The sequence below is a fragment of the Rhizobium sp. NXC24 genome (assembly GCF_002944315.1).
Lineage (GTDB): Bacteria > Pseudomonadota > Alphaproteobacteria > Rhizobiales > Rhizobiaceae > Rhizobium.
This window is the reverse complement of record NZ_CP024311.1, coordinates 553,580-1,004,153: the sequence shown is the minus strand read 5'-3', so window position 1 is coordinate 1,004,153 and position 450,574 is coordinate 553,580. Positions and strand designations below refer to the sequence as shown.

The 450,574-nt window shown below is 60.3% G+C and carries 440 protein-coding genes, 5 tRNA genes, 2 pseudogenes and 2 riboswitches (2 of these 449 cut by a window edge); of the genes and pseudogenes, 176 read left to right on the top strand and 271 right to left on the bottom strand.

The window, feature by feature from the left end; all coding sequences use genetic code 11:
• The 3 genes in view from NXC24_RS04975 to NXC24_RS04965 are tightly spaced (each overlapping or abutting the next) and all read right to left on the bottom strand, a layout consistent with a single transcriptional unit that may run on beyond the window.
• Positions 1–197 carry the 5' end (the start) of a hypothetical protein gene (locus tag NXC24_RS04975; RefSeq protein WP_104822295.1) on the bottom strand. 229 nt of this gene lie to the left of the window's left edge, so 197 of the gene's 426 nt are visible here — the first part of the coding sequence; it begins with the start codon at positions 195–197; the stop codon falls past the left edge of the window.
• Positions 194–646 carry a hypothetical protein gene (locus tag NXC24_RS04970; RefSeq protein WP_104822294.1) on the bottom strand — a complete coding sequence of 151 codons (453 nt, stop codon included), beginning with the start codon at positions 644–646 and terminating at the stop codon, positions 194–196. The genes NXC24_RS04975 and NXC24_RS04970 overlap by 4 nt, the downstream gene beginning before the upstream one ends.
• A complete protein-coding gene (locus NXC24_RS04965; protein ID WP_104822293.1) occupies positions 643–846 on the bottom strand; it encodes a hypothetical protein in 204 nt (67 codons plus the stop codon). Before NXC24_RS04965 ends, NXC24_RS04970 begins: the two co-directional genes overlap by 4 nt.
• Before the next feature lie 220 nt (positions 847–1,066).
• Between NXC24_RS04965 and NXC24_RS04960 the strand changes: the two genes are divergently transcribed.
• Entirely contained in the window at positions 1,067–1,321 is a 255-nt protein-coding gene (locus NXC24_RS04960) for a DUF982 domain-containing protein (protein WP_104822292.1), read from the top strand.
• 2 nt (positions 1,322–1,323) lie between these two features.
• Here the strand turns inward: NXC24_RS04960 and NXC24_RS04955 are convergent, their stop codons facing one another.
• From NXC24_RS04955 to NXC24_RS04945, 3 genes are read right to left on the bottom strand one after another with little or no spacing between them, the layout of a single operon-like run.
• Complete coding sequence (locus NXC24_RS04955; RefSeq protein ID WP_104822291.1) at positions 1,324–1,578, bottom strand: hypothetical protein; 255 nt, start codon at positions 1,576–1,578, stop codon at positions 1,324–1,326.
• The gene (locus NXC24_RS04950) at positions 1,575–2,300 is read right to left on the bottom strand and encodes a hypothetical protein (protein WP_104822290.1); all 726 of its coding nucleotides are present in this window, start codon (positions 2,298–2,300) and stop codon (positions 1,575–1,577) included. Before NXC24_RS04950 ends, NXC24_RS04955 begins: the two co-directional genes overlap by 4 nt.
• An 8-nt stretch (positions 2,301–2,308) precedes the next feature.
• Positions 2,309–2,692, bottom strand: coding sequence for a single-stranded DNA-binding protein (locus NXC24_RS04945; RefSeq protein ID WP_104822289.1), 384 nt, complete (start codon positions 2,690–2,692; stop codon positions 2,309–2,311).
• A gap of 366 nt (positions 2,693–3,058) precedes the next feature.
• On the opposite strand from NXC24_RS04945, the gene NXC24_RS04935 reads away from it, so the two are divergent.
• The 7 genes from NXC24_RS04935 to NXC24_RS04900 all read left to right on the top strand — a co-directional run bounded on the left by NXC24_RS04935 (position 3,059) and on the right by NXC24_RS04900 (position 6,983).
• Positions 3,059–3,787, top strand: coding sequence for a helix-turn-helix transcriptional regulator (locus NXC24_RS04935; RefSeq protein WP_104822287.1), 729 nt, complete (start codon positions 3,059–3,061; stop codon positions 3,785–3,787).
• A gap of 76 nt (positions 3,788–3,863) precedes the next feature.
• Positions 3,864–4,595, top strand: coding sequence for a Rha family transcriptional regulator (locus NXC24_RS35420; protein WP_245463932.1), 732 nt, complete (start codon positions 3,864–3,866; stop codon positions 4,593–4,595).
• Between the two features lie 50 nt (positions 4,596–4,645).
• On the top strand, positions 4,646–4,936 hold the full coding sequence (locus NXC24_RS04925; protein WP_104822286.1) for a hypothetical protein: 291 nt from the start codon (positions 4,646–4,648) through the stop codon (positions 4,934–4,936).
• The gene (locus NXC24_RS04920; protein WP_104822285.1) at positions 4,933–5,310 is read left to right on the top strand and encodes a hypothetical protein; all 378 of its coding nucleotides are present in this window, start codon (positions 4,933–4,935) and stop codon (positions 5,308–5,310) included. Before NXC24_RS04925 ends, NXC24_RS04920 begins: the two co-directional genes overlap by 4 nt.
• The gene (locus tag NXC24_RS04915) at positions 5,303–5,512 is read left to right on the top strand and encodes a hypothetical protein (RefSeq protein WP_104822284.1); all 210 of its coding nucleotides are present in this window, start codon (positions 5,303–5,305) and stop codon (positions 5,510–5,512) included. The genes NXC24_RS04920 and NXC24_RS04915 overlap by 8 nt, the downstream gene beginning before the upstream one ends.
• The gene (locus tag NXC24_RS04910; protein ID WP_104822283.1) at positions 5,509–5,727 is read left to right on the top strand and encodes a hypothetical protein; all 219 of its coding nucleotides are present in this window, start codon (positions 5,509–5,511) and stop codon (positions 5,725–5,727) included. The genes NXC24_RS04915 and NXC24_RS04910 overlap by 4 nt, the downstream gene beginning before the upstream one ends.
• A 197-nt stretch (positions 5,728–5,924) precedes the next feature.
• The gene (locus tag NXC24_RS04900; RefSeq protein WP_245463931.1) at positions 5,925–6,983 is read left to right on the top strand and encodes a site-specific integrase; all 1,059 of its coding nucleotides are present in this window, start codon (positions 5,925–5,927) and stop codon (positions 6,981–6,983) included.
• Positions 6,984–7,089: 106 nt separating this feature from the next.
• Here the strand turns inward: NXC24_RS04900 and NXC24_RS04895 are convergent.
• Positions 7,090–7,166, bottom strand: a tRNA-Pro gene (locus NXC24_RS04895).
• Between the two features lie 303 nt (positions 7,167–7,469).
• Between NXC24_RS04895 and NXC24_RS04890 the strand changes: the two genes are divergently transcribed.
• Positions 7,470–7,868, top strand: coding sequence for a hypothetical protein (locus NXC24_RS04890; protein WP_104822281.1), 399 nt, complete (start codon positions 7,470–7,472; stop codon positions 7,866–7,868).
• Positions 7,869–8,205: 337 nt separating this feature from the next.
• The gene (locus NXC24_RS04885) at positions 8,206–9,300 is read left to right on the top strand and encodes a hypothetical protein (protein WP_104822280.1); all 1,095 of its coding nucleotides are present in this window, start codon (positions 8,206–8,208) and stop codon (positions 9,298–9,300) included.
• A gap of 126 nt (positions 9,301–9,426) precedes the next feature.
• Here NXC24_RS04885 and NXC24_RS04880 read toward each other — a convergent pair.
• Positions 9,427–9,501 (bottom strand) — tRNA-Gln (locus NXC24_RS04880).
• 159 nt (positions 9,502–9,660) lie between these two features.
• Here NXC24_RS04880 and NXC24_RS04875 point away from each other — a divergent pair.
• Positions 9,661–9,960 carry a cupin domain-containing protein gene (locus NXC24_RS04875; protein ID WP_104822279.1) on the top strand — a complete coding sequence of 100 codons (300 nt, stop codon included), beginning with the start codon at positions 9,661–9,663 and terminating at the stop codon, positions 9,958–9,960.
• Positions 9,957–10,865: an MBL fold metallo-hydrolase gene (locus tag NXC24_RS04870; RefSeq protein WP_104822278.1), complete on the top strand. Its 909-nt coding sequence runs from the start codon at positions 9,957–9,959 to the stop codon at positions 10,863–10,865. Before NXC24_RS04875 ends, NXC24_RS04870 begins: the two co-directional genes overlap by 4 nt.
• Positions 10,866–10,871: 6 nt before the next feature.
• On the opposite strand, the gene NXC24_RS04865 is transcribed toward NXC24_RS04870, so the two are convergent.
• Positions 10,872–11,804, bottom strand: coding sequence for a DUF1499 domain-containing protein (locus tag NXC24_RS04865; RefSeq protein WP_104825012.1), 933 nt, complete (start codon positions 11,802–11,804; stop codon positions 10,872–10,874).
• 242 nt (positions 11,805–12,046) lie between these two features.
• On the opposite strand from NXC24_RS04865, the gene NXC24_RS04860 reads away from it, so the two are divergent.
• Together NXC24_RS04860 and NXC24_RS04855 are read left to right on the top strand one after the other, a co-directional pair.
• A complete protein-coding gene (locus NXC24_RS04860; protein WP_199773523.1) occupies positions 12,047–12,463 on the top strand; it encodes a hypothetical protein in 417 nt (138 codons plus the stop codon).
• A 122-nt stretch (positions 12,464–12,585) separates the two neighbouring features.
• The gene (locus tag NXC24_RS04855; RefSeq protein WP_104822276.1) at positions 12,586–12,852 is read left to right on the top strand and encodes a hypothetical protein; all 267 of its coding nucleotides are present in this window, start codon (positions 12,586–12,588) and stop codon (positions 12,850–12,852) included.
• A 27-nt stretch (positions 12,853–12,879) separates the two neighbouring features.
• Here NXC24_RS04855 and ppdK read toward each other — a convergent pair whose 3' ends face one another.
• Complete coding sequence (ppdK, locus tag NXC24_RS04850) at positions 12,880–15,546, bottom strand: pyruvate, phosphate dikinase (RefSeq protein ID WP_104822275.1); 2,667 nt, start codon at positions 15,544–15,546, stop codon at positions 12,880–12,882.
• 182 nt (positions 15,547–15,728) lie between these two features.
• Between ppdK and NXC24_RS04845 the strand changes: the two genes are divergently transcribed.
• Positions 15,729–15,998, top strand: coding sequence for a type II toxin-antitoxin system RelE/ParE family toxin (locus NXC24_RS04845; RefSeq protein WP_104825011.1), 270 nt, complete (start codon positions 15,729–15,731; stop codon positions 15,996–15,998).
• A 9-nt stretch (positions 15,999–16,007) separates the two neighbouring features.
• Complete coding sequence (locus NXC24_RS04840) at positions 16,008–16,340, top strand: HigA family addiction module antitoxin (protein ID WP_104822274.1); 333 nt, start codon at positions 16,008–16,010, stop codon at positions 16,338–16,340.
• A gap of 23 nt (positions 16,341–16,363) precedes the next feature.
• On the opposite strand, the gene NXC24_RS04835 is transcribed toward NXC24_RS04840, so the two are convergent.
• The 7 genes from NXC24_RS04835 to NXC24_RS04805 form a co-directional block, all read right to left on the bottom strand.
• The gene (locus NXC24_RS04835) at positions 16,364–17,680 is read right to left on the bottom strand and encodes a hemolysin family protein (protein WP_104822273.1); all 1,317 of its coding nucleotides are present in this window, start codon (positions 17,678–17,680) and stop codon (positions 16,364–16,366) included.
• A gap of 142 nt (positions 17,681–17,822) precedes the next feature.
• Positions 17,823–21,284, bottom strand: coding sequence for a chromosome segregation SMC family protein (locus NXC24_RS04830; protein WP_104822272.1), 3,462 nt, complete (start codon positions 21,282–21,284; stop codon positions 17,823–17,825).
• Between the two features lie 117 nt (positions 21,285–21,401).
• Positions 21,402–22,139, bottom strand: coding sequence for a DsbA family protein (locus NXC24_RS04825; protein WP_104822271.1), 738 nt, complete (start codon positions 22,137–22,139; stop codon positions 21,402–21,404).
• Between the two features lie 277 nt (positions 22,140–22,416).
• Complete coding sequence (locus NXC24_RS04820) at positions 22,417–22,599, bottom strand: type II toxin-antitoxin system RelE/ParE family toxin (protein WP_311319437.1); 183 nt, start codon at positions 22,597–22,599, stop codon at positions 22,417–22,419.
• Positions 22,583–22,807, bottom strand: a complete 225-nt coding sequence (locus tag NXC24_RS04815; RefSeq protein WP_104825010.1) for a DUF6290 family protein — start codon at positions 22,805–22,807, stop codon at positions 22,583–22,585. The genes NXC24_RS04820 and NXC24_RS04815 overlap by 17 nt, the downstream gene beginning before the upstream one ends.
• Positions 22,808–22,829: 22 nt before the next feature.
• Entirely contained in the window at positions 22,830–23,348 is a 519-nt protein-coding gene (locus tag NXC24_RS04810; RefSeq protein ID WP_245463930.1) for a DUF721 domain-containing protein, read from the bottom strand.
• A 57-nt stretch (positions 23,349–23,405) separates the two neighbouring features.
• Entirely contained in the window at positions 23,406–23,858 is a 453-nt protein-coding gene (locus tag NXC24_RS04805; RefSeq protein WP_104822270.1) for a hypothetical protein, read from the bottom strand.
• Between the two features lie 111 nt (positions 23,859–23,969).
• On the opposite strand from NXC24_RS04805, the gene mutY reads away from it, so the two are divergent.
• The 3 genes from mutY to NXC24_RS04790 are packed head-to-tail and all read left to right on the top strand — an operon-like array spanning position 23,970 to position 26,066.
• Positions 23,970–25,085, top strand: coding sequence for an A/G-specific adenine glycosylase (gene mutY, locus NXC24_RS04800; protein WP_104822269.1), 1,116 nt, complete (start codon positions 23,970–23,972; stop codon positions 25,083–25,085).
• On the top strand, positions 25,082–25,696 hold the full coding sequence (locus tag NXC24_RS04795) for an HAD family phosphatase (RefSeq protein WP_104822268.1): 615 nt from the start codon (positions 25,082–25,084) through the stop codon (positions 25,694–25,696). Before mutY ends, NXC24_RS04795 begins: the two co-directional genes overlap by 4 nt.
• Before the next feature lie 4 nt (positions 25,697–25,700).
• On the top strand, positions 25,701–26,066 hold the full coding sequence (locus NXC24_RS04790; RefSeq protein WP_104822267.1) for a nuclear transport factor 2 family protein: 366 nt from the start codon (positions 25,701–25,703) through the stop codon (positions 26,064–26,066).
• Between the two features lie 171 nt (positions 26,067–26,237).
• Here the strand turns inward: NXC24_RS04790 and NXC24_RS04785 are convergent, their stop codons facing one another.
• Entirely contained in the window at positions 26,238–27,368 is a 1,131-nt protein-coding gene (locus NXC24_RS04785; protein ID WP_104822266.1) for a site-specific DNA-methyltransferase, read from the bottom strand.
• A 144-nt stretch (positions 27,369–27,512) separates the two neighbouring features.
• Here NXC24_RS04785 and NXC24_RS04780 point away from each other — a divergent pair, with 144 nt between their 5' ends.
• The gene (locus NXC24_RS04780) at positions 27,513–27,809 is read left to right on the top strand and encodes a nucleotidyltransferase domain-containing protein (protein WP_104822265.1); all 297 of its coding nucleotides are present in this window, start codon (positions 27,513–27,515) and stop codon (positions 27,807–27,809) included.
• Complete coding sequence (locus NXC24_RS04775) at positions 27,809–28,156, top strand: HepT-like ribonuclease domain-containing protein (RefSeq protein WP_245463929.1); 348 nt, start codon at positions 27,809–27,811, stop codon at positions 28,154–28,156. Before NXC24_RS04780 ends, NXC24_RS04775 begins: the two co-directional genes overlap by 1 nt.
• Here the strand turns inward: NXC24_RS04775 and NXC24_RS04770 are convergent.
• Together NXC24_RS04770 and NXC24_RS04765 are read right to left on the bottom strand one after the other, a co-directional pair.
• Positions 28,109–28,501, bottom strand: coding sequence for an antibiotic biosynthesis monooxygenase (locus tag NXC24_RS04770; RefSeq protein WP_104822263.1), 393 nt, complete (start codon positions 28,499–28,501; stop codon positions 28,109–28,111). The genes NXC24_RS04775 and NXC24_RS04770 overlap by 48 nt on opposite strands.
• Positions 28,498–28,827: an NIPSNAP family protein gene (locus NXC24_RS04765; protein ID WP_104822262.1), complete on the bottom strand. Its 330-nt coding sequence runs from the start codon at positions 28,825–28,827 to the stop codon at positions 28,498–28,500. The genes NXC24_RS04770 and NXC24_RS04765 overlap by 4 nt, the downstream gene beginning before the upstream one ends.
• A gap of 71 nt (positions 28,828–28,898) precedes the next feature.
• On the opposite strand from NXC24_RS04765, the gene NXC24_RS04760 reads away from it, so the two are divergent.
• Positions 28,899–29,621 (top strand): helix-turn-helix transcriptional regulator, encoded by a 723-nt coding sequence (locus NXC24_RS04760; protein ID WP_104822261.1) that lies wholly within the window; start codon positions 28,899–28,901, stop codon positions 29,619–29,621.
• 64 nt (positions 29,622–29,685) lie between these two features.
• Here NXC24_RS04760 and NXC24_RS04755 read toward each other — a convergent pair whose 3' ends face one another.
• A complete protein-coding gene (locus tag NXC24_RS04755; RefSeq protein ID WP_104822260.1) occupies positions 29,686–30,354 on the bottom strand; it encodes a GntR family transcriptional regulator in 669 nt (222 codons plus the stop codon).
• Between the two features lie 97 nt (positions 30,355–30,451).
• On the opposite strand from NXC24_RS04755, the gene NXC24_RS04750 reads away from it, so the two are divergent.
• Positions 30,452–30,886 carry a MarR family winged helix-turn-helix transcriptional regulator gene (locus tag NXC24_RS04750; protein WP_158704418.1) on the top strand — a complete coding sequence of 145 codons (435 nt, stop codon included), beginning with the start codon at positions 30,452–30,454 and terminating at the stop codon, positions 30,884–30,886.
• Positions 30,887–31,079: 193 nt separating this feature from the next.
• On the top strand, positions 31,080–31,772 hold the full coding sequence (locus NXC24_RS04745) for an HAD family hydrolase (RefSeq protein WP_104822258.1): 693 nt from the start codon (positions 31,080–31,082) through the stop codon (positions 31,770–31,772).
• 173 nt (positions 31,773–31,945) lie between these two features.
• On the opposite strand, the gene NXC24_RS04740 is transcribed toward NXC24_RS04745, so the two are convergent.
• Positions 31,946–32,584: a hypothetical protein gene (locus NXC24_RS04740; protein WP_104822257.1), complete on the bottom strand. Its 639-nt coding sequence runs from the start codon at positions 32,582–32,584 to the stop codon at positions 31,946–31,948.
• Positions 32,585–32,897: 313 nt separating this feature from the next.
• Here NXC24_RS04740 and thrC point away from each other — a divergent pair, with 313 nt between their 5' ends.
• From thrC to NXC24_RS04720, 4 genes are read left to right on the top strand one after another with little or no spacing between them, the layout of a single operon-like run.
• On the top strand, positions 32,898–34,295 hold the full coding sequence (gene thrC, locus NXC24_RS04735; RefSeq protein WP_104822256.1) for a threonine synthase: 1,398 nt from the start codon (positions 32,898–32,900) through the stop codon (positions 34,293–34,295).
• A 20-nt stretch (positions 34,296–34,315) separates the two neighbouring features.
• Positions 34,316–35,614 carry a pitrilysin family protein gene (locus NXC24_RS04730; RefSeq protein ID WP_104825008.1) on the top strand — a complete coding sequence of 433 codons (1,299 nt, stop codon included), beginning with the start codon at positions 34,316–34,318 and terminating at the stop codon, positions 35,612–35,614.
• A gap of 50 nt (positions 35,615–35,664) precedes the next feature.
• Complete coding sequence (locus NXC24_RS04725) at positions 35,665–36,279, top strand: GNAT family protein (protein WP_104822255.1); 615 nt, start codon at positions 35,665–35,667, stop codon at positions 36,277–36,279.
• Complete coding sequence (locus NXC24_RS04720; RefSeq protein ID WP_104822254.1) at positions 36,276–39,188, top strand: sensor domain-containing phosphodiesterase; 2,913 nt, start codon at positions 36,276–36,278, stop codon at positions 39,186–39,188. Before NXC24_RS04725 ends, NXC24_RS04720 begins: the two co-directional genes overlap by 4 nt.
• A gap of 80 nt (positions 39,189–39,268) precedes the next feature.
• On the opposite strand, the gene NXC24_RS04715 is transcribed toward NXC24_RS04720, so the two are convergent.
• The 3 genes from NXC24_RS04715 to NXC24_RS04705 all read right to left on the bottom strand — a co-directional run bounded on the left by NXC24_RS04715 (position 39,269) and on the right by NXC24_RS04705 (position 41,370).
• Complete coding sequence (locus NXC24_RS04715; protein ID WP_104822253.1) at positions 39,269–40,324, bottom strand: putative zinc-binding metallopeptidase; 1,056 nt, start codon at positions 40,322–40,324, stop codon at positions 39,269–39,271.
• Positions 40,325–40,477: 153 nt separating this feature from the next.
• Entirely contained in the window at positions 40,478–40,669 is a 192-nt protein-coding gene (locus tag NXC24_RS04710) for a CsbD family protein (protein WP_104822252.1), read from the bottom strand.
• A gap of 95 nt (positions 40,670–40,764) precedes the next feature.
• Complete coding sequence (locus tag NXC24_RS04705) at positions 40,765–41,370, bottom strand: YqgE/AlgH family protein (RefSeq protein ID WP_104822251.1); 606 nt, start codon at positions 41,368–41,370, stop codon at positions 40,765–40,767.
• A gap of 176 nt (positions 41,371–41,546) precedes the next feature.
• On the opposite strand from NXC24_RS04705, the gene NXC24_RS04700 reads away from it, so the two are divergent.
• Together NXC24_RS04700 and NXC24_RS04695 are read left to right on the top strand one after the other, a co-directional pair.
• Positions 41,547–42,338, top strand: coding sequence for a protein-disulfide reductase DsbD domain-containing protein (locus NXC24_RS04700; protein ID WP_245463928.1), 792 nt, complete (start codon positions 41,547–41,549; stop codon positions 42,336–42,338).
• 84 nt (positions 42,339–42,422) lie between these two features.
• Complete coding sequence (locus NXC24_RS04695) at positions 42,423–42,908, top strand: peroxiredoxin (protein ID WP_104822249.1); 486 nt, start codon at positions 42,423–42,425, stop codon at positions 42,906–42,908.
• A 42-nt stretch (positions 42,909–42,950) separates the two neighbouring features.
• On the opposite strand, the gene NXC24_RS04690 is transcribed toward NXC24_RS04695, so the two are convergent.
• Positions 42,951–43,259 carry a type II toxin-antitoxin system RelE/ParE family toxin gene (locus NXC24_RS04690; RefSeq protein ID WP_104822248.1) on the bottom strand — a complete coding sequence of 103 codons (309 nt, stop codon included), beginning with the start codon at positions 43,257–43,259 and terminating at the stop codon, positions 42,951–42,953.
• Position 43,260: 1 nt separating this feature from the next.
• Entirely contained in the window at positions 43,261–43,506 is a 246-nt protein-coding gene (locus NXC24_RS04685; RefSeq protein ID WP_104822247.1) for a type II toxin-antitoxin system ParD family antitoxin, read from the bottom strand.
• 191 nt (positions 43,507–43,697) lie between these two features.
• Here NXC24_RS04685 and NXC24_RS36155 point away from each other — a divergent pair, with 191 nt between their 5' ends.
• The 6 genes from NXC24_RS36155 (at position 43,698) to NXC24_RS04660 (ending at position 47,721) form a co-directional block, all read left to right on the top strand.
• Complete coding sequence (locus NXC24_RS36155) at positions 43,698–43,826, top strand: hypothetical protein (RefSeq protein ID WP_260303398.1); 129 nt, start codon at positions 43,698–43,700, stop codon at positions 43,824–43,826.
• Complete coding sequence (locus NXC24_RS04680) at positions 43,823–44,605, top strand: ABC transporter ATP-binding protein (protein ID WP_104822246.1); 783 nt, start codon at positions 43,823–43,825, stop codon at positions 44,603–44,605. The genes NXC24_RS36155 and NXC24_RS04680 overlap by 4 nt, the downstream gene beginning before the upstream one ends.
• Positions 44,602–45,474, top strand: coding sequence for a metal ABC transporter permease (locus tag NXC24_RS04675; protein ID WP_104822245.1), 873 nt, complete (start codon positions 44,602–44,604; stop codon positions 45,472–45,474). The genes NXC24_RS04680 and NXC24_RS04675 overlap by 4 nt, the downstream gene beginning before the upstream one ends.
• Positions 45,475–45,494: 20 nt before the next feature.
• A complete protein-coding gene (locus NXC24_RS04670; protein WP_104822244.1) occupies positions 45,495–46,397 on the top strand; it encodes a zinc ABC transporter substrate-binding protein in 903 nt (300 codons plus the stop codon).
• Positions 46,398–46,549: 152 nt separating this feature from the next.
• Complete coding sequence (locus tag NXC24_RS04665) at positions 46,550–47,044, top strand: MarR family transcriptional regulator (protein WP_104822243.1); 495 nt, start codon at positions 46,550–46,552, stop codon at positions 47,042–47,044.
• Positions 47,041–47,721 (top strand): GNAT family N-acetyltransferase, encoded by a 681-nt coding sequence (locus tag NXC24_RS04660; protein WP_104822242.1) that lies wholly within the window; start codon positions 47,041–47,043, stop codon positions 47,719–47,721. The genes NXC24_RS04665 and NXC24_RS04660 overlap by 4 nt, the downstream gene beginning before the upstream one ends.
• 25 nt (positions 47,722–47,746) lie before the next feature.
• Here the strand turns inward: NXC24_RS04660 and NXC24_RS04655 are convergent, their stop codons facing one another.
• Complete coding sequence (locus NXC24_RS04655; protein WP_104822241.1) at positions 47,747–48,055, bottom strand: Dabb family protein; 309 nt, start codon at positions 48,053–48,055, stop codon at positions 47,747–47,749.
• A gap of 346 nt (positions 48,056–48,401) precedes the next feature.
• On the opposite strand from NXC24_RS04655, the gene NXC24_RS04650 reads away from it, so the two are divergent.
• On the top strand, positions 48,402–50,252 hold the full coding sequence (locus NXC24_RS04650) for an AAA family ATPase (protein WP_104822240.1): 1,851 nt from the start codon (positions 48,402–48,404) through the stop codon (positions 50,250–50,252).
• A gap of 178 nt (positions 50,253–50,430) precedes the next feature.
• On the opposite strand, the gene rnhA is transcribed toward NXC24_RS04650, so the two are convergent.
• The 5 genes from rnhA to NXC24_RS04625 all read right to left on the bottom strand — a co-directional run bounded on the left by rnhA (position 50,431) and on the right by NXC24_RS04625 (position 54,282).
• On the bottom strand, positions 50,431–50,871 hold the full coding sequence (gene rnhA, locus NXC24_RS04645) for a ribonuclease HI (protein WP_104822239.1): 441 nt from the start codon (positions 50,869–50,871) through the stop codon (positions 50,431–50,433).
• Positions 50,868–51,833, bottom strand: a complete 966-nt coding sequence (locus tag NXC24_RS04640) for a homoserine kinase (RefSeq protein WP_104822238.1) — start codon at positions 51,831–51,833, stop codon at positions 50,868–50,870. Before NXC24_RS04640 ends, rnhA begins: the two co-directional genes overlap by 4 nt.
• Positions 51,834–52,026: 193 nt before the next feature.
• The gene (ispH, locus tag NXC24_RS04635) at positions 52,027–53,034 is read right to left on the bottom strand and encodes a 4-hydroxy-3-methylbut-2-enyl diphosphate reductase (protein ID WP_104822237.1); all 1,008 of its coding nucleotides are present in this window, start codon (positions 53,032–53,034) and stop codon (positions 52,027–52,029) included.
• Between the two features lie 161 nt (positions 53,035–53,195).
• On the bottom strand, positions 53,196–53,942 hold the full coding sequence (locus NXC24_RS04630; RefSeq protein ID WP_104822236.1) for an SURF1 family protein: 747 nt from the start codon (positions 53,940–53,942) through the stop codon (positions 53,196–53,198).
• Between the two features lie 7 nt (positions 53,943–53,949).
• Positions 53,950–54,282, bottom strand: a complete 333-nt coding sequence (locus NXC24_RS04625; RefSeq protein WP_104825007.1) for a DUF983 domain-containing protein — start codon at positions 54,280–54,282, stop codon at positions 53,950–53,952.
• A 312-nt stretch (positions 54,283–54,594) separates the two neighbouring features.
• Here NXC24_RS04625 and NXC24_RS04620 point away from each other — a divergent pair, with 312 nt between their 5' ends.
• Complete coding sequence (locus NXC24_RS04620; protein ID WP_104822235.1) at positions 54,595–55,245, top strand: chloramphenicol phosphotransferase; 651 nt, start codon at positions 54,595–54,597, stop codon at positions 55,243–55,245.
• Positions 55,246–55,309: 64 nt separating this feature from the next.
• Here NXC24_RS04620 and NXC24_RS04615 read toward each other — a convergent pair whose 3' ends face one another.
• The 6 genes from NXC24_RS04615 to coxB form a co-directional block, all read right to left on the bottom strand.
• A complete protein-coding gene (locus NXC24_RS04615) occupies positions 55,310–56,188 on the bottom strand; it encodes a cytochrome c oxidase subunit 3 (RefSeq protein WP_104822234.1) in 879 nt (292 codons plus the stop codon).
• A 61-nt stretch (positions 56,189–56,249) separates the two neighbouring features.
• Positions 56,250–56,861, bottom strand: a complete 612-nt coding sequence (locus NXC24_RS04610) for a cytochrome c oxidase assembly protein (protein WP_104822233.1) — start codon at positions 56,859–56,861, stop codon at positions 56,250–56,252.
• Positions 56,862–56,870: 9 nt separating this feature from the next.
• Complete coding sequence (locus tag NXC24_RS35015; protein ID WP_034488087.1) at positions 56,871–57,011, bottom strand: hypothetical protein; 141 nt, start codon at positions 57,009–57,011, stop codon at positions 56,871–56,873.
• The gene (locus NXC24_RS04605) at positions 57,008–57,967 is read right to left on the bottom strand and encodes a heme o synthase (protein ID WP_104822232.1); all 960 of its coding nucleotides are present in this window, start codon (positions 57,965–57,967) and stop codon (positions 57,008–57,010) included. Before NXC24_RS04605 ends, NXC24_RS35015 begins: the two co-directional genes overlap by 4 nt.
• Positions 57,968–58,024: 57 nt before the next feature.
• Positions 58,025–59,719: a cytochrome c oxidase subunit I gene (ctaD, locus tag NXC24_RS04600; RefSeq protein ID WP_104822231.1), complete on the bottom strand. Its 1,695-nt coding sequence runs from the start codon at positions 59,717–59,719 to the stop codon at positions 58,025–58,027.
• Positions 59,720–59,733: 14 nt separating this feature from the next.
• A complete protein-coding gene (coxB, locus tag NXC24_RS04595; RefSeq protein ID WP_104822230.1) occupies positions 59,734–60,624 on the bottom strand; it encodes a cytochrome c oxidase subunit II in 891 nt (296 codons plus the stop codon).
• 336 nt (positions 60,625–60,960) lie between these two features.
• Here coxB and NXC24_RS04590 point away from each other — a divergent pair, with 336 nt between their 5' ends.
• From NXC24_RS04590 to maiA, 3 genes are all read left to right on the top strand, one after another.
• On the top strand, positions 60,961–61,593 hold the full coding sequence (locus tag NXC24_RS04590) for an invasion associated locus B family protein (protein WP_104825006.1): 633 nt from the start codon (positions 60,961–60,963) through the stop codon (positions 61,591–61,593).
• Positions 61,594–61,657: 64 nt separating this feature from the next.
• Positions 61,658–63,073 carry a metalloprotease TldD gene (tldD, locus tag NXC24_RS04585; RefSeq protein WP_104822229.1) on the top strand — a complete coding sequence of 472 codons (1,416 nt, stop codon included), beginning with the start codon at positions 61,658–61,660 and terminating at the stop codon, positions 63,071–63,073.
• Positions 63,074–63,162: 89 nt separating this feature from the next.
• Positions 63,163–63,795, top strand: a complete 633-nt coding sequence (gene maiA, locus NXC24_RS04580; RefSeq protein ID WP_104822228.1) for a maleylacetoacetate isomerase — start codon at positions 63,163–63,165, stop codon at positions 63,793–63,795.
• Positions 63,796–63,818: 23 nt separating this feature from the next.
• Here the strand turns inward: maiA and NXC24_RS04575 are convergent, their stop codons facing one another.
• Entirely contained in the window at positions 63,819–64,127 is a 309-nt protein-coding gene (locus NXC24_RS04575; RefSeq protein WP_104822227.1) for a pyrophosphatase, read from the bottom strand.
• Between the two features lie 110 nt (positions 64,128–64,237).
• On the bottom strand, positions 64,238–65,524 hold the full coding sequence (locus tag NXC24_RS04570; RefSeq protein ID WP_104822226.1) for a D-alanyl-D-alanine carboxypeptidase family protein: 1,287 nt from the start codon (positions 65,522–65,524) through the stop codon (positions 64,238–64,240).
• Between the two features lie 228 nt (positions 65,525–65,752).
• Here NXC24_RS04570 and NXC24_RS04565 point away from each other — a divergent pair, with 228 nt between their 5' ends.
• On the top strand, positions 65,753–66,811 hold the full coding sequence (locus NXC24_RS04565; protein ID WP_104822225.1) for a polysaccharide deacetylase family protein: 1,059 nt from the start codon (positions 65,753–65,755) through the stop codon (positions 66,809–66,811).
• Between the two features lie 5 nt (positions 66,812–66,816).
• On the opposite strand, the gene pdxH is transcribed toward NXC24_RS04565, so the two are convergent.
• Positions 66,817–67,437 carry a pyridoxamine 5'-phosphate oxidase gene (gene pdxH / locus NXC24_RS04560; RefSeq protein WP_104822224.1) on the bottom strand — a complete coding sequence of 207 codons (621 nt, stop codon included), beginning with the start codon at positions 67,435–67,437 and terminating at the stop codon, positions 66,817–66,819.
• A 62-nt stretch (positions 67,438–67,499) separates the two neighbouring features.
• On the opposite strand from pdxH, the gene NXC24_RS04555 reads away from it, so the two are divergent.
• Positions 67,500–67,958, top strand: coding sequence for an RT0821/Lpp0805 family surface protein (locus NXC24_RS04555; protein ID WP_104822223.1), 459 nt, complete (start codon positions 67,500–67,502; stop codon positions 67,956–67,958).
• Between the two features lie 16 nt (positions 67,959–67,974).
• Here NXC24_RS04555 and NXC24_RS04550 read toward each other — a convergent pair whose 3' ends face one another.
• Positions 67,975–69,498, bottom strand: a complete 1,524-nt coding sequence (locus NXC24_RS04550) for an aromatic amino acid ammonia-lyase (RefSeq protein ID WP_104822222.1) — start codon at positions 69,496–69,498, stop codon at positions 67,975–67,977.
• Positions 69,499–69,527: 29 nt separating this feature from the next.
• The gene (locus tag NXC24_RS04545; protein WP_104822221.1) at positions 69,528–70,532 is read right to left on the bottom strand and encodes an ornithine cyclodeaminase family protein; all 1,005 of its coding nucleotides are present in this window, start codon (positions 70,530–70,532) and stop codon (positions 69,528–69,530) included.
• 337 nt (positions 70,533–70,869) lie between these two features.
• On the opposite strand from NXC24_RS04545, the gene NXC24_RS04540 reads away from it, so the two are divergent.
• From NXC24_RS04540 to NXC24_RS04530, 3 genes are all read left to right on the top strand, one after another.
• Positions 70,870–72,033 carry a DnaJ domain-containing protein gene (locus NXC24_RS04540; RefSeq protein ID WP_104825005.1) on the top strand — a complete coding sequence of 388 codons (1,164 nt, stop codon included), beginning with the start codon at positions 70,870–70,872 and terminating at the stop codon, positions 72,031–72,033.
• A 122-nt stretch (positions 72,034–72,155) separates the two neighbouring features.
• Positions 72,156–72,974 carry an enoyl-ACP reductase FabI gene (gene fabI, locus NXC24_RS04535; protein ID WP_104822220.1) on the top strand — a complete coding sequence of 273 codons (819 nt, stop codon included), beginning with the start codon at positions 72,156–72,158 and terminating at the stop codon, positions 72,972–72,974.
• 18 nt (positions 72,975–72,992) lie between these two features.
• Positions 72,993–73,586: a histidine phosphatase family protein gene (locus NXC24_RS04530; RefSeq protein ID WP_104822219.1), complete on the top strand. Its 594-nt coding sequence runs from the start codon at positions 72,993–72,995 to the stop codon at positions 73,584–73,586.
• A 31-nt stretch (positions 73,587–73,617) separates the two neighbouring features.
• Here the strand turns inward: NXC24_RS04530 and NXC24_RS04525 are convergent, their stop codons facing one another.
• Positions 73,618–73,878, bottom strand: coding sequence for a DUF1344 domain-containing protein (locus NXC24_RS04525; RefSeq protein ID WP_104822218.1), 261 nt, complete (start codon positions 73,876–73,878; stop codon positions 73,618–73,620).
• 301 nt (positions 73,879–74,179) lie between these two features.
• Here NXC24_RS04525 and aroC point away from each other — a divergent pair, with 301 nt between their 5' ends.
• Together aroC and ribB are read left to right on the top strand one after the other, a co-directional pair.
• The gene (aroC, locus tag NXC24_RS04520) at positions 74,180–75,277 is read left to right on the top strand and encodes a chorismate synthase (RefSeq protein WP_104822217.1); all 1,098 of its coding nucleotides are present in this window, start codon (positions 74,180–74,182) and stop codon (positions 75,275–75,277) included.
• Between the two features lie 10 nt (positions 75,278–75,287).
• Complete coding sequence (ribB, locus tag NXC24_RS04515) at positions 75,288–76,391, top strand: 3,4-dihydroxy-2-butanone-4-phosphate synthase (RefSeq protein WP_104822216.1); 1,104 nt, start codon at positions 75,288–75,290, stop codon at positions 76,389–76,391.
• A gap of 40 nt (positions 76,392–76,431) precedes the next feature.
• Here the strand turns inward: ribB and NXC24_RS04510 are convergent, their stop codons facing one another.
• Together NXC24_RS04510 and NXC24_RS04505 are read right to left on the bottom strand one after the other, a co-directional pair.
• On the bottom strand, positions 76,432–77,481 hold the full coding sequence (locus NXC24_RS04510) for a dipeptidase (RefSeq protein ID WP_104822215.1): 1,050 nt from the start codon (positions 77,479–77,481) through the stop codon (positions 76,432–76,434).
• Positions 77,482–77,569: 88 nt separating this feature from the next.
• Positions 77,570–78,760 (bottom strand): winged helix-turn-helix domain-containing protein, encoded by a 1,191-nt coding sequence (locus NXC24_RS04505; protein ID WP_104825004.1) that lies wholly within the window; start codon positions 78,758–78,760, stop codon positions 77,570–77,572.
• Between the two features lie 107 nt (positions 78,761–78,867).
• Here NXC24_RS04505 and NXC24_RS04500 point away from each other — a divergent pair, with 107 nt between their 5' ends.
• From NXC24_RS04500 to NXC24_RS04490, 3 genes are read left to right on the top strand one after another with little or no spacing between them, the layout of a single operon-like run.
• Positions 78,868–79,545: an ABC transporter ATP-binding protein gene (locus NXC24_RS04500; RefSeq protein WP_104822214.1), complete on the top strand. Its 678-nt coding sequence runs from the start codon at positions 78,868–78,870 to the stop codon at positions 79,543–79,545.
• Positions 79,545–80,147, top strand: coding sequence for an energy-coupling factor transporter transmembrane protein EcfT (locus tag NXC24_RS04495; RefSeq protein WP_104822213.1), 603 nt, complete (start codon positions 79,545–79,547; stop codon positions 80,145–80,147). Before NXC24_RS04500 ends, NXC24_RS04495 begins: the two co-directional genes overlap by 1 nt.
• Before the next feature lie 28 nt (positions 80,148–80,175).
• Positions 80,176–80,739: a biotin transporter BioY gene (locus NXC24_RS04490; RefSeq protein ID WP_104822212.1), complete on the top strand. Its 564-nt coding sequence runs from the start codon at positions 80,176–80,178 to the stop codon at positions 80,737–80,739.
• Between the two features lie 8 nt (positions 80,740–80,747).
• Here NXC24_RS04490 and NXC24_RS04485 read toward each other — a convergent pair whose 3' ends face one another.
• Positions 80,748–81,149, bottom strand: coding sequence for a thioesterase family protein (locus NXC24_RS04485; RefSeq protein WP_104822211.1), 402 nt, complete (start codon positions 81,147–81,149; stop codon positions 80,748–80,750).
• 165 nt (positions 81,150–81,314) lie between these two features.
• Here NXC24_RS04485 and NXC24_RS04480 point away from each other — a divergent pair, with 165 nt between their 5' ends.
• The 5 genes from NXC24_RS04480 to ppk2 (NXC24_RS04460) all read left to right on the top strand — a co-directional run bounded on the left by NXC24_RS04480 (position 81,315) and on the right by ppk2 (NXC24_RS04460) (position 86,806).
• Positions 81,315–82,256, top strand: coding sequence for a histone deacetylase family protein (locus NXC24_RS04480; RefSeq protein WP_104822210.1), 942 nt, complete (start codon positions 81,315–81,317; stop codon positions 82,254–82,256).
• Between the two features lie 2 nt (positions 82,257–82,258).
• Positions 82,259–82,510 carry an exodeoxyribonuclease VII small subunit gene (locus NXC24_RS04475; RefSeq protein ID WP_104825003.1) on the top strand — a complete coding sequence of 84 codons (252 nt, stop codon included), beginning with the start codon at positions 82,259–82,261 and terminating at the stop codon, positions 82,508–82,510.
• Between the two features lie 74 nt (positions 82,511–82,584).
• Positions 82,585–83,508: a pirin family protein gene (locus tag NXC24_RS04470; RefSeq protein WP_104822209.1), complete on the top strand. Its 924-nt coding sequence runs from the start codon at positions 82,585–82,587 to the stop codon at positions 83,506–83,508.
• A gap of 125 nt (positions 83,509–83,633) precedes the next feature.
• Positions 83,634–85,550, top strand: a complete 1,917-nt coding sequence (dxs, locus tag NXC24_RS04465) for a 1-deoxy-D-xylulose-5-phosphate synthase (protein WP_104822208.1) — start codon at positions 83,634–83,636, stop codon at positions 85,548–85,550.
• A gap of 335 nt (positions 85,551–85,885) precedes the next feature.
• The gene (gene ppk2, locus NXC24_RS04460) at positions 85,886–86,806 is read left to right on the top strand and encodes a polyphosphate kinase 2 (RefSeq protein WP_104822207.1); all 921 of its coding nucleotides are present in this window, start codon (positions 85,886–85,888) and stop codon (positions 86,804–86,806) included.
• Positions 86,807–86,967: 161 nt separating this feature from the next.
• Here the strand turns inward: ppk2 (NXC24_RS04460) and NXC24_RS04455 are convergent, their stop codons facing one another.
• The gene (locus NXC24_RS04455) at positions 86,968–88,905 is read right to left on the bottom strand and encodes a methyl-accepting chemotaxis protein (protein WP_104822206.1); all 1,938 of its coding nucleotides are present in this window, start codon (positions 88,903–88,905) and stop codon (positions 86,968–86,970) included.
• A gap of 229 nt (positions 88,906–89,134) precedes the next feature.
• Positions 89,135–90,142, bottom strand: coding sequence for a DUF4424 domain-containing protein (locus tag NXC24_RS04450; protein ID WP_104825002.1), 1,008 nt, complete (start codon positions 90,140–90,142; stop codon positions 89,135–89,137).
• A 126-nt stretch (positions 90,143–90,268) separates the two neighbouring features.
• On the opposite strand from NXC24_RS04450, the gene NXC24_RS04445 reads away from it, so the two are divergent.
• From NXC24_RS04445 to NXC24_RS04435, 3 genes are all read left to right on the top strand, one after another.
• A complete protein-coding gene (locus NXC24_RS04445; protein ID WP_104822205.1) occupies positions 90,269–91,009 on the top strand; it encodes a TlyA family RNA methyltransferase in 741 nt (246 codons plus the stop codon).
• Positions 91,006–92,256, top strand: a complete 1,251-nt coding sequence (locus NXC24_RS04440) for a class I SAM-dependent RNA methyltransferase (protein ID WP_104822204.1) — start codon at positions 91,006–91,008, stop codon at positions 92,254–92,256. The genes NXC24_RS04445 and NXC24_RS04440 overlap by 4 nt, the downstream gene beginning before the upstream one ends.
• Before the next feature lie 287 nt (positions 92,257–92,543).
• Positions 92,544–92,837, top strand: coding sequence for a GIY-YIG nuclease family protein (locus tag NXC24_RS04435; RefSeq protein ID WP_104822203.1), 294 nt, complete (start codon positions 92,544–92,546; stop codon positions 92,835–92,837).
• A 324-nt stretch (positions 92,838–93,161) separates the two neighbouring features.
• Here NXC24_RS04435 and NXC24_RS04430 read toward each other — a convergent pair whose 3' ends face one another.
• Positions 93,162–93,914 (bottom strand): crotonase/enoyl-CoA hydratase family protein, encoded by a 753-nt coding sequence (locus tag NXC24_RS04430; protein ID WP_104822202.1) that lies wholly within the window; start codon positions 93,912–93,914, stop codon positions 93,162–93,164.
• 10 nt (positions 93,915–93,924) lie between these two features.
• A complete protein-coding gene (locus NXC24_RS04425; RefSeq protein WP_104822201.1) occupies positions 93,925–95,703 on the bottom strand; it encodes an acyl-CoA dehydrogenase in 1,779 nt (592 codons plus the stop codon).
• A 202-nt stretch (positions 95,704–95,905) separates the two neighbouring features.
• Between NXC24_RS04425 and NXC24_RS04420 the strand changes: the two genes are divergently transcribed.
• The 3 genes from NXC24_RS04420 to NXC24_RS04410 all read left to right on the top strand — a co-directional run bounded on the left by NXC24_RS04420 (position 95,906) and on the right by NXC24_RS04410 (position 97,627).
• Entirely contained in the window at positions 95,906–96,169 is a 264-nt protein-coding gene (locus NXC24_RS04420) for a type II toxin-antitoxin system ParD family antitoxin (protein ID WP_104825001.1), read from the top strand.
• On the top strand, positions 96,166–96,465 hold the full coding sequence (locus NXC24_RS04415) for a type II toxin-antitoxin system RelE/ParE family toxin (RefSeq protein WP_104822200.1): 300 nt from the start codon (positions 96,166–96,168) through the stop codon (positions 96,463–96,465). Before NXC24_RS04420 ends, NXC24_RS04415 begins: the two co-directional genes overlap by 4 nt.
• A gap of 160 nt (positions 96,466–96,625) precedes the next feature.
• Positions 96,626–97,627: a transporter gene (locus tag NXC24_RS04410; RefSeq protein WP_104825000.1), complete on the top strand. Its 1,002-nt coding sequence runs from the start codon at positions 96,626–96,628 to the stop codon at positions 97,625–97,627.
• Positions 97,628–97,703: 76 nt separating this feature from the next.
• Here the strand turns inward: NXC24_RS04410 and NXC24_RS04405 are convergent, their stop codons facing one another.
• Positions 97,704–98,174: a BA14K family protein gene (locus NXC24_RS04405; protein ID WP_104822199.1), complete on the bottom strand. Its 471-nt coding sequence runs from the start codon at positions 98,172–98,174 to the stop codon at positions 97,704–97,706.
• 290 nt (positions 98,175–98,464) lie between these two features.
• Between NXC24_RS04405 and NXC24_RS04400 the strand changes: the two genes are divergently transcribed.
• The gene (locus NXC24_RS04400) at positions 98,465–99,418 is read left to right on the top strand and encodes a GH25 family lysozyme (RefSeq protein WP_245463927.1); all 954 of its coding nucleotides are present in this window, start codon (positions 98,465–98,467) and stop codon (positions 99,416–99,418) included.
• Positions 99,419–99,478: 60 nt separating this feature from the next.
• On the opposite strand, the gene NXC24_RS04395 is transcribed toward NXC24_RS04400, so the two are convergent.
• From NXC24_RS04395 to NXC24_RS04385, 3 genes are all read right to left on the bottom strand, one after another.
• Positions 99,479–100,567: a hybrid-cluster NAD(P)-dependent oxidoreductase gene (locus NXC24_RS04395; RefSeq protein WP_104822197.1), complete on the bottom strand. Its 1,089-nt coding sequence runs from the start codon at positions 100,565–100,567 to the stop codon at positions 99,479–99,481.
• Positions 100,568–100,569: 2 nt separating this feature from the next.
• On the bottom strand, positions 100,570–101,814 hold the full coding sequence (locus NXC24_RS04390; RefSeq protein WP_104822196.1) for an aromatic ring-hydroxylating dioxygenase subunit alpha: 1,245 nt from the start codon (positions 101,812–101,814) through the stop codon (positions 100,570–100,572).
• Positions 101,815–101,915: 101 nt separating this feature from the next.
• Positions 101,916–102,120, bottom strand: a riboswitch (cobalamin riboswitch).
• Positions 102,121–102,336: 216 nt separating this feature from the next.
• Entirely contained in the window at positions 102,337–102,750 is a 414-nt protein-coding gene (locus NXC24_RS04385; protein WP_104822195.1) for an ACT domain-containing protein, read from the bottom strand.
• A gap of 100 nt (positions 102,751–102,850) precedes the next feature.
• On the opposite strand from NXC24_RS04385, the gene NXC24_RS04380 reads away from it, so the two are divergent.
• From NXC24_RS04380 to NXC24_RS04365, 4 genes are read left to right on the top strand one after another with little or no spacing between them, the layout of a single operon-like run.
• Complete coding sequence (locus tag NXC24_RS04380; RefSeq protein ID WP_104822194.1) at positions 102,851–103,462, top strand: DUF6656 family protein; 612 nt, start codon at positions 102,851–102,853, stop codon at positions 103,460–103,462.
• 57 nt (positions 103,463–103,519) lie between these two features.
• The gene (locus NXC24_RS04375; protein ID WP_104824999.1) at positions 103,520–104,494 is read left to right on the top strand and encodes an L-threonylcarbamoyladenylate synthase; all 975 of its coding nucleotides are present in this window, start codon (positions 103,520–103,522) and stop codon (positions 104,492–104,494) included.
• 34 nt (positions 104,495–104,528) lie between these two features.
• Positions 104,529–105,959 carry an FAD-binding oxidoreductase gene (locus NXC24_RS04370; RefSeq protein WP_104822193.1) on the top strand — a complete coding sequence of 477 codons (1,431 nt, stop codon included), beginning with the start codon at positions 104,529–104,531 and terminating at the stop codon, positions 105,957–105,959.
• A gap of 52 nt (positions 105,960–106,011) precedes the next feature.
• Positions 106,012–106,563, top strand: a complete 552-nt coding sequence (locus NXC24_RS04365) for an MOSC domain-containing protein (RefSeq protein ID WP_104822192.1) — start codon at positions 106,012–106,014, stop codon at positions 106,561–106,563.
• 79 nt (positions 106,564–106,642) lie between these two features.
• On the opposite strand, the gene NXC24_RS04360 is transcribed toward NXC24_RS04365, so the two are convergent.
• Complete coding sequence (locus NXC24_RS04360; RefSeq protein WP_104822191.1) at positions 106,643–109,627, bottom strand: DNA translocase FtsK; 2,985 nt, start codon at positions 109,625–109,627, stop codon at positions 106,643–106,645.
• A 215-nt stretch (positions 109,628–109,842) separates the two neighbouring features.
• On the bottom strand, positions 109,843–112,347 hold the full coding sequence (locus NXC24_RS04355) for a DUF1217 domain-containing protein (protein WP_104822190.1): 2,505 nt from the start codon (positions 112,345–112,347) through the stop codon (positions 109,843–109,845).
• A 319-nt stretch (positions 112,348–112,666) separates the two neighbouring features.
• Between NXC24_RS04355 and NXC24_RS04350 the strand changes: the two genes are divergently transcribed.
• Positions 112,667–113,233 carry a DUF6101 family protein gene (locus NXC24_RS04350; RefSeq protein ID WP_104822189.1) on the top strand — a complete coding sequence of 189 codons (567 nt, stop codon included), beginning with the start codon at positions 112,667–112,669 and terminating at the stop codon, positions 113,231–113,233.
• A gap of 61 nt (positions 113,234–113,294) precedes the next feature.
• Here NXC24_RS04350 and ubiA read toward each other — a convergent pair whose 3' ends face one another.
• Both ubiA and NXC24_RS04340 read right to left on the bottom strand, forming a co-directional pair.
• A complete protein-coding gene (ubiA, locus tag NXC24_RS04345; protein ID WP_104822188.1) occupies positions 113,295–114,257 on the bottom strand; it encodes a 4-hydroxybenzoate octaprenyltransferase in 963 nt (320 codons plus the stop codon).
• A 62-nt stretch (positions 114,258–114,319) separates the two neighbouring features.
• The gene (locus tag NXC24_RS04340; protein ID WP_199773521.1) at positions 114,320–115,141 is read right to left on the bottom strand and encodes a MipA/OmpV family protein; all 822 of its coding nucleotides are present in this window, start codon (positions 115,139–115,141) and stop codon (positions 114,320–114,322) included.
• A gap of 248 nt (positions 115,142–115,389) precedes the next feature.
• On the opposite strand from NXC24_RS04340, the gene NXC24_RS04335 reads away from it, so the two are divergent.
• A complete protein-coding gene (locus NXC24_RS04335; RefSeq protein ID WP_104822186.1) occupies positions 115,390–115,821 on the top strand; it encodes a hypothetical protein in 432 nt (143 codons plus the stop codon).
• An 86-nt stretch (positions 115,822–115,907) separates the two neighbouring features.
• Here the strand turns inward: NXC24_RS04335 and NXC24_RS04330 are convergent, their stop codons facing one another.
• Positions 115,908–117,167 (bottom strand): cyclopropane-fatty-acyl-phospholipid synthase family protein, encoded by a 1,260-nt coding sequence (locus NXC24_RS04330; protein ID WP_104822185.1) that lies wholly within the window; start codon positions 117,165–117,167, stop codon positions 115,908–115,910.
• Positions 117,168–117,311: 144 nt separating this feature from the next.
• Positions 117,312–119,621 carry a Tex family protein gene (locus NXC24_RS04325; protein ID WP_104822184.1) on the bottom strand — a complete coding sequence of 770 codons (2,310 nt, stop codon included), beginning with the start codon at positions 119,619–119,621 and terminating at the stop codon, positions 117,312–117,314.
• A gap of 249 nt (positions 119,622–119,870) precedes the next feature.
• Here NXC24_RS04325 and purD point away from each other — a divergent pair, with 249 nt between their 5' ends.
• The 3 genes from purD (at position 119,871) to NXC24_RS04310 (ending at position 123,904) form a co-directional block, all read left to right on the top strand.
• Positions 119,871–121,142, top strand: coding sequence for a phosphoribosylamine--glycine ligase (gene purD, locus NXC24_RS04320; protein ID WP_104822183.1), 1,272 nt, complete (start codon positions 119,871–119,873; stop codon positions 121,140–121,142).
• A gap of 121 nt (positions 121,143–121,263) precedes the next feature.
• A complete protein-coding gene (locus tag NXC24_RS04315; protein ID WP_104822182.1) occupies positions 121,264–121,692 on the top strand; it encodes a plant virulence effector HPE1-like domain-containing protein in 429 nt (142 codons plus the stop codon).
• Between the two features lie 394 nt (positions 121,693–122,086).
• Positions 122,087–123,904, top strand: a complete 1,818-nt coding sequence (locus NXC24_RS04310) for a methyl-accepting chemotaxis protein (RefSeq protein WP_104822181.1) — start codon at positions 122,087–122,089, stop codon at positions 123,902–123,904.
• Positions 123,905–123,976: 72 nt separating this feature from the next.
• Here NXC24_RS04310 and NXC24_RS04305 read toward each other — a convergent pair whose 3' ends face one another.
• The 9 genes from NXC24_RS04305 to NXC24_RS04265 form a co-directional block, all read right to left on the bottom strand.
• On the bottom strand, positions 123,977–124,471 hold the full coding sequence (locus NXC24_RS04305) for a DUF523 domain-containing protein (protein WP_104822180.1): 495 nt from the start codon (positions 124,469–124,471) through the stop codon (positions 123,977–123,979).
• A gap of 14 nt (positions 124,472–124,485) precedes the next feature.
• On the bottom strand, positions 124,486–126,600 hold the full coding sequence (glyS, locus tag NXC24_RS04300; RefSeq protein WP_104822179.1) for a glycine--tRNA ligase subunit beta: 2,115 nt from the start codon (positions 126,598–126,600) through the stop codon (positions 124,486–124,488).
• Positions 126,601–126,684: 84 nt separating this feature from the next.
• Positions 126,685–128,487, bottom strand: coding sequence for a DUF2207 domain-containing protein (locus NXC24_RS36235; RefSeq protein ID WP_104822178.1), 1,803 nt, complete (start codon positions 128,485–128,487; stop codon positions 126,685–126,687).
• 253 nt (positions 128,488–128,740) lie between these two features.
• Positions 128,741–130,663, bottom strand: a complete 1,923-nt coding sequence (locus NXC24_RS04290; protein ID WP_104822177.1) for a DUF2207 domain-containing protein — start codon at positions 130,661–130,663, stop codon at positions 128,741–128,743.
• Between the two features lie 93 nt (positions 130,664–130,756).
• Positions 130,757–132,013 carry a 3-phosphoshikimate 1-carboxyvinyltransferase gene (locus tag NXC24_RS04285; RefSeq protein ID WP_104822176.1) on the bottom strand — a complete coding sequence of 419 codons (1,257 nt, stop codon included), beginning with the start codon at positions 132,011–132,013 and terminating at the stop codon, positions 130,757–130,759.
• 87 nt (positions 132,014–132,100) lie between these two features.
• A complete protein-coding gene (locus NXC24_RS04280) occupies positions 132,101–132,652 on the bottom strand; it encodes a LemA family protein (protein ID WP_104822175.1) in 552 nt (183 codons plus the stop codon).
• A gap of 86 nt (positions 132,653–132,738) precedes the next feature.
• Complete coding sequence (locus NXC24_RS04275; protein ID WP_104822174.1) at positions 132,739–133,698, bottom strand: glycine--tRNA ligase subunit alpha; 960 nt, start codon at positions 133,696–133,698, stop codon at positions 132,739–132,741.
• A gap of 119 nt (positions 133,699–133,817) precedes the next feature.
• On the bottom strand, positions 133,818–134,009 hold the full coding sequence (locus tag NXC24_RS04270; RefSeq protein ID WP_104822173.1) for a hypothetical protein: 192 nt from the start codon (positions 134,007–134,009) through the stop codon (positions 133,818–133,820).
• A 16-nt stretch (positions 134,010–134,025) separates the two neighbouring features.
• Complete coding sequence (locus NXC24_RS04265) at positions 134,026–134,883, bottom strand: S49 family peptidase (protein ID WP_104822172.1); 858 nt, start codon at positions 134,881–134,883, stop codon at positions 134,026–134,028.
• A gap of 274 nt (positions 134,884–135,157) precedes the next feature.
• Between NXC24_RS04265 and NXC24_RS04260 the strand changes: the two genes are divergently transcribed.
• The 4 genes from NXC24_RS04260 to NXC24_RS04245 all read left to right on the top strand — a co-directional run bounded on the left by NXC24_RS04260 (position 135,158) and on the right by NXC24_RS04245 (position 138,029).
• Positions 135,158–135,337, top strand: a complete 180-nt coding sequence (locus NXC24_RS04260) for a hypothetical protein (RefSeq protein WP_104822171.1) — start codon at positions 135,158–135,160, stop codon at positions 135,335–135,337.
• The gene (locus NXC24_RS04255) at positions 135,327–135,953 is read left to right on the top strand and encodes an XRE family transcriptional regulator (RefSeq protein ID WP_104822170.1); all 627 of its coding nucleotides are present in this window, start codon (positions 135,327–135,329) and stop codon (positions 135,951–135,953) included. Before NXC24_RS04260 ends, NXC24_RS04255 begins: the two co-directional genes overlap by 11 nt.
• An 82-nt stretch (positions 135,954–136,035) precedes the next feature.
• Positions 136,036–136,425, top strand: a complete 390-nt coding sequence (locus tag NXC24_RS04250; protein ID WP_104822169.1) for a hypothetical protein — start codon at positions 136,036–136,038, stop codon at positions 136,423–136,425.
• Positions 136,426–136,682: 257 nt separating this feature from the next.
• Positions 136,683–138,029, top strand: a complete 1,347-nt coding sequence (locus tag NXC24_RS04245) for an Nramp family divalent metal transporter (protein ID WP_104822168.1) — start codon at positions 136,683–136,685, stop codon at positions 138,027–138,029.
• A gap of 48 nt (positions 138,030–138,077) precedes the next feature.
• Here NXC24_RS04245 and NXC24_RS04240 read toward each other — a convergent pair whose 3' ends face one another.
• Both NXC24_RS04240 and NXC24_RS04235 read right to left on the bottom strand, forming a co-directional pair.
• Complete coding sequence (locus tag NXC24_RS04240) at positions 138,078–138,854, bottom strand: methyltransferase (protein ID WP_104822167.1); 777 nt, start codon at positions 138,852–138,854, stop codon at positions 138,078–138,080.
• Positions 138,855–138,862: 8 nt separating this feature from the next.
• Positions 138,863–139,093 carry a DUF2007 domain-containing protein gene (locus NXC24_RS04235; protein WP_104822166.1) on the bottom strand — a complete coding sequence of 77 codons (231 nt, stop codon included), beginning with the start codon at positions 139,091–139,093 and terminating at the stop codon, positions 138,863–138,865.
• Positions 139,094–139,201: 108 nt separating this feature from the next.
• On the opposite strand from NXC24_RS04235, the gene NXC24_RS04230 reads away from it, so the two are divergent.
• The 4 genes from NXC24_RS04230 (at position 139,202) to moaB (ending at position 143,673) form a co-directional block, all read left to right on the top strand.
• Complete coding sequence (locus tag NXC24_RS04230) at positions 139,202–140,218, top strand: polyprenyl synthetase family protein (protein WP_028750582.1); 1,017 nt, start codon at positions 139,202–139,204, stop codon at positions 140,216–140,218.
• Positions 140,219–140,339: 121 nt separating this feature from the next.
• The gene (locus NXC24_RS04225; protein WP_104822165.1) at positions 140,340–142,199 is read left to right on the top strand and encodes a tetratricopeptide repeat protein; all 1,860 of its coding nucleotides are present in this window, start codon (positions 140,340–140,342) and stop codon (positions 142,197–142,199) included.
• An 8-nt stretch (positions 142,200–142,207) separates the two neighbouring features.
• Positions 142,208–143,119, top strand: a complete 912-nt coding sequence (locus NXC24_RS04220; RefSeq protein ID WP_104822164.1) for a 4-(cytidine 5'-diphospho)-2-C-methyl-D-erythritol kinase — start codon at positions 142,208–142,210, stop codon at positions 143,117–143,119.
• Positions 143,119–143,673, top strand: a complete 555-nt coding sequence (gene moaB, locus NXC24_RS04215) for a molybdenum cofactor biosynthesis protein B (RefSeq protein WP_104822163.1) — start codon at positions 143,119–143,121, stop codon at positions 143,671–143,673. Before NXC24_RS04220 ends, moaB begins: the two co-directional genes overlap by 1 nt.
• 9 nt (positions 143,674–143,682) lie before the next feature.
• On the opposite strand, the gene NXC24_RS04210 is transcribed toward moaB, so the two are convergent.
• Entirely contained in the window at positions 143,683–143,997 is a 315-nt protein-coding gene (locus NXC24_RS04210) for a hypothetical protein (protein ID WP_104822162.1), read from the bottom strand.
• 178 nt (positions 143,998–144,175) lie between these two features.
• Positions 144,176–144,694: a glycosyl transferase gene (locus NXC24_RS04205; RefSeq protein ID WP_104822161.1), complete on the bottom strand. Its 519-nt coding sequence runs from the start codon at positions 144,692–144,694 to the stop codon at positions 144,176–144,178.
• Between the two features lie 240 nt (positions 144,695–144,934).
• Between NXC24_RS04205 and NXC24_RS04200 the strand changes: the two genes are divergently transcribed.
• Both NXC24_RS04200 and NXC24_RS04195 read left to right on the top strand, forming a co-directional pair.
• A complete protein-coding gene (locus NXC24_RS04200) occupies positions 144,935–146,092 on the top strand; it encodes a PA0069 family radical SAM protein (RefSeq protein WP_104822160.1) in 1,158 nt (385 codons plus the stop codon).
• 203 nt (positions 146,093–146,295) lie between these two features.
• A complete protein-coding gene (locus tag NXC24_RS04195) occupies positions 146,296–146,955 on the top strand; it encodes a ribonuclease HII (RefSeq protein ID WP_104822159.1) in 660 nt (219 codons plus the stop codon).
• 16 nt (positions 146,956–146,971) lie between these two features.
• Here NXC24_RS04195 and NXC24_RS04190 read toward each other — a convergent pair whose 3' ends face one another.
• The 12 genes from NXC24_RS04190 to NXC24_RS04135 form a co-directional block, all read right to left on the bottom strand.
• Positions 146,972–147,745, bottom strand: a complete 774-nt coding sequence (locus tag NXC24_RS04190; RefSeq protein ID WP_104822158.1) for a phosphotransferase — start codon at positions 147,743–147,745, stop codon at positions 146,972–146,974.
• A 135-nt stretch (positions 147,746–147,880) separates the two neighbouring features.
• Entirely contained in the window at positions 147,881–148,372 is a 492-nt protein-coding gene (locus NXC24_RS04185) for a F0F1 ATP synthase subunit B (protein ID WP_104822157.1), read from the bottom strand.
• A 3-nt stretch (positions 148,373–148,375) separates the two neighbouring features.
• Positions 148,376–148,969, bottom strand: coding sequence for a F0F1 ATP synthase subunit B (locus NXC24_RS04180; protein WP_104822156.1), 594 nt, complete (start codon positions 148,967–148,969; stop codon positions 148,376–148,378).
• Between the two features lie 79 nt (positions 148,970–149,048).
• On the bottom strand, positions 149,049–149,276 hold the full coding sequence (locus NXC24_RS04175) for a F0F1 ATP synthase subunit C (protein WP_028750571.1): 228 nt from the start codon (positions 149,274–149,276) through the stop codon (positions 149,049–149,051).
• A gap of 69 nt (positions 149,277–149,345) precedes the next feature.
• Positions 149,346–150,098: a F0F1 ATP synthase subunit A gene (locus NXC24_RS04170; RefSeq protein ID WP_104822155.1), complete on the bottom strand. Its 753-nt coding sequence runs from the start codon at positions 150,096–150,098 to the stop codon at positions 149,346–149,348.
• A 79-nt stretch (positions 150,099–150,177) separates the two neighbouring features.
• The gene (locus NXC24_RS04165; protein ID WP_104822154.1) at positions 150,178–150,522 is read right to left on the bottom strand and encodes an AtpZ/AtpI family protein; all 345 of its coding nucleotides are present in this window, start codon (positions 150,520–150,522) and stop codon (positions 150,178–150,180) included.
• A gap of 303 nt (positions 150,523–150,825) precedes the next feature.
• Complete coding sequence (locus NXC24_RS04160) at positions 150,826–152,004, bottom strand: cell wall hydrolase (protein WP_104822153.1); 1,179 nt, start codon at positions 152,002–152,004, stop codon at positions 150,826–150,828.
• Between the two features lie 171 nt (positions 152,005–152,175).
• A complete protein-coding gene (locus tag NXC24_RS04155) occupies positions 152,176–154,077 on the bottom strand; it encodes a potassium transporter Kup (RefSeq protein ID WP_104822152.1) in 1,902 nt (633 codons plus the stop codon).
• Between the two features lie 17 nt (positions 154,078–154,094).
• Complete coding sequence (corA, locus tag NXC24_RS04150; protein WP_104822151.1) at positions 154,095–155,072, bottom strand: magnesium/cobalt transporter CorA; 978 nt, start codon at positions 155,070–155,072, stop codon at positions 154,095–154,097.
• Positions 155,073–155,481: 409 nt separating this feature from the next.
• Positions 155,482–156,633, bottom strand: a complete 1,152-nt coding sequence (gene apbC, locus NXC24_RS04145) for an iron-sulfur cluster carrier protein ApbC (protein ID WP_104822150.1) — start codon at positions 156,631–156,633, stop codon at positions 155,482–155,484.
• 649 nt (positions 156,634–157,282) lie between these two features.
• Complete coding sequence (locus NXC24_RS04140; protein ID WP_104824998.1) at positions 157,283–158,020, bottom strand: autoinducer binding domain-containing protein; 738 nt, start codon at positions 158,018–158,020, stop codon at positions 157,283–157,285.
• A 321-nt stretch (positions 158,021–158,341) separates the two neighbouring features.
• Positions 158,342–159,148 carry an IclR family transcriptional regulator gene (locus NXC24_RS04135; protein ID WP_104824997.1) on the bottom strand — a complete coding sequence of 269 codons (807 nt, stop codon included), beginning with the start codon at positions 159,146–159,148 and terminating at the stop codon, positions 158,342–158,344.
• 134 nt (positions 159,149–159,282) lie between these two features.
• Between NXC24_RS04135 and NXC24_RS04130 the strand changes: the two genes are divergently transcribed.
• From NXC24_RS04130 to NXC24_RS04110, 5 genes are all read left to right on the top strand, one after another.
• Positions 159,283–160,053 carry an SDR family oxidoreductase gene (locus NXC24_RS04130; RefSeq protein ID WP_104822149.1) on the top strand — a complete coding sequence of 257 codons (771 nt, stop codon included), beginning with the start codon at positions 159,283–159,285 and terminating at the stop codon, positions 160,051–160,053.
• Between the two features lie 46 nt (positions 160,054–160,099).
• Positions 160,100–161,032: a 2-dehydro-3-deoxygalactonokinase gene (locus NXC24_RS04125; RefSeq protein ID WP_104822148.1), complete on the top strand. Its 933-nt coding sequence runs from the start codon at positions 160,100–160,102 to the stop codon at positions 161,030–161,032.
• Positions 161,032–161,667, top strand: coding sequence for a 2-dehydro-3-deoxy-6-phosphogalactonate aldolase (locus NXC24_RS04120; RefSeq protein WP_104822147.1), 636 nt, complete (start codon positions 161,032–161,034; stop codon positions 161,665–161,667). Before NXC24_RS04125 ends, NXC24_RS04120 begins: the two co-directional genes overlap by 1 nt.
• A gap of 4 nt (positions 161,668–161,671) precedes the next feature.
• A complete protein-coding gene (locus NXC24_RS04115; protein ID WP_104822146.1) occupies positions 161,672–162,559 on the top strand; it encodes an SMP-30/gluconolactonase/LRE family protein in 888 nt (295 codons plus the stop codon).
• A 348-nt stretch (positions 162,560–162,907) separates the two neighbouring features.
• Entirely contained in the window at positions 162,908–163,528 is a 621-nt protein-coding gene (locus NXC24_RS04110) for a PRC-barrel domain-containing protein (protein WP_104822145.1), read from the top strand.
• Between the two features lie 77 nt (positions 163,529–163,605).
• Here the strand turns inward: NXC24_RS04110 and NXC24_RS04105 are convergent, their stop codons facing one another.
• Positions 163,606–164,964, bottom strand: coding sequence for an EAL domain-containing protein (locus NXC24_RS04105; protein WP_104822144.1), 1,359 nt, complete (start codon positions 164,962–164,964; stop codon positions 163,606–163,608).
• Between the two features lie 127 nt (positions 164,965–165,091).
• Positions 165,092–166,825 (bottom strand): response regulator, encoded by a 1,734-nt coding sequence (locus NXC24_RS04100; RefSeq protein WP_104822143.1) that lies wholly within the window; start codon positions 166,823–166,825, stop codon positions 165,092–165,094.
• A gap of 338 nt (positions 166,826–167,163) precedes the next feature.
• Between NXC24_RS04100 and mutL the strand changes: the two genes are divergently transcribed.
• Together mutL and NXC24_RS04090 are read left to right on the top strand one after the other, a co-directional pair.
• Entirely contained in the window at positions 167,164–168,993 is a 1,830-nt protein-coding gene (mutL, locus tag NXC24_RS04095) for a DNA mismatch repair endonuclease MutL (protein WP_104822142.1), read from the top strand.
• Positions 168,994–169,076: 83 nt separating this feature from the next.
• Complete coding sequence (locus NXC24_RS04090; protein WP_104822141.1) at positions 169,077–169,307, top strand: DUF2093 domain-containing protein; 231 nt, start codon at positions 169,077–169,079, stop codon at positions 169,305–169,307.
• Between the two features lie 12 nt (positions 169,308–169,319).
• Here NXC24_RS04090 and lpxK read toward each other — a convergent pair whose 3' ends face one another.
• From lpxK to NXC24_RS04060, 6 genes are all read right to left on the bottom strand, one after another.
• Positions 169,320–170,363 carry a tetraacyldisaccharide 4'-kinase gene (gene lpxK / locus NXC24_RS04085; protein ID WP_104822140.1) on the bottom strand — a complete coding sequence of 348 codons (1,044 nt, stop codon included), beginning with the start codon at positions 170,361–170,363 and terminating at the stop codon, positions 169,320–169,322.
• Between the two features lie 94 nt (positions 170,364–170,457).
• The gene (locus NXC24_RS04080; RefSeq protein ID WP_104822139.1) at positions 170,458–171,186 is read right to left on the bottom strand and encodes an HAD family hydrolase; all 729 of its coding nucleotides are present in this window, start codon (positions 171,184–171,186) and stop codon (positions 170,458–170,460) included.
• Between the two features lie 9 nt (positions 171,187–171,195).
• Positions 171,196–172,515, bottom strand: coding sequence for a lipid IV(A) 3-deoxy-D-manno-octulosonic acid transferase (gene waaA / locus NXC24_RS04075; protein WP_104824996.1), 1,320 nt, complete (start codon positions 172,513–172,515; stop codon positions 171,196–171,198).
• Between the two features lie 171 nt (positions 172,516–172,686).
• Complete coding sequence (locus tag NXC24_RS04070; protein WP_104822138.1) at positions 172,687–172,932, bottom strand: DUF4170 domain-containing protein; 246 nt, start codon at positions 172,930–172,932, stop codon at positions 172,687–172,689.
• Positions 172,933–172,993: 61 nt separating this feature from the next.
• A complete protein-coding gene (locus tag NXC24_RS04065) occupies positions 172,994–173,803 on the bottom strand; it encodes a 3'(2'),5'-bisphosphate nucleotidase CysQ (protein WP_104822137.1) in 810 nt (269 codons plus the stop codon).
• A gap of 20 nt (positions 173,804–173,823) precedes the next feature.
• Complete coding sequence (locus tag NXC24_RS04060) at positions 173,824–175,173, bottom strand: TldD/PmbA family protein (RefSeq protein ID WP_104822136.1); 1,350 nt, start codon at positions 175,171–175,173, stop codon at positions 173,824–173,826.
• A gap of 149 nt (positions 175,174–175,322) precedes the next feature.
• On the opposite strand from NXC24_RS04060, the gene NXC24_RS04055 reads away from it, so the two are divergent.
• On the top strand, positions 175,323–177,140 hold the full coding sequence (locus NXC24_RS04055) for a monovalent cation:proton antiporter-2 (CPA2) family protein (RefSeq protein ID WP_104822135.1): 1,818 nt from the start codon (positions 175,323–175,325) through the stop codon (positions 177,138–177,140).
• Here the strand turns inward: NXC24_RS04055 and NXC24_RS04050 are convergent.
• From NXC24_RS04050 to NXC24_RS04040, 3 genes and pseudogenes are all read right to left on the bottom strand, one after another.
• Positions 177,137–178,003 carry a patatin-like phospholipase family protein gene (locus NXC24_RS04050; RefSeq protein WP_104822134.1) on the bottom strand — a complete coding sequence of 289 codons (867 nt, stop codon included), beginning with the start codon at positions 178,001–178,003 and terminating at the stop codon, positions 177,137–177,139. The two genes, NXC24_RS04055 and NXC24_RS04050, sit on opposite strands and share 4 nt — an antisense overlap.
• Before the next feature lie 18 nt (positions 178,004–178,021).
• Positions 178,022–178,588 (bottom strand): 16S rRNA (guanine(966)-N(2))-methyltransferase RsmD, encoded by a 567-nt coding sequence (gene rsmD / locus NXC24_RS04045; protein ID WP_104822133.1) that lies wholly within the window; start codon positions 178,586–178,588, stop codon positions 178,022–178,024.
• Positions 178,569–180,610 (bottom strand): annotated as a pseudogene (locus NXC24_RS04040) (pseudouridine synthase). Before NXC24_RS04040 ends, rsmD begins: the two are co-directional and overlap by 20 nt.
• A gap of 72 nt (positions 180,611–180,682) precedes the next feature.
• Here NXC24_RS04040 and NXC24_RS04035 point away from each other — a divergent pair.
• Positions 180,683–181,141 carry a nucleoside deaminase gene (locus tag NXC24_RS04035; RefSeq protein WP_104822131.1) on the top strand — a complete coding sequence of 153 codons (459 nt, stop codon included), beginning with the start codon at positions 180,683–180,685 and terminating at the stop codon, positions 181,139–181,141.
• Positions 181,142–181,179: 38 nt separating this feature from the next.
• Here the strand turns inward: NXC24_RS04035 and NXC24_RS04030 are convergent, their stop codons facing one another.
• From NXC24_RS04030 to NXC24_RS04005, 6 genes are all read right to left on the bottom strand, one after another.
• Positions 181,180–181,815: a hypothetical protein gene (locus NXC24_RS04030; RefSeq protein ID WP_104822130.1), complete on the bottom strand. Its 636-nt coding sequence runs from the start codon at positions 181,813–181,815 to the stop codon at positions 181,180–181,182.
• Positions 181,816–181,949: 134 nt separating this feature from the next.
• Positions 181,950–184,832 carry an isoleucine--tRNA ligase gene (ileS, locus tag NXC24_RS04025; RefSeq protein WP_104822129.1) on the bottom strand — a complete coding sequence of 961 codons (2,883 nt, stop codon included), beginning with the start codon at positions 184,830–184,832 and terminating at the stop codon, positions 181,950–181,952.
• Between the two features lie 317 nt (positions 184,833–185,149).
• Complete coding sequence (locus NXC24_RS04020) at positions 185,150–186,133, bottom strand: bifunctional riboflavin kinase/FAD synthetase (RefSeq protein WP_104822128.1); 984 nt, start codon at positions 186,131–186,133, stop codon at positions 185,150–185,152.
• Between the two features lie 15 nt (positions 186,134–186,148).
• Positions 186,149–186,997: a TIGR01459 family HAD-type hydrolase gene (locus NXC24_RS04015; protein ID WP_104822127.1), complete on the bottom strand. Its 849-nt coding sequence runs from the start codon at positions 186,995–186,997 to the stop codon at positions 186,149–186,151.
• Positions 186,998–187,101: 104 nt separating this feature from the next.
• Positions 187,102–188,538 (bottom strand): chromate efflux transporter, encoded by a 1,437-nt coding sequence (chrA, locus tag NXC24_RS04010; RefSeq protein ID WP_199773520.1) that lies wholly within the window; start codon positions 188,536–188,538, stop codon positions 187,102–187,104.
• On the bottom strand, positions 188,535–189,356 hold the full coding sequence (locus tag NXC24_RS04005) for a sulfurtransferase/chromate resistance protein (RefSeq protein WP_104822125.1): 822 nt from the start codon (positions 189,354–189,356) through the stop codon (positions 188,535–188,537). Before NXC24_RS04005 ends, chrA begins: the two co-directional genes overlap by 4 nt.
• Positions 189,357–189,622: 266 nt before the next feature.
• Here NXC24_RS04005 and groES point away from each other — a divergent pair, with 266 nt between their 5' ends.
• From groES to NXC24_RS03990, 3 genes are all read left to right on the top strand, one after another.
• Complete coding sequence (groES, locus tag NXC24_RS04000) at positions 189,623–189,919, top strand: co-chaperone GroES (RefSeq protein ID WP_004109735.1); 297 nt, start codon at positions 189,623–189,625, stop codon at positions 189,917–189,919.
• 75 nt (positions 189,920–189,994) lie between these two features.
• The gene (gene groL, locus NXC24_RS03995) at positions 189,995–191,635 is read left to right on the top strand and encodes a chaperonin GroEL (RefSeq protein WP_104822124.1); all 1,641 of its coding nucleotides are present in this window, start codon (positions 189,995–189,997) and stop codon (positions 191,633–191,635) included.
• A gap of 589 nt (positions 191,636–192,224) precedes the next feature.
• Positions 192,225–192,671 (top strand): hypothetical protein, encoded by a 447-nt coding sequence (locus tag NXC24_RS03990; protein ID WP_199773562.1) that lies wholly within the window; start codon positions 192,225–192,227, stop codon positions 192,669–192,671.
• Between the two features lie 64 nt (positions 192,672–192,735).
• Here NXC24_RS03990 and NXC24_RS03985 read toward each other — a convergent pair whose 3' ends face one another.
• On the bottom strand, positions 192,736–193,443 hold the full coding sequence (locus NXC24_RS03985; RefSeq protein WP_104822122.1) for a glutathione binding-like protein: 708 nt from the start codon (positions 193,441–193,443) through the stop codon (positions 192,736–192,738).
• Between the two features lie 214 nt (positions 193,444–193,657).
• Between NXC24_RS03985 and NXC24_RS03980 the strand changes: the two genes are divergently transcribed.
• On the top strand, positions 193,658–194,101 hold the full coding sequence (locus tag NXC24_RS03980; protein WP_104822121.1) for a DoxX family protein: 444 nt from the start codon (positions 193,658–193,660) through the stop codon (positions 194,099–194,101).
• An 80-nt stretch (positions 194,102–194,181) separates the two neighbouring features.
• Here NXC24_RS03980 and hisG read toward each other — a convergent pair whose 3' ends face one another.
• The 3 genes from hisG to hisS form a co-directional block, all read right to left on the bottom strand.
• Entirely contained in the window at positions 194,182–194,877 is a 696-nt protein-coding gene (gene hisG / locus NXC24_RS03975) for an ATP phosphoribosyltransferase (RefSeq protein ID WP_104822120.1), read from the bottom strand.
• Positions 194,877–195,995: an ATP phosphoribosyltransferase regulatory subunit gene (locus tag NXC24_RS03970; RefSeq protein ID WP_104822119.1), complete on the bottom strand. Its 1,119-nt coding sequence runs from the start codon at positions 195,993–195,995 to the stop codon at positions 194,877–194,879. The genes hisG and NXC24_RS03970 overlap by 1 nt, the downstream gene beginning before the upstream one ends.
• A gap of 156 nt (positions 195,996–196,151) precedes the next feature.
• The gene (hisS, locus tag NXC24_RS03965; RefSeq protein WP_104822118.1) at positions 196,152–197,675 is read right to left on the bottom strand and encodes a histidine--tRNA ligase; all 1,524 of its coding nucleotides are present in this window, start codon (positions 197,673–197,675) and stop codon (positions 196,152–196,154) included.
• A 166-nt stretch (positions 197,676–197,841) separates the two neighbouring features.
• Here hisS and NXC24_RS03960 point away from each other — a divergent pair, with 166 nt between their 5' ends.
• The 3 genes from NXC24_RS03960 to NXC24_RS03950 are packed head-to-tail and all read left to right on the top strand — an operon-like array spanning position 197,842 to position 198,928.
• Entirely contained in the window at positions 197,842–198,069 is a 228-nt protein-coding gene (locus NXC24_RS03960) for a DUF6290 family protein (protein ID WP_104822117.1), read from the top strand.
• Positions 198,053–198,322 carry a type II toxin-antitoxin system RelE/ParE family toxin gene (locus NXC24_RS03955; RefSeq protein ID WP_104822116.1) on the top strand — a complete coding sequence of 90 codons (270 nt, stop codon included), beginning with the start codon at positions 198,053–198,055 and terminating at the stop codon, positions 198,320–198,322. The genes NXC24_RS03960 and NXC24_RS03955 overlap by 17 nt, the downstream gene beginning before the upstream one ends.
• A 57-nt stretch (positions 198,323–198,379) precedes the next feature.
• A complete protein-coding gene (locus tag NXC24_RS03950) occupies positions 198,380–198,928 on the top strand; it encodes a 2'-5' RNA ligase family protein (protein ID WP_104822115.1) in 549 nt (182 codons plus the stop codon).
• A 57-nt stretch (positions 198,929–198,985) separates the two neighbouring features.
• Here NXC24_RS03950 and NXC24_RS03945 read toward each other — a convergent pair whose 3' ends face one another.
• Both NXC24_RS03945 and NXC24_RS03940 read right to left on the bottom strand, forming a co-directional pair.
• Positions 198,986–199,261, bottom strand: coding sequence for a LysR substrate-binding domain-containing protein (locus tag NXC24_RS03945; protein ID WP_104822114.1), 276 nt, complete (start codon positions 199,259–199,261; stop codon positions 198,986–198,988).
• Complete coding sequence (locus NXC24_RS03940; protein ID WP_104822113.1) at positions 199,262–200,164, bottom strand: LysR family transcriptional regulator; 903 nt, start codon at positions 200,162–200,164, stop codon at positions 199,262–199,264.
• A 110-nt stretch (positions 200,165–200,274) separates the two neighbouring features.
• On the opposite strand from NXC24_RS03940, the gene NXC24_RS03935 reads away from it, so the two are divergent.
• Complete coding sequence (locus NXC24_RS03935; protein WP_104822112.1) at positions 200,275–201,300, top strand: NAD(P)-dependent alcohol dehydrogenase; 1,026 nt, start codon at positions 200,275–200,277, stop codon at positions 201,298–201,300.
• Between the two features lie 45 nt (positions 201,301–201,345).
• Here the strand turns inward: NXC24_RS03935 and NXC24_RS03930 are convergent, their stop codons facing one another.
• The gene (locus NXC24_RS03930; protein WP_104822111.1) at positions 201,346–202,395 is read right to left on the bottom strand and encodes an aldo/keto reductase; all 1,050 of its coding nucleotides are present in this window, start codon (positions 202,393–202,395) and stop codon (positions 201,346–201,348) included.
• 304 nt (positions 202,396–202,699) lie between these two features.
• Between NXC24_RS03930 and NXC24_RS03925 the strand changes: the two genes are divergently transcribed.
• On the top strand, positions 202,700–203,404 hold the full coding sequence (locus tag NXC24_RS03925; protein WP_104822110.1) for an HAD family hydrolase: 705 nt from the start codon (positions 202,700–202,702) through the stop codon (positions 203,402–203,404).
• A 17-nt stretch (positions 203,405–203,421) separates the two neighbouring features.
• Here NXC24_RS03925 and NXC24_RS03920 read toward each other — a convergent pair whose 3' ends face one another.
• Together NXC24_RS03920 and NXC24_RS03915 are read right to left on the bottom strand one after the other, a co-directional pair.
• Positions 203,422–203,958 carry a hypothetical protein gene (locus NXC24_RS03920; RefSeq protein ID WP_104822109.1) on the bottom strand — a complete coding sequence of 179 codons (537 nt, stop codon included), beginning with the start codon at positions 203,956–203,958 and terminating at the stop codon, positions 203,422–203,424.
• On the bottom strand, positions 203,955–204,584 hold the full coding sequence (locus NXC24_RS03915) for a DNA-3-methyladenine glycosylase I (RefSeq protein WP_104822108.1): 630 nt from the start codon (positions 204,582–204,584) through the stop codon (positions 203,955–203,957). Before NXC24_RS03915 ends, NXC24_RS03920 begins: the two co-directional genes overlap by 4 nt.
• A 302-nt stretch (positions 204,585–204,886) precedes the next feature.
• On the opposite strand from NXC24_RS03915, the gene NXC24_RS03910 reads away from it, so the two are divergent.
• The 4 genes from NXC24_RS03910 to NXC24_RS03895 all read left to right on the top strand — a co-directional run bounded on the left by NXC24_RS03910 (position 204,887) and on the right by NXC24_RS03895 (position 208,006).
• Positions 204,887–205,684: a L,D-transpeptidase gene (locus NXC24_RS03910; protein ID WP_104822107.1), complete on the top strand. Its 798-nt coding sequence runs from the start codon at positions 204,887–204,889 to the stop codon at positions 205,682–205,684.
• A 202-nt stretch (positions 205,685–205,886) separates the two neighbouring features.
• Complete coding sequence (locus NXC24_RS03905) at positions 205,887–206,588, top strand: L,D-transpeptidase (protein WP_104822106.1); 702 nt, start codon at positions 205,887–205,889, stop codon at positions 206,586–206,588.
• A 325-nt stretch (positions 206,589–206,913) separates the two neighbouring features.
• Positions 206,914–207,582: a porin family protein gene (locus NXC24_RS03900; protein WP_104822105.1), complete on the top strand. Its 669-nt coding sequence runs from the start codon at positions 206,914–206,916 to the stop codon at positions 207,580–207,582.
• Positions 207,583–207,658: 76 nt separating this feature from the next.
• Positions 207,659–208,006, top strand: coding sequence for a hypothetical protein (locus NXC24_RS03895; protein ID WP_104822104.1), 348 nt, complete (start codon positions 207,659–207,661; stop codon positions 208,004–208,006).
• A 59-nt stretch (positions 208,007–208,065) separates the two neighbouring features.
• Here NXC24_RS03895 and glcF read toward each other — a convergent pair whose 3' ends face one another.
• The 3 genes from glcF to NXC24_RS03880 all read right to left on the bottom strand — a co-directional run bounded on the left by glcF (position 208,066) and on the right by NXC24_RS03880 (position 212,187).
• Positions 208,066–209,385: a glycolate oxidase subunit GlcF gene (glcF, locus tag NXC24_RS03890; protein ID WP_104822103.1), complete on the bottom strand. Its 1,320-nt coding sequence runs from the start codon at positions 209,383–209,385 to the stop codon at positions 208,066–208,068.
• A gap of 166 nt (positions 209,386–209,551) precedes the next feature.
• Entirely contained in the window at positions 209,552–210,751 is a 1,200-nt protein-coding gene (locus tag NXC24_RS03885) for an FAD-binding protein (RefSeq protein WP_104822102.1), read from the bottom strand.
• Positions 210,748–212,187, bottom strand: a complete 1,440-nt coding sequence (locus NXC24_RS03880; protein ID WP_104822101.1) for an FAD-linked oxidase C-terminal domain-containing protein — start codon at positions 212,185–212,187, stop codon at positions 210,748–210,750. The genes NXC24_RS03885 and NXC24_RS03880 overlap by 4 nt, the downstream gene beginning before the upstream one ends.
• A 122-nt stretch (positions 212,188–212,309) precedes the next feature.
• Here NXC24_RS03880 and NXC24_RS03875 point away from each other — a divergent pair, with 122 nt between their 5' ends.
• Positions 212,310–213,206, top strand: coding sequence for a LysR family transcriptional regulator (locus NXC24_RS03875; protein ID WP_104822100.1), 897 nt, complete (start codon positions 212,310–212,312; stop codon positions 213,204–213,206).
• 35 nt (positions 213,207–213,241) lie between these two features.
• Positions 213,242–213,805 (top strand): O-acetyl-ADP-ribose deacetylase, encoded by a 564-nt coding sequence (locus tag NXC24_RS03870; protein ID WP_104822099.1) that lies wholly within the window; start codon positions 213,242–213,244, stop codon positions 213,803–213,805.
• A 74-nt stretch (positions 213,806–213,879) separates the two neighbouring features.
• Here the strand turns inward: NXC24_RS03870 and NXC24_RS03865 are convergent.
• Positions 213,880–215,044, bottom strand: a pseudogene (locus NXC24_RS03865) (adenosylhomocysteinase).
• A gap of 112 nt (positions 215,045–215,156) precedes the next feature.
• Positions 215,157–216,059: a LysR substrate-binding domain-containing protein gene (locus NXC24_RS03860; RefSeq protein ID WP_104822098.1), complete on the bottom strand. Its 903-nt coding sequence runs from the start codon at positions 216,057–216,059 to the stop codon at positions 215,157–215,159.
• 264 nt (positions 216,060–216,323) lie between these two features.
• Between NXC24_RS03860 and NXC24_RS03855 the strand changes: the two genes are divergently transcribed.
• The 3 genes from NXC24_RS03855 to NXC24_RS03845 all read left to right on the top strand — a co-directional run bounded on the left by NXC24_RS03855 (position 216,324) and on the right by NXC24_RS03845 (position 219,204).
• Positions 216,324–216,821 carry an NUDIX hydrolase gene (locus tag NXC24_RS03855; RefSeq protein ID WP_199773561.1) on the top strand — a complete coding sequence of 166 codons (498 nt, stop codon included), beginning with the start codon at positions 216,324–216,326 and terminating at the stop codon, positions 216,819–216,821.
• 99 nt (positions 216,822–216,920) lie between these two features.
• Positions 216,921–218,456 carry an inorganic phosphate transporter gene (locus NXC24_RS03850; protein ID WP_104822097.1) on the top strand — a complete coding sequence of 512 codons (1,536 nt, stop codon included), beginning with the start codon at positions 216,921–216,923 and terminating at the stop codon, positions 218,454–218,456.
• A gap of 10 nt (positions 218,457–218,466) precedes the next feature.
• Positions 218,467–219,204 carry a 16S rRNA (uracil(1498)-N(3))-methyltransferase gene (locus NXC24_RS03845; protein WP_104822096.1) on the top strand — a complete coding sequence of 246 codons (738 nt, stop codon included), beginning with the start codon at positions 218,467–218,469 and terminating at the stop codon, positions 219,202–219,204.
• A 26-nt stretch (positions 219,205–219,230) separates the two neighbouring features.
• Here the strand turns inward: NXC24_RS03845 and NXC24_RS03840 are convergent, their stop codons facing one another.
• Positions 219,231–219,842: a LysE family transporter gene (locus tag NXC24_RS03840; RefSeq protein WP_245463926.1), complete on the bottom strand. Its 612-nt coding sequence runs from the start codon at positions 219,840–219,842 to the stop codon at positions 219,231–219,233.
• A 243-nt stretch (positions 219,843–220,085) separates the two neighbouring features.
• Between NXC24_RS03840 and NXC24_RS03835 the strand changes: the two genes are divergently transcribed.
• The 3 genes from NXC24_RS03835 (at position 220,086) to NXC24_RS03825 (ending at position 223,483) form a co-directional block, all read left to right on the top strand.
• Positions 220,086–221,459 (top strand): glutamate--cysteine ligase, encoded by a 1,374-nt coding sequence (locus NXC24_RS03835; protein ID WP_104822094.1) that lies wholly within the window; start codon positions 220,086–220,088, stop codon positions 221,457–221,459.
• A 134-nt stretch (positions 221,460–221,593) separates the two neighbouring features.
• Complete coding sequence (locus NXC24_RS03830; RefSeq protein WP_104822093.1) at positions 221,594–222,475, top strand: DUF937 domain-containing protein; 882 nt, start codon at positions 221,594–221,596, stop codon at positions 222,473–222,475.
• A 129-nt stretch (positions 222,476–222,604) separates the two neighbouring features.
• Positions 222,605–223,483, top strand: coding sequence for an aldo/keto reductase family oxidoreductase (locus tag NXC24_RS03825; protein ID WP_104822092.1), 879 nt, complete (start codon positions 222,605–222,607; stop codon positions 223,481–223,483).
• 75 nt (positions 223,484–223,558) lie between these two features.
• Here NXC24_RS03825 and NXC24_RS03820 read toward each other — a convergent pair whose 3' ends face one another.
• From NXC24_RS03820 to NXC24_RS03810, 3 genes are all read right to left on the bottom strand, one after another.
• Positions 223,559–225,172 (bottom strand): ABC-F family ATP-binding cassette domain-containing protein, encoded by a 1,614-nt coding sequence (locus NXC24_RS03820; RefSeq protein WP_104822091.1) that lies wholly within the window; start codon positions 225,170–225,172, stop codon positions 223,559–223,561.
• 133 nt (positions 225,173–225,305) lie between these two features.
• Positions 225,306–225,872, bottom strand: coding sequence for a dienelactone hydrolase family protein (locus tag NXC24_RS03815; protein WP_104824994.1), 567 nt, complete (start codon positions 225,870–225,872; stop codon positions 225,306–225,308).
• Between the two features lie 191 nt (positions 225,873–226,063).
• A complete protein-coding gene (locus tag NXC24_RS03810; protein WP_104824993.1) occupies positions 226,064–226,354 on the bottom strand; it encodes a DUF1127 domain-containing protein in 291 nt (96 codons plus the stop codon).
• Between the two features lie 198 nt (positions 226,355–226,552).
• Between NXC24_RS03810 and NXC24_RS03805 the strand changes: the two genes are divergently transcribed.
• Positions 226,553–227,506, top strand: a complete 954-nt coding sequence (locus tag NXC24_RS03805) for a LysR substrate-binding domain-containing protein (RefSeq protein WP_104822090.1) — start codon at positions 226,553–226,555, stop codon at positions 227,504–227,506.
• Between the two features lie 28 nt (positions 227,507–227,534).
• Here the strand turns inward: NXC24_RS03805 and NXC24_RS03800 are convergent, their stop codons facing one another.
• The 7 genes from NXC24_RS03800 to NXC24_RS03770 form a co-directional block, all read right to left on the bottom strand.
• Complete coding sequence (locus NXC24_RS03800; RefSeq protein ID WP_104822089.1) at positions 227,535–228,086, bottom strand: alpha/beta fold hydrolase; 552 nt, start codon at positions 228,084–228,086, stop codon at positions 227,535–227,537.
• 68 nt (positions 228,087–228,154) lie between these two features.
• Entirely contained in the window at positions 228,155–228,808 is a 654-nt protein-coding gene (locus tag NXC24_RS03795) for a TetR/AcrR family transcriptional regulator (RefSeq protein ID WP_104822088.1), read from the bottom strand.
• Between the two features lie 195 nt (positions 228,809–229,003).
• Positions 229,004–229,879 (bottom strand): dienelactone hydrolase family protein, encoded by an 876-nt coding sequence (locus NXC24_RS03790; RefSeq protein WP_104824992.1) that lies wholly within the window; start codon positions 229,877–229,879, stop codon positions 229,004–229,006.
• Between the two features lie 155 nt (positions 229,880–230,034).
• The gene (locus tag NXC24_RS03785; protein ID WP_104822087.1) at positions 230,035–230,457 is read right to left on the bottom strand and encodes an MAPEG family protein; all 423 of its coding nucleotides are present in this window, start codon (positions 230,455–230,457) and stop codon (positions 230,035–230,037) included.
• Between the two features lie 144 nt (positions 230,458–230,601).
• Positions 230,602–231,192 carry a hypothetical protein gene (locus NXC24_RS03780; RefSeq protein WP_104822086.1) on the bottom strand — a complete coding sequence of 197 codons (591 nt, stop codon included), beginning with the start codon at positions 231,190–231,192 and terminating at the stop codon, positions 230,602–230,604.
• Positions 231,193–231,195: 3 nt separating this feature from the next.
• Positions 231,196–232,680 (bottom strand): IMP dehydrogenase, encoded by a 1,485-nt coding sequence (guaB, locus tag NXC24_RS03775; protein WP_104822085.1) that lies wholly within the window; start codon positions 232,678–232,680, stop codon positions 231,196–231,198.
• A gap of 176 nt (positions 232,681–232,856) precedes the next feature.
• Entirely contained in the window at positions 232,857–233,447 is a 591-nt protein-coding gene (locus tag NXC24_RS03770; RefSeq protein WP_104822084.1) for a TetR/AcrR family transcriptional regulator, read from the bottom strand.
• 127 nt (positions 233,448–233,574) lie between these two features.
• On the opposite strand from NXC24_RS03770, the gene NXC24_RS03765 reads away from it, so the two are divergent.
• Together NXC24_RS03765 and NXC24_RS03760 are read left to right on the top strand one after the other, a co-directional pair.
• On the top strand, positions 233,575–234,000 hold the full coding sequence (locus NXC24_RS03765; RefSeq protein WP_104822083.1) for a Tautomerase enzyme: 426 nt from the start codon (positions 233,575–233,577) through the stop codon (positions 233,998–234,000).
• Positions 234,001–234,066: 66 nt separating this feature from the next.
• Complete coding sequence (locus tag NXC24_RS03760) at positions 234,067–234,462, top strand: VOC family protein (protein WP_104822082.1); 396 nt, start codon at positions 234,067–234,069, stop codon at positions 234,460–234,462.
• A 37-nt stretch (positions 234,463–234,499) separates the two neighbouring features.
• On the opposite strand, the gene NXC24_RS03755 is transcribed toward NXC24_RS03760, so the two are convergent.
• Positions 234,500–235,375, bottom strand: coding sequence for an MBL fold metallo-hydrolase (locus NXC24_RS03755; RefSeq protein WP_104822081.1), 876 nt, complete (start codon positions 235,373–235,375; stop codon positions 234,500–234,502).
• Between the two features lie 329 nt (positions 235,376–235,704).
• On the opposite strand from NXC24_RS03755, the gene NXC24_RS03750 reads away from it, so the two are divergent.
• Positions 235,705–237,144 (top strand): MFS transporter, encoded by a 1,440-nt coding sequence (locus tag NXC24_RS03750; protein ID WP_104822080.1) that lies wholly within the window; start codon positions 235,705–235,707, stop codon positions 237,142–237,144.
• A 24-nt stretch (positions 237,145–237,168) separates the two neighbouring features.
• On the opposite strand, the gene NXC24_RS03745 is transcribed toward NXC24_RS03750, so the two are convergent.
• The 6 genes from NXC24_RS03745 to NXC24_RS03720 form a co-directional block, all read right to left on the bottom strand.
• Complete coding sequence (locus NXC24_RS03745) at positions 237,169–237,552, bottom strand: VOC family protein (RefSeq protein WP_104822079.1); 384 nt, start codon at positions 237,550–237,552, stop codon at positions 237,169–237,171.
• A gap of 58 nt (positions 237,553–237,610) precedes the next feature.
• On the bottom strand, positions 237,611–238,330 hold the full coding sequence (locus NXC24_RS03740; RefSeq protein ID WP_104822078.1) for an RlmE family RNA methyltransferase: 720 nt from the start codon (positions 238,328–238,330) through the stop codon (positions 237,611–237,613).
• Positions 238,327–239,910 carry a Ppx/GppA phosphatase family protein gene (locus NXC24_RS03735; protein ID WP_104822077.1) on the bottom strand — a complete coding sequence of 528 codons (1,584 nt, stop codon included), beginning with the start codon at positions 239,908–239,910 and terminating at the stop codon, positions 238,327–238,329. The genes NXC24_RS03740 and NXC24_RS03735 overlap by 4 nt, the downstream gene beginning before the upstream one ends.
• Before the next feature lie 165 nt (positions 239,911–240,075).
• Positions 240,076–240,855, bottom strand: coding sequence for a Fis family transcriptional regulator (locus NXC24_RS03730; RefSeq protein ID WP_104824991.1), 780 nt, complete (start codon positions 240,853–240,855; stop codon positions 240,076–240,078).
• Between the two features lie 16 nt (positions 240,856–240,871).
• Positions 240,872–241,516, bottom strand: a complete 645-nt coding sequence (locus tag NXC24_RS03725; protein WP_104822076.1) for an RNA polymerase sigma factor — start codon at positions 241,514–241,516, stop codon at positions 240,872–240,874.
• A 59-nt stretch (positions 241,517–241,575) separates the two neighbouring features.
• Positions 241,576–242,118 carry a tetratricopeptide repeat protein gene (locus NXC24_RS03720; protein WP_104822075.1) on the bottom strand — a complete coding sequence of 181 codons (543 nt, stop codon included), beginning with the start codon at positions 242,116–242,118 and terminating at the stop codon, positions 241,576–241,578.
• Positions 242,119–242,317: 199 nt separating this feature from the next.
• On the opposite strand from NXC24_RS03720, the gene NXC24_RS03715 reads away from it, so the two are divergent.
• From NXC24_RS03715 to NXC24_RS03705, 3 genes are all read left to right on the top strand, one after another.
• Entirely contained in the window at positions 242,318–243,370 is a 1,053-nt protein-coding gene (locus NXC24_RS03715) for a type III polyketide synthase (protein WP_104822074.1), read from the top strand.
• Positions 243,370–243,867, top strand: coding sequence for an isoprenylcysteine carboxylmethyltransferase family protein (locus tag NXC24_RS03710; protein ID WP_104822073.1), 498 nt, complete (start codon positions 243,370–243,372; stop codon positions 243,865–243,867). Before NXC24_RS03715 ends, NXC24_RS03710 begins: the two co-directional genes overlap by 1 nt.
• 110 nt (positions 243,868–243,977) lie before the next feature.
• The gene (locus NXC24_RS03705) at positions 243,978–245,225 is read left to right on the top strand and encodes an FAD-binding oxidoreductase (protein WP_104822072.1); all 1,248 of its coding nucleotides are present in this window, start codon (positions 243,978–243,980) and stop codon (positions 245,223–245,225) included.
• Between the two features lie 10 nt (positions 245,226–245,235).
• On the opposite strand, the gene NXC24_RS03700 is transcribed toward NXC24_RS03705, so the two are convergent.
• From NXC24_RS03700 to NXC24_RS03650, 11 genes are all read right to left on the bottom strand, one after another.
• Positions 245,236–245,763, bottom strand: coding sequence for a gluconokinase (locus tag NXC24_RS03700; RefSeq protein ID WP_104822071.1), 528 nt, complete (start codon positions 245,761–245,763; stop codon positions 245,236–245,238).
• Between the two features lie 14 nt (positions 245,764–245,777).
• Entirely contained in the window at positions 245,778–246,731 is a 954-nt protein-coding gene (locus tag NXC24_RS03695; protein ID WP_104822070.1) for a peptide ABC transporter ATP-binding protein, read from the bottom strand.
• A complete protein-coding gene (locus NXC24_RS03690; protein WP_104822069.1) occupies positions 246,731–247,744 on the bottom strand; it encodes an ABC transporter ATP-binding protein in 1,014 nt (337 codons plus the stop codon). Before NXC24_RS03690 ends, NXC24_RS03695 begins: the two co-directional genes overlap by 1 nt.
• Complete coding sequence (locus NXC24_RS03685) at positions 247,744–248,637, bottom strand: ABC transporter permease subunit (protein ID WP_104822068.1); 894 nt, start codon at positions 248,635–248,637, stop codon at positions 247,744–247,746. The genes NXC24_RS03690 and NXC24_RS03685 overlap by 1 nt, the downstream gene beginning before the upstream one ends.
• 9 nt (positions 248,638–248,646) lie before the next feature.
• Positions 248,647–249,651: an ABC transporter permease subunit gene (locus tag NXC24_RS03680; RefSeq protein ID WP_104822067.1), complete on the bottom strand. Its 1,005-nt coding sequence runs from the start codon at positions 249,649–249,651 to the stop codon at positions 248,647–248,649.
• 90 nt (positions 249,652–249,741) lie between these two features.
• On the bottom strand, positions 249,742–251,337 hold the full coding sequence (locus NXC24_RS03675) for an ABC transporter substrate-binding protein (protein ID WP_104824990.1): 1,596 nt from the start codon (positions 251,335–251,337) through the stop codon (positions 249,742–249,744).
• Positions 251,338–251,673: 336 nt separating this feature from the next.
• Positions 251,674–252,162, bottom strand: a complete 489-nt coding sequence (rirA, locus tag NXC24_RS03670; protein ID WP_104822066.1) for an iron-responsive transcriptional regulator RirA — start codon at positions 252,160–252,162, stop codon at positions 251,674–251,676.
• Positions 252,163–252,294: 132 nt separating this feature from the next.
• Positions 252,295–253,407, bottom strand: coding sequence for a M48 family metallopeptidase (locus tag NXC24_RS03665; protein ID WP_104822065.1), 1,113 nt, complete (start codon positions 253,405–253,407; stop codon positions 252,295–252,297).
• Positions 253,379–254,446: a YjgN family protein gene (locus NXC24_RS03660; RefSeq protein ID WP_104822064.1), complete on the bottom strand. Its 1,068-nt coding sequence runs from the start codon at positions 254,444–254,446 to the stop codon at positions 253,379–253,381. Before NXC24_RS03660 ends, NXC24_RS03665 begins: the two co-directional genes overlap by 29 nt.
• A 194-nt stretch (positions 254,447–254,640) precedes the next feature.
• Positions 254,641–254,988, bottom strand: a complete 348-nt coding sequence (locus NXC24_RS03655) for a VOC family protein (protein WP_104822063.1) — start codon at positions 254,986–254,988, stop codon at positions 254,641–254,643.
• Between the two features lie 157 nt (positions 254,989–255,145).
• A complete protein-coding gene (locus tag NXC24_RS03650) occupies positions 255,146–256,642 on the bottom strand; it encodes a CoA-acylating methylmalonate-semialdehyde dehydrogenase (protein WP_104822062.1) in 1,497 nt (498 codons plus the stop codon).
• Positions 256,643–256,754: 112 nt separating this feature from the next.
• Between NXC24_RS03650 and NXC24_RS03645 the strand changes: the two genes are divergently transcribed.
• Positions 256,755–257,636, top strand: a complete 882-nt coding sequence (locus NXC24_RS03645; protein WP_104822061.1) for a LysR family transcriptional regulator — start codon at positions 256,755–256,757, stop codon at positions 257,634–257,636.
• A gap of 114 nt (positions 257,637–257,750) precedes the next feature.
• On the opposite strand, the gene NXC24_RS35415 is transcribed toward NXC24_RS03645, so the two are convergent.
• Entirely contained in the window at positions 257,751–257,909 is a 159-nt protein-coding gene (locus NXC24_RS35415) for a hypothetical protein (RefSeq protein ID WP_199773519.1), read from the bottom strand.
• Positions 257,910–258,119: 210 nt separating this feature from the next.
• Here NXC24_RS35415 and NXC24_RS03640 point away from each other — a divergent pair, with 210 nt between their 5' ends.
• Both NXC24_RS03640 and NXC24_RS35410 read left to right on the top strand, forming a co-directional pair.
• Entirely contained in the window at positions 258,120–258,833 is a 714-nt protein-coding gene (locus NXC24_RS03640) for a hypothetical protein (RefSeq protein ID WP_104822060.1), read from the top strand.
• Positions 258,834–258,908: 75 nt separating this feature from the next.
• Positions 258,909–259,055 (top strand): hypothetical protein, encoded by a 147-nt coding sequence (locus NXC24_RS35410; RefSeq protein ID WP_199773518.1) that lies wholly within the window; start codon positions 258,909–258,911, stop codon positions 259,053–259,055.
• Between the two features lie 49 nt (positions 259,056–259,104).
• On the opposite strand, the gene NXC24_RS03635 is transcribed toward NXC24_RS35410, so the two are convergent.
• Both NXC24_RS03635 and NXC24_RS03630 read right to left on the bottom strand, forming a co-directional pair.
• Positions 259,105–259,181 (bottom strand) — tRNA-His (locus tag NXC24_RS03635).
• Between the two features lie 213 nt (positions 259,182–259,394).
• Positions 259,395–259,844 carry a phasin gene (locus NXC24_RS03630; protein WP_104822059.1) on the bottom strand — a complete coding sequence of 150 codons (450 nt, stop codon included), beginning with the start codon at positions 259,842–259,844 and terminating at the stop codon, positions 259,395–259,397.
• A 223-nt stretch (positions 259,845–260,067) separates the two neighbouring features.
• Between NXC24_RS03630 and NXC24_RS03625 the strand changes: the two genes are divergently transcribed.
• Positions 260,068–263,766, top strand: coding sequence for an ATP-binding protein (locus tag NXC24_RS03625; RefSeq protein ID WP_104822058.1), 3,699 nt, complete (start codon positions 260,068–260,070; stop codon positions 263,764–263,766).
• A 12-nt stretch (positions 263,767–263,778) separates the two neighbouring features.
• On the opposite strand, the gene NXC24_RS03620 is transcribed toward NXC24_RS03625, so the two are convergent.
• Together NXC24_RS03620 and NXC24_RS03615 are read right to left on the bottom strand one after the other, a co-directional pair.
• Entirely contained in the window at positions 263,779–264,180 is a 402-nt protein-coding gene (locus tag NXC24_RS03620; RefSeq protein WP_104822057.1) for a GFA family protein, read from the bottom strand.
• Positions 264,181–264,237: 57 nt separating this feature from the next.
• Positions 264,238–265,128 (bottom strand): LysR family transcriptional regulator, encoded by an 891-nt coding sequence (locus NXC24_RS03615; protein ID WP_104822056.1) that lies wholly within the window; start codon positions 265,126–265,128, stop codon positions 264,238–264,240.
• Positions 265,129–265,303: 175 nt separating this feature from the next.
• Between NXC24_RS03615 and NXC24_RS03610 the strand changes: the two genes are divergently transcribed.
• Positions 265,304–266,218 carry a DMT family transporter gene (locus NXC24_RS03610; protein WP_104822055.1) on the top strand — a complete coding sequence of 305 codons (915 nt, stop codon included), beginning with the start codon at positions 265,304–265,306 and terminating at the stop codon, positions 266,216–266,218.
• Between the two features lie 155 nt (positions 266,219–266,373).
• The gene (locus tag NXC24_RS03605; protein ID WP_104822054.1) at positions 266,374–267,396 is read left to right on the top strand and encodes a class I SAM-dependent methyltransferase; all 1,023 of its coding nucleotides are present in this window, start codon (positions 266,374–266,376) and stop codon (positions 267,394–267,396) included.
• 170 nt (positions 267,397–267,566) lie between these two features.
• On the opposite strand, the gene NXC24_RS03600 is transcribed toward NXC24_RS03605, so the two are convergent.
• From NXC24_RS03600 to NXC24_RS03590, 3 genes are all read right to left on the bottom strand, one after another.
• A complete protein-coding gene (locus tag NXC24_RS03600) occupies positions 267,567–268,094 on the bottom strand; it encodes a hypothetical protein (RefSeq protein WP_104824989.1) in 528 nt (175 codons plus the stop codon).
• A 223-nt stretch (positions 268,095–268,317) separates the two neighbouring features.
• Positions 268,318–270,237 carry a DEAD/DEAH box helicase gene (locus NXC24_RS03595; RefSeq protein ID WP_104822053.1) on the bottom strand — a complete coding sequence of 640 codons (1,920 nt, stop codon included), beginning with the start codon at positions 270,235–270,237 and terminating at the stop codon, positions 268,318–268,320.
• A 354-nt stretch (positions 270,238–270,591) separates the two neighbouring features.
• Complete coding sequence (locus NXC24_RS03590) at positions 270,592–272,544, bottom strand: acetoacetate--CoA ligase (protein WP_104822052.1); 1,953 nt, start codon at positions 272,542–272,544, stop codon at positions 270,592–270,594.
• 164 nt (positions 272,545–272,708) lie between these two features.
• On the opposite strand from NXC24_RS03590, the gene NXC24_RS03585 reads away from it, so the two are divergent.
• Positions 272,709–274,607, top strand: a complete 1,899-nt coding sequence (locus NXC24_RS03585) for an AsmA-like C-terminal region-containing protein (RefSeq protein WP_104824988.1) — start codon at positions 272,709–272,711, stop codon at positions 274,605–274,607.
• 27 nt (positions 274,608–274,634) lie between these two features.
• Here the strand turns inward: NXC24_RS03585 and NXC24_RS03580 are convergent, their stop codons facing one another.
• The 4 genes from NXC24_RS03580 to NXC24_RS03565 all read right to left on the bottom strand — a co-directional run bounded on the left by NXC24_RS03580 (position 274,635) and on the right by NXC24_RS03565 (position 278,755).
• Positions 274,635–275,450 carry an ABC transporter permease subunit gene (locus NXC24_RS03580; RefSeq protein ID WP_104822051.1) on the bottom strand — a complete coding sequence of 272 codons (816 nt, stop codon included), beginning with the start codon at positions 275,448–275,450 and terminating at the stop codon, positions 274,635–274,637.
• Between the two features lie 3 nt (positions 275,451–275,453).
• Positions 275,454–276,365 carry an ABC transporter permease subunit gene (locus NXC24_RS03575; protein ID WP_104822050.1) on the bottom strand — a complete coding sequence of 304 codons (912 nt, stop codon included), beginning with the start codon at positions 276,363–276,365 and terminating at the stop codon, positions 275,454–275,456.
• A gap of 2 nt (positions 276,366–276,367) precedes the next feature.
• Positions 276,368–277,510 carry an ABC transporter ATP-binding protein gene (locus NXC24_RS03570; protein ID WP_104824987.1) on the bottom strand — a complete coding sequence of 381 codons (1,143 nt, stop codon included), beginning with the start codon at positions 277,508–277,510 and terminating at the stop codon, positions 276,368–276,370.
• Between the two features lie 150 nt (positions 277,511–277,660).
• Complete coding sequence (locus NXC24_RS03565; RefSeq protein WP_104822049.1) at positions 277,661–278,755, bottom strand: polyamine ABC transporter substrate-binding protein; 1,095 nt, start codon at positions 278,753–278,755, stop codon at positions 277,661–277,663.
• A gap of 328 nt (positions 278,756–279,083) precedes the next feature.
• Here NXC24_RS03565 and NXC24_RS03560 point away from each other — a divergent pair, with 328 nt between their 5' ends.
• Positions 279,084–280,082: an aldo/keto reductase gene (locus NXC24_RS03560; RefSeq protein WP_104822048.1), complete on the top strand. Its 999-nt coding sequence runs from the start codon at positions 279,084–279,086 to the stop codon at positions 280,080–280,082.
• Between the two features lie 39 nt (positions 280,083–280,121).
• Here NXC24_RS03560 and NXC24_RS03555 read toward each other — a convergent pair whose 3' ends face one another.
• Positions 280,122–280,994 (bottom strand): LysR family transcriptional regulator, encoded by an 873-nt coding sequence (locus NXC24_RS03555; RefSeq protein WP_104822047.1) that lies wholly within the window; start codon positions 280,992–280,994, stop codon positions 280,122–280,124.
• Between the two features lie 88 nt (positions 280,995–281,082).
• On the opposite strand from NXC24_RS03555, the gene NXC24_RS03550 reads away from it, so the two are divergent.
• Positions 281,083–281,337 carry a hypothetical protein gene (locus tag NXC24_RS03550; protein ID WP_104822046.1) on the top strand — a complete coding sequence of 85 codons (255 nt, stop codon included), beginning with the start codon at positions 281,083–281,085 and terminating at the stop codon, positions 281,335–281,337.
• Here NXC24_RS03550 and NXC24_RS03545 read toward each other — a convergent pair.
• The 4 genes from NXC24_RS03545 to NXC24_RS35400 form a co-directional block, all read right to left on the bottom strand.
• Positions 281,313–283,850 (bottom strand): HAMP domain-containing methyl-accepting chemotaxis protein, encoded by a 2,538-nt coding sequence (locus tag NXC24_RS03545; RefSeq protein WP_104822045.1) that lies wholly within the window; start codon positions 283,848–283,850, stop codon positions 281,313–281,315. The two genes, NXC24_RS03550 and NXC24_RS03545, sit on opposite strands and share 25 nt — an antisense overlap.
• A gap of 354 nt (positions 283,851–284,204) precedes the next feature.
• Complete coding sequence (locus NXC24_RS35405; protein ID WP_199773517.1) at positions 284,205–284,348, bottom strand: hypothetical protein; 144 nt, start codon at positions 284,346–284,348, stop codon at positions 284,205–284,207.
• Between the two features lie 229 nt (positions 284,349–284,577).
• Entirely contained in the window at positions 284,578–285,762 is a 1,185-nt protein-coding gene (locus NXC24_RS03540) for an NAD(P)/FAD-dependent oxidoreductase (RefSeq protein WP_104822044.1), read from the bottom strand.
• Entirely contained in the window at positions 285,746–285,934 is a 189-nt protein-coding gene (locus NXC24_RS35400; protein ID WP_199773591.1) for a hypothetical protein, read from the bottom strand. Before NXC24_RS35400 ends, NXC24_RS03540 begins: the two co-directional genes overlap by 17 nt.
• On the opposite strand from NXC24_RS35400, the gene NXC24_RS03535 reads away from it, so the two are divergent.
• The 5 genes from NXC24_RS03535 (at position 285,900) to edd (ending at position 292,970) form a co-directional block, all read left to right on the top strand.
• The gene (locus tag NXC24_RS03535; protein WP_104822043.1) at positions 285,900–287,336 is read left to right on the top strand and encodes a glutamine synthetase family protein; all 1,437 of its coding nucleotides are present in this window, start codon (positions 285,900–285,902) and stop codon (positions 287,334–287,336) included. The two genes, NXC24_RS35400 and NXC24_RS03535, sit on opposite strands and share 35 nt — an antisense overlap.
• Before the next feature lie 13 nt (positions 287,337–287,349).
• Positions 287,350–288,648 carry an FAD-binding oxidoreductase gene (locus NXC24_RS03530; protein ID WP_104822042.1) on the top strand — a complete coding sequence of 433 codons (1,299 nt, stop codon included), beginning with the start codon at positions 287,350–287,352 and terminating at the stop codon, positions 288,646–288,648.
• A 130-nt stretch (positions 288,649–288,778) separates the two neighbouring features.
• A complete protein-coding gene (gene zwf / locus NXC24_RS03525; protein WP_104822041.1) occupies positions 288,779–290,254 on the top strand; it encodes a glucose-6-phosphate dehydrogenase in 1,476 nt (491 codons plus the stop codon).
• A 15-nt stretch (positions 290,255–290,269) separates the two neighbouring features.
• Positions 290,270–290,968, top strand: a complete 699-nt coding sequence (gene pgl / locus NXC24_RS03520; RefSeq protein ID WP_104822040.1) for a 6-phosphogluconolactonase — start codon at positions 290,270–290,272, stop codon at positions 290,966–290,968.
• A gap of 178 nt (positions 290,969–291,146) precedes the next feature.
• Positions 291,147–292,970 carry a phosphogluconate dehydratase gene (gene edd, locus NXC24_RS03515; RefSeq protein WP_104822039.1) on the top strand — a complete coding sequence of 608 codons (1,824 nt, stop codon included), beginning with the start codon at positions 291,147–291,149 and terminating at the stop codon, positions 292,968–292,970.
• 43 nt (positions 292,971–293,013) lie between these two features.
• Here edd and NXC24_RS03510 read toward each other — a convergent pair whose 3' ends face one another.
• Positions 293,014–293,781, bottom strand: coding sequence for a DUF3313 domain-containing protein (locus NXC24_RS03510; RefSeq protein WP_245463925.1), 768 nt, complete (start codon positions 293,779–293,781; stop codon positions 293,014–293,016).
• Positions 293,782–293,929: 148 nt separating this feature from the next.
• Between NXC24_RS03510 and NXC24_RS35010 the strand changes: the two genes are divergently transcribed.
• Positions 293,930–294,154, top strand: a complete 225-nt coding sequence (locus NXC24_RS35010) for a hypothetical protein (RefSeq protein ID WP_158704417.1) — start codon at positions 293,930–293,932, stop codon at positions 294,152–294,154.
• On the top strand, positions 294,136–294,732 hold the full coding sequence (locus tag NXC24_RS03505; protein ID WP_104822037.1) for a TetR/AcrR family transcriptional regulator: 597 nt from the start codon (positions 294,136–294,138) through the stop codon (positions 294,730–294,732). The genes NXC24_RS35010 and NXC24_RS03505 overlap by 19 nt, the downstream gene beginning before the upstream one ends.
• Before the next feature lie 181 nt (positions 294,733–294,913).
• On the opposite strand, the gene NXC24_RS03500 is transcribed toward NXC24_RS03505, so the two are convergent.
• The 6 genes from NXC24_RS03500 to NXC24_RS03475 form a co-directional block, all read right to left on the bottom strand.
• Entirely contained in the window at positions 294,914–295,327 is a 414-nt protein-coding gene (locus NXC24_RS03500; RefSeq protein ID WP_199773516.1) for a hypothetical protein, read from the bottom strand.
• A gap of 140 nt (positions 295,328–295,467) precedes the next feature.
• Positions 295,468–296,559, bottom strand: a complete 1,092-nt coding sequence (gene ugpC, locus NXC24_RS03495; RefSeq protein ID WP_104822036.1) for a sn-glycerol-3-phosphate ABC transporter ATP-binding protein UgpC — start codon at positions 296,557–296,559, stop codon at positions 295,468–295,470.
• Positions 296,560–296,583: 24 nt separating this feature from the next.
• Positions 296,584–298,236 carry an alpha-glucosidase gene (locus NXC24_RS03490; protein ID WP_104822035.1) on the bottom strand — a complete coding sequence of 551 codons (1,653 nt, stop codon included), beginning with the start codon at positions 298,234–298,236 and terminating at the stop codon, positions 296,584–296,586.
• A 35-nt stretch (positions 298,237–298,271) separates the two neighbouring features.
• Entirely contained in the window at positions 298,272–299,435 is a 1,164-nt protein-coding gene (locus tag NXC24_RS03485; RefSeq protein ID WP_104822034.1) for a carbohydrate ABC transporter permease, read from the bottom strand.
• A gap of 1 nt (position 299,436) precedes the next feature.
• Complete coding sequence (locus tag NXC24_RS03480; RefSeq protein ID WP_104822033.1) at positions 299,437–300,453, bottom strand: sugar ABC transporter permease; 1,017 nt, start codon at positions 300,451–300,453, stop codon at positions 299,437–299,439.
• Positions 300,454–300,585: 132 nt separating this feature from the next.
• Complete coding sequence (locus NXC24_RS03475; RefSeq protein WP_104822032.1) at positions 300,586–301,947, bottom strand: ABC transporter substrate-binding protein; 1,362 nt, start codon at positions 301,945–301,947, stop codon at positions 300,586–300,588.
• Between the two features lie 307 nt (positions 301,948–302,254).
• Here NXC24_RS03475 and NXC24_RS03470 point away from each other — a divergent pair, with 307 nt between their 5' ends.
• The gene (locus NXC24_RS03470) at positions 302,255–303,280 is read left to right on the top strand and encodes a substrate-binding domain-containing protein (RefSeq protein ID WP_104824985.1); all 1,026 of its coding nucleotides are present in this window, start codon (positions 302,255–302,257) and stop codon (positions 303,278–303,280) included.
• 21 nt (positions 303,281–303,301) lie between these two features.
• On the opposite strand, the gene folD is transcribed toward NXC24_RS03470, so the two are convergent.
• From folD to NXC24_RS03350, 24 genes are all read right to left on the bottom strand, one after another.
• On the bottom strand, positions 303,302–304,201 hold the full coding sequence (gene folD, locus NXC24_RS03465) for a bifunctional methylenetetrahydrofolate dehydrogenase/methenyltetrahydrofolate cyclohydrolase FolD (protein WP_104822031.1): 900 nt from the start codon (positions 304,199–304,201) through the stop codon (positions 303,302–303,304).
• Positions 304,202–304,318: 117 nt separating this feature from the next.
• Complete coding sequence (locus NXC24_RS03460; RefSeq protein ID WP_104822030.1) at positions 304,319–306,259, bottom strand: succinoglycan biosynthesis protein exop; 1,941 nt, start codon at positions 306,257–306,259, stop codon at positions 304,319–304,321.
• A 126-nt stretch (positions 306,260–306,385) separates the two neighbouring features.
• On the bottom strand, positions 306,386–307,228 hold the full coding sequence (locus tag NXC24_RS03455; protein ID WP_104822029.1) for a WecB/TagA/CpsF family glycosyltransferase: 843 nt from the start codon (positions 307,226–307,228) through the stop codon (positions 306,386–306,388).
• A gap of 254 nt (positions 307,229–307,482) precedes the next feature.
• Positions 307,483–308,019 carry a hypothetical protein gene (locus tag NXC24_RS03450; protein WP_104822028.1) on the bottom strand — a complete coding sequence of 179 codons (537 nt, stop codon included), beginning with the start codon at positions 308,017–308,019 and terminating at the stop codon, positions 307,483–307,485.
• On the bottom strand, positions 308,016–308,384 hold the full coding sequence (locus NXC24_RS03445; RefSeq protein WP_104822027.1) for a hypothetical protein: 369 nt from the start codon (positions 308,382–308,384) through the stop codon (positions 308,016–308,018). Before NXC24_RS03445 ends, NXC24_RS03450 begins: the two co-directional genes overlap by 4 nt.
• Positions 308,385–308,397: 13 nt before the next feature.
• Positions 308,398–308,994 (bottom strand): rod-binding protein, encoded by a 597-nt coding sequence (locus NXC24_RS03440; protein WP_104822026.1) that lies wholly within the window; start codon positions 308,992–308,994, stop codon positions 308,398–308,400.
• Between the two features lie 186 nt (positions 308,995–309,180).
• The gene (locus NXC24_RS03435) at positions 309,181–309,600 is read right to left on the bottom strand and encodes a hypothetical protein (RefSeq protein ID WP_104822025.1); all 420 of its coding nucleotides are present in this window, start codon (positions 309,598–309,600) and stop codon (positions 309,181–309,183) included.
• A gap of 18 nt (positions 309,601–309,618) precedes the next feature.
• Complete coding sequence (gene fliR / locus NXC24_RS03430; RefSeq protein WP_104822024.1) at positions 309,619–310,371, bottom strand: flagellar biosynthetic protein FliR; 753 nt, start codon at positions 310,369–310,371, stop codon at positions 309,619–309,621.
• Positions 310,368–312,455: a flagellar biosynthesis protein FlhA gene (gene flhA / locus NXC24_RS03425; protein WP_104822023.1), complete on the bottom strand. Its 2,088-nt coding sequence runs from the start codon at positions 312,453–312,455 to the stop codon at positions 310,368–310,370. Before flhA ends, fliR begins: the two co-directional genes overlap by 4 nt.
• A gap of 218 nt (positions 312,456–312,673) precedes the next feature.
• Positions 312,674–312,940: a flagellar biosynthesis protein FliQ gene (gene fliQ, locus NXC24_RS03420; protein WP_104822022.1), complete on the bottom strand. Its 267-nt coding sequence runs from the start codon at positions 312,938–312,940 to the stop codon at positions 312,674–312,676.
• A 28-nt stretch (positions 312,941–312,968) separates the two neighbouring features.
• Positions 312,969–313,466 carry a flagellar hook assembly protein FlgD gene (gene flgD, locus NXC24_RS03415; RefSeq protein WP_104822021.1) on the bottom strand — a complete coding sequence of 166 codons (498 nt, stop codon included), beginning with the start codon at positions 313,464–313,466 and terminating at the stop codon, positions 312,969–312,971.
• Entirely contained in the window at positions 313,457–313,906 is a 450-nt protein-coding gene (gene flbT / locus NXC24_RS03410; RefSeq protein WP_104822020.1) for a flagellar biosynthesis repressor FlbT, read from the bottom strand. Before flbT ends, flgD begins: the two co-directional genes overlap by 10 nt.
• Positions 313,903–314,250: a flagellar biosynthesis regulator FlaF gene (flaF, locus tag NXC24_RS03405; protein WP_104822019.1), complete on the bottom strand. Its 348-nt coding sequence runs from the start codon at positions 314,248–314,250 to the stop codon at positions 313,903–313,905. Before flaF ends, flbT begins: the two co-directional genes overlap by 4 nt.
• A gap of 37 nt (positions 314,251–314,287) precedes the next feature.
• On the bottom strand, positions 314,288–315,346 hold the full coding sequence (locus NXC24_RS03400; protein WP_104822018.1) for a flagellar hook-associated family protein: 1,059 nt from the start codon (positions 315,344–315,346) through the stop codon (positions 314,288–314,290).
• 3 nt (positions 315,347–315,349) lie between these two features.
• Positions 315,350–316,825, bottom strand: coding sequence for a flagellar hook-associated protein FlgK (gene flgK, locus NXC24_RS03395; protein ID WP_104822017.1), 1,476 nt, complete (start codon positions 316,823–316,825; stop codon positions 315,350–315,352).
• A gap of 27 nt (positions 316,826–316,852) precedes the next feature.
• Positions 316,853–318,133: a flagellar hook protein FlgE gene (locus NXC24_RS03390; RefSeq protein ID WP_104822016.1), complete on the bottom strand. Its 1,281-nt coding sequence runs from the start codon at positions 318,131–318,133 to the stop codon at positions 316,853–316,855.
• A 287-nt stretch (positions 318,134–318,420) separates the two neighbouring features.
• The gene (locus tag NXC24_RS03385; protein WP_104822015.1) at positions 318,421–319,092 is read right to left on the bottom strand and encodes a winged helix-turn-helix domain-containing protein; all 672 of its coding nucleotides are present in this window, start codon (positions 319,090–319,092) and stop codon (positions 318,421–318,423) included.
• Positions 319,093–319,372: 280 nt separating this feature from the next.
• A complete protein-coding gene (locus NXC24_RS03380; protein ID WP_245463924.1) occupies positions 319,373–319,999 on the bottom strand; it encodes a transglycosylase SLT domain-containing protein in 627 nt (208 codons plus the stop codon).
• Entirely contained in the window at positions 319,908–321,575 is a 1,668-nt protein-coding gene (locus NXC24_RS03375) for a flagellar hook-length control protein FliK (RefSeq protein ID WP_104822014.1), read from the bottom strand. Before NXC24_RS03375 ends, NXC24_RS03380 begins: the two co-directional genes overlap by 92 nt.
• A gap of 2 nt (positions 321,576–321,577) precedes the next feature.
• Positions 321,578–322,882, bottom strand: coding sequence for a chemotaxis protein MotC (gene motC, locus NXC24_RS03370; protein WP_104822013.1), 1,305 nt, complete (start codon positions 322,880–322,882; stop codon positions 321,578–321,580).
• Positions 322,883–322,885: 3 nt separating this feature from the next.
• The gene (locus NXC24_RS03365; protein ID WP_104822012.1) at positions 322,886–324,388 is read right to left on the bottom strand and encodes a MotB family protein; all 1,503 of its coding nucleotides are present in this window, start codon (positions 324,386–324,388) and stop codon (positions 322,886–322,888) included.
• A complete protein-coding gene (locus tag NXC24_RS03360; protein ID WP_104822011.1) occupies positions 324,385–325,023 on the bottom strand; it encodes a hypothetical protein in 639 nt (212 codons plus the stop codon). The genes NXC24_RS03365 and NXC24_RS03360 overlap by 4 nt, the downstream gene beginning before the upstream one ends.
• Before the next feature lie 248 nt (positions 325,024–325,271).
• Positions 325,272–326,246, bottom strand: a complete 975-nt coding sequence (locus NXC24_RS03355) for a flagellin (protein ID WP_104822010.1) — start codon at positions 326,244–326,246, stop codon at positions 325,272–325,274.
• A gap of 262 nt (positions 326,247–326,508) precedes the next feature.
• Positions 326,509–327,429 (bottom strand): flagellin, encoded by a 921-nt coding sequence (locus NXC24_RS03350; RefSeq protein WP_104822009.1) that lies wholly within the window; start codon positions 327,427–327,429, stop codon positions 326,509–326,511.
• A 322-nt stretch (positions 327,430–327,751) separates the two neighbouring features.
• Here NXC24_RS03350 and NXC24_RS03345 point away from each other — a divergent pair, with 322 nt between their 5' ends.
• Both NXC24_RS03345 and NXC24_RS03340 read left to right on the top strand, forming a co-directional pair.
• Positions 327,752–329,239 carry a pyridoxal-dependent decarboxylase gene (locus tag NXC24_RS03345; protein ID WP_104822008.1) on the top strand — a complete coding sequence of 496 codons (1,488 nt, stop codon included), beginning with the start codon at positions 327,752–327,754 and terminating at the stop codon, positions 329,237–329,239.
• A complete protein-coding gene (locus NXC24_RS03340) occupies positions 329,233–330,483 on the top strand; it encodes a glutathione synthase (protein ID WP_104822007.1) in 1,251 nt (416 codons plus the stop codon). The genes NXC24_RS03345 and NXC24_RS03340 overlap by 7 nt, the downstream gene beginning before the upstream one ends.
• Positions 330,484–330,604: 121 nt before the next feature.
• On the opposite strand, the gene NXC24_RS03335 is transcribed toward NXC24_RS03340, so the two are convergent.
• Positions 330,605–331,519 carry a flagellin gene (locus NXC24_RS03335; protein WP_104822006.1) on the bottom strand — a complete coding sequence of 305 codons (915 nt, stop codon included), beginning with the start codon at positions 331,517–331,519 and terminating at the stop codon, positions 330,605–330,607.
• Positions 331,520–331,775: 256 nt separating this feature from the next.
• Complete coding sequence (locus NXC24_RS03330; protein WP_104822005.1) at positions 331,776–332,687, bottom strand: flagellin; 912 nt, start codon at positions 332,685–332,687, stop codon at positions 331,776–331,778.
• 329 nt (positions 332,688–333,016) lie between these two features.
• On the opposite strand from NXC24_RS03330, the gene NXC24_RS03325 reads away from it, so the two are divergent.
• Positions 333,017–334,957 (top strand): glycosyl transferase, encoded by a 1,941-nt coding sequence (locus tag NXC24_RS03325; protein WP_104824983.1) that lies wholly within the window; start codon positions 333,017–333,019, stop codon positions 334,955–334,957.
• A 221-nt stretch (positions 334,958–335,178) separates the two neighbouring features.
• Here NXC24_RS03325 and fliP read toward each other — a convergent pair whose 3' ends face one another.
• The 13 genes from fliP to flgF form a co-directional block, all read right to left on the bottom strand.
• Positions 335,179–335,937: a flagellar type III secretion system pore protein FliP gene (gene fliP, locus NXC24_RS03320; RefSeq protein WP_104822004.1), complete on the bottom strand. Its 759-nt coding sequence runs from the start codon at positions 335,935–335,937 to the stop codon at positions 335,179–335,181.
• Positions 335,934–336,428 (bottom strand): flagellar basal body-associated FliL family protein, encoded by a 495-nt coding sequence (locus NXC24_RS03315; protein ID WP_104822003.1) that lies wholly within the window; start codon positions 336,426–336,428, stop codon positions 335,934–335,936. Before NXC24_RS03315 ends, fliP begins: the two co-directional genes overlap by 4 nt.
• Positions 336,429–336,473: 45 nt before the next feature.
• Positions 336,474–337,187, bottom strand: coding sequence for a flagellar basal body L-ring protein FlgH (gene flgH / locus NXC24_RS03310; protein ID WP_104822002.1), 714 nt, complete (start codon positions 337,185–337,187; stop codon positions 336,474–336,476).
• Positions 337,184–337,720: a MotE family protein gene (locus tag NXC24_RS03305; protein ID WP_104822001.1), complete on the bottom strand. Its 537-nt coding sequence runs from the start codon at positions 337,718–337,720 to the stop codon at positions 337,184–337,186. The genes flgH and NXC24_RS03305 overlap by 4 nt, the downstream gene beginning before the upstream one ends.
• Positions 337,717–338,835: a flagellar basal body P-ring protein FlgI gene (locus NXC24_RS03300; protein ID WP_104822000.1), complete on the bottom strand. Its 1,119-nt coding sequence runs from the start codon at positions 338,833–338,835 to the stop codon at positions 337,717–337,719. The genes NXC24_RS03305 and NXC24_RS03300 overlap by 4 nt, the downstream gene beginning before the upstream one ends.
• Positions 338,832–339,317, bottom strand: a complete 486-nt coding sequence (flgA, locus tag NXC24_RS03295; RefSeq protein WP_245463923.1) for a flagellar basal body P-ring formation chaperone FlgA — start codon at positions 339,315–339,317, stop codon at positions 338,832–338,834. The genes NXC24_RS03300 and flgA overlap by 4 nt, the downstream gene beginning before the upstream one ends.
• 33 nt (positions 339,318–339,350) lie before the next feature.
• Positions 339,351–340,139 carry a flagellar basal-body rod protein FlgG gene (gene flgG / locus NXC24_RS03290; RefSeq protein WP_104821998.1) on the bottom strand — a complete coding sequence of 263 codons (789 nt, stop codon included), beginning with the start codon at positions 340,137–340,139 and terminating at the stop codon, positions 339,351–339,353.
• 97 nt (positions 340,140–340,236) lie between these two features.
• Positions 340,237–340,587 (bottom strand): flagellar hook-basal body complex protein FliE, encoded by a 351-nt coding sequence (locus NXC24_RS03285; RefSeq protein WP_104821997.1) that lies wholly within the window; start codon positions 340,585–340,587, stop codon positions 340,237–340,239.
• On the bottom strand, positions 340,584–341,003 hold the full coding sequence (flgC, locus tag NXC24_RS03280) for a flagellar basal body rod protein FlgC (RefSeq protein WP_104821996.1): 420 nt from the start codon (positions 341,001–341,003) through the stop codon (positions 340,584–340,586). Before flgC ends, NXC24_RS03285 begins: the two co-directional genes overlap by 4 nt.
• A 16-nt stretch (positions 341,004–341,019) precedes the next feature.
• Positions 341,020–341,412: a flagellar basal body rod protein FlgB gene (flgB, locus tag NXC24_RS03275; RefSeq protein WP_104821995.1), complete on the bottom strand. Its 393-nt coding sequence runs from the start codon at positions 341,410–341,412 to the stop codon at positions 341,020–341,022.
• A 117-nt stretch (positions 341,413–341,529) separates the two neighbouring features.
• Complete coding sequence (locus tag NXC24_RS03270) at positions 341,530–342,075, bottom strand: flagellar protein (protein WP_104821994.1); 546 nt, start codon at positions 342,073–342,075, stop codon at positions 341,530–341,532.
• A gap of 100 nt (positions 342,076–342,175) precedes the next feature.
• Positions 342,176–343,564: a flagellar protein export ATPase FliI gene (gene fliI / locus NXC24_RS03265; RefSeq protein WP_104824982.1), complete on the bottom strand. Its 1,389-nt coding sequence runs from the start codon at positions 343,562–343,564 to the stop codon at positions 342,176–342,178.
• A gap of 12 nt (positions 343,565–343,576) precedes the next feature.
• Positions 343,577–344,311, bottom strand: coding sequence for a flagellar basal-body rod protein FlgF (gene flgF, locus NXC24_RS03260; RefSeq protein ID WP_104821993.1), 735 nt, complete (start codon positions 344,309–344,311; stop codon positions 343,577–343,579).
• Positions 344,312–344,539: 228 nt separating this feature from the next.
• Here flgF and motA point away from each other — a divergent pair, with 228 nt between their 5' ends.
• The 6 genes from motA (at position 344,540) to NXC24_RS03230 (ending at position 349,674) form a co-directional block, all read left to right on the top strand.
• The gene (motA, locus tag NXC24_RS03255; protein WP_104821992.1) at positions 344,540–345,412 is read left to right on the top strand and encodes a flagellar motor stator protein MotA; all 873 of its coding nucleotides are present in this window, start codon (positions 344,540–344,542) and stop codon (positions 345,410–345,412) included.
• Between the two features lie 5 nt (positions 345,413–345,417).
• Entirely contained in the window at positions 345,418–346,362 is a 945-nt protein-coding gene (locus NXC24_RS03250; RefSeq protein ID WP_104821991.1) for a FliM/FliN family flagellar motor switch protein, read from the top strand.
• A 66-nt stretch (positions 346,363–346,428) separates the two neighbouring features.
• Entirely contained in the window at positions 346,429–346,965 is a 537-nt protein-coding gene (gene fliN / locus NXC24_RS03245; RefSeq protein ID WP_104821990.1) for a flagellar motor switch protein FliN, read from the top strand.
• Between the two features lie 49 nt (positions 346,966–347,014).
• Positions 347,015–348,058, top strand: a complete 1,044-nt coding sequence (gene fliG, locus NXC24_RS03240) for a flagellar motor switch protein FliG (protein ID WP_104821989.1) — start codon at positions 347,015–347,017, stop codon at positions 348,056–348,058.
• A gap of 93 nt (positions 348,059–348,151) precedes the next feature.
• The gene (flhB, locus tag NXC24_RS03235) at positions 348,152–349,231 is read left to right on the top strand and encodes a flagellar biosynthesis protein FlhB (protein ID WP_104821988.1); all 1,080 of its coding nucleotides are present in this window, start codon (positions 348,152–348,154) and stop codon (positions 349,229–349,231) included.
• 5 nt (positions 349,232–349,236) lie between these two features.
• Positions 349,237–349,674, top strand: coding sequence for a hypothetical protein (locus tag NXC24_RS03230; RefSeq protein ID WP_104821987.1), 438 nt, complete (start codon positions 349,237–349,239; stop codon positions 349,672–349,674).
• A 184-nt stretch (positions 349,675–349,858) separates the two neighbouring features.
• Here the strand turns inward: NXC24_RS03230 and NXC24_RS03225 are convergent, their stop codons facing one another.
• The 13 genes from NXC24_RS03225 to NXC24_RS03160 all read right to left on the bottom strand — a co-directional run bounded on the left by NXC24_RS03225 (position 349,859) and on the right by NXC24_RS03160 (position 362,190).
• Positions 349,859–350,605, bottom strand: a complete 747-nt coding sequence (locus tag NXC24_RS03225) for a helix-turn-helix transcriptional regulator (protein WP_104821986.1) — start codon at positions 350,603–350,605, stop codon at positions 349,859–349,861.
• A gap of 11 nt (positions 350,606–350,616) precedes the next feature.
• A complete protein-coding gene (locus NXC24_RS03220; RefSeq protein ID WP_104821985.1) occupies positions 350,617–351,354 on the bottom strand; it encodes a LuxR C-terminal-related transcriptional regulator in 738 nt (245 codons plus the stop codon).
• Positions 351,355–351,888: 534 nt separating this feature from the next.
• Complete coding sequence (gene fliF, locus NXC24_RS03210) at positions 351,889–353,568, bottom strand: flagellar basal-body MS-ring/collar protein FliF (protein WP_104821983.1); 1,680 nt, start codon at positions 353,566–353,568, stop codon at positions 351,889–351,891.
• Positions 353,569–353,733: 165 nt separating this feature from the next.
• Complete coding sequence (locus NXC24_RS03205; RefSeq protein ID WP_104821982.1) at positions 353,734–354,123, bottom strand: hypothetical protein; 390 nt, start codon at positions 354,121–354,123, stop codon at positions 353,734–353,736.
• A gap of 17 nt (positions 354,124–354,140) precedes the next feature.
• Positions 354,141–354,695, bottom strand: a complete 555-nt coding sequence (gene cheD, locus NXC24_RS03200) for a chemoreceptor glutamine deamidase CheD (RefSeq protein ID WP_104821981.1) — start codon at positions 354,693–354,695, stop codon at positions 354,141–354,143.
• Positions 354,692–355,081, bottom strand: coding sequence for a response regulator (locus tag NXC24_RS03195; RefSeq protein ID WP_004128537.1), 390 nt, complete (start codon positions 355,079–355,081; stop codon positions 354,692–354,694). Before NXC24_RS03195 ends, cheD begins: the two co-directional genes overlap by 4 nt.
• A complete protein-coding gene (cheB, locus tag NXC24_RS03190) occupies positions 355,081–356,124 on the bottom strand; it encodes a protein-glutamate O-methylesterase CheB (protein ID WP_104821980.1) in 1,044 nt (347 codons plus the stop codon). Before cheB ends, NXC24_RS03195 begins: the two co-directional genes overlap by 1 nt.
• On the bottom strand, positions 356,121–357,029 hold the full coding sequence (cheR, locus tag NXC24_RS03185) for a protein-glutamate O-methyltransferase CheR (protein WP_104821979.1): 909 nt from the start codon (positions 357,027–357,029) through the stop codon (positions 356,121–356,123). The genes cheB and cheR overlap by 4 nt, the downstream gene beginning before the upstream one ends.
• The gene (locus NXC24_RS03180) at positions 357,026–357,493 is read right to left on the bottom strand and encodes a chemotaxis protein CheW (RefSeq protein WP_104821978.1); all 468 of its coding nucleotides are present in this window, start codon (positions 357,491–357,493) and stop codon (positions 357,026–357,028) included. The genes cheR and NXC24_RS03180 overlap by 4 nt, the downstream gene beginning before the upstream one ends.
• Before the next feature lie 4 nt (positions 357,494–357,497).
• A complete protein-coding gene (locus NXC24_RS03175) occupies positions 357,498–359,807 on the bottom strand; it encodes a chemotaxis protein CheA (RefSeq protein ID WP_104821977.1) in 2,310 nt (769 codons plus the stop codon).
• Positions 359,808–359,822: 15 nt separating this feature from the next.
• On the bottom strand, positions 359,823–360,188 hold the full coding sequence (cheY1, locus tag NXC24_RS03170; RefSeq protein WP_104821976.1) for a chemotaxis response regulator CheY1: 366 nt from the start codon (positions 360,186–360,188) through the stop codon (positions 359,823–359,825).
• Positions 360,185–360,481 carry an STAS domain-containing protein gene (locus NXC24_RS03165; RefSeq protein WP_028751176.1) on the bottom strand — a complete coding sequence of 99 codons (297 nt, stop codon included), beginning with the start codon at positions 360,479–360,481 and terminating at the stop codon, positions 360,185–360,187. Before NXC24_RS03165 ends, cheY1 begins: the two co-directional genes overlap by 4 nt.
• A gap of 62 nt (positions 360,482–360,543) precedes the next feature.
• The gene (locus NXC24_RS03160) at positions 360,544–362,190 is read right to left on the bottom strand and encodes a globin-coupled sensor protein (RefSeq protein ID WP_104824981.1); all 1,647 of its coding nucleotides are present in this window, start codon (positions 362,188–362,190) and stop codon (positions 360,544–360,546) included.
• Positions 362,191–362,920: 730 nt separating this feature from the next.
• Between NXC24_RS03160 and NXC24_RS03155 the strand changes: the two genes are divergently transcribed.
• Complete coding sequence (locus NXC24_RS03155) at positions 362,921–364,417, top strand: glycosyltransferase family 39 protein (RefSeq protein ID WP_104821975.1); 1,497 nt, start codon at positions 362,921–362,923, stop codon at positions 364,415–364,417.
• Positions 364,418–364,514: 97 nt separating this feature from the next.
• Here the strand turns inward: NXC24_RS03155 and NXC24_RS03150 are convergent, their stop codons facing one another.
• Positions 364,515–364,760 carry a helix-turn-helix transcriptional regulator gene (locus tag NXC24_RS03150; RefSeq protein WP_104824980.1) on the bottom strand — a complete coding sequence of 82 codons (246 nt, stop codon included), beginning with the start codon at positions 364,758–364,760 and terminating at the stop codon, positions 364,515–364,517.
• 103 nt (positions 364,761–364,863) lie between these two features.
• On the opposite strand from NXC24_RS03150, the gene NXC24_RS03145 reads away from it, so the two are divergent.
• The 3 genes from NXC24_RS03145 (at position 364,864) to secD (ending at position 369,804) form a co-directional block, all read left to right on the top strand.
• Entirely contained in the window at positions 364,864–366,717 is a 1,854-nt protein-coding gene (locus tag NXC24_RS03145) for a cation:proton antiporter (protein WP_104821974.1), read from the top strand.
• 15 nt (positions 366,718–366,732) lie between these two features.
• Positions 366,733–367,155, top strand: a complete 423-nt coding sequence (locus NXC24_RS03140; RefSeq protein ID WP_104821973.1) for a hypothetical protein — start codon at positions 366,733–366,735, stop codon at positions 367,153–367,155.
• Positions 367,156–367,248: 93 nt separating this feature from the next.
• Positions 367,249–369,804 carry a protein translocase subunit SecD gene (secD, locus tag NXC24_RS03135; protein ID WP_104821972.1) on the top strand — a complete coding sequence of 852 codons (2,556 nt, stop codon included), beginning with the start codon at positions 367,249–367,251 and terminating at the stop codon, positions 369,802–369,804.
• 55 nt (positions 369,805–369,859) lie between these two features.
• Here the strand turns inward: secD and NXC24_RS03130 are convergent, their stop codons facing one another.
• The gene (locus NXC24_RS03130; RefSeq protein WP_104821971.1) at positions 369,860–370,735 is read right to left on the bottom strand and encodes an SMP-30/gluconolactonase/LRE family protein; all 876 of its coding nucleotides are present in this window, start codon (positions 370,733–370,735) and stop codon (positions 369,860–369,862) included.
• Between the two features lie 269 nt (positions 370,736–371,004).
• On the opposite strand from NXC24_RS03130, the gene NXC24_RS03125 reads away from it, so the two are divergent.
• Complete coding sequence (locus NXC24_RS03125) at positions 371,005–373,074, top strand: ATP-dependent helicase (RefSeq protein ID WP_104821970.1); 2,070 nt, start codon at positions 371,005–371,007, stop codon at positions 373,072–373,074.
• Between the two features lie 72 nt (positions 373,075–373,146).
• On the opposite strand, the gene mmsB is transcribed toward NXC24_RS03125, so the two are convergent.
• The 8 genes from mmsB to NXC24_RS03085 all read right to left on the bottom strand — a co-directional run bounded on the left by mmsB (position 373,147) and on the right by NXC24_RS03085 (position 381,516).
• Positions 373,147–374,028 carry a 3-hydroxyisobutyrate dehydrogenase gene (gene mmsB, locus NXC24_RS03120; RefSeq protein WP_104821969.1) on the bottom strand — a complete coding sequence of 294 codons (882 nt, stop codon included), beginning with the start codon at positions 374,026–374,028 and terminating at the stop codon, positions 373,147–373,149.
• 22 nt (positions 374,029–374,050) lie between these two features.
• Positions 374,051–375,109: an enoyl-CoA hydratase/isomerase family protein gene (locus tag NXC24_RS03115; protein WP_104821968.1), complete on the bottom strand. Its 1,059-nt coding sequence runs from the start codon at positions 375,107–375,109 to the stop codon at positions 374,051–374,053.
• Between the two features lie 41 nt (positions 375,110–375,150).
• Positions 375,151–376,746 (bottom strand): GMC family oxidoreductase, encoded by a 1,596-nt coding sequence (locus NXC24_RS03110; protein ID WP_104821967.1) that lies wholly within the window; start codon positions 376,744–376,746, stop codon positions 375,151–375,153.
• A gap of 177 nt (positions 376,747–376,923) precedes the next feature.
• Positions 376,924–377,913, bottom strand: a complete 990-nt coding sequence (locus NXC24_RS03105) for a branched-chain amino acid ABC transporter permease (RefSeq protein ID WP_104821966.1) — start codon at positions 377,911–377,913, stop codon at positions 376,924–376,926.
• A gap of 1 nt (position 377,914) precedes the next feature.
• On the bottom strand, positions 377,915–378,802 hold the full coding sequence (locus NXC24_RS03100; RefSeq protein WP_104821965.1) for a branched-chain amino acid ABC transporter permease: 888 nt from the start codon (positions 378,800–378,802) through the stop codon (positions 377,915–377,917).
• 4 nt (positions 378,803–378,806) lie between these two features.
• Positions 378,807–379,508, bottom strand: a complete 702-nt coding sequence (locus tag NXC24_RS03095) for an ABC transporter ATP-binding protein (RefSeq protein WP_104821964.1) — start codon at positions 379,506–379,508, stop codon at positions 378,807–378,809.
• Position 379,509: 1 nt separating this feature from the next.
• The gene (locus NXC24_RS03090; protein ID WP_104821963.1) at positions 379,510–380,292 is read right to left on the bottom strand and encodes an ABC transporter ATP-binding protein; all 783 of its coding nucleotides are present in this window, start codon (positions 380,290–380,292) and stop codon (positions 379,510–379,512) included.
• A 15-nt stretch (positions 380,293–380,307) separates the two neighbouring features.
• Positions 380,308–381,516 (bottom strand): ABC transporter substrate-binding protein, encoded by a 1,209-nt coding sequence (locus tag NXC24_RS03085; RefSeq protein ID WP_104821962.1) that lies wholly within the window; start codon positions 381,514–381,516, stop codon positions 380,308–380,310.
• Between the two features lie 171 nt (positions 381,517–381,687).
• On the opposite strand from NXC24_RS03085, the gene NXC24_RS03080 reads away from it, so the two are divergent.
• A complete protein-coding gene (locus NXC24_RS03080) occupies positions 381,688–382,605 on the top strand; it encodes a LysR family transcriptional regulator (RefSeq protein ID WP_104821961.1) in 918 nt (305 codons plus the stop codon).
• A gap of 79 nt (positions 382,606–382,684) precedes the next feature.
• Here the strand turns inward: NXC24_RS03080 and NXC24_RS03075 are convergent, their stop codons facing one another.
• From NXC24_RS03075 to NXC24_RS03055, 5 genes are all read right to left on the bottom strand, one after another.
• Entirely contained in the window at positions 382,685–384,646 is a 1,962-nt protein-coding gene (locus tag NXC24_RS03075) for an EAL domain-containing protein (RefSeq protein WP_104821960.1), read from the bottom strand.
• Positions 384,647–384,779: 133 nt separating this feature from the next.
• Positions 384,780–385,814, bottom strand: a complete 1,035-nt coding sequence (gene galE, locus NXC24_RS03070) for a UDP-glucose 4-epimerase GalE (protein WP_104821959.1) — start codon at positions 385,812–385,814, stop codon at positions 384,780–384,782.
• Between the two features lie 222 nt (positions 385,815–386,036).
• Entirely contained in the window at positions 386,037–387,203 is a 1,167-nt protein-coding gene (locus NXC24_RS03065) for a pyridoxal phosphate-dependent aminotransferase (protein WP_104821958.1), read from the bottom strand.
• Between the two features lie 143 nt (positions 387,204–387,346).
• The gene (gene mscL / locus NXC24_RS03060; protein ID WP_104821957.1) at positions 387,347–387,781 is read right to left on the bottom strand and encodes a large conductance mechanosensitive channel protein MscL; all 435 of its coding nucleotides are present in this window, start codon (positions 387,779–387,781) and stop codon (positions 387,347–387,349) included.
• Between the two features lie 227 nt (positions 387,782–388,008).
• On the bottom strand, positions 388,009–388,611 hold the full coding sequence (locus NXC24_RS03055; RefSeq protein WP_104821956.1) for a TetR/AcrR family transcriptional regulator: 603 nt from the start codon (positions 388,609–388,611) through the stop codon (positions 388,009–388,011).
• A gap of 142 nt (positions 388,612–388,753) precedes the next feature.
• Between NXC24_RS03055 and NXC24_RS03050 the strand changes: the two genes are divergently transcribed.
• A complete protein-coding gene (locus NXC24_RS03050) occupies positions 388,754–389,971 on the top strand; it encodes an MFS transporter (protein WP_104821955.1) in 1,218 nt (405 codons plus the stop codon).
• Between the two features lie 2 nt (positions 389,972–389,973).
• On the opposite strand, the gene NXC24_RS03045 is transcribed toward NXC24_RS03050, so the two are convergent.
• The 6 genes from NXC24_RS03045 to NXC24_RS03025 all read right to left on the bottom strand — a co-directional run bounded on the left by NXC24_RS03045 (position 389,974) and on the right by NXC24_RS03025 (position 398,125).
• Positions 389,974–390,417 (bottom strand): nuclear transport factor 2 family protein, encoded by a 444-nt coding sequence (locus NXC24_RS03045; RefSeq protein WP_104821954.1) that lies wholly within the window; start codon positions 390,415–390,417, stop codon positions 389,974–389,976.
• 227 nt (positions 390,418–390,644) lie between these two features.
• Complete coding sequence (locus tag NXC24_RS35005) at positions 390,645–391,337, bottom strand: hypothetical protein (RefSeq protein ID WP_158704416.1); 693 nt, start codon at positions 391,335–391,337, stop codon at positions 390,645–390,647.
• Between the two features lie 314 nt (positions 391,338–391,651).
• Positions 391,652–393,862 carry an FAD-dependent oxidoreductase gene (locus NXC24_RS03040; protein WP_104821953.1) on the bottom strand — a complete coding sequence of 737 codons (2,211 nt, stop codon included), beginning with the start codon at positions 393,860–393,862 and terminating at the stop codon, positions 391,652–391,654.
• 13 nt (positions 393,863–393,875) lie between these two features.
• A complete protein-coding gene (locus tag NXC24_RS03035) occupies positions 393,876–395,084 on the bottom strand; it encodes an acetyl-CoA C-acetyltransferase (RefSeq protein ID WP_104821952.1) in 1,209 nt (402 codons plus the stop codon).
• Positions 395,085–395,161: 77 nt separating this feature from the next.
• On the bottom strand, positions 395,162–396,958 hold the full coding sequence (locus NXC24_RS03030; RefSeq protein WP_104821951.1) for an acyl-CoA dehydrogenase C-terminal domain-containing protein: 1,797 nt from the start codon (positions 396,956–396,958) through the stop codon (positions 395,162–395,164).
• 138 nt (positions 396,959–397,096) lie between these two features.
• The gene (locus NXC24_RS03025; RefSeq protein WP_245463922.1) at positions 397,097–398,125 is read right to left on the bottom strand and encodes an acyltransferase; all 1,029 of its coding nucleotides are present in this window, start codon (positions 398,123–398,125) and stop codon (positions 397,097–397,099) included.
• Positions 398,126–398,589: 464 nt separating this feature from the next.
• Here NXC24_RS03025 and NXC24_RS03020 point away from each other — a divergent pair, with 464 nt between their 5' ends.
• The gene (locus NXC24_RS03020; protein WP_104824978.1) at positions 398,590–402,342 is read left to right on the top strand and encodes a peptidoglycan-binding protein; all 3,753 of its coding nucleotides are present in this window, start codon (positions 398,590–398,592) and stop codon (positions 402,340–402,342) included.
• A 288-nt stretch (positions 402,343–402,630) separates the two neighbouring features.
• Here the strand turns inward: NXC24_RS03020 and NXC24_RS03015 are convergent, their stop codons facing one another.
• Entirely contained in the window at positions 402,631–403,311 is a 681-nt protein-coding gene (locus NXC24_RS03015; protein WP_104821950.1) for a redoxin domain-containing protein, read from the bottom strand.
• Positions 403,312–403,606: 295 nt separating this feature from the next.
• On the opposite strand from NXC24_RS03015, the gene NXC24_RS03010 reads away from it, so the two are divergent.
• Positions 403,607–404,533, top strand: a complete 927-nt coding sequence (locus tag NXC24_RS03010) for a sulfite exporter TauE/SafE family protein (RefSeq protein ID WP_104824977.1) — start codon at positions 403,607–403,609, stop codon at positions 404,531–404,533.
• Complete coding sequence (locus NXC24_RS03005; protein ID WP_104821949.1) at positions 404,530–405,339, top strand: TIGR02186 family protein; 810 nt, start codon at positions 404,530–404,532, stop codon at positions 405,337–405,339. The genes NXC24_RS03010 and NXC24_RS03005 overlap by 4 nt, the downstream gene beginning before the upstream one ends.
• Here NXC24_RS03005 and NXC24_RS03000 read toward each other — a convergent pair whose 3' ends face one another.
• Complete coding sequence (locus NXC24_RS03000; protein ID WP_104821948.1) at positions 405,340–405,843, bottom strand: helix-turn-helix domain-containing protein; 504 nt, start codon at positions 405,841–405,843, stop codon at positions 405,340–405,342.
• A 111-nt stretch (positions 405,844–405,954) separates the two neighbouring features.
• On the opposite strand from NXC24_RS03000, the gene NXC24_RS02995 reads away from it, so the two are divergent.
• Positions 405,955–406,515: a dihydrofolate reductase family protein gene (locus NXC24_RS02995; protein ID WP_104821947.1), complete on the top strand. Its 561-nt coding sequence runs from the start codon at positions 405,955–405,957 to the stop codon at positions 406,513–406,515.
• Here NXC24_RS02995 and pdeM read toward each other — a convergent pair.
• Together pdeM and NXC24_RS02985 are read right to left on the bottom strand one after the other, a co-directional pair.
• Entirely contained in the window at positions 406,512–407,252 is a 741-nt protein-coding gene (pdeM, locus tag NXC24_RS02990) for a ligase-associated DNA damage response endonuclease PdeM (protein ID WP_104821946.1), read from the bottom strand. The two genes, NXC24_RS02995 and pdeM, sit on opposite strands and share 4 nt — an antisense overlap.
• A 32-nt stretch (positions 407,253–407,284) precedes the next feature.
• Complete coding sequence (locus NXC24_RS02985; RefSeq protein WP_104824976.1) at positions 407,285–409,795, bottom strand: ligase-associated DNA damage response DEXH box helicase; 2,511 nt, start codon at positions 409,793–409,795, stop codon at positions 407,285–407,287.
• Positions 409,796–409,956: 161 nt separating this feature from the next.
• On the opposite strand from NXC24_RS02985, the gene NXC24_RS02980 reads away from it, so the two are divergent.
• On the top strand, positions 409,957–410,457 hold the full coding sequence (locus NXC24_RS02980) for an Rrf2 family transcriptional regulator (protein WP_104821945.1): 501 nt from the start codon (positions 409,957–409,959) through the stop codon (positions 410,455–410,457).
• A 23-nt stretch (positions 410,458–410,480) separates the two neighbouring features.
• Positions 410,481–410,942 (top strand): carboxymuconolactone decarboxylase family protein, encoded by a 462-nt coding sequence (locus NXC24_RS02975; protein WP_104821944.1) that lies wholly within the window; start codon positions 410,481–410,483, stop codon positions 410,940–410,942.
• 89 nt (positions 410,943–411,031) lie between these two features.
• On the opposite strand, the gene NXC24_RS02970 is transcribed toward NXC24_RS02975, so the two are convergent.
• Positions 411,032–412,072 (bottom strand): glutamine synthetase beta-grasp domain-containing protein, encoded by a 1,041-nt coding sequence (locus tag NXC24_RS02970; protein ID WP_104821943.1) that lies wholly within the window; start codon positions 412,070–412,072, stop codon positions 411,032–411,034.
• A gap of 443 nt (positions 412,073–412,515) precedes the next feature.
• Between NXC24_RS02970 and NXC24_RS02960 the strand changes: the two genes are divergently transcribed.
• Positions 412,516–412,710 (top strand): DUF2735 domain-containing protein, encoded by a 195-nt coding sequence (locus NXC24_RS02960; RefSeq protein WP_104821941.1) that lies wholly within the window; start codon positions 412,516–412,518, stop codon positions 412,708–412,710.
• A 49-nt stretch (positions 412,711–412,759) separates the two neighbouring features.
• Here the strand turns inward: NXC24_RS02960 and NXC24_RS02955 are convergent, their stop codons facing one another.
• On the bottom strand, positions 412,760–413,704 hold the full coding sequence (locus NXC24_RS02955) for a methyltransferase (RefSeq protein ID WP_104821940.1): 945 nt from the start codon (positions 413,702–413,704) through the stop codon (positions 412,760–412,762).
• 195 nt (positions 413,705–413,899) lie between these two features.
• On the opposite strand from NXC24_RS02955, the gene NXC24_RS02950 reads away from it, so the two are divergent.
• Genes NXC24_RS02950 through NXC24_RS02940 form a run of 3 tightly spaced genes read left to right on the top strand, consistent with a single transcriptional unit; the run spans position 413,900 to position 416,038 of the window.
• Positions 413,900–414,166 carry a DUF6460 domain-containing protein gene (locus NXC24_RS02950; RefSeq protein ID WP_104821939.1) on the top strand — a complete coding sequence of 89 codons (267 nt, stop codon included), beginning with the start codon at positions 413,900–413,902 and terminating at the stop codon, positions 414,164–414,166.
• Between the two features lie 4 nt (positions 414,167–414,170).
• Positions 414,171–414,671: a CAP domain-containing protein gene (locus tag NXC24_RS02945; RefSeq protein WP_199773560.1), complete on the top strand. Its 501-nt coding sequence runs from the start codon at positions 414,171–414,173 to the stop codon at positions 414,669–414,671.
• A 17-nt stretch (positions 414,672–414,688) separates the two neighbouring features.
• Entirely contained in the window at positions 414,689–416,038 is a 1,350-nt protein-coding gene (locus NXC24_RS02940) for an MATE family efflux transporter (RefSeq protein ID WP_104821937.1), read from the top strand.
• On the opposite strand, the gene NXC24_RS02935 is transcribed toward NXC24_RS02940, so the two are convergent.
• Together NXC24_RS02935 and NXC24_RS02930 are read right to left on the bottom strand one after the other, a co-directional pair.
• A complete protein-coding gene (locus NXC24_RS02935; RefSeq protein WP_104821936.1) occupies positions 416,014–417,102 on the bottom strand; it encodes a quinone-dependent dihydroorotate dehydrogenase in 1,089 nt (362 codons plus the stop codon). The genes NXC24_RS02940 and NXC24_RS02935 overlap by 25 nt on opposite strands.
• Entirely contained in the window at positions 417,099–417,455 is a 357-nt protein-coding gene (locus NXC24_RS02930) for a DUF952 domain-containing protein (protein WP_104821935.1), read from the bottom strand. The genes NXC24_RS02935 and NXC24_RS02930 overlap by 4 nt, the downstream gene beginning before the upstream one ends.
• A 109-nt stretch (positions 417,456–417,564) precedes the next feature.
• Here NXC24_RS02930 and NXC24_RS02925 point away from each other — a divergent pair, with 109 nt between their 5' ends.
• The 4 genes from NXC24_RS02925 (at position 417,565) to NXC24_RS02910 (ending at position 420,388) form a co-directional block, all read left to right on the top strand.
• The gene (locus NXC24_RS02925; RefSeq protein ID WP_104824975.1) at positions 417,565–417,993 is read left to right on the top strand and encodes a hypothetical protein; all 429 of its coding nucleotides are present in this window, start codon (positions 417,565–417,567) and stop codon (positions 417,991–417,993) included.
• A 138-nt stretch (positions 417,994–418,131) separates the two neighbouring features.
• On the top strand, positions 418,132–418,797 hold the full coding sequence (locus NXC24_RS02920; protein ID WP_104821934.1) for a helix-turn-helix transcriptional regulator: 666 nt from the start codon (positions 418,132–418,134) through the stop codon (positions 418,795–418,797).
• 15 nt (positions 418,798–418,812) lie between these two features.
• Positions 418,813–419,880, top strand: coding sequence for a thermonuclease family protein (locus tag NXC24_RS02915; RefSeq protein WP_104821933.1), 1,068 nt, complete (start codon positions 418,813–418,815; stop codon positions 419,878–419,880).
• 94 nt (positions 419,881–419,974) lie between these two features.
• Positions 419,975–420,388: a tellurite resistance TerB family protein gene (locus NXC24_RS02910; RefSeq protein WP_104821932.1), complete on the top strand. Its 414-nt coding sequence runs from the start codon at positions 419,975–419,977 to the stop codon at positions 420,386–420,388.
• A gap of 9 nt (positions 420,389–420,397) precedes the next feature.
• Here the strand turns inward: NXC24_RS02910 and NXC24_RS02905 are convergent, their stop codons facing one another.
• Entirely contained in the window at positions 420,398–421,195 is a 798-nt protein-coding gene (locus tag NXC24_RS02905) for a transporter substrate-binding domain-containing protein (RefSeq protein ID WP_245463966.1), read from the bottom strand.
• 508 nt (positions 421,196–421,703) lie between these two features.
• On the opposite strand from NXC24_RS02905, the gene NXC24_RS02900 reads away from it, so the two are divergent.
• Positions 421,704–423,713, top strand: coding sequence for a methyl-accepting chemotaxis protein (locus NXC24_RS02900; protein WP_104824974.1), 2,010 nt, complete (start codon positions 421,704–421,706; stop codon positions 423,711–423,713).
• Positions 423,714–423,797: 84 nt separating this feature from the next.
• Here NXC24_RS02900 and NXC24_RS02895 read toward each other — a convergent pair whose 3' ends face one another.
• The 3 genes from NXC24_RS02895 to NXC24_RS02885 all read right to left on the bottom strand — a co-directional run bounded on the left by NXC24_RS02895 (position 423,798) and on the right by NXC24_RS02885 (position 425,816).
• Complete coding sequence (locus NXC24_RS02895; protein WP_104824973.1) at positions 423,798–424,385, bottom strand: acyltransferase; 588 nt, start codon at positions 424,383–424,385, stop codon at positions 423,798–423,800.
• A gap of 204 nt (positions 424,386–424,589) precedes the next feature.
• Positions 424,590–424,663, bottom strand: a tRNA-Gly gene (locus NXC24_RS02890).
• Positions 424,664–424,721: 58 nt separating this feature from the next.
• Positions 424,722–425,816 carry a 2'-deoxycytidine 5'-triphosphate deaminase gene (locus NXC24_RS02885; protein WP_199773514.1) on the bottom strand — a complete coding sequence of 365 codons (1,095 nt, stop codon included), beginning with the start codon at positions 425,814–425,816 and terminating at the stop codon, positions 424,722–424,724.
• Between the two features lie 72 nt (positions 425,817–425,888).
• A riboswitch (SAM riboswitch) is annotated at positions 425,889–425,967 on the top strand.
• A gap of 43 nt (positions 425,968–426,010) precedes the next feature.
• Between NXC24_RS02885 and NXC24_RS02880 the strand changes: the two genes are divergently transcribed.
• Together NXC24_RS02880 and apaG are read left to right on the top strand one after the other, a co-directional pair.
• The gene (locus tag NXC24_RS02880) at positions 426,011–427,195 is read left to right on the top strand and encodes an O-succinylhomoserine sulfhydrylase (RefSeq protein WP_104821930.1); all 1,185 of its coding nucleotides are present in this window, start codon (positions 426,011–426,013) and stop codon (positions 427,193–427,195) included.
• A gap of 326 nt (positions 427,196–427,521) precedes the next feature.
• A complete protein-coding gene (gene apaG / locus NXC24_RS02875) occupies positions 427,522–427,914 on the top strand; it encodes a Co2+/Mg2+ efflux protein ApaG (protein WP_104821929.1) in 393 nt (130 codons plus the stop codon).
• 77 nt (positions 427,915–427,991) lie between these two features.
• Here apaG and NXC24_RS02870 read toward each other — a convergent pair whose 3' ends face one another.
• From NXC24_RS02870 to NXC24_RS02860, 3 genes are all read right to left on the bottom strand, one after another.
• On the bottom strand, positions 427,992–428,981 hold the full coding sequence (locus tag NXC24_RS02870) for an Hsp33 family molecular chaperone (protein ID WP_104821928.1): 990 nt from the start codon (positions 428,979–428,981) through the stop codon (positions 427,992–427,994).
• A 47-nt stretch (positions 428,982–429,028) separates the two neighbouring features.
• Positions 429,029–429,946 carry an ornithine carbamoyltransferase gene (gene argF, locus NXC24_RS02865; protein WP_104821927.1) on the bottom strand — a complete coding sequence of 306 codons (918 nt, stop codon included), beginning with the start codon at positions 429,944–429,946 and terminating at the stop codon, positions 429,029–429,031.
• Between the two features lie 171 nt (positions 429,947–430,117).
• A complete protein-coding gene (locus NXC24_RS02860) occupies positions 430,118–431,317 on the bottom strand; it encodes an aspartate aminotransferase family protein (protein ID WP_104821926.1) in 1,200 nt (399 codons plus the stop codon).
• Between the two features lie 425 nt (positions 431,318–431,742).
• Here NXC24_RS02860 and NXC24_RS02855 point away from each other — a divergent pair, with 425 nt between their 5' ends.
• Complete coding sequence (locus NXC24_RS02855) at positions 431,743–432,267, top strand: GcrA family cell cycle regulator (RefSeq protein ID WP_104821925.1); 525 nt, start codon at positions 431,743–431,745, stop codon at positions 432,265–432,267.
• A gap of 99 nt (positions 432,268–432,366) precedes the next feature.
• Here NXC24_RS02855 and phoB read toward each other — a convergent pair whose 3' ends face one another.
• The 7 genes from phoB to phoR all read right to left on the bottom strand — a co-directional run bounded on the left by phoB (position 432,367) and on the right by phoR (position 439,970).
• On the bottom strand, positions 432,367–433,050 hold the full coding sequence (gene phoB, locus NXC24_RS02850; RefSeq protein ID WP_004128368.1) for a phosphate regulon transcriptional regulator PhoB: 684 nt from the start codon (positions 433,048–433,050) through the stop codon (positions 432,367–432,369).
• Positions 433,051–433,082: 32 nt separating this feature from the next.
• Entirely contained in the window at positions 433,083–433,796 is a 714-nt protein-coding gene (phoU, locus tag NXC24_RS02845; RefSeq protein WP_104821924.1) for a phosphate signaling complex protein PhoU, read from the bottom strand.
• Positions 433,797–433,847: 51 nt separating this feature from the next.
• Positions 433,848–434,663 (bottom strand): phosphate ABC transporter ATP-binding protein PstB, encoded by an 816-nt coding sequence (gene pstB, locus NXC24_RS02840; protein ID WP_104821923.1) that lies wholly within the window; start codon positions 434,661–434,663, stop codon positions 433,848–433,850.
• Positions 434,664–434,677: 14 nt separating this feature from the next.
• The gene (gene pstA, locus NXC24_RS02835) at positions 434,678–436,012 is read right to left on the bottom strand and encodes a phosphate ABC transporter permease PstA (protein ID WP_104821922.1); all 1,335 of its coding nucleotides are present in this window, start codon (positions 436,010–436,012) and stop codon (positions 434,678–434,680) included.
• On the bottom strand, positions 436,009–437,490 hold the full coding sequence (gene pstC / locus NXC24_RS02830) for a phosphate ABC transporter permease subunit PstC (protein ID WP_104821921.1): 1,482 nt from the start codon (positions 437,488–437,490) through the stop codon (positions 436,009–436,011). The genes pstA and pstC overlap by 4 nt, the downstream gene beginning before the upstream one ends.
• Positions 437,491–437,552: 62 nt before the next feature.
• Positions 437,553–438,587: a substrate-binding domain-containing protein gene (locus NXC24_RS02825; RefSeq protein ID WP_104821920.1), complete on the bottom strand. Its 1,035-nt coding sequence runs from the start codon at positions 438,585–438,587 to the stop codon at positions 437,553–437,555.
• Between the two features lie 186 nt (positions 438,588–438,773).
• Positions 438,774–439,970 (bottom strand): phosphate regulon sensor histidine kinase PhoR, encoded by a 1,197-nt coding sequence (gene phoR / locus NXC24_RS02820; protein ID WP_104821919.1) that lies wholly within the window; start codon positions 439,968–439,970, stop codon positions 438,774–438,776.
• 307 nt (positions 439,971–440,277) lie between these two features.
• Here phoR and ppk2 (NXC24_RS02815) point away from each other — a divergent pair, with 307 nt between their 5' ends.
• Positions 440,278–441,159: a polyphosphate kinase 2 gene (gene ppk2 / locus NXC24_RS02815; protein ID WP_104821918.1), complete on the top strand. Its 882-nt coding sequence runs from the start codon at positions 440,278–440,280 to the stop codon at positions 441,157–441,159.
• 18 nt (positions 441,160–441,177) lie between these two features.
• Here ppk2 (NXC24_RS02815) and NXC24_RS02810 read toward each other — a convergent pair whose 3' ends face one another.
• On the bottom strand, positions 441,178–442,419 hold the full coding sequence (locus NXC24_RS02810) for a hypothetical protein (protein WP_104821917.1): 1,242 nt from the start codon (positions 442,417–442,419) through the stop codon (positions 441,178–441,180).
• A gap of 325 nt (positions 442,420–442,744) precedes the next feature.
• Between NXC24_RS02810 and NXC24_RS02805 the strand changes: the two genes are divergently transcribed.
• The gene (locus NXC24_RS02805; RefSeq protein WP_104821916.1) at positions 442,745–443,704 is read left to right on the top strand and encodes a nitronate monooxygenase family protein; all 960 of its coding nucleotides are present in this window, start codon (positions 442,745–442,747) and stop codon (positions 443,702–443,704) included.
• 137 nt (positions 443,705–443,841) lie between these two features.
• Positions 443,842–443,917 (top strand) — tRNA-Thr (locus NXC24_RS02800).
• A 286-nt stretch (positions 443,918–444,203) separates the two neighbouring features.
• Here NXC24_RS02800 and NXC24_RS02795 read toward each other — a convergent pair.
• Complete coding sequence (locus tag NXC24_RS02795; protein WP_104821915.1) at positions 444,204–445,046, bottom strand: class I SAM-dependent methyltransferase; 843 nt, start codon at positions 445,044–445,046, stop codon at positions 444,204–444,206.
• A 716-nt stretch (positions 445,047–445,762) separates the two neighbouring features.
• Complete coding sequence (locus NXC24_RS02785; protein ID WP_104821913.1) at positions 445,763–446,116, bottom strand: TM2 domain-containing protein; 354 nt, start codon at positions 446,114–446,116, stop codon at positions 445,763–445,765.
• Between the two features lie 213 nt (positions 446,117–446,329).
• Between NXC24_RS02785 and NXC24_RS02780 the strand changes: the two genes are divergently transcribed.
• Positions 446,330–446,629, top strand: coding sequence for an antibiotic biosynthesis monooxygenase family protein (locus tag NXC24_RS02780; RefSeq protein ID WP_104821912.1), 300 nt, complete (start codon positions 446,330–446,332; stop codon positions 446,627–446,629).
• Between the two features lie 84 nt (positions 446,630–446,713).
• Here NXC24_RS02780 and NXC24_RS35000 read toward each other — a convergent pair whose 3' ends face one another.
• Together NXC24_RS35000 and NXC24_RS02770 are read right to left on the bottom strand one after the other, a co-directional pair.
• Positions 446,714–446,944 carry a hypothetical protein gene (locus NXC24_RS35000; RefSeq protein WP_158704415.1) on the bottom strand — a complete coding sequence of 77 codons (231 nt, stop codon included), beginning with the start codon at positions 446,942–446,944 and terminating at the stop codon, positions 446,714–446,716.
• A gap of 269 nt (positions 446,945–447,213) precedes the next feature.
• Entirely contained in the window at positions 447,214–448,434 is a 1,221-nt protein-coding gene (locus NXC24_RS02770; RefSeq protein ID WP_104824971.1) for a LysR family transcriptional regulator, read from the bottom strand.
• Between the two features lie 453 nt (positions 448,435–448,887).
• Here NXC24_RS02770 and NXC24_RS02765 point away from each other — a divergent pair, with 453 nt between their 5' ends.
• Both NXC24_RS02765 and NXC24_RS02760 read left to right on the top strand, forming a co-directional pair.
• Positions 448,888–449,796 carry an ABC transporter substrate-binding protein gene (locus tag NXC24_RS02765; RefSeq protein ID WP_104821910.1) on the top strand — a complete coding sequence of 303 codons (909 nt, stop codon included), beginning with the start codon at positions 448,888–448,890 and terminating at the stop codon, positions 449,794–449,796.
• Positions 449,797–449,920: 124 nt separating this feature from the next.
• On the top strand, positions 449,921–450,574 hold the 5' portion of the coding sequence (locus tag NXC24_RS02760; protein ID WP_104821909.1) for an ABC transporter permease. The gene runs 513 nt beyond the window's last position; only the first 654 of its 1,167 coding nucleotides appear in the window; it begins with the start codon at positions 449,921–449,923; the stop codon falls past the right edge of the window.

Here is a 450,574-nt window from a genome sequence, read left to right as displayed (position 1 = left end):
GTCGGGTTGCTGGCCTGGATGCAGCGAATCACCAGACCGGTGCGGGTGACGTCTTTGCGCAAAAGCCGCGCGACCTGGCGACCGCCGTAAATGACATTTGCCGGCCGTGGATCTCGCTTGAGGTGATAGGGCAGCACACGGACACCATAGCCCTCAAGGAACCTATGAATGTTGATGCCATTTGGTGATCGGTTCAACGCTCACCCCGCGCAGCTTTCTCGGCAAGATACACAGCCGGGTCGATACGTTTGACTTCGGACGCCGGTCCGAACGTGCCGAGCCGGTGATCACGGTAAGTCCGCTCGCCGGCCGGATCAAACTTTGCTGCGGCGACCGATCGAACCCAGCCAGGCGCCTTTGCGGCGTTGACCTTCATCCGGTGTTCCTGCTTGGCGGTCATCCGCTCCTGGCGCTTCTTTTCCTTCCGGCGCGCCTTTTTGGATTTTCCCGGTTCCGGCTTGCCCCAAAGAACCTTCTTGTTGCTGCGGTGACGATCGGGAATATCGGCGGCTTGGGTATCGAGCCGATCAAGCGCCTTCCAGGCCGCAGCATTGGTGTCAAATGGGCCTTCGACGACATTGCCGCGCTGATCGGTAAGCTCGTACTGACCGTCATCGTTTCTCGTCACGTTGAGGATCTGGGTCATTGCCGCTTCTCCGGAACGCTTTCGCGAAGCAGGTTGAAAACACGTTCGGTTACGAACATGGTGCCGCGGCGGATCGCTACCGTTTGGTCGTCAACTATGACGTCCGGTTCTTTGCCGAGGGGATCGCTGATGATCGTGCCGGGCTCGACCTGGCACACGCGAAATCCCGTGAAGGACGATAGATCGACAAAGCCCGTCATCTAGATCCTCCCTCGATCCACCAGACGGACCGATCAAATGCGGGCCACGTTCTTCTGATTGGGCGGCAAGCTGAACGGATGGCCTGCGCCTGTGGCGAGAAATAATACGCTCGATGCCACAGCCGAAATCGAATCTTGAGTATTTCGAAGATGGTCATCGGATTTTCCTCCCCGGAACAAACCCCACGACCGCCGGTTTTGATTTCGAAGGATCACTGTCATGCCACGCCAATGGTGGGATCACCCGGTAACGATTGAAACCGCTCACCTCGGGCGCTTTGTCACGATCAACAGTACCGAACGCGCGGCTGAGTTCCTGTTGAATGAATGGCCCGGCGACGTCGAGGCTAAAGCCTATATCGCCGCAGCTCAGATTCTTATCAACGCCCACGAAGGGAGAGCAACGACTGATCAAGCTCGTGAAGCCTTCATCACCGCGGCTCGGGAAGCGGGGATTTTTGTTTTCAAGGGGTGAGGTCATGCCGCACCGCCCTTGCGTTGTTGCTCGACGAGACGTGGAATTGCGGCCGTGCGCCATGCGCTCACAAAGAGCGTAATTGCCTCATCGACATCGGCCTGAGGCGCTTCATTGTTCAGAAGATCGGACACCATCTGTGCGCCGATCAGGAAAGCAAGCGAGTTGCCAGCCTGTAATCCTTCGTTGACGAAGGTGTCGGCGATCTTATCGATGAGCGCTCGACGGCGATGGTATGGAAAGACAATCGTCCTCATGCGAGTTCAACCTCCGCTTCATGTCGCCAATCGTCGATGTCGCACTGGAAAAGGGCATGGCGCATCAATCTGTGAAGCGCTTGTTCAAGAAACCGGCTGGGAACGCCCTTGCTGATGAGGAACGCAACACCGTCTTCGGTGCTCGGTGGAGGATCGAAAGGATGGTCGATGCTCCCCTCTCGTGCGTGTACGTGTGTATACGTACCCTCTCTTCCTTCAGAGCAAGAGCCTCTACGGGATTCTTCTACGGTATTGGGTAACGTTTCGTTCCCAACGGGGGTAACGTTTCGTTCCTCTAAGACGATTTTCGGGGGTAACGTTTCTTTCCCCCCACTGCGCTTCCGCTCCCGTCGTTTCCGGTCCCGCTGTTCAGCCGCGAGACTTTCACGAGCAATCCGCAGATGATCATCGATGAGCTGCTTACGAGCGTTCACAAGACGGTACATAACAGCACCGCCTTCAGTCACATAAAGCTTCTCCAGGTACCCGAGCCGGGTCAGAGTATCTTTGGCACGACGAATGGCGGGCTTACTCAGGCCCGTGCGCAACATCAGCTCTGGCAGGGGACAAAATGCCTTTGGATCGGCTTTACTGGCGAAATTGAGATAGGCTCTGATGACGGCGAGACACCCGCCCTTTGCCATTGGATCGGCTTGGACGGTGTCGGCGAATTCGAATTTCCACGTCGCGCTGCTCGTATCTTTGATTTCGTTCTCTGACATTGCCGCCCTCAGAACGGAATCTGATCGTTGAGTTCAGGAAGCTGTTCCTGTCGTCCGCGATCCGACTGCTTGCGACCGCCACCGTGGGGACGGACTGTGCGGCTGGAGACGAGGGAATCGGCAACGATTTGAAGCTGCTCGCGCTTCTCTCCGTCGTTCGTGGTCCATGTGCTGCGCTGAACGCGGCCCGAAGCGCTGACCATGTCGCCCTTTTGGAGGCGCAGGAGATCTTCGGCGACACGACCGAATGCGAGAATGCTGATCCAGAGCGGTGGAGCATCCTGCTCGCCAACGGCAACAGCCATGGAGGCGGCTGCCATCGGCTTTCCTGATTGGGTGGAGATGGACCGGGGATCTTGTCCGAGGCGGCCATAGGCGGCAGCTTGCATCATACTGAAGCCTCCTGACTCCGATAGCCGGTATCGGCCATCCACCGCATTAGGCCGAGGGGCATTTGTTTCCCCGCGGGCCAGTTGTCGGCGCACCACCGCATGACCTCATCGTAGGTTCGCGCGGTGAAACTATTCTTGGGGTCCCTAAGGCGAGCAAAGAAGTTCGGATCGTTCTTCACCCGGCGCGAGACTGTAGAAACAGCGCAATTATTCGCTTTCGCAAACGCTGCTGCGGTTTCGAGAAGGTTTTTGCGGAGTTCGTTTTCCATAGATCATTAAGTATATGGATAAATCCATTTTTTGGAAGTTCTATTTTATGGATGCAACAGAATTGTTTTGAAGATTGGAATATGGATAGTACCTACCATGGAAAACATTCTCGCAAATCGCATCAAAAGCCGCCTCAAGGCGCTGAACATGAATGCCACTCAAGCGGCGCTGCTCTCCGATCTCGGAAAGACAGCGGTGCGTGACATAATTGCTGGCAAATCGAAAAGCCCGACAGTCGCGACCTTGGGTAGGCTCGCGACGACGCTAAAATGCTCTGTTTCTTATCTCCTTGGAGATGTTGAAACCCCTGAGCTTTTGAGCCCGACCAATGAGCAAATCAAAGATATCCAGTTTGCTAATGTTCAATGGGTGCTGCGAGCGGGGATTTTTCAGAAGAACGCAGCGAAACAGAAGTTTCACGGTCAATATCTCCTTTATAGCCATCCTAGCGCGCCAGAACACACTCTTTTTCTGACGCGTATGGGGGACAACAGTATGGCTAGCGTCGGGATTCTGGAGGGTGACATTATCACGGCCGCTGTTCCTTATGACGATAGGGAAATGAGCCTGCATGGCAGATTGCTCGTAGTCATCCGAACCGTACCCCATCTGGACCTTGACGAAATATCTCTGCGAGAAGGCGTGGCGACGCCTGAAGGGCTGAGCCTTGTAACGCGACCCATCGATGACGAGTCAGACGTCATTCGCGTTGATAGGTCGATTGAGGCTCGCGGAACTTACAATTTGTTCATGTCCGATGATGAGCAGGGCGTAAGTGTCCATGGTTTTGTCATACGAGTAACTCGCGACATTCCGGAATTCTGATAAATCCATACTTTTCTGTTGACGATGGATTAATCCATAAAATAGAATGCATTTTCATCAACCCGATGGAGTGCACATGAATTCCCTCACCCGCATGTCCGCACCAGTAACGATGTCCAGTCAGGACATCGCCGACCTGCTTGAAAAGCGCCACGATAAGGTAAAGCAGTCGATCGAACGGCTTGCTGAACGTGGCGTCATCCAACATCCCCCAATGGGGGAAGTTAAAAACCACCTGGGCCAGACGGTCGAGGTCTACCGGATCGGAAAGCGCGACAGCTATGTGATCGTCGCTCAGCTCTCGCCCGAGTTCACGGCTCGCCTTGTCGATCGCTGGCAAGAGCTTGAGCAGGCTGCTACCTCCCCTCGCATTCTGACCACGACCGAGACGTTGATCCAGATGCTGCAGCTTCAGGCCGAGGTCGAGCGCCGGCAGGAGCAGCAAGCGAAAGCTATCACAGCGATTGACGCCCGCGTCGAGCGTGTCGAGACAGCGCAAACGGTTCTCAGCGCTCGGCCAGCCAATTCCGAAAGCATCGTCCACATCCGCACGCGCATATGGCGGCTCTACGGCCTGTCGGACGCAACGATCGATGCTGTCATGCGACAATCGCTCTACGCGCCAAAACCCGCCGGCTTGGTTCGTAATGACCGTGCAGAGGCCGATGGCGCCACATATGCGGTTTATTGGCAGAAGGACGTCACCAAGGCGTTCGAGCGATTCATTTCCGAGTGCAAACAGGTGAGCGAGAAATACTTCACACACCCGTTTATCGAGGGCCGCTTCAAGATGGTCCTGAAACATTGATGCAGCGCCGCGGCTGATCCGCGGCATCATTTCAAAATTGGAGAAACACCATGAAACCGACGATTCAGACGGCCGGCGAAGCTATGCCTTGCACACGCCGATCATTTCTTGCCGCATTGCCGGGGTTGGCGGCCGCGTCCGCCGTTCCGGTGGCATTCACTCACCATCCTGCTGAGGCGCCAGAGCCGGTAACGACGGCACGCGAGCGGGTCGAATACCATTTCGATCAACTGCGTGCTGCTCTCGCGGAAGTAACGGGTAAAGAGGTCAGAGGGAAGATCGCTTGGGATCTCGAATTCTGTTTTGTTAGCAGCCGTATCCAGGAGAGTGCCGAGTCATGAAGCGCTCAGATCATCTCCCATCCATCAACCCCGGCATACTTTCGTTCACCGCACTGCGCGACGGAAAGGCCCTTCCGAAGGCCAAGAAAGGCCAGCACAATCGCTGCTTCTGGAATGTTTCCGGAACCGGTGACTACGCCGTCGACTGCATGATCGGTGAACGCCTTGCGCTCGAATACCTCCAATACGAGGAAGACGACGTTGGCGGAAGTGGTTGCCTCAATCTCATCGTCAACGACATGCCCCGCCCCCTTACCGGCGTCGAGCATGGGTTTCTCACGATGGTTGCCCTTCAGGCGAGGGCCGGTCGTGGTCGGGCTCGTCAAATCTTCGCCTATTGGGAGAAATGCTTGAAGGAGATCGTCGATGCCTAAACCTTCCAAGCCCACACACACCAAGATCGAATTCGAAGACGCCCTCGGCGCCGCCAGAAGCTATCTTCACGCAATCAAGATGGCTGCCGAATCCCTTACCGACAACCGCGAAAACTGCGCTTTCCAGATCCTGGCAGAAGCTGCCGATAAGGAAATCATCAACGCGCAGAACCTCGTCGACACTCTTCCGGAGAACCTATGATGGCCCGCAACATTGAAATTCTCGATAAGTTTGGCGAGCTTCGCCGTGTCCTTGGCCTGCTCAATATGGCGGCCCGATCTCTCAGCATGAAACATGAGCGGGACCCGCTCGATCACGGAACCATGCACGCCTTCGACCTGCTTGTGGAGATCGAAGCGATGGCCGACCAGGGGGAGAGCGAGGACGCCAAACCTGTGGATAATGGGGAGAAGTGACCGGTGAGTCCGCTGGACGATATCGTTGTCGGCGACGACGAGCCGGTCACCCTTGTTCAGGCTTGCCAACTGTTCTTCGGTGGCAGGTTGACGAAATCCGCTCTTCGAACAGAAGCGCGCAAAGGCAATCTGGAAATCCTTCAGATCGCCGGAAAGGATTTCGTCACCCGCAACGCCATCGAGAGGATGAAACAGAAATGTCTCAAAAAAAGCGACCTGCCCGGCTCTGGCTCAGGCCAGACACTGGCACCTGGTTTATCAAAGACGGAAGCAAGCGTATCCCCACGGAATGCCGCGAGGATGAGGTTGCAGCAGCTCAGGAGCGGCTCGCAAACTATATCGCCAGCAAATACCAGCCCCAGCGCAGCAGTCGTTCCGCTGAAGTCACGATAGCGGATATCGTGATTGTCTATTCCGAGGAGAAGGCCCAGCAAACTGCGCGGCCAAAGGAGACGCTGGCGATGCTCGATCGCGTCAACGACTTCTTTGGCGACATGTTGCTGACCGAAATCAAGGGGCAGACGTGCCGGGACTATGCGGCCGATCGGGGAAATCTTGGCGGTGCCCGCCGGGATCTGGAAACGCTGCGCGCCGCGATCCGCTACTACCACGGCGAACATACGCTCGACATGGTGCCGAAGATCACGCTGCCAGAGAAGGGAATGCCGCGCCAGAAATGGCTAACCAGGCAGGAAGTTGCCCGGTTATTGCGTGCTGCCAGGCGAGAAAAGCAGTGCGGCCATCTGGTCCGTCTCATCATGATCGGGCTTTACACCGGGACGCGCCTATCTGCCACCTTGAACCTGCAGTGGATGCCGAACACGACGGCCGGCCACGTCGACCTTGATCGTGGTGTTATCTACCGTCGAGCTGAGGGCGAGCGCGTAGCGCACAACAAGCGCCGGACGCCGGTGAAGATACCCCCTCGCCTGCTCCGCTTCCTACGGTATTGGCATAAAGCCGACACGGTGACGGATTCGGACGGTCGGACAGTCACCATGCGCTATGTCATCACCTATGCCGGGGAGAAGATCACGAAGCCGCATAAGGCGTTCAGAACGATTCGGGATTCGGCTGGCTTTGCCGACGATGTCACACCGCACGTCTTGCGCCATACCCGTGCAACGTGGCTTGCCCAGGCTGGCGTCGATACTGAACAGGCGGCGGCTTCTTTGGGGATGACGTCGGAAGAGTTTGAGCGGACTTATGCTCACGCGAGTCCGGATTTTCAACAGCAGGCAGCGAACGCATTCTAACCGGTCCGCTGTTCAAACGGTCCGCAATCGGTCCGTTATCTAGAAAATGGCTTTCGCGGAGGAAGCTTTGTTCGGGATGAAAGCCTTGATTTATAAGGCTTTTCGCTGGTCGGAGTGGAGTGATTCGAACACTCGACCCCCACGTCCCGAACGTGGTGCGCTACCAGACTGCGCTACACTCCGTGACCAGCGGCGCTTCTATAGACCAGCCATTTTTGATGCACAAGCACCAAAATCAAAAAAACCATTCGATTTTTGACGAAAAGATTACAGAGGCAATTGCTCAGAAAATCGGCAGGAAAATGGGCGTCGAACCGGCCGAAGTGCGTAAGGCGCAACACATTTGGCAAAATCCCACTTGTACACGCGGATTGGAATTTTCTTTTGCCGGCTTTGGCGCTAAAGCCTTAGCGGGACAGGCGGAAATGTCGTGGGACAGCGGCGTTTGCGCAACCGAATGCGAGACAGAAGCTCAAGGACGTTACGATGAATATCCGCATGATCACCGCGGCGGGGCTGTTGCTGGCCCTGGCAAGCTGCACAACTACAACCACAGCGCTCCCGTCGATTGCGAGCAACCCGGTTCAGGACCGCTGGGAAGGCCAGTCGGCCGGCCGCTTCTTCGCCTCCTACGGCCCGCCGCTCTCCGATCGCGACGAAGGCGGCAACCGCGTCTATACGTGGCGCGGCGGCTACAAGACGGTCACCGTCGCCGGCAAGAAGGGCGAAAAGAAGGGCGGCAAGCGGTTTTATAGCTGCAAAGCCGATATCGTCACCAACCAGAGCTATGTCATCCGCTCGGTCCACATCCTCGGCGACCAGCCCGGCACCAACGGCTCCTCCTATTGCGCCGAACTGCTGGCGCCGCCGGAAAAGGCGAGCTGAGTTTCTCGGATTATCGGGGACGAACTATCGCAGGCGGCTCGAAAGAGTCGCCTGTTTTTGTTTTGGGGTGTGCTCGGCGCTTGGCGGGGCGGTCGATTCTTGTCGGCGAGATCACGAAGAGGGACTGCCAAGGCGCTTAAATCGGCATTACTGCCTGCATCACCACGCAGAACCTGCTTCGCCACAATAGGACCGACCGCGGCTCACTTCTTTTAGCGCGTTAGGTCGATTTGGTTGCTCTTGAGCGGCTGCTAAAGAATCGCTTGCAAACAAATTAAGCGGTACTCTGGCGAGCAAACGAATCAATGAATTTAGGACCAGGCAAGGACCAAATTGCATGCAGTATCACTTCTGGCGTGCTTTTGCCGAAGCACTAGATTTTGAGGTAGCCTCCAAAGCGCGTTTGGACGGTCGCTCTGGACTAGAGCACGAATTTTTCACAGTTGGCATCGATGAAAACCGCAAACGGCTGTTGCTGATCTCTAAGGAAATGGATCCCAAGCTCGCGGCGCTCGTCCATAGCGATATGGCCCTAGCAAATCCCGAGTATAACGTTCTTACTGCCCGACCTGTTACCCTCGACACCTATCATATTGCGAGTGTCGTTTCCGGTCTCATCGGCGGAACTGAACTCGATCTGACTGCATTCCAAACCGCAGCAGAGTCATTCACTAATGCGCTAAAAGCCAATCCACTGCCCCAAGGTAATGATGTTGGATCTACATTAACAAATGCTCAGAAAATACTGGATTTAGCTGGTGTATCTTCGTTTATTATGCCTGTTTTGCGTGGATCTATAATATCCGGATTAGGTGTATCCGAACAGTTAGTTCTTTTTATCCGCCAGATGGCAGCGATTGATCTCAATCGCGTCTTTGTAAAGAATGAAAGCAACAATCAAACGATTTCGTTTGCACCTATGCTTGAGGTCGACAGCCAAGCGGCTGATAGAGGCCGAGGTCTGTGCCCGGTTCCACTTTTTGAGCTGGACCAACGCGATTGGGACTTATTTTCAACCAACATTAGGAAAGACGACATTAAGGAACGTCTTGGCTCGCTTGGACTGTCGCAATATTTCTTCCCCCCGCTCGACCACGCCGCTCTTGGTCTCATCGATCGGGGTATTGCCGAACTAAAGACCCTCGCGAACGTTGCTGAGCTATCCGAACGAATTGGCCATCCCATCGGTAAAATGGAAATTGTGAAGGGTCCATCTGACGTTCGGAATATTGTTGACCAGCTACATGATAGAAATCTGATAGTTGAAGGTGAAATGGGTTTTACAATCACTGAGGCCGGTCAAGAAATGAGGGCAACTGTTAAATTCCGCCCGCGTGAGGGCCTGCTGTTCAAGTTAATTGACCGCATGAGTATAAAATTGGACACACGCGGGTGGTTCAAAGTCGATGTTGGTGGGGGCAAGGACAAATAGCCAACCGAATGGATGCGGATATCAGATACTTAAAAGCCGCCTCTGAACGGAATTATGGACCGAAAAAGCGTTTCGATTTCGGAACTTTCCATTACGTTGTCGCGTGATTTTATTCACAAATCGCGTTGGCTGGGGCGCCTGGATTCGAACCAGGGGATGGCGGTACCAAAAACCGCTGCCTTACCGCTTGGCTACGCCCCAACAATGCGACATGGCGACTGTTCGCGCCAAATCGGCGTCTGATTAGCAAAGGTCGCTTCCGGTCACAATCACTAAGTTATGCCTGAACGCATATTTCTGTGTGCTTTCGGCAGGGCTATGATAGGGCTTGCTGTTCCAAAATCCACTTTAGGAGATCTGATGAGCCAGTTTCGCGCCCGCCCTCCGGCCGTCCCGTCGGTGTTAGTCGACGACGCCGTGGTGCGCATTATCCGCTGGGATTTCGAGCCGGGCGCCGATACCGGCCATCATGTCCATGGCCTCGGCTATGTCGTGGTGCCGATGACGGATTGCCAGTTTCTGATCGAGGAAGGGGCCGAAAGCCGCCGTGTCGATCTTGCCAAGGGCGCGGCCTACCGGCGTGACGCCGGCGTCGAGCATAATGTGGTCAATGCTGGGTCCGAACCGATGTCCTTCATTGAAATTGAATACAAGAGATGAGCGTTCCCGAATTCGATCTTGCCTTTGAGCCAGCCTATGGCCGCGCGGTGCCCATTGCGCCCGGCGTGGAGCGGATGACGGTCAACAATCCCAGCGCTTTCACCTTTCACGGCACCAACAGCTATATCGTCGGCGGCTCGTCCGTGGCGGTGATCGACCCCGGCCCGGAGAATGACGCGCATTTCGCGGCCCTGATGGCGGCGCTGAAGGGGCGCGAGGTGACGCATATTTTCGTCAGCCATACCCACCGCGACCACTCGCCGCTTGCCAAGCGGCTGAAAGAGGCGACGGGCGCGTTGACGGTTGGCGAAGGGCCGCACCGCGCCGCGCGGCCGCTGCATGAGGGCGAGGTCAATCCCTTCGCCGAAAGCTCGGATACGGATTTTCGGCCGGATATTGCGCTTGGCGACGGCGAAAGCGTCTCCGGAGACGGCTGGGAATTGACCGCATTGCTGACGCCCGGCCATACGGCCAATCACGCCTGCTTTGCGCTGGAAGGCAGCGGCATTGTCTTTTCCGCCGATCATGTCATGGCCTGGGCGACGACGATCGTCGCGCCGCCGGATGGTTCCATGGCCGATTACATGGCGTCGCTCGACCGGCTGCTTGCCCGCGACGACCGCCTCTTCTTTCCCGGCCATGGTGGGTCGGTGAAGGAACCCGCCTCCTTCATGCGCGGTCTCAGGACCCATCGGCGCATGCGCGAACGCGCCGTATTGGAGCGGATCAGGGCCGGCGACCGCCTGATCCCCGACATGGTGAAGGCCATTTATCGCGAAACCGACCCACGCCTGCATGGCGCGGCTGCACTCTCGGTGCTGGCGCATCTGGAGGATCTCGTCGGCAAAGGTCAGGTCGAAACGGACGGGCCGCCGGCGCTGTTCGGGACCTATAGGCTGGCCTGAGCGGCTTCAGCTTCCGGCAATGCCCAGGAGTTCAGCGTCCAGCGCCTTCAGATAGCTTTCGGCTATGTTGGCGCTGATGCCGAGATCGTCCTGGCCATAGCGCGAGGCAACGCGCACATCGACCAGCGTCGTCTCCGCCTCTTCACGCAGGCGGATCAGCACATCGAAATTCAGGCCGAGAATGCGGGTGCGGGTCTCGCCCTGCAGGACGACGTCGGAATTCTGGCGGATCAGATCGGCCACGCTGTCGCGATAAGGCCGCGGCGTCGGCACGGGGACGACATCGGGCATGTCGGTGACGGCGCTGTCGTCCGGTGTCTGGCTCTGGTTCTGCCGGCGTGCAGGGCGCTTCGGCTTTTCATGGCTGTTCGGATCGACAACATCGGCGCCTTCGGCCTTGACGATGGTGATATGATTGTCCTTCGCGACCTTGCGCACAGCCTCGAGCACGCGGTCGGCAGCGCCTTCGTAGCGACGCCCGGTCAGCACCGGATAGGCGGCATATTGGGCCTCGCGGTCCTGCGGCGTCACAAAATGCCTCGGCGGCAGCCAGATCTGCTTGGCCTGCGGCGGCGCCAGCCATTCCGGCGCATCGACGAGATCGGTAGAGACATCGTAGATTGCTGGCCGTGTCCAATAACGCTCCACGCCGATGCCGACGATCGCCAGCGGCAGAGCGGCGTAGATCAGCGCCTTAAAAGCCGAAACGCCCCCGATGGCAGCAAACCGCCAGAGCTGCGTCAGGCCGATGATGGCAAGCAGCACCGCCAGCCCGGCAAAGCCGGCGGAAATCAGCAGCAGCAGGACGAAATAGGGCGTTTCCAGCGGCCCGAATCGATGGCCAACCAAAATCACCCCGCACAGCACCAGCGCAAAGGACGCAATCAGGCGCGAGGCGCGCGCGGCATGCGAAACGGGACGGTCGAAGCGAATGGTCATGAAGAACTCGTCGGCACGTCGGATCGGAAGGCGGATGCTACCCAATTCCGAAGGTCGACCTCATGTTTAGAACAAGAAATGGCGAAAATAAATCGGATGTCGGAACGCATGATTAACGCGCGACCGTAAGCCGGCTGCCCGGACCGTCGGCCCAAAATGTGAGTACTTGCTTAAATTCTGAAAAAGAGCCATGCTTTTCGGGGTTTACTTAGGCCATGAAAGGACTTGAGGAGATGGAAACGATGCAATCGCCGGACATCGCCGCCAAGCCGTTGCCTGCGGCGGCCGGCACGGTCGCCAATGCTGCCGATCCTACCCTGCCGCTCGAACTTGTGGAGCTGGAATTATCGCTCGAAGGTTTTTCCGGTGGCGAAGCGGCCTTTTGCGAAGCCGTGCGCGATGCGGCCCGGGCTGCACATGGCGAATTCCTCTTCGATCTCCCCGCCACGGGATTGATATCGGATTGCCGCCGGATTGCGGTCCTGCGGATTCCCGAGGATAGCGAGGCCATGCGCGTCATCTTCGCAGTGCTCGACGAAGACGATGCGGAAATCCGCCTGCTGCAGCCGGATGAGGAAACCGAACCCCTGCTCCGCTTCGCCGATGCCTTCGTCGATCTGCTGCAACGCCTGCCGCAAAGGCCGCGTGACGACGCTTGAACGACTCACACCCTGGCATGCCATTCAACCGTTCGTGATGAGCGGGCAGCAATACGACTTTCGCACCCCACTGAGGGAGACTATAGTTCCCGCGTGCATATTTGTGCCGAGGATATCGAGTCATGCGTATTTTTCCCGCACTTTCCCTCATCGTCATCGCTACGGTGCTGTCGGCCTGTCAGACGGCAGAGGAGATTCGCGCGGCCGATGAAGCGAGATGCAGCAGCTACGGCTTCCGCCGCGGCACCGAGAATTTCGCCAATTGCCTGATGAATCAGGATCTGAGCCGGCGCGCGGATCAGCGTGCTTTCATGGAAAGCAATGATGATTTCTTCTGGGGGCCGTCCATCGTGGTCGGACCGGGATATTATCATCGCCGTTGGCATTGATCGTTTCGCCTCTCCCGTGACGAAAGCTCAAGCCTTGCCTCTGATGGCCGCCTGCGCCGCCGCAAGCCTTGCGATCGGCACGCGGAAGGGCGAGCAGGACACGTAATCCAGCCCGATTTCCTCGCAAAAGTGGATCGAAGCCGGATCGCCGCCATGTTCGCCGCAGATGCCGAGCTTCATATCGTTGCGCGTGCGACGGCCGCGCTCGGCAGCGATGCGAATCAGTTCTCCCACGCCGTCGAAATCGAGTGAGATGAAGGGATCATGCTCTATGATCCCCTTGCGCTGATAGGTGGGGATGAAGGCGGCGGCATCGTCGCGCGACATGCCGAAGGTGGTCTGCGTGAGGTCATTCGTGCCAAACGAGAAGAATTCGGCCGCTTCCGCGATGATGTGCGCGCGGAGGGCCGCGCGCGGCAGCTCGATCATCGTGCCAACGAGATAATCGATCTTCATCTTGGCTTCCGTCATGACCGCGCGGGCCACCTCTTCGATACGTGCCTTGACGTAATCGAGCTCCGAGCGCAGGCCGACCAGCGGCACCATGATCTCCGGCACGACCGCGGCACCCGTTTCCTTTGCGGCAGAGACCGCCGCCTCGAAGATGGCGCGGGCCTGCATCTCGACGATTTCAGGATAGGAAATCGCCAGGCGGCAACCGCGATGGCCGAGCATCGGATTGAACTCATGCAGCGCATCGACGCGCTGGCGCAATATGGCCGGCTCCATGCCCATGATGCCGGCGACCTCCGCGATCTCCTCGTCCGTCTTCGGCAGGAACTCGTGCAATGGCGGGTCCAGCAGGCGGATGGTCACCGGCAAGCCGTGCATGATGGTGAACATGCCGGTGAAATCGAGCCGCTGCATCGGCAAGAGCTTGGCGAGCGCGGCGCGGCGGCCCTCCTCGCCTTCCGCAAGGATCATCTCGCGCATGACATGGATGCGGTCGCCCTCGAAGAACATGTGTTCGGTGCGGCAAAGGCCGATGCCTTCGGCACCGAAGGAACGAGCGGCGCGGGCGTCCGCCGGTGTGTCCGCATTTGTGCGCACCGTCATGCGGCGCGAGCGGTCGGCCCACTCCATGATACGCCCGAAATCGCCTGACAGTTCCGGCTGGATCATCGCCACCTCGCCCTTCAGCACCTGACCGGTGGAACCATCGATGGTGACAATGTCGCCCTTTTTCAGGGTGACGCCGATGCCGATCAGCTTTTCGTTGCGCATGTCGATGCGCATGGTGCCGGCGCCGACCACGCAGGGAATGCCCATGCCACGGGCAACCACCGCCGCGTGGCTGGTCATGCCGCCGCGCGTGGTGAGAATCCCCTCGGCGGCATGCATGCCGTGAATATCCTCCGGGCTGGTCTCGATGCGCACGAGAATGACCTTGCGGCCCTCCTCTTCTGCGACAATCGCCTCCTCGGCGGTGAAGACAACCTCGCCGGTCGCGGCCCCCGGCGAAGCCGGCAAGCCGGAGCCGATGATCTCCCGATGCACGCGCGGATCGATCGTTGGGTGAAGGAGCTGATCAAGGGTCGAGGGCTCGATGCGCGAAACGGCCTCATCCTCGGTGATCAGACCTTCGTCGACCATATCGACAGCGACCTTCATTGCCGCCTTGGTGGTGCGCTTGCCGGCGCGGGTCTGCAGCATCCAGAGCTTGCCGCGCTCAATGGTGAATTCCAGATCCTGCATGTCACGGTAATGCGCTTCGAGCTCGGCGCAGATGCGACGGAATTCGGCAAAGGCTTCCGGCATCAGCTTTTCCATCGACGGCCGGTCGTAGCCGGAGGCGATACGGGCCGCCTCGGTGATGCTCTGCGGGGTGCGAATACCGGCGACGACATCCTCGCCCTGCGCATTGACCAGGAATTCGCCGTAGAGCTCCTTTTCACCCGTCGAGGGATTGCGGGTGAAGGCAACACCCGTGGCGGAAGAATTGCCGAGATTGCCGAAGACCATGGCCTGGATATTGACCGCCGTGCCCCAGGCTTCGGGAATATTATGCAAATGACGATAGGTGATCGCACGCGGGTTCATCCAACTGGAAAACACCGCGCCGACGGCACCCCATAGCTGCACCTCGGGCTCCTGCGGGAAAGCCTCGTCCAGTTCCTCTTCTATGACGGCCTTATAAAGCGAGACAACATGCTGCCACTCAACGGCAGAAAGATCGGTATCGAACTCATGGCCGAGGCGAGCCTTCTCATCCTCCAGGATTTCCTCGAAAATCTCGTTGTCGAGACCCATGACGACATCGGCATACATCTGGATGAAGCGCCGATAGCTGTCCCAGGCGAAGCGGGCGTCGCCGGCATCATGGCCGAGCGCCTGCACCGTGTCGTCGTTGAGGCCGAGATTGAGGACGGTATCCATCATGCCAGGCATGGAGGCGCGACCGCCAGAGCGTACGGAAACGAGCAGCGGGCGAATGGTATCGCCGAACTTGCGCCCGGTGATCGCCTCCATCTGCTTCAGCCCCTGCATCACCTGCAGCTTCAGGTCTTCCGGAACGTTGCGGCCGTTTTTGTAATAGAAAGCGCAGACTTCGCTGATGATCGTCAAGCCAGGGGGAACCGGCAGGCCAAGGCTGCACATTTCGGCAAGATTGGCGCCCTTCCCCCCGAGCCGCTCATAGTCCTTGGCGCGCCCCTCGGCCTTCCCGTCGCCGAATGTATAAACCCACTTCGTCATTTTCCCCCGTCCAACTCCTAAGGTTGAACTTAATTCATTGAGGTGGAAATGAAAATCGACAAATGCGGCGAAATGTTGCGCTGCACAATAAATATAAAATCGCAGTGTTAAAAATCGTGTCCAATATAGCAGGTGTGTAAAGCGTCACTTGACGCATGACGCGTGCCCAACTAGTTAAAATCATGAAGATCAGAAACGTGATTCATAAGGGGGATGATGCCTCCGGCTTGCAGCCGGCCCTCGTGCCAAAACTACGGCGAATTATTTCCTTCCTCCAGGATATGGAACAAGAGGAGGAATTGCGGACGGTGCCGAGTTGGAAAGCCCATCTACTCACCGGCGACCGCAAAGGCACTTGGAGCCTCTTTGTCACGAAAAACTGGCGACTGACGTTTCGGATAGACCGGACAGAAATTGAGATCATCGACCTCGATTATGAAGATTATCACTAGGAGATGGCCATGAACGCTTTGCAGGGCATCCGTATGAAAAACCCAGCCCATCCGGGCGGGTTCGTCAAAAGCGAGATCATTGAAGCTCTTGAGCTTTCCGTCACCGACGCAGCCAAGGCGCTGGGCGTTACGCGCCCGGCCTTGTCCGCGCTTCTCAATGAACGAGCCCACCTATCGCCAGAAATGGCTCTCAGAATCGAGAAGGCATTTGGCGTGTCTATGGATACGCTGATGCGGATGCAGAATAGCTACGACATTGCTCAAGCCCGCAAGCGGGAGGGAGACATCAAGGTGGCACCATTCAAAGGCAAGCCAAACGACCCGCCATCGACCGCAACCTAAAGACCGCCAACAGGCGACTAGGCTCACACCTCCCGCCGCGCCAGAATCTTGTCGATCCGCATACCGTCCAAATCGACGATTTCGAAGAGCCAGCCGTCGAATGTAAAGCTCTCGCCGACCTCGGGGATATGACCGAGTTGGTAGAGCGCGAAGCCCGCGAAGGTGTGGAAATTGTCTTCGGAACGCTCGCGCAGGCCGAGCCGCTGGAAAGCGTCATAGGCCGGCATCATGCCTTCGATCAGCAAGGAGCCGTCGGCCCGCTCGACGATATCCGGTCCTTCGTTCTCCATATCCGGCAAGTCGCCGGCGATGGCTTCCAGCAGGTCGGTCTGCGTGACGATGCCCTCCAGGCTACCATATTCATCGATGACCATGGCGAGACGGACAGGCGCGCGCTTGAAGCTCTCGAGAACCTTGAAAACGGCAGTTGCTTCATGAACGATAAGAGGCTGCCGCATAACCGCTATCGGATCGAGCGATTGGCCGTTGAGGAGTTGGTCGAGAAGATCCTTCTTCAGGATCATGCCGATCGGTTCGTCGATCGTCCCGCGACCGACGAGAAGTTGGTCGAAACGGCTTTCGCGAATAGCCTTCAGCATCTCCTCTGGCGAGTCCTCGGCATCGATCCAATCGACCTCCAACCTCGGCGTCATGATATCGGAGACATCGCGGTCGCCGATGTTGAAGACGCGTTCGACCAATTCCTGCTGCGCCTGTTCCAACAGGCCTGCTTCCTGGCTTTCGGCGACCAGCATTTTGATTTCCGCAGGCGAATGCAGCGAGCCTTCACCGGCGCCCGGCCGCAGGCCAAAGAGGCGCAAAACCATATTGCCGAGACCGTTCAACACCAAGATCGCCGGGCGGAGCAAGAACAGAAACAGGCCCAGCGGCCGCACCACGCCGAGGGCGGTGCCTTCGCTGCGCTGCAATGCCAGGCTCTTCGGCGCAAGTTCGCCAAGGACGATGTGCAGGGCCGTAATGATGATGAAGGAAATCACGACAGCCACGGCATGCGATCCGGCAGCAGCCCAGGAGCCAGGCAGAAAATCGAGAAGAGGCTCCAGGAGGTGCGCAAGCGCCGGTTCGCCCACCCAACCGAGAGCGAGCGAAGATATGGTGATGCCGAGCTGAGTGGCCGCGAGATTGGCGTCGAGATTGTCGACTGCCCTTTGCAAGGCGGTCGCGTTCATCCGCCCCTCGGAGACTAGTTCGGCCACACGACTGCGCCGAACGGAGACAAGCGAAAATTCGGCCGCAACGAAGAAACCATTCGCAGCGACGAGCAGCAATACGGCGAGTATTCCGAGGAAATCGAAAATACCGCCATCAAATCCAGACATACTTCCCTTCCGGGCGGATTAGCGCCACGTATTATTGATCGAGAACAAATCTAACACGCTTTTTGGCTGTGCGGCAGCCGAGGCGGCAATTTCTTGTCGATATGGGAATAGCTTTTCCTTTTTCCAATCGGAAAGAGGCGCCTCAAGCTATTTCCCGCAGTTGCTCCGCGGTCTGCAGGTCGACGGACACAAGCTGTGAGACACCCTGTTCGGCCATGGTCACGCCGAAGAGCCGGTCCATGCGGGCCATGGTGATGGGATTGTGGGTGATGACCACGAAACGCGTCTCGGTCGAGGCCGCCATCTCGTCCATGAGATTGCAATAGCGCTCGACATTATGGTCGTCGAGCGGCGCGTCCACCTCGTCCAGCACGCAGATGGGGGCCGGATTGGTGAGAAAGACGGCAAAGATCAGCGCCATCGCTGTCAGCGCCTGTTCGCCGCCGGAAAGCAGCGTCATGGTCTGCGGCTTCTTACCCGGCGGACGGGCGAGAATTTCGAGGCCCGCCTCCAGCGGATCGTCGGATTCGATCAGTTGCAACTCGGCCGTGCCGCCGCCGAAGAGACGGGTAAACAGCCGCTGGAACTGCACATTGACAACATCGAAAGCGGCGATCAGCCGCTCGCGGCCTTCGCGGTTGAGGCTCTGGATCGCACCGCGCAGCTTGCGGATGGCGTCGATGACATCATCACGCTCCTTGATCAAGGCCCGCAGCCGTTCTGTCAGTTCCCTGCTTTCCTCCTCGGCGCGCAGGTTGACGGCACCAAGGCGCTCGCGCTCGATCTTAAGCCGCTCCAGCTCGCGCTCGACCTCGCGCAAATCGGGAATATTCTGCCCCGCCGACAGGCCGGCAAGCCGCAGCACCTCATGCAGTTCGACATTCAGCGTCTGGCGGATACGCAACTCGCTTTCCTGGCGGCGCTCGCGGGCGGAAACCAGGCGCTCCTCGATACGGCCACGCTTTTCACGGCTTTCCGCCAATTCCGACAGTGCCGTGGCGGCCTGACGATCGGCCTCGCGCTGAACGATTTCCGCCTCGACCAGGCGGTCGGCCGCGGTGCGGCGCGCCTCCTCCGCCTTCTGCAATTCATTCATCAGCGCGCGGCGCTTGTCATCGAATTCATCCGGGGCAAGGTCCAGCTCGGCAGCTTCATCGCGCGCCTCTTCCTCACGGTCGCGCAGGGTCTGGATATGCTCTTCGGCGCTGGCGGCGCGCTGGCGCCAACCGTCACGCTCCTGGCGAATCGCCAGGATGCGGCGCTGCCGGGCCTCATTTTCCCGATTCAGCCCTTCGTAACGGGCACGCGCTTCGGCAAGCGCGCCGCGATCCGTGGCGACCTCCGCCTGCTGGTCGCGCAGCTTCAAGTCGATGTCCGCCAGATCGGGCGCATCCTCTAGTTCGATACGGGCATTTTCATCTCGCACCGCCACCTCTTCCATCTGCGCCTGCAGATGGCTGGCAGCTTCCGTGATGACATCGCGACGGCGGATCAGATCGCCGGAGGCGCGCTCGGCCATCGCCAATGCTTCGCGAGTTTCCGCAAGGTGGCGGGCAGCGAGCCGGCTGGTATCACGCGCAACGACAAGACGGGATTCCTCGGCCCGGATCGCGTCGCCGGCAATCGCCAAACGCTCCTCAGCCTCAGCCAGGATATCGCGCGCCACCTCGGCTTCGGCCTCAAGCTCCGCAAGACGATTCTTCTGTGCCAGCCGCAGAGCCGCCGCGCTGGGAGCGTCTGCCCCGGTCACATGCCCGTCCCAACGAAATACGGCGCCGTCCTTCGTCACCAGCCGCTGGCCTGGCTTCAATGCCGGCATGAGGCGCATAGCGTCTGCGGCAGTGACAAGGCCGATCTGGCGCAAGCGTCGCGTCAATGCCGCCGGTGCGCCCACATACGAAATCAGTGGCACGACACCGTCCGGCAGGGCAGGATCGGCCGCGCCGCTGCCATTGTCGGACCAGTGGGCGGGCGCTTGCGGATCCAGCGGCGATTCCAGATCGTCGCCAAGAGCTGCGCCGAGCGCGGTCTCGAAGCCACGGTCGACGCGCAGCTCTTCCGCAACGGGTGCAAATGCGCCCGAGGTGGCTCCCGCCGCGAGCATATTGGAGATCGTGCGCGCTTCCGTTTCCAAGGCATTCAGCCGCGAACGGGCTTCATCGACCGGCGCGCGCGATAAAGCCTCCGTCTCGCGAGCCTTGGAGAGGGCCGCCTCAACGAACTGGATCGCCACCTCGGTGTCGGCGACGACATTTTCAGCGGCTTCGACCACGTCGCGCTTTTCGCCAGGATCCGGCAGGGCGGCTATCTTTTCATCGATCGCAGCGAGCTCCCCGTTGGCCTCATCCATCTGCCGTTCCAGCCGCATCTTCCGGTCGGCAAGATCGCGGATGGCGCGCTCGAGCTGATTGCGGGCGGCGGCGGCCTCGGCGCGCTCGGCAGTCAGCCCGGTAAAGATACGCTCGCTATCGGCCAGCTTCGCGGCAGCCTCCTCGAAAGCCTCGCGCGTTTCCTCGGCAAGCCGGCCGGAATCGGCGAGAATATCGGCGATATCGGCCTCCTCCGCATCGAGCTTTGCCAGGATTTGGGCATTATCGGCAACGAGGCGCTCTTCACGGCTGATGTCTTCGGCCAGTTGTGCCAGCCGCCGGGTCAGCTCGTCTCGACGCCGCAGAATGCGGTTGGCATCCTCTTCAAGCTGGGTGCGAGCAATTTGCAGACGCTGCAATGCGGCGGCGGCTTTTGCCTCTTCTTCGCGCAGGTCCGGCAGCTTGAAGCTGGCAATGCCCTGCGCCTTCGCCGCCTCCATTTGTATCTGCGCCTTTTCAGCGACCAGAACGGTTGCCTGCTTGAGCGCGTTGTCGGCCTCCGCTTCCGCCTCCTTCGCCTGCACCCAATGGATATGCAGGAGCATCGCCTCGCGGGCGCGGATGTCGGCGGACAACATCTTGAACCGGTTGGCCTGCCGCGCCTGGCGCTTCAGGCTCTCGATCTGGCTCTCAAGCTGCGAGGTCACGTCGTCGAGACGCTCGAGGTTGCCTTCGGCGGCGCGCAGACGAAGCTCCGCCTCATGCCGGCGCGAATGCAGGCCGGAAATGCCGGCGGCCTCTTCAAGAAGCTGGCGCCGGGCCTGTGGCTTGGCCTGGATCAACTCGCCAATGCGCCCCTGCCCAACCATCGACGGCGAACGCGCGCCGGTCGAGGCATCGGCGAATAGCAGTTGTACATCCTTGGCACGGGCTTCCTTGCCGTTGATGCGATAAAGCGAGCCCTGCTCGCGCTCGATGCGGCGGGTGACCTGGATTTCGTCGCTGTCGTTAAAGGCGGCCGGCGCCGTGCGGTCGCTATTGTCGAGATAGAGGCCGACTTCCGCGGTATTGCGCGCGGGACGATTGCCGGAACCGGAGAAAATGACGTCGTCCATGCCGGAAGCGCGCATGTTCTTGTAGGAGTTCTCGCCCATCACCCAGCGCAGCGCTTCGACCAGGTTGGACTTGCCGCAACCGTTCGGGCCGACGACGCCGGTCAAGCCGCGTTCGATGACGAATTCCGCCGGCTCCACGAAGGATTTGAAGCCGACGAGACGAAGCCTGTTGAACTTCATAAGCGCCACTCCCCCTCTCCGCGACAGCGGGGGAAGGAAGAAACCCCATCAGAAGTGAGGCACAAAAAAACGGGCGCGCGGGTTTCCCCGCCGCCCGCCGTTTCGAAAAGGCACGGATCAGAGAAGGCTATCGATGAGCTTCGACATGGCACCAACCGACATGTCCCCTGCATAACGCTTGCCGTTGATCAAGAAGGTCGGCGTAGCATTGACGCCGAAGTCTTTGGCTGCGCGTTCCCTAACTGAGTTGACATCATCCAGAAGCTTCTGGTTCGTCAAGCATTTCGTAAAGCTATCCTCAGTAAAACCGGCAAGTTTCGACATTTGCAGCAGCGCGGCACGGCCATCGACATCCGGTGAAGCCCAGGCGATTTGCTGTTTGAACAGCATATCGACCATCGGCAAGTACTGTTCCTGCGGCGCGCAACGGGCCAGCATGAAGGCGGCGGCAGCGCGCGGATCGAAGGGGAATTCGCGGATGATGAAGCGAACCTTGCCGGTGTCGACGTATTTCTGCTTGATCGCGTCGAAGGTGGTAACGGCGAAATGCGCGCAGTGCGGGCAGGTCAGCGACATGTATTCGACGATCTTGACCGGCGCGTCTTCCTTGCCGAGTGCGATTTCCGGCAAGGGGCCGGGCTTCAGCACCTCGTTCATGTCGACATTGCCTTCCGACGACGGGACTTCATCCTCCGGCGAGGCAGCGGTGTTGGTGGTCTCCTGCGCACCACCGACCGTGGTGGCGTTTGCGGCGGATGCGGTGTCGGCAAAGGCAGCGAACGCCATAGAGAGGGCCGCAACGGCGGTGCCGCCCAGCAGGTGGCGTTTGGTCAAGAGCATGTCGGACATCGGCATATAGTCACCCGTCGTTTAAGAGGTCTTTGAATGGTTCACTGCGATATAACGGCTAGTTGCTGCGAACAAGGCACGGTTGACCAACTTTCTTCAAAGAATTGTGACCTACCGAAGACAAAGAGGTTAAATTATCGTCAGAATTCGCAGGGATGGGCAGACGGCCGTGAAGATGAGCCACTATGCGGCACTATCTTCGATAAATCTCACGGCGATTTCCGATTCGAACAATCAGAATTCGTATAGCGCTATCTTCGATATGCGCGATTACCCGGCAGTCTCAGACCCGATATTTCCAAAAGTCACCAAGATCAGAACCTTTCAAGGCCTCGCCGATGGAGCGCGGATTGTCCAGCTTGGAAACACGCTCATGGAGAAATTTAAGAATGCGTCGCGAAGTCTCATGTCCGAGCTTTTCGAGTTCGCGCTCCGCAGATCGCTGAAACTCAATCGTCCACGCCATAGCGCGCCATTAACTCAGCCAAAGAAACAGTATCGCTCTCGCCCCGGCGAAACTCTTCCAGGCGTTTCTCCGCAAGATAGATATCCTCAAGATCGTCCAGGTGCTCGAGGATTGCCTCACGAGCATAAAAGCTTTTGCTGCGCCCGGTGCGCTTGGCAAGCGCATCGAGCCTTGCTTCAATTTCCGGCGGAAGCCGCAGGGCCAACATCATCTTATCTCCCAAAATAGAGCTATCTTTTACCCCGCTTCCAAACCATCGCGGTGCCCAATCTCTGAATTGCCGCACGCAGTTTGTCGTCCTCGATCCCGTCCATCATGTCTTCCAGCTTTCGCGCCGCCTCGCCCTTTAGCGGCGGGGGAGTGCGGGAGCGTTTTGAAGTGATGGAAACAGGCTTTTGGACGATGCGGATCTGGCTGACGGCATGGAAGCCGAAGAAGCCGTTGATGCGCTGGATCAGTTCGCCCTGCGCATGGGTCAGGAACAGGGCGCGGGCGCCCTCGCAGGCGACGGTCAGCACGCCGGGCTGGTAACCGCCGTCCTCGCCCGAACCGCCGCGTTTGGCCCAGGCAATCTTTTCCGGCCGCGTGCATTCGGCAAAATCCTCGCCTGCGATCTCGTCCCAGGAGCCAAGCAGCGCCGTGTTGATGCCAGCGCGCTTGGCCAAGACGGGATCGACGATGCCGTTGGTCAGCTCGGAAATCTGCTTTTCGCCACGACGCGGCATTTTTGACAGGCGATATTCGCTCATTTTGAGGCTATAGTTCGCTCCCCAGCGTCTCAACGAAGCATTGGCGCAGCAGGAATGTCAAAGAGAACCGCCTTTTCTGTTCTGTAAAAGAGCGTGAAATGATCTCCACTCCTGCACTGCATTGTTACGCATCAGCCCCGCTACAACAAGACCAAGAAGGAAAAACCCCAGAGCCAATAGCTGTAGAGGGAACACATCCTTCTGACCGGTATGCCAGGCAGCAACGAGCAATACGACCGAGGAAGCGGCATATACGCATACCGCCATCATGAGGAAGAAAAACACACCAAACGCATGATAAATCAACTGCGAACGACGAGAGCGCTTCGTTCGTTGCGGCTGAAATTCCTGCTTGAGATAGACGGTAAGAAATTTGAATGGCTGCGTGTGCAACAACTTCCACATCGCGTAGTAGACAAGCGACAAGAAAAGAATTTCCGCTGCGCAGATATTCAGAAGCCCCAGGTTGGGACTCGCATTCAGTAGACGATCGAAAAGCTCGATAAGCATGATGAATTCTCCTTGATGGCTGACTTCTAGGCAGCCCAATATTTTCCGACTTCCGTTTCCAGCATAGTTGCGTCTAGAGAGTTGGATGTAATCGCTTGATCGAAGGAAATTATGGACCTTTCATCGCAAATATCCTCCCTGTCTGGAAAGCTGCTTGCCTGGTACGACCGCCATCACCGCGACCTGCCCTGGCGCGTCTCGCCGCCGATGGCAGCGCGCGGCATCCGGCCCGATCCCTATCATATCTGGCTCTCCGAGGTAATGTTGCAGCAGACCACCGTGCCGGCGGTCAAAGCCTATTTCGCCAAATTCCTGGAGCGCTGGCCGACGGTTGATGATCTTGCGGCGGCGCCCACCGACGATGTCATGGCCGCCTGGGCCGGGCTCGGCTATTACGCCCGCGCCCGCAACCTGAAGAAATGCGCGGAGGCTGTGGCGGCGGAACATGACGGTCGGTTTCCCGACACCGAGGACGGGCTGCGGGCCTTGCCCGGAATCGGCGACTATACCGCAGCGGCGGTCGCGGCCATTGCATTCAACCGGCAGGCGGCTGTCATGGACGGCAATGTCGAGCGGGTTATCTCCAGGCTATATGCCATCGCCACGCCATTGCCGGCCGCGAAACCATTGATGAAGCAGAAGGTGGCATTGCTGACGCCAGCCGATCGTCCCGGCGATTTCGCGCAGGCGATGATGGATCTGGGGGCGACGATCTGCACGCCGAAACGGCCGGCCTGTTCGCTCTGTCCCTTCAACAATGCCTGCGAGGCATTGCGGCTGCATGATCCCGAACATTTTCCGGTCAAAGCGGCAAAGAAGGAAAAGCCGATGCGCCAGGGTGCCGCTTTTGTGGCGGTGAATGACGATGGTGAAATTTACCTGCGCCGGCGCATCGCCAGCGGCCTGCTCGGCGGCATGACCGAAGTGCCTACCACCGGCTGGACAGCACGGCTTGACGGCGAGACCAGTGCTGCGGCCGCCCCCTTCCCGGCCGACTGGCAGGCGGCGGGGAGCGTGACGCATGTCTTTACTCACTTCGAACTGCGGCTATCGATCTATCGCGCTCAAGTGGCATCGAACACTACCCACAATGACGGATGGTGGGAGCCGGTTACAAATCTTGAAGCCCAGGCGCTGCCCACCGTCATGAAAAAAGCGATCATTCAGGCTATTCCACGCGCATTCACAAAGACCAAGACATTCGAAAAGGCAGGACATAATTCATGACGACGGAAATCCGGCACATTGTCTTCGACATCGGCAAAGTGCTTCTTCACTATGATCCGAGCATTCCTTATGGCCGCCTCATCCCCGATGAAGCAGAGCGAACCTGGTTCTTCGCCAATGTCTGCACAAATGAATGGAACATCGAGCAGGATCGCGGCCGGACGTGGGAAGAAGCCGAAGCGCTGCTGATCGCCGACCATCCCGAGCGCGAGGAACAGATCCGTGCCTTCCGCAAATATTGGCACGATATGGTGCCGCATGCCTATGACGATAGCGTCGCCATCATGGAGAAGCTGATTGCCGAGGGCCGTGACGTCACCATGCTGACCAACTTTGCCTCCGATACGTTTCGTGAAGCGCAGACGCGCTTCGATTTCCTCTCCAAGCCGCGCGGCGTCACCGTGTCCGGCGACATCGGCCTGATCAAGCCGGACGTTGCAATCTATGAGGCGCATGTGAAAAGTTTCGAGCTCGATCCGGCCTCGACCATCTTCATCGACGATTCGCTTGCCAACGTCGAAGGTGCGAAAGCTGCGGGTTGGAATGCAGTCCATTTCACCGGCGCCGCGAAGCTGCGCAGCGATCTCGCCGCCTACGGCATCCAGGTTTGAGCCCATGATTTTCGATCCGGCAGAACGCATCACCCTCTTTCATGACGCGATCAACAGGCTCGATTTCGAAGCAATCGAGGATTTCTTCGCGGAGAACGCCACCTATGTCTCGAACGGCGTCGGCAGCCTCGCAGGTCGCGAGGCAATCATGGAGGCCTTCCATGGCTATTTCGATACCTATCCGGATCAAACCGCAGTCAATTCATTGGTGGAAACGCTGACGCCGCTTTCCGGCCGGAGTGTCTGGTCCGTCCGGGCAACGAACAGCAAAACCGGTAAGCCGCTGATCCGCGAGGGCGAAGAGACGATCACCTTCGACGAAGACGGACGCGTCGTCCGGGTCGAAGTGACGGACTATCAGGAATTCTAAGCCGTCAGGCAAAAAAATGGCGCCCAGGATTCGAGAATCCTGGGCGTCTCGCCTTCCTCCCTAACTGGAGGTACTCGACGGAAGAAGGCGGATATGCGGATCCGGCCGCGGCACGATCCCGATAGTCGGGAAAGGCTCTCGGAGAAGATTATGCCGCTGAAATAGTTGGAATTATTCCACCTTGGCCAGATCATTGCGGACGATCGAACGCAGGTCGTCGATCGGGCGCAGGGAATGCCCATCGTCGAAGTGCCAAAACGTCCATCCGTTGCATGCATCAAGGCCCTGGACTTTCGCACCGAGGCGATGAATGGAGCCCGCTTCGCCACCGGAGGCGACCGTGCCATCGGCGCGCACGATGGCACTGTAGCGACGCCTCGCATCCGTCAGCACCTGGCCGGGCTTGATGAGACCACTTTCGATCAAAACGTTGAAGGCGACGCGAACTTCAGCCTTCTTGCCTGTCATGACGGTCAGTTCCGCCTTACCGAGCGGCTCGACGGCGGCGATGCGGGCGCTGGCCGCATCGATGTAATCCTGCTCGCGTTCGATGCCGACGAAATGACGGCCGAGACGCTTGGCGACGGCACCGGTGGTCCCAGAGCCGAAGAACGGATCGAGGATGATGTCGCCGGGCTTGGACGATGCCATGATGACGCGGGCAAGCAGGGCTTCCGGCTTCTGTGTCGGATGCGCCTTTTTGCCATCCTGATCCTTCAACCGTTCGCCGCCGCTGCAGATCGGGAACAGCCAATCGGAGCGCATCTGCACATCGTCATTGGCGGCCTTCATGGCGTCGTAGTTGAAGGTGTAGCCCTTGGCCTTGGCGTTCGGGCTCGCCCAGATCATCGTTTCATGGGCGTTCTGGAAACGACGTCCCTTGAAATTCGGCATCGGATTGGTCTTGCGCCAGACGATGTCGTTGAGGATCCAGAAGTTCAGATCCTGCATCGTAGCGCCGACGCGGAAAATATTGTGATAGGAGCCGATGACCCAGATGGTGCCCGTCGGCTTCAGCACGCGACGGCAGGCGAGAAGCCAGGCGCGGGTAAAGGCATCATAAGCCTCGAAGGAGGCAAACTGGTCCCATTCGTCGTCAACGGCGTCGACAAGCGATTGATCGGGGCGATGCAGCGTACCGCCGAGCTGCAAATTGTAAGGCGGGTCCGCGAAGATGACGTCGACGGAATGGGTGGGCAGTGCTTCAAGAGCGGCTACGCAATCGCCCTTGATGATCGTGTCGACCCAAGAGCCCGGCGTTGCGGAAGTCCTGAGGTCGGCAAGCGGGAAAACTGACGCCATGTGATACTCGCTGTTACACTTACTCGATACGATTAACTGAGTGTTATGGTTACCTAAGTTGGTTACCAAAGGCTAAAGCGGCGGGCGATTTGAGAAATTATTCGCGGCATAGAAAAATAACAGCGAATGCGATAGAACATTCTCATGGACCGAAACGAAACGATAACGCGGCTTAAAAACAACGCGGACGCCATCCGGGCGCTCGGTGCAACGTCGCTTTACCTTTTCGGCTCTGTTTCCCGGAATGAGGCGCAACCATCGAGTGATGTGGATATTTTTGTCGACTATGACCCGGCTAGTCGTTTCAATGCTTTCGATCTGATCAGTATCAAGTTCTTGCTCGAAGAAGATCTTCATGCGCCCGTCGACATTACGACCAGAGATGGGCTACATCCCCGCCTGAGACCGGCGATCGAACGCTCGGCGACGCGGGTATTTTGATGCCGCGGGAATTTAGACACGCGCTCGAGGACATACGCGCAGAACTCCGCGGTATCAGCAAAGCCGCCATGGGAAAAACACTGGACGACTACCGTAGCGATTGGCTGTTTCAACACGCCGTCCAGCGCGCCATAGAAATCATTTCGGAGGCAAGTCGGGCCATGCCCGACGATATCAAAGCTCTGAGGCCGGAGATTCCGTGGCAACAAGTCAAGACCATAGGAAACATATTGCGTCATCAATATCATGGCCTATCCGACCAGATCATCTGGGGCGTGGTCGTCGACGAGCTACCGGCCCTAGAAATTGCTATTGATGCCCTTTGCCTGCGGTTCGGTGTTGATTAGCTCGTCATGCACCGCGCGGCTATCCGCCGGTGCCTCTTCCCTCTCATTCATTCCGTAATCACGCACCACATGGGCTATGCGCAGCCGATAGTCGGCAAATATCACCCCTCGCCCGGCCTTTTGCGCCGCCCGGTGCGTTTCACGATTGCGCCATTCCTTGACCGCCGCCTCATCGCGCCAGAAGGAAAGCGAGAGAAGCTTACCGCGTTGTGTCAGGCTCTCGAAGCGTTCGATGGAGATGAAACCGTCGATCGTTTCGAGTTCTGCGCGCAGCTTGCCGGCAAGATCAAGATAGTGATGACGCTCGCCGAGATAGGGAATGACTTCGAAAATGACGGCGATCATGGCGTCACCTTTGGGCCGTGCGGTAGAGACACGTTTTTCAGGAAGATGCGATCTTCCCTGATGATGAAGCGTTCGTGGCGGGAGAAATCGTAATTCGCCTTGCCGAGCGGATCGGCTGCGAGGCGGGCGCGATAGGCTTCATAGGCAGCCAGGCTCTCGACATTGTAGACACCATAAGCGGTCGTCGCCGAGCCCTCGTGCGGGGCAAAATAGCCAATGAGGTCCGCGCCGTTGCGTGGGATGACCTGGCCCCAGGCCCTGGCATATTCGGCAAAGGCGTCCTTTTTGAAGGGATCGATCTCATAGCGGATGAAACAGGTGATCATGGTTGTCTCCTTTGGTGATGGAGATGTTGTCGCACATTGCGCGACGTCTATGCTTCGGTTACGATCGAAGTATGAAGGAAGGTCCTGACATCGCGCAGATAGGTGCGCTCATTGGCGATCCGGCGCGGGCGAATATGCTGACCGCGCTGATGGGCGGCCGTGCCCTGACTGCAACGGAGTTGGCGGCGGCCGGCGGTATCACGCTGCAGACGGCGAGCACGCATCTGTCGAAGCTCGAAGCAGGCGGGTTGCTCGCGCAACGCAAACAAGGCCGGCACCGCTATTTCGCGCTGGCCGATGACGGCGTCGGCAAGCTGCTCGAAAGTATCATGGGCTTCGCCGCTACGCGAGGGCACCTGCGCCACCGCCCCGGTCCGAAAGAGCCGGCCCTTCGCAAGGCACGCATCTGCTACGACCATCTCGCCGGTGATTACGGTGTGCGCATGCTCGACAGCCTGATTGCGGCCGGTGCGATCTCGGCTCTCGATGACGGCTTGAGCCTGACGGAGCGCGGCGAAAAGCATCTCACCTCGATCGGCATTGATGTGAATGGGCTGCGCTCGACGCGGCGCCCGCTCTGCCGCTCCTGCCTCGATTGGAGCGAACGCCGGGCGCACCTCGCCGGCAGCCTCGGCAAGGCGCTGCTTTCCAACTTCTTCGACAAGGGCTGGGCGCGGCGATCGGAAAACAGCCGCTCGATCCTGTTTACATCAGAAGGCGAACGCCGGTTTCTGGCGCTTTTTCCCATCGACGCGGATGCGACGAACCAAGAACGCGACGGTGTCGACGCCTGAGTGTTGAGACGTCGCTCCAATGAAGGGCGCAACATCATCGGCGCCAGAACATCCAAACTATGATTTACCCAACGATCGCAAAAGCTTCGCGCGTCGAACCCGAGGGCGTCCGTACGGGGGATCGGCCGATCCACTGCACATGTTTCTGCAGGATAGACGCAGCCTCCTCCGTCCGCCCCTGGCGCAGGGCCGCAAGGATGGCGCGATGGTCGTGGTCTGTGCGTTTTTCCCAGCCCGATTGCCAGGCGGAGAAGAGGAAGCGAGCGCTGGCGGCATGCAGATCGTCGATCGATGCGAGCAGCCGCGGCATGCCGCAGGGCGCGAGGATCAGGCGGTGGAAGCGGCGGTTCGCCTCCTCCCAGGCGCGGACATCGGCAGCCGCATCCCCTTCCCGCGTCGCCTCTTCGGCGGCATCGAGAATTGCCGGCGTCAGGTGCTGCGCGGCATGCTTCAGCGCCAGCCCCTCGAGGGCAGCCCGCATTTCCGCGACTTCGCGAACTTCCTTGAGATCGAAGGAGGCGACGCGGACACCACGGCGGGGCACGTTGATCGCCAGGCCTTGAGCCTCCAGCCGCCGGAATGCCTCGCGCACCGGCACATGGCTGGCACCGAACTCCTCGGCAATATGATCCTGCCGCAACCGCGCATCGGGTGCGATCTCGCCGCGGATGATGCGGTCGGCAAGCACCCGGCTGATACGGCTGGCAATCGTGTCGTCGCGCTCTTTGGCCATGGCCGATCCTTAAAGATGACGATCGGCCTTGTCGAGCCATCCTGATCAAGCGCGGTGACAACTTGACTTGGTGCATATGCACAAGCATAGTAAGTTCATGCAAACCGAAGACGATCTTGGTCCCCTTGCGTGCCATTGCCTGGCGACTCGGCAACTGGCGAGGCACGTCTCGAAACTCTACGAGCGCCATATGGCGCCAACCGGCATAACCAGCACTCAGTTTTCACTCCTGAATTTCCTCCGCCAGAATGAGCGGATGACCATGAACGAACTGGCGGCAGCAATGCTAATGGACCGCACGACCCTGCTGCGGGCCGTAAAGCCGCTGCAACAACAGGGGCTGATCATCAGCGCGCCCGAAACGGAAGGGAGCCGTCGGCTGCTGTTGGAGCTATCGCCGGCCGGGGAAAGCAAGATTGCAGAGGCGGAGCCCTGCTGGCGGGCGGCTCAAGAGGAATATGAGTCGCAGGTTGGCCAACTGCACGCAAAAAGCCTGCGCAGCGACTTTTTCAACATGACCCACCACGGCTGACCCTTCAAATCACGCCCGAACCCCGGCCATCCTTTCCGCCAATGCATTACTGCCATGTCTGCTCATTGGTTGAGCTTTGCCGGAGCATCGTGTAAAGCCGCACGATCCATTTCAGAGCAGGCCCCAAAAAGTGCGAAGCGGTTTTGCACAAGGCCATGCCAATCCAGAGCCCCTTCAAAGGCAGTGTATTCTCATGAGCAATGGCTTCGATCTCATCATCTTCGACTGCGACGGCGTTCTGGTCGATTCGGAAATCATCGCAGCGGATGTTGAATCCAAGCTCCTGACGGAAGCGGGTTACCCGATCAGCGCCGAAGAAATGGGCGAGCGTTTTTCCGGCATGACCTGGCAGAACATTCTGTTCGAAGTCGAGCGTGAGGCGAGCATTCCGCTCTCGGCTTCGCTGCTCGACAAGTCCGAGAAGCTACTCGACTTGCGGCTCGCCAATGACGTCAAGGCTATCCCGGGCGTTCCTTTTGCCCTGTCGCGCCTGCCAATGCCGCGTTGCATCTGCTCGAATTCCAGCTCCGCGCGGATTGACATGATGCTTTCCAAGGTCGGCTACAAGGAACTGTTTGCGCCGCACATCTATTCCGCCAAGGATCTCGGTGCCGATCGCGTCAAGCCGAAGCCGGATATTTTCCTGCATGGTGCCAAGCAGATGAACGTTCCGCCGGCCAACGTCATCGTCGTCGAAGACTCGGTCCATGGCGTCCAAGCAGCGCGTGCCGCCGGCATGCGTGTCATCGGCTTCACCGGCGCTTCGCACACCTACCCTTCGCATGCCGACCGGCTGACGGATGCGGGTGCGGAAACGGTCATCGCCCGGATGATGGATCTGCCCGGCGTGGTCATGGCGCTGGCGGAGTGGGAAGGGGTTTTGTGAGGCAATAGGCAATAGGCAATAGGCAATAGGCAATAGGCAATAGGCAATAGGCAATAGATGTTGCAGCTATATTGCCGGCAGTAGCAAGGACAAGGTGACCTTTTACTACTGCCTACTGCCTACTGCCTACTGCCTATTGCCTACTGCCTACTGCCTACTGCCTGATCCCAACCCTACTGATGCTTCTTGCGAACGGGCTTCTGGCCCTTTTCGGCTTTCTGCGGCCCCTGATCGAAGCTGATCTGAACAACCGTGAAGCCACCGGAGCCGCCGGCGACGTTGATGTCGTTGTCGGTGAAGAGGAACTGCGTCGTGGTTTCGCCCGGCGGGATTTCGGCGGTGAAATTGACGGTCTTGCTATAGAGCGCGGTGTTGTTGTCCATGACGGCGACATGGATCGGCATGGTCACCTTGCCGGGGCCGCCCACCGGGCCGGCGACAAGACGGCCCTGCGCAACGATATTGATGCTGAGGCTGGTGCCGTCGGTCGTGCACTGGCGCGTCGCCTGGGCGAGCGATGCCTGATAGGTCAACTGGTTCGGATCGTCCTTGGCGCCCTTGGCGTAGGTGCGGTAGCTGGACGCCTCATCGCGGATGACGACTTGTGGGCATTTGCCGGCGACATAGGATTGGCCGCCGGTCACCTGCGGCGCGGGGCTGGCGGCGGATGGATTGCCCGCCACTGCCTGCGGCGCCACCGTCACATCCGTTCCGGTCTGCTTGTCGCTACCGCCGAAACCAAGAGAACTACAACCAGCCAACAATGCCAGAAGCGAAGCGGAAAAAAGACGACGCGAAACCCTGCCAAACACTATATATTCCACCCTCTGCAATAATTTACATTATCGGCCTGCAGCCTGTTCGACGGGCCTTTTATGACACTTGGCGATGGTCTATACCAGCGGCGCAGCGAAAAATCGATTGGGTAGGCACCGTTTTGGCTCACTTTTCGACCTCGACAGATTGGCGCAAGCCGCCGCCCACCGGACGGAGCCGTGCGGGCATTGCGCAAACGCGAAAACCACGCGGCTGATCCGACGCAAAAAGACGGGCTGCCATCGCTTCGTTCTTTTACTCTCTCACCTCACCACTCCGGCAATTTTGCGACCAAAGGAATTCTAGACCGTGGACTATATCTCAACGCGGGGAGAAGCCCCTGCCCTTGGCTTCTGCGACGCCCTTCTGGCCGGCCTTGCTCGTGATGGCGGGCTCTATGTGCCCCGTGAATGGCCGACGCTTAAGAAAAAAGAGATTCGCGCTTTCCGTGGCAAGAGCTATCAGGACGTCGCCTTCGCCGTGCTGTCGCCTTTCACCAACGGCGAAATTCCGGATGACGTCTTCCGCGGCATGATCGATGAAGCCTATGCCACCTTCCGCCATCCCGCCGTGACGCCGCTGGTGCAGACAGGTCCGAACAGCTTCGTGATGGAGCTTTTCCACGGCACGACGCTTGCCTTCAAGGATGTCGCCATGCAGTTGCTCGCACGGCTGATGGATTATGCCCTGGAAAAGCGCGGGCAAAGGGCAACCATCGTCGGCGCCACCTCGGGCGACACCGGCGGAGCGGCGATCGATGCCTTTGCCGGACGCGAACGCACCGACATCTTCATCCTCTTCCCGCATGGCAAGGTCTCGCCGGTGCAGCAACGGCAGATGACCACCTCGACGGCGGCCAATGTGCATGCGCTGGCGATCAACGGCAATTTCGATGATTGCCAGAATCTGGTCAAAGCCATGTTCAACGACACCGCCTTCCGCGACTGCGTCAAGCTTTCGGGCGTCAACTCGATCAATTGGGCGCGCATCATGGCGCAGGTGGTCTACTACTTCACTACTGCCGTCGCGCTCGGCGGCCCCGACCGGAAGATTTCCTTCACCGTTCCGACCGGCAATTTCGGCGATATTTTCGCCGGCTACGTCGCAAAGCGCATGGGCCTGCCGATCGACCGGCTGGTGATCGCCACCAACGAGAACGACATCCTGGCTCGCACGCTGAAAACCGGGCGCTACGAGATGCGCGAGGTCAAGGCCACCACCGCGCCGTCGATGGACATCCAGATCTCCTCCAACTTCGAACGGCTGCTGTTCGAAGCCCATGACCGCGACGCGTCGAAGGTGCGCGCCGCGATGGAAAGCCTGAAACAATCGAAGGGCTTTTCGATCAGCGAAAGCGCTCTGAAGACCATCAAGAAGGACTTCCGCGCCGGCCGCGCCAGCGAAAAACAGGTCGCCGCGACGATCCGCAAAACACTCGACAACACCGGCTATCTGATCGACCCGCACACCGCCATCGGCGTCTTTGTGGCGGAGAAAAACGAGAAGCCGGCGAGCCCGATGGTGACGCTCGCGACCGCACATCCGGCAAAATTCCCCGCCGCAGTAAAATCGGCGTGTGGTATTGACCCGGCGCTTCCGACGTGGCTTGCTGGACTGATGAACAGGGAGGAGCGTTTCGACGTCCTCGATCCCGAGCTGAAAGCCGTTGAAACTTTCATCGGCAAACATGCCCGGGCGGGGGAATGATAAACGCAGAAAGACAGACGATGACAGTGGAGTGCACCCGGCTTGCGTCCGGGCTGACAGTAGCGACCCAGACGATGCCACACCTCGAAAGCGTGGCACTCGGCGTCTGGATCAAATCGGGTTCGCGCAATGAAACCGAAGCGGAACACGGCATCGCGCATCTGCTGGAACACATGGCGTTCAAGGGCACGGCCCGTCGCACGGCGCGTGAGATCGCCGAGGAAATCGAGAATGTCGGCGGCGAGGTCAATGCCGCCACGTCGACCGAGACAACCTCCTATTATGCCCGCGTGCTGAAGGATCATGTGCCGCTCGCCGTCGATATCCTCGCCGATATCCTGACCGAATCCGCTTTCGACGAGGATGAATTGCAGCGCGAAAAGCAGGTCATCCTGCAGGAAATCAACGCTGCAAACGACACGCCCGACGATGTGGTCTTCGACAAATTTTCCGAAGTCGCCTATCGCGGCCAGACGCTTGGCCGGGCGATTCTCGGCACGCCGGAAACCGTCGTCTCCTTCACGCCGGGACAAATCCGCGGTTATCTCAGCCGCAACTACACGACCGACCGCATGTTCGTGGTGGCCGCGGGCGCTGTCGATCACGAAAGCTTCGTGCGCCAGGTCGAAGAGCGCTTCTCCACCCTGCCGACACAGCCGTCGGCGCCGCCCGTCATCGAGCCTGCGCGTTATATCGGCGGCAATATCCGCGAGACGCGCGACCTGATGGATGCGCAGATCCTGCTCGGCTTCGAGGGACGCGCCTATCACACGCGCGATTTCTATTGTTCGCAGATCCTTGCCAACATCCTCGGCGGCGGCATGTCCTCACGGCTGTTCCAAGAAGTGCGCGAATTCCGCGGGCTCTGTTACTCCGTCTATGCCTTCCATTGGGGCTTTTCCGACACCGGCATTTTCGGCATCCATGCCGCGACCGGCGGCGAAAACCTGCCGGAGCTGCTGCCGGTCATCGTCGACGAGCTGCACAAATCCTCCCACAAGATCGAACAGCAGGAAATCGAGCGTGCCCGCGCCCAGATCCGCGCGCAGTTGCTGATGGGTCAGGAAAGCCCGGCGGCGCGCGCCGGCCAGATCGCGCGACAGATGATGCTCTACGGCCGACCGATCCCGAACCAGGAAATGCTGGAACGGTTGCAGGGCATTACCATCGATCGGCTGACGGATCTTGCCGGCCGCCTGTTCTTCGACACGGTGCCGACGCTGTCGGCGATCGGGCCTTTGGAGCAGTTGGCGCCGATGGAAGATATCGTGACATCCTTATCATCGTCGACCCCAGCCTCCATAAGCGCGAGCGGCTAAAACCGCATCGCGCGCCGATGGGTTCAATCTTCCGGGGAGTACTGGGCGGAATGCAAAAATCGGTCTTTCGGTTTCTGTCACGTCATCCGGACGCGGTTGAACTCGAAAACGCGACCTATCTGCTGCGTCTGCCACGCTATTCCGATTTCAATCAATGGCACCGGTTGCGAGCCGAAAGCCGGCGCTTCCTGGAACCCTGGGAGCCGACCTGGCGACATGACGAACTGACCGAGGGCGCCTACCGCGCCCGTGTTATCAGGGGAAAACAGGAATACAGTTCCGGTCAGGCGATTCCACTTTTTATTTTCCTTAAAGAGAATATGACCTTGCTCGGCGGCATTACGATCGGTTACATCCGTCGTGGCGCTGCACAAAGCTGCATGATTGGCTATTGGATGGGTGAGCGGCATTCAGGCCAGGGCCATATGTTCGCCGCACTTCAGTTGGTTATACCCTATATCTTTTCCGGACTTGAGTTGCACCGTATTGAAGCAGCCTGTATTCCGGATAATGAGCGTAGCATGCGGCTTTTGGAAAAGGCCGGTTTCCAGCGAGAAGGTCATTTGCGCGGTTATCTAAAAATTAACGGTCAGTGGCGTGATCACGTGATGTTTTCCCGGTTGGCGTCCGACGCCGACCCGATTAGAAAATCCGACAAGCGATGACGGCCGATCTCCCGCCTGCCCCGCCGTTGACGAAATGGTTGTCCGCGATCGTCGCGACGCTCGCGGCTGCTATGCTGTTCCTTCTTGCAGGCATGGCGCATGCAGCCGAACCCGTGAAGATTTCGCGCGACGATACCGCGCTTGACCTGACGGCGACGACCGAGATCTACACCAATCAAGGCGAGGCCTTCCAGGTCTCCACCGCCGCTGGCGCCGACGGTATTCGCCGCCGTATTGAGGTACGATCCTCGTCGCCGAACCATCAGGGCGACTGGGCCGTCTTTGCGCTCGCCAATGTCTCGGAAGAGCAGCTCGAGCGCGTCATCGTCGCACCCCACTTCCGTCTGGTGAATTCGAAATTGTTCTGGCCGGATCTCGGCTCGCAACGCATCATCGCGATCACTCCGAGCGAAGGCTTTGCTCTCGACCGGCAGCCGAGCGACGAGGCGGATGTCTTCCGCATCACACTGAACCCCGGCGCGGTCGTCACCTTTGTCGCCGAACTCTCCTCGCCGAACCTGCCGCAGCTCTATCTGTGGGAGCCGAACGCCTACAAGGACACGGTCAACGCCTTCACGCTCTATCGCGGCATCGTGCTTGGCATTGCCGGTCTGCTGGCGGTGTTCCTGACCATTCTCTTTGTTGTCAAAGGCACTTCGATGCTGCCAGCGACAGCGGCGCTTGCCTGGGCGGTGCTCGGCTATATTTGCGTCGATTTTGGTTTTCTCGGCAAACTCATCAGCATCACCTCCAGCGATCAGCGAATATGGCGCGCCTGTGCGGAGGTGGCGCTCGCATCGAGCCTGGTGATCTTCCTGTTCACCTATCTGAACCTCAATCGCTGGCATGCGCATCTGGGCTATGTGACCCTTGCCTGGGTGCTCGGTCTCGCGCTTCTCTTCGGCGTCGCGATCTATGATCCGTCGATCGCGGCCGGCGTCGCGCGGCTATCGCTGGCACTGACGGCAACGGCGGGCCTGCTGCTGATCATCTATCTCGGCTTCAGCCGCTATGACCGCGCCATTCTGCTGGTGCCCGCCTGGGCGCTGATCCTGGTCTGGCTGTTCGGCGCCTGGATGACGATCACGGGCAAGCTCGACAACGACATCATCCAGCCGGCGCTTGGCGGCGGCCTCGTTCTGATCGTGCTCCTGATTGGTTTCACGGTGATGCAGCATGCCTTTGCCGGCGGCGCATTTCAGCAGGGTCTGTTTTCCGATCTCGAGCGGCAATCCCTGGCGCTCACCGGCTCCGGCGATACCGTTTGGGATTGGGACGTGGCACGCGACCGCGTGGTGACGACGCCGGATATCTCGATGAAACTTGGCCTGTCGCCCGGCACCATGCATGGCGCGGCGCGCAACTGGCTGCCGCGCTTGCACCCCGACGACCGTGATCGTTTTCGCGCGACGCTCGACGTGCTCCTCGAACACCGCCGCGGCCGGCTGAATCATGAATTCCGCATTCGCGCCGAAGACGGGCATTTCCACTGGCTGTCGATCCGCGCCCGGCCGGTGCTTGGCTCGAACGGCGAAATCATCCGCTGCGTCGGTACCGTCGTCGATGTCACCGAGCAGAAAAACTCGATCGAGCGGCTGTTGCATGACGCGCTGCACGATAATCTGACCGGCCTACCGAACCGCCAGGTCTTCATCGACCGCCTGCAGGCCGTTCTCACCTTGGCGCCGGAAGGCAATCAGGTGCGTCCGACGGTGATGGTGATCGACATCGACCGCTACAAACTGGTCAACGATACGCTTGGCGTTGCTGCCGGCGACAATATCCTGATCGCGCTGACGCGGCGCCTGCGCCGCCTGATGAAGCCGCAGGACACGCTGGCGCGGCTCTCCGGCGATCAGTTCGGCCTGATCCTCGTTTCCGAGCGCGACCCGGCCAAGGTCGCCGATTTCGCCGACGCCATCAGCAAGGCGATCATGGTGCCGATCAATTTCGCCAACCGCGAAATCATCCTGACGGCGTCGATCGGACTGACGTCCTGGGTCGACCAGCAGGAAAGCGCTATGGGTCTCTTGAGCGATGCCGAACTCGCTATGTACCGCGCCAAGCGCGCCGGCGGCAATCGCGTCGAGCCTTTTCAGCCTGCATTCCGCAGCTTTGGCACCGACCGTCTGCAGCTTGAAACGGATCTTCGCCGCGCCGTCGAACGCAAGGAACTGTCGCTGGTTTATCAGCCGATCGTTCGGCTGGAAGATGCCGAAGTCGCCGGTTTCGAGGCGCTGATGCGCTGGGAGCATCCGAAACGCGGCAATATTCCACCGTCGGAATTCATCCCGATCGCCGAGGCTTCCGACATTATCGGCCCGCTCGGCATGTTTGCGATGGAGCAGGCGACCAACGACCTGATGGCCTGGCAGCGCCAGACCGGCGACCTGCCTCTCTTCGTTTCCATCAATCTGTCCAGCGTGCAGCTCCTCAACAACGAGCTCTACGATGATGTCCGCGCCTTGCTCGCCAAAACCCATTGCGAGCCGAACCGCATCAAGCTCGAATTGACGGAATCGCAGGTGATGGAGAATCCGGAACAGGCCCGCCTCGTGCTCGGCAAGCTGCGCGAAGCCGGCATCGGCCTGGCGCTTGACGATTTCGGCACCGGTTATTCCTCGCTCTCCTATCTCACCCGCTTCCCGTTCGACACGATCAAGCTCGACAAGGCGATGGTGCGTGATGAAAGCGACAAGAAAGCCGTACTTTTGCGTTCGGTGATCTCCATGGCCCGCGAGCTCAACATGCGCGTCGTCGCCGAAGGCATCGAGTCGGAAGAGGATGCGCTGGAACTCGCCAAGATGGGCTGCGCCTACGGCCAGAGCTTCATCTTCGGCCCGCCCATGGGCTCGGACTCGGTGCTGCGGCTGCTGAAGGAACGCTTTCCGCTGACGAAGCGCGCGTAGCCGATAACCTCCCACGCCTGGGAAAGGTTTGTACAGCGCTCGCGCTTCAGACGCCCTCCTCCTTTGGAGAGAGGGCAAAATCATGCTTCGCCAATCACTTGCCGTATATATTCCAGCTTCGTCACGACCGGGGGCGACAGGATGAAGGGATAGGAATCCGGCTGCCCCATGCTGCGCTGGATGGAATTGATCGCGACGCTCAGCGGTATCCAGGCGCTGACGAGCTGTTCGGCACTCTCAGCCTTGTAAGGATTGAAATCCACCTCCACCGCCATTTCGTGATAGCCACGGGGATCGACCACCAAGCCGAAGGAGCGAGCGGTCTCCAGCGTGTCGACGATATGAAGATAATGCGCGAAACATTCGGCAAAATCTTCCCAGGGGTGGGCGCTGGCATAAGCGCTGATAAAACTTTCCTGCCAATTCGGCGGCGGGCCTTGGTCGTAGTGTTGCTGCAGGGCCGCGCCGTAATCTACGCGCTCATCGCCGAAGACGGCGCGGAAGGCGTCGAACCGATTGCGGTCGCGGATCAATTTGTTCCAGATGAAATGGCCGGTCTCGTGGCGAAAATGGCCGAGCAGCGTGCGGTAAGGCTCGTTCATCGACGTGCGTGCCTGTTCGCGTGTCACATCGTCGGCCTCAGCGGCGCGGATGGTGATGAGCCCCTCCTCGTGGCCGGTCGTCGCCGGCACAACGGTGCCGCCCTGCACCTCGTCCTCGAGGAAGTCGAAGACCAGCCCACCCTCGGGATCCTGTTGGCGATTGGGATGCGGCAGGTTCCAGCGCAACAGTGAATAGAACAGATGCCGCTCGGCCTGGCCGATGCGCCGCCAACGGTCTATACCCTGCTGGCTATCCGTATTCGGCACCAGCCGGTTATGACGACAGGCAATGCAAAAGGGGTCGGGGTCTTGGGCTTCGACCATCCAGTTGCAGATATCGAGCGTGGCATTGGCGCAGAAGCGGACAATACGCGTCGGCTCGGCAACAAGACGCCAATTCGGCACCTCATCAGCCTCCAGTGCATACATCGCAAGACGCTCGGGAACAAAGCCGAGCTGATAGCCGCAGCGCACGCATTGCCGGTTATCGAAATGCACTGGCTGGCCACAATGGTCGCAGGCGAAAAGCCTCATGGAAAGCTCTCCAAAACTTGGCCACGACGGGTATAAAAGACGAGCATAAAAAGAGCCTGTCGCGAATTCGTGACAGGCTCTTTTACTGCGCCGCGCGTTTGACGGCACGCGAAAGGGCGCAGCACTTGACTTGTCGCATACCGAACCGCTGGATTACATGCGGTCTACTGCGCCCTTGGCTTTATCCTTGGCCTTGCCAACAGCTACCTGGGCCTTACCTTTGGCCTTCTGGGCCGTGCCTTCGGCGCGCATGCTCTTGCTCTTCGTAGCCTTGCCGGCAACCTGTTTGGCCTTACCAGCCGCCTCGTTGGCTTTGCCGGATACCTTGTCACTCATGCTGCCCATAGCGAACGCCTCCTCATTCAGCACCGGCGGAGTTGTCGGTGCGGTGACAAGGAAACGTCATTAACAATATTTCGTTCCACAAGGGCGTGGACGGCTCAGGCATGCCCCGCATGCGGCGACAACATGGCGGCATTGATGCCCATCAAGGCCAGGGCGCGTTCATACTTATCGTCAAGGCTGCGATCGAAGATCAGCTCCTCATTGGCCGGGCAGTTGAGCCAGCCATTATTGCTGATTTCCGCTTCCAACTGACCCGCGCCCCAACCGGCATAGCCGAGCAGCATGGTAGCGCGCCGCGGCCCGCCACCCTTGGAGATGGCGCGCACGATGTCCAAGGTCGCCGTCAGGCTGATATCGTCGCTCACCGGAATGCTGCTGTCGCTGATATAGTCATCAGAATGCAGGACGAAGCCGCGGCCGCTTTCGACCGGGCCCCCGGTCTGGATCGGGAAATCACGGGCGACCGGCGGCAGAAGAATAGCGTCGTCATCCTTGATCATTTCGAGATGCAGCAGCACGTCGGTAAAGGTCAGGTTCTGCGCACGATTGATGACGAAGCCCATGGCGCCGGCGGCGGAATGAGCACAGATATAGATCACTGTGCGATTGAAATTCCGGTCTTCCATACCAGGCATGGCAATCAGGAACTGGCCGTCGAGAAAACCTCTTTCGCTTCTATTCTTCAGCGTCGATAGGGACATCGTACCTCCTGACTGCAGTCTGTAACTGCGCCCCTCGAAAAGAAGATGGGGCAATGTCATAAATCAATCAACTGAAAATGATCATTTCTTTTTCGCGCCGTTCTGGCACAGGCCTGCGCCATCCGGTAAATCCTTGTTCCATGACCGGAAAACTCTCTTTTATCCCATTGTTGACAATGCTGACCGCCGCAACGCTGACCGACGGCACCGCCCATGCCGCCATGAGCGACTGGGCAAACAACGAGGGCGGGCGCATGCGGTTGGTGGCGCTGGCGCCGGATGCTCAGGGCCATATCCGTGCTGCTCTGCAGATCGAGCCTGCACCCGGCTGGATCACCTATTGGCGCGAACCCGGCGAAAGCGGAATTGCGCCGCAGGTAAACCCGGCGCCCGATGGCGGCATTACGCTGGAAAAAACCAGCTACCCAACGCCCAAACCGATCGTCGTCGGCAAGATCCAGGAAATCGGCTATGATGAGCCGGTGACATTGCCGCTCGATTTCCGTGTCAACGGCAAACAGCCGGTGACACTCAACCTCACCGCCTTCATCGGACTCTGCAAGGACATCTGTATTCCCTTCCAGACCCAATTCTCTCTGCCGTTATCGGCTGCCGGCCAATCGACGCCGCACGAACAAGCCCTGTTGGATGCCGCCGATGCGTCGCTGCCGCAGGCTCCTTCCTCGGATTTTGCCGTCGAAAATCACCAACTTTCGCCCGATGCAAAAACTCTTTCACTGCGCCTGACGCTGCCGGAGGCAACAGGAAGCACTCCATTGATCTATGTCACCGGCCCGTCCGGGTATGTCTTTTTCAAACAGGCCAACGGCACACGCGACGGCAGGACTTTTGCGACCGACATCGCGATCGGCAAGCTTCCGAAGAATTACGATATTAAAGGCAAAAGCTGGGGCATCCTCGTCATCGACGGTGAACGCGCCATGGAAACCACGCTTGCGTTCGAATAGCGCGGATCTATAGTTTCGCCCGACCATTTTCACTCAAAGGGCGGCGGTTCAGCCGCCCTAAATTGCGACCCCAAGGAGAGTGCCATGACCATCGCTATCGGCGATAAACTGCCTGCCGCCACCTTCAAGGAAAAGACCGCCGACGGCCCGGTGGAACTGACCACCGAACAGCTTTTTGCCGGCAAGCGTGTCGTGCTTTTCGCCGTCCCCGGTGCCTTTACGCCGACCTGCTCGCTGAACCATCTGCCGGGCTATCTGGAAAACCGTGATGCTATCCTCGCAAAGGGCGTCGACGACATCGCTGTCGTTGCCGTTAACGATTGGCATGTCATGGGCGCGTGGGCGCAATCCTCCGGCGGCATGGGGAAAATCCACTTCCTCGCCGACTGGAACGCCTCTTTCGCCAAGGCGCTCGGCCTCGATATCGACCTTTCCGCCGGCGGCCTCGGCGTCCGCTCGAAGCGCTATTCTATGCTGGTGGAAGACGGCGTGGTGAAGACGCTCAACATCGAGGAAAGCCCCGGCCAGGCAACCGTGTCGGGTGCCGCAGCGATGATCGGGCAGCTTTAAACGAAAAAACAAAGGGCGCCATGCGGGCGCCCTTTGTTCGCACTAGCGATCCCCGTCGAAATGACTTTCAAGGTCTCGATGACCTTCGATGATGTTCACAACTTCAAAAACATCATCCACGTAGCGGAAGAAGATCACATAGCCGCGAAATGCAAAACTGCGAACATCGGTAAGCAATTCCGGTCTTGCACGACCCATTTGACCAGGTAGCTCTGCCAAATTACGACATTTGCCACGAAGTCTGCCGATAAAATTTCGAGCGCTTTCTGCGCTCCCGCCTTCTTGTCTGATATATCGATAGATACTATCGAAATCGGCTCTGGCGCTCGCTAGATACCGAATGCGCGGCACATCAATAGCCTTCTTGTTTTAGCTGGGCTTCCACCGCATCCAGCGATGCATCCAGCTCCTCATCAGATATGTCGCCCCCGCTCGCAATTGATGCCTCCAGGGTGAGCCGCAACGATGCGATTTTCGCCTCACGCTCCTCTACAAGACGGAGACCTTCACGGACGACCTCGCTGGCAGAGCTGTAGCGCCCTTCTTCGACTGTTTTTTCGATGAACTTTTCCCAACGATCACCAATCGAGACGTTCATAGGGATCATCCTTCTTGCAGTTTCGGTCCTTAGCCAGATAACACATAATGCGCAGTATATAGCATTCGGCTGCATCGGTGCAAATCGCAACACGTTTGCCAGCGATGAATGACATATGCTCACCACCCGCCTCTTTTTCGCCGCATTCTGCCCTTTACAAGCGTAATGTTATTACATTATGGAAACCACCCATGCCCTTTAACAACAATCCCTTCGCCGCATCCCTGATCGGGCGGTCGGCCTTGATGCGCCTCGCCTTCGTTGCAATCGGCATCGCAATTCTCTGGGCCACGATCGGCTGGGCGGTGGCGTTGGCATGAGTGCTCAGATCCGTCTCGACAACCTCACCGTCACCTATGAACGCCATCCAGCCGTGCATCACGTTTCTGGTGCCTTCCAGGCCGGCAGCCTGACGGCGATTGCCGGACCGAACGGGGCGGGCAAGTCGACGCTCCTGAAGGCGATCATCGGCGAATTGAGACCGGCGGAAGGCTCGATCGATCGCGGCGCGCTGACGCGCAATGATTTCGGCTATCTGCCGCAGGCGGCCGATATCGTCAGACGTTTTCCGATCTCGGTGGCCGATACCATCATGCTCGGCGCCTGGAAAAATTCCGGCGCCTTCAGGCGTTTCTCACACGCGGATGCCGAGCGTGCCCGTGATGCGCTGGCGGTCGTGGGCCTGGCGGGCTTCGAGCGTCGGCACATCGGCTCACTCTCGGCCGGGCAATTCCAGCGCGTACTTTTTGCGCGGCTGCTGCTGCAAGATGCCCGCGTCATCCTTCTCGACGAGCCCTTTACCGCCATAGACCAGCGCACGACACGCGACCTGCTCGATATTGTCTTACGTTGGCACAGTGACGGGCGCACGGTGATTGCGGTGCTGCATGATTTCGATCAGGTGCGCGCGCATTTTCCGGAGACGCTGCTGATCGCCCGTGAACTCGTCGGTTGGGGCCGGACAGAGGATGTGATGAGCTCCGATAATCTCATCAAGGCGCGGGCCATGGCGGAGCGTTGGGACGAGGACGCCGGAGACTGCTTGCCGGAACGGGCGCCTACCCATCGGGGGTTAGCGAAGCGGGAGCCGGCCGAATGACGGCCTATGACATCTTCCTCGCGCCCTTTGCCGATTACGGTTTCATGCGGCGCGCGCTCGTCGCCTGCCTTTGCCTCGGGCTCGGCTCCGGACCGATCGGCGTCTTCCTGATGCTCCGGCGGATGAGCCTGATGGGCGACGCCATGAGCCATGCCGTACTACCGGGGGCGGCCATCGGCTATCTGATTGCCGGCTCGCTGTCGCTGACGGCCATGGGTCTCGGGGGGCTTGTTGCCGGCCTGTCGGTGGCGCTGCTCTCGGGGCTCGTCAGCCGCATGACGGTGCTGCAGGAGGATGCGAGTTTCGCCAGCTTCTATCTGACGTCGCTCGCGCTCGGTGTGCTCATCGTATCGCTGCGCGGCTCCAATATCGATCTTCTGCATGTGCTCTTCGGCACCATCCTCGCGATCGACGCCCCTGCCCTCTACCAAATCGGCGCGATCACCACGGTGACGCTCCTGGCGCTCGCCGTCATCTATCGGCCATTGGTGGTGGAATGCTTCGATCCCGGCTTTCTCCGCGCCGTCGGTGGCCGGGGAGCGGTCTATCATTTCCTCTTTCTGCTGCTGGTGGTGCTCAATCTCGTCGCCAGCTTCCAGGCACTCGGCACGCTGATGGCGGTCGGGCTGATGATGCTGCCGGCGGCGATCGCGCAGCTTTGGTCGCGCAGCCTGCCGGCGATGATGGCGATCGCAGCGGCAACCGCGACCGCGTCGGGCTATATCGGGCTCATCGCCTCCTATCACCTCGAATTCGCTTCCGGCCCGACCATCATCATCACGGCGAGCCTGATCTACGGCTTTTCCATTCTCTTCGCACCCTCGGGCCTCGCCCGCCGGTTTATTCCCCGTCCCCATCTCAGGGGCTAATTTCGATCAAGGAGATTATCGTGACCAGACACAGACTGCTTCTCTCCGCTGCGCTGCCGGCCTTCATCGCCTTCGGCATAGCGGCGCCCGCTTCGGCGGAAACCTTGGATGTCGTCGCCTCCTTCACCGTGCTTGCCGATGTCGTCAAGCAGGTTGGCGGCGAGCATGTGAAGGTGTCGAGCCTTGTCGGCCCGAACGGCGATCCCCATGAATTCGAGCCTTCACCAACCGACGCCAAGAGGCTCAATGCCGCCAAGGTCACCTTCGTCAGCGGCGAAGGTCTGGAAGGTTGGATGGATCGGTTGATCAAGGCTTCCGGCTACAAGGGCACGCCGATCGTCGCCTCTGACGGCATCAATACCCGCACCATGGTCGACGACGGCAAGACCGTCACCGATCCGCATGTCTGGAACAGCCCGGTCAATGTGAAGATCTGGGTCGCCAATATCGAAAAGGCGCTATCCGCCGCCGATCCGGCCGACGCCGCCGATTTCAAGGCCAATGCTGAGCGCTATACCAAGACACTGACGGATCTCGACGCCTATGCGCACAGCAAGTTCGACAAGATTGCAGAGGATCGCCGTAAGATCCTGACCAGCCACGACGCGTTCGGCTATTTCGGGCGTGAATACAACGTCACCTTCCTGTCGCCGCTCGGCGTCTCGACCGAGACCGAAGCCTCGGCCGCCGGCGTCGCCAAGCTGATCGAGCAGATCAGGACCGAACATGTGATGACCTATTTCTTCGAGAATTCGAATGATCCGCGCCTGGTCAAGCAGGTCGCCAAGGCCACCGGCGCGCAGCCCGGCGGCGAACTCTACGTCGAGGCCCTCTCCAAGGCCAATGGGCCGGCTCCGACATATGAAAAAATGTTCCGTTATAACGTTGATCAACTCGCCGCGGCGATGGCGAAATCGAGCTGAGACAGCAGGACGAGCATGGCTGCAGGCATTTGCCTGCGGCCTTTTCATTCAAAGATCGAGAGCGAAGACCAGCAGGTCGGGGACGCGCCGCTTGACCATTGTTTCATAAGAAGTTATATAACCAGTTATGTAAATTGAAGCAGGAATGCGGCGTGGCTGAAGATATCGTGAAATCGCTGGGTTTCCTCTGCCTCGGCAGCCGCTTTCGCCGCATCGGCGAGCGCCTTCAGGCCGATACCCAGCAGATTATGGGAGAGCTCGGCGTCTCCCTCCAATCCGCCCAATATCCTTTCCTCGCGGCGATCGACCGCGCCGGCCCGCTTACCATCGGTGAGCTTGCCCAGGCTGTCGGCATCACCCAGCCAGGGGCCACGCGGACCGTCTCGCAGCTTCTGGAACTGGGTTACGTCGACATGCAGGCCTCACCCGAGGATCAGCGCCGAAGACTGGTTTCCCTAACACCGGAAGGACAGGAACTCGTCGATTACTCGAAACGATCAGTCTGGCCGCGCATCGAACAGGCTGTCATCGAGCTCTGCGGCGAGAGTTCCGGGCCGATCCTGGAACAGCTTACTGCAATCGAGAACGGGCTTGCCGAAGCGCCGCTTGCCCGTCGAGGCAAACTCGACAAGGAGCAGAAACCATGAGCCATATTCTCGACCGCCCGGCCTGGAACGCCCTTCGAACTGCCCATGCGACACTGGCGGAAGGCAACGAGCGCGCCCGCCGCTATCCGCCCTCCATCGTGCCCTTCGCAGCCCCCGCCGATGATACGGCGGAAAGCCTCGAGGCTCTGGAAAATCTGCCGGCCGCTGACGAGGCCATGGCGCTCGTCGAAGCCAATCCCATCGCAATCCCGCCGAGACTGACGGTCGTCTCTGAAGGCAAGCTGGTGCAGATGATCCCCGAACGGCCTTATCAGCGGATCTCGGACAGCAGGATCGAGTCGCTAACGGAAGCCGATGCACCTGAGATGCTCGCCTTGGCCACGCTGACCAAGCCCGGTCCCTTTACCCTGCGCGCCCAAAGCCTCGGCACCTTTTGGGGCATCAAGATTGAGGGCCGGCTCATCGCCATGGCCGGCCAGCGCATGCGCCAGCCCGGTTTTGCCGAACTCAGCGGCCTTTGCACCCATCCCGATTTTCGGGGACGCGGCCTCGGCACCCTGCTCTTCCGCTTCGTTGCCGGCGAGATCTCCGCGAGGAACGAAACCGCTTATCTGCATGCATATGCAACGAACGCGCCGGCCATCTCGCTTTACAAGGCGATGGGTTTTCGCCTGCGTTCCGAGATGAATCTCACCATCGTCACGCCCCGCCGGTAAGCGTGATCAGGGCCGGTCGCTCTAGTTAAATATTGAGATCAAAGACCAACAGGCCGGCGAGGCCGCCGTCAGTCGAGGAGACGAGACGCTCACCGACAGCAACGTGTTCGGGATGCACGAGATAGGCGTCGCGCGCTTCAGGGCTCTCGAACGTCACCACAAAGCCATCAACGAAGCCGCCATGCAGCCCCTCCGGCGAGACATTCGGCCCATATTTGACATCGAGAATGCCGGGAATGACCTGCTGCAAGGCGGCGACGGATTCGAAAAGCTCCTTTTTCTCATCCTGTGTCATGGCGGATTTGAGCCGCAGGAAAACGCAATGCAGGATCATATTTATCTCCCTAGCTGTTTTGGCGCAGCATAGAGGGAAAGGGCTGAGGGGCAAGATGCGGGGTTGCGATGTTTGGGCTTTTTGGTGAGTGCCGACTATGACCGCTTTTGGCTCGAAGCAGACATAGATGGTCCGGTCACAGAAGGACGGCTTCGCGCCTTCATAGTCGCTGTTCGCAGGTACTAACGCCGGTCCTGAAAGCCGCCATACGGTGAGGTTCTACAGCCAAACCAAGATCACGGGGCGGGGTGGTCAGCGGCATACAACACAAACCAACCTCAACCGTAGCTTGAGCAAAAGGTCGGCCCTCGGTATGCTACTCCGGTAAAGGGTGTAGGGTTAAGGCATGCGAATCGAATACCTTCAAATATCAAATGTCCTCAGCTTTCCCTATCGCGCAGATGTGCGCCAGGCCGATAAAATAGAATTTGACGATGGTCTAAATATTATTATCGGCGAGAATGGCTCCGGAAAATCGACAGCCCTCGAAGTTGTCAACTTCCTTTTCCGAAGGGTCATATATCGTCAGTTCAGCTTCAATCGTGAGCTGTTCGGACGCCGCTCAACCCTTGCAACAAATGATAGGCGGCAGGTTCTGCAGCCAGCCAATCACACCAACATCAACGGTTTTCGGCTAGACGCAAATTGGGATAGCGAAGATGAAGAACAGCGCATTCGTATAGCAGTGCGACTCGACGACATCGACCGGCAGAACATTGCTAATATCAGGACTTACTTTGTTGAGCTTACCCAAACGCTGGGATCATACTCTAATTATAATGTTAACGCTAATGGCGAAGAGCGCGACACCTACGTTATTGACGTGATATTGAACCGTGCCGCGAATAGTTTCTCAATTCAGCTACAGGATGGAGAACATGACTTTGGCTTCACATATCTAACCGACTATCACCTTTTCAGAGAAGCCATTTCACTTCACAATGCCCTTACGCGCGGTGAGCCGATCCCACCGCTCTATGAGAGCTTCACGCTTATCGGTAGCTATCGCAACTACCACGCGTTTCAGCCCTCAATTTCCCTCAGCAGCGCGTCGGCGTCGCAGCAGATTCAGGACATACGGAATCAAGATTTCAATCGTAGCCTAAATGCCACCGACAGCAATGAACCGCCTGTGTTCGCGCTCGTGCGGCTGCAGGTTGCTGAGCGCCATTTCAACCTCATTTCAGAAGCAAAAGATCTTGCGCAGTGTGAGCAAGAAGCGAACGATCTTCGCTTTGTGAGGAAGGTCAATGAGCGACTGCGCGTGGTAAATCTGCGCTGTCAAATAAAGCTTCTGGACCAGCGGACATGGCAGTACAGCTTTGAATTCTACGACACCCGTCGCAACAAGCCAATCGGCGACATTAACAGCCTGAGCGCGGGTCAAAAAGCGATTATCCACCTAGTGCTCGAGGCGTATGGGAGGGGTGAGCTGAAGGGTGGCGTCGTCATCATTGATGAACCTGAAATCCACTTGCATTATCAATTTCAGCACGAGTATCTGCAGGTACTTCGAGAGCTGAACCGGACGCAGAACTGCCAATATATTCTCGTTACCCATTCGGAATCGCTCATCAATTCGAGCACCATAAGTTCTGTACGCCGGTTTGCGCTTAATGCGAACGGTCACACGTCAATCTTCTCGCCAACACTTTCCGCAGATGAAAAAAGCCTCATACGCATTCTCGACAACTCCCGGTCCACTTATGCCTTTTTCTCGAAAAAAGTGGTTCTGGTGGAGGGCGACACCGACCGCTATTTCTTCAGGGCGCTGCTCCAGGAGCGCCACCGTCTGCTCGAACAAGAAATTGCGGTTCTCCATGTCGGCGGAAAGAGAGAACTGCCGAAGTGGAACAGTCTGTTTTCAAGCTTCGGCCTCCGCGTTTACGCAATCGCGGATTTCGATTACGTCGTGAATTTGCATTATCCCGCCGACAATGGTGTTCTCCTCCGAACGGCTGAACAAATCGCCGCATTCAAACAGTCACACTTAGATTGGGGAGGTCATATAGACACCTCGGCTTCAGACGGCATGTTCGTCCTTCGCGAAGGCGACCTCGAAACGTACCTTGATATTGGGAAAGATCTTAGTCATGTGATCGAATTCTGCCAAAATGGTCTTCTGTTATTTCTGGCAGACGATACTTCCAGCAAGAGCCGCGAAATACGGTCGATCATCGATGCCATCGCCGAATAATGTTCTGGAACGACGCCGAGGCGCTACCAGGAAGTAAGGGGCGAAGTCAGCTTCGCCCGCTACCGAGCCCGAAAGCTGAAAATGCCGCTTCCGGCACCAAAACGGTCGTCCATGAAAGCCAAGCCAAAGTCTGCTAATGCCGCAAAGCCACCATCCAAGCATTGGCTCACCGCCCACCCTACTTCTTCTTAAACGGCTCCATGCCCTTGCGCGCCAGTTCGTCGGCGCGCTCGTTTTCCGGATGCCCGGCATGGCCTTTGACCCAATGCAATGTCACCTGATGCCGGTTGCGGGCTTCCTCCAGCGCTTGCCAGAGTTCGGCGTTTTTCACCGGCTTCTTGTCGGCGGTTTTCCAGCCGTTTTTCTTCCAGCCGAAAATCCATTTGGAGATGCCGTCTTTGACATAGACGCTGTCCGTGTAGAGATCGACCTCGCATGGCGTTTTCAGCGCGCCAAGCGCGGAGATCGCCGCCATCAGCTCCATGCGGTTGTTGGTCGTCTCCTGTTCGCCGCCGAAAAGCTCCTTTTCGACATCGCCATAACGCAGCACCGCGCCCCAGCCGCCTGGACCGGGATTGCCGGAGCAAGCGCCGTCGGTGAAGATATCGACATGTTTCATGCCTTCAGCCCATATTCGGCGCTGGAGGCGATCTGGCGATGGAAGCGCAGCTTGCGCAGATATTCGATCGGGTCCTTCTTGGTGACCAAGGCGCCGGCCGGCGTCGTCAGCCAATCATAGAGGCGGGTCAGGAAGAAGCGCAGCGCCGAGCCACGCGACAGCGTCGGCAGGGCGGCGATTTCGGCATCATCCAGCGGCCGGACGCTCTGGTAGCCTTCCAAAAGCGCCATGCCCTTGGTGATATTGTAAGCGCCGTTCTTCTCGAAGCACCATGCGTTGAGGCAGATCGAGACGTCGTAGGCGAGCAGGTCGTTACAGGCGAAATAGAAGTCGATCAGGCCGGAAAGCTCGTCGCCGAGGAAGAAGACGTTGTCGGGAAACAGATCCGCATGGATGACGCCATCCGGCAGGTCCTTCGGCCAATGCGCCGCCAGGAAATCGAGTTCGCCGCGGATTTCGTCTTGCAGGCCGGGTTCGACCTCATCGGCGCGGGCTTCGGATTTTTCCCAGAGCCCCTGCCAGCCTTCGAGCGACAGTGCATTCGGCCGCTTGATGGCGAAGCCTTCGCCGGCGACATGCATCGCAGCCAACGCCTTACCGACTTCGCGGCAATGTTTTGCCTCGGGCTTGCGCAGCCACATTCCTTCGAGAAAGGAGATCAGCGCGGCCGGGCGGCCCGAGAGATGGCCGAGCAACGCGCCATCCTTGCGCGGCAAGGGCAACGGGCAAGACAGGCCGCGGCTTGCCAGATGCTGCATCAAACCGAGGAAAAACGGCAGGTCGCTCTTCTCCACGCGCTTCTCATAGAGCGTCAGGATCAGCGGCTCGCGCGACGTATGCAGCAGGAAGTTGGAGTTTTCGACGCCCTCGGCAATGCCCTTGTAGGAGAGCAACGTGCCGACATCATATTCCGTCAGAAACCACTTCAGATCGTCTTCAGTAATATCGGTATAAACGGCCACGAATTATTCCCTTTGATACATGCTAGCCACCTAGCCGCCCGCCCTCGTGGTTCGAGACTCCCCTGCGGACCTCCTCACCATGAGGGCTGATTCGGCGTCTGGCGGCGAAACTCTCTTCACCTCATCCTAAAATGCCTTGCCGATGCAGCGTCAGCGCAAGCGGCAGGTCCTCGAAGGACGAGGTGGCCGTTCTTCAGTCCCCATTGACAAAGGCCATGTCGGCCACCGTCAGTTCGATATTGCGCAGCTCGCGATTGACGAGGAAATTCTCGGTCTCCTTGACCGTTTCGGCAAGCTCCACCACGGCATTAAAGCGGGTGCGAAACGCCTCGATAATCTCGTTGACGATGACCTCTGGTGCCGATGCGCCGGCGGAGAGGCCGACGGTTTTGATATCGCCGATATCGTCCCAATCGATTTCGGAGGCGCGCTGGACAAGCACGGATTTCTTAGCCCCTGCCCGGAGCGCGACTTCCACGAGACGCTTGGAATTGGACGAATTCGGTGCACCGACGACGATGAAGAGATCGCAGCCTGGAGCGGCTTCCTTCACCACTTCCTGGCGGTTGGTCGTAGCATAGCAGATCGAATCGGCGGCCGGCGCGGTGAGATTCGGAAAACGCTGCTGCAGCCGTGCGATGACGCCGGCGGTGTCGTCGACCGAGAGCGTCGTCTGCGTGACGAAACCGAGATTGTCGGGGTCGGCAGGCTGATAGGCGTCGGCATCCTCCACCGTCTCGATCAGCGACACGGAACCCTCGGGAAGCTGGCCCATGGTGCCGATCACTTCCGGGTGGCCGGCATGACCGATGAGGATGACATGGCGGCCGAGGCGGTTATGCCGCATGGCCTGCTTGTGCACCTTCGACACCAGCGGGCAAGTGGCATCGAGATAAAAGAGATTGCGCGCGTCCGCATCCGCCGGCACGGACTTCGGAACGCCATGGGCGGAAAAGACGACGGGCTGGGCGCGATGCTCGGTGGGGATTTCGTCCAGCTCCTCCACGAAGACGGCGCCCTTGGCCTCCAGCCCTTCGACGACATAGCGATTATGCACGATCTCATGACGGACATAGACCGGCGCGCCATAGGCCTTCAGCGCCAGCACGACGATCTGGATGGCACGATCGACACCGGCACAGAAGCCACGCGGACCGCAGAGCCGGATGGTCAGGTCAGGTTTGGAAACCGCTATATTCATGTCTCTTCCGAAATCCGGGACGATGGCAAGGCTATAGATAGGTTCGCCTTGCCGCTTACTCATGTAGTCCGCATGATCTTATCCAAAAACCACTGCGCACTTTTTGGGATCATGCTCTAGCCGAATATTCCATCGAAATGAAGCTATTCTATTGCGCGAAACTATTGCGTGGGGGTGCCCGGATGGCGTTTGCGCCACCAGGAGATGGCGACGATGGCGACCAGCGCCGCCGCCAGGCCATACCAGGTCACGGCATATTGCAGGTGATTGTTCGGCAAATCGACGATGGTGACGCCGCCGATCGGCAGGCCCTGAGGATTGGGGGTCTTGTCGGCATCGACGAAGAAGGGCAGTACTTTATCCCGCGGAAGCCCATCGCTATCGGCCATGGCATCCAGGTCTTTCCAATAGAATATGTTCTTCGCCAGATCATTGTCCGGCATGCCCGAGGGCTGGCCGGCGAGCTTGGCGCGGGCGAGGCCGGTGACGGTCTGTTCGTCCGTCAACTGCCCCTGCATGCGCATTTCCGGCTCCTTGGCGTCGTAGGGCACGAAACCTCTGTTGACGAAGAGGTAGCGCCCGTCCGCAAGCTGCAGCGGCGTATAAATATCAAAGCCGGAAGCGCCGCCGAAGGTTGCGAAGAAATGCCGTTCCTTGTTGTTGAGGTAACGGCCGGTCGCTGTGACGACGCGATATTCGATATCGCCGCCGGATGCGGCCATGGCCTCGATCGTCGATAGCGGCACAGGGGCCGCGGCCTGGCGCTCGGCAATGTCGGCGAGCAGGCCTTCCTTCCAGTGCAGCCGCTCGACCTGCCAGGTGCCGAGAGCCAGCAGGATGCCAAGCGCCACGAGCAGGATCAGCACCTTGCCAAACTGCCAGAAAGGGTTGGCGCGGCGAGCGGGCATGGCGGCCTCAGTCACGATGAATGCGCCCTTCGCTGGCATTGTTGCGATATTGCAGCGCGATCAGGATGCCCTTGCACCAGCGTAGCGACAGAAGCGACAGGATGATGGTCAAGGGGCCGAACAGCAGGATATGCACCCAGATCGGCGGCGCATAGTTGACCTGCAGCCATAGCACCGAGCCGATGACGATGAAGCCGACGATGAGGATGACGAAGACCGCCGGGCCATCGCCCGCATCGGCAAAGGCATAGTCGAGCCCACAAGCTGCGCAACGCGGCTTCAGCGAGAGCAGACCGTCGAAGAGCTTGCCATGACCGCAACGCGGACAGCATCCTTGAATGCCGACCCGGAACGGATCGACGGGTGGAAAGAGGGCGCTGTCACCATTTGCCCCTTGATTTGGGTCTGTCCCGTGACCTGGGGCTGTGTCTTGCTCTGGGCTCAAGGTTTGATCTCGATCGATTGCCATTCACGACGAGCATCCGGGTCTCGTCCTGTCATCATCAGTAACCGCGACGCGGCCATCCGTCCAATTCAAAAGCATGGTGACGTCTGCGCAGCAGCCAAACAAGGCCCCAATCCCGCATCATGATGTCGCGGCCGCCTTTTCCTGGCCGCTTGAAAAACACCATTGCGGCCATAGAAAGAGGGTATGGACAATAAGCAAGACACGAAGGCCGGCCAGATCATCATTCTGAACGGCGCGCCGCGATCCGGAAAATCGAGCATTGTCGAGGCCATCCAGGCAGGTTTCGACGACCCATGGATGAATCTGGGCGTCGACGCCTATGTGCGGCATATCACGCCACCGCGTTACCGGCCGGGGATCGGTGTACGGCCGGGCGGCGAACGGCCTGACCTGGAACCGCTGGTTCCGATATTCTATTCGGCGCTCTATGCCTCGATTGCCGCCCATAGCCGCCTTGGGCTCAATGTCATTGCCGAATTCGGCCATCATGACGCCTATTCAAAGCCGCTCGGAATCCTTTCGGATTGCGCCCGCCAACTTGCCGGCCTACCCGTCCTTTTCGTCGGGGTGCACTGTCCGATCGAGACCATCATGCAGCGACGTTTGGCGGAAGGCCCTGAAAGGCGCAATGACTACGTCAGCGTCTCTGCCGATGCCCCGGTTCCCGCGCCGATCCTTGCGTGGCAGGCGCAAGTGCATCAACCGGGCATCTACGATCTGGAAGTGGATACATCCGTGCAAAGTCCACAGGCCTGCGCCGAACAGATGCGGCAATTGTTGGATCGAGGGGTTCCGCGCCCAACAGCCTTCGAGCGGCTTGCCGTCGGCGCCTGAGAGGCCCCGCAATGAAAAAGGCGGGCGCCGAAGCACCCGCCTTCTATCTCAATTCTGCCTTGGCTTAGCCAGCCGCGACCGGCGCGCCCCAGCTTCCCCAGATATAGATGCAGAAGAACAGGAACAGCCAGACGACGTCGACGAAGTGCCAATACCAGGCGGCCGCTTCGAAGCCGAAATGCTGCTTTGGCGTGAAATCGCCGCCGATCGAGCGGATGAGGCAGACCAGCAGGAAGATCGTGCCGATCAGCACGTGGAAACCATGGAAACCGGTCGCCATGAAGAAGGTAGCGCCATAGATCGAGTTTTTGAACTCGAAGGGCGCATGCGCATATTCATAGGCCTGCACGCAGGAGAACAGCGCACCGAGCAGCACGGTCAAAACCAAGCCCTGGATCAGGCCCTTGCGGTCATTGTGCAGCAGCGCGTGGTGCGCCCAGGTAACCGTCGTGCCCGAGAGCAGCAGGATGATGGTGTTGTAGATCGGCAAATGCCAAGGATTGAGGACTTCGATGCCCTTGGGCGGGAACTGGCCGCCGAGGAAGGCCGTCCGCGAAGCCTGTATGGCTTCGTTCGGGAAGAGGCTGACGTCAAAATAGGCCCAGAACCAAGCGACGAAGAACATCACCTCGGAGGCAATGAACATGATCATGCCATAGCGCAGATGCAGCGAGACGACGCGGGTATGCGCGCCCTCATGCGCTTCCTTCACCGTATCCGACCACCAGCCGTACATGACGTAGAGGATCACGGCCAGGCCGATGAAGAACAGCCAGGGCTGTGCGAAGTTGATCCCGAACAGATGCACCGCGCCGCCGTTCAGGTAGCGCATGAAGCAGACGCCGCCAAAGGTAATGACAAAGGCCCCGAAGGCCGCGATGATCGGCCACGGGCTGGGATCGATAATGTGGTAATCGTGTTTCTTGGTATGCGCCTCTGCCATGTCAGCAATCCCCGAATGACTTTTCCCATATCGCCTCCGGCTGAGCCGAAAGCACTCTCCATCAAAGTTTCTTTTCCACCACCTTCGCTGCGCCCTCGTTGGAAGCCACAGGTTTCGCGCCGTCGCGCGGATAGAAGGTGTAGGATAGTGTCAGCGCCGTGATCGTCTTGGTTTCTTCCGCCTTGGTGATCTCAGGATCGACGTAGAAAACCACCGGCATCTCGCGCTTTTCCCCCGGTGCCAGATCGGTCTCGTTAAAGCAGAAGCATTGCACCTTGTTGAAATAGGCGCCCGCTTCCACCGGCGAGACGTTGAAAATAGCCTGTCCACGCGTCGGCTGGTCGGACTTGTTCTCGACCAGGAACTTGATCTCGACCGTTTTGCCGATCTTTGGGGAGACTTCCTTCTGCATCGGCTTGAAGTCCCAGGGTATCCCCGGGGCAACATTGGCGTCGAAGGAGACCTTGATCGGCTTGTCAAGAATGATGCTGGAGGCCTGATCGACGCGCTGCGTCGTGCCGTTGAAGCCGGTTACCTCGCAGAAGATGCGGTAGAGCGGCACGGCGGCGGCGCACATGGCGCTCATGCCGACCACGAAGCTCAGGCACATGGCAACCACCAGGCCGTTATTGCGGCCGGCGTTTCTTGCCTTGTTTGTTGTCCCCTCCTCCATCACGCCTCCTCAAACGTGTCCGGTGCCGACCTTGATGATGGTGATCGCGTAGAACAGGATCACCAGGCCGGCGAGCACCAAACCGAGCGCGATGTTGCGCCCTCGCCGTGATTTCTTTTGGGCTTCCGTGAGCTTGACGAGTTCGATCACAGCCAGCCTCCCGCACCGCCTGATATCAGCACTATCACGAGCCGGTCGATCAGCAGTGCGGAAAAGATTGCGAAGAGATAGAAGATCGAGAAGGCGAAAAGTTTCTTCGCCGGGATCATCTTAACATCGCCATCCGGCATGCGCCGGACGGCGATGGAACAGTATATGAAGATTGCGCCGAGCGCGGCGGCGACGGCACCATAGCCGAAGCTCGCAAAGCCCATGAATGCCGGCACAACACCGATGATGGCCGTCAGCACCGCATAGGCGACGATCTGATTCTTGGTGGCCGGCACGCCGGCGACATTCGGCAGCATGGGGACGCCGACGGCTTCGTAGTCACGCATCTTGAACAGCGCCAGCGCCCAGAAATGGGCCGGCGTCCACAGGAAGATGATCAGGAAGAGCACGATGCTCTCGATCGTCACGTTTCCGGTGACACAGGCCCAGCCGATGACCGGCGGGAAAGCGCCGGCAGCGCCGCCAATGACGATGTTCTGCGGCGTCGAGCGCTTCAGCCACATCGTATAGATGACGACGTAGAAGAAAATGGTGAAGGCGAGGATCGCGGCCGAAAGCCAGTTGACGGCGAGGCCAAGGATCGTCACCGAAAAGCCCGACAGCACCAAGCCGAAGGCAAGCGCCTCGGAAGCCTTGACGCGGCCGGCGGGAATCGGACGGCGTGCCGTACGGCTCATGACCGCGTCGATATCGGCGTCGTACCACATGTTCAGCGCGCCGGAAGCGCCGGCGCCGACTGCGATGCAGAGAATGGCGATCAAGCCGAGAATGGGGTTGATGTGGCCCGGCGCCAGCACCAGGCCGGCAAAAGCGGTGAAGACGACTAGCGACATGACCCGCGGCTTCAAAAGCTCGAAATAATCGCGCGCACTCGCTTCAGACAGGCCGGTTTCGCCTTTCTTCGCGAGTACTTCGTGATTGTCGATCACCGTCATTCTTTCATCCAATGTCCGTTAAGCCGGACGCCGTTTATCACGGCGTCCGGAAATAAGCTACTTGATGCGCGGCAGCTCTTCCCACTGGTGGTAAGGCGGCGGCGAAGGAAGCTGCCATTCCAGAGTGGTCGCACCCTCGCCCCAGGGATTGTTGCCGGCGACGCGCTTCTTCACGAACGCATCGATGACACCCCAGAAGAAGAAGCAGAGGCCGACGGCTGCAACATAGGAGCCGATCGAGGAAACGAAGTTCCAGCCGGCGAAGGCGTCCGGATAGTCGATGTAACGGCGTGGCATGCCAGCACGACCGAGGAAGTGCTGCGGGAAGAATATCATGTTGACACCGATGAAGGTGATCCAGAAATGCCAGTTGCCGATCTTCTCGTTGTACATGTAGCCGGTCATCTTCGGGAACCAGTAGTACCAGGCAGCGAAGATGGCGAAGACGGCGCCGAGCGACAAAACGTAGTGGAAGTGCGCGACGACGTAATAGGTATCCTGCCATACGCGGTCGAGACCGGCATTGGCGAGCTGCACGCCGGTGACGCCGCCCACCGTGAACAGGAATATGAAGCCGATCGCCCAGATCATCGGCGTGCGGAACTCGATCGAGCCGCCCCACATCGTCGCGATCCAGGAGAAGATCTTCACGCCAGTCGGAACGGCGATGACCATCGTCGCGAAGACGAAATAACGCTGCGTATCGAGCGACAGGCCGACCGTATACATGTGGTGAGCCCAGACGACGAAGCCAACGGCGCCGATCGCGACCATGGCGTAGGCCATGCCGAGATAGCCGAAGATCGGCTTGCGCGAGAAGGTCGAGATGATGTGGCTGATCATGCCGAAGCCCGGCAGGATCAGGATGTAGACTTCGGGGTGACCGAAGAACCAGAACAGATGCTGGTAAAGGATCGGGTCACCGCCACCTTCCGGCGCGAAGAAGGTCGTGCCGAAGTTGCGGTCGGTCAGCACCATGGTGATGGCACCGGCGAGAACCGGCAGCGACAGAAGCAGCAGGAAGGCCGTGATCAGCACCGACCAGGCAAACAGCGGCATCTTGTGCAGCGTCATGCCCGGGGCGCGCATGTTGAGGATGGTGGTGATGAAGTTGATCGCACCGAGGATCGACGAGGCGCCGGCAATATGCAGTGCGAAGATCACCAGGTCGACCGCCGGGCCGGGATGACCGACGAGGCCTGACAGCGGCGGATACAGCGTCCAGCCGCCACCCGCGCCGTAGGCACCGGCCGGACCTTCGACGAACATCGACAGGATCAGCAGCAGGAAGGCGGGAACGATCAGCCAGAAGGAAATGTTGTTCAGGCGCGGGAAAGCCATGTCCGGCGCGCCGATCATGATCGGCACCATCCAGTTGGCGAAACCGCCGATCATCGCAGGCATGACCATGAAGAAGATCATGATCAGCGCATGGGCGGTGACGAAGACGTTGTACATCTGCTTGCCGCCATCGATGGAGGCGTCGCCCGAATAGCCGTAGACCATGGAAGCCAGACCGCTGAAGATCTGGATGCCCGGCTCCTGCAATTCCATGCGGATCGCAACGGACAGCAGGAAGCCAATGATACCGGCAAAGATCGCAAAGATCAGATAGAGGGTGCCGATGTCCTTGTGATTCGTCGAGAAGAGCCAGCGGTTCGCGAAACTGGGCTTGTGAGCGTGATGGTCGTCATGCGCGTGAGCGTCATGAAGAGCGTGCGAATGATCGTCGTGTGCCGTAGATCCAGCCATTATCCCTATCCCTCTTACTCAGCCGTGTTCGCAGCAACGTTGACAGTAGCCGGCTGATCGACGGCGGCCATCAGGGCCTTGTTGGCCTTGCTCAGGTCGCCGGCAGCAGTGGTCAGCCACTGCTGGTATTGATCCTGAGAGACGATGCGGATGGCGATCGGCATGAATGCATGGTCCTTGCCGCAGAGCTCGGAACACTGACCGTAGTACAGGCCCTCATTGTCGGCCTTGAACCAGGTTTCGTTCAAACGGCCCGGAACGGCGTCAATCTTGACGCCGAAGGACGGCATCGCGAAGGAATGGATGACATCCGTCGGTGCGGCGGTAACAAGGACGCGCACGACCTTGCCCACGGGCAGCACCAGCTCGTTGTCGACGGCGAGAAGCCGCGGATATTTCGATTTGTCTTCCTTGCCGGCCGCAGCGCGGTCCTGATCCTTCAGCAGGAAGGAATCAAAAGCCAGAGGCGTGTTGCCGCTGTTTTCATATTCATAGTTCCACTGCCACTGCGTCGCCGTCGCCTTGACGGTCACGTCAGGATTCTGCGGGAACGTTAGCTGCGCGGTCAGAAGATCGAAGGACGGAACAGCCAGGAACAGAAGAATGAGGACCGGTCCCACGGTCCAGATGACCTCGATCAGCGTGTTATGGCTCGTTCTGGAGGGCACCGGATTTCGCGATGCCCGGAACTTGACCATGACGACGATCAAAAGGACGAGCACCAGCAGCGTAATGGGAACGATAAACCAAAGCGTGTATGCTTCGAACCAGCGTATTTGATGCATGTTGCCGGTTGCTGCCTCTTGCAGGCCGGTTTCCCATGGTTTTGGCTGATCGGCATAGCTGCCGGTCGCAAAAAGCAGACAGGCGATAGCCGCCAGAGCTGCGTAAGCCCTCTTAATCACGATGTCTCTCCCTCCAGCGTTTGATCCCAGATCACTCAAACGCAGTATCCCTACATTCCATTGCGCTTCAAACCACAGTTTGGAGCACTCCGCAACAACTCACAAGCGTTGTCCGTGCGGCATTTTTGCGCGAAGTATATTCCCCCGGCCCGCCGAAACATGGCAAGCATTTCATCATCATACGAAAAATTGCATCGTGGTCCATCGCATTGCCGGGGCAAAATGAGATAGAGGTCGTATTTCCGCCGCAGTCGGTTGGAATTCAGCATGCGGGGCTTTTCATTTGCCGGCATGGGCTTCAACAATAGCAGCACTGATTCGAATCTAGAGGTTTTCATGGGTTTTCGTTCCCTCGCCCGGCTTTGGCTTGTCACCGCCAGCATCGCTGCTGCGGCTGCAGCACCCGTTCTGGCGCAGCAGGCACAGCAAACACAGCCGGCGCCGCAGGCTCAGCAACTGCAAACCCAGCAACCGCCGCAGTCAGGCCAACAGCCGCCAGCCCATACCCAGCAGCTTCCGACCAACCAGGTTCCACAACCACCGGGTACGGTGCGCTCCAGCCATGGTGCATGGTCCGTGGTCTGCGACAAGCCGGCCGGCGCATCGACCGAACAATGCGCGCTGATGCAGAACGTCATTGCCGAGGACCGGCCGGAAGTCGGTCTTTCGGTCGTCGTGCTGAAGACCGCCGATCGCAAGTCGAAGATTCTTCGCGTGCTGGCGCCGCTCGGCGTGCTGCTGCCGAACGGGCTCGGCCTTAATGTCGACGGCAAGGATATCGGCCGCGCCTATTTCGTGCGCTGCTTCTCGGACGGCTGCTATGCCGAAGTGGTGCTTGAGGACGAGTTGCTGAAAACGCTGCGCAGCGGCGCGACGGCCACCTTCATCGTCTTCCAGTCGCCGGAAGAAGGCATCGGCATTCCTGTCGACCTCAAGGGCTTTGCCGAAGGCTACGACGCGCTTCCGTAAATCGACAGGGCTTGCTCTCTCGCCGTCCGAAACCTACATCGGCTCTGAACGGAGCACTTGATCCATGAATACCGATCTTCTTACCTTGTTCGATACCGACGAAACCAAGCTGCGCGGCATCGTTGCCGAAGCACTGGCCGGCGCTGACGATGGCGAGCTTTTCGTCGAGCATGTCCAGGCGGAATCGCTGACCTTCGACAACGGACGCATGAAGGGCGGCAGCTTCAACACCGAACAGGGTTTCGGCCTGCGCGCCGTCGCCGGCGAAGCGGTGGGTTATGCGCATGCGGGCGATCTCTCCGAAGCCGCGCTGAAGCGCGCCGCCGATGCGGTGCGCGCGGTCACGAGCGGCTATGCGGGTTCCTACGCCGCCGCGCCTCAGCGCACCAATAAAGTACTCTATAGCGACGAAAACCCGATTGGGAGCCCAAGCTTCGAGGACAAGGCGAGGCTGCTGCAGGAGATCGACAGCTATCTGCGCGACAAGGATGGCAAGGTGCGTCAGGTCACGGCCTCCATTGCCGCGAGCTGGCAGGTGGTCGATATCCTGCGCGCCGACGGCCATCGCGTTCGCGACGTCAGGCCGATGACGCGCGTCAATATCTCGGTGATGGTCGGCGAAGGCGACCGGCAGGAATCAGGTTCCTTCGGAACCGGTGGCCGCGTCGGCTTCGGCGATTTCGTCACGGAAGAGAACTGGCGCCGCGGCGCTGACGAAGCTTTGCGCCAGGCATTGGTCAATCTCGAGGCGATCGATGCGCCGGCCGGCACGATGGACGTCGTTCTCGGCTCCGGCTGGCCGGGCGTCATGCTGCACGAAGCCGTCGGCCACGGGCTGGAAGGCGATTTCAACCGCAAGAAGACCTCGGCTTTCGCAGGGCTGCTCGGCCAGATGGTCGCCGCTCCCGGCGTGACCGTCGTCGATGACGGCACGATCGAAAACCGCCGCGGCTCGATCACCGTCGACGATGAGGGCACGCCTTCGGCCTACAATGTGCTGATCGAGAACGGCAAGCTGGTCGGCTACATGCAGGACCGGCAGAATGCCCGCCTGATGGGCATGAAGGCAACCGGCAACGGCCGCCGCCAAGGCTATGCCCACACGCCAATGCCGCGTATGACCAACACTTATATGCTTGGCGGCGACAAGACACCGGAAGAGATCATCGCCTCGGTGAAGAAGGGCATCTATGCCGTTTCCTTCGGCGGTGGCCAGGTCGACATCACTTCCGGCAAATTCGTCTTCGGCTGCACCGAAGCCTATCTGATCGAAGACGGCAAGGTCGGCGCACCGATCAAGGGCGCCATGCTCATCGGCAACGGCCCAGAAGCGATGAAGCGCGTCTCCATGATCGGCAACGACATGAAACTCGACACCGGCATCGGCAATTGCGGCAAAGGCGGCCAATGGGTCCCCGTCGGCGTCGGCCAGCCGCATCTGCGGATGGATCAGGTGACGGTCGGCGGGACGAAGGCTTGAAGTCTGCCTAAAGCTATGCCCATAGCAGTGGCCATCAGCCTTCGACGGAGGCTGATGCTGTTGATAGCTTTTGACCGAAGAGGACCTCCATGCGCTTGCTGTCACGCTGGCAGAATTCCGCAGGCGAAAGGGTGCGTATAGCACTTTACCTCAAAGGTATTCCGTTCACTTATACACCGGTAAGCTCATTGGCGCCCGGCGAATATGAGCGATTGAACCCTCAAGGTCTTCTACCTGCTCTCGACATCGGTGGACGTATCATCGCGCAATCGTCTGCTATCCTGGATTATCTTGAGGAAGCGTATCCAGCGCCATGTCTGCTACCTTCCGATCCCGTCGTCCGCGCGGAGGCAAAAGCGTTTGCCGGCCTCATCACATCGGAAATGCATTCTCTGACCGTTCTGCGTGTCAGACGCTTTTTGAAATCGGACATAGGTGCCGACGATCATCAAGTTTCGGCCTGGGTCAGCCACTGGCTGGCTCTAGGCCTTGACGCCCTGGAGGAAACCCTACGGCGCCGACCGGTCCAATGGCCGTATTGCTTCAGCGCAGAAGCGGGATGGGCGGACCTGCATCTTGTGCCGCAACTAAGCGCCTCCCGCCGTCTTGGCGTAGATCTATCCCGTTATTCCACACTCCTGGCAGTCGAAGAACGCTGCAACGAACTCGAAGCCTTTCGGCTTGCACGCCCGGAAGCACAGGTCGACTTCTCTCATTCTTGAACGTGGCAACCCAGTGGCCGCTCTCACCCCTCCTCCGGCCGGAACCGCCATTTCCGCTCGACGGCAGCGGCGAGATCGAGGCTGTTGCGGTGGGCGAAGAGAAGGATATGGCCAAGCACATCGGCGGTTTCGTCGGCCAACGCAGTAGCCAGATCCTCGTCCGACATGCCCTTGCGTCTTCCGCGGCCGGTCGTTTTGTTCCAGATCTGGGTGAGTTCGCCCATCTCCTCCTGCAATTTCAAAACAAACCAGTCGGCATCGCGCTCCAATCCGTTGGCGGCGGCATAGGTGGCGGAAGCCTTTTCGAACTGCTGGATCAGATCGGATAACATCAATATTGTTCCCCGTATGTTCTCAACAGAAGTGAACGATTCTGCCGGAAATAGCAAGACGGCGGAGCTTGTGCCCCGCCGTCTTGATAGTTTCAAAACTTGATTTCCGCTCAGCCCTTGGTCGGCAACAGCATGCAGTTGAAATCCTTGCGTTTCAGCGCGGCGCAGGCGGAATTCGCATCATCGCGGCTGCCGAAGCCAACGAAACGGGCGCGATAGACCGTGTTGCTGCCCTTGCCGACGGCTTCGGTATAGGGCGAAGCGTTGGCAAGAGCGCCGCCCGCCTTGGATTGAGCCTCGGACAGCAGGTCCTTGGCGGCCTGCGCCGTCGGAGTAGCTGCGATCTGCACCTGCCAACCGCCGGTCGCCGGTTTGCCGGCATTTTGGATTTCATCCATCGCCATCGGGCGATCCATCGGCACGGTCACATTTGTCGTGGCGGCATAAGCGAGCGGGGCCTGAGCCGGCGTGAACTCGGCGCGCTTGCGCGTCGTCGTGGCCGTGGTTTGCGCATCGACATCGGCAGCAACATCATCCGTCGCCGAAGCAACTTCGACCTGCTTTGCACCGCCAACACTTGCCATGAGGCGCGATGAAGTGGCGGAGGTCGCTTTCGGCACATAGCGATTGAGAAGGGAAGCCATGAAGGCATCGCGGCCACGGGCAGTCGCGCCGCCCATGACGACGCCGATAACGCGGCGGTTGCCCTGGCGCACGGCGCTGACTATGTTGAAGCCGGAGGCATTGGTGTAGCCGGTCTTGATGCCGTCCATGCCTTCGTAGCGATACATCAGATTGTTATGGCCACGGACGCGGCTGCCGCGATAGGTGAAGCTCGACTGCGAAAACAGCCGATATTCCTGAGGATAATTGTTGATGAGCGCAACGGCGAGCGTCGACATGTCGCGCGCGGTCGTCACCTGCTCCATGCTCGGCAAGCCCGATGGATTGGTGAAGACGGTGCGGCGCATGCCGAGTTCGCGCGCCTTCTGCGTCATGATGCGGGCAAAGCCGCTTTCGCTACCGCCCAGCGCTTCGCCCATGGCAGTGGCGGCATCGTTGGCGGACTTGATGATCATGCCATTGACGGCATCGCGGACGGTGATGGTGCTGCCCGGCTTCAGGCCGAGCTTGGTCGGGCTCTTGCCGGAGGCGTTGCTCGAGACCGGAATCGCCGTGTTCCAACCCAGCTTACCACGATGAATAGCCTCAAACGTCAGGTACAGCGTCATCATCTTGGTCAGCGAAGCAGGGTGGTTGAGATCATCGGCATTATCCGAAGCCAGCACCCTGCCGGATTTCGCGTCCATGATGAAATAGGCGCTGCCCGCAAAGCTCGCTACCGGTGCGCTCAACAGCAAGACGGCCGCAGAAAGGGCCATCAAAAGTTTTTTCATATTCGTCCCCAACTGAAACAAATGCCAATACACCGCATCAACCTGTTGTGCGCATTTGCGACAAGAGCCTGATTTCGGTGCGATATTGAGGCAACACCCTCGACAGAATTCCAATTTTGCCTTTGCTGGTAAAATAACGGTTAACACATTGAAAAGATGGTGCAGATTCAGCAAGACTTAACGGCGGATAGGCTAGATCATGGGCATTCTTCAACCGGGTCAATCCCTATGGAACAGGGCATCAGAATTCGTCTCAAGCGCGCGGCGATCTCCGGCGGTCTGGAAACCGCCGCAATTCTGAAAAACCTCGGCCTGATGCGCGACGTCGCCGGCCTCGGTGCCATCTTCACCCTGCATCATGTCCGCCCTCCCTTGCCCCGAACCTTTGCCCCGAATGCGCATCTAGAAATTTCGCCCGAATTCCTCGACAGCGCGATCACGCGACTGAAACGGGATGGTTATGAATTCATTTCTCTTGATGCGTTGCCGGACCGTATCGCAAGTGATCGCAACAAGCCACCCTTTGCTGCTTTCACACTCGACGACGGTAATCGCGACAATTTCGATTATGCGCTGCCGGTCTTTGCCCGCCACGGCACGCCCTTCACGATCTTCGTCACCCAAGGCCTGTCGGAGAGGACGCACAGCATATGGTGGGAAACGCTGGCCGACCTGCTTGCCCAATGGGATCGCCTAACGTTCGACTTTGGCATGGGCACAGAGAGTTTCGATCTCAACAGGGCCGGCCAACGGCAAGCCGTGTTTGCCCGCTTTGCCGCCTATGTTCATGCCCATGACGAGATGGAGGCCGTTGCCCGGATCGACGAGCTCGCCCGAAGGAACGGCATGGAGCCACTGGATCTCGTGCGCGCGACAATCATGGACCGCGGGGAATTGAGGCAGCTTGTCCGTCATCCGCTTGCCTCGCTCGGCGCCCACACGGTCAGCCACCGGGCGCTCGCCCGTCTGCCGGAAGCGGAAGCGGCGGCGGAAATGGCGTTGTCGGCGGATTATGTCGCTGACATCATCGGAAGGCGGCCGGCGGCGATCGCTTATCCCTACGGCACGGCCAATGCGGTCTCTCCTCGCGAAGCTCGGCTTGCAGCGGAACTCGGCTTTTCCGTCGGCGTTACGACCCGGCCTGGGACGATCGGAAAGGCAAGTGCCGCCACGATCACCCATTTGCCGCGGCTGTCGTTGAACGGTCACTACCAGAAGGCTCGATATGCATCGGCACTTGCCTCCGGCATCCCCATGAGGCTGATGGGGCGCCGGGCCTCACCATAGTTCCGTTACGGATACATCCGCACCTTTTCCCAGGCGCCCTCCGGCACGTCGCGGCGGAATTCGACGCGGTCGTGCAAGCGGAACTGGCGATCGTGCCAGAACTCGATCGACAGCGGCCGGATGCGGAAGCCGGACCAATAGGCAGGGCGTGGAATTTCGCCAATGGCGTAGCGGGCCGTATATTCGGCGACCGCCTTTTCCAGGGCGAAGCGGCCCTCGAGCGGACGCGACTGCTTCGACGCCCAGGCGCCGATGCGGCTGCCGCGGGCACGCGTCTTGAAATATTCATCAGCTTCGTTGTCGCTGACCACTTCAACCAGGCCGCGCAGCCTTACCTGACGCCGGAGCGACTTCCAGTGGAAGCACATGGCCGCTTTCTTTTGGGAAAGAATTTCTTGGCCTTTCTGGCTTTCGAAATTTGTATAGAATACGAATCCCTGACTATCGAAACCTTTCAGAAGAACCATGCGGACATTTGGCAATCCATCCTTATCAACCGTTGCCAAGGCAACCGCATTCGGATCATTCGGCTCATTGGCTTCAGCGTCGCGCAGCCAGGAAGCGAAAAGCGCGAAGGGCTCGTTCTGCTCGGTGAAGTCACCGCTTGTTAACTCGTTTTCCGACATATTAGCTCAAATTCTCCGCATTTCCTAAAATCGCCAGCCCCAACACTGGCCAAGATACTCGGGTGGAAGTCATAGCAAAGTCGACGGTTCATACAAAGCGCAAGCTTGCAAAAGGCGCGACGATGGCGATTGCCATTTTCTCCCTTTTCTCCCTTGGCGGCTGCGTCGGCGGCGGCATGGACATGCTGAGTTCGACGAAGGTGGATCGGAGCGTTTCAACCGGTACCATCCCGACTGCTCCTGTGACGACCGACAGCGTTTCCGACGAGACAACCGTGCGTAACGCGGTGACTTCGGCAGATCTCAACAAGCTGAACGGACAGCCCGTCCCCTGGGCGAATGCGTCGACGGGAAGCGCCGGCGTCATCGACACCATCGTCGAAAACAACGCCTCGGGACAGGTCTGCCGCCAGTTCCGCACCACCCGCCACTCCTATGACGGCATCGCCAATTTCTTCGGCAAGACCTGCCTTATCGGCCAAGGCGAATGGCAATTGCTGAGTTTCCAGCAGGACGGCTGATCGCCTCCTCTCTTTCTTATTTCATACTCAGAAGCGGGCCGATCGGCGTGCCCGCCGCAATGCAATCCGCAAGCGCGTAGATATCGTTGCTGGGCGAACGGTCCATCTCCAGCGGTGGGACCATCGAGCGGACAACGGTAAACAGCATCCCGGTTCCCTCACCCAACTTGATTGCGCCTCGCAGATCGATGGCCCGCGCGGCTACGATCAGTTCGATCGCCGTCAGATATCGCAGCTTCACCGCCAGCCGTCCGGTCTTGTCGATCACCGACATGGCAAGCGATGCATAATCCTCGACGCGATCGGCGACGGGCGTCACGGCAAAGGGCATGGGTATCGCCAGGTGGCCGATCTCCGCCGTCAGCGCGGCGACGGTCTTTTGCAGGGCGCCAAAGCCGTTGGCGCCGACACCTTCCGGCGCCAGAAAACGCGGCAGATCGGAGAAGCCCGGCGACAGCAGCTTCATGATTCGCTCGGCCGCCATAGCCGCAAGGCGGGCGAGCGCCAGCCCCAGCGTGTCGAAGGCCAGCACCATATGGGTGGGATCGAAATTGCCGGTCGGCAGCACGACATCCTCATCGGCAAGAACCGATGGGTTGTCGTCACTGGAGCGCAGTTCCAGTTCGGTAGCAGTCCACGCCGCTCTCAGCGCATGCAATGCGGCGCCTGAGACCGATGGCACGCAGCGAAGGCTGAGCGGGTCTTGAAGGCGCCGGGCTGCCCCCGGTTTCATCAGATCGCCGCCTTCGAGCAGCGAACGGACCGCTGCCGCGACTTCGCCCTGGCCGGGGCCGGGCCGCAAGCGACTTGCCAGCGGATCGAGCGGATCAAGGCTGGCGCGAAATCCTTCATAGGACAGCGCTGCCGCACCGATATGCGCATCGAAAATACGCCTGATATCCTGCAGCATCAGGCAGGCAAGGCCGACGGATGCGGCGTTGGACGAGATCAGCGACAGTCCATCCTTTATGCCGAAGGACGGCTGCACAAGGCTGGCCGCCGCCAAGGCATCGGCGCCGGAGACCTCACGCCCATCCGGAAGAATGGCCCTCCCCTCGCCCACCAATACCAAGGCGATATGCGCAAGCGGCGGGAGATCCGCCTCGCCGATCGAGCCGGTCATCGGCACCTTCGGATGGACGGAACAATTGAGCATACCGGCAAGCGCTTGCGCCACCTCTGGCGATACACCCGAATAGCCGAGGCAAAAGCGGGCTAGGCGCGCCGCCATCATGGCGCGGACCTCATCCGCTTCGGCAAAACGCCCAACACCAACGGCGCGGGGGCGCGGAATGCGATGTTGCCCGGAATCCTTCGCGGGATCGAGGCGCGTATCGACAGCGGCACCCAAACCGGTGCTGACTCCATAGATCGCCTTGCCCGCGCCCGCATGGCGGAGGAGACAGGCATAGGCGGCTTCGATGCCGGCGATCGCATCGGCGCCGATCGCGACCTCGGCGCCATTGCGAGCCACGGCGCAGATCGCGTCGATATCCGCGCCGGACGCATCGAAGATCACGCTTTTGGCGTCAGCACCCATCCGTCTGTCCGTTTCTCAAACCGTCCGTTTCAAGCAAAGCGCAGGCGCTGGCCGATATTCATCCGCTTCGCCTTGTCGACCATGGCAGCCCCCAGCGCAACGTCCGTGGTACTGAGACCGCGATGCCAGAAGAGAATGGTCTCGTCGTCGCTTTCGCGGCCAGGCCGCGCACCGCAGACGATCTGGCCGATTTCGGCATGCAGTGTCTCCGCCGTCACCTTGCCCTCATCGACATGCCGGCGCAATGCGCCAAAGGGACGACCGGGGCCGCATTGACCCCAATCGTCGACGACGACTTTGTCCATGATGTCGGTCAGATCGAATTCCAGCGCGCTCATCGTGCCATAAGGAACGACGAAAGCTCCCTTCTTGACCCAGGCGGTCTTGAAGAGCGGCGTCGGCTCAGGCAGGCGGCTGGCCTCGACCATGATGTCGGCGTCCTTCAGGCAGTCTTCCCAATTGTCGGTGACGATGATCTTCTTGCCGAGATCCTTTTCCAATCGGGCGGCGAAGGCATCGCGGCTTTCCGGCCGGCGGGAATGGACGCGGATTTCCTCGAAATCGAACAGATGGTCGAGCAGGCGGACATTCCAATAGGAAGTGCCGCGCGCGCCGATATGGCCGAGCACCTTGCTATCCTTGCGGGCGAGATGGCGGGCACCGATCGCGGTGACCGCGCCCGTGCGCATATCGGTGATCGCGGTGGCGTCGATGATCGCCTTCGGCATGCCGGTGCGCGGATCGAAAAGGTTGAGCACAGCCATTTCAGAAGGAAGACCCTGTTTGTAGTTATCGACGAAATCGCCGACCACTTTGACACCAGCATAGTCGAGAGGCTTCACATAGCCGCGCAGCACATTGAAATGGCCCTTGTCGGAACTTTCGGGCACGAGATGCACGCGCGGTTCGATCACCGTTTCGCCACGTCCCTGCGCATCCAAAGCTTTGCTGACGGCATCGAGGATTTCGTCGTTGGTCAGCGCCAGCGCCTTGGTATCGATGGCGTTCAGATAGTCGATCCAAATTTCCTGCATGGGATGCCCTGACCCTTCCGCTTGTCGCTATGCTCGCCTCATCATGAAATGAGTTGTCTATACTTATTGTCAAGGCAAATCCGGTGCGAAAGCCGTGCCTTCAGTCTTAAGCAGGGCTTGGCTTCCTTAGCGAACGGCTAACCATTGCGGCAGATCGAACCGTTGCCGCCAGCCGGGCGTAACAACTGATTAGCAACTGCTCGCGCAGGATCACACCATATGCGCGTCAACCTTCTTGCTTCCGGGGGAGTGAGGATACGGCGCGATCCATATGTTTTCTTCCTTTTGGGGTGCCGCAACGAGGCCGGGCACACCCTTCAAAACGGTGGTTATAATGATGCGCGATCCTTACAAGGTGCTTGGCGTAAAGCGGGATGCCGGGGCGGACGAAATCAAGGCGGCATGGCGCAACCTGGCCAAGGCCGTACATCCCGATCACAACATCGGCGATCCCACGGCAACGGAGCGCTTTGCCGAGATCGGCCGCGCCTATGAAACGCTGAAGGACCCGCAGAAGCGCAGCCGTTACGATCAAGTGGCGCGCATGGCCGAGGCGAAGGGCCAAAGCACAGAGCAGACCATCATGCAGCAGCGTCAGGCTGCCCGCGAAGCAGCGGAGCGTGCCAAGGCCGCACGCGCCAACGCCGAAAAGATCATGGAAGAACTCGCCCGCGCCAATGCCCAGAAGGCGCAGAAGGCTGCGTCGGCCGCCAACCCGCAGGCGGCCGGCGCCGAGTCACCCGAGGATATGGTCGAGCGCATTTTCGGCGCCAAGGCCGCCCGTGCCGCACCCAACCAGGCAGAGACCGCCGCCAGTGCCGCGGAGACGGAAAAGCCACGCGAACCGGAGAGCGGCGAGACGGAAGAAAACTTTGCCGAAGAGGAGCAGCTTGCGACGGGCACCGGCTCAACCGTCTTCCGCTCGCGCTTCGGCATTCTTGGCTCGCTCGTGCGCCGCTTTACGGGCGGCAGCGTTCAGGACAAAGTGCCGGAGAAAACACCGGAGATCGCTGCCGAAGCGACCGTCACCCTCGATGACATGTTGAAGGGAAACTGGATTGCCGTACCGCTGTCCGACGGACGGGAGGCGCGCTTTCAGGCGACGACGGATATCAGCAACGGCCAGGTGGTGCATCTGAAGGGCCAGGGGATGAAATTGCAGGGGATGCTGCGCGGCGATGTCGCGATCACCATCCATCTCTCCACCGACAGCCGCTTCACGCTTAATGGCCTCGACGTCCACACGACCCTTCCCGTGACCATCGAAAATGCGGTGCTCGGTTATGAGACAACGGTCGAGGGATTGAGCGGGCCGGTCAGGCTGACAGTCCCCCCCTGGTCCGGTTCGGATCAGGTCATCCGAATCTCTGACCAGGGACTACCGGACGGGCATGGCGGAAAAGGCAATCTCGTGGTGGAATTGCGCCTGATGCTGTGGGAAAAACCGGACGACAAAGTTACCGATTTGATGCGCAGCATGCGCGAGGGGCTTTTTTTGTGAAATTTCAGTGACAACCGCACCCTTTGTTACGATCCCTAACAGTTGATGATCTTTCCGATGCTTGAACAGGGGATCGGCCTATGCCATAGGCAGGATCATTCGAAAGTTCAAGGGAGCAGAATATGGCTCAAGCCACTGGCCTCATGGCAGGCAAGCGCGGCGTCATCCTCGGCGTTGCAAACAACCGTTCCATAGCGTGGGGTATTGCCAAGGCCTGTTCCGAAGCCGGTGCCGAAATCGCGTTGACGTGGCAGGGCGACGCTCTGAAGAAGCGCGTCGAGCCGCTCGCCCAGGAACTCGGCGCCTTCATGGCAGGCCATTGCGACGTTACGGAACCCGCGACGATCGACGCCGTCATCGACTCGCTGGAAGCCAAATGGGGCAAGATCGATTTCGTCGTGCATGCCATTGCCTTCTCCGACAAGGATGAGCTGACCGGCCGCTATGTCGACACCAGCCGCGATAATTTCGCGCGCACCATGGACATCTCCGTCTATTCGCTGCTCGCCGTCGCCCAGCGCGCCGAGCGCATCATGAACGATGGCGGCTCGATCATCACGCTGACCTATTACGGCGCGGAAAAGGTCATGCCGAATTACAACGTCATGGGCGTCGCCAAGGCTGCGCTCGAAGCAAGCGTGCGCTACCTTGCCGTCGACCTCGGCGGTCGCGGCATTCGCGTCAACGCCATTTCGGCCGGCCCGATCAAGACGCTGGCCGCCGCCGGCATCGGCGACTTCCGCTATATTCTGAAATGGAACGAATATAACGCGCCGCTAAAGCGCACGGTTTCGATCGACGAAGTCGGCAACTCCGCGCTTTATCTGCTCTCCGATCTTTCCACCGCCGTCACCGGCGAAGTGCACCATGTCGATTCGGGCTATCACGCCATCGGCATGAAGGCCGTCGATGCGCCTGACATCGCCGTCATCAAGGATTGATCAACAGGAAACCTGACCGTGCCGCCTCTTTATGTGATACGCCACGGTCAGACGGACTGGAATGCCGAGCGCCGGTTGCAGGGACAGAAGGATATCGATCTCAACGCCATCGGTCGCGCGCAGGCGCGGCAGAATGGTGTTGAGCTCGGCGAAATCCTCACCTTTGAAAACCAGCCTTTCGACTTTGTCGCAAGTCCGCTCAGGCGCACCCGCGAAACCATGGAAATCGCGCGCGAAGCCATGGGCCTGCCACCCAAGGACTATCGCACGGACGAACGGCTGGTCGAAGTCTCTTTCGGTGCCTGGGAAGGTTTCACCCTCAAGGAGCTGAAGGCGACCGAGGCCGAACGTCTTGCCGAGCGCAACGCCGGCAAGTGGGACTTCATCCCGCCCGGCGATGATGCAGAGAGCTACGAAATCCTCTCCTGGCGCGTCGGCTCCTGGCTGACTTCGGTCGATCGGCCGACCGTCTGCGTCACCCATGGCGGCGTCATCCGCTCGCTGTTCCGGTTGATCGCCGATGTCTCGAAAGAAGATGCCGCTGAAGCGGAAATCCCGCAGGATCGTATCTTGAAGGTCGATACGCAGATGAACATCATCGGCTGGATCTAAAGCCGCCTGCTAAAGGAATAATCCCCGTTCCCTACTGCACGATATCGAGATCGTTGATGACGCGCTTGCCGTCGACCTCGGTATAAAAGACGACCACTTTGACGCCGGCCTTTAGACCCGTGAAATCGAAATCCTGCGGCGCCTGATAATTCTTGCCGTCGTCCAGCGTAATGCTGAAATTCTTCTCATCGACCTTCTTGATCGTGGCCTCGACATCAGCGCTTTCGGCAAAGCCGGCGACGGGGGCGAGGAGACTTGCCGTGGCCAGGAGCGTCGCAACAAAGAAGCGCATCGGGAGTACCCTTTTGATTCATTATCAGTGCTAAATTTGATTGTTCCAAGGTAACGCTTTGAATATGGCGGAAGTTGCCCGCAACAATGGCTTTCGTCGCCTAATTGATGAATGTGTTTTCACGATCCACAGCATGGATTAATCTTCGTTTACCATATCGAGCGTTTGCGGGTTCTCGCCGTGCGGGATCCATCACGGAAAGAAAGATTTGCCTCGGCAGCTTTTTGGCCTATGAGTGTGCCGCAATTCCAAGAGACAAAGGCGCGGCCGCCGCCGGGCCACAGTAATCCGGTCGTTTCCCATGTCGCACAATACATTCGGTCATCTCTTCCGCGTCACCACCTGGGGCGAAAGCCACGGGCCGGCGCTTGGCTGCGTCGTCGACGGCTGCCCCCCGGGGCTCCGTTTCAAGCTTGAGGACATTCAGGTCTGGCTCGACAAGCGCAAGCCGGGACAGTCGCGCTTCGTGACGCAGCGCCGCGAAGATGATCTCGTCAAGGTACTGTCCGGCGTGATGCTGGATGAAGACGGCGAGACGATGATTTCGACGGGCACGCCGATCTCGATGCTGATCGAAAACACCGACCAGCGTTCCAAGGATTACGGCGAGATCGCGCGGCGTTATCGCCCCGGCCATGCCGACTATACCTATGACGTCAAATACGGCATTCGCGACTATCGCGGTGGCGGCCGTTCGTCGGCCCGCGAGACCGCGGCGCGTGTCGCCGCCGGCGGTATTGCCCGCCTCGTCGTGCCCGGCGTTACCGTGCGCGGCGCGCTGGTACAAATCGGAAAGCACAAGATAAATCGCGCCAATTGGGACTGGGCACAGGTCGATCAGAACCCGTTCTTCTCGCCGGATCCGGAAATCGTGCCGGTCTGGGAGGAATATCTCGACGGCATCCGCAAGGCCGGCTCCTCGATCGGCGCCGTTGTCGAAGTCATTGCCGAAGGCGTGCCCGCCGGTCTTGGCGCACCGATCTACAGCAAGCTCGATCAGGATATCGCCTCGCTGCTGATGTCGATCAACGCCGTCAAGGGCGTCGAGATCGGCAATGGCTTTGCTGCTGCCGAAATGAGCGGCGAGGAAAACGCCGACGAAATGCGCATGGGCAATGACGGCAACCGCATCTTCCTATCCAACCATGCCGGCGGCATATTGGGCGGCATTTCCACCGGCGAGCCGGTCATCGCCCGCTTCGCCATCAAGCCGACCTCGTCGATCCTGACCGAGCGCCGATCGATCGATGCCGACGGCAACAATGTCGATGTCCGCACCAAGGGCCGCCATGACCCTTGCGTCGGCATTCGCGCCGTGCCGATCGGCGAGGCGATGGTTGCCTGCGCCATAGCCGATCATTACCTTAGGGATCGCGGCCAGACCGGCCGGCTGAAATAAGGACGTTTTCATGCCCTATGATCAGAAGCGCGTGGTGGAAGCCCTCCGAGCCTTCGAGGCCGGCGAGATCGTCGTCGTCATGGACGATAACGACCGCGAGAATGAAGGCGACCTGATCGTTGCCGCCGTCCATTGCACGCCCGAGAAGATGGCCTTCATCGTCCGCCATACGTCGGGGATCGTCTGCACGCCGATGCCGCGCGAGGAGGCCAAGCGCCTGAACCTCAATGCCATGGTGGCGGAAAACGATTCCGCGCATACAACCGCATTTACCGTTTCCGTCGACTTCAAGCACGGCACGACGACGGGCATTTCCGCCGACGACCGCACGCTGACGGTGCGCAATCTCGCCAATCCGAATGTCGGCCCGACCGATTTCCTCCGACCCGGCCATATCTTCCCGCTGGTCTCGCGGGAAGGTGGGGTGCTGATGCGCTCTGGCCATACGGAAGCCGCCGTAGACCTCTGCAAGCTCGCCGGCCTGCCGCCGATCGGCGTCATCAGCGAGCTCGTCAATGACGACGGCACGGTGACGCGCGGCCAGCAGGTGGTGGAATTTGCCGAGCGGAACGAGCTGAAGCTCATCTCCGTCGCCGACCTCATCGCCTATCGCCAGCGCAAGGAAACGCTGATCGAACTCGGCGCCAGCTTCGATATCGAAACGCCGTTCGGCAAGGCGCGCGCTCACACCTATTCGCTACCCTGGGACCCGATGCAGCATCTCGCAGTCGTCTTTGGCGACATCCGCGACGGCATCGACATTCCGGTGCGCCTGCATCCGGAAAATGTGGCCGAAGACCTGTTCGGAAAGCGCCGTCCGGTCGATTTCTACATGAAGAAGATCGCTGATGAAGGCCGCGGCATCATCGTTTATCTCCGCGAAGGTTCCGTTGGCGTCGGCCATATCGACAATGGTCGCAAATCCCGCCAGGCCGGCCACGAGACCCATGCCGAGGCCCAGGCCCGCGACAGCGAATGGCTGGAAATCGGCCTCGGCGCGCAGATTCTGAAAGATCTCGGCGTCAGCTCGATCAAACTGCTCACCAGCCGCGAACGGCACTATGTCGGCCTGGAAGGGTTCGGCATCGAGATCGCCCGGACGGAGATTTGCTGATCTTGTTAATGGGTCAGCATTCTTGAATAACCGTAGTCAGCTATCTCCAAGTCAGGCCGAACACGCGAAGCCAATTGTCATAGGCGAATTTTCGCAGGGTCAACTCATCGAATTCATTTTTGCGCATGGCGTCTATGAGATGTGGCAGGCCGCTTGCATCCTTGATTTGGCGGGGCATGACCGCGCCATCAAAATCTGATCCGAGAGCGACCCTATCCGCTCCGACGCGACCTATGAGATAGTCGAAATGACGAACAACAAGGTCGAGAGGCGTGTCGTCTTCAAGGTGGCCATCGGGGCGAATGTCGTTGACGGCCAGGTTCAATCCGATGACCCCGTCAGTATCGCGAATGGCATCTAACTGCCGATCGGTTAGGTTTCGGGTCGATGGGCATAGGGCGTGAGCGCAGGCATGCGTGGCGACAAGCGGAGCGGTGCTCAGGGCGGCCACGTCCCAAAACCCACGCTCGTTCAGATGGGAAACATCGATCATTATTCCGAGAGCATTGCATCTTTTGACCAGGCTCTTGCCTAAATCCGTAAGCCCCGGCCCAGTATCGGGAGACCTCGGATAAGCGAACGGGACGCCATAGCCAAAAATATTCGGACGGCTCCAAACGATGCCGAGAGATCGGAGGCCCGCGTCATATAGGGCATCCAGATATCCGAAATCAGGGCCGATGGCCTCTGCCCCCTCTATATGAAGCACGACGGCAAAGGCGGCGTCCATCTGGGCAGTCCGAATATCATTCACGCTTGTGGCGAGGCGGATCTGGCCGTTGGAGCGTTCGATCAAACCCCTCATCGCGGAAAGCTGGCCATCGATTTGTCCACGGGCATAGTCCGGATGGACGGCATCGGCATAACGAACTTCGTATCCATCACGAGTGATAGTAAGGTCATCCACCGGCTCGTGTTCTGGAGAGGCATGCATTGCAAACAATCCGCCAGCCAAGCGGCCTTCACGCGCTCGCGGAAGATCAAGATGCCCCATCTCCGATCGGACCATAAAATCCCGGCCGGTAGATTTATAATCCACCATGAACTGAACCGCATCATTATGCCCATCGAATACATAAATGCTGCTCATGTGATCTCTGCCCCAAGGTTCAAGTGCAGTTTGGCCTACGCAGTCCTCTCGGAAACCAGCGGGAAATCAGGACGGAAGAACAGGCAATTTATCCCCGCCACCCCTCCAGAAACACCACCTTCTCCACCCCGGCAAAACGCGCCACCCGCTCCAATTCCGCTTCCAACTTTTCCAGCCGTCCGGCGGATGCCCGGACACTTGGTTCCAGCCACAGGCGTTTGACGTCCAGCGTGCCCGCCTTGCGGTCGGCTTTCATATCGATCCGGCCGATCAGCCGGTCTCCTTCCAGGAGCGGGAAAACGTAATAGCCATATTCACGCTTCGGCTCCGGCACGAAGACCTCGATCCGGTAGAAGAAGCCGAACAGGCGTTCGGTGCGGTTGCGGTCGCGTATCGTCGGATCGAAGGGGCTGAGGACGCGCATCCGGGCGGGAGCTTCGGGGAAGCTGTCGAGCGTAGCTGGGAAATCGGCAAAGCCGAAGGAAGGGCGCGGTTTGCCGTCCATGGCGGGCTCGATCAATATTTCGGCGAGTTCCGCGCGATGCGTGTCGACCCAGGTCTTCGCTTCCTGCGGCGTCACCAAGTCCCAGAAGGCGGCGATTTCGCCTGACGTGGCAAACCCAAGGCGTTGCAAAGCGCTGCGGCAAGCCCAGTCGACGAATTCGTCGTGGCCGACTTCGGGCGTGTGGAAATTTTCCGGCAGTACGCGCTCGACGAGATCGTAGACCTTTTGGAAATTGGTGCGGCCGGCGATGGCGAATTTGCCGGTACGCCAGAAATATTCGAGCGCGGTCTTGTTCGGATGCCAGTTCCACCAGCCGCCGGAGGTATGGTTCTCGTCCTTGATCTCACGGGCGGTAATGGCGCCGTTTTTCAGGACGCGCTCGTAGGTCTCCTCGAAGGCGGCTTCGAACCCCTCGCCCCGCCATTTGCGCCAGCGCTCGACGATCGCCAGCTCCTCGCGGCGAAACCGGTGCTTCCAATAGACGAAGAAGGCGCTGGGCAGGATGGAGGCATCATGCGTCCAGTTTTCGAACAGCGCGCCGTCCTTTTCGAGCAGTTCCGTCAGATGTTCGCGCCGATAGGTCTGGTTGCGGGAAAACAGAATCTGGTGATGCGCCCGCTCGACCGTCGAGATGCTATCGACCTGCACGAAGCCGATATCGTGGATCAACTGCAGCAGCCCGGCCTTGGTCAGGGCACGGTTCGGCGGATTGGAAAGCCCCTGCTTGGCGAGGAAGACGCGGCGGGCATCTCGGTTTGAAAGCAGATTCGTCATGCTCAGATCATAGGCATTAATTCCCATGCTTTCAAACGGCGTTGATTTGATAATTCGTTATGATGGGCTATAGGACCGCGATATCACGATGGAACAGGGCCAGCAGCTTGGATATCCGTTTCGACAATGCCGGCGTCAATTTCGGCCCGCGGCTTGCGCTTTCGCCGCTCAGCTTGACGCTGAGCGAGCGGCGCGTCGGTGTGATCGGGCTCAACGGTTCCGGCAAGACGACATTTGCGCGGCTGATCAACGGGCTTGCCAAGCCTACGACCGGCCGGGTCACCGTCAATGGGCTCGACACCGTGACCGACGCCAAGTCCGTGCTCGGCAAGGTCGGCTATATCTTCCAGTCGCCGCAGAATCAGATCATCCTGCCGATCATCCGCGACGATATCGCCTTCGGCCTCAAGGCGCGCGGCCTCGGCAAGAGCGAGATCGAGGCGGCGGTGGACGGCATTCTCGACCGGTTCAGCGTCCGCCATCTGGCGGAGCGGCGCGCACATGAACTTTCCGGCGGCGAGCTGCAGATGGCCGCTCTCTGCTCCGTGCTCGTCACCGGACCCGACATCCTCATTCTCGACGAACCGACCAATCAGCTCGACCTCCGGAACAGGGCGCTGGTTCAGGAAACCATTGCCGGGCTGCCGGAACATGTCATCGTCATCAGCCATGACCTGCCACTGATAGAGGATTTCGATCGGGTGCTGCTGTTCGATCAAGGTCGATTAATCGCGGATGCGCCACCGACGGAGGCAATCGCCCGCTACAGGGAGTTGGCTGCCTGATGCAGACGCTGCACGTCGACGCCAGTACCTGGATGCACCGGCTGACGCCGCGTCTGAAGCTTGGCGCGCTGGCGGCCCTCGGCATCCTGTTGTTCCTGACGGACAACCTCGCACTGCTTGGCCTCGCCGTTGCCATCGGCGCCCTCCTCTATTTCAGCACTGGCTTGCCCGTGAGCGAAGCGTTGAAACGGCTGCGGCCGGTCGTTCTCACCATTATCGTCGTGGCGCTGTTCAGCCTGATCTTCAATCCCGTCCATGTCGCTGCTGTCACCGTGTTGCGGCTGACCGCGCTCACGCTTTTCGCGGCCGTGGTGACGGCGACGACGTCGATCGCTGCTTTCATTGACGAGATCACGGCGCTTGCCGTGCCATTGGAAAAGGTCGGCCTCCTGAAGGCGGCCGATATCGGTCTTTCGGTCGGCCTCGTCGTGCGCTTCGTTCCGGAAATTCTCGACCGTTACCGTGCCATCCGCGAGGCGCATGAAGCTCGCGGGATCAAAATCCGCATGACAACAGCGCTGGTGCCGCTGATCATCCTGACGCTGCGCGATGCCGATAATATCGCAGCCGCGATTGACGCCAGGGGCATTCGGCGGCATTGAAAAGACACTGTTTTCGACTGGAGCCGTCATGACCACCCGCGACCTCGTTCTCTCCGCGCTTTTTGCCGCCATCATCGTAGCGCTCGGCCTGCTGCCGCCGATCTCGATCGGCATCATTCCGGTGCCGATCACGGCACAGTCGCTCGGCGTGATGCTTGCGGGCGTGGTGCTCGGCGCAAAGCGCGGCGCCGTCGCGGTGTTGATCGTCGTCGTGCTGGTGGCGATCGGCCTGCCGGTGCTGTCGGGCGGCCGCGGCGGCCTTGCCGTCTTCGCCGGTCCGACGGCCGGTTTCTTCATCGGCTGGATCTTCGCCGCCTATGTCACCGGCTATCTCTCCGAGCGGCTGGTGAAGGCCGAGCAAACGGCCCTTGCCCAGGGCATCGGCTTCTTCATCGCTTCAGTGATCGGCGGCGTCGTGGTTCTCTACGCCTTCGGCATTGCCTGGCTCGCGATCGGGGCCAATCTCGGCTTCACCAACGCGTTCAAGGGGTCGATGGGCTTCGTTCCGGGTGACCTCGTCAAAGCTGTCGTCGCCGCCCTCGTCGGCCGCGCCGTCATGGTTGGCTACCCCCTGCTGCCGCAGCGAAGCTGAGCCAAAAGTCAATCGAGGTATTTGTAGAGCCAGTCGCGGGTATCTTCCGGAAGCGGCACAGGATCGTGTTCCTCGCCGCGCACGGCGAGCCAGAGAATTTCCACCTCCGCCGCCACCTCATTGCCGGTTTCGACCAGGACCATGAAGCCGATCGACTTGCCGCCGATCTTGTTGACGCTGACCGAAAAGCGGGCGAGATCGTCATAACGCAGCGCCCGGTGCAGCGCGCACGAAGCCTTAGTGGCGATGTAGACCGGCTCGTCGCTCACCAGCGGCCGGGCGCGCCAAAAATTCGACAGCGCCGTTTCCGCCTGGGAGATGTAGGAGGCGATGAACATCTGCCCTTGCCTGTCGACATCGCGAGGCGGTACCCGCATTTCGATGACATCGGATCGTTCTAGACTCATCATAACGCAAAACCCTGGCCGACGGCTCGCACCTTAATGAAAGCTTAACATCGCGCCTCAAGAAGTAAACGGTTGGTAGCCCAACGTGGTTAAGATGGATTGTTGACATTATGGTGATACTGCCCATGTCCGGTAGCAGATGTCATATCCCGTCTGTAGATTGGTTTCATGAGCACACGTCTTTACGAGCACCCGATTTTTCTGGAACATCTTACCCCCCCGGGTCATCCGGAGAGGCCTGACCGGTTGCGGTCTTTGAATATCGCGCTGGAGCATCCGAACTTCGAGCGACTGGACCGGCGCCAGGCGCCAATCGCCAATGAAGACGCCGTGTTGCTTGCCCATCCGGAAGAGCACCTCACCTTTGTGATGCGCTCGATCCCCGACGGGGGTGACGAGGACGAGATCAACCAGCTCGAAGCCGACACCTATGCCAGCCCGAAGACGCTGCAGGCGATCCTGCGTGGCGTCGGCGGCGCAATGGCGGCAGTCGACGACGTATTCTCCGGCGCGGCCGACAACGTCTTTGTCGCGGCCCGCCCCCCTGGCCACCACGCAGAGAAGTCCAAGGCCATGGGCTTCTGCTTCTTCAACAACGTGGCAATCGCCGCCCGCCATGCGCAGAAGGCCCATGGAGCCGAGCGCGTCGCCATCGTTGACTGGGACGTGCATCACGGCAACGGCACGCAGGACATCTTCTGGGACGATCCCTCGGTGCTCTTCTGCTCCACGCATCAAATGCCGCTTTACCCCGGCACCGGCAAGAAGGACGAGCGCGGCACGCATAATACCATCGTCAACGCGCCGCTTTCGCCCAATACCGGCGGCGACCATTTCCGCGAGGCCTTCAAATCGCGCGTGCTGCCGGCACTCGACGATTTTCGCCCCGACCTCATCCTCATCTCGGCCGGCTTCGATGCCCATCATCGCGATCCCCTGGCACAATTGAATCTCACCGGCGAGGATTTCGACTGGGCGACCGGGCGCATTCTGGAAGCCGCCGACCGCAGCGCCAAGAACCGGGTCGTCAGCCTGCTCGAAGGCGGCTATGATCTGGAAGGCCTCGCCGAATCGGCAGGCCTGCATATTCTGCGCATGATGAAGGGTTGATGATGAGCGAAAGCGCCAAAGTGGATGTGTCCGGCTATTCCTTTGAAAAGGCTGTGGCGGAGCTCGAAAGCATCGTCGCGCGGCTGGAACGCGGCGACGTCGCGCTCGACGAATCCATCGCCATCTATGAGCGCGGCGAAGCGCTGAAGAAGCATTGCGAGGCTCTGCTCTCGGCAGCGGAGAACCGCATCGAGAAGATCAGGCTCGACCGCGCCGGCAAGCCCCAAGGCACGGAGCCGCTGGACGGACAGTGAGGCCCGCGCGCGCAAGATTTGAGTTTCCGACCTATTGCCGTTAGGTTGGCTTTCAACCGAATGGAGCGCTCGTCATGTCCTTCTTCCCTGGAAAAGATCCGCTGCCCGGCGATGCCTTCGCCTGCGACGCGATCGAGCATCTCATCATTCCCCGCACCAGCGATCTCGGCGGCTTCTTCGTCCGTCGTGCGCTTCCGAGCAGCCGGCGGCGGCTAGTGGGACCGTTCATCTTTTTCGACCGCATGGGTCCCGCAGTGCTGCGGCCGGGCGAAGCACTGGATGTCAGGCCGCATCCGCATATCGGCCTCTCGACCGTCACCTATCTTTTCGACGGCGAAATCCGTCATAGGGACAGCCTCGGGACGGAAAAGGTCATTCGCCCCGGCGATATCAACCTGATGACAGCCGGGCGCGGTATCGTGCATTCCGAGCGCACGCCAGACAATCTGCGCGGCCATCCGCTGGCGATGTCCGGCCTGCAGACGTGGCTAGCCCTGCCGGACGACAAGGAAGAGATCGATCCGGCCTTTACCCATACCGAAAAGAGCGACATGCCGCTGATCGACGACGGCGGAGCGACGGGCCGCGTGGTCATCGGCAGCTTCGAGGGCGTGACCTCGCCGGTCAAAGTCTTTTCCGACACGCTCTATGTCGATCTTCAGCTTCAGCCCGGCGCAAAGTTTCCGTTCGGCGCCGGGCATGAGGAACGTGCGGTCTATATTCTCTCCGGCTCGCTCATTGTTGCGGGCGACCGTTTCGAACAGGATCAACTCCTTGTCTTCCGCCCCGGCGATGCGATTGCCCTGGAGGCGGCTGAAAAAGGCTGTCATTTGATGCTTTTTGGTGGTGCGGCACTCAATTCAAAGCGCTATATCTGGTGGAATTTCGTGTCTTCTTCTAAGGAACGCATCGAAAAAGCCAAGGAAGAATGGCGCACCGGCCGTTTCGATATCGTGCCGGGAGACGAGGAAGAGTTTATTCCTTTGCCGGAAAGCTAACGAGTTCATAACAATGCCAAATGTTTCTTGTTCAGGCACTCCTTGAATTCGTCGCCTTTTGTCGCAATCTTTTTTGAGATAAAGGCGGGCCGCTGCCCAAGAATAGTAAGAAAGAGGCTTCAGCCTTGACACATATGCCAGAGACGCCCCTGCTGGACCAGGTCCACTATCCTTCCGACCTGCGAAAGCTGGAGGACCGGGATTTGCCGCAACTCGCCCGCGAGCTCCGCGACGAGATGATCGATGCGGTATCGCGCACGGGTGGACATCTTGGCGCCGGCCTCGGCGTCGTGGAACTCACCATCGCCATCCACAATGTCTTCGACACGCCGAACGACCGTCTGATTTTCGACGTTGGTCATCAATGTTATCCGCACAAGATCCTGACCGGCCGGCGCGACCGCATCCGCACGCTGCGCCAGGAGGACGGACTTTCCGGCTTCACCCGCCGCGCAGAGAGCGAATATGATCCCTTCGGCGCAGCGCATTCCTCCACATCGATTTCCGCCGGTCTCGGCATGGCGGTCGCCGCCGAACTCGACAATACCGACCGCCGCGTCATTGCCGTCATTGGCGACGGCGCGATGTCGGCCGGCATGGCCTATGAGGCACTGAACAATGCCGGCGCGCTCGACGCGCGGCTGATCGTCATTCTCAACGACAACGACATGTCGATTGCCCCGCCGACCGGAGCCATGAGCGCCTATCTCGCGCGCCTCGCCTCCGGCCGCACCTATATGGGCTTTCGTGATTTCGGCAAGAAGCTCACCGCCTATCTGGGCAAGAATGTCGACCGCGCCATTACCCGCGCCGTCGAACATGCGCGGGGCTATGTCACCGGCGGGACGATGTTCGAGGAGATGGGTTTCTACCACATCGGCCCGATCGACGGTCACTCCTTCGACCATCTTCTTCCGGTCCTGCGCAATGTGCGGGACCATGCTCAGGGCCCGGTGCTGATCCATGTCGTGACGCAAAAGGGCAAGGGCTATCCCCCTGCCGAAGCGGCGGCGGACAAATATCACGGCGTCAACAAGTTCGACGTCATCACCGGCGCGCAAGCCAAGGTGAAGCCGAATGCACCGAGCTATACCAGCGTCTTCGCCGATGCGCTCGTGCAGGAAGCGATGCTGGACGAAAAGATCGTCGGCATCACCGCCGCCATGCCGAACGGCACCGGTCTCGACAAGCTGCAGGAATTTTTCCCGGCCCGCTGTTTCGACGTCGGTATTGCCGAGCAGCATGCCGTCACGTTTGCGGCCGGCCTGGCCGCCGAGGGTTTTAAGCCCTTCGCGGCGCTCTATTCGACCTTCCTGCAGCGCGCCTATGACCAAGTGGTGCACGATGTCGCGATCCAGGGGCTACCAGTGCGCTTCCCGATCGACCGCGCCGGCTTCGTCGGCGCCGACGGGCCGACGCATGCCGGCTCCTTCGACACGGCCTTTCTCGCCAGCCTGCCCGGCTTCGTGGTCATGGCCGCCGCCGACGAGGCGGAGCTGAAGCATATGGTGCGCACGGCTGCTGCCTACGATCTTGGCCCGATCTCCTTCCGCTATCCGCGCGGCGAAGGCGTTGGCGTCGATTTGCCGGAACGCGGCGAAATTCTTCAGATCGGCAAGGGCCGCATCGTCAAGCAGGGTTCGAAAGTGGCGCTGCTATCCTTTGGCACCCGGCTCGCCGACAGCCTTGCCGCCGCCGAAGATCTCGATGCGGCCGGACTGCCGACAACGGTTGCCGATGCTCGTTTCGCCAAACCGCTCGACCACGATCTGATCCGCCAGCTTGCCAGCCATCATGAGGTGCTGATCACCATCGAGGAAGGCTCGGTCGGCGGCTTCGGCAGCCAGGTCATGCAATTCCTCGCCACGGAAGGCCTGCTCGACAATGGTTTGAAGATCCGCACGCTGGTCATGCCCGACATCTGGATGGAGCAAGCCAAGCCCGAAGTCATGAATGCCAAAGCCGGTCTCGACCGGGCCGGCATCGTGCAGACGGTGTTCAAGGCGCTGGGCCGCAGCCGGATTATCGAGGTCGTCGGGTAAATCCGGCTTGGCCCGCCATCGATCTACCGTTTGTTCGGATGTCGATCTTCCGGCACTTTAACAGGCGCGCCCTGAGGCGTGGTCGCCCTGTGGGCGAAGCGCGTTGATTTGAATGTGGAAAGGTCGCTGGCTTTGCCTCCACGGCATCTAGTCCGCTTTTGCTGATTAGAATTGAGTGCGGCGTGCTTCGTCTCTTCGCCCTGCGGCAATCAGTCATCTAACTGTCATGAACAAAGCGGAACTTGCAGCAATGCAGGAACGGGCATGTTCGCGTTTTTAAGAGCGATCATGCATCGACTGCTGTCGTTAGCTGCCATCGAGAAGCGGAGAGAACCTTGAACAATTCAGACAAAGAGCACCAGTATTCCGACTGGCTTGAAGCGGAACTGGCCGATACGCTAGACGAAGACTATGAGTTGGAACTCTCGGAACCGGCTCTTTCCGAAGAGATCCGAAAGATTTACCAGAAGGCACATCCGGCTGCGATGCCGCGTATCGACTACTTCCGCACCCTGCTGTCGCTACAGGCCGAACTGATCAAGCTCCAGGATTGGGTGACCTATCACAAGGAGAAGGTCGTCGTGATCTTCGAGGGCCGAGACTCGGCGGGCAAAGGCGGGGCAATCAAGAGGATCACCCAAAGGCTCAACCCGCGCGTTGCCAGGGTCGTGGCGCTGCCAGCGCCATCCGACCGCGAAAAGTCCCAATGGTATTTCCAGCGCTATGTGCCCCATCTGCCGGCGGGCGGCGAGATCGTTCTCTTCGACCGGTCCTGGTACAATCGCTCCGGTGTCGAGCGTGTGATGGGCTTTGCGACGGAAGATCAGGTCGAACAGTTCTTTCACGACGTACCCGAGTTCGAACGCATGCTGGTTCGCTCCGGGATTCGGCTTGTCAAATACTGGTTTTCGATCACCGACGAGGAGCAGCAGCTTCGCTTCCTCGTGCGCATCCACGATCCCTTGAAGCAGTGGAAGCTCTCGCCGATGGATCTGCAGTCCCGCGTGCGGTGGGAAGCCTATACGAAGGCGAAAGAAGAAACCTTCGCGCGCACGAACATTCCGGAAGCGCCCTGGCACATCGTCGAAGGCAATGACAAGAAGCGCGCCCGCCTGAACTGCATCGACCATCTGCTCAGGCAGATTCCCTATGAGGACGTGCCTCACGAGGACATCACCCTGCCGGAGCGCGTCTTCAACCCCAACTATGAGCGCAAGGTGCTGCCGCCGGAGCTTTACGTTCCGTCCAAGTACTAGGGAACGCTTTCGCGGTAGCACTGGCCAAGGGTCATAGCCACCCTCGGCAGCTACCGCTAACTGATATCTGTCTCGCCTCGAAACAGGCGAGACAGATCTCCCCGACCTCCGATGCCCGTCAGAAAGAGCATCAGAGGTTCGGCGTCATCAAGACGCCAGCCTCAGAACTCCTCCCACTCATCCTGGGCAACAGCCGCCGCGGTGGCCTTGCCGCCAAACGCCTTGGCAACCGTGCGGCCCAATGCCCTCGCAGGCGAAGCAGCCGGTCGTGACTGGGCGGTAACGGCCGCAGGACGTTTGGATTCGCGGGGCATGTCACTCAGACGGAACTGGTGCAGGAGCTCATTGAGGGAGGCTGCCTCGCGGGCGAGTGCATGGCTCGCCGCCGTCTGTTCCTCGACCATGGCGGCATTCTGCTGCGTGCCCTGGTCCATATTGTTGACGGCAGTGTTGATTTCCTGCAAGCCGGTCGACTGTTCGCGGGTGGCGATGACGATGGCGCCGACGTGGCGGTTGATCTCCTGCACTTCGGAAACGATCAGTTCCAGCGCCTTGCCGGTTTCGCCGACCAGCGACACGCCGGTGTTGACCTGATCGCTCGAGGTGGTGATCAGTGCCTTGATCTCCTTGGCGGCGCTGGCGGAACGCTGGGCCAGCTCGCGGACTTCCTGGGCGACGACCGCGAAACCCTTGCCGGCATCACCGGCGCGGGCAGCTTCGACACCGGCATTCAGAGCCAGGAGGTTGGTCTGGAAGGCGATATCATCGATGACGCTGATGATGTTGCTGATCTCACCCGAGGACTTTTCGATCTGCTGCATGGCGGAGACCGCCTTGCGCACGACATCGCCGGACTTCTCAGCGCCCTGACGGGCACGTTCGACGAGATGGCCGACATCTTCAGCGCGCTTGGCGGAATCGCGAACCGTCGTCGTCACCTCTTCGAGGGCTGCTGCGGTCTCTTCGACGGCGGCCGCCTGCTGCTCGGTGCGGCGGGCAAGATCGTCGGCGGCCGAACGAATTTCGCCGGCACCGGCATTGATCGCCGAAGCATTGTGGCCGACCGACTGCAGGGCGGCTTCCAGCTTTTCGACGGCATTGTTGAAGTCGACGCGGACGCCGTCGAGCTGCGGTGCGAAGGTACGCTCGAGGCGCGCGGCGACATTGCCGGAGGCCAGGGCGGCAAGCCCGCCGGCCAACGCCTCCATCGCGAAGCGGATCTCGCCCTCTTCCCGCGCCTTCTGCTCGTCGTTCATCTGACGTTGACGCTCGGCATCGCCGCGCATGCGGTCGGTCTCGCCGGCAAGACGCAGTTTCTCGATCGCCGCTTCCTTGAAGACGACGACGGCGTCAGCCATGCGGCCGACTTCATCGCCCCGGCCGATGGCCGGCACGTCGATATTATGCTCACCGCCGGCAAGGCGGGCCATGGCGGCAGTCATGCCGACGATCGGGCGAACGATGGTGCGTGCGAGCAGCCAGGCAAGCACGGCTGCGGCCAGCGAGGCAATGATACCGCCGGCAATCAATGTCAGACGCAGTTCGCTGTTGGCATCATCCTGGATGGCCGACTGGGCATCTGCCTTGGCGCGGGCAGCCTGTTTGATCTTGGCTGCAGCCTCACGGAAACCGTCGAGCTGACCCTTCGTCTCGTTCTGGCCGATCTTGACGATCTGGTCGAGCGGCATCTCGGTTTCCTTGCGCGCCTTCATCTGCGGCTCGGCGAGCTGATGGAAATAGAGATCCGCGGCCTTCTGCATGCCGTCGATCGCGGCAAGCAGGTCCGGCTCGTCGGCGGCAACCGTCTTGGCGGCCGCCATGCTCTTCAGCATGCGATCGCGATTGGTGCCAACGTCGCCATAGGTGCTATTGCTGCGCAGCAGCAGGAAGCCGCGCAAGTTGACCGCCTGTTCCAGCATGGCCTGCAGGGAATCGTCGATCAGATTGACGAGCTGCTGTGACTTGACCTGTTCGGCGGCGGCCGCGGTCGATATTTCTTCCTTGGCGTAAACGAATGCGGAAACGCAGGCGAAGATAGCGATAAGTGCGGCAAAGGTGATGGCGAGTTTGCCATTCAAGGAAAGGTTCTTCGCAAACATGGGCAAGCGCCTCCTGAGCGCCGGTCCTGGCGAACATCGACGAACCCGCTGGGAGAGCGCAGCCGGATGCTCCAAAATTCTGGGAAGAGGCATGATTGGGCGCGAGAGGCGCGGAGCCGTCATGGCAGGCGATTATCCCCGAAAAGGACAATCGCAATCGCATGCATAACTAGATGCTACAGCTTTAAAATTATTTAACTCTGCTCAGTGCAAGAGGCGCAACAATACTCTAATTCTGAGATCCGGCATTGAGGATCAGAATATCGAGATCGTGCTCAGGAGAAAAATCCTCTGCGGTCATCTGAAAACTCGTGGGGCCGATCTTCTTGACACCGCTGCCGCAGAAGCTGACGTAGTTATCCGGGCTGCCCTTATCGACCGTTAGCTGGAAATGCTTGATCGGACCGGACCAGTTGGCGCCCGTGCTCAAAACGTAGGAAATCCAGCTTTCGGTATAGGCGCGGCCGCCCTTGTCGGAGGCTGCGGATAGTTTGGTAGCGGTTTTAAGGAAAGCGTCGTCCACGCAATATTTGGTCTGATAGATCTTGAGCTGCTCCTTCTCGTAGTCCTCGTTGCCAGCAAAGGTGATGGCGACCGTGCCGCCGACACTCGGCTTATAGCGGTGCTGCACACTGATTTTGGCGCGGGCCGGAAATTTGGTGCGCCACCAATAGGTCGTGTGCAGGATCCACATCGGCGTCGGGTGATGCTTCATGCCCTGGCCGTCACTGTCGTATTCGTCATCGGCAATGAGACCGCGCGCCTTCCAGTCCTGGAGCACATCAGGCGGCAGCTTCGCAACCGCGTTGAACGCGGCTGCGCCGAGCGGTCGCAGCGGAATATTGTGCGCCTTCAGCTCGGCCGTCAGATCGATACCGGAGACTGTCACGCTCTGCTGCAAAGTCGGCGTGATCGGTTTGCCGTCCTGCGTGACGGTGAAATCGAGGAAATTGTCGGCATCGGCGTCCTCGATGGCGACCGTGCTGTCGAGGACGCCCTCGATATCCGGCATGGGGAAGGCGACGACGCTTTCGACATCCTTATCCGATGTGTTCTCAAAGAGGTAATCGACCTTCACCTCCGTCGGAGAAATGAAGAGCTTTTCGTCATCCATGCTGATATCGCCGGTGCGGACATAAGCGAGGCCGCCGGTCTTCAGCTCCGCCATGCTATCGTTCGCCAGGGCCGGCGTGGCAAGCATCGCCAGAGCCGTCGCATAGCCGCAAATCCCGCGCATCCGAGCCCCCATCTACTGCCGGTTTGCGGCGATTATGGCGAGATACCGCATAGCGTCAACGCCGACATTGGCCGCCATCAACACAAAACGCTTGCAACGCAGACCATTGCCCGGCATGGACAGCCCATGTCCGAACCGCAACGCCTCGACCAGCTTCTCGTCTCCCTCTCGCTTTTCGCCAGCCGCTCGCGGGCGCGCGACGCCATTCAGCGCGGCACGGTGACGGTTGACGGCAAAGTAGTGAGCAAGCCGGGCGCATTGTTTACCGAAGATGCGGAGATCGCGATCGACGATCCCGCTCAGGATTACGTTTCGCGGGCCGCGCTGAAGCTGGTGGCCGCGCTGGATCATTTCCAACTCGATCCGAAGGGGCAGCACTGTCTCGACGTCGGCGCCTCGACCGGCGGTTTCACCGAAGTGCTGCTGCAGCGGGGTGCGGCGCATGTCACCGCTATCGATGTCGGCCATGGGCAGGTGCATCCGCGCATATCAGCCGATCCGCGCGTGACCAATATCGAGGGACTGAACGCCCGCTATCTGACGGCCGAAGACATTGGCGAGCCCGTAACCTTCATCGCCTCCGACGTTTCCTTCATCTCGCTGAAGCTGGCGCTGGCACCGGCCCTCGGGCTTGCCGAGCCGGGCTCGCGTTGCGCGTTGCTGGTGAAGCCGCAATTCGAGGCCGGACGCGAGGCGATCGGCAAGGCCGGTCTGTTGAAGGACCCCTCCTCCGCGCCAACGGTTGCGGCGGAGCTGGAACGCTGGCTCATCGAGGACATGGGCTGGCGTAGCCTCGGCCTCATCCCCTCGCCGATCGCGGGTGGCGACGGCAATCAGGAATTTCTTCTCGCAGGGATCAAGCCATGAGCACCGAAACCGTGACCATCCAGAAGCTCGGCGCCCAGGGCGACGGCATTGCGCAAGGCGCCGACGGGCCGATCTACGTACCCTTCACGCTGCCCGGCGAGACCGTTGCCATCGCGCGGGTGAAGAGCCATGGAACGTTGATGTCGATCGCGGCGGCCTCGCCCGAACGGCAGGAGCCACACTGTCGGCATTTCGGCCCCGACGGCGTCAATGGCACCTGCGGCGGCTGTACGCTGCAGCACTATGCCGATGCGCCCTATCGCGCCTTCAAGCGCCAGCTCGTGATCGATGCATTGCGCTCCAAAGGGCTGACGCCAGAGGTGGACGAGCTCATCGCCGCCCATCCGGGCGAGCGCCGGCGCGTGGTCTTTGCCGCACGCAAGACCGAGAAGGACATGCTGATCGGCTTCAATCAGGCCGAAAGCCACCATATCGTCGCCGTTCAGGAGTGTCCGATCGCCTCGGCCGGGATCATGTCGCGACTGCCGGCGATCAGGGCTGTCGGCGCGGCTCTCGCTGTCAGCGCGGAAGCATTTCGCATCTCCGTCCTGGAGACGCTCTCCGGCCTCGATATCGCTGTCGATGAGGTCAAGAAACTCTCCGACAAACAGCGGCGCAGCGCCATCGAAACCGTGCTTGCCCTTCGCGGTATCGCCCGCGTCTCCCTGAACGGCGAGATCCTGGTTGAGCCGATGAAGCCGATGGTCGATTTCGGTGGCGTGCAGGTTTCGCCGCCGCCGGGCGCCTTCACCCAGGCGACAAAGCCGGCCGAAGAGGCTATGGCCGAGCTGGTTGCTGCCCATGTCGGCAAGGCGAAGCGCATCGCCGATCTCTTCGCCGGCAGCGGCACATTCTCGCTGCGTCTGGCGCGCATCGGCCGCGTGCATGCCGTCGAAGGCGAAGACAAGCCTTTGGCTGCCCTCGACTACGCAGCGCGCAACACGCAGGGGCTGAAACCCGTAACCATCGAACGCCGCGACCTTTTCCGCCGGCCGCTGATGGCGCAGGAACTGAAAGCCTACGACGCCGTCGTCTTCGATCCGCCGCGCGCCGGTGCGGAGTTCCAGAGCAAGGAACTGGCTCGCTCCGCCGTCAAAAAAATCGTCGCCGTCTCCTGCAACCCGCTGACGCTCGCGCGCGATCTGGCCCTGCTGGTCGAAAGCGGCTACCGCATCACAAGGGTCACGCCGATCGACCAATTCCTGTGGAGCTCACACGTTGAAGTGGTGGCGGCGCTGGAGAAGTGACGACACGAGCTTGGGGCCGACCCTCGTGGTTCGAGACCGCCCTGCGGGCCTCCTCACCATGAGGGCGGAGTGAGATCGCATAGTCTTCATCTCAACCTTCTCTTTCTTCGACAAAATCGGAACGAGTTTGGGATTCTGTGCCGAGTTTTGGAAGGCCAGGAAAGATTAGCCCTCATGGTGAGGCGGGAGCGAAGCGACCCTCGAACCACGAGGGCGGATGAGGGAAAAGAATTGATCATTCAGTACACTTAATGGTAGAGAAATTCATCCCTGCTTGAAAGCTCGTCATGGAAGCTACCGTCTACATCCTTCGCTGCAGTGATGGCTCCTATTATACCGGTCTCACCAAACAGGAGATCGAAGCGCGGGTATGGGAGCACAATGCGGGCATCTACGATGGCTATACCGCCAAACGCCGGCCGGTCGAATTGGTGTTTCATGAAGTCTATGATCGGATCATCGATGCGATTGCGCGAGAACGACAGATCAAGGGTTGGTCGCGCCGGAAGAAGGAAGCCTTGATTGCCTTGAATTACGAAGCCTTACCTGCCTTGTCGCGACGGGGACCCGCAACGAAATAGCGATAACGTCAACTCTCCGGGCCACCTCGCCCTTCGAGGGTCGCTGCGCTCCCGCCTCAGGGTGAGGCGGAGAGAGTGCTATGGTCGCGGCAAAGCCAGAAAATGGCTTCTCTTCTGGATCGGCGAGTTCCTCTGCAACACAGAGGCAGGTCATAGTCAAATCCACAGTTCTCGGCCGAAAGCAGGTAAGGTTTTCGGGGGACGCTATGAGAAACAGATGCGATCGGAGCAGCCTCGTGGTTAAGCGAGCAGATCAGCCCTCACCCTGAGGCGGGAGCGCAGCGACCCTCGAAGGGCGAGGGCGGGTGAGAGAAAGAATATCTCTCACCGCTTCATGAACGCCTCAAACGCCGCCCGAGCCTCCGCGCTCTTCAACTGCGCCGCAAAGTGCCTTGCCTCTTCGTCGATGCGGGCGAGAACGTCTTCGGCCGAGCCGCGTATCAGGTCACGCGCGATCCGCAGTGCTTCGGGTGGCTTGGCCGCAAGTTTGGCGGCGAGTGCCAGGGTTTCGGCTTCCAATGCCTCCGGCGTGGTGACCTTCCAGATCAGACCGGCATCCTTTGCTTCCGGGGCGGAAAAGCCCTCGCCGAGGGCGAGCAGAGCGAAGGCGCGCTGATGGCCCATGACCCGCGGCGCAATCAGGCTGGAGGCGGCTTCGGGGACAAGGGCGAGATCGACGAAAGGCGTCTTGAACAGGCTGCGGTCGGAGGCGATCGTCAGGTCGCAATGGAGATGGATCGTCGCGCCGATGCCGATCGCCAGGCCGTCGACACCAGAGATGACGGGCTTCTTCGCCGTGGCCAGCACGCCCAGGAAGTCCAGCACCTCGCGGCCCATGCTGCCGCTCATGGCGAAGGCGAGGAAATCGGCAAGATCATTGCCGGCGGAAAAGCAGCCTTCGCTGCCAAGGAAGGCGGTGACGCGGATATCCGAGGCCTCATCCGCTGCCCGCAAAGCGTCGGTCATCGTCTGATACATGGCGCGGGTGAAGGCATTTTTCTTTTCCGGCCGGTTGAAGCGGATCACCTGCACATGGGGGGCAGTCTCAGGGCGTTCGATCAGGATGTGGTCGGTCAAGTGTATGTCCTTAAGCAAGAGCGATGCGCGCAGCTTCGAGGCTGGAAGCGCCGGCGACGATGCGATCGGTGAGTGCGGTGGTTTCGGCCAGCATGTTTTCCGCAGCGAAGCGGCAGAGAGCAATGCGCTTTTCCCCCTCGCCATCCGTAGCTTCCGCCAGAGCACCTTTGGCCAGATAGGAGCCTGTCAGCACAAGGCCGAAGAGCCGCTGATAGGGTGTGGCCCCCGCCAGTGCCTCCGCGATACGGCCCTCCGCCTGGCGCGCGAGAAGCCATTCGCTTGCCGCCTCGAGATCGGTGATGGCGGCATAGAGCCGTGTCGCCGTGTCGCCGAAACCGTCCAGATTGGATTTGGCAACGGTATCGGCAACCTCGCGTAGTTCGTGGGTGAAGCCACGCATATGATCACCATTGGTAATTGTCAGCTTACGTGTTACGAGATCGATCGCCTGGATGCCGTTCGTGCCTTCATAGATCGGCGCGATACGGGCGTCGCGCAGCAGGCGGGCCGCACCCGTCTCTTCGATAAAGCCCATACCGCCATGCACCTGGATGCCGAGCGAAGCGACATCGACGCCGGCATCGGTGGAAAAGGATTTGGCGATCGGCGTCAGCAGGGCGGCGCGCTCCTGCCAGTGCCGTGCTCTGCTGGGATCGCGATGCGACATGTCGATCGCCTCGGCGCAGGCATAGCAGATGGCGCGCGACCCCTGCGTCAGCGCCTTCATCGTCAGCAGCATGCGGGCGATATCGGGATGTTCGATGATCGGGCTCATGCCTGTCGCTGTCGTACCTGGAGCCCGCCCTTGCGTGCGCTCTTTTGCGTAAGCGATGGCTTTTTGTGTCGCGGCCTCGGCGATCGCCACACCCTGAATGCCGACGGCGAGCCGCGCATTATTCATCATCGTGAACATGCAGGCGAGGCCCTTGTTCTCTTCGCCGACGAGCCAGGCAACGGCCCCCTTCTCGGTTCCGTATTTGCCGTCGCCATAGATCATCGTGCAGGTGGGTGAGCCGTGGATGCCGAGTTTATGCTCCAGCGAATGGGCGAAATAATCGTTGCGCGCACCGAGCGAGCCGTCATCGTTGACCAGGAATTTCGGCACCAGGAACAGGGAGATACCGCGCGTGCCTACAGGCGCATCCGGAAGGCGCGCAAGCACGAAATGGACGATATTCTCCGCCGCCTCATGATCGCCCCAGGTGATGAAAATCTTCTGGCCGTATAGGCGATAGGTGCCGTCATCGCGGCGTTCGGCGCGGGTGCGCAGCGCCCCGACATCGGAGCCGGCATGCGGCTCTGTCAGATTCATCGTGCCGGCCCATTCGCCCGAAACGAGTTTTGCCAGATATTTGCGCTTAAGGTCCTCGCTGCCGTGAGCGATCAGCGCCTCGACCGCACCCATGGTCAGCGTCGGCGCGAGACCAAAGGCCATGGAAGCGGAATTCCACATTTCCAGCGCCGCAACGTTCAGCATATGCGGCAGGCCCTGGCCGCCGAACTCCTCCGGTGCCGTCAACCCGTTCCAACCGCCGGCAATCCAGTCGCGATAGAGCTTCTCCCAGCCATCGGGCAACACCACCTTGCCATCGATGAGTTTGGAGCCCTGCCTATCGCCGATCTCCGCCAGCGGTTCCATCACGTCCCCGGCAAAACGGCCGGCCTCGGTCAGAATGGCGTCGACGACATCGCCGCTGAGATCGCCGAGGCGCCCCTCCTCCATCGCTTGCCCCATGCCAGCGACATGCTTCAGCGTAAACGCGATTTCCTCGACCGGCGCCTTGTACATGGTGTCTTCCTCCGTGATGACGATGCCGACAGTCTACCTCACCCAAGCTATCGGCCGCATGATGTTTATAGCTAATTGATTTTTACGTAAACGTCAATTTTGGGCAGGCACCTCAATGTATCGAGACAAATCCGCATTCACTTCCCTGAATGATTTGTGCTAACAATTATCACCTTGGTTATACGCTGGAAGAGGAATGAACATGGCTAGCAGCGCAAATCTTGGCAAGCGGCTCGAAAGCTATGTGGATGAACTCGTAACAAGTGGACGTTACAACTCCCGCAGCGAAGTCCTGCGCGAAGGCGTTCGCTTGGTCGAAGAGCGAGAAAAACGCCTCGCTGCGCTCGATACCGCGATTGCACAAGGCCTTGCGGATGTTAAAGCAGGGCGAGTGGAGCCTCTTGAAGAGGTTGCTGCCAGACTGACTGCAAAATACGAAAATATGGCAAAAGACCGCCGCTCGTGATCGTCGTTTTCTCCGCCAGAGCTCAAGCCGATGTTGAACATATTGGCGACTACATTGCTCAGGATAATCCCCAACGCGCGGCAAGCTTCATCATGGAGCTTGTCAAGCGGTGTAGGCATCTAGCGGACATGCCGTACCGCTTTCCGCTGGTACCGCGCTATGAACACACAGGCGTCCGCCGCTTCCCGCATGGTGCCTATCTCGTTTTCTATCATGTCAGCGAAGACGCCGTAGAAATTCTGCATATCTTGAATGGCGCCCAGGATTTCGAAGCAATTTTGTTTCCCGAGACCTAAGTTACGTCGAAAACTAACTGGCGATCCTCCAATCGGCCTTGCCCCACCTGCGGCATATCCGCCTTCCTGCGCGATTGTCGCGCCATAGCCGGGACTTGCATAAACAATCGTCATGAACAATGAGTATGGCAACTCCCTTGACGATGCGAACAACTCGGCCATGAACACGATCACATCAGCCACCACGATACCTGGCCTCATCTGGGCCTATCGCCTGCGTCCCGGCGCGAATAAGCCGGAGCGGCTGTCCGATGATACCGATCGCGCCACGCTGTTTGCGGACGATGGTTTCCTGTGGCTGCATCTGAGCCTTGTCGATGCCCGCGTACCCGCTTTTCTTGAGGATGCGCCAGGTCTGAACGAACCTGCCCGTGTGGCGCTGACGACGCATGAGACGCATGCGACCATCACCGTCGACGAGCAGATGCTGTTCGGCACGCTGGTCGATTTCCAGCGCGAATTCGATCAGGATACGCGCGACATCGGCTGGCTGCATTTCGTGCTGACCGACCGCATGCTCATCACCACCCGGCTGCAGCCGCTACGCAGTGTTGAGCGGGCGCGCATGCTGATCGAAAAAAACGCAGCCAAATTCACCCGGCCGCTCGATATATTCGAGCTGCTGGTCGTCGAGTTCCAGCGCACCCTCATCTCGCTTGTTATCGAGATGACCGAGGAGCTCAATCTCATCGAGGATTTCGTCTACGAGAACGCGCCGCGGGACGAACGCCGGCGATTGGCGCCCGTGCGCCGGACGATTGTGCGCCTGCACCGGCATCTGCGCACCGTTTTGACACTGATGCGGCGCGCTGCAGCGTCTGACGACGAAGAGATGCCGCTCGGGTTCGAGGATGTCGCCGGCCGATTGACGGGCCGGCTGGAGGCGGTCGATCACGATGTCTACGCGCTGCAGGAGCGCGCCAGGCTGCTGCATGAAGAAATCGACTCGAAGCTTTCCTCCGAGATCAACCGCCATCTCTATATTCTGTCGATCATGACGGCCTTCCTGCTGCCGCCGACGCTGGTCACCGGCTTTTTCGGCATGAACACGTCAAATCTGCCGTTTTCAGGCGGCGGTGCCGGCACGGAATATGCCGTGGCCCTCATCATCGCTTCGATGGTACTCGCCTGGTGGCTGCTGAAGCGGGTCAACATTCTCTGACGGCAGGGCGTTCAACCATGAAAAACCGCCCGGCGAGTGACCGGGCGGCTGGGGCTGATAGGTTCAAATCTCTCGCTCAATAGAAGGGCGAGTAGCACTGCTGCCGGGGACCGCGATTGGGCTGGAACGTATTGTCATAAGCCCGGTAGGAGCGATAGCGCGCCTCGCACCATTCGACGTGGCGCGGGTTGATGCCTCCGGCCGGGGCAACATAACGCGGCTGGCTGGCAATCGCGCCGCCAATGATGGCTCCGGCGCCGAAGGCCGCCAGCGGGTACCAATAGCCATCATAATAGCGATAGCCATAACGATAGCCCGGATAACCGCGGTAGCCGCCATACCAACCACGGCGATAATACGGATAGTACCCGCCGTGATAACCGCCATAGCGGCGCCACTGAACCTGCTGAACGTCGGCAGGGGCGGCCTTGTCTGCCGCCGCAACGGGCGCGGCAGGCATCTGCATTGCGAAGGACGGGGTGAAGCTCGTCAGAGCCACAGCGGCCGAAACAGCGATAGTCGCAATTCTTGCACGGAAACCAAGCATTTATATCTCCATTCCCTGGCTTACATTGTGCTTAAGGCAATGAACGTTCCTAATTGGGGAAGGTTCCCCAAACAGGGTTCGAATACCTGCTGCGCCGCGCGTCCAATATGACGCGGCGGGACGTAGCGGCGCATAGTGTTTCCCTTAAATCGGTACAAATTTAAGGGGTTATGCGGACCCAACGGTAAATTTTTAGCGATCCCATCCTTAACCAGGGATTAACCACCGATCCTTACCATTGTTTCATGAAGGGATACCGGCAGACTCACCCTCTGATTTGCAGTTTCCTGATGGTTCTGGCGCTGCTCGGACCGGCTTCCCGGCTTGCGGCCGCTGAGAACCCACCCTGGAACGACCCCCAGAACGCCCTTATCGTCGATGCCTATGAGTTGAATACCATCGATTGGGATCAGCTTCTGCAAGACAAGCGCATAGCCGCTTTCATCTCCAAGGCTTCCGACGGCCTGCCAGAGAGCTTTAGCTGCACGGGCGATCATGCCGGCGACACCTTTGCGCACTGCAAGACGATGTGGCGCAAATATGCCGTCAGCCGCGAGCTGTATCAGACGCGCCGCATACTGGCCAAAATGAATGGCCTGCTCTGGGGCGCCTACCACCTTGGACGGCCCGGCAACCCGGTCGACCAGGCCAATCACTTTCTGGATTATGCCGATCCGAAACCGGACGAATTGATGGTGCTCGATATCGACGGCTTGGACGCGACCCAGTTCATGTCGCTCGATGACGCGCAGATCTTCGTCGGTCACATCAAGGTGAGAACCGGCCGCTATCCCATTCTCTATACCAATCACAACACCGCCCGGTATATTGCCGATCATCGCGAGGACTATCCGATCCTGTCGCGGCTGCCGCTGTGGTATGCGCGCTACAAGCCGGATGTAAAAGGCACCTTCCCGCTCGGCAATTGGGACAATTATGCGCTCTGGCAATTCTCCTCATCCGACAATTGCTCGGAGAAGGCCTGTCCTTACCGCGTGCCGGGGACGCTTACCGATATCGATGTCAATGTCGTGGCGATGACGAAGGTGCAGCTCGCCAAGATCTGGCCGCAGGGCGATCTGCTGCCCGCAAAGCCGGAACCTGCACCCATGATCATTGCCAAGGGACCAAGCTGTACCGCGCCGTTGCAGACGCTCGTCTCGCTGATGGTCGACCCAATCGTCACCGCCGCAACGCAGCCGAAGACGGTCGAGATCAACGAGTTGAATTATCAGGATTTCTAGCGCATCCGCTATCGGGCGGGAGCCGCCCGATAGCGGATAAGTAGTCTCGATTCAAAAGGCTTAGGCTTCTATCTGCACATCCGTTTTAGGCCGCGAACAGCAGGCCAGAATGTAGCCTTCGTCGATTTCGTCGTCGAGGATGCCGCCATTATGGTTCATCTCGACCTCGCCCGACAGTTTCATCACCCTGCAGGTGCCGCAGAGACCGGATTCGCAGGCAGCACCGATGCGTACGCCGGCGCCGCGCGCGGCCTGCAGGATCGTCTGGCCTGGGGCGCAGGCGACATCCCTGCCGGCCATGGTGAAGCGGATCGAGGTCGCCGCGTCCATCGACGCGTCATCGCTGACTTCGGCCAGCGGCGTTGCCGCCTGCGCCGGCTGGAAGCTTTCCTGATGGTAGCGCGCCATGTCGAAGCCGTGGGCTTCCAGCATGGAGCGGACGGCATCCATGAAGACTTCAGGGCCGCAGCAGAAGATGGTGCGTTCCATGAAATCTGGCGCGAGCAGTCCGATCTTTGCCTTGTCGATGCGGCCCTTCAGCCCCGACCAGAGATCGGTGCGGCCGCAGCCTTCGACGATGAAGCCGAGATCGAGGTTCGGCATGAAGCGGGCGAGATATTCCAGCTCCGAGCGGAAGATGATGTCGGCGGGGCTGCGCGAGCAATTGACGAAGGTGATGTCCGACAAGGGCCCTGTGTCGGCCATGTAGCGCGTCATCGCCATCATCGGCGTGATGCCGGAGCCGGCCGAAACGAAGAGATATTTTTCGCCGGGATGACGGATGTGGCTGAAATCGCCGAGCGGGCCGAAAGCCTTGATGCGCATACCGGGCTTCAGGTTCTCGAACATCCAGCGCGTGCCGATGCTGTCCTTCTGCGCCTTCACCGTGACGGCCACGGAAAAGGGCCGCGACGGTGTCGAGGAAAGCGTGTAGGTGCGCATGACCGGCTCGGGCGCCGTCGGCAGTTCCAGGGTTACGAACTGGCCCGGCAGATAGCGGAACCAATTATCCTTGTCGGAGCGGAATGTGAAGGTCATCACATCGGGCGCTTCCGGCGTTGCCGACAGGCATTCGAGCAGATGCTGCCTGTCGCTCCATGGCTGCATCTGATCCAGGTGCTGATGACGGAGAGAGATGGTCATGTTCATACTCAGGCAACCGCCGACAGCTTGGCCTGATCGCCCTGCAGCCGGTTGATCATGAAATTCGAGTACCACTCGACGAACTGCATGACGCCGCCCTCGTGGAGTTCCGAATAGGGGCCGGGCTCATAGGCCGGCGAGCGTATACCGAAGGCATTTTCCTCGACGATGCGACGGTCCTGATCGTTGGTTTCCGTCCAGACATGGGTCAGTTCCTCGAGGTCATAGTCGACGCCCTCTACCGCATCCTTATGCACCAGCCATTTGGTGGTGACCGCGGTTTCCTCGGCGCTGATCGGCAGCACGCGGAAGGAAATGGCGTGGTCGCCGAGAAGATGGTTCCACGTTGTCGGGTAATGGAACAGGATCATCGCACCGATATTGTTGATGGTGACGTCAGGCGATAGCGGCCGCTTGACGGCGCGCCTGCCGGACATGGTGTAGCTTTCAGCCCCTTCGATCAGCGGCATGCGGGCGGCGCGGAACTGACCATCGGGTGCGATCTTGAATTGGCTCGGCAAGCCGGCGGCTTCGCAGCGCTGCCAGTGCTCAGTGATGAGGGGATCGTTCATCGCACCTTGTACACCCGTGATGGTCGGCGCTTCCGGGTAGGTACGGCAGAGCTCCGGATGATTGGCGGCGCAGTGATAGCACTCGCGATTGTTCTCCCATACCAGCTTCCAATTGCCCTTTTCGATAATGGTGCTCTGGAAGGCGACCTTCGTCTCGCCGATGCGATGCGGCGCCATGTAAGGCTCGATCGCGGCGCGGACCGGGGAGAAATCCGGGGCGTTTTTCGCCAGACAGATGAAGATGTAGCCGCCGACGCTCTCGCAGTGAACCGGCTTCAGGGAGAACTGGCTCTTGTCGAAATCCTCCGCCATCTGCCGGGCGAAGAGCAGCGAACCGTCGAGTTCGTAGGTCCACTGATGGTAAGGGCAGACAAGCTTGGCCGAAGAACCGCGCTCGGATGCGCAGACACGCGAGCCGCGGTGGCGACAACTATTGTGGAAGGCGCGGATGACCTGATCCCGGCCGCGGACGATAACGACGGGATAATCGCCGACCTGGACCGTGAAATAATTGCCGGCCCGCGGCACTTCGCAATCATGGCCGATGAACAGCCAGTCGCGATAGTAGATCATCTCCATGTCGAGCTTGAAATAATCGGGGTCGGTGTAGAAGGCCTGCTCCAGGCTGAAACCCTGGCGGCGGTTCTTCAATTGTCGCAAAACGTCGGTGCCGATATCCATGTGCCTATCCTCGTGCAATACCAGGCAGTAGGCAGAGGACATGCACCGGCCGGCCTTAAACAGCCCAACGCATTACCCCCCGACTGCCCGCCGCGGTCAGTGAAATCTGTCGTCCCCAAGGCTGGTTTCCGGGCTCTGGAGCGGTCCTCAAGAGGACCCCATGGCGCCTTCCCAGGTTGTTCTCGACCCAGTGGCTTTATCTGCCATGCCTCACTCCACCACCGTTGCGGGGGCAGCGCCGGATTTTGACCGGCTTCCCAATTCTCCGCCTCCCTAATAGACGGCACCTTGAGATTGAGGTCATCATAGCTCCCGCCTCACGCGTCGCTCTGCTGCAATGCGACATCGGCTTCGAAATTGGCGACAGGTGAGATGAAGCTTGGAAATGACGCGAATTTTGTCGCGATAATACGAACCAATTCAAACTATTAGCTCGGTCCCGGCAAGACGATCGTCCGTGTGAACCATTCTGCGCTCCATGACGCTTTATCTTGATTGCGACAGAGCGATGGGCGATGAATTTTAGGGACGATCTTGTCCGGCGGAGAGCGCCTTCAATGCCGCCATGGCACGCTCGGCATCGGCGATCGGCACGAAGATATGGTCATGATAATAGGCCGCAACGACATTGGCGCTGATGCCCTCGCTTCCGAGTGCCATAGCAAAGGCCGCCGTCAAGCCCACGGCCTCCAGCGAGGAATGGACGTCTAGGCTAATCATTCGCATGGCGGGTTCAGCCGGAAGCCCCGCCTGCCGGGCGGCCTCGATCGGAAGGATCAGCGTCATTCCCTCTTTTTCGTGGAACATTCCGATCGGCTTCAAATGGATATAGTCTGTCAGCATTGAAGGCGGCACGCAGCAAAAGACGAATTCGCCTTCAATGAGATTTGGCTTCATGCTCGCAATCAGCAGTTTGAGTTCGGTGATACCCGGCATGGCTCTGATCCTTCCAAACATCCCAGCGTGGCGCGCTTAAGCCCGGCTCAAGCTAGGCGATCTATTAACTGCTATCCATACCCATACCGAGAGTGCCGCCATGGCCAAGCTCAGATATTTCGACGCCAAGAAGCCCGCCGAACCGGAACCGGAATTGCCGGCGGCCTCCCATAGCGAATTCCTGCGCACCGGCCGCATCACCCGCGACAGGGCGCATTGGCTGGCCGAAGAGCGGCGCTATCTCAGCTATGAGGAAGTGGCCGAGCGCACGGCGAATAAGCTGCGGAATGCTGGCGAAAAGACCCACGATCGGCTGAACAGCTTTCACCAATCGATTCGTTTTCCGAAGCTGATCTTCCATCACACGCTGAAGGACACGCCGCATCTCGGTTATTGCCATGTCACTGCGGCGCGAACGCAATTTGCGCAGTATGAAGAGGTGAGCTGGGCCTTCTACATCGCCAACTTCTTTGCCCGCATCGGGCAGAACGACAATTTCTTCGAAAATATCAGCCTGAAATATTCGCGGATGTATTTTGCCGTCGCCGTCTTGCCGGATCAGGAATCGCCGGAAAAGAAACTGACGATCAACCGCGAGGTCCGAGGCAACGGCGTACTCTTCCACACACACGATCCGCAGATCGCCATCCGCAACGTGTTGCTGCTTGGCGCGCGCAACGAACAGCTCCGCGACATCATTCGCCAGCTTTGATCATTGATCCCCAAACTTGAAAAGCATAAGAACGGCCTGAACTACAACGGTCAGGCCATGGCGCGACACATAGACATTCTCCAGGATCCCGAAACGGCTATAGCTGCGGCGTCGGAAACGCTTGCCGAGGGGCTGCCGATCGGGTTGCCGACCGAGACGGTCTATGGGCTTGCCGCCGATGCCACCAATCCCGCTGCTATCACCCGCATCTATGAGACCAAGGGGCGGCCCCGCTTCAATCCGCTGATCTGCCACATGAGCGATCTCGCCATGGCGGAACGCCATGCGATCTTCGACCCGATCTCGCGGAAGCTGGCCGAAGCCTTCTGGCCCGGTCCGTTGACCCTTGTGCTGCCGCTGCGGCCGGAAAGCGATATCCATCCGCTGGCGACCGCGGGGCTTGATACGATCGGCATCCGTGTGCCGCAGGGTTTTGCTGGCGAGCTGATCCGCGCCTTCGGCCGGCCGCTCGCCGCCCCCAGCGCCAATACGTCCGGCAAGATCAGCGCCACCAGCGCCGATCATGTTCATGACGATCTCGGCGAACGGATTACACTCATCCTCGATGCCGGCGCTTCGGTTGTCGGCGTTGAATCGACGATCGTCAAGGTTGAGGACGGGGAGATGCGCCTGCTGAGGCCGGGGGGCCTCGCGGCTGAGGAGATCGAGCGGATCGCAGGTCAGCCGCTCAAGCGCAAGAACGGCGCCTCGCCGGCCATTGAAGCGCCAGGCATGCTTGCCTCGCACTATGCGCCAGGTGCTGCGGTGCGGCTCGATGCGACTGCTGTTTTACCGGGCGAGGCGTTGATCCGTTTTGGGCGACCGGACATTGCCGGTGCGGAGAACGCGGCCATGGTGCTCGATCTCAGCCCATCCGGCGATCTTGCGGAAGCCGCCGCCAATCTGTTCGATTTCATGAAACGCGCCGATGGCAGCGGCGCGGCAATGATCGCCTTTTCCAGCATTCCCGACGAAGGCCTCGGCGAAGCCATCAACGACCGCCTGCGCCGCGCGGCCGCGCCCAGAGAGTAAATCCGGTCAAAGACACATCGGCAAAGGACACGCCATGAGCAGCTCCGCCCCCTCCTCCGCCCTTCTGGATCGCTTTGCCGCGATCGTCGGCGAAAAGCATGCCGTGCAGGACCCTGCGGAGATCGCACCGCATCTTATCGAAAATCGCGGGCTCTATCGCGGCGCATCGCCCCTGCTCCTGAAGCCGGGCTCGGTAGAAGAGGTTTCGGCAATCCTGAAGCTCGCCAGCGAGACCGGCACGGCCATCGTGCCGCAGACCGGTAATACCGGCCTTGTCGGTGGCCAGACACCACGCGAGGGCGGCTCTGACATCATCCTCTCATTGGAGCGCATGAACCGCATCCGCGACATCGATCCGGTCGGCAATACCATGATCGTCGATGGTGGTTGCATCCTGGCTGATGTGCAGAAAGCGGCGGAAGAGCATGGCCGCATGTTTCCGCTGTCGCTCGGCTCCGAGGGCTCCTGCCGCATCGCCGGCAATCTCTCCACCAATGCCGGCGGCACGGCCGTTCTTGCCTACGGCAATATGCGCCAGCTCTGCCTCGGCCTTGAAGTGGTGCTGCCGACCGGCGAAATCTGGAACGGTCTTCGGCGGCTGAAGAAGGACAATACCGGTTACGACCTGCGCGACCTCTTCATCGGCGCCGAGGGAACGCTCGGCGTTATCACCGGCGCGGTGCTGAAGCTTTTCCCGCAACCGCTTGGCCATCAGGTGGCTTTTGCCGGTATCCAATCGACCGAAGACGCACTGACACTGTTCAAGAATGCGGCCAGCCTCTGCGGCCCGGCGCTGACCGGCTTCGAGCTGATGCCGCGCATCGGCGTCGAGTTCACCGCTCGCCATATTCCGGGCGTGCGCGATCCGCTGGAAACAGTGCATCCCTGGTATGTGCTGATCGATATCTCCACATCGGATTCGGCCGAGACCGCCGAGAGGATGATGACGACGCTGCTGGAGCAAGGTTACGAGGCCGGCCTGATTCAGGATGCGACCATCGCCAATTCCGAGGCGCAGCGAAAGGCGCTGTGGCACATGCGCGAGAGCATGTCGGACGCGCAGAAGCCGGAGGGCGGCTCGATCAAACACGACGTCTCCGTGCCGGTCGCGCAGATCCCGAAATTCATGCACGAGGCGGAGAAGGCAGTGATGGCCGCCATGCCCGGCGCCCGCATCTGCGCTTTCGGCCATATGGGCGACGGCAATATCCACTACAACATCTCGCAGCCCGTGGGAGCGGACAAGGCGGAGTTCATCGGCCGCTGGCGCGAAATGAACAAGATCGTGCACGGGCTGGTGCTGCAACATGGCGGCTCGATCTCCGCCGAACACGGCATCGGGCAATTGAAGCGCGACGAACTGGCTTCGATCCGCCCTGAAATCGAGATGGATCTGATGCGCCGGATTAAGACGGCGTTCGACCCGGCAGGGATCATGAATCCGGGAAAAGTCCTCAAGATCTGAGAGCCGGTTGGCTGCCTTAAACGGGTAGCAACACGCTATGGAAGGGTTCGGCATGGGCGACAAACGCGTATATGTGACGTCAGTCAGCAGCAGCGGCGTGCATAGTTTCAGCAAGCAGAACAAGGATCACATTCAACTGCTGACGGGGCTCGGCGTGGAAGGCGACGCGCATATGGGGGTGACGGTAAAGCATCGCTCGCGCGTCGCGGTCGATCCGACGCAACCCAATCTGCGTCAAGTGCATATTATCCACGAGGAGCTGTTCGACGAACTCACAGAAAAGGGATTCTCTGTTGCTCCGGGCGACATGGGCGAGAATATAGCGACCCGAGGGATCGACCTACTTTCCCTGCCTCAAGGGGCGCGCCTGCATATCGGCGAGGAAGCGATCGTGGAAGTGACTGGGCTTCGCAACCCGTGCAAGCAAATCGACGATTTCCAGAAGGGCCTGCTGCATGCGGTGCTCGATAAAGATGCCGATGGAGGTCTGATCCGCAAGGCTGGCATCATGGGTATCGTCTCGCAGGGTGGCCGCGTGCAACCCGATGACGCCATCCGCGTCGAGCTGCCGCCGCTGCCGCATATCAAGCTCGAGCGCGTCTGATAAAAAAGAAGCGGCCTTCCGTTGGAAAGCCGCCTCGTTATGCCGCTCTCATGTCGCGCTAGCCTTGCAGCCTGCTTGATCAATCGAAATCGTCTTGGCCCGAATTGCCGCCGCCATTGCGGTTGCCCGAGATGATCTCACGCTTGCCGACATGGTTGGCGGGGCCGACCAGACCGTCCTTTTCCATGCGCTCGACGAGCGAGGCAGCGCGGTTATAGCCGATGCCGAGGCGGCGCTGGATGTAGGAGGTCGAGCACTTCTTGTCGCGCATGACCACCTTGATCGCCTGTTCGTAGAGATCGTCGCCGTCTTCCGAGGCGATGGCGCCCTTGTCGAAGACAGCCGTGTCTTCTTCCTCGTCGTCTTCTTCCTCGTCGGCGGTGACCGTATCGAGATATTCCGGCCGCCCTTGAGTCTTCAGATGTGCGACGACCTTTTCGACCTCTTCATCCGAAACGAAGGGACCATGGACGCGCGAGATGCGCCCGCCGCCGGCCATATGCAGCATGTCGCCCTGGCCGAGGAGCTGCTCAGCGCCCTGCTCGCCGAGGATGGTGCGGCTGTCGATCTTCGAGGTCACCTGGAAGGAGATGCGGGTCGGGAAGTTTGCCTTGATCGTACCGGTGATGACATCGACCGAGGGACGTTGCGTCGCCATGATTAGGTGGATGCCTGCGGCGCGCGCCATCTGCGCCAGACGCTGGATCGCGCCTTCGATTTCCTTGCCGGCAACCATCATCAGGTCGGCCATTTCGTCGACGATGACGACGATATAGGGCATCGGCGTCAGGTCCATTTCCTGCTGTTCTTCGATCGGGGCACCCGTGCCCTTGTCGAAGCCGGTCTGGACCATGACATGGATCGTCTCGCCCTTTTCACGGGCGGAAGCGACGCGGCTGTTATAGCCGTCGATATTGCGCACGCCGAGGCGCGACATCTTGCGATAGCGATCCTCCATCTCGCGCACAGCCCATTTCAGCGCCATGACGGCCTTCTTGGGATCGGTAACGACCGGGGTCAGCAGATGCGGGATGCCGTCATAGACGGAGAGTTCGAGCATCTTCGGATCGACCATGATCAGGCGGCATTGCTCCGGCGTCATACGATAGAGCAGCGACAGGATCATCGTGTTGATGGCGACCGACTTGCCCGAACCGGTGGTGCCGGCGACGAGCAGATGCGGCATCTTGGCGAGTTCGGCAATGACAGGCTCGCCGCCGATCGTCTTGCCGAGGCCAAGCGCCAGCTTGTAGCCACTCCTCTCGAAATCCGCGGACTCAATCATTTCGCGGAAATAGACGGTCTCCCGGGTGACGTTCGGCAGTTCGATGCCGATGACATTGCGACCGGGAACGACGGCGACGCGGGCTGACAGAGCCGACATCGAGCGAGCGATATCGTCGGCGAGATTGATGACGCGCGAGGATTTGACGCCGGGGGCCGGCTCGAATTCATAGAGCGTTACCACAGGACCTGGACGGACATGGATGATCTCGCCCTTGACGCCGAAGTCTTCGAGCACGCTTTCTAGAAGGCCGGCATTCTGCTCCAGCGTTTCCTGCGTCATGATCACGCCGGTCCGGGCGGCAGGCTCCTGCAGCAGTTCGCGGGGCGGGAGCTCATATTCACCCTCACCGCTGCGGGCGATCGGCCGCCATTCCGGAAGAGCCAAGGCATTAGCCCTGCGCGGTGTAATCTGCGGCGGCGGCGGATCGATCAGACGCTGTTTGGCAGCTTCGACGGCGGGAATGACCGGCTTTGCTTCAACCATGGGAGCGGCCGCAGCCGGCGCCGGCGTGCGAACCGGTATCGGCGCGACGACCATGACCGGAGCCGGAGAAGGCAGGCTCGGAGCCGCAGCCGGCTGAACCTCGACAATGGCCTCTGCCTCACCGGCAAATACTGCGGTGACGAAGGCGGGCGGGATGAACGCGACAGGTTCCGTCACCTTTGCGTCCGCTTCGACCGGCGCTGCGGCCTCGATCGAGGCCGGCACAAAGGGCGCCAGTACCGCAGCTTCGAGCGCGGCAAGCTCGTCCATCACGAATGCGCCGACCGGGGCCGGCTCCATAGCCGGAGCAGGTGCGGCGGAGGCAACGGCCGTTAAAATTTCGGTCTGTAGCGGTGAGTCTACGGCAGGCGACGGGCGGCGGCATTCGACGACGCGGAATTTCGCGACGATCGATTCGACCTCAGATTGGATCTCAGGAACGAGCATCGGCTGGACCGGCTTGCCCTTGATGGCGGAGAGGAATTCACCATCGAAGGGCATGGCGTCCCAGAAGGCGAAATCCGAGAGATGGGCAAGCCGCGATTCGACCACAGGCGCGGCGACTGATTCTTCAACTTTCGGCAGCGACGAGGAGGCATCCAGCGCGATCGCGGGAGCTCTATGGAATGCGGTAGCGATGACGGTCATCTCCAATGCGTCCGGCTGCATCGCCGGAGATTTCTGAATTACGGTAGGCTTGAAGGTCTCACCCACGAACGGCATGTCTTCCCATGGCGGCAGTTGGAATTCTGCCGACTGGTCCATCTGCGGACGATCGATAGAGCCATGTGATTCGGGCACCGGCGGCTCAATGACGCGCATTGCGGCGTGGTTGACGGCCGCGGGCGCCGAGGTGGGCGCAGGTTCCACGGGCGGACGCCGGCTGATGATCTCGGTCTCGCGCGTGCGGGTGAAACGGACGTTCGGTCCCATCAGGAAGGCGTTTTGCCAGCCGGGCGAGGCAAGCTCCTCTGCGGAGATCCCGTGCGGCGTGACAGGCATGATGGGGCCGCTTGCCGCCGTGCTGGCTTGCAAGGCCTCCACGACAGGTTTTGGCGCGGCGGCGATTCGCAGGCGAGCTTCTTCGGCATGCCGCAATTCCTCGGCACGGCGCTGTTCTTCCGCGCGCCGCTTTGCTTCGCGCGCATTGCGGATCTTTTCTTCCAGGAATGCGCGGCGGGCAGCGATCTGCTCGGCCCGGCGGGCCTCTTCTGCGACCTGCTCCGGGTCCGGCTCACCCTCCTGCTGGAAGCCGGTTGCCGCATTCGAAATGTTCGTTCGAGAAAGACGCATGAGACCTGCAACCCAGTCATTGATATTGCCGATGGCTTCTCAAATCGAATAGGGCAAGGACGGTTAATAAGTTCCTTCTTATCGGCCTCGAACGCACTTATTCCGCGTCTCCAGAACCCGAGGGCGACCCATACCGGCACGGCTGCAACAGGTATGCCGACGGCTTTCGCGCCGCACATCGAAGCGGCGCGAGGCATCAATTTTGGCGCTGTTCGTTATTTATTGGAAAGCTGGGCGATCGAAAGCAGCGTATCGGCACTGATGCCGACGCTCGAGGAACCCGACAGAATCGATAGGGCGGGCGATGTCGACGAAGTGGTGTTGTTCTCGATATCGTACATGGCGGAGAACCGCTGCAGAAGCTTGTTGACCTTGTCCGGGTCCTGCAGGTCGGTGACATCAAGATAGCTGCCCAACACCTTGGCCTGCTGATCGACATCCATCGAGGAGATCGAGCTCGGCAGGTTAAAGGTCGTCGTCATGACCGAATAGAGCGCGCTATCGCCCATGATGTCGTAGATGGAATGGATGTCGGGCGCCTTACGCTGGAAATAAAGCGCCAGGCGAACACCAGGATTGGTCTCTCCCTGTTGATCCTCGAGGGTCTGATGCAGGAAGAGGTCGTTCGTCTGAGAGATCGCGCCTTGGTTTTGCGCCGTACCCTGTTTCGCGTCCGTCAGGTTTCCATCCGTGTCGAAGTTGAACGCCTCGACAATGCTCTTGAACTGAGCGCCATCATCCGTGTTGACGAAGCTCGTGGAGTCAGTCGTATCGGAGGCGAAGGCCTTCTTCAGCGTGGCGGTGGTGACCTTCTTCGGGTCGATGCCATTGGCAGTCAGGATGAAATCGGTAAGCTTGCTGTCAGCGAGAAGGTCACTGACACTGGTGATCTTAACGATATTGGTCGCGAAATAGGTAGCGGCATCCTTGGCGTCGCTGGTGGCCTTCGTGAGCTGAGCGCCCGTCAGTCCGGCCCGCTTGTCGCTGGAATATTCGGAAATGTAATTATTAATCTGCGTCTCCGACAGAGCCTGGACCGGCTGCTTCAGCTTGCCATCGCTGCCGAAGTTGAAGGCCTTGGCGAGATCGGTGAAACGCGTGTCCTTGAGCGAGTTGACATAGCTCTTCGAATCATAGGGATCGCTTTCAAGAACCTTCTTCATCTGCGTCTTCGACATCTCGTCCGAGCTGATGCCGTAAGCGCGCAGCGCCATTTGGTAGAGCTCGGGAAGATCGTCATTGGAATCGTCGCTGTCGGCGGTCGCATTGGTGGCGAAGAAGTCGTCAATATCCTTCACGCTGGCGATGCGGGTCTTGTAATTGTTGACCGCATCCGTGGTGAGCGACGTCTGCGACGTCGCGTAATTACTCATATAGCCGGTCGATGCCGCATTGATCTCGGCCTGAGACTGCGCCACGTCGACGGACGCCAGCGTACCATCCGACTGAAAGTTGAACGCCGCAACAACGTCGGTGAGGCCAAAAATGGAGGCCGTCTTGGAGTCGGCGAACGCGTTTTTGAATACGATAGCGGGGGTGCTCGCATCGATCCCGTAGGCTGTCTTGACGTAATCGAAAAGCCGGGTGTCCGAGGTCAGTTCATCGACCGAAGTGATGGAACCGATGTGATCCTTGTAATAAAGATCGTTATCGGTAGCGCCGACCTCGGTCGTGTATGAGGGAACGGTGGAATTGTAGGCGCTCATGACCTCGGCCGTCTGGCCGAGCGTCTGCGGACCGCCCGGATAGTTGGTTGCGTAGGCGGCCGTCGTCGTGCTGAGCTGAGTGGAGGACTGCGCTTGCGAACCGCTGGCAACCGTGCCGTCGGCCTGGAAATTGAACTGCGCCATCACATCGGTGAGCCCGTTCGTCTTGGCAACACCCGCATCCTCGGCCGAGGCATTGAATTGGTCAGCGGTGATGTAGGTTGGGATGTCGAAAGCGATTTTGACATAGTCGAACAGCTTGGGATTGGAGGTAAGCTGGTCGACGGAGGTGATCGAGCTGATCTGGTTCTGATAGTAGGTCGTATCGGCGTCCGCCGTCGACGTCTTCACGCTTCCGTCGGAATTGAAATTGAATTCCGCGACGAGCGCCTTGTCGGCAGCGCTGCCGTTCTGATTCACAAAGCTGGTCGAATCGCTGACATCACTCGTCAGCATCTTTTTCAGAGTTGAATTCGACACGTAGGTCGGATCGATCCCGTAGGCCTGCAGCACGTAATTGCGCAAGCGCGTATTGCTAAGGAGATCGTCGACGGTTTTAACGCTGCTAATGTTCTGGCTGTAATAATTGGTTTCAGTCTCGGCGTTGGTTTCCTCAGTCGTAAAGGACTGCTGATAAAGACCGACCAGATCGCCTTCCTGTTCACTGGTTTGCGCCGTCGTATCGCTGCTCGTGCCGAAATTGAACGCGGCGGCGAATTCCTTGTAGCGCGAATCCGTCAGCTTGTTCGCGAAACTAGTGGAGTCGCTGAGGTCGCTGGTCAGCACCTGTTTCATAAAGGCCTTGGCATAGGTCATGTCCGAAAGGCCGTAAGCTTCCATAGCGTAGCTATAGAGCTGATAGTCGTTCATGAAATCGTCGACGCTGGTGACTTTGCCAATATTGGCATTGTAATAGTCGATCGCACGCTTGTTCTGCGTCTGCGATGCCACCTGATTGAGGGTCGTCGCCATGCTTCGGGTCGCGATCGAATAGCCAAGATAGGTGGATATCATCAGCGGGCGTCCAATAAATCTCTAATATATAGCGGCGAATCTATCGGCATTCTCGCAGATAAACCTTACCTGAGACTTACAATACTTCGGCCGCCGCGTGCACCAAATCGGCACGACCGGTTGCGCGCTCCCATTCACGTTATGGAAACCCTGATGCATTCGACTTTGCTAACCATTTGAGGACGCAAAGTTTTCTTAACCGCGATTTTTAAGCTGTCTGGAAGGGGGGCCGCCTAATCTGCACCCAACGAGAGGACATGACGTTCTCCGTAAGAAGACCGGAAAACCGGCTCTCAGGTAAAGCAAGGGTAGAGATTAGATGACAAATACCGTCCTGAAGCCCGATTGGGCTGGAACCACACTGCGGCTGGATCCGACGCGCTTTCCGCAACAGGTCAGCTATGCCATGCGGGGTGCCGCGGGTGATGTCACCATCACGATCGACGAACGCGGCGCGGTGCTGCGCAAGATCTTGCCGTCCAGTGGCCTGCCGCTGTCGGTCGCATTGCCGAAGCGTGCCTTCAAGGGCGTTGCCGCCCGCGCCATCGACCATGGCGACGGCGAAGTCACGGTGACGCTGGAATTGCATCATGAGGATCCCGATCTCTGCATCCCCCTCCTCGTCGCCCATGATTTGAGCGACATCGCCGCCGACTGGCGCTCCTGGTCGGAAGCCTTCCGCATTCCGATGATGATGATCGAAGCCGACGGCGTCGCCCGTCCGCTGGAAGAGCATCTGGGCGGCGTCGCCACCCGCGACATCCAGCCCCGTCGCCGCCACTCCTATTTCGCCAATCGCCGCCCGCGCTTCCTCGTGCGCCGCTCGACCGGCAAGCTCGGCGTCAAGATGAAGATCGAAGGCCGCGAGATTATCGCGCGAAAGTAAATCTTCTATCGATAACCTCTCGCATCGAAGCCCGGCCTCTCAGCGCCGGGCTTTGTCGTTTTCACGGGACGAGGAACAAGAACGACAGGAAAAGACCAGCAAAGACGATCAGGCCGACCCGATTGTTGGACTTGAACAGGGCAAGGCACTGCGCGCCATCGTTGATATCAAGCACGGCGATTTGATAGGCGAACATGCAGCCGGCGACGATCAGGCCGAGATAGGCAAGCCAGCCTGCTCCCGCCAAGGCGAAGGACACCAGCATCAGAAACAATGTCGCGCCATAAAGGCCGATCAGCCAGAGGCGGGTCTGATCACCGAAAAGCCGCGCGGTGGAGCGCACGCCGATCAGCTCGTCATCCTCCTTGTCCTGATGCGCGTAGATCGTGTCATAACCGATCGTCCAGAGGATGGAGGCGGCATAGAGCATGATCGGGGCAAAGGACAGGCTGCCGAAGAGGCCGGCCCACCCCATGAGAGCGCCCCAGGAGAAGGCGAGGCCGAGGAAGAATTGCGGCCAATCGGTAAAACGCTTTGCAAAGGGATAAAGCGCGACGACGGCTAGCGACAGGATGCCGAGAACGACGGCGAACCAATTGAATTGCAGCAGCACCAGCAGGCCGACCAGAGCCTGCAGCGCAATGAACATCTTGGCCTGCCAGCGCGTCACCCGGCCGGACGGCAGCGGACGTGAGCGCGTGCGGGCCACTTCCATGTCGATCTCATGATCGACCAGATCATTATAGGTGCAACCGGCGCCGCGCATGGCGACGGCGCCGATGAAATAGAGGATGAGGTGGTAGATCAGCAGAAAGCCGGGCGAAGGCTGGCCCGCCGCCACGGCGGCATTGGCCGCCAACGCGGCCGACCAAAAGCAGGGCCACATCAGGAGCTGCCAGCCGATCGGCCTGTCCCAGCGCGCGAGCTGCGCATAGGGCCAAAGCGCCGCAGGCAGGATGCGATAAACCCAGTTGCCGGATGATGCGTCTGCGACGCGCCCGTTAATGTCGCCTGTCTTTTGCATAGACGACTAGTAGTGACATCTGGCGGGCGCGGTCAAGCGGCAGGGCTGACGCCCCGCTCTTTTCAATTCAGCGTGAAATTGAACTTGTAGCTGGCGGAGACGCCGACCAGCAATTGGTTACGATCGCCGCGCTCGCGCACGAGGCTGCTGTCGGCAGCCGGACCGGTCAGGCGGGAATATTCGACGAAGGCGCTCGTGGTCCAGTTTTGGCTGGCCTTCCAGGTCAGCGCACCGCCAGCGCCGACGGACTTCACGCCGCCACCCGGATTATAGCGGCTGAGGCCGGAGGCTGCGGACTGCTTGGCGTTAACGCCATAGTAGGTGTCGAAATAATCTGGGGAAGCGAGCGTCATGCGCGGGCCGCCGGAAAGGCGCAGTTCCGGCGTGATGTCGGTGAAGGCGTCAATGGCAGCGTCGGCGACGACGCCGCTATGCGCGCGAATGCCCTGGCGGACTTCGACACGGGCGCGCAGCCAGTCGGTCGGATAGGCTTCGACGAAGCCGCCCACTTCGGCGCCCCACTTGACCTTCTTCAGGCCCTTCAGCTCGTGACCGTCGCTGGAATCCCGGCTCGGCACGAATTTGCCTACGATACCGGCGCGGATGCCGTCATTGTCGATGAACGCGAAAGAGGGATTATCGTTGCGCGAGGAGAAACGCGGGCCTGGGCCTTGCTTGCCGACGGAGATCAACGGCGCCCATTGCAGCTTGTTGTGTTTGCTGCCTTCGAATTTCGGCGCGGTGAAACCGGCTGCACCGACGCTTAGATACCAATCGCCCGACCAAAAGTGCTGACCGTCCCCGGCCGAAGCGGCGCCCACAGAAACAGCGAACAGGCCGAAGGTGAAAAACAAACGCGATTTCACAAACACAATCAACTCCATAATACGCAATACAAAGGGCCATACACGCCCTTAGAGTTGCCGCAAATTATCCCGATCGCGTTACCGCTCTCTTAACCAAACGCGACTGAATTCGGGGGATAAGGCGAAACTTAAAAAGGCAATTTCACCGGCTCCGAGCCTGCGCCGATGTGTCGCGGTGATTTAATTCCGGCACAGGTTACTCAATCATTGGTATTGCCTACGCCGCTATTGGGATTCCGATATCGGCAATTCAAAAAGAGAGCGGAATGAATACTATATCTTTGATTTCTCTCAGTGCATTTCTCGGTATCGGCTTGACGCTTTCAGGCTGTGTCGGCACGCCAATCGATGGCACCAAGCAGAACCAATATTCCCACAGAGCGATCTCCGGCAAAAAGACCGCGCTTGGCATGGTCGCGTCCGTGAAGCGGGATTGTACGTTCGACGCCTACCCCTATACGGGGATCATCAAGCAACCTAGCCACGGCAAGGTCACTTTCGAACACGGCCCGGTTCGGGTTAAATACGATAAGGACAGTGACGCCTATGTCTGCAGCGGCAAGCCGGTCGAAGGTACGACGGTATATTACACGTCCGATCCTGGCTTCACCGGCACGGATCAGTTCGCCCTGCGCATGACCGTGTTGTATGCAAATAAAGTCAGCGACGAGAATCTGACTATTCAAGTGGTCAAATAAGGGACACGCCGCCCTGTCCGGATGGGCCAAAATCAAAACGCCGAGCCATGGCAATCCACGGCTCGGCGCAACCTCAACGGCGATATTTAGAACGTCACCTTTTCCAGCGGCGCACGGGTTGCCTCAAATAGCCTGAGCTTCGCTTCCCGCTCGGCAATGTAGTTGCGGTTATCAGGAACAGCGAACTGGTTCTTTGCAATCTGGATCTGCATGATGAAGAGTTCATCCCAGCGGAAGCCCATTTCCGAGCCGGCCAGATAGAATTCCCACATGCGGAAGAACTTCTCGTCATAGAGCGCGACAGCCTCGGCCTTGCGCGCCACGAAGCGATTGCGCCAATGCCGCAGCGTATGGGCATAATGCATCGGCAGGATTTCGACATCCTTGACCAGCAACCCGGCCTTTTCCAGCGGTGCCACGGTCTCTCCGACGGATGGAATATAGCCGCCAGGGAAAATATACTTCTCGATGAAGGCGTTCGTTCCAAAACTCGGCTTTGGACGGGCGATGGAGTGCAGCACCATGACGCCGTTGTCGTCGAGCAATTCGTGGACCTTGCGGAAGAACTTGCCATAGTCGCCGATGCCGACATGCTCGAACATGCCGACCGAGACGATGCGGTCGAATTTCCTGCCGGTCATATAACGGTAGTCCTGAAGCTCGAACCGCATGCGGTCGGACAGGCCGCGCTTGGCGGCACGATCGCGCGAAACTTTGAGCTGCTCTTCGCTGAGCGTGATCCCGGTGAAATCGAGGCCCGGATTGGCTTCGGCTAGATACATACCCATGCCGCCCCAGCCGGAGCCAATCTCCAGAACGCGCTGCCCTGGTTCGACCAGCAGCTTGGCGGCGATATGGCGCTTCTTGGCCACTTGGGCTTCGTCCAGGCTGATGCCAGGCGGCACGAAATAGGCGCAGGAATATTGCCAGTCCTCATCGAGGAAAAGATCAAACAGCTTGGCCGACAGATCATAGTGATGCGCAACATTGTATCTGTTGCGATTGATCGGCGAGCGGCTTTTGATCTGCTGCCAGGCAATGCGACCGATCAAGAGCGCCGCCATGCGCAGATCAAAGATTTCGTTGGTCGTATTCTGCTTCACCAGCGAGAGGAATTCATAGATATCCCCTTGCTCCAGAATGAAGCGGCCTTCCATGTACATTTCGCCGAGCTTCAAGGTCGGATCGCGGGCAATCGCGTCCTCAGCCTGTTGGTCGGCGACGCGGACGGCAACCGTCTCGCCGGACCCATCCCCGATCATATGCGTCTCGCCGGATGCGAGCGTAAGTCTCAGGGAGCCTTTACGGACGATTTTTTTAACAATCGAGAAGAGTGCCGACGCCATGGACGCCTCGCCTATGATGACATGACATTAGCACGGACTTTAACGCGTCACATCAATGTGGCAAGCGCACCTTTTCGCACTCGTTGGCACTCCGGCAACACTCTGCCAGAGTGTGACATTCTTGCACTGAGTCTCGCTAAGCCCTTATTTTCGCTTGAGTGCATCCGCCAGAGCGGCACCGAAGCTGCCGTGCTGCTCCGGCTTCGGGCCGCTATCACGCCTACCGCCAGCGTTGTGCCCCCCACTTTTTTCGCGCAATTGATGCTGAGGCGCCGCAGCCGCAGTGCTGCCATCCTTGCGCATGGAGAGGCCGATTCGTTTGCGCTTGACGTCTACCTCCACAACTTTCACTTTTACGACGTCGCCGGCCTTGACCACTTCATGTGGGTCCTTGACGAAACGGTCGGCGAGCTGCGAGACGTGGACAAGGCCATCCTGGTGGACACCGATATCGACAAAGGCGCCGAAGGCGGCGACGTTGGTTACTGTGCCCTCCAGCAGCATGCCGGGCTTGAGATCGCCTATCTCGTTGACCCCCTCGGCGAAGGTCGCCGTTTTGAAGCTCGGGCGCGGATCGCGGCCGGGCTTTTCCAGTTCCGCGATAATGTCGCGCACTGTCGGCAAACCGAATTTTTCGTCGATGAACTGGCGCGGATCGACCGCCTTCAGCGCAGCAGCATCACCCATCAGATTGCGCAGATCACGGCCGCATGCCGCCACGATCCGCTTCGCCACGCCATAGGCTTCCGGATGCACCGATGAGGCGTCGAGCGGCTCCTTGCCATCGGGAATGCGCAGGAAGCCAGCGCATTGCTCGAAGGTGCGCTGGCCGAGACGTGCGACCTTCAGGAGGTCGCGGCGGGTCTCGAAACGTCCCTCCCCGTCGCGATGCTTGACGATCGCGTCGGCAATGGACGGGCCTAGACCCGAGACGCGGGAGAGCAGTGGCGCGGAGGCCGTGTTGAGATCGACACCGACCGCGTTCACCGCATCTTCGACGACGGCATCGAGCGAGCGCGACAGCTTCTGCTGGTCGACATCGTGCTGATACTGGCCGACGCCGATCGATTTCGGCTCGATCTTGACGAGTTCGGCCAGCGGATCCTGAAGACGGCGGGCGATGGAGACGGCGCCGCGCAGCGATACGTCGAGACCGGGAAACTCCAGCGCCGCCGTTTCGGAAGCCGAATAGACGGAAGCGCCTGCCTCCGAAACAATCACCTTGGTCGGTTTCGGTGCCGGCAGATCCGCCAGCATGTCAGCCACCAGTTTCTCCGTCTCGCGGCTGCCAGTGCCGTTGCCGATTGCGATCAGCTCGACCTGGTGCTTGCGCACGAGCGCAGCCAACGTCGCCTGCGTGCCGCGCACATCGTTTTTTGGCGGGAAGGGATAGACCGTCGTCGTTTCCAGCAGCTTGCCCGTGCCGTCGACCACGGCAACCTTGACGCCGGTGCGGATGCCGGGATCGAGGCCCATGGTCGCACGCGATCCGGCCGGAGCCGCGAGCAAAAGATCCTTCAGATTGCGGGCGAAGACGTGGATGGCCTCCTCTTCGGCGCGTTCACGCAGCTCTCGCATCAGGTCGAGCGACAGCGACATGGAGAGCTTGACCCGCCAGGTCCAGCTTGCCACCTCCATCAGCCAGCGGTCGCCGGGCTTGCTCGTGCCGATCTCATAAGCCGTCGCGATCATCCGCTCTACCGGCTTGTTCGGCGAGACCGCATCGACGTCGACCTCGATGGTCAGCGTCAGCATCTCCTCATTCCAGCCGCGCAGCATGGCAAGCGCGCGATGGCCGGGAGCGGTTGCCCAACGTTCCTGATGATCGAAATAATCGGCGAATTTCGCACCCGCCTCCTGCTTGCCGTCAACGACCCTCGCTTTCAGCAATGCATTCGTTTTCATATAGGTGCGCAGCTTGCCGAGCAGATCGGCATTTTCGGCAATGCCTTCGGCGATGATGTCGCGCGCCCCTTCGAGCGCCGTCTTCACGTCGGGTACGTCAGCGGTGATGAAACCCTCGGCAAGGGAAGCCGGCTCCCTGGAGCGATCGGCAACAATGGTATCGGCAAGTGGGCCAAGGCCGCGCTCCCTGGCGATTTCGGCACGGGTGCGGCGCTTAGGCTTATAGGGCAGATAAAGATCTTCCAACTCAGCCTTGGTGGCGACCACGGCGATCTTGCGCATCAGCTCGTCGGTCATCTTGCCCTGACCGGTAATCGACTCGACGATAGCCGCCCGGCGGGCTTCCAGCTCGCGCAGATAGACGAGGCGCTCCGCCAGCGTGCGCAACTGACCGTCATCAAGACCGCCAGTCACCTCCTTGCGATAGCGAGCAATAAAGGGCACCGTGGCGCCTTCGTCGAGAAGCTCGATCGCGGCCTTGGCCTGATCCGCACGCGAATTGATTTCAGTGGCGATGGTTGCGGCAAGGGAGCGGATGTCGGCGGCCATAGGATTCTCTGAACTGAACAAGGGTGAGGAGACCATAAGCATGATCCCGAAAAGTACGAAGCGGTTTTCGGATCAGATAGTGCCGATCCAAGCAACGAAAGCGGACCGACGATTCGAAAACCGACGTCTCGCATTAGCGACATAAAAAGGCGTTGCAATGTTGTAGCCTGCGCCTCCACAGGATTTGCCGCTTGACCTTTGGTCCAGCGGCCCTTAACCGCGCAAATGGACGCAAGAAAAGGGCAAGCCATGAAAGTTCTGTTGATCGGATCGGGCGGACGCGAGCATGCGCTCGCCTGGAAACTGGCGCAATCGCCGCTGATGACGGAATTCTACGCCGCGCCGGGCAATCCCGGCATTGCCGACCATGCCACACTTGCCGCCATCGATATCGAAGCCCATGGTGCGATCGTCGCCTTCTGTAAGGAAAAAGCCATCGACTTCGTCGTCGTCGGCCCGGAAGCGCCGCTGGTTGCCGGGCTTGCCGACCGCTTGCACGCAGAAGGCATCGCCGTGTTCGGTCCATCCGCCGCAGCCGCGCAGTTGGAAGGCTCCAAGGGGTTCACCAAGGATATCTGCGCCCGCTACGATATCCCGACCGGCGCCTATCAGCGTTTCAACAATGCGCCAAAGGCGAAAGCCTATATTCGTGCGCAGGGCGCGCCGATCGTCGTCAAGGCAGATGGGCTCGCCGCCGGCAAGGGTGTCACCGTTGCCATGACGGTCGAGGAAGCGCTCGCCGCGATTGACGACTGCTTCGAAGGCGCATTCGGCGCGGCCGGAGCCGAGGTCGTGATCGAAGCCTATCTCGACGGCGAGGAGGCGAGCTTCTTCTGCCTTTGCGACGGCAAGCATGCGCTGGCTCTTGCTACCGCCCAGGACCACAAGCGCGTCGGCGACGGCGATACCGGCCCGAATACCGGCGGCATGGGCGCCTATTCCCCCGCTCCGGTCATGACATCGGAAATGGTCGAGCGCACGATGAAGGAAATCATCGAACCGACGATCCGCGGCATGGCGGAAAGCGGCCATCCCTTCTCCGGCGTCTTCTTCGCCGGGCTGATGATTACCGCCAAGGGGCCGGAATTGATCGAATACAACGTTCGCTTCGGCGATCCGGAGTGTCAGGTGCTGATGATGCGGCTGAAGAGCGATCTGCTGCCGCTGCTTCTCGCCTGCGCCAACGGCACGCTGGATCAGGTCAGCGCCGAGTGGAGCGACGATGTGGCGCTGACCGTTGTCATGGCCTCGAAAGGCTATCCCGGCTCCTACGCGAAGAATACGCCGATAGCTGCCCTGCCCGCCGACAGCGAAGGCGCCAAGGTGTTCCATGCCGGCACAGCGCTGAAGGATGGCGCGCTGGTCGCGACCGGCGGTCGGGTGCTGAACATCACAGCGACCGGCAACTCCGTCAGCGACGCGCAAAAGCGCGCCTATGCCCTTGCTGGCGAGGTGCAATGGGAGAATGGTTTTAACCGCAGCGACATTGGCTGGCGCGCGATCGAACGCGAAAATATTTGAGGCGAAAACCGCCAGCCTGTGCCGATTTCTGCGGTTCCGCTAAACTTTTATCGAATCTCCTGACAGGATGGAAACAAAGGGACGCTAATCTCTCCAACATGTAAGACGGAGTGGTTTTGTTATGCGTCCCTTTTTCCTGACTTTGGCATGTGTGCTGGCCGCCGGCTCGGCCATGGCTTCGTCGATCCAGCCCATCGACAGCAAGACGGAAACCGGCGGCGATAGCATCATCGACAGGGTCTGCGCAGATTGCCCGGCGATCAAGCCGCCAATGGTCAAGAAGGACTATGTGGTGCCGGACCTGGCGCCGGGCACGCAGTCCGTCGTCGTGCGCGACATCGATGGCCAGAGGAAGGTGGTGCGCACCGAGGCCTGGATGGGCGGCTCACCGGTCGTCTTCATTTCGAAACCGACGCCCGAGGCGCTGGCGGCCGCCAATGTTCCGATCGACGGCATCGACCTCACCGCAAAAACCGCTGCTTTGCCCCAATCCGCCAAAGCGAAGACACCCCCGCCACTCGATCTCTCCGGCTTTGAACTTCGCCAGTAACAATAGCTGTTCGACCCCGTTCCCTGCCCCGCCCCGGCCAAAGTTTCGGTCGACGGGGTCTGCCGCAAGGCGGACCAATGCGCCCCTGAAGAGAAGCAGGGGCGCATTTGTTTTGCATAGCAAACTACAGAATTTTTCCCGTCCGCTCCGGATAGTCTTGAAAGCGAGCCTAGTATTATTTATTGCGAGGCAACAAAGTTTACCTCGAGAGTTTTTTAATTTCCGATCACGCTGTTTTGATTAAATCTTTATTAGATATAAAGCGCCACTTTGCTTGCACCGGACAGCAGCATGTCATTTCGAGCAGCGGCAAGCGTATTGGGGTTTCTCCCAGGCGATCGCACAGGCGGTAGGATACCGCGCCGGTATTCATCCTACCCTGTTGCGAGGCATTATGAAGAATCTCAAGATCGCCCATCAACTCTTCGCCCTTCTGGGCGTGCTTATGGCAGCTTTTGCCGTGGCGACCTATTTCGAGATCCGGTCGCAGGCGGACTCGATCTATGACGACCGTTTCGATATGCTCCGCACGCAGGTCGAGTCCGGCATTTCGGTTCTGAATCAATATTATCAGCGCGAAAAATCCGGTGAGATGACACATGAGGCCGCCCAGGCCGAAGCCTTCAAGCTCCTCTCGCATGTCAGCTTCCAACCGGCGGGCTATCTCTTCGGCTTCGACTACAGCGCCACTATGCGCTTTCATCCCAACCCAGCCAATGTCGGCAAGGATATGTCCGGCCAGGTCGACAAGAACGGCACGCATTTCAGCAAGGAAATGGTCGAAAAGGGCATCAAGGGCGGCGGCCGCACCGTTTATTACTGGGTCAAGCCCGGTCATCCTGACAGCGAGCTTTTCCTGAAGGGCAGCTATTCCGCCGCCTTTGCACCATGGCAGATCGTTCTCGGCTGCGGCGTCTATATGGACGACCTCGAAGGCCAGATCCACGCGGCAATGTGGCGCGCGCTGCTGATCTGCGGCATCGTCTTTCTCGTCGGCATTGGTGCTGCGTTCTACTTCATTCGCGGCATCACCAAGCCATTGGCCGATGTCCATACCGCTCTCAAGGCCGTGGCTGATGATGACGTGAAAATCATCATTCCTCACGCCGAGATGCGCAACGAAATCGGCCTGATGGCGCAGGCGACCCGGTCGCTGCAGGAGAAGGTCCGCGAACGTCACGCCCTGGCGGATCGTCAGGCCGCGCAGGAGCTGGAAATCAGCAGTGAGCGCGAACAGAACCTTCGCCAGCAGCAGGACGAGGCCCAGGAACAGGCCCGCGTCGTCGCCACCATCGGCAGGGCGCTCGAAGAGCTTGCCCAGGGCGATCTGACCGTGCGCTGCGGTGATATCGGCATCGGCTATGCCGGCCTGCGCAACAACTTCAACGAGGCGCTGTCGCATTTGGAAGCCGCCATGGGCCGCGTCAATGCCAAGGGCAACGACATCGGCGTCAGCAAGGAAGAGATCCGCCGCGCCTCCAACGAGCTTTCGCAGCGCACCGAACGCCAGGCCGCCAGCCTGGAAGAAACCTCGGCTGCCCTTGACGAGCTTACCGTTGCCGTGCGCCAGACTGCCGAGGGCGCGCATGAGGCCAGCAAACGCGTGCATGCCGTCTCGACCGAGGCATCGCGCAGCGACGCCGTCGTCGCCCAGGCGATCGATGCCATGAGCGGTATCGAAAAATCATCCGAAGAGATCAGCAAGATCATCGGCGTCATCGACGAGATCGCCTTCCAGACCAACCTTCTGGCGCTGAATGCCGGCGTCGAGGCGGCCCGCGCTGGTGAATCCGGCAAGGGCTTTGCCGTCGTCGCCCAGGAAGTGCGCGAACTGGCGCAGCGCTCCGCCGCTGCCGCCAAGGAGATCAAGGACCAGATCGCCCGCTCTTCCGGCCAGGTCGACCAGGGTGTCCGCCTTGTCGGCGAGGCCGGCGAAGCGCTGAAACGCATCTCCGACCAGATCAAGGCCGCCAACGAGATCGTCTCGAAGATCGCCCACAGCGCCTCCGAGCAGGATACGACGCTACGCTCGATCTCGTCTTCTATGAACCAGCTCGATGCCGCCACTCAGCAGAACGCCGCCATGGCGGAAGAAACGACGGCATCGGCCGAAACGCTCGCCGCCGACACCGAGGATCTGCTCGGCCTCATCCGCGGCTTCCGCGTCAACGACGGCCGGCCGCTGGCACAACAAAACCGCCGCGCCGCTTAAACTATAACGTAACAGCATCATGAACCGCCGGGCACAAACCCGGCGGTTTTTCTTATGGGGATGTCGAAGGCTTCAGTCGGCCGCAGCAAGCCGCTCGATCAGACGGTCAATCTCACCGCCGGAATAAACCTCGATACCGGCTTGCTTCAGTAGCGCAGCCGTAACGCCATTGCCCGCATGCCGGCCGCCGGAGAAGGTGCCATCATAGATGAAGCCTGAGCCGCAGGACGGGCTTCCGTCGATCAGGAGAGCGTAGCGGCAGCCGGTTTCTTGTGCGAGCGCCAGAGCATTTTCGGCCGCCTGACGAAATTCCGCCGTGACATCGCCGCCGGTGATCTCCATCACGCGTGCAGCGCCGGCAAGCACATCCTCGCCGGTCGCACCATCGGCAATTTCGGCCGGCGGTCGCGGCACGACCATGCCGGCGGACATTTCCGGACAGATCGTCACCAGCCGCCCCTCCTCGCGCCAACGCTCGATGGCCGGATGCACGAGCGGCTTGGAACGGCCGTCGTAACGGACGGCATGGCCCATGAGGCAGGCGCTAACGAGGATCTTTCCGGTCATCGCGCCTCCATGCTTTATCCCGCGATCTTCGAGAAGTCGGCCACCGTTCCCGTCGCCTCGCGGATCAGGCGCAGCAGCGCCAGGCGATTGGCGCGGATGGCGGCATCTTCATCGTTGACGAGAACATCTTCGAAGAAGCGGTCGACGGGCGCGCGCAGCTTGGAGAGGGCTGACATGGCCGAGCGGAAATCTTCCTTGGCGATCGCGTCGGAGGCTTCGGCGGAGGCTGCCTTGATGGCGGCGAAAAGGTCCTTTTCGGCATCGAGCTTCAGCAACGCTTCCGAAACGCCGTCGGCAACGACGGTGCCCTTTTTCTCCTCGGCTGCGAGGAGCTGCGTGGCGCGCTTGGTGCCGGCGAGGAGGTTCTTACCGTCTTCCGAGGTGATGAAGGCGGTCAGCGCCTCGACACGACGGGCGACCATCAGGAGGTCGTCGGCTTCCGGCGTCAGCACCGAGTCGATAAGGTCGTAGCGGGCGCCCTGATCGCGGAGATAGACCTTCAGGCGATCGTGGAAGAAGGCGAGAAGATCGATGTCTTTTGTCGTCGCCAGCAGCGGCAGCCGAACCTTGCGCTCCAGAAGAATTCTCACCACGCCCAAAGCCGCGCGGCGCAGCGCGAAAGGGTCCTTAGAGCCTGTAGGCTTCTCATCGATCGCCCAGAAGCCGATCAGCGTGTCCAGCTTGTCGGCCAGCGCGACCGTGATCGCCACCTTGTCTTCCGGCACGCGGTCGGATGGGCCTTGCGGCTTGTAGTGATCCTCGATCGCAGCGGCGACGGAAGCGTCTTCGCCCTGCAGCACCGCATATTTGCGGCCCATGAGGCCCTGAAGCTCCGGGAATTCGCCGACGGCTTCGCTGCGCAGGTCAGCCTTGGCGAGAACTGCGGCGCGGTCGACCTTGGCCGGATCGGCGCCGGTGATCTTGGCGAGTTCAGCCGCAAGCACGCGGATGCGGGCGACACGCTCGCCCTGGCTGCCGAGCTTGGCATGGAAAGTGACGTTCAGCGCATCGAGCTTCGCCATGCGCTGATCGAGCGGCTTCTTCAGGTCGAGGCCGAATTTTTGGGCAGAGGCTTCCAGCGTTTCAAGGTCCGGCAAATCGCCCTGGTCGCGCTTCCAGAAATGCAGCGCATCGGAAAGACGGGCGCGCACGACCTTGCCGTTGCCGTGAATGATCTCCTTGCCGCCATCCGTCGCCTGGATATTGGACACGAGAATGAAGCGGTTGGAGAGCGTCTCACCGGCCTGCGGACGAGTGACGAAGCATTTCTGATTGGTCTTGATCGTCAACCGGATGATTTCCGAGGGGATCGACAGGTAATCCTCTTCGAAGGAGCCCATCAGCACCTGCGGCCACTCCACCAGGCCAGAGACCTCTTCGAGCAAGCCCTCGTCCTCGACCAGTTCCAGGCCGTTGGCAAAGGCGACGTCGCGGGCATCGTGCAGGATGATGTCCTTGCGGCGCTCGGCGTCGAGAATGACCTTCGCCCTCTCCAGGCTCGCCACATAGTCATCGAAGCGCTTGACGATGATTGCCTGCGGCGCATGGAAACGGTGACCATAAGTCACGTTCGAAGCGACGATGCCGTCGATCTCGAAGGGAATGACGGCGGTCTCCTCGTGCTCAGTGCCGAACAAGCAGACGATCGACTGCAGCGGGCGCACCCAGCGCAGCGAGCCGGGCTTGGCCGACGCCTTGCCCCAGCGCATGGATTTCGGCCAGGGAAAATCCTTGATGATCCCAGGCATGACGTCGGCAATGATTTCCTCGGCGGCGCGGCCGGGCTTGGAAATGACCGCGACGTAGAAATCGCCCTTCTTCGGATCGCTCTGCACTTGCGCTTCCGACACGGAAGACAAGCCGGCGCCGCGCAAAAAGCCTTCGATCGCTTTTTCATTGGCGTCGGTGCGCGGACCCTTGCGCTCCTCGCGCACATCGGCGGAGCGTGCCGTCAAGCCGCGAATGTCGAGCGTCAGGCGCCGCGGTGTCCAATATTCGCGCGCACCCTCATAGGAAAGACCCGCTTCGACCAGCGCGTCGGTGACGAGCTTCTTCAGATCACCGGCAGCCTTGCGCTGCATACGGGCGGGAATTTCCTCGGAGCGGAGTTCGAGAAGGAGATCGGGCATGGGAGCTGTCTTTACGTTGAGGCAAAATGATCCGGGCGGACTTAGCAAGCCCGGCGGCAAAAGTCATCCCGCCAAACGGCGAAATTACCATCCGCCGCCGCCACCGCCGCCTCCGCCACCGCCGACAGCACCACCGCGCTGGTTCGGTGGATCATCGGAAGAATCGTTCCGGCTGGTCGACTCCGACGATTCGTTTCCAGAGAAGGCAGAAGCGGTGGCCGAAACCGGGGTTGGGGAACTGGTGGATGGGATGAATGCCGCGACGGCCGACGGCAGTGCGGCGACATCGCTCACCCAGCCCAACCCATGATGATGGTGATGGTGATAGTGTTCGTGTCGTCTGCACCATGATGGTTGGTAGGAAGATGCCCGCTCCAGCCCCGCCGAACCGCCGGCAGCCTTCGTGATCCACGTCTCGAACACCTGCGACCACTTCTTTTCCACGCCGAGGGCAACCGCATAAGGCAATAGCTCCTCAAAATGCTCCGGCGACGTGCGGATATCGTCCTGCACCACCATGCGCCCTTCATCGACCAGAGAAAGATACTGCCGCAAACGCTCGATCTTCCCGATCGCCCTGGCACCGAGCTTCGTCCATGTTTCGATGAAGGGAGCAAAGACGAAATTGACACCGACTATGGCCATGATCAACCCGGCCAGCAGAATTCCTTCCGGGCGCACCGTCCCGGGCCGGTCGGACGCGATGGCGCCTACAAACACCAACGCGATAAAGCCGAACAGGACCACAAGGCACCAGATCGCGGAAAGGCGCGTCTGCCGACTGACGCCGCGCCGGCGGAGAAACGTGGTGAGTCCTCCGATCGTTAATGCAAACAGGCCAAATACTAGCGCCATTACAAAACCGCCGCTATCCCGGCCGCTCATCGAGACGACACCAAGCGCCGCTAGCGTCAATAGAAGGCTCCCTCCCCTATACGAAGCGTTGGACTTGAAGTATCGCCCCTCATGATCCCGCTCGATCACCTTTCGAAACGCCCAGGCGACGCGCTTTAATTCGGCGTCGTTTTTGCGATCGAACACCAGCGGATCACGCGGTCCGACAGCGTTCATTAGTACGAATTCGGAGTTATCAAGCGCTTCCGGCAACGGCTTTCCGGTGGAGTGCACCAAAAGCCTCTCGCCGAGATCATCGAGCTTTACGTAACCCTTGACGGCAAGGCCGAGAAGAGCGGCCGACATCGCCGCTCCCACGCCATTGGGGAAGCCCTTGTTGTCGATATAGTTTGCGACGGCAGGCGAAACATTCTCGGGCGGGTCCCAACCCGGCACGAGAACTCTAGGAGAAGATTTTCGCCCGGCGCGGCGCCAGGCCACGAGGTGATATACGACGAGGACAAGCAGGCCGAGCGCGGCAGCCGCAATCAGCGCCGGTGCATCGTCCGGCACCACAATAGAGCCTTTCGGCAGCATAACCGAGACCGTCAACCCCTCGCCTTTTGCCAGAGGACGGGTCGTGGAGAAGACAATCTTATCCGGCTGCTGAACTGCCGTTGCGTTCTTGCCGGTCGCATTGGCAACGCCGGTGAAATAGGCAAGCCTCTGTGGCTTCACGCCATCAGGTAGGATGATCGTTGCTGATGCCTGCAGTATAGGAAACTGCCAGCCATTGCCGGTAACGTTCCAATAAAGCTCATCATAATCATCGAAGAAGCGGAACTGCCGGTCCGTCTTATAGGTGACACGGAATGTGTGCTTGCCACGGTCGAGCAAGAAAGTCTTACCATCCTTGTCGGGACGTCCGATGTAGATACGCGTGCCGCCGTCGATCGTTTCCTGACGCCACTCCTCCGGCTGACCGTCGCGCTCGACGGATATCACGCTGAAATCGACTCGCCTTTTGCGTCCGGCGGCATCAACGAACTCCAGTGGAAAGTCACGAAAATGCCGCGCCGAATGGCTTTTCCCTCAGCGTTGGCGGTGATCGTCTCGACAACCTGCAACGCGCCGTTTCACGCGACAGTCATCGTCTGATCAAAACTGACAATTGTTTCGGCCGCTATAGCGGCGTGCCACCAACAGACCGACAGAAATGCAACGAGCAGGCTTCTGACCGAAAACGATATTCTCATGCCCCACCCCACAATGACGGCTCACCCCCGTGAAGCCGATTTTTAGATAACTACCATCCGCCTCCGCCGCCGCCGGAGGACCCGCCGCCCCCACCTCCCCCGCCGTCGAAGGCGGAGGACGAACTCGATACGGGTGCTGGAATCGTGGACGCGATGGTGGATGCCATGGAGGAGGAGAAATCGCCGATCGTTCCGCCGATATTGCCGGGGTGGAAATCGCCGGAGTACCAGACCGGCGCATAGGCTGCCGCTGCCGCGCCCGCAGCGGTGGCAAGCCATGCCTCGAAGGCACTCGACCAGGGCTTTTCGACGCCGAGCGCGACTGCATAGGGCAGCAGCTTTTCGAAATGCTGCGGCGACATCTGCGGTGCGCCCTGCATGTTCATCCGGTCGCGTTCGGCCAATGTCAGATATTGCCGCAGGCCATCGATACCATCCGTCATCTTGCGTCCGAGCGGCGTCGGCGCGCCCATCAGGAAGAAGAAGACAACATTCAGGGCGAAGATGCCGACGATGCCGGCCACCAGCGGCAGCAAGCCCGCCTCCCATAGTGGCACGACCGCGGCGGCAAAGCCGCTGACGCCAACGGATACGAAGACGAAGCCGAAAAAGGCGAAGATCAAGACCGAAAGAATGCGCCGAGCGAGGCCGGCATCGCGTCTGCGGAACCTGCGACCTATCGAACTGGCGAAGAGCGTCACGAAAATCGACAGCAATCCCGGCACGATGATGAGCGGCAGGGCATTCTCATGCAGGCGCCCGAAGATGACGATGGCAGCCAGGATCAGGATCGACAAGGCGATGCCGGCAATGACGTAGAGTGAATTCGCTTTGTAATATTCACCGCGATGGTCGCGCTCGATCGCGCTACGGAATTTCGAGCCGAGTGTCTGCACCGCCTCGCCGTTTTCCTTGTCGATGACAAGCGGGGAGAATGGCCCGACGGCCTGCATGAGCACTTTGTCGCCGCCGCTGAGATCACTGCCTGCCTTACCGGTTGGGCGGATGACCACTTTTTCCTTCAGGTTGTCGAGAATGACATAGCCGCGCACCGCAAGATCGATCGCCGTCGCCGACAGCGCCGTCCATCCGGAGCGGACGAAACCCCGGTTGTCGATATAATTGACCAGCGCCGGCGAAATACCTTCGGGCGGATCCCAGCGCGGGACCATGACGCCGGGTGGAGGGTCGCGGCCGACTGCAATCCAGCTCCGCATGTAATAGGCAAACAGCAGGATCAACCCGCCAATGGCGATGGTCGTATCGAGATGATCCCGAAAGAACCAGCCCCATTGCTGGCTGGCACTCGGCGGCTCGATCGCCCCCTTCGCGAGCTTGATGGCGATCGTCAGGCCTTCGGCTATGGCAAGCGGCCGGGTCGTGACGAAGGTGACGATGTTGGCCTGCGCGCTGGTGCTGGCGTTCTTGCCGTTGGCGCCGAGCGGCCCGGTGAAGACGGCTAGCTGCTGAGGCTCCACGCCATCGGGCAATGTGACGATCGCCTTGGCATTGAGGATCTGGAACTGCCAGCCATTGCCGGTGACGTTCCAATAAAGCTCGTCATGATCGTCAAAATAGCGCATCTGACGATTGGTATCATACGTGATGCGGAACGTGTGCGGACCTGGGTTAAGGCTTTGGTCGGCCTTGCCGATATAGATGCGCTCGCCGCCCTTGATGCGCTCGCTGTGCCAATCCTCCGGCTGCCCGTCGCGCTCGACGGAAACGACCTTGAAATCCACCTCGTTCTCGCGACCGTTGGCATCGGTGAATGTCAGCGGAAAATCCCGGAAGATGCCACGGCGGATGGCACGGCCTTCCGCATTCACCGAAATCGTCTCGACGACCCGCATGGAGCCGTCGCGGTGCAGGGCGATTGCCTGATCGAAATTGGTGATGAGTTCGGCCGCCGTTACTGTCGTTGCGCAAAGCAGCAGGCACAAAGCCAGGAAAAACCCGCAAAGCCGTGTCATCACTCCCCCAAGAGATACCTGCAGCGCCGTTACCGGCGCCGCTTCGCGTCAAGAATGTTTCCGCGCCCAGGCCTCTCTTGAGATGGCAGAGCGTCAGTCTTCGTAGGCAACACCCAGCGAAGCCAGCACGTTCCAATAGGACGGGAAGGTCTTGGCGACGCAATCGGGGTCGAGAATGGTGATGCCGCCGATTTTCAGACCGGCCAGGGCGAAGCTCATGGCGATGCGGTGATCCGCGAAGCTGTCGATCTCGGCCGGCAGGACTTTACCGACCAGGCTTGGATCGGAAGCGACGATAAGATCGTCCCCCTCTTCCGTGCCGAGATTCGGAACGATACGCGACAGGCCGCTCGACAGCGCCCGGATACGGTCGCATTCCTTGACGCGCAGGTTCTCGATGCCGACGAACCGCACCGGCGTCTCGTTGAAGGCGGCGAGAACGGCGAGCGTCGGGATAGCGTCCTGCATCTGCGAGCCGTCGATGACGGCAGGAAGATGCGGGAACTTCGAAATCAGATCATAGGCACGCGCATCCGGCTGCGAGAACTCCGTCGCCGGCGTGCCGAGATCGATCTTGCCGCCGCTCAGCACTTCGGCTGCCCAGAGATAGGTTGCGGCGGAGGCATCCGGCTCGATCAGGAAATCGGCCGCATGATAGCCGGTGGGCTCGACGCGCCAGGCGACCGGGCTGACACGCTCCACCTTGGCGCCGAAGGCGCGCATGGCTGCAACCGTCAGATCGATATAGCCGAGAGCGCCGATATGTTCGCCAAGCAGCTCGACATCGACCGGACGGTCGCCGCCGGCGGCCATCATCAGCAGCGCCGAGACATATTGGCTGGACAGGCCGCCATCGATCTCAACACGGCTCGCCTCGAAGCGGCCGGTGCCGTTGATGGTCACGGGTGGGCAGCCGGTTTCCGCCGAAGCATCGATACCGAGAGAGCGGAGCGCATCGACCAGCGGGCCGATCGGTCGTTTGCGCATGTGGGCGTCACCATCGACGACAACCTTGCCGTCGACCAACGCAGCAGCAGCCGTCAGGAAGCGTGTCGCCGTGCCGGCATTGCCGAGGAAAAGCGGTGCAGCCGGCGGCTGGAGCTTGCCGCTGCCGGTGACGATGAAAGTCGTGTCGTCGGGCTCATCGATCGTCACGCCCATGGCACGAAGCGCTTCGGCCATATAGCGCGTGTCGTCGCTCTTGAGCGCACCGGTCAGCCGGCTGGTTCCCTTGGCGAGGCCGGCGAGCAGCAGCGCCCGGTTGGTGATCGACTTCGATCCCGGAGGCATGGCACGTCCGGTCAAAGGCTTGCCCGGCGGGATAATCGTGAGTTTGGCTCTACCCATCATCAATCTCTTTGGTCAGTCCAGAAAGCGGCCAACGGCCTGCGGTCGGCTTCCTTTACCGCCTGGAATGCAAAACCGATAGGAGGAATTTTAGAACTTGACGGACGGAACGGCGCGATCCGCCTCGTTGGTGATTTCGAAGAAGGCGCGCTTGCTGAAACCGAAGGGGCCGGCGAGCAGATTGTTGGGAAAGCTCTCGACCTTGACGTTGAGATCGCGGGCCGCACCGTTGTAGTAGCGCCGCGACATCTGGATTTCGCCTTCGATACCTTCGAGAGAGCGCTGTAATTCGAGGAAATTCGTGTTGGCCTTCAGATCGGGATAGGCTTCGGCAAGCGCGATCACACGGCCAAGGGCCTGTGAAAGCAGGCCTTCCACCTGGCCGCGGGCTGCAATATCGCCCGACGGCACCGCCTGCGCCTTGTTGCGCAGCTCCACGACCTCATCCAACGTCTGACGCTCATGGGCGGCATAGCCCTTCACGGTTTCGATCAGATTGGGGATCAGATCGGCGCGGCGCTTCAACTGCACGTCGATACCAGACCACGCCTCCTCGGCCACCTGTCGGGCACGAACGAGGCCGTTATAAACGAAAATAGCGTAAAGTGCGGCCAGTATGATGACCGCCAAAATAATATACATGGCGAACCCCCGCTGGGACTACAATCGAGGGTACACTATGCGGCTTCGCGGATGTTGTCATCCGCTTTCGCTATTCCGCCAATGTCTTACGCTGCCTGCTTGCCCCAGTTCGCACCGCCGGCATCCGTGAGCAGGAAGGCTTCCCCACAGGCTTTCGCCAAGGTGCGGACGCGCAGGATATAGCTCTGGCGTTCGGTGACAGAGATCACGCCGCGCGCATCGAGCAGATTGAAGACGTGGCTGGCCTTGATGCACTGGTCGTAAGCCGGGAAGACACATTTGTGCAGGAGCTGATTGGCATTGTCGCCCGGCGCACCGGCAGCGAGCAGCGCCTGGCATTCCTTCTCGGCGTCGATGAAATGGCGGTGCAGCATTTCCGTGTTGGCATATTCGAAGTTATGCCGGGAGTATTCCTGCTCGGCCTGCAGGAAGACATCGCCATAGGTGATCTTCTCGTCACCTTCGAGACCGTTGAAATTCAGGTCGTAGACGCTGTCGACGCCCTGGACATAAGTGGCAAGACGCTCAAGCCCATAGGTCAGCTCGCCGGCAACCGGCGCGCATTCGATCCCGCAAATCTGCTGGAAATAGGTGAACTGCGACACTTCCATGCCATCGCACCAGCATTCCCAGCCGAGGCCCCAGGCACCGAGCGTCGGACTTTCCCAATCGTCTTCCACGAAACGGATGTCATGCAGAAGCGGATCGAGACCAATCGCCGCCAGCGAGCCGAGATAGAGCTCCTGCAGGTTCGGCGGATTGGGCTTCAGGATGACCTGATATTGGTAATAGTGCTGCATCCGGTTGGGATTTTCGCCGTAGCGTCCATCGGACGGACGGCGCGACGGCTGCACATAGGCAGCTTTCCACGGCTTCGGGCCGAGCGCGCGCAGGGTAGTCGCCGGATGAAACGTGCCGGCACCGACTTCCATGTCGTAGGGCTGCAGAACCGCACAACCCTTGTCGGCCCAATAATTGTGCAGCGTCAGGATCAACGCCTGGAACGAGCGCTTCGGATTCATGTTATCGGGCGGGGTCGCGGTCATGGAGATCAGCTACTATCTGCTTGGTGTACGTTGGCGCGACAGGTGCCACGATGGAAGACAAGGGTCAAGAGATGACGTATCGATAGGAAGTTTGCGTCCGAATGATTTCGGTTTCGCTATCATTCATCTTCCCGCTTCACCCGATACTCGCCCGTCTTCGGGTCCTTCACCAGCGTTCCGATGGCGCCCGTGCGCCGTTCGCTTTCGGCGCGGCGTGATTTCTCGGTGAGTTTTCGGGCGTCGCGCAGGAAGCGTCGATAAAGAAGCCAAATACCGCCGACAGCAACGATGAAGAAGATGATCTGCGGCATCACGCAGCGCTCCCGATTACAATCCGTACCGCCCCCACAATGCCTTTTCCTCTGCCACCTCTGCAAGTCCGGAGGCAAGGCCGGCGCCGATGCCGTCCATGCCTGAAAGGGAAATGCCCGGTGCGCGACGGCCGAAGAGGCTGCGAGGCGTGGTGACCAGCTCGAGCTTGATCTTGTCGCCGAAACGCTTCTTCAGCTCCTGGCGCATATCACCGAGCCCGTCGATGAGGCCGAGTTCCAGACCGCGACCGCCGGTCCAGAAGAGGCCGGAGAATACGACCTCATCCGCCGCCAGCTTACTTGCCCGGCGTTCGCGCACCATGTCGATGAAGACCTTGTGAATCTCCAATTGCAGGCTCTTCAGATACTCGATGTCCTTTTCCTTCTCCGGCTGGAACGGATCGAGGATCACCTTGTTTTCGCCGGCTGTATAGACGCGGCGCTCGACACCGAGCTTCTTCAAAAGCTCCGGAAAACCGAAGCCGCCGGAGACGACGCCGATGGAACCAACGATGGAGGTGGCATCGGCAATGATCTCATCGCCGGCGAGCGCGATCATATAGCCGCCGGATGCCGCCACATCCTCGACGAAAACCAGCACCTTCTTCTCTTTCTCGCGGGCAAGATCGCGGATGCGGTTATAGATCATCCGCGATTGCACCGGCGAACCGCCGGGAGAATTGATGACGAGCGCGACGGCCGGGGCTGCCTTCATGCCGAAGGCCTTTTCCAGCGCCTGAGACACGCCCGCAAGATTGAGCGATTGCCGGAGGGGGCCGCCGGAGGCGATGACACCACTCAGCCGGACGACAGGAATGACCACCTTTTCCTTGCGAAACCGCTTCGGAAGCATGCGCCTAAAAAATCCAGCCATTCGTCATCCCTGATTCATGATGTTTGCTGCAGGTGATGTATGCATGGAAACGGCAAACGCAACATCCATCATTGCATTTCGCGCCCGGTTCCCTGCCTGGCCGCCATGTTTTTTTGCCGATCAGCAGAGGGACGAAGGAAGAGAGGACGGGCTTTCGCTGCAAGAACGGCAGCCGGGAAAAACATTTCTCCGTGTCCGTCAAGATTGGGCGCCGCTCCCTCTACATTAGTCGATCAAAAAAATAGATTTATGGGACTGTGATCAGGAGTTCCGTATGTCCGGCCAGGCTGCCAACGTCATCGATTTCCAAGCTTATCGCGATGCCCGCGCCAAAAGTGCGCCGATACAGCAGGTTCCCGTTTCCGCATGGCCCGCGCAGCCTTTCCTGATGTGGATTCCTTTCATGGGTTTCGTCCCGGTGATGCCGCTTGGTAATCCAAGCTATGGCGCTTGAATCGGTCGAACCCCTGCATGTGGTCTCAAGAGCCGAGACAGTCGACGAAATCTCGGCATTGACCGGCCAGAATCTTCGCCGGTTGCGCACGCGCCGCGGCTATTCGCTGGATCGGCTGGCAAAAATCTCCGGCGTCAGCCGCGCCATGCTTGGTCAGATCGAAACCGGCAAAAGCAGCCCGACGATCAGCATCCTCTGGAAGATTGCCGCAGCGCTGGATGTCCCCTGCGGCTTCCTGATCGCTGAGCCGCACGACACCACCTCGCTGCAGGTGCTGACCCACGCCAAGACGAAGGTCCTGTCCGCCTCCGAAGGCAAATTCCAGACGCGGGCGCTCTTTCCCTATGAAAGCGAACGCAAGGTCGAATTTTACGAGCTGCGTATCGCGCCCTATCATACGGAGACCGCCGAGGCGCATCATCATGGCACGATCGAGAACCTTGTCGTCTCGCGCGGCACGGTGGAAATCGTCGCGGGCAAACACCCGCCGCAACTCCTTGGCGAAGGCGACGCCGCAATCTTCGACGCCGATGTCGCCCATAGCTACCGCAATATGACCAGCAGCGAAGCCGTGCTCTATCTTGTCACCACCTATGTCGAGGAAGTCCGGGGCTAAGATGCCGCGAATAAAAAGAGGCCGCCCTTGCGGACGGCCGGAGGCAGATGGAGGTCTGCTTGTTATTCCTGGTTGCGACCGGATGAATCAGGCCGCTTCCATCGTGCAGCACATCATCATGTTGCCGCACATCATCATCATCGGCATGCCCGACGACATCATGGACATCATGCGCTTGCAGCATTCCATGAACATGTCCTTGTCCATGCCTTCCATCGGCATCATCTCGCAAACCATGCCCTTCGGCGTCATTTTGCACGTCATCTTGCTCATCATCATCTGCATCATGGGCATCATCATGCCATTCATCATCGGCATGCCGCCCATCATGGGGTTCATCATCGGCATCATCATGCCGTTCATCATCGGGTTCATCATGCCACCCATCATCGGATTCATCATCGGCATCATGTTCATGGCGGGGTTCATATCGGTCATCTCCGGTGCTCAGCCGCGTTTCGGCTCTCGATGAGAGTTTGGATAGAAGAACCAAAAATAGCGTTCAATATAAAAAATTGTTCCTATTATCTTTCCTCCAACAGAATGGAGATGCATCCGCCGCAATATGAAACAATCGTCACTATCGCGGATTTTTCTCCGCTATTACGGATTGCAGGAATGCCACAGCCGAGGCGAATGCGAGCGGGAATGGTTTTTCCTGTTGCGAATGAATTGCATTATCATTCTAAACCGCATACCTCTCGCAGTATCGAAGCCTGCGGAAGCCCCATGGATCTTATGAAACCCAAGCCCGATGCCGGCTGGCGCCATGACCGACAAGAGGCCACTCTTTCCGATGTTTATCGCTCGGTCGAAACCGCCAAGGGCGGCTCGGTGCTGCGTCGCGTCGCCGCTTTCGCAGGTCCGGGCTATCTTGTCGCGGTCGGCTATATGGACCCCGGCAACTGGGCGACCTCGCTCGCCGGCGGATCGAAATTCGGCTATGCCCTGCTGACCGTCGCATTGCTGTCCAACATCATGGCCGTTGTGCTGCAGGCGCTCTGTGCGCGTCTCGCAATCGCCACCGGCCGCGATCTGGCTCAAGCCTGCCGGGACGCCTATCCGCGCTACGTCTCAGTGCCGCTGTGGGCAATGGCGGAGATTGCCATCATCGCGACGGATATCGCAGAAGTCGTCGGCACCGCCATCGGCCTCAATCTCGTTTTCGGCCTGCCGCTCGAACTCGGCGTGCTGGTCACCGCCTTCGACGTGTTTCTCATTCTTTTCCTTCAGCGGCTGGGCTTTCGCTGGGTAGAGGCGCTGATCATCACCCTGCTCGGCGTCATCGCCTTCTGTTTCGGCATCCAGCTCTTCCTTGCCGATCCCAATTGGGGCGAGGTCATCAAGGGCTTCTTCCCGACGACTGAGATCGTCAGGGATCCGAACATGCTCTATCTCGCGCTCGGCATCCTCGGCGCGACGGTCATGCCGCACAATCTCTATCTGCATTCCGGCATCGTGCAGACGCGTGCCTTCGGCCATACGCTGCCGGAAAAGAAAGAGGCGCTGACCTATGCCACGATCGATTCGACCGTTGCACTAACCTTCGCCCTGCTCATCAACGCTTCTATCCTCATTCTCGCCGGCGCGGCGTTTCACGCGCATGGCCACACCGATGTCGTGGAACTCGCTCAGGCGGAATCGCTGCTGGCTCCGCTTCTCGGCCTGGCGATCGCGCCTACACTGTTCGGGATCGCGCTTCTCTGTTGCGGCCTCAACTCCACGGTGACGGCAACGCTTGCCGGGCAGATCGTCATGGAAGGTTTTCTGCGGCTCAAGGTGAAACCGTGGCTGCGCCGCATCGTGACACGCGGACTGGCGATCGCTCCGGCCGGGGTCGTCACCATATGGTACGGCGATTCCGGTACGGCGGATCTGCTGATCTTGACCCAGGTCGTGCTCAGCCTGCAACTTTCCTTTGCCGTCTTCCCGTTGGTCATGTTCACCGCCGACAAGACCAAAATGGGCGATCTCGTCGCGCCGCGCTGGCTGAGCACCGTCGCCTATATCATCGCCTTCGCCATCGCCATGCTGAACGTCAAGCTGATCTTCGATGCGTTCCGGGGCATGCCCTGATTTCGGATAATCTTGCCGAAAACCGCGTCATGCTTGCGGGACGGCACACTACTTTCGGGAATAGGCGGCGCGGCCATTGTTGAGGTCGTCGACGAAGTCGGAGAATTTGTGCGTCCCCTCGCCATGCATGATCAGCGGCGCCCGCAGCGCCAGCCGCGCCCGTGAGCCCTTGATTGCCGTCACTAGGATGCGGACGGCATTTTCACCGTCCCGCGGATGGATGGGCGTGATCTCGATACCGCCGAACCGACGGCCGCAAGCGGCGATGATCTCGCCGATCGATTGTGGCCGGGCGATCAACGACAGTTGACCGCCGGGAATCATGATCGCGCCTGCCGTTCGCACCCATCTTTCGAACAGGCCATCGGTCATGGCATGCGCCTGCGCTTTCAACGCATCCGGTGTCAGCCTGTCGCTGGCATCGTTGAAGGGCGGGTTCATAATGACATGATGGAAGCTGTCATCGATCAGGCCGGCGTCGTTGCGGGCCTTCGCGGTCAGGGTCACATCGGCCTCGACAACAGCGACACGGCCGGCGAAGCGGGCATTTTCCGAAAGCGCCAGGCTCTTGCGGGCGAACTCGGCCATTTCCGGCGAGCGCTCGAACAGCACCACCTCCGCCCGTTCAAGCCGGGAGGCCACGGCCATGCCGGCTGCGCCCGCCCCCGCACCGAGATCGGCCACCCTTATGCTGCGGTCATCGGCCACGAGAGCAGCGAGCAACATGGCGTCCATGCCGGAGCGATGGCCCCTGCCCTTCGGCTGGACGATATGGAACCCGCCGCGATGGAAGGCGTCGATGGTTTCGGAAAGGTCATCGGCCATGACGAACCTCAGCCGCGCGCTGGGCGCAGCTCGTCGCCGAGGCCGGCATCGATGAGAATGCGCCGGGCCTGATCGGCGCGCTCATCCTCGACCATGAAACGACGCGGCAGCATGCCGAGCGAGCCCTCGAGAACACTCATGGCCTGATCTGCGACGAAGCAATGAATCCCGGCGTCCTTCATCAGGCTCTCGGCGAAGGAGAGTAAAACGGGATCATTGGTGCGTATCAGCTCGTGCATAAGCCTTGGGTTTCCTGTCAAATTTGCGAGACGAGACAAATCGCCTCTTGCCGCCTCTTTCGCCCCTTCTTATTGTGCTTTGCAGAAAATGAACAGGAGTCCGGATCGTTGGGCGTCGTGATACCGCTTGAAGAAAGCAAGAATAAACTGGCCTCCATCAAGCCATTGGTGGACCTGACCAAGGCGGATATGGAACGCGTCAACCAGCTCATCCTGTCGAAAGCCGGCTCCGATGTGCAGATGATCCCCGAAGTTGCCGAGCACCTGATCTCTTCCGGCGGCAAGCGCCTGCGCCCGATGCTGACCATCGCCTCGGCCGCGCTCTATGGCTATCAGGGCGACAATCACATCAAGCTCGCCACCTCAGTCGAATTCCTGCACACGGCGACATTGTTGCACGATGACGTGGTGGACGAAAGCGATCTGCGCCGCGGCAAGTCCACGGCCCGCATGATCTGGGGCAACCAGGCGAGCGTCCTTGTCGGCGACTTCCTGCTCGGCCAGGCTTTCCGCATGATGGTCGAGGTCGGCTCGCTCGATGCTCTCGACGTCTTGTCCTCGGCTGCCTGCGTCATCGCCGAAGGCGAAGTGCTGCAGCTCTCCGTCTCCAAGAACATGGAAACGACGGAAGATGATTATCTCTCCGTCATCCGCGCCAAGACGGCGGCGCTGTTTGCCGCCGCCGCCGAAGTCGGACCGATCGTCGCCAATGCCGGCAAGGCCGAGCGCAATGCGCTGAAGTCCTACGGCACCAATCTCGGCCTCGCCTTCCAACTGGTCGACGATGCGCTGGACTACGGCGGCAAGGCCGCCGATCTCGGCAAGAATGTCGGCGACGATTTCCGCGAGGGCAAGATCACGCTTCCGGTCATTCTCGCCTATCGCCGCGGCACCGAAAAAGAGCGCGCTTTCTGGCGCGACGCGATCGAGACCGGCAACAACAGCGACGAGAACCTGGAAAAGGCGTTGGGTCTGATCACCAAATATGGTGCGCTCACCGACACCATCGCCCGTGCCGTTCATTACGGCACCATCGCCCGCGACGCACTGGCGCCGCTACCGGAAACGCCGTGGAAATCCGCGCTCATGGAAGTGATCGATTTCTGCATCGAACGCGTGAACTAATCGCCGCCGGCCGAATTTCTTGCAGGAGCGCTTCAAAAAAGCCATCCTGTTGTGAATCAATTGACACGAACGCGTGCCGCCGGCGCTCTCACCGGCAAATCCCTTGATGAAAGGCTTACTAATGCGGCAGAGACTTGCCATTCGTTTCCTCTCGGGCGCAGCCCTGGCGGCGATCCTCTCGATGGCCGCGCTGAATAGCGCGCGCGCGGTGGATGCCCCGGCAACGCCGGAGGCCAGCGCCCCGGTGACCTTCGATGCGGAAAATGTCGATACCTTCGCAGGCGCCTTCCTGGCTGCCCGTACCGCCGATGTAGACCATGACTATGAGACCGCGATTTCGCTTTATAAAAAGGCGCTGATGATCGAACCGGGCAACCCGGAGATTCGCCAGCGGCTGATGATCTCGCTGCTGCTCAACGGCAATCTCGAAGAGGGTGTGAAGTACGCCAACGAGCTGAAAAACGATCCCTCAGTCGAACGTGTCACCACGATCGTACGCGGCATGGATGCCATCCGCCGGCATGACTACAAGGCTGCGCAGGACATTCTCAAATATGACGGCCCGAACGATCTCGACCGCATGATGGCCGGTCTTCTGCTGGCCTGGGCCCGCGCCGGTTCCAACCATGGCAAGGAAGCGATTGCCATGGTCGACAAGATGAAGGGGCCGGACTGGTTCAACATCTTCAAGAACTACCATGCCGGTGCCATTGCCATCACCATTGGCGATACGAAGTCCGCCCGCTCGCACCTGAACGACGCCATTCTCGACAAGGCGGGCGGCGCAACGGCCCCCGACACATTCATGCGCGCCGTGATGGCGCTTGCCGCGCTTGAAGCCAAAGCCGGCGACAAGCAGAAGGCGTTGGATGCCGTTTCGGTCGGCGACAATCTCATCAACAATTACGCGCCACTGAACGCGCTGCGCGACAGCATCAACAAGGGCCAAACGCCGGACCAGCAAGTGACCGACAGCACGCAGGGTGCAGCCTCGGTTCTCTTTACCGTCGGCGCGGCGCTCAACCGCGACGGCGCTGAAGATGTCGTTTCGCTTTATCTGCAGATCGCCAATACGCTCGATCCCAAGAGTGCCGACACGCTGGTTCTGCTTGGCGGACTTGCGGAAAAGCAGGAGCAGATGGACCGCGCCATCTCCTTCTACAAGAAGGTGCCCAATACCTCGCCGATGGCCCGCATCTCCGAACTGCAGCTCGGCCTTGCGCTCGCCCAGTCCGGCAAGGTCGACGATGCGCGCAAGCATCTGAAGGCGCTGATCGATTCCGACCCCAACGATATCCGCAGCTATCTCGCCTATGGCAGCGTTCTCTCGGACGCCAAGGACTTCCAGGGCATGGCGGATAATTACGATAAGGCCGCGGAAGTCATTGGCGCCGTGCCGAATCGCGGCGACTGGGCCGTGTTCTTCCAGCGCGGCATCGCCTATGAGCGGCTGAAGAAGTGGGACAAGGCCGAGCCGAATTTCAAGAAGGCGCTGGAGCTGAACCCCGACCAGCCGCAGGTTCTGAACTATCTCGGCTACTCCTGGGTCGATATGAACATGAACCTCGACCAGGGTCTGAATATGATCAAGAAGGCTGTCGATCTGAAGCCGGATGACGGCTACATCGTCGATTCGCTCGGCTGGGCCTATTTCCGCCTCAACCGCTTCGACGATGCGGTGAACGAGCTGGAGCGCGCCGCACAGTTGAAGGCCGGCGATCCCACGATCAACGACCACCTGGGCGATGCCTATTGGCGCGTCAACCGCAAGCTGGAGGCGGTTTACCAGTGGAACCGCGCACTGGCTTCCAAGCCCGAAGACGCAGATATTCCGAGGATCAAGGAAAAGATCGCCAACGGTCTGCCGGCGCTCGACAATGATCCAAGGACGGTCGACAAGACCAAGCAGCCTGATCCGGCTCCGGCGGTCACCCCATCGCCCAACACGACAACGCCACCACCGGCCGATAAGAAGTCCTAAGACGCTCGATGACGACGATCTTTGCGGCTGACGATTTCGACGTCACGGAGGAGGCGCCCGCCAAGATCAACCTGGCCCTGCACGTAACGGGCCGGCGGGCCGATGGGTATCATCTGCTCGACATGCTCGTTACTTTTGCGCGGCATGGCGATCGTTTAGGTTTTCGCGCAAGCGAGCATGACGAATTCAGCCTGTCCGGACGCTTCTCCCCTCTTCTTGCCGAGGAGGATACAGGCGGCAATCTGGTGCTGAAGGCACGCGATCTGCTGCGACGGGCGGCTCATGCCGAGGGTTTCGAAGCGCCGCCCGTCCACATCCATCTCGAAAAGAACCTTCCCGTCGCCTCCGGCATCGGCGGCGGCTCGGCGGATGCGGCGGCGACCCTGCGTGGGCTGGCACGGCTCTGGGACCTCGCCTTGCCTTCCGATGTGGTGAACGCGATTGCACTGAAGCTCGGCGCCGATGTGCCAATGTGCCTGGCCAGCCGCCCGCTGATCGCACGCGGCATCGGCGAAGTGATCGAACTTCTGCCGGACTTTCCATCTTTTGCTATGGTGCTCGGCAATCCCCTCGTCGGCGTTTCGACGCCGGAGGTGTTTCGCATGCTGGCCCGAAAGGACAATCCGCCATTCGTACTCCCCTTGCAGGCAACAAATGGCCGCATGCAATGGATCGAGACCATTGAGGGGTTGCGCAACGATCTGGAGCCGCCGGCACGAATGCTCTGCAACGAAATCGCCACGCTCTCGCAATTGATCGAGAGCCAAGGGGCGCTCGCCACACGCATGTCCGGCTCAGGCGCCACCTGCTTCGGTCTGTTCGATAATCTTGAGCAGGCGACAGCGGCGGCGGCATCGCTTCACAGCTTAAGGCCGGACTGGTATTTCCAGGCGACGGAAACGATCAAGGGAGACGCGTGATGACCGGTTCAAGCGAAGCAAGGTCCTTCATCCCCGTCGGCATCGCGGTGCTGACCGTTTCCGATACGCGCACGCTCGCCGACGACAAGTCCGGCGATACGCTGGTTGCCCGTATCGCGGAAGCCGGTCATAGGTTGGCTGCGCGCGCCATCGTTCCCGACGACAAAAAGCGTATTCGAAGCCAGGTGGAGGCCTGGACGCAGGACGAAACCATCGACGTCGTCATCACCACCGGCGGCACCGGCTTTACCGGCCGCGATGTCACGCCCGAAGCGCTGGAGCCCTTGTTCGAAAAGCGGATGGACGGGTTTTCCGAGGTGTTCCATCGCATCTCCTACGACAAGATCGGCACGGCGACGATCCAGTCGCGTGCAACCGGCGGCGTTGCCAACGCCACCTTCATCTTCGTGCTGCCGGGCTCCCCTGGCGCCTGCAAGGATGCCTGGGACGGCATTTTAAAGGCGCAACTCGACTACCGCCATATGCCCTGCAATTTCGTGGAGATCATGCCGCGGCTCGATGAACATCTAAAGCGCGGTGCCGGCTCAAAATAAGCTGGCGCTTTATGCCTTCGATCCAGGCAAGGCAGGAATTGATTCCCAATTCTGACCCGTGAGGATCACGCAGCTTCGGCCGGAGACACCGGTGATCATCATTGTCCAACTGCCGCTTTCAGCAGCAAAGACCTCGATAATATTCCTCGGATCGAGCTGACCAATGGCCGAGAGCTTTTCGGAATAGTGCGCTTCCAGAAAAGCGACCATATCGGCGCGTTCAGCGCATGCGAACATCGCTTGCGAAGCTGCAGTACTCGGATGAAGGATTGCCGTTGCCACAAGGGCCGTTCCGATGAGGCGGCAGAGCATCGTGCGTCCCATGACGCACCTCCTTTCGCCGGAAATCCGGCGGAAGAGGAGAGTTCCGCTGACCTGCTCTGCCGCATACCGGCATCTTCATGGTCGGCCGCCTGACGCGACACGCGAGACGTGCCGCCATATGAAAATTATGACAGAAATTCTCTTATTTTCAAATGGAATCTGGATTGATTACAATGCGCTACCTTGCCGCGCGTGCGACCCAAGAGGGAATTAGCTCGCTCGACAGTTGGCGGCTCTTTTGCCCCCTGGCGAATTCGGCAAGCCGCATGCCCGTTTTGGCGGCGGCGATGGCCTGTCGCTTGGAGAGGAGCAAACCCAGTTCCAGAGGCGGCAGGCTGCGGCCGATGCGCTGGAACAAAGGCCGTCGATAACCCCGCGACGCGGTGAAGCGCGCCGGCACCTTATTCAGCGAGACATATTCGGCAATCTCATCGATCCAGCCGGCTTGCGGGCGGGCGCCGGGCTCGACGAAAAGCAGCCATTCGCCGCGCGCCGAATGCAGTATGTCTTTGATATCCCACTGGGAATAGAAACGGCAGCCGGCAGCGTCGGCCACATGCGAGGTGCCATCACGCGAGCCATGATCGAGCACGACGACGTCGCACACCAAACCTTCGATCGCGCCCGCTACCAGGGCCGCCAATGTCTGCGCCAGCTCAGGTTCCTGATCCTGGCATTCGATGATTACTGTCAACATTGCCCATTTATAAAGCGCCGCACAATTTATTGCCAGCACATAACCCTTTAAACCCGAAGGTTTAGACAAGGCTTATGTGCAGGTTCACAATGCCACCGGGACCTCTGCTCGTCGGCATGTACACGCTGCGCGGCGGAGCGTAATCGCGCATTTTGTTCTTGCAATGTTCTCGTTTGTCGGATAGGAATTTAATCATCTTAGACGCGGCATGCGATGCCATGAACCGCCCCGGAGTTACCGATGAACGAGCAGTCCCTTGCAGGGCAGGTCGCATTTGCGCCTGCCAATACGGCAGATGTTGCCAATGCTTTGATCGCCGACACCGGTCTCAGAGTCGAGATCGACCGCCGGCGCGGTCGCGGCGCCGGGCTGAACCCGAGCGGCCGATTCGAACCGCTGCGACGTGAGACATTCGATGACGGCTGGCAAACACTCGAAGAACTGCCGCCTTTCAAAACCGAAGTCCAGGTGGAGAAGCCGCGTACGGCAATCACACGCAACGAATCGCCCGATATATCCTTCGATCGTTCCATCAATCCCTATCGTGGCTGCGAGCATGGCTGCATCTATTGTTTCGCACGGCCGACGCATGCCTATATGGGCCTGTCGGCGGGACTCGATTTCGAATCAAAGCTCTTCGCCAAGCCGGACGCGGCGCGGCTTCTGGAACGGGAGCTGGCCAAGCCCGGCTACAAGCCGCGCGTCATCGCCATCGGCACCAATACCGACCCCTATCAGCCGATCGAGAAGGAATGGCGCATCATGCGGCAGATTCTCGAAGTGCTGAACAAGGCAAACCATCCGGTTGCGATCGTCACCAAGTCAGCGCTGATCATGCGCGATATCGATATTCTCCAAGAGATGGCCGCCAAGAACCTGGTTCGGGTCGGTATTTCCGTGACCACGCTCGACCGCAAGCTGGCGCGCACCATGGAACCGCGCGCGGCGACGCCGCAGCGGCGGCTGGAGGCGATCCGGGTGCTCAGCGAGGCCGGTATCCAGACGGCAGTCATGGTGGCGCCGATCATTCCGGCGCTCAACGACCACGAAATCGAGCGCATCCTCGACGCCAGCAAGGCCGCCGGCGCCCTGGAAGCAACCTATGTCATCCTGCGCCTGCCGCTGGAGGTCAGCCCGCTCTTCCGCGACTGGCTGCTGCAGAACTATCCGGATCGCTACCGCCATGTCATGTCGCTGATCCGCTCCATGCGCGGCGGCAAGGATTACGATGCCGAGTTCGGCAAACGCATGAAGGGCGCAGGCCCCTATGCCTGGCAGATCAGCCGCCGTTTCGAAATGGCAACCAAGCGGCTGGAGCTCACCCGCCGCAGTATCGCATTGCGCGACGACCTGTTTGTGCCGCCGGATGGCAGCGGCGTGCAGCTTTCGCTGCTCTGAGCGGTTCAGCTTTCGCGGAATCTTAGAACCGCTCTATCTTTTTGTTTTTTCGCAATTCCGGACGGAAAGCGGCTCACGCACTTTTCCCGGAATTGCTCTGACCCTTTCCCGCGGGTTTCCCTGCCCGCCGGAAGAGCCCCCTGGTTCGCCGCCTTGATCCACCGGGGGCTTGCAGGAGATCGGATGGTGTGCGAGCTTGCCGCATGCCACGCAGCACACCATCCGATTCTCCCATGCTTTTCGACGAGGGCCCGATCGTTCCAACCTTCGAGTTGGAGCTGATTGCCCGCCGCGCTGGACACTGGCCTGTCGCAGGTGCCGATGAAGCCGGGCGCGGGCCTCTTGCAGGTCCAGTCGTCGCGGCCGCAGTCATTCTCGATCCGGAACGCATTCCCGAGGGATTGAACGATTCCAAGCAGCTTTCGGCCATCAGGCGCGAGGCGCTGTTTGTCGAAATCCTCTCGACCGCGACCGTCTCCATTGCTTCTTCGAGCGCGGCGCGTATCGATATCACCGATATTCGCAAGGCGAGCCTCGACGCCATGCGCCGTGCCATCTGCAGCCTGGCCGTGCCGGCAAGCTACGTGCTGACGGATGGGTTGGATGTGCCCGGCGGCCTCGCTTGCCCGGGAAAAGCCGTGGTCAAGGGCGATGCCCGCTCCTTTTCCATTGCCGCAGCCTCGATCGTGGCCAAGGTGACGCGCGACCGGATGATGGCCCGCGCCGGAGATGTCTTCCCCGCATACGGCTTTGCCGCCCATGTCGGCTACGGGACGCCTGAGCACCGCGCCGGCATCGAGAAGCACGGCCCCTGCTCGCTACATCGCATGAGTTTCCGGCCGCTCCGACGGGATGAAGCCTGACAGCCGCGAGTTCTCGTTATCCTGCGAGGCAGGCCATGATCTCGCTTCGGTGCTCGCTGATATAGGCAACATCGCGCCGGTAGATATCAGCATGGCCCTCTTCAATGTTGCGGCGATATCTTTCCACACCATTGGCCGCCTCGCTTTCCATGAAGCCGACCAAGGCATTCAGACGGTCAATGATCATGCCCGGCAAGACCGATCGTTGCTCCGATGGCAAGCCGTAGGCATCAAGAAAACTGCAAGCGCGGAGGATTTGCGTATCGAGCCCGCTGAGATCTTTGACCGCGACACCGGCGGACAGAGGCGCCCAGCGATAGATGGCGTAAGCGAGATCCCAGCAACGCGGGCCGGGATGGGCCGTCTCGAAGTCGATGATACCCGTCGCCTCGCTGCCGGTGAGAACAACATTATAGGGCGCGAAATCGCCATGGCAGATCACCTCGAACGGCGGCCGCGGCGACAATTGCCATTTCTGGTCCTCCAGCATCGGCCGCATCAACAGAGCGGTGCAATCGTGATAGCGCCGCAGCAGGCGCGCCGCCGACAGCAGAGCTTCCATCGACCTCATATTCTCATTGTCGTCCAGATCACCCGTCTCTCCCGGAAGAAAGCTCACCCTCTCCCACGCCGCGTCATGTCCGGCTGATAATGGCGCATTGGTAAAGCCATGGATTTGAAGTGCAGTGAGCAGGGCGTGAACACTCGCTGTCCACGGGCGGGTGGGCCGATAGATGAGATCACCCTGGCGAAATGGTCCCTCGCCGCTCTCCCCGTTCGGTATCACCATTTCTCCCCTAAAACGAGGTCGAAATCTAATTTAGATCCGGAGCCGCCGTCAAATGTCACCGTCGCCGAGCGATGCCTTTAAAAACAAAAAGCCCAGCCGAAGCCGGGCTTTTCCAAAGATCGATTGCTTGCGCGCTCAGTTCAACCGTGACTTCACTTCGCCAACGGCGTTGCTGAAGAGTTCCGATTGAACGTGGCCGTCGGCCTTCTTGGCGAGCACGGATTCAGCGGCAGCGATGGCCAGATCGACGGCGGCGGAACGGACCGCCTTCATCGCATCGGCTTCCGCCTGCTTGATCTTCTGCTCGGAAAGCGCCGTACGGTTGGCGACGAATTCCTCCGTCTTCTTGCGAGCTTCCGTCGTCAGCATTTCAGCTTCGCGTTCGGCGGCCGCAACGATATGGGCTGCTTCGGCTTCGGCTTCCTTCCGCTTGCGCTGGTATTCAGCCAGAAGATGCTGGGCTTCTTCACGCAGGCGCTTGGCTTCAGCCAGATCGTTACGGATCTGATCGGCGCGGTCGTCCAGCGACTTGGCCATCATGCCCGGCACCTTCAGATAGACGATGAGGCCGAGGAAGATGATGAGAGCGACGAATGCAAAGAAAGTTTCGTCGAGACCGAATTCCATGGATCAACCCTCCCGCTTGGCGGATGCTTCGGCGACAGCCGAAGCGACGTCTGCCTGGCCGGCGACGTTGCCGACGAGCTGCTCGACAACGGCAGCGGCCGTTTCTTCAGCAATGGCGCCGACATCGCCGAAGGCTTTCGCCTTGATCTCGCTGATACGGACCTCAGCGGCCTTCAGCTTTTCCGAAAGGCTTGCTTCGATCGCCTTGCGATCTTCCTCAGCCTTTGCCTTGGCGGCGTCGCGGGCGGTGGCGCCGATCGAATTTGCCTTGGCGCGCGCTGCGGCCAATTCGCTTTCGTAGGTCGCAACGGCAGCATCGGCTTCGGCCTTCAGACGCGAGGCTTCGTCGATATCCTGGGCGATGCGATCGTGCCGGCTTTCCAGAATGCCGCCGACGCGCGGAATAACGATCTTCTGCATGGCCACGTAGAAGATGACGAAGGTGATCACCAGCCAAAGGAGCTGTGACGGATACGTCGTATGGTCAAACGGCGGGAATACGCCTGCGTGATGGCCCTGATCGGGCGCACCCGTCTCCGTATGCACCGCGCCGGCTGCCGGCGGTGCTTCTTCAGCATATGCCGGGGTCACAAACATGCTCACCTCCAGGTGGTCTGCAAATACAAAGAATCACGGCCCGCTGTCCCGCGAACCGTGATCTATCATGCCGTTGATATCAGACGGCGAAGAGCAGGAGGAGAGCGATGAGCAGCGAGAAGATGCCCAGAGCTTCCGTAACGGCGAAGCCGAATACCAGACGGCCGAACTGGCTGTCAGCGGCAGACGGATTGCGAAGTGCGCCGGACAGGTAGCTGCCGAAGATGTTGCCGAGGCCGAGAGCCGTACCGGCCATACCAAAGCAAGCCAGACCTGCGCCGATGAACTTTGCTGCTTCCGCTTCCATGTTGAACTCCTTTGAAATGGTTGTTGCGGCGAATGACTGACGCCCTGCAGACGTCAATGTCGGTAATCCTTAGTGGCCACCCGGATGGATTGCGTCATTGAGGTACATGCAAGTCAGCACCGCAAAGACGTAAGCCTGGAGGAAGGCGACGAGGAACTCGAGACCGGTCAGGGCGACGGTCATGATCAGGGGAAGAATGGCGCCGCCGATGCCAAGCGCACCAAGGGCTCCGAGCGAGGCAACGAAGCCTGCGAACACCTTAAGCGTGATATGGCCTGCCAGCATGTTGGCGAAAAGACGAACGGAGAGTGAAATGGGCCGCGACAGGAAGGAGATGATTTCGATGATCACCACCAGCGGCAGAAGAATGCCGGGAACGCCCTGCGGCACGAAGAGCTTGAAAAAGCCGAAGCCATGCTTGATGACGCCGTAGAGAATGACCGTCAGGATGACCAGAAGCGCCAGTGCAAACGTGACGATGATTTGGCTGGTGACGGTGAAGAAATAGGGAACCATGCCAAGCAGGTTCGCCGTCAGCACGAACATGAAGAGTGAGAAGACCAGCGGGAAGAACTTCATCCCCTTGGTTCCCGCCCCTTCTTTCAGCATCGAGGCGATGAACTCATAAGACATCTCCGCCACCGACTGGGCGCGGCTCGGAATGACGCTGCGATGCGAGGTGGCGAAATAGAGGAAGCCGGCAGAGATAACTGCCGAGGCAACCATGAACAGCGAAGCATTGGTGAACGAAAAATCAATTCCGCCGATATCGATCGGGATAATCTTGAAGATCAGGAACTGATGGGTAGGTCCGTTTGCCACCGCTTGTTCTCTTTCATTTTCCCGCTCGTCAAAGCGGATGCCTCTCACCAGGAAACTGCACCGTAGCGCCGCTTCCGCCTCATTTCTTATCTAGCCCGTGCTTTTCAAGCATTGGTGTCGCCACCTTGCCTGCAGAGCGCAAAACATTCAGAACGCCGGCACAAAATCCGAGAAGCAGAAGAATAATCATGCCCCACGGCGTCGTGCCGACAAAACGGTCGAAGAAATAGCCCAGAACAGCGCCAACGATGATGGCAGCGATGAATTCACTAGAAAGCTTCATCGCCTGGGCATAGCCTTTGCGGCTCTCCTCGGCGCGAACCTCCCCTCGTTCATCCTCTCCCAACGCAGAACGCTTGTTCGCCAGCTCGGCTTCCAATTGCTCTCGTCGCTTTTCCAGACCTTCGTCGCGGTCATCCGCCATGGTGATGTCCTCCCATTTTCGTTGCGCGCTATCCCATTACCCCGGTCAACGCATAAACGAACGGCAGGTTTCGCCACCTTTTCGGCCCGTTTGAAGTCGCGCGCAACATAGTTTTAGGAAAAAGCATAGTCAAGGCGTAGACGTCATCTGTCCAGCCATAAATTAGCCGAATTAAATCATAATCTTAGGGCGAATATGCGATGCCGGCGTAAAACTGAGCCGAAGAATCCTCTTCAGGCCGGGTTTTTCTGTGGCCTTTTTATCGCTCACTGGGCCAGATCAGTCCCGCCGCGCAATCGACCGTCAGCTCCAGCCGCCGCCATAGGTCCGATAGAAGATGTGCATGCCGATGCGGCCGACTTTCACCATCTCGGCCGCCCATTTCGGCCGGACGTAGACGGCGTGATAGTGCGTGGCGGAACCGACTTCCGGCAGCCAGATTTTGCCAGCGGTCACCGCCATGGCGACCTGGCGGGCGACTTTCCAATGTTCGGGCGAATTGACCCGATCCTTGACGTTGTCGCAGGCAAAGGAGAACTGGCATGCATTACGCCAATCGTCGTTCTGATAGACGACGCCGCAAATGGTTTTCGGATAGGCTGGGTTGCGGACGCGGTTGAGGATGACCTGCGCGACGGCCGCCTGCCCCTTCACCGATTCCCCACGCGCTTCAAAATAGATGCCGGTGGCAAGGCATTGCTGTTCGTCCGAGGAAAAGACCGAGGGCGGCAGAACATTCGCGGCCCAGGCGTGATCCTGAGGACCGATCTGCGGTACGAAACGGCCTGCGTTGTCCTGATCCTTGGCAAGAATCGAATCAAAGGGCGAGACACGGGCGTAGTCCGGTGGCGGCGACGCATAGGCGGCAGCGAGCACATCGGCATCCTGGCTTGTTACCAGGCTCGCAAGATAGGACGGCACGCTATGGTCCGGCTTCTGCGGCTCCTTTCGATAGAAGGCCGTCGCGATCTGAATTTCCTTGCCGCCGATCTTCGGCTTCAGGAAAGCGGTCTTGTCCTTGGTATCCAGTTCGGGCCGCAACAGCATGCTTTCACGCTGCAGCACGGAACCAGCGGAAAAATCCTTGGGCGGCTGCATCGGCGCGACGGCGACTATCCTGCGCTTCTTGTCCTGGCGATTGATGCGGTCTTCGTCCGGCCTGGGATCGCTGCCCTTTTCTTCCGACCGGAACGCAACGCGGCGGCCATCGGGCAGGACGAGACCGGCGTCGCCAATGGCAGCAGCGGTCGAGGCGTCGCCGAAGGCAAGCTCGGCCTGATGAGTCGAACCTGCCGGTGAATTGGTAATGACCATCCGCCAGTTGCTGCTCCCCCTGTCGATGCCCGCCAGCAGACCGGCAAGATCGGCATAGGCCGCCGTCGACGGAAAGATCAGCCATGCGCAAAGCCCGAAGACGGCTGGCGAAGTCCAGTTTTTCGGCACGAGGCCATACTTGCGGGGGACACGACTCGGACGAGACAATACCGGACTCCAAACGGCACTCGGGATAGGAGCCGAAATAATCTCGCATTAACCTTGATGGATGGTTAATTCTGGCCGCCGCTCGGTACGGCATCTATTCATGAACCTACAAGCAAAAGGCCCCGCGGATATCCACGGGGCCTTCGATGCAAGCAAGCTGACTGATCCGCGTCAGATGATGACGTGCGAGCCCAATTCGACGACGCGGTTGGCCGGCAGGCGGAAATAGTCCGAGGGGTCGGTCGCGGCATTGGCGAGGGCGATGTAGAGCCGGTCCTGCCAATGCGGCATGCCCGACTTGGCGTCCGGAACCAGCTTGCGGCGGCCGAGATAGAAGGAGGTCGACATGATATCGAACTTCAGTCCGGTCTTGCGCAGGGTCGCCAGCGCCTGCGAAACATTTTGCGATTCCATGAAGCCGAAGCGCAGTTCGACGCGCGAGAAGCGGTCGGAGACTTTCTCGACCGAGTAGCGGTCCTCCTGTACGACACGCGGCTTGTTGATCGTCCGGATCGTCAGGATGACGTTCTTGTCGTGCAGAACGTGATTGTGCTTCAGATTGTGCAGCAGCGCCGCCGGTGCCGATTCCGGATCGCTGGTGAGGAAGATCGCCGTTCCCGGGACATGCGCCGGCGAGTGGTCGCTCTTGCGCTCGATCGAACTGACGAAGGACGACAACGGAATATCCGTATGCCGCGTCTTCTCCATCAGGATCGCCGTACCGCGACGCCAAGTCCACATGATCACTGTGAAGGCGGTCGCGATCAGCACCGGAACATAGCCGCCGTCGTGAATCTTCAAAAGGTTGGCGCCCAGGAAGACGAATTCCAGCAACAGCAGCGGCGCCAGCACACCCACTGCCATCGGCAGCGTCCAGTTCCAGCGAACACGCACGAATTCGAAGGCCATGATCGAGGTGACGACCATCGCACCGGTCACCGAGATGCCATAGGCCGTCGCCAGCGCATCCGAGGTCTTGAAGCTCAACACCAGGAAGATGACGCCGAAAAACAGCACCGTGTTAACCGAAGGCAGGAAAATCTGGCCGGTATTGGTCTCGGAGGTGATGAGGATTTCCATGCGCGGCAGGAAGCCGAGGTGAATGGCCTGCCGCGTGAGCGAGAAGGCGCCGGTGATGACAGCCTGACTGGCGATGATCGTCGCCAGGGTGGCGAGAATGACCACTGGCAGGATCGCCCAATGCGGATACATCAAGAAGAACGGGTCGGACATGGCGAGCGGCTGGCGCAGCACCAAGGCACCCTGCCCCAGATAATTCAGCGTCAATGACGGAAACACCAGGGCAAACCAGGCCCATTGGATCGGACGGCGGCCGAAATGCCCTAGATCGGCGTAAAGTGCCTCCGCGCCGGTGACGGTCAGGAAGACCGCGCCAAGCACGACGACACCGAGAAAACCCTCGTTGATCAGGAAGTTGATCGCATACCAGGGATTCAAAGCGGCCAGAATGCCGAAATCATCCGAGATATGCATGATGCCGACAGCGCCCATGACGATGAACCAGAGCGCCGTGATCGGGCCGAAGAAGCGCGCGACCGCGCCGGTGCCATGCGACTGGATCGCGAAGAGCAGCGCCAGGATCGCGACCGAGATCGGCACGATGTAGTCCGCCAGCCTCGGCGTCACCAATTTCAGACCTTCGACAGCCGAAAGAACCGACAGCGCCGGCGTGATCATTGCGTCGCCAAGGAAGAGCGCCGCGCCCAACAGGCCGAGCAGCATCAGAACGGCGGTGTGCCCGTTCGCCGTCTTCATCAGCAGCGCCAAGAGCGACAGCGTGCCGCCTTCGCCATCATTGTCCGCTCGCAGCAGAAAAAGGACATATTTGATGGTGACGATGATGGTGAGCGCCCAGAACATCAGCGAAACGAGGCTGATGACTTCGCCGCGCGTCAGGCCATCGGCGGCTACCGGTTTCAGCGCCTCGCGAAAGGCGTAAAGCGGGCTCGTACCGATATCACCATAGACTACGCCAACCGACCCCAAGGCGAGGTAGAAGAGTTTGCGTGGATTCATTTTCCCGTCGGGAGAATGATGGGTTTCGTCAGACATTCAGGATCACTAGACTCTCAGAGCCAGCCTTTCCAGCGAAAAAAGAAAAATGGAACGACGGCAGACACCACCATCAAAAGCAACGATGCCGGATACCCGTAGGCAAAATGCAACTCCGGCATGAACTCGAAGTTCATGCCGTAGACCGAGGCAACAAGCGTCGGCGGCAAGAAGACTACGGAGGCAATCGAGAAAATCTTGATGATGGCGTTCTGCTCGATATTGATCAGGCCGAGCGATGCATCCAGCAGGAAGGTAATGTTACCGGCGACGAAGGACGCATGTTCGGATAGAGATTGCACATCCCGCGAGACATTGCGGCACAATTCCTTGGCCTCTCGGTCCTGCTGCATGGCGGGGATGGTTTGGAGGAAGGTCAAAACCCGCGACAATGAACTCAGGCTGTCGCGCACCTTGCTGACCGCGCGGTGATAGCCTGCAATGTCTTTCAGCTTCTCTTCCAGATAGTTCGACGGACGACGGATTTTTTTCACACGGTCGCCGAACACATGCACTGACAATATATCGATGCTGGAAACCGTCTGTTCAAGGACCTCGGCCGTGCGGTCGACAATGGTTTCCAGAAGTTTCGCCAGAAGCGCGACACCGGTGCGCCGCTCCTGCGGAATGCGCTGCAGCGCTGCAATGAACAGTGCAAAGGATTTCGGCCGCGCGTAGCGGATGGTGATGAGGCGATGACCCGTCAAAATGAAAGCGACATCGGTCAGCGTCGGCAGGTTGGTATCGGCCTTCCACAGCAGCGAAGCCGTCAGGAAAACTGCGCCGTCGTCGACATAGAGCCTGCTTGAGGGCTCTATGTCCTTCATATCCTCGCGCGTCGGCACCTCGAGCCCCAGCAGGCGCTCGATGTTCGTCTCTTCTTCACGCGACGGTTCGACCATATCGATCCAGATGGCGTTGTCCGGCAATTGGGCAACGGTCGAAAGATCTGCCAATTCGAAGGACTTGCAATCGGAGCAATAGGCCGTGATCAACGGATCGTCCTCGGCACACAGGCAAAGCTATAACCACGGCGCCTTGTGCGCTCTCGCCGCAATTTTGCCGATGGCCCTTGAAAAAAATTCATAAAACTCCGGCCGTATCCCGCCGGTCCGGCCGGGAATGCGTGTCCATGCTCCATTGCGCTGCTGTACCAATCCTTCGTCCGTCATGACAAAGCCGATTGCTCAGGCGAGACGAAGTCACCATTTGGCGGATGGCCGTCATCGGATATGGCCGACCAAATTCTCACCGGCGGCGCATATGCAGCAAAGCTCGCAAAGAATCAAGTCACAACCCCTCTAATGCGCGCTTTCACCGCAGATTCACAATCCCGCGAAGTCATAGCACACGGCACGGCCAAGGCAATCGTGCCGATCGCCGCTCAGGTCACGCCATTGTGAATTATTCGAAGACGATGGAGGGTGCGGCGCGCTGAGGTGTGTTACTGACCTGCGCCCAGACTTTGGCGGCGATATCGCGATAGATGCCGGCGATCGTGCCATTGGGGTCGGAAGCAACCAGCGGCGTGCCGGCATCGGACGTCTCGCGGATGCCCATGGTCAGCGGCACTTCGCCGAGGAAGGGTACACTGATGCGCTCCGCCTCCTTGCGCGCCCCACCATGACCGAAGATATCATAACGGGTGCCGGTGTCCGGAGCGATGAAATAGCTCATGTTCTCGACAATGCCGAGAACGGGCACTTCCACCTTCCGGAACATGTTGAGGCCTTTGCGCGCGTCGATCAGCGCCAGATCCTGCGGTGTCGAAACGATGATGGCGCCAGCGAGCGGCACCTGCTGCGCCATGGTAAGCTGCGCGTCGCCGGTACCCGGCGGCATATCGACGACGAGAACGTCTAGCTCGCCCCAGGCGACTTCTCGCAGCATCTGCAGCAGCGCCGACTGTACCATCGGCCCGCGCCAGATCATCGCCGTCTCTTCTTCGACGAGGAAGCCCATGGACATGACCTTGAGGCCGTAATTCTCCATGGGGTTGATGATGCGGCCGTCGATCTGGGTCGGCCGGCCGGAAATCTTCAACAGGCGCGGCATGGAGGGGCCGTAGATATCGGCATCCAGAATACCGACGCGCAGGCCATTGGCGAGCAGACCCAGCGCGAGATTGACGGCCGTCGTCGACTTGCCGACACCGCCCTTGCCAGAGGCAACCGCAATGATGGCGCCGATGCCGGGTACGCCGATCTTGCCGGCGCGAGGCGGCTGCTGCGGCGCATGGGCGTGGGAATGGGCATGCGGCTGAGCGGGAGCCGGGCGTGCCGGACGCGCACCAGCGGCATTGGCCTTCTTGTCCGCCGTCAGCGCGACTAGGGCGCCTTTGACGCCGGGCAATTCCTTGATCACGCGCTCGGCCGCAAGTCGCATCGGTTCCAGCTCCTTGGCGCGCTCTGCCGGAACCGTGATCGAGAAATAGACCTTGTTGTCGGAAATGAAGACATCCGAGACCATGCCGAGCTCAACGATATTGTGCTCCAGGTCGGGGCCGCGAACGGTCCTCAGCGTCTCCAGAACCTGTTCCTTGGTGATGTCTGCCATTCCATCCTCACTGCACGATTTCCATCCGGATGGCGGCGCATGCACGCCCACGCAGCAAACGCTCCGGATCTCTTGAGGCTTAAATAGTGGAGTGAGAGAACTTCGCCAAACGAAATTAAAGGGAATATCGACACGATACTGCCGTTGCGGCCGGCAGGTCCGCCGGGCTTTATAGCCCTACCAGCCGCAACGCTCCCTTGGAGACCAAAATGTCAGCGGCCGCACATAACGCAAAGCTTTGAAAGGAGTAGGGCGAGCGCACGAAAAATCGCTCCTTAAAACCCGTTGATTTTGCGGACGTGCCAAATAAGCAACAGCCGCCACCGATATTGCCGCTGGGAGAAGCAACGACTAAAATATCAGCAGCGGCTGCCCGATCCGCGCGCGTTTATCGGCGCTGTTATCAAAGTCCCCTCTGGACCTCTTCCTATGGAAATGCAGAAAGCGTGCCAGTTTCGCGAAATTAGAAAAATTGTTATTTTTCAGTTCGTTATAGGTTTTCGCAGTCACAGCCTGAAGTCAGTGCGGGATATATCGGCAAATTTTATGTGCAGCGCACAAAATTCACGCAGAAAATTGCCTGGATTTCGCTCGCACCAGCTGCCTGGACTGAACCTCAGCCTAAGACCGCTGCGGACCGGGATGGTGTCTATTTTATCAGCCCGACACGCAGCGCCTTGGCGACTGCCTGGGTACGGTTGACGGTATCCAGCTTCTTGGTGGCTCGGTTCAGGTAGTGATTCACCGTATGTTCGGAGAGGCTCAGGATTTCCGCGATTTCGGCGCTGGTCTTGCCGGCCGCCGTCCAGTTCAGGCAATCGATCTCCCGGTCGGTCAGCGCGTCGATGACGCGCACGTCCATATTGCGGATTTCGGCGAGCCTATCGAAGACGTAGATTGCGACATAGCTGAGATCCTTGATCTCTTCCTGGGTAAATGTCTCGCGGTCGCCAGCGAGCGATATCGCGCCACGAAGACCGGATGCGTCATGGGTGGGCAGATAGACGCAGCGCGTCATACGAAAGCGTTCGAACAGGGCCGCGATGAGTTGCGCCCTGCTATCGTCGCGATTGGTGCCCACCGTTGTCTCGTGAACGAAAGGCAGCGTGGAGCTGCGCAGGCGTCGCAGCACAGGGCTGTTCGCCATCAATCCTTCCTGGTCGTAGGTCGCCAGGAGTTCGGCAGGCCAGTTGTTGATGACCGAATTGCTCTGCAGTTCGAAGGATGTCACCGGCGGCAGGTTCAAAACCATGAAAGCCCGGCAGCGATAGGCTTCAGTCAGCCGCTTCATGAAACGAAAAACATCAAACTGTGTTTTCAGACCGCTAATTTCATTAATGTAATCTTCCCCCCGAGGGGGCTTTCCCGCCTGCACCAATGCTGCCATCATTAGTCTTCTTTACATAAGGGAGGGGCACAACGCGAAAACGCCGCCTCCAGGCCTCCGGGTCACCACATGAACGCCGACAAACCGGCGTTTGATCAATATAATTTTTTAAAATCTCGCCTGCTGCGACACCATCTACTACGGCGCCGGGTGATCGGGCCGCCATTCTCCTCCGGGCATAGCAGCAGGTACCAGGGAGAACGGCAGTTGGTCCGCGATTCTCACAAGCTTCTCAGAATAAACGTGTAAGTTGGCCAAGGTCCAGCGCACGAAAGGCCAAATTGGTGAATTTCACATGACAGCCGAGAAAAACAGGCGCTTTTAGCGTCTTGGACCGAGCCGACTGTGCATGTCCTGCATGATCGCGGCCGCCGCTGCTTTTACCAAGGGCGCCCATTCCTGCAATTTTTCCGGCGTAACGCGGTAGGCCGGACCGGTCACCGAGACGCCAGCCAGCATTTCATAATCGTCCGAGTGAATCGGGGCGGCGACGCAGCATATGCCGCTCTCGTGCTCTTCTCGATCAAAAGCACAACCGCACCTCCTGATGGCATCGATATCGGCCCGGAGATCTGCCACGCTGCGATGGGTATGCTCGGTGTAAGCGTGAAACTCGAGCCCGGCGACCCGTTCTTCGAAGCTGACATCGTCGAGCGCGGACAAAGCCGCCTTGCCGACGCCGGTGCAATAAGCCGGCGAGGCATTGCCGATCTGCGAATACATCCGCACGGACTGCCGGCCTTCGACCTTGTCGAGATAGATGACTTCGGTGCCGCGCAAGACGCCGAGATGCACCGTTTCCCCGGTCTGCGCCTGCAGCAGACGTAGATGCGGTTCGGCGACAGTCCGAAATTCATTGCGCGCCCAACTGCGCGAGGCCAGGCTCAGGAGCCTGATGCCGGGCAGATAGCATCCGTCGCGATCGGTCTCCAGCAGCCCTTCTTCGACGAGGTGAGACAATTGCCTATGCAGCGTACCGCGCGGCTGATCGGAGAGAGACAGGATGTCGGTGAAACGCATTGGACGATCGGCCAGCGCCACGAGATCGATGAGCGCCATCAGTTTGCCGAGCGTGCCGGTCTCCCGGCCGCGACGGATTTCCCCCATCTCGCCCTGTCTCGAATTCATGACTGCCTCGCCCACCATTGATGTACCCTCACGTCCTTGACACGACCGCAGGGTAATCGGATAATTCCACATAGTCAAATTAAGTTCCAAATAATGGAACAAACGGCATTTTTCAATTCCGGGAGGGAAAGAACTTGACCGAGGCACAGGCACAATTTCCCGATCTTAGGGATCGCACCGTTCTCATCACCGGCGGCGGTTCCGGCATCGGCGCTGCACTCGTCGAAGGTTTTGCGCAACAGGGCGCCAAGGTCGCCTTCATCGACATAGCCGAGGAGCCGAGCAAGGCGCTTGCCGACCGGCTTTCGGTGCAATCGGCCCATCCCGTCTCCTTCTATCATGCCGATCTGCGCGACGTCGGCGCCATCAAGAGTACGGTCGCCGCCGTCGAATCCGATCTCGGCGCCATTCGCGTCCTCGTCAACAATGCTGCCTGGGACGACCGGCACGAGATCGACACCACGACCGAGGAATATTGGGACAACAACCAGGCGATCAACCTCAAGCAGGTTTTCTTCGTCTCGCAGGCGGCAGCGCCGGGCATGCGCGCGGCCGGTGGCGGGGCGATCATCAATTTCTCGTCGATCGTCTTCAAGATGAATCCGCCGCTTCTTTCCGCGTACGCGACCGCAAAGGCAGGTGTCATCGGCCTGACCAAGAGCCTTGCCGGCCGCTTTGGACCGGAAAACATCCGCGTCAACGCCGTTTTGCCGGGCATGGTCGTCACCGAACGGCAGATGGAGCTTTGGCTGACGGAAGAAGGCATCGCCAAAACGGTCGAGCGCCAATGCCTCAAGCATGTTCTCAAGGCCGCCGATCTGGTCGGCCCGACGCTTTTTCTTGCATCCAACTGCTCGGGCAGCATCACCGCACAGACCATCATTGTCGACGGAGGTATTCTCTAGTGAAAAACCAGGGGTATTTCGATTGAAAAATCAGAGGAATTTTTAAATGGCGCGGCCCGCATACATAGCAGTCGATTGGGGCACCAGCAGTTTCCGGCTGTGGCTGATCGGCGAAGATGACAGCATTCTCGGCGAGCGCCGCAGCGGCGAAGGCATGACTTCGGCGGCTCAGACGGGCTTTGCCAAGGTGCTGCAGTCGCATCTCGATGCCCTTGCGGCGCCGGAAGACCTTCCGGTCATCGTCTGCGGCATGGCCGGAGCGCGCCAGGGCTGGGTGGAAGCCGGCTATATCGATACGCCGACATCACTCTCCGCCATCCTGACCGGCGCCGTCTCCGTACCCGGTCAATCGCGCGACGTCCGCATTCTGCCGGGCCTTGCGCAACGCGACAGGCAAGCGCCCGACGTCATGCGCGGCGAAGAGACTCAATTGCTCGGCGCGATCGCTGCCGACGTCAAGGGCGAGCAAGTCGCCTGCATGCCCGGCACACATTCGAAATGGGTGCGTGTCGCCGACGGCCAAGTCACCGGTTTTTCGACCTTCATGACCGGCGAGCTCTTCGACGTCATCACCAAACACAGCATCCTGTCCCACGCCGTTGCCGGTGCGACCGACATGCCCGCGGACAGCGCCGCCTTCGCCTCCGCCATCAAAGCTGCCTTCGACAAGCCGGCCCTCGCCACGAACCTTTTGTTTACCGCCCGCGCCGGCCAGCTTCTGCATGGCCTGACGGCGGCCGGGTCGCAAGCGTTGATCTCGGGCACGCTGATCGGCGCCGAAATCGCCGGCGCTTTGTCGTCTGCTGGGCAAGGGGCCGCGATCACTCTGGTCGCCTCCGGACGCCTGCAGGCGCTTTATGAAGACGCATTCCGGATCCTCTCCCTCACCTATACGACTGTTGATGCCGATGCCGCCGTCCGCCGCGGACTCTCCGCCGCCGCGAAGGCGATCTGGCCGAATGATGAAAGAAAAAGCTGATGACGACCCGCATCCCCTTCCCTGCCATGAAGCGCCCGCTCATCGCCATTCTCCGCGGCATCAAGCCCGAGGAGACGGCTGACATTGTCGGCGCACTGATCGACGCCGGTTTGACGGCGATCGAAATCCCGCTGAACTCGCCGGAACCCTTCCGCTCCATCGAGATCGCCGCCAAAATGGCGCCCGCCGACTGCCTGATCGGCGCCGGCACGGTGCTGACCGTTGAAGATGTCGATCGGCTGGATGCCGCCGGCGGCAAGCTGCTTGTGACGCCGAATGTCGAGCCCGCCGTCATCAGCCGCGCCCGCGACAAGGGCATGGTGACAATGCCGGGCGTGTTCACCGCGACGGAAGCGCTTTCGGCCGCGCGCGCCGGTGCGACGGGGCTTAAATTTTTCCCGGCCGGCGTGCTTGGCGCCTCTGGTATCACCGCCATCCGCGCCGTCTTGCCGCCCGAACTCGTCATCGCGGCGGTCGGCGGCGTTTCGGACAAGAATTTCGCCGATTACACCAAAGCCGGCATCCTGGCTTTCGGTCTCGGCACCAGCCTTTACAAGCCGGGAATGACGACAGCAGAGGTTGCCGAACGCGCCAAGGTGACCATTTACGCCTATGATGCTGCCGTAGGAGCCTGACCATATGACCGACATTCATGATTTCCAGGGCAATATTCTCTGCAACACCGCATCTGTCCTGGGCGAAGGGCCCACCTATGATCCCGATACGGATACGGTCTGGTGGTTCAATATCCTCGGCAAGGAGCTGCATGAACTGCATTTGTCGTCGGGCAAGAAGGAAGTTCACCCTCTGCCGATGATGGCGAGCGTGCTCGCCCGCGTCGATGCAGAACGGCAATTGATCGCCACCGAAGAGGGGTTGTTTCTTCGCGATATCAAATCCGGAGAATTGACCTTTTATGCTGCGATAGAGGCGGACAAGCCGGAGAACCGCTCCAATGACGGGCGCACGCATATCTCCGGTTCGTTATGGATCAGCACGATGGGCAAGCGCGCCGAATTGCAGGCCGGCGCGATCTATCACGTCGCTGGCGGCAAGGTGACGAAGATCTTCGATCAGCTTAGCATTCCGAACTCCATCTGCTTTTCACCCGACGGCACGATCGGCTATTTCACCGATACCCGCCTCAGCCAGTTGATGCGGGTGCTGGTCGATCCGCAGACCGGACTTCCGGTCGGCGAACCGATCGTCATGGTCGACAGCATGGACGACCCAGGCGGTCTCGACGGCTCCGTCTGCGATGCCGACGGCTATATCTGGAACGCCCGCTGGGGCTCCGGTTTCGTCGATCGCTACAGCCCCGACGGCTTGCGCATCGAGCGCTACCGTGTGCCTGCCATGCAGCCCTCCTGCCCGGCCTTCATCGGTCAGAACGGTGATCGCCTCGCCGTGACCACGGCTTGGGAAGGTCTCGACGAAGACGCCCGCTCGATGCAGCCGCAAGCCGGTGCGCTTCTCGAACTTGGCCCCACGGTCAAGGGCGTCTTCGATCCGGTCTACAAGATCTGATTGTATTTTATTTTCTTCCCGCTCCGAGGGAGATAATGCGGCCGGCAAAACTCTGCCGGCCTGCTTGGGATCACGCCGTCGTCCTGCGTTGAATGCCGCCCGTTCGTCGCTGTAACCGATCTGCAGGATCAATGGCTTCGGTTGCACAAGGCGGCGTCTCCTCCCTTAATTTTTCGCGTTATTTTGGCCCGACCAAAGGCGATATGCAGCCGTTTCCCGCAACTCTTGCCGGAACTAAACCCTCGTTCGACCATTTTCCTTAACGAACCGGCACGGTGATGGTCAGCCAAAGGAGTGGCGCCGCCCGGGCTGGTGAACATGCCCATCAGAATGGAAGGTAGGTTCACGATGACCGGCAAATTGTTCACTTCCGCTGCTGTTGGCGCAATCTTTGCCACAGCATCGGTTCTTTCGCCGATGGCTTTCGCTCAACAGCAGCCGTCAACCGACAATAATACTGCGCCGATGACGAAGACCGCTCCGGCAACGCCTGACACCACCAAGCCGGCTGTCAAGACGCCGGAAAACGAAGCTAAGGCCCCGGCCCCGGCACCAACGACAAATACGGCTCAGGCCGGATATCTGACCGAGCAGTCGGCCGATCAGATGAGTGCCAAGACCTATATAGGCCAATCGGTCTATAACGGTGAGAATAAAAGCATCGGTAGCATCGACGACCTTATCCTGCAGAAGCAGGGCGGTGTTGTCGCTGCGATCGTTGGCGTGGGCGGTTTCCTTGGCCTCGGCCAGAAGAATGTAGCCGTTCCCTTCGACAAGATCACCGCGACGCAGAACGCCCAGGACGGCAGCATGAAGCTGACGACCACGGAAACGGCTGACTCGCTGAAGGCCGCGCCTGAGTTCAAGACGCTTGCTATGCAGGCTTCTGAGAAGGCCGCAAAGACCCCGGCAACGGCCGCGGTGCCTGGAACGGACACCACGACGACCTCGTCGACGACCAACAAATAACGAAGCTTATCGAGCAACCTTAAAAAAACGGCGGTCTTTACAGGCCGCCGTTTTCGTATCCGTCGCGGCGGTCACGTTCAGACGTGTTCGCGCTCACCGGCAAGTTCATAGTCGTTCTCGTGGAGATATCGCAGCGTCGCGAGACTGTCGGCGGGTTTGCCGTAGTAATAGCCCTGCCCCATGGCGCAACCGAGCGACCGAAGCTTCGCCGCCTCGGCATACTCCTCGATCCCCTCGGCAACCACCTGCAGATCAAGCCCTTCGCACATCGCAAGGATCGCCTTGATGATGTGTTCGGAGGCCCGGTCGGAATTGATGCGCGAGACGAAGGCGCGATCGATCTTCACCTTGTCGAAGATGAAATCGCGCAGGCGGCCGAGGCTGGATTGGCCGGTGCCGAAATCATCCAGCGAGATGCGCACGCCGGCCGCTCTGAGATCGGCGATGATGCGGTTTGCCGTGTCGGCGGAACTCATAACCGCCGTCTCGGTGATTTCCAGTTCCAGGCGATGCGGATCGAAGCCGACGCGGCCGAGAATGGCGAGAATGCTGCTGCTCGTGCCGGGATCCATCAATTGCACGGATGAGAGATTGAAAGAGAGGAAAAGCTCGCGCGGCCACGAGAGCGCGGCCTCCGCCGCCTTTCGCAGCAAGGTCTCGGAGAGCGCATCGATGAAACCGCGCTCCTCGGCGAGCGGCACGAAGACCGCGGGCGAGACGAAGCCGAGATCGGCGTCGTTCCAGCGCGCCAACGCTTCGAAACCGACGATCGCATTGCTGGTGAGCGAGACGATCGGCTGGAAATGCACGTCGATGGCATTGGAAATGATGGCATTGCGCAGCGCCTGTTCAAGCTGCGTCGCACGCTTCATCTCCTGGTCGATTTCCTTGGAATAGACGGTGATCTGGCCACGCCCGCGCCGCTTGGAACGATAAAGCGCCGTCTCGGCGCTTTTCAGCAGATCTTCGAATTCCTCGCCGGCGAAGGGATAGATGGCGAAGCCGAAGGAGGCGGAAAGGCGGACGTTGCGGTCGCCGAGATCATAGGGCGCCGACAGCACTTCGCGGATCATCTGCCCGAACTTTTCCGCACCGACGCGCTCAAAGACGAGCGGCAGCACGAAGGCAAATTCGTCACCGTCATGGCGGGTGACGGTGGCGCCGTCGGGAATGCAGGCCTTCAGGCGGTGTGCGACCTGGCAAAGGATCTCGTCGCCGGCTTCGACGCCGAAGAGGTCATTGATTGGCTTGAAGGAATCGAGATTGGCGATACCGATGGTGAAGGGTGCAGGATCGCTCGCGCGCTCGGCGGAAAGCACGCGCGCGCGGTCGCGCATGCGATAGCGGTTCCCCAAGCCGGTCAGCGGATCGGTATAGGCCATCGCCTGCAATTCATTGTGACTGACTGGCGCAAGCGGTATTTCAGCCGATTTCATATTCAGTCCCGACACCTTCCTCCACCCGTGAAAGAGAATGACGGCGAAGTCTTAACAAAGGATGGCGGGACGACAGTCATTCGATGGGAGGAAAATCTATTCATTAGAAGTTATACAAGTATGAAATTTATTTGATTTGAGCTTTGCGGCTGCCGCGCATGTATTTCTGAAACACAGTCTCAAGAATATCCGGGCTGACAGGCTTCATGATGATATCGTCCATACCGGCATCGAAGCATTGGTTGCGGTCACGCTCGAAAGCCTGGGTGAGCACGCCGATGATCGGGGTGTGCGATCCGCCCCCTTTCTCCGTGCGGCGGATCAGTCTTGCTGCTTCGAAGCCGTTGAGGCCCGGCAGGGAAATATCCATCAGGATCAGTTGCGGGCGGTATTCGCTCCACAGCCGCACCGCCTCGTCGCCGCTGGTGGCGATCATATAGCGATAACCGAGCCCTTCCAGGATCTGCGAGAAGACGATCTGATTGATATCATTGTCTTCGGCAACTAGGATCTGGAAGCCGCGATCCTCACCGCCGGTCGCGATCTGCCAATCCTCCGCGCTGCCTTCGAGGGGTTCGCCCGGCTTGCCGAGGATATTGCGGTTGAAGTGCCGTGCGATCAGGAAGGTGAGTTCGGTGGCAAGCTGCGAGCCGTCCAGCGACAGAGCCGGCACATTCTGCCGCTCGGCCAATTCCAGGCCACGGTTTCCAAGCTGGTTGTCGATGATGACAAGATCGATCTTTATGCCGAGTGAGCTTGCGACATCCAGAAATGCCGCCTCCTCGCTTTCATTGTGGACCGAACATGCCTCGAAGCCGTATTTGGCGAGCATCTTCAACGCCGCCGATTCCGCGGCAACATCGCTGGTGACCACGAGAATTTTCCTGCCGGAGAAATTCTCGGGAACGAAGGTCTCCATTGTCGGTGCACGACGCGAGGCGGTCTGAAGTGCTGCCATCGGGACGTAGGCGCGCCGATAGGACCGATTGCTGTTTTCCTTGATCTCCGAGACAAGAGCGAATTCGTCGAAATCCGCGCCGTCTTTCGGCAGGTCCTGGATGGTGGCGACCAGGAAATAGCGGCCGGGCTTACCGATACGCTGTTTCCTGGTGACCACATCGCGCTCTATGCCATCGCGAGCGACCTGCCGCTGGCGCGAGATCGATATTTCGCCGGTGTCAATGACATGCCGGTCGTTCTCCTCGAAGCGGTTGGCAATATCCGTGGGGAAGAGATCGATACCCTTGCGGCCCAGCACTTCATCCGCCGAAGTCTGGTATTTATCGCAGAACGCCTTGTTGACCGCGACGTATGCCATGTTGCGGTCTTTGACGAAGAGTGGAAACGGCAGGTTATCGAGAATATCCTCGGTGAGTTGCACGCGCTCCATGTCGAGGCGCCATTGCTCCTCCCGCTTCTTCACCTCCGAAATATCCGAGAGGATGCAGACGCCGAGACCCGACGGCAGCCGGCGCTTGACGAAGCGGACCCAACGATCCGCGCCGAAATGTTCCGTCGTCTCAAAACGCTCGCGCCAATGCGAGGCAATCCGCTGCGAGATCCAATCGTCGCGTGTTGATGCCGATTTCGTACGAACATCGTGATGCCGGACGCCGCTGTCGAACACAGCGCCGAGAAAATCGCGGAGCCGTGTCGACGGCTGCAGAAATTGCGGCGGAATCGGATAGAAATTCAGGACCTGGCGGCTGGCGAACAGCAGCAGATCGTTCTTGTCATAGATAAGGAAGGCACTGGAGAGCCCATCGCAGACGGCATCGAACAGCGCCGCCTGCAGATTGCCATCAGACGGCACATCTTCGGTCATTGCTGCAAAAGCTGCCTTGTCAATCTCGGCAGTCATTCGTCCGATTCCTACATCTATCCGGTGCTGCGGCACACGGGGCTTGAGAGCGGCGACAGCTCTCGCGGTAAATTTATGGAAATATCATGCTGGCCTGAACACTTGAAACAGGCGGAAGCCGGCTCCTGTACATGACGGCCGCCTGCCTGCCGCCAAAAGCCGAGACGTACGCCGAGCGCGCCACCTGCAATCATTTCAAGTTTTGTGAATGCAACCTGTCATCATTCCCTTAAGCTTTGATTAAATTTCTAAACAAAGTCCTGCTGAATCGGGTGGATGACGAAAGGCAGGCTGCGTTTTCTCTTTCCACCCGGTCACGAATCCACGAAAATGCAGATATGGCCATCAAGCAACTCTCCGAAACCCTGATCAACCAGATCGCCGCCGGCGAAGTCATCGAGCGACCGGCGAGTGCTGCCAAGGAACTGATCGAGAATGCTTTGGACGCCGGCGCGACACGAATTGAGATTGCGACCGCCGGCGGCGGCAAAGCGCTGTTGCGGGTCAGCGACAACGGCGCCGGCATGGAGCAGGCGGATCTGGAGCTGGCAGTCAGGCGGCACTGCACCTCGAAGATATCGGACACGCTGGAGGATATCCGCACGCTCGGTTTCCGCGGCGAGGCCCTGCCCTCTATCGGCTCGGTGGCGAAGTTATCGATCGCCAGCCGGAAGCCCGGCAGCGATGGCGGCGCCGAGATTGCGGTCGCCGGCGGCAGGGTCCTGCACCTGCGTCCGGTAGCGGCCAATCCCGGCACGATCGTCGAGGTGCGCGACCTGTTTTTCGCAACGCCGGCGCGGTTGAAATTCCTGAAGACGGAGAAGGCCGAGGCTGCCGCGATCAGCGAAGTCGTCAAACGTATGGCGATCGCCTTTCCGCAGGTGCGTTTCGTGCTCTCCGGCAGCGACCGTTCGACACTGGAATTTCCGGCCACCGGCGACGATCACCTCGCCCGCATGGCGCAGGTGCTCGGTCACGAGTTCAAGGACAACGCCATCGAGCTCGACGCCCTGCGCGAAGATGTGAGCTTGACCGGCTTTATCGGCGTGCCAACCTTCAATCGCGGCAACTCGGCGCATCAATATGCCTTCGTCAACGGCAGGCCGGTGCAGGACAAGCTGATCCTGTCAGCGATCCGCGGCGCCTATGCCGAGACAATACCTTCCGGGCGCTATCCCGTCGCCGTTCTTTCCATCAGGCTCGACCCGGCTCTGGTCGACGTCAACGTGCATCCGGCGAAATCCGATGTCCGCTTCCGCGATCCGGGCCTGGTGCGCGGCCTGATCGTCGGCGCCATCCGCGAGGCTTTGGCGCGTGAAGGCGATCGGGCCGCAACGACGGGCGCCGACGGCATGCTTCGAGCCTTCAGCCCCGGTCGTTCAGGCTTCCAGCCCGCATGGCGGCCGTCGACACCATCAGCACCATGGACGCCAGAGGCTTCGCCTTCGCGGCCCTATCAGCCCGCGGCAACGAACGGACATGGATTCGGCGAGCGACCTCAGACCGCCTTCGATGGCCTCGCCATGCCGACCGCACGCGCCGAAACCGCCGCACCCATCGAGCCTGCACGGGCGGAGGAGCCGGCTCGGTTCCCCCTCGGTGCGGCCCGGGCGCAATTGCATGAGAACTACATCGTCGCCCAGACCGACGACGGCCTCGTCATTGTCGACCAGCATGCAGCGCATGAGCGGCTGGTGTTCGAGGAAATGCGCAAAGCGCTGCATTCCAAGCGGCTGTCTTCGCAGGTCTTGCTGATCCCGGAGATCGTCGATCTGCCGGAAGAGGATTGCGACCGGCTGATGGTGTTTGCCGACGAGCTTGGCGAACTTGGCCTTGCCATAGAGCGGTTTGGTCCCGGAGCCATTGCGGTGCGTGAGACGCCGGCGATGCTCGGCGAGGTGGATGCTCAAGGGCTGATCCGACAGTTGGCTGATGAGATTGCCGAGTGGGAGACCGCCTCGGGCCTTGCCGCCAAGCTGGAATATGTCGCCGCCACCATGGCCTGCCACGGTTCGGTGCGCTCCGGCCGAAGGCTGAGGCCGGAGGAAATGAACGCGCTGCTCCGTCAAATGGAGGCAACGCCCGGCTCGGGGCAGTGCAATCACGGCCGGCCGACCTATATAGAGTTGAAGCTCTCGGACATCGAACGGTTGTTCGGACGAAGCTGAGAGCAGATACGATCGAAAGAGCTGGAAAAGTCCAGCCTGCCGGGGTATGGCAAACAGATGACAGAGATCGGGGACGGCATCAGATGAATCTTTTTGAGGGACATGGAAACCGCGAGGCGAAGATTCGCTATCTCGACGGCGACTTCCAAATCCTCATGCCCGGCTCCTATGTCGTCTGCGCCATGACCGGCAAGCACATCGCGCTCGATGAGCTGCGCTACTGGAGCGTCGCCCGGCAGGAACCCTATGCCGACGTGATATCTTCGCTGGAAGCCGAAAAGCGCGCTGGCGCGCTTCCGAACCAGAAGCGCTGATCGCTACGATCGCTATTTCAGTTTCCGTCCTTCCCGTAACCGCCGTTCGCGGGCGGCTGCGATCGCGCGGTCGATGATCAAAGCCGGCGCGCGGCGATCGTCGAAGACCATGTCGATCTCGATGACACGGCTCGCCTGTAACAGCTCGTCGGCCCGGCCGTGATGGCCGATCAGGCGGACATAATCCTTGGAGGTGGTGACGATCTCCAGGCCTTCCCGGGCGGCGATATCGAGAATATCGGCTATCTCGTCTTCGCCCAGATGTTCATGATCGCCGAAGGTGCGACTAACGGCGATGCTGCCCCCCAGCGACTCGACCGTGCGGAAAAACTTGGTGGGGTCGGCAATGCCGGCAAAGGCGAGGACATTGCGCCCGCTCAGATCCTCCTGGCCGCGCACCTTGACCGATGCCGCGAAAAACGGCTTTCCAGCCCTCGCCGCCATGCGCACGAGCCGGTCGGCGGCATTGCCTTGGCCGACTTTCAGCAGCGCCGAGGCATAGCGCAACTGTGTCCTCAACGGCGCACGCACCGGCCCACCGGGAACGAGATGGCCATTGCCGATGCCTCTTGTGGCGTCGATGACGACCAGAGCATAGTCGATGGCAAGTTGCGCGCTCTGGAAACCGTCGTCCATGATGATGAGATCGGCGCCTTCGCGCACCAGCCGCTCCGCCCCGTCCGAACGGCGGCGGGAGATCACCGTCAATGCCTCACGGGCAAGCAGCAGCGGCTCGTCGCCGACCGCGGTGGCGTGATGGTGGTCTGGATCGACCACCGTCGTGACATCCAGCGAGCCGCCATAACCACGGCTGAGGAAGCCCGGCTTCAATCCCTTTGCCTTGGCGGCACGGGCTATCGCCAGCGCTGTCGGCGTCTTGCCGGCGCCGCCCACCGTGAAATTGCCAACGCAGATGACGGGTACGGGTACGGAAGCGCGGCGACCATGCGCCATGCGATAGCCGGCGATGCGGCCGTATACAAAGGAAAAGGGCGAAAGCCCCCAAGCGCGCCAATCCGGCTTCCGCCACCAGAACGGCGGTGCTTCCGATACCATAATCTAATCCCGCCTCGCGCCTCTTATGCCCATGCGATATCAGCAAGGCGGCAAGAAAAGGCAGATCGGATGAAAAAGCAAGCCTTCGCCTTGGTTAGACCGGCTGGGCAACGGGCAACAGGCTTTCCAGCTCGGTAATGTCATTGAGGCAATAATCGGAGGCGGCAGCAAGCGATTCACGCGAACCGGTGCCGGTCAACACCCCGATCCTCAAACCCGCACCGGCATTGTGCCCCATGTGCAGATCGTGATTATTGTCGCCGACGACGGCGATTTGCGCGGGGGAAAGCCCCGTCGCCTCGCAGAAACCGAGCACCATGCCGGGCTCTGGCTTGGTTCCGAAACCGCTGTCGTAACCAGCAATATAATCGAGATAATCGAGAAAGCCGAAGCGGCGTGCCGTCTGGCGAATAGAGCGCTCATTGTCGCTGGAGGCAACACCGAGCCTGTAGCCGCGCCCGTGCAGGCGATGGAAGAAACCGGCGAGATCGGTGACCGGCGCGGAGAAGTCGGCGGCGTGCGAAAACAGCGCATCGAGTTTTTCCGTCAGCTCCACCACGTCCATCGCAGAGCCGGCGGCGACAAGGCCTTCCGAAATCTGGCGAGTATTGCCGGCGGCAAGCAGGCTGTCAGGCACGATATGGCCGGTGACCGGGTCCATGCCGCAGGCCAAAAGCAAATGATCGGCAAGTAGGAGGTCACCCTGGGCCGCAATGCTGGCAAGTTCGCGATTAACCGGCAACCAGCTCGCGTCATAGTCGAGCAGCGTGCCGTCCTTGTCAAAGAGAATGCCCTCGATCGCGTCTAGTTTGAGTGACGTCATGTAGTGCCCTTATCCCTGCGCCATCGTCTTCGGCAGCAACCGTGCCTTTACCGTCAGTGGGTTGATGTAGGGTTCCAATCCCTTGATGGTCGCCGCCAGCGCCCCGCGCATCTCGTGCACGGCGGCGTAACCGGCGTCGATCATGCCGCGCCGCGCCGGATCGTTGGTCAGCAGGTAATGCACGCCCCTCGCCAGCATTTCGGTGTCGCGCACCATGCGGGCGCTGCCGCGGCGGGCGAGCAATTGATAGGAGTCGCGGAAATTCTGGACATGACCGCCGGTCAGGATAGCGCAACCCAGCATGGCCGGTTCCAGAGGGTTTTGTCCGCCCTCATTGTACAGCGACTTGCCCATGAAGGCGACTTCGGTCATGCGCAGATAGAGGCCCATTTCGCCGATCGTGTCGCCGAGGAAGACATCGACATCGGGCGACAGCACATCGTTGCGGGTGCGGCGCGCCACTTTCAGTCCCTGCTCGACGAGCATTGCTTCGATCGCGTCGCAACGTTCGGGATGGCGCGGCACTATGATGGTCAATTGGCCGTTATGCTCCTTCAGCGTCTTATGGACGATGGCGGCAGCATTCTCTTCGCCCTCGAAGGTGGAGACGGCAGCCCAGGTCTTGCGCCCGCCGATCTGCTTCATGTAGCGGGCAAGGGTCGGCGCGTCGTAGGGCGGGGCGTCGGTATCCACCTTGAGATTGCCGGACTTGAGCACCTGCCGCGCACCGAGATCGCGATAACGCTCGGCATCAAGATCGGATTGCGCGACGACCAGCGCCAGGTTTTCGAACAGCGCTTCCGAGAGCGACGGATGCTGGCTCCAGCGGGCAAAAGAGCGATCCGACAAGCGGGCATTCACGAGGATCTGCGGGATGCGCCGGCGGCCGAGCTCCATGATGGTCATCGGCCAGATCTCGGATTCGGCGATGATGGTGCAATCAGGCTGCCAATAATCGAGGAAGCGGCTGACGGACGGCTTCAGGTCGAGCGGCACATATTGGTGGATGACCTCGTCGCCAAGGCGCTCCTGGGTCACCTTGGCCGAGGTGATGGTTCCCGTGGTCAGAATAACGTGGATGTCGCGACGGCGAATTTCGCGGATCAGCGGAACGACCGCCGAGGTCTCGCCGACGCTTGCGGCATGAAACCAGACGAGCGGCCCTTGTGGACGATTGGCGCTGGCATAGCCGAAACGCTCCAGCCGACGGGAGCGGTCTTCCTTGCCCTTGGCGGCGCGGACGGTAAGGTAAGTCCCGACAAGGGGATAGACCGCAATCCCGCCAAAGCGGTAGGCACCCAAAGCGAGGCGCGCCCTAGCGCTACTCATCTCGATTGCCTCCGATCCAAGGTGATCGTCATCGATGCCAAATCCCAATTATTTCACGGCCGAATGTTCGGCCGATTCTTCGTTCTGATTGCGTCAAAAATACTACGCCATAGCCGGATTAAAAAACGACGATGCCCGTCCGGACGGGAATATCAAATATTAAATGCGACCTCAGGAGGAAGCCTTGTCCTGCGGATCGAGCAAACGATGCAGATGGACGATGAAATAACGCATGTGAGCGTTGTCGACGGTCTGCTGCGCCTTCGACTTCCAAGCGGTCAGCGCACTCGCATAATCGGGATACATGCCGACAATGTCGAGTTCGTTCAGATTGCGGAATTGTACTTCCTCGAGGTTTTCCAATTCCCCGCCGAAGACGAGGTGCAAGAGCTGCTTTTTGTCGCTGGTATCAGTCATTTTCGTCTCTTTCTGCTGTCGTCCCCCTCCACTCTTCCTGTGCGGGATTTTGACCAAAAGGTCAACCGTTTCGTCTGTGGGAGAGCTGGCGTAGGAATTGCGGCAGCCGTGCCGCCGGAGCGCCGCAGAGTTCGTCATGCGAGACCTCCGCGCGATTGTAGTTGAGCGGATGGCCGAAGAGATCGACCAGCGCCCCGCCTGCCCGCTCCAAAATGAGGTCGGCGGCTGCGAGATCCCAATCATGGGAGTTGCGTTTGACGATCGTCCCTTCCAGCCGGCCGTCGGCCACCATGGCGAGGCGATAGGCGAGCGACGGCACATGCTTTGCCCGTTCGATCGTCTTGCGGAAATCCGGATCGAAGCCGCTCAACATATCCTCACCGGCGGCGAGCCTGTGGATATCGTGTTCCGGCCTGACGGAAACCGCGATCGGTTCGCCGTTCTTCAGCGCCGGGCCATCGGCCGTTGCAACGAACAGCTCCTCCAATGCCGGCGCGTAGAGGACGCCCGCGGTCGGGCGCCCGGCGGTCACCACGGCAACACTGATGCACCAAAGCTCAAGCCCCGACAGAAACCCGCGTGTGCCGTCGATCGGATCGACAACGAAGACGGTCGAATGCGACAGCCGCTCGGCATCGTCGTCGGTCTCTTCCGAAAGCCAGCCATAGTCCGGTCGCGCGGGACGCAGGATGGAGGCAAGCTTCTCGTTGGCCGCGAAATCGGCGGCGCTGACGGGGGAGCGCCCCTCGTTCTTCCACCAGACCTCAGGCGATTGGCGGAAGAAGCTGAGAGCGATATTGCCTGCCTGGCGTGCCGCTTCAACGATCAGATCGAGATCGCTCAATTGGCCGACTGCGTCTCTATCGCTCATTCCGAATTCCAATCTCCGCCTCAGCGCCCAGCCAGCGTCATGCCCTCGATGGCGAGCGTCGGAGCCGCGACGCCGAAATCGCGGTCAATATCGTTTGCCGGCGTCAGGCGCATGAACATGTCCTTGAGGTTGGAGGCGATCGTCACCTCCGACACCGGAAACGTCAATTCGCCATTCTCGATCCAGAAACCGGTAGCGCCCCGGCTGTATTCGCCAGTGATCATATTGACGCCGTGGCCGATCAGTTCGGTGACGTAGAAACCATTGCCGACATTGCGGATCAGCTCTTCCGGCGAAATATCACCAGGCTCCAGCGCCAGATTGGTGGAGGACGGAGAAACGGCCGTGCCGCCACGGGCACCGCGCCCATTCGTTCTGAGACCGCCGATCTCGCGTGCAGCCGACGTGGACAGGAACCAATGCTTCAGCACGCCATCTTCGATCATCACCAGGCGCTTGCCCGAAACGCCTTCGCCATCGAAGGGACGCGAGGCCGGGCCGCGCACGATCAAGGGATCGTCCGTAATCGACAGGCCGGCCTTCAGCACCTGCTCGCCCATCTTGTCGCGCAGGAAACTGGTCTTGCGTGCGACGGATGCGCCGTTGATCGCGCCGGCGATATGACCGACGAAGCCGCGCGCCACGCGCGGATCGAAAACGACCGTCACATCCTTGCCGGTCGGCACCTGGCGCGGATTGATGCGCTTGACCACCCGCTCGCCGGCGCGGCGACCGATATCCTCGGCTGCGTCCAACTCGGCGAAATAAAGGCGGCTGTCGAAATCGTAATCACGCTCCATGCCGGTGCCTTCACCGGCGATGACACTGACGGAGCGGCTGAAGCGCGAACCCATATAATGGCCGGCGAAACCATGGGACGTGGCAAGCACCATGCCGCCCATGCCGGCGGATGCGCCTGCGCCCGAGGAATTGCTCACGCCGGGAACGGCGAGCGCTGCCTCTTCCATCGCAAGGGCTGCCTCGCGCAGTTGAACCGACGAGACCTCGGTCGGATCGAAAAGTTCGAGATCGGGATAGGTCTTGGCAAGATCGGCTTCATCGGCAAGGCAGGCGAACGGATCTTCCGGCGAGACCTTTGCCATGGCGACGGCGCGTTCAGCCAGCGCCTGGAGGTCGAAGCCGGGATTGGCCGAGACGTTGGCGACACGGTTGCCGACAAACACCCTCAGTGAAAAATCGTCGCTTTCGGAGGATTCGGTGCCTTCGACCTTGCCGAGGCGGACGCTGACGGATTGCGCCCGCGAGCGCACGACGACGGCATCGGCCGCATCCGCACCGGCTTTCCGGGCGAGGTCGATCAACTGGCTGGCGCGGGAAAGCAGAGTGGCGGAATCGATTTCTGAAGACATGATTTGGCCTTTCCTTCGCGTTCCATTTATTGTGCACTACATAAAGCATCAAGGGCGGCCACGCCGATTCTTGTCCGAATGTCTTCACGCATGGTTGTTTCTGATGACTATGCGCTGCAACACCGCCTGCCCACAGGAAGAAACAGACGATGTCCGCGCCGAATGCCCTCTTTACCGAAACCCTGATGCTGCTCGGAGGCGCCGTCGTCACGGCGCCGATCTTCAAGAAATTGGGGCTTGGCACCGTACTCGGCTATCTCGCCGCCGGCGTCGTCATCGGGCCAGTGCTGCACGGCATCGGCGATGGCGAATCCGTGTTTGCCGTCGCCGAACTCGGCGTCGTCTTCCTACTGTTCATCATCGGCCTGGAGTTGAAACCATCGCGCCTGTGGCAGATGCGGCGCGACATTTTTGGCCTCGGCACGGCGCAGGTGGTCCTGAGCGGACTGGCGCTGACGCTCGCCGCTTATCTCGCTCACATTGCCGGCTGGCGCGGCAGCATCATCGTCGGCTTCGGCTTGGCGCTCTCCTCCACGGCCTTTGCCATGCAGATCCTCGAGCAGGAAGGCGACGTCAACACCAAATACGGCCAGCGTTCCTTTTCCATGCTGTTGCTGCAGGATCTGGCGATCGTGCCGCTGCTTGCCCTGGTCACTGTTCTTGGCGGGCCGACGCAGGCTTCCAATCCGGTCCTGGACCTTGCCATCGCCGTCGGCGCCGTCGCGGCAATGATCATTGCCGGACGTTACCTGCTGACGCCGCTGTTCCAGGTCATTGCCCGCACCGGCGCACGCGAGGCGATGATTGCCGCCGCCCTGCTCGTCGTCATGGGATCGGCGACGCTGATGCAGCTTGCCGGCCTCTCCATGGCGATGGGGGCCTTTCTCTCCGGCGTGATGCTCGCCGAATCCTCCTATCGCCATGAGCTGGAGGCCGATATCGAGCCTTTCCGCGGCGTGCTGCTCGCCATCTTCTTCATCGCCGTCGGCCTGTCGCTCAAACTGGATGTCATCGCCGACAATTGGGCGCTGATCGTGCTTGCCGTGCCGGTCGTCATGGTCATCAAGGGCGTGATCATCTATGCGCTCTGCCGTGTGACCGGTTCGTCGCATGACGATGCCATCCGCATCGCCTGCCTGCTTCCCCAGGGGGGTGAATTCGGTTTCGTGCTGTTTAGTGCAGCCAGCGTTGGCGGCGGGCTCTTCTCCGCCAGCACGGCCTCATTGCTAATCGCGATCGTAACGCTCTCCATGGCGCTGACGCCGCTCGGTGCAGCGCTTTCGAAGCGCATGCTGACCGGCGATGGGCATGAGGAGCTGGACGAGGATTTCGAGGGTGCCGGCTCCGACGTGCTGATGATCGGCTTCTCGCGTTTCGGCCAAATCGCCGCGCAGATCCTGCTGGCCGGCGGCCGCGATGTCACCGTCATCGACTTTTCCGCCGATCGCATCCGCCAGGCCTCCAACTTCGGCTTCCGCATCTATTTCGGCGACGGCACCCGCAAGGACGTGTTGCGTTCGGCCGGCATCGACCGCGCCAAGCTGGTCGTCGTCAGCACGCATCAGCGCGAAATCACCGACAAGATCGTCGAACTCGTGCAGACGGATTATCCGCATGCCCGCATCTTCGTCCGTTCCTACGACCGTATTCACTCGATCGCGCTGCGCAACAAGGGCGTCGATTTCGAGCTGCGCGAAACGCTGGAATCCGGCCTGCTCTTCGGCCGCCGCACGCTGGAAGCCCTCGGTGTCAGCGAAGCCGACGCCTTCGAGATCGGTGAGGATATCCGCAAGCGTGACGAACAGCGGCTGGTGCTGCAGGTCAGCGAAGGATTGCAGGCCGGGCGCGACATGCTCTATTCACGGCCGGTCAGGCCGGAACCGCTGGTCAAACCAAAACGCAGCGCCGATGTTTTCAGCGACGACGACGATCTCTCCATGCCGGCGGAGGAGCCGGAACGAGCTTAGTTCTTTGCAGTGATCACCCGATCGAGGGCGAATTTGAGCTCTTCCTTGACGCTGGCGGACATGGCGAGGATATCGCGGGCCTTCAAAAAATCGAGCACGCCGGTGCGGCCGATTGGCGGGCGCAGGAATATCTGCGGTGAAAGCAGCCGCAGCTTCAGCGCGATATTGGACTGCATCGTCAGTTGCCCGGCACCGAACAGGCTCTCGATACGGTTCGGAATATGGGTGCCGTCGCCATCCGGCCCGCCTACAACGTCGATGCCGATGATGATGTCGGCAAGTCCGGCCAGATGCTCGTAGGGCACCGGATTCATGATGCCGCCATCGATCATGACGCGGTCGCCGACCTTGACCGGCATGAAGACGGCGGGAATGGCGGCGGAGGCAGCCAGGACCGGGAAAAGCTCGCCTTTTTCGGTCACCACCTCGGTCTGATCATAATAATCCGTCGTCACCACCTTTAGCGGGATATGCAGCTCGGAGAAATCTTCCGGAAAGGTTGAAGGCAAGAAAGCGCGCAGGATGCGTTCGAGATTGAACTGGCCGATCCGGAAGCTACGCATGTTCGGGGGCCGCAGACTCCACATCTTGTTCAGCACAGCCGGGCGGTTGCCCACCGTGGCGAGCGTATAGTCGCGGATTTCCGCACCGCTCATGCCAGCCGCCATGGCAGCGCCCATGATCGAGCCGATAGAGGCGCCGGCGATCGCGACCGGTCGGATGCCGAGTTCATCTAGCGCCTCGATGATATGAATATGGGCAAGGCCACGGGCACCGCCGCAGCCAAAGGCGACCGCGACGCTCGGCGTGCTGGATGTCGCGAGCGTATAATCGCTCCCAACAAAATCGGCATAGTCGCCCATGATCCTCTCCTTCCGCCACTAGGCCTGTCGAGGCTGATAACGGAAGAAATGCATCTTGCTGTCGCCGAAGGTCCGCTCTTCCAGGAAGAGAAAATCCGGCGCGACGGAAACCGTGACGTCGGCGCGTTCCTCGAGGATTGCCAAGGCTCCCGGTACCAGCCAGCCGCCGGCAGCGGCAGCGGCGAAGGCCTTCTCGCCCAGACCCTTGCCATAGGGCGGGTCGGCGAAGAGAAAATCGAAAGGCTCCAGATTGCCGACGCTGCCGAGATCGGTGGCGTCCCGCCGCAGCATGCGCGTGCGGCCGTGCAGGCCAAGCGCGTCGATATTTTCCCAAAGCAGGCCACGGCCTTCGACGCTGCTTTCGACGAAAAGCACATGGCGGCAACCGCGCGAAGCGGCTTCGAGCCCGACCGCGCCGGTGCCGGCAAAGACATCCATCATCCGCGTGCCATCGATGGCCTCGGGATAGGCATGGCTCAAGATATTGAAAAGGCTCTCGCGCGTGCGGTCCGCCGTCGGACGAATGTCGTTCGACTTCGGCACCGCAAGCGACCGACCGCGAAATTCACCGCCGACGATCCGCACCGCGCGTCAACCTCTTCCGCCCTTGGGGCCACCCCTGCCGGGGCCGCCACGACCGGGACCGCCGCGACCCGGGCCGCCAGACGGACGGCCTGTGCCACCGGGTTTACCGCCAAAGCCGCGCGAGCCGCCTTTTCCACCCGGTTTGCCGCCAAAGGACTTGCCGCCGCCCGGCTTCTTGCCGAAGGGCTTGCCGGCCGGCCGGTCCCCGTAGGAACGCTCGCCCTGCGGACGGTCACCCATGGGCCGATCACCGCGCGTGGGCCGATCACCACGCGGCGGGCGATCGCCGCGAGGACGTTCGGAGCGCTGTTCGCCGCCGAAAGACTTGGCCCGCGGACGCTCGTCTCCCTCAGCACGCGGCCGCCGGTCGCCGCGGGGTTTATCGCCATATGGACGATCGCCACGCGGTTTGTCGCCGAAAGAACGCTCTCCACGGGGCGGACGATCTCCGAAGGAGCGTTCGGAACGGCCTTCTCCCTGGAAGGATTTCGTACGGGGGCGATCACCGCCCTCGGGACGCGAGCCGCGTTCACCGCGCGGACGATCGCTAAACGGGCGCTCGCCGCGAGGACGGTCGCCAAACGAACGATCCCCGCGGGCGGGACGGTCGCCCTGCGGCCGATCACCTCGGGGACGATCACCAAAGGTTCGGTCATCCCGGGAGCGCTTGCGATCAAAGCCCTCGTCGTCGCGCGACTTGCGTGGTGCGACCTCGCTCGAACGGATCCACTCGCCATCCCCCTCGTCGACGCGGTTGATCCGAACGCGTGGGCCTTCGTCCGGGCGATCGAAGCCGCTACGCTGCGGGCGTTCCACTTCGCCGCGCTTTGCGGCGGTCCTTGCATTCTTGGCAGCCTTTGCAGCAGCCTTTTCGCCGAGCGGACGGGCACCAGGCGCCATCCAGACATTCGCGCTCCGACGCGGACCCAGCGGCTGGCGCTTCGGCCGGTCGTCGTCCTTGTGGCCGGCTTCGCGGCGCCCCTCATCCCGGCGGTCATCGCGCTTGGTGTCGAGACGGCTCAGGGCGCGCTCGCGCTTATCCTCGGGGCGCTCGCGACGCGGGCGCTCTTCCTTGGCCGCGCGAGCAGGCTTCGCCTCCGGCTCATCCTCGGCGGCAACGGCCGAGCTATTGTAAAGCGGCGCGTCGAAATTCGCCTTGGCGTCTTCCACCAGGCGGGGACCGAGCTGATCGCGCAGCGTGCGGCCACGCACTTCCAACACCCGGCCTTCCGGAAGCTCGCCGAGCTGGAAAGGGCCGTAGGAGATACGGATCAGGCGGTTGACCTCGAGGCCGAGCGCGCCGAGCACATTCTTGATTTCGCGGTTCTTGCCTTCGCGCAAGCCCATCGTGATCCAGACGTTGGACCCTTGCGTGCGGTCGAGCGTCGCCTCGATCGAGCCGTAGAGCACGCCGTCGACGGCGATGCCTTCCCGCAGCTTGTCCAGCGCTTCCTGATCGATCTCGCCGTGGGCGCGCACGCGATAGCGACGCAACCAGCCGGTGGTCGGCAGTTCCAGCACGCGGGCAAGGCCGCCGTCGTTGGTCAGCAGCAGCAGGCCTTCGGTGTTGATGTCGAGGCGGCCGATCGACATGACGCGCGGCAGCTCTTCCGGCAGGTTGTCGAAGACGGTCGGACGTCCTTCCGGATCGGCATTGGTGGTCACGAGGCCCGCCGGCTTGTGATAGAGCCACAGGCGCGTGCGCTCGATGCCGCGGATCGGCACGCCATCAACTTCGATCTTGTCGGCGAGCGTCACGTTGACCACCGGCGTATCCAGCAGCACGCCGTTCAGCTTCACACGGCCGTCCATGATCATGCGCTCGATGTCACGGCGCGACGCCACGCCGGCGCGCGCCATTACCTTGGAAATGCGTTCCGCTTTTCCATCCCCGCCTTCTGCCTCTGCCGCCACTTTGGCGGACACAGCCTTCGTCGGCTTGGCGTCATCGCGCGTCTTCGTCTGCTTGTCGCGGGTAAAGGGTTTGGACCCAGGCCGCTTGGGCTTGTCATTCATTGTCATTTGTTGTTTGCCTGAATTTTTAAGGCGTGTTCCTATCAGGTCACGCCCCCGCGGTTAAGTGGAAAATCTTAAATGGTGAATACAAATCACTTCATGGAGCTGGCGCTCGCCGAAGCGCGAAGCGCCGGCGCGCGCGGTGAAGTGCCTATCGGAGCCGTCCTCGTGGTCGACAATGCCGTTGTCGCCAAGGCCGGCAACCGCACCCGAGAGCTCAACGACGTCACCGCGCATGCCGAAATCGCCGTGATCCGCATGGCCTGCGAGGCACTCGGCCAAGAGCGGCTGACGGGTGCAGATCTCTATGTAACGCTGGAGCCGTGTACCATGTGCGCGGCCGCCATCTCGTTTGCCCGCATCCGCCGCCTTTATTACGGCGCGGAAGATCCGAAAGGCGGCGGCGTCGACAACGGCGTGCGCTTCTATCGCCAGCCAACCTGTCATCACGCGCCGGAAGTCTATTCGGGCATGGCCGAGCGGGATGCGGCCGATATTCTCAGGGAATTCTTCCAACAAAAACGCGTGGAAGACTAAAAAGCGGCTGATTTAACCGCCGCTTCAGCTAGAAAGACTTATTGGAAAGGCTTCCACCAACTGCTGTTGCTGGACTGCTGAGCGGCCTCGGCGTCCTTCTTGCGCTGCTTTTCCTTCTTGCTCTCGGGGGTGCCGAGATCGTTGAGAGCAGCCTCGTCGGAGACCTGGCGGTATTGCTGCGGCGGATCGATCAGGTAGCGGCGCTGATCGATATAGGTGCCGTCCTGATCCTGGCGCGCGGCCCGATAGGCGGCGGTCTGCTGCGCTTCGCTCACGCGGTTGCGGCCACTGTCGGCCTGAGCGAGCGGAGAGCGATAGTTAACATTGTTCTTGTTCTGATCGGCTTCCTCCGCCAGGCGCTTGCGCGAATCTTCCGGCGATTCCAGCCAGGCCGGATTATCCTTGCTGGCCAGCGACTGCTGCGGCGAGGTCAGGTTTTCCCTGTCGTTCTGGGCCGGAAGCACCAGGCCCGGGCGGTTCGGATATTTTACGCCCTTGTCCTTCGGCGTGGCCGCCGAAACGGATGCGATGTCGCTGATATCATCGAAGAGCTGTTCGCCGGCGGTCTTGTCCGTGCCGTAGCGCGGGCCGCTCATGCAGCCGGACATCAGACCGCAGCCAATCACGAGTGCCGCCAAGCTGACGCCGACACGAATCCTATGTATCGCTCTCATGAATACCCTTCCCAGCTACGCCGGTGCAACTATCGCAGAACCCCATTTCACGGCAACTGCCGCAAAAATCGGGCCATTTTCAGGCAGCTTTTACCGGATGAACGCCTCAAAGGCAATTCACCCGGTAATTTTCTTCAGTTGACAGCCATCAATTCGCGCAGAGCGGCCGCATCACGCGCAGAGACGTCGGGATATTCCGGATCGGAACCGACATCGGTGGTGATGCGCCAGGAGCGGGCGCACTTGCGGCCTTCGGCCAGCTTCGGCACGACACTTACCTTGGCGGCATCATCCAGGCGGAAGGCATCGGCGGGGCCTTCGCCGCCATTGATGGCGATATCGGAGGTGATGCAGATTTCCGAGAAATCCTGTCCTTCCAGCACCTTCAGTAGCTCCGGATCGGCGATATAGACGACGGGCGCGGCTTCCAGCGAGGAGCCGATGCGCTTGTCCTTGCGCTCGATTTCGAGAGCTCCGGTGACGACGCTGCGCACTGCGCGGATCTTTCTCCACTTCTCGGCCAGCGCCTCGTTCTTCCATTCGCCGGGAACGGTGACGAACTGTTCGAGATGCACCGAGACCGCCTGTGGATTACGCGACAGCCATGCTTCTTCCGTCGTGAACGGCAGCATCGGCGCCAGCCAAGTCACCATGCAATCGAAGATCGTGCGGATGACGGCAAGCGCTGCGCGGCGGCGCAGGCTCGACGGCGCATCGCAATAAAGCGCATCCTTGCGGACATCGAAATAGAAAGCCGAAAGCTCGACATTCGAGAAATCGATGAGGGCGCGGGCGATCCGCTTGAAGTCGAAGGCATCATAGCTTTCGCGCACGAGCTCATCGAGTTCCGCAAGACGGTGCAGCATGAGCTGCTCGAGCTCCGGCATCTCGGCACGGGCGATCACCTCGCCCTTGTCATGCGCGAGCGTGCCGAGCATCCAGCGGATGGTGTTGCGCAGCTTGCGATAGGCATCAATATTGGTCTGGATGATCGTCTTGCCGACGCGCAGATCCTCGGCATAATCCGACGTCATGACCCATAGACGCAGGATGTCGGCGCCGGCGTCCTTCATCACCTCCTGCGGCGAGGTGACATTGCCCTTGGACTTCGACATCTTCTCGCCCTTCTCGTCCATGGTGAAACCATGGGTAAGAACGGTATCGTAAGGCGCGCGGCCGCGCGTCGCGGCGCTTTCGAGCAGCGACGAATGGAACCAGCCGCGATGCTGGTCCGAGCCTTCCAGATAAAGGTCCGCCGGCCATTTCAGGTCCGGACGGTCTTCCAGCGTGAAGGTATGGGTCGAGCCCGAGTCGAACCAGACGTCGAGGATGTCCATGACCTGCGTCCAGGGCTCGTTGGCCTTTTCGCCGAGGAAGCGCTCGCGCGCGCCTTCGGCGAACCAGGCATCGGCGCCTTCCTTTTCGAAAGCATCGAGGATGCGGGCATCGACGCCCTCGTCTTGCAGGATTTGGCCCTCGTCATCGACGAAGATGCAGATCGGCACGCCCCAGGCGCGCTGGCGCGACAGAACCCAGTCCGGCCGCTGCTCGATCATGGCGCGCAAGCGGTTCTGGCCCGCGGCGGGCACGAAACGCGTATCGTCGATCGCTTTCAGGGCGCGCGAACGCAGCGTCGTGCCGTCAGCAAGGTCCTTGTCCATATAGACGAACCATTGCGGCGTGTTGCGGAAGATGACCGGCTTCTTCGAGCGCCAGGAATGCGGATAGGAATGCTTCAGCCGTCCGCGCGCAAAGAGCGTGTTCGTCTCGATCAGTGCCTTGATGACCAGATCGTTGGCATTGCCCTTCTTGCCGTTGTCGTCCATGACGCGGCCGCCGTCGAAGCCGGGGGCGTCGGCCGTGTAGAAGCCGGCATCATCGACCGGGAACGGGATGCGGGAGGAGATCCCACGCGCTTCAATCTGGCGGGCATGGCTCGTCCAGGCGTCGAAGTCCTCGCGGCCATGGCTTGGGGCGGTGTGCACGAAGCCGGTACCGGCATCGTCGGTCACATGATCGCCATCGAGCAACGGAACCTTGAAGTCGTAGCCGAGCGACGCCAACGGATGGGCGCAGATGCTCGCACCAAGCTCATCAGCGGTCACATCGCGCAGGCGCTTGAACTGCAGCTTCGCCTTGGCGAAGGATTCCTCGGCAAGCTTGTCGGCAAAGATCAGCTTTTCGCCTGGGCGCGGACCGAAATCATTGGCGGCTTCCGTCACCTCGTACAGGCCGTAGGAAACCCGCGACGAATAGGAGATCGCCCGGTTGCCGGGGATCGTCCAGGGCGTCGTGGTCCAGATGACGACGAAGGCATCGGCGAGCGCCGCCGGACCTTCGACGACCGGGAACTTCACCCAGATCGTATCGCTCTCGACATCGGCATATTCGACTTCGGCTTCCGCCAGTGCCGTACGCTCGACCACCGACCACATGATCGGCTTGGAGCCGCGATAGAGCTGACCGCTGCGGGCGATCTTCAAGAGCTCGCCGGCGATGCGGGATTCGGCGTGGAAGTTCATCGTCAGATAGGGATTGTCGAAATCACCGACGATGCCGAGACGGCGGAATTCCTCGGACTGGATCTTGATCCAGCCTGAGGCGAAGTCACGGCATTCCTGGCGGAATTCGTTGACCGGGACTTCGTCCTTGTTCTTGCCCTTCTCGCGGTATTTTTCCTCGATCTTCCATTCGATCGGCAGACCGTGGCAGTCCCAACCCGGAACATAATTGCTATCATAGCCGCGCATCTGGAACGAGCGGGTGATGACGTCCTTAAGGATCTTGTTCAGCGCGTGGCCGATATGGATGTTGCCGTTGGCATAGGGCGGACCGTCATGCAGCACGAATTTTTCGCGGCCGGCGGCGGAAGCGCGCAGCTTCTTGTAGAGGTTCATTTCCTGCCAGCGCTTGACGAGCTCCGGCTCCTTCTGCGGCAGGCCGGCGCGCATCGGGAAGTCGGTCTCGGGCAGGTAAAGGGTTTTCGAATAGTCGATCTTTTCAGCGGTATCGGTCATTGTTCTGACAATTGCCTCGGCGTCTCGGGCGTTTCGCGCCGGAAAGGCGCAGCCATATGGGGATTTTTCGGCGGCGGAAAGCGCCTCGGGAACAGGCGCCCAAAACCCGGACCTTCCGGCCGCTTAAAGCGCGCGGAAGGCCGGGCCAATAATTCGTATCGATAGGCTCAGCCGAAATTGGGTCATGGTTGGCGGTTCATAGGCGTTTTTTGCATGGAAAGAAAGAGGGATCAGCCGCCGCAGGGCATAGAAAGCCGCTGATGCTTCCACCCGCGGCCAATCGGAGCCCGCCCAATCAGGCCCGTGCCGCGTGACAATCAAGAAAAGGCGATGAACCGGTCGATATCCCCGAGCGGGCGGACGCCGGCGAGCAGCGCCCTCGCCTCCTCCTCATCCTTCCTGATCTGCGCCACCAGCGGGTCGAGGCCGTCGAACTTCAGTTCGGGCCGGAGATAACCGAAGAAAGAGACGGAACAGATCTGACCATAGAGATCGCCGCTGAAGTCGAAAACGAAGGTTTCGAGCAGCGGCGCCCCGTTGTCGGTCACCGTCGGGCGCCGGCCATAGCTGGCGACACCATCGCGAATGACGCCATCGGCGGCGCGAAAGCGCACGGCATAGATACCAGCCTTCAGCTCCGCTTCCGGTGGCAGCCGCATATTGGCGGTTGGGAAGCCCAGCGAGCGGCCGAGTTTTTCGCCGCCAATGACCTCTGCCTCGACCGTATAGCGATAGCCGAGCAGACCTGCAGCCTCCGCGACCTCGCCTTCCACCAGCAACGTCCGGATGCGGCTTGATGACACCACTTCGGCATTTTCATCGCGAAAGGCGTCGATCAGCGTCACGCCGAAGCCGTTCTTGCTGCCGGCATTCATCAGGAAGGCCGGACCGCCCTGGCGATCATGGCCGAAATGGAAATCGAAGCCGGTGACCACTTCGGAAGCATGCAGCCAGTCGATCAGAATCGAATGGACGAATTCATCGGCGGAACGCTGCGAAAAGGCCCGGTCGAAAGGATATTCAATGACGGCGTTGAAGCCGATCGCCTCGAGGAGTCGCGCCTTCAGCGGCGCCGGCGTCAGGCGGAAAACCGGCTGATCGGGCCTGAAGACGGTCCGCGGATGCGGCTCGAAGGTCAGGACCAGCGCCGGCACGCCGCGCTCCCGGGCGATCTCCAGCGCGCGATCGAGCACGGATTGATGGCCGCGATGCACGCCGTCGAAATTACCGATGGCAATGACGCCGCCTTTCAGATTGTCCGGCAGCGGTTCGCGGGTCTCATTGCGATGGAAGACGGTCATCGGCTACCACTCTCCTCAGACAAGGCGCGGCATCCACCACTTCGGCGACGCCTGTTCGCGCGCCAGGAAGGCGCCAAGCGCTGCCTCGTCGGTGTGACCGTCGACGACATATTCGCGGGCATGGATACCATGGCTTATATAAAGAAGATCGAGGCCGTAATCGAGCGCGCCGCGCACATCGGTCGGCATGCCGTCACCGATCGCGACAACACGCGACATCGGGAATTCGCCGCGCGCTTCGCGGGCCGCTGCGATCGAGGCATCGTAGATCGGCTGATGCGGCTTGCCGGCAATACGCGTCTCGCCGCCGAGCCGATCGTAATAAGCGGCCATGGCGCCGGCGCAGGGGATCATGCGGTGGCCACGCTCAACGACGAGATCGGGATTGGCGCAGATCAGCGGCACGTTGCGGGCCGACCAGGCTTTCAGCATGTCGGTATAATCGTCGGGGGTCTCGGTTTCGTCATCGAAGAAGCCGGTGCAGACGATGCATTCGGCCTCATCGGCTTCGACGCGTTCTACATCCAGCCCTTCGATAATGGCGATATCGCGCTCGGGACCGAGCAGAAATACCTTTTTTGGACCCTCGGCAATCAGGCGGCGGGTCACGTCGCCGGAGGTAACGATGCGGTCATAGGCGCTGTCGGGAACGCCGATCTGGCGCAATTGCTCGACCACTTTCGGCGCCACGCGGGGAGAATTGGTGATGAGGACGACGGTCAGCCCTTCGCCGCGCGCAGCTTCCAGCGCAACCGGCGCGTCCTCATATACCGACACGCCGTTGTGCAGCACGCCCCAGACATCACAGAGCGCGACATCATAAAGTTTGCCGATCTCGCGGAAGCTTTCGATACGCTTGCCCATGCAGTCCTCGTGGTCAAAGAAATCACGGGCTGACATTGCAAACCGGCCGGCAAATTACAAGAGCGGAGCGCAGGTTTTTGCACCGCACATAGACCGCTTCCGATTCATCCGGCGAAGCGCAGCAGGCAACCGGCCAAGGCAGATATGCCGAGTACGGTTGCCACCCCTGCCCGATGACGGAAGACGAGCACAGTGGCGAGAATGAAAAGCAGCAGCGCGGAAACATCAAGCGTAGTCCAGACCGGCCAGGCAATGCCGGCGATCGGAACGTTGGCATAGTCCCCACCCTGAATCTTGACGCGGTGGCTCAAAAGAACGAGCCGCCCGGTATCGGCGAAGAGCACATGCAGGCCAAACCAAACCGACAGATTGGCCATGACGCCGACGATCGCAGCCGTTATCGCGGCAAGAGCCGCCGACAGACCGGCGTGACCGCGCAGACGCTCGATGAAAGGGGCGCCGGCGAAAATGAAAAGAAAGCTCGGTGCGAACGTCGCCCACGCCGCGAGGCTGGCGCCGAGGAACCCTGCCGTCAACGGATCGAAGCCGAAGGGATTGCGGAAGCCGGCCATGAAGCCGACGAAACAGAGGACCAATACTAGCGGTCCTGGCGTCGTCTCCGCCAGCGCCAGACCATCCAGCATCTCGCCCGGCCGCAGCCAGGCGTAATGCTGGACAGCGGTCTGCGCGACATAGGCAAGCACGGCATAGGCGCCGCCAAAGGTAACCACTGCCATGCGGGAGAAGAAGGAGAAGATGGCGCCGAAGACATTTGTGCCGCCACTTAGCGTTTCGGCGACAATATCCTTGGGTCCATTTATGACATGGATCAGCAACAGCGGCGCCTGCCAGATCGCCAGCCAGCATAAGAGCGTGACCGCAGCGGTCCGCAGGCGGCCACTTCGCAGCGCTCCGATGCCGATATTGGTAATGGCAAGCCGAGGCAGTCGCGGCCGCCAGTGATCATCATGATAAGCGCGATAGAGAACCCGGCCATAACCCGAGAGGCCGGCCAAAAGCACCACCAGCGGAAATGGCAGATCGAAGACGAAAAGCAGAGTGAAGCTTGCGATCGCGACTGCAATATGAAAGCGGGTTCTCAGCGCCCGGCCGCTCAGCCGGATCAGCGCCTGCAGCACGATCGCCAGCACACCGGCCTTAATGCCAAAAAAGACCGTCGCAAGCAGGGTGGTATCGTGAAACAGGGCGTAGAAGGCCGATAGCGCCAGGATAACGGCGAAGCCCGGCACGATGAACAGAAGCCCCGCGATCAGGCCGCCACGGATGCCATGCAGCAGCCAGCCGATATAGGTGGCGAGCTGCTGCGCCTCCGGTCCCGGCAGCAGCATGCAATAGCTCAGTGCATGCAGAAAGCGCTCTTCATCGATCCAACGCTTCTCATCGACCAGAATGCGATGCATCAACGCGATTTGCCCGGCCGGGCCTCCGAAGCTTAATACGCCAACGCGCGCCCATACACGCGTGGCCTCACTAAGGGATGGGGTCGCGGCGAGATCGTCAACCAAAACGGTTTCACTCACGATTTTTTTGCTCCATGCGATACCCAGTCATGCTTTTCCTGCGTCGCGTCGCGCGCCCAGCGATAAAGCGCGTCATAACACAACATCCCTGCATCCAACTGTTCAATATCGTCAGCATACATGCGCGACAATCCGAGCGAGACGGCAAGCAAGCCGGCCGCCTGCGGTTCGAGGTCGAGCCTGTTGGTATCGGCGCCCCTGACGATGCGGGAAAGATGATGAAGCGCCGGGAGTTCGAGCCGGAATTCCTTTACCATCGTATCGAAAGTGCATTCCTCGTCGCGATGGCTCCAAAATACCCCTTCCACGTCGAAGGGCGTCGCGCCGAAACGTTGGGCGACGCCGTCGACTTCCTGAGGCGTGACAAAGAGAAACGACGCGCCGGGATCGACGAAGCGGCGGATCAGCCAGGGGCAGGCGATGCGATCGATCTTCGGCCGGGCGCGGGTCACCCACACGGTCGCACCCGACGCATTGGCTCCAGGCAGAATCGAAACCGGGATCAGCGGCAATCCCGCCGCCCGCCAGGCATCGAGGCCACCATCGAGGATTTCCGCCGCAGCACCGGCCAGCCGCAGCCAGGCGGCGACGCCTTCGCTGAGCTTGCCGCCATGCTGACAGAGGCAGACAACATTGCGGCCGCGAAATTCGGCGGCCCAAGCCTGAACGTTCTCATGATCCCGACGTCGCGAGGCCGGCAGCAGATAAGGATCGGCCTCAAAATCATCGGCGTCTCGAACATCGAGTATTGCGGGCGCTTTCGGCGTACCCAGCAGACGAAGAAGCTTTTCGGGAGTGATGGCGTTGAACGAAGTCATGTTACGTCCCTTCCAAAAGAGATGGACGCGAAACTCCGGCATGACGCCTCGTGGGGTATTCGCAAACCCCATATTGAAGATTTTCCGGCAAAAGCTGCGGCGAGTCAACGAAGAGCTGTCCGAAAAAATTCACGGACACATTCTTGACTCGTTTAGCGCCCAATCCTAAATCACCGTCCGCTAGCACTCGCTGAGGCAGAGTGCTAACAAAGCCCCATACGGATCCCCGCTGATCCGTGAATGTCATTTGATCGAGGGATTAGACAATGGCAAGCACCAATTTCCGCCCCCTTCATGACCGTGTCGTCGTTCGTCGCGTCGAGTCGGAAGAAAAGACCAAGGGTGGCATCATCATTCCGGACACCGCCAAGGAAAAGCCGCAGGAAGGCGAAATCGTCGCCGTCGGTTCTGGCGCCCGTGATGAATCCGGCAAGGTCGTAGCACTCGACGTCAAGGTTGGCGATCGCGTTCTGTTCGGCAAGTGGTCCGGCACCGAAGTCAAGCTCAACGGCGAAGACCTTCTGATCATGAAGGAAGCCGACATCATGGGCATCATCGGCTAATCCAGCCGATTTCCCCTTTTCCGATAAAGCTGACGGGCCATAAACCCGGACAACGCGAATTCAGGAGTTTCAAACATGGCAGCTAAAGAAGTAAAATTCGGCCGCAGCGCCCGCGAAAAGATGCTTCGTGGCGTCGACATCCTCGCTGACGCAGTGAAGGTCACGCTCGGCCCGAAGGGTCGTAACGTCGTTATCGACAAGTCCTTCGGCGCTCCGCGCATCACCAAGGACGGCGTCACCGTCGCCAAGGAAATCGAACTCGAAGACAAGTTCGAAAACATGGGCGCACAGATGGTCCGCGAAGTTGCTTCGAAGACCAACGACATCGCCGGCGACGGCACCACGACCGCAACCGTTCTCGCCCAGGCCATCGTTCGCGAAGGCGCCAAGGCCGTTGCAGCCGGCATGAACCCGATGGACCTGAAGCGCGGCATCGATCTCGCCGTTGCTGAAGTCGTCAAGGATCTCCAGGCCAAGGCCAAGAAGATCAACACCTCGGAAGAAGTCGCACAGGTCGGCACGATCTCCGCAAACGGCGAAAAGCAGATCGGTCTCGATATTGCTGAAGCCATGCAGAAGGTCGGCAACGAAGGCGTCATCACGGTTGAAGAAGCCAAGACCGCCGAAACCGAACTCGAAGTCGTCGAAGGCATGCAGTTCGACCGCGGCTACCTCAGCCCCTACTTCGTGACCAACCCGGAAAAGATGATCGCCGACCTCGAAGACGCGTTCATCCTCCTGCACGAGAAGAAGCTCTCGAACCTGCAGGCCATGCTTCCGGTTCTCGAAGCTGTCGTGCAGACCGGCAAGCCGCTCCTCATCATCGCTGAAGACGTCGAAGGCGAAGCTCTTGCTACGCTCGTCGTCAACAAGCTGCGCGGTGGTCTGAAGATCGCTGCCGTCAAGGCTCCGGGCTTCGGCGATCGCCGCAAGGCCATGCTGGAAGACATCGCCATCCTGACGGGCGGCACTGTCATCTCCGAAGACCTCGGCATCAAGCTCGAATCTGTCACCCTCGACATGCTCGGCCGCGCCAAGAAGGTTTCGATCTCCAAGGAAAACACCACGATCGTCGACGGTTCGGGCGCTAAGTCCGACATCGAAGGCCGCGTTGCCCAGATCAAGGCCCAGATCGAAGAAACCACCTCCGACTACGACCGCGAAAAGCTGCAGGAACGTCTTGCCAAGCTCGCTGGCGGCGTTGCCGTCATCCGCGTCGGCGGCTCGACGGAAGTCGAAGTCAAGGAAAAGAAGGACCGCATCGACGACGCTCTGAACGCGACGCGCGCTGCTGTTCAGGAAGGCATCGTACCGGGCGGCGGCACGGCTCTGCTGCGCTCCTCCGTCAAGATCACCGCAAAGGGTGAAAACGACGACCAGGAAGCCGGCATCAACATCATCCGCCGTGCTCTGCAGGCTCCTTGCCGCCAGATCGCTGAAAACGCTGGTGATGAAGCCTCCATCGTTGTCGGCAAGATCCTCGACAAGAACGAAGACAACTGGGGCTACAACGCTCAGACGGGCGTCTATGGCGACATGATCTCCATGGGCATCGTCGACCCGGTCAAGGTCGTTCGCACGGCTCTGCAGGACGCAGCTTCGGTTGCTTCGCTGCTGATCACCACCGAAGCCATGATCGCCGAGCTGCCGAAGAAGGACGCTCCGGCTGGCATGCCAGGCGGCATGGGCGGCATGGGCGGCATGGACATGATGTGATAGGGCGTCAGCCCGATCACAGGAATGTCCATAAAGCTTCGCCCATGCATCTTTGATGCTTCAGGCCGCCAAGCGGCCTGAAGTGGCGGCATGGACATGATGTGATAGGGCGTCAGCCTTATTGCGACTGTTCGTTCCGGCATCCGGAATTGACGAAGGGCGGCCCTCGGGTCGCCCTTTTCATTTATGATGAACCTGCCGCCGCGCAAGGTTCGACAGATTTTGTAACTGCGCAAATTTACGCAAATTGCCCCATTGCCGTTTTTATAAAAGCTCCTATAAATCGCAGCGCAATGACGTTCGGGGGGACTGTTGCAGAGCACACAAATTTTACTTGATTTCGGCCCACCTTATCCGCGGGCAAGCACCGTCATAACCTTTTGGATAGATAGTTCAGGTAGAATCATTACTTGAAGTGACTTGAAGCATTCAATTGACGATCCGGAAGCACGCCCGGGGGGATGGGTTCAGCGAGGATGCCTTCGCGATCCATAGCTGTGCAATATACGGAGCCACGCTCTGATCAATAAGGCATGGAATTCGATTGAAGCGCGCGCAGGGGAACCCGCGCCTCAAGCTGGGGAATATCTTGTTCAAGATCGCCAAAGCCAATCTTGCTGCACCTTTCGCTCCGGGGTCATTGGAGTTCAGTGGACATGACCCTGATCTTCTGGCGCAGTTCTGTGTCTCCGAGGGATGGACCGGTGATTTATCGAGCGGCATCATCAAGCTCGGTCAATGGGGCACGATGCTGCACGGGTTGACTTCGTCCGAATGCGGCCTGTTGAGCCTGATGCATTGCTACGACGCCCATGACCGTGCCCGCATCCTCGACCTGTTCGAGCAGGCAGCAACCGCCTCGTCCAGCTTCTGCTACTCCACCACCGCACTCGGCGTCGGGGGCCACCGCCAACCGATCTTCTGCGTCGGCGAATCCATCGGCACGGAAGGAAAACACGCCGGCAGCATGGTGGGCGTCTTCCTGTTTCCGCGTTTCAAGCTCGAGCCGGGCAGCCAGTTGGCGAGCCGGCAGTAGATCCTAAACGCAAAAGGCCGATCCTTTCGGACCGGCCTTGCATCTTGCGCGGAAATACTCGCGATCAATCCCGTTTCGGGATGTTCAGCCCGCGTTGGCTCGCCGGGCGAGCGATAGCGCGTTCAAGCCAATCCGTGACCGCCGGGAAACTTGCGAAATCGAGAACTTCCCGGCCGCCGTAAAAGACATCGACGCCCCGGACCCACGGAAAAGTGGCAATGTCGGCGATGGTATATTCGTCGCCCATGATCCACTGGCGGCCCTGCAGGCGGCTTTCCAAGACGCTCAACAGGCGCTTGCTTTCATCACGATATCGCTCGACCGGATAGGCGTTGTTGGCGACCTTGTCGGCGGCGAATTTGAAGAAGTGGCCGAACTGTCCGAACATCGGGCCAATGCCGGCCATCTGGAAGAACACCCATTGCAATGTTTCATAGCGCCCGGCCGCATCCCGGGGCATCAGCTTACCTGTCTTTTCGGCGAGATAGACGAGGATGGCACCCGATTCGAACAGGCCGATCGGCTTACCGTCAGGGCCGTTGGGATCGATGATCGCGGGAATGCGGCCGTTGGGATTGAGCGAGACGAATTCCGGCGACTTCTGGTCGTTGGTGCTAAAGGAAATCAGATGTGGCTCATAGGGAAGGCCAAGTTCTTCGAGCGCAATCGATACCTTGACGCCGTTCGGCGTCGGCAGTGAGTAGAGCTGGATAATATCCGAATTGCTGGCAGGCCAGCGCTTGGTAATTGGAAATGAAGACAGATCGGCCATGGGGCTTCCTTCTGAAAATCATGATTTGGCGAATGAATTCGCGCCAACATAATCGATATGGAGCATATGGGAAGATGTCGACCGCAGGGAGATTGTTCAACAATTGTGAACTAATCGTGCGCACTTGTTTATCTTTCCAATCGCACTAAAATCGCGAATAACGGGTCTCAGAAATTGTCGCTCGCGGCACTCACCACCTTTACAGGAGACCGTCATGTCCAACACCAATAACATCATCATCCTTGTGGCGCGCATCCTGCTCGCCTTCATGTTTATCTTCGCCGGCTTCGGCAAGCTTGCCGATCCGTCAAGCACCGCAGGCATGATTGCCGGCGCCGGCATGCCTGCCGCCACGCTTCTCACCTATCTCGCTGGTGCCTTCGAATTCGTGACCGGCGTCTGCGTTCTCGTCGGCTTCCAGATCCGCATCGTCGGCTGGCTGCTCGCCCTGTTCTGCGTCTTCACCGGCATTGTCTTCCACCTGCCGACCGTCAACGTTCCTGACTTTCCGGCTGCCGCCAATGGCTGGATCAACGGCCTGAACTTCGTCAACTTCCTGAAGAACGTCACGCTCGCTGGCGCCTACATCATGCTCGCCACCAATGGCCCGGGCGCCTATTCGCTCGACGCACGCCGCGGCGCCTACGCAGCCGCCTGATCGCTCAAGGCCTCCCAAGCATCAAAAACCCGCCGGAATTTCCGGCGGGTTTTTTGTATCGTCAAACAGATCGGCAAATATCAAAGCGCGCCGCGTACGGCGACGATGATGCGCTGAACCAAGGGATCGCTCTCATGGCTTTCCTTGCGCGCCCGGACGAGGCAGGCCTCGGAGCGCAAGATGATCCCATCAGACAGAACCTTCAGATGGTTCGCCCGCAAGGTCGAGCCGGTGGAGGTGATGTCGACGATGATGTCGGCCGAGCCGGAAGCGGGTGCTCCTTCGGTGGCGCCGAGGCTTTCGACGATGCGATAGAGCTGGATGCCGTGCTGGCTGGAGAAGAACTGCTGCGTCAGCCGCCAATATTTCGTCGCGACCGTCAGCCTGCGACCATGACGGGCGCGGAAATCGGCGGCGACGTCGCCGAGATCAGCCATGGTATCGACATCGAGCCAGATATCCGGCACCGCGACGACGACATCGGCATGACCAAAACCAAGCCTTGCGCAGAATTCGACACGGCGATCGGCCTCCGCCATGCCTTCGCGCACGAGATCTTCGCCGGTAATGCCGAAATCGACGCTGCCGTTGCCGATCTCGCGCGAGATTTCCGAGGCCGACAGGAAAGCGATCTCGACGCCGTCCCAGCCTTCGACACGGCCGCGATAGGAGCGATCATTGCCGACGGCGACGATGGGCATGCCGGCGCGCTCGAAGACCGCCGAGCAATCGTCCTTCATGCGGCCCTTGGAGGGAAGCGCTATGGTGATGGTCATCAGGCGGCCCTCGCGGTTTCGATGCGGTCGAGCCAGAGCGCGAAGCCGACGGCCGGAATGTGGTCCTTGGCGCCGAGCAGTGTCAGCAGCCGGTCAAAACGGCCGCCGCCGGCGAGCACTGCCGGCGATCCTTCCACCATCACCTCGAAGACGAGGCCGGTGTAATAGTCGAGCGGACGGCCGAAGGCGGCGCGATACTCGATCTGGGCAGCGTTGACGCCGGCCTTGGCAAGGGCCGCAACGCGGGCATCGAAACGCTCAAGCGCAGTTCCGAGCTTCAGCCCGGCCGCATCGGCAAAGCCGGCCAGCGCGGAAGATGCCTCGGCGAGCGGCAGGCGGAGCGACAGGAATTCCTCCAGGACACCGAAAGCGGCATCATCGAGCCGCGTTTCCGAGAGAACCAGCTTTTCGCGAAGACGGCGGGCGATCTCCTGCGGCGAGCGGCTGGCATTGGTGGAATAGCCGGTCGCCTTCATGGTGCTGTCGATATGCTTGACCAGCCCCTGCTCGTCGCCGCGCGTCAGAAAATCAAACACATGCGGATCAAGGCCAGTGACCGGCTGCGGGCTTGCGAGCCGTGCCAGCAGCGTTTGGAGCTGCGTCATATTGCCGAAGGCATGCACCAGGCGCTTCTGCCAGCCGGAGGGCAGACCGAGCGCCTGCACGACGGCCTCGAAAACGGCTTGATCGCCGAGCGTCACCGATAGCGCCCTGCCCGGCACCAGCCGATTGAGAATGCCGATGGCATCACCGATGAGGCGGGCGTCGGCGCCGGCGATATCGCGGTCGCCAAGATCTTCTATTCCCGCCTGATAGAATTCATTGCCGCCTTCGCGGCGCTGGCGGAAGATCTCGCCAAGATAGGAATAGCGCTTCGGCGTACCGGTCGCGGTCTCGATATGACGCAGGCAGACAGGAATGGTGAATTCGGGACGCAGGCAGAGGCTGGCACCGGTCTCGTTCTCCGTCATGAAGATACGGCGGCGCAGGTCTTCGCCCGCCATGTCGAGAAAGGGCTCGGCCGGCTGGATGATCGGCGTATCCACCCGCTCCGTTCCGCGGGCACCGAACTCGGCTAGGAGATCGCCGGCAAAATCTGGGAGGTTGATCAGGGGCATGGGAGTACCTCCTCCTTCTCCCCGGCGGGGAGAAGGGAATAGACGCATCTTCCATCGCCCTTCAACCTCGTGAAGATCGACAGGGCGCGACACAAGAGGTCGTCCCCTCGCCCCGCCTGCGGGGAGAGGGCTAGGGTGAGGGGCAAGGCCGCACACTCAGACATTGCCGGCCGCCCTCTTGCGGTCTTCCGCCTGCGCCGCCAAAATCTCCTGCACCTTGGTCACCAGATCGGCTTCCGGCGCGGTTTCCTGCGCGACGCGGGCCTCGCGCCAGCTCGCATTGTCCTCGATCTCGCCGGAGAGGCGCTTGCCCTCGATCAGATCCTTGAGTTGCACGACACCTTGCGCGCGCTCGTCGCCGCCCTGAATGATGGCGATCGGGCAGCCGCGGCGATCGGCATATTTGAGCTGATTGCCGAACTTCTTCCAATTGCCCTGAAACATCTCGGCGCGGATACCGGCGGCGCGCAATTGCTGCGTCATCCGCTGATAGCGGCCCATCGCCTCGACATCGCCGTCCATGACGGTGACCAGGACGGGGGCGATCACCTCGTCCTGACCGAGCTTGCCAAGATTCTTCAAGGCCGTCATCAGGCGCGAGACGCCGATGGAGAAGCCCGTGGCCGGAACCGGCTGCCCCATGAAACGTGAGACGAGTCCGTCATAACGGCCACCGCCGCCAACCGAGCCGAAGACGACCTTTTCGCCCTTTTCATTGGTAACGTCGAACAGGAGCTCGGCTTCGTAGACCGGGCCGGTATAATATTCGAGGCCGCGCACGACGGACGGATCGATCTTGATGCGATCGGAATGATAGCCGGCGCTGGTGACGAGCGAGCCGATCAGGTTCAGCTCCTCGACGCCTTCGCTGCCGTTGGACGTGCCGGCGACAAGCTCAGCAAGCCGGACGGCACTTTCGGCATAATCCTTGATACCGACGAAGAAGAGCACCTTCTCGATTTGGTCGGCGTTCAGCCCGGCACCCTTGGTGAAATCGCCGGACTCGTCCTTGCGGCCCGGCCCGAGCAGCAGCGCAACACCTTCCGGCCCGAACTTGTCGAGCTTATCGATGGCGCGCAGCACGTTCAGCCGCTGGCCCGCCTTGTCGTCGCCGCCGAGACCGATCGCCTCGAGCACGCCATCCAGAACCTTGCGGTTGTTGACGCGGACGACATAGTCGCCGCGCTTAATGCCAAGCGACTCCAGCGTGTCGGCCATCATCATGCACATTTCGGCATCGGCCTGCACGCCCGGCGCGCCGACCGTATCGGCGTCGAACTGCATGAACTGGCGGAAGCGGCCCGGGCCTGGCTTCTCGTTGCGGAAGACATAGCCGGCACGATAGGTGCGGTAGGGAAGCTGGATTTCGTTGAAATTCTCCGCGACATGACGGGCGAGCGGCGCCGTCAGGTCGTAGCGCAGCGACATCCACTGCTCGTCGTCATCCTGAAGCGAGAATACGCCCTCGTTCGGACGATCGCTATCGGGCAGGAACTTGCCGAGCGCATCGGTATATTCGAACAGCGGCGTTTCGACGGGATCGAAACCATAATGCTCATACACGGCCCGGATCTTGGCGGTCATTTCGTTGACGGCGCGAATATCGCTCGCCGAACGATCGACAAAGCCACGCGGCAAGCGGGCCTTGAGCTTCTGCGGTTTCTTTTGTTTATCGCTCATTTGCAGGATAATCCGGTACGGGAACAGTGGCGGTTAACTAGCGGATAGCGCGGGATGCGGCAAGGATTGTGTATGTTCTCATCTGACAAAACTGACAGTGACAGACGGACCTGAAGCATCTATATTTGGGATACACGCATCCCGACTGTTACAGGGACCAACTTTAATGAGCAAGCAGACAGCTATCCGTTTGCCAGATGAGACCTATGAGCGCCTACAGGCTCTGGCCGAACGCACCGGTCGTACAGCAACCTACTATATCCGGCAGGCGATTGAAGCACATCTGCAGGACCTGGAGGACGTGTATTTGGCTGAGCGGGCCATGGAGCGGATTAAGAAGGGCGAAGACGAGATCGTAAGCTCCGAGGAGTTCTGGCGTGGTCTGGACGATTGAGTACGCCCGATCTGCTCGCAAATTCGTTGAAAAACTCGACCCAAAGACACGCAGGAGAATAAGGGACTTTCTGGAAGAGCGTCTTCCGAGCCTGCACGATCCGCGCCAGGTCGGCGACGCTTTGCAAGGTGCAAAACTCGGAAACTATTGGCGTTATCGGGTTGGCGACTATCGGATCATTTGCGATCTGCAGGATAGCCGGCTGGTCGTGTTAGTCGTCGAAATCGGCAACCGTCGCGACATCTATCGTTGAGCGCCCCTTACTGCGGTGTGCGTGGGAATTTGAGCGGACGACCCGGACGTGGAAACCATGCCCTATGCGATCAGCCTGAAATCCACCAACAATACGGCGTTGCCTGTCCTCGATCTCTGGCGGCAGGCCAGCGCCTTTGAAACCGTGCCGTCGATGCAAGGGCTGAACTATCCTCCGCATCTGACCTTTGCCATCTACGAAGATATCTCGCCAGACCGTCTCTGCGAGGCCGTTCGCAAGGCTTTTCACGAGATTCCGGCAATGTCCGTGGAATTCTCAGGCATCCGGCACTTCAGGCATGACGTGCTGGTACTTTGGGCGCGTCCCGTCGATGATAGCGCCTTGCGACACGCCCACGAGGCTGTTCACCGAGAAATCGATCCTATCCTATGTGATGAGCATTATCGTCCCGACCATTGGCAACCTCATTGCACGATCGCGATGAAAATCCCGATGGCATCGGCCGAAACAGCGCTGACCTGGGCTGCGGAAACGCCGGCCAGGTTTACCGTGACGTTCGATGTTGCCGATTGCGTGAGATATCCTCCCGTCGAGATCCTGAGCGCGGTCAAACTGGCGCCTCGCTATGCTGCCGGGGGCCCTTGAGCCCAATCAAGTACGGCAAGTAAGTCAGAGAGTGGAGGCGGCTCTATGCCGCTTCTTTCATTGTTCGAGATGCGTACGGCGAAATACAGTATCCAACCAATCGGAAACGGCTCGGATGCGAACGAGGTGGCGAAGCTCGGCGTGTATGAGCAGCCATATCCCACGCGTCGGCGGGTTTCTGTCGCCGCTATCGACGCGACAAAGCCCATCGACATTGTCGGCCAGAATTTTCGGCAGGAGCGCGCGCCCTAATCCTGCAACAGCAGCCTGAAGCAGAGCTTCGGCATCGTTGACCGCAAGCGGACTGGAACGGCCGGATTTTTCCGCCTGCACTCAATTCATAATATCAGGCAGGCGTGCCGCCAGGAGGTCTATGACCGCACGCATCTTCAACGAGAGCTGCGGCACCTGCGGCCAAACCGCGTAGACATTGACGGCTCGACTGGAAACATTCTTCAGCGCCGGCGTGAGCGTGCCGGCAGCCACGTAGTCACGCACCAGCCAGCAAGGCAGCCACGCGATCCCCATCCCGGACGCCGCCGCGTCGGCAAGGACCTCCAGATCATCGAAGCGCAGACGCGTTTCGGGAAAATAATCAACGGCCGTGCCGTTCTCCTGCAGGAAGGTCCATTTCTTCGTTTCGCCCGATCTCGCATAGACGATGAGGTCATGGCCGGCGAGGTCGTCGATGGCCTGCGGCGCGCCTCTTGCGGCAAGATAATCCGGCGACGCGCAGAGCGTCATGCGATGAAGGGCGACCTTGCGGGCGGCAAGGCCGGCTTCATCGCGCAGCACGCCGTTGCGAATGGCCAGATCGAACCCCTCCTCAAAGAGATCGACCACCCGATCACTGAAGGAGAGATCCAGTTCGAGCTTGGGATGCATGCGGGCTAGTTCCAGCAGCAGCGGCGCGGCACAGCGGCGGCCGAAGAGGACGGGCATGGAGATGCGCAGGCGCCCCGTGACCTCGCGCTTTCCCGATTCCAGCATGGCCTCGCCCGACTGTATCTCGTCCAGTGCCCGGCGGCAGCGCTCGTAAAAAGCCTGGCCTTCATCTGTCAGGCTCTGCATGCGCGTGGTGCGATGAAACAGGCGAGTGTTCAGGCGCCTCTCCAGTCTTGCGATGGCCTTGCCGATCGCCGAGCGCGACAGATTCATGCGCGCCGCCGCCGCCGAAAAGCCGCCGGCTTCGACTGCCTCCACGAATTCCGGAATGCCGTTGAGCATGTCATTCATGACGATTGCTTCCTCATAGGAACCAGTTAGCGGAATTTATATCGCGACTGACGATCAAGAGGCAACGATATAGTGGCTCCATTGCTTCCAATTCCTCACAGGAGATCATGATGACGAAGATTATGAAGCGCTGGACCCTCGAGACAATCGCCGTCGGCGCCCCCTTGAACCTCACGGAAACAGCGGTTCCCACGCCTGCCCGCGGCGAAGTCCTCGTGCGGGTCAAGGCGGTTTCGCTGAACTATCGCGACAAGCTCGTTCGCGAGACCGGCATGGGCCTGCCGATCCAATTTCCCTTCGTGCCGGCTTCCGACATGACGGGCGTCGTCGAAGCGGTGGGAGACGATGTCACCAGATTTTCGACCGGCGATCGTGTCATTTCGACCTTCCACCCGGGCTGGATCGACGACAAGCCGCTCGGCGATGCCCGCAATCCTCCTTATAAGACGCTTGGCGGCTTCTATCCCGGCGTTCTCTCCGAATATATCGCCGTGCCGCAGGACTGGCTCGTCTCGGCGCCCAAGAGCCTCAATGACGCCGAGGCAAGCACACTGCCTTGCGCCGGTCTGACGGCATGGTTCGCCTTGGTGGAACGCGGCAAGATCAAGCCTGGCGATCGCGTGCTGGTGCAGGGAACCGGTGGCGTGGCGCTGTTCGGCCTGCAGATCGCCGCCGCCCAGGGAGCCGAGGTGTTCGTGACCTCATCAGGGCCGGAGAAGCTGGCACGGGCAAAGGCGCTCGGTGCCCATCACGGCATCGACCGCAATACCAGCGATTGGGTGGAGGAGGTCTATCGCATTACCGACGATCGCGGCATCGACCATATCATTGAAATCGCCGGCGGACCGAACTTCGCTCAGTCGCTGAAGGCGGTGACGCCTCATGGCCGTATTTCCGTCATAGGTGTTCTGGAGGGCTTCGACATTTCCGGTCCGGCGGCGCCGCTGCTTTTGAAGTCTCCCGTCGTGCAAGGCATCAGCGTCGGCCATCGCCGCTCGCTTGAAGATTTCGTACGTGCGGTGGACAGCATCGGCCTGAAGCCCGTCATCGCCCACCGCTATGCTTTCGGCGAGGTTCCGGAGGCCTTCGATCATCTCGATCGCGGTGCCTTCGGCAAGATCGTCATCGAGCTTTGATAGCAGCCGGGCCGCCGCGAAGGGCGGCACGGCCTTCGCAGGATATCAAGCCTTCGGTTCAAAAGGCTGCGGCCGGCGGGCGGCGCCTTGGCGGGGGATCATCCAGCCGGGATATTCCGCAGCCAGCGCGCTGACCTCGTCCAGCTTGGCGAGATCGTCTGCATCGAGCTTCAGCTTGACCGCTGCCAGATTCTGGTCGAGCTGGTCGAGACGCTTGGCGCCGATGATGATGCTGGTGACGAAGGGTTTCGCCAGGATCCAGGCGAGTGCCACGGTCGCGACGCTCGCGCCGTGTTTTTCGGCCACTTCGCGCATGGCGGCAACGCAGGCCCAGGCGCGATCCTTATCGACGGGCGGGAAGTCGAAGCTGGCGCGGCGTCCTTCGCCGTTGCCGGGTGCACCCGGACCATATTTTCCGGAAAGAAGACCGCCGGCAAGCGGCGACCAGACCATCAGCCCAAGCTTCTCCTCAGCCATCAGCGGCACGATTTCGCGCTCAAGATCGCGGCCGGCGATGGAGTAATAGGCCTGCACCGTTTCGAAGCGGGCAAAGCCGCGGCGTTCGGAAATGCCGAGCGCCTTGGCGATACGCCAAGCCTGCCAGTTGGATACGCCGACATAGCGCACCAATCCGCGAGAAACGAGATCATCGAGCGCACGCAAGGTCTCATCGATCGGCGTCACCGAATCCGTGGCATGGATCTGGTAGAGGTCGATATGATCGGTCTGCAGCCGCTCTAGGCTGGCTTGGACCGAATCCATGATATGGCCGCGCGACGCGCCGCGATCGTTGGGCATGTCACCCATGACACCGTAGACCTTGGTGGCGATGATGACGTCCTTGCGCGGCACGCCGACATTCTTCAGGGCCTGGCCGAGCAGCTTTTCCGAATTCCCGACGGAATAGACATCAGCGGTGTCGATGAAGTTGACGCCGGCAGCGAGCGAGCTTTCGACGATCTTATCGGCCGTCGCCTGATCGACATCGGCGATGGCACCCCAGGTGCTGTTAGGATTGGCTTCGCCGAAGGTCATCGTACCCAGGCAAAGTTCTGAGACGAACATGCCGGTATTGCCGAGTTGATTATAACGCATTTGAAGAAATCCCTTGTGATCCGCCGGAAGGCGGCTTCCGGCCGGTGAATTCTTGTCTCTTGGCTATTGACCTCGGCATGACAGCCGCTCATTCGCGCTGCCTTGGGGAGGTCCGGAGAAGGTCATCGAGGAGCGGTCTTGGCGCCGCCGTCATCAAGACAACATCGACATAATGCACCGGAATCCGATTTCAACGCGATACCCGGCACCGATCACGATGCAGTTACCAGCGCTTCACTCTTGCCTCCATTTCGACGCGCGATAGACTCTCACATCCATTTAATCGGCAAGAGCAAGAATTTCGATGACGCAACGACCCTTGACCACGATCGGCTTCGATGCCGACGACACGCTCTGGCAAAACGAACAATTCTATCGTCTGACGGAACGGCAGTTCATCGAACTGCTTGCCGACTATGCCGAGAGCGAGAATATTTCCCAAAAACTGCTGGAAGCCGAAAAGCGCAACCTGCACCGTTACGGCTTCGGCATCAAAGGTTTCACGCTGTCGATGATCGAGACGGCGATCGAGATCACCAAGGGCGAAGTGCCGACGGCAGTGATCGCGCAAATTCTCGACATCGGCCGCATTCTGCTCGCCCATCCCGTCGAAACACTTCCCAATGTGCGGGAGACATTGGAAGCCCTGACGGGCAATTACCTGCTGGTGCTGATCACCAAAGGCGATCTTTTTGATCAGGAGCGCAAGCTTGCGCAATCGGGCCTCGGCGATCTCTTCGATGCCATCGAAATTGTCTCCGACAAGAATGCCTCCACCTATCGCCGTATTTTCTCCAAGGTCGGTGACGGGCCGGAGCGGGCGATGATGGTCGGCAATTCGCTGAAGTCAGACATCGTGCCCGCGCTCGCCGCCGGCAGCTACGGCGTCTTCGTGCCGCACGAACTTACCTGGGCCTTCGAACACATCGACGAACCGACCGAGGCGCCGAGATTTCGGAAGATCGGACATCTTGGGGAATTACATGGAGTGATCGAGGGGCTGTCCTAATCATCCTTCACCACCCCTTATTTTGCCTTCGGTGGAAACAACACGGGCGCCTGATCAGCCGGCTTGTTCGATTGTTGTGTGGCCGGCGGGTTGGGATCGATGAGGATTTCGTAGGGTGCGCCGAGGCCGCGGCGGCGGGTAACGCGGGAGTAATAGGGCTTGATCAGCCAGGTCGTGTCCTCGTTGACGGTAACATCGGCGACCATGCCATCCTCATCGGTGCCGAAGAAGGATTCGTCATCATTCGAGGAGAGATCGAAGATCGCCATATAGGCGTATTTGCTCTTCGAGCTGAAGGTGATGCGGACGTGCTGGCCCTTCTTGAGCGGCAGCGTGTAGACCTTACCTTTGCCAAACTTCGTCCAGCCCGTCAATTTCTCCACGACGGCAGGGAAACCGAGCTTTTCCACGGTTTCGCCGCGATCGAGTTGCGGAAGCGGTGTCTGCTCAGCGCCCTGGGTGCTGTCATCGTCCTGAGTATCCTGCGCATAAGCGGCTTGACCGCCGAGCAGGGCGAACGCGAGCAAGGAAAAGGCAAGCATCACGCGTTTCATGGCCGTACCAATGCACTGCGCATCGCCTCCACCTCTTTCCGGCAATAGCAGCCTTCGATGTGATCGTTGACAAGGCCCATGGCCTGCATGAAGGCATAGACTGTGGTGGGGCCGACGAAAGTCCAGCCGCGTTTCTTCAGATCCTTCGAGATGCGCACCGACACCGGCGTCGTCGGATTGGCGACGAGGGTCGGATAATCGACGAAGGCCGGCCGCTCTTCGGCTGATGGCTCGTGGCTCCAGAAATATCGGGCGAGCGAGCCGAATTCCTGGCGCAGCTCAATCGCACGGCGGGCGTTGTTGATGGTGGAGACGATCTTGCCGCGATGGCGAATGATGCCGGCATCGCCGAGGCAGCGTTCGATATCGGCCTCACCGAAATCGGCCACCTTCTCGAAATCGAAACCGGCAAATGCGGCGCGGAAATTCTCGCGCTTGCGCAGGATCGTCAGCCATGACAGGCCGGATTGAAACCCCTCCAGGCAGATCTTTTCGAAAAGCCTGATGTCGTCGATGACGGGCCGGCCCCATTCCTGATCATGATAACGCTGATACTCCGGCAGATTGCCGTGCCAGAAGCAACGGTCCTTGCCATCCTCACCGGTGATGATGCCTGTTCCGGCCATTGTTGCAGTTCGTCCCCTATTTCAGAACCCGATCCCGAAAACTGGCGGGCAGCTCTCGGATAAGATCATGCCAATCAAATACTTAAGATCGAGAGAACGATTCGAAGGCAAGTCATCCCGATTCACGGTTTACCACTTGCAAACCGTCTTTCCAAACCAAGCGGTAACCCTGACAAAGGTTTATCGGCTTCGCGGCATTTTGATGAATAGATGTTTACCATTCGCTGGCGCGCAAGTGGCACCATGTTCCTGACCGGGCGCAATTACGCCCATCCTCGGCCCGTTTGTAGAGAGTTTGTCCGATGATGAAACAATGCATTTTATTTGCCGCCGGCGCTTTGAGCCTGCTCGCCTCCGGCGCTTTCGCCGACGACCGTTACCAGTCGCGCCCGCCTGTCATCGTCAGCCCCGATCTGACCGCCCCCTGGGTGATGCAGCTCGGCGGCGCCGATGTGCAGCCGGCGGTCTATCCCTCTCGCCGCATGGTGCGCCAGGCCGTCAATCCCATGAACAATCCGGCGGAAGACCAGGCCGTCAATCCGCAGGTACGGCGGGTAATCCAGCCGCGCGGCCTGTTTTCGCGTCCCGTCGTGCAGCAAGTCGCGGTCGTGCGGCCGCAATATCCGGCGGTCCGCGGCCAAATCGACCCGCAGTTCCTGCCGCAGATCGTCGACTACCCGACCAAGGAAAGGCCGGGCACCATCGTCATCGACACCAACGATCGCTTCCTCTATCTGGTGATGGACGGCGGCAAGGCGCGGCGCTACGGCGTCGGCGTTGGCAAACCCGGCTTCGAATGGGCCGGTGCCCATACCATCACCCGCAAGCAGGAATGGCCCGATTGGACGCCGCCATCGGAAATGTTGGCGCGCGAAGCCGCAAAGGGCCACTATCTGCCGGCCCATATGGAAGGCGGCGAAGCCAATCCGCTCGGCGCCCGCGCCATGTATCTCGGCTCGACCCTCTACCGCATCCACGGCACCAATGCGCCCTGGACGATCGGCAATGCCGTGTCATCCGGCTGCATCCGTCTACGCAATGAAGACGTGATCGACCTCTACGATCGTGTAAAAGTCGGGACACGCGTTATAGTGATGTGATTGCTACCAAGATTGCTGCGCACGGCGCGATCGGCGCAGCAACCCTGTTGTAAGCATTGATATAACTCGACAATAACGCTCTTTCGGATGCTGGAACGGGCAGCCGCTCCATCGGCGCGATCTTTGTCATCCGCGATTTCATCTTGATCCTATCGCAAGTTTCGTTAGTTTCCTGCCGGCTAACTCGAGAGGGGAATGACGGATGAAATCAATACTACCGGTCGTGGCGGCGGCGGGCATGGTTATGTCGTGCCTTATGGCGGCATCGGATGCGGCAGCTTTTAGCGCCTCTGCACCGCATGTCGCACAGGTAACGCGAACCGATGTGATCCGCGTGGCAATGCAGCCGCAGGGACAGGTCAAGCCGCAATTTCAGCGGCGGATCGTGCGGCTTGTAACCAATGAGGCACCGGGCACGATCATCATCGATACCAACAATAAATATCTCTACCTCGTTGAAGGCGACGACCGGGCGCGGCGCTATGGCATCGGTGTCGGCCGCGACGGCTTCGGCTGGTCCGGCGTCGTCAAAATCGGCCGCAAGGCTGAGTGGCCAGGCTGGACGCCGCCGCCGGAGATGATCGTTCGCGAAGCCAAGAAGGGCCATAAGCTGCCCGCCTATCAGGAAGGCGGCGAAGGCAACCCGCTCGGCGCCCGCGCCATGTATCTCTATCGCAACGGCAACGACACCGCCTTCCGCATCCACGGCACCAACCAGCCCTGGAGCATCGGGCTCAACATGTCGTCCGGCTGCATCCGCATGATGAACAAGGATGTGGTGGATCTCTACGACCGCGCTCCCGTCGGCACCAAGGTCATCGTCGTCGGCCCCGGCAACAAGCAGGGCGAGGTCAGCTACGACGATCGCGGCATAGACCTGTTGCGGACGATATTCGGCGGCTGAGCAGCGCGCACTTCCCAATCACGACGTTTCGGCATGGCGGGACGTCTGATCCCCCTCTATCACTATCGTGACATCTCCCCCACCTCGGGGGGAGATGGTGACGTATGTCGCTCCCTTTTGACCGAAACGTACTCGTCCGACAACACGCACTGTGGCGCAGGTGTAACATCCCCAAACTTATCGCGTCCGGCGCCCGGCAAACTGCCCTTTTGGTTCAGTTTGGTGTCAGCTTTCCCGCCTAAGCCACTCCGATCAGGCGACGTTGCAATAGAACTGTCACATAAGCACGTTTAGATAGCGACACTTTGCCAGTTGGGGATTTTACATGCATCGCGCATTTCGCATCAGGCAGCCGGCTGTGGCCGCGCTTGCGATTTCAGCTTTCGTCTTTGCCGCCGGCTCGGCTTCGGCAGAGATGCAGTTTTCGGCTTACGGCGGCTTCCAGGGCGCAACCGGCAACAACGTCAAGACGTCTGACGGGGCTGATTTCGATCCCAACTGGTCCGGCAAATCCTTCAAGATGCCGCCCTATTTCGGTGTCCGCGGCATCTGGTGGCTGGACGAATTCAATCAGTCGAACTGGGGTGTCTCGCTCGACTACACCCATGCCAAGGTCTATGGCGATCTTGGCAATACGCCCGGCTGGTCGCATTTCGAGTTCACCGACGGCCTCAATATGCTGACGCTGAATGCGCTCTATCGCTTCCAGGATCCGAGCCGCAAGTGGACGCCCTATGTCGGCCTCGGCGCCGGCATCAACGTGCCGCATGTCGAAGTGACCCGCGCCTCCGGCCGCACCTTCGATTACGAGTTCGGCGGCGCATCGCTGCAGGCGCAGGCTGGCATCAGCTACCAGCTCAGCCAGCATTGGGCGACCTTCGTCGAATACAAGGGCAACTACAACTTCGTGAACGTCCCGATCGACAGCGGCGCCAACCTGAAGACCGATGTCTTCACCCATGCCATCGATTTCGGTGTGTCATTCAACTTCTAAATAACGTGGCCACTATAGTTGCCGAAACCCCTAAATCTGTTCCGATTTAGGGGTTTTTGTAGTAGACAATAGGGGCATGAGCTTTTCCTATTACCGATGTGACTGGATCCATCCGGAAAGCGCGGAGCCGGTCATTGTCTATTACGAAGTCGACACCGAGGGAGACGTTCCTCGGCTTATCGACGTGTTTGCCGACGGCAGCAGGGAATGTCTCTCCATTGCCGATCTCTCCGGCCGGATGTGCGACAGGGCGGGTCTCAGCAGTCTCGTTGAAGGTTCATTCTATGACGGCGTTGCCGGATTGGTCGACGGTGTCTTTATTGAGGAAGGGCAGGACCGGATAAGCCTGACGCTTATCGGCGCCGACAAATTCGAGATGGAATGGCGGGCACATCGGCCATCGCCGTCGAGGCGGCTGCACTAAGCGCTTCGGCTTTTCACCGATCGGTCGGCAGGCCGCTTCCCACTTTTCCTGTTGTTGTCCTAAGCGGCCGCCAGCTTGAACCCTTTCAGCTTTGCCGGCATCTCGCCGCCATAGGCCCAATCCAGCAATTCGACCGTGTGCAGGATCGGCATGTCCGTTCCCGTCGCGATCTGCGTGATGCAGCCGATATTGCCGGTGGCGATGATATCAGCCTTTGTCGCCTCGAGGTTCCTGACCTTGCGCGCCTTCAGCTCGCCGGAGATTTCCGGTTGCATGATGTTGTAGGTGCCGGCCGAGCCGCAGCAGAGATGCCCTTCCGCCGGATCGCGCACGGTAAACCCCGCTGCCTTCAGCAGCAGTTTCGGCGCCATGGTGATCCTCTGGCCGTGCTGCATCGAGCAGGCGGAATGATAGGCGACGGTGATGCCGCGCGGCATATGCGAGGGCAGATCGAGGCTTGCGAGATATTCGGTGATGTCCTTGGCGAGTGCGGAGATTCGTGCGGCCTTGTCCGCATAGGCCGGATCGAGTCGCAGCATATGGCCATAGTCCTTGATCGTCGTGCCGCAACCTGACGCCGTGATAATAATCGCATCGAGCCCACCGGCTTCGATCTCGCGCATCCAGACATCGATATTGGCGCGGGCACCGGCCAGCGCCTGTTCTTCCCGGCCCATGTGATGCACCAGCGAACCGCAGCAGACCTCGCCCTCCGGCACCACCACTTCGACACCGAGACGGGCGAGAAGCCGTATGGTCGCCTCATTGATGGCGGGATCGAGCACCGGCTGGGCGCAACCGGTCAGGATCGCCACCCGCCCACGCCGCTCCGCCTGCGGCTGGTGCCGTCCGGGCTTGGCAAGAGGTGACGGCGCCGGGATGGAGCGTGGTGCAAGATCAAGCATGGCAACAAAGGGGTTCAACCCCGGAATGCGCTTCATCAATCCCTTGAAGGGTTGGCCCATACGAGCAAGCTTGAGCGCCAGGCGGAACCGGCCGGGATACGGCAGGACCGCGGCCAGCACGCTGCGTGTCAACCGGTTCATCACCGGTCGCTTGTAGGTCTTTTCGATATGGATGCGGGCGTGATCGACCAGATGCATATAGTCGACGCCGGAGGGACAGGTGGTCACGCAGGCAAGGCAGGAGAGACAGCGGTCGATATGCGTTACGACCTCGGCGTCGGCAGGCCTGCCGTTTTCCAGCATGTCCTTGATGAGGTAGATCCGGCCGCGCGGGCTGTCGAGTTCATTGCCGAGCGTCACATAGGTCGGACAGGTGGCGGTGCAGAAGCCGCAATGGACGCATTTGCGCAGGATCGCCTCGGATTCGGCGACATGTGGATCGGCAAGCTGGGCGGGGGTGAAGTTGGTTTGCATCAGGCTGTCCCTACCTTCGCCCCAGCGGGGAGAAGGGGAAACGTGCCTTCCTCCCTCGTTTTTGCCGGCGAGAGAATCGAGGAATCGCTGCAAACAAGGTCATCCCCTCTCCCCCGCGGAGAGAGGGTCAAAGTGAGGCGGTGCCGAGCAAAAGATTCCATCCACATCATCCCATCTTCCCCGGATTGAAAATCCCCGCAGGATCGAACTTCTCCTTCACACGCGCCGACAGCAAGGCCACGGCCTCGGGCTGCGGCTGAAAAGACGGCGTTGTCGCCCGAGCGGCCGGTGTTGCGCGCAGCAGCGTGGCATGGCCGCCGCCGAGCGCGTGGATATAGCGACGCACCAATTCACCCTCCGGCTCTGCCTCCATGCGCATCCAGACCAAGCCGCCTTGCCAATCGTAATAGGCGTCGACGCCCGCTTCGAGGCGCAGCGCCGCGACGAGCTGATGGCCGATGCTTGGAGCGACCGAAACGCGCCAGACAGGGCGCATCGTGTCGTCGGCGTAGGGCTTCACATTGCGGATCTCTCGCCACAGACGGTGGCTCTCCGCTTCGGCAAGCCGCGTCACGGGGCCAAGCCGACGCATGGCAGAGGCCAGTTTCTCTGCCCTCACCGAGACGGAGCCAGCCAAACCTTCCACGCGCAATACCGTCGCCGCCCCTTCCGGCAATTGGTTGTCCAGAAACGTCCAGGAGACGGTCAGCGGCAGATGCGCCGCACCGGATACGTCGACCGGCAGCGCCATGGCCGCCGCCATTACATTTGCCGCCTCGGCATCGTTGAGGCCGGAAACGATGATCGTCTCTTCCGTCTTCGGGCGCGGCGGCACGCGGAAGGTGACTTCCGTCAGCAGGCCAAGCGTGCCGTGCGAGCCGGCCATGAGCTTGACGAGATCGAGGCCGGTGACGTTTTTCATCACCCGCCCGCCGGCCTTGACGATCTCGCCTTTGCCATTGACGAAGCGGACGCCGAGCAGGCTATCGCGTGCGGCTCCGCTTACGAAACGCCGCGGACCTGAGACATTTGCGGCGAAGACGCCGCCGATCGTCGGCTCGCCATCGGTCGCCATCAATGGCCGGTGGTCCATCGGTTCGAAGGCCATCATCTGGCCGTTTTGCACCAGCGCCGCCTCGATTTCGGCAACCGGCGTCCCCGCTCGTGCGGTCATCACCATCTCACCCGGATTATAGGCAACGATACCGGTAAGCTCAGACGAACGTAGCGTAGCCTCTGCGGCGAAGGCGTTGCCGAAACCGGCACGGGTGTTGCCGCCGACAATGGCCAATGCTGCGCCACGTGCGGCTTGATCGCGGATGATGGCTGCAGCCTCGCCTTCCGTCTTCGGCAGAAATTCTCTCATACGGCGTTGCGCCCATCCAGCGGGAAGACTTTAGAGGGATTGAGGATCCAGCCGGGATCGAACGCCGCGCGCACGGACATCATCTGGGCGAGATCGGCCTCCGCATATTGGTGTCGCATCAGGTCACGCTTCTCGATACCGACGCCATGCTCGCCTGTCAGGCAGCCGCCGGCATCGACGCAGAGCCGGAGAATATCGTTGCCGGCTGCTTCCGCCCTGGCGGCGTCCTCGGGATCATTGGCGTTGAAGAGGATCAGCGGATGCATGTTGCCATCGCCGGCATGGAAGACGTTGGCGACCCGCAGGCCATAGTGATCGATGATTTCAGACGTCTTCTTCAGGACATAAGAGAGCTGGCTGAGCGGCACCGTGCCATCCATGCAGATATAGTCGGCAATGCGGCCGGTGGCGCCGAAGGCGGATTTGCGCCCCTTCCAGATCAGCGCAGCCTCGGTCGCCGACTGGCACTCGCGTACCGTCTTCACCTCATGCGCGCGGGCGATCTCGACGATGCTTTTCAGCATATCGTCCATCTCCGCTTCCGAACCCTCGACCTCGACGATCAGCAGCGCGCCGACATCCAGCGGATAGCCGGCATGGGCAAAAGCCTCGCAGATCTCGATCGCCGGCTTATCCATGAACTCGATGGCGACAGGAATGATGCCGGCAGCAATGACGTCGGCAACGCAGGCGCCCGCCTGCTCCGAGGTGTCGAAACCGAACAGAACCGGCCGCGCGCCTTCCGGCTTGGCAATCAACCGCACCGTCGCTTCGGTGACGATGCCGAGCTGACCTTCCGAGCCGCAGACCAGTCCCAGCAGATCATAACCCGCGGCATCTAGGGCCTTGCCGCCAAGATCGATCACCGTGCCGTCGGTCAATACCAGTTTGACGCCCAATAGATTGTTGGTGGTGACGCCGTATTTCAGGCAGTGGGCCCCACCGGAATTCATTCCGATATTACCGCCGATGGTGCAAGCGAGCTGCGAGCTCGGATCAGGTGCATAGAAGAAACCATCCGCCGAGACGCTTTCGGAAATATGCAAATTGGTAACGCCGGCCTGCACCGTCGCCGTGCGGTTGGCGAGATCCACGTTAAGAATGCGGTTCATCTTGGAAAGGCCGAGCACGACGGCATCTTCCTGCGGAATAGCCCCGCCGGAGAGCGACGTGCCGGCGCCACGCGGCACCACCGGAATACCATAGCGATGACAATATTTCATCACGGCCGCGACCTCGGTCGTCGAGCGCGGCAGAGCGACGGCGAGCGGCATGCGGCGATAGGAAATGAAAGCGTCCGTTTCGAAGGGCATGAGCTCGCGCGGCTCATGGACCAGACATTCCGGGGGCAGGAGATCAGCGAGGTCTGCGACGATCTCGCGGCGACGGGCAAGGACATCGGCGCGCGGCGCCAGAAATGAAATGGCCTCTGCCATGGCGTTCTCCTCTTGCACCCGAATATGGACGCCCCTCTTTTTAACGCCATATCACGCTTACCACTTACCCGAAATTGGCGTAAATGATAAGCATTTATGCCAAAATAGGAACAAATAGCGCGATGACCAATCTTGGCGATCTTGAAATCTTTGCCAGTGTCGTCACGACCGGCAGCATGTCGCTCGCCGGTCGCGTCCTTGGCTTTTCGCCGGCCGTGATTTCCAAGCGAATCAAACGGCTGGAGGATCGGCTCGGCACACGGCTTTTGCAGCGCACGACGCGGCAGATTTCGCTGACAGAGGCCGGCCAGGGCTTTTACGACCGGGTGCTTGCCATCCTCGCCGGACTGGAGGAAGCGGAGGCCTATATTGCCGGCCGTTCCGCGCAGATGCAGGGCACACTGAAGATTTCCGCCCCTACCTCGTTCGGCCGGCTGCATATCGCTCCGCATCTCAAGGCATTCATGCAGGCGTATCCAGATCTCGCGATCAATCTGGTGCTGACCGACGAGTTCACCGATATCGTCGGCGGCGGCTTCGATCTCGCGATCCGCATTGCGGAGCTCACCGATTCCAGTCTCGTGGCACGGCGCCTGGCGCTGGTGCGCCGCGTGCTCTGCGCCTCGCCAGCCTATATCGCTGCCCACGGCATGCCGGAGGATATCGAGGATTTGCGGCGCCACACCTGCCTGCCGCCGCACAATAACGATCCCTGGCGGCTGGATGGGCCGAAGGGCGCGCTGACCTTCAGGCCCGAAGGCAAGCTGATCACCAATTCCAGCGAAGTGATCCGCGAAGCCGTCATTGCCGGCCTCGGCATTGCGCTGCGCTCCACCTGGGATGTCGGCCCCGAGCTTAAAGACGGCCGTCTGGTACAGGTGCTGCCGGCTTATGAAGGCTCGCACAGCGTCACGCTCTCGGCCGTCTATCCCAGCCGTCAGTTCCTGCCGGCAAAAGTGCGTGTCTTTATCGATTTCCTGGCGGAACTTTATGGGCCGGTTCCCTATTGGGAGCGATAGACGGCCACTACCTCATCCCCTTGGAGAGCGTCATCATGTCTGCCTTTGAAACCATCCGCTCCGATCTTTCCGCCGCTTCGAATACACGCTTCACCATCATTCTCGGCGACATCACCAAGCTCGACATCGATGCCATCGTCAACGCGGCAAACAGCAGCCTGCTTGGCGGCGGCGGCGTGGATGGCGCGATCCATCGTGCCGCGGGACCGGAACTGGTGGCGGAGTGTCGGATGCTGAACGGTTGCAAGACCGGACAGGCAAAGATCACCAGGGGATATCGCCTGCCGGCAAAGCATGTGATCCACACTGTCGGCCCGGTCTGGAACGGCGGCGGGCGCGGCGAAGACGATTTGCTGGCAAGCTGCTATCGCAACAGCCTACGCCTTGCCACCGATCACGGTCTCAAGACCATCGCCTTTCCGGCCATCTCGACCGGCGTCTACCGTTTTCCCGCCGAGCCCGCAGCCATGATCGCGACGCGCAGCGCTGTTGCCGAGAGCATGAGCGGCGATTTCGATGAGATTATCTTCTGCTGCTTTGGCGACGAAATGGCTGAGCTCTACGACCGGCTACTGCCTGATGCGCTGGCGAAGACTTAGAGCGGTTCAGCGTTTCATAGAATCGGTTTCCCGCTCTATCCTTTTATTTTACCCATTCCGGACAGGCTCGGCACTCATCGCGCCAGATCGAGATAGGCAGATGCCACCATGGCGTCGATATCGGTCGGCACGGGAATGACGCAGGCTTCCTTGCCGAGACCGCCCTTTGCCACGCGTTCCAGGCAACGGGCCTGCAGCGCGAAGCCGAGATCCATAGATTCGACTGTATTGCCAAGGGGGGCGCGGGCCGGCGAGGTTGGCCATGTGGCCTGCACCGAGGATGTGGAAGGCGCGCCCGTCCCGCATGCGGACGGTCTCGATATGCTCGGCTTCGTAACGATCGATGCCGGCGACATCGGGACTGGTGCGGAAGGCTTCAACATCGATCTCGTGCGGGAAGTGACCACCGTTCATCAGGATCGCGCCATCCTTGATCAGTGGCAGGTCCGCAGCGGTGACGATGCCGGGATAGCCGGTGACAGTGATGAGGATATCGGCGGAGCGAATGGCTTCGGCGCGCAGGGGCGTGACGAAGCCGTCCAGATGCGCTTCAAGCGTCGTCACCGGATCGATATCGACCACGCTGACGGTGGCATAGGCGTTGCGGAAACAGGCGGCCGTGCCCTTACCGCAGGCGCCATAGCCGAAGACGGTGACACGCTTGCCATTGGTCGAGCGGTTGGTGAAGCGCAGATAGCTTTCAAACAGGCTTTGGCCGACCGCATGCTTGTTTTCGGCGAACTGCTTAATCGGACTATCATTGATGACGAGGATCGGCATGGCCAGCCTGTCGCGCATCGGCAGCAAGCGGGTGCGACCTGACGTCGTCTCCTCCGTACCGCCCACGAGCTTGGCATAGGGGCGCTCAGCGGCCCGCGCAAAGAGATCGCCGCCATTGTCAAGCAGCAGGTCCGGCTCTTCCGCCAGGATGGCATCAAGGCTGGCGCCGTGCTCGGCGGCATCGGTGGTCTGGGTGGCGAAAACGGTGGTTCCCTGCGCACGCAGATAATCCACGGTTTCCGGCTGGGTGCTGTTGAGATTGCCGGTGCAGACGAGGCGGGCACCGCCGGCATGCAGCGTCATCAACAGCGCCACCGTCTTCGGCTCAAGATGGATGCCGGTTCCGATCGTCAGGCCGGCAAAGGGCCTAGTCTCTCGGAATTCCGCCGCCGTCGCCGCAAGCAGGCCGCAGCTTCGGGTAACCCAATCGATACGGGAAAGAGAGGAAGGTTGGTTCATAACGCACTCCTGACGGCGGTCTGTCGTGCCTCGATCTCTCATGGGAAATGACAGGCTGTCTATGGACATTGGAATGCGCGATAGGGCAGAAAAAGTGCCATATGCACGAGGTTTATCTCGCCCCTGCTCCAACCAACCAGTCCGCCAGCCTGACAAAAGCCGCGCCCTTGGCGTCGCTACTGCGGATGCTGAGGCTGTATCCGGCGGGTCTTCGAATGAAGCCATAGGGCGCCACCAGCGCGCGGCGATCGATATCGTCAACAACGGCCGTGCGCGGGGCGATGGCGACACCAACGCCGGAGCGGGCGGCGCCGATCGCCAAAAGCAGATCTTCGAATTCGCGAGTGCGGGCGAAGCGAGCTGGCACATGGCCGCTCTCGGCAAACCAATCGTCCCAAAGGCGGGACGCGGAACGGCTGGTCAGGGCGACGGCTCCGGCGAGAGCTTCCACGCCGACGGCAAGGCCGAGGCGGGCGGCAAGGTCCGGCGTCGCCACCGGGCCGAATTCATCTTCCATGAAGCGGATTGCAGTGATGTCCCGCGCCGGCCGATATTCGCCGCCCATGATCACGGCGTCGAAATCCGGATGGAGCGCCAGCGATTCGACTGTCGCCATGGGGATGATATCGACATCGACGTCGGGAAGAGCGGCTTGCAGGTCGGCAATGCGTGGCATCAACCACCAGACGGCGAAGGCGGAGGGAACGCCGAGGCGAAGGGTCCGGCGCTCACCGGCCGCAAACTCGGCTGACGCTCGCGCCAAAATGCCAAAGGCGATGCCGACGGAGTCGGCAAAGGCCCTGCCCTTCTCCGTCAGCACCAGGCGGCGGCCATCACGCTGGAACAAATCAATACCAAAAAATGTTTGAAGTACGGCAAGTTGCTGGCGTACAGCGCCGCGCGCGACACCGAGTTCGTCAGCGGCCTTCAGAATGCTACCGCGACGAGCAACGGCATCGAAGGCGCGCAGTGCGTTCATCGGCGGGAGACGTTGCGGCGGAGAACGTTCGGACATAACGGAGATTTAGCTTATTTGCCGGTATGATAGGAAGAGTTATAGAGCGATTACGCCATCTGCGGCATGGGAATAGCATTCGATGTCGTTTACAGCATAATCACTGGCGAATATCAGGGACCGATTCCTCATATTTTTATCTATTGAGCACTCAACGAAAGTGTGTGGAAATACCATATAAAGTCATATGGAATGCACAATTTTTCCATGTAATGCTAATATGCAGATGATTCTAAACTCGAACTTTTAAAGGTGACCCGACCCTTGGCCATTCTCGCCCGTATCGCAAATGATGTGCAGCTCATGTTCCGGCGTCCGCCGCGACAGCAATATGCCGCGCTCTGCTATCGAGTGAGAAAAAAGACGGGTGAGTTGGAACTGCTGCTGCTGACCAGCCGCGATACCGGTCGCTGGGTGATTCCGAAGGGCTGGCCGATGCCGGGCAAGCTGTCGCATGAAGTCGCGGCTCGCGAAGCCTTCGAAGAAGCGGGCGTGCGCGGCACTGTGGAAACCGAGCCGCTGGGCGCCTTCAGCTATGACAAGGTGCTGAAGGACGGCATCCAGGTGCCCTGCCGGGTTCAGGTCTATGCGCTCGATGTCAGCGATCTCGCCAAGAATTTCAAGGAAAAGGGCGAGCGCACGATCGAGTGGGTTTCCTGCAGCGAGGCGGCCCAGCGCGTGCGCGAGCCGGAGTTGCGCGACATCATCCTCGCCTTCGAGCGGCGAATGACGGCAAGACTTGTCACAGCAGCGGCCCAATAAGCCGTAACATACTCCCATCACACTATACTGAAATAATTACCAGACATTGCGCGGCCTGCCGGGCAGCGTAAAACTATATATTTCGACTCAGAGAATGGCATGCCCGACCGACCGGCGAAACTGACAAAAAGGACGCTAGACAAGGACCTCGACAAACTCACCTATGTCGAGGATGCGGCCTATCATGTCACGAAACGGCTGGTCGCTCCCGGTATCGGCCTGATCTTCCTCGGTCTCGCCATGATCTTCGCCGGCATTCACATGCTGAACCAGCCAGGCGCGACGCTGGCCATCGCCGCCGTGGCACTCGCCGGCTACATGGCCATGAATATCGGTGCCAAGGACGTCGCCAACAATGTCGGCGCGGCGGTGGGCGCGCGTGCCATCACCATGACGCAGGCCCTGATCATGGCGGCGATCTTCGAAATTCTCGGCGCCGTCATCGCGGGTGGACCGGTCATCAAGACCATCTCCTCGCATATCATCGATACCGACCGCATCATCACCAGCGGCAAGCTCGCCTGGCTGATGATGGCAGCGCTGCTGGCCGCCGCGCTCTGGATCAACTTCGCCACCTGGCTGAAAGCACCGGTTTCGACCACCCACACGATCGTCGGCGCCGTTGTCGGCGCAGGAGCGGCCGCCGTCGGGCCGGAGATGGTCAATTGGCGCGTGTTGGGAGCCATCTCCGCCGGCTGGGTCGTCACCCCTTTCCTCGGTGGCACGATCGCCGCCGGCATTCTGTTTTTCATCAAGACCTTCATCATCTATCGCGACGACAAGATCGCGGCCGCCAAATACTGGATTCCCATTCTGATCGGCCTGATGGCCGGCGCCTTTACCGCCTATCTGGTACTGCAGCTCGCGCCCAAAGACACCGTCGCGGGCTTCTCGACCATTACGATCGGCGTCGTTGTCGGTTTGGCGATCTGGTTTTCTGCAAGGCCGCTGGTGGCGGCGCAGTCCGTCGGTTGCGAAAACAAGAATAGCTCGCTGCGCAAACTGTTCCGCCTGCCGCTGATCTGTTCGGCGGCGCTGATGTCCTTTGCGCATGGCGCAAACGACGTCGCCAACGCCATCGGGCCGCTGGCGGCGATCATACGCAGCGTCAGCCTGGGAGGCAGTCTCAGTGTCGTCGGGGGCGCTGCGGGATATACCGCGCCCTATTGGGTCGTGCTGATCGGTGGCTGCGGCATTTCCGTCGGGGTGCTGCTTTACGGTCCGCGTCTGATCCGCCTCGTCGGTGAGCAGATCACCAAACTCAACCCGATGCGGGCCTATTGCGTCGCGCTGTCGGCCGCTCTCACCGTCATCGTCGCCTCTTGGTTCGGCCTTCCCGTCAGCTCCACCCATATTGCCATCGGCGCGGTCTTCGGCGTCGGCTTCTTTCGCGAATGGTACACCAGCCACTCGAAGCGCCGCCTCGCCTATATGCGAAGGAAGGCGGAAACCTCGGGCATCGCATGGGGCGAGATGGTGGAAGCCGACGAGCATAATCCAGACGAAATCCACCGCCGACGCCTCGTGCGCCGCTCGCATTTCATGACCATCATCGCCGCCTGGGCCATCACCGTGCCGGTCTCGGCCATGCTTGCAGCCGCGGTATATTGGGCTATGGTCGCGCTCTTCATTTAAGGGATTACCCATGCGCGCCAATTTCCGCATGCAGCGGCTGTACGTGGTTTCGGATATCAAAGCGAATGCCGGCATCGAAGCCGACCGGGATCAATTCAACTATCTCGCCAATGTGCTGCGCATGGAGGACGGCGCCGAGCTGTTGATCTTCAACGGCCGTGACGGCGAATGGAAGGCCGGCGTTTCCTTTCCCTCGCGCAAGCGCATCCTGCTGACGCCGATCGAGGAAACGCGGCCGCAGCCAGCCCCTTCCGACCTCTACTATCTCTTCGCGCCGCTGAAGGTCGGACGGCTCGATTATCTCGTGCAGAAGGCGGTGGAAATGGGCGCCGGCCTGCTGCAGCCGGTGATGACGCAGCATGTGCAGGGCAAGATCACCAATCTCGACAAGCTCAAGGCCAATGTCATCGAGGCGGCCGAGCAATGCGGCATTCTCGGCATTCCCGATGTGGCGGAGCCCCTAAAGCTTGCCGATCTGCTGGCACGCTGGCCCAGGGAGCGCCGCATCATCTATTGCGATGAAGGCGATGCCGGACAGAACCCGCTGCCGCTCCTGGCGGAGATCAAAGAGAAACATCTCGCACTGCTGGTCGGCCCAGAGGGCGGATTTTCGGAAGAGGAGCGCGCGCTGCTGCGCAGCCTCGATTTTGTCACCGCCATTCCCTTGGGCCCGCGGATATTGCGCGCCGATACGGCGGCGGTAGCGGCCATGGCGGTCATTCAGGCGGCGATCGGGGACTGGAACTAGGGCTTCTTCAGGTCCAGATCGGCCTTTCAGCCGGCCAGCGCCAGCGCGGTCGTGACGATCAGCGTAGCCGCCAGGAAAATGTTTACGATGCGCGAAATGGTGGGGTTCTGAAGGAACCGCGACAGCGAGGTCCCGACCAGCAGCCAGCATAGATGAATGACGACAATCATCATGCTGAGCAGCGTTATCTTGATCACCACGTCGAGCGTGCGCTGATCCTTGAAAAGGCTGACGCCGGCAAAGACGGCGGCAATCGCCAGATAGGCTTTGGGATTGGCGACCGCCAGCAGAAAGCCGCCGGTGAAAGCGGGCGTGACGGCCTGATCACCGCGGCGGGCGAGCGGCGGAGCCATGGCGATCCTCAAGGCCAAATAGACGATATACACGGTGGAGACGACGGTTAGCGCCGACGCGCCATACGGCACCGAGAACAGGATTGCGACGACGCCGACCGCGACAGCCAGCAGCACGACGACCGTGCCGGCAATGAGACCACTGACGTAACCGATCGACCGGCGGAAACCATAGGCGGCGCCGACTGCCGTGGCGCTGATGGTGGATGGGCCAGGACTGCCCATGATGACCAGGGACGCCAGAAGCAGCGTCAGGATCGGATAAAGGCTGGTCAGCTCGAACATCGGTATGCCCTCAGTCATCAATAGAGGGGCAAGACTATTTCCGATGTGGCTAGGCGTCTTGAACGCTTGTGCAAGCGTGTCCGATATCGGCTACCGCCCCAGCGTCACTTCCAGGCCCCAAATCCTATTTTTTTGAACTGCTCTTGAAAGAAATTCACTTGCACCGTACCTCATTCCGCGTCAATCACCCTTCCTATTGGCCTGCGGCTTGCGCGGGCCTCCTTCCGAGATCAAGGTAATACCATGGCGCGCGATACCACCGACCAGACTCCGCTCTCTTCGGTCTCGGACATGACGGCCTATTTGGCGGCCGGCAGCAAGTCGAAGGAGCAATTCCGCATCGGCACGGAACACGAAAAATTCGTGTTCTTCCGTGCCGACAACAGCCCTGTGCCTTATTTCGGCGATGCCAGCATTTCCGCGCTCTTGAAGGGCCTGCAGGAAAAGTCCGGCTGGGATCCGATCATGGATGGCGACAATATTATCGGGCTTGGCGAGCCGACCGGCATGGGTGCGATCTCGATAGAGCCCGGCGGCCAGTTCGAACTGTCCGGCGCGCCGCTCGAAACCATCCATCAGACCTGCAAGGAATCGAACCAGCACCTGGCGACATTGCGCGAAATCGCCGAGCCGATGGGCATCCGCTTCCTCGGCATTGGCGGCAGCCCGAAATGGACGTTGGCCGAGACGCCGCGCATGCCGAAATCGCGCTACGACATTATGAGCCGCTACATGCCGAAGGTCGGCACGAAGGGTCTCGACATGATGTACCGCACTTGCACGATCCAAGTGAACCTCGACTTCTCTTCGGAAGAGGACATGCGCCGCAAGATGCGCGTATCGATGAAGCTGCAATCGCTGGCGACAGTGTTGTTTGCCTCCTCGCCCTTCACCGAAGGCAAGCCGAACGGCCTCTCCTCCTGGCGCGGCGACATCTGGCGCGATACCGACAACCGCCGCAGCGGCCTGCTCGACTTCACCTTCCGCGACGATTTCGGCTTTGAAGACTACGTAAAGTGGGCGCTCGACGTTCCTATGTATTTCGTCGTCCGTGACGGACATTATCACGACTGCACCCATGTCACCTTCCGCCAGTTCATGAACGGCGCGCTGAAGGGCGAGATCGCCGCCTGGGAGCCGACGATGGGCGACTGGACCAACCATCTCTCCACCCTTTTCCCCGACGTACGCCTCAAGCGCTTCCTGGAAATGCGCGGCGCGGACGGCGGCCCCTGGCGCCGCATCTGTGCATTGCCGGCCTTCTGGGTCGGCCTGCTCTATGACGATGCAGCCCTTGCCGCCGCCGATGAGCTCACCAAGAACTGGACTTTCGAAGAGGTCAACGCATTGCGCGATGTCGTGCCGGTGCAAGGCCTGAAGGCCGGCATCAAAGGCCAAAGCCTGCTGGATGTGGCACGCGAAGTGGTCGGCATTTCCCGCACCGGCCTGAAGAACCGCGCCCGTGTGAACGGCGATGGCCAGGACGAAACGGTCTTCCTGGCGCCGCTCGACGAGGTGCTCGCCAAGAAGGGCACGCTCGCCGATGATCTTTTGATGCTCTATCACGGCCGCTGGAACGGATCGGTCGAGCCGGTCTTCGAGGAATATCAATACTGACAGCCGGATTCGGCTTGGATTGTTGCGGCGCACACCGGCAGAAACCGGTATGCGCCGTCTTTTTTCCCGCTATACTATCAGGATTGCATGCCTTCTGATTCCGAAGCGGCATGATTGCGAGGAAAGGGACTTCGATGCTGCCACTCTTCGACATGATGATGCAGGCACAGAACGGCGCCGCCACGGAGGCGATGGCCAAGCAGTTCAATCTCGCGCAGGAACAGGCAGCGAAAGCCATGGCGGCGCTGATGCCCGCCTTTTCCTCGGGGTTCAAGCGCAGCGCGACGAACCCCTATAATTTTATGGGTGTGATGCAGGACATCACCTCCGGCAGCTACGCCAAATATTTCGAGGATATGAGCAAGGCCTTCACGCCTGAGGGCGTTGCCGACGGCAACACCGTGCTGGCCCGCCTGTTCGGCTCCAAGGACGTGTCCCGCGCCATCGCCGAGCAGGCTGCGCAGATGACCGGCATCGGCCAGGAAATCTACAAGCGCATGCTCCCCGCCATGGCCGACACGCTGATGGGCGGCCTCTTCAAGGAAACCAGCGGCCAGATGCCTCAGATGGCCAATCCTTTCCTCAATACGGCGATGGGCGATATGATGCAGAATTGGCTGCAGACCATCGGCTTTGCACCGAAGCAGCAGCCGACGCCGCAGGCGAGCATCTTCGACAACCCGTTCACGCAGGCGATGGAACTGATGTTCGGCGCGCAGCAGGTCGAGCGCGAAAAGCCCGCCGCCGCCAATCCTTTTCTCGACAATCCCTTCGCCAAGGCATTCCAGGATATGATGCGCAACTTCCCGATGCCCTCCGAGCCGCCGAAGGAAGCGCCAAAGGCCAAGCCGGCCAAGCCCGCCACACCCGGCGTCGACATGGCCGCCTATACCGAGATGTTCAACGCCATGTTCGACAGTGGCCTGGAAGTGCAGAAGAGCTATCAGAAGAACATGGAAGCGATCTTCGATCACTATATGCCGGCGAACGATAAGCCTGCACCGAAACAAGGCTGAAGAGCGAAACCCATTCGTAGGCGATCCGTTCGCCACTGTTCGCAATTGCGCACAACCCGTGCGGATTGCACCCCGTTTTCATACACTCCGAGGGCATCTATTTCTATTTCATCTTGAAAGGAGATAGTCATGTCAAACATCGAACGATCTGGCAGCTTTACCCTCGGCGACCGCCGCGTCAAACGGCTCGGCTATGGCGCCATGCAACTTGCAGGCCCCGGCGTGTTCGGCCCGCCGAAGGATCACGATATGGCGGTGGCGGTATTGCGGGAAGCGGTTGCTTCCGGCGTCAACCACATCGACACAAGCGACTTCTATGGCCCGCATGTCACCAACCGGCTGATCCGCGAGGCGCTCCATCCTTACCGCGACGATCTCGTTATCGTCACCAAGATCGGTGCCCTGCGCGGCAGCGATGCATCATGGTTTCCGGCCTTTTCCCGCGAAGAAATGACCCAGGCAGTGCACGACAATCTCCGCAATTTGGGGCTGGACGTGCTCGACGTCGTTAACCTTCGCATCATGTTCGATATTCATCACCCAGCCGAAGGATCAATCGAAGCGCCATTGACGATCCTGGCTGACCTGCAGCGGCAGGGCCTGATACGTCATATCGGCCTGAGCCACGTCACGGCCAAACAGGTGGCGGAAGGCCAAGGGATTACCGAGATCGTCTGCGTGCAAAACCAATATAATCTGGCGCATCGGGACGACGACGCCTTCATAGACGAACTTGCCCGCGACGGCATCGCCTATGTGCCGTTCTTTCCGCTCGGCGGCTTTACCCCGTTGCAATCCTCCACCCTCTCGGATGTTGCCGCCCGCCTCGGCGCCACACCCATGCAGGTGGCGCTGGCCTGGCTGCTGCAACGCGCGCCAAACATCCTTTTGATCCCCGGCACCTCCTCTCTCGAGCACCTGCGGCAGAACCTTGCCACCGCCGAGCTCGTGCTGCCGGATCATGAGATCGCGGAGCTGGACCGGATCGCAAGCGTCGGCGCCGCGTAACGGGCAATTGGAAATGGTTTGGGGACGCCCTCGCTCGTGGCGGAACAAGGGCGTCCCTACGCCAATCCCACTTCCTCATTCTACGACCGAGATCTCCCTCGACAGTCCCGCAGGCAGTTCCAGCCGCCGCGATATCTTAATGCCCTCCAAAAAAACCTCATCGTGACTGACCACGAGAAGCGCGCCGTCATAGGCGCGCAGTCCGGCTTCGACCGCGGCGATCGAATCGATATCGAGATGATTTGTCGGTTCGTCGAGGATCAGCAACGACGGCGGCGCCGGTCCGCCGAGGACGCAGGCAAGCCCGGCGCGTAGCAACTGCCCGCCGCTCAGAGTGGATACGATCTGAAGTGCGGCATCTGCCCTGAACATGAACCGGGCGAGCGCCGCGCGGCAGGCATTTTCATCCGCTTGCGCGTTTATCCGCCGGAAATTGTCGCGGATCGACAACGACGGATCGAGAAGGCTTACCCGTTGGTCGAGCATGGAAACGGAGGTCATGACCCGAATCGTCCCGGCCCATGGCTGTAGCTCACCCGAGATCAGCCCCAGCAATGTCGTCTTGCCCGAACCGTTCTGACCGGTGACGGCGATGCGATCCGGGCCTGTAATGTCAAAAGAGAGATCGCTGATGATCGGCTGGCCTGGGCGATAGCCGGCGGTCACGCCGTCCATCTTCAGAACGACCTTGTTTGCGGGAAGTCCGGTCGGCGGAAGCCTGACGGACAGGGGCTGGAGGATTTCAATGCGCTCGCGAGCGGCGGCGGCGTCTTCGAGTGCCCGTGCGCGCCGATGTTCCGCGAGGCGGGCATTTTCACCGCCCGTCATCTCGCTCCGTTCTTTCAGTCCGCCCAGCATGATACGCGGAATGCCGCCCTTGGCAGCCTTCCTCTTGCCGGCACCGTCCCTTCGCGCCTGCCGTTCCAAGGTTGCCTGCGCGCTGCGGGCAACCTCGGCGACCCGCTTCTCGGCATCGGCGAGGTCGTGTTCGGCCGCCGCAAGCTCCAAGGTTTTGCGCTCGCGATATTGGCTCCAGTTGCCGCCATAGCGCGTCGCGCCGAGCGAGGTCAGCTCGACAATGGCATCCACCGTGTCGAGCAATTCCCGATCATGGCTGACGACGATCGCGCCCGCCCGCCAATTTGCGAGCAGTTCGATCACGGCCTTACGGCTGTCGCGATCCAGATTATTCGTCGGTTCGTCCAGAATGAGAAAATCGGGATTGGTGAAGATCAGCGCAGCAAGACCGGCGCGTGTACGCTGCCCGCCTGACAAGGCCTCGAGGCGGCTCTCGGGTGCGGCAGCGAGACCGGCACGATCGAGGGCGGTAGCGATGCGCATCTCCAGCGTCCAGTCCGCCGCAGCAAGCTCCTCCGCAGTCGCCTCGCCTGCTTCGGCACGGCAAAGAACCGCCAGCGCTTCGGTCGCCCCGAAGAGATCTGCCACGGTTTCGCCGGCCTCGACCTGGACGCTTTGGCGCAGGATGCCGAGACTACCGCTGAAGGATATCGCCCCGGATTGAGGCTGCCATTCCCGGCCAATAAGCTTGAGAAGCGTGGTCTTGCCGACGCCATTGCGGCCGATGAGGCCCGCACGCTCGGCGCCGAAACTCAGATCAAGATTGGAGAAAAGCGGCCGGCCGTCAGGCGTCGACCATGAAAGATTGGACAGAGTGATGGATGCAGGCATGGATAGGATATTCCCCGATGGCAAGGCGAGATGACGTTGCGATCGGGTTGAAATCCATTATGGCACACATCCTGTTGGTATGGCTGACGGGAGATAACCTAAGCAGTAACCGCTTCCGGTTCAAGGTGGAGCGTTAGAGAGCGTCGAGGAAATGAATAACGCGGCTCCATGTAAGGTCGGCCGCCTTGGCATCGTAATCGGGCAGGCTGGCGTCGGTATAAAGGTGGCCTGCGCCGGGATAGGTGAAGACATCGGCCGCGAGTTTTGACCGCGCGGCTGCGGATCGCCACGCGGCAACATCTTCCGCAGGCTCGAAACGATCCGGATCGGCAAGATGGACCTGTATGGGCGAGCCCTCGCGGGCGTTTTCCGGGATTTGGGCGATGCTGTGAAGGAAGAGCACGCCGGCGGTCTGGAGCCGCTTCGGCCAAAGGCTTGCCGCAACCGCCGCACCCATGGAGAATCCACCCAGAACCGTTGATGGCGGCAGGCCGGCCATTGCCCATTCTGCCCGCTCGCAGATGGTCGGCCAACCGATCTCATCCTTCAGCTCGAAGCCTTCGTCGATCGAGCTGGCGACCCAGCCGTCATAGAGATCGGGCGCGAACGCTTTGTGCCCTGCCGCCTGTAGGCGCTCGACAGCGTCCAGTTCGAGCGGGCGCAAACCATAAACGGAATGGAAGAGGATCACCGTTGCCATTACCACAGCCTCGCATTTTAGCTCGATCGTAACATAAGGCATTCGAAAGACATGGCAATTTCCCCGATCATCTTTCGACGGGGCGAAACAATTCTCCAAAAAGAAAAAACCCGGTGTCGGTTGGGAACCGAACACCGGGTAAGAGGCAGGGCTTATTGGCTATCACCCTGCGGGGAAACGTTTAACCGGCCTCAGCGAGTAAGGCCGAAGAAGCGCGTCCGGCGACGCGCGGAGTTGGTCAGATGGCTGGACGGATCTTCAAAGAAGGTCGACGTGTTGAGCGCCAATGTGACGTCAAGGCGCGTCAAGCCGATGTCCATCAATTGGCTGTCGTTCAGCTCACTCAGATAATTGATCTCGCGGCGGTTGCGGAGCGCGCGCCAGACGGATGCCATCTTATGGAAAGCAAGCGTCAGGCGTGCCGTCAAAGGCAGCGACGGCCTTGCGTGGCCGAGATGTAATGTCTGATCTGTCGTGCGCATTTCCATGGTCCTTTCGTTCAGGCACACGCTGGCCAAGCCCCTTCCCGGAGACCCGGAGAAGGAGCGAGGTTGGGAGGAATTCGGCAGGAGGTCTGTCGATTGGTATGCTGATTTGCATTGGGAAGATGCCAAATCCCTATTGATCAGTCCAACGAATGTTTCTAATGATAATTATCAAACTCTTTTATAGGTGAGATCATGGCCGCGCCGCTTGATATCGATCAGTTGCAGACCTTCATCGCCATCGTGGATTCCGGCAGCTTCACCAAAGCGGCTGACCGGGTCTTCAAGACGCAGTCGGCGGTCTCCATGCAGATGCGCCGGCTGGAGGAGCGCGTCGGCAAGCAGCTTTTCATCAAGGACGGCCGCGGCAACCGGCTGACGGCGGAAGGCGAAAAGCTGCTCAACTATGCGCGCCGCATCATCCGCCTGAACAATGAGGCGATCGCCGCATTCGACGACAACAGGCTCGAAGGCACGCTGCGCATCGGCACGCCGGACGATTATGCCGACCGCTACATGCCCGAGATCATCGGCCGCTTCGCCAAGACGCATCCGAATGTCGAGCTCTATATTGTCTGCGAACCTTCGGTCGATCTCGCCGAACGCATGCATCGCGGCGAGCTCGATATTGCGCTGGTGACCCACAATCCGCGCGAAAGAATGTCCGATGTCGTGCGCACCGAGCCGCTCTGCTGGGTCGGTTCGGCCAACCATCCGCTGCGCGACGATGCGCCGATTCCGCTCGCCGTCGGGCGGCGCGACTGTCAATGGCGTCAACTTGCCTGCTCGGCGCTCGATGCCGGCGGCCGCGACTATCAGATTCTGTTCACCAGCTGGTCCTGCACAGTGGTTGCCGCAGCCGTGCTTGCCGGCATGGCGGTCTCGGTCATGCCAGAATCGGCTCTACGCACCGGCATGAAGGTACTGAGCCAGGCGGATGGCTTCCCGCCGCTGCCGCCGGTGCAGATCGGCATCATGAAGCGGCCGGGCCTTTCGGTGTCGCTGATGAACGCCATCACCGCCCACATCTCCGCCTGCCTCGACAACATTACGCCGGCAGCGGTCGATGACGATCTCGAGGGCGACGTGAAGACCTTCACGCGCTACTATCCGCGCCTGCGCGCCGGACATATTCTGCCAGGCTGGTGATTTTGGAAGCTGGCCGCGTGCCCTGAGCTTAGTCCAGTAATCGGATGTCCCGCGCGACGTCGCTCATATCGTTGTCGAGCTGGTGATCCCTGCCCTCGAACACGCGGACCACAGCATGCGGAAGTGCTTTCGCATAGAGATGAACATGGGCGGTTGGCACGATGTCGTCGTCCGCACCGTGATAGAGATAGACGGGAATGCCGGGCGGGAGGCGTTCTGAGAAATCCTTGCGATCGTCCATGTCATCGCTCGGCCACCCTCCTTCACCGATAAAGGGCGCTGCGATTAAAAACAGTCCGCCAGGCCTGAATTTCGGCGGCTGCTCGGCAAGCACATGGATCAAGATCGTCCCGCCGATCGAGTGGCCCACCAGAATTGCTCCGTCCTCCAATAGGTCGAATTCGCTTATCAGCTCAGCCCGCCAGGCCGCGTAGTCAGGATCGTCCTCTCCAGGCATTTGGGGATAGCGGACGGCATAGGTTTCACCGAGTTCGCGCTCAAGGCTCGCCACAAGCTTGCTGTCCCAGCGAGCGTGAACGCCTTCGCCGGCTCCCTGAACGAAGATGATCTGCTTAGCCATGAAGGTATTTTATTCCTCGGACGCAGACCCGCGCAAGCCGTGTTGTCGTATTCCGAGGAATAGCTTGCCTAGTGCCTCTTGCCCATCGGCTCACCACTCGGCTCGGCAAATAGCGTCGCGCGGATCACCTGTTTCCATTCACTCAGCATGCGGATGGCAAGGCTTCTGTCGCTCATGATCGCGAGGCGAACGGAGGCACCGATCAAGTGGCTGAAGAGTTGGGCGCGAGCCTGCAGGTCGATCTGACTGCCAGCCGGAATGTGGGGTTCGATGCCCTTCAGGAAGATTTCGGCAACGCGGTTGCTGTGCTGAATATTCAGCCTCAAGAGATCCTGGTCCATCTCCGTTCCCAGCCACACGCCCATATAGGTCGGATCGCCGCGGAATTCGCGATAGTACCAGTCGATCACGCCGCAGACGAGATCGACGGCGTGACTAAGAGATTTCACGGCGACGAAGACTTCCGTCGTCTTTTGCTGAACGAGATCGGCATGGCGGTCGAACAGTGCGGTGACGATCGCAGCCTTCTCGGGAAAATATTGGTATACGGAACCGATCGGCACGCCGGCGACGGCAGCAAGTTCCGTCATCTTCATGGCGCTCACCCCTTTTTCCGCAATCAGGTGGGCGGCGGCCGACAGGATGACATCTACGCGGTGGATGCTGCGCTCCTGCTGGGGTTCCTTGCGGAATTTGATGCGGTCGGGTTTGTCCGGGCTCATGCATTTCCCATTTTATTGTCAATTCGGAACGACGCCGGGTACGTACGCCAGCTTTTATGCCACAGCCATATTCAATGCGCGTAAATGGGAAAAGTTCAATTTTAAGTGTCATGTATTGGGTACGGCCGCGACAGGCGTCAACGGCCGAAGGAATAGCTGCGGCCGCTGTCTCGTTCACTCCCTTGCCGCCGGCCGCTAGGCCAGATGCTTTTTCAGGAAATCGACCGTCCGGCCCCAGGCAAGATCGGCAGCCTTCTTGTCATAGCGGGCAGCCGAGGTGTCATTGTTGAAGGCGTGGTTGGCACCGTCATAGACGAAGATCTCGAAGGTCTTGCCGCTGGCTTGCAGCTCTTTCCGATAGGCATCAATACCCGCATTGGTGCGGTCGTCGAGGCCGGCATAGTGCAGCATCAGGGCGGCTTTGATATCGGGTACATCGGCAGCGGCTGGCTGCATGCCGTAATAGGCGACGCCGGCCTTCAGCTCCGGTGATTTGGTGGCGAAGCGGTTGATGACGCCACCGCCCCAGCAGAAGCCGATTGCGCCGACCTTGCCGTTGGAGCCGTCGAGCTTGGAGAGGTAGGCCAGGCTCGCTTCGGCATTGGCAACCGTCAGCGCCGCGTCGAGCTTGGCGAACATCTCGCGCGCCTTGTCCTCATCTTCCGGCGTGCCGCCGAGCGGCGACAGGAAGTCCGGCGCCAGGACAATGAAACCTTCCAGCGCCATGCGGCGGGCGACATCGCGAATATGCGGGTTGAGGCCACGATTTTCATGAATGACGATCACGCCACCGAGCTTCTCGCCCTCGCCCTTGGGTCGGGCGAGATAGGCTTTCATGTCACCGCCGCTGCCGGGATAGGTGACGTCCTTCGTGTCGAGACGGCTGTCATCGGCCGCAATGATCTCGGCGCTCGCCTTGTTGGCGGCAAGCAAGGGCACGATCATGGCGGCAGCCCCGGCCGAGCCTGCGAGCTTCGTCAGCTTTTCCATGAAACCGCGGCGATCGAGCGTCAGATGCGTGTATTCGTCATAGGCATTGATCATCGCCTGCGTCACGACGGGCTTGTCCATGCTCATAATGTGTTCCTCCTTGTCTTTCCCCGGCGGCCAGCATCCCAAGACAGGGCCGCCCGAGAACAAGATAGGTCAGGCGAGCACTGTGGGACCGTCAGTCAGGAACACAAATACGTTATCGCAGGTTGCTTTCCGCGAAAATGCAAGTCCCGTTAGGAGAACGTCATCCAGATGGCAAGCCAGACCCACATCCCGGCAAGGGCCACATAGCCGAGCGCGAAAAGCGGGCTGCGGTAGCGCAGGTCGTTGCTGGTGACGTGTACGTAAGCGTGAGCATAGCGCGAGGCGACAAAGATCCACGCCAGAATGACCGCGGCCAGATTGTCTGCCTGGGCGACGAACAGCGCAATGGAGCAAGCATAAAAGAGAATGGGAAGTTCGAACTGATTGGCGAGGCTGTTGCGCACAACCAGGCTTTCCGCCGGCTCATCGGCAGCAAGGTTCTCGCGAAACTGCGATCGTTTGATCTTGCCCGCCTTCACCGCACTTTGGCGGCGCAAGCCTAAAAGCGCGTAGAGAATATAGACAAGCACCGCATGGGCCACCATGGGCCAGAACATTTCATAGCCGGTCACGCCGCCAACTCCTTAGAGCAATTCCAGGAAAAGTGCGAAGCGGTTTTCCGTCCGGAATTGCTTAAAACAAAGGGATAGAGCGGGAAAGCGATTCCATGAAACGCTGAAACCGCTCTAAGGATTGCTGAGCGGCAGAACCACCGCTCAGGACGGCTTGGAACCGTCCGCAGACAGGTAGCGAAGAATTGCGAAACGGGCCAGTAGAATGATCGTGACGACCAATGAGAGGAATTTTAGCCGCACGACAATCGGCAGCAGACCCGAGAGCAGCGTCACGGTCCCGTCCGACGGCGTGGCCGGCGGATAGAGCAACAGGCCGGCGATATTTTCGGCATAGTCCATCACGCCATAGAAGACCGGTAGAGAAAAAATCAGGCTGACCGCACCAGGCGGGATCGGCCGCCCGAAGAAGATGCCGCTCGGCCGAACCAGCCGCAGCAGGCAGAAGAGCAGACCGCCCAGCACCAGCGGAAAGATGAGCTCCGGCCCGAGATACATGGAATGCAGGATCGCCGCCGGATCGGGATGATCCTTGAGGTAGCGCAGCATGGCTATGACGTCGTCGCGCTCATAGCCGCCGATGCGGACGTCCAGCATTTTCTCGCCGGCTGCGGCATCGCTGAATGCTCTGACGAAGCCGGCATAGATCCAGGCAAAAAGTGCCAGGGACAAGGCTGCCAGGATCGCCGTCAGGCCCTGCAAGGACCTGACGTTGCCCTGAACGCGATCTGCCATCGATCAGCCGCCTGCACCGGGATAGTTCGGGCTTTCGCGGGTGATCGTGACGTCATGGGCATGGCTTTCGCGCAGGCCGGCGCCGGAGATGCGTACGAAGGTGGCGCGCTCCTGGAACTCCTTGAGGTCGGCGCCGCCGACATAGCCCATGGCCGCCTTAAGGCCGCCGGCGAGCTGGTGCAGCACGCCCGAGACCGAACCCTTGTAGGGCACCTGGCCTTCAATGCCTTCCGGCACGAGCTTCAGCGTGTCGCGTACTTCCGCCTGGAAGTAGCGATCGGCGGAGCCGCGCGCCATGGCGCCGACGGAGCCCATGCCGCGATACGCCTTGAACGAACGACCCTGGTAGAGATAGACCTCGCCCGGGCTTTCATCCGTGCCCGCCAGCAGCGAACCGATCATGGCAGCGGATGCGCCGGCGGCGATCGCCTTGGCGAGATCGCCGGAGAACTTGATGCCGCCATCGGCGATAACAGGGATGTTCTGGTCCTGCGCGGCCTGCACCGCCGACATGATGGCAGCAAGCTGCGGCACGCCGACACCGGCGACGATACGGGTCGTGCAGATGGAACCGGGGCCGATACCAACCTTCACGGCATCCGCACCGGCGTCGATCAGCGCCCGCGTGCCGTCATAGGTGGCGACATTGCCGGCCATGATGCGGACCGAATTGGAGAGCTTCTTGACCCGGCTGACGGCATCGAGAACGCGCTGCGAATGACCATGGGCGGTATCGACGACCAAAAGATCGACGCCTGCATCGATCAGGCGCTCGGCACGCTCGTAGCCATCGTCACCGACACTGATGGCGGCTGCGGCACGCAGGCGGCCCTGCGCATCCTTGGAAGCGTTCGGATTGAGCTGCGACTTCTCGATGTCCTTGACGGTGATCAGGCCGACGAGGCGGCTATCGCCATCGACCACCAGGAGCTTTTCGATGCGGTGCTTATGGAGCAGACGCTTGGCTTCCTGCTGCTGAACGCTTTCCGTGACCGTCACGAGATTTTCGCGGGTCATCAGCTCGTAGATCTTCTGCGAGGGATCGGAAGCGAAGCGTACGTCGCGGTTGGTGAGAATGCCGACGAGGCGGTGCGACTTTTCAACGACCGGAATGCCGGAAATGCCGTGCGCCTTCATGAGGTTGAGTGCTTCGGCGAGCGTTGCGTCGGGGCCGATCGTGACCGGATTGACCACCATGCCGCTTTCGAACTTCTTGACCTGGCGGACTTCCTCGGCCTGCTGCACCGGCGTCAGATTGCGGTGGATAACGCCCATGCCGCCAGCCTGAGCCATGGCGATGGCGAGACGGCTTTCCGTCACCGTGTCCATGGCGGCGGAGAGGATCGGCAGGTTGAGTTCAATATCCTGGGCGATGCGGGTGGCGATATTCGTCTGGCCCGGCATGACCTCGGAGTGCCCCGGCTGCAGGAGCACGTCGTCGAATGTCAGAGCATCCAACCCGGTTGACGTTTCAATGATGCGTGCCATGGCCAATTTCCTTCGTCTGTGAAAAGCAGGATGGCTCCGGAACGAATCGTCCGCCGGGCGATCTTGCAAGTGTTGCTTGGAAGTTGGCGAGGGCTGGTAACACGTCTATGACAGGAAGGGAATAGGGAAAACGCCGACATAAGCTTCCCGTCACTAAGCCGGATACCCGACTAACCTCAGCGCTCTTCCGTAGAGGAGGCAATGGACCCGACCTTTCGCTCGAGCGCCTCTACGATGCGCGCCGATAGGGCGGGGTCGGAAACAGCGCGCGCCATGGTTACGCCACCGGACAGAAGCGCCAGGAGCGCGATTGCATTTTCTTCGCGTTCCTCGGCCGAGTTACCAGTCAAACCAGAAGCCGCTTCCTCTATGACCCGGCGCAATTCGACTTCGTAGGCAACCTTCGTATCGGCGTCGGCACGCATGACGTCGGGGGACAGACTTGGCAGGGCGCAGCTCTGGCCGAGCGCGCAGGTGCGCTTCGGCCCGAGATAGTAGCTTACGAAGGCCGGTAGCCAACCCTTGCCCTTTTGAGCTTTCAAAGTCGATATGCCCAGCCGCAGTTCATCCAGTCCCGACTGAACCGCTGCCCTGAAAGCTTCGCTTTTCGATTTGAAATGCCCGTAGAAGGCGCCGTTCGTGACGCCCGCCGCCTTGGTCAAAGCATCGATGCCGGAACCGCCATAGCCTTCCTGACGGAAAAGTTCGCCCGCCGCGTAGAGAACGCGCGTGCGAGTTTCGAGCTTGTGTTCAGTACTGTAGCGCATATCAACTTTCTTTAAGAGCGATCACTCTTTATGTTTGCATAGAGAGCGATCGGTGTGTATCAATAGAGAGCAATCAGTATTTATGTAGTATCGCCAACCAAGTTTTCAAACGAGAGGATTTCCCGTTATGCCTATCACACTCACTATACCCGAAGGTTTGCTGTCGAGCGAAGCCGAGGCCCAAACCTTCGCCGAATTGACCGATGTTCTCTTGAAGGTTTCGCAACTCTCGGGCAACGCGTTCATGACCCCGAACGTTGTCGGCACCATCAATGTTCTGCCGCAGGGACGCGTGTTCTCAGGCGGAAAGGCGGCCGCGGCCGCCTTCATAGAGCTGAAACTGCCAGAGATCGCGCTCGCGACGGACGAGGCCAAACAGGCTTTTATCGAGGCGGCCACAACCATAGTCGAACGCGCTTCGAATGGTCGGATATCCCGCGAACATATCTGGACCAACATCGTTTATGCCGCGGAAGGCTCCTGGGGTATCGGCGGCCAAGTCTACGACAATACCCAGCTTGTCAGTGCGATCCAACGAGCGGCCGCGCTGTAAAACGCTTGCCAAGCGATACGGTCAGTTCCCACCCACTCGTAGCCCGTGACCAGAGCGAGTCTCGCTATGCGACTTTCCAATTATCTATTTTTCACGACGCGCTGCGAGCAGGCGCTTAATTTTTACGAGACCTGCGGCCTTGGAAAAATCGTCGAAATCACGCGCTACGGCGTGAATGGAATCCCGACGCCGCCCGGATTTGTCCAGGGCCAGATCATGCACGCGAAGTTCCAAGGTCCCGGCGTACTTTTCTACGCTTCGGACAATGACGATGCCGAGCCGATGCGCGGATCAGCACATCTGCTTGAGTTCGAAGATACGGAGCGGACGAAAGAGTTATTCGCCCGCTTGGCAAAAGGCGGCACGATTACGACACCGCTCGGCAAACAGCCTTGGAGCAATCTCTACGGGAAGCTCACCGATCAGTTCGGCGTACAGTGGATGCTTAATTGCGTTATCTGAGTCGATTTCGTTTCACTAAATTGATCGAGCCTCTGCCTTACAAATCGAACTGATAGGTTTTCGGCACATAGCGGAACCCCTCGGGCTGCTTTTCGACAAAGCCAACGGCGGGGAACGGCATGTGGAAGCCGAGGAAAGGGATGCGGTCGGTGGCGATCATGTCGAAGACACGGCGGCGGGTCTTGGCGGCCTGCGCCTTATCGGCGTCAAAGCGCACCTCCCAATCCGGGCGCCCGAGAGAGAGGAGATAGTGATTGGCCGTATCGCCGGTCAGGACCAGTTGCTTGCCATCCGATTCGAGATGGAAGACGAGATGACCGGGCGTGTGGCCGGGCGCGATCATGGCGGTCATGCCGCTGACGATCTGATCTCCGTCCTTGAGGAAGGTCATTTTCTCGGCAAAAGGCGCGACATTGGCGAGCACAGCCTTGTGACCGCCTTCGGCCGGCGTCCCTTCGCGTGACGTGTCGGTCCAGAATTCATATTCGATTTCGCCCGTGACATAGCGGGCGTTCGGAAAGGCCGGAGCGCCGTCCTCCATCAACCCATTGATGTGGTCGCCGTGCAGATGCGTCAGAGCGACGACGGTCACCTGCTCCGGCGCATAGCCGACAGCCATCAGACCGTCGCGAAAACGGCCCAAGCCGCGGGCGCGGCCGGCGGCGCCGAAGCCGGTGTCGACGACGATCACGTCGGCTCCTGTGTCGATGATAGCTGGCGTATAGCTGTTGAGGAGCTTCTCCGTCGGCAGGAAGTTCTGCGCCAAAAGCTTCCGCACCGTTTCCGGCGACTGGTTCGATCCGAAGGTTTCCCAGGGATTGTCCAGAATGCTTGCGCCATCCTTGACGACGGTGACAGTGCAGGACCCCAGCTTGAACCGATGGGTCTCGGGCGGCAGAACTGCGACGGTCATAATATCATTTTCTCCAATGGGTGTTATCGCCCTCGGCAGCGACACAGCGGATATGACCTTTCATGATCGATAATTTCGCCATGACATATCCGTCCAATTCCGCTAATACACCGAGCGACATTTTATGCGTTTAGCATTTCCATGCGTTTAGCACATGTCAAACTTGGTATCCTATACTGGGCAGCAAGCGGCATCACGAAGACGTGATCCTCGCGAAGCCAAGGGGCGGATTCGGGGATTGGCAGAGGTTGCGCACAGGACTACAGAGCTGGTGCCCGTCTCAGGCGGACCCCCTTCCCCGAAGACACGACCCACTAAGGCATATGCCTATGAACCGCATCGTTCCCCTGATTCTTGCCGTTGCTCTCTTCATGGAACAGATGGACTCCACCGTGATTGCGACCGCGCTGCCGGCCATCGCGGCGGATCTCCATGTTGGTCCGATCACCCTGAAACTGGCGCTGACGTCCTACATGGTATCGCTTGCGGTGTTCATTCCGATCAGCGGCTGGATGGCGGATCGCTTCGGGGCGAAGAACATCTTCCGGCTTGCCATCTGCGTCTTCGTCATCGGCTCGATCATGTGCGCCGCCTCGGGCGGCCTCTGGGAATTCGTCATTGCCCGTTTCCTGCAAGGTCTCGGCGGCTCGATGATGACGCCCGTCGGCCGCCTTGTGCTGGTGCGCACGACGCAGAAAAGCGATTTGGTCTCGGCCATGGCGCTGCTTACCATTCCGGCCCTCGTCGGCCCGCTTGCCGGACCGCCGCTCGGCGGCTTCATCACCACTTACGCCTCCTGGCACTGGATCTTCCTGATCAACGTGCCCGTAGGCGTTCTCGGCGTCATCCTGTCGACGATCTTTCTGCCGGCGGTCGAAGCAACCAAGCCGCCGAAGCTTGATTTCATCGGCTTCGTGCTGACGTCCGTCGCGGCGGCTGGCGTCGTCTTCGGTATGTCGGTCATCAGCCTGCCGGCCCTGCCGCCGTTCATCGGCATCTCAGCCATCGTCATCGGCTTCATCTGCGGCTTCCTTTATGTCGGCCATGCCCGCCGCCACCCGGCGCCCATTCTCGATCTGTCGCTGCTGAAGAATATTACCTTTCGCGCTTCCGTCACCGGCGGCACGCTGTTTCGCATCTGCATCGGCGCCATGCCCTTCCTGACGCCGCTGATGCTGCAGCTCGGCTTCGGCCTCAATCCGTTCCAATCGGGCCTGATCACCTTTGCCGGCGCCATCGGCGCCATTACCACCAAGTTCATCGCCCGCCGCGTCTTCACCGCCATCGGCTTCAAGACGGCACTGCTGTCGGCGGCAGGGGTCACGACGATAACGACGATCTGCACCGGCCTCTTTCAGCCCTGGACGTCGCATCTCATCATCGTCGGCGTGCTCCTGATCGGCGGTTTCTCACGCTCGTTCTTCTTCACCGGCATCAACGCGCTCGCCTATGCCGATATCAGCGACAAGCAGGCGAGCCAGGCCACGTCGATGAGTTCGGTCATGCAGCAGATCAGCCTCGCGCTTGGCGTTGCCGTCGCCGCAATGATCCTGGAAACCTCGACCTACTTCAGCGGTACGGAGCTGCAGGTTCGCGATTTCCATATCGCCTTCTTCTGCATCTCGATCCTGACCGTGGTCGCCACCATTCCCTTCATCCGCATGGACCGCAGCGCCGGCGCCATGGTTTCCGGCCATAAGGCCGGCCTGAAGCGCGTGGCCGCGATGCAGCCGCAGGTACCCCAGCATCGGCAGCCGATGGTGAAGTAGGTCGTTCGGGAAACGCCGGAAGGTTTATTCCGGCCGCTCGCAGACGGCGCTGAGTTTGTTGCCGTCGGGATCGCGCACGTAGGCCGCATAGAAATTGGCATGGAAAGAGCGCAGGCCGGGCTTGCCCTCATCCGTGCCGCCATGGGCAAGGGCTGCCGCATGAAAGGCGTCGACATCGGCGCGGCTTTCAGCGTGCAGAGCCACCATGGAGCCATTGCCGATCGTCGCCTTGCGATGATTATAGGGAACCACCACCCAGAAACGGCAGCGCGTGTCGCCATCGGCGGCATAGCCGATTTCCTCATCCGATTCGCGTTGAAGCCGATAGCCGAGGACCGGCAGAACCGCATCATAGAAGCTGCGTGCACGCGGAATATCGTTGGAGCCGAGAGTGACGTAAAGAAGCATGAATGCGCTGCCTGCAATGCCGATGGAACCGTATCATCGGACAAAAGCGACAGCTAAATCAAGCGCTCGTTGCTTCGTCGTCCGTCTTGCGTCCCTTGAAGCCCTTGGCCAGCAGAAACATCTCCACGGATTCGGCCCTGGATGCGCCCGGCTTTACATGAATGACCTGGCGAAAATTCTGCTTCAGCAGCGTCAGCAGGTCGCGCTCCGTGCCGCCCTGGAAGGTCTTGGCGAGGAAATGCCCGCCTTCACCCAGGACCTCGACGGCAAAATGCGCGGCAACCTCGCAGAGATGCATGGTTCGCAGATGATCGGTGCGCTGATGGCCGGTCGTCGGCGCGGCCATGTCCGAAATCACCAGATCCGGCGTGCCGCCGACGGCATCGATCAGCCGCTGCGGTGCGTCCGGATCGAGGAAGTCGAGCTGCAGGATGGTGACGCCCGGCAACGGCGCCATTTCCAGGAAGTCGATGGCCGCAACGCGGATATCCTCCTCCGTCGATCCCGTCACCTTGGCGGCGATCTGCGACCAGCTTCCCGGCGCGGCGCCGAGATCGATGATGCGGCGTGCGCCCTTGAGGATATGATGCTTCTCGTCGATCTCCAGCAGCTTGAAGGCGGCGCGGGCGCGATAGCCCTCAAGCTGGGCGCGCTGCACATAGGGATCGTTGATGTGCCGTTCCAGCCATTGCCGCGAGGAGGCCTTCAGCTTCTTTTTCTTGACGCGCTGGCCGAGCTTGCGCCCGGTGCGGTTGCCAGCGATCGTTGGCTTGGTCATGCCTGCGGCCCCTTCATATCCTTGGGTCGATGGCCGCGGCGCGAGCGGCCCCGCCGCCATACGCCGTCATCCGCCATCATATCGGTCAGCAGTCCTTCGCGCAGACCGCGATCGGCGACGCGCATGCGCGGGCTCGGCCAGCGGCGGCGGATCGCTTCGAGAATGGCGCAGCCCGCCAAAACGAGATCGGCACGGTCCGGCCCGATGCAGGGATTGGCGGCGCGGCCGGCGAAATCCCAGGAAAGCAGCTTCGATTGCATGGCCGTCACCTCATCGTCGGACAGCCAGACACCATCGACCCGGCGCCGGTCGTAACGCGGCAGATCGAGATGGACGCCGGCAAGCGTCGTCACCGTTCCGGACGTGCCGATCAGATGAAAATCGCCGCTGTCGCGGGCAGCGCCCTGGACCGGCGGGCAGTCGAAACGTTCGAGCATGCCCTCGACCTCGCGCACCATGGTCTCGAACAGTTCCGGCGTGACGTCGCGGCCGCCATGGCGTTCGGAGAGCGTCACGACGCCAACCGGCAGCGAGGTCCAGTGGGTGATGTGATTGGCAAGCCGGCTAGAGCGGTTTTCGCCAATGCGGATGACGGCGATTTCCGAGGAGCCACCCCCAATATCGAACAACACGACCGAGCGCGCCTCGGGGCCGACGAGCGACGAGCAGCCGGAGACGGCAAGCCGCGCCTCGGTCTCGCGGTCGATGATTTCGAGCCGCAGGCCGGTTTCTTCGGTAACGCGGGCGAGGAAAGCTTCGCCGTTCTCCGCCGCGCGGCAGGCCTCGGTGGCGATCAGCCGCATGCGGCGGATATCGCGCGTCTTCAGCTTGCCCGCGCAGATGCGCAAAGCCTCGACGGCCCGGTCCATGGCATCGCTCGACAGCCGGCCGCTGGCGCCAAGCCCTTCGCCGAGACGAACGATGCGGGAAAAGGCGTCGACGACGCGGAACTGGCCAGGCCTCGTCGGCTGGGCGATCAGCAGACGGCAATTATTGGTGCCAAGATCGAGCGCCGCGTAGAGATCGACAGGACGGTAATCGCCATCGGCATGATGATGCGACGCATGGCCGTCACGGCGCTGCGGCGACGCATTCCGGTCGTGATGATCATTGCGGGCAGGCGCGTGTTCAGCGGTGACGGGAGCGGCGGGGGCGACGATCTGCGCCGTCTTTTCGTGCACCAGCGGGCGGCCCTGCAAACCGCGCTTGCTGCGGTGCTTGCGCCTGTTCTTGCCGCTCTTGTGCGACGACGCATGGCCGTGTTCGGCCGCAGCGCGGCGTTCCTGCGCGCCGGAAGCCTGTTGCTGTGTCGGGGAAGTGTGCTGCGCACCATCATGCGCTCCGCCACGGGCACGGCGACGGCGCTTGCGCTTTTTGGCCGGAGAGCCGGCGTCGTTGTCTATTGGGCGTGTCGCCACCGGACTGGACGAGCCGGTCTGGTTGGCCTCCGCAGAATAAGCGTTCGGACGGGCGGGACCGCCACGCTTACGCTTACCACGCCGGGAGGATTTACCCTTCCTGCGCTCTGCTACCGACGCCCCGTTTGCCTGCGGCGCTCTGCCGCTGTCGGGGTCACTCACGTATCTTTTCCACCGCGCCGCGCAAGGCCCCAGGGCATGCTGCAGGCGCTCATTCGATTTTCGTTGGGCGGAGAATATCAGCAGGAAGAGTTTTCGCCAAATTCTTTTTGAATCGCGTTATTTGCGAGGGCTAACCCTTCCTGCTCGTTGGAGAAAGCCTCGATCTCAAGCCGCCAAGCTTTGCCGAACACCATCCGCCAGCGCCTTCATCCGGTCGATCGGCGAATGGCCGATCAGCATGAAGGCGTGGGTGGCGTTCGACCAGTACACGACATTCATGCCGCGGCGGTTTTCCATATCCGGTGCGGAAGCGCCCTTGCTCGAGGGGATGATGCAGAGGGCCATCGGACCGCTTTCGGGATCGAGATAGGCGATCTGCGCCAAAGGCTTGCTGTCATAATTCAAGACTTGGGCGCGCTTGAAATCGACACCCGGCAAGGCAATGGTTTCGGGCGTCAGCGTGAGCCCGAGCTTGGCGCCGACCTCGCTCAATTGCGCGGCCTGTTCCGCCCGATCGCCAGCCGGTGCGCTCAGCGTGTCCGGCGTATAGAGCGACAGATATTCGGCGACGACGGCGCGCCAGTCGCTGCCCTCTTCGGGCTTGGTGAGGCGATGGCTGATGCCGATCGCGGCGCGGTCGATGGCAACGCCCGCGATAAGGCAGGCGGCGATCGCCGACAGGAAGCCACGGCGGCTGACGCCGGAAGCAGCCTTCTTCTGCTCGCTTGTGGAGGGGATAGCGGCGAGCATGGCGTTCAGCCTGGCGCTTGGGGCGGCGGCAAGCACGGGCTCGAATGCCTCACGGAAGGGCAGATCGCTGCGCGACAGGAAATCGAAGCGTTCCGCCACCTGGGCGTCGCTTGCGATCAGTTCTTCTATCCTGTCGCGCTCGGCCGCGCCTAGCTCGCCGTCGATGAAGGCGGTAAGCAGCTCGTCCGAGGGCATTTTTTTGTTGTCCAATTCACTCATTCCCGTTCCCCAGTCGCCCACCCCCGGAAAGCCGCGCGCCATCCGCCGACCCGGCACCATCGGCAAGCTTCGCACGCGCTGCCGCCAGCCGGCTCATCACCGTTCCGATCGGCACATCCAAAACCTCCGCCACCTCGCGATAGGAAAGTCCTTCGACATAGGCGAGGAACACGGCGGTGCGTTGCGCTTCCGGCAGCGCCTGCACCTGTTTCAGCACCTGACCAGCGAGAATATGCGTCTCCGTCTCGCGCGCACCATCAAAGACCAACGTCTCGTCGGCATCGACAAAACCCTGGCCCATGCGCACCCGGCGCGATCGGATCTCGTTCAGCCAGATCGAATGCAAGATCGAAAACAACCACCGATCGAGCCGCGTACCGGCTGCGAACTGACCCGCCCGCTCCAACGCTCTCACGCAGGTCGCCTGCACCAGGTCATCCGCAACATCGCGTTGGTGCGACAGCACCACTGCATAGCGCCAGAGCCGCGTCAGATGCTGTGACAGACCCGCCCTGATATCGTCTTCGCTGGCTATGGCACCCTCCGCGAGGTTCGCGTTTTTGGGAATCGCCGGTCGTACCGGCGGTTCCGATCTTACCCGACTATAAGCAGAAATTGTGGAATGAGCGACTGACACTCGAATATCCCTTTAAATGCTGACTGCTTATGCCGGCCATCTTAGGTCCGACGCCGAAATCAGAGGCTCGACGGATTCTTGATGGCGTCGTTCAGGTCCTGATATTCCTCGCAGGACGTGTTGCCGCAGAGCGTTTTGATCGTGCTCAACTGGTCCTTGGCGAGGTCGATCTGACCCTTGATGACATAGGCTTCGCCGAGATATTCGCGAACCAACGCGTATTTCGGGTCCATTGCGACCGACTTCAGGTAATAGGAAATGCCCTCATCCGTGCGGCCGAGCTTGCGGGTGGCGTAACCGCGATAATTCAATGCCTCCGCCGTGTTCGGATTCTGCATGGTGTCGAGAACTTCCAGCGCTTCTTCATAGCGGTGGTCCTTCTTGGCGAGCGAATAAGCATAATCGGCGCGATTTTCATCGGTGATATTGGCGCCCTGCTGCTTTACGCACTTCTTCGTCTTCTTGTCGTAGATTTCGCCCTTCTTGCAGGTCGGCGTCGAGCTGCTGTCGTCGCCCATCGCGAAAACCGGAACGGTAAAGGCGCCGAGGGTGAGGCAGGCGCCGAGCGCGACGGAGGCCAGGCGGAAAGCGGTAGTCGTCATGGGATTGCTCCTTGGCAAAAATGAACGTTGCGACGGGAGAACACGCCATCCGTTCATTTTATTCGCGAGCGAGAGATATTTTCTAGCGCTTTGCCCTACGACCGGCCGTCACTCTTTCGTGACCGGCGTCCTGCCGAATAATTCCTGATGCTGGCGTGTTTCTACCTGCGTACCCGCCGAGGGTTACAAGGAGAAACAAGTGTCCGATACCGTCAAGCTTGTCAGTCTGGCCGTCGCCACGCCCGACAACATCATCTATCAATCCGAGGCTGCCGAGACCGCCGGCCGCCTGTTTTCCGATCGCTTCCGCGATTTCAAACATCTCGCCCGCGTGTTCGATAGCGCCGGCATCCGCAAACGCTATGCCGCGCGTCCGCTCTCGTGGTTCGAACAATCGCATGGCTGGCAGGACCGCATGGACGCCTATGCCGAGGTCGCAAGCCAGCTCTTCAGGAAGACTGCTACCGATGCGCTGGAACGCGCCGGTTTGAAGGCAGAAGATGTTGATTGCATCGTTACGGTGTCGTCGACGGGCATTACGACGCCAAGCCTGGAGGCGAGACTTGCGGCTGAGATGGGCTTCCGCTCCGATATTGAGCGCGTGCCTGTCTTCGGTCTTGGTTGCGCGGCCGGTGTTTCCGGCCTTGGCATCGCCGCGCGCATGGCGAAAGCCCGCCCAGGGGCTGTCGTGCTCTTCGTTTCCGTCGAACTCTGCTCGCTGGCCTTCCGGCTGGACGAGCTGACGCGACCGAACATCATCGCGACAGCGCTGTTCGGCGATGGCGCCGCCGCCTGTATCCTGCGCGCCGGCAAGGATGGTCTCGCGGAAATCGAATCGACGGGCGAGCACCTCTTTCCCGATACGCTTGGAATCATGGGCTGGAAGATCGACGATACCGGCTTCGGCATCATCCTGGAGCAATCGCTGCCACCCTTTGCCGAAGCGAATATCAAGCCCGCCGTCGCCGGCATTCTCGAACGCGCCGGCCTGGCCATATCCGATGTCGACCGCTTCATCTGCCATCCCGGCGGCACCAAGGTACTGGTGGCACTGGAGACTGCCTTCGGTCTCGAACCCGGCTCGCTCGATATCGAACGCGAGGTGATCGGCGATTATGGCAATATGTCGTCGCCGACCGTGCTCTTCGTACTGGAGCGAGCGATCAATGCCGGCCTGCCGCGGCGTTCGGCTCTCATCGCCATGGGCCCCGGCTTCGCGGCAAGTTGCGTCACGCTGAAGAGGGCCGCCTGATGCTCTGGCCATCGATCGCACTTCTGACCTTCGTCACCCTGCAGCGGCTGGCCGAACTGCTGCACGCCCGGCGCAACACCGCCGCGCTCCTTGCGCGTGGTGCCCGCGAGATTGCGCCGGAACACTATCCCTATATGGTCGCGATGCACGCGGCCTGGCTCGCCGGTCTGTGGCTTCTCGCCGCCGGCCGGCCGGTCAATCTTCTCTGGCTCGCCATCTTCATGGTGCTGCAGGGCTTGCGCGTCTGGGTGCTGGCGACGCTGAAAGGACGCTGGACAACGCGGATCATCGTGCTGCCGGGTGCAGCCTTGGTGGCAAGCGGACCCTATCGCTTCCTCAGCCATCCGAACTATGCGGTGGTCATCGGCGAGATCGCCGTGCTGCCGCTCGCCTTCGGCCTGCCGCTCTACGCCTTGGTCTTTTCGCTGCTCAATGCCGCCATTCTCACCATACGCATTCGCGCCGAAAATACGGCTTTGAGACAGGCCGTGGCTTGATTGCATTTTTCATTTGCGCCGCAGCATTTTGGCAGGCATTTTCGATGCTTGAGCATGGTTTCCGGACGGGATCGTGCGCAACTAAAAGAAGAATGCGGATAGCAGGGAACATGACAAAAGACGCAATCGTGCTCGGCGCGGGCATCGTCGGCATATCGACGGCCATCCACCTTCAGCGGCGCGGGCGGCAGGTCATCCTCGTCGACCGCAAAGCTCCCGGTAAAGAGACCTCTTTCGGCAATGCCGGGCTGATCCAGCGCGAAGGCGTCGTACCCTACGGCTTTCCGCAGCAGTTCGGCCTGCTACTGCGCTATGCCTTCAACAACCGCATCGACGCGCATTACCATCTGCGCGCCCTGCCAGGCCAGATTGCCTTTCTTGCTCGCTATTGGTGGAATTCCAACACCAAGCGGCATGAGATGATCTCACGCGCCTATGCGCCGCTGATCGAGCATTCGATCAGCGAGCACAACGACCTGATAGAAGCATCGCATGCAGAGGAATTGATCCGCAAGAACGGCTGGATGGAGATTTTCCGCACGAACGAGAAACGCGATGCGGAATTCGCCGAGGCCGAACGTCTCAACCGCGAATTCGGCGTCGCTTACGATGCACTGACCGGCGCCGATATCGCAACATTGGAGCCGCATATCAGAGGCAGCTTCTCCGGCGGCCTGCGCTGGCGCGATCCCTGGTCCGTGCTCGATCCGCATGGTCTGATCGCTGCCTACCGCAACTACTTCGAAAGCATTGGCGGGCGTTTCGCGACCGGCGACGCCCTCTCGCTCGGCCGGTCCGGCGCCCACTGGAAGATGGTGACGTCGGAAGGCTCGATCGAGGCCGAGGATGCCGTCGTCGCCCTCGGCCCCTGGGCCGATCTCGTGACGAAGCGTCTCGGCTATGCTTTTCCTTTGGGCGTCAAGCGCGGCTATCACATGCACTACGCCGCCGAGGGTGACGCCATCCTCAACAACTGGACGCTGGATGCCGAGCGCGGCTATTTTCTGGCGCCGATGAGCCGCGGCATCAGGCTGACGACCGGGGCGGAATTTGCGCTGCGCGATGCGCCGAAAACACCGATCCAGCTCGACCGTGCCGAAGCCGTCGCCCGCACCGTCTTCCCGCTCGGCGAGCGACTCGACCCGGAGCCCTGGATGGGCGCCCGCCCTTGCACGCCGGATATGATGCCGATCATCGGCAAGGCGCCGCGCCACAACGGCCTATGGTTCGCCTTCGGCCACGCCCATCATGGACTGACGCTGGGACCCGTCACCGGGCGCGTGCTTGCCGAGCTGATTACCGGAGAAAAACCGTTCATCGACATCTCGGCTTATGCACCAGACCGGTTCGCGCCCTGATATCCTGGATTTAGCGGATCGCGTCGAGACCCTTGAGTGCAGCTTCGACGATGCCGTCGATCGTGTCGTCGATGCCGACGGTAACGACGCCGGGTTCCCCCGTCGGCACTTCCAGCGTTTGTAGCTGGCTTTCCAGCAGCGACGCGGGCATGAAATGGCCCTTGCGCTCGCCCATGCGCTTGGTTAGCAGCTCCTTCGAGCCGTCGAGATAGACGAGATAGAGGTGCCCGCCAGCGGCGGCGCGCAGACGCTCGCGATAAATACGCTTTAGCGCCGAGCAGGTAACGGCGACCCCCTCGCCTTTCGCAAGGCTCGCCGCAATTTCCTGACCGATCCTTTCCAGCCAGGGCCAACGATCCTCATCCGTCAGGGGAATGCCCTTGCTCATCTTCTCGACATTGGCGGCAGGATGCAGCGCGTCGCCTTCGATGAAACGGATGCCGAGCTTGGCCGCGACACCCTCGCCGATCGAGGATTTGCCGCTGCCGCTGACGCCCATGATAATGACGGCAAGGGGGGATTTCGGTACGTCGCTCATAGTGCTTCCAGCCATCAATCCAGCGGAAAGAAACAGGCGAATTTATGCGTGCCGTCGCCGAGCAATTCCGGCGTCACCTGCCGGCACTTGTCCTGCGCACGCCAGCAACGCGGATTGAAGTGACATCCGGTTGGTGGATTGAGGGGAGACGGCAATTCGCCCTGCAGGCGGATGCGGTTCTTCTCGCGCTCGGGATCGGCGATCGGCGTCGCCGACAGCAGCGCGGCGGTATAGGGATGGCGCGGACGGGTAAAGACTTCCTCCGCCGTGCCGGTCTCGACCGGGCGGCCGAGATACATCACCATCACATCGTCGGCGATATGGCGAACGACCGAAAGACCGTGGGAGATGAAGAGATAGGCGAGACCCATCTCCTTCTGCAGGTCCATCAAAAGGTTCAGCACCTGGGCCTGGATCGACAGGTCGAGCGCGGAGACAGGCTCGTCCAGCACCAGCACCTTCGGCCGCAGCATCAATGCGCGGGCGATGGCGATGCGCTGGCGCTGGCCGCCGGAGAACATGTGCGGATAGCGGTCGTAATGTTCCGGGCGCAGACCGACGCGCGCCATCATCTCCTCGGCCTTGCGGCGGCGCGTGGCGGCATCATCATCGGTGTTGATCTTCAGCGGCTCCTCGAGGATGGAGCCAACCTTCTGGCGCGGATTGAGCGAGCCGTAAGGATTCTGGAAGACGATCTGCACGGCGCTGCGCAGGCTGCTGTCGCCAAGCTTAGCCGGCTTACCATCGATCAGCAATTCGCCCGCCGTCGGGTCTTCGATCATCGTCACCAGGCGGGCGAGCGTCGACTTGCCGCAACCGGATTCACCGACGACGGCGAGCGTGCGGCCGGACTGCAGGCTGAAGCTGACGCCGTTCAACGCCTTGACGGTCGCCTCCGGTTTGAAGGCGCCGCGCCTGACGGTGTAAAAACGGGCGAGATCACGCCCTTCGAGAACAGCACCCGTCATCAACGGCCTCCTGCTGCTTGCGTGGCGGCAACGCCGGGATGGCCTAGCGGCTTGCCGTGTTCCAATGGATAGTTGCAGAGTGCCACGCCGAGCTCCGCGCCCTGCCGCTTTACGCCGCGGTCGCAGGCCGGCGTTGCAAACGAGCAGCGTGGCGCGAAAAGACAGCCGGTGGGGCGGTCATGCTGGCCGGGCACGACGCCGGCAATCGACGGCAGGCGCTCGCCGACCACGGCACGCTCCGGCAGAGCCGAGAGAAGTGCGGCCGTATAGGGATGATGCGGATCGCGGAACAATGCCTTGACCGGCTGCTCCTCGACCTTCTGGCCGGCATATTGCACCTGCACGCGCTCGGCAGTTTCGGCCACCACGCCCATATCGTGGGTGATCAGCACTAGCGCCATGCCCTGTTCTTTCTGCAGGCGCGCGAGAAGATCGAGGATCTGTGCCTGGATGGTCACGTCGAGCGCGGTGGTCGGCTCGTCGGCAATCAGAAGCTTCGGATTGCAGGCGAGCGCCATGGCGATCATGACGCGCTGGCTCATACCACCGGACATCTGGTGCGGGTAGTTCGACAAGCGGTCCGCGGGCGCCGGGATACCGACCAGATTCAAGAGCTCGATCGAGCGCTCACGACGCGCCTTGCGGTCGAGACCCATGTGGATGCGCAGGGTCTCGCCGAGCTGGAAGCCGACCGTGAAGCACGGATTGAGGCTCGACATCGGCTCCTGGAAGATCATCGCCATGTCCTTGCCGATGATCTTCCGGCGCTGGCGGGACGAGATGCCGCGCAGGTCTTTGCCGTCGAATGTCATGCGATCGGCGGTAATCTTCGCCGTCCAAGGCAGAAGCCCCATCATGGCGAGCATGGACACCGACTTGCCGGAGCCGGATTCGCCGACAATCGAGAGGATTTCACCCTTGTCGCAGGTGAGCGATACGCCGTCCACTGCCCGGAACAGGCCCGACGCGGTCTGAAATTCAACGGTGAGATTTTCAATATCGAGAAGCGGCATCACGACCTCTTCAGCTTCGGGTCGAAGGCATCGCGCAGGCCGTCACCCATCAGATTGATGGCGAGAACCGTGATCAGGATGCACAGACCGGGAAAAGTGACGAGCCATGGGTTGCTCTGGAAGAATTCACGCGAATCCGCGAGCATCGTGCCCCATTCTGGTGTCGGCGGCTGCGCGCCCTGGCCGAGAAAGCCGAGGGCGGCGGCATCGAGAATTGCGGCCGAAAAGGCGAGCGTCGCCTGCACGATGAGCGGCCCCAGACAGTTCGGCAGGATGGTCTTGAACATCAGGCGAAGCGGGCCGGCGCCGGAGACGCGCGAGGCGATGACATATTCCTTGTCACGCTCGGCAAGCACCGAGGCACGTGTCAGGCGGACGAAATGCGGCTGGTTGACGATGGAGATCGCGATCATGGCGTTGGTCAGGCCAGGCCCCAGGATCGCCACCAGTACCAAGGCGAGCAGCAGCGAGGGAATGGCAAGGATGATATCCATGATGCGCATGATGATCGTATCGGTGCGGCCACGAACATAGCCGGCAACGAGGCCGATCAGGATGCCGGCGAGCGCCGAAAGCGAGGCAACCACCAGACCGATGAACAGCGAAAACCGCGTGCCGTAGATCAGGCGCGAGAGAAGGTCGCGACCATTGGCATCCGTGCCGAGGAGAAAGCTGCCATTGCCGCCTTCGGCCCAGGCGGGCGGCAGGCGCTGCATGGCGCTGCCATAGGCGGCATCCGGATTATGCGGGGCGACGACGCCGGCGAAGATCGCCAGGAACAGGACGAAGACGAAGATCGCCAGCCCGATGACGGCGCCCTTGTTGCGCGAGAAATAGTACCAGAACTCCGCAAGAGCGGAGGGGCGGTCGGATTTGAGACTTACCGTGCTCATGGGCCGCTCCTAGTGACGAATGCGTGGATTGATGAAGCCGTAGAGCAGGTCGACGGCGAGATTGACGAGCATAACAATGCCCGCGATCAGCAGCAGACCGCCCTGCACCACAGGATAATCGCGCTTGAAGACGGCGTCGATCATCCACTTGCCGATGCCCGGCCAGGAAAAGATGCTTTCCGTCAGGATGGCACCGCCGAGCAGCACGCCGACCTGCAGGCCGATGGTAGTGACGACCGGGATCATGGCGTTGCGCAGGGCATGCACGGAGACGACGCGCAGCGGCGCGAGGCCCTTGGAGCGCGCGGTGCGAACATAATCCTCGCCCAGAACTTCGAGCATGGCCGAGCGCGTTTGCCGCGCGATGACGGCGAGCGGAATGGTGCCGAGCACGATGGTCGGCAGGATCAGCGAATTCAGAGCAGACCAGAAGGCGCCCTTTTGACCGGACAGGAGGCTGTCGATCAGCATGAAGCCGGTGATCGGCTTGAAGAAATAGATGAGCCCAATGCGGCCCGAAACCGGCGTCCAATGCAGATAGCCGTTGAAGACGATGATCAGCAGCAGGCCCCACCAGAAGATCGGCATGGAATAGCCGACAAGGGCGACGCCCATCACGCTCTGATCGAACCACGTGCCGCGCTTGACGGCGGCGAAGACGCCGGCCGGAATGCCAAGACAGATCGCAAGGATCATGGCGCAGATCGACAGTTCCAGCGTTGCCGGGAAGAAGGTCAGGAAGTCGGTCAGCACATCGCGCTTGGTGGTGATCGAAGTGCCGAGATCACCGTGCAAGGCACTCCAGATATAATGGCCGTATTGCATGACCAGCGGCTGGTCATAGCCGAGATCATGGGAGATCTGGGCGTGACGCTCCGGCGACATGACGCGCTCGCCTGACAACAGCATGACGGGATCGCCGGGAAGCAGGCGGATGAAAGAAAAGGCGACGATCGATACGCCGAGGAATGTCGGGATCAGCACTGCAAGGCGGCTGAAAAGAAATCGCAACATGGCAGATGTCCAAAGTTTTCCGGCGGTCAAGCATGTTGCCTGACCGCCGGTTTCACCCGGCTTTCGACCGGGTATTTCAGAGCGTGTCCGTTATTCGGCGATATCAACGCCATCGAAGCGGTGAACGCCGACCGGATCCTGCACGTAGCCTGAAACCTTGGAGCTCATCGGAATGAACTCTTCGGAATGGTCGATGGTCATCCACGGAGCTTCGCGCTTGAAGACGACCTGCGCCTGTTCGTAGAGCTTGGTGCGCTCCTTGACGTCGGCAGTCTGCTTGGCCTTCTTCACGAGATCGTCGAATTCCTTGTTGCACCACTGGGCACGGTTGTTACCGCCGACTGCATCGCAGCCGAGCAGCGTGTCCAGGAAGTTGTCCGGATCGCCGTTGTCGCCGGTCCAGCCGAGGATGGCCGCGCCATCGCGGTCCTTGGCGGAGGAGAGCTTCAGGTACTGAGCCCAGTCATAGGTGACGATCTCGACCTTGACGCCGATCTTGCCGAGGTCAGCCTGCATCAGCTCGGCAGCGCGGCGAGCATTCAGCATGTAAGGACGCGAAACCGGCATCGCCCAGATTTTCATGCTGAGGTTCTTGACCCCAGCCTTTTCGAGCATCTTCTTGGCTTCTTCGGGGTTGTACGGATCGTCCTTGATGTCCTTGTTGTAGGACCACATGGTCGGCGGGATCGGGTTGGTGGCGACCGAGCCGGAACCCTGGAAGACGGCGTCGACGATCGCCCGCTTGTCGACGGCCATGTTCAGCGCCTTGCGCACTTCGGCCTTATCGAAGGGAGCGACCAGCGTGTTGTAGGCGAGATAGGAGACGTTCAGGCCCGGCTGTTCGAGAACCTTCAGGCTCTTGTCTGTCTGGAGATCCTTGATGTCGGCGGCGTTCGGATAAGGCATGATCTGGCATTCGCCGGACTTCAGCTTCTGCGCGCGAACCGATGCGTCCGGCGTGATCGCAAAGACGAGATCGTCGATCTTTTCCTTGCCCTTGAAGTAGGTTTCATTCGCCTTGTAGCGGATGACGGCATCAGGCTGATAGGCGACGAAGGTGAACGGACCAGTGCCGAGCGGCTGCTGGTTCATCTGTTCCATCTTCTTGTCAGCCTGCAGCTTGTCGCCGTATTCCTTCGACAGGACCGATGCGAAGTCCATGGCGAGGTCGGCGATGAACGGCGCTTCCGGACGGTTCAGGACGAACTTGACCGTGAGGTCATCAACCTTCTCGATCGACTTGATGAGCTTCGGGAAGCCCATGCCCGCAGCGTATTCATAGGAACCGCCGGCGACGTACTTGGCCCACGGGCTGTCTTCCTTGAGCTGACGCTCGAACGAGAAGACGACGTCGTCGGCATTGAGATCGCGCGTCGGGGTGAAGAAATCAGTGGTCTGGAACTTCACGCCCTTGCGGAGCTTGAAGGTGTATTCCTTACCGTCAGGGGAAACAGTCCAGCTTTCGGCGAGGCCCGGCTCAACCTCGGTGCTGCCGTGCTTGAACTCGACGAGGCGGCTGTAGACCGTACGCGAAGAGGCATCGAAGGTGGTGCCGGCGGTATAAATCCCCGGATCGAAACCTTCCGGCGACCCTTCCGAGCAATAGACAAGCGTTTTGGACCAGGCGGACGTCGCCATAACCGAAGTCAGGGCTGTCACTGCCAGCAGGACAGAGATCTTTTTCATGATATCGTTTCCCAGGTTTGTTATTCTTTTGAAGCCGTGGATCCCCATAGGTTCCTATCCGGATCGCGCCGATGGAACGCTATTTAATGTATGAAAGCAACACGCTCCGCCTAAAATTTTTCCAAATTTTGGAGTTTGGAAATTTTAAGCTAAAAATGGTCTGGGATTGGTAATAATCTGACGAAATCGCGCCCCTTTTTGACGCAATCTGGATAATTTTGCGCTTGCCTCTTCGAAAAATATTAAGATTGGCAGCGAATTCCCCGACCCTACAAACGAAAAATCCGCGGACACCTCAAGGCGACCGCGGATTGAAGAATTGCGCAAATTCAGGCGTCAGGCGGCCGGCGCCGCGATCGCCGGCTTCTTGGCGATCGCCCTGTGATCGTTCTCGGTCAGACCGAGCAGGAAATTGATCTGCGGACGGGCCTTGACGAGATCGTCGATGGAATATTCCGTCAGCACGTCGAAGAAGGCATTGAGTGCCTTGCGCAGCGCCGAATTCAGGCCGCAGCTATCGACCAGCGGGCACTCCACGACACCTTCCTCAAAGCATTCCGCCATCGCGAAACTATCTTCGGTCACCTTGACAACGTCGAACAGGCTGATGTTGGCCGCCGGCTTGCCGAGACGCACGCCGCCATTGCGGCCACGCACCGTTTCGACCAGACCAGCCTTGGTGAGCGGCTGCAAAATCTTGAACAAAAACAGCTCGGAAACACCATAGGCCTTTGCGATTTCCGGGATACGGCTCAAGTTGCCTTCATTGGCGGCGCAATACATGAGCATGCGCACTGCGTAGTTGGTCTGCTTGGTCAAGCGCATGCCGATCTCCTGGAATCAAGGCCGTATGGGACGGTTCGACTGGTATATAGTGCCTTTCGTAGTTTTGAACAATTCCAAAATATGAAAATCACATTCACGTTATTCTGATGGGGATATTCGTCGCCAGTCGTCTTACGGCAAATGCGTATCCGTCGCTCCCTGCCCCGCCCGCAGCTCCCTGGCGTAATCGAGGATAGCCTGCTTGCGTTCCGGCGTGCCGGGATGGGTCGACAGCATGCTGGTGCTGGAATGATCGTCGAGTTTGGTTTCCAGAATGTCGAAGAAGCGCGACAACGCTGTCGGGTCCATGCCCGCTTCCTGCATCAGCTCGACCGAACGGCGATCCGACTGGGCTTCGGCCGAGCGGGAATAGGAAAGCGCCAATAGGCCACCGCCTTGGGTCAAAACATCCTGCACGCCGGAACCGACATCGCCGGCAATCAGTAAGACCAGACCGGCGACGCCAGCGGCGCGGTAAAGCTGGCGGAGGCTGTGCTTGTATTCGACGTGGCCGATCTCGTGGCCGAGAACGGCGGTGATCATTTCCGTATCCCCGTCGGCAAGGTTCACCAATTCGTCCGTCAGGATCAGATTGCCGTCCGGCAACGCAAAGGCATTCGGACCGATGACACCGCCGTCGCGAAAATTCAGCTTGTATCGCCCGACGCCGCCTTCCGCATGGGTGGCGATCTTTTCGAATTGATCGGTGATTTCCTTACGCTTGGCTTCCGGCAGCCTGCTCGCGCTGAGCGTTACCTGATCCAGCGTCTTCAACGTGCCCGCAGACATCATCTCCGGCACAACGGGCGGCGTCACCAGCACGGCGACCTCCACCAGCGCCGGCAAGGCGTAGTGGTAGATGGTCGATGCCAGCACGACCGTCGCAACGGCGAAAGCAATCATACGCGGGCGAACGATCTCCAGCCGATGCACGAAACCGCTGCGCCCTTCGCCGCGGCTTTGGAGATAGGCGTCGACGGCATCGTTATCGCGCGTTTCGAACACCGACTCGTTGCCGAAAACGATGCGTCGCGGAATGGAGCCGACACGCGGGCTGATTTCAATATCGGAACGGATGCCCCAGGCGAGGCGCTTGTCCTTCTCGTCGTCCTCGTCCGAGAGCACGGTGAGCGAACCGCCGATATCAACCAGCCGGGCGGCAACCGCCCGGCTGGAATGGGGCGGATGCCAGGTGCCCGTGGCAATTGATGCCGGATCAGAAACCAAAGTCGAAACCGTCGACATCGAGATATTCCGCGCTGATGACGCCGCCGGTCGAGCGGATCTGGTCGAAGACGACGCCGATATCGCCGTCGACATGAATGGCGGTGTGCTCGGCCAGATAGCGTTGCAGGCGCACCGCCGCCCAGGGACGCATCAGGCCGAGGGTTGCAAATGTGACGATCACATTGGAGATCGCAATCCACGCATAGCGTCGACGACCGAGATCGCTTTTGAGTTGATGGCGATGATCGACCATTGCGGCCGACCAGATGATGTTGCGCACCGCCGCGCGATAGTAGAGGCCGGCGATTATGTAAATCGGGATAATAAGCACAATCATCCAATGCCACAGGCTGATGCTACCCATTCCCCGACCCATCGAGTTGCCGCCGAAACCGGACGCGACAGCACTAAAAAGCCCCAAGATTACGATGCCCGCGATCACAATCGCGACTACGGTGACGAACGCCTCGTAGAGCGCGCCCAATCGCGGCTCGGTGGAGAACTGTCGATCGCCATAGCGCAGATTGTCGAAGATATATTTGTAGAACCACCGGCTTGCTACCGGAGACAGCAACCCAAGCGAGATTATCGTTACCAGAGCACCTAAAAAGATCGCCTTCAATGCGCCGCCATAGGTCCCGACGAAATCGAAGCGCACGTTGCGATAGCTCGTCACACGCGCATTGAACTTCAGGCCGCGCATGAGAAACCATGGGAATACCACCAGCATCACCGGCCAAATCGCCAGGACCGCCAGCGGTGCTACATGCGAAAGGATATTTAATGCGACGAGAAGGCCGAAGACGATCAGGCGGCCGATAAAGATCTGCTTGCCCTTGGCGTGATATTCGAATGTGTGCCCGAGCAGCGCGGTGTTGCCATAGAAATAACGGTTTCGCCGGACTTTCGCCCAGGCCGAATAGATGCCCAAGGTAATGATCGTCAGCAAAACATTGACGATCCAAATACCGAAATACTCAGCGGCACGGCCGGTGAACGATGCACGCTGGAAAACCCGGCTCTCCCCGATCGGATAGCTCTTTTCAACAACTGCCATGCTGAAATCTCCCTGCCCATTATTGCAGTATCGTCGGCTGCATCACGAGGCAAAAAATTCGCCTCATAGCTGCATTTGAGAGCAGGAAAATCAGCGGTAGGCAATGAGAAAATAGACGATCAGAACGGACAGCGCCGGCTCGCCGCAACTAGGGCCAGAACTGCGACTTCAATGCCACACCCAACGGCCCGCCTTCAGCTCACCGAAACCCAGACCGCCATCTCGCAGCCGCCAGGCTCGCGGAAGTGAAAGCGCCGGCCGCCGGGGAAGTCGAAGGCGGGCCGGGTGACGACGCCGCCGGCGAGTTCGACGGCGCGCTGTGCCGCTTCCAAATCCGTCGTGCGAACGACAGGGAGCGGCGCGTCGGTGGCCTCTGCCGCGTTGCCCTGAATGCCGGCGTCAATGCCGGCCGCTTCGATGGCGTGATAGGTCGGACCATAGCTGACGAAGCTCCATTCGAAAGCTTCCTCGAAAAAGCGCCGGGTCTTCAGCCCGTCGGTCGATGGAAATTCGAGATAGTCGATCTGATAGGTCACGGACATCGCTCCGTCCTCCGGTTGTTCTTGTTTTGTTCTAAAACAAAACGCACCATCCAGCAAGATGACTCAGCAGAAAATAACCGCAACAAAAAACCGCCGCCCAAATCTGCCTCAAATCGGCAATTGAGCGGCGGTTCGTATCAGGCGAGACCGGAGAAGCTTACTTCATCGTCGGCATGACGAATTCAGCGCCACCCTTGATGCCGGACGGCCAGCGGGCTGTGATCGTCTTAGTGCGGGTCCAGAACTTGATCGAATCCGTGCCGTGCTGGTTGAGGTCGCCGAAGCTGGAAGCCTTCCAGCCGCCGAAGGAGTGATAGGCGAGCGGAACCGGGATCGGCACGTTGATGCCGATCATGCCGATGTTGATGCGCGAGGCGAAATCGCGGGCGGCATCACCGTCGCGGGTGTAGATCGCGACACCATTGCCATATTCGTGCTTCATCGGCAGATCGAGCGCTTCTTCATAGTTCTTGGCGCGGACAACGGAGAGGACAGGCCCGAAGATTTCGGTCTTGTAGATATCCATCTCAGGCTTGACGTGGTCGAACAGCGTACCGCCAACGAAATAACCATCTTCATAGCCCTGCAGCTTGAAGCCGCGGCCATCGACGACGAGCTTGGCGCCTTCTTCGACACCGCGGTCGATGAGGCCGTTGACGCGGTTATACGCATCCTTAGTAACGAGCGGGCCCATATCGGCCTTGTCATCGGTGTAAGGCCCGATGCGCAGCGACTCGATCTTCGGCACCAGCTTTTCGACCAGGCGGTTGGCGGTCTCCTCGCCCACCGGAACGGCAACGGAGATCGCCATGCAGCGCTCGCCGGCCGAACCGTAACCAGCGCCCATCAGGGCGTTGACGGCCTGATCCATGTCGGCATCGGGCATGATGATCATATGGTTCTTGGCGCCGCCGAAGCATTGCGCGCGCTTGCCGTTCATCGCCGCCGTGCCGTAGACGTAGCGGGCGATCGGCGTGGAGCCGACGAAGGAAACGGCAGCAATATCCGGATCGGTCAGGATAGCGTCGACCGCACCCTTGTCGCCATTGACGACGTTGAGGATGCCGGCCGGCAGGCCTGCTTCGATCATCAGTTCGGCGAGGCGAAGCGGCACGGACGGATCGCGCTCAGACGGCTTCAGGATGAAGGCGTTGCCGCAGGCGATCGCTGGTGCAAACATCCACATCGGGATCATCGCCGGGAAATTGAACGGCGTGATGCCGGCGCCGACGCCGACCGGCTGGCGAATGGAATACATGTCGATCGCCGGGCCGGCGCCTTCGGTGAACTCACTCTTCTGCAGATGCGGAATACCGCAGACGAATTCGCAAACTTCCAGGCCGCGGAGAACATCGCCCTTGGAGTCCTCAACGATCTTGCCGTGCTCCTTGGAGAGCAAGGTCGCCAGCTCGTCCATATGCTGGTTCAAAAGTTCGACGAACTTGAAGAAAACGCGGGCGCGGCGCTGCGGATTGGTGGCGGCCCATTTCGGCTGTGCGGCCTTGGCGTTTTCGACGGCAGCGCGCATTTCCTCGACGCTGGCGAGCGCGACCGTCGCCTGAACTTCGCCGGTTGCCGGATTGTAGACATTGCTCGTGCGGCCGCTGGTGCCGGCGACGTGCTTGCCGCCGATGAAATGACCGATCTCTTGCATGGATGTGCCTCCTCGTTTTCTGGAATGATGACAGGATCGCACTTCAATTTGCACAAATCAATGAGCTGTTATAAGCAACCGTTGTGCAGAAATTGAAGTCCTGGATGTGCATATGGATTGGGATGATGTCCGCATGTTCCTCGCGGTTGCTCGCACGGGACAAATCCTTGCGGCCTCGAAAAGGCTTGGGGTTAACCACGCGACGCTGTCGCGGCGGGTGACGACGCTGGAGGAACGGCTGAAGACGCGGCTGCTGGTGCGCCGCACCAATGGGTGCGACCTGACCTCCGAGGGCGAAATTTTTCTGCACGCGGCCGAGCGCATGGAAACCGAGATGCTGCGCGCCCAGGCAAGCGTCGGCCATCTCGACAGCGCCATCACCGGCACGGTGCGCATCGGCGCGCCCGACGGTTTCGGCGTCTCCTTCCTCGCACCCCGTCTGGGACGGCTGATTGCGCGCTATCCGGAACTGCGCATCCAATTGGTGCCGGTGCCCCGCTCCTTTTCGCTGTCGCAGCGCGAGGCGGATATCGCCATCACGCTTGAGCGTCCGGAACAAGGTCGCCTGATCTCGTCCAAGCTGACGGACTATACGCTCGGCCTTTACGCCTCGAAGGCCTATCTCGACCGGGCGGGCCTGCCCGACAGTGTCGAGGCGCTGAAATTGCACCCCCGAATCGGCTATGTCGAAGACCTGATCTTTACTGCCTCGCTGAATTTTTCTGGCGAGATCATGCGGAGCTGGGATGCGTCATTCGAAATCTCCACCTCCATCGGCCAGACGGAGGCGGTACGTTCCGGCGCCGGCATCGGCATCCTGCACGACTATATCGCAAAGCAACATCCGGAGCTGACCCGCATCCTTCCCGATGTCTCCATCAAACGCGCCTATTGGACGACCTATCACGAAAGCGCCCGCGATCTGGTGCGGGTACGCACCGTCGCGGACTTTCTGCAGGAGCTGGTGAGCGAGGAAAGGCGTATGTTTTTCTGAAGCCGCGTCGGGCCTCTAAAGCTCGTCGCGATCTTTCAGATTCGCTCCCACGCTTTAGCTCCTTGTTTTTGCATGTCGTTCGCAAAACCGCCGCACACTTTTGCGCGACATGCATTAGGCATGCTTCGGCGGCTCTTCGTTCTCATCGGGATTGGGAACGGGAAATTCATCCGGCAGCCTATCGGGATCCGGCTCCTCTATCGGCGGCTCCGGTGTCCAGCCGGGACCCGGCATCGGCGGCTTGTCGGGAATCGGCTCGCGTGGCACGGACATGGCCAGTTCCTTCGGTCTTGTTGTTGATATGAACAGAACGGCGGCGAGCTGGCACGGTTCCAAAGGAAATACTGCGACTTCCCGGGAAGGACGCGACCGGTCTCTCCGGCTCGGCCTGATTGCCGCTTCATTTGCGCATGGCGCCGGTTCGTGCATAAGTAGAACAGCAGACTTTCGTTTTCATCCAGGCAGAGTCCGAGGGGGCGCTTGATGTTGAAAGCCGGAGTATTCTTCGCGGCGCTTGCCATCGGTCTCAGCGCATGCACGACCATCGATTTTTCTAAGCTCGCTCCGGCAACGCTGACCGGCAGCCTGTTCGTGATGTGGGTCGGAGAGGGAAATTCCAGCGGCGACGGCAAGTTCGTTTTCGTGCCGGATCCCGCCGATCCCCTCACCTTTCGCCGAGCCGACAGCTCCCTGCCGGGCGCCGAGATCCAGCCCGGCCTGATGTATACGGACGGCGGCTCCATCCCGAAGATCGCCCAGGTCTTCAAGGGCTTGTCGCCATGGGGATATGCCCCGGCCTACATGATCCACGACTGGATGTTCACGGCGCACCATTGCATCGTCGATGGCGAGAACGACAAACGGTTCGACCAAGTGCGCAACGTGTCGTTCAAGGATTCCGCGGAGATCCTCGGCGAAGCCATCCAAGGGATGGTGAAAGCGAACAAGGTTCAGCGCAACGATGTGGCCGGCACGGCCATCACCGCGGCGGTCGGCAGCAGCATTGCCGAGAACCTCTGGAACAAAAAGGAGGCCTGCGCCGCCTCCAAGGTCAGCGCCGAGGATGTCGCGGCAGTCGAAAAAGCCATCCCCGGCGCGGCCCGACCCGCCGCCAGAAGGACATTCAGGGTTTCCCCCGAGACTCCCGCAATACCACCCCGCGGCCGCGCCACGATCGTGTCCCGGATCACGTTCTAGGAACGGGGTGAGGCCGCGCTGGACAAGGCCCAACCTTGGCCTAGTATCCTAATAAGGATGAAGGGAGCACAGGTCATGAGCGAGAAGAAGAAGCCGAATCTGACCGAGAAGGAACGCAAGGAGCAGGACGATTATCTTGAGGAGGCGCTTGAGGAGACTTTTCCGGCGAGCGATCCGATCTCACCGGGACATGTCGCAAAGAAGCCTCAGGACAAGAAATAGCCTGCGACTAATGCCGGCTTCCTGCTTTCGTCCAATCAATGGGGAGAAATGGTACGGTTGGGGGGTCTCGAACCTCCGACCTCAGGTGCCACAAACCTGCGCTCTAACCAACTGAGCTACAACCGCACATGCTCGCGTCGCCGCGAACGGGGGTGACATACGAGGACTTTGAAATTATTTCAAGTCCTATCTCCCCGCAATATGAAAAAGCTGGGTATGACGTGTTTCCAAAGATCACATCACATTCGGACGAATGCACCATGACCCTGAAATTAAAACGTCCCGCTTTCAGTGTTTTACCGAAAGCGAGACGTTCTGGTCTTGGGAGGCTTGGAAAGATTAAGCGACCTTGAAGGAGGACATGGCCTTTTCAGCGGCGTCCTTGGCCGGCTTTGCCAGCTTTTCGGCGACCTTCTTGGTGGTTTCCTGAATGGACTTGGCCTGCTCGACGGTTACTTCAGCCTGCTTGCGGATGAAGGAGGTCTGCAGTTCGAAGAGTTCGGCGACGGACTTGACGCGAAGCAGAGCTTCCATGTGCGCCAGCGAGCTTTCGGCATTGGTGCGCAGGACGTCGATCGTCTTGAGGCCGATTTCCACGGAGCCGGCCTGGGCGGTCTGCACAGTGGCTTCGAGGGTCTTACCAGCGTCTTCGGCAGCCGTCTTCATCTTGGCGAAGGCTTCCTTGGACTGGGCAGCGCCTTTTTCCGCGAAGTCGCGGAAGGATTCAGAGAGCTTGGAAGGGTCGAATGTAGCCGTTGAAAAAACGTCGTCTTTCTTTACAGTAGCCATGATAGCGCTCCTATATGGGCCCTCCTCAGAGGCGCCCTTGGTGAATTGATTGAGCCCTATATAATATAAACTATTGTGCAGTGCAACATATTTTTTGCGATGCACAACACGTTAACCCTTCCAGTCAAAAACCTGGGCCTTCGCTGGACCTGAAACCGGGGCGCCGTTATTAATAAAGCGTTAAAGTAAGAGAGGCGATCACGCCCGCAAAACAGGTCGGAACATGCCCGCAATTCAGTACCCATTCATTGACATTGCCGTGCACCCCCGCGTTCGGGAGCGTTTTGCGCGCGGCGAAGCCATGGTGCTGTTTTCGACCGGCATGGATCGCGTGCTCTGGGCCAACGGCGCTGGCGCTAATCTTTTCGGCTACGATATCATCTATGATTTCCTCGACCAGGGACCGAAGGCCGGCGACGTCTCCTTCCGCCAGATCGAGGCGACGGCGCGCGGACTTGGCGCGGTCGGCGACCAGCGCACCTTCCTGATCCGCATGGCCTCCGGCTTCCAGCGCGCGGTCGTTAACGCCGCAGTCGAAATCATCCAGGTTCAGGCGGGCGAAGAGGCGATCCTGTTTTCCTCGCCGGTTTCCTCCAAGCCGCTGGCCGCGGCGGAAAGTGCGAAGCGGATGATCGACGGCTTCGACGACCCCGATACGCATATGGCCGTGATCGGCCGCGACGGGGAAATTATCGCCGCTTCCGCTCGCTTCGATGCGTTGGGCGTGACGCCGCAGACCGCAAGGATGCTGACGACCATGGCGGGCGCCCAGGCGGAACGGCTGATCAAGCGGCCGATCCCGACCGGCCACGGCTATCTACCCGCCGCCGTCGGCAAGCTGTCGGAAATCCCTGCCCTGCATCTGCTTTTCGTCGTCGAGACCGCAGCCGACAATCTCGATCCAACGGCAAGCCTCGTGGCTGACGCATCTGCCGCCTCAGCCTCAGGCGGCGCGATCGAGCCGGAAGCGGAAGAGGCGCGGAAGGAACTCGAGACAGCCGCGGCTGACGAAACACCTATTACCGAGGCTGCGCCTGCCGAGCATGTGCCCTCCCCCGATGTCATCGATGCGGTGGCGGATATCGAGGAAGTCGAGCACACGCCGGAAATGTCTGGCGCCGACCATGAAGTGGTGCATGCGCACCCCGATGCCCTCGGTCAGGACATCGACGCGTTGGTGACGATGGACGGCGCGACGCCCGAACAGATCGAGGCGGCTGCGCATGCCGACGAGCTTGTCCCGGAGGCCGATGATGATCTGCTGCGCAGCGCCGGAGAAAGCCAAGCGGAGGACGCGGTGGCAGGCACTGAGCCGGTCGCAGCCGAGGCTGGCGCTCCGGAAATCGACCAGTCGGAAGAGTTCACCTTCAAGCGCAGCGGCCGTGCTACGCGTTTCGTCTGGCGGATCGACGCCGAAGGCCGCTTCAGCGAAGTCTCGCGCGAGTTCGCTGAAGCCGTAGGGCCGCATGCGACGAAAGTCACCGGCGTTGCCTTCGCTGACATCGCCAGGCATTTCAATCTCGATCCGGACGGCAAGATCGCCGAGCTTCTGGCGCGGCGCGATACGTGGTCGGGCCGGACGATCTACTGGCCGGTGGAAAATACCAGCCTAGTGGTGCCGGTCGATCTGGCCGCATTGCCGACCTATACGCGCAGCCGCGAATTCGACGGCTTCCGAGGCTTCGGCGTCGTGCGCCTCTCCGATGCCATCGAAGATCCGATGAAGCTCGGCCTGACGCTGGACGGCGACGAAGAGCAGGCAGCGCCGACGCCGGGCTTGGCTGAAGAGCCAGCAGTGGAGACGGCTGCTCCGGCGATTGCCGAGGAAGCGCTGCAGGACGCGATGGAGGAAAATGTTGCCGCAGACGAGGAGACTGCTCGCGAAGCAGGATCCGGGGCAACGGAGGAGTTCTCTCCCCGGGATGAGGAGCCGCCGGCCCTGACGATCGCCGAGACGCCGAACCGCCGGGAATCCGACAAGATCATCCGATTGCACGAGCGCCGCGCACAGACGCCAGGCAGCTTGTCGCTGAGCGAACAGGCGGCCTTCCGCGAAATCGCCCGTCAGCTCGACCCCTTCGGCAAACGTGCGGAGACATCGGGCGGTCAGCCCGAAAGCATGGAACAGTCCGAAGAAGTGGTGGACATCTCTCCGCAGCCGAATGCGGCGGATGAGGTTTTGTCCGATGCCGTCGAAGCGCCGGCCGACGACCATGCAGCCGAAAAGCGGCCGCATGCCGAAGATCAGCCGGAAAGCAGTGAAACCGCACAATCCGAAGCGAATATGCCGGCGGCTACGGCCGAGACGGAAGAGGTTGCCGGTTCCGACTTGCGGGAATCAAAGGCTGCCGGCGAGCCGGAACGGGACCGCGATCCGCTGGAAGTCTTGAACACCGCCATTCCACCCCGCGTAAAAATGCGCGATGGGCTGTCGGCCGAGATCGTCGATCAACTGCCCCTCGCCATTCTCATCCATGCCGGCGACCGGCTGATCCACGGCACTCCGGAATTCCTGCGGCTGACCGGCTATGAAAGCCTCACGGACCTGGAGCATGTCGGCGGGCTGGATGCGCTGCTGCAGCGCCATGACCTCGAAGGCAAGGCCGAACGGCCGGGGACGATGATGGTAGTGCGCGCCGACGACACGCTCGTGCCCGTTACCGCGCGGCTGCAGTCAGTCCGTTGGGAAGACGGCACCGCTTTGATGCTGGCGCTGATGCCGCTCGAAAAGAGCGAAGCCCCCGCGCCCGAGCCCGTGCCGGAAGAAGCGCGACCGGAACGCATGGTCGAAAAACTCGCAAAGCTGCAGGTCGAAATCGAAGAGCTGCGTTCGACGCTGGAAACGGCAACGGATGGGGTCGTCATCATCGGGCAGGAGGGCGAGATTCGCTCGATGAACCGCTCGGCCAGCGCGCTCTTTAACTACGACGACCAGGAAACCCGCGGCAAACCATTCGTCATGCTCTTTGCGCATGAAAGCCAGAAGGCGGTGCTGGACTATCTTGGCGGCCTCTCCGGCCATGGCGTGGCAAGCGTGCTGAACGACGGCCGCGAGGTCATCGGCCGCGAGGCGTCCGGCGGCTTCGTACCCCTGTTCATGACCATGGGGCGGTTGAATTCCTCGAACGGCTATTGCGCCGTCATCCGCGACATCACGCAATGGAAGCGCACCGAGGAAGAGTTGCGCAACGCCAAGCGCGCGGCAGAGACTGCAAATGCCCACAAGACCGATTTCCTCGCCCGCGTCAGCCATGAAATCCGCACGCCGCTCAACGCCATCATCGGCTTCTCCGACATGATGGCCGGCGAACGCTTCGGGCCAATCGGTCATTCCCGCTATATCGAATATGCCACCGATATCGGCCGCTCGGGTCGGCATGTGCTCGACATCGTCAACGATCTCCTGGACATTTCCAAGATCGAAGCCGGTGAGATGGACCTGGAATTTTCCTCGGTCGGCCTCAACGAAGCGATCGCCGAAGCCGTGTCGCTGGTGCAGCCGCAGGCCAACAGCCAGCGCGTCATCATCCGCACGGCGCTGTCGCAGTCCGTACCGAACGTCGTCGCCGACCTGCGTTCGATCAAGCAGATCGCGCTGAACATCCTGTCGAATGCCATCCGCTTCACGCCGTCGGGCGGCCAGATCGTCGTCTCAACGTCTTACGAGGGGAACGGCAGTGTCGTCATGCGCATCCGCGATACCGGCGTCGGCATGACCCGCAGCGAGTTGGAACAGGCGATGAAACCTTTCCGCCAGGTTTCGACCAACGCCCGCAAACGTGGCGACGGCACCGGCCTTGGCCTGCCGCTAACCAAGGCCATGGTCGATGCCAACAGGGCAACCTTCTCGATCAACTCGGCGCCGAATGAGGGCACGCTGGTCGAGATCACCTTCCCATCGCCGAGGGTGCTGGCGAACTGAGAGAGATCGCCCTCAAAACCAGAGATCGCGCACGCAGCCCCCTTTGGAAGGAAGGTCTTCAAACGTATCGAGTCCATCGAAATGATCGATCGGCAGGTCAGCGACGAGGTCCGGCGGCGCAAGCCGCAGGTTCACGGCGATACGTCGGCGGCCATCCTTTTGCAGCCGTAGGCCACGCCAGCTCAATACGCAGGCGCAGGACGGGCAGAACAATATTTCGAGAGAGGGATTGTCCCTGCCGGCGCGCGTGTAAGACGAAGTCCGTCCGGTGACGGAAATCCGCTCCCATTCATAGTCATAGGCCCATAGCGCACCATAGCGCCGACAGAGCGTGCAATTGCAGGCCGTGATCGAGCCTGGATCGCCCTTGAGCGTCCAGCCCGCCTCGCCACAGTGACATGAGCCGATCAGCATGTGTACGCCGCTCCATTCCGGTGCCTGTTCGAGGACGGCATTCTGCCTCCAATCAGCTCAACTCGCCAGAGCCAGCCCTCCGTAACGACTGATTTCGCTTTCGATCTCTGCCACAAGGGTATCGAGCGCGGGATTTCTCACCTTGCGTCCGCGGCGCACCACATAGGCCAAGGCAGGGGGCGCCGGCAGGCCGTTGGTGACGATCTCCATGTCGGGCTGCAGATGGCGGCCGTTCAGAAGCGCCACGCCCAAGCCCGAGGTAACGGCCGCAATAATCCCAGCCGCGCTCGCACATTCGAACACAGTTTCGAGAACCACGCCGCCATCCTGTCCGATGTCGAGCGCCCAGCGGCGATAGAAGCACTCATCGTCGAAGGACAGAAAAGGAACCGGCCCGTCTTGCGGCAGCGATAGATCAGGATGCTTGACCCAATGAAGCTGTTCCCGAAACAGAACGATATCGGTCGGGCGGACTTCATGCGCGAAAACCTGCACGATGGCGGCATCAAGCTCTCCCCGCTCCAGCATTCCCCGCAGGACCAAGCTCATGCGGACCTTGGTGCGAACAGAGACGTTCGGATGCAGGCGGCGAAATCGCCCCAATATGCGCGCGAGATCGGTGCAGGTGGTATCCTCGGTCAAGCCGAGGGCGACGCGGCCGGCGAGCGACGTCTTCGAGAGGCTCAAGAGCGCCTCGTCGTGCAGGCCGAGGATGCGTCCCGCATAGTCCAGCAGATCCTCCCCGGCGGCGGTGAACATCGACGCTCCGGGCTTGCGGCTCAGCAGATCGCAATCGAGGCTCGTCTCGAGCCGCTTGATCTTATGGCTGACGGCGGATTGCGAGAGGCTCAGGGCCTCGGCCGCACGGGTGATGCCCCCGTGATGGCGGATCGCCCACAATGCGCGCAGCGCATCGATTTCCAAACGCCGGCTGGTGAACTCGGTCATGGCAAACTCGGCTTATATGATGATCTTGCAGAGAGAATGCATATTCCGGCGGTATTTGGCAAATATTCATTAGTTCTAAGATTGAGATGTCATGCCATGATCGATATTTGTCATGTGTAATCGGATGGGTCCTGACCTATGGCTGAGGGATAGGTGACATCCAACCGAGAGCCCAATGACCGACCAATCCCTGTCCCGGCCCCTACTGAACAACAGCCGCTTCCTTTGGCCCCTGATGGCTACGCTGCTGATCTTTAGCTGGAGTTCCGGCTTCGTCGGTATCCGCTATGCCAGCCAGGAAGCCAGCGTCATGTTGGTCCTGTTCTGGCGCACGCTTCTGTCGGGACTGGTCCTGCTACCCTTTGCCTTGGCGATCGGGCCGCGCATGCGGCTGCGTGCGATAGCGGAACAGATGCTGTTCGGCGTGATGTCGGTCTTCCTTTATCTGGGCGGCTTTGCACTGGCGATCGAACAGCGGGTGCCGACGGGGCTGGTGGCGCTGATCTCCGACCTCTTGCCGCTGGCGATTGCCGCCCTGTCGCAGCCTGTTTTGGGCGAGCGGCTGAGCGCGCGCCAATGGCTGGGAACGGCGATTGCGGTGGCGGGCGTATTGATCGTCTCGATAGACAGCCTCAGCTTCGGCGCGGCTCCAATCTGGGCCTATGGATTGACCGTCGGCTCGATGCTGGTCTTTGCCTTCGCATCGGTTCTGCACAAGCGGCGGCGGACCAAGCATATGCCCGTTCATCAAGGCCTTTGCATTCATACCCTTACGGCCTCGGTGCTCTTCGGCATCTGCGCCATGATGCAAGGCGATCTTGCGCCGCCGCTGACGCGCGGTTTCGCTATCGGCATGATATGGCTGGTGCTGATCGCAACCTTTGCCGCCTATTCGGTCTATTACACCAGCCTGCGCCTCTTCCCGGTCGCGCAGGTCAGCGCAGCCATCTATCTCAGCCCGCCCGTTACCATGTTCTGGGCCTGGGCCCTGTTCTCCGAACCGCTGACGACGGCGATGTTCGTAGGGTTGGCGGTGACGCTGGTGGGAGTCTGGATGACGTCGCGCAGTCCCTTAGCGGAAAAGGTCTGACCTATCATATTGCCAGAGGCAGACATTCTCTGCCTCTGCTCCACGCGCCACTATACTTTAGCGGTAGCAAACTTACTTTTGGTTGCCTTTCGTGGGATAGTTCCTCCGTGGAGACCGGCTATCCTGGTCGGTCGTTGGCGCATGAGGGGGCTCCAATGTCATCGACGGCAGCAGAAGCAGGCACAGGCGAGATTTCACCCAATCTGATAGTTGACGCGATGTTTGCGTGCCGAAAAACGGCCGCGATCAAGGCCGCCATAGAACTCGATCTTTTTACCTTGATCGGTGACGGCCGCAACGCTGCGTCGTTGGCAGCCGCGACGAATGCGGCCGAACGCGGTGTGCGCATTCTGTGCGACTATCTCGTTGTAAACGGCTTTCTGACTAAGAAAGGCGATCAATATGTTCTCACGCCATCCAGCCGCGTATTCCTCGACCGGCATTCGCCGGCCTATATGGGCTCAGCCATCGAGTTCATCGCCGCGCCGGAAATCCTCAAGCAGGTGCTGGACGACCCGACCTCCTATGTCCGCAACGGCGGGTCCGTTGGATTGGCAAATATGTCGCCGGACAATCCCGTGTGGGTGAAGTTTGCCCGCGGCATGGGTTCATTCACCGGCAGCAGCGCAGTCAGCCTCGCAGCGGAAATGGCCAACCTACGGATATCGCCGAAGAAGATTCTGGACATCGCCGCAGGACATGGGCGTTTCGGGATCGAGATGGCGAAGACTTTTCCTTCAGCCCAGATTGTCGCGGTGGATTGGAGTTCAGTTCTGGAATTGGCTAAATATAATGCGCGACAATTTGGTGTCGCAGAGCGCTACAAGGTCGTTCCCGGCAGCGCATTCGAGGTCGATTGGGGCACGGACTACGATCTGATCCTGCTTCCGAACTTCCTTCATCACTTCGACATAGAAACCTGCGCCGAATTGCTCAGAAAGGTCCGGGCCAGCCTGAGTCGCGACGGCAAGGTGGTCGGGGTGGAATTCGTGCCCAACGACGATCTTGTCTCGCCTCCCTTCCCAGCCGCTTTCTCATGGGAAATGCTCGCCAGCACGCCAAAGGGCGAGGCCTACACGCAGAAGGATCTAGCCGAAATGGCCAGACGCGCCGGTTTTCAAAACGCCAGGGTCAAACCACTGCCGCCATCACCGGCGAGCTTGGTCTTTTTCGAGTAACGGCACTCTGGAGATAGCGACAAGGGGCTGATGCCCCCTTAAGCTCCCGAAAAACTATTCACCCGAGCCCGGGCAACCTTGCGCTTGGCCCTTGATTTCGACTTGCCAGGCTTCTTCGCCAAAACTTCTTGTCTGCGCACCCGGAAACACTACCCTCGCCCACATGCATCTCACTCGAATTCATCTCGCCTGTAAAAATTGCCGTAGATGTGCCTCACATCCGCATCAGGTGGTGCCCAACTGCCGGGATCGCTTTCGCTATAAATGAGAGTGATGAAATGATTAGAAGTCACGCCAGCGATCCCCGTCGAGACGTCGCGCTCCTCGACAATAGTAAACTTTGGGCTGTTCTGTGGATTGCCGTTTGCGGCAGCGGCCGGTTCTAAACTCGATTTGTTGAAGATGACATACCATAGCCAAGGATCGAACAAAGGCGCGCCGCCGATCGTCACAACGCTAACTGGAACAATGACAACGGCAATAACGCTGCTGGCCATTCCACGGAAACGACGATGACATAGTGCAATAAGTGCGCTGATTGACCAAACGAACAGTGTTACCACCGCCGCCAGAAACAGCAGTGGAACTCCGAACAGGTCGAGGAGTCCTCGTAGCGCATCGGCCCAACCAAGTGACCAAAAATCAAAGGCGCGAATGCAGACACCACAGGCAGCGCCCAGCAAACCGGCGATGGCCATTCGCCGAGTATTCCAAATGTCTTTGGGCCGACCTGACGCATCCATCTCGTTGCTCTCCGTCGTCGAATGAGTCTCCCAAAGTCGGCACAACTATTGGGCCGAACCGGGGCATGCGCTTTGCCGGCGGCACTGCGATAGCGCGTCAAGCTTGTGCCAACGTGCATACAAATCGAATGACTATGTCATAGAGTGCGCCGCGCCCCTATGGAGCGCGGCGGCGGGATTACTCCCCGCGCGCCTTCGCAGCCTTGCGCTTGGCCCTCGAATTGGGCTTGCCTGCTGCCGGGCCGGCGTCTTTCTTGGCGAAATTCGGCTTGCCAGGCTTCTTTGCCCAGGGCTTCTTGTCCGGACGTTCGGAAACGCTGCCCTCGCCGGCCTGCGCCCGTTCCGGCTTGCGGTCGGACTTCCATTTTGGCTTGGCGGCGTCGTTCGGGCGGACACCCTTATCCGAGAAGGGCTTCTTCTTGCCGTAGGTTCCTTCCCGCTTGGCCTGCGAAAAATCCGGTACACCGGCCAGCGGCTTGACGCGGATGCCGCGCTCCAGGGTCTTGTCCGGGCCGATGGTCGACAGGAAGCGTTCGGCGCCTTCTTGCGAAAACTCGACGAAGGTTTCTTCCGGCATCATCTTGATCGCGCCGATGTCGCGCTTGGTGAGGCCGCCGTTGCGGCAGAGCATCGGGATCAGCCAGCGCGGCTCGGCATTTTGCTTGCGGCCGACCGAAAGCGACACCCAGACGCCGTCGGTGAAGTCGTTGCGTCCCGCAGACGGCCCGTCGTGGTGAGTAACGGGGAAATCGTCGTGGCGTGGCTTTCTGCGCTCGCCTTCGGCAGGCACGTCCTGCAACTCCTCAGGCGCGGAGTGGCCGGTTCGATATTGCCGCAGGAATGCAGCGGCGACCTGCTCGGCGCCATGGCGCTCCAGCAACTGCCGCACGATGGACTGCTCGTCTTCGGCAAGCGGGGCCGTGAATACCGGATCGGCGAGAAGACGTTCATCGTCACGCTGGCTCACTTCGTCAGCCGACGGCGGCTTTGCCCAGGTGGCGCGGATGCGGGCGGCTTCCAGCAGGCGTTCGGTGCGACGGCGGGCGCTCAGCGGCACGATGAGGGCGCTGACGCCCTTGCGGCCGGCGCGGCCGGTGCGACCGCTGCGGTGCAGCAGCGTTTCCGGGTTGGTCGGCAGGTCGGCATGAACCACCAGCTCCAGGCCCGGCAGATCGATGCCACGGGCGGCGACGTCCGTTGCGATGCAGACACGGGCGCGGCCGTCGCGCATGGCCTGCAGCGCATGCGTCCGTTCGCTCTGGCTGAGCTCACCCGACAGGGCAACGACGGAGAAGCCTCTGTTGTTAAAGCGCGCCGTCAGATGGTTGACCGCAGCACGCGTCGAACAGAAGACGATGGCGTTCTGCGCTTCGTAATAGCGCAGAACGTTGATGATCGCATTTTCCCTGTCGCTCGGAACGACCGTCAGGGCGCGATAGTCGATATCGACATGCTGCTTGGCTTCCGAGGCGGTGGCGATGCGCACGGCGTCGCGCTGGTAGTTTTCGGCGAGCTTTGCGATCGAGCGCGGCACGGTTGCCGAAAACATCAATGTCCGCCGCTCGGCCGGCGCCGTTTCCAGGATGAATTCGAGGTCTTCACGAAAGCCGAGATCGAGCATCTCGTCGGCCTCGTCCAGCACCACGGCCTTGAGCTCGGAGATATCAAGCGAATTACGGCGGATATGGTCGCAAAGACGGCCCGGAGTGCCGACGACGATGTGCGCGCCGCGTTCCAGCGCCCGCTTCTCGGTGCGCATATCCATGCCGCCGACGCAGGAGGCAATGGTCGCGCCGGTCAGTTCATACAGCCATTCCAGCTCGCGCTGCACTTGCAGCGCCAGTTCGCGGGTCGGCGCGATCGCCAATGCCAGCGGCGTGCCGGCGGGGCCGAAGCGCTCGGCACCCTCCAGCAGGCTCGGCGCCAGGGCCAGGCCAAAGGCAACCGTCTTGCCGGAGCCCGTCTGGGCCGAAACCAGTGCGTCCTTGCCGGCCAGGCCGGGATCGAGCATGGCCTTCTGTACTGGCGTCAGCGCTTCGTAACCGCGCTTTGCCAAAGCCTGGGCGATCGCAGGAACGATGCCTTCGAATTCAGTCATTATCCGTGTCTTTCGGAATTCTTCGCGCGCCAGCCGGCGCGGATCATCGTGGCCCGCACGTCGCAGGCCTCTTCTTCAGGCGTGCACATACTTGGTCGGCAGGCCATTGTACAGAGCGGGCGCGTATTTGTGCGACGCACAACGAAAAAAAGGCAGCGAATAGCGCTGCCTTGGAAGTTCATGCTGCCTAACGAAGCTCGAGTCGGTCAACTTCATGTTTCGGGAACCTTTCGGCTCCAAGCCGCCCAAAGTTCAAACGAACGGCCCCAAGTTGGATTTTACCTTTGACCAATCTCTCTTAACGCCAAGTTACCGCCGATAGGCCAGCCTTTGCCCCTCAGTTTTAAGAGGGCATCAGTTCTTGAGCTCCTCCAGCCCGGCAAAGAGGGCCAGCGCTTCGGGATTGGCAAGCGCTTCCTTGTTCTTCACCGGCCGGCCATGCACGACGTCGCGAACGGCGAGCTCGACGATTTTGCCGGACTTGGTGCGCGGAATATCGCGGACGGCGATGATCTTGGCCGGCACATGGCGGGGCGAGGCGCCGGTGCGAATGCGGGTTTTCATCGCTTTCACCAGATCCTCCGTCAGTGCCGCGCCGGCCGCGAGGCGAACGAAAAGCACGACGCGCACATCATCATCCCAATCCTGGCCGATGCAGAGCGCTTCGAGAACTTCGGGCATCTGCTCGACCTGATTGTAGATCTCCGCCGTGCCGATGCGCACGCCGCCGGGATTGAGCGTCGCGTCCGAACGGCCATGGATGATCAGGCCACCATGCTCCGTCCACTCGGCAAAATCACCATGGCACCAGACATTGTCGAAACGCTCGAAATAAGCGGCGTGATATTTGACCCGGTCGGGGTCGTTCCAGAACATCACCGGCATCGAGGGAAAGGCTTTGGCACAAACAAGCTCGCCCTTTTCGCCGTGCACGGGCTTACCCTCCTCGTTCCAGACATCGACGGCAAGGCCGAGCCCGGGTCCCTGGATTTCGCCGCGCCAAACCGGCTGCAAGGGATTGCCGAGCACGAAGCAGGAGACGATATCGGTGCCTCCCGAGATGGAAGCGAGCTGGATGTCGTCCTTGATGCCCTCATAGACGAAGGAAAAGCCTTCCGGCGACAGCGGCGAACCGGTGGAAGTCATCAGCCGCAGGCTGGAGAGATCATGCGAGGTTTTCGGCGTCAGGCCGCTCTTGCGCACGGCATCGATATATTTGGCCGAGGTGCCGAACAGAGCGAATTTCTCCGCCTGCGCATAGTCGAAAAGGATATTGCCGTCAGGCGCGAAGGGCGAACCGTCGTAGAGGCAGAGAGTAGCGCCGGCGGCAAGCCCGGTCACCAGCCAGTTCCACATCATCCAGCCGCAGGTGGTGAAGTAGAAGACCTTTTCGCCGGGGACCACGCCGCAATGCAGGCGATGCTCCTTGACGAGCTGCAGCAATGCGCCGCCGGTCGAATGGACGATGCATTTCGGCACGCCCGTCGTGCCCGAGGAAAACAGGATGAACAGCGGATGCGAAAACGGCAGCGGCTCGAATTCTACCGTCTTCGCCTCGAAAGGCGCGATGAACGCATCCAAAGTCCTTGCATCCGGCGTTGCCGCCGCGACCGCCTCGGCATCGCCGGCGTAAGGAACGATGACGGCAGGCGCGCCGAGGCGCTGCGCGATCGCGCCGACCTTTGCCGTCACATCCTGCAATTTGCCGCCATACCAATAGCCGCTGCAGGCGATGAAGAGTTTCGGCTCGATCTGGCCGAAGCGATCCAAGACGCCCTGCTCGCCGAAATCCGGGGAGCAGGAGGACCAGATGGCACCGATCGAGGCGGCCGCCAGCATGCAGGCGATGGTTTCCGGCATGTTCGGCATCATGGCGGCGACACGGTCACCCCGGCCGATGCCGAGAGCGCGATAGGCCTGTTGCAGGCGCGACACCATGGCCGAGAGCCGGTCCCAGGACCAGCGGTCGCGCACCCTGTCTTCGCCCCAGAAGACCAACGCATCGCCCTCGCCGCTTTTCGACAGCAGGTTCTCGGCGAAATTCAGCTCGGCATCTGGAAAGAAACGCGCCTCCAGCATCTGGTCGCCGTTGATCAGCGCCCTTTCGCCACGTTTTCCCTTGATGCCACAGAAATCCCATACTGCCGTCCAGAAGGTTTCCCGGTCGGCGATTGACCAGGCATGCAGGCTGGCGAAATCGGAAAGCGATAGGCCGAAGCGTCGGTTGCAGTCTTCCATGAAGACAACCATCGGGCTTTGCCGGCGAAATTCATCCGATGGCGTCCAGAGCGGCTGAGTATCTCGCATATTATCTCCTCCGGTTTTCGGCTTATATACCATGCTGCAGCGCATTATAAAGTCACTGAGTTGTCGGCATTCCTGCTGTACAATGTTTGCATCCGCCAATCATTTCCTATATCCGGCAAACGGAGGCATATCAGCGCTATCAGTATGAAAGTCTGAGTTGGATCATGAGAGCGTCGAGGAATAAAAAGTGGTGGTTGACGATGCGATCGGCCTCGCGCTGGCTACCTGCCGTTGCGCGCACCACTGGCATCGTCCTTCTCACCATCATCATCGTCTTCGCCGTTTTCCGGGCAACTGCTCCCTTCCTGATTTCCAGCGGCCTGGTGCGGGCCGGCATCGAGAATGCCCTGTCGGACTGGACGGGATATCGCGCCCAGATCGAGGGCGCGCCGACGCTGGAATTCTGGCCGACGCCGCGCGTGACGCTCAACCAGGTTACCATCCGCGAACCGACGAAAAACGGCAAGGTGCTTGGCCATGTCGACAGCCTTTCGGCGGACTTCTCGCTGTTTGCGGCGCTGCGCGGGCGCGCGCATTTTCATGAATTCCATTTCCTGCGGCCGGTGATCTACATCCGGCGTGACGAGACCGGTCTGATCGACTGGACGAATGAAGGGCTGCTGTCCAAGGCAATCGAACGAGTGGAGACGTCCTCCAACCAGGGCATGCCGATCAGCAAGGACCAGGATGCCGTCATCGGCATGCTGACGATCGAGGACGGTCGCGTCGAAATGACGGACGATCGCAGCGGCAATCTCTACAAGATGAGCAGCATAAATGCGGACATCTCCTGGCCGCGGCTGTCCGGGGCGATGACTGCCGTCATTCTGGCGCGGCTCAACGGTCAGGACGTCAAGATCGATTTCAATTCTGCCCAGCCTCTGCTGCTCTTTGCCGGCAAGAGCGTCGATGCGAAGACAAGCTTCTCCTCGCCGCTGATCAACTGGACCTATGCAGGCGCCACCAGCATTTCCAATCTCTCCGCGCTCGCCGGAAATCTGGATCTGAGCGTGCCGAATGTGCCGTCTTTCCTGGCCTGGAGCGGAGAACATCTGCCGGCCGCCGATACGCTACGCAACGTCTCTCTCAATGCCGACGTCGCCGCGATCCCGAATGGTCTGCGCTTTAACAATCTGAACTTCAAGGTCAACGAATCCGCGGCGTCCGGCGTCATGGATCTGAGCTATACGACAAGCGGCAAGCCGAAGATTTCCGGAACGCTCGCCTTCGACCAGATGAACCTCAATCCGTTCCTGGTGGCCTTCTCCATGCGGCTGGCCGCGGATACGGCCATCGACGCATTGCTCAACGGCAATCCGCTACAGCGCCTCGATTTGGATATGCGGCTCTCGTCGAACAAAGCCGTGCTCGGTCCCTTCCAGTTCGATAATATCGGCGCCAGCCTGCTGGTTGCGGGCGGCAAGGCAAAATTCGATATCGGCGACAGCGGCTTCGAGGGTGGAGAGCTCACCTCGCATCTGGAAGTCACGCAAGGCGACTTCGATGGCGGCGGCAAATTACAGATATCCATCCACGATGCCGATTTCGGCGGGCTATTCACCCGGCTCAACCTTGCAGGACCTCTACCGCTGACGACCGGTTCTCTGGATCTTTCGCTCAGCACGTCGAAGCCGATCTGGGCTGCCAATCTCAGCGATGTCGCCGGCAAGATGCATTTCACGTCGGCCACCGGCTCCTTCCGGCAATTCAACATCTCAGCCTTCCGTGCGCTTGCGTCCGAAAAGGCCTTTTTCCGGATGAGCGATATCGCCGACACGGCCTTCGATTTCGACAGCCTCAACGTCGATGCTAGCGTTGCCAAGGGATCGGTCGAGGTTCACAGCGCCCAGATCGTCGGGCGCAACGAAACGGTGATGCTGAACGGCGTCGTTCCCTTCCGCAGCAACGCACTGGCGCTGTCGGGCACGATGCAGGCGAGCAATCCGGCCAATGCGACGGAGCTGCCGATGCTGCCCTTCTTCATCGGCGGCACCTGGCCGGACCCGGTGATCTCGCCGGTCACGACGCTGCTGAAGAAGCCTGATCAGCAGACGCAGCAATAACAGGTCCCGTCTGCGGATGGCTCTGACCTATGCCGCGGCAGCAGCCTGCTCGTCCCTTTGGCGCTGCACTTCGCGGCGCTTGGTGACGACGGAGGCGCAGATGACGCCGATGGTGACGACGCCGATCAGGATGGTGCAGATGGCGTTGATCTCAGGCGTCACGCCGAGCTTCACCTGGCTGTAGATCAGCATCGGCAATGTCTTTGCGCCAGCCCCCGAAGCAAAAGTGGCGATCACCAAGTCGTCGAGTGACAGCGTCAGCGCCAGCACCCAGCCGGAGAACACGGCCGGCGCGATGATCGGCAGCGTGATCTCGAAGAAGGTGCGCACCGGCGGCGCGCCGAGATCGAGCGCCGCCTCCTCGATCGAGCGATCGAAGCTCAGAAGCCTGGACTGCACGACGACGGCAACGAAACACATGGTCAGCGTCGTATGCGCCATGACGATGGTCCAGAAGCCGCGATCGAGGTCGGCGGTGACGAAGAGCAGCAGCAGCGATAGGCCGGTGATGACGTCGGGCATGACCAGCGGCGCATAGATCATGCCGGAAAACAGGATGCGGCCACGGAAGCGCGTGTAGCGCACCAGTGTCAGTGCCGCCAGCGTGCCAAGGACGGTGGCGATCGTCGCCGAGAGCAAGGCAATGCGTACGGTCAGCCACGCCGCGTTGAGCATGCTGTCGTTGCTGAGCAGATGGCTGTACCACTGGGTCGAGAAGCCGCCCCAGACTGTGACCAGCCGCGAAGCGTTGAAGGAATAAATGACCAGCAGCAGGATCGGCAAATACAGGAAGGCAAGGCCGAGCGTGACGGAGACGATGTTGAAGCGGGACCAGCGGATCATGACCTATCTCCCCTTCTCATCGGCTTTTGCCTGTATGTGCTGGAAGAAGACGATGGGCACCACCAGCACAAGCAGCAGGATGGTCGCCACCGCCGATGCCAGCGGCCAGTCTGTATTGCCGTAAAACTCGCTCCACAACACTTTGCCGATCATCAGCGTTTCGGAGCCGCCAAGCAGGTCTGGGATGACGAACTCGCCGACCGCGGGGATGAAAACCAGCATGCAGCCGGCGATGACGCCAGGGATCGACAAGGGGAAGGTCACGCGCCAGAAGGCGCCGATCGGCGTGCAGCCAAGGTCCTGTGCCGCCTCGATCAGCGTGCCGTCCATCTTTTCCAGCGAGGAATAGAGCGGCAGCACCATGAAGGGCAGATAGGAATAGACCATGCCGATATAGACGGCGGTATTGGTGTTCAGGATCACCAGCGGCTCATGGATGATACCGAGCGTCATCAGCAATTGATTGAGCAAGCCCGTCGTGCTCAAGATCGACATCCAGGAATAGACGCGGATCAGGAAACTCGTCCAGAACGGCAGGATGACCAGCATCAACAGCGTCGGGCGGATGCTGCGCGGCGCCTGCGCCATGCCATAGGCTATGGGATAGGCGATGATCAGCGTCAGGATCGTCGATATGCCGGAAATCTTCAGGCTTTGGAGATAGGCGTTGAAATAGAGGGGATCGCCGGCCAGCCAGGTGTAGTTGTCGAAGGACATGCTCTGCAGCTTGTCCCACCAATCGCTGAAACTGTCCGACCAACTGAAAGCCGGATCATAGGGCGGAACCGAGAGCGCCTTCGTCGACAGCGAAATGCGGAAGACGATCAGGAAGGGCGCGAGAAAGAAAACCAGCAGCCAGGCATAAGGCACGATGATGACGAGGCGCTGGTAGATGGAAGAGCCGAGCGTCCTCATGATCAATCCTTCAGCAGCACGCCGGCATTTTCATCGAAGGAGACCCAGACGCCTTGATCATAGGAGAAAGGTTCCTCCACTGCGCGCACTGCATTCAGCGACGAAGCCTTGACGACCTGTCCGCTCTTCAGCTTGACGTGGAAGACCGTCATGTCGCCTAGATAGGCAATATCCCAGATCTCGCCCTCGGCGGCATTGACCGAGGCGTTGGCGGGCGGGCGCGGCGTGACACGTAGCTTTTCCGGCCGGATGGCAAAGCCCGCGCGGCTGCCCTCAGTGAGCATTTCGCTAGCTGCCGTGCGCAGGGTGAAGCCATTATCGACGGCAATCTCGACCGTGCCGCCATTTGCGCGCGTGACATTGCCGTCGAGGATGTTCACGTCACCGATGAAGTCTGCGACGAAGCGGGAATTGGGAGCCTCATAGATCTCCGCCGGCGTCGCCACCTGCACGACCCTGCCATGGCTCATCACGGCAATGCGGTCGGCCATGGTCATCGCCTCTTCCTGATCGTGGGTGACGACGACGAAGGTGAGGCCAAGGCTCTGCTGCAGGTCCATGAGCTCGAACTGGGTCTCCTCGCGCAGCTTCTTGTCGAGCGCGCCGAGCGGCTCGTCGAGCAGCAGCACCTTCGGCCGCTTGGCGAGCGAGCGGGCGAGCGCCACGCGCTGGCGCTGGCCACCGGAGAGCTGGTTCGGCTTGCGGTTGGCAAATTGCTCCAGCTTGACGAGCTTTAGCATCTGCGCAACGCGCTCGGCGATCTCCGCTTTCGGCATGCCATCCTGGCGCAGCCCGAAGGCGATGTTCTTTTCCACCGTCATATGCGGGAAGAGCGCGTAGGATTGGAACATCATGTTGACGGGGCGGCGATAGGGCGGCGTGCCGGCAAGATTCTGGCCGTCGAGAACGATCTCGCCCGTCGTCGGCTGCTCAAAGCCCGCCAGCATGCGCAGCAGCGTGGACTTGCCGCAACCGGATGCGCCGAGCAAGGCGAAGAATTCGCGGTTGTAGATATCCAGCGAAAGATTGTCGACGGCGGTGAAATCGCCGAACTTCTTCGTGACGTTCTTGAAGGAAATATATGGCTTTGCCGAAGGATCCGTCCAAGGAGCAAAGGAACGCCGGATATTACCGAGAGACTTCATCATCTATCCCCGAAATGATTCTGTGTCACCCCGGCTTTCCCCACCCGGTAGCGCTTCAGAATTCGTATTACCCCGTCCGCGACCGCTCAGCGACCTGGACGCATGGTCTAAGGAAAGGCCCGGACGTTTCCGTCCGGGCCTTTGTCTGACTTATTGACCGGTAACAACCTTGGTCCACAAGCGCGTCGCCAGGCGCTGCGTCTTCGGATCCCACGGCGTCACCGTGAACAGGTGTTTCATGATCTCATCGGTCGGATAGACCGCCGGGTCCTCGAGGACTTCTTTGTTCACGAACTGCTGCGAAGCCTTGTTGCCGTTGGCGTAGGCGACGAAGTTGCTGGCCTTGGCGATGACTTCCGGCTTCATGATGTAATTCAGGAATTCATGCGCCTCGGCCACATGCGGCGCATCGGCCGGGATCGCCATGACGTCGAACCACATCTGCGCCTGCTTCGGCATCGAATAGTCGACATGCACGCCGTTCTTGGCCTCTTCGGCGCGATTGCGCGCCTGCAGCACATCGCCGGAATAGCCGAAAGCGATGCAGATATCGCCGTTGGCCAGCGCATTGATATATTCGGACGAATGGAACTTGCGGACGAAAGGCCGGACCGATGCCAGAAGAGTCTCAGCCTTCTTGAAATCCTCCTGCTTGGTCGAGTTCGGATCGAGGCCGAGATAGGCCAGCACTGTCGGGATGACGTCCTTCGGCGCATCGAGCATATAGATGCCGCAATCCTTGAACTTGGCGGCGACCTTCGGGTCGAAGATCACATCGAGCGTCGGCTTGTCGTCGGTGCCGAGGATCTGCTTCACCTTGTCGACATTGTAGCCGATGCCGTTGGTGCCCCACATATAGTCGATGGCATATTGGTTGCCGGGATCGTAAGTGGAGATGCGCTGCATCACCATGTCCCACATGTTGGAGATGTTCGGCAGCTTCGACTTGTCGAGCTTCTGGAACACACCGGCCTTGATCTGGCGTTGCAGGAAGTCCGCCGTCGGCACGACGATGTCGTAGCCGGTCTTGCCCGCAAGGAGCTTGGTTTCCAGGGTCTCGTTGGAATCAAAGGTATCGTAGACAACCTTGATGCCGGTTTCCTTGGTGAAATCGGCCAGGATCGAATCATCGATATAATCCGACCAGTTGTAGATATTGACGACCTTGTCTGCAGCCTGGGCTGCCGTCACCAGCGAAACGGCTGCGAAAGCCGTTGCTGCAAGCCGTGCGAACATGGACTTCATGGTCTCTCCTGTTTTGTTCAAGGGCATCGCGGCGATACCCAACCCTCTGTTTTTCCCGTCAGACTAGAAAGGAATTCCGAAGGCCACAAGGGGGAAAAGCAAGGCAGTATGAGCTTTCACGGATTTGCTGAAAAAGGGAAAGGTCCCGCAGCGGAAACCCCGACGGGCGAGCGCACGCGATTGTGAACGTGAGGCCCGCTTCCTGCGTGAATGCCCGGATGGGCTTTGCTAACATCGCACCGTATCATTCCCACCAATAAACTCCTGCCCTTTTTTCACCGCCCTGCGTCAAGGGCAAACGCAACCCGTCTTTCCAAGGGTTTCCACCATGCAGTATCAAAAATTCGGCAATACCGGTCTCAGCGTCTCGCGCCTCTGCCTCGGCACCATGACCTTTGGCCTGCAGATCGAGCAGGAAGACATTGCGCATGCCATTCTCGACAAGGCGACCGACGCCGGCGTCAACTTCATCGACACCGCCGACGTCTATCCACTCGGCGGCGGCGAAGAGCTTGCCGGCCGCACCGAGGAAATCGTCGGCCGCTGGCTGAAGGGCAGACGCGATCGCTTCATCGTCGCCACCAAGGCGGTCGGCAAAGTCGGTCCCTCCCCCTGGGATCAGGGCGCGTCGCGCAAGCACCTTCTCGACGCCATCGATGCATCCTTGCGGCGTCTCGGCACCGACTATGTCGACCTCTATCAGCTCCATTCCGACGACCGCGACACACCGATCGACGAGACCCTGGAGGCGCTCGACGTCATCGTACGCTCGGGCAAGGCGCGCTATGTCGGCGTATCGAATTTCCTCGCTTACCGGCTGGCTCTGGCGCTCGGCCGCGCCGATTTCCTGCGCACCGCCCGCTTCGTCTCCGTGCAGCCGCGCTACAATCTGCTGTTCCGCCAGATCGAGCGCGAACTACTGCCGCTTGCGGAAGAACAGCACCTCGCCGTCATTCCATACAATCCGATCGCCGGCGGCCTTCTGACCGGCAAACACAGGCACGACGTCGCGCCGACCGAAGGCCGCTTCAGCTCGCAACTGCGCAATGCCGGCACGAACTATCTGCAGCGCTACTGGCATGAACGCGAATTCGCGACGATCGAGAAACTGCGCGGTATCGCCGACGAGGCCGGCCATTCGCTTACCAAGCTCGCCGTCGCCTGGGTGGCCGCCAATCCGGTGATCACCTCCGCCATTATCGGCGCCAGCCGTCCGGAGCAACTGACCGACACGCTCGCCGCCATCGATCTCAAGCTCGATCCGGCGCTGAAGGCGAAGCTGGACGACGCGACAGTGGAATATCGCTGGGGCGACGCTGCTCGCTGAACAAGCGATCCAACCGGCAGCCGCTTTGGCTGCCGGTTTTTACGCGTAGGTCGGGCGCTTGCCCGCAAACAGTTCCGCATGGCTTTTCAGCAACTTGGTCATGCGATCGACCACGGTGCGGATATCCCGCCGATGACGGTCGGCATCGTTCATGACGATCCACTGCCGATGGCGCAGGGACACGATCTCCTCGCCGACCCGTTCCAGCCTCGGTTCCTGATCACCGACGAAGCAAGGCAGAACGGCGATACCTGCTCCCGCGAGCACGAGATCGTGAAGCGAGCGCGGGCGGCTGACCGTGAAGGCGATCTCTTCGCGTCTGTTCTGATGCGGCCAGCGCAGATAGGCCGATACCGCCTCCTCCTCCGCCGCCGCGATCCAACGCTGCTGGCCGGAAAAGCGCATGTTGCGCGCCTGATAGGCGGCATAGGCGACGTCGCCGGTCTTGATGGCAGCAAGATTGGTCTCCTCCGGTTCGAAGGCGCGGATGCCGATGTCACTTTGGCGATGGGCAAGGCTGGCGCGGCGCTCGCCGAGATATAGATCGATGCGGAATCCATCCCGCTCCGAACAGATCGTCGGCATGTTCTGGCTGAGCAGCCAGCCGACCCAGGTTCCGGCGGCAATGCGAACGACGGACATCCCCTGGGCGTCGCGCTGCCAGCTATCCACCTTGCGGGCGGCGGCCTCCATCTCCAGAAGCTGGTCGAAGAGCGCTTGCCCGTCGCCCGTCAACGCATATCCCGTCTGGCTGCGCTGGAAGAGCGTGCGCCCGATCTGGCTTTCCAATTCCAGCATGCGCCGGCCGATCGTCGCCGGGCTCAAACCGCTGGAAGATGCAGCCCCCGTCAACCCGCCGCCGCGGGCGACGTCGAGGAAAAGCTGATAGGAATCCCAGGTCGCGTTTTTCATGATTGAAAAACATAGGGCGAAAACGGCTGTTTATAAAGAAGATTTCTTTGCGTAATTGAAGGGATGCTTTTCAATATGGAGACCTCCCATGATCGACTGCATCGCTTTAGCCAGAATTATCGAACTGGAGAATGACGCCCGCCACGCGCAATGGCGCCGCAACGAGGACGCTTTCTACCAAGAATATGGCCGTGACCCCTGGCCAGTGTTTACCTGGCTCGGGAACGCTCTCGATATTAGCTATGCATGGCTCAAAACGAAAAAAGCGGACCGGCCCGATACGGACCGATCCGCCTGTGATAGCGACGATTGCAGCGGTCAGGCGGCTTGCGCCCGCATATAGCCCGCGCCCTGCCCGCCTTCGATCTTGAACTGCTGGATGAGATAGAGCAGCGCGTCCGCTTCGGTGGCCAGTTCGCGGCTGGCCGCCGTGGTTTCTTCGACCATGGCCGCATTCTTCTGTGTCATCTGGTCCATCTGGTTGACGGAGGAGTTGACACCCTGCAGCGCGCTTGCCTGATCGTGGCTGGCGCGCGCGATCATTTCCACATGCTGGCTGATGGTGACGATCTGACCGCTGATCTGGGCGAGCACGGAGCCGGCCTCCTGCACGAACTGCGAGCCGGAATTGACCTCGTGGGTCGATTTGTTGATCAGCCCCTTGATCTCCTGTGCCGCAGCGGCGGAGCGCTGGGCAAGTTCGCGCACCTCCATGGCGACAACCGCAAAGCCCTTGCCGGCCTCGCCGGCGCGCGCGGCTTCGATACCGGCGTTCAACGCCAGAAGGTTGGTCTGGAAGGCGATCTCGTCGATGACGCCGATGATCTGCTCGATCTGGCGTGAGGCATCTTCGATACGGCCCATCGCATCGATGGCGTTACCGACGACGACGGAGCTGTCGTCGGCGCTGCGCTTTGCTTCGCGGACGATCGCATCCGCCTCCTTGGCGCGCTCGGCGGACGAGCGGACGGTGACGGTGATTTCGTCCACGGCGGCGGCGGTTTCTTCCAACGCGGCCGCCTGCTGTTCGGTGCGCTTCGACAAGTCCTCGGCGGAAGCTGCCATCTGGCTGCCGTTGCTCTGGATCATCTCGACATTGTCGCGCACCTGGCTGAGCGTCTGCTGCAGACGCGACAGCGAGCTGTTGAAATCCTGGCGGAGTTGTTCGAGGCGGCCGATGAAAGGCGTCTGGATGCTAGCAGAGATATCGCCTTGAGCCAGGCGCTCGAGGCCGGCGGCAAGTTCGCTGACGGCGAAGTCGATCTGACGGTCTAGCTCGCGCTTTTCGGCATCGTTGCGCTGGCGCTCGTGCTCGGCTGCGGTGCGCTCCTCGTCGCTCTGCTCCTCGATGCGGATCTTCGAAAGCGCGTTTTCCTTGAAGATGCCGAGCGCGCGGGCCATGTCGCCGATTTCGTCGTGGCGCTGCTCGCCGGAGATCGCAGTTTCCAGCATGCCGTCGGCGATACGGCGCATGGCGGCGGTGATCTGACCGATCGGACGCTGCAGGGTCAGGACCAGAGCGATGCCGCCGGCGACCGAGAGGATGATGCCAAGCGTGGTGGCGAGGATCGAGATGTAGTTCGCCTGATCACGCTCCGTGCCGGCGCTCTGCTTCTGGGTTTCGGCAAAGGCGGTGAGCTGACCCCAGACCTGATCGAGCTGCTGGCGGGCGCTGGCATATTCGGCGATGCGCTGGGTGATGGTATCGACCAGCTTGCCGCCGGCTTCATCCATCGACTTGATGGCCGGGCGGATGGCCTTGTCGATATCGCCGGCGAAATCCATGTCCTTGGCACTCTGGTTCAGCGTATTCATGTCGCCACCGAGTTTGGCGATTTCCTGGCGCAGACGGACGAGATTTTCCTTAGTGGTATTAGCGGTGAAGTCGGCAAGCACGAGCTGCAGCGAATAGATCGAACCTTCGAGACGGCGGGTGTCCTGCAGAACGGAATTGGTCTGGACGACCCGGGCGTCCAGTTGAACGAAGGTCGTGGTCGCCTGGCGCATCATCTGCGTTGCCGTGAGCTGCGTATAGGTCGACATCTGCCGGAAGCGCGAAAGCAGCCGACCGATGGCGGTGACGGTATCGTCCGTTGGAACATCAGTGCTTTCGGTGAAAGCGCCGAGATCCTTGATGGTGCCGGCCAGCGACTGCACGACGCTTTTCTGGTTCTGCGGCACGGCGAGATCGATCGCCCGTAGCGCCTTGTTGAGATCAGGCAACCGGTCCTTGAGCAGCTTGACCTTATCGGCGGGCGTTGCGGCCTTGTTGAAATCTTCGGCGACGGAGACAAGCGCATCGCCGCCCTTCAGTAGGCGGTCGGCGGCGCGCAACGTCGCGGTCGCGTCGGCCTGGTCCTTACGCATCTGGTCTTCCAGTTGCTGACCATCGAAATCGACATTGAAGCGGGCGCTGATCAGCGCTCTTTGCGCGTCTTCGATCACCTTGCGAAAGGCGACTTCCTGCTCGTGTAGCGTCCAGAGCTTGGCAACCAGGTTTGCCGTGTCGGCAGTCTTGGTCGTCGCATCCGTCAGATTATCGCGGCCCTCCGCATCCTTACCGAGCTGGTCGAGCGTCGCGTTCAGGACACCCTGCTGCGATTTGATGTCCTGATAGAGCTTGTCGCGCTGCTGTTCGTTGGTGATGCGCAGGAAGTCATCCATCGAAGCGTAGAGGTTCTTGAAGCCCGTCAGCGATTGCAGCACGCTGTTGGAAATTTCCATGCGCCCCTGCAGCAGGCCCGAAGCGTAGAGCCCGGTGAGGCCGACGGCGGAAATGCTGATGACGAAAGGCAGCACGAAGATCAGAACCTTCGTCTTGATCTTGAAACGAGACAGGATCTTGTCAATGAACATGGTGGCTCTGGCCTCTCATACACCGTACTCCCCCTGCCGACGCCGCGATGGCGCTGACCGGATGCATAACCATCAAACTTGAGATGTTCGCAGATGGGGACCCAACCATGTCGGGAGGCAATCATTGCTTCGGCTCTACGTTGTAGAAGCACGCCCCAGAAAATCTTCGCGGATTGTGAGTCCGATTAATTAATTTTCGGATAAGGCGCCATGGCAATGACCTACAAGGCCATCGATAACTCGGGAAAAGCCTTAAAATGCAGGGAGGTAAGGCCGCGGGCAAGAGGATGCCGGGCGTATGCGCACGTGCTGGCCGCCGGCGAACGGCGGCCGAAGCCGATCAGGCCGATGATATCAGAAGCTGCGCACCGCAAGGTAAGCAATGCAGGCCGCCGTGGCGCCGGTTGCCAGCATCAGCAGCCGAATGGCCACCAATTTGGCATTGTCACGGGTTTGAGCAATTGCAATGGCGCGAGCGCGATGTTGTGTTCTATTCATGAGCCTAAATCCCATTTTCGCACTGACACGATAACCGGCAAAAGGTCGTTCCGGCAACTGCCAATGTGGACAATAAAGATGTAGGAAAGGAAAACGCCGGCACCAGAGCCTAGCCACAATTGTCGCACCCGGCGAATATTTATCCAAAAGGCGTAGGACTTTGCGGCTGGCAGTTCCACTTCCATAGCGGCGCGATCAAGGGCTCGGTCGCTATGTGGAAATAAGTGCTTCAAGCCGCTTCGCCGGCGACATGGCCCGAGGCCCAGGCCCATTGAAAATTGTAGCCGCCGAGCCAGCCGGTGACGTCGACGCATTCGCCGATGAAAAAGAGGCCGGGGATGGTTTTCACCTGCATCGTCTTTGAATCGAGGCAGGCGGTATCGACGCCGCCAAGCGTGACTTCCGCCGTCCGGTAACCTTCGGAACCCGACGGCTTGACCGGCCAGGCCTGGACGGCGGCGGCAAGCTGCTGCAGGCGCTTGTCGGGCTGATCGGCCATATTGCCCGCTATGCCCTCTCCGTCGGCGAAATGCTGCGCCAGTCGCTTCGGCAATATCTCCGCCAGAGCCGTCTGTGCCGATTGCCGGCCATTGGCTTGCCGGGCCGTCTTGAGCGTGATGAAAATGTCGATATCGGGCTCGATCGCCACCGTGATCTCGTCGCCTTCCCGCCAGTAGGAAGAGATCTGCAGGATCGCCGGGCCGCTCAAGCCGCGATGGGTGAAGAGCAGGGCTTCGCGGAACGCGGTCTTGCCGTGGCGGATTTCGGCAGGCGCGGCGATGCCGGCAAGCGGCGCCAGGCGCTGGAGAAGCTGGGGATCGAGGGTCAGCGGCACGAGGCCGGGACGCGTCTCGACGAGCGGCAGGCCGAACTGCTCGGCGATGCGATAGGCAAAGCCGGTGGCTCCCATTTTCGGGATCGACTTGCCGCCGGTGGCGATGACCAGAGAGGCGGCCTCCAAGGTGCCCTCCGACGTGGCGACCTTGTAGCCACCGCCGGCAACCGGCTCGATGGCGCCGATTTCGGTGCGCAGCCGCAACTCCACGCCGGCCGCCCGCATCTCGTCGGTCAGCATGCGGATGATGTCTTTGGCGCTGTTGTCGCAGAAGAGCTGCCCGAGCGTCTTTTCATGCCAGGCGATGCCATGGCTCTCGACCATGGCGAGGAAATCCCTCGGCGTGAAGCGCGCCAAGGCCGACTTGGCGAAATGCGGATTGGCCGAGAGGAAGTTCTTCGGGCCGGCATGAATATTGGTGAAATTGCAGCGGCCGCCGCCGGAAATCCGGATCTTCTCCCCCGGCGCTGCGGCGTGGTCGAGCACGACGACGGAACGCCCGCGCTGGCCGGCGCGGATAGCGCACATCATGCCTGCGGCGCCTGCGCCGAGGACGATCACATCATATCTGCCGGCCACGTTTCATTCCTTTATCCATTGCTGCGCCGCACTGTCGTTTTTCCATCATATGGCGAAAGTCCGAACGGTTTTCCCCCTCGCCAATTGGCAAACTGCCGTTATGATGAAATCTTCGATCAACGCAAATACGGTGTTTTATGCCCGCGAAAAAGACCCCGCTGAAAGCTTCCATGCCGGTCTCGAAAATCGCGACAGTTCCCCCAAGCTTACGATCAGCGCGCGGCGTGGCAAATTGGAAGGAAGCGGCTCAGTGGCTGCGGGCGCGGGGAATCGAAGACATAGAATGCATCACCCCGGACCTTGCGGGTGTGCCGCGCGGCAAGATGATGCCCACCTCGAAATTCACCTCCAACACCTCGCTCGCCCTGCCCTCGGCGATCTATCGTCACACGATTTCAGGCGAATATCCGGAGGAGACCGAAAGCTTCCGTTACGAGCCGCGCGACAGTGACCTGAAGCTGGTGCCCGATCTTTCGACGCTCTCGGTCGTGCCCTGGGAGAGCGATCCGACGGCACAGGTGATTTGTGACATAGTCAATTCCGATGGCGATGCGGTGTCCTACACGCCGCGCAATCTGTTGAAGCGGATCATGGGCCTCTACCGCGAGCGTGGATGGAAGCCGGTGGTCGCGCCGGAGATCGAATTCTATCTCGTCGCCAAGAATGACGATCCGGACTATCCGCTGCATCCGCCAAAGGGCCGTTCAGGCCGCTCGATCCTCGGCGGCCAGGGTTATTCGATTGCCGGCATCAACGAATTCGACGAATTGATCGACGACATCTATCATTTCTCGGAGAAGCAGGGCCTGGAGATCGACACGCTGATCCATGAAGAGGGTCCGGCGCAGCTCGAAATCAACCTGCGCCATGGCGATCCGATCGAGCTTGCCGACCAGGTGTTCATGTTCAAGCGCACCATTCGCGAAGCGGCGATGAAACACGGCATCTATGCCACCTTCATGGCCAAGCCGATCCAGAGCCAGCCGGGCTCGGCGATGCATATCCACCAGTCGGTGGTCGATATCGTGACCGGCAAGAATGTTTTCACCAATCCGGACGGTAGTCCCTCGCCGGAGTTCTTCCACTTCATCGGCGGCATGCAACGTTATGTGCCGAATGCGCTGGCGATGCTGGCGCCCTATGTGAACTCCTATCGCCGCCTGGCGCCGAACATGTCCTGCCCGGTCAACAACGCCTGGGGCTATGACAACCGCACCACCGCGTTCCGCGTACCGGTCTCCGATCCGCAGGCGCGCCGCGTCGAGAACCGGTTGCCGAGCTCTGACGCCAATCCGTATCTGGCGCTCGCGGCCTCACTCGCTTGCGGCTTGCTCGGTATCATGAAGAAGGTGGAGCCGACCGCACCGACCGAGGATTCGGCCAACGAAGGTTCGATCGATCTGCCGCGCGGGCTTCTCGAAGCCATTGCGCTCCTGGAAGGCGAACCGGCTTTCCAAGAGGTCCTCGGAAAGGACTTCATCGACATCTATGTCGGCGTCAAGCGCGGCGAATTCGAAACCTTCATGCAGGTGATCAGCCCCTGGGAGCGGGAATTCCTTCTGCTCAACGTGTGAGGGAGGCCCGCCCATGACATTGCAGGAAGCATGGCAGAGCCCGATAGCGCCGGGCCTTTCCTGGTATCAGGCAACCATCGGCCCTCGCCCCGCCTATCCGAAGCTCGACGGCTCCCGCCGTGCCGACGTGGCCATCATCGGCGGCGGCTACACCGGCCTACAGGCCGCCTACAACCTTGCCAAGGGCGGCGTCGATGTGGTGCTGATCGATGCCAATCGCTTCGGCGACGGCGCCTCCGGTCGCAATGGCGGCCAGCTCGGCACCGGCCAGCGCTCCTGGCCCGAGGAGCTGGAAGAGAAGATCGGCTACGAACGCTCAAAGGCACTGTTCGATCTTGCCGAGGACGCTAAACACCATCTTCTTGACTTTGCCGCCGAGCAGGGCATCGACATCGACTTCATGCCCGGCCAGATGAATGTCACGCATAAGCGGAGCTACAAGCGCGCCTATATGGAGAATGCCGAAATCGCCGCGACGCGCTACGGCTATCCGCATGTCAGCTTCATGGACCAGGCCGAAACCCAGGAGCGGCTTGGCTCAAAGCTTTATCTCTACGGCGTCAGGGATATGGGCACGGGCCATATCCATCCGCTGAAGCTGCTCATCGGCTTGGCGCGGGTAGCGCAGACCGCCGGTGCTTCGATCTTCGAAATGACGCCGGCGAAGGCGATCCGGCAATCCGGCGACAGGACGCTGATCGAGACCGACAGCGGCACGATCACCGCCGACCGCGTGCTAATTGCCTGCAACGGCCATATCGGCAATCTGGAGCCGGTGACCGCGAGCCATGTCATGCCGATTCGCTCCTTCATCGGCGCCACCGAACCGCTCGACAAGTTTCCGGATGTCCTGCCCGGCGGCGAAGCGGTGGCGGATTCGCGATTCGTGGTGCGTTATTTCCGCAAATCGAAGGACGGGCGCCTACTGTTCGGCGGGCGCGAGGCCTATACCGCCGATAACCCGCGCGACATAACGCAGCACATCCGTCGCCAGATCGCCGAAATCTACCCTGCCCTCGGCAATATCAACATCACCCATGCCTGGGGCGGATCTGTCGGCATCACCATGCCGCGCCAGCCTTTCGTGCGCGAGGTCATGCCCGGCGTCACCTCCATCGGCGGCTATTCCGGCCACGGGGTCATGCTGTCAAACTATTGCGGTAAACTCTATGCGAAAACGGTTCTCGGGAACGCCGACGACCTTGCGCTTTTCAAGGCGTTGAACATCCCGCCCTTTCCCGGCGGTGCCCGCATGCAGGCGCCTCTCCTATTCCTGGCGCTCTCGTGGTTTGCGTTGCGCGACAGGTTCTAGAAACAGAACGGATTTCCTCTTCCGGCAATCCGCTCTAAAAAGCCGAGTCTGATTTTTGCGATGCACACTGGCCTTTTTAAATCGATTAGATTAAAAGGGGCCTTAACCAAGACTGATTGAGAGATAGCTCATGAGCAGCCAAATCATTCCCGTTGAACCATTTGACTATGTCGTTTTCGGCGGCAGCGGCGACCTTGCAGAACGCAAGCTTCTGCCCGCCCTCTATCATCGCCAGGTCGAAGGCCAGTTTTCCGAGCCCACCCGCATCATCGGCGCATCTCGCAGCGCGCTTTCGCATGAAGAATACCGTAAATTCGCCGAAGCCGCGCTGAAAGAGCATCTGAAAAAGGGCGAATTCGACGAAGCGGAAGTGAAGAAGTTCTGCGCGCGCCTGTTCTACGTGCCGGTCGACGCCAAGACCGATACCGGCTGGGATCAGCTCAAGAAAATCCTGGACGAAGGCAAGGACCGCGTGCGCGCCTTCTATCTCGCCGTCGCTCCGGGCATTTTCGGCGACATCTCGCAGAAGATTTCCGATCACAAGCTGATCACCAAGCAGACCCGCATCGTCGTCGAAAAGCCGATCGGCCGCGACCTCGCTTCCGCGCTGCAGCTCAACGACACGATTGGCAAGGTCTTCAAGGAAGAGCAGATCTTCCGCATCGACCACTATCTCGGCAAGGAAACGGTGCAGAACCTGATGGCGCTGCGCTTTGCCAACGCGCTTTATGAGCCGCTGTGGAACGCCAACCACATCGACCATGTGCAGATCACGGTTGCGGAATCGGTCGGCCTGGAAGGGCGCGCCGGTTATTACGATACCGCCGGCGCGCTGCGCGACATGGTGCAGAACCACATCCTGCAGCTCCTCTGCTTGACCGCGATGGAAATTCCGTCCTCGATGGACTCGGAAGCCGTTCGCGACGAGAAGCTGAAGGTTCTGCGCGCGCTGAAGCCGATCGATGCTTCCAACGTCGAGCAGGCGACCGTTCGCGGCCAGTATCGCGCCGGTGCTTCGGCAGGCGGCCCGGTCAAAGGCTACCTCGACGAACTGGAAGGTGGCGTCTCCAACACCGAGACCTTCGTCGCCATTAAGGCCGAGATCGGCAACTGGCGCTGGGCCGGCGTTCCCTTCTACATCCGCACCGGCAAGCGTCTTGCCGGCCGGGTGTCGGAAATCGTCATCACCTTCAAGCCGATCCCGCACAACATCTTCGATCAGGCCGCCGGCCGCATCGTCGCCAACCAGTTGATCATCCGCCTGCAGCCGGACGAAGGCGTCAAGCAGTCGCTGATGATCAAGGACCCGGGTCCGGGCGGCATGCGCCTGCGCAACGTCTCGCTCGACATGAGCTTCGCTTCGGCCTTCAACGTCCGCAATCCGGACGCCTACGAACGCCTGCTGATGGACGTGGTCCGTTCCAACCAGACGCTGTTCATGCGCCGCGACGAAGTGGAAGCCGCGTGGGAATGGGTCGATCCGATGCTCAAGGGCTGGGAAGCCACCAGCCAGCCGGTGCAGGGTTATACCGCCGGCACGTGGGGTCCGAGCCAGGCCATCGCGCTCATCGAGCGTGACGGCCGCACATGGCATGACGATATCTAAACTGGGACGACGACGATGACAGCGAACATGCATGCTTTCGCCAATGGCGCCGAACTCGCCGGCAAGCTCGCGGACAAGGTGGTCGAGGTTCTCACGGCCGCCATCGCCACCCGCGGCTCTGCAAGCATTGCGGTCTCCGGCGGTTCGACGCCGAAGATCTTCTTCCAGACGCTGTCATCGCGTTCGCTCGACTGGAGCAAGGTGACGATTACCCTCGTCGACGAACGGTTCGTGCCGGCAGACAATCCGCGCTCGAACCACCTGCTCGTCCAGGAAAACCTGTTGAAGGACAAGGCGGCGTCGGCACAGTTCTTTCCGCTCTACCAAGCCGCGGCTTCCGTCGAGGAGGCCGCCGTTATCGCCACAGAAAAGACCAAGTGCATCGGCTTTCCCTTTGACGTCGCCATCCTCGGCATGGGCAATGACGGCCACACGGCCTCGTTCTTTCCGGGCGGGAGCAATCTCGCTGCGGCGCTCGATTCGAACAGCCCGCGCGGCATCATCACGATGGAAGCCGAAGGAGCCGGCGAACCCCGGCTGACCTTCACCTTCTCCAGCCTTCAGGATGCCGGATTGCTGGTGCTCCATATCGAAGGGGCAGGCAAGAAGGACGTTCTCGCCAAAGCGGAAGCGCCAGGCGAAGAGACCGAGATGCCGATCCGCGCCATTCTGCGCCGGGCCGCCTCTCTGGTCGAGATTTACTGGGCTCCCTGACAGGCCGCACGGCCGCCATCGGACCCTGAACGACACAGCAATCACCGCTGCGCCTCACGCCCCGAAAAGGCGTGCCGGCATAGCAATGACATTTGAAGTCTGCGCCTAGCCCTTTCCCAAGACGGATCACGTTGATCTTTCGGGGTTATGCGCAAAAACAGACGGAGGCAGATCGACCATGGCCGCTGACGCCCGCATTTCGGCAATCACCACACGTATCATCGAGCGCTCGAAGCCGACACGCGAGCGCTATCTGGACCGCCTGCGCAATGCCGCAACGGTGGGTGCACAGCGCTCCGTGCTCGGCTGCGCCAATCTTGCGCATGGCTTCGCCATCTGTTCGCCCTCCGAGAAAGAGGCATTGGCGGGGGACCGCGTGCCCAATCTCGGGATCATCACTTCCTATAACGACATGCTCTCGGCGCATCAGCCCTTCGAAACCTATCCCGCCATCATCCGCGAGGCGGCGGCAGAGGCAGGCGGCATTGCTCAGGTTGCCGGCGGCGTGCCTGCCATGTGCGACGGCGTCACGCAGGGCCAGCCGGGCATGGAACTCTCGCTCTTCTCGCGCGATCTGATCGCCATGTCCGCCGGTGTCGGCCTGTCGCACAACATGTTCGATGCGGCCGTTTTCCTCGGCGTCTGCGACAAAATCGTACCCGGCCTCGTCATTGCCGCGCTCTCCTTCGGCCATCTGCCGGCTGTCTTCATCCCGGCCGGGCCGATGACCTCTGGCCTGGCGAACGACGAAAAATCGCGCGTGCGCCAGCTCTATGCCGAGGGCAAGGTCGGCCGCGCGGAGCTGCTGGAAGCCGAATCGAAGTCCTATCACGGCCCCGGCACCTGCACCTTCTACGGTACGGCCAATTCCAACCAGATGCTGATGGAGATCATGGGCTTCCATATGCCCGGCGCTTCCTTCGTCAATCCCGGCACGCCGCTGCGCGAAGCGCTGACCCGCGAGGCGACCAAGCGGGCGCTCGCCATTACCGCCATGGGCAACGAATTCACGCCCGCCGGCGAGATGATCGATGAACGCTCGATCGTCAACGGCGTCGTTGGCCTGCATGCGACCGGCGGCTCGACCAATCACACGATGCATCTCGTCGCCATGGCGCGCGCGGCCGGCATCGTGCTGACCTGGCAGGATATTTCCGAGCTTTCGGACATCATCCCGCTGCTCGCCCGCGTCTATCCGAACGGACTTGCAGACGTGAACCATTTCCATGCCGCCGGTGGCATGGGCTTCCTGATCAAGGAGCTCCTCAAGAAGGGGCTGCTGCACGACGATGTGCGTACCGTCGCCGGCCAGGGGCTTTCGGCCTATTCGATCGAGGTGAAAATCGGCGCCGATGGCGGCGTCGTCCGCGAACAGGCGCCGGAAAAGAGCGGCGACCCCAAGGTGTTGGCGGGCATCGATGCACCGTTCCAGACCACTGGCGGCCTGAAAATGCTGCGCGGCAATATCGGCAAGGCGGTGATCAAGATTTCTGCCGTCAAGCCGGAGCGCCATGTCATTGAGGCGCCCGCCGTGATTTTCCACGACCAGCTCGAGATCCAGCAGGCATTCAAGGACGGCAAGCTCAACCGCGATTTCGTCGCCGTCGTCCGATTCCAGGGCCCCAAGGCGAACGGCATGCCGGAGCTGCACAAGCTGACGCCGGCACTCGGCGTGCTGCAGGATCGCGGCTTCCGCGTGGCGCTGTTGACCGATGGGCGCATGTCCGGCGCGTCCGGCAAGGTACCGGCCGCCATCCACGTCACCCCGGAAGCCGTCGAGGGCGGACCGATTGCCCGCATTAAGGAAGGCGATATCATCCGCATCGACGCGATTGCTGGTACGCTGGAGGTGCTGGTCGACGCTGCCGACATGGCCGAACGCGATCCCGTCGTCATCGACCTCTCCGAGAATGAGTTCGGCATGGGCCGCGAGCTCTTCGCCTCGTTCCGCCACGGCGCCGGCCCGGCCGACCAGGGCGCCAGCGTCCTGTTCCATCATTGATGGTTGCGTCGCCGGAATTCGGCAAGACGACGTCGAACATTGATCAGGGAGTGTTCGACGCCGTCTTTTCCGCATTCGCCGGAGCCTTGTCCGTCCACCCCGGCGGGAGGCCGATGCGTGCTCCTATGAAGCCCGTCACGCCCGGCGACTTCCCAAATGCTTTGCAGGCCTCATACTTGGGCGCTCGGCCGACGAGAGCCGCCAAATTCGCTCTGGAAGGGAAAGAGGGCATCGATCCGAAGGGCGTTTTGCCCTTGACCAACAACTTGCTGAAGTCGCCGCCGAATTTGGCGGCGAGACTGTAGGCATCTCCTTCCCTGGCAACCGTTCCTGAATCAAGAAACGCGTTTGCCCCACGTCCCCAGATCATCACAGCTCTCTGCACGCCCTGAGGATTAAGGGCCTCCGCCTCGAGAGAGAGACTGCCCATGCCGATCGGGATGCGGGGGATGGGCACGGGTACATTCGGCAGCAGCACGCTCTTGCCGACAGATGCGACTTTCGAAACGCCGACGGCTGTAGCGTTCGTTGCCTTGACCTGCGTGACGACGGCGCGAACAGTCAGATCCGCCTGATGGGTTAGACCGACAACGACGAATCGTTCACTCAATCCGGAACAAAGCGCCCTGTCGACGGCATTGGTGACGAGGTTGCGCTGCTCGGGCGTGAAGGCGGCGCTTTCAGCCCGCAATGAAAAAGCAGTCGGAATAATCTTCACGGTCTTCGCCGTCAGAACATCGTCCCTGCTCACCCGAAGAAGCGAGTGGGCAACCAGCCCGTCCGATCGGGTCAGGCCGTCATAAGATCGCAAGGATCCCGCGCGATCCAGGGGCGCTGCCGCGCACCCCCCCAAGAAACTTAGCAAAAGAGCCATCGACCAAATATCGGACCGCCGACGCCCAGGGGTTTCGGCGGCATCTGAACCGTAAGTCTCGCAATTATCGTGATTTGAGATTGCATTGGCTGGCATGGACGTATCGCTCTCCTGCGTTTGGTTAGGGCATCTCGTATCAACATTAAATATTACACTGGATGTAAAAATTAATGTTGGCTACTTTGCGGCAATCCAAAAATGGCGCGCTGGAATTATTTCACCGGGAATTGAGCAGGGTGCGGGACAAGCTGATGGTTTGAGTGGCGCTGCGACTTATGACAGTATGGAGCGATGCATGATCGCCCCTTAAAACCGGAAGGCCTGCGCGAGCAAAAGCGACGCCTGACATTTCAACGCATAGCGGAAGTCGGACTGAAATCCTTTCTAGCGAAGGGTTATCAGGAAACGACGATCGACGAGATTGCGGCCGCGGCTGGTATTTCCCGCCGGACTTTCTTCTATTACTTCAAAAGCAAGGACGACATTCTTCTGGCGCATCAGCGCGGATATATGGACGCTCTCCGGGCAAGCATCACAGAGAACGCATCAGCCGGACGACCGCTCGATGTCATTCATCAGGCAACCCTGAGACTTGTAGCACGCCTTCAGGCTGAGGCTCCTCAGCTTCTTGAGACGGCCCGGCTTCTGCGTCAAAGCGAGTCCCTGCGCGCACGCACGCGCAGCAACTACCTGCAGCTCGAACAGGTTGCCTACGAGACACTGTGCGAACTGTTTCCGACGAGGGACCGCGACGGACTACGGCTGGTTTCAATGATTGCCGTAAGCCCTCTTCGCCTCTCGGTCGACAAGTGGCTGCAGGAAGACGGCAAGCTACCGCTGATTGACTACATGGAGGATGCGCTCAAGAAGTGGCAGGCGGAAATTTGATCCGTCTCTAAATCAAAAAGATAGAGTGGGATGTCGCCCGAAAACCGCGCACAGTCTTCGGCATCCCGCTCTATCCCTTTGTTTTTACGCAATTCCGGACGAAAAACCGCTTCGCACTTTTCCTGGAATTGCTCCAGCGCGTGGATCGTCGCCCAAACCTATTCTTGGCGACGAGATTTAATCAAGCACGGATATCGAGCACGCGGTCGCGGTGCGACGGATGGGTGCTGTAGACGAAGATCTTGTTCATCTCCTTCTCCGACAGCAGGCGCAGGAAACGGACCTCGATGGTGTTGTTGGGGAAGATCTTCATCAGGATGCAACCGACCTTGGTGATGCGGGCATCGGGGATGTCGAGATAGAACTGCTTTGGCAGATTATACTGGGTGAGGATCGCCAGAATCGCGCTGCTCTGCGAGATTCGGATGATATCGCAGCGGCGTGACGCCAAGTTCATGACGCCTTTTTCGGTATATTCGATCCGCGCCGCGTTCATCGTGTCCTCCATTCTGTACCGCACCTCGCGGTCGTACATGAAGGACTCTTCCTTGTTGAGGAAATGCTGGCCTGGGTGAGCGGTGCCGGAAGCTGCCATTATCGTAAATCCCTGAAGTATATTACGAAGCTCAGGCTACCAGCGGGTATTTAACAGAAGGTTTGGAAGCGCTAGACCAAGTTGCATTTTATTGTATTTCTACACCTGGACTAGCGCTCCCGCGCTCTTGGGAGGATGCCTTATTGCTTGCGATAGGTGTGGCCGTCAGCATCGAAAAGATGCAGCTTCTGCCTATCGGCCGCAAAGCGCATCTTCTGCCCGCGCTTAACGTCTGCGATGCCGGGTATCTTGACGATGATCGGCTCACCATCCACCAGGCCCTCGATATAAAGTTGCGTGACCTCGCCGAGGGCTTCCACGATGGAGACCTCGCCTTCGAAGAGGTAATTCTCGTCCGTCGCGATCCGCAAATCTTCCGGGCGAACGCCGAAGCTTGCGGTTTTGCCTTGCTCGGATGCCGCCGTCGCAATGTCGAGCGTCACCGTCTTGCCGCCTGTCAGAGTCACTGTCGTCATCGCGCCGGTGCCAGTGACCTTCGACGGGATGATGTTCATGGCCGGCGAGCCGATGAACTTCGCCACGAAGAGGTTGGCCGGATGCTCATAAAGCTCGAGCGGCGCACCGACCTGCTCCACACGACCGGCCGACAACACCACGATGCGGTCCGCCAAGGTCATGGCTTCCACCTGGTCGTGGGTGACATAGATCATCGTCGTCTGGGGCATGGAATCGCTGAGCTTGGCGATCTCGATACGTGTCGCCACGCGCAACGCCGCGTCGAGGTTCGATAGCGGTTCATCGAACAGAAAGACCTTCGGGTTGCGGCAGATGGCACGGCCGATTGCGACGCGCTGGCGCTGACCGCCCGAGAGAGCCTTTGGGAGGCGCTCAAGATATTGCGTGAGCTGAAGGCTCGCGGCGGCGGCGCGAACGCGGCGGTCGATCTCCTGCTTGCTTTCCCCGGCGATGCGCATGCCGAAGGCCATGTTGTCGAAGACCGTCATATGCGGATAGAGAGCATAGGACTGGAAGACCATCGCGATGCCGCGCCTTGACGGCGGCACCTCGTTGACTTTCTGTCCCGCGATGAGCATGTCGCCGGAGGTGATGCTCTCGAGCCCGGCAATCATACGCAGCAAGGTGGATTTGCCGCATCCGGACGGGCCGACGAAGACGATGAATTCGCCCTCCTGGATATCCAGATCGATGCCATGCAGAACATGCACATTTCCGTATGATTTTCGGATGTCCTTCAGAACAAGCCCTGTCATCTATGCTCTCCTCCTCCCAAACACTCAGGCGAGACGCGCGAAGTAAGCGCCCCAGGCCGGAATATCGATCTTGTTGCCGTAGTTGTTGCTTGCAAAACCGTGACCGGCAAGAGCCTGCCAACTCCCCTCAGGCAGGGTTGCAGTCGCTTCTGTCGCGCTCATGTTGAACACACAGAGAATAGTCTCGTCGCCGTAGTGACGCGTATAAAGCAGCACGTCCCCCTGCGGTTCAGCAAACGCAATCTCGCCCTTGGCGAAAGCCGGGTGCTGCTTGCGGAAGGCGAGGAAGCGGCGATATTGCTCCAGCACCGAACTCTCATCTCCATGCTGCACGCTGACAGCGCGCAGGATATGCTCTACCGGCACCGGAAGCCAGGGTTTCACCGTCGAGAAACCGCCTTGTGCGACCTGGCTGTCCCAGACCATCGGCGTGCGGCAGCCGTCGCGGCCCTTGAATTCCGGCCAGAATTGGATGCCGTAGGGGTCCTGCAGATCCTGATAGGCGAGATCGGCTTCCGTCAGGCCGAGCTCCTCGCCCTGGTAGAGGCAGACCGAGCCGCGCAAGGTCAGGATCAAGGCCGCATATTGCTTGGCAAGCGCATCACGATCGGCAACCAGGCTGCCCCAGCGGCTGACATGGCGCACCACGTCATGGTTTGAAAACGCCCAGCAGGCCCAGCCGTCCGGCGCGGCGGCGGCAAAATCCTTCATGACGTCTTCGACGCGTTCCGGCGACAGCGGGTCCGGCGCCAGGAATTCGAAGGCGTAGCACATATGCATCTTGTCGTCGCCGGACGTATATTCGCCGACGATCTCGAGCCCGCGCTGACTATCGCCGACTTCGCCGACGGCGGCAATCGCCGGATATTCATCCAGCACGGCGCGGAAACGCTGCAGGAACTTCAGATTCTCCGGACGGTTCTTGTCGTAGAGATGCTCCTGGAAATTATAGGGATTGACCGCCGGCGCGGTCGAAGCATTGCGGCGGGACGGCTCCAGCGCGGGATTGTCGCGCAGTTCCCGGTCGTGGAAATAGAAGTTGATGGTATCGAGGCGGAAGCCATCGACGCCACGGTCGAGCCAGAAGCGCACGACGTCCAGCAGCCGGTCCTGAACCTCGGGATTGTGCAGGTTCAGGTCGGGTTGCGAGATCAGGAAGTTGTGCATGTAATATTGCATGCGGGTCGGATCCCAGGCCCAGGCAGAACCGCCGAAGATCGAGAGCCAGTTGTTGGGCGGCGTGCCGTCCGGCTTGGCATCCGCCCAGACATACCAGTCCGCCTTGGGATTATCCTTGCTCGAGCGGCTTTCGACAAACCAGGGATGGCGGTCGGAACTGTGTGACAGCACCAGATCGATCATCACCTTGATGCCGAGACGATGCGCTTCGGTCACCATCACATCGAAGTCGGCAAGCGTACCGAAGATCGGATCGACATCTTCATAGTTGGAGACGTCGTAGCCGAAATCACGCATGGGCGAGGTGAAGAACGGCGAAATCCAGATCGCGTCGACACCGAGGGCTGCAATATGCGGCAGGCGGACGGCGATCCCCTTGAGATCGCCGATGCCGTCGCCGTTCGAGTCCTGATAGGAGCGCGGGTAGATCTGATAGATCACGGCGCCACGCCACCAGTCCTTGTCAACAGCCGAAATCGATTGAGGGGCAATGCTCATGCTGAGTGGTCCTGTATGTATGGAATGGTCTTGGATCAGCCCCCCTTCACCGACCCGGCGAGCAGACCGCGCACGAGATAGCGCTGCAGACCGAAGAAGACGAGGAGCGGGATAAGGATGGTGACGAAGGCGGAGGCCGTCAGGATTTCCCAATTGCCGCCGCGCGAGCCGAGTAGGGCGTTCAAGGCCGCCGTCAGAACCAGATGATCCTTGTCGGTGCCGAGGAACACCATGGCGATCAGAAGGTCGTTCCAGACCCAGAGGAACTGGAAAATCGCAAAGGAGGCGAGCGCCGGGAAGGACAGCGGCAGGATGATCTTGACGAAGATATCGAAGTCGCTGGCGCCGTCGACGCGGGCGGATTCGATGATTTCCTTCGGCAGGCCGGCAATGTAGTTGCGCAGCAGGTAGATCGCGAGCGGCAGGCCGAAGGCGGTATGCGCCATCCAGATGCCGGGATAGGTCTTCGACGGCACACCGAACACCTGGCCGATTTCGTTATAGATGCGCAACAGCGGGATGAGCGACATCTGCAGCGGCACGACGATGAGGCCGACGACAAGCGCGATCAGGAGCGCGCGGCCGGGGAAATCCATCCAGGCAAGCGCATAGGCAGCGAAAGCCGCGATCAGGATCGGGATGATCGTCGCCGGAATGGTGACCGTCAGCGAGTTGATGAAGGACTGGCCGATGCCTTCGCCCGTCAGAACGGTGTGATAATTCTGCAGGGTGAACTGCGGTGGGGCGGAAATGGTCAGATAAATGCGTTTGCCGCGCGTATCCGCGTCGAAAGCAGCATTTTTCTGATAGCGGTAGCTGCCATCGGCATTGACGGTCAGCGTCTCGCCATTGCCGATATCCGCAGGCGCACCGGCCTTGAAAGCGGCCGGGTCCTGCACACGCAGGCCGAAGGATTCGATCTTGCCGTTACCGCCGTTACCGTCGCCGGAGACATTCCCGGTGATCACGTAATTGGGGCCATCCTGCGTCGCCTTATCGTTGCCAGCGAGGCGCACTGCCGTCGTCCGCGTCGAGCCGGCGAAGGCCGTCCACCAGCCGGAGACGACGATCTGATCCTTGTCACGCAGGGCCGTGATGAAGATACCGAGCGTCGGCAGCAGCCAGACGAGAACGATGAGCACAACCGCGAAATGAACGAAGAGGCGAGCGGGGCCGATGCGGCCAAGGTTTCCGATCATCTTAGCGACCCTTCATTTCTGCGTTTGCACGACGGATGTTCCAGATCATGATCGGTGTGACGGCGACCATGATGACGAGCGCGATGACCGCGCTTCGGCCGGAATCGCCGCCGCCGCGGAACAGCCAGTTGAACATCAGATTTGCAAGGACCATCGTGTTCCACTGACCGTTGGTCATGGTGAGCACGATATCGAACACCTTGAGGACGAGGATGGTGATGGTCGTCCAGACCGTGGCGATCGTACCCCAGACCTGCGGCACCATGATTTTCCAGAAGATTTGCCAGCCATTGGCGCCGTCGATAACGGCCGCTTCGATGGTCTCCTCCGGAATACCGCGGAGGGCGGCCGATAGGATGACCATGGCAAAGCCGGTCTGGATCCAGATGAGCATGACCATCAGGAAGAAGTTGTTCCAGAAGGGGATGGTGATCCAGACTTCCGGCGTACCGCCGAAGAGCTGCACGACCGCATTCAGCAGACCGATCTGCGTGTCGTTGCCGCCGCGATATTCGTAGATGAACTTCCAGATGACCGACGCGCCGACAAAGGAGATTGCCATCGGCATGAAGATGACCGCCTTGGCGATGTTACCCCACCAGATGCGATCGGTCATGACTGCAATGACGAGACCGAAGAAGGTGCAGGCAGCCGGCACGACGGCAAGCCAAAGGATGTTGTTGAAGATCGACTGGCGGAATTCGGTGTCGTTGAACGCCCAGACATAGTTGGCGCCGCCGACGAATTGATTGCCGTCAGGCCCGTAGAAGGACAGGATGAGCGTCGCCACCACCGGATACATCAGGTAGACGGCGAGGAGGAAAAGCGCCGGTCCGAGGAAAAGCCAGGGGCGGATCAGGCTGCGGCGACGCAGATTGACGGCGGCGCGATGAACATCGCCACCTTCTTTCGCCGGGAAAATCAGGTCCAGCAGTTTGTTGGAAAACAGAAAATAGGCGGCGCAAACGGCAACGCCGAATATCATGGCTCCAATCGCCGTCAGTATCTGCGAAATCATCCTTCCCTCCCGAATAATTGCTTGCACGAAGCGACCTGTCCGGCGTCGTCGGCACCTCCCAAGGCGTCGGCTACGACAGGGTAGAGCGGCGGCGCCGGGAGATACCGGCGACGCCATTCTGCGATGTTATGATTACTTGATGGAGTCCCAAGCCTTCTGGATTGCGTCGGCGGAGTCCTGAGCGGACTTGCCACCGACGAAGTCCACCATGCCGGTCCAGAATGCGCCTGCGCCGATCTTGCCCGGCATCAGGTCGGAACCGTCGAAGCGGAAGGTGGTGGCGGTCGTCAGGATTTCGCCTTCCTTCCTCAGAGTGTCGTTGGCATAGGCCGCCGTGTTGACGCCCTTGTACGGGGTCAGGAAGCCGGACTGTGCCATCCAGACTTCTTGGGCGATCGGCGTCTGCAGGAACTCGATGAAGGCGCGAGCGGCCTTCGAGTCCTTGGTGATCGTTGCCAGAGTGCCGGCGCCGAGAACCGGCTTGCCGAGCTCCGGATGCGATGCATAGGGCGGGAAGTAGAAGAAGTCGGCATCCTGGCCGAGCTTCGTTCCCTCGGGGAAGAAGGATGGGATGAAGGATGCCTGCTTGTGCAGGTAGCACTTGGGCGGAACAGTAAAGAGGCCCTTCGGGCTATCTCGGAAGTCGGTCGAGGCAACCGCAGCGACACCGCCGTTGACATATTTGGCGTTCTTGGCGAACTTGCCGAATTCATCGATGGCGTTGACGACCTTGGGGTCGTTGAATTTCAGGCTGTTGTCGACCCAGCCGTCATAGTCCTTCGGCGAGACGGTGCGCAGCATCAGATCTTCGACCCAGTCGGTCGCCGGCCAGCCGGTGGCGCCGCCCGAACCGAGGCCGATGCACCAGGGGGTGCCGCCGTCCTTGACGATCTGGTCGGAAAGCTTGATCAGGTCTTCCATGGTGGTGGGGACCTTATAGCCGGCTTCTTCGAAATTTTCCGGCACGTACCAGACGAGCGACTTCAGGTCAGCCTTGTACGGGAAGGCGTAGAAGGCGTCCTTGCCGTCCTTGCCCTTATAGGTGCCGTAGCCAACCCAGCTATCGCCAGCGCCATAGTTGGTCTTCACCCAGTTTGCCAGATCATCGCCGAGCGGCGTCAGATAGCCCTTGCTGGCAAGGTTGGCGAGAAGGCCCGGCTGCGGCAGGATCGCAACATTCGGAGGCGAACCGGCCTGGGTGTCGATAACAATCTGCTGCTCGTAGTTTTCCGAGGACGAATACTTGGCATTAACGCCGGTCGCTTCGGTGAAATAATTCAGGACGCTCGTGAACAGCGCCTCGTCTTCGCCGCGCCATGGGCCGAAGATCGTCATCGTCTCGCCTTTCAAGTCCGCATGAGCGGCCTTGAAGTCGTCATAGCTCTTCCAGTTGAACTTGGAATCCTGACCGGGCTGGAACTTCAAATCTGCAGCCAGTGCGCTACCAGCCGCCAAGGCGGCAACGGCAACGGTCATCAAAAGCAATTTCTTCATGTGGTTGTCCTCCCAAATACAAATCCCACGAGCCCGAACACGCGGCGCGTGCTGCGCGCTCATTTCTCAAAGCGCTTTGGCTACTCACTCATTCCATTGCGGGCAGAGCAAAGTCAAGCGAATTTGTGAATTCGGCTAATATACACCCAAATCTCGCATTGCAGCATTGAATGACATCAATATTTCGCAAATTGTCTTGTTTCGCATGCGCTGCCTGCTACATAGTCTAAAGCGCTTTGGAAGCCAGTCGCATGGCAGGAGGAAGCCTTTGCGCGACTGGAATGGGCAGATGGAGGAGCGGAGCCACGTGAATCTGAAGCAGCTATCGCAAATGTTAGGCCTGTCGCAGACCACGGTCAGCCGTGCTTTGAACGGATATCCGGAGGTCAATCGCGAAACCCGCGAGCGAGTGCTCAAAGCGGTGCGGGAGACGGGCTATCGTCCGAACAAGGCCGCGCAACGGCTGGCGACCGGCAAAGCCGGCTCGATTGGCCTGGTCATGCCGACGGCGCCCGGCCACCCGTCCGATCTGCATTTCGGCGAATTCCTGACCGGCCTCGGCGAAGAGGCATTGCGGCATGATTTCCATTTCGTCCTGACGCCGGCCGATCCGAACGACGAAGTCGGTGCGCTGAAGCGGCTTGCCGCCAGCGGCAATGTCGACGCCCTGTTCATCACCTATATGCGCGGCCATGATCCACGCCTCGAAATGCTGAAATCATTGTCCATACCCTTCCTGGTGCATGGACGGTCCTTTGGAACGGAGCCGGATTACCCCTATCTCGACATCGACAACGAGGCCGCCTTCTACGACGCCACAAAGCTGCTGCTGCAGCTCGGCCACAAGCGTTTTGCGCTGCTGAACGGCCCGATCTATCTCGATTTCGCCATCCGGCGGAAAAAGGGCGTGGTCGCAGCCCTTGCCGAACGCGGCCTGATGCTGGATGAGGCGTATGTCAGCCATACCGCAATGACCGATGAACAGGGCTTTTACGCCATGGAGCGCATCCTGCAGCTCGACGTGCGGCCAACCGCCATCCTCTGTTCCAGCACAGTACTGGCGCTCGGCGCGGTGCGCGCCATCAACCAGGCGAAACTGAAGCTCGGCGAGGATATTTCGCTGATCGCCCACGACGATGTGCTGACACTGTTGAAACCGGAGAATTTCACCGTGCCGCTGACGACCACGCGATCGTCGCTGCGCGCCGCGGGCGTGCGCGTCGCCGAGCGGCTGATCGGCGAGATCAAGCAGCTCGAGACATTTCCCGAGCAGGAGCTTTGGAAGACCGAGCTGATCGTGCGTGCCTCGACCGGCGTGGCGCCGGCCGATTGATATGATTTACTTGGCGTGATCTCAGAACTGCGGCGCCGGCCTGCCGGCAGCACGATGGGCGGCAATCACCGTATTGGCCATCAGCATGGCGATGGTCATCGGCCCGACGCCGCCCGGAACCGGGGTGATGGCGGCGGCCACTTCCGCCGCCTCGGCAAAGGCGACATCGCCGACCAGCCGGCTCTTGCCCTCGCCGCGTTCCGGTGCAGCAATGCGGTTGATGCCGACATCGATCACCGTCGCACCCGGCTTCACCCAATCCGCCTTCACCATTTCCGGCCGGCCGACCGCCGCCACCAGAATATCGGCACTGCGGGCAACCGCCGGCAGGTCCTTGGTGCGGGAATGGGCCGTCGTCACCGTCGCATTGGCATTGAGCAGCAGTTGCGCCATCGGCTTGCCGAACAGGTTCGAGCGGCCGATGACGACGGCATTCAGACCCGACAGGTCCTCGCCATGGATGCGGCGCACCAGCAGCATGGCGCCGGCCGGCGTGCAGGAGATCAGCCCGGTGGCAAGATCGCCGGTCGCCAGCTTGCCGGCATTGACCACATGCAGGCCATCGACATCCTTGTCCGGCCGGATCGACTGGATGATCGCTTCGGCATTCAGATGCTTCGGCAGCGGCAGTTGCACCAGGATGCCGTGAATGGCGGCATCCCCGTTGAGGGACTGGACAAGCTTTGCCAGCTCGTCCTGCGTCGTCTCGGCCGGCAGCGTGTGCTGGATGGAGGTAAAGCCGCATTCCTTGGCCATGCGGCCCTTGGCGCCGACATAGGTGTGGCTGGCCGGATCATCGCCGACGATGACGACGGCAAGGCCGGTCTTCACACCCGTCTCTTTTTCCAATGCTGCGGTCGCCGTCTTCACCGCATCAATTACCGAAGCAGCCACCTGCTTGCCATCGATCACAGTCGTCACGAATATCTCCCGACATAATTTCGGCGGCAATCTACAAGCCATCGGCCCGGCGGATTTGCCTGCCAACGCCCTATGGTGTCTGAAAGCGGTAATTGCAAGGAGAAATCGGCGACGGGTTCAGCCGCGCCCTGTCTGCCGGCGTGAAGCATAGGTCTGCACTTTCATACGCAACAATGCTAACTCGCGCTGGATTTGCGTCAGCTCCTCGGTAACCACTGGACGATCATTGGCAACGGGAATCGTAGCGTCGAAGCGCAGTTGCGGCAATTCGGGCATTGGTCGCGGCGGCAGCGGGGCCGGCTCGGCGACACGGCTGAAAACCGGCTCGGGCGAAACGAAGCGCCCGGCTGTCTGATCCTCCGAAAGCGATCCGCCGCCCATCCATTTCCGCAGGAAGACCAGGCAAAGTGCTGCACCAAGGCCCATGACGAAACCCGCCGCCTGGCTACCCGCAAGATTGTCGTCGAGGGGAGCCTTGGCGGCGACGGCAGGGGCGATGACGGCGATCGGAACCTCGACTTCGGGCGGAGCCGTATCGGCGTTCTGCAGATCGGCGTCATAGCGGCTCTGGGCGGCCGCGACATCATCCTGAAGCTGACCAAGGCGGGCCATATCGACATCGATGCTTTTCTGGCTGAGAGCGGTCATCCGCGCGGAAAGCGCCGTCCGGTTCTCAAGGGCAGCCTTCAGGACCGTATCGCTGCTGGCGATCAGTCGCTGCAGTTGATTGCGGATATCGGCGGCCAGCCCATCGACCGTCGCCTGTTGCGCCAGCAGACGGGGATGGCGCGGGCCGAGCTGCGTGGAGAGCTGGGACAGGACGACCTTGGCGGCGCTATAGCGGCTACGCAGATCATCAAGTCCGGCAGATGATAGATTGCCCGACAGCGCGCCACTCGTGACGCTGGCAGGCGTGGCGGATTTGGCGGCAAAGACGCGGGCCTTTGCACTCTGCACGGCAGCCTCGGAGGCCTTCATCTCCTCATCCAACTGACGGCGCTGCCGCTGAAGATCGAGTGCAGCTTCGATCTTGTCGTTGCCATACTGCGTCTTGAAATCGGCCAGCGCGGCCTTCGCTTGATCGAGATCCTTGCGACTCCGGTCGGCAAGCGAGCTGCTTTTGCCAGGAAGGCCAGCGCCTTGCGCAACGGCGGCGTCATAGATCGTCGCATCGGCCAGACGATTGGCGATCTCGGCCGACTTTGCCGGATCGCTTGTGGTAACGGCAAGATGCAGGGTGCCGCTCGGCGCATCGGTAGTGGCGACAATATCCCTGCGAAGGGCTGCCTGCGCACGCGACGGCGCGTCGGACGCATTGCCGCTGCCGGAGAGCAATTCCATGGCAACGCCGAAAGCGCCGGCCCGATCACCGGTGAATTCCGGATCGCGGTCGAGCTTCAGCCGGGCGACCAGATCGGAAAGCAAGGAGGGCGCGGCGGCGCGTTTGGCGGTGACATCCAGAAGCGCCTGTCGCGCAGCCCCCTGCCCTTTTATCTGCAATACGGTGTGGGAGACATAGCGCGGCGGAGCTGCCAGCATTGTCGGGAGAAAGGCGCCCGCCAGTGCGGCGACAATAACGAAGGCAATGGAGCCGAACCCGAACACCCAGCGCCGCGGCGGCGTAGGCGTCACCGCTGAAACGGCGTGCGGTTCAACCGGAGGCGAAAGCTCGATTTCGACGACTTCGACACTGGGCGAAGCCAATGATTGATCTGCGATCGGTTCCGGCTGCCCATACATGATCGTTTCGCGGGCGACTGGATGGTCTCGCAGGATGCCGCGGATGCGGTCGGGCAACGGTTGAGCCTCTGCAGCCTCGTCCACATCAGGCTTTTTTCGCCCGGAGACCGGATAGGGATCGCCGTCCAGCATCTTTTGAATGAGGGCCAGCAACTCCGCATCGCCCGGGGTTCGGTGGCCGGCAGGCTGGGCGTTGGCGGCTATCAGATAGCCGTCTGCCCCGCGATCGAAATGGGCATGCCGACCTACGCCGCGGTAAGCTCCGAAGGCTTCCGCGTCGTCAGGAAGGTATCTCGTCCTGGCCTTGCTTTCGAACATGGCGGGTTGTCTCGCGCGCATGGTCAGTGACCGATGCCGATGGTTAACCCACTCTAAATTTTCATGGCAAAGAAAAGGTTAACGACAACCGCAATCTGGGGGCGCAATCTGGGGGCGCGATCGGGATCAGCCGGCGAGCTTATCGGGCGAAGGAAGCCGCAGCAAAGGCGCGGGCTGCGGTTCGGCGGCGCGCAGAATGCGCTCCTTGCGGCCGAATTGGTGCCGAACGACCTGGTAGAGGAAGAGCGGCACACCGAGAATATAGCGCCGCCACAGCCTGCTCGGCTCCTGAAGCAGGCGGTACATCCATTCAAAGCGCGTGGCGCGCACCAGCGCCGGCGCACGCGGCACCGTGCCGGAGACGAAATCGAACAATGCGCCGACCGTCAGCACCAGCCTTGCGTGCTGCGGTTCGATATGGTCGGCGACCCATTTTTCCTGAAGCGGCGTCCCCATGCCGACAATCAGTACGTCGATCTTCTGACGGCTGACCTCCGCCGTCACCAGATCGCTTTTCTCCTTGTCGAAATAACCGTCCGCAATAACGATGAATTCGTGCCACGGCGCATGTTTACGGAAGTTTTCCGCGGCCTTTTCAACAACATCGCGGCGGCCACCAATCAGACCGATACGCTTCGGCCGATCCATAAAGGTCAGCAGAGCCGGCACGAAATCGGTACCGTTCAAATTGGCCGGAAAGGAAACGCCATGGGCAACCCGCGAGGCGATATCCAGGCCGACACCATCGGGCAGGACAAGGTTTTTCGCCAGCACATCGCGATACCTGCCGTCGCGCAGCATCATCAGCATATTATGGGCGTTGACGAAGGAGATGACCGTCTGGCCGACCGGGAGGGACGCCAGCTCGTTGATGAAGTTCAGCGCGTCTTCCCAATCGAGGTCGCAGACCGGCAAGTCGAAAATCATTCGACGCGACGTGAGCACGGCAAAATTTGCGACTAGATTCACCCTAGACCTCCTGCCGCAGACGCCTTCATACGCGCGTCGCCGGCAAACTTCTCGACGCAAATCCTCCACCGTCTGTCCGTTCGGTGACATCGGACGCATCGCTGAGGATGCTTATAGCAAGGCGATCCCAAGCTTCCGTTAGGAAAATCGATTGGAATTGCGAAAGAAAAACAGGGATTTGTTAACGCTGTTTCGGGCGACAAACGCAGCAGGCCGCTCCATAAGGGGAGCGGCCATCACCGGTCTCAGCAGGTCTAATGTGCCGGCTTCGGCTCCGCGTCGGGCGCTGCATCGCCCTGGACGATCTTTACCGGCTTGACGGTTCTCTTGCCGCCGCCATCGCCATTGTTGATCTCATCCTTGGAGAGATAGTCGAGCTGTTCGACCAGAACGTCGGCGACATAGTCGCCGCCGAGGCGTTCGTTCATGTTCTTCTTGATATCGCTGCGGAAACTGGCGACATCGAAGCTGCCGGTATGGCTGATGTCGATCGTCTTATTGCCCACCAGCAGCGAATAAAGCTCGTCCGTCGTCAATTCCGTCAGCGGCGTCTGGAGCTGGTTCGCCTTGCCCTTCTCCATCATGAAGGAAATGCGGGTGATGAAATAGCCGTTCACCTGACCGTTGGCGATGACGGGCACGTTGATCGATTCGCCCTTGACGAACTCCTGCTGCGCCTTTTTGGCGTCGTCAGGATTGATCGCGGGCGCCGTCGCCATCTGCACCGAAAAATAGACCGAAGCCAGCGTTACGGCGCAGACCCAGAGGCCGGTGAGGACGAGCTTGATCATCCGGCCTCACGGACGCGGAACTGCTCCTGCGAATAGGTGCCGTCCGCATCCGCGTTCTGCACCGCATTCTTCAAGATATCGGCGACGGCACGCACGGCCTCGAGATGCGCTTCGACGCGCCGTGCGTTCAAGATCAGCTTCTTCTTCAGCCCGTGCAACTGCTCGATATGCGAGATGGCAAGCTCGGCCGGATTGGTATCGCGAAACAGCATCGACAATTCGTAGAGGCAACGGCTCTTATGCGCATTCGATACTTTGAGATCGAATTCCGGATCTTTGCCGATGCGGTTGTTCTCGTTATCGATGATCATTTCCAGGCGGCCAAGGACCGACTTTATCCGGTAGTCGTTCGAAATTACTTCCATGTCCTGCCCCCGATCATACTTTCTTGGACGTCAGCGTATCTTGATTGGTGACGGTCGTATCGCTGTCACCATTGGTCTCGGCTGCGGCAAGCGTCTTTCGCTGGAAATCGGTGATTGCACTCAGCGCCATCTTCTTGTCGTTCTCATCGGTCGCCGCATTGACGGCGCCGGTGTTGCGCATCTTGGAAACCTGTTCCTTGTACATTTGCTCGGCAATGCCGACGCCGCCATTCTTGGCGAGCGTATTGCCGAGCTGTTCGGCCATCATGCCCTTCCAGATTTCACCGGCGGAGCCCTTGCCGTACAGCGTTTCGCTGTTCGGCAGCATGTTCTTCACGAAGTTCTGCAGCACCATCGCTTCGAACTTATGATAAGTCTGCGGCACCTTTGTCGGCGCCGTATGCGTGTTGGCGTTGCTGAGGCCGGCCTTCGTTGCGGCGCTGTCCAGCGCACTCACGGTCGAGGCGAAACCATTGCCGTTTTCCGCCAGGCTGGTGGCGGCAAAGGCAGCCCTGTTGGCCGCGAGCTTTTCCTGGGCTGCCTGAACGTCGGCCGGATTGGCGGCCTTGACGACATCCAGGACCAAATCACTCGGAGGCGAGATAGCCACGTCACGTTTCCTTTCACTAGAGCATGATCCCGCGACGCGTGAAGCAGCCATCGAGCAAGGTCATGCCGAATCGAGCGGTTAGAGCGTCGTGCATTCATTTGAACGCATGAAAATCGTTCTAATCTTTTGAATCCGGAGCAAGGCGGCGATTCGGGGATATGCCGTCTTGTTCTGAGATCACGAGGATTATGGTTTTTGAACCTTGCTGGAGGCTGGCGTTGCGCCCGCGAAGCGCTGATCGATGATATCGTAGACGGCATTATCGTCCGCCTCGCGCATTTCCAGTTCGCGGGCATCCTTCATATGCTCTTCCAACCGCTCCGCCTTGGTGCGCTCTTGCAGAACTTTCGTCTCGATCAGCTTTTGGATGCCGTCAAGTTGCTGATCCTTGAGCGTCAGGCGGGCATAGCGCCCGGCATAGTGCACCGAAAATGCCATATGTATCGGATCGGCCGAGCTGATCGCGTCGATCAGTTTTTCCATCGACTGGCTGACCTCGTTGCGCTGGCGGGTGGTATCCGCAAGCTCGTTTTCCGCTATCCGCTCGAGATGGCGCTGTACGGCGACGAGGCGCTTCAATTTTTCGGACCGGCTTTTTTCCGCCATCGCTTCCGCCTTACGCCGCTAATGCCCGTTGAAGACGCTCAGGAAGGCGCCGGAGAACTGACTGACGATCGCCGCGATACTGAGATAGAGCATGAACAACCCGCCCATCAGCAGATAGGGCGTGGAGATAAAATAGATCGGGATCTGCGGCGCCAGCTTATTGATGAAGCCGATCGACATCTGGAACATCAGACCATAGAGCAGGAAGGGGCTCGCCAGCCGGAGCATGATGAAAAAGGTGGCCTCCAGCGTATCGGCCACCGATACCAGCGAAGCGCGCGCATCGATATGGCCGCCGAAGGGAACGACCGAATAGGAATCGACCAGCGCCTGCAGGACGTGGTGGTGAAAATCCATAATGAACAGCATCATCAGTCCGCAGAAGCTGATCAGGCTGGTGAGCGACGTCTCGTTCGATTCTTCGATGATGTCCATGCCGCCGGGCGCATTGAAGCCGATGAGCATCGATATGGCCGTGCCGGCGAATTGCAGCCCGAGCGTATAGAGCCGCGCCATCATGCCGTACATAAGGCCGATCACCGTTTCGGTGAAGATCAGGCCGATATAGGTGGCGCCGCCTTTGGACACTTCCGGATAGATCGTGTTCCAAAGCAGCGGCAGGATTGCCATCGACAAGGCGGCCGCAAGCAGGATCCGAACCTGTTGCGGCACGCGGCCCGACGAAAACCCCGGTAGCACCATGATGCAGCCGCCAATGCGGCAGAAGGCGAGAAACAACGCCAGAATGGTGCCCTGGGGGTCTGTTATCATGAAATGGAACCTAGAATCTTGATCTCGATCCCCTTGGCCAATTCCACATGCGACAAGACCGGCAGAGTCGCGAACAGGCGTTCGATGATCATGCGCACATAGGAGCGCGTTTCCGGCGATGTGACAAGCACGAAGGGCAAGCCGCGGTCCATGTATTCACGGATAACTTTGCCTGCCTGCTCGCTGAATTCTTCCAGATTGCGCGGATCGATGTCGAACTCGACGATCTCGCCCTTCTGGTCGCGCTTCAGCGCCTGATGGAAGATAAGATCCCACTTGCTGCCGAGGCGGAGAACACGCAGCACGCCATTGTCGGCAAGGTCGCCGCAGAGCTGCTGCGCCATGCGCACGCGCACATGCTCGACGATCTGCTCCGTCTTGCGCACATGCGGCGCAAGTTCCGCAACGGCTTCGAGAATGAGGTGCAGGTTGCGGATCGAGACACGTTCGGCAAGCAGCAGCTTGAGGACCGCCTGCAGGCCGGAATAGGACATATGTGACGAGCAGATCTCGTCGGCGAGCTTCTTGTATTCCGGATCGAGGCGCTCGATCAGGATCTTTACGTCCTTGTAGGAGAGAAGTGCCGGCAGGTTGTTGCGAATGACTTCGCTCATATGCGTCAGCACGACGGAGACATTGTCGATCGGCTGGAAGCCTTCGCGCTTCAAATCCTCGGTGAAGGCTTCGAGGACCGAGACAGCGGGCATACCGAAGGCTGGTTCGCGAATCTCGTCGCCCGGAACGGTCGGCTTGCGGCCCGAACCCGTGACGACGAGCACTTCGCCGACACGCAACATGTTGGAGGCGACCGTCGTGCCGTGAATGCGGATCTGATAGGACTTGTCGGCAATGGCGATGTCGTCCGTCACCTTGATTTCCGGCACGACGAAACCGTATTGCGTCGCGAATTTCTTGCGCATCTTGCCGACACGGAAAGCCAATTCCTGATGCGCGCCGAGCAGGCGGGTGGAGACGATCTTGCCGAGCGCCAATTCGATTTCCGAGGTCGTCAGAACCGACTTGACCGAATCCTTCTCCATTTCCTTCGACTGCATCACCTTCTTTTCCTCCGCATCGCGGCGAAGCTTGTTTTCGGCTTCGGCCTGCCGCGGGATGAACCAGGCGCCGCCTGCCATCAGGCCGCCGAGAATGAGGAAGGGAACGAAGGGCATGCCCGGCATGACGGCCAGGATGCCCATCAGGATCGCGGCAACGGCGAGCGCGCGCGGATAGCCGCTCAACTGATTGATAACGGCCTGGTCGGTGGAGCCGGCGGTGCCGCCGCGCGAAACGAGAAGACCGGCGGCGAGCGAGACGATGAGCGCCGGCATCTGCGACACCAGACCGTCGCCGACCGAAAGCTTGACGAAGACGTCAGCCGCCTGGCCGATCTGCATGCCATGGCGGAAATAGCCGATAATGATGCCGCCGAAGATGTTGATGCAGGTGATGAGCAGGCCGGCGACGGCATCGCCGCGCACGAATTTCGAGGCACCGTCCATGGCACCGAAGAAGGAGCTTTCCTCTTCCAGCTCGCGGCGGCGGCGCTGCGCTTCTTTTTCGTCGATCAGGCCGGCCGACAGGTCGGCGTCGATCGCCATCTGCTTGCCGGGGATGGCATCGAGGGTGAAACGCGCGCCGACTTCGGCGATACGCGTCGCGCCCTTGGTGATGACGATGAAGTTGATGGTGATCAGGATCATGAAGACGATCAGACCGATGACGAAGTCGCCGGACATCACCAGGCTGGAGAAACCGGCGATCACGCCGCCGGCCGCATCATGTCCCTCATAGCCGTGCGAAAGAATGACGCGCGTCGTCGCAATGTTCAACGACAAACGCGTCATGGTCGCGATCAGCAGGATGGTCGGGAAGGATGAGAATTCCAGCGGCTTCTTGATCCACAGCGCCACCATCAGAATCAGCACCGAGAGCGCGATCGAGAAGGCCAGGCCCATATCGATGAGGAATGGCGGGATCGGCAGGAAGAGCACGCACAGGATGACCATGATACCGAGGGCGAACCCGATATCACGCATGCTGGGATTGGCTTTGGGAAGTGCTATTGCGGGTGGTTGCGCCATCGACCGGTTCCGTCTCTTCATGAGAGGGGGCAAACGGCTGACCCGTTTGCCCTATTCGGTCAGATCATTAAAAGGCGAAGCTTGCGCGAGAATGGCCTCTGGCCGACGCCACCGTCCTAAAGCGCATCGCAATCTCTGGGATCAGCTCTTTGCGCTTTAGCTCTTAACTTGCACATGTCGTGATCGCAAAACCGCTGCGCAGTTTTGCGCGTCATGTTTTAGAATCCCGACTGAATTCGGGAAAAGACGAGGTTGGTGAAGATCGAGATCTGCGAGCCGACGAAGGGGGCCGTGATGCCGACCGTCACCATGACGGCGACGATCTTCGGCACGAAGGTCAACGTGGCCTCCTGCACCTGGGTCAGCGCCTGGATCAAGGCGATGACGAGGCCGACGATCATGGCCGCAAGAACTGCCGGGCCCGCGGAAACGAGCACCGTCCAGATCGCCGCCTGGAAGATATCCAATGCATCGGCTTCATTCATATCTTCATCCCTTAGTTCAGCCGGCTCCTCATGAGCTGCTGGTCGAGTCGGTACTGTCAGACGAATCGGTCGTAGTATCGCTCGTTGACGTCGTCGTATCAATCGTCGTGCCTGCCGGCGCGACTGTGACGCCCGCCTGCAGAAGCACTTTGTCGCCGTCTTCGGTTTCGGCAATGATACCGTCCGAATAGACGGTTACTTCCTTGATCGTGCCGGTGACCGTGCCGTCGGCACTCATGATCTCCTTGCCGATATAATCCGACGCATTCGAAATCCATTGATTCTGCAGCACTGTTTCCAAGTGCGAGTTCGTCTGGATCTGCTGTTCGACCTGGGAGAAGCTGGCGAGCTGCGAAATCTGCTCGCTGGCATCCATGGGGTCGGTCGGATCCTGCGTCTTCATCTGCGCGATGAGGAGCTGCAAGAAGTCATTGTAGTTCACCGTAGCGCTTGCCGAGGCTGTCGCCGCGTTACTCGAACTGCTGCTGGTCGAAGACGTGGTGCTGGTGACTGCATCTACCGCCACGGCGCGATCTCCCGGCGAATATGCTCGATCGTCGCGGCCGGCATTTCCTGGTTGTGAAGAATGTTGTCTTCGACCGGGTAAAGCCCGCGGATCGCCTTGAGCGCGTCGAAGGCACGGCCGGTGGCCACGAGCCCATCGATCCGCTTCAGCTCGGCCAGCACTTCCTCATTGCGGAAGCAGGAGAGCAGCATCACGATCGACTTGCGGAACATCGCCGTCGATTGTTCCTTGCCTTCCGGATTGATGAGGATCATCTGCGCGATGAAATAGAGCTGGCGCAGCGGTGTCGTCGCATCTTCCGGCTGGAGAACGTGGTTCTCGAGCAAGAAGGTCACATCATTCAGGAATTCCAGGGCGACCTTGCGGTCAACACGCAGCACGGCCCCGTTGATAAAAATTCTTTCCCCGGCTTTAAGCGATATGCGAAGCGTACTTTTCATTTAAGTCCATCCCTGATGATGGTGGTGACATCGATGATGCCTTGATAATTTTCCGACTGGCGCCTACGGATCCGGTCGCATTCCTTCAAAATCCAGATTGCGATGGAGATAAGATTGGCGCGCAGTTCGACGTTAAGCTGGTTCTCCGGACTTTTTAGATCCTCGATAAAGCTGATCCAGACACGTCTTGTGTAGAACAGTGCCTCGATCGCTTCGCGGCCGTACTTCCCCTTGTCACGGGCCGCAGAGAGAAGAGCTACCGACCGGTCCAGAACTTGACGTTCTCGCTCCTTGGCGTCGGCCACTGCATCCTGCATGACTTCCGCATATGAGAACTGATACATTCATGCATCCTTCTTGGTCATTACATGCCTTTGATCATCAAAGGTAATTTACAAGGCTCAGCTGCTGTATCTTGGAGACGATAGTATATGCCGTCTCAAGCTGAGTTTCGAGGCTGTTGACCTTGGTCGAAGCCTCATAAGGGTCGACTCCGGTAAGGTCGCCGATATTAGTGTTAATGATATCCTTCTGTGCGTTCAGCGATGTGTTCGCATCTGAGAGACGCGATTGCGACAGACCGAGCTGGCTCGACTGGTCGTTGATTCCATCGATCGCCTGACGCGTATAGCTGGTTGCCTGGTCGTTGACCGCATTCAACGCGTCCTGGTTCAAGCCCAAACTCGAATCCATCAACGAGTTGACGACGGTGGTTGCGAGCGCCAGGTAGCGCATGCCGGGTTCATTGGCGTTGGTCGAGGAATCGATCACTTCTGAGTTGCTGATGCGGCTCGACATGTTCTGATCCGAAGCGGCCGACCAGCTTGCCCAATTGTCCGGCGCAGAAGCAGAGTCCGACGTGAACATCGGCTCGACCTCAGTGGTGATGAAATCCGTCATCTGGTCGCCGGTCAGATCTTCGACGGTCGTGCCGTTGTCGCTGGCATATTGCGCCAGCGCCGTCTGGATAGAGGTCGTCGCATCGGCGGTGTAGTCGGTCATCGGCTGCACGTCGGTATTGGTGCCGGCGAAGAGATACTCGCCGTTGACCATGGTATTGGCATCGGAAATGAAGCTCGAAAGCGTCGCACTCGCCGTCTGCTGCGTCAGCGATACGCTGCTTCCATCGGTGTTGCCACGCAGCGCCACCAACTGATCCATCAGCTTCTGAGACTGAGACGACATGTCGCTCAGAGCCGTCTGTGACGACGACATGCGCTGATCGGCGATCGAATTGCTGCTGAGCAGGGAATCGATGCGTGTGACTTCCCGCGTGAGATTGACGCTAAGTGCAGTATTGCTCCCCAGCGCGACGCCGATATCCGCATAGACGCCGGTCGTCGCTTCGGTCGAAGCATCCGTCATCTCATTTTGCGACTGACGGATCGTCTGACGCATAGCGTTCTGAATGGCTGCGCTTGAAATGAAGGAAAGTTTCATGGCTTAGCTCGCAATATCCAGTACCGATTGAAGCATCTCGTTCACGGCGTTCAATATCTTCGTTCCCGCCTTGTAGGATTGCTCGATGTCCATCATCAGCGTCAGCTCTTCGTCGAGATTGACCCCGGTCTCGTTCGAATAGACTTCGGATGAACGCGACAGCGCCGCGGAGGTATTTTCCGCCGCCGTATTTGCCGAGCTGCGCTGGTCTTCCAGCCAGCCGATGGAATCGGACGCGTAATCCATGATGCTGGCCGTCGTGTCGGAGCCTGCCTCGGGATCGAAGTCCATCTTCGTGTCCATGCCGGTGACGTAGGAGTCGAGCAGATCGGAATAGCCGCTGTCGCCGCTGGAATTGACGACATAGTCGGAGCCGTTGATGCCGCCATCGCGCAGAAGGGTCGGATCGCCGCCTTCTGAGGTAATCAGCGCCGGATTGACCGCGATCGTACCGGCCATGCCGGCGACAGCGGTGGTATCGGTCTCCACGGTACCGCCGCTCCAGGTGAAAAGGCCTGGCAACGCATCCTGAGTGGAGTCAGACTGGTTCTTCTCCGAAAACATCGACACGAGGCCGCGTGCGATTTCGTCGAGCTGCTTCTGATAGGTCGGAGCAACGTCGTCACGAACTTGGAGCGCCGCCTGAAGGCTGCCCTGCGCCGTCGTGTCCGCGCCCTCGCCGGGATCGACCGCTACGCCGTCGATGTAAACACTGTTGCCGACGGTGCCATCGGTATAGGAATTCGTTGGCGTGAAGGTGACCTGACGCGGTATCGTCTCGAACAGCGTCGTGCCGCCGCTGGTATAGAGCGCCATGTCGCCGTTCGATCGTGTGACCGTGGTGACGCCGACGATCTGGGAAATCTGTTTCAGGACCGCATCGCGCTGATCCGTCGCATCCGACAGCGCAGAGGACGTCGGACCGGCGGTCGCAGTCGCGGTCTTGACCGCATCGTTCGCCTGCTCGAACTGCGTCAGCAGGCTGTTCAGCGAGTCGACATCCGAGCTGATTTCCTTGTCGGCATCGGTACGAATTCCGTTGACGGCCGTGGTGGCGTTGTTCAGGGAGTTTGCGAGATCCTGGGCAGCGTTGACGGCCGATTGCGCGGCGGTGGTGCTGGCCGGCGAACCGGCATAGGTCTGCATTGCCGTTTGCAGGGCGGCAAGATAGGTAGACGGCGCGATCTCGTTGTCGTTGCCGCCGATCGTTCCGGACTGGATATCCTCATAACCCTTCAGCAGGCGCTGCTGAGCAGCATCGTCAGACGTGCTGCCCAGGAAAGCCTTTTGCAAGGATGGCTCATCGGCGCGGGCGATCTTTACGACCTGCGCGCCACTCATGTCCGTCGTCAACATCGCCTGGCGGCGGGTGTAATCCGCGTTGCCGGCATTGGCGATATTGTTCGATACGACACTGCTCTGCGTGCCGGTATTGTTGAATATCGCTTGCGCGTTATTGAGTGCTGTTGTGAGGGACATGGCTGGCTCGCTACCCTATCGTACTTATTAACGTTGCAGGTTGACCAGAACGTCCAGAAGGTCGGAACCGGCTTGGAACACCTTGGAGTTCGCGGTGTAGCTTTTCTGCGCCTCGATCATGTTCGTCAGTTCGGTCGCAAGGTCGACGTTGGATTCTTCCAGCGCGCCGGACTGAATGTAGCCAAAGCCGCCGGTCTGCGGGAAACCGGTCACCGTAACGCCGGACTCACCGTTGGCCGAATAGACGTTGCCGCTCTCGAGCGTCAGATTGTCGGGGCTTGCCACCGTGGCGAGCGGGATACGATAGAGGGCCTTGGTGGAGCTGTCCTTATAGACTGCGTTGACCGTGCCGTCCTTGCTGATCGTGACGCTCGTCACCGGGTTCGGAGCCTGGCCGTTCATGCTACCCGTCGCGTTGAAGTCAGTGGCGACCTGGGTGAAGCCCGTCATATCCATCGCGATGGTTTGCGTCGTCGATCCGCTGGTGAAGCTGAGATCGAACGTTCCGCCTGACGTCAAAGCGCCGGTATCGTCAAAATCAAGCTCCGTGCTGCCAACCGGATCGCTGCTATAAAGAGCACCGCCCGACGTCGGATCAGAAACCAGGTCTGCTTGATTGTAGACCGTGACATCCCACGTGTTGTCGGCGGTCTTGGTATAGTAGACGTCGAAGGTGGTAGCGTTGCCTTGGCTGTCATAACCGGTGATCGAAACCTTGTTCGTGTCGTCGGTTACCGGATACGTATTTTCGGACGGCAGATAGCCGGTGGTGCTGCTGGTCGCGATGTCGGCATTGGAATCGAGGTTGCCTTCCATCTCGCCAGTCGTCGTGGCGACGGCGGTCACGCCATTCTCGCTGACATTGATCGGCTCCAGGCCGCTGAAGCCGTTGACGACCACAGAAGCCGTTCCGGAGGAGCTGTAGGGATAGCCCATCAGCGTAAAGCCGGCGGAATTGACGAGGTTGCCCGAGGAGTCCGCCGAAAAGTCGCCGGAGCGGCTCAGAAACGTCTGTCCGGACGAGCTCTGGACGACGAAGAAGCCGTTGCCTTGGATTGCGAGGTCTGTGCTCGAGGTCGTGTAGGATATGTTGCCCTGCTGCGAGATCGCGCGGTGCACCGACGTCTGGACGCCGCCGGAACTGTAGCTGCCGGCCGAGGAAGGCAGGACGAGGGAGGAAAAGCTCGTCGATGCTTCTTTGTAGCCGGTGGTGCTGGAGTTGGCGATGTTGTCAGAAACAGTACCCAAACGGTTTGCCTGGGCGTTCATCCCTGAAACCGCGGTTTTCATGCTGCCGAAAATGCTCATCTGGAATCCTCGTTTTCCTCGTAAGGCTGAGAGTATGGGGCGGGCCTTGCGTGAAGCTGTCTGAAAAGAGGAAAAGCCGGTCATCATGAAGCAGCTTTTCGGAGATTGCTGCGACGCGTCATTAGGAGCGCTCGACGGTCGCAGTAAAGGTAAGAGTTGGCGCACCTTCGCATTCGAACACCGCGATCGATGTTCGGGGCCCGCGTATAATCCTGGGAATTTGAAAGAAATTTTGGGAGGGAATTACACGCGGGCCAGCGTTGCTACGCCAAGTCCCGGTCGAAGCATCAATTCCAATCGATGCAGTAGCCAAGGAAGCGCTTGGAATCGACGGGATCGAAACCGAGCTTCTTGCGCAACTTCTTGCGCAGCTTGGAAATATGGCTTTCGACGACGTTCTCTTCGACTTCCTCGTCGAAGATGCCGTAGATCGCGTTGAAGATCTGCGTCTTGGTCACGCGGCGGCCACGGTTGGAAATCAAATATTCCAGAATGCGACGTTCGCGCCGCGGCAGGGCGAAGACATCGCCGTTAATCTCCGGGTCACGACCGTCGGCGAAGACGCGAATCGGGCCGATGTCGGTGTAGCTGGTGATCGCCTTCAGCCTCCGGCGGATCGCAGCCGCACGGGCCAGGATTTCGCGCGGATGCACCGGCTTACGGACAACGTCATCGACGCCGCAGTCGAAGAGCGCCAGCGTCGATTCCAACGAGGGCTGATCGCTGACGGCGATGACGGGAGCTACCGACCGGTCGCGAATTGCCCGCGGCAATTCGTGCACATGCTGTCCCTGTCCGATCAGAAACGCCTCGACGGCGGCAATATCGCCGTCCGCAGCGGTCGTGACCCATTCGCCGAATTCCCGGGGATCGAACCCCGTTGACGGGATGCCCTCGCGCCCAAAGAGAGAAGTATAACCATCCTTAACGAGCTCTCGCTCATCAACCACTACGATCATTCGTCCGCCTCCGAATCAGTGTGGTGTTTCGATGGACTATGGGTACGAATCGGGCGAATCACGAACAACTGTCGGAAATGAGTGACGGAAATTAATAATTGATTAAGAATTGGGGGCCGATTTGCACTAGATGTAGTGGGTACCCTTGGTTTTACACCGATAAAAAATTGGTTAGTTAGTATATTACGAATATACGTAGTTCATGGCATCTTCGTGTTGTCAACCGTGCCAAATAGGTTAGCGACCGCCTACGAAGAGCCAAATACAACTTTTGGTTAATTCAGTTCTGACAGAAGGTCGCCGCGTTCGGCGTCCATTTTCCATATCCGGTGGCGACCAGATTGGCGATGACACGGCAAACATAGACCTTTTGGGCGGGGTCGTTGTTCGGGCCGGCATGGTATCTAGCTACCGCCATCGTCCAGGTCTCATGCCTGTCATGGAGGTCGCGGAGGAACTTGGCAGCGTATTCGACATTGCGATGGGGGTCGAACATATCGGCAACGGAGGCGAAGTTTTCGCCGTGAAAATACTGGTTGATCTGCATGCAGCCGATGTCGATCAGCTTCGCTCCGCTCTGTTTGGCCGCAACGAAGGTCTGCAAGGCGGCGCCTTCCGAAGGCGGGAAGATCGGCTTGCCTTCGACATTGAGGGCGTAGGGATACAGCGAGCCTTTGCGTCCGGTCTCCGTCAAACCGACCGAATAGAGGATGCCTTCCGGTATGCCGAATTTCGCCGCTGCCGACTGGATTTCGCGCTCGCACAGGCCGGCTGCGCCGTTATCGGGCGGCGCGCCGTTCGCGGTGGCAAGGGCGTCAGAGGTAAACGTCGCCAGAGCGTAAACGCTGAGCACTGCCAGCAGTGCCGTCTTCCAAGCCGCGTTCGCCCGTGCTGCGATTACCATCATTGCCATTTGCCTGCTGCCCCGAATAGCTCTGCCCCTTTGGTCGTGCGTCCCCACCCTGCCCCTGATTCAATAGGGATTGCTGGGACTGTCCCTGGGAGCCGGATTGCCTGCCGCTATCCGATTGTTGATCCGCGTTCGAGGCCAGGGTCACGGTGATATTGTCGACCTGATATCCTTGGGCGCGCAACGCATCGACCATGTGGCTCTGATCGGCATGGAGCTGCCGATAGGCCTCGCTGGTCTGCACCTTGAGATCGACACTCAATTGATCGCCGGAAAGCCGCATGGTGGCGGTGACCTGGCCGAGATCGTTGGGATGCAGTTGGATCTTGAGCGTATTGACGACCTTGCCGGTGCTCGTCCAACTCGCCGCGTTGGAGAGCGCCGAGCTGGGCTGCATCGCACTCGACCATTCTCCATCTCCAGCGAGAGCGCCGGTGACGAGCGTCGCGTTAGAATTGGCCGCAAGACCGAGGTAGCGGCGGGAATCGAGCACCGTAACGGTCTCCGCATTGCTGCTGCCCGATGATGCCTTTACGTCGACCTGCGCCGCATCGTCGCTGCCGGTTTTGCTGATCGACATGTCGAGCGAGCCGCCGCGTCCATCGGCACGCACCAGCCTGAACGTCTGCGCCGTGATCGTGGCGTCGCTGCTTGTCCCAGAAACTGCCGATCCGGTATCCGTGGCATCCGCCGACGCATCTTTCAGCGTCACATCGGCAATTTTCGGCAAAGGCTGATCCGGCTCCGTCTGCGTCTTTGTGTCGGCGCCGGCAAACACATTCGTTGCGCTCTGCGGCGCAGCCGCAACCGCGTTGGCCGCCTGCGGCACGTTCAAAAGCGATAGCGCATCCGACGCTGCGCCGCTGGTCTGGGTGGTTTGCGTCGCCGAAGACTTACTGTCGTCATCCGCTGACGTCGTCTTACCCGTCTTCCCCGGCGCTTGCGTCTTGCCGTCGCCATTGCCAGCGCCTTGTACCGGCTGATTGCCCGCGATCGCGTCCGCCAGTTGCTGCGCGATGTCGTCGAGCTGATCCGAGGTCTGCGCCTGAGCCTGATCTAGAACCTGGGCCGCATCCGTCTTGCCGGCCGGATCAGTCGCCTGAGCCTGATCGGCAGATGCGCCATCTACCTGGGCCGACTTCTGAAGATCCATCAGCGATTTTGAAAGATTTGCCGCGTCCGCTCCTTGCGGGAACTTGGCACCGCCGGGCTGCTTGGAGCCTTTGGCAAGCTCAGCGAGGGCGGCAATATTGGCGACGGACGGATCGATCATGCCGGCTCCGGCGTTGCTGCCATCATCCACGACCGGAGCGGTTGCCGTCGGATCGCCAGCCGACGTTTTCGCCGGATCCGCATTCGCATTTGCGTCGGTATCGATATCGGTCGCCGTATCAGCGGTGTCCGTATCGTCGTTCGCGGCCGTGTCAGATCTTCGCCCGTTGCCGCGCGAACTGGTCAATGCATCCAGAAACCCTTTGCCGTCACCATCATCCTGCTTGGCCGAACGCCCGCCTTTGGCAACAGCAACCAGATCGGCCCCGGGCGGGGCACTGGCAATACCGATATCCATCATGATCAATGACTTTCCTGCTTCAACAGGCCGTCGATGGCGTCAAGCTTCGAGCGGCTCGTCGTGACGAATGCTTTAAATGAAGAGTCGGCCTCCTGCCTTCCTTCATCCGGGGCGTGAGCCGCCTTTGCCGGGGCTCCCTCCTCAACACCCGCCGTGCCAGGGGACTGGGCCCCAGGTTGGTTCGTCACAGCAGCATCGTGTTCAGTACTTTCTTGATTAGGCAGATTAGGCGGTGAGACTTGCGTCAGGCTTGTCGGCTCCGGCTCACGCAGAATTTCGTCCGCCACCGCCTTGGCGGCATCGCGCAGAGCGCGATCCTGCGCGTTCAATTCGCCGGCTGGCATCTGGTCTATGTTGCGCACTGCCGCCCCTAAATCGGGTGTCGACACGCCGGCAACACCGCCATAGAAGCCCGCCAGCGCGCCGAACGCATCGCCGCCGTCGTTGGAGATCGCCTGGGCGCGACCGGACGCGAGCGCGGCGAGATCGGCCTTGCCGGCGATCGCGGCGCGGCGCGCCATTCGCAGATAGATTTCCCGCTGCCTCGGCGGGTCCATGAACGCGAGGATATCGATAATATCCTGCTGCTTGACGTCGGTGTCATGATCGACGACGAGCTGCACGAAGAGGTTGGCGAACTGGCTGGCATAGGGCGAGTGCAGGAAGCGCCTCGTATACCGCTGCGCATAATCCAGACCCTCCCGCACCATCCCGGTGTCGGCGCACAGCGCAAGGGAGCGGCGCAGCGCCGATTCCTCGACGATAGTGCCTGGCGACGTCAGGCGCGCCCAGTCATAAAACTTCAGCGCCGCCTTCGGGTTTTTGGCGGACATGACGTTGGCGGCAACGAGCGAAAGATAGGGGCCGATCTTCTTGTCGCGATATTCCCTGGCAATATCGGCGAGCGTGTTGACCACCAGCAGCCCTTTGCCGTTCAGATATTTCCTCAAGACGTCGGCGACGCGATTGTCGAAATTGCCGTTGAGGTCGCGCGACATCAGATATTCCAGCGTCGCGGGATTGCCGCCGCTCATCGCGTAGATCAGCGCGGCATCGACATTGCGGCTGTCGTCGAAAGCGGACTTATCGGCGGTACGCAGGCGCTCGTCGATGGTCGAGAGCATGAAACGCTGCATCTCGCCGGCCGAACTATCGCCTGCCACCACGGAGTCCTGAATGAATTCGAGCGAACGCAGCATCTTGTAGGGCGGCAGGCTGTCCGGACCCTCCGCACCAGCGATCCCCGGCATGACCATGCCGAGGGTCAGAGCAAGCGCGACGCGATGACGATGCTGAATGCGCGCCATGGACTATCCCTGTTTGCCTTGGCTCGGCTTGCCCTGGCCCTGTTTACCCTGATTTTGCTTGCCTTGGCTCGGCTTGACCGGAACCGGCTTGACCGGATCCTGATTGCTGCCGTCGGTCTGGTTCTTGGCGGCCTGGCTTGAAGCGCCCTGGATCAGGATCTCGATGCGGCGGTTGGCGTCGTTGAAGGGATCGTCAGGCAGCTTCAGCCGGCGGTCGGCAAAGCCCGAAACCTGCGCAATCCGCTTCTCGTCCAGCCCGCCATTGATGAGCATGTAGTAGGCGCTCTGGGCGCGGTCGAGCGACAGGCGCCAATTGTCGTTGTGGCCATCGACCATATAGGGACGCCCGTCGGTATGGCCGCGGATCAGGATAGACCCTTTCCGATCCCCAAGGATCTTGCCGATCTTTGCCATCGCCAGCACCATCTCCTGGCGCGGAACGGCCGAGCCGATGTTGAACATCGGGTCATTGGTCTGATCGGAAATCGTCACGAGGAGACCACCCTCTGCCGGCATGACCTGAAGACCTTCAGCGAGCTGACCGGCAACGCCGCCGATCTGCTTCTGGATCGCGTCCTGCAGGTCCTTGGCGTCCTGCTGCTGATCTTTCGTCGGCGCGACGTCCTTGTTCTGCGCCGCCGCCGTATTGTCTTCGGATGTCGAAACATCGCTTTGCTCGGCGGCAGCGGCGCTTGCGGTCTGCTGGTTCGGCGTCTGCTTTGCAGCCTGCTTGTTCTGCTGGTCCTTGATCTGCTGATCCGTCGACGCCTGCGGATCGCTCAGGGTCGGCTGGTCCTCCGGATTCTGCGGCTGGGTGGCCGGCTGACCGGTATCGGCGGCGGTCGCCTTGGAAAGGGCAATGACTTCGCCCTTCGGCGATTTGTCGGATTTTGCGTCCTGTTCTTCGTTCGCCTTCTTCGAGGCGCTGGAGACTTGAACCTGCTTGGTCCAGAAATCCGGATCGAAGGGATCGCGATAGGCCTGGCCGCCATCCGCACCGGTGGCGGGACCCGACTGGGCAGCACCCCCCTCACCCTTGGCGCTGACATTGGCCTGCTGACCGACCTGCTGAGCGATCTCGGCAAGGACCGAATAGGGATTTTCAAAGAAATCCGCTTCGGAATAATTCGTTTGATCGCCCGATGTCGAGGTCTGGTCCTCGCCGGTCTTGGCGGACTTGCCGTCGTTCGGATTGTCTTCCTTGTTCTTCGACTTCGCCTGGTTCTTTTGCCCGTCCGCCTTGTCGACGGGTTTCTTCAGCCCCTTCTCGGTTGGCTTTTCGTCGGCGAGCTTGATCGGATTGAAATAGGAGGCGACGGAGGCCTTCGTCTCTTCGTTTGCGGCGTTCACCAGCCACATCACCAGAAAGAAGGCCATCATCGCCGTCATGAAGTCGGCATAGGCGATCTTCCATGCGCCGCCATGGCCGCCTTCATGGTCACCGCCGCCATGCCGCTTGACGATGATGATCTCGTGTTTGCCCTGATTTTGATCGCCGTCGCTCATTTCAGAATCTCTTTCAGGCTAGCGGCCCAGGCAGACATGCGGGTTACGAGCACGCTCTCCCCGATCGTTACGGTGAGATCGACATCGCGAGCCTCGACGTGGCGCAACAAGACGCCGTTTTGGCCGATACTGGCATGCAGGGCCTCGAAGAGATGACGGGGGCCACTGACCGTAATGGGACCTGCCGCGCCATCGAGAATGGCTGCCGTCACCCGTTCGGCGAGATCGGCGACGGCCCTGGCCGTCAGCGCTTCCGTCATGATCGGCGCAAGTGCGACGGCAGCTTCCGCGCTGATCGCCTGTCCGAGCATCGTGGCGACTTTTTTCAATCCGTTGACGATCTTCTCCGCCGCGCGCTCCTCATATCGGGCACGCAAGGCATCCATCTCGCCTCGGTGTGTTTCGGCGATAGTCTCCAGCTCGGCCTGATGCTTTTGCGTCAATTCCTGCGTTGCGGCTTCGTGCCCCTCTGCATAGGCTTCGCGGCGTTCCGCCTCGATATCGATCGGCACCACCACCGGAGTTTCTGGAAAGTCCAAAGTCTCTTCGAACGGCATATCCGGTATGCCGGCGGACGGAGGCGGAGGCGGCTCGGCGCTGAAATCCTTGAGGTAGCGGGATAGCGTCGGGCTCATGCTGACATCCTCCCGTTTTCATCCGCAGAAGACCGCGAGCTGATTTCCCGACAGGTCCCTTGAATTCCCATGCTCAAAACGTCGATCATCACGCTTCCGGTTTCCGTCCTGCGACCACGCTTTCCGGGCGTGACGCCGAACGTCACCGGAAATAGCGCAGCCATGCCATTGCGATGGACCGTAGGGGGTCAAACTTGTGCGAGGATGAATGCGGCAGGAGCAACCCTCCTTGCCGCACGACATGAAATTCACTTTGCCTGCAACAGGATCAACACCTTGCTCGCCATGGTGTTGGCGATGGACAGCGCCTGAATGCCCATCTGCTGCGCCGTCTGCAGCGCGCTTTGGCGCGCCGATGCCTCTTCCATGTTGGTATCGACAAGGTTACCGACGCTGGTCTTGACGGCATCGCTGAGGTTGGAAATGTAATCAGTCTGATCGTCGATACGCGATTTCATCACGCCCAGCGTCGAATCGGCTGAAGTAACCGACTTCAGGATCGAGTTCGTCACATTGATCATGTCAGTGATTTCATCGTCCGTCGTGCTGTCGGAAATGGAAATTTCGGTGCCGTCGTCAGGCGGCGTACCGGAATCCGCAGCCAGGAGATAATAGTTACGCTCCGTCGACGTTCCACTGCTGTCGAACGTGCTGGCATCGATATTCTTCGTCAGCAGTCCGCGGCTGGCATCGGCCGTGTCGATCATCAGGGTCTGCGAACTATCGTAATCGATCGTCACCAGATTGACTTGACCGCTCGTGCCACGCGTAAAATTGCTGATGACGGATTGCTCGGTATCGGGCTGCGCATCGGTGTTGTAGAGCCAGTTCTCACCGGAAAAGGACGCGGATTGCGTGACCGACTGCAGTTGGTTCTTGAGCTGCTCAATATCCGCATTGACCGCGCTCTTGTCGGTGCCTGGCTCCTTGGCCGAAACCAGTTTGGCCTGGATCTGGGTCACGAGATCGACGACCGAATCCATGGCGGTGGAGGCGGTATCGACCTTCGAGGCCCCGAGGCCGAGCGCGTCGGTAATGGTGGAAAGACTGCTCTGGTCCGACTGCATCGTCTTCGACATCGACCAATAGGTCGGATCGTCACCCGCGTTCTCGACGCGCAGGCCGGATGAAACCTGTTGTTGCACGACACCAAGATCTTTGTTGACGCCGCGCAATACCGTCAGCGCGGCCAAAGAGGCGGGGTTCGTCGTTACACTGCTCATCGGGAGATCCGTAATTCTATTGGAAACGGCAGGCCGGACGGGTCCGGCAGCAACGAACGGCCTCATGCCCGCCAGCGGGAATGATCCCAACGCGGCTCGTCGCTAGATCAAGCCCTCAAATCGGTTCCGACGAAATTGATCGAACACCGGGGCTCTGCGCAGATACTGCAAATCAGTTACCCCGGAACGTTAACAAAAGCTTATGCGCGGCGGCAAGAAAGAAATGCCGCCGCGCTTTCCTAACGTAAGCTCCGGTCAAGGCTCACTTGAAGAGCGCCAGAACGTTCTGCGCGCTGTTGTTGGCGATCTGCAGCGACTGGATCGCCAATTGTTGCTGCGTCTGAAGCGCCGAGAGCTTGCTCGATTCCTCTTCCATATTCGCATCGACCAGCTTGCCGACGCCGGAGTCGATCGTGTCGCTCAGCGTTGAAACGAAGCTTGTCTGAAGGTCGATGCGGGTCGACAGCGAGCCGAGCTGCGAAGCGGTGCTCGTCATCGCGTTGAGAGCCGACTGCACTAGGTTCATCGCCTGGCCGATGCCGCCGCTCGTCATGCCGGTAATGTCGAGACTGAAGACGGAATAGGCGGTGCCGTTGATATTCTGCGTGGTGCCAAGGATACCGGAGCTCGTGTCGATCGTACCATCGGCATTGGCGCCGAACATCACGTTGCCCTGCGATCCCGTATCGAAGCTATAGCTGGTGCTGTTGACCTCGACCGTGCCGTCATTGTTGCGGACAAAGGAGGACACGACCGATGCGGAGGCGCCGTTGGCTCCGATCATCCAGTTCTGCCCAGAGAACGAAGCGGACTGCGCAATGCTCTCAAGCTGCTGCTGAAGCTGCGAAACTTCTTCCTGAACATCCGCCTTGTCGACGCTGTTTTCCGTGGCCGCGACAAGCTTGTCCTTGATCTGCTCGACGACATTGATGGAATTGTCCATTGCCGTATAGGCGGTGTCGACCTTGGCGGCACCGAGGCCCAGAGCGTCGGAGACGGCCGAAAGCGCGCTGTTGTCGGAACGCATGGTGGTCGCGATCGACCAATAGGCGGCGTTGTCGGAGGCCTTGGCGACACGATAGCCGGAAGAGACCCGGTTTTGGGTGTCTTCCAAATTATTGTTGATCGAGCGCAAAGTCTGGAGAGCAGACATTGCTGCATCGTTGGTCAAAATGCTGGTCATGGAGAGGTGCCCCTTGTGGCTGAAATTGGAAGGGACATTCCGGTCTTCGGCCGGGAACGGCAATCAGCGTCATGCCTGTTAACTGGCTCTTAAGAGACGTTAACCAACCGTTGCGTTAGCCGCAGATGACACTACCAGGCTTAATAAAAGGTTAACAACAAAACCGGAAAGTTAACAAAATCATATTTCCTGCAGGAGGCCATCGGCGCGTCAGGTCAGCTTCGCGCCACCTTGGGCGGCATAAGATTGTCATGATCGGGCGACTGTCCGGCCGGAAACGGCGTGGTTACAACGTCGGTATATCAGCCCATGCGGGGTCGACATGTTAAGTTTACAAGACGGCGGATCACCGTGGGATGGACCGCGGCAACGGACAAGCCTCGACCCCGACGACTGGCAAAGCCTGCGCAAGCAGGGTCACCAGATGCTGGACGATATGCTCGACCATTTGGAAAGGCTCTCCGAAAAGCCCGTCTGGCAACCAGCACCGTCGCCTGCGCGCGCCCTGTTTGACGCGCCTCTACCGGTCGAACCGACGGATCTGGCGGATGTCCATGCCATGTTCCGCGACAATGTTCTTCCCTATGGCAGCGGCAATATCCATTCAGGATTTATGGGCTGGGTGCAGGGCGGCGGAACAGTCGCCGGCATGTTGGCGGAGATGCTGGCCGGCGGTCTGAACGCCAATCTCGGCGGGCGCGACCACATGCCGATCGAGGTCGAGCGTCAGATCATCCGGTGGACACGGCAAATATTCTCATTTCCGGATACCGCTGGCGGCCTGTTCCTGACCGGCGCCTCGCAGGCCAATTTTGTCGCCCTCCTGCTCGCGCGCAGTAGAAAGCTCGGTGCAAATGCCCGCGCTGAGGGTCTATCGAACGAGCCGCGGCTCGTGGGCTACGCATCGAGCGAAGTGCATGGTTGCGTGCCGCGCGCATTCGAGATGTCGGGTGTCGGCAGCGATCAGCTCCGGCGAATCCCGGTCAACGCGGCCGGGCAGATCGATATTGCGGCCCTCGAACGTGCCATCATGCGCGACAAGGAGGCGGGACACACGCCGTTCCTCATCATCGGAAGCGCAGGGACGGTAAATACCGGAGCGATCGACGACCTCATCACTTTGCGCGGTATCGCCGACGCCCACGACCTGCATTTTCACGTCGACGGTGCGTTGGGGGCGCTGGGTATCCTTTGCGATGATCTGGCGCATTTGTTCGCCGGCATCGAAACCTGCGATTCGCTGGCCTTCGATTTCCACAAATGGGGCCAGGTGCCATACGATGCAGGCTTCCTCCTCGTGCGCGACAGCACATGGCAGCGCCAGACGTTTGCTTCGGAAGCCGCCTATCTCAGCCGTGCCGCCTCGGGTCTGGCCGGCGGTGACTGGTGGCCTTGCGACTACGGCCCGGACCTGTCACGCGGCTTCCGCGCGCTCAAAACCTGGTTCACCCTCAAGACCTATGGCGTCAAGGCTTTGGGGGATTCGATGGCTGCCAACTGTGTCCTGGCACGCGGTCTCGCACGCCGGATCGAACAGGAACCCGCCTTGCGGCTCTTGGCGCCGGTTGCGCTCAATATCGTTTGCTTTGCCTATGTCGGCCCCGACGGTGACGCGCCGCCGCAAGTCAATGCCCGGATCATCGAACATCTCCACGCCGAGGGGCGCGTCGCCCCGTCCCTCACCCACATTAACGGACAACCGGCAATCCGCGCCGCGATCGTGAACCATCGCACGCGGCAGATGGATATCGACGCGCTGATTGACGGCGTTCTGAAACTCGGTTCTCGACAGGATTTGCTCCAATGCTGATGACATCCGGCCTCGTGGCCGCTCGCGCCTCTGACGAAATCGGAGGCGCCAGGCGAATCCTGGGCATGCAGAGGATCGTGCCGCTCATCTATGCCGGCGCCGACGTGACGCCGCTTTGGAACGAGCTGATGCAGCGGATCGGAGCCAATGGCAAAGACGCGGCGGCGATGTTCGACCTGGGGACGATCCTGCAGACGCTTGGCCGCTCCGAAGAGGCTCATCAGGTCCTGCGGGGCGCGGTGGAGCTCAGCCGCAACTTTTGCGTCGTCCACGGGGATGGACAAGGGCCCCGGCTGTTGGCCTTCGTGACGCCGGGCAACTTCATGGCGAACACGCCGCTGGATTTTCTGCTGGCGGATAGCAACTGTGTTCTTTGGCTGCATTACGTGGACGCGGAAACGACCGCGCTCACGGATTTGCCGGACCACGACGTTGCGTTCATGGCGATCGGCGAATCGACCGAAAACGCCCCCGTGCTTGAACGGATGCGGACGCTGCTGGCCGATTTTGACGGCCCGATCATGAACGACGATCCGGAACTGATCAGCCGGCTGACGCGCGATGGCGTCAGCGGCATGCTGGCCAATGAGCCCTCCATTCTGTCGCCGAGCACGTACCGCATTCCACGCGAGGACCTTGTCGCAGTCGGTGCGGGCACAAAAGCCCTGGACGAATGCGCGCCGGGCCTCTCATTTCCGCTCGTCGTTCGTCCGATCAGTACCCATGCCGGCAATGGAATGGAACGTATCGCCGATATTTCGGGACTGTCCGCATGGCTGGCCACGCAGTCGGCTCCCGAGCTCTACGTCGCGCCTTTCATCGATTTCCGCGGGCCGGACGGCCTCTACAACAAGCAGCGCATCGTATTTATCGAAGGCAAGGCCTTCGCCAGCCATATGGCGCTTTCCGAGCATTGGATCGTGCACTATCTCAGCGCCGGCATGGCGGAAAGCCCGGCGAAGCGGGCTGTCGAACAGGCTTGGATGGAGAATTTCGATACGGATTTCGCGGTCCGCCACAAGGAGAGTTTCGAAGCTCTCTATCGTCACATAGGGCTTGATTATTTCGGTATCGATTGCGCCGAACTTCCCGACGGACGTCTGCTGGTTTTCGAGCTCGACGTGGCGATGGTCGTCCACAACATGGATAGCGCCACCATCTATCCCTACAAGCAGGTTGCCATGCGCAAGTTGTTTGATGGCTTCATCGATGCTGTGCGCCACCGGAAGACCGGTGGAATCTGAAAGATCGCGACGCGCTTTAAGTGGATACCACCCTGAAAAACAAAACCGCGCCTCTTGGAAAGGCGCGGTGAATTTGTTGTTTCGGAATTTGAGCCGGCGCGCCAGGCGCCGGTTCTTCCTATTAACGGAACAGCGACAGGATGTTCTGCGACGAGGAGTTGGCAATCGAGAGCGACTGGACGGCCAACTGCTGCTGCGTCTGCAGAGCAGAGAGCTTGCTCGATTCTTCTTCCATGTCGGCGTCGACCAGCTTGCCAACGCCCGATTCGATCGAGTCGGACAGCGACGAAGCGAAGGTCGTCTGCAGGTCGATGCGGGTCGAGATCGAGCCGAGACGCGAACCCATGCTGGTCATGGAGTTCAGAGCGGTCTGAACCATGTTGAGGGCGGTGGAGATCTGGCCGCCGGTCATGCCGGTGATGTCGAGGCTGAATACCGAAGCGCCAACCGTGGAGTCCTGGGTACCAAGGATACCCGCAGACGTGTCGATCGAGCCGTTAGCCTGCGTGCCGAACAGAACGTTGCCCGTTGCGCCGGTGTTGAAGGCGTAGGACGTCGTGCTGACCGAAACGGTGCCGTTCGTGCCGCGGATGAAGGACGAAACGACCGAGGCGGAATCGTTGTTTGCAGCCATGACCCAGTTTTCGCCGTTGAACGAAGCGGACTGAGCGACGCTCTCGAGCTGCTGCTGGAGCTGGCCGATTTCTTCCTGGACCTGGCCCTTGTCAACCGAGCCTTCCATGGCGGTTACAAGCTTGGACTTGATCTGGCTGACGATGTCGAGGGCGCTGGTGACTGCGGTGGTAGCCGTGTCGACCTTGGCGGCACCGAGGCCGAGGGCGTCGGAGACGGCGCCGATAGCGCTGTCGTCAGACTTCATCGTGGTGGCGATCGACCAATAGGCGGCGTTATCGGAAGCCTTGGAGATGCGCAGGCCCGAGGAAACGGCATTCTGCGTGGACTGCAAGTCGCTGTTGATGCCGCGCAGTGTCTGCAGTGCGCCCATTGCAGCGTTGTTGGTAAGGATGCTCGTCATAATATTTGCCCCTTTGGCAGCGGTTAAATAAGGGACATTCCGGACCTAAAAACCGGTAACGGCACTCAGCATCATGCCTGTTAACCCATTCGGTTAAGGTTAACTCGCCGTTTCAATGGTGTTAGAAAACAGCAATATGGTTAAGAAAACCTGAACCGACCCCGGTCTAAAAATATAAAAAAAACCGCGCCTTAGACAGGCGCGGTTAACTTGGTGTTTAGAAATTTCGGCTGGCGTCGAGCGCCAATCCTTCTTCTTAACGGAACAGCGACAGGATCGACTGCGTGGAGGAGTTGGCGATCGAGAGCGACTGGATAGCCAGTTGCTGCTGCGTCTGCAGAGCAGAGAGCTTGCTCGATTCCTGTTCCATGTCGGCGTCGACCAGCTTGCCAACGCCCGATTCGATCGAGTCGGACAGCGACGAAGCGAAGGTCGTCTGCAGGTCGATACGGCTGGAGATCGAGCCGAGCTTCGAACCCATGCTGGTCATGGAGTTCAGAGCGGTCTGAACCATGTTGAGGGCGCTGGAGATCTGGCCGGAGGTCATGTTGGTGATGTCCAGGCTGAAGACCGAAGCGCCAACCGTGGAGTCCTGGGTACCAAGGATACCCGAAGACGTGTCGATCGAGCCGTTATTCGCGCCGAACAGAACGTTGCCCGTTGCGCCGGTGTTGAAGGCGTAGGACGTCGTGCTGACCGAAACGGTGCCGTTGGTGCCGCGGATGAAGGACGAAACAACCGAAGCGGAGTCGCCGTTTGCAGCCATGACCCAGTTTTCGCCGTTGAACGAAGCGGACTGAGCGACGCTCTGGAGCTGTTCCTGAAGCTGGCCGATTTCTTCCTGGACCTGGCCCTTGTCAACCGAACCTTCCATGGCGGTGACGAGCTTGTCCTTGATCTGGCCGACGATGTCGAGGGTGCTGGTGACTGCGGTGGATGCCGTGTCGACCTTGGCGGCACCGAGGCCGAGCGCGTCGGAGACGGCGCCGATAGCGCTGTCGTCGGACTTCATCGTGGTGGCGATCGACCAATAGGCGGCGTTATCGGAAGCCTTGGAGATGCGCAGGCCGGAAGAAACAGCGTCCTGCGTGCTCTGCAGGTTGTTGCTGATGCCGCGCAGAGTCTGCAGAGCGGCCATAGCGGAATTGTTGGTTACGATGCTGGTCATAAGTGTGTCCCCTGGAAACTGAATACGAAAAGGAGGACATACCGGACTTCAAATACCGGCGATGACGGAGCGGCTTCATGCTCCTCGGTCCCATTTCCTAGAGGACCAAACCCGTCATGTCGCAGGTAAACTCGCATGCATTGCTTGCGAATTCCTTAAACGCGGAACCCGCAAAAGCATCCGACAACAACGTAGCTAACGATGCGTAAAGGCGTTCAACCATTGCTTCGGTTTCAGGCAAGCTACGCGCGCGATTATCCCCCGAATCCATGATGACGGACTCCGGCCTTTGCCGGAGACCGTCCAAAGTTCGCTCGGAGTTCTCGCTCGTGAATACGAAAAACGCCTATGGGACAGCGTCCAGCTTTTATCAAAAGGGACAATATACACGCGCGCTCGAAACACTGAACGGGCTGCTCAATGTCGATACATCGCCGAAGACCTATGCCCTGCTGGCAAAGACGCTGCTCAAACTCGGCTTCAGAGCGGACGCGGCGAGATCGTATGAACTGGCGGGCCGGCAGAAGCCTTATCGCGAAGACTATCTGCGGGAAGCCCTGCTGCTGCACTTTGCCTGCGGCAACGAAGATGCAACGCTTTCGATCGGTAGCCTGATTCTCAATCGGGCGCTCAAGGATCCGGATCTTGCCTTTGCCCTTTCCAGCATCTTTCTGAGCCGTCAGCAAAGGGACCTGCTGGCCGGCTTCAGGACCGTGCTCGTCGAAGGGCCGGAGCTCAAGCATCGGCTGATGGCCTCAAAACTGTTGACCGATGATCTTTACGATGACGGCAACAGGCACATCGTCGCAACCCTGTTCAAGAAGCATCCAGACAACATCATCTTTCGCACGCTCCATTTGATCTTCGCCCGCGAACTGTCCGATCTTGCGACAGTGGACAAACATATGGCGCCGATCCTGGCGGCGACGGCTGCCGGAAACCTCGACTATATCAGGCCGGACAATCCCTTCTTCCATCTGCACTGGTGCGGTGACGAAGCGATCAACAAGTTCGCAGTGCACGACACGGTACCGCTGCCGGCCGGGCACGCAGAGGCGCGCCGAAAGGCGCCGCATACATGGGGCGACAAGATTCGCATCGGCTATCTATCATCGGACTTCTGGCCGGGCCATGCGACGATGAAGCTCATGCAGCGGACGTTGGAACTGCACGACAAGGATCGATTCGAGATTGTCCTCTTCGACCATTCCAAGCCGTCATCTCAGCAAGAGGAAGAATTCGATTATTCGAAATTGGGTACCATGGTCGATATCCGCAGCCTCTCCGATCAGGCGGCGGCAGAGGCGATCCGTGCCCATCAGATCGACATCCTGGTTGATCTGAAAGGACATACCAAGGATAGCCGCGTCCGCATCCTCAACCACAAGGCTGCGCCGATTCAGACGGCATGGCTCGGCTTTCCGGGCTCCGCCGTCAACATCGACCTCGACTACATTATCGGCGATCCCTACGTTCTGCCGGATTATTCCAAGCCGCATTTCCACGAGAAGTTCTGCCGCCTGCCGGAATGCTATCAGCCGAACGATCCGATGTATCGCCCGAAGCCGCGGCCGACGACCCGTGCGCTGCATGGCCTGCCGGAGGATGCTTTCGTCTTCGCCTCGTTTAACGGCAACCGCAAGATCACCTCGCACATGATCGATATCTGGTGCAACATACTGAAGCGCACCAAGAACAGCGTGCTCTGGCTGCTTTGCAACGCGCGCGCCGAGGCCAACCTGTGGACGCGTCTGGAGGCGCGCGGCATCAGCCGCAAGCGCATCATCTTTACCACGCGTATCCGCTATGAGGATCACATCGACCGCCAGCAATTGGCCGATCTCGGTCTCGATACCTTCCCGGTGAATGGCCACACGACGACCTCGGAACAGCTCTGGGGCGGTTTGCCGGTGTTGACGATGAAGGGCACGAACTTCGCCTCGCGCGTCAGCGAAAGCCTGCTCAACGCCATCGGCGTGCCGGAGCTGGTGGCGGCCGATGTCAAAGCCTATGAAGACATGGCCGTCGAGCTCGCCAGGCAGCCGGAGCGCATTGCCGCGCTCAAGGAGACATTGGCGGCCAATCGCTACATCAAGCCGCTCTTCGATGCCGAACGCCTTACCCGTTACGTGGAAACCGCCTACGAAATGATGGTCGCACGCGCCAAGCAGGGCCTTGATCCGGATCATATGGACGTGCCGGCACTGCCGGCGCGAGCCGAACCGTTCCTGGTCGAAAGTCAGGATGCTGCAGCGATCGCCGCAGAATAAGGACCTCTCTTCATCGGAAGCTCCGCTCCCGATGACGGTCCCACCGGCTGCAGGCGATTGGAGCATTCCGCTCAGGTGACATCACCTGCAAGCGGATAAGATGCTCTAGATTCAAAAGACTACAGCGACCTTTGTGCGCTCATATGAACGCACGGCGCTCTATCCCTTTGCTTTTACGCATTCCGGACGGAAAGCCGCTTCGCACTTTTCCCGGAATTGCTTTAGTGGAAAGAGCGCACAAGGCTGCCGACCAGCAGGTTCCAGCCGTCGATCAGCACGAAGAAAAGGATCTTGAAGGGCAGCGAGATCGATGTCGGCGGCAGCATCATCATGCCCATCGCCATGACGATGGTCGAGACGATCAGGTCGATGACCAGAAACGGCAGAACGACCAGGAAGCCGATTTCAAAACCACGGCGGATTTCCGAGATCATGAAAGCCGGGATCAGCACGCGATAATCGATCTTGTTGTCGACCACGACCGTTTGCCCGCGCTCCTGCGCCAGATCGACGAAGAGCTTAATGTCCTTGTCGCGCGTGTTGTTGGACATGAAGGTGCGGAAAGGCTCGGCGATGCGCTGAACGGCATCGGCCTCCGAAATCTGATTGGCCATCAGCGGCTGCGCGCCATCCTTCCAGGCCTGATCGAAGGTCGGCGACATGACGTAGAAGGTCATGAACAGCGCGAGGCTCAGCAGGATCGTGTTCGACGGCGTGGTGGACAAGCCCATGCCCGAACGCAGGATCGAAAACGCGATGATGAAGCGCGGAAAGCTCGTCACCATGATGAGGATGCCTGGCGCGATCGACAGGATCGTCAACAGCCCGAAGGTGCGAATGATCCAAGCCGCGACCGAGCCGTTCACCGGGACATTGAAGAGATCCGTCGGGAGCTGTTGCGGCAATTGCTGCGCCATCGCCATCTCAGGCGAAAACGCAGCGAAAACCAATATAAGTAAAACAAATAATAATCGAATCATTCGATCACGAAAGTTCTGAACATAACTTTCGATACCCGCCCTTCCGAGCGAAGGTCAACACGTTCCTGAACGTCATCCCGAAGATATTGGAAGCCGCGCGGGCCTTCGACCTGCTGCAGCGAAACCGTGCGAACATAGGCGAGGATATCCTGATGGATGGCCTCCGCAAGCTGCGCGTCCGGCTTGCCCTTGAACATCAGCGCGATTTCGAGCCGGATCCAGTTTTGCGAGGGATAGGCAAGATTGGTCGTGATCGGATCGAGTTGAATGATGCCGTTTGCTTCCGCGGCGGCCGCTGCCTGCTTTTCGCCGGTGGGCGTCTGCTCCGCGGCCTTTGCCACGGCCGTCGCCGTCTTGATCTTCGGGGAGACCATAGTGCCGAGGAACCAGCCGCCGCCACCGCCGAGAACCGTCAGGATCACCAGCCCGACAATCATCATGATCAGCGGCGATCCCTTGCCTTTTTCCGATGCGTCTGCCGCTGCTGCCATGTCTCTGTCCGCCTGTTACCAAAATACCGTGTGGCTGCCCGGCCGTCAGAGCGGCGACAGCAGGTCGACCGCCTGCTGGCCGCGCGGCGGCTGCTGAATTTCCGTCAGACGGCCGCGGCCGCCGTAGGAGATACGCGCTTCGGCGATCTTGTCGTAGGAGATCGTGTTTTCCGACGTGACGTCCTGAGGCCGGACGATACCGGCGACGTTCAGGATACGAATCTCCTGGTTCATCCGCACTTCCTGCGAACCGCTGATCATCAGGTTGCCGTTTTCGAGAACGCCGGTGACGACCGCGGCAACAAGCAGAGTGATCTGCTCGGAACGCTGCATCTTGCCCTTGGCGTCAGTGCTGGTGTCGGAGCCGGAGGTTGCGTCAGCATTGGTGCTCGGCTGCCAGCCAAAGATCTTGGCGGTGATATCCCAGTTCATATCGCTCTTGTTCGTGCGACTGCGATTGGTCTCGTTATCCCAGTTCGCCTTGTCGTTGATCGAGATATTGACCGTCAGGATGTCACCGACATTGAGCGCTCGCGAATCCTTGAAAAGGGCAGCCTGCGAATCGTTCCAGAGCGAATACCCCTGCGCCACCTGATGCGGCCGCTTCGGATACTGCAACATTTGCGGCGTCTGCGCATATTGCAGGCCGCTGCCGATCGGGCTCATGGCAGGCGCCCTGCCGATTTCCTTCAGAGCCTGCGACTGACAACCGGCGAGGAAAACGACGACTGCGCACGTGGCCGTAAGACGCATGTTCATGAGGGGTCCTTCGACTTCGATGTATTCGGATCGGACGCGCTGGAGATGATGTTGGTGACAACAGCGGCCTTCTGCGCGTCCATCTCCGCCAGAATGAGGCTCGACTGGCGCGGTGAGAGTTTCATGATGATCGCAGCCGCTACGGTGACCTTGACCTCATTAAGGCTTGCCGCCGCCGCATCGGGCTTCATGTTTTTGTAGATGTCGACCAGGCCGGAATCGGCGGTCTTCAAGAAGTCGTCGCGCCGCTTCAGCCAGTCTTCGTATTCCGCCTTGCGCTTGTCCATCGTGGCGATGCGCTGGTCGACATCGGCCTGCAGTTTCTCAAGCTCCTGCTTCTGTAGCAGATAGCGCTGGTCGCGGGCCGGGTCCGCGATGTTCGTGCAGAACTGTTTGATCTCGTCCTGGCTCGAAGCCGGGTCGACGACCGGCTTCGGCGCTTCCTGCGCCGCCGCGGCCGAGACCGACAGCAGCAACGCCGTCGCCACACAGCCGGAGGTCAGCAATTTCCTGGCGATGGCGATCGATGTCATTGCAGCACGAGCTCCGCTTGCAGGGCGCCGGCCGATTTGATGCCTTGCAGGATGGCGATGATGCCGTCCGGCTTGACGCCGATATTGTTCAGCCCGGAGACCAGCGTCTTCAGATCGGGTCCTTCGAGCACGGCGACGCGGCCGCCACTCTTGCTCGCGGTGATATCCGTCTGATCCTGAACGGCCGTCTCACCGTTCGAGAAGGGCTCCGGCTGCACGATCTGCGGGTTTTCACTGACCTGAACCGTCAAGGTGCCGTAGCTGACGGCGACCGGCGAGACACGGACATCGGCACCGATGACGATCGTTCCGGTGCGTTCATTGATGACGACCTTGGCAGGCGTGTCGGTCTGGACGTCGAGATTTTCGATATCCGCCATCAGCCGCGTCAGATCCGCCATCTTCGGCTTTTCGATCGCAACTTCCTGGGAATCCTTGGCCTCGGCGATCGGACCGCCGAAATGCGAGGTCGCCCAGGCATTGACCGTATCGGCGATGCGGATTGAGGTGGAGAAATCCGGATTGCGCAACTGCAGGACAAGATTGACCGAATCCTTGAAACGCGACGGCAGTTCGCGTTCGATGATGGCGCCGCCCGGCACGCGGCCGGCGGTGGTGGTGCCTTCGGTGACGCTCGCGGCCGCCCCCTGGGCCTGGAAGCCAGAGACGATAACCGAGCCCTGCGCCACGGCGTAGATCTGCCCGTCGGCACCGCTGAGCGAGGTCATGATCAGCGTACCGCCGCGCAGCGACGTCGCATCGCCAAGCGAGCTGACCGTGACGTCGATGCGGCTGCCTGGGCTTGCGAAGGGCGGCAGATTGGTCGTCACCATGACGGCGGCGGTATTCTTGGCGGCGGACTGGCCGCCCTGCGTCGAAATGCCGAGATTCTGCAGCATCGCGCGCATGGACTGTTCAGTGAAGGGCGAGGAACGCAGGCTGTCGCCGGTTCCCTGGAGACCGACGATCAGGCCGTAGCCGATCAACTGGTTGTCGCGGCCGGCCTGCAGCGAGGCTATGTCCTTGATGCGCGATTGCATCGCCAGCGCCGGATCGGCGACGATCAGGCTCGGCAATGCCAGCAAAACCCCGAGGAAATGGCGAAGGCTTCTCATTTTGCGACCACTCGGATCGTGCCGTTTTCGAGAACAGTACCGTTGACGATGATGCCGGAGTCCAGATTGCGGGCTCGTACGCTATCGCCGACCGCGCCGTCATCCAGCGGCGTTCCAGCCGCGGTGATCGTCATGCTGCCCATGCTCATCACCAGACGGATATTGGAGCCACGTGTCACGGCAAAGGGCTGGCGCAGCGCCGAAATGGAGATGGTTCGGCCGGGCAGAAGCGTGCGTTTCGACACCAAGCCGGTTACATCCCGGATCCGCTTGGCGTAATCGCCGGTCAGATTCGGATTGGTGACGTCGACCTCTTCGAGCTGACCGCTGCTGATGATATCGCCCGGATAAATCGTCTCGGTCGGCACGACGGCGGTCCCCAGGCTGGTGCCATCGGTGCCCGTTGCGCCGGCGGGAGCGGCCGACACGAACATGACGGAGAGGCTCGCCGCGGCGAGCCAGGCCATTGCTAAGCTTTTCATCCGGCGAACCCTCATGTTCGGCCCGTCCTCTCGTTACTTCAGATCTTTGCTGACGATCTGCGCCATGTCGTCGGCGGTGGTGATGACCTTGGAATTCATCTCGTAGGCACGCTGCGCGCTGATCAGATCGGTGATTTCCTTGACCGCATCGACGTTCGACGATTCCAGATAGCCTTGCTTCATGTAGGCGAAGCCGTTGGTATTGGGATCGGAGACGACGGGATCGCCGGAGGCCGGCGTCTGGGTGAAGAGGTTGCTGCCCATCGGCTGCAAACCGGCTTCGTTGACGAAGTTGGCGATCTGCAACTGGCCGAGAACGGTCGGCGTCGTCGCGGTGCCGATCGTCGCCGAGACCTGACCGGATTCGTTGATGACGATGTTGCTGGCATTGTTCGGGATCGTGATCCCCGGCTCCAGCACGTTGCCGTCCGCGGTCACCATCTGGCCCGTATCGCTCTTGTTGAACGAACCGGCGCGCGTATAGGCCGTCGTGCCGTCGGGCATCTGAATCTGGAACCATCCGCGGCCGACCAGCGCGACGTCGAGATCGTTCTGCGTCTGCGACAGTTCGCCCTGGATCTGAATGTTGCGCACGGCCGTCGTCTGCACGCCGAGACCGATATTGGCGCCTTCCGGCACCACGGCCTGGTTCGGCCGGTTGGAAATGCCCTTGGCGCGTTCGGTCTGGTACAAAAGGTCCGAGAACTCGGCGCGGGAACGCTTGTAACCCGTCGTATTGATGTTCGCGATGTTGTTCGCGATTACTTCGAGGTTGGTCTGCTGGGCGTCCATGCCCGTCGCGGCAATAGCGAGCGCTCTCATGTCTTCGTCCTTCGAGCTAGAGCGTGATCCCGAAAGCCGCAAAGCGGCTTTGAACAAGATCGCGCCAAATCAAATAATGGGAGCGGGGCCACCCGCCCTAAATCTGCATTTTCGTAATATCGAGAAAGGCGGAGACCATCTTGTCGCGCAGCGCGATCGCCGTCTGCAGCGTCTGATCCGCCTGCATGACCTTGTCGACCACTTCGCGGGTGCTCATCGTGCCCTTGATGCCGGCGAAGGAGGCGTTTTCGGCTTCCTTCAGCGTATTGACCGTGTCTTTCGCCACGTTGGACATTACCGAGGCGAAGCTTGCGCCGGTCGCATTTCCAAGCGTTGTTCCAAGCGTCGGCGCCAGGCTGTTGGACGAAGAGGAGCTTTCGTCGGTGGTAATGTTGCCGAGACCGCGGACTGCGGAAAGGGAGGAGACATTCTTGATAGCGTCAATCATTGTGCATTCTTCAAGAGATCGATGGTGGAATTGATGAGATCGCGCGACTGCTTGATCGTTTGCAGATTGGCCTCATAGGAACGATTGGCTTCGCGCATATCGGCCATTTCAACGAGGACGTTGACGTTGGGCATCTTCACATAGCCCTTCGGGTCCGCCGCCGGATTGTCTGGGTCGTATTCCTCGACGAACTTGCTGGTGTCCTCGCCCAACTTCTTCACACCCACCGTGGTCAGGTTGTTGGCGCGATCGAGCTCGGCGCCGAACGTCACGGTCTTGCGGCGATAGGGATCGGAACCGGGGGTGTCGCCCGTCGAACGGGCATTGGCGATATTTTCGGAAACAACACGCAGGCGGGTCGATTGGGCCTCCAGGCCGGAGCCCGCAATCTTCAACGCGGCTGATAAAGGGTCCATAACATCTTCACTTCATCTATTGTTTTACGGTCATCAACATCATGCGATGAAAGGAGCTGACCAGCGCGGTGTTCAAACCGTACTGGCGTTGGATGTCGCCGGTTTTGGCGAGCTCGTCTTCCAGGCCGACGGTGTTACCCGACTCCTGGACGCCGATTTCCTGATTGAGCGACGCTTCCTCGACGTTGACGTCGCCGCTCTCACTGAATTCATTGCCCGAAAAATGCGCCGGGTTGGTCTTCGCCATGCCGACATTCTCGTTGTCGAGAACGGCTTGAAACGGCGTGACGTCCTTGGCGTGGTACTTCGGGGTATTGGCATTGGCGATATTGCCGGCAACGACCTCCTGGCGAACCTGGAGCCACTCGGCTTGCCGCGAGGCCAGGTCAAAGAGCTGAATGGGTTGCATGGGCTTCTCTCCGTTCTTACAGCAGGACCCTAGAGGGATAATCTTGCGTGGGACTTGCGGGGGATGCGTTCTTGCTAAAGTCTTTACTAAGCCTGATACGCAGGCGATTGCGGGCTCTCAATTGTGGCCGTAGACGTCACCGGTGGAAGTGACGATGACCCACTTTCCGTCGCGCTGCTCGATCGTCGCCAAGCGGCTGTTATCGGGCAGGATCGAGCCGACACGCACGACATACATGCCGGTGTCATCCTCAATGAGCGCCCGGCCGTTTGCGACGTGCAGCAAATGGAACGGCGACTTGCCGGGAAACGGCTGATCTTCGGCCGGCTGGCCCTTGTCATCCTCGCGTCCAACATTGCTGACCGTTGCCGTCGTCAGCGGATCGGGAGCGAAATCTTTCGGCCCATCGGGATTTTTGTTGACCATGGCAAGCGGCGAAACGTTGACGATCTCGCGTCCCGGCCAGTTCGGCAGATCGCGGGTGCGCTCGCCCTCGGCAACGTGAATGCCGAACTTGTCGGGGTTCAGGAACACATACCAGGGGAAGAAAGCCGAAATACCGGCGAGCAACAGACCGGTGCCAGCCAGGGCCTTATCGGTAAAGGTTCGCCTTTTTGCCGGCTTCAGCGGAGCGACCGGTTCGTCTGCATCGGATTCTCTCACGTCTGGCCTCTCCCTCGGCATGGCCCGAAATGCGTGAAGCGGTTTCGGACGGGATGATGCGAAATCAAATGGTTGGAGCGAACGACATTTCGTGGAAACCTCATTTCGCTCTCGGCTGGATGTTTGCGGCCGAGCCGTTTTTCAACGCGGTCGCAAGGTCGGTGAAGGCGTCGGCCGAAGGCCGTTCGCCGGGGGTCTGTTTCAGAATGTCGTAGATGATCGGCACCTGGCGGACGGCCATGTCGAGATCCGGGTCGCTGCCCTGGCGGTATCCGCCGATCAGGCGCAGGTCGCGGGTTTCTTCATAGCGGTGCACAAGTGCCTTCAGGCGCGAAACCAGCTTTTCCTGATCCGGTGTCCAGGCCTTGCGCGCCAAGCGCGACACTGAGGCCAACGGATCGATCGGCGGATAACGCCCCTCTTCCGCCAGGCTGCGCTGCAGGACGATATGGCCATCGAGAATGCCGCGGGTGGAATCGGCGATCGGGTCGTTGTGATTGTCGCCGTCGACGAGGATGGAGATGATCGCGGTGATCGTGCCGGTCCCTTCCGGACCTGGTCCTGCACGCTCCAGAAGGCGCGGCAGTTCGGTGAAAACCGAGGCCGGATAACCACGCGCGATCGGCGGCTCGCCGGAGGCCGTCGCCACTTCGCGAATGGCATGGGCAAAGCGGGTGACGCTGTCGACGATCAACAGCACATTGTCGCCCTGGTCGCGGAAATGCTCGGCGATGGTGATGGCAGACAATGGCGCCATCTTGCGCAGCATCGGGCTCTCATCGCTGGTCGCGACGATGGCGATCGACTTCTGCATGTGCGAACCCAGCGTGTCCTCGATGAATTCACGCACTTCACGGCCACGTTCGCCGACCAACGCAATCACCACCTTGTCGAAAGCATTGGCCCGGGCGAGCATCGACAGCAGCGTCGACTTGCCGACGCCGGAACCGGCGAAGATGCCGAGACGCTGACCGAGGCAGAGCGGCGAGAAGATGTCGATGGCGCGCACGCCGGTCTTGAAACCCGTCTCGACGCGCTTGCGCGTCATCGAGGGTGGCGCGGTGTTGGAGATCGAGCGCGAGTCCATGCCTGCCGTCAGCGGTCCCAGGCCATCGATCGGCTCGCACAGCGAGTTGATCGTACGCCCGCACCAGCTATCCGTCGGCGCGATACGGAAGGCGCCCTTGCGGATGATGACGTCGTGGATGCCGATCGGCTCGCCCGGCTCGATCGGACAGACGTAGGTCAATTCCGGCTCGACGCGGACAACTTCGCCGAGATGGATGCCGGTCGGGGAACGGTGGGCGACGAACTCGCCGAGGCGCACATGCCTGGAAAGGCCGGCGACGGTGTAGTGCCCGGCCGCGATGGTGCGTACATGGCCGCCATCGGCAACCGTGTTTTCCGCCATCAAATATTGATCCGCCAAAGCGGCCATCCGCGAGAATCTCGGCGACATCGCGCCCTCGGGCATCCCATCCTCGAACATCATCCGACCCTCTTACTGGCTGCCGCCGAGGGTCTTGATGGCGTCCGTGAGCGTGCTTTCGCTGCTGCTGGTAAGCGTCGAGATATTGTCGAAGGCGCGGCTGACTTCGATAAGCTGGGTCATTTCCCGCATGCCGTTGACGTTGGAATTTTCGAGATAGCCCTGGGCGATACCGATATGGGAGTGGTCGACGACGGACTGCGGGGAGTCCGTCGGTAACACGCCGCTATTGTCATAGCGCAGGAAGCCCTTGCTGATATCGGAGCTATAGAGCCCGATCTTGCCGACCTGCTTGCCGTTTTGAGCGATCGTGCCATCCGAGGAGACGCTCGGCGCGCCGCCGCCGGGGTCGAGCTGGATCGGTGCGCCGCCGGGATCAAGCACCGGATAGCCTCTGGTGGAGACCAGGGCGCCGCTCTCGGTCATGGTAAAGCGGCCATCGCGCGTCAGAACCATGCCAGCCGGCGTGTTGAGACCGAACCAAGCATCGCCCTTGACCGCAAAATCGAAGAGATTGCCGGTGTTTTCCAGTTCGCCGTTGTCGGTAGAGAGATAGTCGTTGCCTTGCGAGACGAAGGCGACTTTGGCGTTGAGCTTGTTTTCGGTATTGCTGAGGACTTGATTGAACTTGACCTCGGTGCCACGAAAACCCGTGGTATTCACGTTGGCCATGTTATCGGCGATCGTCGTCAGACGCCGCTCGAGCGCCATCTGCGATGACAGCGCCACATAAATACCAGACTGCATTTTTCAAGCCCTCCGGACATTGGAGAATAACGGGAAAGGAAACGCCAGATATCGCGGCGCTCCGACATGTCGTTAGCCGGGCATGAATGCCCTTACCCGATACTCTGCCAGCACTGGCTTGTGCGAAGCTGACACGGCGAAAGGCCGCTTCGAAGCGCGCCGAACAGCCTCACGCAAGGCAGGTCTCCTACTTCAACGGAGGAAGCAACGTTCAGGTGTGGACTGGCGATGAATATTATTATCGGATTTGTAGTGACCTGCGGCTGCATCATAGGCAGCTTCATGGCGATGGGCGGGCATGTGGACGCGCTGTTCCAGCCCTTCGAATTTGTCATCATCGCGGGCGCCGGCATCGGCGGCTTCATCATGGCCAATCCGATGAAGGTCGTGAAGGATTCCGGCAAGGCGCTGGGCGAGGCCTTCAAGCATTCGGTTCCGAAGGAGCGCAATTATCTCGATACGCTCGGCGTGCTCTACGCGCTGATGCGCGATCTGCGCACCAAGTCACGCAACGAAATCGAAGCCCATATCGACAACCCGGACGAATCCGTAATCTTCCAAGCCGCCCCGACGGTGCTGAAGAACAAGGAACTGACGGCCTTCATCTGCGACTATGTCCGCCTCATCATCATCGGCAACGCCCGCTCCCACGAGATCGAGGCGCTGATGGACGAGGAAATCAACACTATCCTGCACGACAAGATGAAGCCCTATCATGCCATCACGATCATGGGCGATTCCTTCCCGGCCATCGGTATCGTCGCCGCCGTTCTCGGCGTCATCAAGGCCATGAGCCACATCAACGATTCGCCGGAAGTGCTCGGTCACCTCATCGGCTCGGCGCTGGTCGGCACCTTCCTCGGCATTCTCCTTTCCTATTCCGTCTGCGCGCCCCTCGTGTCGCAGATCAAGATCGTACGCAGCAAGCAGCATCGCCTCTACGTGATCGTCAAGCAGACGCTGCTGGCCTACATGAACGGCTCCGTGCCGCAGGTGGCACTCGAATACGGCCGCAAGACCATCTCCTCCTACGAACGGCCGTCGATCGATGCCGTCGAGCAGGAAATGATGAATCCCGGCGGTGAGAGCAAGGCGGCCTGACGACCATGAGCCAGCAATCATCCGCCAAGGCGCATACGATGGACCGCGCCCTCTTCGCCAAGCTGACCGGCGGCCTCGGAGATCAGGCAACCGTCGGAAAGCTCGCCGCCGCCTTCGGCCAGGTCTACGGCGAATTCCTCCCCGACTTCATCAAGAGCGAAACGGGCCTCGACGTGTCCGTCGCCTATTCCGGCTGCCAGTCGGGACTGATGAACGATCTTATCGCCGGCCTCGGCGGCAACTGCGCGCTTGTGAACGGTTCGCTACGCAACTGGGCACCGCAATTCGTTCTCGGCTGCGGCACAGGCTTCATAATGACCCTGATGGAGCACATGCTGGGCGCGCTGCCCGAGACCATCGAGGCACCCCTTCCGCGGCCGCTTTCGATCATCGAGCTCGACCTTGCCGTCATGGTGTTCGACAAGATCGCCAACGTGCTGCGCTCGGCGGTCAATGCGGCTGGCGGTTTCGAACCCAATCTCGATCCGCCGTATAATATCGAGAATCGCCCGAAGCCGGCTGCCGACCAGGTCGATGAATTCGCCGCTGCCATCACCATGATGATTTCGCTCGGCAAGACCGTCTCGGAAATCGTCGTCATCATACCGCAGCAGGTTCTGCTGCGGACCGTCGTCAGCCCACCGCGAGCCAAGAACCCGTCCGCAGCGTCGGAAGCATGGACGGAGCAGCTCAGCGAACAGGTGCGTCGCTCACAGGTGACGCTCGAGGCCCGCATCCAGCTGGAATCGCTGACGCTGAACACAATTTCGAGACTCGCCGTCGGCGATGTCATTCCCTTCATGGACGCAGGCGATGTTCGCGTCGAGGTCAGCGCCAACAGCAAGGACCTCTACATCTGCGAATTCGGCCGTTCGGGCGAAAATTACACGGTGCGCGTCAAGGACAATGTGAATTCCGACGACGAGCTTCTTCGACACCTGATGAATTGACCGGCTGGCGGGTGCCTGGGGCACCCACGGCAGCTTGAGGCAAGTTTCAACTGGAATAGTGATTTCATGGCTAGGAAGACGACACAGAAAAGCGGCGAGGAATCGCTGGAAGTTGAAAACAGCGACGCCGCATTGGATGAGGCCATCGACGGCCTGCGCGGCGTGCTGAAGAAAGACACCGACGGTGGCATGCCGGATTTCGGCGCCGATGCATTCGGGGCCGAGCCGGGCACGGATCTTTCGGCCTTCGGCGGCGATTTCGGGGACGACAATGCAGGCTCCGCTTTCGGCGCCAGCGATTTCGGCGGCTCCTCCTTCGCCGAACCGTCAGCTCCGGGCAGCGCGCTGACCGCCAATCTCGACCTGATCATGGACATCCCGATCGACGTTCAGATCGTGCTCGGCAGCAGCCGCATGCAGGTCTCCGGCCTGATGAACCTGACCGAAGGCGCAATTATCGCGCTCGACAAGAAGATCGGCGAGCCCGTCGAGATCACCGTGAACGGCCGCAGAATCGGCCGGGGCGAAATTACCGTGCTGGAACATGATGACACCAGGTTCGGTATCAAGCTCATCGAAGTATCGAATACGAAGAAAAACTGAACTCTGTTCAGAATAAGCCCACTCCCTGTTCGGGACGGAGACGAAGACCATGATGGACTTTGACGATTTCAGCGGCGGCGCCCTCGCCGAGCAACCGTTATCTCAGGCTGAGAAGGCTGCTGCTGTTCTCCTTGCCATGGGTAAACAGGTTGCGGGACGGCTGCTGAAATATTTCACGCAGCATGAATTGCAGCTCATCATCGCGTCTGCGCAGTCGCTGAGGGTTATTCCGCCGGACGAGCTGGCGCAGCTCGTCGCGGAATTCGAGGATCTCTTCACCGAAGGCGCGGGTCTGATGGACAACGCCAAGGCAATCGAAAGCATTCTCGAGGAAGGCTTGACACCCGACGAGGTCGACAGCCTTCTCGGCCGGCGCACCGCCTTCCAGGCTTACGAAACTTCGATCTGGGATCGCCTCGGCGAGGCGGATCCGATTTTCGTCGCCAAGTTCTTCCTGCGCGAACATCCGCAAACCATCGCCTATGTGCTGTCGATGATGCCGTCCTCCTTCGGCGCCAAGGTTCTGCTGCAACTGCCCGAGGCGCAACGCGCCGACATCATGAACCGCACCGTCAATCTCAAGGATGTCAGCCCGAAAGCGGCGCAGATCATCGAAAACCGCGTGCTGGGGCTGATGGCGGAAATCGATGCCGAACGCAATGCTTCCGGCTCGACGAAGGTGGCGGAGCTGATGAACGAGCTGGACAAGCCGCAGGTCGATACGCTGCTCACATCGCTGGAAACGCTCAACAAGGAATCGGTCGACAAGGTGCGTCCGAAGATCTTCCTCTTCGACGACCTCACGCTCATGCCGCAGCCGAGCCGCGTCATGCTGCTCAACGACATCGCGGCCGACATTCTCACCATGGCGCTGCGTGGTTCCTCGTCCGAAATTCGCGAGATCGTGCTCAGTTCGATCAGCCCGCGCCAGCGCCGCATGATCGAATCCGACCTGCAGATCACCACCGGCATCAATCCGCGCGAAATCGCCATCGCGCGGCGCGCCATCGCCCAGGAAGCCATCCGGCTTTCCAATTCCGGCCAGATCGAACTCAAGGCAAAAGACAAGACGCCTGTGGAAGAAGCCGCGTGATCTCAGCGCGACTCACCTAAATCGTCTTAGACTGTTCAGAACAAGGCCGTGCATGATGCACGGCCTCTTTCCGTTTCATGAAGGACGGCTTCTTTGGCTGACGAAGACAAGGACAGTAAAACAGAAAAACCGACGGAGAAAAAACTCCGCGACACGATGGAGAAAGGCAATGTGCCTCACTCCAAGGAAGCGACGCTCTTTGCGTCGATGCTCGCGACCGTCATCTACGTCACCTTCTTCCTGCCGGAGCGCGTCGGGCGCATGGGCGAGGTGCTGCGCGACCTCTTCGAAAAACCCGATCAGTGGCAGCTCGAGACGGGGTCTGACGTCATTTCCTTGTTCATCCGCATCGGCTGGGAAGTCGGCAATCTGCTGCTGCCCGCGGTCGTGCTGTTCTTCGCCTTCGGCATCGGGTCCTCGATGTTCCAGAACCTGCCGACACCCGTTCTCGACCGCATCGCGCCACAGTTTTCCCGCATTTCGCCGGTGGCGGGCTGGGGCCGCATCTTCAGCACGTCGGGTCTGGTGGAATTCGGCAAGTCGCTTGCCAAGATCGTCTTGGTCGGCGTCATCATGTTCTTTGTGCTGCGCGGGCAGTTCTTCCATGCGATCGATTCGCTGGTTTCCGATCCGCAGACGATCTTCGTGCGGCTGACGACCATCATCCAGAAAATTCTGACCATCGTGCTGCTGGCGACAGCCGTCGTCGGCATCGGCGACGTGCTCTGGACCCGCTACCACTGGGTCGATCAGTTGAAAATGACGAAGCAGGAGGTCAAGGAAGAGCACAAGCAATCCCAGGGCGACCCGATCGTCAAATCGAGGCAGCGCTCGATCGCCCGCGACCGTGCCCGCCGGCGCATGATGAAGCAGGTGCCGCGTGCCACGCTGGTCATCGCCAATCCGACCCATTTTGCCGTGGCGCTGCGTTATGTCCGGGAGGAAAACGACGCACCCATCGTCGTCGCCAAGGGGCAGGACCTCATCGCCCTCAAAATCAGGGAGATCGCCGAGGCAAATGGCATCCCCGTCTTCGAAGATCCGCCACTCGCGCGCTCCATGTTTGCGCAAGTCTCGGTAGATAGTGTCATCCCGTCAGTGTTTTACAAGGCCGTCGCAGAGCTGATCCATAGGATCTATGCCACGCAGTCGAACAGAAAACGGGTACGATAAATCGAATGAAAAAATCCCCCTACTCTGCCCAACGTGAACAAATTCTCGCGGAAGCCATCAGCCCGGTCGCCAGCGAATTGCGGCTCCTCGACGCGGCCGATCTGATTTCGCTGCTGCGCTTCGAGCGCTATGGCAATCTTGCCGACCTCGTGGCGTCGGCGGCCGAGCTTTATTTCCATCCGGGCACCGTCAATTTCGGCCTTGGGGGCGACTACAAGCTTGAATGGGGCGGGCCGGCGGAAGTCACCATCGACCTCGAAATCAAACCGCGCGGCGTCACCGTCTATGCCAAGCTCGCGCTGGCCGAACATCATGCCGGCATCGAAATCAACCATATCGCCTTCGACAAAGCCTCGGCCGATCCGGACGAGAACACCGCGCTTCTCGCCCGCAGCCTGCGGGACGCCCGCTACGCGATCGGCGGAACGACGCGCGCAGCCTGAACAAGGCTCAAACCATCCCCACTTTCATGATGAAGGTCCGCTGAGGCATCTCGGCATTCGTGCGCGCTTCGGCTTTCAGTCAGGCGCGGAACCGCTCGCCTTTTGCTTTCTACAATTTCTGGAAGATCTTATCCGCTGGGAATAGCCGATAGCGGATAAGATGCTCTGGATCCAAAGAAGCGCTTTAGCTGATGTAACCGAAACGGATAGCTTTTGCGATTGCCTGAATGCGGTTGACGCTGTCGAGCTTGATCGTCGCTGAACCGAGATAGGCGTTGACGGTGTGCACCGACAGCCCCAGCTTTTCGGCTATTTCCTCGCTGATCCGGCCATCACCTGCAAGCTGCAGGCAGGCGATCTCGCGTTCGCTCAGCGCTTCGGCGGCCGGCGACCGCCGCTCGTCGAGCGACAGGAGATCCATCATGATCTGGCAGCTACGGCCATGCAGCTCGACGATCATATCGCTCGTCAGATCCATGAATTTTGCGGCGAACACGACATAGCCGTTGCCGACCGATCCCAGGCGCACCGGAAAGGCGACGCCGGCAAAAGGCAGGAGATGCGGTTTCAGGCGCTGGGTGAACGAGGCAAAATCGGGCGTCTCGGCGGTGCTGTCGCTATCACGGCCGTTCCACATCAGCGGCAGCAGCGACTTTTCGATATGCTCGATCATCGCCTCGCCATAGGCTTCGACAAAGGCCTTGTTGAGGACGGTATTGGTCGAGCCCCAATTTTCCAGCTCGCAGACTAGGCGCTGCTTGCTCGGCAGGCCGGAGCCGCTGAGGCGATATACTGCAAAATTCTGCGCGTCGATCAGCTTCTGCATCGACACAAGCTTCGGGAAGAGATCAGAACGGCTGGATATCCGATGCGAACGGCCGAGCCTTCCTTCGCTTGGCGTGTCCGTCGTCCTAACCGGCTGATATCGCATTCATCGGGCTTTCAAACGAGGTTGTTTCTGACAGCAAAGGCGATCGCTTCCGATCGCGTCTTGGTCGCGGTCTTCCGCATGACGCTGGTGATATAGTTGTTGATGGTGTTGCGCGAGATGCCGAGGATCATGGCGATCTCGTCGCTTGTCTTGCCTTCGGCAATCCAGAACAAGCATTCCAGCTCACGCTCGGTGAGATCGAAATCGCGCTCGGACTTGCCTTCCACGCAGCGCGTGAAGCTCGCGAAGTAACCCGACAGCAATCCGGCGTCACGCAGCCGCTCCGGCGACAGCAACAGACCATCATGGGCAAGCAGCATCAGCGAGAAGCGCGTGCGGCCAACATTGAAGGTCAGCGAGCAATATTGGCGGCTGACGCCTTCCGGCAGCTCGACATCATCCGGCAGGAACGCAAAATTCGGCTGGAACAGCGACATGCATTTCTCAAGCTCGCCCGTGCGGCCGTAGCCGCTCGTGAGCTCGGAAGCAAGACGGCGAACAAGATCGAAGGGCCAATCGGAGGACACGACGAAGTCGAGACCGCTTTCCTGGATCAGGTCGCAGCGGGCCAGAAGATAGTGGGAGGCGCCGACATAATCCGTCAACACGCGCAGGCCAGATTGGAGATAGGCAGGGCCGGCAATGGCGCTCAACTGCTGAACGAGTTGATCGCGCGACATGGCATTGGCGGACGCGGCCAATCGCACATCCTTGTCGCCTTTGCTCCCCTGCAATATCTGCACGTCCATTTTTTGCATTTCCTGCCGCTGTTAGGCGCTCTAACGCCAACGAGAGCATTGCTCGGTCTGGACCCGGCGCATAACCTCGAAGACGGCATCGATCTTCGCAAAGGCATCTGCACCAACTCAACTTATTACTCCGCCCCATACGATTCCATACGGACGTATGACGCGATAAGCGCGCTAATATATAAATTCGATTTCGGCAAGCGCATGCGAATCGCCCAAATCGCAATCAACCAACTATAGACTGATTTCTCCGCGTGCTGGCATCTCCAAATTCGCTGAATTCACCAAACACGGATCTCATGGTCTGATTCGCGCCGCTTCGACGCAACTCCGAATAGGTATGATGATTGTAAGTCGATTCTTTCTACCCAGCAACGAAATTTCCGACCAGGAAATGTCTTGCCAACAGGTTCGGTCACTCGATTTCGGTACGCATACGTGAAGCAAATATTTGCGAAAACCCAGAGTTGGCACGATCAAGCGGCGTTCTTTCCGATGACATGAAAAGACCGGGAATATCTCCCGGTCTTTTCATCAGGCAGCGTTGTCGACGGCCCATTTTCTGAGGATCTTCGCGGCGCGTTCCTCGCTGATTTCCACCATGCGCGAGAGGCGGCGTTCCGGCCCTTCCTTGACGCGGCGGTTGAAGGTGCCGCCGTCTTCGCCCATCGTCAGCAGATCGTCGGTGCTGTCGAAGCCGAAGTCCGAGCCAAAGCCGTCCATCAGGGCGGCACCCGGCCCGCCGACGGCGGGAGCGAAATCCGGCAGTTCCAGGCCCGCCGCTTCCGGCAGAGCCGCGCCACCGGCCACACCGCCGCCGAGCGAGCGGATCAGCGGACGGAAGCCCATCCAGACGATGAGGAAGGCAACCGCGACGAAGGCAGCCGAGTTGATGATGCCAGCCATGTTACGGCTCAGCATATCCATGATGTTGAAGCTGGAAGAGGTGTCCTCGAGCAGTTGATTGTCGAGGAAGTCCATCGCATTGACGGTCACCACGTCGCCGCGGGTGGTGTCGACGCCGGCAGCGGTCGCGACAATCTTCTGCATCTCGGCGATATAGGCGTCGACCTTCGCCTGATCGGCCGGCTGACCGACCATCTGGGCGATGCGGCCCTTGTTGACCACCACGGCCACCGAGAGCTTCTCGACCCTGTAGCTGTTGCGGGTCGTCGCGGTCGTCTTGCTGTTGATTTCGTAGTTGGTCTGTTCTTCGCGCTTGTCGGACTGGTCGTTCGATGTCGGTCCGCTGCCACCGGACTGCGGGGCAGCCTGCGGAATGTTTTGCTCAACGGTCGCTGCCGTATCCGACTGGCGCTGCTGCGATTTCTGCGCTTCCTTGGTGGTGCGAACCGAGCGCTCGACCTTCGAATCCGGATCGTAGGTGGTTTCCTGCACCTGCTGGCTATCGGTATTGAGCTGCGCCGTCACGCTGGAGCGGAAATTGTCCATGCCGAGAAATGGAGCAAGCGCCTTGTTGATGTTCGATTCGACCTCGTCCTGAACATTCTGCACGATGCCGAGATTGCGGTTCAGCGCGCCATTGCCGGGATCGTCACCCGAGGCGAGCAATTGGCCGGTGGAATCGAGGATCGTAACATCGTCGACTTCCAGGCCTGGAACGGCAGAGGCAACGAGATGGCGGATGGCCTGGGCCGCTTTGCGCCCCGCTTCGGCGTTCGCCCGGATCATGACCGAGGCCGTCGGCTTCTGGTCCGCTTTGCGGAAGTTGCCGACATCCTGCATGACAATGTGGACGCGTGCCGCGCTAATGCCGGTGATCGAGGTGATCGTGCGGGAGATTTCGCCTTCGAGCGCACGCACGCGGGTCACTTCCTGCATGAAGGAGGTCAGACCGAGAGAGCCGACATTGTCGAAGAGTTCGTAGCCGGCGGTGGTGCTGTTCGGCAGGCCGCGCTCGGCGAGAAGCAGGCGCGCCTTGCCGGTCATGCCCGCCGGCACGGTGAGGCTGGTGCCGTCCGTACCCACCTGGAAACCGATGTTGGCTTCGGCAAGCGCAATGCTGATCTGGTTCAGATCGGTTGCATCCAGGCCCACATAGAGCGTTTCCTGGGCAGGCTTATTGACGTAGAGGGCTGCAAACAGAATCAGCGCCATGGAAACGACGCCGACGCCCGCCATGATCAGCAGGCGTGTCCTCCCCAGGTTCTGCAGATTCCTGAACAAGGGAACTAATTGATTTAACAGATTCATTCTGTTCTCGCACGATTCGTCAAAGACCTGATGGCTTTGTGCCCTGCAGCGAAGATAGAAATCGAAACTTGTGCGAGCGTTTCGTCCCGGGCAGGAAAAATGAAGAACTCGAAAAATTTATCCGAGATAATATAAGAAAAACAATATCAGGCGCCGGCGCTCCGATCAGAAGAAATCGAAGTCGCCGGCGGCCTTGGCCAAGGGTTGGGAATGTCCATGGCGACCGCCGCCGCCGAGAGCTTTCTGCATTTCGGCGAGCTTCACCAGGCTCAGGGCCGTCGCAACATCGACCATCCAGCCATCCGGTATGTCGCCGGTGATGGTGTCGATGAACTCGGCAATGCCCCGCGTCTTCTGCACGGCGAGATCGATGCCCTGCATGACCTTCATAGAGTCGGGCGATTCCAGCACGTTGACGCCGCTGAGATCGAGCAGTTGCGGTTCGATGCGCTCGATCAGGTAGGCGACGTCGTGCAATTCCGAGACTATGCGCATGAGGATGGCTGGGAGAGCTTCCTGCATGGCGATTGGTTCGGGACGCGGAATGGTGGTCATGAGGTAGTCCTCGTTGATCAGAAAAATTCGATCGTGTTGTCGACCGGCTTCGGGGCGGCAACGGGGCGCTGTTCCAGAGCCACGGTCTTCTGCGTTTCGGCGCCGGTCAACGGGTATTGCCGGGCGCGGCCGGAGATCGGCCAATATTCGATCTTGCGTCCATGCTCGCCGCCGGTGCTGGAGCCGACGACCGGAATGCCTTCATCCCGCAGGAACTGCATAGCGAAGGCAGCGTTCTGTTCGCCGACATTGGAGAAGGTGGCAATCGTCTTCGCACCGCCAAAGATCTTCGCCTCCAGCCGGTCACGACGCGCGCCCTGCTTCAGGAGGCCGTTGATCAGAAGCTCCATCAGGTGCACGCCGTAACGCGTCGCATCACCACCACTCGTCGGCGAAGCAGCCGTTCCCGGCAGCAGAAAATGATTCATGCCGCCGACGCCCGCAATCGGATCACGCAAGCATGCCGCCACGCACGAGCCGAGAATGGTCGACAGCACCACGTCCGGGTCGTTGATGACCTTGTACTCGCCCTGAATGATGTGCACGCGACGGGCAGCACCCTCGACGATCATTTCAATGCTCCGAACACGGCCTCGATCGCCGCTTTCATCTTTTCAATGGTGAAGGGCTTGGCGAGAACGTTGTTGGCGCCGAGCTGGGCGGCCTTCTGCACCAACGCACGGTCGCCCTGCGCCGTCAGGATGATGAAGGCCGCTTTCTTCGTCGTCGGATTGGTGCGCACGGCCTGCAAGAGGCCGAGACCATCCATCTTCGGCATGTTGAAGTCGGAGATCACCAGATGATGTGGTTGCTGCTCCATGATCTTCATGCCCTGCTCGCCGTCACCGGCAGCAGTGATTTGCTTGAAACCTAGTTGCGTCAGCGCGTCGCTCAACAACAGACGACTGGTGACCTGATCGTCGACGATCAGAACTTTGATTTTCTCCGCTAGAGACATTATTCGCTCCCTTCCTTGCGGGCGGCTGTTACTTTCAAAATTTCCTCGCCAATGGCGTTCAGCGGAAACTGCTGCTCGACTGCACCCAACTCGAACGCAACCCTCGGCATTCCGTAGACCACGCAGGTCTTTTCGTTCTGACCGATGGTGCGTGCGCCGGCATGGCGCATCTTCAGAAGGCCGGCGGCGCCGTCGCGCCCCATGCCGGTCAGGATCACGCCGACCGCGTTGCGGCCGGCGAGCTCGGCGACTGAATCGAAGAGCACATCGACGGATGGACGATGGCCGTTGACAGGTCCGCGGTCGACCAGGCGGCAATGGGGTGCCGATGTATTGGCGACCTGCAAATGCCGATCGCCGCCGGGCGCCAGGTAGATCTTGCCGATTTCCAGCCGCGCACCATCGGTCGCCTCCTGCACCACGGGTGCGCAGAGGCGGTTGAGCCGTTCGGCAAAACTGCGGGTAAAGCTTGGCGGCATGTGTTGGGTGATGACGGTCGGCGGGCAATTGGCCGGGAATTTCTGCAGGACCGCGATCAATGCCTCGACGCCGCCGGTGGACGAACCGATCGCGACAATCTTGCGGCCGACGCGGAAATCCGCGGTCGCCGGCGGCTGTGTATTGTTGGCGGCAGGCTTGCTATATTGCCGCTGCGAACGGGCGGCCGCCTTCACCTTTTCCGCCAGATCGCCGAAAGGACGCGGCTCGCCGGGAGCAGGTTTGCCGACGCAATCAAACGCGCCGATTTCAAGGGCCGTCAGGGTCGCCTCGGCGCCGCGATGCGTCATGGTCGATACCATGATGACCGGCATGGGCCTCAGCGTCATGATCTTTTCGAGAAAATCGAGGCCGTTCATGTTCGGCATCTCGATATCGAGCGTCACGACGTCCGGATTGAGTGCCTTGATCGCCGCACGCGCTTCCATCGCGTCGCCGGCCTGACCGATGACGTCGACCTCCGGATCGGAGCTCAGAACGGCGGTAATCAGGCCGCGCATGGTTGCGGAGTCGTCGACAACAAGAACACGGGCGGGAGCGCTCATGCTTTCCTCCCGGTGGAATTGGCAATGCGGCGATAGGTGGTAATGCCAATATTGTCGAAGACGTGCTTGGCCTCGCCGGAGACGCGCTCGGAATGGCCGATATAGAGATGGCCGTTCTCCGGCAGCAGGCCGGCGAAGCGCGACCAGATCTTCGTCTGCGTCGGCTCGTCGAAATAGATGACGACGTTGCGGCAGAAGATGACGTCGAACAGGCCCTTGAACGGCCATTGCGCCATCAGGTTCAGCTCGTTGAAGGTGATCAGCCGCTTGACGCGATCGTCGATCTGGAACTTGCGGCGCCCCTGGACCTCGACTTCCTGGAACCATTGCTTGCGCATGGCGGGCGAAACCGTCTCGAGCGACGTCTCGTCATAGGCACCCGCGCGAGCAAGGCCGAGGATCTTCGGATCAATGTCCGTTGCCAGAATCTTGAAATCGAGCTCGGCGACGTTCGGCAGCAGTGACAGAACCGTGAGCGCGATGGAATAGGGCTCCTGTCCGTCGGAACAGGCAGCCGACCAGATGCGAACGCGACCGCCACTCTTGGCGCGCGCCAGAAGGCCGGGGAGAACCTCGTCGCGCAGATGATCGAAATGATGGTTCTCGCGGAAGAAGCGGGTGAAATTCGTCGTCAGATGCGACAGCATCTCGCGCCGCGCCGCCGCGCCCGCCGGCGAGGAGACCAGTTGGCAATAATCGCGAAAGCCCGGCAAACCCAGCGCGCGGATATGTTTCGACAGCCGCGAATAGACCAGCGAGGCTTTGGTCTCGTTGAGAGAAATCCCGGCGTCCGAGTAGATCATGGCGGCAATTTCAGAGAGATCGCGCCGTGTCAGCGGATATTCGCCGCTGGCCAGCACCTCGTCCGGGGATGCCCTGAAATCTGTCGCTCCCATAATGCTCATGCAGCTTCGCTTTCGCTGTCCGGGAACAGGGTTTCGAGTTCGATAAGGCAGATCATGCGGCGGTCGATCGCCAGGATGCCGCGTGCAAACTGCCGCTCATAATCGGAAGAGATTTCCGGTGTCGGCTGAATATTGTCGTCGGTGACCGTCAGAATATCGGACACGGCGTCGACCAGCAGGCCGACGACCTTACGCTTGACCTGCGCCACGATGATCACATGACGCGCGGTCGGCTCGGCGCGCTTCATGCCGAGGCGGGCCGAGAGATCGACGATCGGCAAGACAGCGCCGCGCAGGTTGATAATGCCAAGGACATGGGCTGGCGCATGCGGCATGGCCGTCGCCGGCGTCCAGCCGCGGATTTCACGGACCGACATGATATCGACGCAGAATTCCTGATCGCCGATGCGAAAGGCGATCAGCTCACGGGCACCCTGGGTCAGGTTCTTGACGGCATATGACATAGGCTCAACCCGCCGCTGCGTACGATATTTCAGCCTTCAGCGACTGCCCGCGGGAGGCGCCGACCACGGCATCAACGTCGAGGATGAGAGCAACGCGCCCATCGCCAAGGATCGTTGCTGCGGCAATGCCGGGCACGTGCGTGTAGTTCGCTTCGAGGCTCTTGATGACCACCTGGCGCTGGCCCTGGATGGCATCGACCATCAGAGCACGCTGTCCGCCGCCTTCCGATTCCACCAGCAGCGCAACACCGTCGACCGGATTGGCCTGCGTGGCGCGGAAGTTCAGGATGCGGCCGACATCGACCAGCGGGCAGAAGCTGTTGCGGATCGAGATCAGGCGGTGGTTGGCGCCGAAGGAGTGGATGGCGGAAGCCTCGGGCTGCAAGGTTTCGACGATCGCCGTCAGCGGCACGACCAGGGTCTGGCCGGCGACCGTCACCACCATGCCGTCGAGGACGGCCAGCGTCAGCGGCAGGCTCATGGTGAAGACCGAGCCGTGTCCGGGCTTGGAGCTGATATTGATGCGGCCGCCGAGCGCCTGGATCGAGCGCTTGACCACGTCCATGCCGACGCCGCGGCCGGAAATGTCGGAGATCTTATCGGCCGTCGAGAAGCCCGGCAGGAAGATCAGGTTGTCGATCTCTTCGTCCGAAAGGTTGGCATCGGCGGGGATGAGATCGTTGTCGATCGCCTTCTGACGCACCTTTTCGCGGTTGATGCCGGCGCCGTCGTCGGCGAGTTCGATCAGGATGCGGCCGGAACGATGTTTTGCCGTCAGGCGAACCGTGCCTTCCCGGTTCTTGCCGAGCGCCGTGCGCTTTTCCGGCGTTTCAACGCCGTGGTCGACGGCATTGCGGATCATATGGGTCAGCGGCTCGGCCAGCTTGTCGATGACCGTCTTGTCGACTTCGGTGTTTTCACCCTCGGTGATCAGGCGGATCGACTTGCCGGTCATGTCGGCGATTTCACGGACGATACGCGACATGCGCTGGAAGACCGGCTTCACCGGCTGGGCGCGGATCGCCATGACGCTGTCCTGGATCTCGCGTGTGAGCTGCTGCAGCTCCTCGAGGCCCATATTGATGGAGGACGCGCCATTGTTATCGTTCTCGATGACGCTCTGCGAGAGCATCGCCTGGTTGATGACAAGCTCGCCGACGAGGTTGATCAGCCGGTCGACGCGATCGAGATCGACGCGGATGGTCTGCCCGGCGCCAGCGGCGGCATTGTTCTGCGCGGCGGCGTTGGCAGCGGCAGCGGCGGCGGCTGCCGCTGCTTCCTTCTTTTCGACACGAGCGGCGGCAGCGGCAAGCTGCGTGACATTGCTGGCCGTTTCAGCGGCGGCAACAGCGGCAGCGGCATCGCTTTTCGGTTTCGGCGCTTCGGCAGTTTCCACAGCCGGCTCGTCACCGTCCAGAGCGGAGAGATCGAAGGGCACGGGGATCATCGGCAGCTCTTCATCACCGCCGACAGGCGAGGCAGCGTCTTCGATCAGCCGGATATCCAGCTCGCAATCCCATTCGGCGAATTCGAAGACCGTGCGGATAGCGTCTTCGCCCTTGTCCGTCTTGACCGAGATCGTCCACTTGAAATACGCGCCTTCGGGGTCGAGCTGATCGAGGCCCGGCAGGGCGTCCATATTGCAATGAATGCTCATTTCGCCGACGCGCGTGAGATCGCGCAGCAGCAGCGTGGCATCGTTGCCCTTGGCGTAGAGGTCGGAGCGCGGCTTGAAGCTGACTTCGTATTCCGGCATGCCCGCAGACGCTTCGTCGCCACCGAAATCATCGTCGAAGCTGAAGGGGATCGGCTGAAAACCGCTGTCATCCGTGGGAGCGGGTGCGGCTTTGACAGGAGCAGGCGCCGGTGCGGGCGCTGCCGCCTTCACGGGCTTCGGCGCAGCTTCAGCGGCTGACGGTGCCGAGGGCAATTCGCCATGGGCCAACGCTTCCAGTTCCTTGACCAGGCCCCTGCTACGGGCCTGATCGACACTGCCGCCGTCACGGGCGGCGTTGGTCAGGTCCGCCAGAACGTCGGCGGCCTTGAGCATGACCTTCAGGACATCCTGGGTCGGCTCCAGCTTGTTGGATCGAACGCAATCGAGCGTGGTCTCGAAGACATGGGCAAAGGCGACAAGGTCATCCAGACCAAAGGCCCCTGCCCCACCCTTGATGGAATGAACGGCACGGAAGACAGCGTTGACGGTTTCCGGATCCCGGTCGCCATCATTCATTTTCAGGAGACCGGATTCCAGTTCGGCGAGCTGCTCTTCGCACTCCTGGAAGAAAATCTCTTTGATTTCGTTCATATCCATAGGAACAGATCCTGTTTAAGCGGTTACACGCTCGATGGCATCGATCAGCTTGGCGGGATCGAAGGGCTTGACGATCCAGCCCGTCGCCCCGGCCTGACGGGCACGGTTCTTCTTTTCGGCGTCGCTTTCGGTCGTCAGCACCAGGATCGGGATGGCCCGGTACCGGTCGTTGCGACGGACGCCCTCAATGAAGCCGAAACCATCGAGGCGCGGCATGTTGATGTCCGTGACGATGACGTCGGGATTGGCTTCTTCCAAAACCTCGAGACCCTCGACGCCGTCTTCGGCCTGAATGGTCTCGAAGCCGGCATTGTTGAGGGTGACGAGAAGCATGTTTCGAATGGTCCGTGAATCATCCACGGTCAGTACTTTTTTCTTCATTGCCGGATCTCCTTGGCAAGCAGGTGATCGATGTCGACGCCGATCAACTGCATCGTTTTTTGAAATGCATCCGACACCTTCGAAAAGGTGAAGGACAGCTTGTCTTCATCCCAAGTCTTGGCGGCTGCCATGATGACCTGGACGCACAAGGCGCCGATCCTCTCGACGCCGGATGCGTCGATCACGACATTGCTGCCGCGCAGCCCCACCAACTTGCCGCGAAGCGTCGAGGCTTCATTGAGGTCCAGCACCGCAGCCAGACTGATTGTCTTTTCGCCCTTCCTGCTCGGCATCGCTTTATTCCTTGTTGCCTAAAATCGGGTCCCACAGCCCGCATGCGCATAAAATAGAGATGTCAGTAAACATTCCGTTCGCCTCCAAGCCCGGCCCTGCGAAGCGGAAATTCGAATTCGGCAGCACTGCCCTCGTCACGCCCGGCAGCCCCTTCGTCGCGCCAGGCGATCGGCAAGCGTTGCGCTGCGGTCACCGGCCGCGGCACAGCCGCGTGGCGGCGCTCGCGCTCGAGGCGGAACTCGCGGATCGTCTGACCAAGTTCGAGGATGACGGTATGAAGATGATCGGCGCCTTCGTTCGAGCGACGGGCGAGGCTTTCGGTGGCAGCGGCGCGTTCGCCGAAGCCACCGATATCCGTCGTCACCGTACGCAGACCGGCTGCCTGTTCATCGGTGGCGGCTGCGATGCCGGAGATAGCGTCGTTAATATCGGTCACCTGGCGGACGATGCCGCCGATCGCTTCCTGCGTGCGGCCGACCATCTGCACGCCGGCATCGACCTGCGCCTTGGTGCCTGTCACCAGCACCTTGATCTCCCGGGCCGCATCGGCGGAGCGTTGGGCGAGCGCGCGGACTTCCTGGGCGACGACGGCAAAGCCGCGGCCGCTATCACCGGCGCGCGCGGCTTCGATACCGGCGTTGAGCGCCAAAAGATTGGTCTGGAAGGCGATCTCGTCGATGACACCGATGATCTGGCCGATCTTTTCCGCCGAAGTTTCGATATCGGCCATGGCGGAAATCGCCTGGCCGACGACCCGGCCACTGTCTTCGGCTGCAACACGGGTGGAGGCGGCGGCGCGCTCTGCTGACCGGGTGCTCGCGGCATTGCTGCGAACCTGATCAGCCAGTTCGGCAAGCTGCCTTGCCGAGGCGGCAAGCCCCTGGGATTGCTCCATCGAATTCTGAGCGAGGGAGCGGGAATCGCGTGCGATGGCATCCGTCGCCGCATCGGCCGCCTGCACTCTGCCGGACAATGCCGCAAATTGCTGGTGGATATCGTCCAGGGCGGCATTCAGCGTCTGCGCCAGTTCGGCATAGGCTTCCGGACCATCGGCAGGCAAGCGGGAGGTCAGATCGCGTTCCGCGAGGCTGCTGATAACATCGGCGAAGAGGCCGGCGGCTTCGGCATGATCGGCGCTGCGCTGTTCGGCAAGCGCCCGCTGATGGTTGAGCCGCAGCTCGTTGAAGCGCAGCGATACGGCGATTTCGACATCGACCATGACGAGGCGGACGGCGGCGGTGATAAGCTCGCTCAGCTCGCGGGCTCGGCGCTTGGCGCTTGGCAGGATGGCGCGGCCGCCCATCTCACCGACGATACCGGCAAGGACATGCTCCAGAACCACGCCATGACCGGCGACGTGCCAGCGCGGGTCAAGCCCCATCTTGCTTTCGCTGTCGGAGAGAACCTTGACGCGTTCGGCATAGAGGCTGTCGAAACGGGCGTCCGTCAGCACACCCCAATGCGAGGATTGCAGGTCTTGCAGCCGTTCGAGCTGGCTTTCGCTCGTAAAATTGCGGGCGGCGTCCGGAAAAGTCTGGAGACGGTGGAAGAGATCGCGCAGGCCGGCTTTCAGATGCGCGTCCAGCATCGGCCGGTTGCGGCGCACGATTTCGCACTGCTCGGCATCGAGACCAGCAAAACGCAAGCGGTCGCGAAGGCTGCCCGCCTGCGCCCGTCCTGCCTGATCTGATGGCGAATCCTGCGCCAAAATCGTCCCCACCGAACTGCCGGGCGTAGACAACGCCGGCGAAACCACTGAATGATCCGGTTCAGATGCGATGAGGAGACGAGGAAAGGCGCACGCCGCCGCCGGTCCGCTATTGACCGGGACGCTGAAGCTCGCTCGTTCATCACAGTCTGTGTTCGGACCGTTTGATGACATGGATACCGGATCTGACCCGGTACGACGGGGCGGCTTCATGCCTGGTGAGAACGAGTGACAGTTTTCCCATTCCGACGTGCTAGTTCAATGTTTATGGTTAATTCCTTGCTTGAAGGTTAATAAGCCCCGTCCGCTATCCCGTTTTGATTTAAACTATTTCGGGTTCGAATTCTGTCGGCGGCCGTTTTGAGTAAAAAGCGAAGTAGCCGCAAGTCACAGGCAAGCTTCATGCTCTAATCCGGTAAGTAGAGACACCTTCGATGTCGATACGGAGAGAGCAATGATTGTTCTTGGTTTGACTGCTTCGTTGACGGCCGGCATGACGCTTGCTGCCTTCGTGTTCCTGAGCCTCATCAACGAGGCCCGCAGCAAAATCGCTCCGCGCGTACTCTGAGCATCCCGCTTCAGCCGTCTACAGACGACCAAATATCTTGTGAAGATACTTGAACGCGTGGTATCGGCCGCGCTTTTACCGTCGTTCTCTCTGCGAGAACTAGCGTCGGGCTCGATACTTCCGTATGAAGCCTGACGACCCGGCACCGAGATCGACCTGTTGATGTCCGACACCACCTATACCGAAACGAGCCACAAGACACTTTCACTGCGGCTTGGTCTTACAATCATCTTCGGCGTCACGCTTTGGCGTGTGGTGATGCTGTTCTTCAATAGAACGGACCTTTTCGTCGACGAGGCTCAATATTGGTTCTGGGGCCAGAACCTCGACTTCGGCTATTATTCGAAGCCGCCGGTCATCGCCTGGGTCATTCGCTTTTTCAATGCGATATCGGGATCGGACTCGACTTTCTGGATCCGCGTTTCGGCGCCTCTCTTCCATCTCGCCACCGCCCTGATGCTGATGCGCACGACGCGGCGGCTGATCGAGGGGGATGCCGGGCGGGAGATCGAGCCCTGGGTCGGTGTCATCTTCGTCACCCTGCCGGCGGCCTCGCTTTCGGCCGTGCTGATGTCGACGGACACGATCCAGATCCTGTTCGTCACCATTGCCATCTGGGCCTTTCTCGGCCTCACCAAGCGCTCTTCGATCACCGAGGCGCTGATCCTCGGCGTGAGCCTCGGGATCGCCTTCCTGACGAAATATTCGGTGCTGTTTCTGCTGCCGGGCGTCGGCATCGCCATGCTGACACTGCGTTCGGCACGCATTGCCTGGCGGGACGTGCTCATCGCCGCCATCGCTGGCGCGATCGTCGTTTCCCCGAATCTCTGGTGGAATTTCGCTCATGATGCAGCAACGGTGCGCCACACCGAAAGTATTGCCCATTGGAATGGCGATGGAAAAGGCGGCGGATTGGTGAAGCACCTGCTCGCCGCGCTCGGATTCGTCGGCGCGCAGTTCGGCGTCGTCGGTCCCGTCATCTTCTATGGCATGCTCTGGGCCGCCTGGCGGATGATCCGCGGGCAAAGCGACGACAGGGAAAAGCTGCTCGTCTGGCTGTCAGTTCCGGTCGTGGCGTTGATCACGCTGCAGGCGCTGTTTGCCAAGGCCTATGCCAATTGGGCGGTTACCGCCTATGCCGCCGGCACGATCCTCGCCGTCTGGCTCCTCCACCGCCTGACGAAGAAGGGTCTCGTCGTTTCGCTGGTCATCGGCTCGGTCGTTGCCTTCCTGTTGCCGGTCCTGACCGTGTTTGCCTATGACATCAAGCTGCCGAACGGCGATCTGGTCATGAAACGATATGTCGGCCGCAGCGCCATCAGCCTAGAGATCGCCGATATCGCCGCGCAGGCGAATACCTCAACCATCGTCGCCGATAACCGCGATATTCTTGCCGATCTGTTCTATACGCTGAAGGGCAAGCCCTATCATATCTACGCCCGCAATTCCGGCGGTTTCCCGAAGAGCTATTACGAGCAGAATTTTTCGCTGCCACCCACCGTGACGGACGAGGTGCTTTATATCGACGACGAACCGTTCGATTGCACCGCGGGGCGCTCGGAACTCATCAAGAATTGGTCGCCGGATTTCGGCAATATGAAAGGCAGGGCGCTCTACGCCTACCGTCTCTCGCCAAGCTGCCTGGCGCCCAAGCCTTAGAGCAATTCCAGGAAAAGTGCGAAGCGGTTTTCCGTCCGGAATGCGTAAAAACAAAAGGATAGAGCGGGAAAGCGATTCCGTGAAACGCGAAACCGCTCTAACCGCGGTCGGAAGCCGGACGGAGGCAGACGCCCCAACCAAGTTCCGGCATTTCCACGAAGACGACCCCGCCATCTTCGAAGGCCAGACGCAGTTGCGCCTCGGTCGCCCGGTGAATGTCGTGGCGCCCGCCCTCGTAATCGCGGATCGTACTCCGCGACACGCCGGCTCTCTCGGCTATATCCAACTGTGTCCAGTCGAGCAGCCCGCGTGCCGCGCGGCAGAGTGCGGGTGTAAGAATCATCGGGTAGCGGCCTTGATTCACGATCAAAATTCACCCATATTGGTCAACATAAGCCAAATATGTCATAAACCGCACGGGATTTCCAGTATCGAAGGAGACAGCGATGCCGCACGACACGCCCTTGATTTCGACCATCGTCATGGGCCTTGTGCTGGCATTCATCTTCGGCGCCATCGCCAATCGATTCAAGCTGCCGCCGCTCGTCGGCTATCTCATCGCGGGCGTGCTTGCAGGTCCGCATACGCCCGGCTTCGTGGCCGACCAGAGCCTTGCGCCGGAACTCGCCGAAATTGGCGTCATCCTGTTGATGTTCGGCGTCGGCCTGCATTTTTCACTGAAGGACCTGCTGTCGGTGCGCGGCATCGCAGTTCCCGGCGCGATCGTCCAGATCGCCTTCGCCACCCTGCTCGGCTGGGGGCTTGGCGCCTTGATGGGTTGGCCGCTGGGTGGCAGCCTGGTCTTCGGCCTCGCGCTCTCCGTCGCCTCGACGGTCGTCCTTCTGAAAGCCTTGCAGGAGCGGCGGCTGGTCGAAAGCGAGCGCGGCAAGATCGCGGTCGGCTGGCTGATCGTCGAGGACCTGGCCATGGTGCTGGCGCTCGTCCTCATCCCGGCTGCAGCCAGCATCTCGGCCGACGGTCATGGCACGGCCGAGCCGCTATCGGCCGGCCTCAGCCGCTTGCTTGGCCTCGATCTCGGCATCACCGGCATTATCGGCATGACGTTGCTGAAGGTCGCCGCCTTCGTCGGGTTGATGCTGGTCGTCGGCCGGCGGATCATTCCCTGGATCCTACACCGCATCGCCCATACCGGCTCGCGTGAACTCTTCCGCCTCGGTGTCCTCGCGATTGCGCTCGGCGTCGCCTTCGGGGCCGCGAAACTCTTCGGCGTGTCGCTGGCACTCGGCGCCTTCTTCGCCGGCATGATCCTGTCGGAAAGCGAGCTCAGCCACCGAGCCGCGCAGGAAAGCCTGCCGCTGCGCGATGCCTTTGCCGTGCTGTTCTTCGTCTCGGTCGGCATGCTGTTCGATCCGAACATCCTGATCGACAATCCGCTGCCGCTGCTGGCGACCGTGTTCATCATCGTGATCGGCAAGTCGGTTGCCGCCTTCTTCATCGTGCTCGCCTTCCGCAAGCCGATGAGCACGGCGCTGACCATCTCCGCCAGCCTGGCGCAGATCGGCGAATTCTCCTTCATCCTCGCCGCGCTCGGCTTCGATCTCGGCCTGCTGCCTGGCGAAGGCCGCGATCTGATCCTTGGCGGCGCGATCATCTCGATCATTCTCAACCCGCTTGTCTTCATAGCCTGCGACTGGCTGCGCAAGACGCAGGAAACCAGGCCGCAAAGCGAGATGCCGGAAAGCACGGAGCCGGCGGTGCAAGCAGAACGGTCGACAGCGGGCGAAGTCTCGCCTGCCTCCGCGGATCAGCCAATGGCCCACGAGGTCGGTGAGGAGCTGCACGCCGTTACACTGACGGGCCATGCGGTGCTGATCGGCTATGGCCGCGTCGGCAGCATCGTCGGGGAGAGCCTTAAATCGTCCGGTACGCCCTTTGTGGTCATCGAAGATTCCGACAAGCGGATCGGCGACCTCACCCGGCAGGGAATCGAGGCGATCTACGGCAATGCGGCCTCCGCGGAGGTTCTGGCATATGCCAATATTTCCGGCGCCAGCAGCCTGGTCATTGCTATTCCGAATACCTTTGAAGCTTGCAGTGCCGCCGAGCAGGCACGCGCGGCCAATCCATCGATCCTGATCGTCGCCCGCGCTCATTCCGACGCCGAGGTTGATGTGCTCAAGCAATATGGAGCCGATACGGTGATCATGGGAGAGCGGGAAATCGCGCTGGGCATGGTTGACCGGCTTGCGCAAGTGCATCATGACAGGCCGTACTATGAAGACGCGCAGCGTCCTGATATCATCACCGAACCGTCGGAATCCGCTCCGGCAAAGGAATGAAGGCCTTTTGAACCGTTGAACCCGTTCGAATTCGGCGCTGCCGACAGCGAAGAGAACGATAGCAGGATGACGCGACGCGCCGGAGCGCGTGTGATCGCCTCGCTGTTTGTCGCTTTTTTCGCCTACCTCGGACTGGCGCTCGGCGGCGGCATCAATCTCGCCGCGCGGGCGGATGCGGAGGCCTTCTCCTCCGGCAAGGACAACCAACCGCTTTATGTCGCCCTGCGCGATCCGGTGCGCGGCATAGTCGTCGCCGACCGCACGGTCACGCCGAAAGCCACCTGGCACGATATCGGATCGGCAACGCTTGCGACCCTTCCCTCGCTCGGACTTCTGAGCAATCCGCGGCAGCCGCGCGAACGCGGCACAGCCGCACGGCACGAATCGCTTCCTTTCCGCGCCTATCTCGCCCGCGCGCCGCCGGCTGCATTCGTCTGACCGGTTCCCGCGCTTAACGGCGCATCTCCGACATGACCCCAAGTTCACCAGCGGCAAGCTCCGCTGGCATTAGCGTATTCAAGGATAATATTCATGCGCACCTCACGATGGCTGGTGCTCACCTATACGGTGATCATCGTGCTTGGCTTTCTCATCGCCCTGCCGAACGTGCTGCCGCAGTCGGTCTTAAGCAAAATGCCGTCCTGGCTTCCGCACAGCCAGGTTTCCCTCGGCCTCGACCTTCGTGGCGGTTCCTATCTCGTCCTCGAAGTCGACGAGAAGGACCTGACCAATGGCCGGCTGCAATCGCTGCTGCAAGACTCGCGCCGTGTCCTGCGCGACAAGAACATCCTGACCCGTTCGATCGTTCGCAATGGTGATCAGATCGTCGTCACTCTGACTGATCCGTCGCAGAGCGGCGATGCGGTGACTCAGTTGCGGACCCTCGCCAATACGATCGCGTCCGGCCTTTCCGCCGGCCAGTCCGATCTGACGATTACGCCGAACGGCAGCGCGATTGCCATGTCCTTCTCGCCGGCCGGCATCGCCGCCAACGTCGATTCCGCCGTCCAGCAGAGCCTGGAAGTCATCCGCAAGCGCGTCGACCAGGTGGGCGTCGCCGAACCGACCATCCAGCGCGTCGGTCCCAACCGCGTCCTCGTGCAGCTTCCGGGCGCACAGGATCCGTCGCGTCTGCGCGAACTGCTCGGCTCGACCGCGAAGATGTCCTTCCATCTGCTTGCCGACAATGTCGATCCGAACAATCCCGGCCCCGGTGTTACCATCCTGAAGGATGACAAGGGCAACAGCTATCCGGTTCTCGATCGCATCGAGCTTGCCGGCGACCGCCTCACAGACGCCCGCGTCAGCTTCGATCCGAATACGCACGAGCCACTCGTCACCTTCCGCTTCGACAGCGCCGGCGCCAACCGCTTTGCGGAAATCACCCGCGAAAACGTCGGCAAGCCTTTCGCTATCGTGCTCGACAACAAAGTGCTGAGCGCGCCGAACATTCGTGAGCCGATCACCGGCGGTTCGGGCCAGATCTCCGGCAACTTCACCGCTGACAGCGCGACGACGCTCGCAGCCCTGCTGCGCGCCGGCGCCCTGCCGGCCAAGCTCACCGTCATCGAAGAACGCACTGTTGGCGCCGACCTCGGCAGCGACGCGATCCAGAAGGGCATCTATAGCGGCCTGATCGGCTTCGTCTTGGTTGCCGCCTTCATCTTCGTGCTCTACGGCGCCTGGGGGATTCTTGCGAATGTTGCCCTGCTCATCCACACGGTCCTGACCTTCTCGGCCCTGACGCTGGTCGGCGCCACGCTGACGCTGCCCGGCATCGCCGGCGTCGTCCTTGGTATCGGCCTTGCGGTGGATGCCAACGTTCTCATCAACGAGCGCATCCGCGAAGAAACCCGCAAGGGCCGCGGCGCCTTCGCCGCCATCGATAACGGCTTCAAGAAGGCTTATTCTACGATTATCGACGGCAACATGACGGCCCTGATCGCCGCCGCCATCCTGTTCTACTTCGGCTCCGGCCCGGTTCGCGGCTTTGCCGTGACCATGGGTCTCGGCCTCATTATCTCGATGTTCACCTCCGTCGCCTTCGTGCGCGTCGTGATGATCGCCATCACCCGTCGCCGCAAGCTGAAGGTGCTCAACATCAGGCCGCTGATCCCCTTCAGCCCCTATGACAAGCACATCCAGTTCATGAAGGCCCGCTTCTTTGGCGTCACCGTCTCGGCAATCCTGTCGATCGCCTCGGTGGTCCTGTTCATTCATCCAGGCCTCAACTACGGCGTCGATTTCCGCGGCGGCATCCAGATGTCGGTCAAGACCAAGGACGCGGCCGATCTGGCGACGTTCCGCGAGGGCCTGAACACGCTCGGCCTCGGCGAAATCGCACTGCAGTCCTTCGGCGACAACAGCAGCCTCCTTGTCCGCGCCCAACGCCAGGACGGCGGCGAAGAGGCACAGACAGCCGCGGTCACCAAGCTCAAGGCAGAAATCGTCAAGATCGACCCAACCGCGACCATCGAAGGGACGGATGTCATCGGTCCGAAGGTTTCGGGCGAACTTGCCTGGGCCGGCATTCTGTCGGTCGTGATCGCCAGCCTGGCGATGCTGTTCTACATCTGGTTTCGTTTCGAATGGCCGTTCGCGGTCGGAGCCATTGTCACGCTGGTACTCGACGTCACCAAGGCGATCGGCTTCTTCGCGATCACCGGCCTCGATTTCAACCTGACGGCCATCGCCGCGATCCTGACGCTCGTCGGATATTCGGTGAACGACAAGGTCGTGGTCTATGACCGTATGCGTGAAAACATGCGGCTCTATAAGTCGATGCCACTGCGCGACATCATCGACAAGTCGATCAACGAGACCCTGGCGCGAAGCCTCTATACCAACGCCACCGCCTTCCTGGCGCTGGTGCCGATGGCGATCTGGGGCGGCAGCGCCGTCTCCAGCTTCGCAATCCCGATGGTGTTCGGCATACTCGTCGCTGGCGCCTCGTCGGTCTTCATCGCCGCTCCGATCCTGCTGTTCCTCGGCGATTGGCGCCGCCGCCATGCCAAGGCGGTCGCCAACGACGCCGAGTCGGACGACAAGTCCGGCAAGGACAACAAGCAGATTCCTGCTGCCGAATAAACGGCGGATAGACATGAATGAGGACATGCCCGGCTTCCGGGCATGTCCTTCCGCCTCAAGATCCGAAGGCGGGCATGTGCAGCGCCAGTCCTGGCCGCGGCGCCACTATTCTCTCCAAAACACCATTTTCCTGCTCGGTAATCAGCGCATATTTGCCATCGAGGGTGAAAGCGATGTTGCCCGGCCGCGTGCCATTGGTGCGGATACGGCCGGCGATCTTTCCCGCGGGATCAACCATGCAAATCTCGCCTTGCCCATAAATCGTGCAATAGAGCGTGCCGTTGCGATCAAAGGCCATGCCTGCCGGTCCACATAGCGCCTTCACAGCAGGCGCCGGCATCACCTGCGCAAATAGTTCCTGCCGCCCGCCGACGATCTGGCGATAGATTTTCCCGGTCAATGTCTCGCTGTAATAGAGCAATCCGTCCGGCCCGAAGGCTATGCCGTTGGCATAGAGCAGACCGGTCGCCAGCACGCGCTGCACCCGGCCTTCCGCCGGATCGATCTGATAGACACGGCCGTTATAGGGCGCCTGGAAAAAATCGGGATTGATATCAGCGCCGTCGAGCAGATCGGAGATACGGACGCCGGAATCGGTCATGTAGAGCAGGCCGTCAGGGCCAAAGGCCAGATCGTTCGGGTAGAGAAACGCGCCGTCATTGCCGCCTTCTATCACCTGCAAGGTGCGGCCTTCCGGAGACAGCCGGACAAGGGAGTTTTCCGGGCCGCCCGCCACCCAGAAACAATTGTCGCCATCGACGGCGAGCCCGGTCGGCCGGCCGCCGGTACGGCAGATTTCACGGCGGATGCCGCCCACAATCATCGTCAGGCAACGACGACTGTCGTCAGTCTCCACAAGCGCGATGCGACCATCGGTCAGGGCAACAGGCCCCTCCGGCAGACGCAATCCGGTGGCCATCGTCTCGTTCATATTCGGGAACCCTACCCAGCGCACCGAAACCCCAAAAATCGTGTGTCACAGATGGTAAATAAGTACCCCAAAAGCTTTTTCGAGCCGGGTATTCGTTAAATCTGAACCAAATTCATGACGGGAGGGTCACATCTTTGTGCAGATCCGCCCGATCTTGACAGTTTTAGCCAATTCAGAACATTCATCGAACATTCGGATATTATTGCGAACATGATTCGTCGCCGATTCCATGTTCGTGCGCCCGCCGTCCGAAGCCTTCAGGAGAGCCCATGACCGCCGCCTATCTGGAAAAGCTGAACCCGGAGCAGCGGCAGGCGGTGGAGCACGGCACGACGGTCGAAGGCAGCCATATTGCCGGGCCGCTGCTGGTGATCGCAGGCGCGGGCTCCGGCAAGACGAATACGCTGGCCCACCGCGTCGCGCATCTCATCGTCAAAGGCGCCGATCCCCGCCGCATCCTGCTGATGACCTTCTCCCGCCGTGCGGCGGCCGAAATGGGCCGCCGCGTCGAACGCATCTGCCGGGAAGTGCTTGGCGCCAATGCCGGCATCATGGCCGATGCACTTGCCTGGACCGGCACGTTTCATGGCATCGGCGCGCGGCTCCTGCGCGATTACGCCGAACAGATCGGCCTCGACCCGGCCTTCACGATCCACGACCGCGAAGACAGCGCCGATCTGATGAACCTCATTCGCCACGAACTCGGCTTCTCCAAGCTGGAAAACCGCTTTCCGACCAAGGCGACCTGCCTCGCGATCTATTCCCGCGCCGTCAATTCGGAAGCGCCGCTCGAAGAGGTGCTGCGCGATTTCTTCCCCTGGTGCGCCGCCTGGGACAAGCAGTTGCGCGACCTTTTCGCGGCCTATGTCGACGCCAAGCAGGCGCAAAACGTGCTCGATTACGACGATCTGCTGCTCTACTGGGCGCATATGCTGCACGAACCGCTGATCGCCGAGGATATTGGCGGCCGCTTCGACCATGTGCTGGTCGACGAATATCAGGATACCAACCGGCTGCAGTCATCGATCCTGCTGGCGCTGAAACCTGACGGCCACGGGCTGACCGTTGTCGGCGACGATGCGCAGTCGATCTATTCCTTTCGCGCCGCGACCGTGCGCAACATTCTCGACTTTCCGACCTCTTTTACGCCCGCCGCCAATATCGTCACGCTCGACCGCAACTACCGCTCGACGCAACCCATTCTCGCCGCCGCCAATGCGGTGATCGATCTTGCCTCCGAGCGTTTCACCAAGAACCTGCGCACCGAACGCCAGAGCGCTGAGCGTCCGCGGCTGGTCACGGTGCGCGACGAAAGCGATCAGGCGCGTTATATCGCCGATCAGGTGCTGGAAAATCGGGAGAGCGGCGCCAAGCTCAAGCAGCAGGCCGTGCTCTTCCGTACCTCAAGCCATAGCGGACCGCTGGAAGTCGAGCTCACCCGCCGCAACATTCCCTTCGTCAAATTCGGCGGGCTGAAGTTTCTCGACAGCGCCCATGTGAAGGACATGCTCGCTACCCTTCGCTTTGCCCAGAACCCGCGCGACCGTGTCGCCGGCTTCCGGCTGATGCAGCTTTTGCCGGGCGTCGGCCCTTCGACTGCCCAGCGCGTGCTCGATCATATCGGCGAACAGGCCAGTCCAATGGCGGCCCTGGCCGATTTTCCGGCGCCGCCGCGCTCGGGAGAGGACTGGACGGCTTTCGTTGCAACCATGCAGGAGTTGAAGGCCGGCAAGGCGGGATGGCCGGCGGAAATCGGCCTCGTACGGCAATGGTACGAACCGCATCTGGAGCGGGCGCACGAGGACGCAGCGACGCGCCAGGCGGACCTGATCCAGCTCGAACAGATCGCCAGCGGCTATGGCTCGCGCGAGCGCTTCCTCACCGAACTGACGCTCGATCCGCCCGATGCCACCAGCGACCAGGCCGGCACGCCGCTGCTTGACGAGGATTATCTCATCCTCTCGACCATCCATTCCGCCAAGGGCCAGGAATGGACGAAGGTGTTTGTCCTCAATGCCGTCGATGGCTGCATTCCGGCAGATCTCGCGGTCGGCTCCTCCTCCGAGATCGAGGAGGAGCGGCGGTTGCTCTATGTTGCCATGACACGTGCCAAAGACAGCCTCGATCTCGTCATCCCGCAGCGCTTCTTCATCCATGGCCAGCATGCGCAGGGCGACCGGCATGTCTTTGCCTCGCGAACGCGCTTCATTCCGGCGACATTGCTGCAGTTTTTCGAGGTTTGCGGCTGGCCACAGGCCCGCGCCGAAAGCGCCGCCGCCATCAGGGCGCGGCAGGTAAGAGTCGATGTGGGTGCGCGCATGCGCGGCATGTGGCGGTGAATTGGGGCCCATTTGTCGAGGCCGCTTTTCCGGCGTCGGAGCTTCAACTCACTCGATCATCACGAGTAATATTCAGTCCGCCTCCCGAAACATCTCAATAATGGCCGAAAAATCGCGGCCGCCATTACCGAGCTTTTCAAAGAGTGCGTAGAGCTGCGCCGCTTCGGCACCCAGAGGCGTCGATGCGCCAGTTGACAGCGCTGCCTCCTGTGCCAGCCGCAGATCCTTCAGCATCAGTGCTGCCATGAAGCCCGGTTTGTAGTCGTTATTGGCCGGCGAGGTCGGCACAGGGCCGGGCACCGGGCAATAGGTATTGATCGACCAGCATTGCCCCGAAGAGGTTGAGGCGACGTCGAAGAGCGCCTGATGCGAGAGGCCGAGCTTTTCGCCGAGCACGAAGGCCTCGCAGACGCCGATCATGGAAATGCCGAGGATCATGTTGTTGCAGATCTTCGCCGCCTGCCCGGCGCCTGCGTCGCCGCAATGGACGATCTTCCGGCCCATGACTTCCAGCAGCGGTTTGGCGCCTGCAAAACTTTCCGCCGAGCCACCAGCCATGAAGGTGAGCGTTCCGGCTGCCGCACCGCCGGTGCCGCCGGAGACCGGCGCGTCGAGCGACAGGCAGCCGGCATCGCCTGCCATGGCATGGGCCTTGCGAGCGCTGTCGACATCTATGGTCGAGCTGTCGATCAGCAGAGTGCCCTTCGGCACGGAGCGCAGAATATCGGTCCAAACCGTTAGAACATGCTGCCCCTTCGGCAACATGGTGATGACGGCTTCGGCATCCGCAAGCGCTTCGCTCAGCACGTTTGCGGCCTTGACGCCCGTCGCCTCGGCGGCCTTCAGCATATCATGCGAGAGATCGAAGCCGATGACCTCATGGCCGACCTTGACCAGATTGGCGGCCATGGGACCGCCCATATTGCCGAGCCCGATGAATGCGATCCGTGTCATGATGCTCTCCTCCCATGATCATTTACGTCTCGAAAAGCGGCGGTCGCGCCGGCACGAAGAAGCGGTCGATATCGCTTGCCGCGACCTCGGCAAGGCTTGCCGGCGACCATTTCGGATTGCGGTCCTTATCGATGACGGCGGCGCGGACGCCTTCATAGAAGTCGGGATTATACAAGATCCGCATGCAGGCGCCGAGTTCGCGGTTCAAGCATTCGGCGAGGCTTGCACTGCTGCGTCCGGCGCGCAGCAGCCGCAACGTCAGTTTCAGGCTGGTCGGCGAGCGCGTGCTGATTATCTGCCGCGTTTCTGCGGCGAAATCGCCTGCCTCTTGCGCTAGCGCCTCCTGAATCTCCCCGACGGTATCATATGCCAGCGCCCGATCGATCGTATCGCGGTTAGCGACCAGGCGGCTTTCGCCGGCAGCAACCGCCATGCCCGCGATTACCGTATGCACATCGGCCGGCGATGCAGCAACCGGCAGCGCGCCGATCGCTTCGATCAGCGCCGATAGATCGGAAGAAGCAACACGATGATCGGCCAGCCGCGCGTGAATCGCATCGGCGGCGTTGATGGCGAGGCCGGTCAGGCCCATCCAGGTGCCAGCTTCGCCGGGCGCGCGTGGTAAAAGCCAAGTAGCGCCGACATCGGGAAAATAACCTATGCCGGTTTCCGGCATGGCGAAGCGGGTGCGTTCGGTGACGACGCGATGGCTGCCATGGGAAGAGAGCCCGACGCCGCCGCCCATGGTGATGCCGTCCATCAGCGCCACATAGGGTTTGGGATAATCGGCAATGGCGTGGTTGAGGCGGAATTCCTCGCGCCAGAAGGTTTCGGCGTCTGAAGAACCCTGTTTGCCGCTCTCATGCAACAGGCGGATGTCGCCGCCGGCACAGAAGGCGCGGTCACCCTCGCCCTTGACGATCACACTGGCGATGGATGGATCGGCGGCGAAATCAGCAAGCGCCGCTGCAATTGCCCGGATCATTGGCAGCGTCAGGCTGTTCAGCGCCTGCGGCCGGTTGAGGCGGATAAGCCCCGCCGATCCCTGACGCCCAATGATGACCTCGTCTATGCTCTGCATTCGAAAACTCCCCATACCCGCCTTCCTCAATCAATAGGCGCTCAGCGGTTGTCGGCAAGGATCATCTCGGCGGCTTTCTCGGCAATCATGATGGTCGGCGAATTGGTATTACCCGAGGTGATCGACGGCATGACTGAGGCGTCGGCGATCCGAAGCCTTGCCAGCGCCCGAAACCGCAGGCGCGGATCGACCACGCTTTGCGGATCGCCGCCCATGCGGCAGGTGCCGACCGGGTGAAAGATCGTCGTGCCGATATCGCCGGCGGCGCGCTCGAGGTCGGCATCCGTCTGATAGGACGGGCCTGGCTTGAATTCTTCCGGCTTGAACTTGGCGAAAGACGGCTGCTCAACAATCCGCCGGGTCAGCCGGATGGAGCGCACGGCAATCTCTCGGTCGCGCGGTGCCGAAAGATAGTTTGGGCTGATTGCCGGCTGCATGGCAAAATCAGGGCTCTGGATGTGCACCGAACCGCGACTTTCCGGCCTCAGATTGCAGACGCTTGCCGTGATCGCCGGAAAGGGATGGACGGGATCGCCGAATTTGTCGAGCGAGACCGGCTGCACATGATATTGCAGATCCGGCGTTTCCTTGTCGGGGCCGGAGCGGGTGAAAATGCCGAGCTGGCTCGGCGCCATCGCCATCGGCCCGGAGCGGCGCACGAGATATTCCAGCCCGATCGCCGCTTTGCCGAAGAATTTCGTCGCCTTTTCGTTCAGCGTCGGCACGCCGGTGACTTTATAGGCCATGCGCAGTTGCAAGTGATCCTGCAGGTTTTCGCCGACCGCCTTGACTTCCCGCACCACTTCAATGCCGGCCTGGCTCAACACCTCGCCGCGACCGATGCCGGAGAGTTCGAGAATCTGCGGCGAGCCGATCGCGCCGGCGGAAAGCACAGTCTCCTTGTCGGCATAAGCGCGTTTGGTCACGCCGTCATGCTGGAACTCGACACCGGTGACGGCATCGTCCTGGATGAGCAAGCGACGAACCTGTGCCTTGGTAAGCACTGTGAGATTGCCCTGCTTCAGCGCCGGTCGCAGGAAGGCCTTCGCGGTGTTCCAGCGGATGCCCGAGCGCTGGTTGACATCGAAATAGCCGGAACCTTCATTGTTGCCGCGATTGAAATCCGCAGTCTCCGGAATGCCGGCTTCGCGGGCGGCCGCCTGGAAGGCGTCGAGCACGGCCCAGCGCACGCGGGCTTTCTCGACTCGCCATTCGCCGCCCGCGCCGTGCATTTCATCCTTGCCCCTATAATGGTCCTCGGACTTCACGAAATAGGGCAGCACGTCGTCCCAGCCCCAGCCGGCACAGCCGAGTTGCCGCCAGAGATCGTAATCCCGTGCCTGACCGCGCATATAGATCATGCCGTTGATCGAAGAGCTGCCGCCGAGCACCTTGCCGCGCGGATAGTTCAGCGAGCGGCCGTTCAGCCCCGCTTCCGGCGCTGTGGTGAAGCACCAGTCGGTGCGGGGATTGTTGATGCAATAGAGATAGCCGACCGGGATGTGGATCCAGTGGTAATTGTCGCTGCCACCTGCCTCCAACAGCAGCACCCTGTTGTTGCGATCCGCCGACAGCCGGTTGGCAAGCACACAGCCGGCACTGCCGGCACCGATGATGATGTAGTCGAAGCGATCCATTCCAGAGACTCTATCGTCCCCTCTCCGCGCCTGCGGGGAGAGGGTTAGGGTGAGGGGCTCGAAGGTTCGGCAAATTCCGTATTCGCTGGAAGTCCGTGCAGCCCCTCATCCGCCCTTCGGGCACCTTCTCCCCGCCCCTTCGACAAGCTCAGGACGGGGAGAAGGAAAGTCAAGCAGTCAGCGCCGATACTCGAACCCCAGCTTGCGCCCCAGCCGCGAAGCATAGAATTCGCCGATAATGCCGCGACGGAAGAGCAGGACGCAGACCATGAAGACGATGCCGGTGATGATCGTCACTGGGAATTCCGAGGTTGCGAGATAGTTTTCCAGCGTTGCCACGAAGCCGGCGCCGAAAAGCGGGCCGACCAAGGTGCCGATGCCACCAAGCAAGGTCATCAGGATCACCTCGCCCGACATCTGCCAGGCGACATCGGTGAGCGTTGCGAACTGGAAGACCAGCGCCTTGACCGCACCCGCAAGCCCGGCAAGCGCCGCCGACATGACGAAAGCACCGAGCTTGTAATGGGCCACGGAATAGCCGAGCGAAATGGCCCGCTGCTCGTTTTCCCGGATCGATTTCAGGATCATGCCGAAGGGCGAATTGATGAAGCGCCAGATGATCAGCACGCCGATGATGAACACCGCCAGCACGAAATAGTACATGTTAAAGGAGTTGCTGAGATCGATGACGCCGAAGAGGTAACCTCGCGGCACCGACTGAATGCCGTCTTCGCCCTGGGTGAACTTCGCCTGCAGGCAGAAGAAATAGAACATGTAGGACAGCGCCAGGGTGATCATGGCGAAATAGATGCCCTGCCGGCGAATGGCGACGAAGCCCATGATCAGGCCGAGCAAGGCTGCGCCCGCAACGCCGATCAGGATGCCGAGTTCCGGCGGCACGCCCCATACCTTTACCGCATGCGCGGTGAAATAGGCCGCGCCGCCGAAGAAGGTGGCATGGCCGAAGGACAGAAGACCGGTATAGCCAAGCAGCAGATTGAAGGCGCAGGCGAACAGCGCGAAGCAGAGCACCTTCATGACAAAGATGGGGTAGATGAAAAACGGTGCCCAGATCAGCAGCACCAGGCCGACGACCAGGAAGCCCTTCTGAACTGATGATGACGGGCGGCGGCTTTCGGACTTCAGCGTATCGGTCATATCAGCCATGTCACGCATCCCGGCCAAAGAGGCCCGCGGGCCTGAGAAGCAGTACGATCGCCATGATCACGAAGATGACGATATTGGATGCTTCCGGATAGAACACCTTCGTCAAGCCTTCCGCGACGCCAAGCACATAGCCGGTGATGATCGCACCCATGATCGAGCCCATGCCGCCGACGACCACCACGGCAAAGACGATGATGATCATGTTCGATCCCATCAACGGCGAGACCTGATAGATCGGCGCGGCCAGCACCCCGGCAAGGGCGGCAAGCGCGACGCCGAAAGCATAGGTCAGCGTCAGAAGCACCGGCACGTTGACGCCGAAGACCTGTACAAGCACCGAATTTTCCGTTGCGGCACGCAGATAGGCGCCGAGCTTGGTCTTCTCGATCAGCAGCCAGGTGCCAATACAGACGATAAGCGACACGACGATCACCCAGCCGCGATAGATCGGCAGGAACATGAAGCCGAGATTGACACCGCCCACCAGCGCCGTCGGTACGGCGTAGGGCTGACCGGACGAACCATAGAGATAGCGGAACGTGCCTTCGATGGTCAGCGCCATGCCGAAGGTAAAGAGCAGGCCGTAAAGCGGATCGACTTTGTAGAGCCGGCGCAAGCACAGGCGCTCCACGACCGCGCCGAACAGGCCGACAATCAACGGCGCGAGCACCAATGATGGCCAATAGCCGATGCCGGCATAGGCAAGCAGCAAATAGGCGGTGAAGGCGCCGAGCATGTAGAGCGCGCCATGGGCGAAATTGATCACCCGCAGCATGCCGAAGATGATCGCGAGCCCGAGGCTCAGAAGCGCATAGAAGGAGCCGTTGATCAGCCCGATCAGCAATTGTCCGAGAAGCGCCTGCAGCGGGATGCCGAATATCATGGTCATGGCGTCAGACCCCCAGAACCTTGTGCAGCATGCCCATCCGCTCCGGCAATTCGCCGACCGGAAATTCCGAGACCATCTGGCCATGATCCATCAGATAGAAACGATCGGCAATACGGCTAGCGAAGCGGAAATTCTGCTCAACCAACAGAATGGTCATGCCGCGCTCCTTCAGCTTCTTCAGCACCTCGCCGATACGCTGGACGATGACGGGTGCCAGTCCCTCGGTCGGTTCGTCGAGCAGCAACATTCGCACGCCGGTGCGCAGAATGCGGGCCATGGCGAGCATTTGCTGCTCACCGCCGGAGAGTTTCGTGCCCAGGCTGTTGCGGCGCTCGTACAGATTGGGAAACAGCTCGAAAATCTCGTCAACCGTCATCCCGCCCTGCGCGACCACCGGCGGCAGCATCAGGTTTTCATGAACATTGAGTGTCGAGAAGATGCCGCGCTCCTCCGGCACGAAGCCAATGCCCCTGTGCGCCGTCTTGTGCAGCGGCACCTGCATCATGTCGGCGCCGGCAAAGGCGATCCTGCCCTTGCGCGCCCGGACGATGCCGACGATGGTGCGCAGCGTCGTCGTCTTGCCGACGCCGTTGCGGCCGAGAATGGTGATGGTCTCGCCCTCGCCAACGTTCATGTCGACGCCATGCAATATGTGGCTTTCGCCATACCAGGCATTGAGACCCTGTACCTCCAGTAGCGCTGCCATCCTACGCCTCCTCCGTGCCCATATAGGCCTCGCGGACGCGCGGGTCGCGGCTGACCGTGGCATAGTCGCCTTCGGCGAGGATTTCGCCGCGCTGGAGGACGGTGACATGGTGGCAGATATCGGCGACGACGGAGAGATTGTGTTCCACCATTAGCACCGCCCGGTCGCGCGCCACGTCGCGAATGATGGCGGAGACGGTGTTGACATCCTCGAGCCCCATGCCGGCCATTGGCTCGTCGAGCAGCAGCACCTTGGGATCAAGCGCCAAGGTCGTCGCTATCTCCAGCACCCGCTTGCGGCCATAGGAAAGATCGGCAGCGATGGCATTGCGCTCCTTCGTCAGACCGACTGCTGCCAGCAATTGTTCGGCACGATCGTCCAGGCTCGCCAGCGCCGAGATCGGCCGCCAGAATTGATGCGCCAGATTGTTCGGCCGCTGCAGGGCGACACGGACATTGTCCAGCACGGAGAGATGCGGAAAGACCGCCGAAATCTGGAACGAGCGCACCAGCCCCATGCGCGCGACCTTGTCCGGCTTCGTCCTAGTGATATCGGTGCCGAGAAGCGTGATCGTGCCATGCGTCGGCTGCAGGAACTTGGTCAGAAGATTGAACACAGTCGTCTTGCCGGCGCCGTTCGGGCCGATCAGCGCGTGCACGCAGGCATGGCGCACATCGAGATCAACATTCTTGACGGCCGTGAAGCCGCCAAAATCGCGCCGGAGGCCGCGGGCGGATAACACCACCCGTGGCTCTTCTTGTTTCTCTGCCGCAGAGATCGCCATCGGCTGATCGCAACCTTACTGCTTGACGAGATCGCAGCCACTCTTGGCCGGATCGATATAGGCTTCCTTACCGGGAATCGTTGCCAGCACGTTGTAGTAGTCCCAGTCGCCCTTGCTCTCCTCCGGTTTCTTGACCTGGAGCAGGTACATGTCGTGGATCATGCGGCCGTTGGGGCCGACAGTGCCGCCGCGGCCAAAAACGTCGTCGACCGGCATTTCATGCAGTTCCTTGGCGACCGCTTCGGTATCGTCGGTGCCGGCCTTCTGCACGGCCTTCAGATATTGCAGCACGGCGGAATAGGTACCGGTGTGGATCATGTTCGGCATCTTGCCGGTGCGATCGAAGAAGCGTTTGCCGAATTTGCGGCTTTCGTCGTCGCGGTTCCAATAGTAGCCTTCGGTCAGCGTCAGACCCTGGGCCGCCTGCAGGCCGAGGCCATGAACTTCGGCGAGCGTGAAGAGCAGCGCCGCCAGATGCTGGCCGCCCTGGGTGATACCGAATTCCGACGCTTGCTTAATGGCGTTGGAAGTATCGAGGCCGGCATTGGCAAGGCCGATGACCTTGGCACCGGACGATTGCGCCTGCAGCAGGAAGGACGAGAAGTCGTTGGTCGACAGCGGATGGCGGACGGAACCGAGAACCTTGCCGCCGTTTGCCTTGACGAAATCAGATGTCTGCTGCTCCAGCGAATAGCCGAAGGCATAATCGGCGGTCAGGAAGAACCAGGTCTCGCCGCCCTGCTTGACCAGTGCGCCGCCGGTGCCGACGGCCAGCGCATGCGTGTCATAGGCCCAATGGAAGCCGTAGGGCGAGCATTGCTTGCCGGTGAGATCGGTCGTTGCCGCGCCGGTGACGATATCGATCTTCTTCTTTTCCTTGGCGATCGCCTGCACGGCCAGCGCCACCGACGAGGTCGTCAGCTCCATGATGGCGTCGACCTTGTCGGTGTCATACCATTGGCGAGCGATATTAGAGGCGATATCGGGTTTATTCTGATGGTCGGCATCTACGATCTCGATCGGCACGCCCAGCACCTTGCCGCCAAAATCCTCGACAGCCATCTTCGCCGCCTCCACCGAGGACTTGCCACCAAAGTCGGCATAGACGCCCGACTGGTCATTCAGGATGCCGATCTTCACCACACCGTCGGACGCGCCAGCGGCGAATGCTGCGGTGCTGCTTGCAAGCAGAAGTGCCAGGGACGCAATGAGACTCTTTCGCATATCCTCTCCTCCCAGAGATTTGGCAAAAATGAATCTGTTCAAAATTGGCCAGTCGTTATCCTCAAAACGACTTTGCTATCCCTCAAGATCATTGAAATCGCGCATTGACGCAAGTGAAGTTTGCAACTAATTCCAAACAGTGTCTGTTCATTTTTGAACAGAAAGGGAGGCATGAAGACCGCGCCGCACTTCACCTGGGACGACCTGCAGTTCTTCCTGGCGGTGGCCCGGACCGGGCAGCTTTCAACCGCTGCGCGGCAATTGCGCACCAGCCACGCCACCGTCTCGCGCCGTATCGACCGGCTGGAATTTTCGCTTCAGGTCAAGCTCTTCGAGCGCAATCCGCGGGGCTATATGCTGACCGGCATGGGCCAGCGCTTCATCGACACAGCCGAGCGAATGGAGCAGGAAACCGAGCGGCTGCGGTCAGACCTGAGGGTCGGCTCGGCGGCACAACGCGGCGTGGTGCGTATCAGCGCGCCGGAGGGCTTTTCCAATTTCTTCTTCACCACCATGCTTTCGGAGTTCACCGCGCGGTATCCGAACATCTCGCTGGAATTGGTGACGATCCAGCAGATCATGTCGCTGTCGCGCAAGGAAGCCGATATCGTCATCGTGCTCGACCCGCCGAAGGCCGGCCCCTATTTCACCGAGAAATTGACCGACTACCACCTGCAGGTCTATGGATCGCGGGATTACCTCGCCAGCCACCCGCCGGTGGAGAGCCGCGACGATCTGCCGGAGCACGCGTTCGTCGGCTACATCGAGGACATGATCTTTGCGCCTGGTCTCGATTATCTCGGCGACATCCATCCGCGCATCAAGCCGCAATTCCAGAGTTCCAGCATCTTTGCGCAGTTGACGGCGACCAAAAGCGGGCTGGGGCTCTGCGTGCTGCCCTTCTTTATCGCCTGCCGGCATCCGGACCTGCAGATGGTGCTGCCCGATGAAGTCGACCTGAAACGGCACTACTGGATCACCTGCCACCGCGACCTCAGGCAGTCGCCGCGCGTGCGCACCGTCATCGACTTTCTGGTAGAGGCCGTGCATCGCAACGCACCGGCCTTTCTGGGGCATGCGTCAGCTTAGAGCGGTTCAGAACCGCTCTATCTTATTGTTTTACGCAATTCCGGACGGAAAACCGCTACGCACTTTTCCTGGAATTGCTCTAGGCGCTTGCCACGCGCCCCGCCGCGATGCCGCTCTCGCTCGCCTCGGCAAAGGCGATCGCATCATGCAGACGCAACGGCCTGGAAAAATGATAGCCCTGCGCCAACCGCACGCCGAAAGCATGCAGCGCCTCGGCAATTGCAGCACTTTCGACGCCTTCGGCGACCGATGTGATGCCGAGATTGCGGCAGAGACTGGCAACCGAGCGGGTGATATTCATGCAGCGGACATCACGATCAAACCGCATGACGAAGCTCTTGTCGATCTTGATCTTGTCGAATTCCAACCGGTGGATATGGCTGAGGCTGGAAAAGCCGGTGCCGAAATCGTCGAGCGCGATGGTAATACCTGCGCCGCGCAGCAGGCCGATGACCTCATAGGCGGTGTTGAAATCCGACAATAAGGCCGTCTCGGTGATCTCGAATTCGATGCGGCGCGGGTCGATCCTGGCGGCATGGATCATGGCAAGAAGAGCCATCGACGTTTCATGGTCGCAGATATCGCGGGCCGAGAGGTTAAAGGACATGCGCAGCGGCGGCGGCATGATCGACAACGCCTGCAGCGCCTCCGCGAAGAGGATGCGGGTCATCTTGCCGATCATCGCGGTGCGTTCGGCGGCGGGGATGAAGGCATCGGGGCTGACGCGGCCGAGGCGGGCGCTGTTCCAGCGCGCCAAAGCTTCGAAACCGACGACATGGCCATCATCGAGATCGATGATCGGCTGATATTCCAGCGACAACTCCCTGGCGAAATTATCGCCCTGCAATTCCAACTCGATCAGGTGCCGTTGCTGGAGGATTTCTTCGAGATCGTGGGAGAAGAACTCGACATTGCCGCTGCGGCGGCTCTTGACCTGATAGAGGGCGAAGTCCGCCTTTTCATAGAGCTGCTCGGCGGTGTGGCCGCCGCCCTCCGGAACGACGATACCGCAGGACCCGGAAATGCGGATGGAGCCGCCGGGCACATCATAGGGTTCGCGGAGCGCCGCACAGAAAGCCTGCCCCATCTCGGAGACACAATCACGGCTGAGATCGCTTGGAAAAATCACGCCGAACTCGTCGCCCCCAAGGCGCGCAATTGTGCCCTTGCCGCCCATCAAAGCCACAAAACGTTCGGCAGTCTGTTTCAACACGAAATCACCGGCGGCATGGCCAAAGACGTCGTTGACCGGCTTGAAGCCGTCGAGATCGACAAGGCCGATGATTGGTGGCGTCTCCGGCCGTTGCTGCAAGAGATCCTGCAATTCGCGAAAGAAACTGCGGCGGTTGGCAAGACCGGTCAGTTGATCCTGTAGCGCGTTGCGGCTGTTGACGAGGTTCAACCGTTCGGCTTCCGCCTGCTTGTCGCCGAGTTCTTCCGTCAGCCGCACCAGCCCGGCAAAATTCCGGAAATAGCTATTGATGACACGAACGAAGGGAAACGACAGGAAGATGACGCTGGTCGCGGTCGCCACGAACACGGAATTGCCCGAGAACATGAAGGTGACGACCATGAAGGAAAAGGTAATGGCCGTCGTCAGAAGGGCTGCGGCCGGCAGATGCATCAGACAGAAGACGCAGGAAATGCCCGTCACCACAAGGAAATAGGAAATTTGCCCCTGCTGATAGGCATTGCCGTATTGATAAAGTGCGACTGCCCAGATGCCGAAAGCAAGGGTCAGCACGCCGGCGAGCACGACGGTCCGGCGCATCACACCATAGGCTCGATCCGCATCGATGGGATCCTGCCCATGCAACTGCCACCAGACGATGCGGAAAACGCAGAGGATGCTCAGGCTGACCGGCACATAAACCGCCAGCCACATCGGCGCGGTGTGGATATGGGTGATCACCACGGCCAGGGCGTTGATGATCAAAAGAATATAAAGGACCGGTATCTGTGACGCCAGCGCCTTGTATTGCGCCACCAGAAACGTCGGATTCTCTTTCTGCAGGCGCAAGCCTGAAAGCAAGTTCCTCATGGCTTCCTTCCCCCACCCACACAAAACCACAAAAAACTTGATTTTCAGTTATTTTTATTGGGAAATATTACCGATGATTGTTGTATACTTTGAGTTTCACCCAAACATCGAAATATATTCATGCATTCCAGCATCAGATGCTGGGTGCTGCGAACACCTTATGCAGGCCACTGACATCGAAACCGGATCTGTGCGCGAGGTAGTTTTCCCACTCCAGTGACGAGCGCACGATCGTCTCCATGCAATTGTATTTCGGCTCCCAGCCTAGTTCGCGATGGGCGAGCGTGGCATCGGCGACGACGCTGGCGGCATCGCCGGGCCGGCGCGGCGCCATGTGAATGCGAAACGCTTGGCCGTAGACGCGCATGACCATGTTCAGGACATCGAGCACCGAATAGCCCATGCCATAACCGCAATTGGCAACCAGCGGCCGGCCGCCGCGTCTCAGATGCTGCAGCGCCATCATATGGGCTTCGACGAGATCGGAAACGTGAATGTAGTCGCGCACGCCGGTGCCGTCGTGTGTCGGATAGTCCGTGCCGTAGATATCCACCTGGCGGCGCCGGCCGAGGGCCGCTTCGCAGGCGACCTTGATAAGGTGCGTGGCGCCGTCGGTCGATTGGCCGGTCCTGCCGTTCGGATCGGCGCCGGCGACGTTGAAATAACGCAGCGCCACATAGCTGAAATCGTAAGCGGCGGCGGCATCGCGCAGCATCAATTCCGACATCAGCTTGGATTGCCCATAGGGTGTTTCCGGCCGCAGCGGCGCGTTTTCCCGCACCGGTTCGTCGGAGGGCTGCGGGCCGTAGACGGCGGCGGTGGAGGAAAAGACGAAGTGGCGAATACCGGCCTTGATCGCCGCGCTCATCAGGATGCGGGTTTTGCCGGCGTTGTTGTCGTAATAGGCTAGCGGATCTTCGATCGACGCCGGCACGACGGCGGAGCCGGCGAAGTGAACGACGGCGTCGATATCATTTTCCGCGAAGATCTTTTGCAGCAACACTTCATCGGCGACATCGCCGAGATAGAAGCGTGCAGCCGGCGCGACTGCCCAGCGAAAGCCGGTGGAAAGACGGTCGATAACCACCACATCCTCGCCAGCGTCGAGCAATTTCCAGACCATATGGCTGCCGATATATCCCGCGCCGCCCGTCACCAACACTGTCATTCTTCGCGCCTCTGCAAAGTAATATGAGAAGCATATGAAGCCCGCTTTCTTACGGATTTGATTAAAAGCAGGGGTTGAGCGGGGTACCGCGCAGGGAAGATTGTTCCTATGGTTAGGCGGAGTTTTCAGGGATTGCTCGAATTTTATCGATCCTAGTCTCACGGACGAAAAACCCGGCGCAGAGGCCGGGTTCAGTCAATATATCAGCAAGGAGTCCTGCCCTTACAAACTCAGGATATAGCGGCTTAGGCGTTCAGCGGTATCCGCTACCTGCGCGGGATCACGCAGGAAACAGGCCCGCATGAAGAGTTCGCCGCCCTTGCCGAAGGCCGTTCCGGGTGCCAGGCCAACACCGGTCTTGTCGACGATATCGAGGGCGGCCTTGCGGCTGTCGGTGACGCCGTCGATCTTCAGGAAGGCATAGAGTGCGCCATCCGGCTTCAGCGTGTGGACGCGATTGGTCGCGATCAGCGCGTCGCAAAGGATATCGCGCGAACGGGCCGCCTTGGCGATGTTGGAGCGGACGAAATCATCGCCTTCGTTCAAAGCGGCAACGGCGCCCTTTTGCATAAACTGCGCCACACCGGAGGTCGAGTACTGCACGAGATTTTCGATGACCTGGCCAAGCTCCGCAGGCGCCACGATCCAGCCGACGCGCCAGCCGGTCATCGACCAATTCTTCGAGAAGGAGTTGACGAACATGATCCTGTCGTCGGCTTGCCGGACGTCAAGGAAGGAGGGCGCCCGGCCGCCGGCATAGTAATAGAGCGCGTAGATCTCGTCGGCCATGATCCAGAGGCCGTATTCCCTGGCAAGCGCCAGGATATCGCGGAGGTCTTGATGCGTCGCCGTCCAGCCGGTCGGGTTCGACGGCGTATTGATGAAGAGGCCTTTGGTTTTCGGCGTGATCGCCGCTTTCAAAAGCTCAAGATCGAGCGTCCACTTGCCGTTTTCGAACTGCAGCGGCACGGCGACCGAGCGGGCGCCGGCGATCTCGAGCGCGGCCGCAATATTCGGCCAGGCCGGCGAGAGATAGATCATCTCATCGCCGGGCGAGGTGATCGCCTGCACCGAGAGCTGGATCGCCTGCATGCCCGAACCGGTGACGTAAAAATGCTCCATCGGCAGAGAGACGCCGAAATGTCGCCCATAATAGTCGGAAAGTGCCTGGCGCAACTCCGGTATGCCGCGCTGCCACGTATAGAAGGTTTCGCCGGCATTGAGCGAGGCCATGGTCGCGCGGTTGATGAAATCCGGCGTCGGCAGGTCGCCCTCGCCGACCCAGAGCGGCAGCAGGCCATCACGGCCACGGGCATAGTTCACCACTTCCACAATCCCGCTTTCGGGCGCGGCCAGCGCACGCGGGCTGAGGCTATCCAATATCGACATGCAAAGTCTCCGGTTTTTGCTTTCTTAGAGCAATTCGGCGGGCAAATCCCATGACTTTGACTGAGCGACCAATCGATTTTCGTGATGAATGACCCCCGACCGTTGATAGGCCGGGGGCGGAAAACAAAGGCGGAAAACGGACCTCAGACGGCGGGACGCCTGGCCAGGAGATCGCGGATTTCAGTGAGCAATTGCACGTCAGCCGGCGGCGGTGCAGCTTCCGCGGCCTTCTCTTCCTTGCGCGCGACCTGCTTTTGCAGCGTGTTCACGCCCTTGACCATCAGGAAGATGATCCAGGCCAGGATGAGGAAATTGATGAGGACGGTGATGAAATTGCCGTAGGCGAAAACCGCGCCCTGGGCGCGGGCGGCGGCGAGCGTCGGCGCGTTGACCGCCGAGGAAAGGCCGACGAAGTAGTTCGAAAAATCGAAGCCGCCGAAAATGGCGCCGACGATCGGCATGATGATATCGTCAACCAGCGACTTGACGATACCGCCAAAGGCGCCACCGATGATCACGCCGACCGCGAGATCCATGACGTTGCCGCGGGCGATAAATGCCTTGAATTCATTCAGCATCGAATGTCCCCTTTGCGTTGCCGTTGAATCTATTCAGCAACCATTAGCATCATCTTTAGCTCTGTTCTTCAATAGCGAAATGGCGCGATAGAGACATCGATGCTGCATATCCCAAGGGAATCAGTGGCCGCAGCATTTTCCAAGTGTGATCGCCGGCTTACTTGTTGTCCGGTTGCGGCGTAACGCGGCCTAAACCTGCGGAAGAAACAAGCCCGTCGAGGGCCTTGTCAGGCGCCGGACACATCGGGGGTTATTTCCGCAGTTTTGGATTTGGCCGCATCCTTGGGCATGACCCGCGAGATCAGGCCATGAATATAGTCGCTGCTCGGCACCTGATCGAAGAGAATGCGGTACATGATCGGTGAGATGACGAAGTCCATCACTTCGGTGAGCGTCGGAAAGGCCGCGCCCTGCTCTTTCGCCCGGGCGACGATCATACGTACTTGCTGCTGCGTGTAGCCCGAGCACTTCTCCGCATTCGCCGTGCCGGACACCGCCAAGATATCGCGGATCATCTGCCGGCCGGCGCCGGAGGACATTTCGTCAGCATATTGCTCGGCCCAGGCCTGCAGGTCCATCCTGGCGCTGCCGGTTTTGAGCGGCTCCGTTTCCGGCTGCAGCCGCGAAGCGGCGACATCTGCCAGCAATTCCTGCAAGTCGCCCCAGCGGCGATAGATCGTCGATGGCGTCACATTGGCGCGCTGCGCAATAAGCGGGATCGTCACATCGGCGCGTTCCATCCCGGCCAACATCTCGCGAACCGCCTGATGCACAGCGGCCTGCACCCTTGCGCTGCGCCCGCCGGGGCGCGGGTTTTCCTTTGAATTCATTATCTTATGCCAATCTTCCCTTTACTGCGTCTCTCGCATCACCGGTAATAGCGCGCCACTAACGCAAATTATTTGCTTTTAGCGATACGGTGCACTACATGTGCTTAACGCAATTTTTTTGCTTTAAGCCAGGATATAGTCGATGACCGCGATCGAATCCACCGACAATTCACTGCTGCGACGTGGCCGCCGGTTGGCGCCATTTTTCCATGCCGCCACCAGCGCCACTTTCTTTGCCGCCTCGTCTGCGCCGACGCCGCTCTATCGAATCTATCAGCAAGTCTTCGCCTTCTCGCCGGTGCTGATCACGGTGATCTTCGCCGTCTATGCCTTCGCGCTCCTCATTTCGCTTCTGATCGTCGGTTCGATCTCCGATCATCTGGGACGACGGCCGGTGATCTTTGCCTCGCTTATCCTCAATATGGTGGCGATGGCGCTGTTTTTAACGGCCGACGGCCCGAATTGGTTGATTGCCGCGCGCATCGTGCAAGGCTTCGCGACGGGTGCCGCGGCAGCCTCGCTCGGCGCCGCACTCGTCGATCTCGATCCGGCCAGGGGTTCGGTGACCAACAGCATCGCGCCGCTTATCGGCATGGCGATCGGCGCGTTCGGAACCAGCGCCCTTGTGCAATATGCGCCGGCGCCGACACTTCTCGTCTATGCAATCGTGCTTGCTCTTCTCGTCATACAGGCCGTGCTGATTTGGATAACGCCTGAAACCACCCGGCGTAGACCGGGCCTTATCGCCTCGCTCAGGCCCGAGGTGGCCATACCGCCGCAGGCACGCCGGACATTGCTGGCGCTGACTCCGATCAATGTCGCGGTCTGGGCGCTTGGCGGCTTCTATCTTTCGCTGGTCCCGTCATTGGTCAGCGCCACGACGGGCAGCACCTTGCCCCTCGTCGGCGGTTCGGTCGTCGGCACATTGACTATCAGTGGAGCTGCCTCCGTGTTTTTGCTGCGCAAAAGACCTGCGGCAACCGCGCTGGCCTTCGGCATATCCACCATGACGCTCGGCCTTCTCGCCGTGGTCGCCGGCGTGCATTTGGCGGAGGTGCCGCTCCTCATCGCCGGCACGATGATCGCGGGCACCGGCTTCGGCGCCAATTTCCTCGGGGCCGTGCGCAGCATCATGCCATTGGCCAAGGCCGACGAACGCGCCGGCCTGCTTTCGGCATTCTACATCCAGAGCTATCTGGCCTTCAGCCTGCCCGCCATTTTGGCTGGGTTCCTGTCGAAGGCGGTTGGGTTCACCGCAACGACGGATATCTATGCTGCCTCCATTCTGGTTCTGGTCGTCAGCGGCGTGCTGGCATTGAGGACCGGCCGGGAGAAGGTCACGGTGTCGGCGTGCACCTGAGACTACGGCTTTAACCTAAGCTCCGCCAACCCACTGCCGTCCATGGCGAAGGGGACCGATGCGTGATCGTGAGCGATCTTCCAGACACCGGCTTCCTTTCTGAGGCCGAGCGTCTCGCGGAACCAGAGGTCGACCTTGGTGCCGTCGGTCTTGGTGCCCAGCATGTGCGTCAGGCCGCTCCAGAAAGCGACATCCCCGCCGATCGTCAGCTTCTGGTCTTCGACATCGCCTTCGATCGGCCCCTGCCAGGTATCGAACCAGCTCTGCAGGCCAGGCTGATCCTTGCCCTTGTATTGCAGCGGTGGCGCCAGGGTGAATTCCACGATGTCGTCGGTCACATGCGACATGACGCCGGCGACGTTCTTTTCTCCGATCGCCGTTGCCCAAGCGACAAGCATGGCAAAGATGGCGTCGGCTTCTTCGCGGTTTCCAATAATCTCGGCCATCGTTCGTCTCCTCTGTTTGATGGAACTAAGCAGAGGACGAATGGAAAGGGCCGCTCCCGACAATAATCCGAAAATTCTATCTATTATTGTTGTTGCGGTGAATTAAATAACAACTTATGCGATTCTTGTTGTGGAGGAATCGTCGTGTCCCTTGAGAAAGTTCATCTTCGTATTACGCAAAAGCGGAGAGAGATACGAGACGAATACGAATTGTGATCGTATCAAGATTATAAATCTATAATTTCGTTTCTGACCTTCAGAATGCGGATTTTCTTCATGCGATTATCCAGCGCGTCTACAGAAGTGTATTTTACCGCGACAGCAGAGCTCAAATTGTCGCCGAGGCGCCGCCTTCTTGTATAGGAACCAATACTGCTTAATAGCGTATCCACGCTCACTCGGTCAACGTCAGATGAAAGCTCAAAAGGAATAGATCGCCCTTGCTCCAGATCAAATGCTCGACCAGTACCTTGATTTGCGTTGAAACTGGCGATACTGAAGAGCTTCAATCGAACGGCATTATTAATAACATTTTGCCATACATATTGTTTGGTTGCGGGTGTTAACGCTGCCAATTGATTAGGGGCATTGATCGTTAACTGCTGTATGTTTATATTCATTACACCGTGGTTTATAACATTGTGTGCCAATCTAATTGATGGCTCCGCGGCATCCACTAAAGCACCTATATCGCCAGGTCTCGCGTCTTCCAAAGCTGCAACTTGGTCACTAACATCGTCTACATTTCCACAAACTCGACGATATACTGTTTTGATTAGGTCCGTCAGCAAATTACCAGCAACACCGCCAGCTAAATCACCAAGGACGGGAGCCCCTATTACGGCTGCCTGGTAAGCAATTTCATATATCGACTCAAAACTTCCTGGCTGCTGAGAAACTAGATTAAATGTAAGAGGCACAGTCCAAATTTTTTATAACGAACTTTACCTTCAACCAGAAAATTCGAAACTATAAGGATGGAACGAGTTAAGCCTTCTAGCGACTTAGTACCTTCATAAGCTGGAATTTTGTGCTCTTCCGCCAATCCACCTTCAAATTTAGTTGTCAGATACACATGAGCCCCCTCGTAAGCCATGTGCAACTATACAGCGAGATCGTTCAAGCACAAGATTCAATTCGTCTGATCTTGAGCACATAAAATAGAAAGAAAGTACGGCCCTACAGAACAGGGGCGGCTATCGCCACCCCTAATTTTAACGCAGTTCTTTCAAATTCAGGCCGCCGCCTTTACGCGATACGGATCAAACCGCCCATAAAACGTCTCGCCCTTCGCCGCCATGTCCTTCAGCAGCGCCGTCGGCTTGAACTGCTTACCGTAAGCTGAAGCTAACGATTCACAAACATCCACGAAGGCTTTGACGCCCATGCCGTCGATGTAGGACAGCGCGCCGCCGGTGTAGGGAGCAAAGCCGAAGCCAAGGATAGAGCCGACATCGGCTTCGCGCGGGTCGGTGACGATGCCCTCTTCCATGGTGCGGGCGGCCTCCAGCGCGATGGTGACGAGGAAGCGTTGCTTCAGGACGTTAACGTCGATCTCCTCGGCCTTCTTCTGCGGGTACATTTCCTTCAAGCCCGGCCAAAGCGACTTCTTGGCCGGTTTTGGCGGATAGTCGTAAAAGCCCTTGGAATTCTTGCGACCGAAGCGGCCCTCGTCTTCCACCAAACGCGTGACCAACTGCATGTGCTCGGGATTAACGGCCTTGTCGCCAAGATCGGCCACAGCAGCCTTGAGGATCTTCAGCGACAGGTCGAGGGCGACCTCGTCGTTGAGCGCCAGAGGCCCGACCGGCATGCCGGCCATCTTGGCGGCATTCTCGATCATCGCCGGTGGCACGCCTTCGATCAGCATGTCATAGGCTTCCGACATGTAGCGCAGCACGCAGCGATTGACGAAGAAGCCGCGGGTGTCGTTGACAACGATCGGCGTCTTCTTGATGGCGGCGACGTAATCGAGCGCGACGGCAAGGGCGCGGTCGCCCGTTTCCTTGCCGAGGATGACTTCGGTCAGCATCATCTTCTCGACCGGCGAGAAGAAATGGATGCCGATGAAATCGGCGGGCCGTTTGGAATCCTTCGCAAGCCCTGATATAGGCAGGGTCGAGGTATTGGAGGCGAAGACGGCGCCCGCGGGCAGCACCGCTTCAACAGCCTCGATGACGGCTTTCTTGACGTCGCGATCCTCGAACACTGCCTCGATGACTAAGTCGGCGTCCTTCAGATCGGCGTAATCGGCTGACGGCGTAATGCGGGCAAGGAGTGCCGCCGCTTCGTCTTGCGTAAATCGCCCCTTACCGATGGATTCCTTGACCAGGCCTTCCGAAACCGCCTTGCCCTTGCCGGCCGCTTCCATGTCGCGGTCGATGAGGGTAACGGCGATACCGGCGGCTGCGGTGACATAGGCGATCGAGGCTCCCATGAAACCGGCGCCGACGACGCCGACCTTCTTCAGCTCCGTCTTCGGCTGGCCTGCCGGACGCCGGGCGCCCTTGCCGAGCTCCTGCATGGAGATGAACAGCGAGCGGATCATCGCATAGGCTTCGGTCGTCTGCAGCACCTGCGTGAAATAGCGCTGCTCGATCTTGAGGCCGGTATCGAAAGGCACCTGCAGGCCTTCGTAGACGCATTTGAGGATGGCGAGTGCGGCCGGATAGTTGCCCGATGTCTCGCGGCGAAGGATTGCCGGGGCTGCCGGCCAGAGCTGCGCGGCAGCCGGCGTCCAGATGCCGCCTCCGGGCACCTTGAAGCCCTTTTCATCCCAGGGCGCGATAGGCTTCAGACCGTCCTTGATCATCTGCTTGGCGGCAGGGATCAATTGATCCGGCTCGACCACATGATGGACCAGGTTCATCGCTTTGGCCCGTGCTGCAGTCAGCGACTGGCCCGTCGTCATCATCTGCAGGGCGGACTGCGCGTCCGTCAGGCGCGCGATGCGCTGCGTGCCGCCGGCGCCGGGGAAGATGCCAACCTTAACCTCCGGCAATGCCAGCTTGACGCTCTTGGCATTGGAGGCGACGCGGCCGTGGCAGGCGAGAGACATCTCCAGCGCACCGCCCATGCAAGTGCCGTTGATGGCCGATACCCAGGGCTTGCCGCAGGTTTCGAGCTTGCGGAACAAGCCGGTCATCCGGCCAACGAGATCGAACAGCTTTTGTGCCGCTGTCGCCGGATTCTTCGCCTTCTCGTCCTGATAGACAGAGAAGAGCGATTTGATCATCGACAGGTCGGCGCCCCCGGAGAAGGAGGATTTTCCCGAGGTAATGACCACGCCCTTGGTCGCCTTGTCGGCGACGGTCGCATCGATGATGGCGTTCAGTTCCTCCAACACCTCGCCGGTGAAGACGTTCATGGACTTGCCGGGCATGTCCCAGGTGACGAGTGCGATGCCGTCCGCGTCGGTCTCGACGGTGAAATTCGTGTAAGCCATTGGTTTCCTCCCCTCAGACGCGTTCGACGATCGTGGCCGTGCCCATGCCGGCGCCGATGCAGAGTGTCACCAGCGCCGCATTGAGGTCGCGGCGCTCCAGTTCGTCCAGCACCGTGCCGAGGATCATCGCGCCGGTGGCCCCCAGCGGATGGCCCATGGCGATGGCGCCACCGTTGACGTTGATCTTGTCATGCTCGATATCGAAAGCCTGCATGTAGCGCAGCACGACGGCGGCAAACGCCTCGTTCAGCTCGAAGAGATCGATATCGGCGAGCGACATGCCGGTTCGCTTCAACAGCTTTTCAGTGACATCGACGGGGCCGGTTAGCATCAGCGCCGGGTCGGAGCCGATATTGGCGAAAGCCTTGATGCGGCCGCGCGGCTTCAGCCCCATGCTCTCGCCGCCCGCCTTGGAGCCGAGCAGCACGGCGGCGGCGCCATCGACGATGCCGGAGGAATTGCCGGCATGGTGCACATAGTTGATGCGCTCGATTTCCGGATGCGCCTGAATGGCGACCGCTTCGAAGCCACCCATTTCGCCCGGCATCTGGAAGGACGGATTGAGCGAGGCCAGCGCCTGCATATCGGTGCCGGGACGCATATGCTCGTCCCTGTCGAGGATCGTCAGGCCGTTGATATCCTTCACCGGTACGACGGAATTCTTGAAGTAGCCCTTCTCCCAGGCGTTGGCCGCGCGCTTCTGGCTTTCGACGGCATAGGCGTCGACGTCATCGCGGGAGAAGCCGTATTTGGTGGCGATGAGATCAGCCGAGACGCCCTGCGGCATGAAATAGGCCGGGAAGTTCACCGAGGGGTCCATGAACCAGGCGCCGCCGGACATGCCGAGGCCGACGCGCGACATGCTCTCGACACCGCCGGCAATGACGATATCGTCAGCCCCTTGCGCGATCTTGGCCGCGCCGAAATTCACGGCATCGAGGCCGGAGGCGCAGAAGCGGGAGATCTGCATGCCGGGCGCCGTGGTCGAATAACCCGCTTCGAAGGCAGCCGCCTTCGGAATGACAGCGCCAGCATCCATCACCGGATCGACGCAGCCCATGATGATATCGTCGACCGTCTTCGTATCGAGACCGTTGCGGTCGCGGATCGCCTCCAACGTCTTGGCGGCAAGGCGGACGGACGGCACTTCATGCAGCGCCCCATCCTTCTTGCCGCGTCCACGCGGCGTGCGCACATGGTCGTAAATGAAAACCTCGGTCATGTCTCATCTCCCTGCGGCGGCAAGCCGCCCTTTTATTCATACCCACCTTCTCCCCGTCGGGGGGAAGGTAAGTCTTGTCAAAATGCTTCCGCCGCCAGTTCCATCATCGTGTCGGCGCCGGTTTCGATGCGGGCCTTGCGTAGCGCTGTTTCCGGCATGATGCGCTCCATGTAGAACCGCGCCGTGACAAGCTTGTTCTTCAAATAGTCCTCGCGCTCGCTCTCGCCGCCCGAAAGACCGGCTTGCGCCGCCTTCGCCATCTTCGCCCACATGTAGCCGAGGACGACGAGGCCGAAGAGGTGCATGTAATCCGTGGAGCCGGCGCCGGCATTGTCGGGCTTCGCCATGGCGTTCTGCATGAACCACATGGTCGCGGCCTGGACGTCGTTCAAGCCCTTCTTCAGTTGCTTGGTGTAGAAAGCCATTTGCTCGTCATTGCGGTTCTCCTCGCAGAAATCGCCGATCTCCTTGAACAGCGCCATGACGGCACGACCGCCGTTCAGAGCCAATTTACGCCCGACGAGATCGAGCGCCTGGATGCCGTTGGCGCCTTCATAGATCATGGTGATGCGGGCATCGCGGACATACTGGCTCATACCATGCTCTTCGATATAGCCGTGACCGCCAAAGACCTGCTGCGCCATGACGGCGTGCTCGAAGCCCTTGTCGGTCATGACGCCCTTGAGGATCGGCGTCGCCAGACCAAGGATATCATCGGCCGCCTGACGCTCCTTCTCGTCCGGGGAGCGATGGGCGATATCGGATTTCAGTGCCGTCCACAGCAGGAAAGCGCGGCCGGCCTCGTTGAAGGCACGGATGGTCATCAGCGAGCGGCGGATATCGGGATGGACGATGATCGGGTCGGCCTTTTTGTCCGGCGCCTTCGGGCCGGAGAGCGAGCGGCCCTGGATGCGCTCACGGGCATAAGCGACGGCATTCTGGTAGGCGATTTCGGCAACCGACAGCCCCTGCAGGCCGACGCCGAGGCGCGCCTCGTTCATCATTACGAACATGGCGTTGAGGCCCTTGTTCTCGGCGCCGATGAGGAAGCCGGTGGCCTCGTCATAGTTCATGACGCAGGTGGCGTTGCCATGAATGCCCATCTTATGCTCGATCGCGCCGCAGGAGACCGCGTTGCGCGCGCCCAGCGAACCATCCGACCCGACCATGATTTTCGGCACGATGAACAGCGAGATGCCCTTGGTGCCCTCCGGCGCGCCCTCGATACGGGCGAGTACCATATGCACGATATTGTCCGTCATGTCGTGCTCGCCGGCGGAGATGAATATCTTCTGGCCGGAAATCTTGTAGCTGCCGTCGGCTTGTGGAACTGCCTTGGTGCGCAGCAGGCCGAGATCGGTGCCGCAATGCGGTTCGGTGAGGTTCATGGTGCCGGACCAGGTGCCCGCGACCATCTTCGGCAGATAGGTCTGCTTCTGCTCCTCGGAGCCATGCACGAGAATGGCGGCGATCGCGCCCTGCGTCAGGCCCGGATACATCATCAGCGACATATTGGCAGCGGAGGTATATTCGCCGACAGCGCAATGCAGCGTGTAGGGTAGCCCCTGCCCTCCGAATTCCTCCGGCACCGCCAGGCCCAGCCAACCGCCTTCGTAATAGGCGCGGTAGGCCTCCTTGAAGCCTTGCGGGGTCGATACCGTGCCGTCGCCGTGACGCACGCAGCCTTCCTGATCACCGGAATAATTCAGCGGGAAAAGCACCTCTTCCGCCATCTTGGCCGCCTCGCCGACAATCGCCTCGATCATGTCGGGGCTGGCCTCGGCGAAACCCGGCAGATTGCTATAGCGTTCCAGCCCAAGCACATCGTTCAGGACGAAAAGCGTATCGTTCACCGGGGCCTTATAGACTGGCATCTTTCGAATTCCTCCAATTCGCCGCCGGACTCGCATTCCGGCCTCTGATCTAGCCTTACAAAATATTGACGTTTGCGTAAACGTCAAATTTGCGCGACAAGGCGAATTTTTAGGTAGGGTAACGGACTAAGCCGGCGATCAGGCGAGAGTTTGTTTAAAAGCCCGGCGGCTGAACATGGCATTCAGCGTTGTGCGCAGAGGGCGTTCGATGAGGTAGTAGCTTGCCACACCGCAGGCGATACCCATCATGAGCAGAAAAACGGAAGGGAGCAGATGCAAGCCCGTCAGCTTGAAAAAAGGCTCCTGCCACAGGTAGATCGAGAAGGAGCATTGCCCGAAAAAGCGGAGCACATCGCCCTCAAAACTCCTGCGGAACCATGGCGCGGAATATTCGATCCCGATAACCGCCATCGCCAACAGGATCGTCTTGACGCCGAAAAAGACCGTAGCATCCAGACCAAATATCCGCGCCAAGATCGCGCTCGCCAAAGCGCATGGCGCGATCCATGTCCAACTATCCCGATGCAGTCTCGGTCTGAGAATAAGGTAGAAGGCTGCGGAGATGAAAATCCCTGCCATGGAAACATCGGTACGCAACATCACCAAACCCGGGTCTCCCTCCGTCGTATGGAGCCGAACCACACCGTTGACCAAGGCCATTAATCCGGCCGTGAGAATGAGGCCCGAGGTGATGGATTTGCTCCGCGAGCGACTGGCGAAAGCGATCAGGCCCAGGAGGATGTAGCTGTGCTCCTCGACGCACAGGGACCAGATATGATCCAGCAGGGAAAGGGGGAGCCCATAAATGGTGGCATAGTTCAAGGTGAAGGTCAGCGCAAAAGCGGCGACTTTCAGGCCAAATTCACCGATGGTACCGTGAAACGCCAGGCCGGTGATCAATACGAAAACAACCAATGTCGGATAAACGCGCGCAAACCGTCTGGCGAAGAACATCGGAAGCGGCATCTGTTTGACAAACAGAATGTCCGCCATCAATCGCCCCGACAGCACGAAGAACAGATCGACGCCGAAAGTGCTGAAGCCGGGCATATATACGTCGGCTCCGAAATGGCCCATCAACACCATGATGACCGCCAGCCCGCGCCATCCATCCAGGGCCGGGATGTAATGTGCCGGATCCGATTCACGGGCAATGGATGGCGGCACGCGTTCGGCTCCCAGGGAAATTCAAGTCATTCCACGGTCTCACAACTCAATTGAGAAAAGTATAACACCCCTCAATTTTAAGGATTTGCGCCGCGGCCACCGAGCCACGACAACGCCAAGGAATGATTGACGCTCAATGCGCCCATCTCGCTCGCGACAGCGTCGTCGATTTCATAAGAACATGAGCATATTCAATAACAAGACCAAAATAAAAGGTTAAGATTTCGGCAAAATTTAACGGGTTGTTTACTACGTTTCGTGAATTGTGCGGGATGAGCAGCGATGCTTTGCGTTTCTTTCATCTTTTGCTTGATGGAGCGCCGTTTCGCGGTTCAGCCTGAGGAAAGCCTAATAAACTATTTCTTTCCGAACGGTGGGATGCGGTCTGCGCGTGAATCCGCGAAGCTGCCTTTCCACAAGCAAGATGGCCTTTGAGTGGTCCATATGTCGAAGCGAGCAAGAAGATGAGCGGATCGCGATCAAATCCTACCGGCACGGGCGACTGGACGTCGCTGGATGCGTTGAGCCGCACCATCGAGGGGCTGGAAGCGCGCATCGAAGGCCTGATGGGCACGGCTGCAGCCCGGGACACGCACCAGCGTGTGGCAAACGGGTATGCCGCGGCACCTGAGCGGGCGCCAATGCCGGAACGCGCTTCCCTTTCGGACCGCACACCACGCACTGAGCGCGAAGCCTATGCCCCGCGCCCGTATGAACGTCCGCTCCGCACCGAACGTGCGGAAACCGATCTACGGTCCGACCCGCTTGCCGAAATCCGCCAGCGCCAACGTGCGCTCGAGGCAAGCCGCGAGCGCCTGCACACACGCCGCGAGGAAGCTCCAATTGCCGAACGGCCGCTGCTTGGCGCGCGTGTTGGCGAAAATCCGGCTTCGCGCCAGCCGCTGCCTTCGGCGCTGCGCTCCGCCCCCGAAAACTCCGTCGATATCGCCCAGGCGCTGGTCAATCTGCGGCAGGACCTCAAGCGGGACATTGCCGAGAGCGTTACCCGCGAAGTCAGCGCACTGCGGGCTGAAATCCGTGATATCCGCAACAATGCCGAGGACAAGCATTTCGCCGCCGATGTGCGCGAGGACATGGCGCGGCTTGCCGACAGCATCAGCCAGCTCGCCGGTCATCCCGGCCAGCCGGAAACGGCCGGCCTGAAGGCAGAGTTCGAAGAACTGCGCTCGCTGATGGACGGGCTCGCCCGCGAGGATTCGCTGCACCACGTCGAACGCCAGGTCCAGGCGATCGACACGACCGGTCTTCAGGACGAGCTGGTATCGCTCGCCTACCGCCTGGACGATATCAAGCAGCATCTGGGCAGCATGAGCGACAGCCCCGCCGTGCACGCGTTGGAAAACAAGCTGCTGTCGATCGCCACCGCCGTTGAAAGCTTTGGCGGCATGATACAGCCGCAGGATCAAGCGATGCAGCGGCTCGAAGGCCGCATCAGCGGCCTCGCCGATCAGCTCGACATGATGAGCCGCGACGCCGCGCGGCGCCAGCCGACGGACGATCTTTCCGGACGCCTCGAGGCGCTGGCGATGCGCATCGATGAACTCGGCAATGCCAAAGCGGCTGCCCGGCTGGAAGAGCGCTTGGATCAGCTTTCCTACCTGATGGAGCGCTCGCAGAAGTCGGCGCCGCAACCGGAACTGATCAACCACCTCGCCGATATCTCCCGCAAGATCGATGCGCTGGAACAGGGCTCGGTCGACCATGCACTGGCCGAACGGCTGGATTACCTGGCCCGGCGCATCGACGAAATCGACTTCCATCCGCCGCATCCGGCCGCAAACCTCGACGATGGTTCCGTCCGCCGGCTGGAAGGCCGTCTCTCCGATATCGCCATGCGGCTGGAGGCGAGCACGGCAGCACCGCCGACCGATACACAGGCGCTGCGCAATCTCGAAGAGCAGATCGCCCATCTGTCGACGCTGCTGACGAACGAGCCGCGCGCCGTTGCCGACCAAATTCCCGCCGATCTCGACCGCCGCATGAGCGCGATCGAAGATTATATGGCGACCAATGACGAGTACATCATCGAGGCTGCCCGCCATGCGGCGGAAGCCGTCGTTGAGGCCTACTCGCGTGAAGGCATGCTCGGACACGGCGTAGCGTCCGCCGACATGTCGGCGATGACCGCGCTTGCGGAAGACCTTCGCCATCTCGAAGACCTCAGCCGCAGCAGCGACGAACGCACCCACCGCACCTTCGAGGCGCTGCACGACACGTTGCTGCAGATCGCCGACCGGCTGGACCACATGGAACATCGCCAGCCGGCGCCTGCCATGCCCGCCGCAAATTTCGAGAGCGACGCTTTTGCCCCTTCCGACACGACGGCGGTGAAGCCGCCTTCGGCCGCACCGCAGAAGGCCGGGCCGGTCATCCGTACCGTCGCGCCTGCCGAAACCGCAGCATCGCCGGAAGCCGTCGTCGCGCAAGCGGTCGATGCCGTCACCAAGGCGGAGATCAAGGCCGCGGCAAAGAAGGATGGGGGGAAAACCAGCCTGCTCGCCAGCCTCGGCAGACGTTTCTTCATGCCCGAGAAGGCCGAACCCATCTTCCTGCCCGACCGGCCCGTCATCGAGCAGGCGCCGTCGATCGATCCGGTCGACATGATGCCCGCCGAGGAAGCGAATGAGCTGCTCGAGCCGGGCTCGGGCGCGCCTGATATCAAGAAGATCCTGGAACGCGTGCGCGCCAGCCAGAATGCCGCACGCAATGGCACCGTCAAACAACCGAGCGAAAACGAGCGCGCCGACTATATCGCCGCCGCTCGCCGCGCCGCGCAGGCGGCCGCGATGGAAGTGGACCAGACGCAGCGCTCGGCTCCCACCCCCAAGAGCGGCGAGAAGAAACGCGGCGCATTCTCGCGCTTCCGCCGGCCGATCCTGCTCGCGGTCGGTGCGGCCCTGCTCGCCATTATGGCCTTCCCGCTCGTTAACACGCTGACGCGCGGCCAGAAGGCGCCACCACCGGCCGAAGTCTCGGTGCTGACCTCGGCTGCCGAAAGTACGACGACAAGCGGCACAGCCGCCAATGCAGCTCAGATGCCGGCATCGGCGGCTCAGGCGGCAACGAATACGTCCACGACACAGGCACCGGCGACACAGGCTTCGGTCGCCGATGCCGGAGGAGCCGCGCAATCCTCCGCAACGCCGGCAAATCCGGTCGTCGCGCCGACGAACGATCATCTGACGGCCGCAGCACCGCTCGACGGCAACTCCACCAGCGAAACCCTGACGCCGGCCAGCAGCGCCGCACCGGCTCAGCAAACCGCAGCCTTCGTTCCCGCCAACACCACGGCAACCCCGGCACCTGCCGGGGCTGAGGCATCCCCGCCGGCCACCGCGATCACCGTGCCTGACGGCATCCAGCCGCCGACCCTCGTTTCCGCCGCCAAATCCGGCGACCCCGTCGCTCTGTTCGAAATCGGCGCGCGCTACACGGATGGCCGCGGCGTGGCAACCGACCTCAAGCAGGCGGCAAGCTGGTATCAGCTTTCCGCCGACAAGGGTTTCGCGCCGGCGCAATACCGGCTCGCCAGCATGTACGAGAAGGGCAATGGCCTCGAGCGCGATCTCGCCAAAGCCAAGCAATATTACGAGCAGGCCGCCGATCAGGGTAATGCCAGCGCTATGCACAACCTTGCCGTCCTCTACGCCTCGGGTGCGGCCGGTCCACAGGATTATCCGACGGCGGCGAACTGGTTCATCAAGGCGGCCAATCTCGGCGTATCCGACAGCCAGTTCAACCTCGCCATCCTCTATGCGCGCGGCAATGGCGTGAAGCAGGACCTGCAGGAATCCTACAAATGGTTCGCAATCGCCGCCAAGGGTGGCGACAAGGACGCAGCGCAGAAGCGCGACGAAGTGGCGAACGCCATGAAGCAGGACGAGCTTGAAAGCGCCCGCGCCAAGGTCGATCTCTGGAAGGCGCAACCGCTCGACGCCAAGGCGAACGGCACGACCATCCCCGAGGAATGGACGACCGGCAAAGGTGTCAACACCGCCTCGATCGACATGAAGAAGGCGATCCGCAACATCCAGGCGATCCTCAACAACAACGGCTTCGATGCCGGCACGCCGGATGGCAATATGGGCGGCAAGACCGTCGCCGCGCTGAAGAGCTTCCAGAAATCGGTCGGCCTGCCGCAGGACGGCCGGGTGACAGATCAGGTCGTCAAGGAACTTCTGGCCCGCAACAAATAAGAAGGCTTCATTTCCGATCGAGATGGAGCCTTCGAACCCGCTGACGCTGCGATGCGCGATCTCGAGCCACGTCTTTCAGGCGAAAGCCCGTTTTGCCTTGATGCTGTTCTCATTGCGGCTGCCGATTGCGTGATCAACTCATCGGCACATTTGCGAAATTCGGTAGCAAATGCCACCGACCCACAAGGGCCGATCGCTTGGCGCCAGTAGCGGCTTTGCCCCGATCTAATACTGTCGTCGCCCTCCTTCGACATCGTGCAGCAACGCTGGCGGACGGTTCGCTGCAGGTCAGCGTCCAAGGCTGCCAGCGGCGGCGATGATCTCCGCCGCGGTCGGGAAGATGGAGAGGCTGTTCGGTCCGTCGAGCGCTTCGATTTGTGCCCAGCCGATGGTGCCGTTCGCATCAACCAGGAAGTGCCCGACGAGCTGGGTAGCGTGGCTCTCGAATATTGCATTATCGGCTTCATCAAGCTCGAAGCGGTCCTTGGCGTTGAGTACCGTGTTGGCTTCCATCGGGTGTAGCGGTTCTGGCAGCTCGCCTGTTGAGTTGATGCGTGCCGCTTGGAATTGTGCCATCGTTACGCGATATGGCCATTCGGGCTGCTCGCTGCTCCCATCGGGCAAGAACTCGGCATGCGGCACGCCGTAGGCGCGATGTGAGCGGCAGTCCGGGTCGCATAGAAGCATTACCGGCGTCGGCCGGTGGCGGAAATATAGCCGGGCGCGTTCCACCGGCGTGTTGATAACGGCCACGGTCTCCACCCCGGCGGCGCGCAGGGTTGGCTGCACGCTGGCGAGCTGTTCTACCTGACGCCGGCAGAACGGGCAGTGCAGCCCGCGAAAGAAGCCGATCAAGAACGGGCGACCGCGCAAGTCGGCGAGAGAGACCGTTCCCTCGAAGTTGGCCGAAGCTAGCGCGAACGCGGGCGCGGAATCTCCAGGCTGCAGCAGGCGCTTCTGGTCTCCCATGGAATAATTCCTTTTTCGTATTGTCCAGGTGAACGACCGAAATTCAACTGTATCACTTGTCGGAAGAAGGCCAAGTGCTCCGGCCACGCGCCGGCTTTGCCTTGCTGTGAAAATCGTCACACAATCGCGGAAAATGCCGCGTTAGAGTGAAATGAACAATGCGATAGCTGAATGACGCCATGGTTTTTCCTAAGGCTCTGGCAATCATTTCAGATTAGAATCGTCTGTTTAAAGGGGAAATTGTTCACAACTATCCGTTCGTTTGGGCTCGGATAGCTGCAACTGGGATCAGACCGTGACGATCTATCTGCCGATCGCAGAACTGTCGGTGAATATCTTTATTATTCTCGGCATGGGCGCCGCCGTTGGGTTTCTCTCCGGCATGTTTGGTGTCGGCGGCGGCTTTCTGATCACGCCGCTTCTGATCTTCTACAACATTCCGCCCGTCGTCGCCGTCGCCACCGGCGCCAACCAGGTCGTCGCCTCGTCGATCTCGGGCGCCATCACGCATTTTCGCCGCGGCTCGCTGGATATGAAGCTCGGCACGGTGCTGTTGATCGGCGGCCTTACCGGCGCCACTGTCGGCATCTGGATCTTTTCGCTGCTCCGGCGCATCGGCCAGCTCGATCTCTTCATCTCGTTGCTTTACGTCGTCTTTCTCGGCACGATCGGCGGGTTGATGCTGTGGGAGAGCCTGAACGCGATGCGTCGTGCCGCCCGCAACGAGCCTGCGATGCCCCGCAGGCCCGGCCATCATAGCTGGGTGCACCGCCTGCCGCTGAAGATGCGCTTCAAGAAGTCGAAGATCTATCTGAGCGTCATTCCCGTAATTGGCCTCGGTTTCGGCATCGGCATCCTGACCTCAGTCATGGGCGTCGGCGGCGGCTTCATCATGGTGCCGGCGATGATCTATCTGCTGCGCATCCCGACCAATGTCGTCGTCGGCACCTCGCTGTTCCAGATCATCTTCGTCACCGCCTACACGACCGTCGTGCAGGCCGCGACCAATTATTCCGTCGATATCGTGCTGGCCTTCCTGCTGATGGTGGCGGGCGTCGTCGGTGCGCAATACGGCGTGCGGGTCGGCCAGAAACTGCGCGGCGAACAATTGCGCGCCTTGCTCGGCCTCCTCGTACTTGCCGTCGGCCTTCGCCTGGCGATTGCCCTGGTGGTCACGCCGGCCGATATCTATTCCGTCGTGCTCGAAGGAGCGGGCCGATGAGACGTTTCGGCCCGATGCTCGCAGCCGGTCTCCTGCTTGCACCATTGAGTGCAAAGGCGCAGGTGCTGCTCGACCAGCCGACGACCTCCACGACCGCGCGCGAGACGATGGAGATCGGCACTTCAACCAGCGAAATCGCCATCACCTCCGATTTCACCGGTGCCGACCTGACGATCTTCGGCGCGCTTTCCAACACCGACCAATTGCTGCTGGCGATCGGCCAATACGACATCGTCGTCGTGCTGGAGGGACCGCGCGAGAACGCCACGGTGCGCAAAAAGGAACGTGTCTTCGGCATCTGGGTCAATACCCGGTCGATGACCTTCGAGCATGTGCCGCAGGCCTATTCGCTGTCGAGCACGCGCGCAGTCGACAACATCACCGCGCCGCTCGAACTGAACGACCGCGGCATCGGCGTGGATCATATTCAGCTAACTCCAGTCGGTTTCGTCGGCAGCGGCGCGGATGTGCCGGAATTCCGCCAGGCCTTCCGGCGGCTGCAGGAGATCGGCGGCCTCTACGAAAGCGACCCGGCCGGCGTGCGCTTCGTCAGCTCCAGCCTGTTCAGGGCAACGTTGAGGTTGCCTGCGGACGTTCCGAACGGCGTGCATACCGTGCGCGCCTATCTCTTCAAGAGCGGCAAATTCCTGACCGATAAATCCCTGCCGCTGCGCGTCATCAAGACCGGCATCGAGCAAACGATCACCGATGCCGCCCATGAACGCCCCATCGCCTATGGCGCGTTTTCGGTGCTGCTGGCGCTGATTACGGGATGGACGGCGAGCTTCGTGTTCCGGAAGAGCTGATCAGGCGCTCCTCTTCCGCTCCACCACGTCCAGATAGGCTTCCGTCAGCCGGCCGAGCACCGACGGTGTTCCCGGCGGCAACACCTTGCCCAAGTGCTTTGCCCGCAGCTCGTCCATGAAATCCTCCCAGAGCTTCGGCCCGCCATCTTCCAGCAGTTCCGCGCGGATCGACAGTTCTTCCGAGACTGGCAGATGCTTGCGGCCCCAAGCCCCCATGTGGGCAAAGAGCGGCACGAGGTCGATCGCCATTTCGGTGAGGCTGTAGACGGCCTTCTGCTTGTGGGTCGGATCGTCGTCTCGGGTCAAAAGCCCACGCTCGACCAGCCGCTTCAATCGGTCCGCGAGGATGTTGGAGGCAATCCCCTCCTCCGAGTTCTGCAGCAGCTCGCGGAAATGCCGACGATTGCCGAACATGATGTCCCGGATGATGATCAAACTCCAGCGGTCACCCAGGATTTCCAAGGTGAGATTGACCGGGCAGCCGGAGCGATTGAGCGCGTCCATAAGGTTCTCCAAAAACTGCTTGCACTTTGCCACCAGTCGCGCTAATTTTCAACTGCTTGCTTTTAGCAACCGGTTTTGATTATGATACGGTTATCACCAAGGAGGAGACCGATGAGAAAGCTTGTTGTCTGGAATCTCATGACGCTTGACGGTTATTTCGAGGGAACGAAACCCTGGGACCTCGACTTCCATATGCTCGCCTGGGGCGACGAGCTGGAAAACTACGCGAAAGAGCTTGGCCAGGAAGGCGATCTGCTGATCTTCGGCCGCAAAACCTATGAAGGCATGGCCGCCTATTGGACGAGTGCGACGGAGACACCCGATATCGCCGCCTATATGAATGGCATCGCCAAGATCGCCGCCTCGCGGACGATGGACACGGCGGAGTGGAACAATACCCGCGTCGTTCGCGACATCGTCGCTGAAGTCAGGAAACTGAAGGAAGAGCCGGGCAAAACGATGTTCGTCTTCGGCAGCGCCGAAGTGACGGATACGCTTCTGAAAGCAGGACTGGTGAACGAAATCCGCATCTGCCTCGTCCCCGTTGTTCTCGGCCGCGGCAACCCGCATTTCAAGCCGGCGGCGGAACAGATTCCGATGAAGCTGCTCGAATCCACGCCGCTGAAGACCGGCGCGGTGATCCTGCGCTACGAGCCCGCGAAAGTGGCTTAGGCAGAGAGATTGCCGAAGCGTACCGAATAGATGCGGTCGCGGCCGAGCACATGGGCAATGAGGCTTTCCCGGTCAAACAGTCCGGTCATGGCCTTGTGGCGCAGGTCCAGGCCTCCGGTCATGATGCCGAAGGCAGGCATCAGCAGGCGGGCGCCGTCGGTGGCGAAACACGGGCGGCGAACGGATCTGTCGCGACGGCGGACAGTGGCAGACGGATGCAGATGGCCGGCGATCTCGCCGGCCTGCTGGCCGCCCCTCGGTTCATGGCGGAAGGTCAGTCCACCATAATGCATCTCATCGACGGAGCTACCGGGCAGATCGACCGTGCCATCCGGATCGTGATTGCCGTTGATCCATATCCATTCGCGGCCACGCGCCATATTGATGATCAGGCTGCGGAATTCTTCCGGCAGATGTGCCGAGCCGACGCGGTCATGGAAATTGTCGCCGAGCGAGACGACGAGCTTCGGATCGTAGCGGGAAATGACGGCGGCAAGCACGGTCAGCGTCGCCAGCGTATCGTAAGGCGGCAACAGCATGCCGCGCCGCGCGAAGGCTGCTCCCTTTTCCAGATGCAGATCGGAAACAACGAGGATGCCGGCATCCGGCAGATAAAGAGCCCCGAGCGGATCGCAGACGGCGGCAACACCATGAACGGCGGTCTCGACGCCCGAGGCAGGCGTCAATCCGTTCCTGACTTGGCCGTTCATCTCTCGCGCAAGCGCCAGGCGGTTCATCAACTTGGTCTGCCTTCGTTGTTTGGCATGTTTTATTCCATGGCCTCGCGGATCAGATCGTCAGCCGCTTCCGCCAGCACCACATCATGTGCCTCGCCCGGTACCGGCACCTTGCCGATTTCCAGCATCACCGGCACGGCGAGCGGCGAAATGTGGTCCAGCGCCCGGTGGGTGATGTGCCCCTTGATTCGCTTCAGCATATCCCCAAGACGGCCAATTTCCAAAAGTCCCGTGGCAGCGTCCTGCCTTGTCGCCTGCATCAGAATATGATCGGGCTCGTGGCTGCGCAGCACGTCATAGATCAGATCGGCCGATACCGTCATCTGCCGGCCGGTCTTTTCCTTGCCGGGGTGGCGGCGCTCGATCAAGCCGGCGATGATGGCGCAATTGCGGAAGGTGCGTTTCAGCAGGAAGGATTCATCGAGCCAGGCTTCTAGATCGTCGCCGAGCATGTCTTCGTCGAAGAGATCGGAAAGGCTGAGATGGCCATTGGCGATCATCAGCCCCATGTCCTCCAGCCCCCAGATGCCGAGCGAATAATCCGTGGCGATGAAGCCCATCGGCTTTGCGCCGGCCCGCTCGAGGCGCCGCGTCAACAGCATGCCGAGCGTCTGGTGCGCCAGCCGCCCTTCGAAGGGATAGGCGACCATGTAGGCGCGGCTGCCGCGCGGAAAGGTCTCGATCAGAAACTCGTCGCGCTTCGGCAGCAGCGACCTGTCCTTCTGCAGCTCCAGCCAGTCGCGCACCTGATCCGGCAAACGATGCCGGCGATCGGGATCGTCGATCATCATGCGCACCTGATCGGCAAGGTAGGTCGACAGCGGAAACTTGCCGCCGGCATAGGAGGGGATTTTCGGATCCATGGAGAAGGTCTGCGAGGCCAGGCATTCATTCTCGCGGATACCCTCGAAACGCAGCACCTTGCCGGAGAAGAGAAAGGTATCGCCGGGCGAAAGCTGTTCGAGAAAATACTCCTCGACCTTGCCCAGCGGTGCTCCGCCGCGGCCGAGCGACCCCAACGCATTGCGCTTCACCAGCCGAATGTTCAGCATTGCCTCTTCTACGATGGTGCCGAGGTTCAGACGATATTGCTGCGCTACCTGCGGATTGGAGACGCGCCAGCGACCCTCCGGGGTCTTGCGGATGCGGGCGTAGCGTTCGTAGGTTCGGAGCGCATAACCGCCGGTGGCGACGAAATCGACGATGCGCTCGAACGTCTCCCAGGATAGGTCGGCATAGGGCGAAGCGCTGCGGATCTCGTCATAGAGCTCGAGCATGTCGAAGGGTCCGGCGCAGGCCATTCCGAGGATATGCTGAGCAAGGACATCGAGCCCGCCGGCGCCGACCGGCGGCGTATCCTGCGCGCCGACATAATTGGCGTCGAGCGCCGCCTGGCATTCCATCACCTCGAAACGATTGGCCGGCACGAGGATCGCCTTCGACGGTTCGTCCATGCGGTGGTTGGCACGGCCGATGCGCTGGGCAAGGCGGGAAGCGCCTTTTGGCGCGCCGACATGGATGACGAGATCGACATCGCCCCAGTCGATGCCGAGATCGAGCGTTGAGGTGGCGACGACCGCGCGCAGCTTGTTGGCCGCCATGGCGGCTTCGACCCTCCGGCGCTGTCCGACATCGAGCGAACCATGATGCAGCGCGATCGGCAGATTGTCGTCATTGGCCGACCACAGCTCCTGAAACAGCATTTCCGCCTGCGAACGCGTGTTGACGAAGAGAAGCGTCGTGCGATGCTCTTTCAGCTCGCGATAGATATCGGGAATGGCGTATTTGGCGGAATGGCCGGACCACGGGATATGTTCATCGGTCTTAAGGATCGAAATGTCGGGCTTGGCGCCGCCGTCGACCATCACCAGGCCGGCATGCCGTTCCATCCCCTCCTCCTGCGCCACCAGCCATTTTTGCAGGTCCATCGGTTCGGCAACCGTCGCTGACAAGCCGATGGTTTGCAGATCGGGCGCAAGCTTGCGGAGGCGCGCAAGACCGAGCGAGAGCATATGGCCGCGCTTCGACGTCACAAGGGAATGCAATTCGTCGAGGACGATGTATTTCAAATCCTTGAAGAAGCGTTCGGCTTCATGATTGGCGAGGAGCAACGCCACTTGCTCCGGCGTCGTCAGCAGAATGTCCGGCGGGTTGAGCTTCTGACGTTGCCGCTTGCCGCTGGGCGTATCGCCAGTGCGGTTTTCGACGGAAACCGGCAGGCCCATTTCCGTGACCGGTTTCATCAGATTGCGCTCGATATCGACAGCCAGCGCCTTCAGCGGCGAGATGTAGAGGGTGTGGATGCCGGTGAAGGCGGAGCCGGGCGGGATCTTGCCGCGCCTAGTCAGATCGGTGAGCGAAGGAAGAAACCCCGCCAACGTCTTGCCGGCTCCGGTCGGCGCGATCAGCAACGTGCTCTCCCCGGCTTCGGCGCGGGCCAACAATTCAAGCTGATGGGCACGCGGCTGCCATCCCTTTTCCGTAAACCAGCGGATGAAGGGGGCAGGAAGGGCAAGGCGGCGCTCGGAATCGATCTGGTCCACGAGGCAAATGTAGTCGAATTGCGGAGGATAGGAAGCAGGGGGTTGGTTGAGGGCGCTTTGTGCCATGGGTCTAACCCACCCTCCGTCATCCTCACCTCCTCCCCTTGACTCTTCACATAATCACGGATAAAAAATATCCATGATATAAAAAGGACGTACCGATGAAACTCGGCGAAGGCGTTGAGCAGGCCATACACAGCGTCGCGATGCTGGCGGGACTGTCTGAGGGCAGCGTGCTCTCGGCGGCGGCGATTGCCGAGTTTCATGGGGTGTCGGTGAGTTATCTCTTGAAGCATCTGCAGGCGCTTTCCGGCGCCGGCATTCTTGACACCGTGCCCGGGCCCAAGGGTGGCTACCGGCTGGCGCGTTTGCCGGCCAAAATCACCCTGCTAGATATCGTGCTCGCCGTCGAAGGGCCGGCGCCTGCCTTTCGCTGCGCCGAAATCCGCCAGCGCGGGCCTAACCCGCTGTCTGGAAAATACTTCGCAAAGCCGTGCGGCATCAGCGCGGCGATGCTGGCGGCCGAGCGGGTGTACCGTGCCGAGCTCGCCAAGACCACCATTGCCGATATCCTCGCCGATGTCGCGGAGACCGACGATGGTGCCATCGCGGCAAGGGGCTGCGCCTTCCTTGCCCTCAATGAACGCAGAACCATCCGATAGATCCAGAACCCAAGGAGAGAACCATGCAACCTCGTTTCAACTTCGGCAAAGCCTCGCCCGAATCCTACAAAGCTGTCGTTGCGCTGGAAAATTTCGTCCAGACCTGCGGCCTTGAGCGCCGCTTCATCCACCTGATCAAGCTCCGCGCCTCGCAGATCAACGGCTGCGCCTACTGCGTCGACATGCATGTGAAAGAAGCCCGTCACGACGGCCTCAGCGAACAGTGGATCAACCTGATGTGCGTCTGGTGGGAATCGCCCGTTTACGACGACCGCGAACGCGCCCTGCTGCGCTGGGTCGACTCCGTCACCAAGATTGCTCAGACCGGCATACCGGATGCCGACTTCGAGCCGCTGAAGCAGCATTTCAGCGAAGAGGAAATCGTCAAGATCACCGTGGCGATCGGCACGATCAACATCTGGAACCGCCTTGCCGTCGGCTTCCGCTCGCAGCATCCGATCGATAAGGACGCGAAGGCGGCCTGACCACGACTCCAGAAACGAAAAAAGCGCGGGACCGAAATCCCGCGCTTTTTTTGTTTTCCTCAGTCTCGGCGAACCGAGACCGATAACGATCAAGCAGCTTCGGAAGCGAAGCCAGCCGTCGGAACTTCCGAGATGGTCTTCAGAACCTGGGAAGCGATCTGGTAGGGGCAGCCCTGAGAGTTCGGACGACGATCTTCGAGGTAGCCCTTGTAGTCGTTCTTGATGAAGGAGTGCGGAACGCGGATCGAAGCACCGCGGTCGGCAACGCCGTAGCTGAACTTGTTCCACGGAGCAGTTTCATGCTTGCCGGTCAGGCGCATGTGGTTGTCCGGGCCGTAGACCGCAATGTGGTCATGCAGGTTCTTGTCGAACTGAGCCATGAGCGCTTCGAAATAGGCCTTGCCGCCGACTTCGCGCATGAACTTGGTCGAGAAGTTGCAGTGCATGCCCGAACCGTTCCAGTCGGTGTCGCCGAGCGGCTTGCAATGGAACTCGATATCAATGCCGTACTTTTCGCAAAGACGCAGCAGCAGGTAGCGTGCCATCCAGATCTGGTCGGCGGCCTTCTTGGAGCCCTTGCCGAAAATCTGGAATTCCCACTGGCCCTTGGCCACTTCGGCGTTGATGCCTTCATGGTTGATGCCTGCTTCGAGGCAAAGGTCGAGGTGCTCTTCAACGATTTCGCGGGCGACATCGCCGACGTTCTTGTAGCCGACGCCGGTGTAGTAGGGCCCCTGCGGAGCCGGGTAGCCGGATTCCGGGAAGCCGAGCGGACGGCCGTCCTGGTAGAAGAAGTATTCCTGCTCGAAGCCGAACCAGGCGTCTTCGTCGTCGAGGATGGTGGCGCGGCTGTTGGACGGATGCGGCGTTACGCCGTCCGGCATCATGACTTCGCACATGACGAGGGCGCCGTTCGTACGGGCCGGATCCGGATAGATCGCTACGGGCTTCAGCACGCAATCGGAGCTGCGGCCTTCGGCCTGCATCGTCGACGAACCGTCGAAGCCCCAAAGCGGAAGCTCTTCAAGCTTCGGAAAATCAGCAAATTCCTTGATCTGCGTTTTACCGCGCAGGTTCGGTACCGGGGTGTACCCGTCGAGCCAGATATACTCGAGCTTAAACTTCGTCATTACGCACCTCATAAGGGTTTAACTACCCGAAGCAGAGAAAATTCGAAGGCGCCCGCCCGGAAATCTTCGCCACCTACGGCCGCCATGTGACATGCATTTGACATGCCAATTTGAGCGAGATGCGCTGCCGTTCGAAGAAAAATGCACAAATCGGAGTCAATTTTTGCCGATTTTCCATCGCCCCAGCTCGGATTCTCTCAAAATCGTGAGCAACTTGGCCGAAAGGTGCTGCCAACTTGTCGCAGTGCGGCAGATTCGAAGCAGCGCAACAATTAGGCGCCCGAAAACCACATTCCAACGCCACAAAACCTCAAAATTGCCTATAAATTCAACCTTTTGCATTTTTTTTGGGCACATCTCTCAAAAATGGCCTCCGACTCTGCTATATATAAGCTGTCTCTTGAAGCGCGCCCGCTGAACACCAAAAAGGGAGAGACATTGCAATGGCAACCAGCCCTCAACACGAAACGGCAAAGATTTTTCAGTTTCCCATCAAGACCCGAACCGTCCCGGCTGCCGGCCAACGCGATCAGGTGAACCTTGATCCCGATATCGGCCCGCGCATCGCGACGGCTGCTTTCGATAGCTGGTATCACGAAGCCGCCATTACGGAGTCCGACCAGACCCGCAAGCAATAGACGTTACCGCTCACCTATAGCGCGATATAGCGATCCGGCCATGGGCCGGTCAGGCGGATTTCTGGGTAACGAACAAAATGCCTTGCACCGGTTTTCCGGCATCCATGCGAATGATGCTGCGCGCGAGACTGAGGACAACAAAGCCACGAGCGGCCAATATCGTCCTGACATAGGCTTCCGAATGGGCGAAACGCAGGGAGTCGCGCAGAAGATAACCTTCCTCCTCTCCCGCATCCTCGACGGAAAAAGCGAACACGGCCCCGGAGACGGCTAGTTCCCCGACGATTGTCATGACGCTCTGAAGATTGCCGAGGTACATCAGCACGTCGGCGGCGGTAATCAAGTCGGCCCGTGCCGGCGTGAGCTCGCCGTCGAAAACGCCAGACTGGGGCGGAGGCAGCGAAAGATCGGCTTGTCCCAGGTGATCATAAATCCCCTTCTCCGCTGCCCTGGCGAGCATGCCTTTCGACAGGTCGAACCCTTCCAGCCGATCGACCCGCGTGCGGATTTCCGGACCGAATAGGCCCGTGCCGCAGCCGAGATCGACGGCAAGACGGAAATGCCCGGAAATGCCGGCCGTGTCGGCGACCAAAGCCGCAAGCTTCTGCGGGACACTGTAGTCGAGTTTTTCGACCAGCGATGTCTCGAAGCGATCGGCATAGTCGTCGAAGAGGCGCTCGACATAGCGGCTCGGCGGTTGGTCGGGCAGTTCGGCCGCTCCCAGAACCGAAAGCTTCAGCCGGGCGCCGAAGACATCGCCGGCATCGAGGGCCAGAACCTTTGTCAGCGCCTCGATGGCACCCTCTGTATTTCCCGCTTTTTCACGATAAGTCGCCAGGGTGAACCAGCCTGCGGCCCAGCCAGGCGTCAGTTCCAGCGCCTGCTCCATCAATTCGGCAGCGCTTGCCGGCTCACCGCTTTCGGCGAGCATCTTCGCATAGTCTGCGCGACGGTCGGCAATGACGTCGCCGGAGGAAAGCTCAGTCGGCAGCATGATCTCAGCCCTGTTTGATACCCGCCTTTGGACGCGGCCACAAAAAAACTCAAGTCCTATTTCAGGCAGACACATGTTTCAGGTAAGCACGGTTCGGTGCGCACTGTTTCGGTACGCATCGGGCAAAAGCGCTTGCGAGTCGCAAGCCGCAGCCTTATCTCAAAACCGCTCGACAGGCATTATGGAGACAGCCGCATGTCCGATCAGGTGAACAGGTTCCTCGGCGACTCGCCCGGCCGTACACTCGTGAAGCTTATCATCGTGTCGCTGATCGTCGGTTTCGTGATGAAATTCTTCGGCTGGCGGCCGCTCGACTTCCTCTATGGTCTCCGGCGCTTCCTCCTCGATCTCTGGCACAGCGGCTTTGCTGCGCTCGGCGAGTTCGGCGATTACATGCTGCTCGGCGCCACCATTGTCATTCCGCTCTTCATCATCCTCCGCCTTATCAATTACCGTCGCTGATATGATCCCCAAAATTCCGCTTTCCACGCGGCGCCCCGCGCTGCGCCTCACGGGCCTAGCGCTCGCCGCCGTCCTCGCGAGCTGCGCCACGCAGCCCACCCATGTTTCCAACACGCCGGCCAAAGACGAGACAGCTTCCGCGCTGCCGCTCGTCAACTCCCTGCGCGCCAAGAACGGGCTACCGCCACTGAAGATCGATCCAGCGGCCAGCACGGCGGCGATCTACCAGGCCAAACGGATGGCCGACGCCGGCAGGATGGAACATCTGATGGGTATCGGCGACAACTTCGGCACGCGCGTCAAGGCGAGCGGCGTCAAGTTGCCGGCGGCCGAAAACATTGCCGAGGGTCAGCGCGACGTGAACGCCGCGGTGACGGCCTGGATCAATTCGCCGAAGCATTTGCACAACATGCTCGGCAAATATAACGGTCTCGGCGTCGCCCTCGCCTACACCCCCTCTTCCAATGACAAGCCCTACTGGTCCATGGTGCTCTCTTCGAATTGAAGACGGGCTGATTGGACATGGATCATCGAGAGCATAGCGCAAGGGTTCTGCCTTTCGACGTGACGCACCGGCTGGTGCTGTCCATCGCCGTTCCGATGACGCTCGGCTTCATGACGACACCGTTGCTGGGTCTTGCAGATACCGCCGTCGTCGGGCATCTCGGCCAACCGGAAGCGCTGGCGGGGCTGGCGATCGGCGCGGTGCTCTTCGACCTCATCTTCGCAAGCTTCAACTTCCTGCGCTCTTCGACCACCGGCCTGACGGCGCAAGCCTATGGCCGCCACGACCGGCATGAGCAGCAGGCGGTGTTTTGGCGGGCACTGCTCTCGGCGCTCGGATGCGGTCTGCTGCTCCTCCTAATGTCGCCCCTATTGCTCTGGCTCGGCATCAAGCTGATGGGGCCTGAAGGCGGTATCGCCGACGCGACACGCACCTATTTCTCGATCCGCATGCTGTCCGGCCCGGCCGCACTTGCGAACTACGCCATCCTCGGCTTCGTGCTCGGGCGGGGTCAGGGCCGCATCGGGCTTTTGCTGCAGACCTTGATTAACGGCGTCAACATCATCCTTGCCATCCTGCTCGGCCTATGGCTTGGCTGGGGTGTCGCGGGTGTCGCCTGGGGCACTTTGATCGGCGAGGCTGTCGGCGCGCTCACGGGCCTTGCCATCGTGCTGCGCAGCTTTGCCGGTGAAGCGCGGCCCGCCCGGGCCGAGCTTCTGTCACGCGCCAAACTCACGCAGCTTTTTGCGCTCAACCGCGACATTCTCATCCGTACCTTCGTGCTGATCGGCGCTTTCACGCTGATGACCCGCATCGGCAACACGTTCGGCGCGGTGACGCTTGCCGCAAACGCCGTGCTGATGAACTTCTTTCTGCTTTCCGGCTATTACCTCGACGGGCTGGCGAACGCCGCCGAGCAGATCACCGGCCGTTCGATCGGTGCCAACTATCGTCCGGCCTTCGAGCGCGGGCTGAAGTTGACCGGGCTTTGGTCCTTCGGGCTGGCACTTGCCGCCGCCGTGTTCTTCTTCGCCGTCGGCCCGGCGCTGATCCGCATGCTGACGACCTCGCAGGAAGTTCGGGCCGCTGCTGAAACCTACCTGCCCTGGGCCGCCGTCACCGGGCTCACCGGCGCGCTCGCTTTTCTGATGGACGGCGTCTTCATCGGTGCCACCTGGTCACGCGACATGCGCAACCGCATGCTGATGTCGTTTGCCGGCTACCTTTTGGCACTTGCGGTCTTCGTGCCGACGCTCGGCAATCACGGCCTATGGCTGGCCATGAACGCCTTCCTGCTGTTCCGCGGCATTTTCCTCGTCATGGGGCTGAAAAAGCGCGCCGATCAGACGTTTCGGCTGGCCCAATGATCGAGCTTGCTGTCGCGCAGCTCGCGGATTGAGCCGGCACGCTCGCGGTCGAGCAGCTTCGACAGGCCGGTCACGATACGGCCCGGCAGGCCGGGGCCTTCATAGACCATGCAGGAGTAGAGCTGCACGAGATCGGCACCGGCCTTGATCTTCTCCAATGCCGTCTCTGCCGATGACACGCCGCCGACGCCGATAATCGGCAGGGCTGCGCCGACGCGGCGGCGCATCTTTGCCAGCACGACCGTCGATTTTTCGAAGAGCGGCTTGCCGGAGAGACCGCCGGCTTCCTTTGCCTGGACCTGATCCTTCAAGCCGTCGCGCGAAAGCGTGGTGTTGGAGACAATCAGCCCGTCCAGCGCATGCGCCAAAACTTCGGCGGCGATGTCGTCCATGCCCTCTTCGGTCAAATCCGGTGCGATCTTTAGGAAGACCGGGATTTTTTTGCCTGCCTTTGCCGCCTCTTCGTCGCGGGCCGCGAGGACCGCCGACAACAGCGCGGACAGGCTTTCACGCGCCTGCAGGTCGCGCAGGCCTGGCGTGTTCGGCGAGGAGATGTTGGCGGTGAAATAGCGCGCCACGGAATAGAAACGGCGGATGCCGGCGACGTAATCGGCGATGCGGTCGGCGCTATCCTTGTTGGCGCCGATGTTGACGCCGATGATGCCCTTGCCGCGGATCGGCTGCAGACGCCGGAACGCCGCCTCGTGGCCTTCATTGTTGAAGCCGAGGCGGTTGATGACACCTTCATCCTCGACCAGGCGGAAGATGCGTGGACGCGGATTGCCGGATTGCGGTTTCGGAGTCACCGTGCCGATCTCGGTAAAACCGAAGCCGAGCTTCAACAGAGCCTCGGGCACCTCGGCGTTTTTGTCATAGCCGGCAGCCATGCCGAGCGGATTGGCAAAATCCAGTCCGGCCACGGTCTGGCGCAGGCGCGGGTCGCTACCGGTCCGGCAGGCCGGAACAAGCCCGGATCTCAGCGCGGCGATCGACATTCCATGCGCTGTCTCCGGATCGAACATGAACAGACCGCGCCGGCCGAGATCGCGGAAGGCGCCGATCATTCCGGCATCTCCGGAAAGACATGCGCGCCGTCGGGGCCGAGCAATAGAGGCTTTTCCCAGAGCACGGTCGAAAGCTGGAGCGGCGCGTAGAGATGCGGGAAAAGATCGCCGCCGCGCGAGGGCTCGAATACCAGCTTGTCACCGAGCGCGTCGCCGTCGATCGCCACCAGCAGCAGGCCCTCCTGGCCGGCAAAATACCGCGCAGCCGTTTCCTTTGCCTGCGTCGCCGTCGACAAATGGATGAAATTGTCGGTCAGATCGATCGATGCGCCATTAAAAACGCCGGTTTGTCTGGCTTGCTGCCAGAGCGTATCCGGCACGATCTTGTAAACCACTGGCATCGCGGTCATCATCCTTACATGACTTTTGTCCTTGATAGGGCTTTGCACGAAAACCGTTGCCGATGTCCACGGGGAAAAGTGCAGATGGATGCACAGTAAAGCAGAAAATCCGGAGGATGACATGACGAAGGAAACGATATCGGGCCTTGCGGCCCTCATCCTGCCTGCCGCTCTTCTTCTCGCGACGCCCGGCCATGCCGCGGAGCCGGACCCGGCGCGCTTCCAGCTCGAGCGCAGCGGCGATCATTTCGTCCGTCTGGACAAGCAGACGGGCGCCATGTCGATCTGCGATGATCAGAACGGCAATCTGGTCTGCCGCATGGCTGCCGATGAGCGCGCAGCCTATGAAAACGAACTCGACCGCCTCTCAGATCGCGTCTCGAAGCTGGAAAAGACAGTGGCCGCAAGCAGTGGATCGAACCTGCCGAGTGACGCCGAGATCGATCGAACCCTCGGCATCATGCAGAAATTCATGCGCGGCTTCATGGGGATGGCGAAAGAATTCCAGAAGGAGGCGCCCGACACCCAGGCGCAACCGCAAAAGACCTGAAGCCACTGGAATCAAAAGCGAAAGCAGGGGGATAAAGGACCTTATTCCTACGCTCCGCTTTACTCGTAAAAAAGCCTCGGTTAACCTTTCTTTTAGGGCCAAACGCCGGACAATCCGGCTTCCGAGTGCTGAACGGCGATGCTGTCACATGAGCAGATATGGAGTGCAATCGACAGGCTTGCCGAACGGCATGCCCTCACGGCATCAGGTCTTGCCCGGCGCGCTGGCCTCGACCCCACTTCGTTTAACAAGTCAAAGCGGTTGAGCCAGGATGGGCGCCTGCGCTGGCCGTCGACTGAATCGATCGCCAAGGTTCTGGACGCAACCGGGGCCAGCATCGAGCAGTTTCTCGGCTTCATGCGGTCGGCGGATGGCGCCAGCGGCACATTCGATCGCTCCTTCCCAATGCCGGCAAGCTCCATACCGCTGCTCGGCTTTGCCCAAGCCGGTTCCGGCGGCTTTTTCGATGACGGCGGCTTTCCGGTTGGCCAGGGATGGGACATGGTGGAATTTCCGGTGCCGCCGGGGCAAAAGGGAGGCGTCTACGCGCTGGAAGTGCAGGGCGAGAGCATGCTGCCGCTCTATCGCGATGGCGACATACTGATCGTTGAGCCGGGCGCGCAGATCAGGCGCAATGATCGCGTCGTGGTCAAGACCCGCGAGGGCGAAGTCATGGCCAAGGTGCTACTGCGACAAACCGCGCGGTCGATCGAACTGCTGTCGCTCAACCCGGAACATCCGAATCGAAGCTTCGATCTTGCGGATGTCGAATGGATTGCGCGGATCATTTGGGCCAGCCAATAGGAAAGTTTTCTCGTGATGCGTCGTGATATTTGGCTTGCAAGCGTCGTAGGCGTGGTCCTCGGTTCGTGGCTGACGCTGATTGCCGTGCAGGTTGAGGAGCATGGCTCTGGCTTGTCGACCAAAGCCAAAGCGGAAAGCGCACCTGCCGTGAGCACGCCGGCGCCGACGGAAATGGCAAAGGCCGCCGTCCCGGCAACAACCGCTTCGGCCCAGCAACCTGCCGATACGAGCGCCGTACAATCTGCCGCCGTTGCCGCGGCGGCGGACAACAGCCATCAACCGCCTATAACTCCGACGTCGACACTGGAAGAGACGGCGAAAGCTCTTGTCGCCGACAGCGCGGCTCAAATTGACAAAGGCAGCTCCACCGCAGCCGTGCAGCCGGCAATTTTGCCGGAAAGCAGCGCGTCCACCGAGTTGGCGCAGCGAAAGACGACGCCGGCAAATTCGAACGAGACGCAACTGGCGCAGGCAACTCCGGCGGCCTCCGACCAGACCGATATAGGCCAGACGCCGGCAAACCAGATGCCGGCCGATCAGGTGGACAGGGAGCGGGAGGCCGCGGCCCACCGGACCGTGCCCGCAGAACCGCCATCTCAGCAAGCGTCGCCCGACGGTGATCAAAAGCCCAGCGAGCAGGCAAAGCCGGTGGAACTGGTGCGGCCGTTTTCAGACCGCGCCGGCATACTGACCATTGGCGGCAAGAGCGTGCAGCTTCCCGGCATCATTCCGACCGATGTCGACCGGATGTGCACCGGGCCGAGCGGCAAGAGTTGGCCCTGCGGGGCGGCGGCGCGTACGGCCTTCCGCATGTATCTGCGTGGCCGCACCGTCGACTGCGACCTGCCGAGCCCAACCTGGCAGGGTACGGTGATCGGCGCCTGCCGATATGTTCGCGTCGATCTCAGCGAATGGCTGGTACGGTTCGGCTGGGCCGAGCCGGAGGCCGGATCGCCGCTGGTCGCCCTTGCCGAACAGGCAAAGCAGCAGAAGCGCGGCATCTACGGCGACGATCCGCGCGTCGGCGGAAAATCAACGCTCGGGCCGGCGCCTGCCAAGGAAAACCCACTTAATCCAATCTGACATCACAATCTGACGCCGCGCTTCCGACACGAGCCCTTGTCATGAGAGGCGCGACTTTCTAGTCTGCTGCCAAATTGAAGGATTTTGATCTGCCATGAACAAGCCGCTTTCCGCCCACGAAGCCCTGATCTACGTCATGGTGATAGCATCCGCCGTCGATCGGACGATGAACGACAAGGAATTGGGGCGGATCGGCGAGCTGATCCACGCGCTCCCGGTTTTCGACGGTTTCGATGACGAGCGGCTGATCTCCGTTTCGCGCGATTGCGCCAAGCTTCTCGCAGGCAGCGAAGGGCTCGATATCGTGCTGGAGACGGTGCGCGACACCCTGCCGGCGCGGCTCTATGACACCGCCTACGCGCTTGCCGTCGAGGTCGCTTCTGCCGATTTCTCGGTCAAGGCGGAGGAGCTGCGCCTGCTCAGCCTGCTGCGCGACCGTCTTGGTCTCGACAAGCTCACCTGCGCCGCCATTGAGCGCAGCGCCATTGCCCGCTACCGCAAGGGCTGAGAAGCGTCCTCAATAGAGGCCGTAGGGAAAATAGCGCAGGTAGATTTCCTGGAGCCGGCCATCGCGTGACAGTGTTGCCAGCGCATGGTTGATCGCGGCCGTTAGATCGGCGTCCTGCTGGCGCAACATGATGGTCATGCCCTCGCCAAGGAATTGCTGCGAGAGATAGGGTCCGTCGAACAGCGCGCAGCATTTTTCGGCCGATGACGACGATACCCAGAAGGATAGTTGCAACCCATCGGCAAAGGCGGCGTCCACCTTGCCGTCCTTCACTGCCGCCAGGAGCGCGTCCTTGTCGTCGAAGGGCACTTGCTTGATGGCGGGGAAAAAGGCGGCGAGCATCGCCTCATGCGCCGTGCCCTTGACCACACCCACCGGATGACCGGTAAGGGCGGCGGCCGTCGTGCCGTCGATCGACGCTTTGAGATTGCGGACGAAACGGGCAGGCAACATCAGAAAAGGACGCGAAAAGGCAAAGCTCTTGCGCAGCTCGGACGTCACCGCGACGCCGGCGATCACCGCATCCCCTTGCGAGGCGGCGAGCGCACTCTGCAATTCATCGAAGGGCAGCGCCTGGATCTGACATTTGTCCGATATGCCGAGCTCGTCGCAGATCTCGCGGGCAAGATCGACATGAAAGCCGGCGAGCTTTCCATTCTGATCGGCGAAATTGAAGGGCGGGAAGTCGACGGAGGTCAGGAAACGCAGCCTGACCAGCGACGAAAGGTCCGGCTTCGGCAGCCGCTCGCGCGAATCGAATAAGATCGGCAGGCCGGACGGCGGCGCCTCTTGGGCCGCCAGAGGCATGGTGCAGGACGCGGGGATCAGCGCCGCGCATACCAAAAGCCTTGCCAAGGATCCCAACGCCGAAGGGCAAACACGCATGATGATCCAGCCTCCGGTCGGTTCGCGGTTTCCGATTTCGAAATCGGTGTAACAGAGTCGTGCCGAAGGGAGAATATACCGCCCTGCCCGTCCGTCGCAACGATCCCTTCAGGCAAAGCCGCCGATGCAATCGCATCGCAGTATTGCGATACTTGGAAAAGCGTGGATACACCGCAGAATCCGGCCTTGAAGATATCTGCGTTAGCGGTCGATTAAGCTCTATCGATTCTATTTGGCACCGACGACGTCGGCTCCGGAAGCCGATTGCATGACGCAGGTCGTCCGAACCTTGCTTGCCAAGGTATCTCATAAAATTCGGCTTCACTTGCGTGCACCAGGCAGCAAGCGCGATGTCCTTCGTTTCTCCAGGGAAAGCGGATCATTGCGCGCTGCCGTCCGGTGCGGCGCGATATCCCTCGGACGGATCGTCATGTTCAGGAACCTGAAAATCAAAACCAAGATGCTCGCCGTGATCCTGTTTTTCGGGATCATCTCCTTCGCCGGCCTGCTCTTCATCGTCAGCGAATTCCGCAAGGCGGATCAGGTCTACAGCGCCTTCCTCGACAACGAGGCGGTTGCGGCGACCCAAGGCACGCGCTCCAGCACTTCCGTTCTGGCCTCCGTGCTGCAGGCAAGCATGATGCTGAATTTCGACCCCGACAGCGACGCCTTCAAGACGGTTGCCGCCGGCAAAAGCCGCTTTGGCGAGGCCAAGGACCGATTGAAGCAGGCCGAAAATCAGGTCCCTGCGCAAAAAGCACAGATGGATCAGATCCTCGCCGGCATAGACGAGCTGGAAGCGCTGACGAACAAGGTGATCGACCAGCGCAAGAGCGGCGACGTCAAGGGCGCGAATGCGAATATGGCCGCCATCAGCGACAAGCTGACCGCGCTCGTCGTCAAGATGCAGGCCAATAACAATGAGTTGACCGACCGGATGAATGATGGCGGCGATGCCGTGTCCGCCCACGTCAATACCACGATCAACTACACGCTCGGCATTCTCGGCACTCTGACGCTTCTGGCCATGATCCTCGGCGTCTATGTCGCGCAGACTGGCATTGCGACGCCGCTGACGCGCCTGCATCGCCGCATGGTGACGCTTGCCAGCGGTGATACGGCGAGCGAGATCGAAGGTCTCGACCGTCGCGACGAAATCGGTCAAATGGCCTCGGCAGTTTCCGTTTTCCGCGACAACGCCATCGAACGCGCCCGGCTGGAAGCGCAAGCCGAAGTCGACCGTAATCTCAGCGACAGCGAGCACGCCGAACGTGAAGCGCGGCAGGCGACCGAAGCCGCGCATCTGCAGCAGGCAGTGCAGGCGCTCGGCGACGGTCTGAAGCGCTTAGCGCAAGGTGATCTCGTCACCCACATCAACACGCAGTTCGTCGCCCATCTCGATCAGCTACGGCAGGATTTCAACCATTCGCTCATCAAGCTGAACGAGGCCATGCAGGCGGTGGGTGCCAATGCACGCGCCATCAACGCCGGCGCCAATGAAATCCGCGGCTCCGCCGACGAGCTTTCCAAGCGCACGGAACAACAGGCCGCCGCCGTCGAAGAAACGGCGGCCGCCCTCGAGCAGATCACCACTACCGTCAAGGACGCCGCCAAGCGGGCGGAGGAAGCAAGCCAGCTTGTCGCCCACACCCGCTCCGGCGCCGAACGGTCCGGCGAGATCGTCCGCAACGCCGTCAGCGCCATGCAGCAGATCGAGAAATCCTCGTCTGAGATCGGCAACATCATCGGCGTGATCGACGACATTGCCTTCCAGACCAATCTTCTCGCTCTGAACGCCGGCGTCGAAGCCGCTCGCGCCGGTGAAGCCGGCAAGGGCTTTGCGGTCGTCGCCCAGGAAGTGCGCGAACTGGCGCAGCGCTCGGCCAATGCCGCCAAGGAGATCAAATCGCTGATCACCGCATCCAGCACGCATGTGCAGACCGGCGTCAATCTCGTCGACGAGACCGGCAAGGCGCTCGACGTCATCGTCTCGGAAGTGCAGGAGATCAACCGGCATGTGCACGCGATCGCAGAGGCCTCGCGCGAACAATCGGCCGGCCTGCAGGAGATCAACACCGCCGTCAACGCCATGGATCACGGCACGCAGCAGAACGCCGCCATGGTTGAGGAAAGCACCGCCGCCAGCCATAGCCTGGCAACAGAAGCCGCCTCGCTGACGGCCCTGCTCGGCCAGTTCCGCATGACCGGAACCGAAGGCAACTATGTTGCTGCCGCGGCCCCCTCGAACCACACGCCGCGCGCCGTCACCCGCCCCGCGCCGCGGCCGGCGATTGCTCCGGTTCGCGCCGTCGAGGGGACGAAGGCACGCCCGGCACCCTCCCCTGCCCGCGCGCTCGGCCAAAAACTGATGAGCGCCTTCGGCAGCGGCAGCCAGACGGTGGCGGCTCCCACAAAGGACGCGGACTGGACGGAATTCTGAGCCCGCAACGCTGCTTGACGCAATAACGCGACACGAAAACAGGCGGGATGCTTCATCGCATCCCGCCTGTTTGTTTGAGGGAGCCTATCGGTCCGCTTTTCTTTTGGAGAGAGAAAACCGTTCGAAATCCGCGTGTCTGACGCTGTCGGATTCGCCCCGGCGCCTGATCAGCTTCGCGGGAGCGCCGACATAGACGCCATAGGGTATGGTTCTGCCCTTGACGACGGAATTGGCGCCGATGACGCAACCTTTGGATATATAAGAACCGCCGAGAATTTTCGCCCCGGCGCCGATCCAGACATCGTCTTCGATGACGACGGGCTTCTTGGTGACGCCCTGCATGCGAATGGGCTGTGTGGGATCATCGAAATTGTGGTCGAACGACACCACCATGGCATGGGCGGCGATCCGCACGTCGTTGCCGATCGTGATGCCGCCGCGTCCCAGCAGAATTGTGTAGTCGTTGAGGGAGACATTCCGGCCGATATCGATGCTGCCGCGTTGGGCATCGATAACGATCCCCCTGCGCAGAAAGGCCTTTGGCCCGATGCTGACGCTGCCATCCTTCCAGATGATCGTCGCGCTGCGCGGCACTTTCGTGCGGCGGGAAATCCTCAATGCACCGCGCGCGAAGATCGCCCTCAATCTGTAAAGCAGCGCAACATTGAGCATCGGCATCCCTTCCAGTCGAGGGATGATTTTTGGCAGGAATATCTGGCATTAACCTGAATGAAGATGGGTATTGTTGTGGCGATGACGCCGGCGCCAGCCGTCGTCGAAAATCAGGCTTGTGCGCCCATCGCGTTCGGACCGGACAGGCAAGTGCGTAGGCGCTCGGTAAGGCCGTCTATAAATAGCTGTTTATGAAGGAAGAACTGGAGCGGGTGAAGGGAATCGAACCCTCGTATTCAGCTTGGGAAGCTGCTGCTCTACCATTGAGCTACACCCGCCTGACATTCAGAGATGTCCAACAGTTGGCGGCCTCTGTCAAGGCCGCCAAATAGGCGATCACAGCCGGAAGTGCTTCGACAGCTTGAGGCCCTGCGCCTGATAGTTGGAGCCGAGGCCGGAGCCGTAGAGGCTGGAGGGTTGTTCCAGCATGTGCTCGTAGACCAGGCGGCCGACGATCTGGCTGTCTTCGAGGATGAAGGGAACTTCGTGGCTGCGGACTTCCAGCACGGCGCGGCTGCCGCGGCCGCCGGCGGGGGCGTGGCCGAAGCCGGGGTCGAAAAAGCCGGCGTAATGAACGCGGAATTCGCCGACCAGGGGATCGAAGGGCGTCATTTCGGCGGCATAATGCGGCGGCACATGAACGGCTTCACGCGAGACGAGGATATAGAACTCGTCCGGATCGAGGATCAGTTCGGTGCGGCCGCGGCTATAGAGCGGCTCCCAGAAATCGAAAATATCGTGCTGCGCCTTCTTGTCGACATCGACGACCGCCGTATGGTGCTTGCCGCGATAACCGATCAGGCCTTCCTTGTCGCCGGCCAGATCGATCGAGAGCGCTATGCCACCGCCGGTGACGTTCGGCTTCTTGCTGGCGACCAGCGTCTCGCTCTCGTGCAGCGCCAGCAATTCCGGCTCGGAGAGCATGGCCTGGCCGACGCGGAAGCGGATCTGCGACAGGCGCGAGCCGCGACGAACGACGATCGGGAAGGTGCGCGGGCTGATTTCGAGATAAAGAGGACCGGAATAGCCGGCCGGGATCTTGTCGAACTCCTGGGCGCGGTCGGTGATGACGCGGGTGAAGATGTCGAGACGGCCGGTCGAGCTTTTCGGATTGGCGGAGGCGGACATGTCGGCCGGCAGGTCGAGCCGCTCCATCAGCGGCACGATGTAGACACAGCCGGTTTCCAATACCGCGCCTTCCGAGAGATCGACGACATGCAGCTTCAGCCGGTCGAGCTTGTCGGCGACAAGATGCGACGGGCCGGGCATGAAGCTGGCGCGGACACGGAAAGCATGGGCACTGAGCCTCAGGTCAAGGCTCGCCGGCTGGATCTGATCGACATCCAGTTCCTTTTCGCTCGTCAGCCGCCCCGCTTCGAAGAGCGCCGCAATTGCGCGATCGGCCAAAATTCCAGTAGTGCGAGCCATCATGCCTCTTCCATAATTTGCCGCAGACAAAACCAAACTCAGGGAATTGACGCAAGCGGTCAACGGCAGTATTGCAACTTATCCCGTGGTGATTTGGCCGGTCGGCTTGCAGCCACGTTAAACAAGTGGCTAAAAGGACCGGGGTTAAACCGGTCTGCTTTCGCGACCGGTTTTTTTGTTTTGAAAGTGGTGATGGCATGAGCAAGACTTGGCGCCCCGCAACCCAGCTCGTTCACGGCGGAACTCTCCGTTCGCAATTCGGCGAGACCTCCGAAGCAATCTATCTGACCCAGGGCTTCGTCTACGACACCTCGGAAGCCGCAGAAGCCCGCTTCAAGGGCGAGACGGATGGCTTCATCTACGCCCGCTACGGCAGCCCCACCAACGACATGTTCGAGAAGCGCATGTGCGCTCTCGAAGGCGCTGAAGATGCCCGCGCCACCGCTTCCGGCATGGCCGCCGTTTCTGCCGCCATTCTCTGCCAGTTGAAGGCCGGCGATCATATCGTCGCAGCCCGTGCCCTCTTCGGCTCCTGCCGCTGGGTGGTCGAGACGCTGGCGCCGAAATATGGCATCGAATGCACGCTGGTCGATGGCCGCTTCATCGAGAACTGGGAAAAGGCCATCCGACCGAATACCAAGGTGTTCTTCCTGGAAAGCCCGACCAACCCGACGCTGGAAGTCGTGGATATCGCCGCCGTCGCCAAGCTCGCCAACCAGATCGACGCCAAGGTCGTGGTCGACAACGTCTTCGCAACGCCGCTGTTCCAGAAGCCTCTGGAGCTCGGTGCGCACATCGTCGTCTATTCCGCGACCAAACACATCGACGGCCAGGGCCGCTCGCTCGGCGGCGTCATCCTCTCCGACAAGCAGTGGATCGACGAAAACCTGCACGATTATTTCCGCCACACCGGTCCGGCCATGTCGCCGTTCACTGCCTGGACGCTGCTGAAGGGCATCGAAACGCTCCCGCTGCGCGTCAAGCAGCAGACGCAGAATGCCGCCAAGGTCGCCGACTTCCTCGCAGAACAGAGCAAGGTCGGCAAGGTGATCTATCCCGGCCGCAAGGACCATCCGCAGGCAGACATCATCGCCAAGCAGATGACCGGCGGCTCGACGCTGGTGGCCTTCGAGCTGAAGGGCGGCAAGGAAGCGGCCTTCAAGCTGCAGAACGCACTGGAGATCGTCAAAATTTCCAACAATCTCGGCGACTCCAAGAGCCTGATCACCCATCCCGCTACCACGACGCACAAGAACCTCACCGACGAGGCCCGTGCCGAACTCGGCATTTCGCCGGGAACGGTGCGCTTTTCCGCGGGGATCGAGGACAGCGAAGATCTGGTCGAGGATTTCGCCCGCGCTCTGGCACAAGTTTCCGCCTGACTATATCTACCCAAACCCGCCCGAATATTGTTCGGGCGGGCTTACACGTCTCGAAAACGAACCGTGCGCCTATACTTTCGACCGCCGACAATTAACCTTTAGAGTTATTCCTAACATCTGAAAATCCGAATGGTTTAATCCGTCAAAGGCGTTTTCACCAATCCATTCCTTGACGGAACAGGTCGCTTTATAGGATACCCCTAAGTATCCCGCTTTCCGTGGGATCATAGAAAGCGGATAAGGTGCCCTAGACTTAAATGCTGGAGCGTCCTTTGTGCGTTCGTTTGAGCGCGCGACGTTTCGGAGTAGTGACCAAGGTGTCAGGCATGTATCGCGCACTAACACACGACATCGAAGTTGTTGTCGAACCCTTTTATCTGGAGGAGCAATCCGATCCGGAAGACGATCGTTACGTCTGGGGTTACCGCATCATCATTTCCAACCACTCGACCGTCACCGTGCGGCTGGTGACGCGCTATTGGCACATCACCGATCAGAACGGCATGGTGGATGAGGTGACCGGGCCGGGCGTCGTGGGCGAGCAGCCCAGGCTGCGGCCCGGCGATACCTATGAATATTCCTCAGGCTGCCCGCTCGACACGCCATCGGGCATGATGTTCGGCCACTATCAGATGGAGACGGATGACGGGAAGCTGTTTCACGTCAAGATCCCCGCCTTCTCGCTGGATACGCCCAACCTGCTGCGGACGCTGAACTGAAGCTCGCTGGAGCGGTCGGCCTTTCACGGCATCGCCTCACCGCTCCATCTTTGCTCTTCGCACTTTCCTGAGATTGCTCAGGCGGCCGTCACCTCGGACACCTCGAAGCGATAGGTCGTCGAGCAGAACTCGCAGGTGACGGCGATTTCGCCGTTCTCCTGGCTCGCTTCGACCTCCTCGGCGGAGAACCCCCGCAACACACCCTTCAGCTTATCGCGCGAACAGGTGCAGCGGTCAAAAACCGCCTTGGGCTCATAAACGCGCACGCCGCGCTCATGGAAGAGGCGGAATAGCAAACGCTCGGTACCGACCTGCGGATCGGTCAATTCGTCGGCGTCGATCGTCTCGACCAGTGAGCGGGCTTCCGCCCAGGCGTCATCCTCGACGTGTGCGCGCAGGCTGGTGTCGCCGTCGCCGCCGTGGAAGTCCGGCTGGCGCATGCGCTCCGGAGCTTCCGGCAGGAACTGCGCTACAAGGCCGCCTGCCCGCCAGCGATGGCGCGGCTTGCCGGCCTCATCGCGATCGAACAATTCGGCGGCCCCGAGGCGGACACGCGTCGGGATCTGTTCCGACTGGCGGAAATAGGTGCCGGCGATCTCCTCGAGCGACGCGCCGTCAAGCGCTACGATCCCCTGATAGGGCTGACTGAAGCGACCCTGATCGATGGTGAAGGCGAGGACGCCCTTGCCGAGCAATTGTTCCGGTTCGGTCTTGCCGGCAGCCACGGCCTTGGCCAGCGCCTCGTCATCGAAACGGGCATAGGCGCGGACGTTCTCCGGCGTCGAGAAATCGGCGACCAGAAGGTCGACCGGCCCGTCGCTCTTCGTCTGCACGGTGAACTTGCCCTCGAACTTCAGTGACGTGCCGAGCAGCACGGTCAGCACCACCGCCTCGGCCAGCAGCCGGGCAACCGGGGCCGGATAGCTGTGCCGGGCGAGAATTGCGTCCAACAGCGGCCCAAGCTGCACGGCGCGGCCGCGGACATCAAGACCCTCTACCTGGAAGGGAACGACATGATCGTCGCCGGCAAAATCGAATTGACCCAGCGAGGCTGCACTTTCCGCCATTGCTCTACTCCTACTGCGCCCGCGACATCAAACGCGGTTCTATATCCTCAGATCGCGCCCAGGCACCAAGCAAGAATCGACTTTTGCGCATGAAGGCGGTTTTCCGCCTCATCGAAAACAACGGATTGCGGACCGTCGATCACCTCGTCCGTCACTTCCTCCCCGCGATGGGCGGGCAGGCAATGCATGAACAACGCGTCCTTGCCGGCCTGTGCCATCAAAGCCGCATTGACCTGATAGGGCTGGAAGACGTTGTGACCGCGGGCCCGGTGCTCCTGATTCATGGAAACCCAGGTATCGGTTACCACACAATCGGCGCCGGCGACCGCACGGTCGGCATCATGCGAGAGCATGATTTCGGCGCCCTCGTTGCGGGCCCAGTTCAGATAGTGATCCTTCGGCTCGGAACCAAGGGGTACGGCCATGTTCATGCGATAGCCGAAACGGGCGGCCCCTTCGACCAGCGAATGCAGCACGTTGTTGCCGTCGCCGGTCCAGGCGATGGTCTTGCCCTTGATCGGACCGCGATGCTCCTCGAAGGTCATGATGTCGGCCATGATCTGGCAGGGATGCGTGTCGTCGGTGAGAGCGTTGATGACCGGCACGGTCGCGTGCTGGGCGAGTTCCAACAGGCGCGAATGTTCGGTCGTACGGATCATGATGGCGTCGACATAGCGCGACAGCACCTTTGCCGTATCGCCGATCGTCTCGGCGCGGCCAAGCTGCATTTCCGTGCCGGACAGGAACAGCGTCTCGCCGCCGAGCTGGCGCATGCCGACATCGAAGGAGACGCGGGTGCGGGTGGATGGCTTCTCGAAGATCATCGCCAGCATCTTGCCGGCGAGCGGCTTATCGGCCGCACCCGCCTTCAGCGCCTGCTTTCGCACGATGGCATCGTCGATGATGCTGCGCAGATCGGCAGCCGCGACGGCCGAGAGATCGAGAAAGTGTTTCGGTGAAGCCATGTCCCTACCTGTACTCCAAAAATGATAACGCCCGCCGTGGGGCGCGCATAACCCCTTAAATCGGAGCCGATTTAAGGAAAGGCTTATGCGCCACTCTAAGTGTTACTGCGTCCTTTGCGCGTCCTTCGGACGCGCGGCGCAGTAATACGCCCCTACCGGCGGGCGCTGAACTCAAGCCGACTTCTTGACGCGGGCGGCACGCAGGCTTTCGGCGGCACGTTCGATGCGGGCAATGCCTTCGCGCGCCTCCTCGGCCGTGACCACCAGCGGCGGCAGCAGACGGATGACGTTGTCGCCGGCCGGCACACCCAGCAGATGTTCGGCGCGGATCGCCTGCAACAGGTCCGCCTGGGGAATGGCCGCCTTGATGCCAAGCAACAACCCTTCGCCGCGGACATCTTCGATAATATCCGGAAAACGATCCTTGAGCGAGGCCAAGCCCTGGCGGAACACCAACGCAACATCGCGCACATGCTGCAGGAAACCGTCTGATAGCACGACATCGAGCACGGCGTTGCCGACCGCCATGGCGAGCGGATTGCCGCCATAGGTCGAGCCATGCGTGCCCGCCTTCATGCCTGCGGCCGCTTCCGCGGTCGCAAGGCAGGCACCGAGCGGAAAGCCACCGCCGATGCCCTTGGCGACGGCCATGATGTCAGGCGTGATGCCGGCCCATTCATGGGCAAAGAGCTTGCCGGTGCGTCCGACGCCGGTCTGAACCTCGTCGAGGACCAGAAGCAGGCCATTCTCATCGCAAATCTGACGCAGGCCGCGCAGGAACTCGTTGGTCGCAGGGCGGATACCGCCCTCGCCCTGCACGGGCTCGATCAGGATCGCGGCCGTCGCATCGGTGATGGCGGCACGCACCGCGTCGAGATCGCCGAAAGGCACCTGGTCGAAGCCGGGCGCCTTCGGGCCGAAACCTTCGAGATACTTTTCCTGGCCTCCAGCGGCGATCGTCGCGATCGTGCGGCCATGGAAGGCGCCTTCGAAGGTGATGATATGGAATTTCTCCGGATGACCCTTGTAGAACTGGTAGCGACGCGCCGTCTTGATGGCGCATTCCAGCGCCTCCGCACCGGAATTGGTGAAGAATACCTTATCGGCGAAGGTGGCCTCCGTCAGGCGCTTCGACAACTTCTCCTGGCCTGGCACCTCATAGAGGTTGGACAGGTGCCAGACCTTGTCGGCCTGCGACTTCAGCTCTGCAACCAGATGTGGATGGGCGTGGCCAAGCGAATTCACCGCGACGCCCGCGGCGAAATCGAGATAACGCTCGCCGGTCTCCGTGATCAGCCACACGCCCTCGCCTCGCTCGAACCGCAGCGGAGCACGCATATAGGTGTCATAAAGCGGCGCGGTTTCAGCCATGGCGCATTCTCCTCAATCACAACCTTTAGGGCCAATCGTTTCCTTCGAATGAAACGGGCCCGGAAAAATCAAAAATGCCGCCTTGCGGCGGCATGGGCACTATTGATGTTTTGCACTGCGATGTCAACAAAACTGGCGATTTAGCAGGTGCGGCAGAGCACCTCTCGATGGATGGCATGTCTTCGACAACTTATATTGCATAAATGCCACTCACGTATAGCAAGTTGGGGAAAACCTCGAAATCGATTCCTCAAGATTCCCGCGACTCTTGTCACGGAGTCAGCCTCACACTAGGTTAAAAACCAATTACTAGACTGCATGCGGCGGAACTAGTCACCACAATTTTAAAGCGTTTCACGCCTCGACCCAATTCGAGGCAATGGTGAGGGATTCTGCCATCAGAAACGCGATAGCGGAGACAGGGCATGAATTGGACAGACGAACGCGTCGAGAAGCTGAAAAAGCTGTGGTCCGAAGGTTTGAGCGCCAGCCAGATCGCGGCACAGCTCGGTGGTGTCAGCCGTAATGCCGTCATCGGCAAAGTGCATCGCTTGAGCCTGCCGGGCCGAGCGAAGGCCGGTGGTGCGGCAACCACAGCTCGAGCGCCGAAGCGCAATACCTCGGCCCCACGCGCGCCGAATTACGCCTCGCGCGTTGCAACCCGCACGGTTACCCGCCAGCAGGGTGCGACGATGCTCAAGGAAGAGGTCGAGATCGATACGGTCAGCGAAGTCGAATATCGTCCGGCCGCCAATGTGGTCGTTCCGATCTCGCGCCGCCTCGGCCTGACGGAGCTCACGGAGCGCACCTGCAAGTGGCCGGTCGGCGACCCGCTGAAGGAAGATTTTCACTTCTGCGGCAATGACAGCCCGGACTCTTCGCCGTACTGCACCTACCATCAGCGGCTGGCTTACCAGCCGGTGCATGACCGGCGCCGGGCCGCGCACTGAACCACACCAGACAAAGGAAAAACGGGCCGAAAGGCCCGTTTTCTGTTTCCGCCGCTATGTTGGATGGCCAATCGGGTTGCCCCGATCAGGCCTCCCCCATCAGGCCTCCATGGAATAACCCGCGCCGCGAACGGTGCGGATGACGTCCTGCATGTTGGAGAAATTCAGCGCCTTGCGCAGGCGGCCGACATGCACGTCGACGGTGCGTTCGTCGACATAGATATCATGCCCCCACACGCCGTCGAGCAACTGAGACCGAGAGAAGACGCGGCCGGGGGACGACATCAGGAATTCCAGAAGGCGGAATTCCGTCGGCCCCAACCGCACTTCACGGCTCTTTCGGTGGACGCGATGGGTTTCGCGGTCCAGTTCGATATCGCCGCAGCGCAGTACCGTGGACAGGACCTCCGGGCGGGCTCGGCGCAACATCGCCTTGACGCGGGCCATCAGTTCCGGCGTCGAGAACGGCTTGACGACATAGTCGTCCGCGCCGGTGGAAAGGCCGCGCACGCGCTCGCTTTCCTCGCCGCGAGCGGTGAGCATGATGATCGGCAGGCGCTCCGTCTCCGGCCGCATGCGCAGCCGACGGCAGAGCTCGATGCCGGACACGCCGGGGAGCATCCAATCGAGGATCAGAAGATCGGGGATGCGCTCCTGGAGGCGCAGCTCAGCTTCGTCGCCTCTCAGGATAGTGTCGACCTCGAAGCCCTCGGCCTCGAGGTTATAGCGCAGCAGAACGCTTAGCGCTTCCTCGTCTTCTACAACAGCAACTCTCGGAACCATGCGCCTCTGGTCTCCTTCTCTTGGTGTCTACTTTATTCCGTTACCGAACCGACGGTGTTGGCGGTATCGTCCTTCGGGCGCTCGCCTTCGGGCTGGGCACCGGTCGCCATGTAATAGATCGTCTCGGCGATGTTCGTGGCATGGTCGCCGATGCGCTCGATGTTCTTGGCGCAGAAAAGAAGATGCGTGCAGGTGGTGATGTTGCGCGGATCCTCCATCATGTAGGTCAGCATCTCGCGGAAGAGCGAGGTGTACATGGCGTCGATTTCCTCGTCGCGTTCGCGGATCGACACGGCCTTGTCAGGTAAACGGGTCGAGTAGACGTCGAGCACTTCCTTGAGCTGGACGAGCGCCAGTTCGGAGAGGTGTTCGATGCCGCGGGCGAGACGACGCGGAACGCCGGTGCCCTGCACGGCGATGACGCGCTTTGCGGTGTTCTTGCCGAGATCGCCGACGCGCTCCAGATCGGCGGCGATGCGGATGGAGCCCATGATTTCACGCAGGTCCGCAGCCATCGGCTGACGGCGGGCGATGGTGACGATCGCCTTGTCGCCGACTTCGCGCTCGGCGTGGTCGAGAATGACGTCATCGGAGATGACCTTCTGCGCAAGGCTGGCATCGCCGTTTACCAGGGCGCGGACGCTGTCGCTGACCATCTGCTCCGCCAGGCCGCCCATTTCGGAAATGCGGCGCGTCAGGAACTTCAGGTCTTCGTCGTAAGCGGAGAGAATGTGTGTTGAGACCATTTTTTTATCCTCTAGGTGAAAGATGTGAAAGGAACCGCGCGGGGAGCATCATCAGCCAAAACGGCCCATGATGTAATCCTGCGTGCGGTAATCATCGGGATTGGTGAACATCTTATCGGTATCGTTCTCCTCGACCAGATGGCCGAGATGAAACATTGCGGTACGTTGCGAAACGCGGGCTGCCTGCTGCATGGAATGCGTCACGATGACGATCGTGAAGTTTTCCCGCAGCTCATGAATGAGTTCCTCGACTTTGGCGGTGGCGATCGGATCGAGCGCGGAGCACGGCTCGTCCATGAGAATGACCTCGGGACTGACCGCGACGGCGCGGGCGATGCAGAGGCGTTGCTGCTGACCGCCAGAGAGGCTGGTGCCGGCATCATAGAGCCGATCCTTCACCTCGCCCCACAGCCCGGCCTTCTGCAGACTGGTTTCGACGATATGGTCGAGATCGCTCTTGGACCGATGCAGCCCATGGATACGCGGACCATAGGCCACATTCTCGTAGATCGACTTCGGAAACGGATTGGGCTTCTGAAACACCATGCCGACGCGGGCACGCAGCTCGACGACATCGATTGAGTTGTCGTAGATATCCTGATCGTCGAGCGTGATTTTGCCGGTGACGCGGCAGGTGTCTATCGTATCGTTCATGCGGTTGAGGCAACGCAGGAAGGTGGACTTGCCGCAGCCGGAAGGACCGATCAGCGCGGTGACAGTGTTGGCGCGGATGTTCAGATCCACGTCGAACAGCGCGCGCTTCTCGCCATAATGGACCGAGACGGCCTGACCGATCATCTTGTAGGGGATCGTTATCATCTTCCTGGCCAGTGCTTTTTCGCTCGCGGCTTCCGTCATCATGTTCATTCCATCGCCTCCCGTCACCAGCGCCGCTCAAAGCGACGGCGCAGCAGGATGGCCCCGATGTTCATCGCAACAAGGAAGAAGAGCAGGACGATAATGGCTCCGGAGGTTCTCTCGACAAAGGCGCGCTCAGCTTCGCTCGCCCACATGTAGATTTGCACCGGCAGGGCCGTCGAAGGATCGAGCGGCCCTCTCGGATAGTTGGCGACGAAGGCGACCATGCCGATCAGAAGCAGCGGCGCGGTCTCGCCGAGCGCATGGGCAAGGCCGAGGATCGTACCCGTCAGGATACCCGGCATGGCGAGCGGCAAGACGTGATGGAAAACCATCTGCATGCGCGATGCGCCAAGCCCGAGCGCGGCACTGCGGATCGACGGCGGCACGGCGCGCAATGCCGAGCGGGTGGCGATGATGATCATCGGCAGCGTCATCAGGCTCAGCACCAGCCCGCCGACCAGCGAGGCGGAACGCGGCAGGCCCATAAAGTTGATGAAGACCGAGAGGCCGAGCAGGCCGTAGACGATCGACGGCACCGCGGCGAGATTGTTGATGTTGACCTCGATCAGATCCGTCAACCGGTTCTTCGGCGCGAATTCCTCAAGGTAGATCGAGGCGGCGACGCCGACCGGCAGCGCCAAGACCAGCACGGTCAACATGAGATAGAGCGAGCCGATTAGCGCGACGCCGAGACCCGCGGCCTCCGGGCGACTGGAATTGCCGGACAGGAACAGACCCGTATTGAACGCCTCGTGCAGGGCGCCGGCGGCGGCAAGCTGCCTCATCCAGGCGAGTTGCTGGTCGGAGACCTTGCGGTCCTTTTCGTCCGCCGTCAGGTCGATCTGTCCCTTGTAGGCAGAGTCGATATTGGCACTGGCGAGGAAAGTGACCTTCACCGTCTTTCCGATGACAGAGGGATCGGCCACGACCTTGTCGCGCAATGCAATGCGTGCGCCGTCCGATACCATTTCCATCGCCTGGCGCACGAGCGCCCGATTGGAAGGATCGATGCCCAGCGCCTTCACCACGGCGTCGCGTACCAGCGCCGTATAGTTGGCTGATATCAGGACCTTCGGATCACTGGCCCCCTTGCCTATGGGATCGATGACCTTCTCGGTGAACTCGATCGGCAGGGCGATGGAGGTCTGCACGAAGGCAGTGTAGCCGTTGCGGACAACGGTCGAGACGAGAATAATCAGGAAAACCAGTCCGAAAATGACGGCGGCCATCCCATAGGCACGAAAACGCCGCTCGGCCGCATAACGTCGCTTGATGCCGATATCCCGCCGCGCCGGAGCGCCTGGCGTCAATCCGCGCGACATATTCGGTGCCTGGGAGGATACGACATCGCTCATTCGTATTGCTCCCGGTAGCGGCGGACGACGTAAAGCGCGTAGACATTCAGGCAAAGGGTCAGACAGAACAGCGTTATGCCGAGTGCGAAGGCAACCAATGTCTGCGGTGACGTGAATTCCGGATCGCCGGTCAACTGACTGACGATCTTCACCGTGACCGTCGTCATCGGCTCAAAGGGATCGAGCTGCATGCGGGCCGCAACGCCGGCAGCAAGTACCACGATCATCGTCTCGCCGATCGCCCGCGACGCCGTCATCAGCAGCGCGCCGACGATGCCCGGAAGGGCCGCCGGCAGGAGGACGCGCTTGACCGTTTCCGAGCGCGTGGCGCCAAGGCCGAGCGAGCCGTCCCGCAGCGACCGCGGCACGGCCATGATGATGTCGTCGGACAGAGAGGAGACATAGGGAATGAGCATGACGCCCATGACGAGGCCGGCGGTCAGCACGCTCTGCGCCTCGATGAAATTGGCATAATTGCCGGTCAGCAGGCCATTGAGATCAGCCGAGATATCTCTCAGGAAAGGCCCGACCGTGACGAGCGCAAAGAAGCCATAGACGATGGTCGGAATGCCGGCCAATACTTCGAGCATCGGTTTGGCGACGGAGCGCACGCGCGCCGAGGCATATTCGGCCATGTAGATCGCGGCAAACAACCCGACGGGAACGGCGACCAGCATGGCGACGAAGCCGATATAGAGCGTGCCGGCCAGCAACGGAATGAGGCCGAACGTGCCAGACGTTTGTGAGCCGGCGCCGGTGAAGCGCGGGTCCCAGACGGTACCGAAGAAGAACTCGGCAGCCGGAACCATGTTGAAGAAGCGGGCGGCCTCCGACAGCATCGAAGCGACGATGCCGACCGTCGTCAGCACGGCGATGGAAGAGGCAATGATCAGGCCGCCGAGAATGACCTGTTCCACCCGGTTGCGGGCGCGAAAACGCGGCGCGATGGCACGCAGGCCGTGGATGGCACCGAACAACGAAAGAATGATGGCCGCCACGGACATGACGACATGGCTCACATGCCGCATGCCGTTATATTTATTGGCGGCGTCTATCATATAGCCGGTCGGCCGGATAGCGAGCGGGATGCCTTTCTGTGCCAGGACCAATTGCAGATCGGCCGAGCCGTTGGCGACGTTGGCAAGGTCCCGGTCATCGAGCTGGCGCATGCCATGGGCGATGCTGCGCACTATGCCGTAGGTGAGCTTAAGTTCGGCGGTCGAGAGGGATTTCACCTCCTCCGGAAAGGATTCGACCACGAAACGGTCGATAACCTGCGGGCTGACCACCAGCCAGGCGCAAATCAACGCCAACGCCGGCAATACCGCCCAGATGGCCGCATAGGCGCCGTGGTATCCAAGCCGCGAATGTATGGCCGAGGATCTGTTGCCCGACAGCGCAGCCGCTCTCGTCCGCCCCAGCACGAAAGCAAAGGCGCCGATGATCGACAGACACAACAGCAGCAGTGACAAACTCATTCCCATTCCCCGGCGAACGCCGGCACGGCGGCAAGCCGCGCCGACGGGCAGTCCTTATGCAATCACATGATCTTCCCGTCCGCGAAATCCTTGCGAATCTGGTCACGCTCGGAATCCGGCGCCGGCACCAGGCCGTATTCGGCAAGCGGGCTGTCCGGTCCGATCATCTGATCGCTCGTGAAGAAGTCGACATATTCCTTCAGGCCCGGAATGACGCCGAGATGCGCCTTCTTGACGTAAAAGAATAGCGGCCGCGACACTGGATAGGTGCCGTTGGCGATGGTCTCGCCCGAGGGCACGATGCCGCTCACCGGCGCGACCTTCAGCTTGTCGGCATTGTTCTGATAGAAGTAGAGGCCGAAGACGCCGATGCCATGCTTGTTGGCATCGATGCGGGCGAGCGTCTCGGGATAATCGCCGTCGATATCGACCGCCGCGCCGTCCTTGCGCACCGCAATGCATTTCTTGGTCTGCTGATCGGGATCGGAGACCGTCGCCTTGATGACATCGAGCGCACCGGAGCCCTTGCAGCCGGCGGCGAGCACCTTCTCTTCGAAGACCTCGCGCGTGCCATGCTTCTCACCGGGAATATAGGCTTCAATCTCAAAGGCCGGCAGGGCCGGATTGATCTCCGACCACTTCTTATAAGGATTGGGAACCAACTTGCCGTTCACCACGACTTCGGCCGCCAGCGCCTTATAGAGATCGGCCGGCACGAATTTCATGTCGGGATTGCTTTTGTCGAAAGCGAAGACGATGCCGTCGTAGCCGATCTTGACCTGCTGGATATCGGCAACGCCGGCAGCCTTGCAGGCCTCGACCTCGCTAGCCTTGATGGGGCGCGACGAATTGGCGATATCGATGGAATCGGGGCCGACGCCCTTGCAGAATTCCTTGAGACCGGCACCGGAGCCGCCGGATTCAACGACCGGCGTTTTGAAATTCGTGAAGGTCTCACCAAAACTCTCGGCAACGATCTTGGCATAGGGGAATACGGTGGAGGAACCTGAAATCTGAATCTGATCACGGGCCGCGGCGGCGCCAGCGAAAGCGGCGGATGCAACCAACGCGATGACAGACAGTTTCAACGTGTCCATGGTGAACCCTCCCTGACGGGCTTTGAAGAGCGCGACGGCGAACGGAGCATCCGCCTGTTCAACATCTCTTTTTTAGCGGTCAAAGCACCGCCCTTTTATGTCAGGCGAGTGAAACAATTATGACAGATCAACCCCTTGAAATTTATCAATGAAGTTGCGCCGAAAAGGGGTGATTTACGAAGGCGTTCAGAAGCGGACCGTAAAGTCCGTTCCTTTCCCGACTTCCGACTTGACGATCAGCCGTGCGCGGTGACGGGTGAGAATATGCTTGACGATGGCGAGCCCGAGGCCGGTGCCTTTTTTCGAGCGGCTGTCTTCTACATTGACGCGATAGAAGCGCTCGGTCAGGCGCGGCACGTGTTCCGCCGGGATGCCCGGCCCTCTGTCCGAGATGATGACCTCGACGGCCTGGCCCAGTTCGTTCAAGACGGAAACCTCGACCACCTTGCCTTCCTGACCATATTTGCAGGCATTCTCGATCAGGTTTTCGAAGACCTGCACCAGTTCGTCGCGATCACCCAGCACTTCCACCTTCCCCGGCGGCAGATGCAGATTGATGGTGACGTCGAGATCGTCGGCAAGCGGCAGCAGCGCGTCGCGGACATGGCCGAGCAACGGCACGAGATCGACCTTCTGATCCGGCGCGATGTGCGATTTCAGCTCCAGCCGCGACAGCGACAGGAGATCGTCGACCAGGCGACTCATGCGCGTCGTCTGGTCGAACATGATGCCGAGGAAGCGCTGCTGCGCCTTCGGATCCGCCTTGGCCGGCCCCTGGATGGTTTCGATGAAACCGCGGAGCGAGGCGAGCGGCGTGCGCAGCTCATGGCTGGCGTTGGCGACGAAATCGGATCGCATGCGGTCGATATGGCGGAGTTCGGAGATATCGCGGAAAGACAGCGCAAAGAAGGTGCCGGGCTCGATGTCAGTTTCCGGCAGATCGACCGGGGCGATGCGGACGACATAAACGCGCTCGGACGGCAGGCGCTCGGAATGTTCGATCTGGTTCGGCGTATTGGTGGTGATCGTCTCGCGCACCATGTCGAGCACGCCTGGGGAGCGCAGCTTGGCGGAGATATGAGCATTGAGCGGAAAGGCGCCGAACGCTTTCTCGGCGGCGGCATTCTGCATCAGAACGGACGCCTCGCGGTCGATGATCAGCACCGGCACGTCGAGCGCGGCAAGGCCGGAGAACACGGTGCGAAGCACGGTTTGCGGATCGGTAGGAACCATCTCGACGGGTGCCGGCGGCGCGGCCTTCTCAATGAGCGGCCGGCGAATCAGCGCGACGATCGCAACGACCACCCAGAGCCAGAAAACGATGCCCGTATTGATACCCTCGATAAGCGCCAAAACGGCGATCAGCGTCGCCAGAACTAGCATGGCGATCTCCTGCCGCAGCCGTGCAGCCAGCTTTCTGAGGAATGACCATTCGTCTTCCAAGTGTACCCGTCCCTTTGCCTGTCATAGCGGAATCCAAGACTCTGGGTCTTAGCGGGGATTCATGACAGAAGTTTTCGGCTCTATCCACACAAGCCCGCAACTGACAACAATAAATGTAGCCGGCGAATGAGGATGTCCGCAAAAGGCTTAAAAATACTGGATAAATGACCCAACTTGCCCGTGAGGCTTTTTTTGCCGCACGGGCAGATATCGTTAAGATGGCGTAAATTGCGGAGGAGCAGAGCACATGGCAGAGGACGTGAAAAGCCGTGCGGTGGAGCTGGATATGCATGGCAAGACGCGCATATTCGATGTCGATGACCCTGTGCTGCCAGACTGGATCGACGACGAGGCGCTTGCTTCCGGCGGCTATCCCTACAAGAAGAAGCTAAAGGAAGAAGAGTATCTGGAAGAGCTGGAAAAGCTGCAGATCGAGCTCATCAAAGTGCAGTTCTGGCTGCAGGCGACCGGTAAGCGGGTGATGGCGCTCTTCGAAGGCCGCGACGCCGCCGGCAAGGGTGGTGCGATCGCGGCAACGTCGGCACATATGAACCCCCGCCTTGCGCGCGCCGTGGCGCTGACCAAGCCGACCGACCGGGAAGCCGGGCAATGGTATTTCCAGCGCTATGTCGCCCAGTTCCCGACAGCGGGCGAATTCGTGCTGTTCGATCGTTCCTGGTATAACCGCGCCGGTGTCGAGCCGGTCATGGGCTTCTGCACGCAGGAGCAATACGAGCAATTCCTGAAGCAGACCCCGCATATGGAAAAGCTCATCGTCCAGGACGGCATTTTCTTCTTCAAATTCTATCTCGATATCGGCAGGGAAATGCAGCTCAAGCGCTTTCACGACCGACGCCACGATCCGCGCGCCGTGTGGAAGCTCTCCTCCATGGATATCGCGGCCCTGACCAAATGGAAGGACTACAGCGAAAAGCGCGACCGGATGCTGAAGGAGACGCATATGGACTATGCGCCATGGACGGTGATCCACGCCAATGACAAACGTCGTGCGCGCCTCAACCTCATCCGTCACATTCTGCTAGCGCTTGATTATGACGGCAGGGACGAGAAGGCGATCGGCGAGATCGACGACAAAATCCTTGGCATGGGATTGCATGTTCTCAAATAGGCAGGATGCACCCTAGCCTTACTGCCCCGGCAGGACGCGGATTGCGTAGATGTTGATGCCGCGCGCCTTGCCGTCGACATCGCTGTTTATGATCAGGCGACCCGGTGTCGTGGGCGCAAGCGAACGATCGTAGCGGACCTGGAACAGCGCATCAGTCTTCTGGCGGGTAACGTCGAAACGATGACGGCCGCAAGAGCCGAGCGAGCCGAAATCGCACTCGACGGTGATTTGCGTCGGTGTATCCGAGGTGGACTGCAGCGTAAGCGCGACGGTCGACGATTTTCCGGCCAATTGCTGCAGCACGTTTGCCGGCACTTCGACGGATGCGTTGCCATCGGCACCGCTGGTCTCAGAGGTCAGCCGCACTGCGGGGCCTTCGTTTTCCGAGACATTCTCGGCCTTGGCCTGCGGGCCGCTGGCGACTTTGGCCAAGTCGGTCGGCTTGAAGATCTCGATCCACTCTTCCGAGAAGCTGTTCTGCGGATCGATCGTCGCCAGCCCCGGATTGGCGGGGGGGCCACTGTTATCGTCGTCATCGGACGTATCGTCGGCATTGTTGTTGCCGTTGAAATCCTGGGAATCGACATGCGCGGGCGGATTGGGAACGCTGGTGTCGCGCTGGGCCGCCGTCATGAACACGCCCGAGGTCTTGATCCACCAGGCACCGACACCAAGGAAGGCGAGGAGGATGCAGAAGACCAGCAGGCGGGAGAAGAACTTGCGCGGCTTGCGGCGAACGGCGGCACGCTCGGGCTTGAAATTCATCGACCGCGTTGCGGCCGGCGCGGCGACGGCCTGGCGTTCATCGCTATCGGCGCCGAGATGATCGGCGGGGCCGGCTCGCATGTCGCCAAAATCGCTTTCCGGGGCGGTGGGTTCGACGGGAACGGAGGCTTGGCCGGCAACAGGGTGGTCGCGCGTCTCGCCGCGAACGCTCATGACAGGCTCCTGCTCCTGTCGCTGCTGCATCGGTCGCGGGGCCTGCTGTTGCGGCGGCGCGGGCGGCACATAAGGCGCCTCCACCTCGGGGGCAGCAGACGGTTCCGGCGGGCGGGCACGCTCCTCGCCTTCGATCGCCCGGATGGTCGCCTCCAGGCGTTGGCGCTGAGCCGAAATAATGCCGATATCGGTAATGTCCTGCTTGCGAAGCCCGGCTTCGAGCGCCTGTCGCGCCGATTGATAGATACGAGCCCGGATTTCCGGATTGGCGCGCTCGGATCGCTCCAACGCGCTTCTGATAGCCGTTTCTAATCCGCTCACATCAGGTCCTTTACTCTCACTCGCGATGCGCCCGCATACTCTACCGCAAAACGACCATTTCTTTACTATTCGCTAACCGAATTCGGTAACGCCCCGACCGGCAATGTGCAAGTCTCTCGAAAAGAGGCGCGAACACTCGGGCGGGGATAAATGGCAAAGACGACACAAATGGGGTGGCAGCAGGCAGCAGGGGAAGGCCTCAATCGCGGATGCCGTCAATCACTATTGCCTATTGCCCATTGCCTACTGCCTGCCATCTTCCCCTCCCGACGCACATCTGCTATCCCTTTGACGTTTTCGTAAACGTCAAATACGGATGATGTTCATGGCCCTTCCCTCCGTCCTGACCGAGCGCCTGCGGCTGCCGGTCGTGGCCTCTCCCCTCTTCATCATCTCGCATCCGGCTTTGACACTGGCCCAATGCAAGGCCGGTGTCGTCGGTGCGTTTCCGGCGCTGAACGCCCGGCCGGAGAGCCAGTTGGACGAATGGCTGGCGATGATCACGGAAGATCTCGCTGCGCATGATGCGACGCATCCCGAACGCCCGTCGGCTCCCTTCGCCGTCAATCAGATCGTCCATGCCTCGAACAAGCGGCTGGAACACGATCTGATGCTCTGCGTCAAATATAAGGTGCCGATCGTCATTTCCTCGCTCGGCGCCGTGCCGGAGGTCAACGCGGCCGTGCATTCCTATGGCGGCATAGTGCTGCACGATATCATCAACAACCGTCATGCCAATTCGGCCATCCGCAAAGGAGCCGATGGGCTGATTGCGGTGGCAGCAGGCGCAGGCGGCCATGCCGGCCAGCTCTCGCCTTTCGCGCTCGTTCAGGAAATCCGCGAATGGTTCGACGGGCCGTTGCTGCTTGCCGGCGCGATCGCCAATGGCGGCGCGATCCTGGCGGCCCAAGCGATGGGCGCGGACATGGCCTATATCGGCTCGCCCTTCATCGCCACTGAGGAGGCGCGCGCGGCGGAAGCCTACAAGCAGGCGATCGTCGACGGCGTGGCCGCCGATATCGTCTATTCCAACTTCTTCACCGGCGTCCACGGCAACTACCTCAAACCCTCGATCCGCGCCGCCGGCATGGACCCGGACAACCTGCCCGAGGCCGATCCTTCCAAGATGGATTTCGAAACGGCGACGACCGGCGCCAAGGCCTGGAAGGATATTTGGGGCTCCGGCCAGGGAATCGGCGCTGTCAAAGCAATCGAACCGGTGGCCGCGCTTGTCGATCGGCTGGAGGCGCAGTATCGTCAGGCGCGCGCCCGGCTGGCGCTCTGAGAACGCTCGAAAGCGCGCCTGCTTTTTCACAGGCCCCTCGCTTTTTTTCCAATCGGCAATTTGAGCGCTTGAAATCTCGGCGCATTGACTGTATCAGCGCCATGCAAATCGCAGGGCCATACCGATCGGCCCGGAATGCCGCTTTAGCTCAGTCGGTAGAGCACATCATTCGTAATGATGGGGTCACGTGTTCGAGTCACGTAAGCGGCACCACTCCAATAAACGCAAATACTTGACCCAACTATTCAACAGCGATCATTGGCTCGATGGCGAACCTAGGGCCAAACTTGGGCGCAGTGCCCTCGACCTCGGCCAAGAACAGGTGGTTCCGGTCGTTGACGCGGAGCGCCGTCCGCGCCTTGAGTTGCGAAGTTCAAGTGGGCCCGATGAGTACCTCGAAATCGAAGATCGCCGTCTTCCTCGATTGCGAGCGTCAAATACGCGATGCCGCGGTGACGATCGGGCGTAGCGCCCACGCAGGTCGCTCGGATTCGCACCGTTACTGCGATTCCTCGCGCTTTTCTGCGAGATAGAAGAACCGCGTTAATCTCCGCTCTGACGCGAGGTGAGCGGTCATATTCAACATAACCTGTCTACGTCGGAACCAGTCTTCGCCCTCTTCTCTAATCAACGCATTCGCGCGGCGCTCGCGGGCGTCGCGCCAGCGGCCAGCGATCTCGGCGGCAGCTGCAGCACGGTCGACAGTCTGCAACAGCACAAGGCCCGCCGCGGTCATGGCGCTTTCATTAAAGCCGGGCGGTACGAAAAGTGCATTGGATGCATCGAGGACCAGAGCGCAACGGCCGTCGATCTCCAACTTCGAAAGGGCTCCGGTCACGACGAGCGGATCGGTGAAGACCAGGCGCCCGCCAGCTTTCAAAAGCCGTGCCCAATCCCGCAAAGCGGAGTGCCGGTCGGGAAGATGAGAGATAGAGTCGATACACACAATGGCGTCGAATGTGCCGTCTTCGAACGGGAGTGGTTCCCCGCCGTCGAGCACGACAAACTTGGCTAGATCCGTGAGTCCTCGCTTCACCGCTTCCGCTGTCGCGCTTGACACGCCTTCAGGCACGATGTCGATGCCCAGGAGGCGGCAGCCGGTTTGCTCTACCAAAGCAAGGGATGGGCCGCCGGCCCCGCACGCTACATCGAGAACGCACGCGTCCGGACCTAGCCTCAGAAGGGCGGCGATCTCGGCCTGCTCAGCTGGACCGCGCCAACTTTCCTGCCCGAAATCCTCGCCGAAAGCCTCTCTGCGGATTTCTGACGCAAGTTGGCCGTAGATGCGTGTGTATTGCGAGCCATAGAAGGCATCGCTGCTCGCCGGATTGTGCTCGGACATGCCGGATAGTCCCCTTCGCCCCAGCGTAGGTTGCCAGAAAAACGGCTTTCCGTCAAAAATGCGTCGGTATGGATAATCGTGCAGTTGTCAGCAGCCGCTGCGGCAATACCATACCCCTGCGGACAAGCCCCTACTGGTCAAGTTCAAGCAATTCGGGGCTTTAGACGGATGGTGGACGTTTGGTCTTGATGGGAGGCGTGCACGGTTTGGATGGATAGTAGTTGACTTATAATAAGTTCAACTTAATGATTTGTGATCTGGTTGGATTTGACCCCTGATCGGATCGTGCAAGCAGCCCGACCGTTTGATCGGTCGGGCTGCTTGGCTTCGAGACCGAGAAACCGCGGTTCAGGCGGCAAAGGGTTTGGCGACGGCGGCTATGCCCTGATGAACAGGGCGCCCACCAAGCCAAAAACCACGATCGACTGCAAAATGAACATTGGCCATTCGGCTGACATTGGCTTTCCTCCTGTTTTTATGAACATAGGGAAGCACTAATGTTTGTCGATTGTCATGTAATCACTTTGATTACGAGAGGCAGACACCACTTCGTACGCCGCTGTTATTGTGCGTCGAGGATGAAGTTCATCGATACATTAAGAACACGCGAAGGTGGGCGGCTTACAAAGCCGCTCTATACCCTTCTATCCTATCTCGGCGCTGCCACCGCCGAAGCATCTTCTTACACGACTATGACTTTTCGCCATGCGCTGAAATCACGGCGCGTTTTGCCTGCTCGCCTGCTGATTCGCCCAGAGCGCCTCGTCAGTCAGACGTTGCCGGATCTCCTGCTTTTGCTCGGCAATCATCGCGGAAATGAGGAAAGCATCGACGATCCACCAGATGCCCAGCGCAGCTAAGAGGGCGATGCCGATGACAATGAATGTCGTAAGCCAACCGAGTACGAACAGAAGCAACTGCACTACGCCGCTGCCGGTTCTACCGAGGTAAAACCGGTGAGCGCCCAGAGTGCCAAGAAAGAACCAAAGCAAGTAGGCTGCGCCCACCGATTTTGCTTCATTGGTCACACGTTGTTCAACCAATATTTGCTCTTGCGTGGAAAGCCCCATTTTCCCTCTCAAGTGATTTTCCGGCGCAAGCCCCCTCACGCCATAATAGATCGGCGCATTAAAACTCACGCCTAGATAGAGAATTGCAACTGCATCGAAGTGAAGTCAAGCATTCGACCGCCGTCTATTTGTGATATTCGTCGAAACCGGCGCGCAATGTGCGTCATCCATCCTTTTGCGTCACCATCATCCGATCCATTCAGAGGAACCATCATGATCCACGTTCTCGCCATCCTCACCGCGCAGCCCGGCAAGCGTGCCGCCGTGCTCGAAGCCTTCCAGGCGAATGTTCCGGCCGTGCATGCCGAAGACGGCTGCATCGAATATACCGCTGTCGTGGATGTCGAAGGCGCCGACCCGGCGTTTGGTCCCGATACATTCGTGGTGGTCGAAAAATGGGAAAGCATGGCGGCGCTTAAGGCACATGCCGCTTCGGCGCATATGGCCGCTTATGGGGAGAAAGTGAAGGACCTTATGGCCGCGCGCGCCGTGCATGTGCTGAGCCCGGTCTAAGTCGCACATTACGACAACGCTCCAACGGCGCCCTTTTGGCGCCGTTTATTATAACCCGCTTGCCTGGGTTAGCTGGTTGCCTGCTCAGTACCAGGGATCGTAGTAGCGGTCACGCCAGTAAGGGCGATAGTACCCATGGCGGTAGCCCCAATAATCCCCACCGCGCCAGTAGCGGTCGCGATAGTAGTAGCGATGGTAGCCGTAGCTTGGGCCGACATAGAAGCCGAAGCCCGGCGAGATCACGACGCTGGGACCGTAGTGCCGATGATGGTGGTAATAGTACCGACGATGAGCATCAGCATTGGTTACTGGCAAAGCGAGGATACCCAGCGCTACTAACGCCGTTGCGATGATCCTCATTTCTCTTCTCCTTACACGCATCCGTAAGGCCGGCGATACCTATGCCGGCCCGGATCACATCATTCCCGCACAAGCGGGGTATGGAGTTAAACGCTCAAGGGGAATGCATGTTCCGGAAGCTAAAGCTATGAGGTATGGGAGAAATACGGCCTGTACGCGCGGGCCTGGCGATTAAGCTCCGTTCCGTATGGACGTCAGGATGCGTCCCGTCAGTCCAAAATCTCCTAAGATGCTGGGCGACTTCGAGCAGCTTCCGTTGCGCCCACCAGCTCGCGCACCGCCTCCTGGATCAGCCGGCAGGCATCGACGGAAGCACGGCGGCCATTGTGGGCGAGGTGATAGGAAAGCGGCAAAATCTGATCCGGATTGACGATCCGCACCTTGTCGGCAATCGGCGCGGCGCTGACGCGGCCGAGAAACGAAACATAGCCATGATTGGCGACAAGGTCGACGATGACGGGAAGCGAGTCGGCCGAAGTGATGTCGCGGCCGCGAAACCGGCGACGGTCGCCGCTGTCGTAGCCGAAGGCCGTGGCCGCATTGCCGATGCCGGTGCGCGAGCTCGGCACGCAGAGCGGATGGTTTTCGACCAGCGCCGTCACCGTCTGTTCCGTGCTGCCAGGCGGCGCGATCGCTACCATGTCGGTTGCCACCAGCTCCATATGCTCGAAGGCATCGAGACCGAAGACGGAATCGACGATGGCGACGTCAATGCGGCCGGATCTCAGCGCCTCACGCAAATCGTCGGCGGTCATCAGCATCAAGGACAGCGTGTTGCGGTTACCGCTGATGTTCCAGCGCGCCACAAGGCTGGCGAGCGAGCGGGCCACCCAGCTCTCCGAGCCGGTCGGGATGATCGACCCGATGCGCACGGCCCGCGCCGCCCGCTGAAATCGCTCGTCCGCCGCCGCCTTCATCTCGTCCCAGGCCTCCGCGATACCGGCAAGGATGGCATAGACCTCGCGACCGACGTCGGTCAGCACCGAACCCTGCGCCTGTCGTTCAAACAGGCGGCAACCGAACAATTCTTCCAGATTGGCGATCTGCAGCGAAAGCTGCGGCTGACCGAGACGCAGGCGGCGGGCGGCGCGATTGATGCTGCCCTGATCGGCGACCTCCAGGAAACGTTCAATGGTGGCGATCCTCAACGGTAGCCGCGCAGCCCATTGGGGATAGTCCTGTGGTGCGGGAGGTTCTTTCGTCAGCACCGAGAGTTGCCGCATGGCGGAGAGGATCGGCTGCAGGCCCTTCTGCACCTTCGAGCTGGCAAGCAGGGTGGCGAGCTCGCCCGATGCTCGCTCGACGAGCTTTATCGCCAGCTCCGTCTCCAGCCGCCGAAGCGCGCTCGACACGGTCGAGGCCGAAAAAGAGAGCCTGCGGGCCGTCTCCCTGACGGAGCCGATCGAGAAAACCGTGTCGGCGATGAACAATGCCCCGAGATACAAGCCGGCCATCCTTTCGAGCCTGCCACATACCCTGCCTCGCACGCGGCCGAACCAACATGCCGGCACGATATGATGTGTTCTCAAAAAAAGATATCCCAAACCAAAAGAGCGAGGACTATCGTTCGATGACCGCCTAACTGACCCTGCTCAACCCAAGAGATCGGAACGGCGGCGAAACGGGTAAGGGGAACAAAAACAAACGCACTTGCCCCCGAAAAAAGAAATCTATTTTCGCGCTTATGCCGGGCACCCTCGTCATAATCGCGCGGCGACTGCAGGTGGCGGACTGGCGTGTCATCGATTTTTCGGTGGCGAGCGCTATCTCCCAGACGCAGACAGGACTTCGCATGCGGGTTCTTCGGCCCGCAGTCATATGTGGCGTGTCCGGGGACCGGATTTGAACCGAACGGATACGCCAGACTAACGGTTCAACGGGGTACAAAGGGAAACATCATGTTCAAGAAGTTCGCACTCGCCGCCGCGCTAACGGCTTTCGTCGCCAGTGGTGCCAGCGCTGCCGACGTCGTGGTCTCCTCAAAGATCGACACGGAAGGCACGCTGCTCGGCAACATCATCTTCGCCGCGCTCAATGCCAACGGCATCAAGGCGAAGGACCGCATCGCGCTCGGCACGACGCCCGTTTTGCGCAAGGCGATCACGGCCGGCGAAATTGACATTTACGCCGAATATACCGGCAATGCCGGCTTCTTCTTCAACAAATCAGACGATCCGGCCTGGAAGAACCTGCAGCAGGGTTATGATCTGGCGAAGAAGCTCGATTACGATGCCAATAAGATCGTCTGGCTGACGCCCTCGCCCGCCAACAACACCTGGGCGATCGGCGTTCGCAACGACGTCGCCGGCCCGGCCAAACTCAAGACCATGTCCGATTTCGGCAAGTGGGTTGCCGGCGGCGGGCCGGTCAAGCTTGCGGCGTCTTCCGAGTTCGTCAACTCGCCGGCGGCTCTGCCGGCCTTCCAGACGACCTACAACTTCCAGATCAAGCCAGAGCAGGAAGTCGTGCTCTCCGGCGGCGACACGGCAGCGACGATCAAGGCTGCGGCCGACCAGACCAACGGCGTCAACACCGCCATGGTCTACGGCACTGACGGCGCCATCGAAGCGGCTGAACTGACGGTTCTCGAAGACGACAAGAGCGTGCAGCCGGTCTATGCGCCGACGCCGATCATCCGCGAAGCCGTATTGAAGGCCAATCCGAAGATCGAGGAAGTTCTGGCCCCGATCTTCAAGGGCCTGACTGCCGACGTGCTGCGCAAGCTGAACGGCCGCATCCAGGTGGACGGCGAGCCGGCCAAGTCGGTTGCCGAATCCTACCTCAAGGAAAACGGCTTCCTGAAGTAAGACTTTACCTATCACCCCTGCGGCTCCGCTTTGATAAGGTGGGGCCGCATGGATATTTGATGAGGCATGATCTTATCCAAAAACCGCCTCGCCGGTTTTGGCATGCGCTGACGGAGCTTGCTTGATGGAAGATGCGCTAGCGGTCCGCAGGGTGGACCGTCTCGGAGTGGTGCTGGTGGCCGGTGGCTGCCTCGCGGCGGCGTCGATGCCGTTCATCATCGTCAAGGCAAACCGCATCGCCGCCGGCAAGCCGCAATTGCTGACGCAGCTCCTCGCCCAGCCCGTCGCGCTGGCACTTCTCCTCCTTCTCGTCGCCACCGCCCTTGCCGCCCTTCTCCTGCGCAACCAGCTCGTCCGCCTCGCCATCGCCACGCTCGCCATTGCCCTTCTGATCGTCACGCTCGGCTTCGTCTCGACTGCGGCCACGCCTGCCGGCAGCACCGTGGCGCGCATTACGCCGGGCGGTGCCTTCTGGGTGCTGCTCGCGGTCATCGGCCTAGTGATCTCGGATGCACTGGTGAAGCTGCGGCTTACGCCATGGCTTCGGGTCGCCTCGCTCGCGCTCTATGCCGCGATCCTCGGCATCATCCTTAGATCCGGCCTGCTCGACAATCTGTCGATCATGAAGGAATACGCCAACAATGCCGATAAATTCTGGAACGAGGCGCTTGGCCATGTGTTCCTCTCGCTCGGCTCGGTCGCCATCGCCATCGTGCTTGCCCTGCCGCTCGGCATCTTCTGTTATTGGCAGCCGAGGCTTCGCGCCGTCGTTCTGCGC

Excerpts from the sequence above, each read along its gene's own strand:
- NXC24_RS04970 (WP_104822294.1), bottom strand. The coding sequence starts at position 646 with ATGACCCAGATCCTCAACGTGACGAGAAACGATGACGGTCAGTACGAG.
- NXC24_RS04965 (WP_104822293.1), bottom strand. The coding sequence starts at position 846 with ATGACGGGCTTTGTCGATCTATCGTCCTTCACGGGATTTCGCGTGTGC.
- NXC24_RS04960 (WP_104822292.1), top strand. The coding sequence starts at position 1,067 with ATGCCACGCCAATGGTGGGATCACCCGGTAACGATTGAAACCGCTCAC.
- NXC24_RS04955 (WP_104822291.1), bottom strand. The coding sequence starts at position 1,578 with ATGAGGACGATTGTCTTTCCATACCATCGCCGTCGAGCGCTCATCGAT.
- NXC24_RS04950 (WP_104822290.1), bottom strand. The coding sequence starts at position 2,300 with ATGTCAGAGAACGAAATCAAAGATACGAGCAGCGCGACGTGGAAATTC.
- NXC24_RS04945 (WP_104822289.1), bottom strand. The coding sequence starts at position 2,692 with ATGATGCAAGCTGCCGCCTATGGCCGCCTCGGACAAGATCCCCGGTCC.
- NXC24_RS04935 (WP_104822287.1), top strand. The coding sequence starts at position 3,059 with ATGGAAAACATTCTCGCAAATCGCATCAAAAGCCGCCTCAAGGCGCTG.
- NXC24_RS35420 (WP_245463932.1), top strand. The coding sequence starts at position 3,864 with ATGAATTCCCTCACCCGCATGTCCGCACCAGTAACGATGTCCAGTCAG.
- NXC24_RS04925 (WP_104822286.1), top strand. The coding sequence starts at position 4,646 with ATGAAACCGACGATTCAGACGGCCGGCGAAGCTATGCCTTGCACACGC.
- NXC24_RS04920 (WP_104822285.1), top strand. The coding sequence starts at position 4,933 with ATGAAGCGCTCAGATCATCTCCCATCCATCAACCCCGGCATACTTTCG.
- NXC24_RS04915 (WP_104822284.1), top strand. The coding sequence starts at position 5,303 with ATGCCTAAACCTTCCAAGCCCACACACACCAAGATCGAATTCGAAGAC.
- NXC24_RS04910 (WP_104822283.1), top strand. The coding sequence starts at position 5,509 with ATGATGGCCCGCAACATTGAAATTCTCGATAAGTTTGGCGAGCTTCGC.
- NXC24_RS04900 (WP_245463931.1), top strand. The coding sequence starts at position 5,925 with ATGTCTCAAAAAAAGCGACCTGCCCGGCTCTGGCTCAGGCCAGACACT.
- NXC24_RS04890 (WP_104822281.1), top strand. The coding sequence starts at position 7,470 with ATGAATATCCGCATGATCACCGCGGCGGGGCTGTTGCTGGCCCTGGCA.
- NXC24_RS04885 (WP_104822280.1), top strand. The coding sequence starts at position 8,206 with ATGCAGTATCACTTCTGGCGTGCTTTTGCCGAAGCACTAGATTTTGAG.
- NXC24_RS04875 (WP_104822279.1), top strand. The coding sequence starts at position 9,661 with ATGAGCCAGTTTCGCGCCCGCCCTCCGGCCGTCCCGTCGGTGTTAGTC.
- NXC24_RS04870 (WP_104822278.1), top strand. The coding sequence starts at position 9,957 with ATGAGCGTTCCCGAATTCGATCTTGCCTTTGAGCCAGCCTATGGCCGC.
- NXC24_RS04865 (WP_104825012.1), bottom strand. The coding sequence starts at position 11,804 with ATGACCATTCGCTTCGACCGTCCCGTTTCGCATGCCGCGCGCGCCTCG.
- NXC24_RS04860 (WP_199773523.1), top strand. The coding sequence starts at position 12,047 with ATGCAATCGCCGGACATCGCCGCCAAGCCGTTGCCTGCGGCGGCCGGC.
- NXC24_RS04855 (WP_104822276.1), top strand. The coding sequence starts at position 12,586 with ATGCGTATTTTTCCCGCACTTTCCCTCATCGTCATCGCTACGGTGCTG.
- ppdK (WP_104822275.1), bottom strand. The coding sequence starts at position 15,546 with ATGACGAAGTGGGTTTATACATTCGGCGACGGGAAGGCCGAGGGGCGC.
- NXC24_RS04845 (WP_104825011.1), top strand. The coding sequence starts at position 15,729 with ATGAAGATCAGAAACGTGATTCATAAGGGGGATGATGCCTCCGGCTTG.
- NXC24_RS04840 (WP_104822274.1), top strand. The coding sequence starts at position 16,008 with ATGAACGCTTTGCAGGGCATCCGTATGAAAAACCCAGCCCATCCGGGC.
- NXC24_RS04835 (WP_104822273.1), bottom strand. The coding sequence starts at position 17,680 with ATGTCTGGATTTGATGGCGGTATTTTCGATTTCCTCGGAATACTCGCC.
- NXC24_RS04830 (WP_104822272.1), bottom strand. The coding sequence starts at position 21,284 with ATGAAGTTCAACAGGCTTCGTCTCGTCGGCTTCAAATCCTTCGTGGAG.
- NXC24_RS04825 (WP_104822271.1), bottom strand. The coding sequence starts at position 22,139 with ATGCCGATGTCCGACATGCTCTTGACCAAACGCCACCTGCTGGGCGGC.
- NXC24_RS04820 (WP_311319437.1), bottom strand. The coding sequence starts at position 22,599 with ATGGCGTGGACGATTGAGTTTCAGCGATCTGCGGAGCGCGAACTCGAA.
- NXC24_RS04815 (WP_104825010.1), bottom strand. The coding sequence starts at position 22,807 with ATGTTGGCCCTGCGGCTTCCGCCGGAAATTGAAGCAAGGCTCGATGCG.
- NXC24_RS04810 (WP_245463930.1), bottom strand. The coding sequence starts at position 23,348 with ATGAGCGAATATCGCCTGTCAAAAATGCCGCGTCGTGGCGAAAAGCAG.
- NXC24_RS04805 (WP_104822270.1), bottom strand. The coding sequence starts at position 23,858 with ATGCTTATCGAGCTTTTCGATCGTCTACTGAATGCGAGTCCCAACCTG.
- mutY (WP_104822269.1), top strand. The coding sequence starts at position 23,970 with ATGGACCTTTCATCGCAAATATCCTCCCTGTCTGGAAAGCTGCTTGCC.
- NXC24_RS04795 (WP_104822268.1), top strand. The coding sequence starts at position 25,082 with ATGACGACGGAAATCCGGCACATTGTCTTCGACATCGGCAAAGTGCTT.
- NXC24_RS04790 (WP_104822267.1), top strand. The coding sequence starts at position 25,701 with ATGATTTTCGATCCGGCAGAACGCATCACCCTCTTTCATGACGCGATC.
- NXC24_RS04785 (WP_104822266.1), bottom strand. The coding sequence starts at position 27,368 with ATGGCGTCAGTTTTCCCGCTTGCCGACCTCAGGACTTCCGCAACGCCG.
- NXC24_RS04780 (WP_104822265.1), top strand. The coding sequence starts at position 27,513 with ATGGACCGAAACGAAACGATAACGCGGCTTAAAAACAACGCGGACGCC.
- NXC24_RS04775 (WP_245463929.1), top strand. The coding sequence starts at position 27,809 with ATGCCGCGGGAATTTAGACACGCGCTCGAGGACATACGCGCAGAACTC.
- NXC24_RS04770 (WP_104822263.1), bottom strand. The coding sequence starts at position 28,501 with ATGATCGCCGTCATTTTCGAAGTCATTCCCTATCTCGGCGAGCGTCAT.
- NXC24_RS04765 (WP_104822262.1), bottom strand. The coding sequence starts at position 28,827 with ATGATCACCTGTTTCATCCGCTATGAGATCGATCCCTTCAAAAAGGAC.
- NXC24_RS04760 (WP_104822261.1), top strand. The coding sequence starts at position 28,899 with ATGAAGGAAGGTCCTGACATCGCGCAGATAGGTGCGCTCATTGGCGAT.
- NXC24_RS04755 (WP_104822260.1), bottom strand. The coding sequence starts at position 30,354 with ATGGCCAAAGAGCGCGACGACACGATTGCCAGCCGTATCAGCCGGGTG.
- NXC24_RS04750 (WP_158704418.1), top strand. The coding sequence starts at position 30,452 with ATGCAAACCGAAGACGATCTTGGTCCCCTTGCGTGCCATTGCCTGGCG.
- NXC24_RS04745 (WP_104822258.1), top strand. The coding sequence starts at position 31,080 with ATGAGCAATGGCTTCGATCTCATCATCTTCGACTGCGACGGCGTTCTG.
- NXC24_RS04730 (WP_104825008.1), top strand. The coding sequence starts at position 34,316 with ATGACAGTGGAGTGCACCCGGCTTGCGTCCGGGCTGACAGTAGCGACC.
- NXC24_RS04725 (WP_104822255.1), top strand. The coding sequence starts at position 35,665 with ATGCAAAAATCGGTCTTTCGGTTTCTGTCACGTCATCCGGACGCGGTT.
- NXC24_RS04720 (WP_104822254.1), top strand. The coding sequence starts at position 36,276 with ATGACGGCCGATCTCCCGCCTGCCCCGCCGTTGACGAAATGGTTGTCC.
- NXC24_RS04715 (WP_104822253.1), bottom strand. The coding sequence starts at position 40,324 with ATGAGGCTTTTCGCCTGCGACCATTGTGGCCAGCCAGTGCATTTCGAT.
- NXC24_RS04710 (WP_104822252.1), bottom strand. The coding sequence starts at position 40,669 with ATGGGCAGCATGAGTGACAAGGTATCCGGCAAAGCCAACGAGGCGGCT.
- NXC24_RS04705 (WP_104822251.1), bottom strand. The coding sequence starts at position 41,370 with ATGTCCCTATCGACGCTGAAGAATAGAAGCGAAAGAGGTTTTCTCGAC.
- NXC24_RS04700 (WP_245463928.1), top strand. The coding sequence starts at position 41,547 with ATGCTGACCGCCGCAACGCTGACCGACGGCACCGCCCATGCCGCCATG.
- NXC24_RS04695 (WP_104822249.1), top strand. The coding sequence starts at position 42,423 with ATGACCATCGCTATCGGCGATAAACTGCCTGCCGCCACCTTCAAGGAA.
- NXC24_RS04685 (WP_104822247.1), bottom strand. The coding sequence starts at position 43,506 with ATGAACGTCTCGATTGGTGATCGTTGGGAAAAGTTCATCGAAAAAACA.
- NXC24_RS36155 (WP_260303398.1), top strand. The coding sequence starts at position 43,698 with ATGCCCTTTAACAACAATCCCTTCGCCGCATCCCTGATCGGGCGGTCG.
- NXC24_RS04680 (WP_104822246.1), top strand. The coding sequence starts at position 43,823 with ATGAGTGCTCAGATCCGTCTCGACAACCTCACCGTCACCTATGAACGC.
- NXC24_RS04675 (WP_104822245.1), top strand. The coding sequence starts at position 44,602 with ATGACGGCCTATGACATCTTCCTCGCGCCCTTTGCCGATTACGGTTTC.
- NXC24_RS04660 (WP_104822242.1), top strand. The coding sequence starts at position 47,041 with ATGAGCCATATTCTCGACCGCCCGGCCTGGAACGCCCTTCGAACTGCC.
- NXC24_RS04655 (WP_104822241.1), bottom strand. The coding sequence starts at position 48,055 with ATGATCCTGCATTGCGTTTTCCTGCGGCTCAAATCCGCCATGACACAG.
- NXC24_RS04650 (WP_104822240.1), top strand. The coding sequence starts at position 48,402 with ATGCGAATCGAATACCTTCAAATATCAAATGTCCTCAGCTTTCCCTAT.
- rnhA (WP_104822239.1), bottom strand. The coding sequence starts at position 50,871 with ATGAAACATGTCGATATCTTCACCGACGGCGCTTGCTCCGGCAATCCC.
- ispH (WP_104822237.1), bottom strand. The coding sequence starts at position 53,034 with ATGAATATAGCGGTTTCCAAACCTGACCTGACCATCCGGCTCTGCGGT.
- NXC24_RS04630 (WP_104822236.1), bottom strand. The coding sequence starts at position 53,942 with ATGCCCGCTCGCCGCGCCAACCCTTTCTGGCAGTTTGGCAAGGTGCTG.
- NXC24_RS04620 (WP_104822235.1), top strand. The coding sequence starts at position 54,595 with ATGGACAATAAGCAAGACACGAAGGCCGGCCAGATCATCATTCTGAAC.
- NXC24_RS04615 (WP_104822234.1), bottom strand. The coding sequence starts at position 56,188 with ATGGCAGAGGCGCATACCAAGAAACACGATTACCACATTATCGATCCC.
- NXC24_RS04610 (WP_104822233.1), bottom strand. The coding sequence starts at position 56,861 with ATGGAGGAGGGGACAACAAACAAGGCAAGAAACGCCGGCCGCAATAAC.
- NXC24_RS04605 (WP_104822232.1), bottom strand. The coding sequence starts at position 57,967 with ATGACGGTGATCGACAATCACGAAGTACTCGCGAAGAAAGGCGAAACC.
- ctaD (WP_104822231.1), bottom strand. The coding sequence starts at position 59,719 with ATGGCTGGATCTACGGCACACGACGATCATTCGCACGCTCTTCATGAC.
- NXC24_RS04590 (WP_104825006.1), top strand. The coding sequence starts at position 60,961 with ATGGGTTTTCGTTCCCTCGCCCGGCTTTGGCTTGTCACCGCCAGCATC.
- tldD (WP_104822229.1), top strand. The coding sequence starts at position 61,658 with ATGAATACCGATCTTCTTACCTTGTTCGATACCGACGAAACCAAGCTG.
- maiA (WP_104822228.1), top strand. The coding sequence starts at position 63,163 with ATGCGCTTGCTGTCACGCTGGCAGAATTCCGCAGGCGAAAGGGTGCGT.
- NXC24_RS04575 (WP_104822227.1), bottom strand. The coding sequence starts at position 64,127 with ATGTTATCCGATCTGATCCAGCAGTTCGAAAAGGCTTCCGCCACCTAT.
- NXC24_RS04570 (WP_104822226.1), bottom strand. The coding sequence starts at position 65,524 with ATGAAAAAACTTTTGATGGCCCTTTCTGCGGCCGTCTTGCTGTTGAGC.
- NXC24_RS04565 (WP_104822225.1), top strand. The coding sequence starts at position 65,753 with ATGGAACAGGGCATCAGAATTCGTCTCAAGCGCGCGGCGATCTCCGGC.
- pdxH (WP_104822224.1), bottom strand. The coding sequence starts at position 67,437 with ATGTCGGAAAACGAGTTAACAAGCGGTGACTTCACCGAGCAGAACGAG.
- NXC24_RS04550 (WP_104822222.1), bottom strand. The coding sequence starts at position 69,498 with ATGGGTGCTGACGCCAAAAGCGTGATCTTCGATGCGTCCGGCGCGGAT.
- NXC24_RS04545 (WP_104822221.1), bottom strand. The coding sequence starts at position 70,532 with ATGCAGGAAATTTGGATCGACTATCTGAACGCCATCGATACCAAGGCG.
- NXC24_RS04540 (WP_104825005.1), top strand. The coding sequence starts at position 70,870 with ATGCGCGATCCTTACAAGGTGCTTGGCGTAAAGCGGGATGCCGGGGCG.
- fabI (WP_104822220.1), top strand. The coding sequence starts at position 72,156 with ATGGCTCAAGCCACTGGCCTCATGGCAGGCAAGCGCGGCGTCATCCTC.
- NXC24_RS04525 (WP_104822218.1), bottom strand. The coding sequence starts at position 73,878 with ATGCGCTTCTTTGTTGCGACGCTCCTGGCCACGGCAAGTCTCCTCGCC.
- aroC (WP_104822217.1), top strand. The coding sequence starts at position 74,180 with ATGTCGCACAATACATTCGGTCATCTCTTCCGCGTCACCACCTGGGGC.
- ribB (WP_104822216.1), top strand. The coding sequence starts at position 75,288 with ATGCCCTATGATCAGAAGCGCGTGGTGGAAGCCCTCCGAGCCTTCGAG.
- NXC24_RS04510 (WP_104822215.1), bottom strand. The coding sequence starts at position 77,481 with ATGAGCAGCATTTATGTATTCGATGGGCATAATGATGCGGTTCAGTTC.
- NXC24_RS04505 (WP_104825004.1), bottom strand. The coding sequence starts at position 78,760 with ATGACGAATCTGCTTTCAAACCGAGATGCCCGCCGCGTCTTCCTCGCC.
- NXC24_RS04495 (WP_104822213.1), top strand. The coding sequence starts at position 79,545 with ATGCAGACGCTGCACGTCGACGCCAGTACCTGGATGCACCGGCTGACG.
- NXC24_RS04490 (WP_104822212.1), top strand. The coding sequence starts at position 80,176 with ATGACCACCCGCGACCTCGTTCTCTCCGCGCTTTTTGCCGCCATCATC.
- NXC24_RS04485 (WP_104822211.1), bottom strand. The coding sequence starts at position 81,149 with ATGATGAGTCTAGAACGATCCGATGTCATCGAAATGCGGGTACCGCCT.
- NXC24_RS04480 (WP_104822210.1), top strand. The coding sequence starts at position 81,315 with ATGAGCACACGTCTTTACGAGCACCCGATTTTTCTGGAACATCTTACC.
- NXC24_RS04475 (WP_104825003.1), top strand. The coding sequence starts at position 82,259 with ATGAGCGAAAGCGCCAAAGTGGATGTGTCCGGCTATTCCTTTGAAAAG.
- NXC24_RS04470 (WP_104822209.1), top strand. The coding sequence starts at position 82,585 with ATGTCCTTCTTCCCTGGAAAAGATCCGCTGCCCGGCGATGCCTTCGCC.
- NXC24_RS04455 (WP_104822206.1), bottom strand. The coding sequence starts at position 88,905 with ATGTTTGCGAAGAACCTTTCCTTGAATGGCAAACTCGCCATCACCTTT.
- NXC24_RS04450 (WP_104825002.1), bottom strand. The coding sequence starts at position 90,142 with ATGCGCGGGATTTGCGGCTATGCGACGGCTCTGGCGATGCTTGCCACG.
- NXC24_RS04445 (WP_104822205.1), top strand. The coding sequence starts at position 90,269 with ATGTCCGAACCGCAACGCCTCGACCAGCTTCTCGTCTCCCTCTCGCTT.
- NXC24_RS04440 (WP_104822204.1), top strand. The coding sequence starts at position 91,006 with ATGAGCACCGAAACCGTGACCATCCAGAAGCTCGGCGCCCAGGGCGAC.
- NXC24_RS04435 (WP_104822203.1), top strand. The coding sequence starts at position 92,544 with ATGGAAGCTACCGTCTACATCCTTCGCTGCAGTGATGGCTCCTATTAT.
- NXC24_RS04425 (WP_104822201.1), bottom strand. The coding sequence starts at position 95,703 with ATGTACAAGGCGCCGGTCGAGGAAATCGCGTTTACGCTGAAGCATGTC.
- NXC24_RS04420 (WP_104825001.1), top strand. The coding sequence starts at position 95,906 with ATGGCTAGCAGCGCAAATCTTGGCAAGCGGCTCGAAAGCTATGTGGAT.
- NXC24_RS04410 (WP_104825000.1), top strand. The coding sequence starts at position 96,626 with ATGAACACGATCACATCAGCCACCACGATACCTGGCCTCATCTGGGCC.
- NXC24_RS04405 (WP_104822199.1), bottom strand. The coding sequence starts at position 98,174 with ATGCTTGGTTTCCGTGCAAGAATTGCGACTATCGCTGTTTCGGCCGCT.
- NXC24_RS04400 (WP_245463927.1), top strand. The coding sequence starts at position 98,465 with ATGGTTCTGGCGCTGCTCGGACCGGCTTCCCGGCTTGCGGCCGCTGAG.
- NXC24_RS04395 (WP_104822197.1), bottom strand. The coding sequence starts at position 100,567 with ATGAACATGACCATCTCTCTCCGTCATCAGCACCTGGATCAGATGCAG.
- NXC24_RS04390 (WP_104822196.1), bottom strand. The coding sequence starts at position 101,814 with ATGGATATCGGCACCGACGTTTTGCGACAATTGAAGAACCGCCGCCAG.
- NXC24_RS04385 (WP_104822195.1), bottom strand. The coding sequence starts at position 102,750 with ATGCCGGGTATCACCGAACTCAAACTGCTGATTGCGAGCATGAAGCCA.
- NXC24_RS04380 (WP_104822194.1), top strand. The coding sequence starts at position 102,851 with ATGGCCAAGCTCAGATATTTCGACGCCAAGAAGCCCGCCGAACCGGAA.
- NXC24_RS04375 (WP_104824999.1), top strand. The coding sequence starts at position 103,520 with ATGGCGCGACACATAGACATTCTCCAGGATCCCGAAACGGCTATAGCT.
- NXC24_RS04370 (WP_104822193.1), top strand. The coding sequence starts at position 104,529 with ATGAGCAGCTCCGCCCCCTCCTCCGCCCTTCTGGATCGCTTTGCCGCG.
- NXC24_RS04365 (WP_104822192.1), top strand. The coding sequence starts at position 106,012 with ATGGGCGACAAACGCGTATATGTGACGTCAGTCAGCAGCAGCGGCGTG.
- NXC24_RS04360 (WP_104822191.1), bottom strand. The coding sequence starts at position 109,627 with ATGCGTCTTTCTCGAACGAACATTTCGAATGCGGCAACCGGCTTCCAG.
- NXC24_RS04355 (WP_104822190.1), bottom strand. The coding sequence starts at position 112,347 with ATGATATCCACCTATCTTGGCTATTCGATCGCGACCCGAAGCATGGCG.
- NXC24_RS04350 (WP_104822189.1), top strand. The coding sequence starts at position 112,667 with ATGACAAATACCGTCCTGAAGCCCGATTGGGCTGGAACCACACTGCGG.
- ubiA (WP_104822188.1), bottom strand. The coding sequence starts at position 114,257 with ATGCAAAAGACAGGCGACATTAACGGGCGCGTCGCAGACGCATCATCC.
- NXC24_RS04340 (WP_199773521.1), bottom strand. The coding sequence starts at position 115,141 with ATGGAGTTGATTGTGTTTGTGAAATCGCGTTTGTTTTTCACCTTCGGC.
- NXC24_RS04335 (WP_104822186.1), top strand. The coding sequence starts at position 115,390 with ATGAATACTATATCTTTGATTTCTCTCAGTGCATTTCTCGGTATCGGC.
- NXC24_RS04330 (WP_104822185.1), bottom strand. The coding sequence starts at position 117,167 with ATGGCGTCGGCACTCTTCTCGATTGTTAAAAAAATCGTCCGTAAAGGC.
- NXC24_RS04325 (WP_104822184.1), bottom strand. The coding sequence starts at position 119,621 with ATGGCCGCCGACATCCGCTCCCTTGCCGCAACCATCGCCACTGAAATC.
- purD (WP_104822183.1), top strand. The coding sequence starts at position 119,871 with ATGAAAGTTCTGTTGATCGGATCGGGCGGACGCGAGCATGCGCTCGCC.
- NXC24_RS04315 (WP_104822182.1), top strand. The coding sequence starts at position 121,264 with ATGCGTCCCTTTTTCCTGACTTTGGCATGTGTGCTGGCCGCCGGCTCG.
- NXC24_RS04310 (WP_104822181.1), top strand. The coding sequence starts at position 122,087 with ATGAAGAATCTCAAGATCGCCCATCAACTCTTCGCCCTTCTGGGCGTG.
- NXC24_RS04305 (WP_104822180.1), bottom strand. The coding sequence starts at position 124,471 with ATGACCGGAAAGATCCTCGTTAGCGCCTGCCTCATGGGCCATGCCGTC.
- glyS (WP_104822179.1), bottom strand. The coding sequence starts at position 126,600 with ATGCCCGATCTCCTTCTCGAACTCCGCTCCGAGGAAATTCCCGCCCGT.
- NXC24_RS04290 (WP_104822177.1), bottom strand. The coding sequence starts at position 130,663 with ATGACACGGCTTTGCGGGTTTTTCCTGGCTTTGTGCCTGCTGCTTTGC.
- NXC24_RS04285 (WP_104822176.1), bottom strand. The coding sequence starts at position 132,013 with ATGATGGGTAGAGCCAAACTCACGATTATCCCGCCGGGCAAGCCTTTG.
- NXC24_RS04280 (WP_104822175.1), bottom strand. The coding sequence starts at position 132,652 with ATGTATATTATTTTGGCGGTCATCATACTGGCCGCACTTTACGCTATT.
- NXC24_RS04275 (WP_104822174.1), bottom strand. The coding sequence starts at position 133,698 with ATGACCGCGACCCCGCCCGATAACATGAATCCGAAGCGCTCGTTCCAG.
- NXC24_RS04270 (WP_104822173.1), bottom strand. The coding sequence starts at position 134,009 with ATGCCGCAGATCATCTTCTTCATCGTTGCTGTCGGCGGTATTTGGCTT.
- NXC24_RS04265 (WP_104822172.1), bottom strand. The coding sequence starts at position 134,883 with ATGGCTGGATTTTTTAGGCGCATGCTTCCGAAGCGGTTTCGCAAGGAA.
- NXC24_RS04260 (WP_104822171.1), top strand. The coding sequence starts at position 135,158 with ATGTCCGGCCAGGCTGCCAACGTCATCGATTTCCAAGCTTATCGCGAT.
- NXC24_RS04255 (WP_104822170.1), top strand. The coding sequence starts at position 135,327 with ATGGCGCTTGAATCGGTCGAACCCCTGCATGTGGTCTCAAGAGCCGAG.
- NXC24_RS04250 (WP_104822169.1), top strand. The coding sequence starts at position 136,036 with ATGAATCAGGCCGCTTCCATCGTGCAGCACATCATCATGTTGCCGCAC.
- NXC24_RS04245 (WP_104822168.1), top strand. The coding sequence starts at position 136,683 with ATGGATCTTATGAAACCCAAGCCCGATGCCGGCTGGCGCCATGACCGA.
- NXC24_RS04240 (WP_104822167.1), bottom strand. The coding sequence starts at position 138,854 with ATGGCCGATGACCTTTCCGAAACCATCGACGCCTTCCATCGCGGCGGG.
- NXC24_RS04235 (WP_104822166.1), bottom strand. The coding sequence starts at position 139,093 with ATGCACGAGCTGATACGCACCAATGATCCCGTTTTACTCTCCTTCGCC.
- NXC24_RS04225 (WP_104822165.1), top strand. The coding sequence starts at position 140,340 with ATGCGGCAGAGACTTGCCATTCGTTTCCTCTCGGGCGCAGCCCTGGCG.
- NXC24_RS04220 (WP_104822164.1), top strand. The coding sequence starts at position 142,208 with ATGACGACGATCTTTGCGGCTGACGATTTCGACGTCACGGAGGAGGCG.
- moaB (WP_104822163.1), top strand. The coding sequence starts at position 143,119 with ATGACCGGTTCAAGCGAAGCAAGGTCCTTCATCCCCGTCGGCATCGCG.
- NXC24_RS04210 (WP_104822162.1), bottom strand. The coding sequence starts at position 143,997 with ATGGGACGCACGATGCTCTGCCGCCTCATCGGAACGGCCCTTGTGGCA.
- NXC24_RS04205 (WP_104822161.1), bottom strand. The coding sequence starts at position 144,694 with ATGTTGACAGTAATCATCGAATGCCAGGATCAGGAACCTGAGCTGGCG.
- NXC24_RS04200 (WP_104822160.1), top strand. The coding sequence starts at position 144,935 with ATGAACGAGCAGTCCCTTGCAGGGCAGGTCGCATTTGCGCCTGCCAAT.
- NXC24_RS04195 (WP_104822159.1), top strand. The coding sequence starts at position 146,296 with ATGCCACGCAGCACACCATCCGATTCTCCCATGCTTTTCGACGAGGGC.
- NXC24_RS04190 (WP_104822158.1), bottom strand. The coding sequence starts at position 147,745 with ATGGTGATACCGAACGGGGAGAGCGGCGAGGGACCATTTCGCCAGGGT.
- NXC24_RS04185 (WP_104822157.1), bottom strand. The coding sequence starts at position 148,372 with ATGGAATTCGGTCTCGACGAAACTTTCTTTGCATTCGTCGCTCTCATC.
- NXC24_RS04180 (WP_104822156.1), bottom strand. The coding sequence starts at position 148,969 with ATGTTTGTGACCCCGGCATATGCTGAAGAAGCACCGCCGGCAGCCGGC.
- NXC24_RS04175 (WP_028750571.1), bottom strand. The coding sequence starts at position 149,276 with ATGGAAGCGGAAGCAGCAAAGTTCATCGGCGCAGGTCTGGCTTGCTTT.
- NXC24_RS04165 (WP_104822154.1), bottom strand. The coding sequence starts at position 150,522 with ATGGCGGATGACCGCGACGAAGGTCTGGAAAAGCGACGAGAGCAATTG.
- NXC24_RS04155 (WP_104822152.1), bottom strand. The coding sequence starts at position 154,077 with ATGTCTGACGAAACCCATCATTCTCCCGACGGGAAAATGAATCCACGC.
- apbC (WP_104822150.1), bottom strand. The coding sequence starts at position 156,633 with ATGGCAGACATCACCAAGGAACAGGTTCTGGAGACGCTGAGGACCGTT.
- NXC24_RS04140 (WP_104824998.1), bottom strand. The coding sequence starts at position 158,020 with ATGGCAGCATTGGTGCAGGCGGGAAAGCCCCCTCGGGGGGAAGATTAC.
- NXC24_RS04135 (WP_104824997.1), bottom strand. The coding sequence starts at position 159,148 with ATGAATTCGAGACAGGGCGAGATGGGGGAAATCCGTCGCGGCCGGGAG.
- NXC24_RS04125 (WP_104822148.1), top strand. The coding sequence starts at position 160,100 with ATGGCGCGGCCCGCATACATAGCAGTCGATTGGGGCACCAGCAGTTTC.
- NXC24_RS04120 (WP_104822147.1), top strand. The coding sequence starts at position 161,032 with ATGACGACCCGCATCCCCTTCCCTGCCATGAAGCGCCCGCTCATCGCC.
- NXC24_RS04115 (WP_104822146.1), top strand. The coding sequence starts at position 161,672 with ATGACCGACATTCATGATTTCCAGGGCAATATTCTCTGCAACACCGCA.
- NXC24_RS04110 (WP_104822145.1), top strand. The coding sequence starts at position 162,908 with ATGACCGGCAAATTGTTCACTTCCGCTGCTGTTGGCGCAATCTTTGCC.
- NXC24_RS04105 (WP_104822144.1), bottom strand. The coding sequence starts at position 164,964 with ATGAAATCGGCTGAAATACCGCTTGCGCCAGTCAGTCACAATGAATTG.
- NXC24_RS04100 (WP_104822143.1), bottom strand. The coding sequence starts at position 166,825 with ATGACTGCCGAGATTGACAAGGCAGCTTTTGCAGCAATGACCGAAGAT.
- mutL (WP_104822142.1), top strand. The coding sequence starts at position 167,164 with ATGGCCATCAAGCAACTCTCCGAAACCCTGATCAACCAGATCGCCGCC.
- NXC24_RS04090 (WP_104822141.1), top strand. The coding sequence starts at position 169,077 with ATGAATCTTTTTGAGGGACATGGAAACCGCGAGGCGAAGATTCGCTAT.
- lpxK (WP_104822140.1), bottom strand. The coding sequence starts at position 170,363 with ATGGTATCGGAAGCACCGCCGTTCTGGTGGCGGAAGCCGGATTGGCGC.
- NXC24_RS04080 (WP_104822139.1), bottom strand. The coding sequence starts at position 171,186 with ATGACGTCACTCAAACTAGACGCGATCGAGGGCATTCTCTTTGACAAG.
- waaA (WP_104824996.1), bottom strand. The coding sequence starts at position 172,515 with ATGAGTAGCGCTAGGGCGCGCCTCGCTTTGGGTGCCTACCGCTTTGGC.
- NXC24_RS04070 (WP_104822138.1), bottom strand. The coding sequence starts at position 172,932 with ATGACTGATACCAGCGACAAAAAGCAGCTCTTGCACCTCGTCTTCGGC.
- NXC24_RS04065 (WP_104822137.1), bottom strand. The coding sequence starts at position 173,803 with ATGAGCGATAGAGACGCAGTCGGCCAATTGAGCGATCTCGATCTGATC.
- NXC24_RS04060 (WP_104822136.1), bottom strand. The coding sequence starts at position 175,173 with ATGTCTTCAGAAATCGATTCCGCCACTCTGCTTTCCCGCGCCAGCCAG.
- NXC24_RS04055 (WP_104822135.1), top strand. The coding sequence starts at position 175,323 with ATGTCCGCGCCGAATGCCCTCTTTACCGAAACCCTGATGCTGCTCGGA.
- NXC24_RS04050 (WP_104822134.1), bottom strand. The coding sequence starts at position 178,003 with ATGGGCGACTATGCCGATTTTGTTGGGAGCGATTATACGCTCGCGACA.
- NXC24_RS04035 (WP_104822131.1), top strand. The coding sequence starts at position 180,683 with ATGGTGAATACAAATCACTTCATGGAGCTGGCGCTCGCCGAAGCGCGA.
- NXC24_RS04030 (WP_104822130.1), bottom strand. The coding sequence starts at position 181,815 with ATGAGAGCGATACATAGGATTCGTGTCGGCGTCAGCTTGGCGGCACTC.
- ileS (WP_104822129.1), bottom strand. The coding sequence starts at position 184,832 with ATGACCGATACCGCTGAAAAGATCGACTATTCGAAAACCCTTTACCTG.
- NXC24_RS04020 (WP_104822128.1), bottom strand. The coding sequence starts at position 186,133 with ATGACCGTCTTCCATCGCAATGAGACCCGCGAACCGCTGCCGGACAAT.
- NXC24_RS04015 (WP_104822127.1), bottom strand. The coding sequence starts at position 186,997 with ATGGGCAAGCGTATCGAAAGCTTCCGCGAGATCGGCAAACTTTATGAT.
- NXC24_RS04005 (WP_104822125.1), bottom strand. The coding sequence starts at position 189,356 with ATGACTTCGTTCAACGCCATCACTCCCGAAAAGCTTCTTCGTCTGCTG.
- groES (WP_004109735.1), top strand. The coding sequence starts at position 189,623 with ATGGCAAGCACCAATTTCCGCCCCCTTCATGACCGTGTCGTCGTTCGT.
- groL (WP_104822124.1), top strand. The coding sequence starts at position 189,995 with ATGGCAGCTAAAGAAGTAAAATTCGGCCGCAGCGCCCGCGAAAAGATG.
- NXC24_RS03985 (WP_104822122.1), bottom strand. The coding sequence starts at position 193,443 with ATGGCCGATCTGTCTTCATTTCCAATTACCAAGCGCTGGCCTGCCAGC.
- NXC24_RS03980 (WP_104822121.1), top strand. The coding sequence starts at position 193,658 with ATGTCCAACACCAATAACATCATCATCCTTGTGGCGCGCATCCTGCTC.
- hisG (WP_104822120.1), bottom strand. The coding sequence starts at position 194,877 with ATGACCATCACCATAGCGCTTCCCTCCAAGGGCCGCATGAAGGACGAT.
- NXC24_RS03970 (WP_104822119.1), bottom strand. The coding sequence starts at position 195,995 with ATGCCCCTGATCAACCTCCCAGATTTTGCCGGCGATCTCCTAGCCGAG.
- hisS (WP_104822118.1), bottom strand. The coding sequence starts at position 197,675 with ATGAGCGATAAACAAAAGAAACCGCAGAAGCTCAAGGCCCGCTTGCCG.
- NXC24_RS03960 (WP_104822117.1), top strand. The coding sequence starts at position 197,842 with ATGAGCAAGCAGACAGCTATCCGTTTGCCAGATGAGACCTATGAGCGC.
- NXC24_RS03950 (WP_104822115.1), top strand. The coding sequence starts at position 198,380 with ATGCCCTATGCGATCAGCCTGAAATCCACCAACAATACGGCGTTGCCT.
- NXC24_RS03940 (WP_104822113.1), bottom strand. The coding sequence starts at position 200,164 with ATGAATGACATGCTCAACGGCATTCCGGAATTCGTGGAGGCAGTCGAA.
- NXC24_RS03935 (WP_104822112.1), top strand. The coding sequence starts at position 200,275 with ATGACGAAGATTATGAAGCGCTGGACCCTCGAGACAATCGCCGTCGGC.
- NXC24_RS03930 (WP_104822111.1), bottom strand. The coding sequence starts at position 202,395 with ATGCGTTATAATCAACTCGGCAATACCGGCATGTTCGTCTCAGAACTT.
- NXC24_RS03925 (WP_104822110.1), top strand. The coding sequence starts at position 202,700 with ATGACGCAACGACCCTTGACCACGATCGGCTTCGATGCCGACGACACG.
- NXC24_RS03920 (WP_104822109.1), bottom strand. The coding sequence starts at position 203,958 with ATGAAACGCGTGATGCTTGCCTTTTCCTTGCTCGCGTTCGCCCTGCTC.
- NXC24_RS03915 (WP_104822108.1), bottom strand. The coding sequence starts at position 204,584 with ATGGCCGGAACAGGCATCATCACCGGTGAGGATGGCAAGGACCGTTGC.
- NXC24_RS03910 (WP_104822107.1), top strand. The coding sequence starts at position 204,887 with ATGATGAAACAATGCATTTTATTTGCCGCCGGCGCTTTGAGCCTGCTC.
- NXC24_RS03905 (WP_104822106.1), top strand. The coding sequence starts at position 205,887 with ATGAAATCAATACTACCGGTCGTGGCGGCGGCGGGCATGGTTATGTCG.
- NXC24_RS03900 (WP_104822105.1), top strand. The coding sequence starts at position 206,914 with ATGCATCGCGCATTTCGCATCAGGCAGCCGGCTGTGGCCGCGCTTGCG.
- NXC24_RS03895 (WP_104822104.1), top strand. The coding sequence starts at position 207,659 with ATGAGCTTTTCCTATTACCGATGTGACTGGATCCATCCGGAAAGCGCG.
- glcF (WP_104822103.1), bottom strand. The coding sequence starts at position 209,385 with ATGCAAACCAACTTCACCCCCGCCCAGCTTGCCGATCCACATGTCGCC.
- NXC24_RS03885 (WP_104822102.1), bottom strand. The coding sequence starts at position 210,751 with ATGAGAGAATTTCTGCCGAAGACGGAAGGCGAGGCTGCAGCCATCATC.
- NXC24_RS03880 (WP_104822101.1), bottom strand. The coding sequence starts at position 212,187 with ATGGCAGAGGCCATTTCATTTCTGGCGCCGCGCGCCGATGTCCTTGCC.
- NXC24_RS03875 (WP_104822100.1), top strand. The coding sequence starts at position 212,310 with ATGACCAATCTTGGCGATCTTGAAATCTTTGCCAGTGTCGTCACGACC.
- NXC24_RS03870 (WP_104822099.1), top strand. The coding sequence starts at position 213,242 with ATGTCTGCCTTTGAAACCATCCGCTCCGATCTTTCCGCCGCTTCGAAT.
- NXC24_RS03860 (WP_104822098.1), bottom strand. The coding sequence starts at position 216,059 with ATGTCCGAACGTTCTCCGCCGCAACGTCTCCCGCCGATGAACGCACTG.
- NXC24_RS03850 (WP_104822097.1), top strand. The coding sequence starts at position 216,921 with ATGCCCGACCGACCGGCGAAACTGACAAAAAGGACGCTAGACAAGGAC.
- NXC24_RS03845 (WP_104822096.1), top strand. The coding sequence starts at position 218,467 with ATGCGCGCCAATTTCCGCATGCAGCGGCTGTACGTGGTTTCGGATATC.
- NXC24_RS03840 (WP_245463926.1), bottom strand. The coding sequence starts at position 219,842 with ATGTTCGAGCTGACCAGCCTTTATCCGATCCTGACGCTGCTTCTGGCG.
- NXC24_RS03835 (WP_104822094.1), top strand. The coding sequence starts at position 220,086 with ATGGCGCGCGATACCACCGACCAGACTCCGCTCTCTTCGGTCTCGGAC.
- NXC24_RS03830 (WP_104822093.1), top strand. The coding sequence starts at position 221,594 with ATGCTGCCACTCTTCGACATGATGATGCAGGCACAGAACGGCGCCGCC.
- NXC24_RS03825 (WP_104822092.1), top strand. The coding sequence starts at position 222,605 with ATGTCAAACATCGAACGATCTGGCAGCTTTACCCTCGGCGACCGCCGC.
- NXC24_RS03820 (WP_104822091.1), bottom strand. The coding sequence starts at position 225,172 with ATGCCTGCATCCATCACTCTGTCCAATCTTTCATGGTCGACGCCTGAC.
- NXC24_RS03815 (WP_104824994.1), bottom strand. The coding sequence starts at position 225,872 with ATGGCAACGGTGATCCTCTTCCATTCCGTTTATGGTTTGCGCCCGCTC.
- NXC24_RS03810 (WP_104824993.1), bottom strand. The coding sequence starts at position 226,354 with ATGCGCACGACAGATCAGACATTACATCTCGGCCACGCAAGGCCGTCG.
- NXC24_RS03805 (WP_104822090.1), top strand. The coding sequence starts at position 226,553 with ATGGCCGCGCCGCTTGATATCGATCAGTTGCAGACCTTCATCGCCATC.
- NXC24_RS03800 (WP_104822089.1), bottom strand. The coding sequence starts at position 228,086 with ATGGCTAAGCAGATCATCTTCGTTCAGGGAGCCGGCGAAGGCGTTCAC.
- NXC24_RS03795 (WP_104822088.1), bottom strand. The coding sequence starts at position 228,808 with ATGAGCCCGGACAAACCCGACCGCATCAAATTCCGCAAGGAACCCCAG.
- NXC24_RS03790 (WP_104824992.1), bottom strand. The coding sequence starts at position 229,879 with ATGGACAAGCCCGTCGTGACGCAGGCGATGATCAATGCCTATGACGAA.
- NXC24_RS03780 (WP_104822086.1), bottom strand. The coding sequence starts at position 231,192 with ATGGCAGATCGCGTTCAGGGCAACGTCAGGTCCTTGCAGGGCCTGACG.
- guaB (WP_104822085.1), bottom strand. The coding sequence starts at position 232,680 with ATGGCACGCATCATTGAAACGTCAACCGGGTTGGATGCTCTGACATTC.
- NXC24_RS03770 (WP_104822084.1), bottom strand. The coding sequence starts at position 233,447 with ATGCGCTACAGTACTGAACACAAGCTCGAAACTCGCACGCGCGTTCTC.
- NXC24_RS03765 (WP_104822083.1), top strand. The coding sequence starts at position 233,575 with ATGCCTATCACACTCACTATACCCGAAGGTTTGCTGTCGAGCGAAGCC.
- NXC24_RS03760 (WP_104822082.1), top strand. The coding sequence starts at position 234,067 with ATGCGACTTTCCAATTATCTATTTTTCACGACGCGCTGCGAGCAGGCG.
- NXC24_RS03755 (WP_104822081.1), bottom strand. The coding sequence starts at position 235,375 with ATGACCGTCGCAGTTCTGCCGCCCGAGACCCATCGGTTCAAGCTGGGG.
- NXC24_RS03750 (WP_104822080.1), top strand. The coding sequence starts at position 235,705 with ATGAACCGCATCGTTCCCCTGATTCTTGCCGTTGCTCTCTTCATGGAA.
- NXC24_RS03745 (WP_104822079.1), bottom strand. The coding sequence starts at position 237,552 with ATGCTTCTTTACGTCACTCTCGGCTCCAACGATATTCCGCGTGCACGC.
- NXC24_RS03740 (WP_104822078.1), bottom strand. The coding sequence starts at position 238,330 with ATGACCAAGCCAACGATCGCTGGCAACCGCACCGGGCGCAAGCTCGGC.
- NXC24_RS03730 (WP_104824991.1), bottom strand. The coding sequence starts at position 240,855 with ATGCCCTCGGACGAGCTGCTTACCGCCTTCATCGACGGCGAGCTAGGC.
- NXC24_RS03720 (WP_104822075.1), bottom strand. The coding sequence starts at position 242,118 with ATGACGACTACCGCTTTCCGCCTGGCCTCCGTCGCGCTCGGCGCCTGC.
- NXC24_RS03710 (WP_104822073.1), top strand. The coding sequence starts at position 243,370 with ATGCTCTGGCCATCGATCGCACTTCTGACCTTCGTCACCCTGCAGCGG.
- NXC24_RS03705 (WP_104822072.1), top strand. The coding sequence starts at position 243,978 with ATGACAAAAGACGCAATCGTGCTCGGCGCGGGCATCGTCGGCATATCG.
- NXC24_RS03700 (WP_104822071.1), bottom strand. The coding sequence starts at position 245,763 with ATGAGCGACGTACCGAAATCCCCCCTTGCCGTCATTATCATGGGCGTC.
- NXC24_RS03695 (WP_104822070.1), bottom strand. The coding sequence starts at position 246,731 with ATGACGGGTGCTGTTCTCGAAGGGCGTGATCTCGCCCGTTTTTACACC.
- NXC24_RS03690 (WP_104822069.1), bottom strand. The coding sequence starts at position 247,744 with ATGCCGCTTCTCGATATTGAAAATCTCACCGTTGAATTTCAGACCGCG.
- NXC24_RS03685 (WP_104822068.1), bottom strand. The coding sequence starts at position 248,637 with ATGAGCACGGTAAGTCTCAAATCCGACCGCCCCTCCGCTCTTGCGGAG.
- NXC24_RS03680 (WP_104822067.1), bottom strand. The coding sequence starts at position 249,651 with ATGTTGCGATTTCTTTTCAGCCGCCTTGCAGTGCTGATCCCGACATTC.
- NXC24_RS03675 (WP_104824990.1), bottom strand. The coding sequence starts at position 251,337 with ATGAAAAAGATCTCTGTCCTGCTGGCAGTGACAGCCCTGACTTCGGTT.
- rirA (WP_104822066.1), bottom strand. The coding sequence starts at position 252,162 with ATGCGCTTGACCAAGCAGACCAACTACGCAGTGCGCATGCTCATGTAT.
- NXC24_RS03665 (WP_104822065.1), bottom strand. The coding sequence starts at position 253,407 with ATGTCGACGGTTTCGACTTTGGTTTCTGATCCGGCATCAATTGCCACG.
- NXC24_RS03660 (WP_104822064.1), bottom strand. The coding sequence starts at position 254,446 with ATGGCAGTTGTTGAAAAGAGCTATCCGATCGGGGAGAGCCGGGTTTTC.
- NXC24_RS03655 (WP_104822063.1), bottom strand. The coding sequence starts at position 254,988 with ATGTCCGTGACCTATCAGATCGACTATCTCGAATTTCCATCGACCGAC.
- NXC24_RS03650 (WP_104822062.1), bottom strand. The coding sequence starts at position 256,642 with ATGCAAGAGATCGGTCATTTCATCGGCGGCAAGCACGTCGCCGGCACC.
- NXC24_RS03645 (WP_104822061.1), top strand. The coding sequence starts at position 256,755 with ATGGATTGGGATGATGTCCGCATGTTCCTCGCGGTTGCTCGCACGGGA.
- NXC24_RS35415 (WP_199773519.1), bottom strand. The coding sequence starts at position 257,909 with ATGTCCGTGCCACGCGAGCCGATTCCCGACAAGCCGCCGATGCCGGGT.
- NXC24_RS03640 (WP_104822060.1), top strand. The coding sequence starts at position 258,120 with ATGTTGAAAGCCGGAGTATTCTTCGCGGCGCTTGCCATCGGTCTCAGC.
- NXC24_RS35410 (WP_199773518.1), top strand. The coding sequence starts at position 258,909 with ATGAGCGAGAAGAAGAAGCCGAATCTGACCGAGAAGGAACGCAAGGAG.
- NXC24_RS03630 (WP_104822059.1), bottom strand. The coding sequence starts at position 259,844 with ATGGCTACTGTAAAGAAAGACGACGTTTTTTCAACGGCTACATTCGAC.
- NXC24_RS03625 (WP_104822058.1), top strand. The coding sequence starts at position 260,068 with ATGCCCGCAATTCAGTACCCATTCATTGACATTGCCGTGCACCCCCGC.
- NXC24_RS03620 (WP_104822057.1), bottom strand. The coding sequence starts at position 264,180 with ATGCTGATCGGCTCATGTCACTGTGGCGAGGCGGGCTGGACGCTCAAG.
- NXC24_RS03615 (WP_104822056.1), bottom strand. The coding sequence starts at position 265,128 with ATGACCGAGTTCACCAGCCGGCGTTTGGAAATCGATGCGCTGCGCGCA.
- NXC24_RS03610 (WP_104822055.1), top strand. The coding sequence starts at position 265,304 with ATGACCGACCAATCCCTGTCCCGGCCCCTACTGAACAACAGCCGCTTC.
- NXC24_RS03605 (WP_104822054.1), top strand. The coding sequence starts at position 266,374 with ATGTCATCGACGGCAGCAGAAGCAGGCACAGGCGAGATTTCACCCAAT.
- NXC24_RS03600 (WP_104824989.1), bottom strand. The coding sequence starts at position 268,094 with ATGGCCATCGCCGGTTTGCTGGGCGCTGCCTGTGGTGTCTGCATTCGC.
- NXC24_RS03595 (WP_104822053.1), bottom strand. The coding sequence starts at position 270,237 with ATGACTGAATTCGAAGGCATCGTTCCTGCGATCGCCCAGGCTTTGGCA.
- NXC24_RS03590 (WP_104822052.1), bottom strand. The coding sequence starts at position 272,544 with ATGCGAGATACTCAGCCGCTCTGGACGCCATCGGATGAATTTCGCCGG.
- NXC24_RS03585 (WP_104824988.1), top strand. The coding sequence starts at position 272,709 with ATGAGAGCGTCGAGGAATAAAAAGTGGTGGTTGACGATGCGATCGGCC.
- NXC24_RS03580 (WP_104822051.1), bottom strand. The coding sequence starts at position 275,450 with ATGATCCGCTGGTCCCGCTTCAACATCGTCTCCGTCACGCTCGGCCTT.
- NXC24_RS03575 (WP_104822050.1), bottom strand. The coding sequence starts at position 276,365 with ATGAGGACGCTCGGCTCTTCCATCTACCAGCGCCTCGTCATCATCGTG.
- NXC24_RS03570 (WP_104824987.1), bottom strand. The coding sequence starts at position 277,510 with ATGAAGTCTCTCGGTAATATCCGGCGTTCCTTTGCTCCTTGGACGGAT.
- NXC24_RS03565 (WP_104822049.1), bottom strand. The coding sequence starts at position 278,755 with ATGAAGTCCATGTTCGCACGGCTTGCAGCAACGGCTTTCGCAGCCGTT.
- NXC24_RS03560 (WP_104822048.1), top strand. The coding sequence starts at position 279,084 with ATGCAGTATCAAAAATTCGGCAATACCGGTCTCAGCGTCTCGCGCCTC.
- NXC24_RS03555 (WP_104822047.1), bottom strand. The coding sequence starts at position 280,994 with ATGAAAAACGCGACCTGGGATTCCTATCAGCTTTTCCTCGACGTCGCC.
- NXC24_RS03550 (WP_104822046.1), top strand. The coding sequence starts at position 281,083 with ATGATCGACTGCATCGCTTTAGCCAGAATTATCGAACTGGAGAATGAC.
- NXC24_RS03545 (WP_104822045.1), bottom strand. The coding sequence starts at position 283,850 with ATGTTCATTGACAAGATCCTGTCTCGTTTCAAGATCAAGACGAAGGTT.
- NXC24_RS35405 (WP_199773517.1), bottom strand. The coding sequence starts at position 284,348 with ATGAATAGAACACAACATCGCGCTCGCGCCATTGCAATTGCTCAAACC.
- NXC24_RS03535 (WP_104822043.1), top strand. The coding sequence starts at position 285,900 with ATGCCCGCGAAAAAGACCCCGCTGAAAGCTTCCATGCCGGTCTCGAAA.
- NXC24_RS35400 (WP_199773591.1), bottom strand. The coding sequence starts at position 285,934 with ATGGAAGCTTTCAGCGGGGTCTTTTTCGCGGGCATAAAACACCGTATT.
- NXC24_RS03530 (WP_104822042.1), top strand. The coding sequence starts at position 287,350 with ATGACATTGCAGGAAGCATGGCAGAGCCCGATAGCGCCGGGCCTTTCC.
- zwf (WP_104822041.1), top strand. The coding sequence starts at position 288,779 with ATGAGCAGCCAAATCATTCCCGTTGAACCATTTGACTATGTCGTTTTC.
- pgl (WP_104822040.1), top strand. The coding sequence starts at position 290,270 with ATGACAGCGAACATGCATGCTTTCGCCAATGGCGCCGAACTCGCCGGC.
- edd (WP_104822039.1), top strand. The coding sequence starts at position 291,147 with ATGGCCGCTGACGCCCGCATTTCGGCAATCACCACACGTATCATCGAG.
- NXC24_RS03505 (WP_104822037.1), top strand. The coding sequence starts at position 294,136 with ATGCATGATCGCCCCTTAAAACCGGAAGGCCTGCGCGAGCAAAAGCGA.
- NXC24_RS03500 (WP_199773516.1), bottom strand. The coding sequence starts at position 295,327 with ATGGCAGCTTCCGGCACCGCTCACCCAGGCCAGCATTTCCTCAACAAG.
- ugpC (WP_104822036.1), bottom strand. The coding sequence starts at position 296,559 with ATGACAGGGCTTGTTCTGAAGGACATCCGAAAATCATACGGAAATGTG.
- NXC24_RS03490 (WP_104822035.1), bottom strand. The coding sequence starts at position 298,236 with ATGAGCATTGCCCCTCAATCGATTTCGGCTGTTGACAAGGACTGGTGG.
- NXC24_RS03485 (WP_104822034.1), bottom strand. The coding sequence starts at position 299,435 with ATGATCGGAAACCTTGGCCGCATCGGCCCCGCTCGCCTCTTCGTTCAT.
- NXC24_RS03480 (WP_104822033.1), bottom strand. The coding sequence starts at position 300,453 with ATGATTTCGCAGATACTGACGGCGATTGGAGCCATGATATTCGGCGTT.
- NXC24_RS03475 (WP_104822032.1), bottom strand. The coding sequence starts at position 301,947 with ATGAAGAAATTGCTTTTGATGACCGTTGCCGTTGCCGCCTTGGCGGCT.
- NXC24_RS03460 (WP_104822030.1), bottom strand. The coding sequence starts at position 306,259 with ATGTTCGAAAGCAAGGCCAGGACGAGATACCTTCCTGACGACGCGGAA.
- NXC24_RS03450 (WP_104822028.1), bottom strand. The coding sequence starts at position 308,019 with ATGATCAAGCTCGTCCTCACCGGCCTCTGGGTCTGCGCCGTAACGCTG.
- NXC24_RS03445 (WP_104822027.1), bottom strand. The coding sequence starts at position 308,384 with ATGGAAGTAATTTCGAACGACTACCGGATAAAGTCGGTCCTTGGCCGC.
- NXC24_RS03435 (WP_104822025.1), bottom strand. The coding sequence starts at position 309,600 with ATGGCGGAAAAAAGCCGGTCCGAAAAATTGAAGCGCCTCGTCGCCGTA.
- fliR (WP_104822024.1), bottom strand. The coding sequence starts at position 310,371 with ATGATAACAGACCCCCAGGGCACCATTCTGGCGTTGTTTCTCGCCTTC.
- flhA (WP_104822023.1), bottom strand. The coding sequence starts at position 312,455 with ATGGCGCAACCACCCGCAATAGCACTTCCCAAAGCCAATCCCAGCATG.
- fliQ (WP_104822022.1), bottom strand. The coding sequence starts at position 312,940 with ATGAATGAAGCCGATGCATTGGATATCTTCCAGGCGGCGATCTGGACG.
- flbT (WP_104822020.1), bottom strand. The coding sequence starts at position 313,906 with ATGAAAAGTACGCTTCGCATATCGCTTAAAGCCGGGGAAAGAATTTTT.
- flaF (WP_104822019.1), bottom strand. The coding sequence starts at position 314,250 with ATGTATCAGTTCTCATATGCGGAAGTCATGCAGGATGCAGTGGCCGAC.
- NXC24_RS03400 (WP_104822018.1), bottom strand. The coding sequence starts at position 315,346 with ATGAAACTTTCCTTCATTTCAAGCGCAGCCATTCAGAACGCTATGCGT.
- flgK (WP_104822017.1), bottom strand. The coding sequence starts at position 316,825 with ATGTCCCTCACAACAGCACTCAATAACGCGCAAGCGATATTCAACAAT.
- NXC24_RS03390 (WP_104822016.1), bottom strand. The coding sequence starts at position 318,133 with ATGAGCATTTTCGGCAGCATGAAAACCGCGGTTTCAGGGATGAACGCC.
- NXC24_RS03385 (WP_104822015.1), bottom strand. The coding sequence starts at position 319,092 with ATGATCGTAGTGGTTGATGAGCGAGAGCTCGTTAAGGATGGTTATACT.
- NXC24_RS03380 (WP_245463924.1), bottom strand. The coding sequence starts at position 319,999 with ATGATGGTAATCGCAGCACGGGCGAACGCGGCTTGGAAGACGGCACTG.
- NXC24_RS03375 (WP_104822014.1), bottom strand. The coding sequence starts at position 321,575 with ATGATGGATATCGGTATTGCCAGTGCCCCGCCCGGGGCCGATCTGGTT.
- motC (WP_104822013.1), bottom strand. The coding sequence starts at position 322,882 with ATGGCGCGCATTCAGCATCGTCATCGCGTCGCGCTTGCTCTGACCCTC.
- NXC24_RS03365 (WP_104822012.1), bottom strand. The coding sequence starts at position 324,388 with ATGAGCGACGGCGATCAAAATCAGGGCAAACACGAGATCATCATCGTC.
- NXC24_RS03360 (WP_104822011.1), bottom strand. The coding sequence starts at position 325,023 with ATGAGCCCGACGCTATCCCGCTACCTCAAGGATTTCAGCGCCGAGCCG.
- NXC24_RS03355 (WP_104822010.1), bottom strand. The coding sequence starts at position 326,246 with ATGAGCAGTGTAACGACGAACCCCGCCTCTTTGGCCGCGCTGACGGTA.
- NXC24_RS03350 (WP_104822009.1), bottom strand. The coding sequence starts at position 327,429 with ATGACCAGCATTTTGACCAACGATGCAGCAATGTCTGCTCTCCAGACT.
- NXC24_RS03345 (WP_104822008.1), top strand. The coding sequence starts at position 327,752 with ATGTTAAGTTTACAAGACGGCGGATCACCGTGGGATGGACCGCGGCAA.
- NXC24_RS03340 (WP_104822007.1), top strand. The coding sequence starts at position 329,233 with ATGCTGATGACATCCGGCCTCGTGGCCGCTCGCGCCTCTGACGAAATC.
- NXC24_RS03335 (WP_104822006.1), bottom strand. The coding sequence starts at position 331,519 with ATGACGAGCATCCTTACCAACAACGCTGCAATGGGCGCACTGCAGACA.
- NXC24_RS03330 (WP_104822005.1), bottom strand. The coding sequence starts at position 332,687 with ATGACCAGCATCGTAACCAACAATTCCGCTATGGCCGCTCTGCAGACT.
- fliP (WP_104822004.1), bottom strand. The coding sequence starts at position 335,937 with ATGATTCGATTATTATTTGTTTTACTTATATTGGTTTTCGCTGCGTTT.
- NXC24_RS03315 (WP_104822003.1), bottom strand. The coding sequence starts at position 336,428 with ATGGCAGCAGCGGCAGACGCATCGGAAAAAGGCAAGGGATCGCCGCTG.
- flgH (WP_104822002.1), bottom strand. The coding sequence starts at position 337,187 with ATGAACATGCGTCTTACGGCCACGTGCGCAGTCGTCGTTTTCCTCGCC.
- NXC24_RS03305 (WP_104822001.1), bottom strand. The coding sequence starts at position 337,720 with ATGACATCGATCGCCATCGCCAGGAAATTGCTGACCTCCGGCTGTGTG.
- NXC24_RS03300 (WP_104822000.1), bottom strand. The coding sequence starts at position 338,835 with ATGAGAAGCCTTCGCCATTTCCTCGGGGTTTTGCTGGCATTGCCGAGC.
- flgA (WP_245463923.1), bottom strand. The coding sequence starts at position 339,317 with ATGAAAAGCTTAGCAATGGCCTGGCTCGCCGCGGCGAGCCTCTCCGTC.
- flgG (WP_104821998.1), bottom strand. The coding sequence starts at position 340,139 with ATGAGAGCGCTCGCTATTGCCGCGACGGGCATGGACGCCCAGCAGACC.
- NXC24_RS03285 (WP_104821997.1), bottom strand. The coding sequence starts at position 340,587 with ATGATTGACGCTATCAAGAATGTCTCCTCCCTTTCCGCAGTCCGCGGT.
- flgC (WP_104821996.1), bottom strand. The coding sequence starts at position 341,003 with ATGGACCCTTTATCAGCCGCGTTGAAGATTGCGGGCTCCGGCCTGGAG.
- flgB (WP_104821995.1), bottom strand. The coding sequence starts at position 341,412 with ATGCAACCCATTCAGCTCTTTGACCTGGCCTCGCGGCAAGCCGAGTGG.
- fliI (WP_104824982.1), bottom strand. The coding sequence starts at position 343,564 with ATGTTCGAGGATGGGATGCCCGAGGGCGCGATGTCGCCGAGATTCTCG.
- flgF (WP_104821993.1), bottom strand. The coding sequence starts at position 344,311 with ATGCAGTCTGGTATTTATGTGGCGCTGTCATCGCAGATGGCGCTCGAG.
- motA (WP_104821992.1), top strand. The coding sequence starts at position 344,540 with ATGAATATTATTATCGGATTTGTAGTGACCTGCGGCTGCATCATAGGC.
- NXC24_RS03250 (WP_104821991.1), top strand. The coding sequence starts at position 345,418 with ATGAGCCAGCAATCATCCGCCAAGGCGCATACGATGGACCGCGCCCTC.
- fliN (WP_104821990.1), top strand. The coding sequence starts at position 346,429 with ATGGCTAGGAAGACGACACAGAAAAGCGGCGAGGAATCGCTGGAAGTT.
- fliG (WP_104821989.1), top strand. The coding sequence starts at position 347,015 with ATGATGGACTTTGACGATTTCAGCGGCGGCGCCCTCGCCGAGCAACCG.
- NXC24_RS03230 (WP_104821987.1), top strand. The coding sequence starts at position 349,237 with ATGAAAAAATCCCCCTACTCTGCCCAACGTGAACAAATTCTCGCGGAA.
- NXC24_RS03225 (WP_104821986.1), bottom strand. The coding sequence starts at position 350,605 with ATGCGATATCAGCCGGTTAGGACGACGGACACGCCAAGCGAAGGAAGG.
- NXC24_RS03220 (WP_104821985.1), bottom strand. The coding sequence starts at position 351,354 with ATGGACGTGCAGATATTGCAGGGGAGCAAAGGCGACAAGGATGTGCGA.
- fliF (WP_104821983.1), bottom strand. The coding sequence starts at position 353,568 with ATGAATCTGTTAAATCAATTAGTTCCCTTGTTCAGGAATCTGCAGAAC.
- NXC24_RS03205 (WP_104821982.1), bottom strand. The coding sequence starts at position 354,123 with ATGACCACCATTCCGCGTCCCGAACCAATCGCCATGCAGGAAGCTCTC.
- cheD (WP_104821981.1), bottom strand. The coding sequence starts at position 354,695 with ATGATCGTCGAGGGTGCTGCCCGTCGCGTGCACATCATTCAGGGCGAG.
- NXC24_RS03195 (WP_004128537.1), bottom strand. The coding sequence starts at position 355,081 with ATGTCTCTAGCGGAGAAAATCAAAGTTCTGATCGTCGACGATCAGGTC.
- cheB (WP_104821980.1), bottom strand. The coding sequence starts at position 356,124 with ATGAGCGCTCCCGCCCGTGTTCTTGTTGTCGACGACTCCGCAACCATG.
- cheR (WP_104821979.1), bottom strand. The coding sequence starts at position 357,029 with ATGAGCATTATGGGAGCGACAGATTTCAGGGCATCCCCGGACGAGGTG.
- NXC24_RS03180 (WP_104821978.1), bottom strand. The coding sequence starts at position 357,493 with ATGTCATATGCCGTCAAGAACCTGACCCAGGGTGCCCGTGAGCTGATC.
- NXC24_RS03175 (WP_104821977.1), bottom strand. The coding sequence starts at position 359,807 with ATGGATATGAACGAAATCAAAGAGATTTTCTTCCAGGAGTGCGAAGAG.
- cheY1 (WP_104821976.1), bottom strand. The coding sequence starts at position 360,188 with ATGAAGAAAAAAGTACTGACCGTGGATGATTCACGGACCATTCGAAAC.
- NXC24_RS03165 (WP_028751176.1), bottom strand. The coding sequence starts at position 360,481 with ATGCCGAGCAGGAAGGGCGAAAAGACAATCAGTCTGGCTGCGGTGCTG.
- NXC24_RS03155 (WP_104821975.1), top strand. The coding sequence starts at position 362,921 with ATGTCCGACACCACCTATACCGAAACGAGCCACAAGACACTTTCACTG.
- NXC24_RS03150 (WP_104824980.1), bottom strand. The coding sequence starts at position 364,760 with ATGATTCTTACACCCGCACTCTGCCGCGCGGCACGCGGGCTGCTCGAC.
- NXC24_RS03145 (WP_104821974.1), top strand. The coding sequence starts at position 364,864 with ATGCCGCACGACACGCCCTTGATTTCGACCATCGTCATGGGCCTTGTG.
- secD (WP_104821972.1), top strand. The coding sequence starts at position 367,249 with ATGCGCACCTCACGATGGCTGGTGCTCACCTATACGGTGATCATCGTG.
- NXC24_RS03130 (WP_104821971.1), bottom strand. The coding sequence starts at position 370,735 with ATGAACGAGACGATGGCCACCGGATTGCGTCTGCCGGAGGGGCCTGTT.
- NXC24_RS03125 (WP_104821970.1), top strand. The coding sequence starts at position 371,005 with ATGACCGCCGCCTATCTGGAAAAGCTGAACCCGGAGCAGCGGCAGGCG.
- mmsB (WP_104821969.1), bottom strand. The coding sequence starts at position 374,028 with ATGACACGGATCGCATTCATCGGGCTCGGCAATATGGGCGGTCCCATG.
- NXC24_RS03115 (WP_104821968.1), bottom strand. The coding sequence starts at position 375,109 with ATGCAGAGCATAGACGAGGTCATCATTGGGCGTCAGGGATCGGCGGGG.
- NXC24_RS03110 (WP_104821967.1), bottom strand. The coding sequence starts at position 376,746 with ATGGATCGCTTCGACTACATCATCATCGGTGCCGGCAGTGCCGGCTGT.
- NXC24_RS03105 (WP_104821966.1), bottom strand. The coding sequence starts at position 377,913 with ATGGCTGATATGACCGATACGCTGAAGTCCGAAAGCCGCCGCCCGTCA.
- NXC24_RS03100 (WP_104821965.1), bottom strand. The coding sequence starts at position 378,802 with ATGACCATGATATTCGGCATCCCGCTGCAGGCGCTTCTCGGACAATTG.
- NXC24_RS03095 (WP_104821964.1), bottom strand. The coding sequence starts at position 379,508 with ATGGCAGCGCTACTGGAGGTACAGGGTCTCAATGCCTGGTATGGCGAA.
- NXC24_RS03090 (WP_104821963.1), bottom strand. The coding sequence starts at position 380,292 with ATGGCGATCTCTGCGGCAGAGAAACAAGAAGAGCCACGGGTGGTGTTA.
- NXC24_RS03085 (WP_104821962.1), bottom strand. The coding sequence starts at position 381,516 with ATGCGAAAGAGTCTCATTGCGTCCCTGGCACTTCTGCTTGCAAGCAGC.
- NXC24_RS03080 (WP_104821961.1), top strand. The coding sequence starts at position 381,688 with ATGAAGACCGCGCCGCACTTCACCTGGGACGACCTGCAGTTCTTCCTG.
- NXC24_RS03075 (WP_104821960.1), bottom strand. The coding sequence starts at position 384,646 with ATGAGGAACTTGCTTTCAGGCTTGCGCCTGCAGAAAGAGAATCCGACG.
- galE (WP_104821959.1), bottom strand. The coding sequence starts at position 385,814 with ATGACAGTGTTGGTGACGGGCGGCGCGGGATATATCGGCAGCCATATG.
- NXC24_RS03065 (WP_104821958.1), bottom strand. The coding sequence starts at position 387,203 with ATGTCGATATTGGATAGCCTCAGCCCGCGTGCGCTGGCCGCGCCCGAA.
- mscL (WP_104821957.1), bottom strand. The coding sequence starts at position 387,781 with ATGCTGAATGAATTCAAGGCATTTATCGCCCGCGGCAACGTCATGGAT.
- NXC24_RS03055 (WP_104821956.1), bottom strand. The coding sequence starts at position 388,611 with ATGAATTCAAAGGAAAACCCGCGCCCCGGCGGGCGCAGCGCAAGGGTG.
- NXC24_RS03050 (WP_104821955.1), top strand. The coding sequence starts at position 388,754 with ATGACCGCGATCGAATCCACCGACAATTCACTGCTGCGACGTGGCCGC.
- NXC24_RS03045 (WP_104821954.1), bottom strand. The coding sequence starts at position 390,417 with ATGGCCGAGATTATTGGAAACCGCGAAGAAGCCGACGCCATCTTTGCC.
- NXC24_RS03040 (WP_104821953.1), bottom strand. The coding sequence starts at position 393,862 with ATGGCTTACACGAATTTCACCGTCGAGACCGACGCGGACGGCATCGCA.
- NXC24_RS03035 (WP_104821952.1), bottom strand. The coding sequence starts at position 395,084 with ATGACCGAGGTTTTCATTTACGACCATGTGCGCACGCCGCGTGGACGC.
- NXC24_RS03030 (WP_104821951.1), bottom strand. The coding sequence starts at position 396,958 with ATGCCAGTCTATAAGGCCCCGGTGAACGATACGCTTTTCGTCCTGAAC.
- NXC24_RS03020 (WP_104824978.1), top strand. The coding sequence starts at position 398,590 with ATGAGCGGATCGCGATCAAATCCTACCGGCACGGGCGACTGGACGTCG.
- NXC24_RS03015 (WP_104821950.1), bottom strand. The coding sequence starts at position 403,311 with ATGGGAGACCAGAAGCGCCTGCTGCAGCCTGGAGATTCCGCGCCCGCG.
- NXC24_RS03005 (WP_104821949.1), top strand. The coding sequence starts at position 404,530 with ATGAGACGTTTCGGCCCGATGCTCGCAGCCGGTCTCCTGCTTGCACCA.
- NXC24_RS03000 (WP_104821948.1), bottom strand. The coding sequence starts at position 405,843 with ATGGACGCGCTCAATCGCTCCGGCTGCCCGGTCAATCTCACCTTGGAA.
- NXC24_RS02995 (WP_104821947.1), top strand. The coding sequence starts at position 405,955 with ATGAGAAAGCTTGTTGTCTGGAATCTCATGACGCTTGACGGTTATTTC.
- pdeM (WP_104821946.1), bottom strand. The coding sequence starts at position 407,252 with ATGAACCGCCTGGCGCTTGCGCGAGAGATGAACGGCCAAGTCAGGAAC.
- NXC24_RS02980 (WP_104821945.1), top strand. The coding sequence starts at position 409,957 with ATGAAACTCGGCGAAGGCGTTGAGCAGGCCATACACAGCGTCGCGATG.
- NXC24_RS02975 (WP_104821944.1), top strand. The coding sequence starts at position 410,481 with ATGCAACCTCGTTTCAACTTCGGCAAAGCCTCGCCCGAATCCTACAAA.
- NXC24_RS02970 (WP_104821943.1), bottom strand. The coding sequence starts at position 412,072 with ATGACGAAGTTTAAGCTCGAGTATATCTGGCTCGACGGGTACACCCCG.
- NXC24_RS02960 (WP_104821941.1), top strand. The coding sequence starts at position 412,516 with ATGGCAACCAGCCCTCAACACGAAACGGCAAAGATTTTTCAGTTTCCC.
- NXC24_RS02955 (WP_104821940.1), bottom strand. The coding sequence starts at position 413,704 with ATGCTGCCGACTGAGCTTTCCTCCGGCGACGTCATTGCCGACCGTCGC.
- NXC24_RS02950 (WP_104821939.1), top strand. The coding sequence starts at position 413,900 with ATGTCCGATCAGGTGAACAGGTTCCTCGGCGACTCGCCCGGCCGTACA.
- NXC24_RS02940 (WP_104821937.1), top strand. The coding sequence starts at position 414,689 with ATGGATCATCGAGAGCATAGCGCAAGGGTTCTGCCTTTCGACGTGACG.
- NXC24_RS02935 (WP_104821936.1), bottom strand. The coding sequence starts at position 417,102 with ATGATCGGCGCCTTCCGCGATCTCGGCCGGCGCGGTCTGTTCATGTTC.
- NXC24_RS02930 (WP_104821935.1), bottom strand. The coding sequence starts at position 417,455 with ATGATGACCGCGATGCCAGTGGTTTACAAGATCGTGCCGGATACGCTC.
- NXC24_RS02925 (WP_104824975.1), top strand. The coding sequence starts at position 417,565 with ATGACGAAGGAAACGATATCGGGCCTTGCGGCCCTCATCCTGCCTGCC.
- NXC24_RS02920 (WP_104821934.1), top strand. The coding sequence starts at position 418,132 with ATGCTGTCACATGAGCAGATATGGAGTGCAATCGACAGGCTTGCCGAA.
- NXC24_RS02915 (WP_104821933.1), top strand. The coding sequence starts at position 418,813 with ATGCGTCGTGATATTTGGCTTGCAAGCGTCGTAGGCGTGGTCCTCGGT.
- NXC24_RS02910 (WP_104821932.1), top strand. The coding sequence starts at position 419,975 with ATGAACAAGCCGCTTTCCGCCCACGAAGCCCTGATCTACGTCATGGTG.
- NXC24_RS02905 (WP_245463966.1), bottom strand. The coding sequence starts at position 421,195 with ATGCCTCTGGCGGCCCAAGAGGCGCCGCCGTCCGGCCTGCCGATCTTA.
- NXC24_RS02900 (WP_104824974.1), top strand. The coding sequence starts at position 421,704 with ATGTTCAGGAACCTGAAAATCAAAACCAAGATGCTCGCCGTGATCCTG.
- NXC24_RS02895 (WP_104824973.1), bottom strand. The coding sequence starts at position 424,385 with ATGCTCAATGTTGCGCTGCTTTACAGATTGAGGGCGATCTTCGCGCGC.
- NXC24_RS02885 (WP_199773514.1), bottom strand. The coding sequence starts at position 425,816 with ATGATGGCTCGCACTACTGGAATTTTGGCCGATCGCGCAATTGCGGCG.
- NXC24_RS02880 (WP_104821930.1), top strand. The coding sequence starts at position 426,011 with ATGAGCAAGACTTGGCGCCCCGCAACCCAGCTCGTTCACGGCGGAACT.
- apaG (WP_104821929.1), top strand. The coding sequence starts at position 427,522 with ATGTATCGCGCACTAACACACGACATCGAAGTTGTTGTCGAACCCTTT.
- NXC24_RS02870 (WP_104821928.1), bottom strand. The coding sequence starts at position 428,981 with ATGGCGGAAAGTGCAGCCTCGCTGGGTCAATTCGATTTTGCCGGCGAC.
- argF (WP_104821927.1), bottom strand. The coding sequence starts at position 429,946 with ATGGCTTCACCGAAACACTTTCTCGATCTCTCGGCCGTCGCGGCTGCC.
- NXC24_RS02860 (WP_104821926.1), bottom strand. The coding sequence starts at position 431,317 with ATGGCTGAAACCGCGCCGCTTTATGACACCTATATGCGTGCTCCGCTG.
- NXC24_RS02855 (WP_104821925.1), top strand. The coding sequence starts at position 431,743 with ATGAATTGGACAGACGAACGCGTCGAGAAGCTGAAAAAGCTGTGGTCC.
- phoB (WP_004128368.1), bottom strand. The coding sequence starts at position 433,050 with ATGGTTCCGAGAGTTGCTGTTGTAGAAGACGAGGAAGCGCTAAGCGTT.
- phoU (WP_104821924.1), bottom strand. The coding sequence starts at position 433,796 with ATGGTCTCAACACACATTCTCTCCGCTTACGACGAAGACCTGAAGTTC.
- pstB (WP_104821923.1), bottom strand. The coding sequence starts at position 434,663 with ATGAACATGATGACGGAAGCCGCGAGCGAAAAAGCACTGGCCAGGAAG.
- pstA (WP_104821922.1), bottom strand. The coding sequence starts at position 436,012 with ATGAGCGATGTCGTATCCTCCCAGGCACCGAATATGTCGCGCGGATTG.
- pstC (WP_104821921.1), bottom strand. The coding sequence starts at position 437,490 with ATGAGTTTGTCACTGCTGCTGTTGTGTCTGTCGATCATCGGCGCCTTT.
- NXC24_RS02825 (WP_104821920.1), bottom strand. The coding sequence starts at position 438,587 with ATGGACACGTTGAAACTGTCTGTCATCGCGTTGGTTGCATCCGCCGCT.
- phoR (WP_104821919.1), bottom strand. The coding sequence starts at position 439,970 with ATGCTAGTTCTGGCGACGCTGATCGCCGTTTTGGCGCTTATCGAGGGT.
- ppk2 (WP_104821918.1), top strand. The coding sequence starts at position 440,278 with ATGGCAGAGGACGTGAAAAGCCGTGCGGTGGAGCTGGATATGCATGGC.
- NXC24_RS02805 (WP_104821916.1), top strand. The coding sequence starts at position 442,745 with ATGGCCCTTCCCTCCGTCCTGACCGAGCGCCTGCGGCTGCCGGTCGTG.
- NXC24_RS02795 (WP_104821915.1), bottom strand. The coding sequence starts at position 445,046 with ATGTCCGAGCACAATCCGGCGAGCAGCGATGCCTTCTATGGCTCGCAA.
- NXC24_RS02785 (WP_104821913.1), bottom strand. The coding sequence starts at position 446,116 with ATGGGGCTTTCCACGCAAGAGCAAATATTGGTTGAACAACGTGTGACC.
- NXC24_RS02780 (WP_104821912.1), top strand. The coding sequence starts at position 446,330 with ATGATCCACGTTCTCGCCATCCTCACCGCGCAGCCCGGCAAGCGTGCC.
- NXC24_RS02765 (WP_104821910.1), top strand. The coding sequence starts at position 448,888 with ATGTTCAAGAAGTTCGCACTCGCCGCCGCGCTAACGGCTTTCGTCGCC.